This is a genomic window from Streptococcus sp. SCPM-O-B-23252 (M501) (assembly GCF_058200355.1).
This window is the reverse complement of record NZ_JBYQGS010000001.1, coordinates 864,453-1,298,994: the sequence shown is the minus strand read 5'-3', so window position 1 is coordinate 1,298,994 and position 434,542 is coordinate 864,453. Positions and strand designations below refer to the sequence as shown.

Here is a 434,542-nt window from a genome sequence, read left to right as displayed (position 1 = left end):
AGAGTAGAAAGGTCAGATGACCTTTTTTATTTTGTTTGTAACGAAAAAAGGCCGTGTGGCCTTTTTTTATAATAATTGATATTCGTCAATCAGCATGATGGTTTCTCGTCCCTTATTATCGACAATTCTGACTTGTCTTGGATAATAGGGGTCGAAGGGAATTAGGAAATCAACTGCAACTTCTAAGGGGAAGTCTTTTTGACTGAACCGCAATGTTGTTTTTCCTTTTCGATTGATAAGTTCAAATTTTAGAACTGAGTTTAAGGGATAGACATGTTTGAGGTAGTTGTCAATGACATACCAGAAACTATCAATAATATCGTCTGGTAAACTGGTCATAACCCCAAAACTAGCATAGCGACCTCGAGTATTTGTAAACGCCATAGTATCTCCCTTCCTCTTTTTATTAAGTACATAGTACTTGTTTTAGGTGGATATTGCAAGTATTAAGTTCGAAAAAAAGAGCTTTCGCTCTTTTCAACTTTATTTATTTCGCAGTTCAACATAACGGTTGTACCAAATTTTGATGTATTCCTCAGAGAAAGGACCTAATTGATTGTTGATCCAATCTACAAGGATTTTGACATTTTCTTTTAGGATAAAGTCAATGTCATCTGAATAGTTCATTTTGCGTTTATGCTGTTCGTATTCTTCTACGTCCAGCAGTTTCTTATCACCACCAGGAAACACCTTGACATCAAGATCATAATCAATATACTTTAGTGCCTCTTGATCCATATAAAATGGACTGGCTAGATTACAATAGTAGGACACTTCATTATCTCGGATCATAGCGATGATATTGAACCAATACTTCTTATGAAAGTAGACGATTGCTGGCTCTCTGGTAATCCATCTTCTACCATCGCTCTCTGTAACGAGAGTATGATCATTGACGCCGATCAGTGCGTTTTCCGTAGTTTTTAGTACCATGGTGTCCCGCCACGTTCGGTGGAGACTTCCATCATGTTTATAACTTTGAATTGTAATAAAGTCGCCTTCTTTAGGTAGTTTCATAACTTACCAACTTTCTACAATCTAAGTATATCCTCTATATTGTATCATATTTTCATGAAAATAAGGGATTTTCATGTGAATTTTTATTTAAAGGAATTCGCGAAGAGCTGTAGAAATGTCAGAGTAGTCATAGCCTTTGCGAGCAAGAGCTTGGGTGAGGCGTTGTTTGAGTTCGTAGCCCTCATATTTTCGTGAGTATTTCTGGTGCTGTTTTTCCAGTTCCTTCATAATTAGGTCGAGTGTTTGTTCTTCATCTGGCTCGATATCCAACTGGTGATAGGCTTGCTTGGCAACTTCATAACTGAAGCCTTTATTGATAAGATTTTGTGTGATTTTATCTTTTAAGGCTCTTGGTGGAAGTTTTTTAGCGTATTGTTTGGCTAATTTTTGGGCTGTTCGTTGAGCTACCTCGGAAAAATCAAATTCTGAGGTGACTTGATCAATATAGTGGGAAGAGACTCCTTTTTGAATGAGCTTTTGCTTGAGGAGATAGGGTCCCTTGTCACCTGAGACGTGATTGGATTGAAAGATAGCCCGAGTATAGGCTAAGTCATCGATCCATTTGTCCTCTTTTAGGGTGTTAATGACAGTTTCAATAGTGGATTCGTCGATTTCATGCTTGGCTAAGTAGTCGCGAACTTCTCGAGCTGTACGGGCTTTAAAAGAAAGGTGATAAAGGGCTAAATTCTTAGCATTGGAAAGCTGGGCAAAGGTTTGGATTTCCTTGAGTTCTTCCTGGCTAATTTCCTTGTCTCGTGAGAGCATGAAGCGGACGATGGTGTCTTCTGTAATGTAGAGGGATTCGGCTTGATCCAGCTCTAGAAGGTAGAGACGTTTTTTCTTTTCTAATTTGGTGATTTTCATAGGATTCCTGTTTCGTTTCGATTTTATTTTTGGTTATGATCAATCTTTCTCTCTATATTATTCGTATTATTATTGAGAAATGGTCTGTAATTCCTTGTTTTTCTTTTCAATTCTATCATATTCTAAACGAATGAGAAACTACATGGTATAATAGACATATGAATCTAAAAGTTAAACAAAGAATTCCTTTGAAAATCAAGCGAATGGGAATTAATGGAGAAGGGATTGGCTTTTACAAGAAGACCTTAGTCTTTGTGCCTGGGGCTTTAAAGGGCGAAGATGTCTTTTGCCAAATTACTGCGATTCGAAAGAACTTTGCAGAAGCCAAGCTCTTGTCTGTCAACAAGGCTTCCAAGTATCGGGTAACGCCAACCTGTGATATCTATGAGACCTGTGGGGGCTGCCAGATCATGCATCTGAAGTACAGCAAGCAGTTGGAGTTCAAAACGGACTTGCTGCAGCAGGCCTTGAAAAAATATGCTCCTAAGGGGTATGAAAATTATCTGATCCGTCCGACGCTTGGGATGGAAAAACCACAGTATTATCGGGCCAAACTTCAATTTCAGACGCGTAAATTTAAGGGGCAGGTCAAGGCTGGTTTGTACGCCCAAAATTCCCATTATTTGGTGGAATTAAGGGACTGTCTGGTCCAGGATCCGGTCATTCAGGAAATCGCTAACCATGTAGCGGAGTTATTGACCTACTACCAGATTCCGATTTCAGATGATCGGAAGCAATTGGGAGTTCGAACCATCATGGTGCGCCGGGCTCGTAAGACTGGACAGGTCCAAATGATCGTGGTGACGAGTCGGCAGATTAATTTAACAGACTTGGTGGCAGATCTAGTAGCAAAACACCCTGAAATTGTGACGGTGGCAGTCAATCTGAATACCTCTAAATCCAGCGAGATCTATGGAGAGAAGACACAGATTATTTGGGGACAGGAGACCATTCGAGAAGGGGTCTTGGATTATGAATTTTCCTTGTCTCCTCGGGCCTTTTATCAGTTAAATCCTGAGCAGACAGAAGTCCTCTATAGTGAAGCTGTCAAGGCCTTGGATGTATCCCCAGAGGATCATTTGATTGATGCCTACTGCGGGGTTGGGACCATTGGTTTTGCCTTTGCGGATAAGGTCAAGAGTGTCCGGGGGATGGACATTATCCCTGAAGCGATTGAGGATGCCAAGTACAATGCTAAGCAGATGGGGTTTGCTAATACCCACTATGAAGCTGGGACGGCTGAGGAAATTATTCCTCGTTGGTACAAGGAAGGCTATCGGGCAGATGCAGTCATTGTGGATCCACCACGTACAGGACTGGGGGTTCAATTGATTGACACCTTGTTGCGCTATGCCCCTCAAAAGATGGTTTACGTTTCTTGCAATGTTTCCACCCTGGCGCGGGACCTCGTGGACTTGACCAAGGTGTATGATGTCGTCTACATCCAGTCAGTGGATATGTTTCCCCATACAGCTCGGACAGAGGCTGTTGTGAAATTGGTCAAGAAAGCTTAATCAAATAGGGATCAACAGTGGATATTTGGCAAATCATGTATGAAAAGGCCAATCAGAGGGCCAAGGAGCTCTCCCAGGAGGAGCGTTAGATTCCAAAGATCTTAGATGAGAGAAGAATGTGAGTGTGAAAGATGGACAATAAAATTGATGTATCGATTCCCGTTGCTCAAGTCATTGATCAACATCCGGAAGTATTGGACTTGTTGGTGGAGTTGGGCTTTAAACCCTTAGCCAATCCGATCATGCGCAATACAGTTGGGCGCAAGGTTTCCTTGAAACAAGGATCAAAATTAGAAGGCACTCCTATGGAGAAGATTGTACGAACACTAGAGGCCAATGGCTATGAAGTAGTGGGGCTAGACTAATGAGTGATGAACGAATTCATGTCTTAAGAGATATCTTATTAGACCTTCATCATGGAGCTTCTCCTGAGTCGGTTCAGGAACGCTTTGATGCGACCTTTAGCGGGGTGTCTGCGATTGAGATTTCCCTCATGGAACATGAACTGATGAATTCCGATGCAGGTATCACCTTTGAGGATGTCATGGAGCTGTGCGATGTCCATGCTAATCTCTTTAAGAACGCTGTACAAGGGGTTGAAGTAACAGATACCGATCATCCAGGTCATCCGGTTCAGATTTTTAAACAGGAGAATCTAGCCCTTCGGGCCGCTATGATGCGGGTCCGTCGCTTGCTGGATAATTATGAGACGACGGAGGATCCTGAGATGATCCAGGAGATTCACAAAGGCCTCTTGCGTCAGTTGGGCTTGGTGGGTCAATTTGATCGGCATTACCGTCGCAAGGAAGAGTTGATGTTCCCCATTATGGAGCGCTATGGGCATGATTCCCCCCCTAAAGTCATGTGGGGAGTGGATGACCAGATTCGAGAACTCTTTGCGAAAGCTATGGACGCAGCCAAGAAACTACAGGATTCTGGTATTTCTGAAGTCAAAGAGCGCTTTGAAGCCTTTGCGCAAGAGTTTGAGGCTATGATCTTCAAGGAAGAATCGATCCTCTTGATGATTTTGCTGGAGGCTTTTAGCCAGGATGATTGGCTCTCCATTGCGGAAGAAAGCGATGCATATGGTTATGCTATTATCATTCCGAGTGAGAAATGGGTGCCGAAACGCGTGGACTTCAAGGAAGAAGGAGCAAGAGAGTCAGAAGGTTCAACTGAAGCACTTCCTTCTTCAAATGGAGATGAGCACTGTCAGGTCATTGAGACTCCTGAGGGACAATTGACCATAACCTTCACGCCTAAGAAAAAAGAAGAGAGCTCCGACCGCCAGCAACCACAAGCTTTTGGCCATGGATTTTTATCGGTGGAGCAGGCGAATTTGATCTTGAACCATCTACCGATGGAGATCACCTTTGTCAATAAGGATGATATCTTTCAGTATTACAATGATGCAGCGCCCTTTGAGGAGATGATCTTCAAAAGGACGCCGTCGCAGGTAGGACGCAATGTCGAATTGTGTCACCCGCCAAAATATTTGGAGAAGGTCAAAGCCATCATGCAGGGGCTTCGAGAAGGGAAAAAAGACAAGTACGAAATGTGGTTCAAATCCGAATCACGTGGGAAATTTGTCCATGTCACCTATGCGGCAGTGCGTGATGAAGCAGGAGATTTTCAAGGTGTCTTGGAATATGTCCAGGATATCCAACCCTATCGGGAGATCGATAGTGAATTTTATAGAGGATTGGAGTAAGAATGAGCTACGAAAAAGAATTTATGAAAGAATTTGAGGCCTGGATCAAGACCCAGGTCATGATCAATGAGATGGCCCTGACAGAAAGCAAGAAGGTCTATGAAGAAGATCAGGACGAGCGGGCCAAGGAAGCTATGATCCGCTACGAGAGTCGCTTGGATGCCTATCAATTCCTTCAAGGGAAGTTTGCTAACTACCACGAGGGGAAAGGGTTCCACGATCTTCCAGATGGCTTGTTTGGAGAGAGAACCTATTAAAAGCTCTTTGTGAAGGCCTTTTACTGGCTGGATTGGGCTGAAAATAGTGCAATGACTTGATTTTTCGAGGGATTGTGTTACAATAAAAAAGTTGAACACACATCAACGAATTATCGAAAGTAATATTGGTGATGAAACCTTGTTGCCTTAGGGATTGATCACTGGATACGTAGGAGGAAAAATGGCAAAGAAGAACGTTAACCGTGCGAAACAATACAAACATCAAAATAGACATCTTTTGAAAAAAGCTGTCGAAACTGTAGGAGCAGCTGTTAAAGAAGCACCTAAGAAAGTTGAAAAAGCAGCAAAAGCAGTAGCGAAAGAAGTGAAACAAGCAGCTTCTTCAGTAGAAGAATTCGCTGCAAGCTTGGAAGGTGTAGCACTAGATCGTGCGCAAACATTCTATGATGAAGGTATTCGCTCTGTTGCGGACTTTGCAAACTGGACAGAGAAAGAGTTGTTGGCCCTTAAAGGAATCGGCCCAGCTACTATCAAAAAATTGCAAGAACTTGGTGTCAAGTTTAAATAATCACTTTTGTGATTTCTTGCTATTTCCAGGAAAACTTGATAAAATGAAGCTGTTAGAGGTGTTTTGAGTCCCACATTATACAGAAAGTGGCGGTGCTGAGAAGTCCACAAATGTGTCAAAACTGGTAGCTAATGGATGAAAAATTGAAATAAAAATATCTTTTTGTTTAAAAGACGAGAGTTGCGGGCGTTGCCCGAAATTGGGTGGTACCGCGGATAAACATATTCGTCCCTGTCAGATTGATGACAGGGACGATTTTTTGTAGAAAGCGAGGGAGGAAAATGACAAGAGCAGAGTTGCCAGAACGAATCGAAACGGAGCGTCTAGTCTTACGAGTCCGAACAGTGGCTGATGCAGAGGACATATATGCTTACGCTAGTCTTCCAGAAGTCTCCTACCTAGCAGGTTTTCCACCCGTCAAGAACTTGGAAGATGAGATTTATTATCTAGAGCATATCCTTCCTGAGCGCAATGAAAAGGACAATCTCCCAGCTGGCTATGGAATTGTGGTCAAAGGAACCGATAAAGTCATTGGTTCTGTCGACTTCAATCATCGCCACGAAGACGATGTGCTGGAGATTGGCTATACCTTGCACCCAGACTATTGGGGGCGAGGCTATGTGCCAGAAGCAGCGCGTGCCTTGATTGATCTGGCTTTTAAAGAACTGGGGCTTCATAAGGTAGAATTGTCTTGCTTTGGCTACAACCTTCAAAGTCAACGAGTCGCGGAAAAACTTGGCTTTACCCTTGAAGCTCGCATAAGAGACCGCAAAGATGCTCAAGGCAACCGCTGTGATGATTTGAGATATGGCTTGCTGAAGAGTGAGTGGGAGGTGGATTGATGCATGTTTTCATCATTGGAGCTCCAGCTGCAGGGAAAATGACCATTGGTCAGGAACTTTCGGAACTCACCGGTGCGACTCTCTTTTTCAACCATCAACCAATTGATTTCGCACTCGAAATCTATCAGGATTTTACGGAAGAAATGTGGGAATTTGTTCGTAGCGTTAACTTTTCTTTTCTTGGAACAAGCGCCAGGCATCATCGGTCGGTGATTTTAACAGGTGTAACTGATTTTTCAAATCAATACCATCTGATGTATTTGAAGGATATTCAAGATTTATTAAATGAGTATCATCAAGAGATTCTCTTTGTTGAATTAGAAACGTCTCTTGAGGAGCGCTTACGTCGCAATCGGACGGAGAATCGGTTGAAATACAAACCCTTGAAACGGAATTTTGAGGTATCTGAAAGAGAAATTTTAGAGACTGATAAAACAGATCAACTTAATTCTCAAAAGCAACCGAGTGGTCTTCACCACTACCTGAAAATTGATAATACGAATCTGTCTGCAGAAGAAGTCGCAAACCAGATTCAAGAAAAAATGAAAACAATAGAGAAAGGACACACACATGTCTAAAGAACTTTCACCTAAATACAATCCAGCCGAGGTTGAGGCTGGTCGTTACCAAAAATGGCTTGACGAAGATGTTTTCAAGCCTTCAGGCGATAAAAAGGCTAAGCCATACTCTATCGTGATTCCACCACCAAACGTAACTGGTAAACTTCACCTTGGTCACGCTTGGGATACAACTTTGCAAGATATCATTATCCGTCAAAAACGTATGCAAGGCTTTGATACGCTTTGGCTTCCAGGGATGGACCACGCTGGGATTGCTACTCAGGCTAAGGTTGAGGAGCGCTTGCGTGGCGAGGGCATTAGTCGTTATGACCTCGGTCGTGAAAAATTCCTTGAGAAAGTCTGGGAATGGAAAGACGAATATGCCACTACTATCAAAGAACAATGGGGCAAGATGGGGCTCTCTGTAGACTACTCTCGTGAGCGTTTCACACTTGATGAAGGTTTGTCAAAAGCGGTTCGTAAGGTCTTTGTGGACCTATACAAAAAAGGCTGGATCTACCGTGGTGAATTTATCATCAACTGGGACCCAGCGGCTCGCACAGCCCTCTCTGATATTGAGGTAATCCACAAGGACGTCGAAGGTGCCTTCTACCACATGAACTACATGCTAGAAGATGGCTCACGCGCCCTTGAAGTTGCGACAACTCGTCCTGAGACTATGTTTGGGGACGTTGCGGTTGCGGTCAATCCAGAAGACCCACGCTACAAGGACTTGATTGGTAAAAACGTCGTCCTTCCTATCGCTAATAAATTGATTCCAATCGTTGGGGACGAACACGCAGATCCTGAATTTGGTACTGGTGTCGTGAAAATCACTCCTGCCCACGATCCAAACGACTTCTTGGTCGGTCAACGTCACAACTTGCCACAAGTCAACGTCATGAACGATGACGGAACTATGAACGACTTGGCCTTCGAATTTGCAGGCATGGACCGTTTTGAAGCTCGTAAGGCAGTCGTTGCCAAGTTGGAAGAAATCGGTGCCCTCGTTAAAATCGAAAAACGTGTCCACAGTGTTGGTCACTCAGAACGTACAGGTGTTGTAGTTGAGCCACGCTTGTCTACGCAGTGGTTTGTCAAGATGGACCAATTGGCTAATAATGCCATTGCAAACCAAGACACAGATGATAAGGTAGAATTCTACCCACCTCGTTTCAACGATACCTTCCTCCAATGGATGGAAAATGTCCATGACTGGGTAATCTCTCGTCAGCTCTGGTGGGGTCACCAAATCCCTGCTTGGTACAATGCTGAGGGTGAAATGTACGTTGGCGAAGAAGCTCCAGAAGGTGACGGATGGACTCAGGACGAAGACGTCTTGGATACTTGGTTCAGTTCTGCCCTTTGGCCATTCTCAACTATGGGTTGGCCGGATGTTGACTCAGAAGACTTCAAACGTTACTTCCCAACTTCAACCTTGGTAACAGGTTACGACATCATCTTCTTCTGGGTGTCTCGTATGATCTTCCAATCATTGGAATTCACTGGCCGTCAGCCATTCCAAAACGTCCTTATCCACGGTCTCATTCGTGACGAGCAAGGACGCAAGATGTCTAAATCTCTGGGTAACGGGATTGACCCAATGGATGTCATCGAGAAATACGGTGCCGATGCCCTTCGTTGGTTCCTTTCAAACGGTTCTGCACCAGGGCAAGACGTGCGCTTCTCTTACGAGAAAATGGATGCTTCATGGAACTTCATTAACAAGATTTGGAACATCTCTCGCTACATCCTCATGAACAATGAAGGCTTGACCCTTGAGCAAGCAACGGCTAATGTGGAAAAAGTTGTTAACAAGGAAGCTGGAAATGTCACTGACCGCTGGATCCTCCACAACCTCAACGAAACGATCGGCAAAGTCACTGAAAACTTTGATAAGTTTGAGTTTGGTGTCGCTGGGCACATCCTTTACAACTTCATCTGGGACGAGTTTGCGGACTGGTACGTTGAGTTGACCAAGGAAGTCCTTTATAGCGATAATGAAGAAGAGAAAGTCATCACACGTTCTGTTCTCCTTTATACTTTGGACAAGATCCTTCGTCTCCTTCACCCAATCATGCCTTTCGTGACAGAGGAAATCTTTGGTCAAATCTCAGAAGGCTCTATCGTCACAGCGGAATACCCAACTGTTAACCCAGCCTTTGAAGACCTTGCAGCTCACACTGGTGTAGAAAGCCTTAAAGACTTGATCCGTGCTGTTCGTAATGCGCGTGCGGAAGTAAACGTTGCTCCAAGCAAGCCAATCACGATTCTTGTTAAGACAAGTGATAGCGATTTGGAAGCCTTCTTTAACAGCAATGTTAACTATATCAAACGCTTCACAAATCCAGAACACTTGGAAATCGCATCAAACATCCCTGCACCTGAACTCGCGATGTCAAGCGTCATCACTGGAGCAGAAATCTACTTGCCACTGGCAGACCTCCTCAATGTCGAAGAAGAACTCGCTCGTCTCGATAAGGAACTGGCTAAATGGCAAAAAGAACTGGATATGGTCGGTAAGAAGCTCTCTAATGAACGCTTCGTAGCCAATGCCAAACCAGAAGTCGTCCAAAAAGAACGCGACAAACAAGCCGACTACCAAGCCAAATACGATGCGACCGTAGCACGTATTGATGAGATGAAGAAGTTGGTTAAATAAACATAGAAACACGGCGGAATGCCGTGTTTTTTTGTATAATAATGTTAAATATACATTAAAAGAGAGGTAGATTTATGCCTTATGAAATAGGTGGAAGAGCAGATAAATTAGGTAATAAATATGAGTTCAATTGGATTGTTTTGAAATTTATTGATATCATAGCTGAAAAAATAGATGCTATAAAAATTGAACCAATTGGTCCCGAAGCTGATCGTGTGGATGTTTTAGTAAGATATAGAAATGGGAGTAAGGAGGCACAACAATGCAAAGGAAGAAATGCTAGTAAAGAAAATTGGTCTCTTGCGGATTTAAATCAAAGAGGAATTCTTAATAGTTGGAGGAGACATTTAGAAAGGGATCCACAAGTTAAGGTTTCATTAGTTAGTCCACTACCGTTTATAAGTTTCTCTGATTTGATTTATAGGGCTAAAACTAATGATGATGATCAGTATTTCATTGAATATCAGGTTCAGACATCTTCAGTAATCAGTAGCTTATTGAACGATTATATTAAATATTTAGGTTTTTCTAAGGAAAAAGATATTCGAAAAGTTATAGATTTTTTAAGTAGAACGGTGATTAGGCAAGAACCGTATCCAGATAATGAAGAATTTATTAAAGATAAGGTTAGTCAATATTTTATTGGTGATGCTACTAGCATAAAGTCAAAATTCATTAATTTAATTTTACAAGGTGAAATTTATGGAAGATGGCTTTCATTTCAGGATTTAGAGAAATTTATTAAAAATGAGAAAATTGAATTCAGAAATTTAGCACGTGATGATAGGATAATGCCTAGAATACATATTTTAAATGATGAGTATAAAAATAGCTTTAAAACATTGGATTCGGGTCTAAAAATTCGCACACAATTTGATGAATGTAAGAAATATATTCAAGAAGGAAAGTCAATTATCATTCACGGTAAAGCTGGGAATGGTAAAAGCGGTTTAACAGAAAATATTATTGATTGGTGTAATAAAAGTAATATTTTACACTTAGATTTAAAACTAGATTGTTATATTCCTGAGGGTACGGCACAAGGATGGGGGGAGAAATTAGGATTTCCTGCTAGCATTAGTTATTGTTTGAACGCTTTTTCTAAAGAGAATAATGTTGTTCTTATATTAGATCAACTAGATGCGTTAAGATGGACAGCAAGAAATTCTAAAAGTTCACTTGTGACTTGTTTGGAGTTGATTCGAGAGATACGGAACCTCAATTTGGAAAGAGAGAATAAAATCTCAATTATTTTTGTTTGTAGAACTTATGATTTAGAAAATGATAGCGGAATTAAGGCGTTATTTGAAAATAAATCGAAAGATGATGCAGAGTCTTGGCATAAAGTTGAAGTTAATGAATTATTTGAAAATGAGGTTGAGGAAATTTTAGGGAGTAAATACCATAATTATCCAAACAGATTAAGACAGTTGTTGAGAACCCCGAGTAATCTTTATATTTGGGAACAAATTAATTACAAAGAAGAATACTATCAAATAAAAAATACTTATAACCTAGTTGATAAATGGTGGAGGGATTTATCAGAAAAATGCCAGGAAGCCGATTTAAGTGAAGATGATCTGAATAAATTAAAAGAAAAACTTGTCAATTTATTTGCTGATACAGGTAAAACCGTGTTTAGTAAGAGAAGAATAATAGGTAATGAGAAAGCTCTGCGATATTTAATTAGCCAAGGGATGTTAACAGAGCGTTCCAACAAAGTTTCTTTTGTTCATCAGTCATTCTTAGATTGTTTTGTTGCAGAGCAAATGATTCTTGATTACTACGATAATTATGACGATATAAATGAAATTATTGGAGATAAAACTCAACAGAATCCAACAAGACGTTATCAATTTCAAATTTTTCTTCAATCATTATTAGAAGAATCAGAAAAAGATTTTTTAGATTTTGGAACTAAATTAATAAAGAGTAATAATGTCAGGTTTAATTTCAAATATGTTTTCTTTGAAATCTTAGGAAGTATTCAAGAACCATCTAAAAAGATTTTAAATTATATAGCAGATCTGATTCAAGATATAAATTATAGAAATCATTTATGCCAAACGGTAATTAGTGGTCATCCTGCATATGTTAATTTTTTAGTAAAAAAGGATGTGTTGCAAAAATTTTTAGATATCAATAAAGCATTAGTAATTAACTTATTAAGCAGTATTTCTCCATATTATACAACTGAAGCTACTCAATTTATAAGAAATGCTATAAAAATTTCTGATGATAAGCACGAATGGCGTAGTTGTTTTTATAGTGACTATAATAATGATTCTGAAAACTTTTTTAATTTAAGATTACATTATTGGAGTGATTTTATTGAAAATATAGAATTCTATGATGATTACTATAAAAATTTAAATTATTATAAAATTAAAGTGATTTGCTTATTACTTGATAAATTTCAAGACTCTGATAATAGCAATAGATTTTATAATGAATCAAAGAATTTCGATGAAAACTCCCATAATTACATAGATAAAAATTGTATACAAATCGTCCAAATATTATTACCTTATCTTAGAAAGTATTCCGAGAATAATTCAACTAAATACAATCTAGCCTTGAAAGAACGCGATAGCTTACAAAGATATTACCTTCATTTATTAAATGAAGCAAATAAATATTTAATTTCGAAACATCCTGAGATTTTTTTGAAAACTTATAGTAATTATATGGGAAAAGGTGATTATCTCTATAATGAAGTTATTTTAGATGCTTTGCATAATTTACCAGAGAGTTATTCTGATAATTGTATCGAATACTTATTGATTGATTTTAATAAAACACTCTTTGAAAAATCCCAAGGTTATGAAGAAAAATTGATTTTAGCCAAACGATTGATTTCTAAGGTCTCAAAAAGATGTTCATTAGAAATGTACCATAAACTTGAAGAACAAATTATTCATTATGTATCACCTGAGGCTAAACAAAGACTAGCAAGGAGAATTGAAACAAATAAATCTCAAAATGATTATAGGGTTTATTGGCCATTTTGGGGAGATTTTCAGTATAGATTGCTATCAGTTTTACCGAAAAACAGAATGAGTAAAGAAGCTATCGAATTACTAAAGGTATTAGAACGATCTAATAGTTTTTCTGATTCTTTTTATGGCTCACATTGTGGAAGTGTAGTATCTCCGCTACAAGGAAAGGATATTTCTGCTAAATCTTGGAGAAATATTCTCATCAGTTCAAAAGGTGAGACTAAATGTAGATGGGATAGTGAGAGGCAAATATTTATTGAGTCTTCTCCCAGAGAATTAGCTAGGGATTTTAGAAATGCTGTTTCTAAAAATCCTAAAGAATACGTTTCTTTATTTTTAAACTTATCGTCCAATCATAAAATCAATGAACATTATATAGATGGTCTACTAGGTGGAATTGTAGACTTAGAAAAAATTCCAGACCCTGTTTTAAGTGACCTTGAATTCATACTATTAAATTTTGTAAATGAAGATAATTGGGAGAATCTTTATTATTTTTTCCGAGTCATAGAGGAACACGCAAGTATGGGATGGTCCGATGAAGTTTTTGGAAAGCTTAATTATTATCTTAAGAAAACTGATTTAGATGTTCTTGATAAATTTAACGAGAATCAAACTCTGGAAAATTATTTACAACAGTCATACTCAACTTTAAGAGGTCATGGAATACACGCTTTGACAAAACTAATAGAAAATTCACCAACAAACATTTCGTACTTCAAAAATACTATTATTTCACTTGCTAATGATAAGACTGACTACGTACGCTTAAATACTATTTTTCTTCTGTATATAATTTTAGATTTAGATAAAGATTTTGCTAGAGAGTTATTTAGAGGGATTTTTACGGATGAAAAGATGATAATTCATTGGTATAGTAACTACATTTTGTTTAGACTATACGAAGATGAAAAAGAACGAATTCAATCTTTATTGCAATTAGCTTTCGATTCAAAAGATACATTACTTGTAAAAAATGCCTCATTTCTGATTACAGAAATTTACTTAAATAAAGGAGAAATGGAATCATCTGTTTATAGTGGAAGTGCACTTCAAGCAGAAGGTATTTGCCAGATGGCAATAAATTATTTAAAGGTAAAGAACCATGAAGAGAAATCAAAGAAGATTATACTTCATTATTTAAGTGAGAATATTACAAATTTAGAAAAAATTTTACCTCAGTTATTCAGGGATGGTTTGTTGGATATTAAAGAAGATAGAGATTTAATACTTAAACTACTAACTTCAGAATATAAAGATAAGTTATATTATTATTTTTTAGAATCTCTTGAAAAACAAGTATCGATTTCAAATTATACAACCATCATTTTTGAAACAGTGTCTAATATTGTGAGCAAAAACAATAAATTGAAATTGGAAACATATTATTATAGACGAATAGAAGAATATCTTTCTAGGTTAATGATACAGCTTTATGATGAACACAAAGGCGATGATGTTGCTGATAATTGTTTAGATATTATTGATCAAATGTTTGAAAATGAGTTTGGTAGCTCGCGAATTCTAATCGAAGAATTGATGAATAAATAAAAAATGCTGAATCTCTGTTCTCAATAAATTATTCATGTTATACTAGAAAAGTCAATATTTTAGAAAGCAGGTTACTACATGACAAATTCTGTAAGTTCGAACCGACCTGAGAAGTACAACATTGCAGCTTTCTTCTCAGGTGTTGGGGGAATTGAGTTGGGATTTGAACAGACCAACGAGTTCAGAGTGGTGTATGCCAATGAATTTGATAAGTATGCGCGTCAGACTTATCGTTTAAATTATCCAAATACGCATTTGGATAGTCGTGATATTCATGCGGTGCAACCGGAAGACATTCCGGCTGAGCGCGTGGATGTGATTATGGGAGGTTTCCCTTGTCAGGCCTTTAGTATTGCGGGTTATCGCAAGGGCTTTGATGATGATCGTGGCGATCTTTTCTTCGAATTGCTTCGCATGATTGAGGGGTGCAAACCTCGCGCCATTTTTATCGAAAACGTCAAGAACATGGTCGGTCATGACCACGGCAATACCTTCAAGGTTATTCGTGAAGCCTTGACCGAGAACAACTACTTCATCAAGTGGAAGGTTCTCAACGGGAAAGACTATGGGAATATCCCACAAAACCGCGAGCGGATCTATATCGTTGGTTTTGATACTAAAGAAGCCTACGACTTATTTGAATTCCCAGAGGAAATCAAACTAACAACGACCTTGGCTGATGTCATTGATTTTGGTGCCAAGCCTGATGAGGCCTACTATTATCGAGAAGGGAAACAAAATTTCTACGATCAGTTGAAGTTTGAAGTGACTAGTCAAGATACGGTTTATCAATGGCGTCGTCAGTATGTCCGTGAAAACAAAAACGGTGTAGTCCCTACCTTGACAGCCAATATGGGAACAGGTGGACACAATGTTCCATTGATCTTGACTGACACTGGGGAGATTCGGAAGTTAACTCCCAAAGAAACCTTTAATGTTCAAGGCTATCCTAAATCCTTTAAAATCCCTGAGGGAGTTTCCAATGGTCAGCTCTACAAACAAGCTGGAAACAGTGTGGTTGTTCCTGTGATTAAACGCATTGCAGAGCGGATTGCTTTTGCCCTTAATGAGAGCAATGGGCCGTCTCAACTGGATCGTTCAGGAAAATTTGCCATTATCTACACCAAGATGAATGGTCAATTTGAAGGTCAGTCTTATGTGAAAGATTTTGTCTCCACTTATGAGGAAGCAGAGAAGAAGATTGCCTCCTATGAGGATGGGCTTGCAATTTTATCGGATGAAGATTATTTCAGATTGGTAAAAAAACGTGGGAATTTTGAGTTTTACAGCATTATTTAACGAATTATATAAGTAAGGGGACTAGTGAAAAACTAGTCTTCTTTTGATATACTTAAATAAGAAGTGAGGATTGAATGATGTGGGAACACCTAAAACAAGAACAAAAGGATAAATACAAGACTCTCATTACCAATTTTGCTAGTCTGAGTGAAGCATTTTCTCAAAAAGCAGAAGGTGAAGATTCTGATGATCGAGAAAGCTATGTTGCTCCGATTGTCAATTCAAAATTCCAAGAGACTGTTTTCCAAAAAGCTTTTCATGCGGTTGGTGAGGATATTGCTAATACCTCCTATGATGCTTCGGTTGTCGTTGATGAGCAACATAAGTATTTGGTTGGGATTAAATCCTTTGGTTTGGACTCAGGGGATCAAAAGATTGCTCAGTTCAAGAAAGATTCACAGTCTTGGAATGAGCTGTTGAGTGAAATTCGATTTCAGGCTGATATTTCACCAGACAAGGAAACCGCTGATAACGAAAATCGTGCTCGCTATGAAAAACTGGCCCGTGAGATTGCGACCTTGCGAAATCAACGGATTGAATCATCCAAAGCACTCATAAAGGGATTACATTCTGACGCTAGTCACATAGAAGCTGTGTATCATGTCTTGATGCCGACCTCGAAAGGTCACAAACCTCAGATCCATGTGGGAGAGACGACTTATCTGCCGGTTGACCTAGACCATCTCAAGATTTTAGGCTCGACAACCAAGAACAATCCGACAAATTTCCGTTTTACAGATGGCCATCATGATTATAAATACACGGCTGCAGATAGTCAGCTCCATATGACCTTTAGGAATAAGGAGATTGTAGTTGACACCTGGGATGTGAATTATGTCGAAGATCCCTTTTATCTTTTTGAACACCTTCATTTATTGACTTCGGAAAAAAGTGATTCGGAGATTCTTGAGACGGTGTCGTGGGCAATTACAGACAAACATGGAAATGTAGAAGAAAATTCTGGCTTTAATGCTTTTAATGGTGGTTCAAAGTTGGCCAAGAAGGATCGCTTGCCACGGATTTTAAAGATTCAGGACAAATTTAAAGATAGTCTCGCTCCAGAAGAACTAGCTTTTGTGACCTTTGCTTTAGAAGAAATCCTCTTGAAAAAATGGTCTAGCAAGGAAGAAAAAGCTAAGATGAAGTCCATTCGTGACGACTTGATTCGTTTTGTACACGAGACGGGGAATGAAAAACTAATCAAAGAAATTGAACAGCTGGTGTATCGCCCAGTCAGTGAAGTGTATATCCCTCTTCCAGACTCCAAACATTTCCATGAGGAGCGTCCAGACTTTTTTGGTAAAGGGATTGGAAGGTTTGAGCCAGGTACGAGTAAACTTGCACTCCCGAAAGAAGAACGGACCTTTAAGCTACGATTTTTATCATCAGGTGATGTGATTACGGCCTATATCAACCAAGAAGCCGGGAAGGCCATTCAATCAACTGATAAGCAAGAAATCCTTGGCAATTGGATTCTTCGTGGTGTCTTTCAGTTAAAAGACAGAGAGATCTTAACGGGTAAGAAACTGTCTCAGCTAGAAATCAATGGTATCCGTCTTTCCAAATTCAAAAACGGTGAAATCGGCATTGACTTCATCTGGATCGATGTGGACAATCCTCCTGCAGATGCGATTGGTTGGGTTGCAAAAGCTTCTTCATCCACATGATAAAAGAACCTCCTAGTTTTTCTAGGAGGTTCTTTTATCATGTGGTAGGACTGTGGCCTAGGTAGGTATAAATCCGTGTCAGTGGAGATTGGGGATGGGTGGAGACGCGAAAGTGAAAGTAGTGGTCACAGTGGTCGCGACTCTGGGTATGGTGGAGTCTGAAATAGTTGCGCTGGCCTGTCGACATGGATCTCAGCAGGTCATCTTCTAAAAAGACCAAGGGGGTCGCAGTCGTTGCCAATCGGTAAAAATCGTGCTCGAACTGCTGGTAATTGTCTGAAAAATAATCGAATTGGAGTTCGTGTTTATTCAGGGCTGGTTTCATAGCTAGAATCTCCTGGTTCAATAGAAAAAATAGTCGAAAGAAGGAGAGAGTGATAGTGGTGGCCATTTTTTATGAGGACCTCGGAAGGGCTTAAGGTATAAACCTGACCGTAGTAGACGGCGACTTGATTTTCCTGGAGGGTAGAGAGGGAGATAGGAGTCTCTTGCTGGTAGGCCTGCTCGAGGAGGTGACGGATTTCTTGGTTTGAGAGGAGGCGAAGCTCTTCGAGAGAGAGCTGGTTTGTTTGTAAGGCCGTCGAATGCTCAGAGAGGAAGAAGCCGGCCCACTTGGCCATGCCCCGGTCTTGGAAGTCGCGTGCCGACTGATAGGGGAGATAAGAACGATCAATCATGCTAAGCCATCTAAACCTCCTGCAGAGTGGCCTCCGGTCAGTTTGCTTCGAGCCAGAGCGCGCGAATTTTCTAATAGGGCAGATCCCTTCTGTAGAGAAGCAAAGCCAAATCGGTCACGGATATGGTCAATGGTCTCTTGGAGGGCTTCTTCTCTTTGGGTTTGCTCAGGGTCATCAAATAGGGAGATCAGCTGGAAGCTCTCTTCTACGAGCTTCCCATAAAAGACACCGATCTGCCGGATGGCTCCTCCCTGGTAGTGGGAGCGAAAGAGCTGGATGACTTCCTTGGCTAATTGAGCGGTAGAGTTAGTCGGCTCAATCTTTCGCTGGCAGTGGATGGAGGGAAGCTGTTCCTGTTTGGAGTAGCTGGCGTGGATGGAGACCAATTGTGTCTTTTTCTTTTCCCGACGCAAGCGGATAGCGACTTGCTCAGCCATCTCTCGAAAGACCAGTTCAATATCGTTTTGGCAGTGGTAGTCATGGGGAAGGATTTGCGAATTTCCTAGACCGTGAGACTTTGGTCGATAGGGGCGATGGACATTGCTTTCATCGATCCCATGGGCATGAAACCAGAGCTGGACGCCCATGACTCCAAATTCTTTTTTGAGCTGGTCTGGATTGGCCTGGGCCAGTTCATAGATGGAGTGAATGCCTAGTTTGTTCAGGCGTTTTTCTGTTCGCTGGCCGATCCCCCAAAAATCGGTCAGTTTTTTTATCTGCCAGACTCGACTGGGGACGTCTTCGTAAGACCAGTTAGCCCGCATGGTTTTCTGGTGCTTGGCTTCGTTGTCCAGAGCTAGTTTGGCCAGTAGGGGATTGGCATTGCTCATCCCGACAGTAGCGTAGATCCCAGTTTTTTGCCAAATGCGCTTTTGGATCCGAGCAGAAAGAAGATCCAGCTTGGAGCGTCGGTCCAGCTGAGGATCGGGAATAAAGTAGTTGAGAGAGCTGGTCAAATCGATAAATCCCTCATCAATGGAATAGGGGTAGATGTCATCTGGAGCAGCAAATTCTTGAAAGACTTGCTGGATCTCCATGTTGACCTGGATATAGGCATTCATGCGAGGGGGCACGATAAAGGTGCGCTTGGCCCAACTTTCGATATAGTGTACAAAGGATGGATCCGTCGGCAGACCTTGCTTACGGGCCAGGTAGTAATTGAATTTCCTCGTCTTGAGATCGAAGGGCAGATCATAGCTCCGCCCGACATTTTTCTTCCCAAAGATCTGCTTGAAAACGGGGGAACTGGCTAAGATGAGGCCAGCAGAATTGTCGCTCCGACTCATGACACAAAGAGAAGTAGTCAAGGGATTGAGGCCGAGACGGACGCATTCACAGCTGGCATAGAAACTTTTCATATCCACAAAAGCAATATCAGACCGAGGCTCACGTGAATAATCAAAAAGCATGTCTAAACCTCCAGAGGGAGGAAGTGGCCGACCACGATACCGACGATTTTTGGTTCATCTTCGTAGGGGGCAAAGAGGTCATCATAGGCTGGGTTGATGGATTCTAGGCGGAGGCCCTCGTCTTCTCGATAGACTTTTTTGATATAGGTCTTCCCGTTCCACATGAGGGCGTAGACCGCTCCATCATAGTCAAATCCGGTCTGTTTCATCAAGGCAACGGAACCGTTTGGATAGCTTGGTTCCATAGAATCTCCAGACACCCAAGAGGCAAAGTCGTGTTGGATCTCTTGGTCAAAATAAACGGTCTCGTAGTCAGTCTCATTGTCATAAAAGGTATGACCATGCCCAGCTGCCAAGTCGATAGAGAGGACACGGTAAGGGATCAGTGAAACCACTTTTTCTTGCTCTGCTAAGAGTTGGCTAGCCAAGAGATCGACCTTCTTCTGATGGGGTGGCGTTAGTAAAGGGTAGGTGAAAAGCGCTGAGCTCTTGTCGACAAAGTAGTCCTCTTTAACGGAGAGGCGCTTGGCCAACCTCCTGAGATTTTTATCGTGTGGCTCTGCTAAGCCATTCTCCCAACTAGAGTAGGTCTTGCGACTAATCTCTAAGGATTCGTAGACCTGGGCTTGGGTCAGGCCCAGCTCAAGTCGCCGGTCTTTTAATTTTTTTGCATCAAACATCTGCATTCTCCTATGTAACGTTTTAAAAGTTACGTATAGTATAGCAAAAAATAATTCGGACTTCAAGAGAAAAGTGAGAGGATTTTTCTTTAGGAGTGAAAGGGATTTAACTTAAGCGGATCTCAGATGGGAGAGGTGGGTGTTTTTGTATCTTTTATCCAAATTTTGATATAATAATCTCTATGAAGATTGTATCAGGTACCTATGGAGGGCGTCTTCTTAAGACGCTCGAAGGAAAGACAACAAGGCCCACTTCAGATAAAGTCAGAGGGGCTATGTTTAATATGATCGGTCCTTATTTTGATGGGGGGCGGGTCTTGGATTTATATGCTGGCTCAGGCGGTCTGTCCATCGAGGCGGTATCTCGGGGGATGGAGCAGGCTGTCTTGGTTGAGAAAGACCGCAGAGCCCAAGGGATCATTGCCAGTAATATCCAAATGACCAAGGAAAGCCACAAGTTTCAATTGCTGAAGATGGAGGCTCACCAAGCTCTCAATCAATTGCAGGGGACCTTTGATCTTATTTTCCTGGATCCTCCCTATGCAAAAGAGCAGATCGTAGCTGATATTGAGGCCCTGGCTGAACGAGACCTGCTGGGAGAAGAAGTCATGGTCGTCTGTGAGACAGACAAGGTAGTGGACTTGCCTGAGGAAATTGCTTGTCTAGGAATCTGGAAAGAAAAAATCTACGGAATTAGTAAGGTGACGGTTTATGTCAGATAAAATCGGATTATTTACAGGTTCATTTGACCCAATGACCTTGGGACACTTGGATTTGATAGAGCGGGCTAGTCGCTTGTTTGATCACTTGTATGTCGGCATCTTCTTTAATCATGAGAAGAAGGGCTATTTTACCATTGAGCAAAGGGAAACCATGGTGACAGAAGCAGTGGCTCATTTGCCCAATGTAAGAGTCATCACCGCAGAGGCAGAGTTGGCAGTAGAGGTGGCTAGACGGTATGGGGTGACCAGTTTGGTCCGAGGGTTGCGCAATAGTCAGGACTTCCTCTATGAAAGCAATATGGACTACTTCAATCACCAGCTGGCTCCAGAGCTTGAGACCATCTATCTCTGTGCCCAGCCCCAGTACCAGGCCTTGAGCTCGACGAGAATTCGCGAGTTGCTGACCTTCCAGCAGGATGTCAGTGCCTATGTCCCAGAGAGTGTTATAAAGGAGATGAAATAAAACGAATGAAAGAATTTGAGAAACCAAGGGCTCAGCTACCAGAAAGCCCATTTGAACCTGTGCGCAAAAAAGATAGTGTGTGGAGAACTTATCGTTGGCCGATGATTGGGACCCTGCTTCTGATTTTGGCCTTGCTAGCTTTCTTTGTTCCCCTACCCTATTATCTGGAAATGCCTGGGAGTTCAGAAGATATTCGCCAAGTGATGCGCGTCAACCAGAAAAATGATGAAGCATCCGGTTCGTATGATTTTGTCACTGTTGCCGTCAAGCAAGCGACCTTCTCGGATATAGTCTATGCCTGGGTGACTCCTTTTACAGATATCTACTCTGAAAAAGAAATGACAGGTGGCAGTTCCAGTGAGGAATTTTTCCGGATCAATCAATTTTATATGGAAACCTCTCAAAATACTGCCAAATACCAAGGACTGAAAACGGCTGGAAAAGATACAGAGATGGAATTCCTCGGTGTTTATGTCATGCAAGTAGCAGAAGACTCTACCTTCAAAGGCGTTTTAAATATTGCGGACACAGTTACGGCTGTCAATGACAAGACCTTCAAGAGCTCAAAAGAGCTCATCGAGTATGTTGGTTCCCAAAAAATTGGGGACAAGGTCTCAGTGACCTACACAGAAGATGGCCAGACCAAGACTGCTGAAGGAAAGATTATTAAGTTGGTCAATGGCAAGAATGGGATTGGGATTAGCTTGATTGACCGGACAGAAGTGAAGAGTGATGTACCGATTGAGTTTGCGACAGCTGGCATCGGTGGTCCAAGTGCCGGGATGATGTTTAGTTTGTCCATCTATACCCAAGTAGCAGATCCAGACCTTCGTCAAGGACGCCATATCGCGGGGACAGGGACCATTAACCATGATGGGACTGTCGGAGATATCGGTGGAGTGGATAAAAAAGTCGTGGCGGCAGATCGAGCTGGTGCTGAAATCTTCTTTGCCCCTGACAATCCAGTGACAGAAGAAGTCAAAAAGAACAATCCGAATGCCAAGAGCAACTACGACGAAGCGGTAGAAACAGCTAAGAAAATTAAAACCAAGATGAAAATTGTTCCTGTCAAAACCTTGCAGGATGCCATTGACTATTTGAAAAAGAATTAAAGTAGCTTGTTTGACAAATTTCGTACTTGCACGTATGACATCGTGTTAGCAGAGGGGAACATTCACCTTCTAATTAAATTCAAGTTTTTGCTTATCAATCTCTCTATTTTTAGAGGGATTTTTTCTTTATACTGGTGTCAGAAAGAAAGGGAGGTAGTGAAATGATTCAAACCAGTTTGTTTTCCATTTCAGTATTCTTAGCGGGAGTTCTATCCTTTTTCTCCCCGTGTATTTTGCCACTGATGCCAGTCTATGTAGGGATTCTATTGGATTCTGAGCATGAAAAAACGGTGCGTATTTTTGGAAGAGACATTTCTTGGTATGGCCTGGTGAAGACGCTTTGTTTTATCGCAGGTCTATCAACTGTTTTCCTGATTCTAGGATATGGTGCAGGGGCCCTTGGCCAGGTGCTTTATGCTCCATGGTTCCGTTACCTACTAGGAGGGATTGTCATCTTATTGGGAATCCATCAGATGGGCCTCATCAATCTTCAGCAACTCCAAAAACAAAAGAGTATCCAACTGAAGAAGGATGAAAAACGCAATGAATTCTTCAATGCTTTTCTGATAGGGGTCACCTTCAGTTTTGGTTGGACCCCTTGTGTCGGACCAGTTTTGAGCTCTGTTTTAGCCATTGCAGCTTCTGGAGGAGATGGTGCATTGCAAGGCGCTCTCCTGATGCTGGTCTATACATTAGGCTTGGCTCTGCCTTTCTTGCTTTTGGCCTTGGCTTCTAGCTGGGTTCTACAACATTTTGCTAAACTCAAGCCCCATATGGGAACCTTGAAAAAAATTGGTGGTGCCCTCATCATCTTGATGGGCATCTTGCTGATGCTAGGAAATCTTAATAGCCTCGCATCCCTGTTTCACTAATCTTGAATGATTAAAGGAGAAAAATCATGAAAAAAATTCTTGCACTTTCTATTGCTACACTTAGCATCGTCACTTTAGCAGCTTGTTCTGGACAGAAATCAGATTCAGACATGAAAAAAACGGACGATAGTAGTATGATGAAGAAGGACGATATGAAGAAGGATGACATGAAGGATTCGTCCATGTCCGATGATAAAATGAAAAAAGAAGACATGAAAGATTCATCTATGATGTCTGACAGCAGTTCTGAAATGAAGGACGACATGAAAAAAGATGAGATGAAATCTAGCGATTCAGAAATGAAAGATGAAAAGAGTGAATCATCTGATATGAAATCAGACAACTAATGAAAGAAGGGAGAGGTCATCTGAGGATGACTTTCTCCTTGTTTAAAGAGGTAATAATGATGAAGAAATTAGCTTTAGTAGCTGCAGGATTCTTGTGTACTGGACTTTTGGGGGCTTGCTCTAACCAAGGAATGGAATCATCCAACAAAAGTGAGACTAAGCAGACATCCACAACGGGATCTTCAGAGCAAGCTGGAAAGAAGGTTCAAGAGTTTAACCTGCAAGGAGTAGACGGTAAGACCTACCGCTTATCTGATTACAAGGGAAAGAAAGTTTACCTCAAATTTTGGGCTTCCTGGTGCTCTATTTGCCTATCGACATTAGAGGATACCAATGAGTTGGCAAAAGAAGAGGCGGGTAAGGATTATGTGGTCTTATCCGTTGTGGCTCCAACTTTTAATGGTGAAAAATCAGAAGCAGATTTCAAAAACTGGTACCAGTCTTTGGATTACAAGGATTTCCCAGTCTTGCTAGATAGTAAAGGGGAACTGCTACAAGAGTATGGGATTCGTTCTTATCCATCGGCACTCTTTATTGCAAGCGATGGAACTCTCGCTAAGACCCATATCGGTTATATGAGCAAGGAAGACATCGTCCAGACTCTAAAAGAAATGAAGTAAGGAGGGCATAAAATGGAAACAAAATGGAAACTCATTTCCATTCTTTTAGTGGGGCTATTTTGTTTTGGAATCTTTTTCCTTGTCAAAGGATCCATGGCCTTGGATACATCAGATGCGACGACTGAGCAGATCAAAAAAGCGTCCATGAGTCAGACACCAGTAGCAAACAAAAAGCAGGAAGAAAAAGTCAATCCAGAAGACCAACGAGAAATCTATCTAGCTGGTGGTTGCTTCTGGGGTGTGGAAGAGTATTTTTCCCGTGTTCCGGGTGTCATTGATGCCGAATCAGGTTATGCCAATGGAAAAGGGGATACCACCAAGTATGAATTAGTCCCTCAAACAGGCCATGCTGAAACAGTTCATATCACTTACAATGTCAAGCAGGTATCTCTGAAAGAATTGCTCCTGCATTATTTCCGGATTATCGACCCAACGTCGAAGAATCGTCAAGGAAATGATCAAGGAACTCAATACCGAACAGGTGTCTATTATGTCTCTCAAGAAGACCTTCCAACTATTAACCAAGTCTTTGAAGAGGTAGCAAAAAAATACGACAAACCGTTAGCGGTGGAAAAAGAGCCACTGACTAATTTCATCAAGGCGGAGGACTACCACCAGGATTATCTAAAGAAACATCCGAATGGGTATTGTCACATTGATGTGAATCAAGCTTCTTATCCAGTTATTGACGCTAGTCGCTATCCAAAACCGAGCGATGAAGAGATCAAGAAGAAGTTATCGCCCGAAGAATATGCAGTGACGCAAGAGAATGATACAGAGCGTGCTTTTTCTAATCGCTATTGGGATAAGTTTGAAGCGGGCATCTATGTGGATGTCGTAACAGGAGAGCCTCTCTTCTCCTCAAAAGATAAATTTGATTCTGGTTGTGGTTGGCCAAGCTTTAGCCGACCGATCAGTCCGGATGTGGCAACCTACAAGGAAGATAAGAGTTTCAATATGACTCGGACAGAGGTTCGGAGCCGTGTGGGAAATTCCCATCTGGGCCATGTTTTTACCGATGGTCCCAAGGAAAAAGGCGGCCTTCGCTACTGCATCAATAGCTTGTCAATCAAATTCATCCCTAAAGCAGAAATGGTGGAAAAGGGCTACGGTTATTTATTGGACTATGTCTGAGACATTTGGAACTACAATTTGCTATAATAAGCATAGCAAAGACAAGTAGGTGAAAGACATGTATGCGATCATGATTGTGGAAGATGAAGAGCTTATCCGGCAGGGTCTGACTTCCTTAGTAGACTATGAACAGTTTGGAATGGCCGTCATCAACCAGGCAGAAAATGGGCGTGAGGCTTGGGAGAAGTTTCAAGAGCAACCAGCCGATATCCTTCTAACCGATATCAATATGCCACAAATGAATGGCTTGGATCTGGCCCATCTCGTCAAAGAGCAGTCTCCGTCTTGTCATATCATTTTTTTGACGGGTTATGATGACTTTGAGTTTGCGAGGAAAGCCATCAAGTTAGGTGCAGATGATTATTTGCTGAAGCCTTTTTCAAAAGATGATATTGAAGAGATGTTAGCAAAGGTGAAAGGAAAACTCGATCAAGAGCGAAAAAAGGCGCAAGTCGAAGATTTGGTCAGTCATGGTTATTCGACAGACTTGGAAGAAGCCATTCATGCTCGTTTAGCAGATTCCCAGTTAACCCTGAAGGATTTGGCCTATCAACTTGGTTTCAGTCCCTCTTATCTAAGTGTATTGATCAAGAAAAAATTGGGACTCCCCTTCCAAGAATACCTTATCCAGGAGCGAATGAAGAAGGCTCGCCTCTTGCTTCTCACGACAGATTTAAAGATTTATGAGATCGCCGATCAGGTTGGTTTTGAAGATATGAACTATTTTTCTCAACGCTTTAAGCAGGTTGTTGGGGTGACGCCAAGGCAGTACAAAAAAGGAGAGAATGAATGAAACGATATCCATTGCTGATTCAGCTGGTCCTCTACTTTTTTCTCTTCATTCTCCTCCTTTTTGGTCTTATTGGTAGCCTTTACTATCAAACGAGTTCAGGGACGATCCGCCAGCAAACAGAGCGGACGACAAGAAATAGTATCGATCAAAGCAGTCAGTTTATCACCTCCTATCTAAAAAAATTAAAGCAGACCACAACAGTGCTTAGCAAGGAACAGGCTGTTCGCCAATTTGCCCAAGACAAGAGTGCGGATCAAGAAACGGTTCAGCACCTGATGCGAACGATGATTGAAACGGATCCGGACCTGGTCTCAGCAGTCCTGGTGACTAAGGACGGACGTCTGGTAGCAACAGATACCAAAATCAGCATGCAGACTTCCTCAGATATGATGAATGAAAGTTGGTATCAAGAGGCGATTAAGGAAAGAGCCATGCCAGTCTTGACACCAGCTCGAAAGGAATCCTTGACCTCGGAAAAAGAAAAATGGGTGGTTTCTATTACCCAAGAAGTGGTCGATCAGACTGGCCAAAATCTCGGAGTAGTACGCTTGGATATTGGCTACGATAGCCTTCAGGCTTACTTGGATCACCTTCAACTAGGGAAACAAGGCTTTAGTTTTATCATTAATCAAAAGCATGAGTTTGTCTACCATCCTAAAAAGGCGGTCTATTCCTCCAGCCAAGAAATGCAGGCCATGCAGCCCTATATTGCTGTGAAAGATGGTTATGCAAAAGGAGGGCAGAATTTTATCTATCAGGTTCCGATTCCAAATAGTGATTGGACCTTGATTGGAGTGGCTTCACTTGAAGGACTTCAGATGCTTCAGTCGCAGCTCCTATACTCTTTCATTGGTCTAGGATTACTAGCTTTGATCATGTGTTTAATAGGGATCGGCTTTGTTCTTCGTTTGTGGATCAAACCCTTACGAGACCTTCAGGCTATCATTTTGAGGATTGGAGCAGGAGATGCTGACGTGAGAGCTGCAGCCAAAGGATCTCCAGAATTGGTGGACCTCGCTCAAACTTTTAATGCCATGTTGGACCAAATCGATAACCTCATGCAACAGGTTAAGGAAGAGGAGCAGAACGCACGGCGTTACGAGTTGCGGGCACTTTCGGCTCAGATTAATCCGCATTTCCTCTATAATACCTTGGATACGATTGTCTGGATGGCGGAGTTTAATGATAGTCGGCGCGTAGTCGATATCACCAAATCTCTGGCTCAATATTTTCGACTGGCTCTCAACCAAGGCCAGGAACAAATCCTACTGAGAGATGAAATTGACCATGTACGCCATTATCTTTTCATTCAAAAGCAACGTTATGGTGAGAAGCTCAACTATGAAATTCTAGAAGATAAACGGTTGGGCGACTATCAGCTCCCCAAATTAGTGCTTCAACCCTTAGTGGAAAATGCGATTTACCATGGCATTAAAGAGATCGATCGGCCCGGTCTCATTCGAGTGACGACTGAAGTCAGTGGAGACTCCGCCTGCGTATCGATTTTTGACAATGGACGAGGGTTTGACCGATCAGAGTCAACAGACCAAACCCTTCTTCGTTTAGGAGGTGTTGGCTTGAAAAATGTGGACCAACGATTGCATCTTCAATTTGGTGAAGCCTATCATATGGAGATTGATTCTAAGGCCAATAGCTATACAAAAATCACTCTTTATTTACCCCTTTCATCATCTGATGAACATGTATAGAGACAAAGATTGCCTTCTTTGTTTTAGATTGAAGACGAAGTCATCTAAAAAACTTTCCGCCGTGAGAAAAGTGCCTGAAACGTAATTGTTTCAGGCACACGGAATTATTGAGAGTAAAACAGTTTGGGGAACTGTTTTAGCCTGAGCCCAGAAATTAAAGAGCGAAGAGGCTCAATAATTAGTCATGGAACTTCTACGAAGTTCGCTGACGTCCGTACTCACCTAAGGAAAGTTTTTCAGAAGACTTTATTTTCCATCTGAGCAGGCTTTGGAAAAGCCTGCTTTTTATAATGTGACAGCAAGAAAAGGTAAATTAAATCGTCAGACTTTTTACAGATTTTCTCTTTTCCGTTGAAATTCTATCTAAAGATAGGGATTTATGATAAAATAAAGTGTTACAACTAAAGGTATGAATAAAGGAAGGCTATGCGCAAAGAAATATCCCCTGAATTATTTAATTACAATAAATATCCTGGACCGGAATTTCGTCTGGTTGGCAGTCAAGTGCTAGCAGAACAATTGACATTTGAGCTGGTTGAGAATCAAAATGATGCCTTTGATGCGACGGTCTTTGGCCAGCGTTTTTCAGAGGTTTTGACCAAATTTGATTATATTGTCGGTGATTGGAGCAATGAACAGTTGCGCCTACGAGGCTTCTATAAAGATGATCGCCCAGTCACAGATGCAGAGAAAATCAGCCGTCTAGAAGATTATTTATTAGAATACTGTAGCTATGGCTGTGCTTATTTTGTCCTAGAAAATGCAGAACCTCGTCGAGCATCCTTTGACAAGAAATCTTCTCCAAAACAACAGGAAGAGGGGAATCGTTCTGCTAAGCGTGGCGGTCGTCAAAATCGCCGGAATCGCTCTAAAAATCAGCCACGGGAACGTGAACAAGAGCAAAAACAAAAGACTTCTCAACCAAAGAAAAAGAACCGTCAGCGGTCTAGAAAAAAAGATGCACAGGGTGAGCAAGAACGCCACTTTGTCATCCGTCAAAAGTAAAGAGAGAAAAGAGATAAGATGAAACCTTCAATTTATGGCTTGACTCGACAAGAACTGATCGAGTGGGCAGAAGAAAATGGTGAAAAGAAATTCCGAGCGACCCAAATCTGGGAATGGCTCTATCGGAAACGCGTCCAGTCATTTGAAGAAATGACCAACCTATCGAAGGACTTGATTGAAACCTTGAACGACCAGTTCGTGATTAATCCCTTGAAACAACGGATTGTACAAGAGTCGGCAGATGGGACTGTCAAATACCTCTTTGAATTGCCAGATGGCATGTTGATCGAAACGGTATTGATGCGTCAACACTATGGCTTGTCAGTTTGTGTCACCACTCAGGTAGGGTGCAACATCGGTTGTACCTTCTGTGCATCTGGTTTGATCAAGAAGCAACGCGACTTGAACAGCGGGGAAATCGTTGCCCAAATCATGTTGGTTCAAAAATACTTTGATGAACGTGGACAAGATGAACGTGTCAGCCATATCGTTGTGATGGGAATTGGTGAGCCGTTTGACAACTACAAGAATGTCTTAAGCTTTGTCCGTACGGTTAATGATGACAAGGGGCTGGCTATCGGTGCCCGTCACATTACCGTTTCAACGTCTGGCTTGGCTCATAAGATTCGTGACTTTGCCAATGAAGGGGTTCAGGTCAACTTGGCAGTATCCCTTCATGCTCCAAACAATGACTTGCGTTCTAGCATCATGAAAATCAACCGGGCTTTCCCGATTGAGAAATTATTTGCGGCCATTGAGTACTATATCGAAACGACCAACCGTCGGGTGACCTTCGAGTATATCATGCTCAACGAAGTCAATGATGGTGTCGAGCAAGCCTTGGAATTGGCAGAACTCCTCAAAAAGATCAAGAAGCTATCTTATGTCAACTTGATCCCATACAACCCAGTTAGTGAGCATGACCAATATAGCCGGAGTCCAAGAGAGCGCGTGATGGCCTTCTATGACACCTTGAAGAAAAACGGAGTCAACTGCGTGGTTCGTCAAGAGCATGGTACGGATATCGATGCCGCTTGTGGACAATTGCGTTCCAATACGATGAAGAGAGACCGGGAGAAAGCCATTGTTGAAGAAGCTCAACCGTAACAACTGGCTGATAGAAGAAGGGCAATTAACAAAAAAAGGAAGACAACTGCTACTAGGTGGCAGTTTCTTCTATTTTGTCCTGCTCTGCCTCCTGTGTTTTCTTCCCCAGCGACCTGAACCAGGGATGGAAACACCTGGGATTCAACATTTTGGTCGTGTAGTCGTATTACTGATTCCCTTTAATTCTCTCATCAACCTAGGTCAAGTGACCAGTCTGCTCCAGCTGATCAAGGTGCTTGTACAGAATATAGCCAATATCTTTCTCTTGTTCCCTTTGGTTTTTCAAGTATTGTGGCTCTGGCCTTGGCTAGGTACTCGGAAACGCGTCCTTTGCTTTAGTCTAGGGATGAGTGTGTGGATCGAGCTTAGTCAGATTGTGTTAGACCTCTTGTTTGATTTCAATCGGGTGTTTGAGATAGATGATTTGTGGACCAATACTCTGGGAGGCTACCTAGCCTATCTGTGTTTTAAATGGGTGAAAGCTTCTATGGGTAAGGACAATCTATCTTAGTTTGGACTAAAATCCGAACGATTGAATACGATTTCAAATTTTGGGTTGACAAAGTCAGAAGCGGGAGCTATAATAGCTTCAAGACATCAGAAAAGTAGAGGTTTTTCTCACTTCCAGGGAGCTTGTGGTGATTGCGAACAAGCAGTGGTCAATCTTGAAATGGGCTGATGCGTTTATGATGATGAATTTGAAACAATAAAAATTCGGTGAGCACACCTTATCGTGCACCCTGTTGTTAGACAGGTCAGAGATGTAGGAGAAAGAATGTCTCCCTACAATTGAGGTGGCACCGCGGTATCGAATCGTCCTCACACAGATTTTTCTGTGTGAGTTTTTTTGTATCTCAAAGGAATCCAGTGAGACTGCAGCTCAAAGGGCCAGCGAGAGAAAAAATCATAAACAAGATTGAAAATATAGAAAAGAGGACACAATCATGACAGAAACAAAAGGCTATTTCGGACAATTTGGTGGATCTTTCGTACCAGAACCTATTCAAAACTTGCTGGATCAATTAGAGGCAACTTTCGAACAGTACAAAAATGACCCAGAATTTATCGCAGAATACAAACATTATCTGAAAGATTATTCTGGACGGGAAACACCGCTCTACTTTGCGGAAAGTTTGACAGATCATTTAGGTGGGGCGAAAATTTATTTGAAGCGCGAAGACTTGAATCACCTAGGTTCGCACAAGTTAAATAACGTCTTGGGGCAAATCCTCTTAGCCAAACGCATGGGCAAAACGCGCGTGATTGCTGAAACAGGAGCCGGTCAACACGGTGTGGCCACAGCGGCCGCAGCAGCTAAGTTCGGTATGGCTTGTGATGTCTACATGGGAGCAGAAGACGTGGAACGTCAACGTCTCAATGTCTTCCGTATGGAAATGATGGGGGCAACCGTCCATGCGGTTGAAACAGGAACGAAGACCTTGAAAGACGCTGTTGATGCTGCGTTTGGAGCATGGATGGCGGACCTTGATGCCTTTTACGTTTTGGGTTCTGCTGTTGGTCCTCACCCTTACCCAACCATTGTGCATGAATTCCAAAAGGTGATCAGTGAAGAATCTAAACGCCAAATCTTGGAAAAAGAAGGTCGTTTGCCAGACTATGTCATTGCCTGTGTCGGTGGAGGATCCAATGCCATTGGTGCCTTCTCCCAGTATGTAGGTGATGAAGCAGTCAAATTGGTCGGTGTTGAAGCGGCAGGCCATGGTTTGGATACAGATCAGCACGCAGCGACCATGACTAAGGGGACTGTAGGAGTTGTCGATGGCATGAAGACCTATGCTGTCTTTGGCGAAGATGGAAAAGTAGCGCCAGTGTACTCAATCTCTGCTGGTTTGGATTACCCAGGGGTTGGTCCAGAGCATGCTTTCTTTAAAGACTCTGGTCGTGTCGAATATGTAGCTGCGACAGATGATGAAGCAGTTCAAGCGCTTCTTCTTCTCAGTAAGACAGAAGGAATCCTCCCAGCTATTGAAAGCTCACACGCGATTGCAGAAGCGGTTAAACGCGCTCCACAATTGGACAAAGACAAGATTATCATCATCAATGTTTCAGGACGTGGGGATAAGGACGTAGCTGCTATTGCAGATTATCTAGAAGCGAAAGCTACAAACTAAAAAATCTTATCTGCTAAAAATTGTAAAAAAGAGTAAAGCATGATAACTCAGAAAAAGACAGGGAACGAAAGGAATCCGGTCTTTTTCTTTTTTAAAGAGAAAGACCAGGAGACCAATGAGTGAAGCCCCTTGCATGACTAGGAGGACTTGGGTAGCTGAGAGGGTCAAAGAAAAAGTAGCCAGTAAGAGAAAGTCCCCTGCTCCAATGCCAATGGAGTAAAGACAAGATAGAATTCCTAAGAAGAGAAAGACTCCCATCAAGAGGGTAGGACCTGTGAAAAGTAGGCAAAAAGTGTGGAGTATTAGCCAGAGAAGGAGAGGGTACTCCATGGAGCGCAAATCATAGATAGCCAAAACACAACTGCCAAGCAGAAGCAGGAGATGAGGAATGGGAAGAAAGCCCTGATAGCATAGCAAAAAAAGGAGGCCACTCCAGGCTTCAAAGAGGGCATACCAATAAGGAAGAGGACTCTGGCAGTAGCGGCAACGGAATCGAAAAAGTACTTGTGAGAGAATGGGAATCAGGTCCAGAGGTCTTAAGGTCTGTTGGCAACGATCGCAGTGGCTTCTCGGACAGATGATGGAGCTTTCTGGAAAGCGGTCAATGACGAGCCCTAAAAAGGAGGCGATGCAGGAACCGACTGTAAAAAAATAAAAGTTAATCATACTTATATAATTCGTAAAAAAGATGACTAATAACGATTAGAACTGAAACAATTTTCTAACTTTTCTTATTTAAGCATTTTCTCTTGCATTTCTTAATTAGAAGGATTATAATATAACTAAATTAGAATAATTCTAAAAAAGGAGAATTTAGTTATGACAACAATTAAAAAAGAAGCAGCAAAAGACGTAGCAACATTTGCAACAATCAGCGAAGTAAGCAAGAGTTTAACCGATACAAAAGCGGTTCTCAACCAAGTGGTGGCAGATCTTTATGTCGCTCATATTGCCTTGCACCAAGTGCACTGGTATATGCGTGGCCGTGGTTTCCTCGTATGGCATCCAAAAATGGATGAGTACATGGAAAGCTTGGATGCGACTCTTGATGAAGTGAGTGAACGCTTGATTACCTTGGGTGGTGCCCCATACGCTAGCATGGTTGAGTTCTTGGAACACAGCAACATCCAAGAAGAAAAAGGTTCATTCGAACGCTCTATGGAAGAAAATTTGGGACGTGTTCTTTCTATCTTCCGCTACTTGGTAAGTCTTTATCAAAAAGCCTTGGATATCACAGATGCTGAAGGAGATGACGTGACCAACGATATCTTTGTTGGTGCAAAAGCTGAATTGGAAAAACATATCTGGATGATTGCCGCTGAATTGGGCCAAGCACCAGGTTTGTAATCTGAAAATAAACAAACGAGCCTTCCTTAATTGGGAGGCTCATTATTTTTGGATGAGATTTTTCCTGTAAATAAAACAGGAGCCATCTTGAAAATACTTGAAAGATTTGATAGAATAAGCACATGAAAACCCTGTACGATGTTCAACAATTTCTGAAAAAATTTGGAATCATTATTTATGTTGGAAAACGGCTTTACGACATCGAATTGATGAAGATTGAATTGAAAAGGATCTATGACGCTGGGCTGATGGAAAAATTGGATTATCTAGAAGCGGAAGCCGTCTTACGTAGAGAACACGCACAGGAATTACGCTATTTAGAAGAGGAAAAAGAAAAGTGAATGTAACAAATGTTTTAGTATGGTTGATTGTTTTAGGGATGTTTGGCTGGATGGGCTACAATTACTTCCGTATCCGTCGTGCTGCAAAAATTGTGGACAATGCAGAGTTTGAAGAATTGATCCGCAAAGGCCAATTAGTGGACTTGCGTGATCCGAATGAATTCCACGCTAAGCATATTTTAGGAGCCCGGAATATTCCATCCAACCAGTTAAAAGTGAGTCTGGCAGCTCTTCGCAAAGATAAACCAGTCTTGCTCTATGAGAACAGTCGTGGGTCCCGTGTGACCAATGCGGCCCTCTTCTTGAAAAAACAGGGCTATAAAGATATCTATATCTTGTCCTATGGTTTGGATTCATGGGATGGGAAAGTCAAGACGAACTAAGATCAAAACTCCAGAAGCTTATACTTCTGGAGTTTTTTAGCGGGTTTCTTCTAGAAAAGAGCGAATCGCATCACATTCAACTGATGTGAGGGGGCGATACTGCCCCTCTTTCAGCTCATCCTCTAAAGTAAAAGGCCCAAAGCGAACGCGTTTTAAAGTAGTGACTTTGACCCCAATGGATAGAAACATCTTTTTCACCTGATGAAATTTCCCTTCAGACAGGGTGACCAGGGCCTGACTTTCGGTAAGGTTGGAGTTAAGGATTTTTAGTTTGGCCGGCTTACACCTGGTCCCGTCTAAGAAGGTGATTCCTTCTTGAAATTCCTCTATATGAGCGGGTTCAAGAGGGCCGTTGACTGTTACCGCGTATTCTTTTTCAATATGGTATTGGGGATGAAGGAGTTGGAAACCTAGAGGTCCATTGTCTGTGAGCAGGAGGAGTCCGGTCGTATCCCGATCCAGTCGACCGATAGGATAGGTCTTGGGGGTCCGGTCTTCTGCTCGGAGGAGATCCAACACTGTAGGATGTTGGGCATCCTTGGTAGCCGTCACTAGTCCTTGGGGTTTATGAAGAAGAAAATAGTGATGGGAACAGTCGGTAAGGATCCGATCCTTCCAGCGAACTTCTTGGAGACCTGTATCGACATTTTGGGATAATTTTGTTGCAGCAAGTCCGTCGACTAGGATCTGCTTTTTGGCTAGGCTCTGTTTGATTTCTTTGCGGGGAATTTGGTAGTGGGCCAGTAATTGATCTAATCTCATAAAAGACAGGATAGCATGAAATGGAGAGAATCACAAGTATTCGGAAAAAGAATGAAGAAAAGGGATAAAGAGGTGAAAGATTTTCATGAATAGAGTGGTTAGGAGTGGGAATGAGAAAGCAGGTTTTCGAAAGAAAGCATGAAAACATTTACACTTGTCTGAGTTATGCCATTTGCTTAAAATTGTGGTATAATCGTTCAGTTAGAAAATAAATTTTTGAATACAATAGAGGAAATCATGACAAAATTAAGAGAAGATATCCGTAATATCGCGATTATCGCCCACGTCGACCACGGTAAAACAACCCTCGTTGACGAATTGTTGAAACAATCTGAAACTCTTGACGCACGTACAGAGTTGGCAGAGCGTGCAATGGACTCAAACGATATCGAAAAAGAGCGTGGAATTACCATCCTTGCGAAAAATACCGCAGTTGCCTACAACGGGACTCGTATCAACATCATGGACACACCAGGACACGCGGACTTCGGTGGAGAAGTTGAGCGGATCATGAAAATGGTTGACGGTGTTGTTTTGGTCGTAGATGCCTACGAAGGAACCATGCCACAGACTCGTTTCGTATTGAAAAAAGCCTTGGAACAAGACCTTGTGCCGATCGTTGTAGTTAACAAAATCGATAAGCCATCTGCTCGTCCAGCAGAAGTAGTAGACGAAGTCTTGGAACTCTTCATCGAGCTTGGTGCAGATGATGATCAGCTTGACTTCCCAGTCGTTTATGCGTCAGCGATCAACGGAACATCTTCCTTGTCAGATGATCCAGCAGATCAAGAAAAGACTATGGCGCCAATCTTTGACACCATTATCGACCACATCCCGGCTCCAGTTGATAACTCAGATGAGCCCCTTCAATTCCAAGTGTCACTTCTTGACTACAATGACTTCGTAGGACGTATTGGTATCGGACGTATCTTCCGTGGTACAGTCAAGGTTGGAGACCAAGTTACTCTTTCTAAACTTGACGGTACAACGAAAAACTTCCGTGTCACAAAACTCTTTGGTTTCTTTGGTTTGGAACGTCGTGAAATCCAAGAAGCTAAGGCCGGTGACTTAATTGCCGTATCAGGTATGGAAGACATCTTCGTTGGAGAAACAATCACTCCAACAGATGCAGTTGAAGCTCTTCCAGTTCTTCATATCGACGAACCAACTCTTCAAATGACCTTCTTGGTTAACAACTCACCTTTTGCTGGTCGTGAAGGAAAATGGGTGACTTCTCGTAAGGTTGAAGAACGTTTGCAAGCTGAGTTGCAAACAGACGTATCTCTTCGTGTAGACCCAACGGACTCACCAGATAAATGGACAGTTTCAGGACGTGGGGAATTGCACTTGTCAATTCTTATCGAAACTATGCGTCGTGAAGGTTACGAGCTTCAAGTGTCTCGTCCAGAAGTTATCGTCAAAGAAATTGACGGTGTGAAGTGCGAGCCATTTGAGCGCGTGCAAATCGATACTCCAGAAGAATACCAAGGGTCAGTTATCCAAAGCCTTTCTGAGCGTAAGGGTGAAATGTTGGATATGATTGCAACAGGTAATGGTCAAACGCGTTTGGTCTTCCTAGTTCCTGCGCGTGGGTTGATTGGTTACTCAACTGAGTTCCTATCAATGACTCGTGGGTATGGAATCATGAACCACACCTTTGATCAATACTTGCCATTAATTCCAGGTGAAATTGGTGGACGTCACCGTGGTGCCCTTGTTTCTATCGATGCTGGTAAGGCTACAACCTACTCAATCATGTCTATCGAAGAACGTGGAACCATCTTTGTCAACCCAGGTACTGAGGTTTACGAAGGAATGATCATCGGTGAAAACTCTCGTGAAAACGACTTGACTGTTAACATCACGAAAGCGAAACAAATGACCAACGTTCGTTCTGCTACTAAGGACCAAACAGCGGTTATCAAAACTCCTCGTATTTTGACGCTTGAAGAATCACTTGAGTTCTTGAATGATGATGAATACATGGAAGTAACGCCTGAATCTATCCGTTTGCGGAAACAAATCTTGAATAAGGCAGAACGCGAAAAAGCAAATAAAAAGAAAAAATCAGCCGCAGCTGAATAAGAAATAAGAAAGGAGTGACAAAATGGTTTATTTAATTATAGGTATTTTGATCCTCCTTTTTTACCTTTTTGCAGCTCCAAAGAGCATCAGAGGAACTCTGAATGTAGTTACCCTAGTCGTATTGCTGGTCTCTTTGGTCATTCTCCTTTGCTTAGCGATTTTCCAAATTTTCCAATTGCCTTCAGAATTTTTTGTGGGCGCCTTCCTTGCTTTTGTAGGATACCTGGCCCTCGTTGATATTTCGCGATTGCCGACCAAGTCTTCTAAACGCTTGGATAAATCAGAATAAACTGGAGAGCTTGTCTCCATAAAATAGAGTTGTTGTGATAGAAAATCATGGCGACTCTTTTTTATGACAGATGCTGAAGCGGTCATTTTTATAAGTGTTGCTTCTTTTGCTGTCTTAAGGCTTTTTAATTTGTCTAAAAAAGGGTAAAATAGAAGGTGAACAAATTGGAGAGAAAAAAGCTATGAACATCATTGAAACATTTAAAAATAAAAAAGTCCTTGTTTTAGGATTGGCTAAGTCTGGAGAATCTGCAGCGCGACTACTCGATCGCCTAGGAGCTATCGTAACGGTGAATGATGGCAAAGCCTTTGAAGAAAATCCTGCAGCCCAAAGTTTGCTAGAAGAAGGAATCAAAGTTGTGACAGGAGGACATCCTCTGGAACTCTTGGATGAAGACTTTGCGGTGATGGTGAAGAACCCTGGAATTCCTTACACGAATCCTATGGTTGAACGGGCCCTTGAAAAAGGCATCCCTGTTTTGACCGAAGTTGAATTGGCCTACCTCATTTCAGAAGCGCCCATTATCGGAATCACAGGTTCTAACGGAAAAACAACCACCACTACCATGATTGGAGAAGTATTAACTGCCGCTGGACAAAACGGTCTCTTGTCTGGAAATATTGGTTTTCCAGCTAGTCAAGTCGCTCAAACAGCGACAGCTAAAGACACATTGGTGATGGAATTGTCTTCTTTCCAATTGATGGGGATTGAAGCCTTCCATCCAGAAATTGCAGTCATTACCAATCTGATGCCGACCCACTTGGATTACCATGGATCTTTCGAAGGCTATGTAGCTGCAAAATGGGCAATCCAAAAGAATATGACTGCCAAGGATTTTGTGGTACTAAACTTTAACCAAGATCTAGCCAAAGACTTGGCGCAGCAAACAGAGGCTACTGTGGTGCCATTTTCAACCCAAGAAAAGGTAGACGGAGCATATTTAGAGGACGGTGTCCTTTACTTCCGAGGTGAAGCCGTCATGCGAGCAGACCAAATTGGAGTACCAGGCAGCCACAATGTAGAAAATGCTTTAGCTACCATTGCAGTGGCCAAACTTCGTGGTGTTGACAATCAAACTATCCAAGAAATCTTATCAGCCTTTGGCGGGGTGAAGCACCGCTTGCAGTATGTAGCTGAGATTGAAGGGGTGAAATTCTACAATGATAGTAAGTCTACCAACATCTTAGCAACCCAAAAAGCCTTGTCTGGCTTTGATAACGCTCATGTCATCTTAATCGCTGGTGGCTTGGACCGAGGCAATGAGTTTGACGAATTGGTGCCAGATATTACTGGTCTTAAAAAGATGGTCATTCTTGGAGAGTCTGCTGAACGGGTGAAACGAGCAGCGGATCAAGCGGGTGTGGCTTATCTAGATGCGACGGATGTGGCAGATGCAACGCGCAAAGCCTTTGAAATAGCTGAGCCAGGTGATATCGTCTTGCTTAGTCCAGCCAATGCCAGCTGGGATATGTACGCGAATTTCGAAGTACGGGGCGATGAGTTCCTTAAAACAGTAGAAGAGTTGAAAAAATAATATGAAAAAAATAGTATTTACAGGGGGAGGTACAGTTGGGCATGTGACCTTGAACCTTCTCCTCATCCCTCGCTTCATCGAGGACGGTTGGGAAGTTCATTATATTGGGGACAAGAAGGGGATTGAACACCAAGAGATTTTGAAGTCTGGCTTGGACATCCATTTCCATTCGATTGCAACGGGCAAGTTGCGCCGTTATTTTTCTTGGCAAAATATGTTGGATATTTTCAAGGTCTTCTGGGGAATTCTCCAATCGATTTGGATCATGCTTCGTGTAAGGCCGCAGGTTTTGTTTTCTAAAGGAGGCTTCGTTTCAGTTCCTCCGGTAGTGGCTGCGCGACTTTGCTTCGTTCCTGTATTGGTCCACGAATCGGACCGTTCCATGGGCTTGGCCAATAAAATTGCCTATAAGTTTGCAACGAAAATGTTCACAACCTTTGAGCAGCCGAAAAGTCTAGTGAAAGCCCAACATGTGGGAGCTGTGACCAAGGTTCGTCAGGAAGCCCTTCCAATCCTACAAGAATTGGAAGCAGTATTTGCTCAATTTGATCCACAGTTGCCAACCCTTCTCTTTGTGGGTGGGTCTGCTGGTGCACGAGTGTTCAATGAGTTTGTCACAAAAAATCGAGAAACCTTGCTAGCAAGATACAATGTCATTAATTTGACAGGAGACTCCTCTTTGAATGAACAAGCACCTCATCTTTATCGCGTGGACTACGTGACGGATCACTATCTTCCTTTGCTCCAAAAGGCAGACCTAGTAGTGACTCGTGGAGGTGCCAATACGATTTTTGAACTCTTGGCCATGAATAAGCTCCATATCATCGTTCCCCTAGGGAAAGAGGCTAGTCGGGGAGATCAGATTGAAAATGCTCAATACTTTGTGGAAAAAGGCTATGCAGAAACCATCGCTGAGCCAGAATTGAGCATGGATCGGTTGCAAGAAACGATGGATAAAATGTTCCAAGGGGCAGAAAGCTATCATCAAGCGATGAAGGCTTCGAATGAATTGCTTTCCTTGGATGAATTTTACAGTCTAGTCCATCAAGAAATTAATAAAAGGAAAAAATGACGGATAAGAAGAACCCAAAAACTCCTAAGGAAGTCACGAAGCTCTCTGAATGGCAGAGACGGAACCAGGAGTATCAAAAGAAAAAACAAATAGAAGAGCAAGAAGAAAAAGAAAAGCAGGCACAAGAAGAGAAGGAAAGACAGGAACTTCTGAATCAAAAAACTCCTTCTGAAGATCCAGAAGCAGATGGGCAAGATGCCGAGTCTGCAGAAGTAGAGGAAGATGAGAACGTAGCTGATGTAGCTGAGGAGGGATTGCAAGAAACACTTCCTGACGGAATAGACGAAGAGAATGAAGAAGAAAAAATCATCTACCTAACAGAGTCTTCAGAAGATAGGTTCGAAGAAGAGGAACTAGCGAAGAAGGCCAAAAAGGAAGGTCAGATTGCGAGACGTCACATCTATCGAGCTATTCCTGTTTTGGTGATCAGTACCTTGATTGCAGTCTTTTCTGTCTATCTTTTAACACCCTTAGCTAAGCAAAAAATCATCGAATTCTCAGGGAATAAAAATGCGGATCAGACTTTGTTGTTTGAAAAGAGTCAGATCCAAGATCGGGATTATACCTTGACAACTTTTTTGAATCGGGATCGCTATCTTGCCAATATGAAGGCAGCGAGTCCGTGGGTCAAAGATATTTCGATGACTTATGCCTTCCCTACGACTTTTAAGGTTCAGGTTGAGGAACACCAGGTCTTTGGTTACTATGTGACGGAGGAAGATCATTATCCCATTTTAGAAAATGGGGAAGTGGTAGAGACACCAGTTGTTGCTGATCAGCTTCCCAAGGCTTACCTGACTGTTCGTTTTTCTGATCGTGAATTGGTCCGACAATTTGTGAAACAACTGGGGAAAATACCATCTTCTGTGCGCGATGAAATTGAGTCAGTGGACTTGACACCGAGCAAGGTGACTAAGGATTTAGTGACGCTGACCATGAAGGATGGCACAAAGGTTTTAGTGCCTGTATCTCAGATCAAGCGTAAATTGCCTTATTACAATCAAATTCGCAAGCTAATTGAAGATGACAGTGTCATTGACATGGAAGCAGGTATATACAGTTACAATGCAGAAACAATGGCTACTTTAGCTCAGGAAAAGAAAGAAAAAGAAGAAGGGGAAGGGAACAAAACAGAAGAAGCTGATGCTAACTCGACAGATTCTGATGAGAGTGCAGTCGTAACCGAGCAACACGAAGAAGTTCCCGCTGAGTAAACCCTCATAAATTATCTGAAATAAATAAAGAAAATATGCCCACTATGGGCATTTTTGTGTTATAATGAAATTTGGATAGTTCTAACTAAAATGGAGCTATTAATTGACGTATAGGAAAACAAAAGAGAGAGGACTGGTGTAATGGCTAGAAACGGCTTTTTTACAGGTTTAGATATCGGTACTAGTTCAATAAAAGTATTGGTGGCAGAACATGTCAATGGAGAAATGAATGTAATTGGAGTCAGCAATGCGAAAAGTGCTGGCGTCAAAGATGGAATTATTGTTGATATTGAGGCTGCTTCTAATGCGATTAAAAGTGCAGTAAGCCAAGCAGAAGAAAAAGCAGGAATTTCAATCAATCTTGTGAACGTTGGGTTGCCAGCGAACCTTCTTCAAATTGAAGCAACTCAAGGAATGATTCCTGTAACCAGTGATTCAAAAGAAATTACGGATGCAGATGTTGAAAATGTTGTCAGATCTGCTTTGACAAAGAGTATGACTCCAGACCGTGAAGTCATTACCTTTATTCCAGAAGAGTTCACAGTTGATGGTTTCCAAGGAATCCGCGATCCACGTGGAATGATGGGAATCCGTTTGGAAATGCGTGGTCTCTTGTATACTGGTCCTAGAACTGTCCTCCATAATTTACGGAAAACAGTTGAACGTGCTGGTTTGCAAGTTGAGAACATCATTATTTCACCACTTGCAATGATTAAGTCTGTATTGAACGAAGGAGAACGTGAGTTTGGTGCGACCGTCATTGATTTAGGTGGAGGTCAAACGACAGTAGCTTCTGTTCGGAATCAAGAGCTTCAATTTACAAATATCTACCAAGAAGGTGGCGATTACGTTACTAAAGATATTTCTAAAGTATTGAAGACTTCTCAAAAATTAGCAGAAGGCTTGAAGTTCAACTATGGAGAAGCTTATGTTCCATCAGTTGGCGACGAAGTCTTCCATGTTGAGGTGATTGGTGAAGTAGAACCTGTCCAAGTATCTGAAAAATATTTGGCAGAAATTATTTCAGCTCGGATCAAACACATCTTCGACCAAATTAAACAAGATCTTGAAAGAAGACATTTGCTTGATTTGCCTGGAGGAATTGTCATCATCGGTGGTGGCGCTATTCTCCCTGGTATTGAAGAATTGGCGCAAGAAGTCTTTGGTGTAAATGTGAAATTGTACGTTCCAAATCAAATTGGAATCCGCAATCCAGCTTTTGCCCACGTGATTAGCTTGTCTGAATATGCAGGAAACCTTACAGATGTAGATATTCTTGCTCAGGCTGCTGTACATGGGGACCAACGTCTTCGTCAGCAACCAATTCAGTTTGAACGACCAGTACAGCAACCAGTTGTTCCGGAAGAAATTGAACCATTAGTAAACGTCGAGCAACAACATCCGGTTGAAGAACAAAATAGAGAAGAGAAAACTAGCCTTACAAACCGAATGAAGAATTTAATCGGTAATATGTTTGATTAAGGAGTGTAAGCATTTATGACATTTTCATTTGACACAGCAGCGACACAAGGCGCAGTTATTAAAGTAATCGGTGTCGGAGGTGGTGGTGGCAATGCCATCAACCGCATGATTGACGAAGGAGTTGCTGGTGTAGAATTCATCGCAGCAAACACAGATGTACAAGCACTTTCAAGTGCAAAAGCAGAAACAGTTATCCAATTGGGTCCTAAATTGACTCGTGGTTTGGGTGCTGGGGGTCAACCTGAGGTTGGTCGTAAAGCCGCAGAAGAAAGTGAAGAAGTATTGACAGAAGCTTTGCAAGGTGCAGACATGGTCTTCATCACTGCAGGGATGGGTGGAGGATCTGGTACAGGTGCTGCACCAGTCATCGCTCGTATTGCTAAAGCTGTTGGTGCTTTGACAGTAGCCGTTGTAACTCGTCCTTTCGGATTTGAAGGAACAAAACGCGGAAACTTTGCGATCGAAGGGATCAATGAACTTCGCGAACATGTGGATACTTTGTTGATTATTTCTAACAACAACTTGTTAGAAATCGTAGATAAGAAAACACCACTTCTTGAAGCATTGAGTGAAGCCGATAATGTCCTTCGCCAAGGGGTTCAAGGGATCACTGACTTGATCACAAGCCCAGGCTTGATTAACCTTGACTTCGCTGACGTGAAGACTGTTATGGAAAATAAAGGAAATGCCTTGATGGGTATTGGTGTAGGTAATGGTGAAGAGCGTGTCATTGAAGCAGCTCGTAAAGCTATCTACTCACCACTCCTTGAAACAACCATTGACGGTGCTGAAGACGTGATCGTCAACGTTACTGGTGGTTTGGATATGACATTGATTGAAGCAGAAGAAGCTTCTGAAATTGTTAACCAAGCAGCTGGTCATGGCGTAAACATTTGGCTTGGTACATCTATTGATGAATCAATGAAAGATGAAATCCGCGTAACGGTTGTTGCAACTGGTGTTCGTCAAGATAAAGTTGAAAGAGTTAGTGGAATTGCATCTCATGCACCAAGTTCAGCACGTTATTACCAAACTGGACCACGTGAACAACGTCCACAAACTCCACAATTCGATCGCGACTTCGATTTGAAGGAAGAAATCGAAATGCCTACTCCTCAATCACGTGCTAAACAAGAAACACCTCGTGGATCTGCGTTTGGAGATTGGGACATTCGTCGTGAAAATATTGTACGTCAGTCTGATACTAGCACTGGTCGTCAAGTTGAACGCTATGTGGATTCTTCTTCAGAAGATGATGAGTTGGAAACACCACCATTTTTCCGTAATCGTTAAGAATGAATCTGATTGAAAATAAAGAGCGAATATTCTCGCAGGTTGCACAAGCAATGGAAACAGCAAACCGCACGGATCAGGTCAATGTGATTGCTGTTACTAAGTATGTCGGTATCGATCAAGCTAAGGCTTTGGTTGATGCAGGAGTCTGTCATATCGGTGAAAACCGTGTTGATAAATTTCTAGAAAAATACCAAGCTCTAAAAGATGAGGGACTGACCTGGCATTTGATCGGTAGTCTCCAACGTCGTAAAGTAAAAGAAGTTATCAATTATGTAGATTACTTCCATGCTTTAGATTCTATGAAGCTTGCCCAAGAAATTCAAAAAAGGGCGAGTCACCCAATTAAATGTTTTATACAAGTCAATATTTCTGGAGAGGAAAGCAAGCATGGATTTGCTCCTGAAGAGCTCGATGCGATTCTTCCTGAACTAGAAGGCTTGGATAACCTACAAATTGTTGGCTTAATGACGATGGCTCCTTTTGAGGCAAGTCAGGACGAGTTGCAAGCTATATTTGCAGCAACTCACCAACTTCAAAAAGAATTACAAAAGAAACAGTTGAAAAATATGCCCTTTACAGAGTTAAGCATGGGAATGAGTCGTGATTATGATGTGGCGATTGCTAACGGTGCGACTTTTGTGCGAATTGGGACCTCATTTTTCAAATAGGAAAGAATTATGTCATTTAAAGATAGATTTGATCGATTGATTGATTATTTTACTGAAGATGGAGATGAGTACGATGTGCAAGAAGCGCCTGCTCAAGCAGTCGGTGCTAGCCAACCTGTAGCATCCCCTAAACCAGTGCAACCATCATCAAAACCACGTCAAAAAGCTGTGGTAGCTGCTAAGGAGCAGAAACCTACTCCTGTTGCAGCAAGTCGTCCACAAGTAGCTTCTACAGCAGTGGTTGAATCAGCTTCATCTCAAAAATCATCTTCTGAAAATATTACTCGACTTCATCAACGTCAACAAGAGTTGGCAAAAAATCGTTCTGCTGCAGATGAAAAGATTACAATTGATGTACGCTACCCTCGTAAATATGAAGAAGCAACTGAAATTGTTGACTTGTTGTTGGCAAACGAAAGTATTCTTATCGATTTCCAATATATGACAGAAGTTCAAGCAAGAAGATGTTTGGATTATTTGGATGGTGCTCGCTATGTATTAGCCGGGAATCTACGTCGTGTTGCAAGTACTATGTACTTATTAACACCAATCAATGTCGTTGTGAATATTGAAGATATTCGCCTTCCAAATGATGTCGAAGTTGCTGAGTACGACTTTGATATGAAACGAAATCGTTAATATGTTTGTCCTACAATTAGTTAGAAATTTCTTTCAGGTTTTTGAGCTAGTACTAATCATCTATGCTTTGCTTAGTTGGTTTCCAAATGCATCAGAATCGGCTTTAGCTAAAATGGTTCAACGGATCGTCGAACCATTTTTGAGCCTATTTAGAAAGATTCCTTTGCAATTTGGTGGGTTAGACTTTACAGTCATGTTTGCCTTACTTGCTCTATCCGTAGTGGAACGATTTGTCCTTCAATTTTTGGTGCAGTTCATATGACCAAGGGATTTTATCAACACTATAGTGCAGAAGACCACGTCTTTATCGATCGAGTTCTAGAATTAGTAGCTCGAGTGGAGCAACAGTATAGTTTTGAACTGACTTCCTTTTTAAATCCACATCAGGTTGATATTTTACGACAAATTGGTGCCCACCACGGTTTGCAGGTGTTTTCAAGTGCAGAAATCTATCCTACAGAATATGCACGAGTGATTCTTGCTCCCAGCTACTATCAGTTAGAGGCATCTGATTTTGAAATGAGTCTGTTAGAAGTTCTCTATCCAGATAAGTTTTATCGGTTAAGTCACTCTCAAGTTTTGGGTTCGCTTCTCCATCAATTAGGCATAGAAAGAAAGTCTTTTGGAGATATTCTAGTTGGACAAGGGAAGATTCATATCTATGTGGATGAACGTTTCTCCTCCTATTTCAAAGAGAATCTTAAGAAGATCGCAAAAGCATCTGTCAAGATTCGTGAGGTTGACTGTCGAGAACGGATCAGCGTAGACGAACCATCCAAACTCAAAGACCTATTGGTTACTAGTGTTCGACTTGATAAACTAGTAGCTTCTACCTTTAAGCTTTCTCGGTCTGTAGCTGTTCAATTAGTTCAGTCGGGTCAGGTAAAGGTAAACTATGCCACTATTGATAATCCTAGTCGGATGATCCAAGTAGCAGATTTAATTAGTGTTCGAAAGTATGGCCGATTTAAAATACTATCAGAAAATGGCCTATCAAAAAGTGGAAAATGCAAATTAACGGTTGAAGTATTTTCCAGTAGAAAATAAGGAGGAACTATGGCACTTACAGCTTTAGAAATCAAAGATAAACGCTTTTATGTAAAATTTAGAGGCTACGATGCTAAAGAAGTTGAAGAGTTTCAAGACATGGTCTACCGAGACTATGAAAAATTAGTTCGTGAAAATCATGAATTGGAAACAAAAATTAGTGCGTTGGAAGAGCGCTTGAACTACTTTGACGAAATGAAAGACTCTTTGAGTCAATCAGTATTGATCGCTCAAGATACAGCAGAACGTGTAAAACATGCGGCAAATGAACGCTCAGAAACAATTGTTCGTCAAGCGGAGCAAGATGCTCACCATTTAGTTGAAGAAGCAAAAGCAAAAGCAAATGAAATTCTTCGTCATGCTACAGACAATGCCAAAAAAGTTGCTGTAGAAACGGAAGAATTGAAGAATAAGACACGCGTCTTCCATCAACGTTTGAAATCAACTATCGAAAGTCAATTGAGCATTATTGATACACCAGAATGGGATGAAATTCTTCGCCCAACTGCTATGTATATTCAAACAAGTGATGAAGCATTTCGTGAAATTGTTGAGAAAGCTTTGGGTGAATCTGTTCATCATCATTCAGAAGATGCTAACATTGATTTGACACGTCAATTTACTTCAGCTGAAATTGAAGAATTGCAAAAACGTATTGAGGCAGCTAACTTAGAGTTAGGCGCAACTCAAGCTTTTCAAGGATTGAATGAAAAAGTGAAAGAAGCATTGGAAGAAGCAGAAAAAAATCATGAAGATCAAGATTCTATTGATGTTGTCTTAGAAACTCCTGAAGCTGATGATATCGATGCTCCAGAAGAAGGACAACGTGAATCTGTTTCAATCTTATAATCTGTAAAAACAGTGACCTTATCAAATAGTTTTAGCGAGCAGGTGATGGTGGAAGACTTGCACTTCCTTTGTTAAGGTTGATCCTTTTACGAATCTTAGTGGTGAAATGAGTAACCACTAACGCTGGTCAGCGTTAGCGACAAAAGAGGAGAAAGAGAGTACTCTCTTTCTTGAATGAAGGTGGTACCACGACTTGTCGTCCTTTTTGGCGAGGTCGTGGTCTTTTATTTTGTAGAATTATTTTTTTAGAGGAGACACCATGAAACTCAAAGAAACACTGAATTTAGGGAAGACAGAGTTCCCGATGCGGGCTGGTCTGCCTACAAAAGAGCCAGTTTGGCAAAAAGAATGGGAAGAAGCAAAGCTTTACCAACGTCGTCAAGAATTGAACCAAGGAAAACCACATTTCACCTTGCATGATGGCCCTCCGTATGCCAACGGAAATATCCACGTAGGACATGCCATGAACAAGATTTCAAAAGATATCATTGTTCGTTCTAAGTCTATGTCAGGTTTTTATGCACCGTACATCCCAGGTTGGGATACACACGGTTTGCCAATCGAGCAAGTCTTGGCCAAACAAGGTGTCAAACGCAAAGAAATGGACTTGGTTGAGTACTTGAAACTTTGCCGTGAATATGCTCTTTCTCAAGTAGATAAACAACGGGAAGACTTCAAACGTTTGGGTGTTTCTGGCGACTGGGAAAATCCATATGTTACCTTGACTCCTGATTATGAAGCAGCTCAAATCCGTGTCTTTGGTGAAATTGCTAATAAAGGCTATATCTACCGTGGAGCCAAGCCTGTTTACTGGTCTTGGTCATCTGAGTCAGCCCTTGCTGAAGCGGAAATTGAATACCATGATTTGGTTTCTACTTCGCTCTACTATGCCAACAAAGTCAAAGATGGCAAAGGTGTCCTTGATACAGATACTTACATCGTTGTTTGGACAACAACTCCATTTACCATCACAGCTTCTCGCGGGTTGACTGTTGGTGCGGATATTGATTATGTCTTGGTGCAACCAGCTGGCGAAGCTCGTAAATTTGTGGTCGCTTCAGAATTGCTGAACAGCTTGTCTGAAAAATTTGGCTGGGCCGATGTTCAAGTTTTGGCAACTTACCGTGGTAAAGAATTGAACCACATCGTGACAGAGCACCCATGGGATACCGCAGTAGATGAACTTGTTATCCTTGGTGATCACGTTACAACAGACTCCGGTACAGGTATCGTCCATACAGCCCCTGGTTTTGGTGAGGATGACTACAATGTCGGTGTTGCCAATGGTCTCGAAGTTGCTGTAACTGTCAACGAACGCGGGATCATGATGGCCAACGCGGGTGAGGAATTCGAAGGTCAATTCTATGACAAGGTTGTTCCAACAGTTATTGAAAAACTTGGTAGCTTGCTCCTTGCTCAAGAAGAAATCTCTCACTCCTACCCATTTGACTGGCGTACGAAAAAACCAATCATCTGGCGTGCTGTGCCACAATGGTTTGCTTCAGTATCTAAATTCCGTCAAGAAATCTTGGACGAAATTGAAAAAGTCAAGTTCCACTCAGAGTGGGGCAAAGTCCGTCTGTACAACATGATCCGTGACCGTGGCGACTGGGTTATCTCTCGTCAACGTGCTTGGGGTGTCCCACTCCCAATCTTCTACGCTGAAGATGGCACACCAATCATGACAGCTGAAACCATCGAGCATGTAGCTCAACTCTTTGAAGAACATGGTTCCATCATCTGGTGGGAACGGGATGCCAAAGACCTCTTGCCAGAAGGATTTACCCATCCAGGTTCACCAAATGGTGAGTTCAAGAAAGAAACAGACATCATGGATGTATGGTTCGACTCTGGTTCATCATGGAATGGGGTGGTAGTGAACCGTCCTGAGTTGACTTACCCAGCTGATCTCTACCTTGAAGGTTCAGATCAATACCGTGGTTGGTTCAACTCATCTCTCATCACCTCTGTAGCTAACCATGGTGTCGCACCATACAAACAAATCTTGTCACAAGGTTTTGCTTTGGATGGTAAAGGTGAGAAGATGTCTAAATCTCTTGGGAACACCATTGCTCCAAGCGATGTTGAAAAACAATTTGGTGCGGAAATCTTGCGTCTCTGGGTAACCAGTGTAGACTCAAGCAACGACGTGCGTATCTCTATGGATATCTTGAGCCAAGTTTCTGAAACTTACCGCAAGATCCGTAACACTCTTCGTTTCTTGATTGCTAACACTTCTGACTTTAACCCAGCTGAGGATGCAGTAGCTTACGAAGAACTTCGTTCTGTTGATAAGTACATGACCATTCGCTTTAACCAACTTGTGAAGACCATTCGTGATGCTTATGCAGACTTCGAATTCTTGACAATCTATAAAGCCCTAGTGAACTTTATCAACGTTGATTTGTCTGCCTTCTACCTTGACTTTGCCAAAGATGTTGTTTACATCGAAGGAGCTAAGTCACTTGAACGCCGTCAAATGCAAACAGTCTTCTATGATATCCTTGTGAAAATCACCAAACTCTTGACTCCAATCCTTCCTCACACTGCGGAAGAAATCTGGTCATATCTTGAGTTTGAAGCCGAAGATTTTGTTCAATTGTCAGAATTGCCAGAAGCTCAAACATTTGCCAACCAAGAAGAAATCTTGGACACCTGGTCAGCCTTCATGGACTTCCGTGGACAAGCTCAAAAAGCCTTGGAAGAAGCGCGTAACGAAAAAGTCATCGGTAAATCACTTGAAGCTCACTTGACCGTTTATCCAAACGAAGTTGTGAAAACTCTTCTTGGAGCTGTTGATAGCAATGTAGCACAACTCTTGATTGTCTCTGAATTAACTATCGCAGAAGGACCAGCTCCAGAAGCTGCAGTGGCCTTTGAAGATGTAGCTTTCACAGTTGAACGGGCTGCTGGTGAAGTTTGTGACCGTTGCCGTCGTATCGACCCAACAACTGCAGAACGCCACTACCATGCAACCATCTGTGATCACTGTGCAAGCATCGTTGAAGAGAACTTTGCAGACGCAGTTGCAGAAGGCTTTGAAGCCAAATAAAAGAAATCAAAAGAAGTTCCATAAAGGAACTTCTTTTTTGGTGGCTAAAATAGTGTATCGTGTTCATCGTCAAGGCAATAAAAAAGTAAGGCAGAATAGCCTTACTAAATAATTGGGAAAGAAATTTCGATCAGTTTATCGGAGTAGAGCGTTTTAATAGTGGATTGGTCGATGATTTTGAGATCAATCTTGCGTTTTAAAAAGAACTCACGAATTTTTTCAACTTCTGTTTCACGAATGGCACGGTGTTTGTTACTAATCAACAATTCGTAATGAGTAGGAGCTTTGGTAAAGATAACATCGGTGTTACCAGCTGAATAGACCTCAACAAGGGTAGCATCGGTACTTTCTAATTGACTTTTGACCAAATTAGCATGACTATTTGTTGTATTCATAAGCTTCATGTGAGATCCTCCTAAGCTCTTTCTCCATTTATTATAGCACTTTTTTTTATTTTGTGAAAGAAGTCGCTTACAATTTTTGGGCAGATTTCCACATTTTGATTCCCCATTTATGGCTTCCTCTTTTTAACTTTTCAATGGCTTCGTCAATGGGGAACCAGGCAATGTTATTGAAATCCTCTAGAGGTTTTTGAGCTTCTACAAAGTCAGTTACTTCATAGATATAAGCAGGATTGTAGTAGTGAGTGTCGCGGTGACTGGAGTAGAAGTACTCATCTGCTTGTCCATAATACTCGCCGATGGTCGCAGTGAAGCCCAGCTCTTCGATCAGTTCGCGCTCGAGTGCCAATAAATGATCTTCTCCTGCCTCGATCTCACCACCTGGTAGGAACCAAGCTCCATTTGGAGCTTGGACCAGGATGATTTTATCCTTTGCTGAATTTGGAATCACCGCATAGACTCCATAACGATTGACATAGTCAACATTTTCTTCTTTTGTTCCAAAAGTTGCAACAGTCATAATGATACTCGCTTCTTATTTTTTTATCATTATAACATAGATGGACATAAAAAGCAGTAGGAGATGAAAATAAGAGAGATTCCTGGTAGCTACTAGGAATCTCTCTGTGGATTGCGATTATTCAGTTACTTTTTCTGCTTCGTTCGCAGGTTTGCTCTTTCCTTTGATGCAAATCTTCCCATTGCTGGTCATGACAGCCTTCAGATCTTTCTCACTAGGATTTTCTAGGTAGTAATCTGTAATGGCATCTTCAATATAGTCTTGAATGGTGCGACGAAGAGGACGTGCCCCCATTTTCGGATCGTAGCCCAAATCAACCAGTTTCTCCTTGACCTTATCGGTAACATCCAGGTGGATATCATTGTGGGCTAGGCGTTGGTTGACATCGTCTAACATGAGAGTGACGATTTGAAGGAGGTTTTCCTTAGACAAGGCTTTGAATTCAATGATGCCGTCAAAGCGGTTCATGAATTCTGGACTAAAGAAGTTCCCCAGTTCACCTAGGATAGAATTGGTACGACCTTCACGAGCCGCCCCAAAGCCGACATTAGCCTCCGCTTTTCCAGTTCCCGCATTGGAAGTCATAATGATAATGGTATCTTTGAAGCTCACCGTTCGGCCTTGTCCATCTGTCAAGCGCCCATCGTCTAAGACTTGAAGGAACATATGCATGACATCTGGGTGGGCCTTTTCGACCTCATCCAAGAGGATGAGAGAGTAAGGGTTGCGACGCACCTTTTCAGTCAGCTGGCCTGCTTCTTCATAGCCGACGTAGCCTGGAGGAGCACCGACCAATTTGGCAACGGCATGTTTCTCCATATACTCACTCATATCAAAGCGAATCATACTGTCGGCAGAACCAAAGAGTTCGATGGCCAATTGCTTGGACAACTCGGTCTTCCCGACACCAGTTGGTCCAACAAAGAGGAAGCTACCAATTGGACGGTTTGGTGTTCCAAGCCCTACCCGGTTTCGACGGATGGCCTTAGCAATTTTTTCAACAGCCTCATCTTGGCCAATGACATGAGCCTTCAAATCAGCTGCTAAGTTGATCAATTGGGATTGTTCTTTTTCTTTCAAATCGCCAACTGGAATATTGGTCTTTTGCTCGACGATGTGTTCGATGGTCTTTTCGCTAATGACTGGCGTATCTTGGTCAGTGACCTGTTGCCCTTGCATTTCTTTGTACTTAGCGATTTGGTCGCGGAAGTAGGCTGCCTTTTCAAAGTCTTCATCACGCGTCGCTTGAGCCTTGAGATTTTCGGCTTCAATTAAGCGTTGGTCGATGACTTTGGGATCGACAAAATTGAGGGTCAAGTTCATCTTAGAGCCTGCTTCGTCCAAGAGGTCAATGGCCTTGTCTGGCAAGAAGCGGTCTTGGATATAGCGATTGGAAAGGAGAGCCGCAGCCTCGATCGCACCATCGGTGTAGTGGACGTGGTGGTAGTCCTCGTATTTCTTTTGAATGCCTTTGAGGATGGTGATGGTTTCTTCCACTGTAGGTTCGTCGACCTTAACGGGTTGCATCCGGCGTTCAAGTGCCGCATCCTTTTCGATAATTCGGTATTCATTGAGGGTTGTCGCACCGACTAATTGCAATTCACCACGAGCGAGGGCTGGTTTGAGGATATTTCCAGCATCCATATTGCCGTCTCCAGCAGATCCGGCACCGACAATTTCATGGATCTCATCGATAAACAAAATCACATCTTCCCGACGACGGATTTCCTCCATCAATTGTTGCATGCGCTCTTCAAATTGCCCTCGGATCCCAGTTCCTTGAACCAAGCTGACAACGTCTAAGCGAATGACTTCCTTACCTTGAAGCTTGTGAGGGACATCCCCATCAACAATCTTTTGCGCTAGTCCTTCTACGACAGCTGTTTTTCCGACACCGGGTTCCCCAATCAGGACAGGGTTATTCTTGGTCCGACGGTTGAGGATTTCAATGACGCGAAGAATTTCATCGTCACGGCCAATGACCGGATCGATATCCCCACGACGAGCAATTTCAGTAACGTTAATTCCAAACTCTTCTAGGAGGCCCTTTGGTTGTTGTTTGGCTTGAGCTCTACTTGGTCCTGAAGAACGACCGTTTCCATTTGAGCCATAGCCATTTCCACCACCATAGCCTCCTCCAGATTGGGTCGGAGGGGTTTGGGGTTCTTGCGGAGCCTGGAAGTTTCCTAGTTGATTGAAGAAATCTTCAAAAGGATCCCGTCCTCCGCGATTTTGTTGGTTTAATCCTGCGAGCAGACTATTGTTAGGATCCGTTTTCATAATTTGATAGCAGTTCTGGCAAAGGTCTACTTGTTGTTGGTGACCATTCACGTTCGTATAAAGATGAATGGTTGAATCATTGATTTTACAGTTTTGACAAAGCATTCTCTTACCTCTTTCTCTAGGGTAAAAAGTGTAAAAACTATTGGTCAGAAATAGTCAAACTTTTATAGTTTCATTATAGCAGTATTCTAAAAGTTTGCAAGAATTTAGTATGAAGTCCGGTTTTAGGCATGGAATAAAGAGGAAAATAGCGGAAAAGTTGATTTTTATTGGAATTTCCTCCTTCTTTTATGATAAAATAGGAGAGTAGAAAGTAAATAGGAGAATCAAAATGGAATCACATTTGGTACGAATTATCAGCCGTTTGGAAGCGATGACGAAAGACGGTGGAAACTTAAAACGTAATTTTGAACGTGAAGGAGTTGTAGTTGCTGAAGTAGCTTACAACTATGATGAAGAAAATGGATCAGTATTTACTCTTCGTGATGTAGAAGCGCGTGAGACCTATACATTCGATAGCATTGACTTAATCGCAATGGAGATCTACGAATTGTTGTACTAAGAAGTATCAATCAAGAGTCTAGAGCATCTAGTCTCTTTTTTGTTGGAAGAAAATAGTTATAGTTTCTTCTTATAACCTTGTCTAATCAAGAAGTGTTAGGAGCAGGTTCACAAATCTGATATAATAGAGAAGATATTGAATAGAAAAGAGATTGAGATGACACATGTAATTGATGGGAAGGCATTGGCAGTAAAATTGCAGGGGGAATTGGCTGAAAAAACCGCTCGCCTGAAGGCTGAGACTGGTCAGGTCCCAGGCTTGGTAGTGATTTTGGTGGGAGAAAACCCAGCTAGCCAGGTCTATGTCCGCAATAAAGAACGGTCAGCTTTGGCAGCAGGATTTCGAAGTGAAGTGGTTCGACTGCCAGAAAGTATTTCCCAGGAGGACTTGTTGGCCCTCATTGACCGCTACAATCAGGATCCACTCTGGCATGGAATTTTAGTCCAGTTGCCTCTACCAGCCCATATCGACGATGAGGCAGTCTTGTTAGCCATTGATCCGGCTAAGGATGTCGATGGCTTCCATCCTCTCAATATGGGACATCTTTGGGCAGGAAATCCGATCATGGTCCCCTCTACACCAGCAGGGATTATGGAAATGTTTCGGGAATATGATATCGATGTTGAAGGGAAAAATGCAGTCGTCATTGGCCGTTCAAACATCGTTGGGAAACCGATGGCCCAGCTTCTCCTAGCAAAAAATGCAACGGTGACCTTGACCCATTCGCGGACTCATCATTTGGCTAAAATTGCTAGAAAAGCCGATATCTTAGTGGTGGCAATTGGTCGTGCCAAATTTGTTACAGCTGACTTTGTCAAAGAGGGAGCGGTCGTTATCGATGTCGGAATGAACCGTGACGAAAATGGGAAGCTCTGTGGAGATGTGGACTATGAACAAGTAGCTCCTCTGGCTAGTCACATCACTCCGGTTCCAGGTGGCGTTGGTCCTATGACGATTACCATGCTCATGTCTCAGACCTATGAGGCAGCTGTTCGGGCTTTGAAAAAATAGGCGAACTTGGATGGATTCGGGACAGTGTTTGTAGCTGTAGAATGTTTAGAAAAATTTTTAAGGTAGGAACTTCGCTTCCTGCCTTTTTTTAGCCTAAACGTGGTAAAATAGAGGGAGAAAGAAGGGACGCTTATGTTAAGAGTTGACCAAACATTGCTGCAACAAGTTATCCTTAGCCGTCATTCAGACTCCTATAAGGGAGACTATGGGCGTCTGCTCTTGATTGGAGGGACTTATCCCTATGGTGGAGCCATTATCATGGCAGCCCTCGCAGCGGTTCATAGTGGAGCGGGCCTTGTCACGGTTGCGACAGACCGCGAGAATATCCCTGCCCTCCATAGTCAGCTACCTGAAGCCATGGCTTTTGCTGTGACGGACCAAGAATTATTGGCTGAGCAAATCGCAAAAGCAGGCGTCATTTTATTGGGACCAGGACTCAATGCCAATGAGCTAGGGGTACACCTTGTAGAACTTGTTTTTGAAAGAGTTCAACCTCATCAAGTGCTCATTCTAGATGGTGGGGCCATTAGCCTCTATACTCGCTTAGGACTTTCTCTTCCTCCAGCTCAACTGGTCTTTACTCCTCATCAAAAAGAATGGGAGGCCATGTCCGGGCTAGCAATCGGAGATCAAGGGGAAGAAGCAACAAGGCAGTCTCTGTCCCAACTTCCTCCAGCAAGTATTTTAGTCCAAAAGGGTCCTCAGACTAAGATCTGGCAACAAGGGCAGACAGATTATTACCAACTATCGGTTGGAGGCCCCTATCAAGCAACGGGTGGTATGGGCGATACTTTAGCAGGGATGATTGCGGGCTTTGCGGGTCAATTTCCGCAAGTTGGACTCTATGAGCGCGTGGTAGTTGCCAGTCACCTTCATTCGGGCATTGCAGACGATTTGAGCAAGAATGCCTACGTGGTTTTACCGACCGCGATTAGTAAAGAAATTCCAAAATGGATGAGGGAAATTTGCCTTTCCAACTGCCAATAAAAAATCAAGTCTCAGATGATGAAATCTGAGGCTTTTTCCGTAGGTAGAATCAGATTTTTCCGCTTATTTTTGGTATAATTTATACTAGAATTTTCCGTGTGAAAGGGGAACTATGTCAGAGTATTTATCGGTATCCAGTCTGACCAAATACCTCAAGTTAAAATTTGATAAGGACCCCTATCTAGAGCGGGTCTATTTGACGGGTCAGGTCTCGAATTTCCGTAAGCGTCCCAATCACCAGTATTTTTCTCTAAAGGATGAAAAAGCTGTGATCCAGGCGACTGTCTGGGCTGGGATTTATAAGAGTTTCGGCTTTGAGCTCGAAGAAGGCATGAAGATCAATGTCATCGGTCGGATCCAACTCTATGAGCCAAGTGGCAGTTATTCCATTGTCATCGAAAAGGCGGAGCCAGATGGCGTCGGCGCTTTAGCTATTCAGTTTGAGCAGTTGAAAAAGAAACTCCAGGAAGAAGGCCTTTTTCAAGAGAAGTTCAAACAGGCTATCCCCCAGTTCTCCAAGAAAATTGGGGTTATTACCAGTCAGAGTGGGGCCGTTATTCGCGATATTATCACGACTGTTTCGCGGCGCTTTCCGGGCGTGGAGATTCTCCTTTTTCCAACCAAGGTACAAGGAGAGGGAGCTGCCCAAGAAATTGTCGCCAATATCCAAAAGGCCAATGATCGGTCGGACCTCGATGTCTTGATCATCGGTCGTGGTGGTGGCTCCATCGAAGACCTGTGGGCCTTTAATGAAGAGCCAGTTGTGAGGGCTATTTTTGAGTCTAGAATTCCCATTATTTCCAGTGTGGGGCATGAGACAGATACTACTCTGGCAGACTTTGTCGCAGATCGCCGGGCAGCAACTCCTACAGCTGCGGCTGAGTTGGCAACGCCTGTGACCAAATTGGACCTGCTCAATCATTTGCAGAAGCAGGAAGGGCGGATGGCAACCGCTATGCGCAACCGCCTGGTCTATCATCGGGAACGCCTGCAAAAACTGAGCCAATCGGTCATCTTCCGTCAGCCAGAGCGGCTGTATGATTCTTACCTGCAAAAGCTGGATCAGATTCAGTTGCGGTTGAAACAGGCTGTATCAGAGTCGGTTACCAGAAATAGCCGCCAGTTACAAGAACTCCGCCATCGATTGGCCTCTCAAACACCACAGCATCAGCTCGAGCGTTATCGAGACCAGATTCTCCAGATGGAGCGATTGCTGACCTTGAAAATCAAGGAGCTCTACCAGACAAAAGCAGCAGATGCCAAGCGCCTATCGGAGGCTCTCTTGATGTTGGATACCAGTCGCATCGTGGCTAGAGGCTACGCCTTGGTACAGGCTGGAGATCAGGTTTTGGATAGCGTAGATATGATTAAAGAAAAGGATGCCTTGACGCTAGTCATGCGGGATGGGCAAGTAGAAGTAGAGGTAAAGCATGTCGAAAGAAAAGAAATTTGAAGAAAATTTAGCTGATTTGGAAGCTATCGTCCAAAAGTTGGAAAGTGGGCAAGTGCCCCTCGAAGAGGCCATCTCAGAGTTTCAGAAAGGAATGAAGCTATCAAAAGACTTGCAAGAAACACTTGATCAGGCTGAAAAGACCTTGGTCAAGGTGATGCAAGCAGATGGCTCAGAAACGGAACTAGTATGATTCTAGAAGAAAAACTGCAAGGGGTTGAAAAAGCGATAGGAGGTTTCTACGAGGCTAAACAAATCGCTCCCCGCTTGGTAGAATCCATCCTGTATTCAGTCCATGCAGGGGGGAAACGGATTCGACCTTTGCTCTTATTGGAGTTGCTGGAAGCCTTTCATGCTCCCATCCTTGAAGCTCATTTTCAGGTGGCAGCCGCTCTTGAAATGATTCATACGGGAAGCTTGATCCATGATGATTTACCAGCCATGGATAATGATGATTATCGTCGTGGTCAATTGACCAACCATAAAAAGTTTGGGGAAGACCTAGCCATCTTAGCAGGAGACTCGCTCTTCTTAGATGCCTTTGCCTGTGTGGCAGAGGCAGACCTTCCAGCTTCTATCCGGGTGCAACTGATTGCTCTGTTATCGGATGCTTCAGGGACAGCTGGGATGGTGGCAGGCCAAGTCTTGGATATGGAAGGGGAAGGGGCGAGCCTGACCTTGGATCAGTTGCAAGTCATCCATGCCAATAAGACCGGGCGACTGCTCGCCTATCCATTCCAAGCAACAGGGATCCTCTTAGGGCTTGAGCCAGCTGTTGCGACTCTCTTAGAGGAAATTGGCCTCCATTTAGGCTTGGCCTTCCAGATTCGGGATGATATTTTGGATGTGACTGCTGATTTTGCTTCCTTAGGGAAAACCCCTCAGAAGGACCTGCAGGCTGAAAAATCGACCTATCCTGCCCTCCTCGGTCTAGATGGAGCTCAGGATTATTTGGACCGGGAGCTAGATGCCTGTGAGGACCTGCTCGATCGCATTTCACAGCAGGTAGACTTCGACGGGACTGGAATCAAAAAGATTATAGAAAGACTTAGAATTCATGGCGAAGGAAAGAGTTGACGTACTAGCCTACAAGCAGGGATTATTTGAAACCCGGGAGCAGGCCAAACGCGGTGTGATGGCTGGTCTGGTGGTTGCGGTCCATAATGGCGAGCGCTTTGATAAACCAGGCGAAAAAATTGATGAAGCGACAGAATTAAAACTCAAGGGTGAAAAACTCAAATATGTCAGTCGTGGTGGTCTCAAGTTAGAAAAGGCCTTGGACCTTTTTGAGATTGACCTGCAGGATAAGGTCACGCTGGATATTGGTGCTTCTACAGGAGGCTTTACGGATGTTATGCTTCAAAATGGAGCTGCCTTGGTCTATGCAGTGGATGTAGGGACCAATCAGTTGGCATGGAAACTCCGTCAGGACCCTCGGGTCATCTCGATGGAGCAGTTCAACTTCCGCTATGCGACCTCTGAGGATTTTGAGCAAACCCCAAGCTTTGCTAGCATAGATGTTAGCTTTATTTCCCTCAACCTCATCTTGCCAGCCCTCCATGGGATTTTACAAGAGGGAGGCCAGGTGGTCGCCCTTGTCAAACCCCAGTTTGAAGCTGGTCGGGAGCAGATTGGGAAAAATGGGATTATCAAGGATGCCAAGGTCCATCTGTCCGTCCTGGAACAGGTTCAAGGCTTTGCGTTAGAACATGGCTTCTCCGTCTTGGGAGTGGATTATTCACCGATCCAAGGGGGCCATGGCAATATTGAATTTTTACTTTATTTAGAAAAGAATACTGGGCAAGATCGTCTTCAACTGCAAGAGTTTGCGGCAGTTGTCGAAAAAGCCCATACTGACTTTAAACATGAATAGTAAACAAAACCGATTAGAAAAAATACGCCGCTTTATCCGAGAAAATAAAGTGGGTACTCAGGATGCCATTGTCGAACATCTGAGAGAAGCTGGAATTTCTGCGACACAAGCGACTGTTTCCCGAGATATCAAAGAGTTGGGGATTATTAAAACGCCTTTAAAAGGTTCAGCCTATGTCTATGAATTGCCACGCGTCCAACATAGTGGAAAATTAGCAGAAAATAATCTTCAATCCTTTGAACGCATGGGGAGCTTTTTGACCCTCAAGCTTGTCCCAGGGACAGCCTATCTAGTCAAGCGGCATCTACAAGAAGATTTTGATGACATCATCTTTAGCATGATTTCTGACGACAATAGTATTTTTATTGTGGCCCGCTCGGAAGAAAAGGCTCAGTTTATCGAACAACGATTGATGGAATGGTAGGAGAGAGATGCTATTAGAAATTTCAATTAAGAACTTTGCCATCATTGAAGAAATCGCTCTGAATTTTGAAACGGGGATGACGGTTTTAACCGGTGAAACTGGAGCCGGAAAATCCATTATTATCGATGCTATGAATATGATGCTGGGGAGTCGGGCGACGACTGATGTCATCCGTCACGGTGCTCCTAAGGCTGAGATTGAAGGCCTCTTTGCCATTGACGAAAACCCTGCCCTTCAGCAGTTATTTGAAGAGCAGGGCTTAGAATGGGCAGAGGAGTTGATTATTCGCAGGGAAATTTTCCAGAATGGTCGGAGTGTCAGCCGGATCAATGGGCAGATGGTCAACCTCTCCGTTCTCAAGGCTGTTGGCCAGCATTTGGTGGATATTCATGGCCAGCACGATCAGGAAGAACTGATGCGGGCTCCCTTGCATATCGCTATGCTGGATAGCTTTGGGGAGGATACTTTTTTTGCGACTAAGAAGGCCTATAGAGAGACCTTTGAGAATTACAAGGCCTTGCGCAAGCAGGTCTTGCAGATCCAAAAAAATAACCAGGAAAACCAAGCTCGAATCGAAATGCTGGAATACCAAATTTCGGAAATCGAGGCGGCAGCCCTGTCCCTAGATGAAGATGTCCAGTTAGAGCAAGAACGGCAACGCCTGCTCAATCATAAGATGATTGCAGATACTCTAAGTAATGCTTATGCCATGCTGGATGCAGAAGACTTCTCCAGCCTTAGCAATGTGCGGTCGGCCATGAATGATCTGCAAAGCATCGAAGAGTATGATGCAGAATACAAGACCTTGTCTGATCAACTGGCTGAGACCTACTATACTCTGGAGGATTTGACCAAGCGCTTGGAGGATCTGGTAGATGGCTTGGACTTTGATGGTAACCGTTTGATGCAGGTGGAAGCTCGACTAGACCTGATCCATTCAATTACTCGTAAGTACGGTGGTCAGGTAAAGGATGTCCTTGATTACCTGGAGCAAATTAGCAAGGAATATAGCCTATTAACAGGAGGGGGAACCTCTTCTGAAGACTTGGAAAAAGAACTCAAGTCTATGGAAGGACAGTTGGTTGCCTTGGCTAAAGAATTGAGTCAAGGGCGTCATGCCTTGGCCCAAGAGCTGGAAGCAGAGATCCAGCAGGAATTGGCGGACCTCTATATGGAAAAAGCCCGTTTCCAAGTGCGTTTTACCCCATCTAAGTTTAATCGGGAAGGAAACGAAACGGTTGAGTTTTATATTTCAACCAACCCTGGAGAGGACTTTAAACCTTTAGTAAAAGTCGCCTCAGGTGGAGAATTGTCCCGTCTTATGTTGGCCATCAAGTCAGCCTTCTCACGGAAAGAAGGCAAGACCAGTATCGTCTTTGACGAGGTGGATACAGGGGTATCTGGTCGGGTGGCGCAGGCCATTGCTTCGAAGATTTATAAGATTGGACGTTATGGTCAGGTGCTAGCCATCTCTCATTTACCTCAGGTCATTGCAGTAGCTGATTACCAATTCTTTATCGAAAAGGTGAGCGATGAATATTCAACGGTTTCGACCGTTCGCTTGCTCAGTCATGAAGAGCGGGTCGAAGAAGTCGCTAAGATGCTTGCTGGTGAAGATGTGACAGAAGCAGCCCGCATGCAGGCAGAGCAATTGCTAAAACGGCCGTCCTAAGAAGAAAGGAACCGATATGGAAAGCTATTTCGTAGTGGGAGACATTCATGGAAAAGCCGGTATGCTAGAGGAACTGATGACCCATTGGGACGGTCAGTCCCAGCTGGTTTTTCTCGGAGATCTGATAGACCGTGGGGAAGATAGTCGTAAGGTTATTGAACTGGTCAAAGATTTTGTCGAACAGCAAGGGGCCATCTGCCTCTCTGGGAACCACGAATACATGTTTCTAGCCTGGATCGATGACCCGACCGAGCGCTATGACCATTACCGACGAAATGGTGGGGACACGACCATCAACTCTCTACTTGGTCGTCCTCTCACGGCTCCAGTAGATGGCGTGGCGGATGCTCGGCGCGTGCAAGAGACTTGTGGGGACCTCGTCGCTTTCATCCGTTCGCTTCCTTTTGTCTATGAAACAGAACACTATATTTTTGTGCATGCTGGGCTTGACTTGACCTTGCCTGATTGGCATGAAACGTCGGATTACCAAAAGGTCTGGATTCGCCAGCCCTTCCATGAAGCTTTGAATCAGACAGGAAAGACCATTGTTTTCGGCCATACCCCGGTTCACTATCTCTTGGATCAAAAGATTGGAACCAAGGAGCTCTGGGTGACCGAAGATGGGAAGATTGGCATGGATGGCGGGGCTGTATATGGTGGCGTCCTCCATGGCATTCTCTTTGATGACAGTGGAATGAAGACCGATGTTGCCTTGGTCAATGATGGCTTTGCAGCTATCGATGATTAAGTAAAAAGGACTTTGTCCCACAAAAGCCTAGAAAATTTGATATAATAGAGTGGATATATCTAAGAAAAGATTGTAGGAATGTTATGTCACAAGTAAAAATTGTTACAGACTCATCCGTAACGATTGAGCCTGAAGTTGTTGAAAAATACGGAATTACCATCGTTCCCCTCTCTGTTATGGTGGACGGTGTCCTCTATTCAGATGCGGAATTAACAGAAGGACAATTCCTTCAGTTGATGAAGTCCAGTAAGAACCTTCCAAAGACCAGTCAACCTCCAGTAGGTGTGTTTGCGGAAGCCTTCGAAGGTTTGGCGGAAGAAGGGGCGCAAATTATTGCGATCCATATGTCTCATGCCTTATCTGGTACAGTGGAAGCTGCACGTCAAGGCGCTACCTTAGCCAATGCAGATGTCACGGTGATCGATAGTAGCTTTACAGACCAAGCCATGAAGTTCCAAGTGGTGGAAGCAGCGAAAATGGCTCAAGAAGGAGCTAGCGTAGAGGAAATTGTAGCCCGCATTGAAGAGGTCAAGCAAAAATCTAGACTCTACATTGGGGTTTCTACTCTGGAAAACCTGGTGAAAGGAGGTCGGATTGGCCGCGTAACTGGTTTATTGAGTTCCCTTTTGAATATTCGGGTTGTCATGGAAATGAAGAACGATGAACTGCAACCGATTGTCAAAGGACGCGGACAGAAGACCTTTAAAAAATGGTTGGACGAGTTGATACAAGACTTATCTGGTAAAGAAATCGCTGAGATAGGGATTTCCTATGCTGGTGGACCTGACTTTGCTAACCAAATGAAGGCACAATTACAGCCTTTGGTTGCAGCTCCAATCTCTGTTTTGGAGACAGGTTCGATCATTCAAACTCACACTGGTGAAGATGCCTGGGCAGTTCTTGTCCGATTTGCATAGAAGCCCGTCAATAAAGGAATTTATTCCTAGATAAATGTTGATAAAAACAAGTTTAGTACTTGACCTAAAAGCATTTTTTAGATATGATAGAGATGTTAAGGGTAAAACCTAAAAAAATTTGGAGGATTTGTTAAATGGCTAACAAACAAGATTTGATCGCAAAAGTGGCAGAAGCTACAGAATTGACTAAAAAAGACTCAGCAGCAGCAGTTGACGCTGTATTTGCAGCTGTTTCAGAATACCTTTCAAAAGGTGAAAAAGTTCAATTGATCGGTTTCGGTAACTTTGAAGTTCGTGAACGTGCAGCTCGTAAAGGTCGCAACCCACAAACTGGTAAAGAAATCAAAATCGCTGCTTCTAAAGTTCCAGCATTCAAAGCTGGTAAAGCTCTTAAAGACGCAGTTAAATAATTGTGATTACAAAGGTTCCTTCTAGCTTGCTAGAAGGAACTTTTTGTTTTAGAGTAGTTTCTAGACAGGGCCTATAAATAGGAGTATAATAGAAAAAAGTGAGAAATGGGGGGTGGACCATGAGATGGATTGTTGGAATCTTTGTTCTGCTCATGATTAAGCCAATTCTTTATCTATTGAAAGGTCTCTGGTTTATTGCGGAACTCTTCTTTATGTTCCTCTTTGTCAAAATTTTACTAGGAACCATGAGATGGATCCTTAGTTGGGGAAGTTAAGATTAGATATAAAAAAGTGTGGGAGTAAAGGAGCTTGATTCGAGCTGATTTAATCCTGCACTTTTCCTTATTTACAAACATTCTAATTAGGCAAAATGTGGTATTCGTGATATAATAGTTTTAAAGAAGACACAGAAAGGGGAAAGACTATGCTAGCTTGTTTAAGGCTCGATTCCGTTCAACAAGAAAAAGTGGAAGATGTATTGCAACACCTGCGTGAAAAATCTGTACGGATTACAGAGACGCGTCGGGCTGTCCTTTCCTATCTTGTCAAAAGTCAGGAACATCCAAGTGCGGATGCTATCTATCAGGACTTGAAACCAGCCTTTCCCAATATGAGCCTGGCAACCGTTTATAACAATCTCAAGGTCCTTATTGAAGAAGGCTTTGTCTCTGAAATAAAAGTACGCAATGACACCACGACCTACTTTGACTTTATGGGACATGATCACTTAAATCTGATTTGTGAGTCTTGTGGGAAGATTGATGATATTGATATCGAAGTTCCAGACGTGAGAGCTGAAGCGAGAGAAAAAAGTGGCTACGTCATTACCAAGTGCCAAACCACAGTTTATGGCCTTTGTCCGGAATGCCAGAAGCAACAGTAGAAAAAATGAAAAAGGAGCCATCAGGCTCTTTTTTGTATATCATAACGACACCAGGATAGTGAAAGAAAAATAGTGAAAATCATGATATAATATACTTCTGTAATCAAATAATAGGAGAACGAGATGAAAAAGCTGGAGAATTTTTCTTGGAAAATGTGGCAGGTCTATGCCTTAGCAGCAGTGACCATTTTTATGATTGGTGCTATATGGTCTTTCTTTTTCTTGAAAACGGTCCCTCATATAGTTGGATAGGGTAACAATGTTTGTGAGATAAGGACTTATAGAAAGATTTAAAAAATGAAGATAAAGAGTGAAAAACTAAAAAGTTTACTGGTCATTGTTGGTTTTTTTATCCTTTTATGTATTTGTTTCTATAAAAATTTAGAATCAAATATCAAAGAAATCTACAGGAATAATCATTATACAGGAGAGGTTCGGATCACGAGCCTTTCGATTACAAGTGAAACAAAACTAGTGATTAATGCTAATTATACCTATTCTGAAACGATTAATGGGAAAGTCGTCTCTATTCCATTGAAGAAACAAATGATGTTGGAACAAGTCATTTTGCCATATTATCCACCTGTAGCTAAAGAAGTACGTTTTGGATTGCTTGGTGATTCAATAGGAATGTATAGTGAGCCTCCTAGCACGTATGTACCCATTCTTGAAAAAGCCCTAGAATTGAATCCTGAGAGAAAAAAGTTGGAGCAGGAATTAAAGAAAAAAATAGATCAAAATTCTATCTTAAAAGGATCGAAGGTTGAATTAAAACTTGGTATTTCAAGTAAAATAAAGTATATTGGCGGGATACATTGGCTTGAAGATTACGAGAAACAATCGGTGAAGAAGGGACGGACTGTTCTTGGAGGATGGTATAGTTTTCCGGTAAAAGAAGCTTTAGATAATGATGTCCTATATGTTCAAGTGACATTACCTAAAGGTGTGAAGAGGGATCATATCCGATTTAAGGATGAATTAGAAGCGATTGTACAAACATCGAGTTTGCCAAATGGTCTCTATGTCTTAGGAACTGTGACAGATTCGAATTTCGATGAGGTTGAGATTGAAGACAGAGTGGTTAAGGAAAGGAATTAAAGATGTCAGAAACAAAACAAGAAAGTAATCTTAGTTTAGTCTGGGAGCTTGCGTTGTATATTGTTCTAGTTCTATCAATTGTTGGATTTCCATTTTTGAATGGTCTTTATTATTCGTATTCTGATGATTCACAGGTTTTTCTATTTCGAAAAAGCAACTCAGTATTTTGGGGGCAAGAATTTAAAGGTGTGGTGAATTCTTACTTTATTATTTCTCTCATACTATTAATTGTTTTACCTGTTATAGCCTATTTTATTCATGATTCTTTTGAAAAAAAGGGGTATCCATTTTTGGCTAGCCTGCAATCTTTTTTGATTCACCTATCTTGTAGTGTTATTCTAATATATGCTGCATTTTCATTAACAATTCAAAAAGTTTATTATAATTTGGGGTTTGGTGTTTATCTTTGTCTGCTAATTTATATGGTTCATATGTATAGTGATTTAAAAGATATCAGAAAAATGATTGAACAACGAAATTCCTTGACTGAAGAGAATCAAGCAACAGAGTAGCCTGTCTAAGTGAAAGAAGAAACATTCCTCATTTTCAAACCAGAGCCGTTAGGCTCTTTTTTGTGAGAAATTGCACTTTTCTATGGCCGCCACTAGATTTTTCACTGAAAATCTAGTAAAATAGAATAGATAAACGGGGGGAAACCTCGGAGAATAAAAAGGAGATCCATCTAATGGTAAAATTGGTTTTTGCTCGCCACGGTGAGTCTGAATGGAACAAAGCTAACCTTTTCACTGGTTGGGCTGATGTTGATTTGTCTGAAAAAGGTACACAACAAGCGATCGACGCTGGTAAATTGATCAAAGAAGCTGGTATCGAATTTGACCAAGCTTACACTTCAGTATTGAAACGTGCGATCAAAACTACTAACTTGGCTCTTGAAGCTTCTGACCAATTGTGGGTTCCAGTTGAAAAATCATGGCGCTTGAACGAACGTCACTACGGTGGTTTGACTGGTAAAAACAAAGCAGAAGCTGCTGAACAATTTGGTGATGAACAAGTTCACATCTGGCGTCGTTCTTACGATGTATTGCCTCCTGCAATGGACCGTGATGATGAACACTCAGCACACACTGACCGTCGTTACGCTTCACTTGACGACTCAGTGATTCCAGATGCTGAAAACTTGAAAGTGACTTTGGAACGCGCTCTTCCATTCTGGGAAGATAAAATCGCTCCAGCTCTTAAAGATGGTAAAAACGTATTCGTAGGAGCACACGGTAACTCAATCCGTGCCCTTGTAAAACACATCAAACAATTGTCAGACGACGAAATCATGGATGTGGAAATCCCTAACTTCCCACCATTGGTATTCGAATTTGACGAAAAATTGAACGTAGTTTCTGAATACTATCTTGGAAAGTAAGATAGCGGGATTCGTTATCAATCATAGAAAGCTGACTTCGGTCAGCTTTTTTGTTTGTCCGTCGCATACCTAGCTGTTTTTTGGTTTTCAGGGACTCCTAAAAATGATATAATGAAGTGTTATTACATAAGGTTTCATTAGCCTTGAAAGGAAAAGAAAATGACAAAATCATTCTACATCACAACCCCTATCTATTACCCATCTGGTAAGTTGCATATTGGTTCAGCTTATACAACGATTGCCTGTGACGTCTTGGCACGATACAAACGTATGATGAACTACGATGTTTTCTACCTGACTGGTCTCGATGAGCATGGTCAAAAGATCCAGCAAAAAGCAGAAGAAGCTGGGATTACGCCACAAGCTTATGTAGATGGGATGGCGGTTGGAGTGAAAGAACTCTGGCAATTACTTGATATCTCATATGATAAATTCATCCGTACGACAGACGACTACCATGAAAAAGTGGTGGCTCAAGTCTTTGAACGCTTGCTGGCGCAAGACGACATCTACCTTGGTGAGTACTCTGGTTGGTATTCAGTCTCTGATGAAGAGTTCTTTACAGAAAGCCAATTGGCTGAGGTTTACCGTGATGAGAATGGCAAGGTTATCGGTGGGGTAGCCCCATCAGGCCACGAAGTAGAATGGGTTTCTGAAGAATCTTACTTCCTTCGTCTCAGCAAATACCAAGACCGCTTGGTTGAATTTTTCAAATCCCAACCAGATTTCATCACGCCAGATGGCCGTCTCAATGAAATGTTGAAAAACTTCATCGAGCCAGGTTTGGAAGACTTGGCGGTATCTCGGACTACCTTTACTTGGGGAGTAAAGGTTCCATCCAATCCTAGACACGTTGTCTACGTTTGGTTTGATGCTCTGCTCAACTACGTGACAGCTCTTGGTTATGGCCAAGAAGATCATGAAAACTTTGATAAGTTCTGGAACGGAACCGTTTTCCACATGGTCGGAAAAGACATCCTTCGTTTCCACTCCATCTACTGGCCAATCCTTCTCATGATGTTGGATATCAAATTGCCAGAACGCTTGATTGGCCATGGTTGGTTTGTCATGAAAGACGGCAAGATGTCGAAGTCTAAAGGGAATGTCATCTACCCAGAAATGTTGGTGGAACGCTTTGGCTTGGATCCACTTCGTTACTACCTCATGCGTAGCCTTCCAGTTGGTTCTGATGGGACCTTCACACCAGAAGACTATGTGGCTCGCATCAACTATGAATTGGCCAATGACCTTGGAAACCTCCTTAACCGGACGGTAGCCATGATCAATAAATACTTTGGTGGCCAAGTTCCAGCTTATGTCGAAAATGTCACTGCATTTGATGCTGATTTGGCTAAGGTAGTTGAAGAAAATATCACTGAATACCACAAGCAAATGAATGCGGTTGATTACCCACGCGCATTGGAAGCCGTATGGAATATCATCTCTCGGACTAACAAGTACATCGATGAGACAGCTCCTTGGGTCCTCGCTAAAGAAGATGGCGACAAGGAACAATTGGCAGCGGTCATGGCTCACTTAGCGGCTAGTCTTCGTGTCGTGGCTCACTTGATCCAACCATTCATGATGACCACCTCAAATGCCATCATGGAACAACTTGGCTTGGGCTTGGACTTCGATCTTGAAAACTTGACCTTAGCAGGCTTCCCTGAAAATGTCACAGTGGTTGCCAAAGGAACTCCAATTTTCCCACGTCTCGACATGGAAGAAGAAATTGCCTACATCCAATCTCAAATGACTGCAGGCAAACCTCAAGAAAAAGAATGGATTCCAGAAGAAGTGGAACTCAAGTCTGAAAAAGAAGAGATCAAGTTTGAAGACTTTGACAAGGTTGAAATCCGTGTAGCAGAAGTCAAAGAAGTGGAACGCGTCGAAGGATCAGACAAACTGCTTCGCTTCCGCCTAGATGCAGGAGATGGCGAAGACCGTCAAATCCTCTCAGGTATCGCTCAATTCTATCCAAATGAACAAGAATTGGTTGGCAAGAAACTCCAAATCGTGGCCAACCTCAAACCACGGAAGATGATGAAGAAATATGTCAGCCAAGGTATGATTCTTTCCGCAGAACACGGAGATCAATTAACAGTCTTAACGGTTGATCCATCTGTACCAAATGGAAGCATTATCGGCTAAACGATAGACAAAGAAAAAATCATCTAAAAAACTTTCCTTAGGTGAGTACGGACGTCAGCGAACTTCGAAGAAGTTCCATGACTTAGTTTTGGACCCTAGGTTCCAAAACTCCCGAGTGCTAGAAACAATTGTGTTTCTAGCACTTTTCTCACGGCGGAAAGTTTCAGTAGATGATTGAATAATTCTAACGAATAAATTTTTTGATTTTTATAAAATTAATTTGATTTGTAAGGAAGAACAAATTGTCTATGCTCTCAAGCACTCCCGTGGGAGTGCTTTTGTTGTATTGATATGGTTCCCATCATTGAGTTTTACAAGGATGTTAGAAGAGTCTTATTAGCAATGGATGTTAACGGAGACTTCCGCAGTGAGAAAAGAGTCTGAAACGGTATCATTTCAGACTCTCGGAAGATTTGAGACAGTAGGCTCAAATCTTAGGTATGGAATCCTAAAGGGATTCGCTACCGTCCGTCCTCACCTAAGGAAAGTCTTCGAATATAGTTTCTATTCATCTGGCTGGTATTCTAGGATATCTCCTGGCTGGCAGTCGAGTTCTTTGCAGATGGCTTCAAGGGTGGTGAAGCGGATGGCTTTGGCCTTGCCGGTCTTGAGGATGGAGAGGTTGGCAGTGGTGATACCGATTTTGTCGGCTAGCTCATTAGATTTCATTTTCCGCTTGGCCAGCATGACATCTAGATTGACGATAATCATGGCACCCTCCTTAAATGGTTAGCTCATTTTCTTCAGCAATCTCAATACCTCTCTCCAGAATCTTGCCAGAGACCCAGACGATTGGAACGGCAAGGAGAAGCCCTGTGTTAAAGGTAAATTGGAAAGTGAAGGGAAGGAGATAAGCATTTCCATTGGTTTCAAGTGTGCCAGACATAAAGGACAAGACCAAGAGAATCTTCCAAGCTCGGTTGCAAAGATCAATGTTGGAGTGAGAAAAGATCTTTTCTTGGTAGAGATTTTGGAGGAAGCTACGAATGGTGATGAGAAGAAAAATATAGATAGCGCTTGAGGCTAGTGGGAAGAGCAACTGCCAGAGAGGTTGCGGATGTTTGGGGAAGAGTTGGATGCCATTCACATCAAAGGACAGGCGCCCTGATTGAATAAGATCCTTCAACACTCCCATCCGGGAAAGCAGGTGGACGACCAGTGCAGCCAGGGTCATAAAGCCACAGAAGTAAATGAAAGCCGTTAAGACTTCAATGACATTTTTTAAGGTTTTTGAGTTTTTCATCGCAAGCCTCCTTAAATTTTTTATTTTTCACTTATAGTATACTCCTTATAAAAAATAAGTCAATAAAAAAGTATCGAAAAACAATAAAAAATTTATGAATTTCAGTCAAAATTTGCTTTAAATAGAATTTAAGGTATACTATTAGGTAACTACCATTTCAAGGAGGTATTGAAATGATCAAAAAGTTAGATAAGAAATATCTTTGGATGATCATCGCTTTTGTGAGTGCAGTGGTTCTAATCGGAGGAGTCTATCTCTACTCTAGCTCCAATATTCAACCGGATCATCAAAAAGAGTTCAACCAGACTTCGAAGACCTCGTCTTCATCTAAGGAAAAAGCCATCGATCTGTCTGGTGAATATGTATCTAATGCGCGTGATAAGGCTAAGATTCAGAAAAATGGGAAATCTTGGAAAATTGATTATCAAACAGATGATGGTGCTGTTTCAGCAACATTCTCAACGGATTTCAAAGTAGAAGGTGCTAATAAAGTTTCTACTAGCCAGATGAAAAAGTCTGATGGGAATACTGATTTTACCGTCACTGTGCGTATCTTTAAATACCAATCAGAAAAAGATCCTCTCATTACGGTAACCATGTCAGACAATGATCCGGATCACGAAATGGTCTTTGCCAATCGGAAGGATTTCTTCAAATCGACGAATCCAGATGATGCGGTATTGGATGGGGATTTGACAACCTTCTCAGGAAGTTATTCCAATGAATCGATTGAAAAGCAGATTGCAGATTCTGGCTTTAAGTTGTATGGCTATAGTCCAGAAGATTATTACAATCACCGGACTACTGTCTTCCCTTCTATCTACTCTGATCAGGATAAGGGATGGAGCTTCTGGAGTGGAGCTAGCAATGTCCAATTTGTCCTTAATAAAGATAAGAAACCGAAGAAAGCTGGATCGACCTATCAGGTTTATTTTGTCCAAGCTGGTACAAGTGGAGAAACTCCTGGTCAGGAATTGATTGTCACCTTGATTCCTGAAAACGTTCAAGGTCCTGATGGTGTCGTGTCGCCTTTGAGACGCATCTTCTACCACCAAGCCTCCTTCCAAGCCTACCAAGACAAATGGTGGGAAGCCTACCCAGAGCCTAAGAAGGACGCAGACCTTGATATTGCGGCCATCAATAATGGAGACTTCTCAAGTCTGGCAGGGACATGGCGCAACGCTAAAGGCCAGGAGATGGTCATCCAAGAAGATGGAACTGTGAAAGGTCAAGGAAGATTAAAAGCAGTGCCGAACTCTGATAAGACAAGTAAAGTCCCTTATGTAGATCTACGTGTGGGAGAAACAGGAGTGGCAGTTGGCCTCTTTAAGATTGGTTTTGAAAATCCTGATGGAGACCAGTCAGATAAGAGCAAACCTCGCTTGGTTGTTACCCAATCAGCTGGGAATTATCCAGCGGATCAATACTTCTATCGTCAATAAGAATCGAAAAACCCAGGAAATTAAATTTCCTGGGTTTTGTTTTGGTTCAATTGTTTATCACTAGGTGCTGAAGGAGTTGATTATTTCTTACTTCAACCTGTCTCTTTAAACTTACTCTTTGTGCTCAAGGAGCAGTGATGGGGTGGTCTCGACTGCTTGTTTTCGCTTGAAAACTGCAGCCATTTGAACTAGGATACGAGGAACCGTTTGCCATTTTTTCCATGCTTGGACACGGGTGTCGAGGAGTTGCTTGGCTAGACGTTCCAGCATTTCTCTTTCTGTTGGATCCAGGTCCTGAGCATTTTGAAAGATCTCTTTGATCTTGGAGAAATTTTTCAAGTTCATCAAATCGTTTATCGAAGTAATGCCTGCATCCAAGAAGAGGCCAAAGAAGGTATCGAAAAATATCTTAAGTTGGCTATCAGGGACTTCTTGTACCCACTGTTTTAAGGTTTGGTCCATCTGTTGACTATCGGGACTGGTTTGATCCAGTGTCACAAATCCATCCTTTTCAACCATCCAAGTAAAGGCGTCATGCTGGGCAAATCCACCAAAAGCTCGACTTTTAACAATCGTAGCAGGCTCTGGGACTTCCAGCATCATGCCAACAATGGATCCTTGTGGGACATAGCGATGAATGAGGTGTGCGATTCGTTGGTAGCCCTCTGTTTTGATAATGGACTTGTTGAGACCTGGAGCGTCGTAACAGTAAATGGCATCGACTTGTTTGAATAGCTGATCAGGAAGGTAGGAGCAGGCGTAGGCTGCGAGATTGCCCCCTTTGGAGTGTCCGGAAACCATGAAGCGTCCTTTTGGAAACTCCTTCATGACATGTTGTAGGTAGCTGGCTGCACGTCTCTGAGCTGGGATATGGTCCATGTAGGTCATGTGGAAATCTTCCTTCCAACCGATCAAGGTATCATCCGTCCCTCTGAAGATAACTAAATACACATCCATGGTAAGACGATAAATCATCGCCGCAAACTGTTTCTGAACATCGATATCGTATTCGTCGACATAGTTGAGCAGTTTGATATTCTTAAAGCGTTTTGAAGTGGCCAAGCTATCTACTAACTGCAAGTGCTGGTCCGTCACGATAAAATCGGTGGTCCGATCGACCAGCTCTGTCGCATCAGACAAGCGGACTTCAATATTGGTCGTATCTCCTTGGGGCACGATCCGATCAAAAGGAAGATAGGTCAGCTCCGTCAGTGCCAGGACATCGAGTTCCTTAAAGGGGCGATCATAGATGGAATCATAGGTGACATGGTCTAGATAATCAAAAATCGTGGACATGGGATTCTCCTTTGTATCTGTATGTTCAGTATAGCATAAAATACCTGAAAAGCCCCTTAGTAAAAATAGGAAATTGATGACCTCTATGCTATGCTGTCGAAAAATATGTATGCTTCTTGGATAATTTGATATAATGAAAGGGTAACACTCTAGTAAGAAAGAGCAGGAAAGAGCATGCACAAAATTCTTCTTGTCGAAGATGATGAAACCATTCGCCAACAGGTGAAGATCATCATGGAGCAGTGGGGCTTTGAAGTTATTGCAGTTGATGATTTTATGGATGTACTGGGCACCTTTGTCCAGACCAATCCTCACTTGATTTTGATGGATATTGGCCTGCCCCTTTATAATGGCTATCATTGGTGCCAGGAGATCCGCAAGGTGTCCAAAGTGCCGATTATGTTTTTATCCTCACGCGATCAAGCCATGGATATCGTCATGGCCATCAATATGGGAGGAGATGACTATGTGACCAAGCCATTTGATCCCAATGTCCTCCTGGCAAAAATCCAAGGTCTCCTTCGCCGCTCCTATGAGTTTGGGACTGATCAAGATTTGTTAGAACACCGGGGCGCCATCCTCAATCTCAAATCCATGGATCTGGTCTACGAGGGAGAAGTGATCAATCTGACCAAGAATGAATTTCAAATCCTTCGCATCCTTTTTGAAAAAGCTGGAAGTGTAGTGGCTCGGGATGATTTAATGAAGGAATTGTGGAACAGTGATTTCTTTATTGATGATAACACCCTCTCGGTCAATGTAGCTAGACTTCGGAAGAAACTTGAAGAAGCAGGACTGGAACATTTTATCGAAACGAAAAAAGGGATAGGATACGGGTTGAGCAATGGGTAATCGAATCTTTTTTGTTAAGCACTATCTGCTTGCGCATCGCCGCTATCTCTATTTACTCGGTTTACTCCTTTCTTCCCTCCTCTTGTTTGCCTATATTTTCGAAGGCTACCGCCATTTTCTTCTTTACCTGACGGGAATTTTGGCTTTCTTGATTCTTCTCCTTATTATTTGGGATGCAGTGGCTAAGTATCAGGCCTATCGGAAGGAAGTGCTCTATGGGGAGGGGGTAGCTGAGACTCCTCTAGAAAAGGTCTTGAGTCAGAAGCTAGCAGCTAGTCAGCAAGCCCAGCGGGAGCAGACTACAGTGAGTATAGAGACCTACAATGATCTGATGGATTACTATACCCTCTGGGTCCACCAGATTAAGACCCCTATTGCGGCCAGCCAACTCTTGGTTCAAAATATAAAAGACAGCGATCTGAGAAAGCAAATGGAGCAGGAGCTCTTTAAGATTGACTCCTATGCCAATGTGGTCCTCCAGTATCTGAGACTCGAAAGCTTTCACGATGATCTGGTCTTGAAGCGCGTGTCGCTAGAGGACTTGGTCAAAGAAGTCGTGCGAAAGTATGCCATCTTCTTTATCCAGAAGGGCTTAACGGTGGATCTGCATGATTTAGATGCTAGGGTCATCACCGATCGCAAGTGGCTCTTGGTCATCATCGAGCAATTGCTGTCCAATAGCCTTAAGTATACCAGCACTGGCGGGATTGAGATCTATTTCAAAGACCAGACCCTTTATATCAAAGATAGTGGGATTGGAATCAAGGATAGCGACATACTCCGTGTCTTTGAGCGAGGATTTTCAGGCTACAATGGGCATTTGACCCAGCAATCTTCTGGACTAGGTCTCTACCTATCTAAAAAGATTGCAGACCAGCTAGGGCATCAACTCCAGATGACTTCGCAGGTTGGTCAGGGGACGACTGTTGCCATTCACTTTGAAGAGAAGAAATTGGTGATGGATTAGGGAGAAGTCGCCGATACTAATGATTCTTTCCCTAAGGTTCTCTTTTATTTGAAAATGACAAAAATGTAAGATTAGATTTTAAAAATGAAAGGTTAGGTTATGGTGACCGCCTTTTATTTTCTTTACAATAGTCTTATCAAATGAAGGAGGTCAAGAAAATGAAACTCTTGAAATGGATGAAAGAACTCAAAAAGATTAAGAAACCATATAACCAAACCGATCTAGAAAAGGTAGAATTTGGTCGCCAAGTCCTGCAACAAACCCAAGAATTTTTCTTGATCTACTAGTAAAAGGAGAAAAACATGTCATTACTAGACGTTCAACATATCAAAAAGATCTACAAAACCCGCTTTCAAGGGACGCAAGTCGAAGCCTTAAAGGACATTCACTTCACGGTTGAAAAAGGGGAATACGTCGCCATTATGGGGGAATCAGGATCTGGGAAATCGACCCTCCTCAACATCCTGGCTATGCTAGACCAGCCGACGGAAGGACGGGTCTACCTCAATGGCACCGATACCTCGACCATCAAGAACAAGGATGCCTCCAGTTTCCGTCGGGAAAAACTAGGCTTTGTCTTTCAAGACTTCAACCTGCTCGATACCTTATCGGTCAAGGACAATATCCTTCTGCCCTTGGTCCTCTCCCGCAGACCGGTCAAGGAAATGATGAGCAAGGTTGATAGCGTCAGTCGGGAATTGGGCATCCACCAACTGCTTGAAAAATATCCCTACGAAATCTCTGGTGGGCAAAAACAACGGGTAGCCGTAGCACGGGCTATCATCACCTCGCCAGAAATCCTCCTTGCTGATGAGCCAACAGGGGCGCTAGATTCTAAGTCTTCGGCAGCTTTGCTAGACGTCTTTGAAGATATCAACACCATGGGGCAAACCATCCTCATGGTGACTCATTCAACTGCAGCAGCAGCTCGAGCCAAGCGCGTGCTCTTTATCAAGGACGGGATTCTTTACAACCAGATTTTCCGCGGGGAAAAAACAGAGCGTCAGATGTTCCAAGAAATCTCGGATACCTTGACGGTCATGGCAAGTGAGGTGGAGTAGATGTTTCGGTTAACCACTAAATTAGCTTGCTCCAATCTGATCAAGAACCGCAAGCTCTATTATCCCTTTGCGATTGCGGTCATTCTTGCAGTGACCATCGCCTACCTCTTTGACTCCCTGACCTTTAATCCTCACATTCATGAGCTTCGAGGGGGCGATTCCATGATCTTTACTCTCGTCTTGGGACTGTTCGTGGTCAATGCCGCGGGAGCTATCATCGTGCTCTATGCCAATAGCTTCGTCATGAAAAACCGCTCCAAGGAGCTGGGAATCTACAGCATGCTCGGCCTTGAGAAACGCCATCTCATCAGCATGATCTTCAAGGAACTCTTGCTTTTTGGCTTTTTGACCATCTCAGCCGGAGTCTTGATTGGAGCACTCTTTGACAAGCTGATCTTTGCCTTTCTCTTGAAACTCATGAAGATGAAGGTCCAGCTAGTATCTACCTTCCAACCTGGGATTGTGGTCTTGGTCTTTGTCACCTTTGGTCTCATCTTTGCCCTTTTGGTCTTTCTCAACGCTTGGCGGATTCTCCGTTTGAATGCCCTGCAGTTGACGCGTGAGAAGGCTAGTGGTGAAAAGAAAGCCCGCTTCTTGTGGCCCCAAACCATCCTGGGCTTAGCCTCTCTCGGTTTTGGCTACTATCTAGCGCTAGCTGTTGAAGACCCCATGTCTGCGATTGTGACCTTTTTTCTAGCTGTTATCTTGGTCATGATCGGGACCTACCTGCTCTTTAATGCTGGGATCACCGTTTTCTTGCACCTGCTTAAGAAAAAGAAGGCCTATTATTACCAACCCAACAACATGATCTCGGTCTCTAACCTCATCTATCGCATGAAGAAAAATGCAGTTGGGCTTGCGACCATTGCCATCCTCTCGACCATGGTGCTGGTGACCATCTCTGCTGCGACCAATATCTATGTCGGTGGCGAAATGGTCAAGAAAATCATGGCTCCCCATGATTTCTCTGTCCAAGGAAAAGGGGTGGATTTGGAGCAGATCAATCAGAAATTTGATGAATTTGCCTCTGAGCACCAGCTTGAGATCAAGAATCGTGACCTGATGACCTATGCCAACTTTGGGGTTAAATCACAAAAGGGAACGGATTTCACCGTCTATCCAGCTGACGAACGCAAGGTCAATCCTAAAACAGTCTTTCTAGTTTTTGATGCAGCCAGCTATGAGCAGATGACAGGAGAAGAGGTCGATCTGACTGGCAACCAAGTCCTTCTCTTTGCCCATAACGAGGCTCTCAAAGGGCAAAAGCAGTTTACCATCAATGGGCAGGACTTCCAAGTCAAGGAAGAAGTGAGCAAGGATTTTATCACTGATCATGTTCCAAATCAGTTCAATTTGCTAACAGAGGATTTCAATTATCTAATCGTGCCAGATCTCTCAGCCTTTATCGCCCAATTTCCAAATCTTGCCATCTATACCAATATCTATGGTGGCTTCAATGTCAATGTTGGTGAAGACCAGCAACTCAAGCTAGCAGCTAGTTATGACAAAATGATCGATGAATTGAGTAGCCAACAGGGCCAAGGAACATTTGTCTATGGAGGTAACCGTGCCAATGATGTGGCAGAGATGAATAGCCTCTTTGGTGGCATCTTCTTTATCGGGATTTTCTTGTCACTGATCTTTATGGTAGGAACAGTCATCGTTATCTACTACAAGCAAATTTCTGAAGGCTATGAAGACCGTGACCGCTTCGTCATCCTCCAACAGGTGGGGCTTGATGAAGATGAGGTCAAACGGACCATCAACCGTCAAGTACGGACTGTCTTTTTCCTCCCTCTCATCTTTGCCTTTATTCACCTGGCCTTTGCCTACCATATGATCCGACTCATTCTCAAAGTGCTCGGTGTCATCAATAGTGGCCAAGTCCTCGTCGTGACCCTCAGTGTCTGCGCCGTCTTTCTCATCACCTACCTGATCGTCTTTTGGATCACCTCTCGGAGCTACCGTAAGATTGTGCAGATATAAGAAAAAGAAGCTCGAATCAAATTAGAAACTTTCCTTAGGTGAGTACGGACGTCAGCGAACTTCGAAGAAGTTCCATGACTAATTATTGAGCCTAAGGTCTCAATAATTCCGAGTGCCTGAAACATGATTATTTCAGGCACTTTTCTCACAGCAGAAAGTTTCAATATACTCTAAATAATAATTAGAAATCATTTGGATATTTTTGCACAATAGTCCAGATTAGGTTATTCAAAGTAAAAATTGTCAACTTTTTAAGCTCGCTCATGGCGGGCTTTTATGCGAAAATCGACAGCGATTGTTTTTGCTTTTCAAAGGGATATAAAAAAGACTGAACCAGTCGAGTTCAGTCTTTGTTCGCTTTCTATTAAAGTGATGTAAGGAAAGTCAATCCACCTAGGATGACACCTGCCGAATTCGGAATGATCAAAATCCAGTCTTTTTTAGGTTCCTTTGTCCAACCATAAATGACCCAGATCAAGCAAGAAATAGCAGCTGACAAGGGTTGGAAAGGTTGGGCCTTGTTTCCCTGTAAATTAGCAATAATTTGTGGGATGTAGGCAATGAAAACGATAATCCCAATAAAGGCACCGATCGAGCCAACGATTTGGTTGATTTTTTGTTTATTCATAAAATTTTACCTCTGTGTATCAAGATAGCATAAGTAGGAAGATAATGCAATTAATTTGCATGCTATTCAAGATGAAAATGATTATATTTGCAAAAAAATTAGACAAAGTGTCTAAAATAATTACTAGAGAGAAGACTCTCTCGAAGAGAAATCCATCTTCCTGCAAAATCACAAGATTGTGACACTTTACAGTTCGGTAACATTTGAAAAAAGCACTTGAATTTTAAGAGGGCAAGCGCTAGAATAGTGCGTACTTAAAAAATGAAAGGTATTTTGAAAATGAATGAAAAACAAATGAAAATTCTTGGTTGGGTTGCGACCTTTATGTCTGTGATGATGTACGTGTCTTACTTCCCACAAATCATGGATAACCTTGCTGGTCACAAAGGAAACTTTGTTCAACCTTTAGTTGCCGCTATCAACTGTAGCCTTTGGGTCTATTACGGACTCTTTAAAAAAGAACGTGATATCCCACTTGCTGCAGCCAATGCACCAGGGATCATCTTTGGTTTGATCACAGCCATCACAGCTTTATAAGAAGGAACTAGCTCCCGCAAGGAAGCTAGTTTTTTTATACCTTACAGAAATGTAAGAAATCAGGCTCAAAATGAAAGGTTAGCTTATTGTAGATCTCTCTCCAAATCGTTACAATAGAGGTGTAAAAAAAGTTTTATGGATGTCAATCATATAACCGGATAGAAATGGAGAATGAAAATGGCCTTATTAGATGTACAACATGTGAAAAAAATTTACAAAACCCGCTTTCAAGGAACTCAGGTTGAAGCCTTAAAGGATATCCATTTTACCGTGGAGAAGGGGGAGTATGTCGCTATCATGGGGGAATCAGGATCCGGTAAATCGACCCTTCTCAATATCCTAGCCATGCTGGATCAGCCGACCGAAGGACGGGTCTACCTCAATGGCATGGACACCTCGACCATCAAGAACAAGGACGCGTCGAGCTTCCGTAGGGAAAAACTAGGCTTTGTCTTTCAAGATTTCAATTTGCTTGATACCTTGTCTGTCAAGGACAATATCCTTCTCCCTCTGGTCCTTTCTCGCAGACCGGTCAAGGAAATGATGAGTAAGGTCGATAGCGTCAGTCGGGAATTGGGCATCCACCAACTGCTTAAAAAATATCCCTACGAAATCTCTGGTGGGCAAAAACAACGGGTAGCCGTAGCACGGGCTATCATCACCTCGCCAGAAATCCTCCTTGCGGATGAGCCAACAGGGGCGCTAGATTCCAAATCATCTGCTGCGTTGCTCGACGTCTTTGAAGACATCAATAGCATGGGGCAAACTATTCTCATGGTGACCCACTCAACCGCAGCAGCAGCTCGGGCCAAGCGCGTGCTCTTCATCAAGGATGGGATCCTTTACAACCAGATTTTCCGTGGGGAAAAAACAGAGCGTCAGATGTTCCAAGAAATCTCAGATACCTTGACGGTCATGGCGGGAAAGGAGGATCGTGATGTTTAAATTAACAAGTAAATTAGCTCTTTCCAACCTCAAACAAAATCGCAAGCTCTATTATCCCTTTGCCTTGGCTGTTATTTTAACGACTATGATCCTTTATAGTTTTATCGCCTTGTCATCGACCCCTCATTTAGAGGATTCTTACGGAGGGGGAGCGGCGAGAACTGTTCTTGGTTTTGGTAGTTTCGTTGTCCAATTAGTCGTCATCATTTTAGTGGCTTATGCCAATGGCTATGTCATGAAAAATCGTTCCAAAGAATTGGGACTGTACAGTGTTTTGGGGATGGAGAAGAAGCACCTTCTCGTCATGACCTTATGGGAACTGCTCTCCTTCTATGTTCTCACAGTTGGAGTAGGACTGGGCTTGGGACTCTTGTTTGATCGCTTGATTTTTGCCTTGCTCCTAAAATGTATGGGGCTACCAGTCGTCATTCAATCAACCTTCCAGATAGAGGCTGTTCTTAACACTTTACTTGGGTTAGCCTTAGCTTTTGGTCTCATTCTTTTGTTGAATTCTTTCCGTCTCTTGCGCTACAGTTCCCTCCACCTCATGCAACAGAAAAAAGCAGGAGAGAAGAAGGGACGCTTCTTGCTGGTCCAAACTCTGTTAGGACTTGGGCTCTTAGGAATTGCTTTTTATATAGCGCTAACCGTTGAGCGTCCGGTAGCGGCTGTTCAAGGATTCTTTATTGCTGTCATTTTGGTCATTCTGGCGACTTATCTCTTATTCAATGCAGGATCCATTACCTTCTTAAGATTTCTCAAAGGTCGGAAATCCTATTATTACAAGCCAGAGAATTTTATATCCGTCTCTAACTTAATAGCTCGGATGCGAAAAAATGCAGCGGGCCTCGCGACCATTAGTATTCTTTCCACCATGGTCTTGGTCACCTTAACCGGGTCGCTCAATATCTTTATTGGAGGGCAGAATTACCTAGATACTGTTTACCCTTCTGATTACATGATTAGTGTGGGGCATATGCCTTCAGATGCTGAGACAGAAACGGTTATTGAGGATGTTCAAGCCCAAATTAAGAAAACAGCCGATGTGACACATCTATCAGATTATCAGGTGGCACAGACAACATACTGGTCTGCTGAAATTCGAAAGATTGATGGAAGGAGCTTAGAGGTGTTTGAGCAGTCCTATCAAGAAGCTGATCAGGAGATGAAGACAGAGGGAACAGTCTACTTTTTTGATCAGGCAACTTACGAGCAACTAACGGGTCAAAAAGTTGAGCTTGGGGAAAATGAAATCCTAGCCTATGGGTATCAGTATCCTGGAAGATTAGACGCACAATTAGAAATCAATGGGAAGACCTTCACGATTAAACAAAAACTAGACTCCAACTTTATCCAAGGGAAGATCCCACAAAACGCCCTGTTTCAACACCAAATGGGCTTGTACCTTGTTCTTCCTGACTTGAACCAACTGGGTCTAAAAGTTGATAAGAATTTAGAATTCTCTATTAATGCCAAAAATAAAGACAACAAAGATTTTACTGGTGGCGTGACCAAAGAGCTGTATTCGACAGACAAAATGAGTCAATATGGTGCGACTTATTTTGGTGGATATGAACGATACAGTATAGAGAAGGAGTGGCGTGAAACAGCAGGGACTCTCCTCTTTATCGGGATTTTCCTATCAGTCATCTTTCTATTAGCTACAGTACTCGTCATTTACTACAAACAGATTTCAGAGGGTCATGAGGATCGGGATAATTTTGTGATCTTGCAACAAGTAGGATTGGACCAAAAGCAAACCGGCACCACCATTCGCAAACAGATTCTCACCGTCTTTTTCCTTCCTCTATTCTTCTCCTTCCTATACCTAGGAGTAGCCTACAAGATGATCGCGAAGATCGTAGCCATCTTAGGAGCGACCAATGCGGGCTTGGTCCTTCAAACAACTCTTTCTATCTGCGCTGTCTTTTTCATCTCTTATGTCCTCGTCTTTCTTCTAACTTCTAGAAGTTATCGGAAGATTGTCGTGCGATAGCGATGTCTCTGTCAAGGATTGAAAAATGAGACAAGTTGCTGAACAAAAAACACCGAGGATTTGATCCTCGGTGTTTTGACGTCAACCATTATTTGACGTGTTTTGCAAGTTCTTCTTGTGCTTTTTTATTGGTTTCTTCTTTTTCTTTCAACCAATTCTTATAAGCTTTGTCGTAGTCAGCCGTTGTGACTGTATCACTTTGTAATTCCATGTACTTGTAGTAGCTAGCCCCGTCTTTGATACCAATCAAGGAGAAGGCTTTTGTAAATGGTTTGATCTTCGTGATAGAAGGAACAGCACCTTTAGAGTAGACAGGAAGTGCAAAGGCATTGTCTGTCAACCAAGCTTGAGCAACAGCATATTTTTCATAACGAGTTTTGGTATCCAATTGTTCTGCATTGGCATCATCCAATAGTTGTTTGTACTCGTTCAAACCTAGTTTTTCAATTAGGGCTTGGTCAGTTGCCGGATTGATTCCCATACCTGCTAAGGCTGAACCATCGACTGGATTGAAGATATCCAAGTAAGTTGATGGATCTTGGAAGTCAGGTCCCCAACCAGCGATATCCATATCAAAGTCTTTTTGATCAGGACTTTGAGCGAAGTAGGTTGCATTGTCCGCATCTTCCGTAGACAATTTCTGAACATCCACGACAACATTTTCTTTTCCTAATGTTTTTTCGATGGAGTCTTTCATTGAATCAGCTTGTTGCACAATGCTAGCAGAAGACTGGTCAACCACATAGTCGATGTGGATTGGGAATTGAACACCTTGTGCTTGGAGCTCTTCTTTGGCTTTAGCAAATTGTGCTTTAGCCTTGTCCGCATTGAACATGCTATCTTGCGCATCAGCTAGGCTGACATCCTTCCAATCATCTCCTGTTGCAGCAAGTTTTTCTTCAACAACAGTACCGAAGTCTTTGTTGTCCACTTGCACAAATGTTGGAGGTACAAGAAGCGTACGAAGGGTTTTGCTAGCACCATCTTTCCCGTTTGATTGGGCACTTAGTGAAGTACGATCAAGGGCAAAGTTGATGGCTTGACGGAAGTTTTTGTTTTGAAGAGCTGTTTTGGTTTGGTTCTTCTGGTCGTCTGTTGTTTTCTCAGTATGACCGTAGTTTTGACGGTTTACGTTGAAGTAGACATAGTAGACAGTCGCATCTTGTGGTGAATAAACGATATTGTCCTTGAATTTTTTCTCAATGGTACTGAAGGTTGAGCTCGTTGGGAAGAGACGCGCAGTGGTCAAGTTTCCATCAGAGAAGTTACGAGCCAGGTAGTCTTGGTCAGAACCATCGAAGTAGGTCAATTTGATATCATCGATCTTCACATTGTCTTTGTCGTAGTAGTTCTCGTTCTTGGTGAACTCCATCAACGATTTTGAAGTGAAGGATTTCAAGTAGTAAGGACCGTTGTAGAGGATTCCAGAAGGTTTGACGCTACCAAAGTCTTTACCTGCAGACTTAAGGAATTTTTCATTGACGGGCATCATGGTCGAAGTTGTCAATTTAGAATTCCAGAAAGATTCAGGTTGAGCCAAAGTGTATTGGAGGGTATGGTCGTCAACAGCTTTGACTCCAACTTTAGAGAAGTCCGTATTTTTACCGGTGACATAGTCATCCAGGCCGGCTACTGAGTTTTGAACCAAGTAGAGGGCATCTGATTTGTTGTCCGCTACGTATTTCAGAGAAGTGACGAAGTCCTGTGCAGTGACATCTGCATATTCGTTCCCTTCTGAGTCATACCATTTTGCATCTTTACGAAGTTTGTAAGTATAAGTCAATCCATCCTTAGAAACAGACCAATCTTCTGCTAGGGCAGGGACCAAGTTACCGTATTGGTCGTTTTCAAAAAGTCCATCTACTAAATTAGTTGTGACATCACTTGTTGTTGAACGGTTTGAAAGGAGGTAGTTCAAAGAGTCTGGATCAGTGCTATACACGTATGAAAAAGTGTTCGTCTGAGAAGACTTTGCAGATGATCCACAAGAAGCAAGGAACAGGGCTGAAGCAGCCGTGACACCTGCAAGGAAAGCTAGTTTAGATTTTTTCATCACTTATCTCCTTTAATAAAGATTTTGTATTATTATACACCTTTTTTTATAAAAAGCAAATTTTTTTTGAAATTAATTGTATATTTAGTCATAATGTTCGTTTTTATAGAGTTTCATGCAGTATTTTTAACTATTATGCTTTACAAACTAGCTAAGGAGGAGTATACTAATAATGAAAGGACTAGTATGTAAAACAAACTAGCCAAAAAGAGGCGGTATAGAAGGGGGAGCAGGATGAAAGAGTCGCAATTGCTCAAGGGTGTCCTGGAAGGTTGTGTTTTAGAAATTATTTCAAAAAAATCTATTTATGGCTATGAATTGATCCAAAGTCTCAAGGAAACCGGCTTCGATAAGATAGTTGCGGGGACCGTTTATCCCTTGCTTCAGAAGCTAGAGAAGCAGGGAGTCATCGTAGGAGAGATGAGGCCCTCTCCGGGTGGACCTGATCGCAAATATTTCTCTCTAACCATGGAAGGAAGAGAGCGCCTAGAGGAATTTTGGTACCAGTGGCAGGATCTGGTCATTAAAGTAGAACGCGTGAAAAAGGAGGGGGAAGCATGATCGAAGATTATACAGAAAAAATGTCAGCCGAATTGATGAACCTAAATAAGGACAATCAATCCTATATGAAAAAAATGATAGCTTATATTGGAGTGAAGTCCTATTTTTATGATGATGAGCTACTGGGTGAACAGCTCTACAATATGGTTTGCGATTTAAAAGTTGCTGAGAAAGAGGGCAATCGGGCAGTGGATTATTTTGGAAAGGATCCAAGGGCCATGATGGACCAAGTTCTCTCGGAGTTACCTAGACGCAGGCTAGGTTCTTATGTGGGGTTATTCTTGATTCTTGGAACGATTTTCGTTGGCATGCGGTTTGTAATGGATTTTGCCTGGATGCTGCCACTAGTGATTGCTCCCTTAACATACCTGCTAGATCTACTTATTTTCTTTGTGTACAGTCAATTTATGATGTGGCTTTGGTCCAAGCAGAGCTATGGGGAAATCAAGTGGCCTTGGGCTCTTGTTATCAGTGTGATTAGTTTGATCCTGTCTCCTAGGATAGAGCGCGTGTTTTCTGACCATTTGAGTCTGAATCGAAGTATCCTTTTGCCAGATGGTTGGGCGATTGTTCTGGCTTTTCTGGTTCTTCTTGGATTTACGATCATGACCTATAGAAATCAGGGACGGCTTGCTGTTAGCCTACTGGTCATGGGAGTGACTTTCTTTGTAACTGGATGCTGTGTTCGCTTTGTGAATCCAGGAACTGCTAATTTATTACGCTGGCTACTCCCTCTGATAGGACTAGTCTTGTCCTTCATTGTATTTCGTCTCCAAAGAAAGGGGGAAACATCATGACATCAGCTATTTATTATGAAGAAACGCAGGCTTTGGTTCAAACTTTTAGCCTGGAGGACCAAGCTTATTTCCAAGATCTCTGGGATTATTTCAATTTTGCTGGCTTCTTATATGAGGAAAAAGCTTTAAGAGAGCAGGTCTATAATCTAGCGCTTGATTTTGCGCAAGCAAGTGGAGATGGATTGACGGCCAAGGACTATTTTGGACAGGATCCTAAGGGAATGGCAGACCTAATCATTGAGAATATGCCTAAAGAATCTACGCGGTCTGTTCTGAAGTATGGGGCGATTGTCTCGGGAATTGTGATTTTTTATCGCCTCTTAAGTGAGTTTGCCTCGCAAGCAGTCCTGGTTCTTAAGCCCCTCGTCTATCTAACGGATAGTATTTTGGGACTTTTAGCCGTTGGGTTACTATTTTATCTCCTACGTCGCCTTATTTTTGCAGAAGAAAAGTTAAAAAAAGCACTCTATGTGGCAGTCGTTCTCGTCCTTGGGATCTATTTCATCAGTGAAATAGTAGGGGTCCGTTTCTTGCCAACTCTAGGTTGGTTGACGGTACCTAGTCCATGGGATACCTTCATCATGACAGGGGCTAGTGCAGGACTTATCCTCTGGCAGTGGAAAGAGGAGTTTGCTCGTGCCTTCATCTTTCCTATTCTGGCCTTCTTAGTTGTGGGATTCTTGCATCGTTGGACTTTGGCCCAAGGGATTCAGAATTCTAGCATGACCATCATTTTGCCGACGGTGATCATCGTTATAGGATTGATGATTTACTATTGGTTCACGATTCGTGCCTTGAAAAAGAACAAGACAGAACATGCAGAATAGAGTGAAAAGGGGGAGGAGGCTCCTCCTTTTTGCAATTGAAAAACAACGAGCAAGCATGATTTTTGTTATAATGAAAGAGAGTATGAATCAAAGGAGAAGGTCATGACATTCGAAGAAATCTTGCCTGGACTAAAGGCAAAAAAGAAATATGTACGTACTGGTTGGGGTGGAGCTGAGAACTATGTGCAGCTCTTTGATACCATTGAGCAAAATGGGGTGGCTCTAGAAGTGACGCCTTATTTCCTCATTAACGTTTCTGGTGAAGGGGAAGGCTTCTCTATGTGGAGTCCAACCCCTTGTGATGTCTTAGCGACAGATTGGGTGGAAGTCCATGACTAAACAGGTCTTGATTACAGGCGTGAGTTCCGGAATTGGTCTGGCTCAAGCTCGCCTCTTTCTAGAAAAGGGCTACCAGGTCTATGGAGTGGACCAGGGAGCGGATCCCCAGTTGACGGGTGATTTTCACTTCTTGCAGCGGGACTTGACCCTGGATTTGGCGCCGATTTTTGACTGGTGTCCAGAGGTCGATGTCTTGTGCAATACGGCTGGAGTTTTAGATGATTACAAACCGCTCCTTGAGCAAAGCGCTCAGGAGATTCAGGAGATCTTTGAGATCAACTATGTGACTCCGGTAGAGCTGACACGGCATTATCTGACTCAAATGTTGGAGAAGAAGCAAGGGATCATCATCAATATGTGCTCCATTGCTTCTAGCCTAGCTGGTGGAGGCGGTCACGCTTATACCTCCTCCAAGCATGCTCTAGCGGGATTTACCAAACAGTTGGCCCTGGATTATGCAGAAGCTGGCATTCAAGTCTTTGGCATTGCGCCGGGAGCCGTCAAAACAGGCATGACCGCAGCAGACTTTGAACCAGGTGGCTTGGCTGACTGGGTAGCCAGTGAGACACCCATCAAGCGCTGGATTGAGCCAGAAGAAGTAGCAGAAGTTAGCCTCTTTTTGGCTAGCAGGAAGGCATCCGCTATGCAAGGACAAATCCTTACCATTGATGGCGGGTGGAGTTTGAAGTAAGGGATGAAATAAGCAAAAAAGATAAGTATGAAATGAGTCTAGTAAAACCGCTGGGCTCATTTTCTATTTTAGCTTTATGGAAAGGAAATCTTATGGTATGATAGCCTAAAAGGGACCTGTAATATGGAGGTCAAACTATGGAAAGAGAGACTCAAAAAAGGAGAAGGGATGCTAGTATTAACAGACACAGATCCAGCTATTTCAAGTGAAGATTTTTTACAATTTGAGGAGATTCTTGGAAAGAAATTGCCAAAATCTATGATGGATTTTTATCTCAAGTACAACGGTGGCCAGCCCCAAGTAAGGGGTGTCCACGATGACCATCTTCTCTTTCCTTTCAATTCCTTTGATTCACTGGAGGAGATGAGGAAGTCTTTTACCTGGTTTGATGATGAGGCTGTGCCTGAGGGATTTAGGGCTACAGACCTTCTCCATTTTGCCTATGATCCTGGATCGGGTAACTATGCTCTTTCTCTAAGGGCAGAGGATTATGGCAAGGTGTATTTCTATGTTTTAGAAGAAAAAGCAGAGATTTACGGTCAATGGGCTTCTTTTGAGAAATTTTTGAACTCTTTTGTTGAAGAGTGAGATTAAAAAGGAGACGGAATGCGAAAACACCAAGAACTTTCACTAGAGCAGATAATTGAGCAGGTGCGCGTAGATCAATTAGTATCAGATGATTTTTGCCTCTATGGCAAGGAGGATGGAGAACTGGCACTAGCTAGGCTCTATTGGGTATCCGATTATCCGGATGTCGTGAAAGACTCTGATGTCTACCCGACAGAAGTGACGGAGCAAGATCTGCTGCTAGTCTACTATGGAGAGCAGTTGATTGATGTCCTTGCAGTCGCACTTGAAGAAAAACCAAATGCAAGTCCCCAAGACTTGGTCGAGGCTTTAAATTATTATCAGCAGCATGATAGCTTTATGAAATTTGAAGATTAGCTAGTCAGATTGGAGAAATGGTATCCAATGACTGATAGTGATGAGGAGAAAAATGACAGTCAATATCAATGAATTAGTGAAGGAGCACGGCTTTTGTGTGGTACCTACAGAGGAGAAACCATTTAGTCTGGATGAGGCCCGTTTTAACCTTTTGGCATATTTAGAGGATTATTCTAAAATGGGATTTTCTTTTATTAAAGCAGGTGACGAACTAGTCGAACTAAGGAAAAATCAGGAGAGCTATAGGCTTTTTGGTCAGTGTTTTTTAGGTGCCTTTGTAATAGGAGAAGAGAAGCAGATCTTCTTGCTTTGCAATCGAGAAGGAAGGGAAATTTTTCAAGAATCGAAGGTTTATGTCAATTCTTCCTTACATACTTTTGTTTCCTCTTATTCGCTCTTTCTATCAAGCATCTTTCTTTTGAAAGCAAAGTTTTATGAGATTGAGCAAGATGAAGTCGAAGAAATTGCAGCACACTTGAAGGATCAAGTACTTGCCTTAGAAAAGCCCCTTGAACAAGAAGTTCCTTTCTGGGAGCACATGGCCTATTTGATAGAAGACGATGGAATTGTTCTAAGAGATGATCTCTTTCATATCTTAAATAAAGAGCAGTAGGACTTGGAATTATATAAATAATGGAGAACAAATGACCCAGATAAAGATTCGAGATTGGAATGAAAAGCCAAGAACAAAACTTCGATTTATTAAAATTGGTGATATTTTTTGCTATCAATTTTCGGAGGAAATGTTTGTATTTGGTCAAATCCTTGGAAAAGTGAATGTTGGTCATGTCATCCAATTTTTCGATATCTTTCAAGCAAGTCATACTATAACAGTTGAAGAGCTAAGTCGTGCTCAATTTATAGGTAAGCCCATCATTGTAGATTCCTTCACCTTGTTTGATCGAAGTCCAGTATGGACTTGGCAGATAATTGGTCACCAAGCGGATTTTGATCCAAGCCCTTTTAAGGATTTAGCCTTTAAGTGGGGAGACCCAAATGGTCTTCACTTTGGGAAGGTCTGGCTAGATGGTAGGCGGGAACCTAAGTTTTTTTCTAGGGAAGAAGTTAAGGAGCTGGACTGGGAAGCCTGTGTCGGAAGTATAGTTTATAACAGAATATTGGAAGAAGAACTGGCAAGCAGAGGAAATAAAGGAGTTTGAGATGGACTATGTAGATGAGTTAACTTCAGGACGTACGCCCTTGGTAAAAAAGGCAGCGAAAAAAATTTTAAAGGACAGACTAAAAGGATATGGACCATTCTTGCATCAGGCCTTGGAAGGGGAGATGGAAAAGCCTAAATCATGGGAATCACAAATGTACCTGCTCTACGCCATGGCTGCAACGGATTGCACAGAAGAAATTCCCTATCTCAAGTCATTACTGCTGAGAGACATTCCAACCCCTGTAACCTATCGCTCTCTAGCAGTAGCGATTGCTTATCTAGAAAATTTAGAAACAGAGAACTTGTCTTTTGTCTATGAGTCTTTGGAATCGAATAACTCATCTCAAGCTGCAGGTGCTTGTGCAGCGATATATCAGAGAAAGATTGTTCTGAAAGATGACGATTTTAACAAAATTATGTCTCATGTGACTCAGCCTAAATACCTTGAGCATATTGGCAAAGTCACAAATCCATTTTTATTTATTTTAGCTGCATCTTATCTATATCCAGAACAGAATCGCCAGAAAATTATTGACTTTTCTCGTCAGTTCGATATATCTATCGTCAAGGACTTAATCAATGACGTTACAAAAGGAAAGGACGGCAGAAGAGTTAGTCTATTCTAAAATTTACTTAAAGAGAGAAGCTGTCACTTCCTTAAAAAGCGAAACAATAACTTTTAAAAATAAGACTTATATTCATTTTTAAAAAGGAGTTCATACTGTGAAATGGTTTGAAAAAGTATTGGGGAAGGAAAAGATTATTCATTTGTTTGATGGTGATTTGGACTTGAATAATGTATTTCTTGATACTGTATTATGTTACGATTACAAATTAGATCTTGTCCTTTATTTATATGATTTACCAACTAATTTCCCTGAAAAGTGGCAGAAAAGGTCATTCAATGCCATAAAAATTAACTTAGAGTTTTTTAATTTAGATGAAATCCATTTTTATTCTAAGGGGATTCATAAGGTGAATGGACAACTGAAACTGCTCTTTTTAGAGAACAGGGTTGAATTCAATTTTATAAACCAAAATGATGTGATGTTGTCAGGAGCTTCTGACCTTGTTAGAATTGCTGAGATTGGTCCTGTGAAAATAGATACTTAGAATTGCATTCCTAGATTAATGGCGGAGATTCTGGATAATCAAACAATCCTCCATTACTAGGAGGGACACCGCGACTATGGGAAAAAGTGAAGGAAGAGCACAAACATTAGACCTTGACCTAAGGCTAAACCTTTCTACAAGAAAAAAACTACGAGACCACGAATATGAAGTTACAGTATTTTGAATTAGATAAGCCCTATGTGGAAAATCAACAGAGGATTGAGGAGCTGATGGACTCAGCTACGCTAACTTACGAGGAAGCTAGAATTAAGGACTATCGGCAGAATTGGAAAGACCTGCGAAGAGCGTTTGTATATGAATCCAAATGTATGACCTCTATGGTAGAACGGCTTTTCAAACCAGTTATAACCCAGGATTGTTGGAAAATCATCGTAGAATGTGTAGATACGATTAGCAATCCAGCTATCATGAACCTACTTGGTGTCTATACTGTTCAGGTCTTATTTGATTTTTCTAGCTATGAAAGCTCGAGTCCATTGGAACAGAAAAAGATGCTCCTAGAGGCCTTGGTAAAAGGGGTAATGCGCGTGTTTGAGGAGCTCTCTATTCCATGCTCCTTGATAGAGGATGTAGTCAATGAAATAGAGAAAAACGATTACGAAAATAGCTGGGAGTGGAAAAGAAAGAAAATCCAATCCACGACCTATTCCATTCAAGTGGAGCATCAGCTGGATAAGGTGGATTTGTTTTGGAAGATAGAGCATAAGGATAAGAGCATCCGTCAGTTGTTTCAATCCTGCCCTGCTCATGAGATGGATTATGGAGCTAAGCTTGGTAAACTGGAAGCAAAAGGTAACTTCCTGTATCTGCTGGATAAAGAGAATGAGGTTGTGAGCAAAATTTCTGTTTCAGAATGGTGGAGCAAGAACAATGAGTGATTTAAAAAAGAAATTATCCTTGTTAAAAGTGAAAAGACGAATCAAGAGTTTGAAGGGGATAAAGGATGTCCATTTTCTGACCGATAAACCTAAAGAAATTGCTTGGTATGCTGGGGAGTTGAATCCTATAGACTCTCCGATTCCTTGCCTTTATGAGTTTCCTATCGACCTTACTACTAAAGATCTAAGTAGGTCAATTCAAAGTCTTGTTGGCAATAGCAGTCGGTTTATCCTAGTTTTTTGGGAGTTTTCGCCGATTTATGTCTTGTTTCAAATGGAGTCTCTGGATGACTTTTTGCCCTCTTATTCTACTGAATTTTCTACTAAGGACCTGACACTTTTCTTTCAAGACCAGGAAAAAGTACTGGATCTCCATTTAGCGGAGGATAAAGTAGAAGTGAGAGTCTTGGAGAATAAGGCTAAGAACCGGTAGATTCTACAAATTGAAAATGAACATAGAATTAGTCGATGAAAGAGGCAAAGAGGAAAGATTGCCATTCATGGAGAGACAAATGGTAAAGGAAGATTCTAATGTGTGAAAAAGAATATTATTATTATGGCAATAGTGAGTTTATGACAGGCCTAGGAGTTATTTATACAGAGTTTACTGGTCAGCGTGCAAGTCGACAAATTAACGTTTTGAATGGGCACTCTTATGCTTCCTCTTGTCTACAGGATTATGTTCCAGAAGTAGGGTTTCTACTCTATGATGGTCGGAAAGATGAGTTGGATCTATCAGACTCCATCAAGATTAGTCAAGAGGAATTTGAACGAATTTGGGCTCAGGCTGTCGCTAGCGGTCAGAATGATGCGTAATTGTCAGTTGAAAATAGCCAAATATAATCCCAAAAATGTGAGAGGAGTCCAATAATGATGCTCAATTTGTTGAAGAAATTCGTAGAAGTCTATCATAGAAACAAGGGCTTAGGAGAGCTTGTATTTACTAGTGACTGTCTCCATGTCGAAAAGCCAGATTTGTCTGGTCAATTGAAAGAGTTCTACCAACATTTGAGCTTTGAGGAAGAAGCTTATTTTAGAGGAGCTCCCTATGATCTTGCTCTAATTCCTCTCCCTCTATGTGAAGCTGCATCAGAAGGATGGCAGGATCCTAGCTGGAAAGAGAGTTATGTGGTTTTTGCTCACATGATGGGCGATGAGCCAATCTTTTGTGATCTAACTAGCGAGCTTAGTCCTGTATTTGGCAAGATTCCTGGAAATTCTAAGCTCTATAGCTTAAGCCCCTCTTTATCTACTTTCTTGTCTACCTATAGTCAGATGAAAGAGCTAGAAATCACCAAATTTGAGAATGACATCTACATTGATGAGGACTTGTCGGACTATAAAGAAGGTTTTTTAACAGGAATCATGGCTATTATCGAGGAGCAACTTCCTGAAGCCTATCGAAAAGACTTTATTGAATTTATGCTGGGCTAAAGCCAAAGATGAAGAGATGAGAAGCAAATGAAAATGAAGAATTTTTTAAAATGTTGTGAGGATCTGGTTATACAAGAAAGTGGGGCCTCAGCTCTTGAACTAGAAAAACTCAAAGCCAGACAGTTTCCTCAAGCTCACCTGGATTTGCTATCCATGACCAATGGCTTGGAATTTTATGGTGGCTATTATCGTTTGTTTGGTACAGATTCTGCTCAAGCTATTACGCTAGATTCCTGGAATTCGGATGAGGTATGGAAAGACGTCTGGAGAGATTATGCATCAGACTACTATTTTTTTGGTATGTCTGCTATTGGAGATCAATTCGCTTATAGATTGAAGGATGGGAACATTCAAAGTCATCAAGTTTATTATTTAGATGGGATTACTATGGATGTCATCGAGATCTACGACAGTTTTGAAGCATTTTTTGAGAGGGAATTTGTGCTAAAAGCTCAAGGTGGGATGGAATCTATTTTTGTGTCTGCTAGGGAACGATTTGGAAATCTAGACCTCTCCACAAGCTGTATTTATTCCCCTTCCTTAATGATTGTGAATGATCCAAGCGTTGAGAATCTCATGCTTTTACCGACAAAGGATGTCATGACCATCAATGGGGATTTGTTTGTTCAATTGTCTGATTCAGAGGAGTCTATTACGAAACTAGAGCAATATCTAGACGCTTCGGGTAGAGCCAGAGTCAAGGTCATTTTTGATCGAGATTGAGCAAGCAGGATATAGTTTATTTAGAAAAAATACTCTGAAGATTCATGATTTTAGTTTTTGAGACAAGCAATGGTTTATTCTTCTTGTAAAAGTGTCATTGTAAAAATAGATAGGTTGAACAAAGAAAACGAAGCATGATATTCATAAAAAGAGGTGAATAATGACCAGTTTAGATAAATATTTAGAGATCATTAAAAAAGGATTTTCCGAAAGAGAGAATTTATTGGCAATGGAGCCTCTGCATTCTATTGAAGAGATTGCACCATTATTGGATGAAAAATTGACTTATAAAGAATTTATCGATATCAATCGCTTATTAAGACAAAAGTACATTGTCGAAAACCCAGAGGATATGCTGAAAGATGTGGATTTTAATCAGCTTTCTTTACCTAGCAATACGAGGGTGATTTACTTGATGGGAAGTAAATCTGATGTGCTAGACTTTTCAAAATATGAACAAGTAGAAAAGATTTTAATAGTTGGGGCTAGTAAAGTAAAAAAGATCATCTTACCCCAGAATGATTGTGTGAAAGCCCTAGGGATATCTTCCATGACAAATTTGGAAACGATAGAGAACATTTCTTTTCATACTGGCATGCGTTATCTGCACGTTGATTATGGTGTAATGTTGCCTAACTTTAATTTTATTAGAGATTTAAATCAGTTGCTCTATCTTTCATTTACGGCAAATAAAAAATTACCAGAATTGGATTTTATCCAGCCCTCTAGTGAGCTTCGTTTTTTAGATTTTGTTGACACATCTATTTTTAACTATGCATCAACAGTTAGCTACCTGAAGAGTCTGAAACATCTTCGTTTTTTAACAACGGGAAGAACAAATCAAAAGCAAAGGGAACTTCTTAGAAGAGAGTTACCACATGTTTGCATGCGTAAGGGGTAAAAAATGCCTTTAATACAGCTTTTTATGACCGATGTCTTCATATTTATTGCTGAGTCAACTTGTGAAAAGATAGATATCCAAGCAAAAATCGAAGAGAATATGGAGATACTAAAGAAGTATATCAAGGAGCATGAAAACTATAGCCTCTTTCCTTTTAAGGGATAAGGTAAGTTATTGATCTTGGACTTTTAGAAAAGAGTAGAATATGGAAATCAAAAAACACTTTGGTGTATACGGGGTCTGTCTTCAAGACGGGAAATTGCTTTGCATTGAGAAAACGAGAGGACCTTATCAGCATCGTTTTGATCTACCGGGTGGTAGCCAGGAAGCAGGTGAAGGGCTGACAGAAACTCTCAAGAGAGAAGTTCTGGAAGAGACAGGGTATACACTTAACAGTTACTCAAATCCTAGGATGTATGATGTGCTGGTTCAAGAAGAAGGGCAAGACTTTGCTGTACATCATATCATGGCCTTCTATGATATAGTCCTCGATTTCGAAGGTTCTCAAAAATCCCTTCCTCAGGAGATTCTTGATGGAAGCAATGATTCAGCAAATGCAATTTGGGTCCCTATTGAGCAGATGACCGAAGAAAATGCCTCACCCTTAGTATTGAAGGTGGAGGCAGAGTTACGAGGATTTCCAGAATTAGAATGGACAAGATATAGAAATTGGAAGGTGAAATAGAGGGATAATGGAACTATTTAAAACATGGAAGAAAAATATGGTTCTCTATGGTCTTAAATCTAAAATCGGAACTGTCTACCGAAACAGTGATAGGACAACAAGTTTTTATGATGTTGGGAATTTTTTATTCCTTGCAGGGGAGCTAAATTCTAGATTTTGGGAAGATTTTGTTAGGCAATATGGTTTAGATTATAAGATTATTATTTCAGAAGACACTAAGTGGCAAGATTTTCTGCATCGGCAAGTTGGGTTAATTTCTTTTACTCGCTATTCTTTTAAGGATAAGGCAAATTTTCAAGTTGAATTTCTAAATGATCTAGTTAGTCAGTTAGAGAAAGGTTGCAATATTGTACCTATTGATAATCGTATTTATAACTGCCTTTCTGAGGAAGAATGGTCACAAGATTTACAGGGGGATTTTGAGTCCTACCAGGATTTTGCTTTAAATGGTGGATTTGGCTTTGTGATTGTTAAAAATAAAGAACTGATTGCTGGGATTTCCTCAGGGTTAGTTTACCAAGGAGCAGTTGAAGTGGAAGTTGCAACTAGACCAAACGAACAAGGAAATGGATTTGCTAAAAAGCTTGGTGCTACAATGATTCTAGAGAGTTTAAATAGAGATACGTTTCCACTTTGGGATGCTCATAACGTGGCTTCTAAAAAAGTAGCAGAATTTTTAGGATATGAGTTAGTTGGACCTTATGAAGCTTTTGAACTAGAGGAAAGTGTCGTATAATGATATCTGATATTGTATCTTTTAAGACGAGGTGAAAGATGAGAAATCAACTGTCTCTTAGTGGCGAAAAAATTGTTGAAAAAGTTTATCCCCATTTATTGCACCACGTCGGCTTGATTCGTGGGGAATACTTGCTAAGAGAGCTCAATCAAAACATACTATTACCAAATTGTCAGCAATTTGTAAAAGATTATCTAAGCTCAATTTGCTCCTTATACTCAGATGAGGATGTATGGTATCGCTTTTCAGAGTTAACAAATGCAGAAGCAAATATTCTAGATGGGACTAAAGAGTATTTTGACGAACGCCACCCCTTATTTGGATACAGAGGTATCAGGCGTTTGTTGGCGTGTCCAGATGAATTTCAGGCTGAGACAAATGTCGTTACAGAAGTCTATCAAACTAATCCCAATCTGTCTGTTATTTTTCCTTTTGTCAATGATGCCGAACAGTTAAAACAAGCTATTAGAGTATTGCGCCAGCATGGTTTTACCGGGAAAGTCGGCACGATGATTGAATTACCATCAGCTTATTTCGACTTGGACAGGATACTGGAAACTGGTATTTCAAAGATTGTAGTTGGAATGAATGATTTAACTTCTTTTATTTTTGCGACTGTGAGAAACAGTCAATGGCATGATATGGAAAGTCCAATTATTTTAGATATGTTGAGAGATATGCAGGATAAAGCAAGGAAGAACAAGATTGATTTTGCTGTAGCAGGCTATCTGAATACTTCTTTCATACAAAAAATGAATCAGATGGGTATCGAATGTATTCTCCATTACAGCTCTATTCCAGAGATTTTTGATTTAGAAATTGACCATCCAGACCATCTTAAACATATAAAAGAAGAAAGTAAAAAATTACAAAGGAGAACCCATGACACCGCAAGAAATGTGGAATGCCTACAAGCAAATCAACCCCTCTATCGGAGATGAGATAGACGCCTGGGCCTTTGGAGTGGACCCAGACCTTTTAGCGGATCTGGTGTTTACAGGCGAAAAAACAGCAACTGCCTCAGCTTACGATCTTTACGCAGTAGAGGACGAACCTCTTCCCCAAGTAGGGACCTTTGATGTCGTTTTAGACAGTCAAGATCAAGCTGTCTGTATTGTCGAAATTACCAAGGTTTCTGTTCAACCTTTTCATCATGTGTCAGCCGACCATGCCTACAAGGAAGGTGAGGGGGACAAATCCTTAGCCTATTGGCGTCAGGTTCATGAGGAGTTTTTCACGGAGTGGCTGGAGGAAGCAGGACTGACGTTTACACCTGACAGCAAGGTGGTTTTAGAAGAATTTCGCAAAGTTTATCCATTATAGAACATGCTCTCCTTTTAGGAGAGTTTTTTGATCTACGTCAATTTTTCAAATCGGCCAAAAAATGGTATAATGTAAGCGATATTGTACAGAAAAGAGAATGTATATGCCAAATTATGCCATTATTTTAGCAGCGGGAAAAGGTACCCGTATGAAATCAGATTTGCCTAAGGTTCTTCACAAGGTTGCAGGGATCTCCATGTTGGAACATGTTTTCCGTAGTGTTGGAGCCATCTCACCTGAAAAGACTGTGACGGTTGTGGGCCACAAGGCGGAATTGGTAGAGCAAGTCTTAGCGGGACAAACAGAGTTTGTTAAACAAACCGAACAATTGGGAACTGGCCATGCAGTTATGATGGCGGAGCCAGTTTTGGAAGGTCTTGAAGGTCACACCCTCGTCATTGCAGGAGATACTCCTTTGATTACGGGTGAAAGCCTCAAATACTTGATCGACTTCCATATCAATCACAAGAATGTGGCAACGATTTTGACAGCCGAAGCGGCTAATCCATTTGGCTATGGTCGGATTGTCCGTAATGATAATGCGGAAGTGCTTCGAATCGTCGAGCAAAAAGATGCGACAGATTTTGAAAAGCAAATCAAAGAAATCAATACAGGGACTTATGTTTTTGACAATGCCCGCCTCTTTGAAGCTTTGAAGAATATCAACACCAACAATGCTCAAGGTGAATACTATATCACAGATGTGATTGGGATCTTCCGAGAAGCAGGAGAGAAAGTTGGAGCCTATACGCTCAAAGACTTTGATGAAAGTCTTGGGGTTAACGACCGCGTGGCCCTTGCGACAGCAGAAGGTATCATGCGTCGCCGTATTAACCAAGCCCACATGGTGAATGGAGTGAGCTTTGTTAACCCTGATGCGACCTATATCGATATCGATGTCGAAATCGCATCAGAGGTACAAATCGAAGCCAATGTTACCCTTAAAGGGCACACAAAAATTGGGGCTGAGACAGTCTTAACAAATGGAACCTATATTGTGGACAGTGAAATTGGGGGAGGTGTCGTTATTACTAACTCTATGATTGAAGAGAGCGCAGTAGCCGATGGTGTGACAGTGGGACCTTACGCTCATATTCGTCCAGGATCTAGCTTGGCAAAAGATGTCCATATTGGAAACTATGTTGAAGTCAAAGGTTCGTCTATTGGCGAAAATACCAAAGCTGGTCATCTGACCTACATTGGCAACTGCCAAGTCGGTAGCAACGTTAACTTTGGTGCGGGGACTATCACCGTCAACTATGATGGAAAGAATAAATACAAGACCCTTATTGGAAACAATGTCTTTGTTGGCTCTAATTCAACCATCATTGCACCAGTTGAGTTAGGCGACAATTCCCTAGTCGGTGCTGGATCTACCATTACCAAGGATGTGCCAGCGGATGCGATTGCGATTGGTCGTGGCCGTCAAGTCAATAAGGATGAGTACGCGACTCGCCTTCCTCACCATCCTAAGAATAAATAGGAGATTTTCATGCAATTTGAAGAAAAAACCATTGATCGCAAGGAGATTTATCAAGGACCGATTTTCCAAGTAGTCACAGATCAAGTGGAACTGCCAGATGGGAAAGGTCAAGCACAGCGTGATTTGATTTTTCATAATGGAGCAGTAGCGGTTTTACCGATCACAGATGAGGGCAAGACCATTTTGGTCAAGCAGTACCGCAAGGCGATCGAGAGAACTTCTGTAGAGATCCCAGCAGGCAAGTTGGAAAAGGGTGAAAATGCGGATCCCCAAGCAGCTGCTTTGCGTGAATTGGAAGAAGAAATTGGTTACACAGCGGATCTAGAGTTGTTGTATGATTTTTATTCTGCCATTGGTTTTTGCAACGAGCGGATCAAACTCTATCTTGCGACCAATTTGAAAAAAGTGGAAAATCCTCGCCCTCAAGATGCAGATGAGACCTTGGAGCTCTTTGAGGTGACTTTAGCAGAAGCTGAGGGCTTGATCCAAACGGGTGATATCTGCGATGCTAAAACCATTATGGCAATTCAATACTGGAAACACCTACAAAACAAATAAAGAATAGAGGAGAAACCCATGGGCAAACCTTTATTAACAGATGAAATGATTGAGCGGGCTAACCGGGGAGAAGAGATCTCTGGTCCCCCGCTCTTTGATGAGGAAGAGACAAAAATTCTCCCGACAGGAAACAGAGGCTTTGGTTATGAACGGCCGGTGACCTCAAGAGAAGTAGATGGTGGACGAGGAACCTCCTATCCTCAGGAGACCATTCCGATCAGAGTCCAACCTACAGTGACCAAGAGCCGTCGGATTGAAAACCAAAAGGATGAGGTTTTTCAATCAAAATTAAATAAGATTTTATTTTGGGTCATCCTGCTCCTCATCTTGTTAATTCTTGCAATTTGGCGCTTATAAGGAGCGTCTACCAAAGGAGTGACGATTATGAAAATTGGAATCATTGCGGCCATGCCACAAGAGTTAAAAATCTTAGTGGAAGCTTTGCAGAACGGAGAGAAACATCTTCGCTTAGGAAAAGTCTACTATACAGGATCGATTGGTCGCCATGAAGTGGTCTTGGTGGAAAGTGGTATCGGCAAGGTCATGTCTGCTATGAGTGTAGCAGTCTTGGCCAATGATTTTAAAGTGGAAGCCATTATCAATACGGGTTCTGCAGGTGCTGTTGCCCCAGGGATGGCCGTTGGGGATATCGTCCTTGCCGACAAATTGGCCTATCATGATGTGGATGTGACAGCCTTTGGCTATAAGTATGGTCAAATGGCAGGTCAACCACTTTACTTTGAATCCAGCCGCTATTTTGTTTCAGAGATGAAAAAAGTTCTGGAAGAAGAAGCTGCAACCACACATGTTGGCTTGATTACAACAGGAGATAGCTTTATCGCGAGTGAAGAAAAAGTCGCAGCAATTCGGGAACATTTCCCAGAAGTATTGGCAGTTGAGATGGAAGGAGCGGCTATTGCCCAAGCCGCTCATGCAGCTGGGCGTCCTTTCATGGTCATTCGGGCTATGAGTGATACGGCAGATCACGCAGCCAATATCTCTTTTGATGAATTTATCGTAGAGGCTGGCGAACGCTCTGCTCAAACATTGATTTCTTTCTTGAAGAGATTGGTGTAAAACAAACAATAGAGTTAAGGCGCCTCTAATATAAATAGGAAGTGGGACAGAATGAATATCATTTAAATTTCATTCTGTCCTACTTCCTTTTCTAAAGCTGATTCCTTCAGAAATAGACGGACTTCATGCTATAATAAAGTCTAGTAATGCAAAGGAGACGTTATGGTTTTATCAAAAAAACGGGCACGACATGTGATTGAAGAAATTATCGCCCTCTTTCCAGATGCTCAGCCAAGTTTGGATTTTCGCAACCATTTTGAATTATTAGTAGCGGTCATGCTCTCTGCTCAGACGACGGACGCAGCGGTCAATAAGGCAACGCCCGCTTTGTTTGAAGCTTTCCCAACTCCTCAAGACATGGCGGTCGCCAGTGAAGCCGACATTGCCAAGCATATTTCCAAATTAGGCCTCTATCGCAATAAGGCTAAATTTCTCAAAAAATGTGCCCAACAATTGTTGGATAACTTTGATGGCCACGTCCCACAGACTCGTGAAGAATTAGAGAGCTTAGCCGGAGTCGGACGGAAAACAGCCAATGTGGTCATGAGTGTAGGCTTTGGTATACCAGCTTTTGCTGTTGATACCCATGTAGAGCGGATTTGCAAGCACCATGACATCGTCAAGAAATCAGCAACACCATTAGAAGTGGAAAAACGGGTCATGGACGTTCTTCCTCCTGAACGCTGGCTCCCAGCTCATCAGGCCATGATCTATTTTGGACGGGCTATCTGCCATCCTAAAAATCCTGAATGTGATCACTATCCGCAATTGTATAACTTTAAAGACAGTTAAAAAGCGAGGTCTAATGACTTCGCTTTTATTTGATAGGGAAGAAAGTAAGTAAGAGCCAAGAAATCAGTAGAGTAATAGCGCCAATTCCAAGGACAAATAGAATAGGAATGAGGATTCTTTGGTAGGGATCTTTACCCCTTTCTTCAGCTTCTTCAATCTCGCTCAGACTGCGTCCTTGTTCATAGGCGACAAGCTGGCGATAAGTACGAAGATTATGCTTTTTCTTGAATTTTTCAATGCGTAGGGCGTAGAACATCGCGATTGCAAAAATCAAGCAACTAATAGCGATGCCGTATCCATCCAAATAAAGAATGAGGGGAGTGCTGATGATAGGACTGCCAATCAGTAAAATGGTAAAAAACACTGCATCTTTTTGATAGCGCATAAATTCTTGGTCGTGAATGATTTGTTTCATGGTTTCCACATCTCCTTTTATGAGTTGGTCCAATGACACTTCAAAGACCTTGCTTAGTAGGAGCAGGTTTTGAATATCCGGGTAGGTTGCGCCGCGTTCCCAATTGGAAATCGATTGACGGCTGACAAAGATGATTTCAGCTAATTCGTCTTGAGATAAGTTTTTCTCTTTACGATAGTGCTGGATTTGTTTTCCGACTTGCATAAGATTTCCTCGCTTTCTGATTTCATTCTACCTAATTATACAAAAAATGGCTATCAAAGTTCTTTGACATGTTGATTTTGTGGGATTTAGCAACTGTTTTTGACCGTGGATTTGCAAGCCTGTCAATGGATAATTAGTTAGCGAAAAAGAGGCCAAGAGCCTCCTTTTTCTTATTCGCTAAATCTTAAGAAATAACCATCTGGATCCAAAATCGCAAATTCATGGGGATAAATAAAGCTATCTCCTACTCGAAATTCTCTTTTTGTCAGGGGCCGATGGATGGGATAGTCAGCTTCCAGCAGTTTTTGGTGGAGCTGTGGAACATCCTCGATGCCAAAGGAAATATTGATACCGCGACCGAAAGGATAGGTCAGTTGGGCTAACTCTTCTGCGCTACCTTCTTCTAGCATAAGTTGGCAGTCTTCAAGCGAGAGGAAGAGAAATTTCTCCTCTGGTCGCTCGTATTGGACAGAGAATCCCAATAAGTCGCAGTAGAAGTGACGCGAGTTCTCGATATTCGATACGACAAATTCAGGGATGACAGCTTGATAGTCCATTGTTTCCTCCTTAGAGATCAATCTCCATTACAATTGGTGTATGGTCTTGACGGGCGCCGGAGTCAATCATAGCTGACTTGGTTACCTTATCCGCAACTCGGTTAGAAGTGAGCCAGTAGTCAATTCTCCAGCCTGTATTGTTGATTTTAGAAGTCTTGCTACGTTGTGCCCACCAAGTATATTGATCTGGAAGGTCCCCATGCAAGTGGCGGAAGGTATCAGTGAACCCTTTGGCTAGCAAGTTAGTAAAGCCTGCCCGTTCTTCATCGGTAAAGCCTGGGGAACGACGGTTGCTGGCTGGATTGGCCAAGTCGATTTCCTTGTGGGCTACGTTGTAGTCTCCTGTTGCCAGAACAGGCTTTTGCTGGTCTAGTTCTGCCAAGTAGTCTGCATATTTGGTATCCCAGATTTGGCGTTCTTCCAAACGTTTGAGCCCATCTCCAGCATTTGGAGTATAGACCTGGGTCACAAAGAAGTCATCAAATTCAAGAGTAATAATTCGACCTTCGACATCCATGGTAGAGGGGGCACCGATTTCTGGGAAGGTTACCGTTGGTGTCAATTCTTTTTTGTAGAGGAACATGGTTCCTGCATATCCTTTGCGGGCTGGTTCTACAGAGGACCGCCAAGTATTTTCATATCCGGGGAAGAGTTCTGCTAAGACCTCTAAGTGTTTTTTTGTTGGTCCTTTGGCAGATAATTTTGTTTCCTGAATGGCAATGATATCCGCATCCTCTGCAACCAAGGTGAGGAGGACGTCTTGAGAGAGTTTTGCGCGTGCAGAGTCACTCGTCAAGGCGGCATTCAATGAGTCAATATTCCATGAGATCAGTTTCATATCGTTTCCTTTACTAACTTTTTCGATGTTTCTATTATACCAAAAAATCTCCTATCACTTGTCTCCTGTGATTTGAGGAAGGAGCTATTTTGCAGTCAAGAGCTATGCCTCCCGCATATGCATAAAAGAATGCTTACCGAGGAGTTCAGAATGACGATTATTTTATCTGGTCTAGCGACTCGTGTCTGGATGAAATGTGCTATAATGGAAGTTGAGTTTAAAATAGAAATATTCCTCAGATTTCCTTTAAAGTTATCCTATTTTTACCAGGTGTTGTTAGGGACTGGGGCTGAGAATCAAGGTGAAAGGAGAGGTATGGCGCAAAAATCTAAACGTTCAAAAAAAGCGAATGCTAAGGTGAGAAAATTTGATAATCGGTGGATTACTAGACGACTTTATTTGTTATTCAGTATAGTCTGTACCCTCTTTTTGATTTTAATTGCTCGACTAGGGTATATGCAGATTACTCATCAGGGCTTTTATACACAAAAATTGGCAAAAGCTACCAAAAAACACTTAACAAGAGGGAGTCTCCGGGGACAGATTTATGATGCTTCTGGTCAGCCTCTGGTAGAAAATGTTGACAAGAGGGTCTTGTCTTTTACCCGAAGCAATAAGTTTACTGCAGAAGAAATGCGTCAAACAGCTCAGCTTCTTCTGAATTATGTAAGTGTTTCGAACCCCCAAATCACCAAGCGTCAAGAGATTGACTTTTATCTCGCGAACACGGAAGTCTATAAAGAGGTAGTGGATAAGTTGCCCAAGGAGGAGCGTATCGACACGGACGGCAATCCACTTCCAGAAGCAACTATCTATCAGCATGCTGTTGATAGTATTGAGACTGAAAAATTAGGCTATACAGAAGAAGAAAAGAAGGCCATCTATCTCTTTAGCCAAATGAATGCCGTTGAAAACTTTGCCAGTGCTACGATTGTGACAGATCCGATGTCCGATGAGCAGGTAACGACGGTCAAAGATCATTTAAAAGAATTTCCTGGATTTGAAGTGATCACGAGTTGGGATCGAAAAGTGGTTGATAGCCCCTTGGCTTCCATCGTCGGTAGTGTGTCGACAGAGCAAGCAGGTCTTCCAGCTGAAGAAGTGGATGATTATTTGGAAAAAGGCTATGCCTTAAATGATCGCGTCGGAACTTCTTATTTAGAAAAACAATATGAGTCTGTCCTTCAAGGAGAACGGGTTGAAAAAGAAATCCATTTGGACAAGAATGGCAATGTCGAAAAGATCGAAACCCTCTCCAAAGGAAGCAAGGGAAACAATATCAAGCTTTCCATTGATTTGGATTTCCAAAGAGGAGTGGAAGACATCTTGAAGAAGTCCTTCCAGACAGAATTGGCCGCTGGCAATGCCACCTACTCAGAAGGGGTCTATGCTGTTGCCTTGGATCCAAAAACGGGTAAAATTCTTGCGATGGCGGGGATGAAACATGAAGCTGGTTCGCAAGACCTGACTCCTGACGCTTTAGGAACAGTGACCAATGTCTTTGTTCCAGGATCGGTTGTGAAAGCAGCAACTTTGACAGCAGGATGGGAAAATGGAGTGATTTCTGGGAATCAAGTCCTATTGGATCAACCAATCTCCTTTTCTGGTTCAGCTCCTATCACTTCTTGGTTCACGCACTTTGGAAGTCAAGAAATCAATGCGGTGCAAGCGTTGGAATATTCTTCCAACACCTATATGGTGCAGATAGCTCTTAGTTTGATGGGCCAACCCTATCAGCCAAACATGAGTTTGAAGACTGACCAATTGGATCCAGCTATGAACAAATTGCGTTCGACCTTTGCCTCTTATGGTCTGGGAACAGAGACAGGAATTGACCTTCCGAATGAATCAACGGGCTATGTTCCCAAAGAGTTCACGATTGGTAATTACCTAACAGACGCCTTTGGTCAGTTTGATAACTATACCCCTATGCAGTTGGCTCAATATGTTGCAACCATTGCCAACGATGGGAAACGCGTGGCGCCACACTTGGTCCAAGGAATTTATGAGAATGATGCCAAGGGAGGTTTGGGCCCTCTGAAAGAAGAGATTGCAACAAAAGAACTTAATCAAGTGGCTCTGACACCCGAAAATCTAGCTATCATTAAACAAGGTTTTTATCAGGTGGTATACGGAACCAGTGGCTTAACAACTGGTAAAACCATCGGAGAAGGAGCTGCCGTTCCAATCAGTGCGAAGACCGGGACTGCAGAAACATTTGTAAATGGTGGGACCCCTGCTGTAAATACCAATGTCATCGCCTATGCCCCATCTGAAAATCCTCAGATTGCGGTGGCAGTCGTCTTCCCTCACAATACCAATCTCCAAGCGACTGTTAGTCACAGTATTACCAGAGAGATTATCAATCTCTACCAGCAAAAACATCCTATGAATTAGAAAGGAAGCTATGCTCTATCCAACACCTATCGCAAAATTAATTGAAAGTTATTCGAAGCTCCCTGGTATTGGGATCAAGACAGCAACTCGTCTAGCCTTTTATACCATCGGAATGAGTGATGACGATGTCAATGAGTTTGCCAAGAATCTCTTGTCAGCAAAGCGGGAATTAAGCTATTGTTCCATCTGTGGGAACCTAACAGATGAAGAAGAGTGTGCCATTTGTCGAGACGAGACTCGCGATCCATCGACCATCTTAGTGGTAGAAGATAGTCGAGATGTGTCAGCCATGGAGAATATTCAGGAGTACCACGGTCGCTACCATGTCCTTCATGGCTTGATTTCGCCCATGAATGGGGTCGGACCAGATGATATTAACCTCAAGTCCTTGATCACACGATTAATGGATCATGAGGTCCAAGAAGTGATTGTGGCGACCAATGCAACCGCAGATGGGGAAGCAACTTCTATGTATATCTCACGCGTCCTCAAACCAGCTGGCATCAAAGTGACTCGCCTAGCACGTGGATTAGCTGTCGGAGCCGATATCGAATATGCGGACGAAGTCACTCTTCTTCGAGCTATTGAAAATCGAACCGAGTTATAAGCGGTTACAGAAACTGGAGGAACCCCTCCGGTTTTTTGTTTTTTAGGTATTCTCTCTCGTTTTCTTTCTTTTTAAAGTGTGGTATACTAGAGGGACGAACTCGGTTGTGAGGAGTGCTTCTGACAAGTCAATCAGGAAGCACAAAATTAAAAAAAGGATTAGGACCAAACAATGGCAAAAGAAAAAATTGTACTTCTTTATGGTGGCCGTAGCGCAGAGCGCGAAGTGTCTGTGCTTTCAGCTGAAAGCGTCATGCGGGCGATTAATTATGACAAGTATTCTGTTGAGACCTATTTCATTACTCAGGCGGGAGACTTCATCAAGACCCAAAGCTTTGAAGAGAAGCCTGCTGAAACAGAACGCTTGATGACCAACGAGACCATTGATTGGGAAGCTAAAGTATCTCCGAGCAGTATCTATCAAGAAGGAGCGGTTGTCTTTCCAGTCCTTCACGGACCAATGGGAGAAGATGGATCGGTTCAAGGTTTCCTAGAAGTCTTGAAACTTCCATATGTGGGATGTGATATCCTTTCTTCTAGTGTGGCGATGGACAAGATTACCACCAAACGGGTCCTAGAATCTGCAGGGATTCCACAAGTTCCTTATGTGGCAGTCCTTGAAGGAGATGACCTAGAAGCTAAAATTGCCTTAATCGAAACAGAATTGACCTATCCGGTCTTTACCAAGCCTTCGAATATGGGCTCTAGTGTCGGGATTTCAAAAGCAGAGAACCAAGCAGAACTTCGTCAGTCTTTGGAATTGGCTTTTAAATATGATAGCCGTGTTCTGGTTGAGCAAGGTGTCGTAGCGCGCGAAATCGAAGTGGGACTATTAGGAAACTATGATGTCAAGAGCACCCTCCCTGGTGAGGTGGTCAAAGATGTGGCCTTCTACGACTATGAAGCCAAATACATCGATAATAAGATTACGATGGCGATTCCGGCTGAAATTCCTGCAGAAGTTGCTGCGACCATGCGTCAGAATGCCGAATTGGCCTTCCGTGCCATTGGTGGGAGAGGTCTCTCCCGTTGTGATTTCTTCTACACAGAGGATGGGGGCATCTACTTGAATGAGCTCAATACCATGCCTGGCTTTACCCAATGGTCTATGTATCCCTTGTTGTGGGACAACATGGGCTTGTCCTATCCTGATTTGATCGAGCGTTTGGTTGAGTTGGCAAAAGCAACTTTCGAAAAACGCGAAGCACACTTACTGTAAGAATCTGTTCCTAGCGGGAGTGGGAGATGAAGTCAACTCATAGAGGAGTCGCTTTTCTTCCTGCTCCCCCTTTTTAGAGGAGAATACCATGAATGTAACCTTGCACGAAGTAGCAGGTGTCCTGGCTGCTCGCAATGATATCAGTCAATTTGAAGATGTAGCCCTTACCAAGCCTGAATTTGATAGCCGTTTGATTGGGCCTGGAGACCTTTTTGTCCCTCTTAAGGGGGCGCGTGATGGCCATGATTTCATCGAGACGGCCTTTGAAAATGGGGCTGTAGCGACCTTGTCTGAAAAAGAAGTAGAAGGCCACCCATATTTGTTGGTAGATGATGTTCTAGCGGCCTTTCAAAAATTAGCCCAATATGTGTTGGAGAAAAGTCAAGTAGATGTCTTAGCGGTCACCGGTTCAAACGGTAAGACAACGACCAAAGATATGTTGGCTCAATTGCTGTCAACTACCTACAAAACCTATAAAACACAAGGGAACTATAATAACGAAATTGGCCTTCCTTATACGGTTCTCCATATGCCAGAAGGGACAGAGAAGCTTGTCCTTGAAATGGGGCAGGACCATCTGGGAGATATTCATCTTCTCTCAGAAATTGCGCATCCAAAGGCAGCAATCGTGACCCTTATTGGGGAAGCTCACCTGGAGTTTTTCAAAGATCGCAAAGAAATTGCTAAAGGGAAATTGCAAATTGCGGATGGGATGCCAGCTGGTGGCTTGCTTCTAGTGCCGGCCGATCCTATTGTCGAGGATTTTTTACCGAGTCAACAAGAGATTGTGCGCTTTGGTGAAGGAGCAGATATCAGTATTACCAAGTTGGAGGAACGCAAGGATAGCCTAACCTTTGAAGCGAATTTCTTATCAGATGCTATTGACTTACCTGTCACAGGCAAATACAATGCGACCAATGCCATGATTGCGGCCTATGTTGCCTTGAAAGAAGGAGTTAGCGAAGAGGCCATCCGTGCAAGCTTTAAAGGCTTAGAGCTGACTAAGAACCGCACAGAATGGAAGAAGGCAAGTAACGGAGCGGATATCCTATCCGATGTCTACAATGCCAATCCGACGGCTATGCGCCTGATTTTAGAAACCTTCTCGACTATTCCTGCCAATTCAAATGGCCGCAAGCTAGCGGTCTTGGCAGATATGAAAGAACTCGGGGAGCAATCCATTGATCTGCACAACCAAATGATTCTCAGCCTGTCACCGGATGTCTTGGATACCGTTATTTTCTACGGTCAAGATATTGCGGGCTTGGCTCAATTAGCGAGCCAGATGTTCCCGCTCGGACATGTCTATTATTTCAAAAAGACCGCTGAGGAAGATCAATTTGAGGACCTGGTCAAACAAGTCAAGGAAAGCTTAAAAGAGCAGGACCAAATCCTCATCAAGGGAAGCAATTCTATGAATCTAGCCAAATTGGTAGAGGAGTTGGAGAATGGCGAGTAGTAATGTACTAAAGAACATTCAGCGCTTGATTTCAATCACCAATACAGGCTTAGCGTTTTCAAAAGATCCATTTGATCAAGAGCGCTATCAGGATATTCGTGCTATTTTACAGGATCTTGTCAGAGAAGCGACTGATTTGAATCCACAAGAATTATCGGATTTGTTTCGTCCGACAGACCATTACGACACCCCCTTAATTGATGTTAGGGCTTGGATTGTCAAAGATGGAAAACTTTGTCTGGTGAAAGGTCAGGGAGAAGAGACCTGGGCTTTGCCGGGTGGTTTTGGTGAGGTTGGCTATTCTCCTAAAGAAAATATTTTAAAGGAAGTCCAAGAAGAAACGGGCTATTTAGCACGTGTCAATCGCTTGTTGGCAGTGTTTGATACCAATCGCTACCAATTGCAAAGTCGCCAATATGTGAAATTGGTATTTGAATGTGAATTGCTGGATGGAAGTTTTCAACAGAACCAGGAAATTTCCGACCTTGCCTTTTTTGAGAGAGAGAAAATGCCTGCTCTTTCTACCAAGCGCAATACAGAAGAACAATTGAACTTCCTTTGGGAGGTCTATGATGGGAAACGAGATTTGTATTGTGATTAAAAACGATCTATAAATTAAAGGAATGTGAAAATGACACTTTGGGATTTATTGTTTACAAACCAAAAATCAGTCCCGCCTGGGTTTGGTCTCTGGTATTTCATTCTGCCGGCCTCTTTGTTGGTGGTTGGTTACTTTTCCATCAGATATGCGCAGTCCAAAAGCTACCAACGCTTTTGGTATTGGGCACAGTTGATCCAAGTCTTGGCCATCAATGCTTGGTATATTCTTGCCCACATGCCTTTGACGGATAATTTGCCTTTTTATCATTGCCGCTTGGCCATGTTGGTGATTCTCTTTGCCCCTAAAAGGACCTATATCAAGCAATATTTTGCTCTCTTGGGAGTTTTAGGATCGATAGCGGCCTTGGTGTATCCAGCCTTTGATCCCTTCCCATTCCCTCATATCACAGTGTTGAATCTAATTTTTAGCCACTGGGCCTTGCTTGCCAATAGTTTGATTTACCTACAGGATCATTATCAATCTGAAAAACAAGACAGCTTGAGAATTTTCAAGATCACTTTTGGCATGAATGCCTTGATTTTTGTGGTCAACCTTTTGACGAAAGGGGATTATGGCTTCTTACGACGTCCACCAATCATTGGGGACCACGGTGCTCTCTTAAACTACCTCTTGGTTAGCTTTGTGATGGTAGCTGGAATTTTCTTGGTCAACCAACGTTATAAGTACAAATACAAGATGGTTGAAGAGACTGTCGGTTCGCGTTCGGAATAGAAATTAGATGAGCTGAGGTAAGGAAGACATGACTCTTTGGGATTTATTTTTCACCAGTCAACCAACGGCTCCTCCTCAATTGGGGGCTTGGTATTTCTTGTTGCCGACATCATTGCTAGTGGTGGGGCTTCTGTCTATTCGATTTGCTTCTTCCAAAGGCTATCAAAACTTTTGGTATTGGGGGCAATTGATCCAGTTGCTCATTATCAATGCTTGGTATATTGCAGCATGTTTGCCATTTTCAGAGAGTCTTCCCTTCTATCATAGCCGGATGGCCATGTGGATTATTCTGTTTGCTCCTAGGGGAAGATTCAAGCAATATTTTGCTCTTGTTGGTGTCTTTGGATCTATCATGGCTTTGGTTCATCCCGTCTTTTATCCCTATCCTTTTCCTCATGTATCCTCGATCAACAATGTCTTTGGTCACTGGGCCCTTTTGGCCAATTGCTTGATCTATCTGGTCCAATCCTACCAGGTGGAAGAAAGAGATGCCTGGAAAATCTGTCAGATGACCTTTGGGGTCAATGCTATTATTCAGCTCGCTAATCTTGTAACAGGTGGAAATTATGGCTTTATGCGTCGCCCTCCTGTACTTGGTGATCATGGACTTGTGCTCAACTATTTGATCGTGACCATCCTGATGACAGGGACCCTTATCCTGATCAATGCGATCGTTAAGTCCAGTAAGAAAAGAAAAAGAACATCTGAATCCGTTTAATAAGGAGATCGTATGCATCATTTTTTTACAACTGAATCCACTGCACCACCTGTTATCCCGCTCCTTTGGTATGGGGTCATGGTTCTTTTAATCCTAATGGCAGTTTGGGCTTCATTACGTTACTATCAAAATGAACAATTTCGGAAGATCTTTCGAAACTTACAAATATTTCAATTGATCTGTCTCTATATCTGGTATTTTGCTTTTCAACTTCCCTGGTCCAATAGTTTACCCTTGTACCATTGCCGTTTGGCCATGTTTGCTGTCTTGCTGTTACCAGACCGATGGAAGAGCAAGCAGTTCTTTGCCTTGATGGGAGTCAGTGGGGCAATCTTTGCTTTGGGGTATCCGGTCTTTGATCCCTATACCTTCCCTCATATTACGAGCTTTTCTTTTCTCTTAGGGCATTACTGTCTCTTGGTTAATTCCTTGATTTATCTCTTGAGACGCTATGATTCGAGCCTCTTAAAAAATCGAGAAATTGTTCTTTATACCTTCTTCCTTGATATGTTTCTAGTTGGTGTCAACCAAGTCACTGGAGGAAATTATGGACTTATGGCCCGACCACCGATTATCAAAGGGGACAGCCTCCTGGTGAATTATGTCGTGGTTTCCAGCATCCTAGCAGCAGCCTTGCTTCTCTTTAATGTATTTTTCAGTCGCAGAAGAGAGTGGGTTAAAGTAAGTAATTCAATATAATTGAAGAAGACTAGAATCGTATGATTTTAGTCTTCCTTTTTGATTTCAAAGAAGAATCATCGTTGAAAAAAGTGCTTATTTTCGCTATAATAGGACAGATAGAGAAATTGAGGAGAAATCCGATGTAGAGATGAATTTGTAAACTTGTCAGAAAATAAGAAGAGAAAGAAATAGGAACATGAACGTACAAGAAGAAATTAAAAAACGCCGTACCTTTGCCATCATCTCCCACCCGGATGCTGGTAAAACGACGATTACAGAGCAGTTGCTCTACTTTGGGGGAGAGATTCGGGAAGCTGGTACTGTAAAAGGAAAGAAAACAGGAAACTTTGCCAAGTCTGACTGGATGGATATCGAGAAGCAACGTGGGATTTCGGTAACCTCATCTGTCATGCAGTTTGACTACGATGGGAAACGGGTCAACATCCTTGATACACCGGGGCACGAGGACTTTTCAGAAGATACTTATCGGACCTTGATGGCAGTGGATGCTGCGGTCATGGTGGTGGACTCTGCCAAGGGTATCGAGGCTCAAACCAAGAAATTATTTGAGGTTGTCAAACACCGTGGCATTCCAGTCTTTACCTTTATGAACAAGCTGGACCGTGATGGTCGCGAGCCACTGGACCTCTTGCAAGAATTGGAAGAGATCTTGGGCATCGCAAGTTACCCGATGAACTGGCCGATTGGGATGGGGAAAGCCTTTGAGGGACTCTATGACCTTTATAACCAACGTTTGGAACTCTATAAAGGAGACGAACGCTTTGCGAGTCTAGAAGACGGAGACAAGCTTTTTGCTAACAATCCATTCTTTGAGCAAGTGAAAGATGACATCGAACTCTTGCAAGAAGCTGGAAATGAATTCTCAGAAGAAGCCATCCTTGCGGGTGAATTAACACCAGTCTTCTTCGGATCAGCTTTGACGAACTTTGGGGTACAAACTTTCTTAGAAACTTTCCTCAAGTTTGCTCCAGAACCACATGGCCACAAGAAGACTGACGGAGAGCTTGTTGATCCATATGACAAGGATTTCTCAGGCTTTGTCTTTAAAATCCAAGCCAATATGGACCCTCGTCACCGTGACCGCATCGCCTTTGTCCGTATTGTATCGGGTGAATTTGAGCGTGGTATGAGTGTTAACCTTCCTCGTACTGGTAAGGGCGCTAAGCTTTCTAACGTCACTCAGTTTATGGCCGAAAGCCGTGAGAATGTGACCAATGCCGTAGCAGGAGACATCATAGGGGTTTACGATACTGGTACTTATCAGGTTGGAGACACGCTGACAGTTGGCAAAAACAAGTTCGAATTTGAACCACTTCCAACCTTTACCCCTGAAATCTTCATGAAGGTATCTGCTAAGAATGTCATGAAGCAAAAATCCTTCCACAAAGGGATTGAGCAATTGGTGCAAGAAGGGGCCATCCAGCTCTATACCAACTACCAAACAGGTGAATACATGTTAGGTGCTGTCGGGCAACTCCAGTTTGAAGTCTTTAAGCACCGCATGGAAAATGAGTACAATGCAGAAGTGGTCATGACCCCAATGGGTAAAAAGACCGTTCGCTGGATCAAACCAGAAGACTTAGACGAACGCATGTCTTCAAGCCGGAACATCTTGGCCAAAGACCGCTTTGACCAGCCTGTCTTCCTCTTTGAAAACGACTTTGCCCTCCGTTGGTTTGCGGACAAGTATCCAGATGTGGAGTTGGAAGAAAAGATGTAACTCAGCACCAATAATCGGAACTAAAGTCCCTAATTGTTGGACGCTAGCCACTCTTTAGGCTTACTTTGGGAATAGAATATATAAACCGAAAAAACCAGCTCAAGCGAGCTGGCTTTTTATTGTTCTGTAATAAGGAGTCTTCCCAAAAATTCTTGTAGTATAAAGAAGACAATGAGGCTAGCAATGGTTTCCCCTAAGAAGGACGAGCTATTCACAACAAGAGAATAAATGTAGGCACTTTGGCCAGCTGGAGCATAGCTTCCCCAGAAGATGACCCCTGCAATGTAGTGAATGAGGTAGCGTGCAAAACCACCCAAGACGACTCCGGCAGTAATATATGTGAGTGTCTGAACTCGTTTTTTATCTCTGATAGCCTTATCAAGGGAAGGTTTGACAATTCCACTCAGACCAATCAAGCTGAAGGCTACAAAATACTCTAAGAAACCTTGGATTGGAGTCAACCAACCACCAGCTGCTTCCCCCGTTACGACTTGCAAGAGTCCCCAGATGAATCCCCCCATGGCACCAGCCTTGACGCCCCAGCGGAAACTAAGGAGAAAGATAGGAACCATTTTAAAGGATAGAGAAATCCAAGGACCTAAGGACATGGGTTGAGTAACCAAATCCAAAATATAAGCAATGGTCGCTAAGAGAGCGACCTCAATCATTGGTCGAACCGTAGTTTTCGACATAAAAAAACCTCCTATACCAATCGTTTTGATTGGCTCATTTGTTGCCACACCAAAACGACGTCATAGAAGTTCTCTATTTCATTCTGTTTTGAGACACATCCCTACGCAGGTCCTAACCTGATCAGGTGGTAAGAGTTTAGGCAGTAACGAACACCTCTGGTATCCAAGCTAGCCAATCTCAGCAATTGCTCCTCTTGTGACTCTTACATTATACTATCTAAAAAAACTTCCTGCAACTTTTTAACTCGCAAAAAATATGGTATAGTTATAAAGATAGAAAATGTACAAATTGTGGAGGAAATAATCATGGGTATTTTTGCAGGTTTGATGGGCAATGCTTCTCAAAAAGACGTCGATAAGGTTGAAAAAGATTTAGGGGATATCCTAGTTCCAGGTGAGCAAGTAACTCTGGCTTTTAGTTTGATTCGTGACTTGATTGTCTTTACGGAGTACCGTCTGATTTTGGTGGACAAGCAAGGAATGACAGGGAAGAAAACATCTTATAAATCTCTTCCATATCGTTCTATTTCGCGTTTTTCAGTAGAAACATCTGGTCATTTTGATTTGGATGCTGAATTAAAAATTTGGGTCTCATCAGCTGTAGAACCATCAGAAACACTCCAATTTAAGAGTGATAATAGTGTCATCGAAATCCAGCAGGCCTTGGCAGCAGCTGTATTGCGTTGATAAGTGATTGAGGACAGGACTCATCTAGCGATTTCGGGTGATCGGTAGGAGTACTGGTAGATAAGGTAAAGAGGAAACGAAATGTTCGTTGAAAAAAAGTTAGGAGATGGTCGGAGTTGGATTAATATTGATTCTGACTTGATTGCAGAAACATCCCAGTTGTACCAAAAGTATGGTATTGATCAAGAAACCATTGAATATGCATTGGATAAAAATGAACGTGCCCACATGGATTACAACCGTGAAAATGGAACTGTGACTTTTATTTATAATGTCTTGGACATGGAAAAGGAAAAGGAATATTATGAAACGATTCCAATGACTTTCATTGTCCAGGGGCCACGTCTTGTAACTATTAGTAACCGAGACAACGCCTATATTATTGCACAAATGGAACGCTATGTTGATGCTCATGAAAGTTTATCCACCTTTAAACTCTTGTTTGCAGGCCTTGAGATGATTAGTAATGCTTATTATCCGATTATTGAGCGTCTAGATAAGCACAAGGATGAGATTACTCGTCTCTTACGAAAAACGACAACTAGTAAGAACCTTTATGCTCTTTCTGACGTGGAAACAGGTATGGTCTATCTAGCATCCGCTGCCAAGCAAAATCGCATGCTTCTGGAACATATCAGGGCTCACCTAATCTACCGACAATTTGATGATGTGGAAAAAGAACAATTTGATGATGCCATGATTGAGGCCAGACAGTTGGTGTATATGACGGAGTTGAACTCTCAGGTCTTGCAGCAATTGTCTAGCTCTTACAATAACATCCTAAATAACAATTTGAATGATAATTTGACCACCTTGACCATCTTAGAAGCTCTGTTAGCGGTCTTAGCAGTTGTCACTGGTTTCTTTGGAATGAATGTTCCATTGCCGTTTACAAATGATCCCAATGCCTGGATTTATATTTCGGTCGCTAGCTTCGTCTTGTGGTTGATGTTATCACGAATCTTGCGCTGGATTGCCCATAAACGATAAAAAAAGAGAGGTAGGGAAGAAATTCCTTACCTCTTTCGTATCTTGGCTATTTCAGAAAATCCTTCATTTTTAACTCTGCCTCCCCTAAGAAGAAGAGGCAGTTTTGATACAAGTGATCGACTGTACAAAATCTTCTTGGAAATAGTAGGAGTAGATTTAAAAGTACTGAGTGGATTATAAACAATTTATAATTGGATTGAATCGTTGAATCAGTTAAATGAATGAAGCATTTTAATGATACTGAAATAACCTAGATACTAGAATCATTATACATATTTTCATATTAAAAATCAAGGAAACAATCCCAAAATAAAAGGGGATTTATTGTGAGTGAAAATTTTTAGAAAGCCTATTGTAACGCTGTTTTTATGAGGTGATTCAAAGTAAAGAAGAGACTTCACAGTCTTTTATATTATCGCAAATTTAAAAAATAAATTATACTAATTATCCAAAGGTAGAAAGAACTTTTTTGAAAGGGGTTACGCAATAAAAACCTTTTAACCTGTTTCGTTTTACTATCTTTTAACCCTAGTCTATGGTATACTAGATAAGTTGCAAAGAAAGCAGTACTTTTCTTTAGTGGAAAAGAAGCAACACGGTCTTTCATAAAAGCTATGAAAGTACGTCATGACAAGAAAAGTATAAACTAAGCGCTATAGGATGGCTTCGCACCATCTTTAGAAAGAAGAATAACGTGAAATTTAATGAATTTAATCTTTCTGCTGATTTGTTAGCAGAAATTGAAAAAGCAGGATTTGTAGAAGCAAGTCCTATCCAAGAGCAAACCATTCCTTTGGCTCTTGAGGGAAAAGATGTTATCGGTCAAGCACAGACTGGTACAGGGAAAACTGCAGCCTTTGGCTTGCCAACTCTTGAAAAAATTCGTACAGAAGAAGCAACTATCCAAGCTTTAGTAATTGCCCCAACTCGTGAACTAGCTGTTCAAAGTCAGGAAGAACTCTTCCGCTTTGGCCGTAGTAAAGGTGTGAAAGTCCGTTCAGTATACGGTGGTTCAAGTATTGAAAAACAAATCAAGGCTCTTAAATCAGGTGCCCACATCGTTGTAGGAACACCGGGACGTTTACTTGACTTGATTAAACGCAAGGCTCTGAAATTACATGATATTGAAACCTTGATTTTAGATGAAGCAGATGAAATGCTGAACATGGGATTCCTTGAAGATATTGAAGATATCATCTCTCGTGTCCCAGAAAATCGTCAAACCTTGCTCTTTTCAGCGACTATGCCAGATGCTATCAAACGTATTGGTGTTCAGTTCATGAAAGAACCTGAGCATGTGAAGATTGCTGCTAAAGAATTAACAACAGAACTGGTAGACCAGTACTATATCCGCGTTAAGGAACAAGAAAAATTCGACACCATGACTCGTCTTATGGATGTTGATCAACCTGAGTTGTCAATCGTTTTTGGTCGTACCAAACGTCGTGTAGATGAGTTGACTCGTGGGCTGAAAATCCGTGGTTTCCGTGCAGAAGGGATTCATGGAGATTTGGACCAAAACAAACGTCTTCGTGTCCTTCGTGATTTTAAAAATGGCAATCTTGATGTCCTCGTTGCAACAGACGTAGCTGCCCGTGGTTTGGATATTTCAGGTGTGACTCATGTCTACAACTACGATATCCCACAAGACCCTGAGAGTTATGTTCACCGTATTGGTCGTACAGGACGTGCAGGTAAGTCAGGTCAGTCTATTACCTTCGTTTCACCTAATGAAATGGGTTATCTCCAAATCATTGAGAACTTAACTAAGAAACGTATGAAAGGTCTCAAGCCGGCAAGTGCAGAAGAAGCCTTCCAAGCTAAGAAGCAGGTTGCACTGAAGAAAATTGAACGTGATTTTGCGAATGAGGAGATCCGTAGCAACTTTGAAAAGTTTGGCAAGGATGCTCGTCAATTAGCATCAGAATTCAGCCCAGAAGAATTGGCCATGTACATCCTTAGCTTGACGGTTCAGGATCCAGATAGTCTTCCAGAAGTTGAAATTGCGCGTGAAAAACCATTACCATTTAAACCATCTGGTGGTGGATTTGGCGGAAAAGGCAAGTCTGGTCGCGGTGGACGTCGTGGTGATGACCGTCGAGATCGTGATCGTCGTGGCAATGGTCGTCGTGATGACTACCGAAAGGGTGGTCGTTCCAATGATCGTTTTGACAAAGAGAAGCGTTACCGTAAGGATCATAAAAAACCTCGTAATACTTCAAGCGAGAAGAAAACAGGCTTTGTGATTCGGAACAAAGGAGATAAATAAAAAATACAAGGGTAAACAGTTGTTTACCCTTGTATATTTATAAGGAGACCGAAATTCGTAAACAAAACGTTTGCTATCACTATGTGGTAGCGCTATCAATTCTGTTAACATATTAAGAATACAACTTTTTATAAGTCCTGTCAACAGATTTGCTAAAAAAAATCTACTTTTTTTAAAAAAGTGAACAAAAAAATGATCAATTCACAAAAACGATCAACAAAATAAGTGATTAATATAGAAAAAAATCGTCAAAATGTTTGTTTCTTATTGAAAATGTTCACCATTATAGTATAATGAAAGCAGAAATAGGAAAGTAGGACGTCATATGAAAGAGAGTAGACATGTAGCAATCTTACAAGAGTTGGATAAAAATGAAGTGGTCTCTGTTAAGGATCTAAGTGATCTCTTGGGTGTAACGGATATGACAATTCGACGGGATTTGATGGACTTAGAGGAGCAAGACCTATTGGTTCGTGTTCATGGAGGGGCCCATCGAAAAATCAAGGATAGTCTGACAGAAGTCTCTCATACAGAAAAGAACATGTTGAACGTGGAAGAGAAAAGGGAGATTGCTCAAAAATGTGCGGCTTTAATCGATGAAGGCGATACAATTTTTATTGGGGCTGGAACCACTACGGATTTTATTGGCGATTATCTTGAAGGGAAACATGTCAGTATTGTCACCAATTCCCTACCTATTTTTGAAAAATTAAAAGATCAACCCAATTATGACATTATCCTAGTGGGAGGTCGATATAGGGTCAAGACACAGACCTTTGTAGGGCAGTTTGCTAATAAGCTCTTAAAGGAAATTAAGGTTTCGAAAGCCTTTATCGGGGTAAATGGAATCGACGGTCATACAGCAATGACTGCAAACGAAGAAGAAGGAAATGGTAATAAAATTATTCTTAACAATGCCATTGAAAAGTATGTAGTAGCAGATAACAGTAAGTTTGACAGCTATTCTTTCTATGCTTTTTACCGTCTAGATGATTTAGATGCGGTGATTACCGATCATTCTATCTCTAATAAGGTGCGAGAAAAATACAATTCTTATACAAAAATTTTGTAAAAATTAGAAAAGAAACAGCTAAACGGCCAGGATTCAAGCAGATTCTGGTCTTTTTTATATCCTTTAATAGGGGAGGGGTTATAAATAAATCTATAAAAAATAAACAAAAAAGAACAAAAAATTACATATTGTAATTGACAGCGCATTCATATAGTGATATACTTATCATGTAATTAAAAGATATTTTAAAAGTGGAAGGGGTGAAAAGATGGGATTAAATCAACTGTTTAATCGGGAATTAGTCTTTTGCCTAGATGTTGCGAATCAAGAAGAATTGTTTGACCAGGTTGCAACTTTATTGGAAGAACGTCAGATTGTGACAGATTCTTATCGAGCTGCATTAAAAGAGAGAGAGAAATCGTTCCCTACTGGCTTGGATATGGAATTTCTAGGAAAGGATCTTCCGAATGTAGCGATTCCTCATACGGATATCATCCATAACCTAACAGAGAATATTGTAGTTGTTCGATTGAAAAATCCGGTAACCTTCCACAATATGATCGCACCTGATAAAGAAGTAGAAGTTTCTCTTTTATTCTTCATCATTAACAATTCTAGTTCCAGCCAAACAAACATTTTGGCGCATTTGATGGATTTCTTTACGACAAATGGAAATCTTGAAAACATGTCGAAATTGGAAACTGAAGAAGACTTATATCGCTATATCACAGAAGCGATTGCTTAATAGTAAAAATTAAAAATATTTATAATGGAGGTCATTCAAATGATTAAAATTTTAGCTGCCTGTGGTGCAGGGGTTAACTCAAGCCACCAAATCAAAAGCGCTCTAGAAGAAGAGCTTTCAAACCGTGGATATGATGTACAATGTGATGCGGTAATGGTAAAAGATGTGAATGAAGATTTGATTAAAGGTTATGATATCTTTACACCAATCGCTGCAACAGATTTAGGCTTTGATCCTGGTATTCCAGTAGTTGAAGCTGGTCCAATCTTATTCCGTATTCCAGCTATGAGCGCTCCGGTATATGACAATATCGAAGCAGCCATCAAAGAACACGGTTTAAGCTAATTCGTTTATCTGTATTTTGTAAGCGGTTCCTATGCCTGGAATTGCTGACATTCTTAATTTTGTAAAATATAAAAATATAAATCGGGAGGATTTATTATGAATGGCATTATCGATTTTGCCAATAAGTTTTTCAAACCCATTCTAGATATGGGTGCACCGATCATCATGTTGATCGTCCTAACTCTATTGGCACTTTTGTTTGGAGTGAAATTCTCCAAAGCGCTTGAAGGTGGTATTAAACTTGCCATCGCCCTTACAGGTATCGGTGCAATCATCGGTATGTTGAATGGAGCTTTCTCAGCGTCTCTTGCAAAATTCGTTGAGAACACTGGTATTCAATTGAATATCACAGATGTTGGTTGGGCACCACTTGCGACCATCACTTGGGGGTCTGCCTGGACACTTTACTTCTTGCTAGTTATGTTGGTTGTCAACATTGTCATGCTTGCAATGAAGAAAACAGATACACTTGATGTCGATATCTTTGATATCTGGCACTTGTCTATCACAGGTCTTTTGATTAAATGGTATGCGGATAAAAATGGAGTTAGCGCAGGAGTTTCCCTCTTAGTTGCCACTCTTGCAGTTGTTCTTGTAGGGATTATGAAAATCATCAACTCAGACTTGATGAAACCAACATTTGACGATTTGTTGAATGCACCAAGTTCATCACCTATGACTTCAACTCACATGAACTACATGATGAACCCAATCATCATGGTTTTGGATAAAATCTTTGACAAATTCTTCCCAGGTCTTGACAAATACGACTTTGACGCAGCTAAATTGAACAAGAAAATTGGTTTCTGGGGATCTAAATTCTTCATCGGTTTCCTTCTTGGTATCGTCATCGGTATCATGGGTACTCCACATCCAGTTGCTGATGTAGCTGATGCTAAAACTTGGGAATTGGTTATTAAAGGTTGGATCAGCCTTGGTTTGACTGCCGGTGTCTGCTTGGAATTGTTCTCATTGATCGGTTCTTGGTTCATCGCAGCGGTAGAACCATTGTCACAAGGTATTACAAACGTTGCTACTAAACGTCTTCAAGGACGTAAATTCAATATCGGTTTGGACTGGCCATTTATCGCTGGTCGTGCAGAAATCTGGGCTTGTGCAAACGTACTTGCACCAATCATGTTGATCGAAGCAGTGCTTCTTTCTAAAGTCGGAAATGGTATCTTGCCACTTGCAGGGATCATCGCTATGGGTGTGACTCCAGCCTTGTTGGTTGTAACACGTGGTAAATTGATCCGTATGATCGTGTTTGGAACACTCTTGTTGCCACTCTTCCTTCTTTCAGGTACTCTTATCGCACCATTCGCTACTGAATTGGCGAAAAGTGTAAAAGCCTTTCCAGAAGGAGTTGACAAAGCTCAATTGATCACTCACTCAACTCTTGAAGGACCTGTTGAAAAATTGCTTGGTTGGACAATCGGTAATGCAACAACTGGTGATATTAAATTGATTATTGGTGTTGTTGCCTTCTTAGCATTCTACGTTGGAATCTTTGCATGGTACAGAAAACAAATGATCAAACGTAACGAAGAATACGCAGCAAATGCAAAATAATCCGCTCCTAAATATGTAACTTGATAAAACTAGGGTATCAATTTTCCAGACATGGAGGGGTAGCCTAGTTTTTTCTCTAAAATAACATGCTAAGGAGTGAAATATGAGGATAGCTTTAAAAAATAATGATCTGGAAGTTTGTTTCAAGGAGTTAGGTGGTGAGCTGACCTCTATCAAGGATCAGGAAGGTATCGAATATCTTTGGCAGGGTGATGCTCAGTATTGGAGTGGCCAAGCCCCAGTTCTCTTTCCTATCTGTGGTTCGGTTCGAAATGATACAACCATGTATCGCCCTCAAGGTGTTGGGAAGATCCCTCGCCACGGGCTGGTTCGCAAGAAAAACTTTGAGCTGGTAGAGCAAACAGAAGATCGGGTGACTTTTGGGATAGAAGATACGGAAGAAATGTATCAGCAATATCCCTATCATTTCAGACTAGAAATTTCCTATCAATTGCTAGGTAAGAAGATTCAAGTAACCTATCGGGTTCACCATCTTGGTGAGGAAGGAGTCATGCCCTTTTTCGTTGGTGGCCATCCAGGATTTAATTGTCCGTTACTGGCGGATGAAGGGTTTGAAGATTACTACCTGGAATTCGAACAAGAAGAGACCTGTAGTATTCCTAAATCCTATCCAGAGACAGGCTTGCTAAATGTCTTTGATCGGACACCTTTCTTACAGCAAGAGAAAATCCTAAATCTCGATTACGATCTCTTCCAAAAGGATGCCATCACCTTAGATTGCTTACAATCAAGAAGGGTGACCCTTCGCTCTAAAAAGCACGAGAAGGGGGTAAGTCTTCATTTTCCAGATTTTTCAAACTTGATTATCTGGACAACGCCAAATAAAGGGCCATTTATCGCATTAGAACCTTGGTCTGGTTTATCCACTTCCCTTGAAGAGAGTGATTATTTGGAATATAAAAAGCAAGTTCGACTTTTGCCAGCAGGTCAAGCAGCTGAACTAAGTTTTGAAATCGAAATTTTATAGATAATAATGTTGTTGAATATAGAAGTTTCTGTATTTGATTGAAAAATGAATTAAAAGAAGGAGCATAATATGTCAGTTATTATTGGTGCGGATGCAGCAGGTATCCGCTTAAAAGAAGTAGTCAAAGAATATTTGGAAGCAGAAGGTTTCCAAGTAGTGGATGTGACAGAAGAAGGGCAAGACTTTGTCGATGTGACTTTGGCTGTCGCTAAGGAAGTCAAACAAGCAGAAGACAATCTTGGTATCGTCATTGATGCCTATGGTGCTGGTCCATTCATGGTCGCTACTAAAATTAAAGGAATGGTTGTGGCAGAAGTTTCAGATGAGCGTTCTGCCTACATGACTCGTGGCCACAACAATTCTCGCATGATCACCATGGGCGCTCAAATCGTGGGTGACCAATTGGCCAAAAATATCGCCAAAGGTTTTGTAAACGGTAAGTATGACGGCGGTCGCCACCAAATCCGTGTCGATATGCTCAACAAGATGTGCTAAGGGGAGGAGTAAACGAATGAAAATTGCAATTGGATGTGACCATATTGTCACAAATGAAAAAATGGCTGTTTCTGAATTTTTGAAATCAAAAGGTTATGAAGTTCTTGACTTCGGAACCTATGACCACGCGCGTACCCACTACCCAATTTTTGGGAAAAAAGTCGGAGAAGCAGTCGCTAGTGGTCAAGCTGATCTTGGAGTATGTATCTGTGGTACTGGTGTTGGAATTAACAACGCTGTTAACAAGGTTCCTGGAATTCGTTCAGCCTTGGTACGCGACATGACAACGGCTCTTTATGCAAAAGAAGAACTCAATGCTAATGTCATTGGTTTTGGTGGGAAAATAACCGGTGAATTGCTCATGTGTGATATCATTGAAGCTTTCATTCATGCAGAATACAAACCAAGTGAAGAAAACAAGAAATTGATTGCCAAGATTCAACATTTGGAAACCCATAATGATCACCAAGAAGATGCAGACTTCTTTACAGAATTCCTTGAAAAATGGGATCGTGGTGAATACCACGACTAAGAGGTGAGCTTATGATCTTAACTGTCACCTTGAATCCTTCCATTGATATTTCTTATCCCTTGGAAGAATTAAAGTTGGATACTGTGAATCGTGTGTCGGAAGTTTCTAAGACGGCTGGTGGTAAAGGATTAAATGTCACCCGTGTCCTAGCTGAGAGCGGTGAAACAGTTGGAGCAACAGGTTTTGTTGGGGGGACCAATGGTCAATTCATCAAGACCCATCTTCCACGAGATGTCCAATCCTTCTTCTATGATATCCTGGGAGATACGCGGAACTGTATCGCCATCTTGCATGAAGGAAATCAAACAGAAATCTTAGAAGCGGGTCCAGAAATTATCCGGACGGAAGCTTTAGGATTCCTTCATCATTTCAAACTCCTCATGCCGACAGCGGATGTGATTGCTATTTCAGGGAGTCTTCCTACAGGGCTACCAGTGGACTATTATGCGAGCCTAATTGAGATTGCAAAAGAAGCAGGACGCAAGGTTGTACTTGATTCATCAGGCAAATCTTTAGAAGCGGTCCTTCACTCACCATTCAAACCAACGGTGATTAAACCCAATCGCGAAGAATTATCTCAACTCTTAGGACGAGATGTTTCGGCGGATTTTGAGGACTTAAAAGTAGTTTTGAAAGACCCACTGTTTGAAGGAATCGAATGGATTATCGTCTCCTTAGGTGGAGATGGTGCCTTTGCCAAACATGGAGACAGCTTCTATAAGGTCGATATTCCAAAAATAGAAGTGGTCAATCCAGTGGGATCTGGAGATTCAACCGTGGCTGGGATCTCTGCTGCCCTCAGTAGCGGAAAAGATGACGCGGCCCTCTTGACCCATGCTATGGTCTTAGGGATGCTAAATGCCCAAGAAAAGATAACAGGGCATGTCAATATGGCCCACTACGATGATTTGTATCAGAATATAATTGTAAAAGAGGTATAAGATGGTATTAACAGAACAAAAACGCAACTATTTAGAAAAATTGAGCACCAAAGAGGGTGTAATCTCAGCCTTGGCTTTTGACCAACGTGGTGCCTTGAAACGCCTCATGGCTCAATATCAAGACACAGAACCAACAGTAGCTCAAATGGAAGAATTGAAGGTCTTGGTGGCTGAAGAATTGACGCCATTCGCATCTTCTATGCTCTTGGACCCTGAGTATGGACTTCCAGCAACCAAGGTCTTGGATGCAGAAGCAGGTCTCTTGTTGGCTTATGAAAAAACCGGCTACGACACTTCTAGCACTAAACGTCTGCCAGACTGCCTTAACCTTTGGTCAGCTAAACGCATCAAAGAACAGGGCGCAGATGCAGTGAAATTCTTGCTCTACTATGATGTGGATAGTGCAGAAGAACTCAACCAAGAAAAACAAGCCTATATCGAACGCATCGGTTCAGAATGTGCTGCAGAAGAAATTCCATTCTTCCTTGAAATCTTGGCTTATGATGAAACTATTGCGGATGCAGGTTCTGTAGAATATGCGAAAGTAAAACCTCGTAAGGTCATCGAAGCTATGAAAGTCTTCTCAGACCCACGCTTCAACATCGATGTCTTGAAGGTAGAAGTGCCAGTCAATGTCAAATACGTTGAAGGTTTTGGCGATGGAGAAATCGTTCATAGCCGTGAAGAAGCGGCAGCCTTCTTTAAAGAACAAGAAGAAGCAACCAACCTTCCATACATCTACTTGAGTGCCGGTGTTTCTGCAAAACTCTTCCAAAAAACCCTCGTCTTTGCCCATGAAGCAGGCGCGAACTTCAACGGGGTCCTTTGTGGTCGTGCAACTTGGGCTGGATCTGTAGAAGCCTACATCAAGAATGGCGAAGCAGCAGCTCGTGAATGGCTCCGTACAGAAGGTCGTCGCAACATTGAAGAGCTCAACCAAGTCTTAGACCAAGTCGCAACTTCTTGGAAAGAGCGTATTTAATTCCTTAGTTCCTAACGTATCAAATAGTCTTTCTAGAAAAATCTAGAAGGACTATTTTTTTGTTTCTATGCAGGAGTAGTTCCGTCATTCATCAAAAATTGGTTCCCAATGTTCATAAATCTGATTAAGCTTTCATTCACTATTCAAATGGCTTCTAATTTGTAAGGGTTTATGTGATAATTTCACATTACAATCGAAAATAAGAGTGTTTTAGAGTATAATAGTTTTATTAGAATGAAGGAGTTGGCGTATGGAAAGGATCGTATATAGAGAAGCAAGGCTAGATGAGTACAAGCTAATTGGAAAAGTCTGTGCTGATGCTTTTATGAATTATCCATTTTTAACCGTCATTAAAGAAGATTTAAAAAAGCCTGAATACTTTCCAGCTTTTATTGAACTATTGCATACCTTGTTAGTCAAGCTCTACATCAAAGGGGAAACGTGCTTAGTTGCTGAACGAGATGGAGAAATTATAGCAGTAGGGCTCTTGCAACAAAAAGATTTCTCAATGGTCTCTTACCTACTAAATGGAATTATCAAATTGTTCCGTTACATTAGCCCTTGGAAATTGATGAAATATCTGGACCTAGTGTAGCGTTCGGAGCAACATTTAAAAAAATCTGGAAACTTTGATTGGTATCTAATGATATTAGCTGTGAGCCCAACTGTTCAGGGTCAAGGGGTTGGTAGTCATTTTCTCCAAAACGGGATTGAACCTTACGTCAAGGCCAAAGGTTGTAAGCGTCTAGGCTTGATTACTAGTACGCAACAAAATGTCTTCTTCTATGAAAAAAATGAATTCGTCCTATTAGATTCTATGGTGCTAGATTATGGGAAACAAAGCGTTGGGAATTGGGCTTTTTTAAAGACCCTTGATGACGAATCTTAGATAATTAAAAAAAGGAGCTCTTGGGAGCTCCTTTTAGCATGCAAACAGATGATTGTTACACCATCTAGGTGTTTTTTTGTTCGGGATCTATCTTGGATTGTTGATGCTTGATATAGGTCAGTTTTTCCTCTCGGCTCTTCCGTTTAAAGAGTGCCTCGGCTGACATAGCAGCTCTTTTGTCGGGAAAAGACTCCTGGTAGATCAAGGTCACAGGAAGTCTAGGACGGGTATATTTGGCGCCTTTGCCAGCATTGTGAGTTTTGATACGGCGCTCGATATCGGTGGTGTAGCCAGTATAGAGGGTCCCATCCGCACACTGGACTACATACATATAAGCTTTAGTTTCCATAATAAATCTCATGAATCTCCGGCGTATAGCTTCCATCTTCCTCATGAATAAACAGTGGAGGAAGAATTTTTAGACCATCCCGCGATCCATCTTTAATGGCCTCAATGAGAAGCATGTTGGCATCTTTATGAACCTTGGGATAGACAAATTGAATCCGTTTGGGAGCCAGATTGAAGCGTTTCATGGTTTCGATGATATCTAAGAAGCGATCCGGACGATGCACCATGACGAGTCGGCCATTGGACTTGAGAGTCCGTTGGGCCACTTGACAAATTTGGTCCAAATTGGTGGTGATCTCGTGACGGGCTAGCAAATAATGAGGGCTCTCATTTAAATTGGAATGCTCGTCCACTTTAAAGTAAGGAGGATTACAGAGAATAAGGTCGATTTTACTACCAGGGAAATGGTGGGGCAAATTTTTTAAATCATCGGTAATCATGGACATACGGTCGGAGAGGTCATTCAATTGGATGGAACGCTCTGCCATGTCGGCGAGTCTTTCTTGTATCTCCACTCCAACGATGGTTGCTTTGGTGCGCGTGCTAGCGAAGAGTCCGACAGCGCCATTGCCGGCACAAAGATCAACAATCAGACCACGGTTGGGCAACTTAGGAAAACGTGACAAAAGGACACTATCAATAGAATAGCTAAAAACTTCTCTGTTTTGAATGATTTTCACATCGCTTGAAAATAGTTGGTTGACGCGTTCGCCGTCTTTTAATTCGATATCGTTCATGGCTCTATTATAGCATGAAAAGAGGGCGGGGAAAAGCATAGAAAGGGATAAGAAAAAATAAGGACAGAACTTTTGTTCCATCCTTATCCAAGAGTTGTTTAATCAAATTCATATTTTTGATAAATGGTCGCCAAGATGAAGATTCCCGTAAAGAGAGCCATCAAGGCAAGGTAGACTGGGAAGGTCACAGCTGTCAATGTTCCGATTTCAATCAGACCTTTCAAGTAAAAGGCAGAGAGATAGAAACCGCAGACAGAGAAGATAATTAAGAGACCTCGCCAGATATTGAGTGGCAAGCAAGCCCGAATAACGGACAAGAAGCCAATAGATCCTAACAAGTAGTAGGAAAGGGTAGACATGTCCAGGCTAGACCAGCCATGATGAGCTCCCCATAAACGAACAAATAAGACGCTAAAGACAACCATCAAGGCATTTGGTAAGGCCAGATGCAAGGAGCGTTTGAGGAAGTGTTTTTCCACTGGCTTAATGTTTCGTTCAAAGGTTAAGACAAATGGAGGGAATCCTTCGACAAACTGGTCAATGAGAGTAATCTGAATTGGAATAAATGGGAAAATCAACAAGTAGTTGACATCAAAGAAGAGAGCACTTGCGATACAGATAATGGCCAGGATGAAGGAGTAAATGGTCTTGATAAAGAAGATAGGAGCAATCCGTCCAATGTTATTGACCACCCGACGACCTTCAAAGAGAATTTCTGGAACATCATTAAAGTCAGAGTTTAACAAGACGAGATTGGCAATTTGACGGGTTGCAGGATCGCCTTCGGCCATCACGATGGAGCAGTCAGCTTCTCGTAAGGCTAGGATATCATTGACCCCGTCCCCCGTCATGGCAGTGGTTCGACCAGCGGCCTTGAGGGTTTGAATCAAAAGTTTCTTCTGATGAGGAGAAACCCGTCCAAAAATGGCTGTACTTTCAGCTAGGTCCACCAACTCATCGTCCTCAATCTTAGAACAGTCAATATAACTTTCGTAGCTTTCAAAACCAGCTTCCTTAGCAATGTAAGAAACAGTGACAGGATTATCACCAGAGATGATTTTGAGATCCACATCTTGGGAGCGAAGATAATCCAAGGTTTCGGCAGCCCCTTCGCGGATTGGATCGAGGATTTCAATGACGGCGATCGCTTCTACATCACTTGGCAAGGTCAAATCATGCATATCGATGGCTTCCACACTGCGAGCTAAGATCAAGACCCGAGATCCATGGGCTTGGGCTTCCAATACCGCTGGAGGATTTTCTTTGAGGAGCATTTCTGGTGCCCCCAAATAAACGGTCCCCAAGTTTGTCAGAGTCATGGCACCCCATTTTCGATCACTTGAAAATGGAATGATTGATTCGGCTGTATAAGCGTGTTCTAACTCGCCATATGCTTTGCGGATAGCTTGGGCAGTTGGGTTGTTATCCTCAGAATTTTGCATATAGGCAGCGAGAATAACTTCGATAGTTTCTTCAGAAAAGTGTTCAGACAGGGAGTGAATGCCTTTGACGGTCATTTTTCCTTGGGTGATGGTTCCTGTCTTATCCAAACAAAGAGTATCAACACGAGCCAAGGTTTCCACAGAGTACATCTCTTGGACCAAGACCTTGCGCATCCCTAACTTGATCACGGCTGTCAAGAGAGAGGTCACTGTCAGAAGGGCAATCCCTTTTGGCAACATGCCTAAGAGAGCAGTGGAAGAGGTAATCACAGAATCTTTCATTGGAAGCAGTTTAATTAAAAAGGCTTCACAGAAGAGAGCAATTCCAAATGGGATAATAATCTTTCCAGTAAAACTAGAGATTTTTGCGAGATTATAGAGAATGCGGGAATTGATGGGTTTGAGAGTTTTTGCCTCTACCATTAATTTATTAGCATAGTTATTGGCCCCCACACGACTGACACGAGCGTAGACCTGACCACTCGCTAAGAAGCTTCCGGATAGAAGTTCATCTCCCTCTTCCTTGAGAACCAAGTCACTTTCTCCTGTGAGCATGGCTTCATTGGCTTCAGCAACTCCCTTTTGAACGATGGCATCACTCGGAATTTGGTCTCCAGCTGATAGCTTAACCAGGTCGCCAAGGACGATTTTCTCTGGATCAATGGTTTCTTCTTCCCCGGCTCGGATGACAATGACGAGCTCCTTACTCATCAAATTCAATTTATCAATCATCCGTTTAGCGCGGAGCTCTGTGGCAATTCCGGATAAGGCATTAAAGCAGATGACTGCAAAAAAGACCAGGTTGCTCCAGGCTTGTACCGCAACCAAAGCGAGGGCGATCACAAAGTTCAAAGCATTAAACAAGGTGAAGACATTGCGCTTGATGATTTGCCAGGTACTGGTACTGGTATTCGCTTTAAATTCGTTGGTTTGGCCACGCTGTATTTTTTTGCGGACCTCTTCATGGGTTAATCCCTTTAATTCATTCATTTCCATAAAAACATCATATCATTTTTTTAAGAAAAAGACTAGGTGCAGTCGGTTTGTTGACTCATCCAGTTTTTGAAAAGATTTGCGGGGAAGAGAAGGATAAGGTATAATGGATAAACAAGAGAATTATCAAAGGAGAAAGCATGTTTTATACCTATTTACGTGGCTTAGTGACCTTTATTTTATGGGTTCTGAATGGAAATGCTCATTACCATCATAAGGAACTGATTCCGAGCCAAGAGGAAAATTACATTCTCGTAGCTCCTCATCGAACTTGGTGGGATCCTGTCTACATGGCCTTTGCGACCAAACCCAAGCAATTTATCTTTATGGCTAAGAAGGAACTCTTTACCAATCGGATTTTTGGATGGTGGATTCGCATGTGCGGGGCTTTCCCAATTGACCGTGAAAATCCAAGTGCAGCAGCGATAAAATACCCAGTGAATATGCTCAAAAAAAGCAAGCGTTCCTTGATTATGTTTCCAAGTGGAAGTCGCCATTCTCAGGATGTTAAGGGTGGAGTTGCCGTGATTGCCAAGATGGCCAAGGTACGTATTATGCCTGTCACTTATACGGGTCCAATGACTTTGAAAGGACTAGCGACCTGTGAACGGGTTGACATGAACTTTGGGCACCCTATTGATATCTCTGATATTGCAAAAATGAACGATGAGGGAGTGGAAGAAGTTGCAAGACGTATCCAGGCTGAGTTTGATCGCTTAGATGCGGAATCTCAGGCACTGCGCAATGACCGGAAACCTTTTATCCTCATCCGTTTATTGAAGTTTTTATTGTTGCCATTTGTCTTGGTTGTCGCTTTACTGACCCTCTTGTTTAGTTATATCGCAAGTTTCGTTTGGGATCCAGACAAGCATCGGAAGGACTAATGAGTTTTCTTGAGAACAAGAATGTCAAAAATCATGTGATTTTTGACATTCTTTTTTTATTTCTTCGATTTTTTACGAATAATAAAAATAAAAGGGGTATTTATGGAGACGTGGATTGAGAAGCTCGAGGAATATAAACTGTTTTTAGGTTTGGCTGCTGTGGGGCTAGTGATGGGAGGAATATTTCTCTTTTGGCCCAAGCAAGCTCCACAAGCACCGGAAACTGTCATTTCACAGTTAGAAATGGTGGATCAGGAGGCTTCTCCTAAGGAAGACACAAGCCTCCCTTCTAGCTCTCAACAGAGGAGTGAGGAAAAGACGGACTCCTCTCAAGAGAAAATCATGGTGGATGTGAAGGGTGCTGTTAGACAGGCAGGGGTCTACGAACTTCCAGTGGGGAGCCGGGTCTATGATGCTGTCCAAAAAGCAGGAGGGATGACAGACGAAGCCAACAGCCAATCCGTCAACTTAGCGCAAAAATTGGAGGATGAGTCCATCGTCTATGTTGCTAAGAATGGAGAGGAGTTAGCGCCTGTTGCGTCCGCATCTGCTGGAACGACAGGTGGCGAAAAGCAGTCAAAAGATGGAAAGGTCAATCTCAATACGGCAACAGAAGCAGAACTACAGACGGTTTCTGGGATAGGTCAAAAGCGAGCCCAAGATATCATTGCTTATCGAGAGGAAAAAGGAAAATTTCAGTCTGTTGATGAACTAAAAAATGTTTCTGGGATTGGCCAAAAGACGCTAGAAAAGTTAAAAGAGCATGTTACAGTGGATTAGAAGTCTCAACATTCATCCTTTTCATCTCACCCTGCCAGTTTTAGCTCTCTATTATTGGATCTACACGGGACACTGGCTCGCTTCAACCTTCCTTCTGGCCTTCTTCATCTTGTTTAGGAGACGCTACGATGGCAAACGATTTCTGTGCCTCATAGGGTTTCTTTCCCTCTTTGCCCTTTGTTTTTCTTTCCGGATCGAACAGGGAAAACAAGAGTCAAGCGATCATAGGGTCCCAAGGGTCATTCAGCTTTTACCGGATACCATCAAGGTGAATGGAGATGCCTTATCCTTTCGTGCCAAGTCAGGTAGCCGTACTTTTCAGGTTTTCTACCAGCTTCAGTCAGAGGAAGAACAAGCCTATTTTAAACACCTGGATCAGGGGCTAGAATTACGGATCAAAGGGGAATTAGAACCCCCGACAAAACAGCGTAATTTTATGGGCTTTGATTATCAGGCTTATCTGAAAACACAAGGGATCTATCACCTTTTGAAAATCAATCACATCCTTGAAAAGAGACCTGCTGAGCCTAGAGATTTCATAGGGCTACTGTCTAGTTGGAGGCGAAAGGCCCTTGTATGGGTTCACCAGCATTTTCCCCAGCCCATGAGCCACTACATGACGGGCTTGCTTTTTGGTTTTTTAGATGTAGAGTTTGAAGAAATGAGCCAGTTATATTCGAACTTGGGGATTATCCATCTGTTTGCCTTGTCGGGCATGCAGGTTGCCTTTTTCTTAGATGCCTTTCGACGCTTCTTTCTCCGCTTGGGACTGGAGCAGGAAAAGGTTGCCTACCTCCTCTATCCGTTTTCGCTTCTTTATGCTGGGATGACAGGCTTTTCGGTTTCGGTCGTTCGAAGCCTCTTACAGAAACTCCTGGCTCAGGCTGGGCTCAAAGGAATGGAAAATATGGGAGTCACTCTCCTCTTGTTAGTCCTTCTCTTACCGTCCTCCTTGTTGACTGCTGGAGGTCTCTTATCCTGCGCCTACGCCTTTATATTGACCCTAACCTCTTCCGAAGAGGAGAAGGAGGGAATCCGAAAAGTCATCAAGGAGAGTTTAGTGCTAACACTAGGGGTTCTTCCTGTTCTCATTTTTTTCTTTGGAGAATACCAACCCTGGTCCCTTCCTCTAACCTTTATTTTTTCTCTCTTATTTGACCTTCTGTTGTTGCCAGGACTAAGTGTCGTCTTTCTCCTCTCTTTTCTGTATCCCTTGACCTTCTGGAATCCTTTCTTTGTCTGGATGGAAAAAAGTATGGAGTATTTAGCGAGCTTCACTAGTCAATCCTTGGTTTTCGGGCAACCAAGCATCTATTTTTTCATCTTGCTCTTGTGCTTGCTAGCTTGCCTCTATGAGATGCGAAAGGTTAAGAAATGGAGATACCTGTTCCTACTCTTAATATGCTCTGTATTTGCTATCGTGAAGCATCCTTTAGAAAATGAGATTACCATCATTGATATTGGTCAAGGTGATAGTATTTTGCTACGTGATTGGCGAGGGAAAACGATCTTAATTGATACAGGAGGAAAAGTGGACTTTGGCAAAAAGGAGGAATGGAAGAAGCGAAGGTCTACTAGCAATGCAGAACGGACCCTGCTCCCCTATCTTAAGAGCAGGGGGATTGACCAGATTGATCATATTATTCTCACGCATACTGACACAGATCACATGGGAGATTTGGAAGTGCTTGCGGCTAAGGTTAGGATTAAGGAAATCAACATTTCCAAGGGGAGCTTAAAAAAAGACTCTTTTGTCCGCATGCTCAAACGGTTGAACTTACCGGTAAAAACGTTGGAGGCTGGTGATCAATTGTCGATCTTTGATGGGAGTGCAGAAGTCCTCTATCCGGTAGAAATAGGAGATGGGAGTAATAACGATTCCATTGTTCTTTATGGCCGCTTTTATGGGTTGTCCTTCCTTTTTACAGGAGATTTAGAAGAAGAAGGGGAAAAGACCTTGTTAGCCCGTTATCCTCAACTGCGCGTAGATGTCCTCAAAGCAGGCCACCATGGTTCTAAGGGTTCTTCTCACCCTGCCTTCTTAGAGAAAATCCAAGCAAAAATTGCCCTGATATCTGCAGGTGAAAAAAATCGTTACCAGCACCCTCATCAGGAAACCTTGGAGCGTTTCAAAGAGTTACAAATGACTGTTTTTCGTACAGACCAGCAAGGAGCGATTCGTTTTAGAGGGTGGAATCAGTGGAAGATTGAAACCGTTCGATAGGAGCTGTTTGATTTCTAGCTTGAAAATTGCTATGATAAAGTCAAGGAAATGAGGTTACAAGTATGAAATCATTACAGTTGTTTTGGATGCAATATGCTGATTTTTCAAGAAGATCAGATAGAAAAGAATTTTGGATTAGCCAAGCCTGGCATTTACTATTTACAAGTCCATTTTGGATTTACCAATTGGTCTTACTCTTTTCAAATTCGAAATCAGAGGAAGACGTGATTCCCTTGACCGGGATGGACGTTTCAGCTTGGTTCAGCATCTTTTTTCTCCTTTATCTCTATCTTATTTTTGTTCCCCAGCAAGCAGTAGTCGTTCGGCGATTGAGAGATGCAGGTTTTCATTGGTCGTTGATTTTCCTATTTCTAGGCCCTACCTTGCTCTACCTTTTATCTCCTATTTCCATTTTTCTAGTCTTAGCTCTTGCAGGCTTGTTCTCCTTGGCTTGTCTCTTGGTCCTTCCAAGTGCTAGACTTGCACAACCGGACCAGTTTGCTTCTCCAGTATTTGCTTCGACGAGTCCCGAGGTCTCTTCGCCAAGTATGCCCTCCCATTTGATGGATTCCAACAGTTTTTCAGCTATTCCCCAGATTGTTTCGGCTCCACCAACTCCACTAGAGAAAGCACCGCTTGAAAAGAAAATGGAATCGGAACAGACCCAGCATCAGTTTAGAGAGTGGAATGAGGTACCTTCAGAACATGCAGGCTTTACAAACAATTAAAAAAATCAGTGCTGAGAACCTTCCTCCAATCCTGGTTTTATCAGGGGATGACATCGGTCAGTTTGAGTGGATGAAAGAGCAACTTTTAAAGAAAGTTGGCTACGATTCGTCTGATTTGAACTATTCCTATTTTGACATGAAGGAAACAGCATATTCAGAGGTCGAGCTTGACTTGGTTAGCCTTCCATTTTTTGCGGACGAAAAAATAGTGATTTTGGATCATTTTGTCGATGTGACGACCGCAAAAAAAAGATACCTGACGGATGATGAATTGCAGTCCTTTGAAGGATACTTATCGGCACCTTTAGAAACGACTCGCTTGATTGTCATTGCGGAAGGAAAACTGGATAGCAAGCGAAGAATTGTCAAGCTCTTAAAACGGGATGCCCAGTTGCTGGAGGCGAGTGAATTAAAAGAGCAGGAGTTGCGTGCTCATTTCACGGAAGAGATCAAGTCTTTGGGACTAGCGATTGATTCACAAGCCTTCGACCAACTTTTGATCAAATCTGGCTTTGATTTTAGTGAGATTCAGAAAAACTTGGAGTTTCTTAAAACCTACAAGGGAGCTTCAAGTATCACTATAGCAGATATAGAAGAGGCTATTCCAAAGACACTCCAGGATAATCTGTTTGATCTGATCCAGATGATCCTAAAGAAACAAATTGATCCCGCCCGTAGTTTGGTCAAGGATCTTCGGCTGCAAGGAGAGGATGAAATCAAGCTTTTGGCCATTTTATTGAGTCAGTTCCGCATCTACACACAGGTCAAGCTGTTGAAGCAAGAGGGACGGACAGAATCCCAAATCGTTTCAGACCTATCAGAGCTGACCGGTCGAAAAGTAAATCCCTATCAAGTCAAATTTGCTCTAAGAGATAGTAGAGGGATATCTTTAAGCTATTTGGAGCAGGCGATTTGTCTTTTGATTAATACCGATTTCCAAATGAAATCGGGAACCTATGAGAAAGATTATCTATTTGATTTGGCTTTGCTAAAGTTGGCCAACCCATCTGTGTAAGCAGAATAGTTGAATAAATTGGATGATTGCGTTATCATTTTTATATACATAAAGAAATAGAGGTATTTTCCATGGCAATTATTTTACCAGATCTTCCGTACGCATACGATGCATTGGAACCATATATTGATGCTGAAACAATGCACTTGCACCATGATAAACACCATCAAACTTACGTAAACAATGCAAATGCAGCTCTTGAAAAACACCCTGAAATTGGTGAAGACCTTGAAGCTTTGTTGGCAGATGTAGAATCTATCCCAGCTGATATCCGCCAAGCGCTTATCAACAACGGTGGTGGACACTTGAACCACGCTCTTTTCTGGGAATTGATGACTCCTGAAAAGACAGCTCCTTCAGCAGAACTTGCAGCAGCAATCGACGAAGCCTTCGGTTCATTCGAAGAATTCCAAGCAGCTTTCACTGCAGCAGCAACTACTCGTTTCGGTTCTGGATGGGCATGGTTGGTTGTGAACAAAGAAGGGAAGCTTGAAGTGACTTCAACAGCTAACCAAGACACACCAATCTCAGAAGGGAAGAAACCAATCTTGGGCTTGGACGTTTGGGAACATGCCTACTACGTGAAATACCGCAACGTTCGTCCTGACTATATCAAAGCTTTCTTCTCAGTGATTAACTGGAACAAAGTAGACGAGCTTTACGCAGCAGCTAAATAAGCTTTCATAATAAAAAAAGTTTGAATCAAGAGGTCACTTAAAGGAGCCCCTCGATTCAGGCTTTTTATTTTTCGAATTGGCCAGCATAGTCTCAAATGAATCCCCCATTTTAGGAGGGATATTTCTTGCGTTTATACCTGAAAATGATACACTAGAAGAGTATGTGAAAGTGAGGAAAAAGGCTTCCTACATAAGAAAGAAGCCGTGTCACTTTTTCTGAAAAAAACTGTACCTCAACAAAAGGGAGAATAAAAATGACAAGTATTACGATTACAAAAGGAGCAGTGGATACGCCACTTTATCTAAAAATGCTCAACCGCCACGGGTTAATTGCAGGGGCTACTGGTACAGGGAAAACCGTGACCCTAAAAGTCATTACTGAAAAATTAAGTCAGCAAGGGATTCCAGTGTTTCTAGCAGATATCAAGGGAGATCTTTCAGGTCTTGCTAAAGCCGGACAATGGACGCCAAAGATGGAAGAGCGCTATAAACTACTTGGTATTACAGATCCTTTTGAACCTCAAGCTTTTCCAGTTCGCTTATGGGATGTCTTTGGTCAAGCAGGTCATCCAGTCCGTGCTACGATTGAAGGAATGGGCTCTCTTTTGCTAGCGCGCTTGTTGGACCTCAACGAAACGCAAACAGGGATTTTGGCCATCGTCTTTAAATTAGCCAAAGAAAAAAATTGGCCTTTAATTGATTTGAAGGATTTGCAGAGTCTTTTGAAGGAAGTCTATGACCATGCCTCAGATTATTCCGCTCAATACGGCAATATCAGTAAACAATCAGTAGGAGCTATTCAACGAAGCTTGTTAGTGCTAGAGCAAGAGGGGGCAGATCAATTCTTCGGAGAGCCTGCCTTGGATCTTCAAGATTTTATGCAATTGGACAGCAGTGGACGAGGCTACATCAACATTCTATCAGCGACTCGTCTTTTCAACTCCCCTAAGCTCTATTCAACCTTCCTTATCTGGATGTTGTCTCGTCTGTTCGAGACCTTACCAGAAGTTGGAGATCTAGAAAAACCTAAATTTGTCTTCTTCTTTGATGAAGCCCACCTCTTGTTTAATGATGCTAGCAAGCTCTTCCTGGAAAAAGTTGAGCAAGTCGTTCGCCTTATCCGGTCTAAAGGAGTAGGAATCTACTTTATCACACAGAATCCTCAAGATCTCCCTGAGTCTGTATTGGCCCAGCTTGGGAATCGTGTTCAACATGCCTTGCGTGCCTATACGCCAAAAGAAATGAAAGCTATTAAAGTTGCTGCTCAAAGCTTTCGACCAAACCCAGAATTTGATACGGAAACTGTCTTGACGGAGTTGGGAACAGGGGAAGCTCTCGTCTCCTTCCTAAATGAAAAGGGGCAACCAAGTGTGGTGGAACGCTCCTATATTTTGTCTCCACAATCGAGTTTTGATTTGTTAAACGAGAGTGAACAGTTGGCCTTGATTACCAGCTCTCCTTTCCATCAAAAATATGCTGTTCGAGTAGACAATGAATCAGCTTATGAAAAATTGACTGAAAAATCTGCTAGAGAAGAGAAGGAAAAGGAGCGGGAAGAGGAAGATAAAGCAAGAGTTGCAGAAGAGAAGGCCAGTCAAAAACGGAGTCCGGGCCGTCCGCGGAAATCTAGTTTAGAAAAGGCCAAAGATTCCTTTATCAGTTCCTTGTTCCGTACCATTGCGCGTGAAGTGGCAAAACTGATCATGGGATCCTTTAAGCGGAAATAAGACAGTCAAAAGGGGATGGATTCTTAGGATATGAAGAAGGATTGACCTGGAAATCGCTAAAAAATTTCTTCTACAAGAAATCGTTTTCTGAACTGGAAATACCTTGTTATTTTAAAGAGAATCTTTTATAATTAACTTCATATGAAAAAAATATTTAATGTTCGATCGATCATGATTGTGTTGGGGATTTTATTATGTATAGGAGGAGTTGGAGCTTTAACTTACCTCCATCTTTATCAGGCTCCTGCCTCGCCTCTTGCTCAAGAGGGAACGACGGCTCAAGCAGTGGACTCCAAGCAAGAGAAGCAAGCCCTCCAACCTACTCGTGTCAAAACTCCTGAGGAGAAACAAGCTGTCATGGATCAAGATCGTGAAACCATGGAAAATTTGGGTCTTGTCTATGATTATGCCAATAAAGGCTTGGTAGAAGTTGTACAAGACTATATGACTGAATATGGTATTGATCCTTCCCAAATTACCTTTACCTACAAAAATCCTGCGACAGGCCAACAGTTTTCAATGAATGAGTTACAGCCGATGACAGCTGGAAGTACCTATAAACTGCCCCTCAATATGTTGGTCGTGGATGAAGTCGATGCAGGGAAGTTAAACTTAACGGATGAATTTGATATTACCAATACTTACTACGAGTACCTTGGAGAGCACGATAATTATGTAGCTGCCTTTGGTGGCGCTATGACGATTCCAGATATGCAGCGTTATTCTCTTGTCTACTCAGAAAATACGCCGGCATATGCCTTGGCCGACCGCTTTGGTGGTATGGACAATGTCTATGAGAAGTATAAAAAATATGGAAAATCCCGGGCAGAAATAAAAACCATTAGTCCTGAAAACAAAACGACTTCTGATTACTATATTCAAGTCTTAGACTATCTTTGGAATCACAAAGAAAAATATGCGACCTTGCTAGAATTGATCGGAGAGTCCTTCCCGAATGAATACTACAAACGGTATTTACCAGATTTAGTCATTCAGCAAAAACCTGGTTATGTAGCAGAAGCCCTCAATGTCGAAGCCATCGTTTACGAACAAACACCCTACCTCATCTCGATTTTTACAGCTGGTCTAGGGGGAACTACTCCAGAAAGTACGGAGATCAGTGGCTACGGTCTTCATTTACTTGGTCAACTCTGCTATGTGATTAATGAATGGCACCGTGTAAATGTCAACTAACGATTTAGAACCTTTCCCAAAAACGTTTTGGGAAGGTTTTTTCTTAGCAAAAATATGGTTTAATGGCTATAATCTTGGTGACTTTCTTTGAGCTCAGCGAATAAATATGATATAATAACTAAAGAACCCAAAGAAAGAATAGAAATGATTACAAAAGAAGATTATCAGTTGATTCGCTCTCATCCAGCTTTCTCTGAAATTCCAGTTGAAAAATTTGATAAATTAGCTGTCGAAATCCATTATAGAGAAATCCCAAAGGGACAGATCCTATTTTTTGCTGGTGATAAGCGCGATCGAATTTTTTTAGTGGTAAAAGGCTATGTTCGTATTGAGGAGTTTGACTCTTCAGATACCTTCTCGTATATGGATTACATCAAAGAAGGAGCCGTCTTCCCATACGGTGGTATGTTTACAGATTCCAATTATCACTATACAGCCACTTCCATGACAACCGTTAAATACTTCAGTATTCCTGTTCAGCTTTATGAAGAACTTGTTCAGTTCAGTATGGAACAAGTTCTCTTTATAACGAGAAAACTTTCAAAAATTTTGGAATTCCAGGAGTTGCGACTTCGCAATGTGGTTGCAGCCAGTGCTAGTGATCGTGTGATCCAATCCTTAGCTCTACTCTGTAAGGATTATCAAAAGTTTGGTCCAACCATTCCTTTTCCGATGAGCATGAAAGAGTTGGCCAGATTAGCTGCAACGACGAGAGAAACGGTCAATCAAGTATTAAAGAAGCTCCTAGAAGAGGAGCGAATCGAGTACAAACATAAGAAATTAACTTTTCTCGATCTACCTTTCTTTTTAGATAGTTTTGAAGAAGCTTAGTATAGGGCTTCTTTTATTTTCTGTCAAAAACGATAAAAGTTATTCAATTTAAATAAAAAATATTTACCCGCAAAAAGAATATATATAATAAAATATCCAAAGAAAGCGGTTCATATTTCATAAAATGAGGGTAATATTTAAAAAAGCGTCAGATTCTTGGCATTCGTAATGGAAGATTGGTTGTGAAAGCGGTACCAATTGGTGATAAAATAAAACCTGTAAACGGGATTAGCTATGCTAAACCGCAAGAAAAAAGGAGGACTATAGATGTCTACACACCCAATTCATGTTTTCTCAGAAATTGGAAAACTGAAAAAAGTTTGTTTGCACCGTCCAGGTAAAGAGTTGGAAAACTTGATGCCTGACTATCTTGAACGTCTTCTTTTTGATGATATTCCATTCTTGGAAGATGCTCAAAAAGAACACGACGCATTTGCTGAAGCACTTCGTAACGAAGGAATCGAAGTACTTTATCTTGAACAGTTGGCTGCTGAGTCATTGACTTCTCCAGAAATTCGCGATCAGTTCATCGAAGAATACCTTGAAGAAGCAAACATTCGTGGACGCCAAACAAAAATTGCGATCCGTGAATTGCTTCACAGCATTGAAGACAACCAAGAATTGGTTGAAAAAACAATGGCAGGGGTTCAAAAAGCTGAACTTCCAGAAATTCCTGAAGAAGCAAAAGGATTGACAGACCTTGTTGAATCTGACTATCCATTTGCAATCGACCCAATGCCAAACTTGTACTTCACACGTGACCCATTTGCTACAATTGGTAATGCAGTATCATTGAACCACATGTACGCAGATACACGTAACCGTGAAACTTTGTATGGTAAATACATCTTCAAATACCACCCAGTTTATGGTGGAAAAGTTGAACTTGTCTACAACCGTGAAGAAGATACTCGTATCGAAGGTGGAGATGAGTTGGTACTTTCTAAAGATGTATTGGCAGTTGGTATCTCACAACGTACAGATGCTGCATCAATCGAAAAATTGTTGGTAAACATCTTCAAGAAGAACGTTGGCTTCAAGAAAGTATTGGCCTTCGAATTTGCTAACAACCGTAAATTCATGCACTTGGATACTGTATTCACAATGGTGGACTACGATAAATTCACAATCCACCCAGAAATCCAAGGTAACCTTCGCGTCTTCTCTGTAACTTATGAAAACGAACAATTGAAGATCGTTGAAGAAAAAGGTGATTTGGCTGAATTGCTTGCTGAAAACCTTGGTGTTGAAAAAGTTACATTGATTCCATGTGGAGATGGCAACGTCGTTGCTGCTGCACGTGAACAATGGAACGACGGATCAAATACTCTTACAATCGCACCAGGTGTGGTAGTAGTATACGACCGTAACACTGTTACCAACAAGAAATTAGAAGAATACGGACTTCGTTTGATCAAGATCCGCGGAAGTGAATTGGTTCGCGGTCGTGGTGGACCTCGTTGTATGTCAATGCCATTCGAACGTGAAGAAATCTAATCATCCTTCTACAGGTTAGACGGGCTCAGTGTCTAAACTGAGCCCTCTAAACTGATTGACAGGATCTTATCATGCATAATTAAAGGAGATAATTAATGACAACTTCAGTATTCCAAGGACGTAGCTTTTTAGCAGAAAAAGACTTTACACGTGCAGAGTTAGAATACCTTATCGGACTTTCAGCTCATTTGAAAGATCTTAAAAAACGCAACATTGAACACCGCTACCTAGCTGGTAAAAACATTGCGCTTTTGTTTGAAAAAACTTCAACTCGTACTCGTGCAGCCTTCACTACTGCAGCCATCGACCTTGGTGCTCACCCAGAATACCTTGGTGCAAACGACATCCAGCTTGGTAAAAAAGAATCTACAGAAGATACTGCTAAAGTTCTTGGACGTATGTTTGATGGTATTGAATTCCGTGGTTTCAGCCAACGTATGGTTGAAGAATTGGCTGAATTCTCAGGTGTTCCAGTATGGAATGGTTTGACTGACGAATGGCACCCAACTCAAATGCTTGCAGACTACTTGACTGTTCAAGAAAACTTTGGACGCCTTGAAGGTTTGACACTTGTGTACTGTGGTGACGGACGTAACAACGTTGCAAACAGCCTTCTTGTAACAGGTGCTATCCTTGGTGTGAACGTACACATCTTCTCACCAAAAGAACTCTTCCCAGAACAAGAAATTGTTGAATTGGCAGAAGGATTCGCAAAAGAAAGTGGTGCTCATATCTTGATCACTGAAGATGCTGACGAAGCTGTGAAAGGTGCAGATGTACTTTACACTGACGTTTGGGTATCTATGGGTGAAGAAGACAAATTTGCAGAACGCGTTGCCCTTTTGAAACCTTACCAAGTAAACATGGAATTGGTTAAGAAAGCTGATAACGAAGACTTGATCTTCTTGCACTGCTTGCCAGCTTTCCACGACACAAACACTGTTTATGGTAAAGATGTTGCTGAAAAATTCGGCGTAGAAGAAATGGAAGTTACTGACGAAGTGTTCCGCAGCAAATATGCTCGTCACTTTGACCAAGCTGAAAACCGTATGCACACAATCAAAGCGGTGATGGCAGCTACTCTTGGTAACTTGTACATTCCAAAAGTTTAAGACTTTATAACCGTATACCAACAGCTATAGGGGCTGGACTGCTAGCTTTAGTCCTGCCCCTATTTTTTATAGAAAGGGAAAACCTATGTCAAGAAAAATCGTCGTTGCTTTGGGAGGAAACGCCATCCTTTCATCTGATCCTTCTGCAAAAGCTCAACAAGAAGCACTTGTAGAAACAGCAAAACACTTAGTAAAATTAATCAAAAATGGGGATGACTTGATCATCACTCACGGAAATGGTCCTCAAGTAGGAAACCTTTTGCTCCAACACTTGGCAGCAGATTCTGAAAAGAACCCAGCTTTCCCGTTGGATTCATTGGTTGCAATGACTGAAGGAAGCATTGGCTACTGGCTTCAAAACGCTCTTCAAAATGCTCTTCTTGAAGAAGGAATTGAAAAAGACGTTGCTTCAGTTGTGACACAAGTCGTTGTAGATAAGAACGATCCAGCTTTTGTTAACCTCAGCAAACCAATTGGCCCATTCTACTCAGAAGAAGAAGCAAAAGCAGAAGCTGAAAAATCAGGTGCAACTTTCAAAGAAGATGCTGGTCGTGGCTGGCGTAAAGTTGTTGCTTCACCAAAACCAGTGGATATCAAAGAAATCAATACCATCCGTACCTTGTTGAACGACGGACAAGTCGTTGTCGCTGCTGGTGGTGGCGGTATCCCAGTTGTGAAAGAAGCAAATGGTAGCTTGACTGGTGTTGAAGCAGTTATCGATAAAGACTTTGCATCCCAACGTTTGGCTGAATTGGTAGAAGCAGACCTCTTCATCGTTTTGACAGGAGTGGACTATGTCTTTGTAAACTACAACAAACCAGACCAAGAAAAATTGGAACATGTCAATGTCGCTCAATTGGAAGAGTACATCAAACAAGACCAATTTGCACCAGGAAGCATGCTTCCTAAAGTAGAAGCTGCGATCGCCTTTGTAAATGGTCGTCCAGAAGGAAAAGCAGTCATCACTTCACTTGAAAACCTTGGCGCTTTGATTGAGTCTGAAAGTGGAACAATTATCGTTAAAGACTAATTCATGTACATGAGGAGGGGAGTAGATCTTATTTTTACAGGATTTTGTATAAAGATCCTCCCCTTGTTTTTTCTAAAAAAGATTAGGAAAAACTAGTTTTTTAATCTTAAATATGATAAAATGAACATATAGGTAAGCGCTTTCTAAAAGATAAACCTTTTGAAAGAGTCACTCAAACTTTGTTGCGTTAGGAGGATAAGCAAATGAGTGAAAAAGCGAAAAAAGGGTTTAAGATGCCCTCATCTTATACCGTATTGTTAATCATCATTGCGATTATGGCAGTGATGACTTGGATCATCCCAGCAGGGGCTTTTGTAGACGGTGTTTATAAAGCACAACCTCAAAACCCTCAAGGTATTTGGGACGTCTTGATGGCACCAATTCGTGCTATGCTAGGGACTAGCCCAGAAGAAGGGTCGCTGATTAAAGAAACCAGTGCAGCGATTGACGTAGCCTTCTTCATCTTGATGGTTGGTGGTTTCCTTGGTGTGGTCAATGAAACTGGTATGCTAGACACTGGTATTGCTTCTATCGTGAAGAAATACAAGGGTCGCGAAAAAATGTTGATTTTGGTTCTTATGCCTTTGTTTGCCCTTGGTGGTACAACTTATGGTATGGGTGAAGAAACCATGGCCTTCTATCCTCTTCTTGTGCCAGTTATGATGGCCGTAGGATTTGATAGCTTGACTGGTGTAGCCATTATCTTGCTCGGTTCACAGATTGGATGTTTGGCATCTACCTTGAACCCATTTGCAACAGGTATCGCTTCTTCAACTGCAGGTGTTGGTCTTGGTGAAGGGATCATCCTTCGTTTGATCTTCTGGGTTGTCTTGACTGGTCTTAGCACTTGGTTTGTATACAAGTATGCAGATAAGATCCAAAAAGACCCAACTAAATCCCTCACCTATGCAACACGTGAAGAAGATATGAAATTCTTCAATGTTGGTGAAAATGAAGAAGAAGTCAACTCAACACTTACTAAGAAACAAAAACAAGTCTTTGTACTCTTTGTATTGACCTTCGTCTTGATGGTCTTGAGTTTCATTCCATGGTCTGATTTAGGTATTACCTTCTTTGGAGATTTTAACACATGGTTAACAGGCCTTCCAGTAGTTGGTAAGATCATTGGTTCATCAACTGCAGCTCTTGGTACTTGGTACTTCCCTGAAGGAGCAATGCTCTTTGCCTTTATGGGTATTCTCATCGGTATTGTATACGGCCTTAAAGAAGAACAAATTATTTCTTCATTTATGGCTGGTGCAGCTGACCTCTTGAGCGTTGCCCTCATCGTAGCAATCGCTCGTGGTATTCAAGTTATCATGAACAACGGTATGATTACAGATACCATCCTTAACTGGGGTAAACAAGGACTCAGCGGTCTATCTTCTCAAGTCTTTATCGTCTTGACTTATATCTTCTACTTGCCAATGTCATTCTTGATTCCATCTTCATCTGGTCTTGCCAGTGCGACAATGGGTATCATGGCTCCATTGGGAGAATTCGTCAATGTACGTCCTAGCTTGATTATCACTGCCTACCAATCTGCATCTGGTGTCTTGAACTTGATCGCACCAACTTCTGGTATCGTAATGGGAGCTCTTGCTCTTGGACGTATCAACATTGCAACTTGGTGGAAATTCATGGCAAAACTTGTTGTTGCCGTTATTGTGATCACCATTGCCCTCCTTCTTCTCGGAACTTTCGTTCCATTCCTATAAGAAGTAAAGAGGTGATTCCATGAAAATTGAGATTACAAATCAAGTCAAAGATGACTTTCTAGCTTCATTAAAGACTCTGATTTCTTATCCTTCGGTTTTAAACGAAGGTGAAAATGGAACACCGTTTGGACAAGCTATCCAAGATGTCCTTGAGAAAACGTTAGAAATTGCTCAAGAAATGGGCTTTCAAACTTATCTAGATCCTGAAGGATACTATGGATATGCAGAGATCGGTCAGGGGGAAGAACTCCTGGCCGTTCTTTGTCACTTGGATGTTGTTCCAGCCGGTGATTTAGAAGATTGGCAGACGCCACCTTTTGAGGCGACTCTGAAAGATGGATGGTTGATTGGACGTGGAGTGCAAGATGATAAGGGGCCATCCCTTGCGGCGCTTTACGCAGTTAAGAGCCTACTCGACCAAGGAGTTATATTTACCAAACGGATTCGCTTTATATTTGGTACAGACGAGGAAACTCTCTGGCGCTGTATGAACCGCTACAATGAGCTAGAAGAAAAAGCAGATCTTGGCTTTGCTCCAGATTCGTCCTTCCCATTAACCTATGCTGAAAAAGGCTTGCTTCAAGTCAAGCTCCATGGGCCAGGCTGGGAGGATCATCCCCTACAAGCTGGTCGTGCCCTCAATGTGGTGCCAGATAAGGCTGCCTATAGTGGGCAACGCTTAGAGGAACTCTTACCAGTCATCGAGCAAAGTGGTGTGAACTATACAGAAGAAGCAGGAGCAGTAACCGTTCTAGGTCTGTCTAAACACTCCAAGGATGCGGCTGAGGGTGTCAATGCCATTGTAGGCTTAGCTGAAAGCCTTTCCTTGATTCAGCCTCATCCAGCCCTTCTCTTTATTGCAGATGCCGTTGGGGAAGATGCGACAGGAGCAGCTCTCTTTGGTGAAATCAAAGATGAACCAAGTGGTGCTCTTTCCTTCAATATTGCAACCCTCTCCATTGATGAACAGCAATCTGAAATCGGGATTGATATTCGGATCCCTGTCTTAGCGGATAAGGAGGCCTTGGTAAAACGTTTAAGTGAGGTGGCAGCTAGCTATCAACTTCAGTATGAAGAGTTTGATTATGTAGCTCCACTATACGTCCCACTGGACAGTCCATTGGTGAGTACTCTGATGGCGGTCTACCAAGAAGAAACGGGGGATCAGACCCCAGCTATGTCCTCAGGGGGAGCGACCTTTGCGCGAACCATGGAAAATTGTGTGGCTTATGGGGCCCTCTTCCCTGATGCTCTCCAAACAGAGCACCAGGCGAACGAACGAGCTAAACTGGATGATTTATATCGTGCAATGGAAATCTATGCAGAGACCATTCGACGGTTAGCAGCTAAGGAAGCTTAATAAAGATTAGAAAAAAGCTTAGATGGTATGACCATCTAAGCTTTCTTTTATTTGCTAAAGAAGAAGGGAGGAGTGAATTCTTTCAATTTTTCAAAGCAGTCCAAAGCTCCCTGATTGTCTTCACAAATGATGAGGCAGACATCATCTCCGCAGACGGTTGCGACAATTTGTGGCAATTCAAGGGCATCTAAGATGGCTCCGAAGGACTGGGCCAGACCAGGTAGGGTTTTAACGACTACTTGGTTTTGGACGGGACGAAGCATGACAAGGGCATCTTCCATATAAAAACGCAGTCGGTTTTCCCAACGAGATGGGGCAATGCTATTGATGGCATAATAAGAGCTATCCCCTTCGTTAATTTTTACCAGATTCAAGGATTTGACATCTCTTGAGAGGGTTGACTGGGTCACGATGATGCCGTTAGCTTCCAGGCTGTCCTGCAATTCTTGTTGGGTTCGAATTTTCTTTTCTGAAATAATGGACCGGATCAGGCGGTGGCGACTTTCAATCTTATTCATAAGGGGCTCTCCTTATTTGATAAACATAGCATCTCCAAAGCTAAAGAAACGGTAGCCTTGGTCGATAGCGTGCTGATAAGCATCCAGAGTGAGTTCTCGACCTGCGAAGGCAGAAACGAGCATGACTAAGGTTGATTTTGGTAAGTGGAAGTTGGTTGAAAAGGCGTCGACAACCTGCCACTGATAGCCTGGTTTGATAAAGATATTGGTCCAACCAGAGTCAGCTTGTAACTCTCCATTAAACTTGTTCCCAATTGTTTCTAAAGTTCGGATAGAAGTGGTCCCAACGGCAACGATGCGGTGTCCACTTGCTTTGACTTGTCGAAGGGTTTGGGCGGCTTCTTCTGAGAGTTGATAAAATTCGGAATGCATTTCATGTTGGTCGAGATCATCGACGGATACAGGACGGAAGGTACCTAGTCCGACATGAAGGGTTAGATAAACCAAGTGAACCCCTTTGTCTTCGATCCTCTGTAAGAGCTCAGGTGTGAAATGGAGGCCAGCAGTCGGAGCTGCGGCAGATCCATTTTCTTTGGCATAGACTGTCTGGTAACGTTCTTGATCTTCTAATTTTTCATGGATGTAAGGTGGTAGGGGCATTTCTCCTAAACTTTCCAAGACTTCAAGGAAAATTCCTTGGTAAGAAAACTCTACGATACATCCTCCGTGTTCCAGCTTTTTGATTAGGGTCGCTTGAAGACGTCCATCGCCAAAGCTGACGACCCCTCCCTCTTTGAGACGTTTGGCAGGTTTAGCAAGAACCTCCCATTGATCGCCCTCAATATTTTTTAAGAGAAGAAGCTCCACATGCCCTCCTGTATCCGGTTTGACCCCATGGAGACGAGCTGGAAGGACACGGGTATTGTTCATAACCAAAGCATCCCCTGGTTCTAATTCATTGATAATGGCGTCAAAATGCTGGTCTTCCATCTGACCCGTTTGTCGATTGAGGATTAGTAGTTTTGAGGCATCGCGCTTCTCTAGTGGGGTTTGCGCAATTAACTCCTCGGGGAGGTGGAAATCAAAGTCATTCGTGTTCATGTTCTCTCCTTGTATCTAAATTCTTCTATTTCTTACATTTAACCTTCCCCATTATATCATGAAATAAGAGTGAAACAAAGGAAATCACTAGCTGAATTTTAAGGGGATGAAGGTAAAAAATCATTTTCTAACATCAAGAAAGCGCTTGACAAAAATTGGTCTATACCATATAATGAATATAAGAAATAAGCGGAGGATTTATCATGAAAGTTATTGAAGTAGCCAATCAAGTCGAAGGAGGGCAGGTTGCTTTTGACCTGCTAAAAGAAAAGTTAGAGCAGGGTGCCAAAACTCTGGGGCTTGCGACTGGAAGCAGTCCACTTGAGTTTTATAAATTGATTCGGGAGAGTGACCTGGATTTCTCAGACATGGTCAGTGTCAACTTGGATGAGTATGTCGGCTTGACGGGAGAAGATCCTCAATCCTATCGTTACTTTATGCAGGAAAATTTATTCAATGAGAAACCGTTTAAAGTTAGCTATCTTCCAAAAGGAAACGAAGATACTGCAGAAGAAGAAACAGCTCATTACAATGAAATTTTGGCCCAACATCCAGTAGATCTGCAAATTCTAGGGATCGGTCGCAACGGCCACATTGGTTTTAACGAACCAGGCACGCCATTTGACAGCCAAACGCATTTGGTCCATTTGGATCAATCAACGATTGAAGCCAACTCTCGCTTCTTTGAAAAAATTGAAGATGTTCCAACTCAAGCCATCTCCATGGGGATTGCGAACATTCTTGCTGCCAAGTCTATCATTCTCTTTGCCTATGGAGAATCAAAAGCAGAAGCGATTGCAGGAATGGTTAATGGTCCAAAAACAGAGAGTTTACCAGCGAGTGCCCTTCAAGGTCATCCAGATGTCGTGATTATTGCTGACCAAGCAGCCTTGAGCTTACTGTAACCAGTTGAAAAAGAGAGACCTATCTGAAATATCCTGAAAGATAGGTTTTTTTATAGAGTGAAGTATGGTACAATAAGATAAAATTCTATATTTGAGGAAAATATATTTTGAAAAAGAAGTTGCTCGTTTTAGGAATCGTCGTCCTATCTCTACTCCGACCTCTGTCAATCGTAGCGGATGAGCTAGTGGATATGGCGCAAAAAATGTATCCCAATGATCATGTGCAAGCCTATAATCGACCAAGGTCCTCTCTCGTCATCGATGCGAATACAGGGGATGTTTTGTGGAGAGATAATATTGATGAAGTGCGGGATCCAGCAAGTATGAGTAAGCTTATGACTCTGTATCTGCTCTTCGAAACCATGAAAGAGGGGAAGATTACCAAAGATACGGTTGTCACTGCAACGGCTGCGGATCAATCCATGTCAAAAATCTATGAGATTTCCAACAATAACATTGTTGCAGGAGTGGATTATACAGTCTCTGAATTGATTACCATGACGGCTGTTCCATCCTCCAATGTGGCTACGATTATGTTGGCCAATCTCCTTTCTAACCACGATTCTGACGCTTTTATTCAGCGGATGAACGAAAAGTCCAAGGAGTTGGGGATGACCAATACCATTTGGAACAATCCTAGTGGAGCGGCCATTTCAACCTTCCGAGGTTTGTATACCAGTTATAACTATCCAAATGATGCGGCCAACCAGACAACTGCAAGAGATTTGGCGATTCTCGTCTATCATTTCGTGAAAGAATATCCAGAGATCCTTAGTTATACCAATCAGGCTAAGGTGACCGTGAAACAAGGAACGCCTTATGAGGAGACTTTTGATACCTATAACTATTCCTTGCCAGGAGCTAGATATGCTCTTGAAGGAGTAGATGGTCTGAAGACAGGTTCGAGTCCACGTGGTGCTTTTAACTATATCGCAACCGCTAAACGGGGGGAGCAACGAATTATCTCCGTAGTCATGGGAGTTGGTGATTGGTCCGACCAGGATGGTGAATACTATCGACATCCATTTGGCAATGCCTTGATCGAAAAGGCTTTTGCAGATTATCGTTATAAGAAGTTGTTGGACAAGGGTGTTCAGACGATCGATGGAAAGACCTACACACTGGATCAACCTTTCTATGCCACGGTCAAAAAGGGAGAAGAGAATCCAAAACTCGTTGTCAAAGATGGACAGGTTGAGGCAGATTCAGGCTTGATGACCCTATCAGAAAAGATTTCTGATGGACTTCCAGTCAAAGAAGGGGCAGTGGTGAGTCAATCGGATTCCCAAAGTACTACGGCCCCAGCTAGAAAGAAATCCTTCCATTTTCCTCTTGAAAGCCTGGTCATTCTGATTCCAATTTTCATTCTCGCTATGATTCTGTATTTAGAAAGAGCCCATCGCAACCAACGTGCGCGCAAGGCTCAGGATCGCTACAAAAAATAACCGATTAAAACTCAACTGAAATCCAGTTGGGTTTTGTCATTGTCTTTTATTTCTCATGTTGAAAGGAAACTTATGAAAGCATTTCGAAATTCCTATCCTGCTTATTTATTTTTATATAGTTTTTACTTCATGTCGACGGCCCTCTTTACGACTTTAATCTCTGTCTATCTGATAGGCCAGCAGTATTCAGCCAGTCAGGTATCTAATTTGGTGTCGACAGCCTTTTTCCTATCCATGCTTACCCAGCCCTTATTTGGTTATATCAATGAACGATTTGGTATTGTTAAAATCACGACCTTGAGCTTAGGAGTCCTCATGGCAGGAGTGGGTGGCTTTATCTGGGCCCCTAACTTCTTTTGGTTGACGATCTTTTATGGCTTGGTATTACTGTGTCTAAATGGGACGGCTCCCATGATGGAGATTTTAGCTACCCAGAGTCCCTATGCTTTTGGAAAAATCCGCGTTTGGGGGACGCTAGGGTATGCGGCTGGAGCCCACCTAGCTGGTTGGCTCTATGCTCATCTTAGCCCTCAGTCTGTATACTATTGTGTATTGGTCACGATCCTTCTTAGTTTCTTTACTTTAGGGGCTATCCGCATTGATAAGACCAATCGGGTACAAAAAGAAGTTGTCTCGATCCGGCCTCTGCTCCATAATGGACCCTATCTCTTTTTCCTATTACTGATGGGGCTTGTGTCGGGCGTGGGAAATATTGGCCATACCTATATTCCAGCTCTCTTAATGGATAGTGGGCTCCCTGTTCAGATAGCGTCTACGGTTGTTGCCCTATCTGTCGTAGTAGAAGCGCCCCTCATCTTTTTCTCGGACCGTTTTATGGATCATTGGTCCCTGCGTCTCCTAATTTTGCTTCCTGTGGGGATTCTCTTGCTCCAGTATGTCATCTATGCTCTTCCGAGCCCGGTCTTCTTAAAAGTGCTGGTCACCCTCTTGGCCAAGCATACGACGGGGATGGTCTTGATCATGGTCTCCTTGCGTTTTATCTCCCAACAGGTGGATAAGAAAGATCTAGTCTTAGCCATGGCTCTCGTGCAGGGAGTCCGCTATCTTGGTACCATTCTCTTGCAACCGCTAGCAGCTTTCTTTGTGGATCACGGTGGATTTTCAATGATGAGTTACTTCTTGGTGGCTGTCCTGGTCCTCGTCCTTCTACTAAGTCTCTTTTTAAAGATGCCAAAAGGAAAATCTCCAGGTCTCTTTGGGAACACGAAGGAGTAAAAAGTTTAGGAAATAGAGTTTGTGAATAGAAGGACTTATGCTATAATGGAGAACGATGATGTTTATGAAAGAAATGAGAGAGAATGAAGTTTAAACGTGCCTTATTTGCGACACTTTCCCTTGCTTGCCTGTGTTTCCCAATGATAGCAAAGGCGGATGATCTTTATCAACAAGAAGATATCATGTCGATCACAGAAAAATCAGGGACTTCGGTGGATGAATTTTTCCGTCCCAAGGCTGATATTGTCGTTGATGCTCACACAGGAGCGATTGTTTATGGCGATAATATCGATGCTCCTCGTGACTCCGGCAGTATGGCTAAATTGATGTCCGTCTACGTTCTTCTGAGAGCTATTAAAGAAAGGCAGCTGGATTATGATACCATGATTACCGCGACGGATACGGATGTGATCATTTCTCAAAATCAGAAGTTGAGCAATAGTCCCATTGTGGCGGGTGCCCAATACAAGGTATCGACCCTCCTAAATATGATTTTCGTTCCTTCATCCAGTGCCGCTACCATCATGATTGCTAATAAGGTGTCTGGAGGAGATCCAGATAAATTCTTGGATTTGATGAACCAGCGGGCCCAGGAAATTGGAATGACCAATACCAAGTGGAACAATCCTAATGGTGCCCCAACTGCAGTCCTAGATGGCTACTATAATCCGACCCGCTATGATCAACATGCCATTAACCAAACAACCGCAAGAGATATGTCTATTTTGGCCTATCACATAGTTAATGAGTTTCCTGAAATTCTCAACTATACTAAAAATGCCAAGATAACCCTCTTCCAAGGGACAGATTATGAAGAAACCCATGAAAATTATAATTATTCCTTGGAAGGTGGAAGATATTCTCTAAAGGGAGCGGATGGCCTAAAAACCGGCTCTAGTCCGACAGCAGATTATAATTACACCTTGACGGTTAATCGCGGAAATCAGCGATTTGTTCAAGTCATTATGGGAGTTGGGCATTACGATGTGGAAATTGCAGAGAGCCTGCGCCACGTCATTGGAAATGCCCTGATTGAAAGACTCTATCAGGATTATGAGTACAAAGAGGTTCTGCCGGCGGGGGATCACACGATTCAGGGGCAAACCTATCACTTAGACAAACCCTTCTATGCTACAGTGAAAAGAGGGACGAATCCAGAGATCAGTGTTCAAAATGGCCAGCTACAAATTGCCAATGGCTTGCAAACTGTTTCTCCGTCCATTCAGCAAACGCAAGCTGTAAGCGCAGTAGAAGCGCCCCATCAGAAGACCACGAGTAGTCGTCAAAAAGGCTGGGATCCAATGTGGCTCTTTTGCTTCCTTCCCTTCATTTTCTTAAGAGTTTTCTTTAACGTGAGATATAAGAGAAAATAAAAAGATTTCCGTATTTGGAAATCTTAAATTAAAGAAATAATATTCCTAGAAACTTCCATAGGTGAGTACGGACATCATGGAACTTCGAAGAAGTTCCGTGACTAATTAAGATATAAAGGGCGTCTGCGGATAAAGTCAAAATAGGAAGTTTGACGCAGAATCTTTGGATTCTAGGAGAACTTATCTTTTTGACACAATCCGCAGCCCGTGTTCAATTAGTTTTGGATCTAAGGCTCCAAAACTCCCGAGCTTGATGCTAAAATGGTAGTGGAAGGTTAAAAAGGAGAGAGTGAATGAAAAAAATACTATTATCGACGTTTGCTTTACTGGGAGTGATGGGGCTAGTAGCCTGCTCGAATCAAGAAGGGACCTCGTCCAGTGAAAAGTCTGTAAAGGAAACACGCCAGTCTTCAACCTCCTCTCAGGGCAAGAAAGTGACCAGCTTGAAAGGATCCTCAGAGTCTCCTTTTGTCTTGTATACAGATGAGGAACTTGAAAATGCTAGAACTGTTGGAGACTTTAAAGCGCTCTATGCTTTAATGATGGACCGAACCGTTGCTCATTCAGAGGAAGCAGGAGCATCACTGACGGGCTCAGCTAAAGAGACCTATGAGACCTATCTGAAAGATTTGAAAGAGAAAATGGAAACGAGCAAGGCCCGCTTTAATGAATCTATGGATACGATAGGGTCCGAAGATACCGAAGTTCCGGAAACTACTCGTGCAACCATTGTTGAAAAATTTGAAACGGCTCGAAAACAAGCTGAAGCATCTGAAAATGGGACCGCTCCATCATCGGAAACTCCAAATCTGGCATCAGACGAGAATTCGAGTGAGTCAGATCAATAAGCGAGGGATGTTTTTAAACGTCTCGTCTAGGATGGATGAGCAGTCGCTTTACATGTAAGAATGATCATATCTAAACAAGGAGCTTGTCTCCTTTTTTTCTTGCTCTACTATATAAGTGTCTTCATAAGTGTCTTCGGTTACGAATTATATAAGTGGAGGTGATGACATGTTTATTGCGAAAGATGCAAAACAGCAGCGTTGGAATTGTTTGGAGAAGATCCCGATGAAAAAGGAGGGCCCTTTTTTCTGTCTCTTGTGTGGAAAGGAAGTCCGCTTAAAGAAAGGGCCCGTGATGCGTCCTCATTTTGCTCACATTAGCCTAGAGGATTGCCCCTTTCATCATGAGACGGAGAGTCCAGAGCATTTGGAGTTGAAATTGGGGATTTATCAATGGGCCAAGCAAAACTCTAATGCTGAAGTGGAAAGTCCTCTGCAGGCTTTCCAACAGATTGCGGATGTTCTCCTTCCGGATCAAAAGATTGCCTTAGAAGTGCAATGTAGTTCCTTGTCTATGGAGCGTTTAAAAGAACGGAGCGATGCCTATCGCAAGCATGGCTATCAGGTCTATTGGTTGTTAGGGAAGAACTTATGGCTCAAGAAAAGTCTATCAGCTCTGCAAGAAGGTTTTGTCTATTTTAGTCAAAATAGGGGCTTTCATCTCTGGGAGTTGGACCTTGAGAAGCAGGAAGTTCGACTCCACTATCTCATTCATCAAGACTTACGAGGGCGTCTTCATTATCGGACTCAACATTTTCCTTTTTATGGAGGTAATCTGTTAGAAGTTTTGCGGACGCCTTATGCTCAACAGAGCTTGCAACAAATGACAGTCCCTCTAGACAGACAGTTTAAGGACCATCTTCGTCAAAAGCTATATTACCGTCATCCTAAATGGATGGCCCTTCAGGAACAACTCTATCTGAAAGGAAAGCATCTCCTGGAATTGGACTTGGAAGCCTTTTATCCCCTTTGTCGGCCACTGAAGTCTTCCCATTTTATCCAGATTAGGGGAGATTGGCGAAGCTATTACCAGGACTTTATGACCTACTATCGTTCAACTGGAATGAAAGCGACGCAGACTCTTTATTCACCTCGTTTTTATCAGAATGGGAAAGCTTAAATTTCCGTGAATCAAATACCCCCAAATGGTAATATTTCAGCAGAATAAAAGCTGAAATAGACGCGCAAAACTATTTATTTTCGGTAGAAAAGAAGTATAATATACCTAGAAACGAAAGCGAACAAACAAAGAAGAATCTGAAGTATTGGAAGGAGGAATTGAAAAAATATGAAGATTAAACATATTTTGCAGTTACCTTTTGGGACGTCTATCAATTTAGATGAAAATGTCCCTAAATCTGGAGTGGTAGGCAAGTTTTTGACCGTTGATTTTAAACATTACTATAAAGTTGAGGGAGTTCCGACAAATATTTTTTCGGAAGTCTTGATTTCAAAAACAGAAACGTTGACGGAAGGTCAAGAAGTCTATTTTGTATAAAAGAAGTGCTTAGATAATAATCTAGGTGCTTTTTATGATAAAATAGAAGCATTGGAGGATTTTTGTAATGGTAAAACAACGAAATGAAATTGATGAAAAATACCAATGGGATTTGTCGACCATTTTTGCGACAGACCAAGCTTGGGAAGAAGAAGCAACTGCTTTAGCTGCAGCGATTAAAGATGCTACCCATTTTGCAGGCTCTTTATTGTCTTCTCCAGCCAACCTATTAGAAACCACAGAAGTTTATTTGGACTTGAGCCGTCGTTTGGAGAAGGTCTATGTCTACGCCCATATGAAGAATGACCAGGATACACGCGTAGCCAAATACCAAGAATTCCAATCAAAAGCCATGTCTCTATACAGCCTTTTAGGGGAGACCTTTGCCTTCTACGAACCAGAATTTATGGAGATCACCGAAGAGCAATATGCCAACTTCTTGAAAGAAGTCCCTGCCTTAGAAGCTTATGCTCATTACTTTGACAAATTGCTCAAAACCAAAGAGCACGTTCTTTCTCAAAAAGAAGAAGAATTACTAGCAGGAGCGGGTGAAATCTTTGCTGCGGCAGGGGAAACTTTTGAGATTTTGGACAATGCCGATATCGTCTTCCCAATGGTGAAGGATGATCAAGGTCAAGAAGTGCAGTTGACTCATGGAAACTATATTTCTTTGGTAGAGTCGAAGGATCGTCAAGTCCGTAAGGAAGCTTACCAAGCCTTGTATGGTGTCTATGAACAGTACCAACATACCTATGCCAAGACCCTTCAGACCAACGTCAAGGTCCACAATTACAATGCTAAGGTTCGCAAATTCTCTAGCGCGCGTGAAGCAGCTCTTTCTGCTAACTTTATCCCAGAGAGTGTGTATGATAGCTTGGTAGAAGCGGTTAATAAGCATTTGCCACTCTTGCAACGTTACGTGAAGTTGCGCTCAAAAATCTTGGGAATTGAAGATTTGAAGATGTATGATGTCTACACACCATTGTCTTCTACTGATTACAAGTTCACTTACGAAGAAGCCCTTGCCAAATCTGAGCAGGCTTTGGCGGTGCTTGGAGATGACTACCTATCCCGCGTGAAGCGCGCCTTCACCGAACGTTGGATTGACGTCCATGTCAACCAAGGGAAACGCTCAGGTGCCTATTCAGGTGGATCGTATGATACCAATGCCTTTATGTTGTTGAACTGGCAAGATACATTGGATAATCTCTTCACCTTGGTGCATGAGACTGGCCACAGTATGCACTCTAGCTATACTCGTGAAACACAACCTTATGTCTATGGAGATTATTCTATCTTCCTTGCTGAGATTGCTTCCACAACCAATGAAAATATCTTGACCGAGCAATTGTTGGCAGAAGTAGAAGATGATGAAACCCGTTTTGCCATTCTCAACCACTTCTTGGATGGTTTCCGTGGTACAGTCTTCCGTCAAACCCAGTTTGCTGAGTTTGAGCATGCTATTCATAAAGCAGATCAAGAAGGACAAGTTTTGACCAGCGAATTCTTGAATGAGCTCTATGCGGACTTGAACGAGAAATACTATGGCCTTTCTAAAGAAGACAATCCAGAAATCCAATACGAATGGGCTCGTATTCCTCATTTCTACTATGACTACTATGTTTTCCAATATTCAACTGGTTTTGCGGCAGCCTCTGCCTTGGCTGAGAAAATCGTTCATGGAACACAAGAAGATAAGGACAAATACCTAGAGTATTTGAAGGCCGGAAATTCGGATTACCCACTCAACGTGATCCGCAAGGCGGGTGTGGATATGGAAAAAGAAGACTACCTCAATGCTGCCTTTGAAGTCTTTGAACGTCGTCTCAATGAATTTGAGGCTCTCGTTGAAAAATTAGGATTGGCCTAAGATGGTAGAGTCTTACAGTAAAAATGCCAACCACAATATGCGCCGCCCAGTTGTCAAGGAGGAAATTGTCTCCTTCATGCGGGAGCGCCAAGCGCCGGTAACGGATGCTTTAAAAGAGCTAGAAGAATTTGCTCGGCGGGAAAATATTCCCATCATCCCTCATGAAACGGTCGCTTTCTTTCGTCTCTTTTTGCAGACCATGCAACCCAAGTCGATCTTAGAAATTGGGACGGCGATCGGCTTTTCGGCCCTCTTGATGGCAGAGCAAGTACCTGATGCAAGGATTACAACCATTGATCGCAACGAGGAAATGATTGGTTTTGCCAAGGAAAACTTTGCTCGTTTTGATCAACGTAACCAAATCACCCTCTTAGAAGGGGATGCGGTCGATCTGCTAGAGCATATCGAGCAACGCTTTGACTTGATTTTTATGGATTCGGCTAAGTCCAAGTACATCGTCTTTCTTCCAGAAGTTCTCAAACGGTTGGAAGTTGGGGGAGTGGTGATTTTAGACGACATCTTCCAAGGGGGAGATGTGGCGCGTGATATTATGGAAGTTCGTCGTGGACAGCGTACCATCTATCGAGGTTTGCAGCGTCTCTTTGATGCCACTTTGGACCATCCTGGCTTGACGGCCAGTCTGATTCCGCTCGGTGATGGCATTCTTATGATTCGTAAAAATCAGGAAGAGATTTCTTTGCCGAAAGAAGAGTAGTTTTTAGACTTATTTAAGTTATCCTGTTGAATTTGTGGTAAAATAGTAGCAGTGAATTTTAGAATGGAGAAATAAAGATGAAGAAAAAATTTGTAGCTGGAGCGGTGACCCTTTTATCCGTTGTAACGCTAGCAGCTTGTGCAAAAGGTGGCAGTGACAAGGATATCGTCACAATGAAGGGTGACACGATCACTGTTAGTGATTTCTATGATGAAATCAAAAACAACCAAGGTGCACAACAATATCTTTTCCAAATGACCATTAATAAAGTCTTTGAAAAAGAATACGGCTCAAAAGTCTCAGACAAAGATGTTGAGAAAAAAGTTGATGAGCAGAAAAAACAATTGGGTGAAGCCTTCAAGAGCTACCTCACTCAACAAGGGTTAACAGAAGAAACCAACAAACAACAAATCCGTAGCAATCTTTTGTTAGAGTATGCGGTTGACCAAGCTATTTCAAAAGAGTTGACAGACGAAGCTTACAAAAAAGCCTTTGAAAGCTATACACCAGAAATCACTGCAAATGTGATTAAAGTGGATTCAGAAGAAAAAGCGAATGAAGTTCTTGCAAGTGTAAAAGCTGAAGGCGCTGACTTTGCACAAATTGCCAAAGAAAATTCTACAGATGCTAGCACCAAAGAAAAGGGTGGAGAAATCAAATTTGACTCTGGAACAACAACTGTTCCAACTCGTGTCAAGGAAGCAGCATCTAAGCTTGATGTAAATGGTATTTCAGATGTCGTTATTGATCCTGCTAGTCAAAACAACGCTGGTAGTTACTATATTGTGAAAGTAACCAAGAAGGAAGAAAAAGGATCAGATTGGAAGAAATACGAAAAACGCTTGAAAGAAATTCTAACGGCAGATCGTAAAAATGATGCCAACTTTATCCGTAGCATCATTGCTAAAGCAATGACAAATGCCAATATCAAGGTGAAAGATGATGCCTTCAAGGCAACCTTCAACCAATACATGCAAAATATCGGTGCAACAACAGAAGGCAGCTCATCTTCTAAATAAGGATATTAGTTGACGACCATTGTATTTATCTGTATAATGAGATAGTTGAGAATAAATCATTTAGAATCGGATGCAGAGAAGTGGCGGGGGTGCGAGCCATGGAAGAGGAATGATTTTGCTACTCAATAGAACAATTACATAATCGAATGAAGAATGACAAGTTCATTGAATGAAGGTGGTACCGCGGTTTTTCGCCCTTCGTTAGTGAGCTTGTCTTTTTTTCAGCATCTTCTACCGGAGATCCTTTCTAATAAGAGAAAGGCCTTCCTATAGATTTGCAGGAGGAAACTGATGAAATCGTATCTGGTCAAACAAAAGTTTCGACTTGGAGGGGAACGCTTTGACATCAAAAATGATCTGGGAATGGTAGAATACCATGTAGAAGGTTCATTTTTTAAGATTCCTAAGACCTTTACGGTATTTGATGTAGAAGGCCAGAAGGTCAGCCATATTATGAAGAAGCCTTTTAGCCTCTTGCCCCAATTCACTGTAGAATTGGCAGATGGCTCCAGTTTTTTCATCCGTAAAAAACTGACCTTATTACGTGATAAGTATGACATTTCTAACCTAGGACTTCGCATCGAAGGCAATATCTGGGATTTGGATTTCAAGTTATTGGATGATCGCGACCAGCTGGTTGCAGAGATTAGCAAGCAAGTCTTTACCTTGACGTCGACTTATCAGGTTTCTGTCTATGAAGAGGAATATGCCAATCTGGTGATTTCCTTGTGTCTTGCCATTGACTATGTAGAAATGATGGAAAATGGCTCCTAAGCCAATCAATAGAAAACAATAAATAGAGGAGAAAACATGAAACAATTAACTAGTGCACAAGTCCGCAAAATGTGGCTTGATTTCTGGGCGACCAAAGGTCACTCAGTAGAACCATCTGTTAGCTTGGTTCCAGTAAACGATCCAACCCTATTGTGGATTAACTCAGGGGTCGCAACCCTTAAGAAATACTTTGATGGAACTATCATCCCTGAAAACCCACGGATTACCAATGCGCAAAAGGCTATCCGTACCAACGATATCGAAAACGTAGGGAAGACGGCTCGTCACCACACCATGTTTGAAATGTTGGGGAACTTCTCCATCGGGGACTACTTCCGTGACGAAGCCATTACCTGGGCTTATGAACTCTTGACAAGTCCGGAGTGGTTTGACTTCCCTAAAGACAAACTCTACATGACCTACTATCCAGCTGATACAGATTCATACAACCGCTGGATCGAAGTGGGCGTGGACCCAAGTCACTTGATCCCAATCGAAGACAACTTCTGGGAAATCGGTGCTGGACCTTCTGGACCAGATACAGAAATCTTCTTTGACCGTGGAGAAGCATTTGACCCAGAAAACATCGGTATTCGCCTTCTTGCAGAAGATATCGAAAACGACCGTTACATCGAAATCTGGAACATTGTCTTGTCACAATTTAATGCAGACCCAGCGGTTCCTCGTAGCGAGTACAAGGAATTGCCACACAAGAACATTGATACGGGCGCTGGTTTAGAGCGTTTGGTGGCGGTTATCCAAGGGGCTAAGACAAACTTTGAAACAGACCTCTTCATGCCGATTATCCGTGAAGTTGAGAAGTTGTCTGGTAAAACCTACGATCCAGATGACGACAACATGAGCTTCAAGGTGATTGCGGACCACATCCGTTCGCTGTCATTTGCGATTGGGGATGGTGCCCTTCCTGGAAATGAAGGTCGTGGCTATGTCCTTCGTCGTCTCCTCCGTCGTGCCTCTATGCATGGTCAAAAATTGGGTATCAATGAGCCTTTCCTTTACAAACTCGTTCCAACTGTTGGAAAAATCATGGAAAGCTACTACCCAGAAGTTCTTGAAAGACGTGACTTTATCGAAAAAATCGTTAAGAGCGAAGAAGAGTCATTTGCTCGTACTCTTCACTCAGGTCAACACTTTGCAGAAACAATCGTAGCAGACTTGAAAGAAAAAGGCCAAACGGTTATCGCTGGTCAAGATGTCTTTAAACTCTATGATACATACGGATTCCCAGTAGAGCTGACAGAAGAAATCGCTGAAGAAGCTGGAATGACAGTTGATCGTGAAGGTTTTGAAGCAGCCATGAAAGAACAACAAGAACGTGCGCGTGCATCTGCTGTCAAAGGCGGATCTATGGGTATGCAAAACGAAACCCTTCAAAACATCACTGTAGAAAGTGTCTTCAACTACAATGCTAGCCAATTGTCTTCTAAGTTGGTGGCTATCGTAGCTGACAATGCTGAAGTAGAAGCTGTATCAGAAGGAACTGCGTCACTTATCTTTGCAGAGACACCTTTCTACGCTGAAATGGGTGGACAAGTTGCGGACCATGGTCAAATCTTGGATGCTGCAGGAAATGTCGTAGCGACTGTAACAGACGTTCAAAAAGCACCAAATGGCCAACCACTTCATACCGTTGAAGTTCATGCTCCACTTGCTTTGAACCAAGAATACACTTTGGCGATCGATAGCAATCGTCGTCACCGTGTCATGAAGAACCACACAGCCACTCACTTGCTCCATGCGGCTCTTCACAATATCCTTGGCCACCATGCAACTCAAGCAGGTTCACTTAATGAAGTGGAATTCCTTCGCTTTGACTTCACTCACTTCCAAGCTGTAACTCCAGAAGAATTGCGTGCTATTGAACAGCAAGTCAATGAAAAAATCTGGGAAGCGATCGCAGTTAAGACTGTTGAGACTGATATTGATACAGCTAAAGATATGGGTGCTATGGCCCTCTTTGGTGAGAAATACGGTAAGGAAGTCCGTGTTGTGACCATCGGTGACTACTCAGTGGAGCTCTGTGGTGGTACCCACGTTGGCAATACTTCTGAGATTGGCCTCTTCAAGATTGTCAAAGAAGAAGGGATTGGATCAGGAACTCGTCGTATCTTGGCAGTGACTGGTAAAGAAGCCTTCGAAGCTTATCGTGAACAAGAAGATGCACTGAAAGCAGTCGCAGCAACCTTGAAAGCACCTCAACTCAAGGAAGTTCCTCATAAGGTTGAAGGCCTTCAAGAGCAGCTCCGTCAATTGCAAAAAGAAAATGCTGAATTGAAGGAAAAAGCTGCAGCAGCAGCGGCAGGTGATGTCTTCAAACATGTTCAAGAAGCAAACGGCCACCGTTACATTGCTAGTCAAGTTTCTGTATCAGATGCAGGTGCCCTTCGTACCTTTGCGGATAACTGGAAACAAAAAGATTACTCTGACGTGCTTGTTCTTGTCGCAGCAATCGGTGACAAGGTCAACCTTCTCGTAGCCAGCAAGACAAAAGACATCCACGCAGGTAACTTGGTTAAAGAATTGGCTCCAATCGTTGATGGACGTGGTGGTGGTAAACCAGACATGGCCATGGCAGGAGGAAGCAACCAAGCGAAAATCCAAGAATTATTGGATGCCGTAGCAACTAAATTGTAAGCAACAAGAGATCTACCTTCGGGTAGGTCTTTTTGTATGGTAAACTGTTAAATCTTTGTAAAAACTTTTTAAGAAGTACTTGTAATTTTTGATAAATACATTACAATAAATATATAGGAAAAAGGAAGTGTCTTAGATATTGCTCCATTGTCGATTTGAAGGTGCAGTCCGAGGCCCTCATAAAAATCCTAAGTTTGACAGCATAATAAATAATCAAAAGTAGATAATTGAATTAAAAAATAGACTTGGAATAGGAATCGAAAGGAAAAAGGAGTGTTGTATGAAGGGGAACAGTATCTGGAAAAATGTTGGTTTGTATGCCTTGGTGGTCTTCTCTCATTTTATTTTATTTTCGAGGATTCTTGCTAGTTGCTTGAATGTTCTTGTTGAGGGAGGTTCCGAGCTTCTCATTCTCTTGATATTCGCTTTGGTATCTGCTCTCTATATTTTTGGTTTGTGGAAATGGTACCAAAAGGGTTGGAAACTTGAGGTTAAAAAGACCAAACTGACGTCCACGATATGGTTACCCATTGGATTATTAGTTGCCTTTATTGCTCTTCAAGCCTTGGTCTCGGGTGAATCGTCTAATAATCAAAGAAGTATTGAGTTTTTCTTGGAGTTATTTCCTGCCTTCGTTTTTTTCTATATTATTTTTATTGCTCCCATTATTGAAGAATTCATAACTAGAGGCTTAATGGCCAAGTATCTATTTTCAAAGCAGGAAACCCTAGGACAGACCTTGCTCTATATTGCTCTTTCTTCTAGTTTATTTTCTTTTCTCCATCTTCCGTCTAGTCTAGGGCAATTTCTAATTTACTTTATAATGGGTTCAATTTTCGCTTTAGCGTATCTGACTAAGGAAGATATTCGTTATGCCATTGCCCTGCATATAGCAAATAACCTGATCGCTTCTCTCCTTATCTTCTTGCTTCAATAAAGAAGAATGGGGACTAACATACCTACCAAATCAGCCCTTTCCAAATCTGAAAAGGACTGATTTGTTTATTTGAGATAGTTTCTTCTGCAGCAAGGCTAATTTTTAGCATAAAAAAACAAAAAAACCTTTCCATCTGGAAAGGTTTTTGTCTTATAGGCCATAGTTGTAATCGTCATCCTGCATGGCTTCTACTTCACCGAGAAGATAACCATTTCCGACTTGAGAGAAGAAGTCGTGGTTGGATGTACCGGTTGAGATCCCGTTCATGACGATTGGGTTGACATCATCCGCTGAGTCAGGGAAAAGGGGATCTTGTCCCAAATTCATGAGGGCTTTGTTAGCATTGTAGCGAAGGAAGGTCTTGACTTCCTCTGTCCAACCTACACCGTCATAGAGGCTCTCTGTATAGCCTTCTTCGTTTTCATAGAGGGTGTAGAGCAAGTCATACATCCATTCTTTAAGTTTTTCTTGTTCGTCTTCTGGTAATTCGTTAAATCCAAGTTGGAACTTGTAGCCGATATAGGTTCCGTGAACAGATTCGTCCCGAATGATCAACTTGATGATTTCTGCCACGTTGGCCAATTTGTTGTTTCCAAGATAGTAGAGCGGTGTGAAGAAACCAGAGTAGAAGAGGAAGGTTTCAAGGAAGACGCTGGCTACTTTCTTTTCTAGAGGAGTGCCATTGAGGTAGATCTCGTTGATGATTTCTGCCTTCTTTTGAAGGAAGGGATTGGTATTGGTCCATTCGAAAATCTCTTCGATTTCTGACTTGGTATTCAAGGTAGAAAAGATAGAAGAGTAAGACTTAGCATGGACAGATTCCATGAATTGGATGTTGTTAAAGACAGCTTCTTCATGAGGAGTACGAATATCCGCACGAAGGGCTTCCACACCCGTTTCAGACTGCATGGTATCGAGAAGGGTTAAACCTCCAAAAACTTTACCAACAAGGTCTTTTTCCTTGTTAGACAGCTTTCTCCAGTCGTCCAAGTCGTTTGACAAAGGAATACGTGTATCCAACCAGAATTGTTCGGTTAGCTTTTCCCAAGTAGATTTATCGATGACATCCTCGATGGCATTCCAGTTAATGGCTTTGTAGTAAGTTTCCATTTGAAATCTCTTTCTTTTTCTAATTCATTCGATCATACAATCATTATTATTCTAACACAATTGTTAGAATACCGCACAAAAAGTCGGCGAACCGACTTTTTGGTAGCAATGGATCAGAGTGTCTTAGATGACACAGCTTTCACATTGGTTCGCGCCAACTTCTCCACCATCATCGGTAAAGGTACGGACGTAGTAGATAGACTTGATTCCCTTGTTAAAGGCGTAGTTGCGAAGGATAGACAAGTCACGAGTGGTTTGTTTGTTTTCAGTTTTCCATTCGTAAAGCCCTTTTGGAATATCACTACGCATGAAGAGCGTGAGTGAAAGTCCTTGGTCTACGTGCTCAGTTGCAGCAGCATAGACGTCGATGACTTTTCGCATATCCATGTCGTAGGCAGAAGTGTAGTAAGGAATGGTTTCTGTTGACAAACCAGCAGCAGGGTAGTAGATCTTACCGATTTTCTTCTCTTGGCGTTCTTCAATCCGTTGTGTGATTGGGTGGATAGAAGCAGATACGTCATTGATGTAGCTGATAGAACCATTTGGTGCGACAGCCAAGCGGTTTTGGTGGTAAAGACCATCTGCCTTGACTTTATCGCGGAGTTCAGCCCAGTCTTCTGCACTAGGAATGAAGATATCCTTAAAGAGTTCTTTGACGCGATCAGATTTTGGAACAAACTCTCCGGTCGTGTACTTATCAAAGTAGCTACCGTTGGCATAGTCTGATTTTTCAAAGTTGTGGAAGGTAACGCCCCGTTCACGTGCGATGTTGTTTGATTCGACGAGAGTCCAGTAGTTCATGAGCATGAAGTAGATGCTCGTAAACTCAACAGATTCAGGTGATCCATACTCGATCAATTGTTGGGCAAGGTAGCTGTGAAGTCCCATGGCTCCAAGACCAAAGGTATGAGCTTGGCTATTTCCGTGGTCAATTGTTGGAACAGCAACGATATGAGAGCTATCTGTAACGAAGGTCAAAGCACGAACCATGGCACGAATCGAACGACCAAAATCAGGTGAAGTCATCATGTTAACCACGTTGGTTGAACCAAGGTTACATGAGACGTCAGTCCCCATTTTAATGAATTCTTGAGCATCGTTAATCAAGCTTGGCTCTTGAACCTGGAGGATCTCTGAACACAAGTTACTCATGATGATCTTTCCATCAATAGGGTTTGCCCGGTTAGCAGTATCGATGTTAACTACATATGGGTAACCAGATTCTTGTTGCAATTTAGAAATTTCAGTTTCCAAATCACGGGCCTTAATTTTTGTCTTGCGGATGTTCGGATTAGCAACCAACTCATCGTATTTTTCAGTGATGTCGATGTAGTTAAATGGCACTCCGTATTCACGCTCTACAGAGTAAGGGCTGAAGAGGTACATTTCTTCATTCTTACGAGCCAACTCGTAGAACTTGTCTGGCACGACGACACCAAGTGAAAGGGTCTTAACACGAACTTTTTCATCGGCATTTTCCTTCTTAGTAGAAAGGAAGGAGATGATATCTGGGTGGAAGACATTGAGGTAAACTACACCAGCCCCTTGGCGTTGTCCCAATTGGTTAGAGTAAGAGAAGCTATCTTCGAAGAGTTTCATGACTGGCACGACCCCAGAAGCAGCTCCTTCATAGCCCTTGATTGGTGCACCAGCTTCGCGAAGATTGCTGAGGGAGATTCCAACCCCACCACCGATACGTGAAAGTTGGAGGGCCGAGTTGATAGAGCGTCCGATCGCATTCATATCATCAGTTACCTGGATCAAGAAACAAGAAACCAATTCCCCACGGCGGGCACGTCCAGCATTCAAGAAAGAAGGAGTAGCTGGTTGGTAGCGCTGGTGGATGATTTCATTTGCGATGTCTTTAGCAATTTCTTCATTTCCATCCGCAAAGTAGAGAGCATTGAAGAAGACGCGGTCTTCCATACTTTCGAGATAGTACTCTCCATCATTTGTTTTCAGAGCATACTGGTTATAGAATTTATAGGCAGCCATGAAGGACTTGAATTGGAAGTTTTGATCTTTGATAAATTGGGCCAATTCTTCCAAAAATTCAGGACGGTACTTCTGAATGAAGGCTGTTTCGATATAGTTGTGTTCAATAAGGTAGTTGATTTTATCCGTTATTGAATCAAAGGCCATGGTATTTGGCACAACATTTTCTTTGAAGAAAGCATCCAAGGCTTCTTTATCTTTATGAAGCATGATTTGACCGTTAACTGGACGGTTGATTTCATTATTAAGACGGAAGTAGGTTACGTCTTCAAGTGATTTTAATCCCATAATGTTCCTTTTTCTAATTCAAAAACAAAGGGGAGGCAAGCTCCCCTGTACAAGTAAAAGGGCTAGGGGAACACTGTAGTCGAGAACTACAGTAATCCATTCCCTAGACCAATCAGATCCTGTTTGATAGTTTTAAGATAATTTCTTGAGCTTAGCTGGTTGGAAGCCAGAGAAGACTTCATCTGCCGTTTGGATAACTGGTGCAGCGTTGAAACCAAGGTTCTTCACATGGTCTACAAACTCAGGTTGCTCATCTAGATTAATTTCACGGTATTCAACGTGATTGGTATCTAAAAAACGTTTGGTCATTTTACATTGAACGCAATTATTTTTTGAATAAATTGTCACCATAATGTGATCTAACTCCTCTAAATTCATAAATCTGTATCTAGTATAAACAAAAGGTTTTTCCTTGTCAAGAGTTTTAACTAAATATTGTGCACGTAAATTAACTATATCGGAGTATACCACAATATGTAGTATTGTAAGAATTAGTGAAAATTGAGGAAAACGTGATAAAATATAGGTTTTTTAAGTCAAAGGAATTCGAACTATTTTCCTAAAATTCTATATACTGTGTCCCTGAAAGCAATTCTATTTATTTAATAGAAGAAAGTAAAAAAAGTAGTTTAAAAGAAGAGAAAAAATGAGTGCTTCCTGTAAGTATTTTCAGTAAGTGTGTGATAAAAATCTTGAAAAATAATGAAGAAGATGATATAATAGCAAATTGTAAGGGTTATCACAGATAACTCAAAAACTAATTTTAAAAGGAGAGTCAAACTATGGCTTCTAAAGATTTCCACATCGTGGCAGAAACAGGTATCCACGCACGTCCAGCAACTTTGTTGGTTCAAACTGCTAGCAAATTTGCTTCAGATATTACTCTTGAATACAAAGGTAAATCAGTTAACTTGAAATCAATCATGGGTGTTATGAGCCTTGGTGTTGGTCAAGGAGCTGACGTTGTAATCTCAGCTGAAGGTGCTGACGCTGATGATGCTCTTGCAGCAATCGCTGAAACAATGGAAAAAGAAGGATTGGCATAAACATGACAGAAATGCTTAAAGGAATTGCAGCATCTGATGGTGTTGCCGTTGCTAAGGCATATCTACTTGTTCAACCCGACTTGTCATTTGAAACAATCTCAGTTGAAGATACAAATGCAGAAGAAGCTCGTTTGGATGCAGCTCTTGAAGCTTCACAGAACGAGCTTTCTCTTATTCGGGAGAATGCAGTAGCGAGCCTTGGTGAGGAAGCGGCACAAGTATTTGATGCTCACATGATGGTCCTTTCTGACCCTGAAATGGTTGGTCAGATCAAGGAAACAATTCGCACGAAGAAGGTGAATGCTGAGGCTGGTTTAAAAGAAGTCACAGACATGTTTATCACCATCTTTGAAGGAATGGAAGATAACCCATACATGCAAGAACGTGCAGCAGATATTCGCGACGTGACCAAACGTGTTCTTGCAAACTTGCTTGGTAAGAAATTGCCAAACCCTGCAACCATCAATGAAGAAGCAATCGTGGTTGCGCATGACTTGACTCCATCCGATACCGCTCAATTGAACAAACAGTTTGTTAAAGCCTTTGTTACAAACATTGGTGGACGTACAAGTCACTCAGCTATCATGGCGCGTACACTTGAAATTGCAGCGGTTCTTGGTACAAACAACATTACAGATCTTGTAAAAGATGGTGATGTGTTGGCTGTATCTGGAATCACTGGTGAAGTGGTCATCAACCCAAGTGAAGAACAAATTGCAGCCTTTAAAGCAGCTGGTGAAGCTTACGCTAAACAAAAAGCTGAATGGGCTCTTTTGAAAGATGCCAAAACTGTTACTGCAGATGGCAAACACTTCGAGTTGGCTGCTAACATCGGTACACCTAAAGACGTTGAAGGTGTGAACGAAAATGGTGCAGAAGCTGTTGGTCTCTATCGTACTGAATTCTTGTACATGGATTCTCAAGATTTCCCAACTGAAGATGATCAATATGAAGCATACAAAGCGGTTCTTGAAGGAATGAACGGTAAACCTGTTGTCGTTCGTACAATGGATATCGGTGGGGATAAAGAACTTCCTTACTTCGATCTTCCTAAAGAAATGAACCCATTTTTGGGTTACCGTGCGTTGCGTATCTCTATCTCTGAAACAGGTAACCAAATGTTCCGTACACAATTGCGTGCTTTGCTTCGTGCATCTGTTCACGGTAAATTGCGGATCATGTTCCCAATGGTTGCTTTGTTGACAGAGTTCCGTACAGCTAAAGGTATTCTGGAAGAAGAAAAAGCGAAATTGGTTGCGGAAGGTGTTGCCGTTGCTGACGACATCGAAGTAGGGATCATGATCGAAATCCCAGCAGCAGCGATGTTGGCTGATCAATTTGCCAAAGAAGTTGACTTCTTCTCAATTGGTACAAACGACTTGATCCAATACACCATGGCTGCTGACCGTATGAACGAACAAGTTTCATACCTTTACCAACCATATAACCCATCAATCCTTCGTTTGATCAACAATGTGATCAAAGCAGCTCACGCTGAAGGTAAATGGGCTGGAATGTGTGGTGAGATGGCTGGTGACCAAACAGCTGTTCCTCTTCTTGTCGGAATGGGCTTGGATGAGTTTTCTATGTCAGCTACATCTGTCCTTCGTACACGTAGCTTGATGAAGAAACTTGACACAGCTAAGATGCAAGAATACGCCAATCGTGCTCTTACTGAATGTTCAACTATGGAAGAAGTGCTTGAACTTTCTAAAGAATACGTGAACGTAGACTAATTGATCTTAAAAATCTGATAAAAGTTATCACCTCGGAAGAGGTGGTAGCTTTTTTATTTTAAACCTGTATTTGTTTCTTTAAATGAAGTAGCTGAACAAAAATGGAGTAGGTGTTGCTATATCAAAACAAAAAATTTAAATTTTCCAAAAATTTTCGGAAATAGGTTTAATTACAATTATTTTTATAGTATAATATTGGAAAGATAGTTTGAAAACTGAACAATTATGAATCTACTTTAGGAAATTTCAGGGAAACAATGAAAGTTTCAAATTCTTTTCATAATTTTTCATCGTATTATTCAAGAAAAAATCTTGAATATTTCAACTATTTATAGTAGAATAATATCAATAGGAAGCGCTTACATAAAAGCGAGAGAGGTGAGTGAATGGATACGAAACAAGCATTGTATACATTTGGAACCGGAGAGAACTTTCATCTTCAACATTATCTAGGGGCTCATAAAGAGCAAGTAGATGGTGTGGAAGGGTATAGTTTCCGTGTATGGGCTCCAAATGCTCAGGCAGTACACCTGGTAGGTGATTTCACCCAATGGGAAGAAAATGAAATTCCTATGGTAAGAAACGAAGCTGGTGTTTGGGAAGTTTTTACAACTGCACCTCAAGTTGGCGATATCTATAAGTTCCATGTTACAAGACAAAATGGCCACCGCTTGATGAAGGTGGATCCTTTAGCAGTCCGCATGGAAAAACGTCCGGGTACTGGAGCGGTTATTACAGATATTCCGGAACGGAAATGGAAAGATGGACTCTGGATGGCTAGACGGAGAAAACTTGGCTTTAGATCTCGTCCAGTAAATATTTATGAAGTTCATGCCGGTTCATGGAAACGCAATGAAGATGGAAGTCCTTATTCATTTGCTCAGTTGAAGGAAGACTTGATTCCCTACTTGGTAAAAATGAACTATACCCATGTGGAGTTCATGCCGGTGATGGCTCACCCGCTTGGATTAAGTTGGGGCTACCAATTGATGGGTTACTTTGCCTTAGAGCATACCTACGGAACACCGGAAGAGTTTCAGGATTTCGTTGAGGCCTGTCACTTGAATAACATCGGGGTGATTGTGGACTGGGTGCCGGGTCACTTTACTATCAATGATGATGCCTTGGCTTATTACGATGGAACACCTACTTTTGAATACCAGGACCACCATCGTGCCCACAACTATGGCTGGGGAGCAATGAACTTTGACCTAGGGAAAAACCAGGTTCAATCCTTCCTCATCTCTAGTGTAAAATTCTGGATTGAGTTTTACCATTTGGATGGAATCCGGGTCGATGCGGTCAGCAACATGCTTTACTTAGACTACGATAGTGGTCCATGGACACCAAATATTGATGGTGGAAATCTCAACTATGAGGGGATCCATTTCCTTAAGCGGATGAATGCTGTGATTAAATCAGAACATCCGGATGTCATCATGGCAGCGGAGGAAAGTTCATCTGGCACCAAGATCACTGGTCCAGAAGAGTATGGCGGTTTAGGATTTGACTACAAGTGGAATATGGGCTGGATGAATGATATCCTTCGCTTCTATGAGGAAGATCCTATTTATCGGAAATTTGATTTCAACTTGGTGACCTTTAGCTTTATGTATGCTTTCTCTGAAAACTTCTTGTTGCCATTCTCTCATGATGAAGTGGTCCACGGGAAGAAGAGTCTCATGCATAAGATGTGGGGAGATCGCTACAACCAGTTCGCTGGCTTGCGCAACCTCTTGACCTATCAGATTTGTCACCCAGGTAAGAAATTGCTCTTCATGGGTTCAGAGTTTGGCCAATTCTTAGAATGGAAGTCTGAAGAACAGCTAGAATGGTCCAATCTAGAAGATGACATGAACCGCAAGATGCAAGAGTTTACTTCACAGCTCAATCAATTCTACAAAGATAACAAGATGCTCTGGGAAATTGATGATAGCTATGATGGTATTGAGATTATTGATGCAGATAACCGAGATCAAAGTGTCTTGACCTTTACTCGTAAGGATAAAAAAGGAAATCATCTGCTATGTATCTTTAATATGGCACCAGTAGAGCGTAAGGACTTTACAGTCGGCGTCCCTGTTGCTGGGGTCTATGAAGAAGTTTGGAATACAGAATTAGAGAAATGGGGAGGTGTCTGGAAAGAGCACAACCAGGAAGTGAAGACTCAAGAGGGATTATGGAAAGATTATCCACAAACCTTGACCTTCACCTTACCGGCTCTTGGAGCTAGTGTATGGAAAGTGAAACGAAAACTTCGTTCCAATGTGTCTAAAACAAAAAAATAGTTGTTGGTGATCTACTGATCGCAGTCTATGATCCCATTCCTAAGTCTGTAGAAGAGGCCACATTGCCTCTCCTCAGAGGTGGGAAGAAGGTCTCGTCAATCCAAAAAGGAGTAATCAATGAAGAATGAAATGCTAGCTCTGATCCTTGCTGGTGGGCAAGGAACTCGCCTTGGAAAACTCACTCAAAGCATTGCCAAACCTGCAGTGCAATTTGGTGGACGTTATCGTATTATTGACTTTGCCTTATCCAACTGTGCCAACTCAGGTATCCACAATGTTGGCGTGATTACTCAGTATCAACCGCTTGCCTTAAACAACCATATCGGAAATGGTTCCAGTTGGGGTCTTGATGGTATTAATACTGGGGTTTCTATCCTTCAACCTTATTCTGCAAGTGAAGGAAATCGTTGGTTTGAAGGAACAAGTCATGCGATTTTCCAAAATATCGACTACATCGATAGCATCAATCCAGAGTATGTGTTGATCCTTTCTGGAGACCATATCTACAAGATGGACTATGACGACATGCTTCAGTCTCACAAAGATCACAATGCCAGCCTTACAGTAGCTGTATTAGATGTACCTTTAAAAGAAGCTAGCCGTTTCGGAATTATGAATACGGATGCCAACAATCGAATTGTCGAATTTGAAGAAAAACCTGCAGAGCCAAAATCAACAAAAGCTTCTATGGGAATTTATATCTTTGACTGGTCTCGTCTTCGCAACATGCTAGTGGCTGCAGAGAAGAGTGACATCGATATGTCTGACTTCGGTAAAAACGTTATTCCAACTTACCTTGAATCTGGAGAAAGTGTCTATGCTTATGAATTCAATGGCTATTGGAAAGACGTGGGAACTATTGAATCTCTCTGGGAAGCGAATATGGAATACATTGATCCAAACAATGCCTTGGACAGCCGGGATCGTCACTGGAAGATCTATTCTCGTAACTTGATTTCACCACCAAATTCCTTTGGCGAACATGCCCAAATTGAAGATTCCTTGGTAGTGGATGGATGCTTGGTAGACGGAACAGTAAAACGTTCTATCCTGTCTACGGAAGCACAAGTTCGTAAAGGTGCAGTCGTTGAAGATTCTGTCGTCATGAGTGGTGCCATTATCGGTCAAGGTGCTGTGATTAAACGTGCTATTATCGGTGAAGGAGCAGTTGTTTCAGAAGGTGTTGTCATCGATGGAACGGAAGAAGTACAAGTCGTTGGATATAACGAAAAAGTGGGGGTAGCAACAGATGAAGATTGATAAGTATTCAGCCATTTTAGGAAACACAGTAGGCTTCCATGATATGTCATCATTGACAGATCATCGTCCTGTTGCCAGTCTGCCATTTGATGGAAAATATCGCTTGATCGACTTCCCGCTTTCTAGCCTCGCTAATGCGGGAATTCGTAGTGTATTTGGTATCTTCCAGCAAGAAAATATCAGTTCTGTCTTTGACCATATTCGCTCTGGTCGTGAGTGGGGCTTGTCAACCCTCTTGAGTCACTACTATCTCGGTATCTACAACACTCCAGTAGAAAGTTCAAACGTTGGCAAAGAATACTACGAGCAACTCTTGACCTATTTGAAACGCTCTGGTTCGAACCAGACAGTCGCTCTGAACTGTGACGTCTTGGTGAATATTGATTTGAACCAGGTTTTCCATTTGCATAATACCATTGATGCACCTATTACAGTAGTTTACAAAAAGATGCATCAACGGGATATCTCAGAAGTAAATGCAATCTTGGATATTGATGAGACAGACCATGTGACTGGTCAAAAATTGTTTGAAGGCCAAGATCCTGAAGCACTTTACAATATGTCGACCGACATCTTTATTGTGGATACTCCTTGGTTGATTGAAAAATTGGAGCAAGAAGTTCATAAGGAACATCCAGAAAAACTGCGTTATATCTTACGTGATTTAGCGGTTGAATATGGGGCATTCGCTTTTGAATACACTGGCTATATTGCCAATATTCACTCTGTTGAGTCATATTACCGCGCTAATCTTGACATGTTGGAAACTCAGAAATTCATGTCACTCTTCTCACCAAATCAAAAAGTTTATACCAAGGTGAAAAATGAAGAGCCAACTTACTATGCGACTGGTTCGCAAATTAAGAATTCGCAATTTGCCTCAGGAAGCATTGTCGAAGCTTTGGTACATGATTCTGTCATCTCTCGTCGGGTTCATCTCCATAAGGGGGCAGAAATTCGTAGCAGTCTCTTGTTCCCAGGTGTTGTTGTCCATGAGGGAGCAGTCGTAGAGCATGCGATTCTTGACAAGGGTGTCGTAGTTGAAACTGGCGTTACCATTCGTGGAACCAAAGAGGCACCTCTTGTGATTAAAAAAGGTGCTGTAATTACAGAGGATATTGGATAATGAAATTATTGTTTGTTGCCGCTGAAGGAGCTCCTTTTTCAAAAACGGGGGGCTTGGGAGACGTTATTGGGGCACTCCCTAAATCCTTGGCTAAAAAAGGCCATGATGTTCGTGTCGTCCTCCCCTACTATGACATGGTAGAGGCGAAATTTGGCGACCAAGTTGAAGATGTGCTACACTTCGAGACCAGAGTTGGATGGAGAAGTGAATACGTTGGTGTGAAACGCATCTATCGTGATGGTGTTACTTTCTATTTTATTGATAACCAGAAATATTTCTTTAGAGGGCATGTCTACGGAGATTTTGATGATGGGGAGCGCTTTGCCTACTTCCAATTGGCAACGCTGGAGATGATGGAACGAGTAGACTTTATTCCAAATATCATCCATGTTCATGATTATCATACTGCCATGATTCCTTTCCTTCTTAAGGAAAAATACCGTTGGATTCAAGCTTACAATGGTATTAAGTCTGTCTTGACCATCCATAATCTAGAGTTCCAAGGGCAGTTTGACCCAGGAATGCTGTGGGATTTGTTTGGAGTTGGATTTGAACGCTATGAAGATGGGACACTTCGTTGGAAGGATTGCTTGAACTGGATGAAGGCCGGAATCCTCTATGCTGATCGTGTGACCACTGTTTCACCAAGTTACGGTTATGAAATCATGACGGCTGAATATGGTTGCGGACTCGATCAAATCTTGCGGATGGAATCTGGTAAATTAACGGGGATTGTGAATGGAATCGATACAGACCTCTACAATCCTGAAACAGACCCGCTCTTGACCTATCATTTCAGTCGAGATGATTTATCAGGGAAAGCAGCAAGTAAGCGAGCTCTTCAGGAACGTGTCGGACTTCCGGTACGTGATGATGTTCCCTTGTTTGGAATTGTTTCTCGTTTGACCCGCCAAAAAGGCTTTGATGTGGTGGTTGAAGAACTCCACAACATTCTACAAAAGGATATCCAAATCGTTCTTTTGGGTACAGGGGATCCTGGCTTTGAGCAAGCCTTTGCTTGGTTTGGTCAAGCTTATCCAGATAAACTCTCTGCCAATATTATGTTTGATGTCCAGTTGGCGCAAGAAATCTATGCTGCTTCGGATGTTTTCTTGATGCCAAGCCGATTTGAACCATGTGGACTTTCTCAAATGATGGCTATGCGCTACGGCACCTTGCCATTGGTTCACGAGGTAGGGGGACTGCGTGACACAGTGCAAGCCTATAATGTCATCGATGGCAGTGGTACTGGATTTAGCTTTAACAACCTATCTGGTTATTGGTTAAACTGGGCTGTCGATCAAGCTTTGACAGTCTATACTCATGATAAGAATGCTTGGTACGGTCTTCAAAGAGAAGCCATGAGTCGTGATTTCTCTTGGGATACGGCTAGTCAACACTATGCGGATCTCTATCAGTCTTTGTAAGATAAATCTCTAAAAACGCCTATTTTGAACTGACCCCAAAAGTTAGACAGAAAAATCTGACTCTTGGGGCCGGTACATTTTAGGAGTTTTTTTGTTGCTAAGAAAGGAAGAGGAGCTACTTACATATAGGAAGCAAAAAGGGAAGAAATCTGAGCAAAATGAGTTGCTAAAAGATTCGAAAAAAGATAAGATAGATAAAGGTAAAAAATCACGGGAAGCGTTTTAGGGGAAGTGTCATTCCTCTCCAAACATAAATGTGACTTCCTATGATTTACAAATATTACTATGTAGGAAATTATAGGATGAAACAAAGAAGACAAGCTTTTGAAAAGATTACCAAGTATTCGATTCGGAAATTATCCGTCGGAGTAGGTCCGGTTGCTATTGGAGCCCTTCTTTTTGCAGGGAGTGTAGTAGGAGCGCATTCTGTACAAGCTGATCAATTCACGGCAGAAGCGACAGTTCATATGGGGTATGTCACGGAAAATGAGTTGACTCCTGAGGAACAAGCTCAGGTGATTCGTGCAATTCCTGAAGAATATCAAAATGAAGATACCTTTTATCTGGTGTATAAGAAAAAAACACCTAGTCAAGGGCTACTACCACAAACAGGGACGACCGAATTGGCGATTGCTGGCCTTAGTTTAGCGACTGCCTCTTTAGCAGTTCTTTTGCTGTCCAAAAAACACCGAAAAAAAGTAATGGGACTCCTATTAATTGGTTCCATGGGGCAAAGTCTGCTCTTATCTATTGATGCCGCAGCCTTGCAAAATATTGAGTTAGCAAGCTACAATCAAACTCTTTCAATTGCAAGCAGTAAAGAACTAGCCAATGGTGTCATTCCGATTGAAGGCTATGACTATGTTGGCTACCTGCGTTGTCCAGTTGATCCAAGAGCTACGGGCCAAGAACCTCATGTAAGAGTGGAGGAGAAGCCTGTATCCCAACCTGCAACAGAAGGAAAGACTCTATCTCAGGTAACACCTGAAGAGGGTCCTGCATTCCCTATAGTGGACAAGCCAAACGTTGAAGTTTCAACAGAAATTATTCCGTTTGAAACGGTAGAACAAGCAGATCCTACTTTAGCAAAAGGTCAAACAGTAGTTTTAAGAGCTGGACAAAATGGTGAACAGACTGTTTTAACAGAAGTAAGTACGGTAAATGGTCAGGAAGTTCGCAAAGTAGTTGAAAGCAAGCTTACTAAAGAACCAGTTTCACAAATTCTTGCTGTCGGGACCAAGGAGGATGTTCAACCAAGTCCACAACCTGCCCCAGTAGTCACAGCTAAGGGAACTCAGGAAAAAGGTCATGTGGGAGAAGCGCCTGTTCAGCCGGAGAACCCAACCTATACAGGTGTCGTTGAAGCCAAGGGAACACAAGAAGAAGGTCATGTAGGAGAAGCACCTGTTCAACCGGAGACTCCATCCTATACAGGTGTCGTTGAAGCCAAGGGAACCCAGGAAGAAGGCCATGTCGGTGAAGCTCCCGTTCAACCAGAGACTCCAGCCTATACCGGTGTTGTGGAAGCCAAGGGAACGCAAGAAGAAGGCCATGTCGGCGAAGCCCCAATTCAACCGGAGAACCCAGTTTACCAAGCGATCGAAGGGACAGTGACGGAGACAGAAACGGTAATCCTTCCATATGAAACAGAGTATGTAACGGATGCTAATCGTTACACCGATGAAGAAAGCCTTCTTCAGAAAGGCGAGGCTGGTAGTCAGGAGATTCGTCGTGTTTATAAGACGGTCAATGGTGAGAAGATTGGCGAGCCCCTCAGCACGACAACTGAAACGGTAAAAGCTCCTGTGACAGAAAGAATCAGTCGTGGAAGTAAGGCGATTGAAGGCCAAACAGAGGAAGTTGCTTTTGAGGAGATTCCATTTAAGACGGTAACCGAACAAGATGGCACCTTGCTAAAAGGAACTGAAAGGGTTTCTCAAGCCGGTAAGAATGGGAAGAAGAAAATCACCAAGGTTTACAAGACCATCAAGGGAGTTAAAACGGCGGATGCTCCTACGATTTCCGAAGAAGTGGTAGAACAAGCGCAAGATCAGATCATTCAAAAAGGGACTAAAGAACTTGAAAAGCCAACCTTAACCTTGACCCAGGTCGAGAAGGAAGAATTGAAGCGTAGTGCTAAAGCTACTTATCGTTTGGACAAACCAGACGGTGTGACCATCAAGTCTATCCAGGCTGTATTGAAGAAGGGTGATCAAGTGGTTAAAACGTTTGCCCTTTCAGAGACGGACTTAGCAGCTGCCTTAGCGGACTTGGACTACTACAAGGATTATACGCTCGCAACGACCATGGTCTATGACCGTGGAAATGGGGATGAAGAAGAAGTTCTTAAGGAAGAACCGCTAAGACTTGACCTTAAAAAAGTTGAAATCAAAAACATCAAGGAAACCAGTCTGATTAGCGTGGATGACCAAGGTCTTGAGACGGATAGCAGCCTCTTGACTGAAACACCGTCTGATGTGAAACCATACTACTTAAAGGTTACCACCCATGATAATAAGGTCACGAAACTAGCCGTTGATAAAATCGAAGAAGTGACGGTAGATGGCGCGACCCTCTACAAAGTAACAGCCAAAGCTCCAGATTTGGTCCAACGGACTGCAGACAACCAGTTCAATGAGGACTATGTCCACTATATTGCCAAACCCAAAGCTCATGAAGGTGATGTCTACTACAATTTCAACGAACTTGTAAAAGCCATGCAAGCCAATCCGTCTGGCACCTTTAAACTGGGTAGCAATATGAATGCGGCCAATGTCCAACCAGCAGGAAAATCTTATGTAACCAATGCCTTCAAGGGAATTTTGGAAAGTACGGATGGAAATACATTTGCCATCCATAATATCACTCGACCACTTTTTGGGAACATCGAAGGTGGCTCGGTTAAGAATCTCTTGCTTGAAAATATTGCGATTGACCTACCTGGGACTGATCGAGTAGCCCCAATCGCAGGTGTCATCAAAAACAATGCAACTGTTGAAAATGTTAAAGTAACAGGAAGTGTTGTTGGGAACAATGACGTAGCAGGGATCGTCAATAAAATTGATGGTAGTGGGAAGGTCAGCAATGTTGCCTTTATCGGGAAACTGCACGCTACTGGTAACAAAGGTGGCTATCTAGCGGGTGTTGTTGGCGAAAACTGGAAAGGTGTTGTTGAAAAGGCTTACGTTGATGCTGAAATTACTGGGAACAAAGCCAAAGCTGCAGGTCTAGTCTATTCCTCTCAAAATGGTGGAAATAACCACACGGTTGGTAAAGAAGGGGTCCTCAGAAATTCAGTTGCTAAAGGTTCTATCGAACTCAAAGAAGCTGTTCAGTCTGGTGGATTGCTGGGTACCAACTGGGCCTTGGGTGCTATTGAAGACAACATCACGATGATGAAAGTCAAAACAGGTGAGATGGTATTTGGTCATTCAGATATCGATGCAGATGATTACTTCACCTATTCAAGAACCAAGCGCAATTACAGTGTGGAAGGCGTGAGTGAAGGGAAGAAAACCTTTAACAACTCCCGTAAAATCCCTAGCATCTCGCTGGCAGAAGCTGATCAAAAAATCGAAGCAATGGGAATCACGGCTCAAACATTTACCAGCAGCAAACCAATTGAAGATACGCTCAATCACCTTGTTAGCAAAGACGATCAATACAAGGGAATCACTGGTTACGATGCGACTCGTGAGCTAGCTTACCGCAATATCGCTAAATTGCAACCATTCTACAATAAAGAATGGATTGTCGACCAAGGGAATAAATTGGCCGCAACGAGTCCTCTCTTGACCAAGGAAGTCTTGTCTGTGACCGCTATGAAGGGCAATGATTTTGTCACTGAACTAGCTGATGTCGACCACATCCTGATCCACTACGCAGATAAGACCAAAGATGTCTTCAGCATTTCACCGAAAGAGTCTAAAGTCAAACAAGTGAAAGAGTACAGTGTAGCGGAGCTCGGTGAAGTAGTCTACACGCCGAATATGGTGGACAAAGACCGTAGTGATCTCATCAATGCTATTGTTGAAAAATTGAGTCCTGTGGAATTACAATCTGACCCAATCTACACGCACCTTGGTAGAACTGGTCCAAACAAAGTTAATGCTATTAAGAACCTTTATCTTGAAGAAACCTTCAAAGAAGTTAAGGATAATCTTACTAAATTTGTGAAACAGTTGGTTGAAAATGAGGATCATCAATTAAACACAGATGAGGCTGCTAAACGTGCTTTGATCAAGAAAATTGATGATAACAAGGCAGCGGTTCTCCTTGGCCTATCTTACCTTAACCGTTATTACGGAGTGAAGTTTGATGATTTCAATATCAAGCAACTCATGTTGTTCAAGCCAGACTTCTATGGGAAGAATGTCGATGTTTTAGACCGTTTGATTGAAATTGGTTCAAAAGAAGATTATGTCAAAGGAACTCGTACACACGATGCCTTCCGTGAAGTCGTGGCTAAGCATACTCGCTCTGGCAATCTCAATGATTTCTTGCAATACAACATGGAACTCTTTACAAGTGATACAAACTTGAATGATTGGTTCATCAAAGCAACCAAAGACAATGTCTATATTGTCGAGCCTGAGACAACCAATCCAGCATTCGCATCTGCTAAGCACAGAGCCTATGAGGGCTTAAACAATGATGTTCACGGTAAAATGATCTTGCCACTCTTGAACTTAAAAGATGCTCATATGTTCTTGATTTCAACCTACAATACCATGGCCTATAGTTCCTTCGAGAAATATGGCAAGAACACGGAAGCAGAACGCAATGCCTTCAAAGCGGAAATTGATAAAGTCGCTAAAGGGCAACAAAATTACCTAGATTTCTGGTCACGTCTAGCAACGGATAAGGTTCGCAATCAACTCTTGAAGAGCAATAATATGGTGCCGACCCCTGTCCTTGATAACCAAAACTACAAGGGCATTAGTACAGATCGTTATGGACATACCAACAGTGGCAAAGATGTGGCTCCAATCCGTGAATTGTATGGTCCGACCGACCGTTACCATGCGACTGATGGTCGTATGGGAGCTGTAGCTCGCGTTTATGCCAATCCATATAAAGATGACTCTGTCTTCTTTATGGTGACGGATATGGTTAGTGATTTTGGGGTTTCTGCCTTTACCCACGAAACGACTCACGTTAATGACCGCATGGTTTATCTAGGTGGCTCAAGACACCGTGAAGGAACAGATCTTGAAGCATTTGCTCAAGGAATGTTGCAAACTCCATCCGTATCCAATCCAAATGGTGAATACAAAGCCCTTGGTCTCAACATGGCTTATGAACGTCCAAACGATGGAAATCAATGGTATAACACTAATCCAAATGATCTGACTTCACGCGAGGAGATTGATCGCTACATGAAGGGTTATAATGATACCCTCATGCTTCTGGATTACCTAGAAGGAGAAGCTGTCCTCAACAAAGGCAGTCAAGACTTAAACAATGTATGGTTCAAGAAGGTTGATAAACAATATCGAGGAGCTAACACTAAGAATCAATTCGACAAGGTTAGACCTTTAAGTGATGAAGAAAAAGATATTCCTTTGCATTCAGTTGATGACCTAGTAACCAATAACTTCATGACCAACCGTGGTCCTGGAAATGGCGTTTATAATCCATCTGACTTTGGATCAGCCTATGTGACCGTACCGATGATGACAGGGATCTATGGTGGGAACACCAGTGAAGGGGCTCCTGGAGCAATGTCCTTCAAACACAATACCTTCAGACTCTGGGGTTATTATGGCTATGAAAAAGGATTCCTAGGTTATGCTTCAAACAAGTATAAACAAGAGTCCAAACAAGCTGGACTTGCCACTCTAGGAGATGACTTCGTAATTCAGAAGATTTCTGATGGAAGATTCAGTACCCTTGAAGACTGGAAGAAAGCTTACTTCAATGAAGTGGTAACCAGTGCCAAAAACGGAATTCAGGCTATTGACATCGATGGTAAAACCTACAATAGCTATGAAGACTTGAAACGTGCATTTGCTGAAGCAGTAGATAAAGATAAGGCTACTCTAAGTAACGGTTCTGTCAAATTTGACAATACTGTTTCACTGAAAGAAAAAATCTTTAAGAAATTGCTGCAACAAACGGACAGTTTCAAAACCCCTATTTTTAAATAGGAAGAAAATGCTCATCTGCTCGTCAGGTGAGTTTTTTCTATCCTTGGTAATAATGCTTCCTCTTCTGATAAAAATAATATAAATTTGTGTGGAATACAAAAATAGACAAAGTGTCTAAAAACGATTAGGGTCTTTTGAAAACTAGTGGCAAGAGGAATTTTGAAAGTAGTAACAGAATTGCCGTAAAACGTTTTCTTTCTAGGCAAACATTTGACTATTATATCTTTTAGGAGTAAACTAAGGGAGTAAAATTTATTTAAGGAGAATTCATCATGAATTTAACATTTTTAGGTCTTTGTTTTGCCTGCTTCGGCGTGTCCATTGCTGAAGGATTGATTATGAGTAATCTTTTCAAAGCTGCTTCTCGTCAACCAGAGATTATCGGTCAATTACGTAGCCTTTTGATCCTCGGGATCGCCTTTGTAGAAGGTACCTTCTTCGTAACCTTGGCCATGGCCTTCGTTATTAAATAGACTTCTCTATTTAGGAAAGGAGGTGTCAAACCTTGGAAGAAAGTGTGAATCCAACCCTAAATATTGGACCTGTATCCTTTGATTTGACCCTACTTGCCATGTCTCTTGTAACCGTTCTGATGGTCTTTGCCTTTGTCTATTGGGCAAGTCGCAAAATGACCCTTCGTCCCAAGGGCAAACAAAATGCTCTTGAGATGATCTATGATTTTGTCATTAGTTTTACCAAGGGAAACATTGGAGAGCACTATATGAAGAACTATTCTTTGTTCTTGTTTTCTCTCTTTCTCTTTATCTTGGTGGCCAATAATATTGGTTTAATGGCAAAAGTTCAAACAACAAACGGTTATAACTTGTGGACTTCCCCAACGGCTAACCTCGGCTATGACTTATCTCTCTCCTTTATGATCACCTTGATCGCACATGTGGAAGGAGTTCGTCGTCGAGGCTTTAAGGAATACTTGAAGGCCTTTGCGACTCCTGGTTTTATGACCCCGATGAACCTCCTAGAAGAGGTGACCAATTTTGCTTCCTTAGCAATTCGGATCTACGGGAATATTTTTGCCGGTGAAGTATTGGCAGGCTTGCTTTTAGCCTTGTCTCAACAAGCCTTTTATTGGTATCCAGTAGCCTTTATCGGAAGCATGTTATGGACAGCCTTTTCGATTTTCATTTCATGTATCCAAGCCTATGTATTTACCATGTTGTCATCCATGTACATAGGTAAAAAAATAAACGGTGAGGAAGAGTAAGTAGAGGAGTAGAAGATGGATTTAACAATTGGTACCATTATTGGTGACTTTATACTAATCGCTGGTTCCTTCCTCTTATTAATCTTTTTAGTAAAGAAATTTGCTTGGGGCAATATTACCAGTATTTTGGATGCGCGTGCTGAAAAAATTATCAATGATATTGACCAAGCAGAGGCGGCCCGTAAAAAGGCTGAGGAACTAGCTGCAAAACGCGAAGAAGAGTTGGCAGGTAGTCGTCAAGAAGCAACGACCATTCTTGAAACGGCTAAGGAAACAGCCGAAAAAAATAAGGCTCATATTCTCAGTGAAGCCAACCAAGAAGCCCTTCGCTTGAAAGAAAAAGCGCAATTAGAAATTTCGCAAAATAAAGAAGAAGCGATGAACAGTATCAAGGGAGATGTCGCAGACCTAACCGTTAACTTGGCAGGTAAATTGCTAAGCCAACAGTTGGACTCTGAAGGCCATCGCCAACTGATCGATCGCTACCTAAATGAATTAGGAGATGCCTAATGGACAAAAAGCAATTAATGGTAATTGAGAAATATTCCCAGCCTTTTGTTCAATTGGTATTTGAAAAGAATCAGCAAGATGACGTTTATGAACAACTAAGTCAAATAAAGGCTGTTTTTGAAGAAACAGGCCTTGCTGCATTTTTAGCTCATATCGGTGTAGAGGATGAAGAGAAGGCGAAAAGTCTGCGACTTTTCCAAAACTCGGATTCAGCATTACTAGACCATTTGATTGAAGTGGTTATTCTCAATCATCGTGAAGCCTTATTTTATGACATTGTCAGAGTTAGTATGGATCAAATTCAACAAGTGAGCAACTGTTTCGAAGTAACCGTTTCTTCGGTTGCAGGACTCGATCAGGCTCAAAAAGAGAAATTGATTCCTATTATTGAAAAGAAATTTGGCATCCAAGTTCGTTCGTTGAAAGAAAAATTGGATCCAGATTTGATTGGTGGTTTTGTGGTTTCAGCAAATCACAAGACCTTAGATACTAGTCTCAAACGTCAATTGCAAGTCATAAAAGCAAATTTGAAATAGAAAGTGGTGTGAATTTTGGCGATTAACGCACAAGAAATCAGCGCTTTAATTAAGCAACAAATTGAAAATTTCCAGCCAAATTTTGACGTCACAGAGACCGGAGTCGTTACCTATATTGGTGACGGGATTGCGCGTGCTCATGGCCTTGAAAATGCAATGAGTGGTGAGTTGTTGATCTTTGAAAACGGCTCATACGGGATGGCGCAAAACTTGGAAACGACAGATGTCGGGATTATTATCCTTGGAGACTTCACGGATATTCGTGAAGGAGACTCGATTCGTCGGACTGGTAAAATCATGGAAGTCCCTGCTGGGGATGCCTTGATTGGTCGGGTTGTCAATCCTCTTGGTCAACCAGTGGATGGCTTGGGAGACATCGTAACAGATACCTTCCGTCCAGTTGAAACACCAGCTCCTGGTGTTATGCAACGGAAATCTGTCTCAGAGCCCCTTCAAACCGGTTTGAAAGCCATTGATGCCCTCGTTCCAATCGGACGGGGCCAACGGGAATTGATCATCGGAGACCGTCAAACAGGGAAAACCTCTATTGCCATCGATACCATCTTGAACCAAAAGGATCAAGACATGATCTGTATCTATGTCGCAATTGGACAAAAAGAATCAACGGTTCGGACACAAGTAGAAACACTTCACAAGTATGGAGCAATGGATTATACCATTGTCGTAACAGCATCAGCCTCACAACCGTCTCCATTGCTATTCCTTGCACCATATGCAGGGGTTGCGATGGCCGAAGAGTTCATGTACAATGGCAAACACGTTTTGATCGTCTATGATGATTTGTCAAAACAAGCCGTTGCTTACCGTGAATTGTCCCTTCTTCTTCGTCGTCCGCCAGGACGGGAAGCCTTCCCAGGGGATGTCTTCTACCTTCATAGCCGTTTATTGGAACGTTCTGCCAAAGTATCAGATGAATTGGGTGGTGGTTCCATCACTGCGCTTCCAATTATTGAAACACAAGCAGGAGATATTTCCGCTTATATCGCAACTAACGTGATTTCGATCACAGATGGACAAATCTTCTTGCAAGATAGCCTCTTTAACTCAGGTATTCGTCCAGCCATCGATGCGGGATCATCTGTCTCACGGGTTGGTGGATCAGCCCAAATCAAGGCTATGAAGAAGGTTGCGGGGACTCTCCGTATTGACCTAGCTTCTTACCGTGAGTTGGAAGCCTTCACCAAGTTTGGTAGTGACTTGGATGCGGCTACTCAAGCTAAGTTGAACCGTGGTCGCCGGACAGTAGAAGTCTTGAAACAACCGGTCCATGAACCATTAACTGTTGAAAAACAGGTTGTGATCTTGTATGCATTGACACATGGATTCTTGGATAGTGTACCAGTTGATGATATCCTTCGCTTTGAAGAGGAACTGTTTGCCTTTGTAGAAGCACATCATGCAGATATCTTTGAAACCATTCGTACTACCAAAGATCTTCCAAGTGAAGAAACAATGGATGCAGTGATTACTGACTTTGTCAACCAATCAAGTTTCAAATAGAAATAGGAGTGGCAGATGGCAGTTTCTTTAAATGATATCAAAAATAAAATTGCATCGACAAAGAATACCAGTCAAATTACAAATGCTATGCAGATGGTATCTGCTGCCAAACTTGGGAAGTCTGAGCAAGCTGCCAGGGACTTCCAAATTTACGCATCTAAGGTTCGTAAACTATTGACCGACCTCTTACATGGACACGAGGCTGAAAATGCTAAGTACCATCCATTTTTAAAGAGTCGTCCGGTCAAAAAGTCTGCTTATATTGTCATCACTTCTGACCGTGGACTCGTGGGGGGCTACAACGCCTCTATCCTCAAGTCTGTCATGGAATTGAAGGAAGAATACCATCCAACAGGTGAGGATTTTGAAGTCATCTGTATTGGAAGTATTGGGGCAGATTTCTTTAGAGCAAGAGGCATCCAGCCGGTTTATGAACTACGTGGTCTAGCTGATCAACCAAGCTTTGATGAAGTGCGGAAGATCATCACCAAAACAGTCCAAATGTATCAAAATGAATTGTTTGATGAATTGTATGTCTGTTATAATCACCACGTCAATAGTTTGACCAGTCAATTGCGGGTAGAGCAAATGCTTCCGATCATTGACTTGGACCCCAATGAAGCAGATGCAGATTATATCTTGAATCTGGAGTTGGAATCAGACCGCGATGCGATTTTGGATCAATTGCTTCCACAGTTTGCGGAAAGTATGATTTATGGAGCCATCATTGATGCCAAAACAGCTGAAAATGCTGCCGGTATGATGGCCATGCAAACCGCAACAGACAATGCCAAGAAGGTAATTGATGAATTGACCATTCAATACAACCGTGCTCGTCAAGCAACCATTACGCAAGAAATTACGGAAATTGTTGCAGGAGCGAGTGCGCTTGAGTAGTTGATTCGATGCACATTTTAACAATACAAACATAAGCTTGATGGTGTGTATTCACAAGCTTAGAAACTTAATAGAATAGGAGAATGACATGAGTTTAGGCAAAATTTCTCAGGTTGTAGGCCCTGTCGTTGACGTAGCTTTTGCTGCGGGCGATAAACTCCCTGAGATTAATAATGCGCTTGTAGTCTATAAAAATGACCAACAAAAATCAAAAGTCGTTCTTGAAGTAGCTCTTGAACTTGGGGATGGTGTCGTTCGGACCATTGCCATGGAATCAACAGATGGCTTGACTCGTGGGATGGAAGTATTGGACACTGGTCGTCCAATCTCTGTGCCTGTTGGAAAAGAAACTCTTGGACGGGTCTTCAACGTCTTGGGAGATACCATTGACTTGGAAGAAGCATTTCCAGAAGATGCCCCTCGTGAATCCATTCATAAAAAAGCTCCATCCTTTGATGAGCTTTCTACTTCAGAAGAAATTCTTGAAACAGGGATCAAGGTCATTGACCTCCTTGCCCCTTATTTGAAAGGTGGAAAGGTCGGCCTCTTCGGTGGTGCCGGAGTTGGGAAGACCGTCTTGATTCAAGAATTGATCCACAACATTGCCCAAGAGCACGGTGGGATCTCTGTCTTTACCGGAGTTGGAGAACGGACCCGTGAAGGGAATGACCTTTACTGGGAAATGAAAGAATCTGGCGTTATCGAAAAAACAGCCATGGTCTTTGGACAAATGAACGAACCACCAGGAGCGCGGATGCGTGTAGCTTTGACTGGTTTGACCATTGCGGAATACTTCCGTGATGTCGAAGGTCAGGACGTTCTCTTGTTCATCGACAATATCTTCCGTTTCACCCAAGCCGGTTCAGAAGTATCAGCCCTTTTGGGACGGATGCCTTCAGCCGTTGGTTACCAACCTACCTTGGCAACTGAAATGGGACAATTGCAAGAACGGATTACCTCAACCAAGAAAGGTTCTGTTACATCGATCCAGGCCATCTATGTGCCAGCCGATGACTATACCGACCCTGCCCCAGCAACGGCCTTCGCCCATTTGGACTCAACCACCAACTTGGAGCGTAAATTGGTTCAATTGGGGATCTACCCTGCCGTGGACCCATTGGCATCTAGCTCCCGTGCCCTTTCTCCAGATATTGTCGGAGAAGAGCACTATGCAGTGGCTTCTGAGGTCAAACGCGTCCTTCAACGCTACCACGAATTGCAAGATATCATTGCTATCTTGGGGATGGATGAATTGTCTGATGATGAAAAGACCTTGGTAGCTCGTGCCCGTCGTATTCAATTCTTCTTGTCTCAAAACTTTAACGTGGCGGAACAATTCACTGGTCAACCTGGTTCTTATGTACCGGTTGCAGAAACTGTACGTGGCTTTAAGGAAATTTTGGATGGGAAACACGACCACTTGCCTGAGGACGCCTTCCGTGGTGTCGGTTCGATCGAAGATGTGATTGCAAAAGCTGAAAAAATGGGATTCTAAGAAGAGGTGAAAGATGAGTCAAATGAACGTCCAAATCGTTACACCGGATGGACTGGTTTATGATCATCATGCCGCATTTGTATCTGTCAAGACAATTGATGGTGAATTAGGGATTTTACCTCGTCATATCAATACCATTGCGGTTTTGGCTGTAGACCAAGTCAAGGTCCGTCGGGTCGATGACGAAAAACACATTGATTGGATCGCCGTGAATGGTGGGATTATCGAAGTAGTAGATAATGTCATTACCATCGTAGCGGATTCGGCGGAACGCGCTCGAGACATTGATATTAGCCGGGCTGAGCGTGCAAAAATGCGTGCTGAAAAAGCCCTTGAAGAAGCCAAGGACCAACATTCTGTTGATATGGAACGTCGTGCCAAGATTGCCCTTCAACGCGCTATTAACCGGATTAATGTCGGAAATCGATTATAAATATAAAAAGAAGTTGATTGGATCGACTTCTTTTTTTCGCATCTTAAGAATATGAAAGGAAACTTTGTCTTATGGTATAATAGAGGTATGATTCAAATGATTTTTACTTTTTGCAGTCACTTATTGTTTATTTCCTTTGCCTACCACCTTCTTTCAACGGTGGTTCAGTGGGAGCGTTTTTTAAAGGTAACTGCCGAAACAGCTGTGAAAATTCGGCTGCTTATTTTATTGATCAGCATTAGTTTAGGCTATTTAACTAGTAGCTTCTTTATCAGTATTTACGAATTCAGTCGGCAACTATTTAACGGGAACTTTTAGCTTCTTTTTTGATGAATTTATGGTATGATAGTAGTCGTGACTGAATGAAATGGAGTAATAACGAGTATGGATAAAATTATTGTAAATGGTGGTCAAAATCGCCTAGTTGGAACTGTGAAGATCGAAGGAGCAAAGAATGCAGTCCTTCCTCTTTTAGCAGCAACTGTTTTGGCCAGTGAAGGAACAACAACTTTGACCAATGTTCCTGTTTTATCTGATGTCTTTACAATGAACAATGTCGTTCGTGGCTTGAACACACAAGTTACGTTTGATGAAGAAACTAATACAGTAGTCGTTGATGCGACGCAACCATTAACAGAAGAAGCACCTTACAAATATGTCAGTAAGATGCGAGCTTCGATCGTCGTTCTAGGTCCTGTCTTGGCTCGGAATGGTCATGCCAAAGTTTCCATGCCAGGTGGCTGTACCATTGGAAGTCGTCCTATTGATCTCCACCTTAAAGGTCTGGAAGCCATGGGAGCGAAAATCACCCAAACGGCTGGTTACATTGAAGCAAAAGCAGATCGTCTTCGAGGAGCTCATATCTACATGGATTTCCCATCCGTAGGTGCGACGCAAAATATCATGATGGCAGCAACCTTAGCAGATGGAACAACGGTTATTGAGAACGCGGCCCGCGAACCTGAAATCGTGGACTTGGCCTCTCTTTTGAATAAGATGGGTGCTAAGGTACGTGGAGCAGGTACAGAAACCTTGACAATTGTTGGGATAGATCGTTTGCATGGAGCGGTTCACAATGTCGTTCAAGACCGAATTGAGGCAGGAACCTTCATGGTTGGTGCAGCTATGACAGGTGGAGACGTTTTAATCGAGGATGCGATTTGGGAACACAACCGCCCTCTTCTTTCTAAGATGCAAGAAATGGGCGTTGAGGTAACGGAAGAAGAGAATGGTATTCGCATTCGCTCAGATGTTTCTAAATTGAAACCAGTGACGGTAAAAACTTTACCTTATCCAGGCTTCCCTACAGATATGCAGGCTCAATTTACTGCTTTGATGGCCATGGCTTCTGGTGAATCGACCATGATTGAAACGGTATTTGAAAATCGTTTCCAACATTTGGAAGAGATGCGTCGGATGGGCTTACATTCAGATATTATGAGAGATACAGCTCGTATCCAAGGTGGAGCTAGCTTACAAGGGGCTGAAGTAATGTCGACAGACTTGCGTGCTAGTGCAACCTTGATTTTAATGGGGCTTGTGGCTGAGGGAGAAACCAAAGTGAGCAAGTTAACCCACCTCGACCGTGGATATTTTAAATTCCATGAGAAATTGGTGGCTCTTGGAGCAGATGTACGTCGTGTGAAGGAAGATGATGATGAAAACTAAATTAAAAGCAATCGGAAAACAATTGGGGATCGTCCTATTGGTTCTTACTATCTTAGCGATTGTTTTCGCTCTTGGCTTGGTCATTGGATATGGTGTCATTGGCAATGGAAAGGATCCTTGGTCCATTCTCTCGCCAGATACCTGGAAGGAAATCCTTCAGAAATTTTCAGGTAAGTAACTATTTATCAAAAAGAGGAGCTTGAGATCGTGATCCCAGGCTCTTTCCCATTCAGTAGAAACAGAGGAAACCAGTGTGGCAAACAATCAAAAGAAACCACTTAAAATGAAAAAATCAGGACAAACCCTACTGGGCTTGGTGGTGGCAGCAGCCCTCTCCATCGGTGGCTATTACTTTAGTCAACCTCAGCCAGTCGCTAGTCACTCTCAGGTTCAAACGGTTGTTACTTCGAGTCAAGAAGCAACACCGAGTAAGGAACTAGCGGAGAGTGTTCTGACAGATAGTGTTCGAGCTAAACTAGGAAAGAACATTCAATGGAACGAAGCGGGCGCTTTTATCATTAATCAAAACAAAACCAATCTGGATGCGGATGTTGCTAGTCTCCCTTATGCAGATACTAAGACAAAGACTGTAAAAGGACGAGAGATTCCAACAGTTGCCAATGCTTTGATGACCAAGGCGACTCGTCAATACCAAAAAAGGGAACAGACGGATGTAGATTGGGCTCCCGCTGGCTGGCACCAAGTAACCAATTTAGCTGGGGAATATGACCATGCGGTTGATCGGGGTCATCTTCTCGGCTATGCCTTGATTGGCAACTTAGATGGGTTTGATGCCTCGATGACGAATCCTAAAAATATTGCGGTTCAAACAGCTTGGGCCAACCAAGCGCGTGACAGTTTTTCAACAGGACAAAATTACTATGAAACCCTTGTTCGGAAGGCCTTAGATAAAAATAAGCGGGTCCGTTATCGGGTGACTCTCTTCTATGCTTCAGATGAAGATTTGGTACCAGTTGGCAGTCAAATTGAAGCAAAATCGAGTGATGGCAGTCTAGAGTTTAACGTTTTTGTTCCAAATGTCCAGAGTGGGATTAGTTTGGATTATCGTACTGGAAAAGTAACAGTGCATCGCTAAGCTGCGTATAAAAGAAGAAGCAGGATGAAAAGGATTCGGTTGGCTTTGCTGTCAACTGGATCTTTTTCCTTTCATGACGTCACCCTTTAGCTTATTTTAAGAAAACTGAGGTAAAATAACCTCTTCTAGACCTAAACAAAGGTCTTCCTAAGGAAAGGAGGAACTTGTGAGAACCATTATAGCCATGATTCGTTTTCTAATACGGGTTATTTGGAGTCTTGTTTGGGGCTTGTTTTGGACTATCGCCCTTAGTTTTGCTTTGCTGGTTGCTACTTTATTCTTTAGTGGCAAAACCGGTAGCGGAATTGATGGGGTCAGTCGCGCAGCCCAAACGGTTGTCACCCAGGTAGATGCATACTTTCATCGAGACGGCCCTCTACTGGGTCAGGGAAGTCCATCTACTCAAGAGGACTTAGCAACAGATGGCCATACCTCTACAGGAGCAAGATGGGATCAGGCAAGTGCAAAAGTTTATCTAGATCCTGAAATGGATGAGACCTTTACCCGTGCCTATGAGGAAGCTCTTGAGTCTTGGAATCAGACAGGAGCCTTCACTTTCCAACTCGTCACCAGTGAAGAAGAGGCCGATATCCTCTTGACAGAGATGGATGATAGCACGGTTTCTGCAGCAGGTGAGGCTGAATCTCAGACCAATGTTTTAACCAATCGTTTCAAACGGGTGACCGTTCGTTTGAATCGCTATTACCTACTTAATAAGCAGTTCAATTATTCCCATCAGCGAATTGTAAACACAGCTGAGCATGAACTAGGCCATGCGATCGGTTTGGACCATACTGAGGAAGAGTCCGTCATGCAGGCAGCTGGTTCCTTTTATAGCATCCAAGAGAGGGATATTGAGGCTGTTCGGCAACTATACAAGGAGTAAGAATGATCAAACGTATACTGTATATTATTCGAAGCTTTCCAGAACAAGTGGCACTCTTTGTGTTTAACTCTGGAATCTTTCTATGGCTATCCCAAAAAGGGCAAGCAATTTCCCATGAATTAGGCATTCAACAGGCTTGGGAAAACTATGCTCCTGAGGGAGTCCGTCAATTTTTCGGGGACAATAAGAAAGCCGTCCAAGCTTTCTTCTCCCATTCGGCCATCACTTGGCTGATTGGCTCCATGATGATCCTGCTTGTGATTCGCTTTGTAAAGGGAGTCATCAAATGGGGCTTGCTTTTGCTGGTGATTGGCATCGGGCTTTTCCTCGCCTATCAGTACAGCCAAATGGCTTCCAATATCTCAGCTATTTAAAAAGTTAGGACAGGTCAAGCGCATCTAGCGTTTGGCCTTTTCTTCAATTGTCAATTTGTCAAAAGTAAGGTAAAATGAAACTATGATTATTTTACAAGCCAACAAAATTGAACGCTCTTTTGCAGGGGAGGTTCTTTTTGATAATATCAGCCTGCAAGTGGATGAACGGGACCGGATTGCCCTGGTCGGAAAGAACGGAGCCGGTAAGTCAACACTCTTAAAAATCTTGGTGGGAGAAGAAGAGCCGACTTCAGGGGAAATCAATAAAAAGCGGGATCTTTCTCTCTCCTATCTGGCTCAGGATAGTCGCTTTGAGTCGTCCAATACTATCTACGATGAGATGCTCCATGTCTTTGACGACCTCCGTAAAACGGAGAAAACTTTGCGGCAGATGGAGCTTGAGATGGGGGAAAAAACTGGGGCTGACTTGGAAAAACTCATGCAGGATTATGACCGTCTATCGGAAGAATTCCGTCAGGCAGGTGGTTTTACCTATGAGGCAGATATCCGCGCGATTTTAAACGGCTTCAAGTTTGATGAGTCCATGTGGCAGATGAAGATTGAAGAGCTGTCTGGTGGGCAAAATACCCGTCTCGCTCTGGCCAAGATGCTCTTGGAAAAACCGAATCTCTTGGTACTGGACGAGCCGACCAACCACTTGGATATTGAGACCATTGCCTGGTTGGAAAACTACCTGGTCAATTATAGTGGGGCCCTTCTCATTGTCAGTCACGACCGCTATTTCCTAGATAAGGTCGCAACCATTACTTTGGATTTGACCAAGCATTCTTTGGACCGCTATGTCGGCAATTACTCTAGCTTTGTCGAGCAAAAAGAGCAAAAATTGTTGACCGAAGCCAAGAACTACGAGAAGCAACAAAAAGAAATTGCGGCGCTGGAAGACTTTGTTAATCGCAATTTGGTGCGGGCGTCGACCACCAAACGGGCCCAGTCTCGTCGCAAGCAATTGGAAAAAATGGAGCGCCTAGACAAGCCCGAAGCTGGGACCAAGTCTGCCCATATGACCTTCCATTCTGATAAGGCCTCTGGCAATGTCGTTTTGACAGTAGAAGAGGCAGCTGTCGGCTATGATGATCAAATCCTGTCCGAGCCGATCAATCTGGATATCCGTAAGATGAATGCGGTCGCTATTGTAGGACCAAATGGGATCGGGAAATCTACTCTTATCAAGTCTATTGTCGGGCAGATTCCTTTCATCAAGGGGGAAGCTCGTTTTGGGGCCAATGTCGAGGTGGGCTACTATGACCAGACCCAAAGTAAACTAACCCCTCACAATAGTGTCTTGGATGAGATCTGGAATGACTTTAAACTGACACCAGAAGTAGAAATTCGCAATCGCCTAGGAGCCTTCCTTTTCTCAGGGGACGATGTCAAGAAAACCGTCGGCATGCTGTCGGGTGGAGAGCGGGCCCGCTTGCTTCTAGCTAAGCTGTCCATGGAGAATAACAATTTCTTGATTCTCGATGAGCCGACCAACCACTTGGATATCGATAGCAAGGAAGTGCTGGAAAATGCCTTGATTGATTTTGACGGGACCTTGCTCTTTGTCAGCCACGACCGTTACTTTATCAATCGGGTGGCTACACAAGTCTTGGAACTCTCAGAAGAGGGCTCGACCCTTTATTTGGGAGACTATGATTATTATCTGGAGAAAAAAGCAGAGTTAGAGGCCCTTGCTGCAGCGCAAGTAGAAGCTATGCCTGTTTCTTCTACGGAGGAAGTCACCAGCAATGACTATCACCTGCAAAAGCAAAATCAGAAGGAACTCCGGAAAATCACCCGTCGCATTGAGCAATTGGAAGCGGAGATGGAAGAGATTGATCAAAAAATCCAAGCCATCACCGAAACCATGCATAGCACCAATGATGCAGAAGACTTGGTACAACTCCAGAGTGACCTGGACCAATTAACTGTCCAGCAGGAAGCGGTCATGGAAGAATGGGCAGAACTGTCAGAGCAGGTGGAATAGATAGAAGATCTTGGAAAAGTTTTTCGTGAATTTCGAATCAGTAAAAATTATTCATTGAAAGAAGCTGCAGGCCACCAATGAAACCGGCGAACTCATTGAGAGCCAGTAGCAATTGGACCAGCTGACTGCCACCTAAGAAGAAGCCATGCTAGAATGGGAAGAATTAGCGGAGAAAGTGTAGTTTTCTAATTTGCCTAAGGAGAACATTATGACGACTGAAAATGATTGGTTTATGAAGCAGATTAAAGGTGTAGCCGATATAATTGGTACAACTTTGCGCCTACAGATTCAGAATTTAGATTTGGGGCAGTACGAGGATGAGGAAGGAAAACTCATCAACGGGAATCACTATCTTCAGCAAGTTTTAGAAGAGCAACGCTTTGCAGAGGCCATTTCTTTTGTTGAAGAGCAGATGAAACGCCTACCTCTTCATCAGTATGATCTATTGGTTGATTGGCTGATTTCTTACTTAAGACAATTAGATGTTTCCGTTAAAGAAGAACATGGATTCTACGAAGGATACTTGCAAGAGTTAGAAAGGTACTTAAAGGAATTTAAGTGGTAATCAAATGGAAGATTTAGGCAAAGTTTTTCGTGAATTTCGAATCAGTAAAAATTATTCATTGAAAGAAGCTGCAGGAGAAGCCTGCTCGACCTCTCAATTATCCCGTTTTGAATTGGGGGAGTCGGATCTGACTGCGTCGCGCTTCTTTGAAATATTAGACAATATCCATGTGACGATTGAGAATTTTATGGATAAGGCTAGGAATTTTCAACACCATGAGCATGTCGCCTTGATGGCTCAGATTATTCCGCTTTACTATGCAAATGATATTGCTGGTTTTCAAAGGCTTCAAGGAGAACAACTTGAAAAGGCTAAAGGTTCGATCAATCCCCTATATTTTGAATTGAACTGGATCTTGTTACAAGGGCTGATTTGCCAGAGAGATGTCAGCTACACCATGAAGCAGAGTGATCTGGACAAGGTGGCGGACTATCTCTTTCAGACAGAAGAGTGGACCATGTATGAATTGATCCTCTTTGGCAATCTCTACAGCTTTTATGATGTGGACTATGTCACACGGCTTGGGAGAGAAGTGATGGAGCGTGAAGATTTCTACAAGGAAATTGGTCGCCATCGAAAACTAGTCTTGATTCTAGCCCTCAATTGTTACCAGCATTGTTTAGAACACCGTTCTTTTGAAAGTGCTAGTTATTTTGAGGCCAATGTGGAAAAGATTATCGGCAAGAGTATCAAACTCTACGAGCGCAATGTCTTTCATTACCTCAAGGGATTTGCTCTCTATCAGAAGGGGCTAGAGAAAGAAGGGAGTCAGCAAATGCAAGAGGCTATGCATATTTTTGATGTGCTAGGTCTTCCAGAGCAGGTAGCTTACTATCAAGAACACTTTGATAAATTTGTAATAGATGAATGTTCTAAATAGGAGAGAGATAAAGGAGATTTTATGAACCGACATGCGGTCCAATTAATTAGTCGTGGAGCGATTACCAAAATTGGAAATATGCTCTATGATTATGGGAATAGTGTCTGGCTGGCCTCGATGGGGACTATAGGAAAGACGGTATTAGGGATCTATCAGATTTCTGAGTTAGTGACAGGGATTCTCGTGAATCCATTTGGAGGCGTGATCTCAGACCGTTTTTCCCGTCGCAAGATTTTGATGACGACCGACTTGGTGTGTGGTCTCCTGTGTTTGGCGATTTCTTTTATCAGAAATGATCGTTGGATGATTGCGGCTTTGATTGTTGCTAATATTGTTCAGGCCATTGCCTTTGGTTTTTCTCGACCTGCCAATAAAGCCATTATTACAGAAGTTGTGGAGAAAGAAGAGATTGTAACCTATAATGCGCACTTGGAGCTGGTCTTACAAGTTGTTAGTGTCAGTTCTCCCGTGTTTTCTTTCCTAGTTCTACAATTTGCCAGTCTCCATGCGACCCTCTTACTAGATGCGCTGACCTTTTTCATTGCCTTTGTCCTAGTGGCTTTCCTTCCGAAAGAAGAAGCTAAGGTTCAAGAGAGGAAACAGTTTACCGGGAAAGATATTTTTTCGGATATGAAAGATGGACTAAACTATATCTGGCATCAGAAAGACATTTCTTTCTCTTGTTGGTGGCTTCCGGCGTTAATTTCTTTTTTGCGGCTTTTGAGTTTTTACTTCCATTTTCCAATAGACTCTACGGGGGCAAGGGGGCTTATGCGACCATCTTAACATTGGGAGCTATTGGATCTATTCTAGGAGCACTTGTTGCCAATAAAATTACATCAAGTATGAAAATTCTCCTGTTTTTACTGATCATGGCAGGTGTAGGAGTGTTCATGATGGGCTTGCCTCTTCCGACTTATCTTTCCTTTTCGGGAAATCTGGTCTGTGAATTTTTTGTGACCATTTTCGACATCCACGTTTTTACTCAAGTGCAAACCAAGGTGGAAGATGATTATCTGGGGAGAGTCTTGAGTACGATTTATACTTTGGCTGTTCTCTTTATGCCCATCGCCAAAGGTTTGATGACTTGGTTGCCAAGTGTCCGAGTAGAATCCTTTCTCCTGATTGGAGCTGGAGTTATTCTCTTTTCACTCTTGGCTCAACTAGTAGCTAAGCAGCTTCAATCAAAAGAACAGTAGGGATCCTTTGATAAATTCGTAAAACACTAATTTTCCCAAATAGGGGATAAAATGAAAACCTCTTTCATGAACTGATACAATAGTTTCAGAAAATGAAGGAGGTTTTTTTATGAATCGACATGCAGTCCAATTAATTGCTCGTGGGGCGATCAATAGAATGGGAAATATGCTCTATGATTATGGGAACAGTGTCTGGCTGGCCTCAATGGGGACTATAGGAAAGACAGTGTTGGGGATTTATCAGATTTCTGAACTCGTCACCTCTATTTTAGTCAATCCCTTTGGTGGCGTGATCTCAGACCGTTTTTCCCGTCGCAAGATTTTGATGACAACCGACTTGGTTTGTGGTCTCCTTTGTTTAGCGATTTCCTTTATCAGGAACGATCGTTGGATGATTGCAGCCTTGATTGTTGCCAATATTGTCCAGGCCATTGCCTTTGCATTTTCTCGTACGGCCAACAAAGCCATTATCACTGAAGTCGTAGAGAAGGATGAGATTGTGACCTATAATGCACGCTTGGAGTTGGTCTTACAGGTTGTCGGTGTTAGTTCACCTTTGTTTTCTTTCCTTGTTCTACAATTTGCCAGTCTCCACGCGACTCTCTTACTGGATGCGCTGACCTTTTTCATCGCCTTTGTCCTAGTGGCATTCCTTCCGAAAGAAGAAGCCAAAGTTCAAGAAAAGAAACGGTTCACAGGAAAAGATATTTTTTCGGATATCAAGGATGGATTGCACTATATCTGGCATCAGAAAGAAATTCTCTTTCTCCTCTTGGTGGCTTCTAGTGTCAATTTCTTCTTTGCAGCTTTTGAGTTTTTACTTCCATTTTCCAATCGACTCTACGGAGTCAAGGGTGCTTATGCGACCATCTTAACGTTGGGAGCTATTGGTTCCATCATCGGAGCCTTGATCGCTAATAAATTTAAATCAAGTATGGAGATGCTTCTCTTCTTATTGATTTTAACAGGAGTGGGAGTGTTCATGATGGGCTTGCCTCTTCCTCACCTTCTTTCCTTTTCTGGAAATTTAGTCTGTGAACTCTTTATGACGATTTTTAATATCCACTTTTTTACCCAAGTGCAAACAAAGGTGGAAGGAGACTATCTGGGCAGGGTCTTAAGCACGATTTTTACCCTAGCCATTCTCTTTATGCCCATCGCAAAAGGCTTGATGACCTGGTTACCAAGTGTCCGAGTAGAATCCTTTCTCCTGATTGGAGCTGGCGTTATTCTCTTTTCACTCTTAGCTCAAGTAGTCGCCAAGCACCTACAAGCAAAAAATCATTAGAACAACATGAAAAAAGCACCGATTGGTGCTTTTTAGTTTTCGATTTGTTTGATTTTTTCTTCTTTATCACCTGACATCTTTTGTCCTAGTTGTTTTTTCGCAGTTTTTAACTCATGTTTTAATGAGAAATTTTTTGGAAGGCTGACTAAGAAAGTCACCAGCGAACCAAGAAGGACACAAACCAGAATCAAAATGATGAGCGGGAGTTTAAATTGGACCAGCAAAAAGTTTACAGTCACCGTTTGCATATTGGCCAAGGAAATAATCGCAATAAGCAAGACTGCAATCAGTAGTGCAACATATTGTAGTTTTCGTTTATTCATTTTGTCTCCCTATTCTTCTATTTCAGCTTTGCTTTTCACATCAGCGTATTCTTCTGCTTTTTCAAGGCTTAAGATATCATTGTAAGTCGCTAAGACGATGTCTTGTCCATATTTTTTCTTTAGAGCTGTTGTCACCAAGCGATAGGCCAAATTGGCGTTGCGAGACAAGATAGGGCCGTGGAAGTAGCTACCAAAGACGTTTTTGTAATGAACGCCTTCGCAACCATCTTCTTTATTGTTCCCATTTCCGTAGACGACCTTGCCCAGCGGTTTTTCATCCTCTGCCAAGAAGGTCCGACCTTGGTGGTTCTCAAAACCATAGTAGGTTTCATTGAACTCTTCATTATGGATCTTGATGTCTCCAATATAGCGATTGTTGACTTGGTTGAGGGTATAGTGCCCCATAATACCAAGTCCCTCAATGCGTTTACCAGAAGCTTCAATATAGTACTGGCCTAGAAGCTGAAATCCACCACAGATAGCAAGGACCACCCCATCGTTATGAATGAAGCGTTCGATGTCTTCTTTTTTATCTGGTAGATCTTCTGATACAATGGTCTGTTCGTAGTCTTGGCCTCCACCGAAAAAGGCAATATCGTAGACTTCTGGATCAAAGCGGTCTTTGAGAGAAACGATATCCACAGTGACATGAGCACCAAGTTTCTCCGCAACGTACTTGAGCATGAGGATATTTCCATTGTCCCCATAAGTATTCATCAGATTCCCATAAAGATGGGCAATTCTCAATTCATATTGGTAGTTTTCCTGATCAGGGGATTGTAGTGAAGTATACGTCATTAATTCATCTCCTTTTCAATCAGGTGTTCTTGAGCTAGCAATTCACGGAATTCTAGCATGGCCGTATAGGTGGCTAAAATATAGGCGTGAGGAGTAGCCTGTCCTTTAATCTGGGTAAAGACATCCTCTAATTTTGCATTTTCAGTAATCTGGTCAGACGGATAGCCTGTAACCCGAAGTCGTCGAGCAATTTCTGAGTGGCGTACCCCACCGGCGTTGATTTCTGGAATGTCCATCTGGGTGATTTGCTCAAAGTCGGCATCCCAGATCCAGCTGGTATCAATCCCATCTGCATAGTTGGCGTTGAGAAGAACGGACAAACTGAAGGGATACGGCGCTAGTTTGATCATTTCAATAGCCTGAGTAGCTCCAACCGGGTTTTTGATCAGGATTAGGGTACATTCTTTATCCCCAATCTTAAAGGTTTCCTGACGACCAAAGACAGCCTTACTCTTATCGAAACCACGCTTAATGACGTCTGGGCTTACATCAAAATAATGGGCCACCGCAACTGCAGCAAGGGCGTTGTAAATATTGTATAGGCCCCCAATATTAATGTGGTAGTTTGTACCGTTGATCTTAAAGTGAGAAGAAGTATTGGTCAGCTCGGTCAATTCATCGACAGCGACTGTTAAAGGAGGACGGTGGAAGCCACAGCTTTCACAAATGTAATCTCCCAGATTGGCATAGGTATTCAAGTGGTAGGTCAAGATTCTATGACATTCTGGGCAGACGATACCTTCTGTATTGTAATGAGCTAGCTGTGGAGCAGTTTTTTCCGTCTCAAAGCCAAAATATTGAACGGGATTTGGTAGGGGAAGGGTATGGAAAAGAGGACTATCCCCATTCATCAAAACAGTTGCTTGAGGCGCTTTTTTAATCCCATCTAAAATCATCCGATAAGTTGTGTAGATTTCTCCGTAGCGGTCCATTTGATCGCGGAAGATATTGGTGATCACAAACAAGGTCGGTGTGATGTAGTCACAAATCCGAGACAGACTGGCTTCATCAATTTCAAGAACAGCGATCGGACGACCAGAAGAACCTTTTGCGTTCAAGAAAGTAGTCGTAATCCCTGAAATCATATTGGCACCACTAGGATTGGTCACGATAGGTCCGAAAGCCTCCTGAAGAATCCCAACAGTGAGAGCTGTTGTTAGTGTTTTCCCATTCGTACCAGTGATAACCACAATTTCGTAGTTCTGGCCCAGATGTTGTAAAATGTCTTTATCAATTTGAAGGGCGATTTTTCCGGGAAGGGTAGAGCCACGTCCAAGCATACGCAAGAGGTGACTGCTCATTTTTCCGGCGATAAGCCCCATACTAGTCTTAATCTTCATAATTCATATTTTATCACAAAAAGCAACAGAAGGTTACAGAAAAATCTGTTGAAACATGATATAATGATGTGGAGTGGTTTGAACGCGCTATCCATTTTCTAGAAGCTCTGCTGTTGCCAGTAAGTATCTACAATGGTTAGTCGCGCGAAAAGCCTAGAAGAGAAGTGGTAGGTATGAGATTGTGAACATCCAACAACTGTCAAATCCCCAGTATTGGGCTAGTTTATTTCCCACTCCCTGGAGTGTGGTTGTCAACCTTATTGACATTGCCCTAGTGGCTTGGTTACTGTATTATTTTATCAAAGCCATTGTCGGCACTAAAATTATGATTTTGGTGCGTGGTGTTTTGACCTTTTTCTTATTTGAGTTAGTTGCCAATATGATTGGCTTGACGACCATTTCTTGGTTGATTAACCAAATCATCACATACGGGGTCATTGCTGCGGTAGTGATTTTCTCTCCGGAAATTCGGACGGGATTAGAACGATTAGGTCGAGCCACTGAATTTTTCTCAACCAATCAAATTAGTACTGAAGAAAAATTGGTTCAATCTTATGTAAAAGCGGTTGCTTATATGAGCCCTCGGAAGATTGGTGCCTTGGTTGCGATTCAAGGAAGTAGAACCCTTCAAGAATATATTTCTACTGGTATTCCCCTTGATGCAGATGTTTCGGGTGAACTTCTGATTAATATTTTTATCCCCAACACCCCGCTTCACGATGGGGCAGTGATTGTCACCAATGATAAAATTGCTGTATCTTGTGCCTATCTCCCCTTAACAGAAAGTACTGGGATTTCAAAAGAGTTCGGTACACGGCACCGGGCAGCCATCGGCTTATCCGAGGTAAGTGATGCCTTCACCTTTGTTATTTCGGAAGAAACAGGTGGTATCTCTATAACGAGAAATGGAAGTTTTAGACACGACCTCAGTATCGAAGAATTCGAACAAGAGTTGCGTTCTTTCATTATTCCAGAAGATCAAGGAAAAAAAGATTTGAAATCAAGAATTTTTGGAGGACGTATCAAATGATTCCAAAAAGAAAAATTGTCTATATCGTGACCTCCGTCTTTTTCTCAAGTCTCTTATTCATCAATGCAACCTCTGTTAATTTCCAGAATAACAGTAGTGCCCGTCAAGTGAGTTCTGAAACTTACACCAATACTCTTACCAATATTCCGATTGATGTAAAATACAACGATAGTAAATATTTTGTCAGTGGGATTAGTTCAGAAGTGACAGTCTTTCTGAAAGGATCTAACCGTGTTGCCTTAGCATCAGAGATGCAGGCTAGTACTCGTAAATTTAAAGTGGTTGCTGATTTAAGTGATCTGAAAGAAGGCCAGCATGAAATCACATTAAATATTGAAGGCTTACCTTCTGGTTTAACAGCAACCATCGAGCCTCAGAGGGTAACTGCAAAAATTGGTAAGAAGATGACGAAAAAGTTTGATGTTTCCGTCACTATACCTGATAAACAGATTGCTCCAGGGTGGAGTCTCTCACATGTTACTTTCTCTGAAGATGAAGTATCTGTGACAAGTGACCAAGATACTTTAGCTAAAATTGATCATGTGGAAGCCATCTTCCCTGAAGGAGATCTCTTGAACAATACCTACACTGCAACCGTATCAATGAAGGCAGTAGATAGTGAAGGGAATGATTTACCAGTCATTATCTCTCCATCAGAACTCTACATGAAGGTTGAGTTGAAACAAACAAGTTCCAGCTCTTCATCGACCAGTTCTTCATCACATAATAGCAATTAATATAGATTCATCGAAAGGAATATCATAATGGGTAAATATTTTGGAACGGACGGAGTCCGTGGAGAAGCAAACGTCGAATTGACGCCAGAGTTGGCCTTTAAGCTCGGTCGATACGGAGGTTATGTCCTCAGTCAACATGAAAAAGAAACTCCACTTGTTTTCGTAGGACGAGATACACGTATTTCTGGTGAAATGTTAGAAAGTGCTCTCGTAGCAGGTCTCCTATCTGTAGGGATTAAAGTTTATAAACTCGGTGTCATCGCGACACCAGGTGTAGCTTATTTGGTTCGTTCTGAAGGGGCAAGTGCTGGGGTCATGATTTCTGCCAGTCATAATCCAGCTCTAGACAATGGAATCAAATTTTTTGGGAATGACGGCTATAAACTGGATGATGACCGTGAATTAGAGATAGAAGCCTTATTGGATGCGGAGTCTGATACTCTCCCTCGTCCAAGTGCGGAAGGTCTTGGAACCGTGATGGATTATCCAGAAGGACTTCGTAAGTATCAAGAATACTTAGTTTCAACTGGAACCCAGCTGGAAGGAATGCACGTAGCTCTTGATGCTGCGAATGGTTCCGCATCTACAAGTGCCCGTCAAGTCTTTGCTGACCTAGGAGCACGTTTGACAGTTATTGGCGAAAGCCCAAATGGTCTCAATATCAATGACCAAGTAGGTTCAACCCATCCTGAGGCTTTGCAAGAGGCTGTCCGAGAATCTGGTGCGGCTATTGGTTTGGCTTTTGATGGTGATAGTGATCGTTTGATTGCAGTTGATGAAAATGGGGAACTAGTGGATGGTGATAAAATCATGTACATCATTGGGACTTATCTTTCTGATAAGGGCCTCTTAAAAGATAACACCATCGTAACGACCGTCATGTCTAATCTAGGTTTCCATAAGGCTTTGGATGCCAAGGGGATTAACAAGGTTGTGACTGCTGTTGGAGACCGCTATGTGGTCGAAGAGATGAGGAAGTCTGGTTACAATCTAGGTGGTGAACAGTCTGGTCACGTGATTGTCATGGACTACAATACCACTGGAGATGGTCAGATGAGTGCCGTTCAATTGACCAAGATTATGCAAGAAACTGGTCGTACATTATCAGACCTTGCATCAGAAGTTACCATCTATCCTCAAAAATTGGTCAATATCCGTGTTGAAAATAGCATGAAAGATAAGGCGATGGAAGTACCTGCTATTCGCGCGATTATTGAAAAGATGGAAGCTGAAATGGCTGGGAATGGTCGTATCCTAGTCCGTCCAAGTGGTACAGAACCTCTTCTCCGTGTCATGGCAGAAGCACCAACCCATGAAGAAGTAGACTACTATGTGGATACCATTGCTGCAGTAGTCAAAGATAAAATTGGTCTTGAAGTTTAAATAATAGAAGTAAACTTTCTAAAATAGAGTTTAAAAGGTTGGCTGAAAAAATACGTTGAATGATGAGGCCCATAGCCCTCATGACAACAGTTCTCTTTTCAATTACTTTTGTTCAAGTCATTCAAGCAGGAAACAAACTGATCTTGGCTTATCCTAAAGAAATAACTTTAATATCATTGTTTTTAAAAGGCTGGAATTTTCCAGTCTTTTTTGTTAGTTAGATGAAAAGGGATTTGAACAAGTGTGGATGTTTAAAAAATTATTTCATCCAATAGTCCTGTTTCGTATAGAGGTGGATGTTTGAAAAATGCCCTTATTCGTGGTAAAATAGGGCTAATGAATTTATTGTAATTGAGGTAAAAAACGTGGCTTTTGGAGATAACGGAAAACGCAAAAAAACTTTCTTTGAAAAATTGACCATGGTGGTCATTGTAATTATGTTGATTGTAACGGTTGGAGCAATCTTTGCTGCAGCTTTGGGTGCACTATCCTACTAAGGGACTACCAAGCAACACTTGGTTATAAAAGGAAAACGATAAACTATGAGTATGTTTTTAGATACAGCCAAGATTAAGGTCAAGGCTGGAAATGGCGGCGATGGCATGGTGGCCTTTCGCCGTGAAAAGTATGTTCCCAATGGCGGTCCTTGGGGTGGTGATGGAGGACGCGGAGGCAATGTGATCTTCGTTGTAGACGAAGGTTTGCGCACGCTGATGGACTTCCGCTATAACCGGCATTTCAAAGCCCAAAATGGGGAAAAGGGAATGACCAAAGGAATGCACGGACGGGGAGCAGAAGATCTCTATGTACGAGTTCCCCAAGGAACGACTGTCCGAGATGCTGAGACAGGCAAGGTCATTACCGACTTGGTTGAAAATGGGCAAGAGTACATTGTTGCCCATGGTGGACGTGGAGGACGCGGAAATATCCGTTTTGCCACTCCTAAAAATCCAGCACCTGAGATTTCAGAAAATGGGGAACCTGGTCAGGAACGCGAACTCGAATTAGAGCTCAAAGTCTTGGCAGACGTTGGTTTAGTTGGCTTCCCATCAGTAGGAAAATCAACTCTTCTCAGTGTGATTACATCTGCCAAACCAAAAATCGGAGCCTATCATTTTACAACTATCGTTCCAAACTTGGGGATGGTTCGGACGCCGTCAGGTGAATCCTTTGCAGTCGCAGACCTTCCTGGATTGATTGAAGGAGCTAGCCAAGGGGTAGGACTAGGAACTCAGTTCCTCCGTCACATCGAGCGCACCCGTGTTATCTTGCATGTCATCGATATGTCAGCCAGTGAAGGACGAGATCCTTATGAAGATTACATTCAAATCAACAAAGAGCTTGAAACATATAACCTTCGCTTGATGGAACGTCCTCAGATTATCGTGGCGAATAAGATGGATATGCCAGAGAGCCAGGAAAATTTGAAAGAGTTCAAGAAAAAATTGGCAGCCAACTACGACGAGTTTGATGAACTACCACAAATCTTCCCAATCTCTAGTTTGGCGCATCAAGGTTTGGACAACTTATTAGAAGCAACAGCAGATTTGTTAGACAAAACACCAGAATTCTTGCTCTATACAGAAGAAGATATGGCGCAAGAAGAAGTTTACTACGGCTTTGATGAGGACCAACCAGCCTTCGAGATCAATCGCGATGATGATGCTTCTTGGATCTTGTCAGGTGATAAGCTAGAGAAGCTCTTCAATATGACCAATTTTGATCGCGACGAGTCTGTCATGAAATTTGCGCGTCAATTGCGTGGAATGGGTGTTGATGAGGCCCTTCGTGCGCGTGGTGCCAAAGACGGAGATATCGTTCGGATCGGTAAATTTGAATTTGAATTTGTTGACTAGTTAGATGTAAAGAGGAGAAGAAGATGGGAGATAAACCTATATCCTTTCGTGATAAAGACGGAAATTTTGTCTCTGCTGCAGACGTTTGGAATGCAGAAAAATTGGAAGAACTCTTTAATAAGCTGAATCCCAATCGTAAGTTACGGTTAGAACGGGAAAAATTAGCAATATCCAGTGAGAATTAGGAATCAGGAGAAGAAAATGGCAAAAACAATTCACACAGACAAAGCACCAGCAGCAATTGGACCTTATGTTCAAGGAAAAATTGTGGGCAATCTTTTATTTGCAAGTGGGCAAGTTCCGCTTTCACCAGAAACAGGTGAAATTGTTGGAGAAACTATCCAAGAACAAACCCAGCAAGTGTTGAAGAATATTGCTGCTATCCTTGAGGAAGCTGGAACGGACTTTGATCACGTGGTTAAAACAACCTGTTTCTTAAGTGATATGAATGATTTTGTCCCTTTTAACGAGGTCTACAAAACAGCATTTTCAAGTGAATTTCCAGCACGTTCTGCAGTAGAAGTGGCTCGCTTGCCACGCGACGTCAAAGTTGAAATTGAAGTCATTGCAGAAGTATAGTCTGAATAGAGGAATGCATTCGGGAAATAAGAATGCTGGAGTGAGAGCCATCGACTGACCAACTGGAAAGATGATGGTCTCCTCCTTTTTTGTAAGGAAAAGGTGATTAGGATGACAGATACAGAAAAAACAATTCAACTGGTTATTGTGACAGGAATGAGTGGTGCGGGGAAGACCGTAGCCATTCAATCCTTTGAAGATATGGGGTATTTCACCATCGACAATATGCCACCAGCTCTCTTGCCTAAATTTATTGAGCTGATTCAACTGTCGATGGACAATAACAAGTTGGCTCTCGTTGTGGATATGCGGAGCCGGTCTTTCTTCGCAGAAATTCGCTCCATTTTGGACGAATTAGAGAACCACGAAGGAATTGATTTTAAAATTCTCTTTTTGGATGCGACCGATAGTGAATTGGTTGCGCGCTATAAAGAGACTCGTCGGAGTCACCCACTCGCAGCTGATGGGCGTGTCTTGGATGGGATTACGTTGGAACGGGAACTTTTGGCTCCGCTAAAAAACATGAGCCAAAATGTCATTGATACGACGGAATTAACTCCTCGTAATCTTCGAAAAGTGATTGCTGAACAGTTCTCTAGACAAGATAGCCAGCCTGAGTTTCGGATTGAAGTCATGTCCTTTGGCTTTAAGTATGGTTTGCCTTTAGATGCGGACTTGGTCTTTGATGTTCGTTTCCTACCGAATCCTTATTACAAATCAGAGCTACGGAATCAAACAGGCTTGGATGATGATGTCTATAACTATGTCATGGACCATCAAGAGTCAGAGGAGTTTTATCGTCATCTCTATGATTTGCTTGCTCCTATCTTGCCCGCATACAAACGAGAAGGGAAATCTGTTTTGACAATCGCAGTGGGCTGTACAGGTGGTCAACACCGTTCAGTAGCCTTTGCAGCTCGTCTTGGACGGGATCTAGCAAAAGATTGGACGGTGAATATGAGTCATCGCGACAAAGACCGACGGAAAGAAACGGTGAATCGCTCATGAGAAAACCAAAGATGACCGTCATCGGAGGTGGTACAGGGATTTCCGTTATTTTGGACAGCCTTCGAAAAAAAGATGTTGAAATTACAGCCATTGTAACAGTAGCAGATGATGGGGGTAGTTCTGGTGAACTTCGAAAAAATATTCATCAATTGACACCACCGGGCGACTTGCGAAATGTGCTAGTAGCCATGTCAGATATGCCTCGCTTTTATGAAAAAGTCTTTCAATACCGTTTTGCGGAAGACGATGGACCACTAGCTGGGCACCCTCTAGGAAATTTGATTATTGCAGGGATTTCTGAAATGCAGGGCTCAACCTATAATGCCATGCAATTGCTGACTAAATTTTTCCATACGACAGGAAAAATATATCCTTCTAGTGATACACCATTGACCCTTCATGCCGTCTTTATGGATGGGTCAGAGGTGGCTGGTGAGAGTGAAATCTCCCATCATGAGGGCATGATTGATTATGTCTATGTCACCAATACCTATGACGATGAGACGCCGAAAGCGAGTCGAAAAGTAGTAGATGCGATTTTAGAAAGTGATATGGTGATTTTAGGACCAGGATCTCTCTTTACATCGATTCTTCCTAATCTAGTGATTGAAGAAATTGGTCAGGCCTTGCTTGAAACAAAAGCAGAGGTCGCTTATGTCTGCAATATCATGACTCAACGTGGGGAGACAGAACACTTTACCGATAGTGACCATGTTTCCGTTCTTCATAAACACTTGAAGAAGCCCTTTATTGATACTGTTTTGGTTAATATTGAAAAAGTACCTCAAGAATATATGGATACGAATCGCTTTGATGAATACCTGGTTCAAGTAGAACATGATTTCGCAGGTCTAAAATCGCAGGTTCCCCGAGTTATTTCAAGCAATTTCCTTCGCTTGGAAAACGGCGGCGCCTTCCATGATGGAGAAGCTGTTGTGGATGAACTGATGCAAATTGTACAGGTGATTAAATGAGTTTTACCATTAAAGTAAAAGAAGAGCTCTTGACCCTTCACCGCTTTGAGAAAAGTGAGTTATCTGCTCTAATTAAGATGTCAGGTAGTTTGGGTCTAAGTATGGGGGGCTTAAGTTTGTCTCTGACCACGGAGAATGCTAAGATTGCCCGCCATATCTACGAATTGATTGTAGAATTTTATCAGGTCAAATCGGACATTCGTCACCACCAAAAAACCAATTTAAAAAAGAATCGCGTCTATACTGTTTCTATTGATGAAAAAGTCGAAGAGATTCTTGCAGACCTGCACTTAGCAGATTCTTTCTTTGGTATTGAGACAGGGATTGACCCAAGAATTTTAGAAGAAGATGAAGCAAGTCGAGCTTATCTGAGAGGTGCTTTCTTAGCAAGTGGGACCATCAAGGATCCGGAGTCTGGTCGCTATCAATTAGAAATTAGCTCTGTTTATTCTGATCATGCTCAGGACTTGGCCAACCTGATGCAACACTTTTTGTTAGATGCCAAGACCATCGAACGCAAAAAAGGAGTCGTCACCTATTTGCAGAGGGCAGAGGATATTATTGATTTCCTCATCTTGGTAGAAGCCAAGCAGGCTTTGGAAGAATTTGAGTCTGTCAAGGTCATGCGAGAAGCGCGCAATGATCTCAATCGAGCCAATAATGCTGAAATGGCCAATATTGCGCGGACGGTCACAGCTAGTATGAAGACCATTAACAATATCGTCAAAATCATGGATACCATCGGATTAGGTGGTCTTCCTGTCGAGCTTCAGGAAGTTGCCTATGTTCGAATCCAGAATCCCGACTATTCTATCCAGCAAATTGCGGATGCCTTGAAAACTCCCTTAACCAAAAGTGGCGTCAATCATCGCTTGCGAAAAATCAATAAGATAGCAGACGAGCTAGATGAACTATAAGAAAAAAACCTTTGAATCAGTTGATTCAAAGGTTTCTTCTTATAAGCTAGTCGAGTGGACTGGTTGAACTTTCTTGTCTGGATAAATGTAGTTTATCGCATTATTTACCGCAGTCGGAGCCTCGCCCAGACCAGTAGCAATCAAATCGATTTTTCCTTCGTAGAAGCAACAGTCGCCACAAGCGTAGATGCCTTCTCGGCTGGTCTCTTGTTTGCGGTTCACGAGGATCTTATGGCGTTGGAGGTCCAAGCCCCATTCTTTCAATTTCCCAACGGATGATTTAAAGCCATAGTTGACAAAGAGTTCATCGATGGGGAGTAATTGGGTTTCATCTGATTTAACCTTGCTAATTTCCAGATGGCTAGCATGGCCATTTTCTCCGATTAAACGGCTAGGAACATAAGGAGTTTGAATAGAGACGGACGAAGCCTTCAATTCTTCAACACTGTGTTCGAGAGCGCGGAAATTATCACGACGATGGACCAGAGTTGTCGGTGCGATTTTTTCAAAGGCTAGAGCCCAATCGACTGCTGAATCTCCTCCTCCTAGAATAGCAACTTGTTTGCCGGCATATTGTTGGATATTTGAAACATGGTAGTGAACGTTCTCGAATTCTTCAGCCCCATCCACTTCTAAAGGACGAGGTTTAAAGGCACCACCACCCATCGCAATAATAACAGCACGACTGAAATGCTGGTCTTTATTGGTTTCAATGAGGAAGTGATTCTCGTTTTTACGAATGTCCAAAACGGTTTCGTTCAGACAAATGTCAGTCTCGAATGTTTCTAATTGATCGATCAACCGTTGGGACAATTCTTCTCCAGTCAGGTTCGTAAAACCAGGGACATCCAGGATTCGTTTTTCAGGATAGAGAATAGCGGGTTGACCACCTAGTTGAGGAAGGGAATCAATCAATTTTACTTTTACTTGACGCATATGGCCATAGAAGGCAGCAAAGAGTCCTACAGGGCCTCCACCGATAATGGTAATGTCATAGATTTCAGACATGAGATCTCCTTTGTGATGTGTAACTAGTCCTATTGTATCATAATTCGGAGATAAATAGAAAGTGGAGGAGGGTACAAGGATTAAAAAGAATGAATCAGGGGATTGAGATATATTTTTTAAAAATAATGTTCGGTTTATTTACAAGTGTTCGATAATCTGTTAGAATAAATTATTATTATTTTTTTTATAAGGAGATTATTCAAAAATGCAATTTGATTTTTGGGTTAAAGTTGCGACCGAATTTATTGCAACAGCATTATTGATTATTTTAGGAAATGGTGCCGTTGCAAACGTTGAGTTGAAGGGTACCAAGGGGCATCAAAGTGGATGGCTCGTGATTGCGATTGGCTACGGAATAGGTGTTATGATGCCAGCCTTGATGTTTGGTAACGTTTCTGGTAACCATATCAACCCTGCCTTTACGATTGGTCTTGCAGTTAGCGGACTCTTCCCTTGGGAAAATGTTTTATACTACATCGTTGCTCAACTTCTTGGGGCTATGTTTGGGCAATTGGTTGTCGTTGCGACTCACCGTCCTTACTACCTTCAAACTGAAAATCCAAACAATATCTTGGGAACATTCTCAACGATTTCTAGCTTGGATAAAGGAACTCCAGAATCACGTAAAGCAGCAACCATCAATGGTTTCGTCAATGAGTTTGCTGGATCATTCGTCCTTTTCTTCGGTGCACTTGCCTTGACAAAACACTTCTTTGGTGCAGAGGTTGCTTCTCTAGCTCAAAGAGCAGCGACTGAGCAGGGAGGGATTTTTGATGCTTCTTCAACAGCCGCAAAATTGGCTTTGTCACAAGCACATGCTCCTGGTTTAGGAGTGGCTCACTTGGCACTTGGATTCCTCGTTATGGCTTTGGTGACATCACTTGGTGGTCCTACAGGACCTGGTTTGAACCCTGCACGTGACCTTGGTCCACGTTTGGTTCACGCTTTCCTTCCAAAATCTGTTTTAGGTGAACACAAGGGAGATTCAAAATGGTGGTACGCTTGGGTACCAGTTGTAGCACCAATCTTGGCTGCAATCGTTGCTATTGCCCTCTTTACCTTCCTTTATAAGTAAGACCAGAACACTTTTCGTAGACATTACGGAAAGTGTTTTTTAAGAAAGTTTCGTGTAGAAACAATAATTAAGTCTGTTTTTTTATGGGGCTTTAATTGTGTTATTTTAATAAAGGAGTTAGTAGCTTGTTAATTATAATTATTACCATCTGCTTATTATTTTTATATTTCTTAATGCATCATCTAATTCAGCAGTCAAAGAATCCTACAGGAATACTCGGGAAAGGAATGATGAAAATTTGGAATTATACTTATTTTCCTATGTATGTGTGGGCAACCAGACAACTGGATAAAAATGATGTCCATAGAATACTAGATGTAGGAGTAGGAAACGGTCGTTCAAGTATCTTTTTGAAAGAAATCTATCCAAGAAGTACAGTTATAGGAATCGATAGTTCAGCAACTGCTATCTCAGAAGCGAAGGATTCGGAAAGTTTAAACCTTAAGTTTGAACGAAAAGATGTTAGAAAGACAGGTTATCCTGATGAAACGTTTGATTTAATAACAGGCTTTCAAACGCATTTTCATTGGGAGGATATAGAGACTTCATTTACGGAGTTAAGAAGAGTTCTTACATCAGATGGACTGCTTTTGCTAGCTTGTGAATGGCAAAAATTAGTTTATTTCTTGCCACAATTCAAAGTGGAGGATGAGTTTAGTAAGTTCTTGTCGTCAAAAGGACTGAATCTTTTAACAAGTCAGAAGAGTGGGCGATGGATTCTTTATAAGATTGTAAAAGAGACGAATTAAGTCAGTAAATGCTTATTATTAGGAGTAGGGATGAAAGAAAGGAATATAATAAAAGATAATAGAAGAGCTGGTTATTTTAGTTTTCTATATTATTTGCATGAGGAGAAAGAGTTTCATTCAGACGCACTTGTTGCTCTTTGTCAGTATCTAGAAAGGATGGATTCTGTTAGTCTTGAGCAACTGAAAGACTTACGTTGGATTGAATGTCAAATTTTGCGCCATATGGTCTATCATTTTGATCCAAATGATCTAAGTAGAATTCGCAATCTCCCAACGAATTATTGGGAGGAATTGGAAGCATTCGAACAAGTAGTGTCAAAGCTTTATGATCGTTATGAATGAAAGGATTTTCCAAAATCTGAAATTCTAGCACAGTTTTGAAGCTAAGATGATGGTGAGAGATGAATTCCTTTAACTTTTTCTTGACAATCTACAGAATTCCGTGTAGAATAGAATAGATCTTGAACTTGAAGGGAGTGAAAAACATGTCAAAAACAGTAGTACGTAAGAATGAATCTCTTGACGATGCTCTTCGTCGTTTCAAACGCGCGGTTACTAAAGCTGGTACTCTTCAAGAAACACGCAAACGTGAATTCTATGAAAAACCTTCTGTAAAACGTAAACGTAAATCAGAAGCAGCTCGTAAACGTAAAAAATTCTAATTGAATACAAGAACAGACTTCGGTCTGTTTTTTGTTTCTCTAGAAAAATTGAAGATAAAAAACCCGACCTTCTAGCTAGAAGATCGGATCTTTTTATCTGATTATTTGTTTGCAAGCAAGTCGCGGATTTCAGCAAGCAACTCTTCTTGAGTAGGAGCAGCTTCTTCTTCAGCAGCTTCCTCTTTTTTACCAAGGTTTTGAGCTTTCTCAGCAGCTTTTACTACGAAGAAAAGAACAGTACCAACAACAAGGAAGTTGATAACAGCGCTCAAGAAGCTACCGTAAGCAACACCGTTCCATGACAATTGTGCAATCTTTTCAACACCAGCAGCTTTCATAGCTGGGTTCAAAATAAGTGGAGTGATGATATCGTTAACAAATGATGTTACGATAGCTCCAAATGCAGCTCCGATAACGACTGCGACAGCAAGGTCAACAATATTCCCACGAAGGAGAAAAGCTTTCAAATCTTTTAACATATCCTAAATATGTCCTTTCATAATAAATTTTTACAGAGCATAGTATAACTGAAATTTTTTTCGTATTCAATAAATATGCTCAAATTTTTTTAAAAAGTTGATTTAAGGAAAATGGAGGCTTTCAAAACTCAGGAAAAATGTGGAAAAATCGGGTGAAAATCAATGCGGATGATTTACAATTGACAAAAATTAGTTTAAAATAGTTAATGATATTCTATGGTAAAATGGAGGCACTGTTTATGGTTGACAAACAACTGATTTCAGAAATTAAAAACAGTGTGAATATTGTAGATGTAATCGGAGAAGTCGTTCAATTGACAAAGGCAGGACGAAACTTTTTAGGTCTCTGCCCTTTTCATGGTGAAAAGACGCCTTCTTTCAATGTGGTCGAGGATAAACAATTCTATCATTGTTTTGGTTGTGGTCGCTCAGGCGATGTTTTTAAGTTTATCGAAGACTATCGTGGTGTCTCCTTCATGGAAGCTGTTCAAATTGTCGGAGATCAGGTGGGCATTCGTGTCCAGACTCTTCCTCCAAGTCAGTCTAGGCCCCAACAAGCAGATGGGAAACAGCCCTTCTATGAGATCCATCAAGAGGCTGCCAAGTTCTATCATGCCATCCTGATGACGACAAAGATGGGTGAAGAGGCTCGGCAATACTTGTATGATCGAGGGCTTGATGATGAGGTTCTTCGGCATTTTCAAATAGGGCTTGCACCAGCAGAAGGAAATTATCTGCTTCAGAGTGTTTCAGGGAAGTTTTCAGAAAATATTCTGGCCGACTCAGGTTTATTTCATATTAGTGATAGGGGGACCATGTATGATGCGTTTCAAGATCGCATCATGTTTCCCTTGTCGGATGATACTGGCCGAGTCATTGCCTTTTCTGGTCGACTCTGGCGTGAACCAGTTGAGGGAGCAAAGCCTCAGGGGAAATACAAGAACAGCCGCGCTACGCTCCTTTTTAACAAGAGTTATGAGCTCTACCATTTGGACAAGGCCAAGCAGGTCGCTAAGAAGAACCATGAGCTTTATCTGATGGAAGGATTCATGGATGTCATCGCAGCCTACCGAGCTGGGATTGAGAATGCCGTTGCTTCTATGGGGACAGCCCTCACACAGGAACATGTGGCTCATCTGAGCAAATTTACCAAAAAGGTTATCTTGGCCTATGATGGGGATAAGGCGGGAAGGCTGGCGACAGCAAAGGCTTTGGAGGTCCTAGAAAAACAGGAGGTAGAGGTCGTCCAGATTCCTGATCAGATGGACCCAGACGAGTATCTCAATAAGAATTCTCCTCAGGCTTTGGCGGACTTATTGGAAAAAACACGTCTCAGTCGGGTAGAGTTTCTCATGGATTATTGGAAGCCAGACAATATTGAAAATTTGCAGGCGCAGATTGAATTTGTCGAAAAAATGGCCCCCTTAATTGCTCAGACGCCATCTGTAACGGCACAAAACACCTACATTTATAAATTAGCCGATCTCTTGGTCGACTTTGATTATATGCAGGTAGAACAGACGGTTAATGCTAGTCGCCTTCAGATGCGGAGTCAGCGTCAGGAGCAAGGGAAAATTCAGACACAGGCTCCAGTTGCTAGTCCAACTGTCGTACAAAAACAACTGCCTCGCCTGGTTCGGGCTGAGAATCATCTCCTTCATCGGATGAACGCTTTTCCTTATGTTTTGAATGAATATCGTCTTCGGACAGATTTTTCATTTGATACCCCTGCCTTGCAAACCTTGTACCAACTTCTTTGTCAAAATGGAGAAGTGACATCGCAGGATTTGTCAGAGCAGACAGAGGAAGTGCAACGAGCTTGGTATCTGATGCTAGAAGAAAATTTACCGGATGAAATAGCGGAGAATGAGTTGGAAGAAGTGGAAGAAACGAGAAATCGTGAGCTTCTCCGTAAAGAAAGTCAACAAATAGGAAAGAAAGTCCGAGAAGCCTCTCACAGTGGAGATGCGGATCAGGCTTTGTTGGAACTCGAGCGCTTAATCGCTCAAAAAAGAAGAATGGAGTAGGAATGGCGAAAGAACAAAAAGATATCACAACTTTAGATGTCCAAATTGCAGAGTTTATTCGTAGTCATAAGAAAAGTGGTACTGCAACAGATGATGAAATCAATGATCAATTGGTCATTCCTTTTACCTTGGATGCTGATGGAATTGATGATTTGTTGCAACGGATTCAAGATGCAGGGATTTCCATCACGGATAAGGAAGGAAATCCAAGTGCGCGTGTCCTGAACAACGAAGAGGAAGAACCAGAGCTAACGGATGAGGAATTGCTTGGAAGCAACTCTGCCAAGGTCAATGACCCAGTACGGATGTACTTGAAAGAAATTGGGGTCGTTCCTCTTTTGACCAATGAAGAAGAGCAAGAATTGGCCATCTTGGTGGAACAAGGAGACTTGGAAGCCAAGCAACGTTTGGCAGAAGCCAACCTTCGTTTGGTTGTTTCCATTGCGAAGCGTTATGTTGGACGTGGGATGCAATTTTTGGACTTGATCCAAGAAGGAAATATGGGATTGATGAAGGCCGTTGATAAGTTTGACTATACCAAAGGGTTCAAGTTCTCTACTTATGCGACTTGGTGGATTCGTCAGGCTATCACGCGTGCCATTGCAGACCAAGCTCGTACCATTCGGATCCCTGTTCATATGGTAGAAACTATTAACAAGTTGGTTCGTGAGCAACGCAATCTCTTGCAAGAATTGGGACAAGATCCGACACCAGAACAAATCGCTGAGCGCATGGATATGACACCTGATAAGGTGCGTGAAATCTTGAAGATTGCCCAAGAGCCTGTTTCTTTGGAAACGCCAATCGGGGAAGAAGACGATAGCCATTTGGGAGATTTTATCGAAGACGAAGTGATTGAAAATCCAGTAGACTACACCACTCGTGTGGTTCTCCGCGAACAATTGGATGAAGTCCTCGATACCCTGACAGACCGGGAAGAAAATGTGCTTCGTCTCCGTTTCGGTTTGGATGATGGAAAAATGCGGACCTTGGAAGATGTGGGGAAAGTCTTCAACGTGACCCGTGAACGGATCCGTCAGATCGAAGCCAAAGCCCTCCGCAAACTCCGCCACCCAAGCAGAAGCAAACCATTACGTGACTTTATAGAGGATTAAAAATGTCCAGTGGACATTTTTAACGGCCACCCAAAAATAAAAGAGTGGCCAGGTCCAGTGGACATTTTTAACGGCTATCCAAAAACAAGAGAGTGGCCAGGTCCGGGGGACCTTTTTAACGGTCGCCAAGAAATGAAAAAGCGACCCAGATCCTGCGGATCTTTTTAACCTGAGCCCAGAAATTCAAAAGCGAGGCAAGTCCAGTGGACATTTTTAACGGTTGCCTAGAAATGGAAAAGCAACCGAGGTCCGGGTGCCCTTTTCTAGAGCCCTTTGAATCTAGGGCTTGCTGTAAACAAAAAAATTCTTCCTGGGGTTGAACTGAGTGAAGAAGGAGTAAAGAATGAGTTATACGACAGAAGAAATCGAACAAATTAAAAACCGTATTCTTGAAAATCTAGAGCAAGTCATCGATCCTGAATTAGGTATAGATATTGTCAACCTTGGTTTGGTCTACGAAATTCGGTTTGATGGTGAAACTGGTGAAACAGAAATCGATATGACCCTCACCACCATGGGCTGTCCATTGGCAGACTTGCTGACGGATCAGATTTATGATGCTTTAACAGGAATGGAAGAAGTGACCAAGGTTGATGTAAAATTGGTCTGGTATCCAGCTTGGACGGTTGAAAAAATGAGCCGCTATGCACGGATTGCATTAGGAATTAAATAAAATTGTTTTAAAGGAGGAATGGATGTTCCTCTTTTTTTGTGAAGATAGTTTGGATGTCAAATAGTACGAATATTATATCTTCTTTTACGATTATATCTTGCAATCACTTCTTAGTAAGGTTATAATAGAATCATTATTAAATTAAGGAGAAGATTATGAATCAGTACCCTTTGGTCTATTTAGACCATGTTCAAAAAGTGTATGGTAAGCACATTGCCTTATATGATGTGAGTGTCAATATTCAACCGGGTCGTATCATTGGTTTGTTAGGACCAAATGGAAGTGGGAAAACAACCATCATTAAATTAGTGAATGGGCTTTTGCAACCTACTTCGGGAAATGTTTACATCCATGGTGAAGTGCCGTCTGCAAGAACCAAACAAGTCGTTTCTTATTTACCAGATACAACTTATTTGGATGAGAATATGAAGATTTCAGAGACTCTTCGTTTCTTCCAAGACTTCTATAAAGATTTCAATGTGCAACGTGCCTATCAATTGTTGAACGACTTACAATTGCACCCAGAGCAAAAGTTGAAACAACTCTCTAAAGGGAATAAAGAAAAAGTTCAATTAATTTTGGTCATGAGCCGTGAAGCGGATTTGTACATTCTCGATGAACCAATTGGTGGAGTGGACCCTGCTGCGCGTGACTACATTCTTAGAACCATCATTCAAAATCGTCGTCCAAACTCATCAGTATTGATTTCAACCCACTTGATTGCGGACGTTGAGCAAGTCTTGGATGAAGCACTCTTTATCAATCAAGGTCGTATTCTGTTGCATGAAAACACAACTGTTCTTCGTAACCAATACGGTAAATCGATTGATGAGATCTTCCGTGAACAATTTAGAATGTATTAGGAGGCTCTTATGTTTGGGAAATTAATGAAATATGAATTAAAAGCAACCTATAAGTGGTATCTCATTATTTCGGGTGTGCTTGCTATTCTCGCAATTTTTGCTGGTTTATTAGCTTCTAGTGTTATTACTGGCGCAGCAAGTTATACAGCAGATACAACCTATACGATTGTGGGAATTGTTGTTCTGGTTATTTTTGCGGGTTACATCGGGTTGACCTTGACCAACTATATCATTATTATTCGTCGTTTTTACAATAATATTTTTGGTCGAGAAGGTTATTTGACCTGGACTTTGCCAACTGGCTCTCATACCGTTTTACTTGCAAAAGCTACATCTGCTTTGATTTGGAGTATCTTCTGTTTTATTAGCTTGGTCCTTTCTTTGGTCATTTTCCTAGGTGTAATTGGACTTTCTCAACAACAGAATATCTTTGAGGTGCTTGGTCTACTTCTTGAACGTATTGGTGGCCCTCTGTTTTGGCAAACCTTGTTTTTCCAATTGTTAGCAACCATTTCAGGGATTTTGATGCTCTATTGTGCGATTTCACTGGGCCAACTCTTTATTAATCATCGTGTCGTAATGGCCTTTGTCTTTGGTTTTATTCTTTGGGTTGTTCTTAGCATCATTGGAAGAATGTTTCCTACTGTGGAGTTAACCAGCCTTTCATATCTGTCAAGTGGCTATTATGATACCCTTAGCGATGTATTGGCTGTTAACTTTATTCCGGCTTATATCTATGAACTAGTGAAGATTGTAGCGATGTACTTTACCGTTCATTATGTAACAAAATTCAAATTGAACTTGCAATAAGAATGAAAGAGGAAGGAATTCCTCTTTTTCTTTTGCCATTTTACCCAAAAAATGATACACTGGACTATATCATTTTGGGGTCGTTACGGATTCGACAGGCATTATGAGGCATATTTTGCGACTCGTGTGGCGACGTAAACGCTCAGTTAAATATAACTGCAAAAAATAACACTTCTTACGCTCTAGCTGCCTAAAAACCAGCAGGCGTGACCCGATTCGGATTGCTCGTGTCTGATGACAGGTCTTAATTTTAGCGAGATACGATCAAACTTTGTCTAGCAGTTTGATAAGAGATTGATAGACTCGCAGTTTCTTGGCTTGAGTTATGTGTCGAGGAACTGTTAAAGCAATACATAACCTATGGTTGTAGACAAATATGTTGGCAGATGTTTGGACGTGGGTTCGATTCCCACCGGCTCCATTTTTATATATGTAAATGACAAATCTTTGTCGTTTTTTTATTTCTTTAAAATCTATCAAGCAATGATATCTTGTGAGCGATCCCTAAATTTTTTGTTGACAGAAGTAGCGCTTTTCCGTATAATGGATACTAGTTTGGAAGATTACTCAAGAGGCTTAAGAGGCCGTGTTGGAAACGCGGTAGGCGTGTAACAGCGTGCGTGGGTTCGAATCCCATGTCTTCCGTAAGAGAAAGGAAAGCAGATCAGTTGATCTGTTTTTTTGTTAGGCAGGATTGACAATGGGTAAAAGTGTCTTCTTTGTCGGATTTCCTGTATAATAGAAGGAAAGAACGGACGAAAAGGAGTGCAAGGTGATTACACAACTGGACACAAAATCGGTTTATACCTTTATGGACAGTTTAGTCTCTATTCGAGACTATATTCAGCGTGCCAAAGAAATGGGTTACCAACAAATTGGTCTCATGGACATAGATAATTTATATGGGGGCTACGAGTTTTTAGAAGAGTGTCAAAAAGCTGGTATGGGGGCTGTCCTAGGTCTTGATTTGGAGGTCGAGTTACCGGTGGGTCCTTTATCTATCCGTTTGATTGCATTAGGAACCAAAGGCTATAAACATTTAATCAAGATTTCCAGCATGAAAATGATGGGGACAACAGACTGGTCGGCTTTCCAACACTTTTTGGAGGATATAGCCATCGTCGTTCCCTATTTTGAAGGGATTGAGTATTTAGACTTGGGCCAAGACTTTGCGATTGGTGTCTTTCCAGATACTCCAGCGAAACAGTTTTCTCGTCCTGTTTTCCCACTCCATACGGTCCGCTATTTTTCTACGAGTGATTTGGAGAGTCTTCAGATGCTCCACGCTATTCGTAATAATTGCAGTCTGAAGGAAGTAGGAGCTGTTGACACTTCTATGATGTTCCTGCCACCAGAAGAGTTGGAGCGGGCCTTTGTGCATAATTATCCAGATAGTATTTCTTATCTAGAGAAGACTCTTGCGGCCGTTCATTATGAGATTGATACGCAATTAAAGCTTCCCCGCTTTAATCCAGAGAAGCCTGCTGTCGAGGAATTACGTGAATTGGCTGAAGAAGGCTTGAGAACCAAGGGTCTGGACCAGACGGTTTACCAAGAGCGTTTGCGTCATGAATTAGCTGTCATCCATCAGATGGGCTTTGATGACTACTTCTTGATTGTCTGGGATTTGTTACGGTTTGGTCGAAGTCAGGGATACTATATGGGGATGGGCCGTGGATCAGCAGTTGGTAGTCTAGTAGCCTATGCCTTGGATATCACAGGGATTGATCCAGTCAAGAACAATCTCCTCTTTGAGCGCTTTTTGAATCTGGAACGCTATACTATGCCAGATATTGATATTGATATTCCGGATGTCTATCGTCCCAAATTTATCCAGTATGTGAAAAATCGCTACCGCAGTCCTCATGTGGCTCAAATTGTGACCTTCTCAACTTTTGGAGCGAAACAAGCCATTCGAGATGTTTTTAAGAGATTTGGAACCCCAGAGTATGAGTTAACCAACCTCACCAAGAGGATTGGCTTACGGGACACCTTAGCCTCTGCTTATGAAAAGAATTTAGCCTTCCGTCAAGCCATCCAAAGTCGTCCAGAATACCGGAAGGGGTTTGAAATTGCGAAGAGGATTGAAGGGCAACCGCGTCAGACGTCGATTCATGCGGCAGGTGTCGTCATGAGTGGAGAAGACCTCACCAATCAAATCCCGATCAAGATGGGTGAGGAGATGAATCTGACCCAATATGATGCCCATGGTGTTGAGGCAAATGGTCTGCTCAAGATGGACTTCTTAGGACTTCGAAATTTGACCTTTGCTCAACGGATGCAGGAAGCAGTGAAGGAAAAATATCAAAAGGATATTAAAATCGAGGATATTCCTCTAGAAGATCCAGAAACGATTGCTTTATTTGCTGCGGGTAATACCAAGGGAATCTTCCAGTTTGAGCAAGCCGGAGCTATCCGTTTGCTTAGACGAGTTCAACCTAGCTGTTTTGAAGAAATTGTTGCGACGACTTCTTTGAACCGGCCAGGGGCTAGTGACTATATCGATAATTTCGTCAAACGCAAGCATGGCAAAGAGAAGGTCGATATGATTGATCCTAGTTTAGAAGGGATTCTAGCACCAACTTATGGCATCATGCTCTATCAGGAACAAGTCATGCAGGTGGCCCAGACCTTTGCTGGCTTTAGTCTAGGGAAGGCCGATATCCTCAGACGGGCCATGGGAAAAAAGAATGTGACAGAGATGCATCGGATGGAAGATGACTTTATCAAGGGGGCTGTCGCGCTTGGGCACAGTGCAGAAAAAGCCAAGCAAGTCTTTACCATTATGGAAAAATTTGCGGGCTATGGCTTCAATCGTTCCCATGCTTATGCCTACTCAGCCCTGGCCTTCCAATTGGCTTACTTTAAAGTTCATTATCCAGATGTCTTCTTTGACATTATGCTCAACTACTCTAGCAGTGACTACTTGACCGATGCATTACAATTTGACTTCCAAGTGGCTCCTTTGACCATTAATACCATTCCTTATAAAGATAAGTTCCAAGATCAGAAGATTTATCTAGGAATGAAAAATATCAAAGGTCTTCCCAAAGATCTAGCCTTTTGGATTATTGACCAACGTCCCTTTGAGAGCATTGAAGATTTTATCTTGCGCCTGCCCAGTCAGTACCACAAACTTCCTCTTTTAACACCACTGGTAGAATTGGGCTTGTTTGACTGCTTTGAAAAGAATCGCAGAAAAGTCCTTCAGAACCTTCCTAATCTATTTGTTTTTGCAGATGAGTTGGGTAGTTTGTTTGGCGAAGCTAATTATTCTTGGATGGATGCCGAGGATTACAGCAAGGCTGAGAAGTATGAGATGGAGCAGAGGGTCATAGGAGTCGGTCTCAGTCCTCATCCTCTGGTGGAAATTCTAGCCGCAAGTAGCCAACCGGTGCGGCCGATCGTTTCTTTAAGCGAAGGGGAACAGGCCACCATATTGGTCGAAGTCCAATCAATCCGGACGATTCGAACAAAAAATGGGGAAAATATGGCCTTTTTACAAGTTTCCGATCTCCAAAAGAAGATGGATATCACCCTTTTTCCAGAAACTTATCGCCAGTATAGTTCAAAAATAAGAGAAAAGGGCTATTACTATCTCAAGGGGAAAATACAGTCTAGAGATGGTCGTCTTCAAATGATTTTGATGGAAGCAGAAGAAGCTACCAATCAGCGTTTTTGGATTCAATTGTTTGATCACCAAGAAGACCGAGCAGTTTTAGATATTTTAAAAGCCTATCCAGGTCCCTATCCTGTCGTTATTCGCTATGAAGAGGAGAAAAAGACCATTCAATTAAAAGGAGTTTCTGTTCAGAAAAACGAGGAGTTGGAAAATGATCTGGCAAGTATTGCTATGAAAACGATTTATCGATAAAATCTGCGGAAAATAGGAGAAATTTGAGCCTCTTTGTGTTATAATCATTAAGAATGTAAAAGAAAAAAAGGAGCAAATATCGAAATGAAACGTATTGCTGTTTTAACCAGTGGTGGAGATGCCCCTGGAATGAATGCTGCTATCCGTGCAGTTGTTCGCCAAGCAATTTCTGAAGGAATGGAAGTATTTGGTATCTATAATGGATACGCTGGTATGGTTGCTGGTGATATCCATCAATTAGATGCTTCATCAGTTGGAGATATTATTTCTCGTGGTGGAACGATGCTTCATTCAGCTCGCTATCCTGAATTTGCTGAACGCGAAGGTCAATTAAAAGGGATCGAGCAGTTGAAAAAACATGGAATCGAAGGTGTCGTCGTTATCGGTGGTGATGGATCATACCACGGTGCGATGCGTTTGACAGAACATGGCTTCCCAGCTGTAGGACTTCCTGGAACAATTGATAATGATATCGTTGGTACAGATTTTACAATCGGGTTTGATACAGCTGTTACAACTGTTATGGATGCGATTGATAAGATCCGCGATACTTCGTCTAGTCACCATCGTACCTTTGTAATCGAGGTTATGGGACGTAATGCCGGGGATATTGCCCTTTGGTCTGGTATTGCTTCTGGTGCGGATGAAATTATCATTCCAGAAGAAGGCTTTGCTATCGAGGATGTCGTTGAGAGTATTAAGAAGGGCTACGAAAAAGGTCGTACACACAATATTATCGTTCTTGCTGAAGGTGTGATGTCTGCTGCTGAATTTGGTAAAGCCTTGAAAGATGCTGGAGATGCAAGCGATCTTCGTGTAACAGAACTTGGACATATCCAACGTGGTGGTTCACCTACTGCGCGTGACCGTGTTCTTGCTTCACGTTTGGGTGCACATGCTGTTAAGTTGTTGAAAGCTGGTATCGGTGGTGTAGCTGTTGGTATCCGCAATGAACAAATGGTGGAAAACCCAATTCTTGGTAGTGCAGAAGAAGGAGCCCTCTTTAGCTTAACTGAAGATGGTAAGATTAAAGTGAACAACCCTCACAAGGCTGACTTGAACCTTGCAGAGTTGAACCGTAGCTTATCTTCTATTTAATATTTATTTGTTAAAATTTGTCTAAAAAGACAGTGTATTTTAAAAGGAGTCATAGAAATCATGAACAAACGTGTAAAAATCGTTGCAACCTTAGGTCCTGCGGTAGAAATCCGTGGTGGTAAAAAATTCGGTGATGACGGATACTGGGGTGAAAAACTTGACGTTGAAGCATCAGCTAAAAACATTGCTCAATTGATCGAAGCTGGAGCAAATACTTTCCGTTTCAACTTCTCACACGGTGACCACCAAGAACAAGGTGACCGTATGGCTACTGTTAAACTTGCAGAAAAACTTGCAGGTAAAAAAGTTGGTTTCCTTCTTGATACAAAAGGTCCAGAAATCCGTACTGAATTGTTCGAAGGCGATGCTAAAGAGTACTCATACAAGACTGGTGAAAAAATCCGTGTTGCTACTAAACAAGGAATCAAATCAACTCGTGAAGTGATTGCTTTGAATGTTGCAGGTGCGCTTGACATCTATGATGACGTTGAAGTTGGTCGCCAAGTATTGGTTGACGATGGTAAATTGGGTCTTCGTGTTGTAGAAAAAGACGACGCAACTCGTGAATTCGTTTGTGAAGTTGAAAATGACGGTGTGATCGCTAAACAAAAAGGTGTGAACATCCCTAACACGAAAATTCCTTTCCCAGCTCTTGCTGAACGTGATAACGCTGATATCCGCTTCGGTTTGGAACAAGGTATCAACTTCATCGCGATCTCATTCGTACGTACTGCAAAAGACGTGAACGAAGTTCGTGCCATCTGTGAAGAAACTGGTAACGGTCACGTTCAATTGTTTGCGAAAATCGAAAACCAACAAGGTATCGATAACTTGGATGAAATCATTGAAGCTGCTGACGGTATCATGATTGCTCGTGGTGACATGGGTATCGAAGTACCATTCGAAATGGTTCCAGTTTACCAAAAAATGATCATCACAAAAGTGAACGCTGCTGGTAAAGTTGTTATCACTGCAACAAACATGCTTGAAACAATGACTGAAAAACCACGTGCAACTCGTTCAGAAGTATCTGACGTCTTCAACGCAGTTATCGACGGAACTGACGCTACTATGCTTTCAGGTGAGTCTGCAAATGGTAAATACCCACTTGAGTCTGTAACAACAATGGCAACTATTGACAAGAACGCTCAAACTCTTCTTAACGAATACGGACGTTTGAACTCAGATTCATTCGAACGTAACTCTAAGACAGAAGTTATGGCTTCAGCTGTTAAAGATGCTACAAACTCAATGGACATCAAATTGATTGTAACATTGACTAAGACTGGTCACACAGCACGTTTGATTTCTAAATACCGTCCAGATGCTGACATCTTGGCCTTGACATTTGACGAATTGACAGAGCGTGGATTGATGTTGAACTGGGGTGTTATCCCAATGTTGACTGAAGCTCCATCATCAACTGACGATATGTTCGAAATCGCAGAACGTAAAGCAGTAGAAGCAGGTCTTGTACAATCTGGTGACGATATCGTTATCGTTGCAGGTGTACCACTTGGCGAAGCTGTTCGTACAAACACAATGCGTATCCGTACAGTCCGTTAATCTAATCAATGAACAAACCTTGTTTTCTAAGTTTAAAGCTTGGAGACAAGGTTTTTCTTTTTAGAGCAATTTTCTGACAATTTGGGAATGTGGGCCTTTTTTATTGTCTAATAAAATGGTATAATGAAATGAGCTGAAAGGGGGGATAGGAATGTCGAAAAGGGATTTGATTCGGAATATTATCATCATTGGAATATTGGGCTTGGTACTTATTACTTTGCGCCTATTTGTTTTTCAACCATTGTGGGTATCTGATCAAATGGCCAATGCCTCCGTTAAGAAAGATGATTTAGTATTAGCGACTAAAAAGGGGAAAATTGATCGAACGGACTTGGTCCTCTATCATGTAAAAGAGAAACAATATCTTGGACGTGTCATTGCGATAGAGAGCGATGAGGTCAGCTATGTGGATGATGTCTTTTATCTGAATGGTGTAGCTACAGCAGAGCCGTATTTGGACAAGATGAAGACCAAACATTTGGCTGCCCCAAGTGGCGATTATTTTACAAATGATTTTTTCTCTAGAGAACTCAAGGGAACCAAGGCTGGAAAAGTACCTAGTAATAGTTACTTAGTCCTAAATGATGATCGCAACAATACCAAAGACAGTCGTGAATTTGGTTATATTCAAGCAGATCAGATTGAGGGTGTTGTCGATTTCAGATTGTACCCTCTAAATAAATTTGGTTTTATTAAAGAAGAAGAATAGTCCATGAGGACTATTTTTTCTTACAAAAAAGCTACTGCAGAAAGGAATTGCAGTAGCTTTTTGTTCTAGTTTAGATTGAGGGAGAGGGATCTATTTTTCCTGTTTATTTGTAATTTGATGAAAGACCTTTTGCCAGTGTTCATGGCGACGCCAGAGACTGGTGTGAACCTGGTTGTGTAATTCATAGCGAATCAATTTGGTCTTTTGACTGATGGATTCGATCTCGAAATTCTTAAAGGGAATTTGATGCTCTTCTTGCAAACGGACTAGGTCCTCTTTGTGGCTTTCTTGGCCGAATTCATTAATGAGGGTGAAGTTGTCTGCTAGGAGGGTTGAATATTCCTGCTGAGCCTGCAAGCGTTCTTCATAAGTTTTCAATTTGAGAAGGACATTGTCCAAAATCTCATCTTCAGGGATAGAACTTGGCTCCACATGGACATCGATATCAAAGACGCCAAACTGTTGCTTGAGAAGGCGCTCGACCTCTTCGGTAATGGCATGACTCTCATAAACAGAGAGGTCTGGATTCATTTCGATGACGACATCTAGGTAAATGTTGCTTCCATAGGTCCGTCCCCGTTGGGATTTGACCCGGCTGACTTTGGGTAATTCTAGAATGGCAGCCTTGTATTTATCAAGAAGACTTTCATCAAATCCATCTGAGAGGCTGAAGGAGGATTCAATGAAAATGTCGTAGGCAGTTTTTAGGATAAAGAAGGTAATAACGATGGCCACTAATTGGTCCACAATTGGATAGTTAAGAGCACTAGCTCCAATCGCAACAGAGGTTCCTAAAGAAGTGACCACATCAGACAGGTTATCTTTAGCAGCAGCATTAAGGGCCTTGGATTGGGCTTTCTTGGCTAAAGTGCGGTTATGAAGATAGACCGCAAACATGACAAGGGCTGACCCAACTCCAACAATGGCTCCTAAAGGATCAATAACAGTTGTTTCCCTGCTGAGAATTTTTTGAACCGTATCTCGTAGGACATCAAAGCCCACATAAAACATGATGATGGAAGTTACCAGGCTAGCTAGATCTTCAATCTTCCAATGACCAAATCGGTGGTCGCGGTCAGCTGGCTGGCGGGCCATGCGAATGCCGATGAGAAGGGCGACATTACTGATAATATCTGATAAGTTATTAAAACCATCAGCAACCAAACTGGAGGAGTGAAGGAGGTGTCCTGTTGCTAACTTAGCAGCGGATAGGAGCAGGTAGGCCACGATACTGATCAGGGCTCCACGTTCGGCTAGTTTTAAATTATTTTGTGACTTTTCCACGAGTCCCTCCTTACTTTTCATTTTTTTTTCATTCGTTTCCTCGTTTTTCTTTGATAAAGAAAAACGTATCTTCTTAAAGATTCATTATAGACTTTTTACGCTTAAAATTCAAATGAAGCCGACCATTTTCTCAAGGAGAAAGAGGTAAATTGTGGTATAATAGAACGATTGAATGAACGAGGAGTATGAGATGAATCCTTTATTGAATGGTATGAATGACCGCCAAGCGGAGGCGGTCCAAACGACAGAAGGTCCCCTCTTGATCATGGCGGGGGCAGGTTCTGGTAAGACACGTGTCTTGACCCATCGGATTGCTTACTTGATTGATGAAAAAATGGTCAATCCTTGGAATATTTTGGCCATTACCTTTACCAATAAAGCCGCTCGCGAGATGAAAGAGCGGGCTTATCACCTAAATCCGGCGACTCAAGATTGCTTGATCGCCACCTTCCACTCCATGTGTGTGCGTATCCTTCGCCGCGATGCGGATCACATTGGTTACAATCGTAACTTTACCATTGTCGATCCAGGTGAGCAGCGCACACTGATGAAACGTATTCTCAAGCAGTTAAACTTGGATCCTAAAAAATGGAATGAACGAACCATTTTGGGGACCATTTCCAATGCCAAGAACGACCTGATCGACGAAGTGGCTTATGCCACCCAAGCGGGGGATATGTACACCCATATCGTCGCCAAGTGCTATGAGGCTTACCAAAAGGAACTCCGTCAGTCAGAAGCGGTGGATTTTGATGATTTGATCATGTTGACCTTGCGTCTCTTTGACCAGCATCCAGATGTGCTGACCTATTACCAGCAGAAGTTCCAATACATCCATGTAGATGAGTACCAAGATACCAACCATGCCCAATACCAATTGGTCAAACTCTTGGCTTCTCGCTTTAAAAATATCTGTGTTGTTGGGGATGCTGACCAGTCTATTTATGGCTGGCGGGGTGCAGACATGCAAAATATTCTCGACTTTGAAAAGGATTATCCAGATGCCAAGGTCGTCTTGTTAGAGGAAAATTATCGCTCCACTAAAACCATCCTACAAGCAGCTAACGATGTGATCAAAAATAATCGGAACCGCCGTCCGAAGAATCTCTGGACCCAAAATGCTGATGGAGAAGAGATTGTTTATTACCGGGCTAATGATGAGCAGGATGAAGCAGTCTTTGTTGCCAAAACCATTGAAGAGCTCAGTCGCGAAGCTGGCTATAAGCATCGTGATTTTGCGGTTCTCTACCGGACTAATGCCCAGTCACGGACCATTGAAGAAGCACTGCTCAAATCCAATATTCCCTACACCATGGTAGGGGGCACCAAGTTCTACAGCCGGAAGGAAATTCGGGATGTCATTGCTTATCTGAACTTGATTGCCAACCTCAGTGACAATATCAGTTTTGAGCGCATTATCAATGAACCTAAGCGGGGAATCGGGCCAGGTACAGTGGATAAGATTCGCGACTTTGCCCAAATGCAAGAGTCCTCACTCCTGGATGCTTCAGCCAATATCATGCTCTCTGGCATCAAAGGCAAGGCAGCCCAAGCCATCTGGGACTTTGCCAATCTCATTCTTGATTTGAGAGAAAAATTGGACCAGCTGACCATTACAGAGTTGGTCGAAGAAGTCCTTGACAAGACAGGTTATATGACGGCCCTAACCAATCAGGGAAATCTGGAAAGTCAGGCCCGCATCGAGAATATCCAAGAGTTCCTATCTGTTACCAAGAATTTTGATGAAAATGGCGATTCTGTTGAAGACGAATCAGGTGTGGATACCTTGAGTCGTTTCTTGAACGACTTAGCCTTGATTGCCGATACAGACGATGGAGCGCAAGAGACCTCAGAAGTCACCTTGATGACCCTTCACGCGGCCAAAGGTTTGGAATTCCCAGTGGTTTTCTTGATTGGGATGGAAGAAAACGTCTTTCCTCTTAGTCGAGCGGCAGAGGATCCGGATGAGTTGGAAGAAGAACGTCGTTTGGCTTACGTGGGGATCACACGGGCAGAGAAGGTTCTCTTCTTGACCAATGCCAATTCTCGTTTGCTCTTTGGGCGGACCAGCTACAACCGTCCGACGCGCTTTATCAATGAAATTAGCTCAGATTTGTTAACCTGCCAAGGATTAGCGCGTCCGGCCAACACTAGCTTTAAGGTTTCTTATAGCAATGGTGGCGGAACGACCTTTGGAAAAGGCATGAGTCTGTCACAAGCCCTTCAGGAGCGCAAGAGACAAGCAGCTCCAAGTGCGCTCACATCATCAAGCCTTCCTTTTGGCAATAGCAACCGTTCTAGTGCCAAAGAGAGCGTCGCTTGGTCTATTGGCGACATTGCTATTCACAAGAAGTGGGGAGAAGGAACTGTGCTTGAAGTCTCTGGTAGTGGCAACACCCAAGAACTCAAGATCAACTTCCCAGAAGTGGGGCTCAAGAAACTCTTGGCCAGTGTCGCGCCGATTGAGAAGAAATAAACTAAAGCCAGTAAGCTAAGTGTACTGTTTCAGATCATAAACATGCACTATCTCCTTGAGGATCTAATTTGTTACTGCAAGAAAAAGTTCCAAGAAAAGAACTTCTGGGAATAGTGCAGAATAGGTTGAGACTTTTCGCCGTGAGGAAAGCACCAGAAACACATCAGTTTCTGGTGCTCGGTAGATTTGAGACGTGAGGCTCAAATCTAAGGTATGGAATCCCAAAGGGAGTCGCTGCCGTCCGTCCTCACCTAAGAAAAGTCTCTATAGAGGAATGAATATTCAGTTGAAACCAGCAAGCTTAGCTTGCTGGTTTTGATTTTCCAAGTGGCATGATATAATATACTAAGAATAGAGAAAGAGGCATGCTATGAACGAAATCAAGTGCCCCAACTGTGGGGAAGTCTTTACAGTCAATGAAAGTCAATACAGCGAACTCTTGTCACAGGTACGGACAGCTGAGTTTGACAAGGAAATTCATGAGCGGATTCGGCAAGAGTTGGCTTTAGCTGAGCAAAAGGCCCTTAATGAGCAGCAAGAGAAGTTAGCCAAGAAGGACCAAGAAATTGCCCAGTTACAAAACCAGATTCAACAGTTTGATACTGAAAAAGAATTGGCGAAAAAGGAAGTAGAGCAAGCCGCGAGCCAAAGCCTGCTAGAGAAAGAAAAAGAAGTACAAGCGCTGGAAAATCAGTTGGCTACCTTGCGCTTGGAGCATGAAAATCAGCTTCAAAAAACACTGTCTAATCTAGAGAAAGAAAGAGACCAGGTCAAAAATCAGCTCCTTCTACAAGAAAAAGAAAACGAGCTTTCTCTTGCTTCGGTGAAACAAAACTATGAGGCCCAGCTTAAGGCGGCCAATGAGCAGGTTGAGTTTTACAAGAACTTCAAGGCCCAACAATCAACCAAGGCCATTGGGGAAAGTCTGGAGCAGTATGCGGAAAGTGAGTTTAACAAGGTCCGTAGCTTTGCCTTTCCAAACGCTTATTTCGAAAAGGACAACAAGGTTTCTGCTCGTGGGTCTAAAGGGGACTTTATCTTCCGTGATTTTGATGAAAATGGGCTGGAATTCATTTCTATCATGTTTGAGATGAAAAATGAAGCGGATGGAACTGAGAAAAAACATAAGAATGCCGATTTCTACAAGGAGTTGGACAAGGATCGTCGAGAAAAGAACTGTGAGTATGCTGTTTTGGTAAGTATGCTTGAAGCAGATAATGACTACTTCAACACAGGGATTGTCGATGTTAGCCACGAGTATGAGAAGATGTACGTCGTTCGTCCTCAGTTCTTTATCCAGTTGATTGGTCTCTTACGCAATGCGGCTCTTAACTCTCTTAAATACAAGCAAGAACTAGCACTTATCCGTGAGCAAAATATTGACATTACCCACTTTGAAGAAGACCTAGACGCCTTCAAGGTTGCCTTTGCTAAGAACTACAATTCAGCCTCAGTCAACTTTGGCAAGGCCATCGATGAAATCGACAAAGCCATTAAGCGGATGGAAGAAGTCAAGAAATTCCTCACCACATCAGAAAATCAACTCCGACTTGCCAATAATAAGCTGGATGATGTATCAGTCAAAAAATTGACCCGCAAAAATCCAACTATGAAAGCAAAGTTTGATGCCTTGAAGGGGGAATAGAAAGCAGTGGAAAATGAATTATTAGTATTGAATACTGAAGAAGTAAATGAGTCTGAAAATTTAAATTATGACGAATTAGAAGAACTATTGGAACAGCAATTTACAATGGAGTTTTCTAATCTTGAAAAATTAGAACTAGAATGTAAAGAAATTAGTTCACCAGATAAATTGGGGGATGTTATTTTAGATGAAATATGGAATCAATTTGCGAATCAAATTGGTTTAGAAATGACAAGTGACACGCTTCTTAATCAGTATAATGATAATAAAGATAGACCAAAAGAATATACCAAAAATATTGGTAAAGATATTCTGGAAGATAAAAGATATACTGCTGCAAATAAAGCTATGAAAGAAAAGCAAAAATTAGGAAACTTGAAGGATGAATACACCGGAAAAACATTAAAAGTAAATGAAAAAGCTAATTTAGATCACGTTGTAGCACGTAAACAAATTTTTGAAAATCCTTGGAGAAAGATTGCTGATATAGAAACTGCCGATTTAGCAAACAAATCAGAAAATTTTGCTGCAACAAACGAATCACTTAATAAAAGTAAAGGAGCAAAATCCAATAGTGAATATATAAAGAATAGAGAAGCGAGGGAAAAAAAACTCAAGGATCAAGTCAAAAGAGCTAATGAGAAGATTGATAAGAAGAATATCTCAGATGTAGAAAAGAAAAATCTTAAAGCTGAAAATGAAAAAAGATTAAATGATAAATTAGCGGCTGATTCGAAGAAAATGCTCAAAGCTGAGAAAACAGCGAAGAAAGCTATCAATAAGGATATTGCAAAGAAGGCTTCTGTCAGAATAGCCAATAAAGCTGGTAAAGACGCGGTTAAAGCTATGTTTGTTGCAGCATTATTTGGGATGCTGAAAGAAATTATGAATGCTTTAGTTCGTTTTTTTAAATCTAAAAAACGTTCGTTTGATGCATTCTTAGATGAAATGAAAAATGCGCTTCATTCCTTCTTTAATAAAATTAAAGATTTTATCAAAGTTGGTGTAGACAGTTTTGTTGGGAGTATAGTGGGAGAGATTATTGGAGCAATAAATCAAAAATTAAGAAGGCTTCCAAACATGGTCAAACAAGTATTTGGGTCAATCAGAGAGAGTATTTCTTATTTATCGAATCCTGAAAATCAATCTCATTCTGTTGAAATTAAAATTGCCCATATATCAAAAATCATTACTTCTGGTTTGGTTGCTGTAGGAGCAATGTTTTTAGGAGAAATTCTCGAAAAGTATTTATTAACAATACCAGGTATGGGATTTGAAATAAAGTTTTTAGGTACTTTAGCAAATGTTTTGGGAATGTTTTTTGCAAGTGTACTGACAGGAATATTGGCTGTCATTATCATTAATAAACTTGATCAATTTATTTCAAGAAAGTTAATTGAGGAGAATCAAAAGCAACAAGCTGATAAGAAAAACGAACTGTTGAGAATTCAAGATATACAAATTTTTGTTGCAGAAGAAAATGTTGCTGTTAAACGAAATAGTATTTTAAATAAGATGGCTAAAAATCATAAAAAATTACGAGAATTACTAGATAGTATCCAGGAAGAGTTTATTATCTCTAAAGTTGACTTTAAACAACGATTATCAAATACTGAAGAATACTTTGATGAGAAGCATAATGAACTAAAGGAAATGCAAGAGATATTAAACAATTTATTATAGGAGAAAGTTATGTCAGATGAATTGGAGATTCAAGTTTTAGCGAAATCTGAAAGATTTAATGATAAAAAACAGGAGTTAAAAGATTTTAGCGAGAAGATTCCTAAACAATCAAATCTACCAACTGTACCAAAAGAGGATCCCTTTTTAGGATTTATGGGAATGGAGTATGATGTTAAAGGGAAGGATTTAAATGCTCTTTCTGATGCCGTTCAAAATAGAATGATTGAACAAAACAAGCATATTAAAAAGATTATTCAGGAATTTAATACTATTTACGAAACATTTCAGATATTAGATGATGAATATATTCAGAATATTTCAAAATCTTTGCTTGCGGCAAAAGAAGCTAATAATATTGCTTTACAAGGCTTAGAGGAAACTAAATCATATCAAAAAAGTAATGAAAATTTATTAAATGATATTTTCAAACAAAATAAAGATATAATAAATATTTTGAAGGACCATCATAATAAATTGGAAGAAATAGATCAGCTTGAAGATAGACAAAGTCAAACTCAGATTGAAATTGACAATTTAAACGTAAATCTAAATAAATTAGCAAAAATTGAAAATAGTTTTTATGATTTACAGGTACAAGTAGAAGAAAAACAGAGTATTTTAAAAAATGAAATGGATGGTGTGTATCGTAGAGTAAAAGAAGAAAAAGAACATTTAAATAAATGTGTTGAAGATTTTCAAATAAAATTAGAAAAAAGTCAAAGAGAGATCAGTTTTTTTAAAAATGGTTTCTATATTCTGGGTCTAGTTGTGGTAATAATAGTAATATTTCTATTATTTAAGGTAGTGTAGATGATTAGTGAAACTTATTTAAAATTGTTAAAAACAGAAGTGAAAAAAATTGACGAATTAACGAATATGACTTATGAATTTGAAATAATTCTTCAAGATATTGTAAATCATGTTAAAAATTCAGAGCTAGAGTTTGTAAAACGTTTAGGAAATTTGTCAAATAATAAAACATTTCCAACTATGAAGGATAAACAATCTAATATATTAGAAATTTTATATAAATATTTAGGTGCCAGAGTTATTGATACAAACTATGCTATATTAAAAGAAACCAATACAAAATCTTTTGAGATATTATCGAATGAATTAAATTCTTTAATAGGCTTAGAAAATGTAAAAAAAGAGATAGACGGACTAGTAACATTTAATAAAATTCAAAAAGTTAGGGAAAACCTTGGTCTAAAAAAGACAAGTAGAACAATGCATATGGCATTTTTAGGGAATCCAGGAACGGCCAAAACGACTGTTGCTAGGATTGTGGGAAACATGTATCGTTCACTAGGTCTTTTAAGTAAGGGGCATTTTATTGAAGCAAGTAGAACTGATTTAATAGCTGAATATCAAGGCCAAACTGCTATAAAAGTTAAGAGGATTATCCAAAAATCTATAGGAGGGGTTTTATTTATAGACGAAGCTTATAGCATAACAGAGAACGATAAAAGTGACAGTTATGGTAGAGAATGTTTAACTGAGTTAACGAAAGCACTAGAAGACTATAGAAGTGACTTAGTAGTGATTGTGGCAGGTTATGAAGATCAAATGAACCAATTCTTTAACTCTAACCCTGGACTAAAGTCTAGATTTAACTATTTTATACATTTTAAAGACTATTCAGTAGAGGAATTACTAGAAATATTTCTTTATATTTGTTCAGAAAATGATTATTTGATTTCTAAAGAAGCTCAAGATAAAGTTAAGGATATTTTTCAAAAGTCCATTAATGAAAAGGATAATTTGAAATCAAATGGAAGATTAGCAAGAAATATTTTTGATTCTGTCGTAATGAATCAGGCAAAAAGATTGGCAAGATCCCAGTCATTTTCTAAAGAAACTCTTCAGTTAATTACTAGTGAAGATATTTTTTTAGAAAATCAAAACTAACATAAAAAACGCTGGAAAAATTTTTCCAGCGTTTTTATGTTAGTTAAATCGCAAAGAGATCGTTTAGGTTTTCTGCCATGGTTGGGTGGGTAAAGATTTGTTTTGCGATGTAAGTATAAGGGATCTTGTTGTCCATGGCCATGGTGATCAGGTTGATGAGTTCGCCTGCAGCTTCTCCAAAGAGAGTTGCTCCAAGGATTTCTTTGGTTTCTGGATTGACCACAGCTTTGAAGGCACCTCGAAGGTATGCATTGACATGGCCACGTGGCATGGCAGCAACTGGCAATTCTTTGACAGCCACTGGAAGTCCTTTGTCACGTGCTTCTTGCTCAGTCAAGCCGACTTGGGCCAATGGAGGAGCAATGAAGAGTGTTGTCGCATAGTTTCCGCGTGTTTCGAGATTGTAGCTACCATCTCCTGTAAGGTAGTTGAAGACGATGCGGAAGTCATCGAGGGACATATAGGTGAACTGAGGCCCACCATTGACATCCCCAACTGCAAAGACACCAGGGACGCTGGTTTCCAAATGACGGTTGACTTGAATCGCTCCACGATCAGTAACTTGGATATCTGTGTTCTCAAGACCAAGACCAGCTGTATTTGGTTTACGTCCTGTTGCGTAGAGAAGAATATCAAACTCGAAGTCTCCCTTATCGGTTACAAGGGTTAAGCTAGCTTCACCATCTTTGATTTCTTGGGTATGAACGCCTTGCAAGAATTGAATACCATCTTTTTCAAGGTAGCCTTTTGCAAGAGCTGCAATGCTTGGCTCAATCCGTGGCAAGAACGCTTCAGAAGCATCCAGTACTGTTACTTGGCTACCCAAGGTATTGTAGAGGTGGGCAAATTCCAATCCGATTGGTCCACCACCAAGGACGCCCAGGCGTTTAGGTAGATTTTCCAAACGTTGAATACCGGTTGAATCCACTGCAAACTTGCTTTCAGCCAGTCCTGGGATTGGAAGGATAGTTGGCACCGCACCAGTATTAATAATAATGGTTTCAGCAGTCAATTCTTCCTTTTCATCTCCAGCTTGAATTTCAATGACCTTGTTGGAAACGAATCGAGCAGTCGCGTCGATAATGTCTACACCAGTTCCAGCAATAGTTGCGTAGTTCTTGCCGTTGAGACGAGTAGTGACCGCATTTTTTTCGCTCATAGCTTGTTCAAAATCCAAGCCTTTTTCTGCTGCGACGATCAAGGTCTTAGTTGGAATACAAGCGATATTGATACAAGTACCACCATACATAGACTTGCTCTTTTCAATCAGAGCAACTTTTTTTCCTTGGCTTGATAATTTCGCTGCAAGTGTTTTACCAGCTTTACCAAATCCAATAACAATAACATCATACATTAACATATGTTACACCTTCTTTCGCTTTCTATTGTATCAAACCCATTTTAAAAAGTCTGAAATCTGCTACGGGATTTTTTTGAAGCTCATGGGAAGTGGGAAAGAGGGACAAGAAGTCTCGTTTTTTACTGTAAAAAATTAAAAAAAGAGCCAAAAGAACGCAAGCCACGCAAAGCAAAGCGGTTCAAGTAAGGCTCTGGTAGGTTGGGGCGAAAGCCCCTTAGACCTACCATGATTATATCATATCGATCAAAGAAATGAAATATTTACCAAAAGCCATTACCTGGCTACGGTCCGGAAAGAAGCGATTTGAAGATTTAAGTATAGAAACAGTAAGTAAGGTTCAAATTGGCTAGATAAAAAATAAAAAGGTTGTTTATTCAGCCTTTTCTATTTTCTGTTATAACGGCAATCGAGTGACTACGTAATTGACTACGTTTTTATTCGTTTGAGCATTATCTGACAGTACCTAAAATATAGTAAAATCAACTATCCGCACTTAATTGGTAACTGATAGAATGTATTTAATTTTCATGGTATAATAAAGGGTCGGTGACTAGGGTGGTCACACATGAGATAGAAAGAGCAATTCAAATAGACGGAATTATCAATCTAAAAAAAGAAGCAGGGATGACTTCACAAGATGTTGTCTTTAAACTGCGAAAAATCTTAGGAAGCAAGAAGATTGGCCATGGAGGGACTCTGGAGCCGGATGTGGTGGGAGTGCTTCCGATTGCCGTAGGAAAAGCGACCCGGATGGTCGAATTTATGTAAGATGAGGGTAAAATCTACGAGGGAGAAATCACTTTGAGATTTTCTACCACGACGGAAGATGCTAGTGGGGTTTAAAAGGAGACTTTCAATCTGCCATGGAAAATATGTCCAAATATAATTTGAAAAAAATTTGGGGCAGATTAAGAGACTATACATCTTTAATATCAAGCTTTGAGCTATTAAAAGTTTCCATTCATCTTTAAGATGCGCAAGATATTGCTTTCTTTGAGGAACAGTTGTCCAAGGCGCCAGATTCGAAAGATGGTAAGGCTAAACTCGTTGCTCAAGCCCAAGCCATAAAAGATATTGTGTTCAATCAAGAAGTGAACGACTACTTCGATACTACCGAACCAGAAAGTAAGCTAGCTCGAATCATGTTCTCTTATTATGGAGCACTCAATGCTCAATTAAAAGGAGATGAAGCTCGTGCTCGAAGTTTGTTTGAAAGCATAGCCCATGAAAATCCAGAGCTTTTTATGTTCAGGAAGCGCAGAAATATTTAGAAGGAGAAAACTGATGTCGGAACGTAGAGCTTCACCGATTGGAAGTGTTGTTCGTGTGAGAGAAGGTGTGGAGTCACTCATGATAATAAATTGCTGTCCAGATATTAAAAAAGCAGAGGCAAAAATGAAACTAGGACCATTTGGATTGGGCTTATCAATAGGGGAGTAAAGCATGGAAATACAACTACAATTACGAGGAAACTCAGAGGGATTTATCCTTCAGTCGAAACTACCTGATGAAGAACATTGGACTGAGAGGATTGAAATCGTTCAAGAAGAGGAAGGTTATCGTCTATATGCAAAAGATGTAGAAATTCTTGTCTTGAAAGCATCAGAATACATTTCTAAAAGAAAAAGAATAGTCGCAAGAGGGTTAAATAAGGATTTGATTTATTTTGAAGAAGAAAGATTTGATCATTTATGGGAACAAGCATATTGGCATGGAGTTTTTCAATTCAATTTAAACAACTATGAAATGAAGTGTGTAGGTTCAGGTAGTAAAGGAGATATTCTACCTGTGACAAAAGATGGCATTCCGATTGCCGTTTATGCTGCAAGTAATATTGCAATTGCTGGAAAGAGAAACTTTTCTCTCTATACTGAAAATATTGACGAAATTGACAGTTTACTGATGTTTTATATAGTTGATTATATTAGGGGATATGACTTTTTAGATATTGATTCTTTATCTGCAAGATATCGTTACTTTTATCAATTCAGTGACCGCTCAGCTCTAACGAAGGAACATTTAGATATGCTTCCAGAGGGGAGAAGACCTTCCAAGTTAGAGGCGTTTATCATTTATTTTTTATCAGCTTTGCTTGTTGTGGTTGTCAGTTTGGTATCATTACGCTCTTGGTTCTTATTATTAGTAATTCTTCTGATACATTCTATTTATAATATCATAAAGAATTGGAGAAATAGAGATGAATAGTAGGGTATTTACCTATAGATTTATTATTGATGCTACATTAAAAGGAATCTTAAAAAAGGTACCAATAGCCTAATTAAAGGCATGAGAGGATGGTTTAATGATACTGGAACGAATTAAAAAAATTTATTAACCACATGATGAGAAAGGAAAATAGAAAGCAAGACATGGACGGAATTATTAATATAAAAAAAGAAGCGGGCATGACTTCGCATGATGTGGTCTTTAAACTTCGGAAAATCTTAGGCACCAAGAAGATTGGCCATGGAGGAACTTTGGATCCGGATGTGGTGGGCGTTTTACCCATTGCTGTAGGGAAGGCGACTCGTATGGTCGAGTTCATGCAGGATGAGGGCAAGGTCTACGAGGGGGAAATCACTCTGGGATATTCAACAACGACCGAGGATGCTAGTGGGGAAGTTGTCGCAGAGACTCCTGTTTTGTCTCCACTGGATGAAAAGCTTGTTGATGAAGCCATTGCTAGTCTGACAGGGCCTATCACCCAGATTCCACCAATGTACTCAGCAGTCAAGGTCAATGGGCGTAAGCTCTATGAATATGCGCGTGCTGGTCAGGAGGTCGAACGTCCAGAACGTCAGGTGACCATTTATAGTTTTGAAAGAACCAGTCCCATTTGCTACGAGGATAAACTTGCGCGTTTTACTTTCCGAGTAAAATGTAGCAAGGGGACCTATATTCGGACCTTGTCGGTGGATTTGGGTCAAAAACTGGGCTACGCAGCCCATATGTCTCATCTGACACGGACCAGTGCTGCTGGTTTGTCACTGGATGATGCCCTGACCTTAGAAGAAGTGGCTGAAAAAGTAGCCCAAGGAGATTTGAGCTTCCTTTACCCACTTGAGATTGGCACCGGGGATCTGGAAAAAGTAGAGCTGACAGTAGAAGAGGTCGATGAAGTCCAAGTGGGACGCTTTATTCCAGTTGAGAGTGACTCCAAAGAGTTAGCTGCTTTTTACCAAGGAAAATTGGTAGCCATTTTAGAAAAAAGAGAAGAACTTTACAAACCTCGAAAAGTCTTTCTAACAGAAAGTGTGTTACAATAAATTTATGAACATTTGTTATGTAACTAGTGAAAAAGAAATAAAAGCTCAAGCAGATACCGTTCTTGTCTTGGGCTATTTTGACGGTCTCCATCGAGGGCATCAGGAGCTCTTTCGGACAGCTCGTACCATTGCTGATGAGCAAGGACTTCGAGTAGCTGTTTTGACCTTTCCAGAATCTCCAAAGCTGGCTTTTGCCCGTTACCAACCAGAACTACTCCTCCACCTCCAAAACCCAGAGGAGCGCTTTAAACGAATGGAAGAACTGGGAGTCGATGATCTATATCTTATCGATTTTACCAGTGATTTTGCGGCTCATACGGCCCAAGAATTCGTTGCGGCCTACCTAACTGCACTTCGGGCGCGTGTCTTAGTGGCAGGCTTTGATTATAGCTTTGGTAGCGATAAGAAAGTAGCTAGTGATCTAGAAACCTATTTTAAGGGTCAAGTCATCGTCGTTCCACCTGTCCTAGACCAGGGCGAAAAAATCAGCTCAACTCGTATTCGGCAGGCGATTGCATCAGGCCAGGTCAAAGAAGCAGCTGATCTTTTAGGCTATCCTTTATCCAGTCGTGGAATTGTAGTCCATGGGGATGCACGAGGTCGCACCATTGGTTTTCCAACAGCCAATCTGGCGCCTATCGATCGCACCCATCTTCCTCAAGATGGTGTTTATGTCGTCGAAGTAGAAGTGCTAGGTCAACGTCACCGGGGGATGGCCTCTGTAGGGAAAAACTCGACCTTTGATGGGACGGAACTTCGCTTTGAAGCCAATATCTTTGATTTTTCAAAAGATATTTATGGACATACGATTCGGATTTTTTGGTTAGACAAGATTCGAGAAATGGTCAAATTTGACAGTGTAGAAGCCCTCGTCAAGCAACTGCATCAGGACGAGATCCTGGCTCGTCAATGGACCAGATAATTTTTGTTAGAAATTCTCCCTTAAGGGGAGAATTTTCTTTGTCTAAATTAAAAAATCACTATGCAAGCGCGGAATAATTTTGTATAATAGAGTCAGCTAAGTGTGTCCAAAAAAGAAGAGAAGAACATGATTACATTATTTTTGTCTCCGAGTTGTACATCCTGTCGAAAGGCCCGGGCTTGGTTAGAAAAACATGAGGTTCCTTTTAAGGAACACAATATTATGACGAGTCCTTTAACAACTGAGGAGTTGCGTAATATTTTAGCTCTAACTGAGAACGGTACAGACGATATTATTTCAACTCGTTCTAAAATTTTTCAGAAGCTAAATGTTGATGTAGAGGATTTATCGATTTCTGCTTTGATCAAGTTGATTGAGGAAAATCCTAGTCTTTTGCGTCGCCCAATTATTCTAGATAAGAAACGGATGCAAATTGGTTTTAATGAGGATGAAATCCGTGCATTTCTCCCTCGAGGATATCGTAAGGAAGAGTTAAGATCTGCTACACTAAGAGCGGAGATCCATTAATATGAATAAGAATTATAGTTACCCACTCGATTTATCGTGGAGCACTGAAGAGCTTGCTTCGGTGCTTTCTTTTTTTAATCAGGTTGAACAAGCCTACGAACAAAAGGCAGATGCCCGCATCTACCTAGAAGCCTATAAGGCCTTTAAGAAAGTTGTCCCAAGTATTGGCGAAGAAAAGCGTCTGGGCAAAGAATTTGAAGAGGTCAGCGGCTACTCACTTTATCGCGCAACCAAAGTTGCGAAAGAAAAAGGGGAAGGATGGTTTTCGATTGATCAATAAATTAGAATTTGCTAAGACCATTGTCAAAGAAGCAGGAAGCTATCTTAGAGAGCACCTGCATGATCAGCTAGCAATCACAGTCAAAACAAATCCGACGGATTTGGTGACTCAAATGGACCAAGAAGTGCAAGCAACCCTGGTTGGCAAGATTTTAGAAGCCTATCCAGAAGACCACATTTTTGCGGAAGAGGATGATCTTCGTGCACCTATTCGTTCCGGTAAGGTCTGGGTGATTGATCCCATTGATGGGACCAATAATTTTGTGACCCAAAAAGAAGATTTTGCTGTTATGGTCGCCTATTTTGAAGAAGGGATTGGCCAGTTTGGCTTGATTTATGATGTCATGCGGGATCATCTCTTTTTTGGTGGAAAGGATTTTGGAGTCTTTTGCAATGACCAAGAACTGAAACCCTTTCAAAATCGTCCCCTTAGTGATTTATTAGTAGCTTCCAATGTTGGCATGCTCAAGTCCAACGCTTGGGGTATGGCGGATCTGGGGGCAGAATGCTTAGGAATTCGGGTTTATGGGAGTGCTGGTATCAGCTTTACCAAGATTTTATCCGGTGGTATTTTAGGCTACTTTAGCTATATCTGGCCATGGGATTATGCGGCTGCAGCCATTATGGGCGAGTGCCTAGGCTACTCGGTCTTGACCTTGGAAGGAAAAGAACCCAACTATGAGACCTTGGAGCCCATCATGATGGTGCCAACCTGTAAGCTAGATGAGATTCAGCCTTTTTTGACGAAAGGAACACACGCATGACCTTTCCTCAAGGATTTAAAGAAAAATATGATCAACTACTTGGAGAGGAGGCTGAGGCCTTCTTTCAAACCTTTGACGAGTCGGCCGTATCTGCCTATCGGACTAATCCATTAAAGGCGGAGCAAATCAGTGGTGATGACCCTATTCCAGGTATGCCTTGGAGTTACTATGGCAAGGTGTCGGGTAAATCCGTTGCCCATGTCACTGGACTGGTCTATTCGCAAGAACCGGCTGCCCAAATGGTAGCCCAAGTAGCTCATCCAAAACCAGGTATGAAGGTCTTGGATCTTGCGGCAGCACCGGGTGGCAAGACGACCCACTTGCTCTCTTATTTAGACCATCAAGGACTCCTCGTTTCTAATGAAATCCACAAGGGCCGCTCCAAGATTCTGGTTGAGAATGTCGAACGTTTTGGAGCCCGCAATGTCGTGGTGACCAATGAATCAGCCAATCGCTTGGCTAAGGTTTTCCCAGCCTATTTTGATTTGATTGTTTTGGACGCACCATGCTCTGGTGAAGGAATGTTTCGAAAGCAGCCAGATGCTATGGACTATTGGCATCCTGATTATCCAGCCCAATGTGCTGGTCTCCAGAGAGAAATCTTAACAGATGCCCTCAAGATGCTAGCCCCAGGGGGGCAACTGGTTTATTCGACTTGTACCTGGGCACCAGAAGAAAACGAAGAAATTGTCTCTTGGCTCTTAGACGAATATGAGTTAGAATTGCTACCGATTGAAAAAATCAATGGCATGGTAGAAGGGATCGGCCATCCTGAAACAGCCCGTATGTATCCCCATCGTTTCAAAGGGGAAGGGCAATTTGTAGCCAAATTCCTTTATCAGGGAGAGCCTGAAGTCAATAAGATCAAGGAAGGTCGTTCCAATCTAACGGCTGAGCAGAAAAAGTTGTGGCAAGCTTTTGCCAAGGACTGCTTGGCCATGGACTTGGAGGGCCTCTACCAATGTTTTGGAGATCAGCTTTATCTCTTGCCGGTTGGACTTCCTGATTTGAAAAAGGTCAAGATTGCTCGTAATGGCTTGCATCTTGGAACCTTCAAGAAAAATCGCTTTGAACCTAGCTTTGCCTTAGGCCTAGCTCTGAAGCCAGATCAAGTGAAGAAAGCGGTCAGCTTATCGGATCAAGACTTCATCAAGTACGTAGCTGGGGAGACCATTCAACTGGAGCAGGACTATACCAATGGATGGTATCAGGTCTTAGCTGGAGGCAATGGTTTAGGCTTTGCTAAAGTGACGGGCCGGACTTTGAAAAATTTCTTTCCAAAAGGCTTGAGATTTAGATAAATTATTAGGAAATGCGGTCTTTCTATGTTATAGTGGAAATAGAGTGATTCTTGCTAGAATACTAGAAGATGACCAAGTGTTTAGAGATAAAATTTAAACGATATTTGATTATGTTTCAAGGAGACTTACATTGAATAAATGCAAAAAGCTAGTCCTTGGGCTAGCAACAGTAGCACTTGCAGCTTCTCTATCTGCCTGTGCATCTTGGATTGACCGTGGAGAAGCGATTACAGCTGTTGGATCGACAGCTCTACAACCCTTAGTTGAAGGGGTGGTAGATCGTTATATTGAAGAACATCCCGGTAAGATTGTCAATGTCCAAGGGGGTGGATCTGGTACAGGTCTGTCTCAGGTCCAATCAGGAGCTGTCGACATTGGAAATAGTGACCTCTTTGCAGAGGAAAAAGATGGCATCGATGCTTCTAGCTTGGTGGACCACCAAGTAGCAGTAGCGGGAACAGCTATCATTGCCAATAAGAATATTTCTGTAGACGATTTGACAACCGAACAATTGCGTAAGATTTTTACTGGTGAATATACCAACTGGAAGCAATTGGGTGGTGAAGACTTGGAAATTACCATCGTGAACCGGGCAGTAGGATCTGGTAGCCGTGCTGTGTTTGATGCCATCATCATGAATGGGAAAGATCCAAAACAAGCTCAGGAACAAGATTCAAATGGAATGGTGAAAAACATTGTTTCCCAGACTCCAGGTGCCATTTCTTATTTGGCCTTTACCTACGTGGATGATAGTGTTAAAACCATGAAGTTAAATGGCTATGAACCAACTAAGGAAAACGTGGTGAACAATAACTGGCCAATCTGGTCTTACGAACATATGTATACCAAGGGAGAGCCAAGTAAATTGGCTAAGAAATTCTTGGATTACATGATGACTGATGAGGTCCAGCAGGAAATCGTTGGTAAGATGGGCTATATCCCAATCAATGATATGAAAGTCAGCCGTGATCTTGACGGTAACATTACGAAGAAATAAGAAGAATTAGGTAAAACATGAACGAAGTAGCAAAAAAAATGCTCGCAAAGTCCAATAATTCTCGGTTGGAAAAATTTGGTAAAACCATTACTTTCTGCTGTATGAGTTTGATTGTCTTTGTCGTAGCTTTGATTTTGATTTTTGTAGCCCAAAAGGGATTATCGACCTTCTTTGTCAACAAGGTCAATGTCTTTAGTTTCCTTTTCGGATCCACATGGAATCCATCAGGAAAAGAATTTGGTGCTTTGCCAATGATCTTGGGTTCCTTCATTGTAACCCTTTTGTCAGCCTTGGTGGCGACACCTTTTGCCATCGGTGCAGCAGTCTTTATGACAGAAGTTTCTCCTAAGGGTGCTCGCCTCTTACAACCAGCCATTGAATTGTTGGTAGGGATTCCTTCTGTTGTATACGGATTTATTGGTTTGCAAGTGGTGGTTCCATTTGTTCGTTCCATCTTTGGTGGGACAGGATTTGGGATCTTGTCAGGGGTCTTTGTCCTCTTTGTCATGATTCTTCCAACTGTGACCTTTATGACAACAGACAGCTTACGGGCAGTGCCTCGTCACTATCGGGAAGCGAGTATGGCTATGGGAGCGACTCGTTGGCAAACGATTTGGCATGTCACCTTAAAGGCGGCTCGCTCAGGTATTTTTACAGCAGTTGTCTTTGGAATGGCCCGTGCCTTCGGTGAAGCCTTGGCTATTCAGATGGTGGTCGGAAACTCAGCGGTTGTTCCAAATTCTTTAACAACGCCAGCTTCCACCTTGACTTCTATTTTGACCATGGGTATCGGAAATACGGTTATGGGAACTGTTAACAACAACGTTCTCTGGTCACTTGCCTTGGTGCTCTTGCTGATGAGTTTGGCATTCAACAGCGTTATCAAATTGATCACGAAAGAAAGAGGTAAGAAGAACTATGCACGCTAAAAAAATAGATAAGATAGCGACAGGGGTTCTCTATGCAATTGCTGGAATTATTGTCACTATTCTTGCTTCTTTGATTCTCTATATTCTGGTTAGAGGGTTGCCGCATGTGTCTTGGACCTTCTTGACCAGCAAATCCTCTTCTTACCAAGCAGGTGGAGGGATTGGGATTCAGCTCTATAATTCCTTCTTCCTCTTAGTCATTACCTTGATTATTTCCTTCCCACTTTCATTAGGGGCAGGGATCTACTTGTCAGAGTATGCCAAGAAAGGCCCATTGACCAATTTGGTTCGGACCTGTATTGAAATCTTGTCTTCTCTACCATCGGTTGTAGTCGGTCTCTTTGGTTATTTGGTCTTTGTAGTGCAGTTCCAATATGGCTTCTCGATTATTTCTGGAGCCTTGGCTTTGACGGTCTTTAACCTGCCTCAGATGACACGAAACATTGAAGATAGTTTACAAAATGTCCACCATACACAAAGGGAAGCCGGCCTTGCACTTGGAATTTCTCGTTGGGAAACCGTGATTCACGTGGTGGTACCTGAAGCATTGCCAAGTATTATTACGGGTGTCGTACTAGCTTCTGGGCGGATCTTTGGGGAAGCAGCGGCTTTGATTTATACAGCTGGTCAGTCTGCCCCAGCCTTGGATTGGAGCAACTGGAACCTCTTTAGTGTCACCAGTCCGATCTCTATTTTCCGTCAAGCAGAAACCCTAGCGGTCCACATTTGGAAGGTCAATAGTGAAGGAACCATTCCAGATGCGATTGAAGTATCCGCTGGATCGGCTGCAGTCTTGTTGATCTTCATTTTGATTTTCAACTTTGGAGCGCGTAAGCTCGGTACTTACCTCCATAAGAAATTAACCTCAGCATAAAAGGAGAAGAAATGTCAAAGTACAATTGGGATGAGAAACATATCATTACTTTTCCTGAAGAAAAAGTGGTCCTTTCGACCAAAGATCTGCATGTCTACTATGGTTCTAATGAATCCATCAAAGGCGTGGATATGCAATTTGAGAAGAACAAAATCACAGCTTTGATCGGTCCTTCTGGATCTGGGAAATCCACCTATCTTAGAAGTTTGAACCGGATGAACGATACCATTGATATTGCGCGTGTGACTGGGGAGATCTGGTACGAAGGGATTGACGTCAACCGTCCAGATATCAATGTCTATGAAATGAGAAAGCATATCGGGATGGTCTTCCAACGACCAAATCCGTTTGCCAAGTCCATCTACCGCAATATTACCTTCCCTCACGAGCGGGCAGGTGTCAAAGATAAGAAGGTCTTGGACGAGATCGTCGAAAAATCTTTGAAGCAAGCAGCCCTCTGGGATCAGGTCAAGGATGATTTACACAAGTCTGCATTGACCCTCTCTGGTGGTCAACAGCAACGCCTCTGTATCGCTCGAGCTATCTCTGTCAAACCAAAGATTTTGCTCATGGACGAGCCAGCTTCAGCCTTGGATCCTATCGCGACTGCTCAGTTGGAAGAAACCATGCTAGAGTTGAAGAAGGACTATACTATTATCATCGTGACCCACAGCATGCAACAGGCAGCTCGGGCCAGCGATTATACAGGATTCTTCTATCTAGGCGATTTGATCGAGTATGATAAAACAGCCAATATCTTCCAAAATGCAAAACTGCAATCGACCAACGATTATGTGTCTGGTCACTTTGGATAGGATTTGGCAACATTGAAACAACATAAGGATGAAAACATGACAGAACCAATTTTGCAAGTCAAGGACTTGTCGGTTTATTACAATAAGAAAAAGGCACTGAATAGTGTGTCACTGGATTTCACCCCTAAAGAAATCACGGCTTTAATCGGTCCTTCTGGATCTGGGAAGTCTACCCTGCTCAAAGCCATCAACCGGATGGGAGATTTGAACCATGAGGTGACAACAACAGGAACAGTCATTTACAATGGTCACAATATCTATAGTCCTCGGACGGATACAGTAGAACTTCGTAAGGAAATCGGGATGGTCTTCCAACAGCCCAACCCCTTCCCTATGTCTATCTATGACAATGTCACATACGGACTCATGATCAATGGGGTCAAGGACAAGCAAGTCTTGGATGAAGCAGTCGAAACCTCTTTGAAAAATGCTTCTATTTGGGATGAGGTCAAGGATCGTCTCCATGATTCAGCGATTGGTCTTTCAGGGGGACAGCAACAACGGGTTTGTGTGGCGCGTGTATTGGCAACCAGTCCTAAGATTATCCTCTTGGATGAGCCAACATCAGCTTTGGATCCGATTTCTGCTGGAAAGATTGAAGAAACGCTTTATGGATTGAAGGATCGTTATACCATGCTCTTGGTGACGCGCTCTATGCAACAAGCTAGTCGGATCTCGGATAGGACGGCCTTTTTCTTGGATGGGGACCTCATCGAGTATGATGACACCTCAAAAATCTTCTTGAACCCTGCTCGTAAGGAAACAGAAGATTATGTATCAGGGAAGTTTGGATAAGAAAGGGAAAGTAAATGTTACGTGTACAATTTGAAGAAGATTTAGAAAAGCTTCATAACCAGTTTTATGCCATGGGAAATGAAGTCTTGACCCAGATCAACCGCACGGTTCGAGCTTTTGTCACTCATGATCGTGATCTGGCACGTCAGGTGATTGAAGATGATGCGGAGATTAATGAGTATGAAGTGAAGTTGGAGCGCAAATCCTTTGAGATGATTGCCCTTCAACAACCGGTTTCTCAGGATCTTCGGATGGTGATGACTGTCTTAAAAGCTGTATCTGACGTGGAGCGTATGGGAGACCATGCGGTATCTATCGCCCGTGCAACCATCCGTATGAAGGGAGAACTTCGTAGTAAGGTTGTAGAAGAAGAAATCAGCAAAATGGGTCGAGAAGTCAAAGACTTTGTTGAAGCAACCTTGGAGCTCTACTTAAAAGGGGATGTTGAAACGGCCTATGAAGTAGCAACTCGCGATGAAAAAATTAATGAGTACTATGATCGTATTCAAGAGTTAGCAACGGAAGAAATCAAGCATAATCCTGACTTGATCATTACTGGACGTGATTACTTCCAAGTCATCAACTACTTGGAGCGTATTGGTGATTACGCTAAAAATATCTGTGAGTGGGTTGTCTACTTCGAAACTGGAAAAATTGTGGAATTATAAGAAAAGTAAGTCTGAGGTCATGATCTCAGACTTTTGTCTTTTTGTAGGTCTGGTTTTGCCCCCTCTTACCTTACAGTTAGTAGGATTTATGTTAGAATAGAAGATGAGAAAAAATGAAGAAGGAGTTACTCATGCAAGCAGTTGCACATTTTATTGATACATTTGTACCTGAGCACTACGATCTATTCTTAGATTTGAACCGCTCTAGTAAAACTTTCTCAGGGAAAGTGATCATTAGCGGAGAAGCAAAAGAGACTCGCATCTCTCTTCACCAAAAGGATTTGATCATCGAAACTGTACAAGTAGACGGGCAGGACTGTGCCTTTACAGTCAATGATGAGGAAGAGGCTGTCTTTATCGAAGTTCCTGCTACTGGAAAAGTAAACCTTACCCTCACTTATGCAGGTAAGATTACAGACAATATGACAGGAATTTATCCTTCTTACTACACAGTAGATGGTGTAAAGAAGGAAGTAATCTCTACTCAGTTTGAGAGCCACTTTGCACGTGAAGCCTTCCCAAGTGTGGATGAGCCAGAAGCCAAAGCGACCTTTGATTTGGCTGTGAAATTTGACCAAGAAGAGGGAGAAATCGTTCTTTCTAACATGCCTGAAATCGATGTGGAAAACCGTAAAGAAACAGGGATTTGGAAGTTTGATACGACTCCACGTATGTCTTCTTATCTCTTGGCCTTTGCGGCTGGAGACCTTCAAGGAGTGACAGCTAAGACCAAGAATGGAACCCTAGTCGGTGTCTACTCTACCAAAGCTCACCCATTAGAAAACTTGGACTTCTCATTGGATATTGCCGTACGTGCTATTGAATTTTATGAAGACTACTATGGCGTGAAGTATCCAATCCCTCAATCTCTTCATATCGCCCTTCCAGACTTTTCTTCAGGTGCGATGGAAAACTGGGGCTTGGTGACCTATCGTGAAGTCTACCTCCTTGTTGATGAGAATTCGACAGCTCAAAGCCGTCAAACAGTAGCCTTAGTGGTGGCTCACGAGTTGGCTCACCAATGGTTCGGAAACCTCGTGACCATGAAATGGTGGGATGACCTCTGGTTGAATGAAAGCTTCGCCAATATGATGGAATATGTCAGCTTGGATGCCATCGAACCAAGCTGGAATATCTTTGAAGACTTCCAAACAACTGGTGTGCCTGCTGCCTTGAAACGCGATGCTACAGATGGCGTTCAATCCGTCCATGTGGAAGTGAAACACCCAGACGAGATCAACACCCTCTTTGACCCAGCCATCGTTTACGCTAAGGGTAGCCGTCTCATGCACATGCTTCGCCGTTGGTTAGGCGATGACGCCTTCCGTAAAGGGTTGAAGATTTACTTTGAAAAACACCAATACGGAAATACCATCGGTCGTGACCTTTGGGATGCTCTTGGGCAAGCTTCAGGTCGTGATGTCGCAGCCTTTATGGATTCTTGGTTGGAGCAACCAGGATACCCTGTTGTCTCAGCTGTTGTAGAGAACGATACCTTGATCATCCGTCAAGAGCAGTTCTTCATCGGAGAAAGAGAAGAAAAAGGCCGTAAGTGGGTTGTTCCATTGAATAGCAACTGGACAGGTATTCCAGATACCTTGGAAACTGAAGTCTTAGAAATTCCAAACTACAGTGCCTTGAAAGCAGCTAACAACGGAGCTCTTCGCTTCAATACAGAAAATACAGCTCACTATATCAGTGACTACCGTGGGGAATTGTTAGAAGACATCCTTGCTGAACTTGCTAACTTGGATAGCACTTCGAAACTACAAGTGGTTCAAGAACGCCGTCTCTTAGCGGAAAGTGGTCAAATTTCTTATGCAAGCCTCTTGCCAGTGATTGAACATTTGACAGAAGAAAGTTCCTACTTGGTCGTTTCTGCTGTTTCGAGCGTCTTGAGCGGAATCAGTCTCTTTGTGGATGAAGGAACTGAAACAGAAGTAGCCTTCCATGAGTTGTTGAAACGGATGAACCGTTACAACTTCGAACGCTTGGGACTGGAAGCTAAGCCTGGTGAAACAGAAGAAGACGAAAAAGTTCGTCAGCTAATGATTGCTAATATGATCAAGGCCAATGATGAAGCTGCACAAGCACAAGCGAGCGCTATCTTTGAAGCGCACGCAGCTGATCTAGAAAAACTTCCAGCTGCCATTCGCTTGCAAATCTTGGTCAACCAAATCAAACACCAGGAAACCAAGGTGCTTAGCCAACAATATCTGGATACCTATGTGAAGACAGTTGATGGAAACTTTAAACGCCAGTTGGCGGCTGCCCTTTCTTATACCAAGGATGAGGAAACTTTGGAAGCTCTATTGAAGGAGTGGAAGAACAAGGATGTGGTGAAACCTCAGGACTTGGCTATGAGCTGGTACTTCAATTTCTTGCACCATGACTTTACCCAAGGAAGAACCTGGACTTGGGCGCGTGAAAACTGGAATTGGATCAAGAAAGCACTCGGTGGTGATATGAGCTTTGATAAGTTTGTCATCTACCCAGCTAACTGTTTCAAGACCCGTGAACGGTTGAATGAATACAAGGCCTTCTTTGAGCCTCAGTTGGATGATATGGCGATCAGCCGCAATATCAAGATGGGAATCAAAGAAATCGCAGCTCGTATCGACCTTATTGAGCGGGAGAAAGCAGCGGTTGAAACAGCCCTTCTAGCAACTAAATAAAGAAAAAGCTCCTAGAGAGGAAGCTGCAGGTTTGCAGGCCTCTCTAAGAGTTTTTATTTTGCTTTTTTGAAATAAGAGAGATGTTTGAGATTGCGATAGAGTATAACCGCGAAAATCGTTGTCAAAGTCATCTTAATCAAATCTGGTAATACAAAAGGTAGGACGACCAGTTTTACGGTGAGATCCAAACTCTTGTGGGTTATGAGCATAAAACCTAAGGCCCCCCCAATAAAGAGAACGACTTCCCCTAAAGCGTTAGCAAGGAAGATGCGAATGGGTTGTCCTTTTTGGCCAGCAAAGATAGAAGTCACCAAAGCTCGAAGAGGGAAGAATAGAAGGAAACCAGCAGTGGGACCATAGAAGGAGCTGATGCCTCCGTGACCACCCGAAAAGACGGGAAGGCCAATGGCACCTAAGAGGAGGTAAATGAGAACAGAAAGAGTGGCTTCTGTAGGGCGATAGATGCTAGCAATCAAGCCAATTGCTAAAGTCTGAAGCGTGATCGGAATGGGACCAAGGGGGATTTGAAATGGAGATAGGACAGCAATCAGTGCTGCTCCAAGAGCAATTAATGTCATTGATTCTATTTTTTTCAAAACAGTAAACCTCTCTTTGTTTTTATGGTAACTATTCTACAAAAAAGAAGGTAAGCCTGTCAAGTCCTCTATTCAGCTGTGACAATTGTCTCCATCCTCATTTTAGGAAAGTTTAAGAAAAAATTTAGTCACGATTAAGGAAGAATCGGTAAACTATCCCTATCTAAACAAAGGCCTTGTTTAAATAAATATATATAAGGAAATGAAAGAATGCAAGCTTCGAATGAACAAAAGCAAGAAAGAACTGAAAAAATGATTGTCGTTAAGAAAAGTCCAAAGTGGTGGGCAACTGCCGCAGCAACAGGAGGACTTGTCGTAGGAATGACTGGTGGATTTGGATTGGGAATGTTGGCGACAGCCAATACGAGTCACCAGCGTCAGCAAGCTACGGTCGCTACACAAAATAGCAATCAGCCTGCCCAAAACCATCAAGGACAAAATAGCCAGGGGAAGGATCAAAATAGCCCTTCAAATGCTCAAGGTTTCAAAGGACAAAATGGCGGACCAGGACAAGGACAAATGAATGGCCAACCACCACAAGGAGAGGGACCACAAGGTGGTCAAGGACAAGATGGCTTTGGTGGTGGACCAGGCGGTATGCCCCCGCAAGATGGCCAAAACAGTGGACCAGGACAAGGGAATAGGAATGGCCAACCACCACAAGATGGTGGGCCTCAAGGTCAACAAGATAACCAACAAAATGGGAAATCGAATAAAAAGTCCTCTAAGAAGTCCAATTCAAAAAAATCGTCAAGTAATACAAACAATTCATCAAAGGATGAGACAGGGACAGCAGGCTAAGAAAAAAGTTGAAATCGCTATCTGAATACTACTGAATGAAGCCTGGTCATGTTATAATAGAGTAGAAAATACTCGTCATCCCTGTATGGAAGAATGAGAAGGAGAAGTACACATGATTAAGATTCTATTAGTCGAAGACGACCTCGGTTTGTCTAATTCAGTATTTGATTTTTTAGATGACTTTGCAGATGTCATGCAAGTCTTTGATGGAGACGAAGGTCTTTATGAGGCTGAAAGTGGCATCTATGACCTCATTTTGCTAGACCTCATGCTCCCTGAAAAAGATGGTTTCCAAGTTCTGAAAGAATTGAGAGATAAGGGTGTCTCCACTCCAGTATTGATTATGACAGCCAAAGAGAGTTTGGACGATAAGGGCCATGGGTTTGAGTTAGGGGCAGATGACTATCTGACCAAGCCATTCTACCTAGAAGAGCTCAAAATGCGGATCCAAGCATTGCTGAAGCGCTCTGGTAAGGTCAATGAAAATACCCTTTCTTATGGGAATGTAACCGTTAATCTTTCGACAAATTCTACGCTTGTTGAAGGGAAAGAAGTGGAGCTATTAGGGAAAGAATTTGATCTTTTGGTCTATTTCCTTCAAAATCAAAATGTTATCCTGCCCAAGACACAAATCTTTGATCGACTTTGGGGATTTGATAGCGATACGACTATCTCGGTTGTTGAAGTGTATGTTTCTAAGATTCGTAAGAAGTTAAAAGGAACAGAATTTGCAAAAAATCTCCAAACATTGCGTAGCGTGGGGTACATTCTGAAAGATGCTCAATAAAATTAAAAAAACTGTCAATGCGGATGACTTTTCTTATTTCATCCGCTATTTCGGACTCTTTACCTTGATTTTCTCAACCATGACCTTGATTATTATTCAAGTAATGCGGTCAAGTCTGTATACAACGGTTGATGAAAATTTAAAGATACTGAGTAAAGATCGTTATTCCATCATTAGCTTGGCCAATCGTACCGGAAATGGGATGGGAAGAGACGAACCAGATGATGACCGACCAGAAGATAATGAACCTGATCCCGAGGATGGCCCTAGACCATCGGTCACTTCCAATAGTACAGCCATCCTCTTGAATGATAATTTTGAAAATGTGACGACGGACAATGGTTTTCTGGATTTAAAAACAGTGACCTTTAGTCGCAGCTATTTAAACAAGATCAAGCAGATTCAAATCACCAACCATTATAAGCAAAAAGAAAGCTACCGGGCTTATTTGGTGGATATTGACCCCGATGATTATATCGATGGGGTGAAATATGCCGTGATCATGACCAATATCAGCCAGTTGGAGCAGACCAGTGAAAAACACGAGAGCCAAATCGCCTTGGTCATGATTTGCTTCTGGGGCATTTCCCTCTTTGCAAGTATCTTCCTGGCTAAAATGAGTGTGAAACCTCTCTTAGAGAGCATGAATCGGCAGAAGGCTTTTGTCGAAAATGCTTCTCATGAATTGCGGACACCTTTAGCCGTTTTGCAAAATCGTTTGGAAACCCTGTTCCGAAAGCCAGAGGCAACAATTATGGAATCCAGTGAGAATATCGCCTCCTCTTTGGATGAGGTTCGCAATATGCGCTTACTGACGACCAATCTCTTAAACTTAGCCCGTCGAGATGATGGGATTAAACCTGAGTTTTGTGAAATCCCTCCTTCTTTTTTCGACCAAACCTTTGCCAATTATGAAATCATTGCCGAGGAAAATGATAAAATCTTCGAGTGTGAGAATCATGTCGAAAGGAGTCTGGTGTCTGACAAGGTCCTACTGAAACAGCTGATGACCATTTTGTATGACAATGCCCTCAAATACACAGAGGAAGAAGGAAAGATACGGTTTGTCGCCCAATTCAAGGATCGCTATCTCTATCTTCGGGTAGAGGATAATGGACCAGGGATTTCAGACGAAGATAAAAAGCGGATATTTGATCGATTCTACCGAGTGGATAAGGCGCGTACGCGTCAAAAGGGTGGTTTTGGTTTAGGACTGTCCTTAGCCAAGCAAATCGTAGAAGCCTTTAATGGCACCATTACTGTTCGAGATAACAAGCCGAAAGGTGCTATTTTCGAGGTCAAACTAGCAACCAAGTCAGATAGTAAAAAGAAATCAACTTCTAAATCAACGAAAAACAAGTAAGAGAGTGGGACAGAAATCGGTAATTCGTTAGAATTCGATTTCGTCGTCTCACCTCCGCACAGTTGAGTAGGGCTGTAAAAGCTGATAAAATCAGCGTAGTAGAGCCCACTCAACCACTGCGTCTTGCTCGATAATCCAAAGACAATTGAGAGGCTAGGGCTTTTGTCCCAGTCTCTTTTTTCATCTATTTCAAATAATCGCTATTTTTGCCTGACTAGTGTATAATAGAAAAAAAGAAAGAGGTGTCGTATGGCTTCAAAAATGTTACACACTTGTTTGCGAGTGGAGAATTTAGAAAAATCAATTGCCTTTTATGCAGATGCGTTTGGCTTTAAGGAATTGCGTCGCAAAGATTTTCCTGAATACAAATTTACGATTGTTTATCTTGGTTTAGAAGGGGATGACTATGAGTTGGAATTAACTTACAACTATGATCATGGTCCTTACGTCATTGGGGATGGCTTTGCCCATGTTGCCTTGAGTACGCCAGACCTTGAAGCCCTTCATGCGGAGCATAAGGAAAAAGGTTACCAAGTAACAGATCCTAAAGGCTTACCAGGAACTCTTCCAAACTATTACTTTATTGTGGACCCAGATGGCTACAAAGTCGAAGTGATTCGTGAAAAGTCCTTATAATCAGCATCATATAACTTGTGACAAAGAGCAGATGTGACCACATCTGTTCTTTTTTTCTGCTTGAAAGTTGCCGGTTCAAAGTGACAGGAGATAGGACTGAGCTACTTTAATTTCCCTACTATATTTTAGGTTTTATTTTCTAGATTCTAGAGTTTTCTACTGTTTTTTGGTGATAAAATTGCTATAATAAGAGTATGAAGAAATCCTACTTGAAAATACTTATTCTCATCCTCCTCAACCTCCTTTTTATCGGGGGGATTTATCTTGCTTATCAGAAGATTGAGGAAGCACGCGCTATCAAAAATTATAATCTACAGTTTTCCAAAGCAATCCAAGAAGAAGAAGCAGTTGAAAAAGACAAAGATACCATTCTTCAAAAAGGAATGGTCGGTCATTCATATGTTGCTGCCTACTACCCGAAAAATAACGAAGAACCTATCGCAGTGGTCAAAGAGAGAATTTTGGCTGACGTAGGCTCTCTTCCCCAAGAAGAGAAGAAGAATCAGCAAGCAAAAGAGCTATTGTTCTATCATACCGAACGCTCAGAAGACCCATTTGTCGGGGTTCACCCTTATCAGGTGAAGAAGACCCAGTACAAGTGGAAAAACGGTAAGTTCATCAAAGATGGGATCGACAAACTTCCCCTCCTTTATCTAACGGATGAGGGGACGGTCTTCCAATTCTCCCAATTGTTTACGGATGCTGATCTAGCCAAAGAAACCCTCTTAACAGAGTTGCGCTCTCAGCTGGTCTTCCTACAGTTAGGGGAAGATCGAATTGAAGAGCTGATGCAAGCTGTCTCAGCAAGTGATATGGCAAGCTGGCAGTTCACCTATAATCAAGGTGTTCTTTCTATCGCCCTTCCAGTTACTATTGAGGGCATGGAAACCTTCGATATGCCCCTTTCGAAGCTCTATGATGTGATTGATTCTGCTCGCCTGAATCCTGGAGATTTTCAAGCTTATGAGGCCTACCAAACCCAACGTCACGCTAAGATGGTTGCCTTGACTTTTGATGATGGTCCAGATCCATCGACGACTCCTCAAGCCCTGGATATCCTCAACAAGTACCATGTTAAAGCGACTTTCTTTATGCTTGGGAAGAATGTCTCTGCCTATCCAGAAGTGGCTAAACGGGTCCGTCAGGAAGGACATGAAATCGGGATCCATACTTGGAACCACCCTGTCTTAACTAAGTTGCCTTTGGAGTCAGCTCAAAAAGAAATCATGGATACCAAAGAAGTGATTCAAAAGGTGACTGGAGTGCAAACGAAGATTACTCGTCCTCCTTATGGTTCGATTAATAGTGCCATTCAATATGCAGTGGATCAAGCCTTTATCATGTGGGATGTGGATACCTTGGATTGGAAGAGTCATAACACCGAAGCGATCTTAGCAGAGGTGAAAAAACAAGTCAAACCAGGATCAATTATCCTGATGCATGATATTCACCAAACTTCGATTAATGCTCTCCCAGCTGTGATCCAATACCTTCAATCGCAAGGCTACACTATCGTCACGGTTGATGAACTCTTAAACCACCAAGTGGAAAGTCATCACCTCTATTACAATCGGAATTAAAAAAATCGTTCGTAGAAATACGAACGATTCAGATTGAAGATAAAGTAATTTTAAAAACTTTCCTTAGGTGAGTACGGACGTCAGCGAACTTCGTAGAAGTTCCATGACTAATTATTGAGCCTAAGGTCTCAATAATTCCGAGTGCCTGAAATGATTGTGTTTCAGGCACTTTTCTCACGGCGGAAAGTTTTTTCATCTTCTTAAATGACTAAAAATATAAGTTGTTTTTTGAAAATCATCCAGCTGTTTTATGTAAAACAATAGTTTGTCTACATTAAAAATCGTTCGTAATACTACGAACGATTTTCTTATTCTTCCCCTATATAGAGTTGAGCTCCCTTAAGGATCAAAGGACGAACAGGGCTTAATTTTTTCAAGCTTTTTAATTCTTCTGGATGGCTAACCAAGGTGATGACATAGCCTTCTTTGCCCATGCGTCCGGTACGCCCAGATCGGTGGATGTAGGTTTCGGCATCTCTTGGAACTTCATAGTTGACGACACATTCTAGTGAGTCGATATCTATTCCCCGCGCTACCAAATCTGTTGCCAGAAGGAGTGTCAGCTGATGATCCTTAAAGCGTTCCAGAATGACTTTCCGGAATTTGACGTTGACGTCACTAGCAAGTGAGACAGCGCTAACTTCTCGATACTGGAGTTTTTCTTCAGCGCTCCCTAGATCGGACAAGCTATTGAAGAAAACGAGGCCACGAAAGTCTTCGACATTGGATAGTTTTCTGAGGAGTTCGACCTTTTCTCGCTTGTCCACTTCCATATAGAAGTGCTGGATATTGTCCAAGCTTTGCCCTTCTACCTGAATGGTCAGGGTATTGGGCTCGATTTGCTCTGGATCAAACTTGGTCGTTGCACTCATATAGATAAATTGATGATCTCGTGGCGCGTAGTGGCAAATCTTGTCGACAAAGTGATACTGAGAGTCGCTGAAAAGTTGGTCAAATTCGTCCAGGATGATGGTATCGACATTCATCATCTTGATTTTCTTGAGCTTGATCAACTCAAAAATACGGCCTGGAGTTCCGATGAGAATTTCGGGTCCTTTTTTGAGACGTTCGATTTGCCGTTTTTGACTAGAGCCAGAAAGGAAAAGTTGAGCACTGAGTCCAAGAGGATCTGCCCATTGTTTAGTGACATCAAAGATTTGTCCGGCCAACTCTGTATTGGGGGAGAGGATCAGCAATTGTTGTGCTTTTTTAGGCTTTAGCTTGAGAAGACTAGGGAAGAGATAGGCCAGAGTCTTCCCAGTTCCTGTCGGGCTGACTCCAAGTACGTTCTCCCCTTGGGTGATCGGCTCAAAGAGGCGTTCTTGGATTTCAGTGAGTTGCTCAAAGCCGAGGGTTTTGAGTTGCTCTTGCCAGAGCGGTGGGAATGCTAGTGTCATATTAGTTTTCGTCCTTAAAGTGTATTCCAGCATCTTGGCGCATAGCATAGAGGGCTTGATGGACCATCTGTCCAGTTTGGAGCCAAGTCTGGTAAAGTATCTGGTCGCTCTCTGTCATCATACTAGCAAAGGCCTGGGCTTCTTCTAGCATGTTATGAGGGGCAGGAGTGATTAGAAGCTGGTAGCTGTTTCCAGAATGGTCTTGAAAAACAGCCTCGTTAACGGCTTCAATGCCACTCAGAAAGAGGGTGCCATCTGTTGTGTAGATTTCAGCAGGAAGATTGCTGGTCACATCTTTGCCGGCTTGAATGCCGATGACAAAGTCAGAATAAACCAAGCTACCATGTCCGTTCAAATCGATTGAATTAGGCAATTGCCGCGCCTGATAGGTTACTGATTCAGGTTGACCGAAGAGGCCGATTGCAAAGTAGAGGGGATAGACACCCAGATCCATAAGGGCTCCGCCAGCAAACTGGTCAGAGAAAATATTAGGTGTAGCCCCTTTCAGGAGTTCGGGCATTTTAGAGGAGTATTTGGCATAGGTCATGTGACCACCCAAGATGGTCTTGTCTTTGAGAAAGTCTTGGATGGTCGCAAAGGCTTTTTCATGATAGTTGCGAGCTGCTTCAAAGAGATAGACATGGTGCTCCTTAGCCAATTTGACCAACTCTTCCCATTCCTGAGGAGTAGTGACGGCTGGTTTTTCAAGGATGACATGTTTCTTAGCTAAGAGGGCTAATTTGGCCTGGGGATAGTGGAGTGAATTGGGACTAGCAATGTAGATGACATCCAGGTCACTATCTAAAAAGGCAATCAGATCATCATAGAGGGCCACTTGTCCATAGGGTTGGGCGAAGCTGCGAGCCTTCTCTAAGGTCCGCGAATAGACTGCCCTTAACTCATAGTGGCCTGTTTCTTTTGTTGCGGCCAGGAAGGAATGTGAGATGGCACTGGTGCCGATGATACCAAGTTTCAGCATGGCAGCTCCTTTCAATCAGGTATTCATTGGTTTCATTATATCATGTTTCACCCTAAAAAGATGGAATGGGCCTTTCGAACTGGGATGGAAGGGGAAAGGAGATCCTTCTTTGATTTTGGATGAAAGCCATAGAAAAATGGTTCAAGTCGTGGTCAAGTGACCGCTTTTGTGATAGAATAAATAGGATTATAGAAAATGGAGAAGAAGATGCGAAACAGACCAATTATTATCGGTGTAACAGGCGGTTCTGGTGGGGGAAAAACTAGTGTTTCTCGGGCAATTTTGTCCCACTTCCCGGATGAGAAGATTGCCATGATTGAGCACGATTCTTATTACAAGGATCAAAGCCATTTAACCTTTGAAGAACGGATTCAGACCAACTATGACCATCCTTTTGCCTTTGATACAGACCTCATGATCGAGCAAATCAATGAGTTGTTGGCTGGACGTCCGGTTGATATTCCAACATATGACTATGCAGCGCATACGCGTAGTGCTAAAACTTATCGCCAGGAGCCTCAGGATGTCTTTATCGTTGAGGGGATTTTGGTCTTGGAGGACAAGCGTCTTCGTGACTTGATGGATATCAAGATTTTCGTTGATACCGATGATGATGTGCGGATTATTCGCCGGATCAAGCGAGATATGGAAGAGCGTGGTCGGAGTTTGGACAGCGTCATCGAGCAGTACTTGGGAGTGGTGAAGCCGATGTACCATCAGTTCATCGAGCCAACTAAGCGCTATGCGGATGTTATCATTCCAGAAGGCGTGACCAATACTGTAGCCATCGATTTGATTACGACCAAGATTGAGAAGATTTTGAGCGAATCACGTGAAGGATAAGATAACAAGTGAGAGAGGTTAGGAAGTAGTGTCCCAGCCTCTTTTCCATGACAAATAGGGAGAAATATGAAAAAGTTAAGAAGGGAGTTTCACTCCAGAAGTAAGGCTTTTGCCTGCCTGCTGACTATGTGTGCGGGTTTTTCAGATGCCTACACCTTTATCGAAAGAGGAGGGACCTTGGCGGCTGGCCAAACGGGAAACGTGGTCTTTCTATCCGTTGGGTTAATCGGCCATGAAATATCTGATGTGGAGGTCAAACTAGCCACCATGTTAGCCTTTATGATCGGGATTTTTTTGATGACCGTCTTTCAGCGCTTCTTTAGTCATTCGGTTTGGCGACTTAGTACCTTGGTGCCTTTGGTCCTGACGACCTTGGTGGCAGGCTTTCTGCCAAAAGAAGTGCCCAATGTTTTGATTGTACCTTTCTTTGGGCTGAGCCTAGGAATTGTAGCCATTTCCTTTGGAGAAGTCGATGGTTATGCTTACAACCATTCCTTTATGACAGGGAATCTCAAGAAGACCATGGTCGCTTACGGGAATTTTGTGCGGGATCGCAAGATGGAGTTTTTCTGGGAATCCCTCTTTATGACCTCCTTGATTGGGAGTTTTGTCGGAGGAGCTATCCTATCCACCTTCCTCATCCAATATTATGGACTTCGGACCATTTGGTTTGTTTCCCTTGTTCTGACCCTCTTTCTGACATATCGGGCTATTCAATATGTTCGGAGAGACGCTTAGATGAATTATTACAAAGTCAGGGACCTTGCTCCCTGCCTTTTTATTGAGAACAATTGCTTGGTACTTCTGATGTCTAGTCGGTTTTTTATCAAGGCTTGCTCCGTGGTAAATACTTAATTTTCTAGCCAAAGTTTGGTATAATAAAGGGTATGAATACGCAAGAAAAAGAATCAAATTACAAACTCTTACTAGCCCAGTTAGAAGCTCTTTTAGAAGGAGAGAGCAATGCCCTGGCCAATTTAGCCAATGCCAGTGCTCTGCTCAATCAAGCTCTACCGCATTCAGTCTTTGCAGGCTTTTACCTCTATGATCAAAAAGAGTTGTTTTTAGGCCCCTTTCAAGGACAGGTATCTTGTGTCCATATTGCTCTAGGAAAAGGCGTCTGTGGAGAAGCAGCAGAGAAAAGAGAGACGCTGGTCATTGAGGATGTGACCCAGCATGCCAATTATATCTCTTGTGACAGTCGGGCCATGAGTGAGATTGTGGTTCCCATGGTCTTGAAGGACCAATTGCTGGGAGTGTTGGATCTAGATTCGGATCGGGTGGGAGATTATGACGACCTGGATCGCCTTTATTTGGAACGTTTTGTAGCCATCTTGCTCGAAAAAACAAATTGGAATTTTAGGATGTTTGGAGTAGTAGACTAATGTATCAAGCCCTCTATCGTAAATACCGAAGCCAGACCTTTGGCCAGCTTGTAGGGCAGGAGGTTATTGCGACGACCCTACGACAAGCTGTCGAACAGGGAAAAATTAGCCATGCCTATCTCTTTTCTGGCCCTCGTGGGACGGGGAAGACCAGTGTGGCGAAAATCTTTGCCAAGGCCATGAACTGCCCCAATCAAAAAGGGGGAGAGCCTTGTAACGAATGCTATATCTGTGAAGCCATTACTAATGGCAGTTTAGAGGATGTCATCGAGATTGACGCTGCTTCTAATAATGGGGTGGATGAGATCCGCGATATCCGCGATAAATCGACCTATGCGCCTAGCCTGGCCCCTCATAAGGTCTATATTATCGATGAGGTCCACATGCTCTCGACGGGAGCTTTTAATGCCCTCCTCAAGACCTTGGAAGAACCGACAGAAAATGTGGTCTTTATTCTAGCAACAACGGAATTGCACAAGATTCCAGCAACTATTCTTTCACGGGTTCAACGCTTTGAGTTCAAATCCATCAAGACGCCAGCCATTCAAGACCACCTAAAAGCTGTTTTGGATAAAGAAGGCATTGATTACGAAGAAGAAGCTGTAGCCATTATTGCCCGTCGGGCAGAAGGTGGGATGCGGGATGCCTTGTCCATTTTGGACCAGGCTCTCAGCCTGACAGCTGGTGCCCAATTGACCACTGCGACGGCAGAAGAAATCACAGGCTCCATCAGTCAGGAAGCTTTGGATCTCTATGTGGCAGCCTTGGCAGCACAAGATGCAACAGCTGCCTTGGACCAGTTAAACCTCATCTTTGATAATGGGAAAAACATGGCCCGCTTTGTGACAGATCTCTTGCAGTATTTGCGGGATCTCCTGATTGTTCAGACAGGTGGGGAAAATCTCCATGTCAGTGAACGATTTAACCAGAATCTAGCCATTCCGCAAGCCACCCTCTTTGCTTGGATTGATCTTGCGACAAGGAGCTTAGCAGATATCAAAAACAGCCTGCAGCCTAAGATCTATACAGAGATGATGACCATTCGCTTGGCAGAATACAAAGGTGAGGGCTCTTCAGCTAGTCAAACGGCTCTTCCAGAAGATTTCTTGTCACAAATGGACCAACTCAAAAGAGAAGTGGAGTTACTGAAAAGTCAATTAGCTCAAGTAGGGAGCGGGGCTCCTGTAGCCAAGTCGGCTCCAGCCCGTCCTCAGAAGTCCAGCAAGGGATATCGAGTGGATCGCAATAAGGTTCAAGCCATCTTACAAGAAGCGGTTGAAAATCCAGATTTAGCCCGTAACAATCTCATCCGCCTGCAAAATGCTTGGGGGGAAATTATTGAAAGCTTAGCAGGGGCAGATAAGGCCTTGCTGGTTGGTTCTCAACCGGTTGCGGCAAATGAACGCCATGCGATTCTTGCTTTTGAGTCTGCCTTTAATGCTGAGCAGACCATGAAGCGAGATAACCTCAATACCATGTTTGGCAATATTTTAAGCAATGCAGCCGGATTCTCACCTGAAATTTTGGCCATTTCCATGGAGGAGTGGACCCAGGTCCGGGCGGAATTCTCGAAGAAAGCGCGTGGTCACAAGGATGAAGTCGAGGTGGCAGAAGAGTCTGTCATTCCGGAAGGTTTTGATTTTCTCTCTGAGAAAATTACGATTCAAGAAGACTAGCCTATGCTTTTTTCAGAAAATCGTGGTAGAATAACAATATGAATAAACGTCAATTTTGGACTATGGCTATCTTTACAGCCTTTGAGACCTATTTTTTCAATGATGCAGTGATGAGAGAAAGCTATCTGGCAGCTATCTTCTGGGCTCTCTTGATCCTGAGAAATTTGCAAGTTAGCTATATCTTAGGGAAATTGGTCGAAAGTATCGATCAACAGCTCAATCAGAAAAAACGAGATAAGTATAAAAAATAAGCACCGATAGGTGCTTATTTTTTTGAGCTGTTGATCTGTTTTACAGGTCCCACTGTTTGAGGGAAATTTCGCCACTGTTGAGCCAGCGTTCTTGGCCTTCCTCCAGTTGGACTAGTAGTTGTCCACTATCTGAGATATCCTTGGCCAGACCTTGGTAGCTGGTTTGATTTTGTTCGAAGCGGACTTCTTTACCTAGGACTAGTGAACGTTGCTTGTAGAGGTAGATCAGCTCCTCTTCTGGAGTGGTGAAAAATTCCTTCCAAATCTCAGCAATCAGTTCATTGCGGCTAATGGGAGGCTGGGCACCAAAGAGGGACCCTGCCTTGTCCTTCAGTTCGTTTGGAAAATCAGTGATGGCAAAATTGAGACCCACACCAATGATGACATCTGTGATAAGGCCTGTTTCGATGGAGCTGATGGCTTCAGTCAGAATGCCTCCGACTTTTTTCCCCTTGTAGTAGATGTCATTGACCCACTTGATATCGACATCCAATAAGGCTAGATTTTTCAGAGCCTTGTAGATAGCAGCTGAGACCATGAGGGTATAGGCAGGTGCTTGATCGAAAGGGAGGTTGGGCTTGAGGTGGAGGGACATGTAGATCCCCCCTTGAGAAGGACAGAAGTAGTCGCGCCCAAAACGCCCCTTACCAGCTGTTTGAAAAGGAGCCAGATACAGAGTAGCGGATTGGCCACCCGCTTCCATGGCATTCTTAGCATCTAACTGGGTGGATTGGCACTGGGGATTATAGGAGACTGTCAATGGACTAAGCTCCTCGATGACTTGGGGGATTAGGAGGTCTCCAGAAAGGATCTTGTAGCCTCTATTTTTAACAGACTCAATCTCGATGCCTTCTTTTTCTAGACGTTGGATTGCTTTCCAGATAGAGGTGCGAGACAGGCCCATTTCCTGGGCTAGTTGCTCGCCGTTGACATAATCCTGAGCTTGGGATAAGGTTTGGTATAAAATTTCGTGTGTTTTCATAGTTTCTTATTTTCGAAAAGGATGGAAGATCATCCATTCTTGGTACTTTCTCTTAAGGTGAGTTTGGTTCCTAGCATGGTGAGGGTCGGTATTTCTCTCGGTGCTAGGACTTGCTTATTGAGGACGTCCATAGCGGTACGTCCCATTTCTTCTGTAAAAACAGTGATGGTCGAGAGGGGAGGAAAGACTTGCTTGGCTAAACTGGTATCATTAAAGGAGATGAGTTGGATGTCATCAGGGACCTTGATGCCGGCTTCTTGAAAGGCGCGGAGAGCCCCAATGGCCAAACTATCACTGGCAACAAAATAGGCATCTGGAAAGGGTGAGCAAGACTGAAGCTTAGAGGAAATGAGGTCATAGCCTGATTGAGCTGTAAAACTACCTGTGAGGATGAGTTCAGGGTGGTAAATGTTTCTTTCAATACAATAGTTTCGATAGGCTCTTCGCCGAGGATCGGGAATACTTTCCAATAGGTCAGTCGTTTTTTCCTCACCGGTTAGGAGACCAATCGTTGTACACCCTTGTTTTCGTAAATAGTGAAGAGCAGTCTGTACAGCATTTTCAAATTCAGTCGTGACACAAGGATGTCCTTGGTTAAGAGTGTTACTATCGACAAAAACTAGAGGCTTGGCTAGCTTTTCTAGCTCGACAATCTGAATTCTACTAAACTTTCCAATGCAAATGACCCCAACAACTTCCTCCCCTAATCGAAAGGGAATATCATTGAAATAGCGTAGGATGCCATAATCGAGATCCTGTGCTCTTTTTTCAATGCCTAAACGGATGTTGTAGTAGTAAAGGTCGTCCAGCTCTCCCTCTTCACTTTTCCATTGGATGATGACAATTTGTTGTTTTTCTTTCTTAAAGTTCCCACTTTTCTGATGTCTGGTGTAGCCTAGTTCGTCAGCAACGGTCAAAATTCTGTGGCGGGTTTCCTCCGTTACAGAAAGACTAGTATCTTGATTCAGCACACGTGAAACAGTGGCGATGGATACGTTAGCGAGACTGGCAATATCCTTTAATGTAGCCATAAGTTTTCTCCTTCTGTCTTCTAGTATATCATAGCTTTGGCCTGGTTAGTGTATTTTACTAAAATTTTAGTAAATTAATTGATTTGCTTGATGAAAAGGGTTACACTAAAGATAAATAACTATATAAGTGAGGTAATCTCAATGAATACTCTAGAACTTCGGAACGCTTTTCAAACAGTCTTTGGAGCAGAAGCGGATCATACTTTTTTCTCACCAGGTCGGATCAATCTGATTGGTGAGCACACAGACTATAACGGGGGTCATGTCTTCCCTGCAGCTATCACCCTTGGTACCTACGGAGCAGCTCGCAAACGCGAGGATAAGCTTCTTCGTTTCTTCTCTGCTAACTTTGAAGACAAGGGCATCATTGAAGTTCCTCTTGAAAACCTTCAGTTTGAAGAGGAGCACAACTGGACCAACTATCCAAAAGGCATTCTTCATTTCTTGCAAGAAGCTGGTCACACCATTGATGTGGGGATGGATGTCTATGTCTACGGGAATATTCCAAATGGATCTGGTCTCTCTTCTTCAGCATCACTAGAGATGCTGACGGGCGTCATTGCAGAAAGGATCTACGGTTTGACAGTGGATCGGGTGGACTTGGTTAAAATTGGAAAACAAACAGAAAACCACTTTATCGGGGTCAACTCTGGCATCATGGACCAGTTCGCGATCGGCATGGGAGCTGACCAACGGGCCATTTATCTGGATACCAACACCTTGGAATATGACTTGGTACCCCTTGATTTGAAAGACAATGTCGTCGTGATTATGAATACCAACAAACGTCGAGAATTGATTGATTCAAAATACAATGAACGCCGTGCGGAATGTGAAACAGCTGTCTCAGAATTGCAAGGCAAACTAGACATCCAAACCTTGGGTGAATTGGATGTCTGGGATTTTGATACCTATAGCTACTTGATCAAGGATGAAAATCGCATCAAACGAGCTCGCCATGCTATCCTCGAAAACCAACGGACTCTCCAAGCTCGTAAGGCTCTGGAAGAAGGAAATTTGGAAGCTTTTGGCCGTTTCATGAATGCTTCCCACGTATCCTTAGAACACGATTATGAGGTAACTGGACTTGAATTGGACACTTTGGTGCATACAGCCTGGGAACAAGAAGGTGTCTTGGGCGCTCGTATGACAGGAGCAGGCTTTGGTGGTTGTGCCATCGCCCTTGTAAACAAAGATAAAGTTGAAGCATTTGAAGAAGCTGTCGGCAAACGCTATGAAGAAGTCGTTGGCTATGCGCCTAGCTTTTATATTGCAGAAGTTGCGGCAGGGACACGAGTTTTAGACTAGGTGATAATAATGGAAGCTGTAATATTTGATTTAGATGGCTTATTAGCCGATACTGAAATCATTTCTCTAAAAGTTTATCAAGAATTGCTTAGAGATTTTGGAATTCCTTTCACAGAAGAAACTTATTCTAGAGACTACAGTGGACATAGGGAAGAGGAGAATGTTCAACGATTTTTGGATACCTATGATTTACCCTGGAACTTTGACCAAACCTTGGATAGAGTTTATGAGCTGGAAGCTCAAATCTTAGCTCAAGGTGTCAATTTAAAAAAAGGTGCTAAAAATTTGCTTACTTTTTTGAAAACAGAGGGCATCCCAATCGCCCTAGCAACTTCAAGTGTTGAATCTCGGGCTAGAATGATCTTGGATAGCAATGGGATACTGTCCTTATTTGACCATCTAGTTTTTGCAAAAGATGTAAAGCGAAGCAAACCTTACCCAGATATATTTTTAAAGGCTTGTAGTGATTTGAATGCTTTGCCAGAGAATTGCTTGGTACTAGAGGATAGTGAAGCAGGTATTGAAGCGGCATCTAGAGCTGGGATTCCAGTTATTTGTATTCCAGATTTAAAAATACCAGCACAGTCTTTCTTAAATAAAACAGAACAAGTTTTTCAGGATTTGGATGCTGTTAGAGACTATTTAAAACGTAAGAAGGAGAATCAATGAATCAAGGAATTCTAGATGCATTTGTCACAGCCGTCATTAAGGCCAGTGACTACGAAGAGATGGATCGGATTTATCTAAAAAATCGCCTCATGAGTCGCGTTGGAGAAGAGGGGCTAGACGCCCCAGCTCAAAAAGAAGACTTGATTGCGCTCAAAGATCAGCTGGTGGAGATTGCGGTTGCGAATAATATGATTCAAGATAGCATGGCCGCGAAGGACAGCTTGGGTGCAGAGTTGATGGATTGGATCACACCTAGCCCTAGTCAGGTCAACCATCGTTTCTGGGAGACCTACCGTCAGTCTAAAGAAGACGCGATTGCTGATTTCTATGCCCTCTCTAAGCGCAATGATTACATCAAGGTCAAAGCCATTGCGCAAAATATTGCCTTTGAGACACAAACTCCCTACGGTTCTCTTGAAATCACCATCAATCTGTCAAAACCTGAAAAAGATCCTAAAGACATTGCAGCGGCCAAGCTTGCCAAAGCCAGTCACTATCCAGCCTGCCAATTGTGCGTTGAAAATGAAGGCTATCAAGGTCGCCTAGACCATCCAGCTCGGGCCAATCACCGGATCATCCGTTTTGATATGGACGGTCATGACTGGGGTTTTCAGTATTCCCCTTATGCCTACTTCAATGAACACTGCATTTTCCTCGATAGCCAGCATGTTCCCATGGCCATTAGCCGTAAGACCTTTGAGCGACTCTTGACCATTGTCGAGACTTTTCCAGGCTATTTTGCGGGGTCTAATGCAGATCTGCCCATTGTAGGGGGGTCTATCCTGACTCATGACCACTACCAAGGGGGGCGGCACACCTTCCCTATGGAGGTAGCAGGACTTGACCAAGCCTTTACTATTCCTGGATTTGAAGGGGTTCAAGTGGGCATCGTTCGTTGGCCAATGTCAGTCTTGCGTCTGAAGTCTGAAAATAAGGGAGAGCTGATTGACTTGGCGGACCATATCTTAGAAAGCTGGCGGAGTTACTCGGATCCAGCTGTGCAAGTCTTGGCCTCTTCGAATGGGGAGGCCCACCATACCATTACGCCGATTGCACGGATTCGTGAGGGCAAGTTTGAGTTGGACCTGGTCCTTCGGGACAATCAAACCTCACCAGAGCATCCAGATGGCATTTACCATCCACATGCGGATGTGCAACACATCAAAAAAGAAAATATCGGCTTGATCGAAGTCATGGGCTTGGCCATTTTGCCACCTCGCCTCAAGGAAGAGCTCAAGCAGGTTCAAGACTATTTGCTTGGACGTGAGAGCACAGTGGCAACCTACCACCAGGCTTGGGCAGATGATTTGAAAGCCACTCACCCATCCCTCACAGATGAAGCAGAGGCAGAAGCCCTTGTCCGTAAATCAGTCGGTCAAATCTTTGCGCGGGTGCTGGAAGATGCTGGTGTCTACAAGCGAACAGCAGAAGGCCAGACAGCCTTTAGACGCTTTGTTGCGACACTTTAAGTGTGGAGAAGAGGCAAAAATTTGGTACAATAAGAGAGAAAACAAAGAAGCGAAAGGAAAATAAATGGCAATACTCGTACTCGGAGGAGCTGGCTATATCGGTTCCCACATGGTGGACCGTTTGGTCAATGAAGGACAGGAAAAAGTCGTCGTGGTCGATAGTCTGGTCACGGGCCACCGTGCAGCGGTGCATCCAGATGCCGTCTTTTACCAAGGAGACCTGGCGGATCAAGACTTTATGCGCACTGTGTTTAAGAAACATGACGATATCGATGCGGTCATCCACTTTGCGGCCTACTCACTGGTTGCTGAATCCATGGCAGATCCATTGAAATATTTTGACAATAATACAGCAGGCATGGTTAAACTCTTGGAAGTCATGCATGAATGTAGGGTGCACTACATCGTCTTTTCTTCAACTGCTGCCACCTACGGCATTCCAGAAGAAATTCCGATTCTTGAAACCACTCCGCAAAATCCGATCAACCCTTATGGTGAAAGCAAGCTCATGATGGAAACCATCATGCGTTGGGCTGATCAAGCCTACGGCATCAAGTATGTGCCCCTTCGTTACTTTAATGTTGCGGGTGCTAAGCCTGACGGATCTATTGGGGAAGACCATGGACCAGAGACCCATCTCTTACCGATCGTCTTACAAGTGGCCCAAGGAAAACGCGAAAAAATTGCTATTTTTGGAGATGACTACCAGACACCAGATGGCACTAATGTTCGGGACTATGTCCATCCATTTGACTTGGCGGATGCCCATCTTTTAGCAGTGGAGTATCTGCGTAATGGCAACCCATCTACTGCCTTTAACCTGGGCTCGTCGACTGGATTCTCCAATCTTCAAATCGTAGAAGCAGCCCGAAAGGTGACGGGACATCCAATCCCTCTGGAGATTGCAGATCGTAGACCAGGAGATCCAGATACTCTGATCGCATCATCTGAGAAGGCGCGTGCCATCCTCGGCTGGCAACCAAAATTTGACAATATCGAAACCATCATCCAAACCGCCTGGGCATGGCATTCCAGCCACTCAGATGGCTACAATGATCGATAAGAAGAAAACTCAAGTCAGTTGGCTTGAGTTTTTGTGTGGAGGAATATGCTATAATGAAGAAAACAGAAGGGTGTGCACAAGTAATGTCACCTAACGGGTCGACAAGGATAGTAGGAGCAAGAATGATAAAATATTTGGTGCAAAAATTTCTCTGGTTTCGAGAGCGTGGATTTGTACAAATCACCCAGAAGACCTTGGTATCTCTCTTTCCATTTTTACTTTTCTCAGCAATTGTTCGCGTGATTTCCCAGTCCTTCTTTTCAGATAGAGGTTATATAAATATGCTCTTTTCTGTTTCGGACTGGTTCCCAGGGTTTCAGCTCACGGGTCAAGTCTTGTCCAATCTTTCTAATTTTACAAGTGGTTTGGCTGGACCTTTAGCAACCTATTTTGCAGGGGAATATACAGCTGGACATTATGGGAGAAGTACAGGGACGGCTGGTGTGACAGCTCTTATGGTCAGTTTTCTTGTTAGCTCACAGGGATTATTGATGGGGCCTCTTCGGGATGGGCAACTGTCTCACATCAATCTACCTGCGACGACCAATATTTTCTTGGTGATTTTTTTAGGTTACCTAATTGGCCAGATTTTTCGTCTTTCCAAAGCCAGTGACGACCAAATCGTCACTAAAGACTTTATTTATCAACCCAAGACTGTACGTCCGATTTTCTTGTCTCTGCTCTTAGGAGTCAGTTTAAATGGCCTCTTAGTCCTGGGCAATCAGTACCGTGTCTTTCAGACCATCGGTCAATTTTTCAGTTCACTGACCGTGACCAGTCATCACCTCCTATCCACTTTTGTCATGGGACTCTTGAATAGCTTATCGGCTTGGGTAGGAAACAGTCAGGTTTTTGCCTTTAACTCGATTGCGGATGATAGTTTTGCCTTGGAAAATCTGACTTATGCCGTCACCAATCATTCGACGACAGGCATTCCTTATCTCTACACCTTGACCAATTTGTACCGCAGTTATGGCATGGTGGCAGGAGTTGGTGCAGTCCTGGCACTTTTAGTTGCGATCTTATTGGTTTCACGAAGTAAAAAGGACAAGAAAGTTAGTTTCCTTAGTATCTTTCCAAGCCTCTTTAACAATGGCGCTCCTTTTATGGTAGGAATCCCGGTCCTCCTCAACCTGCTATATGTGATTCCCTTCTTATTGATCCCCTTGGTCAATATGGGAATTGCAGCTCTGGCTTTGTGCTTCAAACTGATGCCAGCAGCTGTCTATCCAGTGCCAGATGGGACACCAAGCATCCTTTATGCTTTTATTGGAACGGGAGGGAGCCTGAGAGCTTTAGCTGTGAGTCTCCTCTGCTTTGCCCTAGACGTAGCCCTTTATATTCCCTTTGTCCGTATGGGCAACCAAGTTCGGAAAGATTTGCTAGAAGAAGGAGGAAGCCATGAAAATCTCTAAAAAAACAGCGCTGGTCTTCACCTTGGTCTGCCTTTTCTTGATTGGCTTGGCTGTGCCTTCTTATAGCTGGACTCGAAAAAATGTCCAGAAAATCGAAAAATTCTATAATTCAAAACTATCGCCAATTATCATGATCCCGGGAAGCTCTGCGACAGAGAACCGCTTTGATGGCTTGGTGACTAAGCTCAATCAAGACCGACAAGGAACCAAACACAGCCTGCTCAAGGTCAAGGTCTGGAATGATGGTACCATTACTTATAGTGGGAGTATCGATGCCAAGGACAATGAACCGATTATCGTCATTGGTTTTGAAAACAACAAGGATGGTTACAGCAATATCAAAAAGCAAGCCAAGATGGTTAACCAAGCCTTTGAAGCCTTGCAAGAAAAATACAACTTCAATAACTTTAAGGGACTGGCCCACTCCAATGGAGGCTTGATTTATACTGCCTTTATTGAAAATTATCTAGGGGAATATGATGTGGATCTCAAGAACCTCATGACCATTGGGACTCCTTATAATTTTACCGAGACCAACATCAAAAACAAATCAGAGATGTTGGCAGATTTTATCAAGAACAGAGAAGCTATACCGACAACTCTCCATATGTATTCAGTAGCAGGGACCATTACCTATGACTCAGATGAGTTGGTTCCGGATGCTAGTGTGTCAGCTGGTAAGTATATCTATCAAAATCAAGCAGCTAGTTATACAGAGATTACGGTGACAGGAGAGGATGCGCAACACTCGGACCTTCCGACTAATGATGAAGTGGTCGCCTTGATCAAGCAACACATTGAGAGTCAGGATCATCAAAATCGGCAGGAGCAGAAAAATCCGAATTAAATCATATATACTAAGAAGGTTTTACACAAATTATTAGGTGTAGCCTTCTTTTTTGGTATAATATAAAGAGAAAAGTACAGCTATCAAGGATGACATAAAAGGAGAAACTTATGAAACGAAAAGAGAAATTGGGAGCAGTCATTCTCCTAGCAGCAGGACTTGTTACGGTTGGTTGTAGCAAACGGACTCCTCGACATTCTAGTCAGTTGAATAACAGCTCGGAAACATCGTCGATATCATCTTCCGGTAAAAAAGTTACTAAAAAAGACGTAAAAAAAGATTACAAGAAGTTGTACCAGCCTGTATTTGAGGATTATCAAAAGATTTTGACCTCGCCAAAGGATACAGCAAGTATTGCAAATCTCTATCAAAGTTTACAAGCAACTGAGCGTCCAATCAATAGTTGGGCAGTCGAGAATGCGGTCAACCAAGCAGATGAAATGCGCTATGCCTTTGCGGATTTGAATAATGATGGGATAGAGGAACTGCTGATTGCAGACCTAAATGTGAGTGGCAAATATTTCTTAACCGGTCTTTACTATTTGCAAGCTGGGAAACCTATCCTTTTGGCAGAAGGGTTCGTTGCAGGCCATGGTGGAGCAAGAAATGCTGCGCTTGTCTATAAAGGAGGAGAAGTTCTAGAGCTTAGCTGGTCCTCGGGAACGGGGCAAGGTTATGGGACTCTTTATCAGCTTAATGCTAAGCAAGAGCAAGCGACTATCCTCCAAGAAAAAGAGATTCAAATACAAGCAAATGATATTGCTGCTGATTTTGGAAAAAATGCATCCGATCAAATTGATTTAAGAGGTCTCGATTGGCAGGAATTTGAAGTTCCAAGTCGTTCAACTAAATCAGAAACACAACTAAAAGCTCCTTGGAATGCCAACAAATCGGCGAAACTCGAAGCATTTATAAAGGACTGGGGGGGAAGACTAGGACAACCCAATTACCAAAAGGGAATCGCAGGAGGAGATGTTGGAGCCGACCATCTCTATATCCTTGGGGATGGACCAAGTGAGAAAATGAATGCCGAGTATACGGATACAGGTCTAGGAAATGCCCAGTATCGAATTGTAGAACGCTACAGTAATTGGGATAAATTTCCAGATGTTCATAGTTACTTTTTCGCTATCACCAATACGGGAGAACCGATCGTCTTTCATTCAGATACAACTAATGGAGGACAAATGTATCTTAAACCGACAGAAAATGCTGAACTCCAGGCAGAGTTCAAACGCTTGGTGGAAGAGGAGTAATTTTCATTATCGAGAGTTTGGTCTTGGCCAAGCTCTTTTTCTTCAGCATTTGAAATCAAATCAATTGACAGATGTAATGGCGAGTATTACAATTTCATGTATAAGTTAAAGACTAGGAACTTCAGTTGAGATTAATGAAGAAAGTAAAGAGTAATCTGAATGATTGAATACAAAAATGTAGTCCTGCGCTACACGGATACAGACATTTTAAAAGATGTCAATCTCCGCATTGAAAATGGAGAATTCATGGTGCTAGTGGGTCCTTCAGGATCTGGAAAGACCACCATGCTCAAGATGATCAACCGTCTTTTGGAGCCGACAGATGGCAATATCTATATGGATGGGAAACGTATTAAGGACTATGATGAACGGGAGTTACGTCTCAGCACAGGCTATGTCCTTCAAGCTATTGCCCTATTTCCTAACTTGACCGTTGCTGAAAATATTGCATTGATTCCTGAGATGAAGGGCTGGAGCAAGGAGAAAATTGCCTCTAAAACCGAAGAACTCTTGGACAAGGTTGGCCTGCCTGCTGCAGATTATGCTCATCGGTTACCAAGCGAGTTATCTGGTGGGGAGCAACAGCGGATTGGCATTGTGCGGGCCATCATTGGGGAACCAAAAATCTTACTGATGGATGAGCCCTTTTCAGCCTTGGATGCCATTTCTCGCAAGCAGTTGCAAGCTCTCACCAAAAACTTGCACAAAGAGTTTGGTATGACCACTATTTTTGTGACCCACGATACGGATGAGGCCTTAAAATTAGGCGACCGAATTGCAGTCTTGCAAAAAGGAGAGATTGTACAGGTGGCGGATTCTAAAGCCATCCTAGACCAGCCAGCCAACGACTTTGTCGCAGATCTATTTGGAGGTGCTCACCATGTCTAAACTACTTTCAACATTTCAAGAACGCTTTGGGGACTGGCTCACAGCACTGGGACAACATTTGCAACTGTCATTACTGACCTTGCTCCTTGCTGTTTTTCTGGCTGTCCCACTAGCTGTTTATTTAAGTACACGCAAGAGAGCAAGCAACTGGGTCTTACAGGTAGCTGGGATCTTCCAGACCATTCCTTCCATGGCTCTTCTCGGCCTCTTCATTCCCATTATGGGCATTGGGACGCTTCCGGCCTTGACAGCTCTCGTCATCTATGCCATTTTCCCCATCCTTCAAAATACCATCACTGGTTTACAAGGGATTGATCCAAGCCTTGAAGAAGCAGGGGTCGCCTTTGGGATGACCAAGTGGGAACGACTCAAGAAGTTCGAGATTCCCTTGGCCATGCCTGTTATTATGTCTGGGATTCGGACAGCAGCTGTGATGATTATCGGGACCGCTACTCTAGCTGCATTAATTGGAGCTGGGGGACTTGGTTCCTTTATCCTTCTAGGGATTGACCGCAATAATGCCAGTCTGATTTTGATCGGTGCCCTATCCTCTGCCTTCTTGGCCATCGCCTTTAACCTTCTTCTTAAATGGATGGAAAAGGCCAAATTGCGGACCATCTTTGCGGCCTTTGCGGTAATGATCCTGGGATTAGGAGCTTCTTATACACCAAGTCTTCTTTCAAAACCAGAAAAAGAAAACCTGGTCATTGCTGGGAAGTTAGGACCAGAACCCGAAATTCTAGCTAACATGTACAAGTTCTTGATCGAGGAAAACACGGACATAACAGTGACCGTCAAGCCGAATTTTGGAAAGACTACCTTCCTCTATGAAGCCCTGAAAAAAGGGGACATCGCTATCTATCCAGAGTTTACAGGGACCGTGACCGAAAGTCTCCTTAAGCCAGCACCACAAGTCGGTCATGATCCAGAAGCAGTCTACAAAGCTGCCCGAGATGGGATCAAGCGACAAGACAACCTGGCCTTGCTCAAACCCATGGCTTATCAGAATACCTACGCTGTCGCGGTTCCTAAGAAAATTGCCCAAGAGTATGGCCTCAAGACCATTTCCGACTTGAAAAAGGTAGAAGGGCAACTCAAGGCAGGCTTTACCTTGGAGTTTAACGACCGAGAAGACGGAAACAAGGGCTTGCAGAAGGTCTATGGTCTTCATCTACAAGTCTCCACCATGGAACCAGCCCTTCGCTACCAAGCTATCCAGTCTGGCGATATCCAGATAACAGATGCTTACTCAACAGATGCCGAGCTGGCTCGCTATGACCTGGTGGTCCTTGAAGATGACAAGCAACTCTTCCCACCTTATCAAGGGGCGCCCCTCATGAAAACTGCATTGCTCGAAAAACACCCTGAGTTGGAAGCTGTTCTCAATAAGTTGGCTGGTAAAATCACAGCAGACCAAATGAGCCAGATGAATTACCAAGTCGGAGTAGAAGGTAAGTCAGCAAATCAAGTAGCGCGTGACTTTTTGATTCAGGAAGGGATCATCAAGAAATAATGCAAATTTTAAATTGAAAAAAGTCACTTTATTTAAGTTACTTATTAAGGATTTCCCTATGAGTCGGAATTATTTAGTTGTTAAAGGTTAGTAAGAAGAAGTAGAACGGATGATCAACAGACTACTAGAGGTGGGGCATTTTGCCCCACCTCTTTTTGTGATATACTAGAATAGTTTTTGAGACTTGTAGAAAAACTGTCATTTCAAAAAAGTAAGAGGAGAATACATGGACATCTTTTTGAGGAGCATATCGGGCATCCTGGTCATCCTGGGCATGATTTTAGTGGGCTTTGTCATTGGTGAAAAAGGCTGGTTCGATGACAAGTCGCGTGGCCTACTCGCTAAATTGGTCACTCAAGTTGCTCTTCCCTGCTATATGCTCTACACCATCACGCAGCGCTTCACAGCAGAAGATCTACTTAAAATGTTGCCAGCCTTGCGGTTTCCTGCCCTGTCTATGGTTATTTTGCTTGGCATCGCGACAGGAGTAGCCAGAATCTTTGCGGTGAGACAGGACCGTCGTGGCCTCTTTATTTCCATGTTTTTTAACTCCAATACCATCTTCGTGGGGCTTCCTATTAACCAAGCCCTCTTTGGAGATGCCAGCATTCCCTATGTTTTGATCTATTACATGTGCAATACGACCTTTTTCTGGACCTTGGGGACCTATCTCATCCAGCGGGATGGTGAGGGAGAAGCTCAGTTTGATCTCAAAACGAGTCTGAAAAAAGTCTTTTCTCCGCCACTCATGGGCTTTCTCTTGGGACTAGTCTTGGTGATGCTGCAGATCAAGTTGCCAGCCTTTCTAGCCAGTGATTTGCAGTATCTGGGTAATTTAACAACCCCTTTATCCATGATATTCATCGGTTTGTCAGTGTCTCATGTAGGTGTGAAGCAGTTGGTTCTGGGAAAAGATCAGCTATTGATTCTACTAGGTCGCTTCCTGGTTGCTCCACTCTTAATGGCTTCCATCGTTTACTGGATGCCTCTTCCAAACTTGATGAAGCAAGTCTTTATCATCCAGTCCGCCATGCCTGTGATGACCAATGCGCCAGTTGTTGCCAGACTCTACGGTGCTGATAGTAATTATGCATCCGTCATGGTGACAGAGACGACCCTTGCAACCATGGTGGTGATCCCTATTCTCATGCTGTTGATGGCTTAATAAATAAAAAGAGCTCAAGTTTTCATTGAAAAAACCTGAGCTTTTCTTATATGAGAGCTAATAAAATTGTAATCACCAGAGCGATGCCCACTCGAATAACATGATGAACTGGTTTGAAGTTTTCTTTGTGCTTGCCATTCCAATAGGCCCCGTAGCAAATCAAACCACAGCCAATCATCCAAAGGAATAAAGCAACAATCGGTAAAAAGAAGTAGAGGATGAGAGAAAAGGTCGCAAGGCAACTTCCGATGAATAGAAGTCGATTTCCTAGAGTATTCTTGCCCTTTCTTAATTCTGAAAGGCTGGCCAATAAATGAAGGAGGGGAAAGGCAAGGGCTAAGAAGGCTGTAAAAATACCAAGAAGAATAAGGAGGTTCATAAGATTTCCTTTCTAGCTAGAAAAATGATGTTTATTCTTGTTTAGCTGTCATTTCCATAACATCTAAATAAAAGCTAACAACTTCTTGCTCGTTATAAGCTTTCCCTTTTCTCAACCACCAGGTCAGAGTTTCGATGAAGTTAGTAACGACAAAGTGCTTGAGGTAAGAAGTTGGAATTCTAGGATGAGCTGTTTTTAAATCATCTGCCACCATAGGATAGACATGGGCTTCTAATTCCTTATGAAGTTGACGGAGAAAATAATCATTTTTGGAGAGAAGGAGGCTGGTTACGTGGTCTTGATTTTCTCGGAAATGGAGAAAGATGTGAGCCAGGTAGTCTTCTGCAGCTAGGTGTGCCTCTCTCTCAAACAAGTGATGGAATAGGTAGTGGCAGAGTTCGTCAAGCAATAGTTCCTTGCTTTCATAATGACTGTAAAAGGTAGACCTCCCAACATCTGCCCGATCAATAATATCTTGAACAGTCGTCGCTTGATAACCTTTACTATTTAACAGTTCTAAGAAGGCTGTATAGATCGCTTTTCTTGTTTTAGCAATCCGCCGGTCGGTTTGACTCATATGGACAATTCGAACAAACTGTTCAGTAACGTACATAAAGAACGGTTTGCTTCTATCCTTTCTAAATAGAGTAGGAGATAATACTAGTGAGAGAATCATCTATTCCCATTATACCATATATTAAAGGAGGTCAAAAATGAGTTCAAAATTTGCTGTTTGGCTGGCTTTTGTCTTAAATTTTAGCTTTGCCATCATCGAATTTATCTTTGGCGGTCTCTTTGGCTCCAGTGCAATCTTAGCGGATGCTGTCCATGACTTGGGAGATGCCTTGGCTATTGGTATCTCAGCTTTTCTCGAAAGTATTTCCAATCGGGAGGAGGACAGCCACTATACCCTGGGCTACAAGCGCTTTAGCCTCTTGGGGGCCATCCTGACAGCAGTCATCCTCATAACAGGCTCTAGTTTAGTCATTCTAGAGAATATCAGCAAGCTAATCGAGTCTCAGCCGGTGGATCATGAGGGAATGCTTTGGTTGGGAGTCATTGCGATTGCCATAAATCTAACAGCCAGTCTCATCGTCCGTAAGGGGCAGACTAAGAATGAATCCATCCTGAGTCTCCATTTCCTTGAGGATACACTAGGTTGGTTGGCAGTGATTGTCGTCGCCATCATCTTGCGCTACACTGATTGGTACTTCCTCGATCCCCTCTTATCTCTTCTAATTTCTGCGTTCATCTTGTCCAAAGCCCTTCCACGTTTTTGGAGCACGCTCAAGATTTTCCTCGATGCCGTGCCAGAAGGAGTGGATATCAAGCAAGTAAAGAGTGATTTGGAGCAACTGGACCATGTCGCTAGTATCAATCAGCTCAATCTCTGGACCATGGATGGTTTGGAGAAAAATGCTATTGTCCATGTTTGTCTAAAAGAAATTGAACAGATGGAGCTTTGCAAGGAATCGATTCGAAGAAAACTCAAAGATTGTGGTTTTCAAAATATCACCATCGAAGTTGATGAAGACCTAGCTACCCACCGAGCCCATAAGCGCAATATCGAAGAACTGGAAGCTGATCAACATCATGGGCATGATCATCACCACCATCATTAATGAAAATCGAACAATGCTTTGTTGAGGACATTTTAGAAATTATCTATTTAATATATTGATTCTAAAATCAAATTGTGATATACTACTCATATTTCTGAAAGGATCGAGCATATGTTACAGCTACAACATATTTCAAAAGTTTATCATACAGCGAATCAAGAGTTTCACGCGTTGAAAGATATCTCGATTCGCTTCCGTGAAAATGAGTTCGTCTCAATTCTCGGGCAATCGGGTTCAGGGAAAACCACCTTATTAAATATCATCGGTGGACTCGACCAATACACATCGGGTGATTTACTCATCCAAGGAAAATCAACAAAGCAATTTAAAGACCGCGATTGGGATAGCTACAGAAACCACACCATCGGATTCGTCTTCCAGTCCTATAATCTCATCGGCCACCAAACGGCACTCTCAAACGTCGAGATTGCGATGACCCTCTCTGGTGTTTCCAAAGTGGAACGTAAGAAGCGTGCCATCGAAGCGCTCGAACGCGTTGGATTGAAAGACCATTTATATAAGAAACCAAACCAAATGTCTGGGGGACAAATGCAACGGATCGCGATTGCGCGTGCTCTTGTCAATAATCCAAAAGTCGTTTTAGCCGACGAACCGACTGGAGCGCTCGATTCTGAGACTTCCCTTCAAATCATGGAATTATTAAAAGACATCGCTAAGGAACGTCTGGTGATCATGGTGACGCATAACCCGGAGCTAGCAAAGACGTACTCCACTCGTATCGTACAAGTATTAGATGGAAGTATCTTAAGCGACTCGAATCCGTATGATCCTACAGAAGAAACCAAACAAGGCGACATTCAGTTCACGAAGACAAAGATGAGCTTTATGACAGCTTTAGTCCTTTCGTTTAATAACTTATTGACGAAGAAAGGTCGGACATTTCTGACAGCCTTTGCTGGTTCTATAGGGATTATCGGGATTGCCCTTATTCTAGCCCTCTCGAACGGTGTGAGCGACTACGTAAAAAAGGTGCAAGAAGACACTCTCGTCTCTTTGCCATTGACAATTAGCGAGCAGAACCAGAGTAATCTTATGGCAACCTCACCAGACTTGAGCGAAAAGCCGTATAGGGATAAAAATGAACTAGGTGTCAATACGCTTTTAACGAATCTATTGAAAAAACAAATAGGGAAAAATGACCTCGCTTCCTTCAAGACTTACTTGGATAAACATGCTTCCAAAGTCTCAACCCTTACAAAAGACATTCGTTACCAATACAATTTACAACCGTACATTTACGCTAGTGACACCTCCAACGGTCCAAAGAGTATTCTTCCGTCAAACCTAGCGGGCGAAGTTGATACGGCGAACCAAACGATTAAAGGCTACTTGCAAAATATCGACTATTGGAGTCAACTTTCAAGTGACGAGGAGATGCTTAAGGTGCAATATGACGTGCTAGAAGGTCGCCTTCCAAAGGATAAATCTGAAATCGTCCTTATCGTGGATGAAGAGAACCAAATTAGCGACCTGCTCCTTTATAGCTTACGCATTAAAGACCCTAGCGAATTGAACGATGTGAAGAAACTCGACGAACTCAAATCACAAACGTATCAGTATAAGGATTTCATCGGAAAAACATTTAAAGCCGTTGTCAACACAAACCGCTTCGTGAAAGAGAACAACCAATGGATGAATAAAATTGACGACGAAGCCTATATGAAGACACAAATCGAGAATGGTCTCGAGCTTAAAATCGTCGGCGTTCTCCGTCAAAAAGAAGGCACCAGTTCGGGTGTGAACTCTCCTTCTGGCGGTGTGGCTTATACAAGCGCCCTTATCGATTACACTTCTGAGCAAATTCAAAACAGTGACATCGTAAAAGAGCAAGAAGCCAACCCAACCATTAATGTATTTACTGGAAAAGAATTTGCCAAAGATCCAAAACCATTCAATTCGGCTGATTTAACCGAAGAAGAAAAAATCCAGTTGGTAAAAATGACGCCTGAACAACAAGCGCAATACATCCAACAATACAACGAAAACTCGGCTGCCACTTACGAGGAAAACCTCGCGAAATTGGGTGTCATCGACAAATCCAAACCGGCTGCCATCGAGTTCTACACCTCTTCGTTCCAACAAAAACAAGAGTTGAAGGACTTCATTAACGCCTATAACACGGCCAAAAAAGATGCCGGTGAAGACGATAAAGTGCTCTCCTACTCCGATGATATTCAAACCATCATGTCTTCGATTACGACAATGGTGGGCGTGATTACAACCGTACTCGTTGGTTTCGTAGCCATCTCGCTCATCGTATCATCAATTATGATTGCAATTATTACCTACATCTCGGTTCTCGAGCGTACAAAAGAAATCGGAATTCTACGTGCAATGGGGGCTTCGAAGAAAGACATCCGTCGCATCTTCACAGCCGAAACAGCCATCGAAGGATTTATCTCCGGGGTGCTCGGTATCGCCATTACACTCCTTGCGACGATTCCAATCAATGCAGTTGTTTCTAAAATGACCAACGTGGAAAACGTGGCACAATTACCATGGGAAGCAGCACTTATCCTCATCGGTATTTCGATTGTATTAACGATGTTGGCAGGTCTCATCCCTTCACGCATCGCCGCGAAGAAAGACCCAGTGGAATCTTTGCGTAGCGAATAGAAGCCGTAATCCAAAAAGTGGATAGAATAATGTTTCTTTATCCACTTTTTCATTTGTCATTTTGGAGAATATAACAAAACTCTTTCATCCCCAACCTGTCAATGATGAGGGAATCCTCTGGCTAGGAATTATTGCGGTTACGATCAATGTGCTAGCGAGTTTAGTGGTTCGTAATGGAAAAACAAAGAACGAGTCTATTCTTAGTCTGCATTTTCTGAAAGATACCCTTGGTTGGGTCGCCGTCATCCTGATGGCCATTGTCCTCCGATTTACGGATTGGTATATCTTAGATCCTCTCTTGTCTCTTGCTATCTCCTTCATTATTCTGTCCAAAGCTATTCCGCGTTTTTGGTCTACACTCAAGATTTTCTTGGATGCTGTGCCAGAAGGAGTAGATATCGAGCAAGTAACGAGTGATTTGGAGCAATTGGACCATGTAGCCAGTGTGAATCAGCTTAATCTCTGGACTATGGATGGTTTGGAGAAAAACGCCATTGTCCATGTTTGTCTGGAGCATGTCAAGCATAGGGAGGTCTGCAAAGAGTCTATCCGAGACTTGCTCAAAGATTGTGGCTTTCAAAACGTCACCATTGAGGTGGATAAAGACCTAGCAACTCACCGCGCCCACAAGCGCAATATCGAAGAGCTGGAAGCAGAAAGTGAGCAGGAACACCATCATTAAGGTTTGTTTTTAAACTCTTAGAGGCTTCTCTAGGAGTTTTTTTACACTAAACTCTCTAAAGTATGCCTTTTCGTGCTAAAATAGAACAAACGTGGAACAAGGAGTAATTATGAGTAAAAGAGCTGTGTTGATGATGACTTTTGGGTCGCCTGAAGAGATTACCTATGAAGGAGTAGCGGAGTTTTTCACGAATATCCGGCGTGGTGTTCGTCCTGAACCACATGAAATTCAGACTTTATATGACAATTACGTACGAATTGGCGGAACTCCACTCCAAAGGATAACTAGAAAAGAAGTGGATTTGGTTGCTTCTGCTCTTGGAGAACACGCATCAGTATACTTTGCTAATAAATTTTCCCGCCCTTTTATCACTGATGTAATCAAAGAGATGGAGAATGACGGAATTGAAGAATGTTTATGCTTGATTTTAGAGCCCCATTATTCTTACTATTCTGTCATGGGATATGAGAAATTTTTAGAAAGTGAGCAGATTAGGTTCCAAATTATCAAGGAGTGGTACCAAGAACCTTCACTTCTCCACTATTGGGCTGATGAGATTCGAAATATTTTAGATCAAATTAGAGATGACAGCTATAAGGTGATTTTTTCAGCTCATAGTGTCCCAGTTTTGGCACTTGATTTTGGCGATCCTTATATCGATCAGATTTATGACAATACTCGCTTGATTGTGGAAATTTTAGGCCTTGAAGAAGACCGGTATACCAATACATGGCAGAGTGAAAGTGATATTGGTATTCCTTGGATTAAGCCTGATGTCTTAGAATACCTTCGTGATGAGAAGGAACACCCTGACCACTATATTTTTGTCCCGATAGCTTTTATTAGTGAGCATATTGAGGTTCTTTTTGATAATGATGTGGAGTGTAAGGAGCTTTGTCATGAGCTTGGTGTGACCTATCACCGTCCTCCTATGCCAAATAGTGATACTCGATTGATTAAAGCCCTTCTTTCAACCATTCAGTCTCATATAGACGGTGACTATTGTTACTTTCAACCTCAACTAGAGACTTTTGATGAGTTGGAAGCTCCTTCAAACACAGGAAAGATTTTAGAAGAGTCAGAAGATATTCAGATGCCTGATTTCGTCAAAAAATTGATTGCTAAAAAAGGTCGAGAGAATGTCAAGATGCCCTATCTGATTAAGAAAATGCTAGAAAAGAAGTATGGGAAAAAATATGATTAAATGATGGAGCTTTAAAACAGGAAGTGGGCTAGAGCTCGATAAAAAGTTTATATTATAGGTAAGTAAGCAATAGAAAGTAGGTTGTTCCTATGAAGAAAACAGTTTATACAAAAGCTGGGCAAGTGGGCCTTGTAGAAGTGGAGCGTCCACACATAGAAGCACCAGATGATGTCATTCTCCGCATCGTTCGTACCTGTGTCTGTGGATCTGATCTCTGGAGCTACCGCAATCCAGATATTGAAGCGGGTCATCAAAATAGTGGCCACGAAGCTATTGGGATCGTTGAAGAAATCGGAGAAGCTATTACAACGGTGAAACCGGGAGATTTTGTCATCGCCCCTTTCACTCATGGTTGTGGGGAGTGTGATGCTTGTCGTGCTGGCTATGATGGGACCTGTGACCGCCATATCGGCACCAACTGGTCTGATGGGGTGCAAGCAGAGTACATGCGCTTTGAATACGCCAACTGGGCTCTTGTCAAAATTCCAGGGCAACCATCTGATTATACAGAAGCCATGCTTAAATCCTTCTTGACGCTGGCAGATGTCATGCCGACGGGCTATCATGCGGCGCGTGTGGCTCATGTAAAACGGGGCGATAAAGTGGTTGTCATCGGTGACGGTGCTGTGGGTCAATGTGCGGTTATCGCAGCTAAGATGCGGGGTGCGTCGCAAATTGTCCTTATGAGCCGTCACCAAGATCGTCAACAAATGGCTTTGGAATTTGGTGCGACAGCAGTCGTAGCGGAGCGTGGCGAAGAAGGCATTGCCAAGGTCCGTGAAATCCTCGGAGGAGGAGCGGATGCCGCTCTTGAATGTGTCGGTACCGCAGCAGCTGTTGATCAGGCCCTTGGGGTTCTTCACAATGGTGGACGTTTAGGTTTTGTCGGTGTTCCTCACTACAATAACCGTGCTCTAGGTTCGACCTTTGCCCAAAACATTTCAGTGGCAGGTGGAGCAGCCTCTGTCACCACCTATGACAAGCAGTTCTTGCTCAAGGCTGTTCTTGATGGCGACATCAATCCAGGACGCGTCTTCACCCATAGCTATAGCTTGGACGAGATTGATCAAGCCTATAAAGACATGGATGAACGCAAGACTATTAAGGCCATGATTGTGATTAACTAACGAAAAAATCTAGTAGAAATTATCTACTAGATTTTTTTGTAGTGAAATCAATTCTTATTTCAAATTCGACATCACTTGTTTCTTGGTGAAGGTGCGCTCTTGTTTGTTGGATAGTGCCTTGAAGTGAATATCACCTTTTTCATTTTGAACTGACTCATAAGCGAAATCGCCATTCTTGCAATCTCTTCTTGACACCGGCTAGATGGACTTATATAATGTTACAAATAAAGTTTGGAGGTAGCTGATGATCCATAAACATGAAATTCCTATTTTAGAGTTTGATGACAACCCACAGGCAGTTATTATGTCGACTCATGAAGGGTTAGACCTGCATTTGCCTGATAAATGCGTTTATGCTTTCTTAGAGGATGAGATTGATCGCTTTGCCAAAGCTGCTGGGGCCAAACAAGTAGCTTCTTTTATCTCAGCTACCAAGACCTATCCAGTTTATGTCATGGAGTACCAAGGAGAGGAAATCTGCTTGGCACAAGCGCCAGTTGGATCTGCACCTGCTGCCCAATTCATGGATTGGTTGATTGGATATGGGGTGAAGAAGATCATTTCGGCAGGTAGCTGTGGCGTCTTGGTAGAGATGGAAGAAAATGCCTTTCTAATCCCGACCAAGGCCTTGCGAGATGAGGGAGCTAGTTACCATTATGTGGCGCCTTCTCGGTATATAGAAGTGGATCGTCGCGCACGGAATGCTATTGAAAGGGTTCTAAAACAAGCGTCCATTCCCTATCAAGAGGTTATGACCTGGTCGACGGATGGCTTTTATAGAGAAACACCTGACAAGGTGGCCTATCGAATTGAAGAAGGGTGTAGTGTTGTGGAGATGGAGTGCGCCTCACTGGCAGCAGTAGCCCAGCTTCGTGATGCGGTTTGGGGCTTGCTCCTATTTACCGCAGATTCTCTTGCAGACCTGGAAAATTATGACCAACGTGACTGGGGATCTGAAGCATTCGATAAAGCCTTAGAATTGTGCCTAGAAATGGTTCTTCACTTGTAAGTCTATTCTCTTTTTATGGTACAATGAAGCTATGTTAGTCAAATTATTTTTAAAACAATGGCAGTCCAAGATGAAAAGTCTATCTCCAGCAAGGAGGCTCTTTTTCAGCTTTTTCTTGGTTATCTTAATTGGGTCCCTCTTATTGAGTCTGCCTTTTGTCCAGCAAGCAAGCTCAAAAGCAGGTTATGTCGACCACCTTTTTACAGCAGTCTCCATGGTCTGTGTGACAGGGCTCTTTACCCAGTCAGTAGCCTCGACCTACAATGCCTGGGGACAGTTGATCTGTATGCTCTTGATTCAGATCGGTGGCCTGGGGCTCTTGACCTTTATCGGTCTCTTCTTTATGGAAAGTCGTCAAAAGCTCAGCTACAAGGACCGACAGACCATCCGGGACAGCTTTAGCTTTAGCAATAACCAGAGCTTGGCCCGTTTTGTCCGTTCTATTTTCATTACCACCTTTACCATCGAAGGACTGGGGGCCTTGCTCCTCATGATTCGCTTCATTCCTCGCTTCGGCTGGGGGCATGGAATCTTTAACTCCATCTTTGTCGCGATTTCAGCTTTTTGTAATGCGGGCTTCGATAATTTTGGGGGCGATAGTATGATGAGTTTCCAGACCGATTGGTTGGTGAACCTGACCTTGTCTGCCCTTATTATTACTGGGGGCTTGGGCTTTATGGTTTGGTTTGACCTCGCTACCAAGGCCCGTAACCAATCAGGACGGCGGACTCTTCGCTTCCATACTAAGGTGGTTCTCTGGTTAACAGCTGCGATCCTTCTCTTTGGGACAGTAACCAGTCTCTTGACCGAGTTTGATAATCCGGCAACCATTGGGGCCCTCCCCTTGGGAGAGAAAATTTTAGTCAGCTTTTTCCAAACCGTCAGCATGCGGACAGCTGGTTTTGCTTCCTTAGATTATACAGCAGTCCGACCAGTGACGCTCTTCGTCTATCTCTTGCAGATGTTTTTAGGTGGAGCACCAGGCGGGACAGCAGGGGGGATGAAGATCACCACCTTCCTGGTCCTCTTGCTCCTGGCTCGGAAGGAACTATTGGGGCTACCACATACCAATTTAGGAAAACGTACGATTTCACCAGACATTGTTCAACGTTCCTTTGGGACGGCGGTGATTTTCCAGTTGACCTTCTTAGTGGGGCTATTAGGAATCTGTTTGGTGACGCCGGATGGCCAACGCTTTATTTATTTGGTCTTTGAGGTGGTATCCGCTCTAGCGACAGTGGGAGTGACCGCCAATGTAACCTCAACCTTAAATGGAGCGGGACTAGGCATTATCATGGTCCTCATGTTTATCGGACGGATTGGTCCTTTGACCCTAATGGTTAGCTTGAACAATTACCAAGCCAAGAAAGCAGATACCTTGCAGTATGCCAAGGCAGACATCATTATTGGATAGGAGAAACTTATGGAGAATCGAACCATTGGAATTTTAGGATTAGGAATTTTTGGACAGAGTGTCCTGAAAACTCTGCAGGATCAGGATGTGGATATTATTGCAATTGACGATCACGCAGATGTGATCAACCAATATGAATCCATGATTACGACTGGAATTGTTGGAGACATTACAGAAATGGACCTCTTGGATGCGGCTGATATCGGTACCTGTGACACAGTCGTGATCGCGACGGGAGAAAACTTGGAGTCCAGTGTGCTGGCGGTCATGCACTGTAAGGCCCTTGGTGTTGAGCGAGTCATTGTCAAGGTCAAGAATGAAGTGACCAAGGAAGTCCTTGAGAAGATTGGGGCTGATTTGGTCATCCTACCAGAGGTAGAAGCGGGGATGTCTCTAGCTAAGATGATCCTTTTCCAACACGGGATTGAAGTCTTCCAGTTGGATGAAGCAGTGGTGGTGGTCGAGTTTACAGTTCCAGCTAGCTGGGTAAGAAAAAGCATTCGAGACTTGGAAATCAGAGACCAATATCAACTCAATATTATTGGCTATCGAGATGCGGAAGACCAGCCTTTGCGAAGTCAGATTGGTCCCGACTTTATCTGGCCAGAAGGGGTGCGCGTGATGGCGGTGACAGACAACCAGTATCTGGATAGAATCCAAGACCTCTTAGAGGAAACAAACTGAGAAAACGACCGAAAGGTCGTTTTTAGGTTTTATAAAATTTCCAAAGTATTATTGGAAACAACAAAAAATTGACAACATTAATTTGTTAGATTATAATAAAAAACATACCATTAGTATGATAAGGAAGAGTTATAATGGCAAGGAATAGAAACTCACATGAAACTAGAAAAAAAATCCTAGAGGTCTCTAAAAATCTATTTTTAGAAAAAGGATTTGATAATACGTCAATACAAGATATCATAGATGGCTTAGGTGGATTAACAAAAGGCGTTATCTATCATCATTTTGAGTCTAAATATGATATACTGCAAACAATCATTAGCGAAAATAATCAAGAAATTTTAAATTATAATTGGAGAGGAAATACTGGATTAGAAAAGATACAAAATTCTTTGATGGACTCTTTCTCTAATTTTGAACACCAAAGGCTCGTTTACTCTGCCTCAATCATGCTAAGAAGTCCACGTTTGTTAGGAGAGCAGTATCTAGGTCTATTTTCTGATTTTTTACTCGAAATTAGAGAAAAAGTTTACGAAGGTGTTAAAGATGAATCAATAAAAACCGAATACCCAGAAGAACTAGCAGATTTAATCATTTTAACTCTAGATGTTTGGATTGGATTCCAAATTTCTGTTTTTTCAGTAGAAGAATTAAAGCGGAAAATGAATTTCATTAAACTTACTTTTGAAGGGTTAGGAGTGCAGTTGATTACTGATGAAATGATGGAAGTAATTTTCAAATTATTTGATCACTTAAAAAGTAGTAAATAAGTTTTACGTATAGAATTTTAAAAAAATACCATACTCTAGATATGGTATTAAAAATTTTATTATACATACCTTTAGTATGTATAATTTTTAAGTTTGAACATACCGGAAGTATGTAAAGTGCTTTTTGAATAGTGTAATTAATATTAACAAAATTTTTGGAGGAAAAATCCATGTTGTCGCTTATTAAAATTGAATTAAATAAAGTTTCTAAATCTAAATTATTTTTAGCCTGGTTGTGTACTATATTTATAGTGTTAGGTATTACAGCAATCATTATTATGGGATTAGGTACTGACAATAAACTAGGAGAATTCACTGGACAGTATTCTAATGTTATTAGAATTACTGGTAAATGGGAAGGTTGGGCAATTGTAGCTTCATTGTTTTCATCTTTATTTACAAAAGCAGCATTTTTGATTTTCGAATCTTATTTATTGTCTACGATTATTATTGATGAATTTAAACGAAGAACAATTTTTCAGTTGTTTTCTTACCCTATTTCTAAAATAAAGTTACTATGGGGAAAAATTATTTCAGTCATTCTAATAGCATGTATTGCCCAATTTTCTGCATATTTAGTTATTCAATTATTAATTAAATTAGTAGCAATTTTAACTGAATCAAATTATATTTCAGTAGCTAATCAATTGATTAACTTAGCTGGAATAACGTTTGGAACAGTACTAATAGGCTTACTACCATTTGTTTTAGGTATGATTAAGCATTCGACAGCTATAACAATATTTACTGGACTTGGTTTAGCAGCATTACTTTCGAATGCCAGTCCAGGAAGTTTATCTAATAATATTGCTGATAACCTATTCTTTTTGATATTTGCAAGTTTCATAAGTTTAATGATTACTTCTTTTTCAATCTCTAGTATTTCAAGACAAGATCTTAGTATCAAGTAGCATACCTGAGTTTAATTGAAGGAAAGTGATAATTCCTTGATGATTTCTATAAAAAAGAGACTGTATAAGTTGGTATTTATGCACCGGAAGAAAAATCCTGGCATTTAAAGCTAGATATAGAAAGAGAGATAGAAATGAGAAATATTGTTGAAATAAAAGAAGTTTTTAAAACAATTGATAAAGAAGAAATTTTAAGTGGTATCAACCTTCAAATTGCTGAAGGAGAAATCTATGGTTTTTTAGGACCGAATGGTGCTGGAAAAACAACGTTAATGAAATGTATGTTATCCTTATCAACAATTACATCAGGTAGTATTGAAATTTTTGGGAAAAATCTACAAGAACACAGAGAAGAAATCCTAAGTCAGATTGGAAGTATTATTGAATCACCAATTTTTTATGATAATTGCACTGCAAAAGAAATCTTGGAAATTCACGCTCAGTATATGGGAAAAAATATTATTGAATCAGATATAATAAGAGCCTTAAGAATGGTCGGATTAAAAAATATGACTAAAAAAGTAAAAGATTTTTCGTTAGGAATGAGGCAAAGGCTTGGTTTAGCTCGTGCCTTTCTAACAAAACCTAAATTGTTAATTTTAGATGAACCAATCAATGGTTTAGATCCAATAGGGATTCAAGAAATTCGAAATCTTTTGTTGTCGCTTTCTAAGGAGCATGGAATTACTATTCTAATATCTAGTCATATATTATCGGAAATTTCACAGATAGCAGATAAAATTGGTTTTATCAAAAATGGAGAAATTGTAGAACAGGTTTCTATGAAAGAGATTAGGAGAGAGAATATTGACTTAGAAGAATATTTTATGTCACATTTTCTAAATGAAATTAAGAATTATGAGGTAGATTAAGGATGAAACAATTGATAAAGAACCATCAGAAGGCTTTTTATGCTTTCATGATATTTAATATACTGGTCCCTTTAACTAACGTTGCTTTTGCTTATTCTATTAAAGGTATTATTGATAGTGGCATGTCCCAAAATAAAGAAGCCTTAACTCAAGCAGTACTAGTAGGAGCTACTGTTATTTTCGTCTATGCAGCACTCAACTTTATATCTCTTCGATTGAGAAATAAACTTGTTAGGAAAATCATGTCAAGATACAAAAACAAGGTGTTCCAATCTATTTTAGATAGGGATTATAGAGACTTTTCTAAAGAAAAATCAGGGAAATTTATTTCCGTATTAACCGAAAATATGAAGAAAATTGAGAAAGATTATCTACACCAGTATTTTAATATTTCAAAAAACCTTTCCTTAATGATTTTTTCACTTCTAGCTATGTTTATAGGTAATTGGTATTTGACCTTATTGGTTATCATTGCTAGCATTATTCCAATGATGATTTCTGGATTCATTGGACAAAAATCAGCTTATCTTCAAAAGAGTGCCATGATTGCCGATCAGAAGTATTTAGCTAAGGTTAAAGATATTTTAGCAGGGTTTCTAGTTATAAAAAGTTTTAATGTGAAAGAGGCTATCCGTCAAGATTACAGAAATGAAAGCGAAAAATTGGATGAGATATATTTTATGAAAGGAAAATTTGATGTCTTAGCTAATGTTATTTCGCAGCTTTCGGGGATGATTGTTTTTTTAGTAGCCTTTGGTGGAGGAATGTATCTTGTTTTTAATGGCTATACCACAATTGGAAGTGTAACAGCTATTGTTCAACTGGTCAATTTTGTAGTAATGCCACTAAATGAAGTTGGTATGGGAATGAGTAAATTCCGTGAAGGTCAGGCAACACTAGATGCATTTGAGGTAAAAGATGTAATCGAACTTCAAACTGGTAAAACGAAAGAATATTTCGATGATGTTATTTCTTTTTCAAATATAGATTTTTCTTATCCTAATACTGAAGAAAAGATTTTTAATCATTTATCTTTGAAGATTCCAAAAGGGGAAAAAATTGCAATTGTAGGAATGTCAGGGAGTGGAAAATCAACTTTGCTCAATCTATTGCTGCGTTTTTATGATGTAACAAGTGGACATATTTCAATTGATAATCAAGATATACAAGCTATTTCAGCAGAGAGTCTTTATAACTTGATGACGATTGTTCAGCAAGATGTTTATATCTTTGATAATACTTTAAGAGCAAATATTACTCTTAATCAATCCTTCACTGATGAGGAAATAAAGAAAGCTGTACAGCAGTCAGGTTTAGAAAGTTATGTTTTAGAAAATGAATTAGGTCTACAAGCTTTATGTGGAGAGAATGGATCGAATTTATCTGGCGGACAAAAACAAAGAGTTAGTATTGCGCGTGCCTTGATTCGAAAAACACCAATCTTATTATTGGATGAGGCTACTTCATCTTTGGATAATCAAGTAACTACTGAAATTGAAAGTTCAATCTTGGATATTCAAAATTTGACTGCACTTGTAGTAACCCACAAGTTGAATGAGAACATTTTGAAAAAATACGATAGAATTCTCTTTATGAAAGATGGCGTTATTGTTGAAGATGGTTCTTTCAGTGATTTGATGGATAGGAGAGGTGAGTTTTATAGGTTGTTTGAGTTGAGTGTGTAATGATAATATATATTTCAAATACCAATATTACTAAATCGGATGAGCTCTACATAGAAAATCGTATCCCACTTAATTTTTTGAAAGAAGTGAGAAAATATAAATAGGTTCAAAACTAATTCATGTAACTTCGAAGAAGTTCACTGATGTCCGTACTCACACAAGGAAAGTTATTAAGAAGATTTATCTTCATGTTGAAATAACAGAAGGTTTTTTATAAAAAAATTATTACTAGCTAAAAATTAAATTTATTTTAAGCTATTTCTTTTATAGTAGAACTATCAAAAACACTTCCATTATGGGAATAGAAGGATGAATGATGAAAATTTTAAAGTTGATACGACCTGAAAAGCCTTTAAAAGAGCTTAATTGGTTTGATATCGCTATTGTGACTGCGATCATGTTTGGGCAGTTTATTGTTTGGTCTACAGAACTCTTCCTTACCAGTCTTCAGCCAGTCGCCCAAACCGTCACCGCAGCTACTGAAACGGCTACCAATACAGCTAGGGATGGGGCAGCATACTCGAGCAACTTTACCCTGCAGATCATCTTATTAACTCTCGCCTTGGCCTACTTGCTTCTACGGAATTTCGATTTTAAACAGCTTCCGATTCGCTTTAAATGGTCCGTCCTCTTTTGGATACCCTTGATCTTTGCCATCGTCGGTCTGTTTGGGGATATCGTGACAACGGTGAGTGGAGAGTATGATTACTTCAATATCAATCTCCTCCCATTTATCGATCCCATGCAGATTATTCACAAGTTCTTAGCGCTTAGTCCCATGGCGATTGCTTATGCCTTGCTGAATGGTTTCTACGAAGAGTTCTTCTTCTTAGGAGTCATGACATCTGTTAATCAGAAGTACAAGTGGTGGGCACTCGCTTATTCGACCTTGATTCGGATTTCCTTCCATACCTACCAAGGTTTGCTTTGGGCAGTGGTCATCGGAGTGATTTATGGACTCTTCTACTATGTCCTCTACAAGAAGGTGATCAAAAACCTCTTGCCATTCTTCCTCATGCATGCTTTGGCCGATATGTTTGGCTCTAGCATCCTCTATCTTTTAATCAACTGGGGAAGTTAAAAAAATAGTTGAAAAACTGGACATGTTGTCCGGTTTTTTTAACTGCTCTGAATCACCTGAATGATGGGAAAATCCCTGTAGAAAAGGCGCAAAGATGGTATAATAGAACTATCATTTTACAGGAATCATAACATTATGAAACTAGTCTATACAGATATTCGAACCCCTTTAACCCAGGTCTTGGTGGATGAGGCCAATCGATTGGTTGAAGAAGGGAAGCGAGTCTTTTATATCGCACCCAACTCCCTTTCCTTCGAAAAGGAAGGAAAGGTCTTGCAACTCCTTGACCAGAAGGCTTCTTTTGCCATTACCATTACGCGCTTTGCCCAAATGGCGCGCTATTTTACCCTCAATGAAAGCCACCAGCAGCAGTCGCTCGATGATATCGGTCTCGGCATGCTCTTTTTTAAGGTGCTTTCTCAGATGCCCGATGAAGAGCTCAAGGTCTACGCCCGTCTCAAGAAGGATCCCCAGTTTATCCAACAATTGATCCAGCTCTTTCATGAGTTGCAGTCTGCCCAGATGACAGCATCCGACTTGGATGCCTTGCCAGATCAGGAAAAGAGAGAAGACTTGGTCCATATTTTGAAGGCTGTCCAAGACCAGTTAGTTGCAGGCGCCTTTGAGTCTGAGTCTAAGTTGGCTAGTTTTGCCTCTCACCTTATCAAGGGAGATTTGGATGAGGAGTTAAAGGATTTGGCCTTAGTGATTGATGGCTTTACCCGTTTCTCAGCTGAGGAGGACTACCTGGTTCATTTGCTACATGACAAGGGTGTCGAGATCATTATCGGGGCCTATGCCAGTGAGAAGGCCTATCGCTCGAGCTTTCGTGAGGGCAATCTCTACCAGGCCAGTGTCGATTTCTTGCTAGACTTGGCTAGGACCTACCAGGTCACACCAAGCTACGTCGGTCAAGGAAAAGAGGATGCCTTTAGCCGCATGACGCGGATCTTGGAAGCTCGCTATGACTTTACAGAAGTCGATGTAGAGCTGTCTGATCAAGATCGAGAAGCTGTAGAGATTTGGACCTGCAACCATCAAAAGGAAGAGCTAGAAGCCGTCTCTCGCTCTATTCGCCAACGTTTGTATGAGGGGGCGCGTTACAAAGACATTCGGGTCCTCTTGGGAGATGTGGATGCTTATCAGCTCCAGCTCAAGACTATCTTTGACCAGTACCAGATTCCTTTCTATCTCGGGAAGAGCGAATCCATGGCCCAGCATCCCCTGGTCCAATGGGTGGAATCCTTGGACCGCCTTCGTCGCTACCGTTTTTTGACCGAGGATGTGGTCAATCTCTTGAAGACTGGGCTCTATGGGACGCTGACACGAGAGGAAATTGACCATTTTGAACAATATGTTCGCTTTGCAGAGATCAAGGGTCTGGCTGCCTTTTCTCGTGACTTTACAGCTAACCACCAGGACAAATTTGACCTAGAGCGTCTCAATCAGATTCGCCAGCAAGTCATCAGTCCTCTGCAGGAATTTTATAAGACTAAGAGTCAGACTAGCCAGGGGCTACTGAAGAAGTTTGCCCAGTTTTGCCAGGAGGCTCAGTTGGCTCAAAATATGCAAAACTTGGCCAGTCGTGGGTCTGAGCAGGAGATGGAACGCTATGACCAGGTCTGGAAGTCCTTTAGCCATGTACTAGAGCAATTTGCCCAAGTTTTTGAACAGATAAAGGTGACCTTGGATGATTTCCTAAGCATCCTCTTATCAGGAATGTTGTTGGCAAGCTATCGGACGGTCCCTGCGACTGTCGATGTGGTGACGGTTCAGTCCTATGATTTGATTGAACCTCTATCAGCGCCTTATGTCTATGCCATCGGCTTGACCCAGGAGCGCTTCCCTAAGATTGCAAAGGACCAATCCTTGCTGACGGATGAGGAGCGCCAGGTCTTGAACCAAGCTTCAGACGAACAGGCCAATCTCCAAATTGCCAGTCAGGACAACTTACGGAAGAATCGCTTCGTCGCTCTGTCCCTCTTCAATGCAGCCACTAAACAATTGGTCTTGTCTAGCCCTATTTTAGTTAACGAGGTGGATGACAAGATGTCCCCTTACTTGCTCGAGTTGACCAAGGGACCCCTCAATTTATCTGTCATTTCGAAGAAGGCAACAGCCTCTAGTCAAGATATGGGGTCTTACCAGGCCCTCTTAGCTCGATTGATTGAATTGCACCAGGGAGAAATTGACCAGGAATTGAGCAAGGAAGAAGCGACCTTCTGGGCAGTTGCCATTCGTGTCCTTCGGAAGAAATTAGCGTCAGAAGGCTTGCACATTCCGCAAATCAGCCAAAACTTGACGACCAAGGTACTAGAAGATGAGACGCTGGAAGCCCTTTATCCTAAAGGTCAGGCTCTGACTTTATCTGCTTCAGCTCTCAACACCTACTACCAAAACCAATACAGCTATTATCTCCACTATGTCCTAGGTTTGCAGGAGGAGTGGCACTTGCGACCAGATGCGAGAAGCCATGGAAACTTCTTGCACCGAATTTTTGAACGGGTGCTAAAAGATCCTTCAGAAGATACATTTGATGAGCGCTTGAACAAGGCCATTCGCGAAACCAGCCAGGAGACAGAGTTTGCTCTCCTTTATCAGGAGAATGCCATGGCGGCCTTTTCAAAAGAGTTGCTCTTAGATACGGCCCGGGCGACTGGTCGTGTCCTCGCTCACAATGATCGCATTGAAACCATTGGAGAAGAAGCTCTCTTCGGCCAGGCAGATCGTCCCTTCTTAACCCTAAAAGATGGTCGTCCGCTCTTGGTCAAGGGCAAGGTCGATCGGATTGACCGGCTGTCTGATACGGGAGCTTTGGGAGTGGTGGACTACAAGTCCAGTGAGACCAAGTTTAACTTTGAGAAGTTCTTTAATGGCCTTAACTCCCAGTTGCCAACCTATCTCTCTGCTATCAAAGACTTTCAGGCCTTTGATCCTGACAAGGGGATTTTTGGAGCCATGTACTTGCAGATGGTGGATCCTTTGGTGCCTCTCAAGGATACCAAGGAGGTCGATGATGCCGTTCAAGCCGTTCTAAAAACCCAGCAATACAAGGGTCTATTCTTGGCAGATCAGGCTAGCCAACTTGACGAGCATTATGAGAAAAACAAGGCCATGCTACTAAGTCAAGAGGAGCTAGACCTGCTCTTGCTCTACAATGCCCATCTCTATCAAGAGGCAGCCGAGGGGATCTTGTCGGGTAACTTTGCGATCAACCCTTATACTGAAAATGGACGAAGCATTGCTCCCTTTGTAGAACAATACAAGTCTATTACGGGATTTGAAGCCAATCTCCACCTGGGACAAGCCCGCTTCTTGGAAAAATTGGATCCAAGTCAGTACGAGAAACGCCCAGTCGGTGACAAGCTCCGCCAGGCCTGGATAGAAAAAATGAAGGAGGAATTGAATCAATGAAACCAATTGAATTTTTAAGTCCCAGCCAGATTCAAAACCTCCAAATCCAGGAGGCCCAGTCTGACAAGGAACAAAAACGAACCCCTGAGCAAATAGAAGCCATCTATTCATCAGGGATCAATATCCTAGTCTCAGCTTCGGCTGGTTCTGGGAAGACCTTCGTCATGGTCCAACGAATCCTGGATCAATTGCATCGGGGGATTTCCATCCAGCAATTGTTCATCTCAACCTTTACCGTCAAAGCAGCAACCGAGCTTAAGGAACGCTTAGAAAAAGAGTTGGAGAAAAGTCTCAAGGCCAGTCAAGATGAGGAGCTCAAGCACCACTTGGCCCAACAAATTGCAGAATTACCAACTAGTGATATCGGAACCATGGATGCCTTCACGCAACGCCTGGTCTCCAAATATGGCTATTTATTAGGCCTCTCGCCGACCTTTCGCATCCTCCAAAGTGCGAGCGAGCAGTACTTGCTCAAGAATGACTGTTTTGAACAAGTCTTTGAGCGTTTTTATGAGGAGCAAGGGCCTGACCGCCTCTTTAGTCGTCTGGTCAAGAACTTTACAGGAAAGGGCAAGTCGCTAGCTGGTTTTAAGGACCAGGTTTATGCCCTGGTAGACTTCCTCCAATCCACTGCGGATCCCCAAGCCTGGCTAGAGGAGTCCTTCCTCAAAGGCTATCAGGACCTGGACTATGATGAAGCCTTGGACCAGTTGGCCCAAGAGGTAAAAGAGAAGCTTTTTGAATTGGAATCTTTCTTTACCTTCCACCTGGCAAATGAAGGTCATGCCTTTTCAGGGGCTAAGTACAAAGAGAATGTCACCGCTATTCAAGACTTAATCGCTAGTCTCAATGAGAAATCCAGCCAGGAAACCATCTTTGAGGTCTTAGAGCGGGTGGTCTTGATCTCCCGTGCCAGCGGAGGACGTAGCCTGACCATTACGACACGAAAAGAAGACCTGAAAGAGTTAGCTACAGCTTTCAATGACGAACGTAAAGAACGCATCGAAGCCTTGCGGGCGGCAACTTCCCAGCACTACCAACTAACCTATCAGATTCGCTTCAAGGATGAGCCCTTGCCTTTGCTGGTCTTGCTTAGGGACTTTGTCCAAGCTTTCTCCACCGCTTATTTGGAGCGCAAGAAGCAGGAAAATGCCTTTGAATTTGGCGACATCAGCCATTTTGCCATCCAGATCCTTGAAGAATTCCCTCATATCCGTAGTCTCTATCAGGAGCGCTACCACGAGGTCATGGTCGATGAATACCAGGATACCAACCACACCCAAGAGCGGATGTTGGAGCTCTTGTCTAACGGCCACAACCGCTTCATGGTGGGAGATATCAAGCAGTCCATCTACCGTTTCCGTCAAGCAGATCCTCAGATTTTTAATGACAAGTTTAAGGCCTACCAAGAAGACGGGGCTGATGGTAAGTTGATCCTACTCAAGGAGAATTTCCGTAGCCATGTAGAAGTCTTAGAAGCGACCAACCATGTCTTTGAACGCCTCATGGATGAGGAAGTTGGTGAGATTCTCTATGACCAGAGCCACCGCTTAATTGCGGGCAATCCCGAGAAGAAAGAGCCGACACCCGCCTATGAAACTGAGTTCCTGCTCTACGATGGCAGTCAGGATGTGGCTGAAGCAGCTGAAGAAGATGAGCAAGAAGGGGATAGCCTATCCTCAGGTGAAGTCCTTTTGGTCATCAAGGAAATTATCCGCCTCCACAATGAAGAAGGGGTAAACTTCAAAGATATTACGCTTTTAACGGCGTCTCGGACTCGCAACGACAAGGTGCTTTCAGCCTTTGAAGCCTATCAGATTCCTATCGTTGCAGATGGAGGAGAGGAAAACTACCTCCAGTCCGTTGAAGTCATGGTCCTTTTGGACACTCTCCGGACCATTAACAATCCCTTGCAGGACTATCCCTTGGTGGCCCTCCTGAAATCAGCCATGTTTGAGTTTGATGAGGACCAGTTGGCTCGCTTAGCCTTACAGGGAGTTGAAGGCAAGAAGGCAGAGAATCTCTATGAGAAACTGCAACACGCACTAGACCAGACAGGGAGTGCTCCTCATTTGATCGATTCCAGCTTGAGAGAGAAGCTCACCCGCTTTATGGAGACACTAGATGCCTGGCGTGACTATGCTCAGACGCATTCTCTCTATGACCTGCTCTGGAAGATTTACCAGGATCGCCACTATTATGATTATGTGGGTGCCCTGCCAAATGGAGCCCAACGGCAGGCCAATCTCTATGCCTTGACCCTTCGGGCAAATGACTTCGAAAGCTCTAGTTTCAAAGGTTTGCCACGCTTTATCTCCATGATTGATAAGATTCTGGAAAACCAACACGACTTGGCCAATGTCGCCCAGGCAGTTCCTAAGGATGCTGTCCAACTCATGACCATCCATAAGAGCAAGGGACTCGAGTTTCCTTATGTCTTTATCCTCAATACTGACAAAAAGTTTGTCGGCAAGGAACTATCGACCAATGCTGTCATCAGTCGGAAAAATGGGGTCGGGATCAAGTATGTTGCGAATCTCCCCGTCGAGTCTGATCAAGAGGGACTTCCCGAGTCGGTACGCTTGGTTATTGAGACCCTGCCTTACCAGCGGAATGTCGAGGAAATTCGTCTGGCAGCCTTGTCGGAACAGATGCGCCTCCTCTATGTCGCTATGACCCGGGCAGAGCGCAAGCTCTATCTGGTGGGCAAGGGCCGGCAGGATAAGTTAGAAGAGAAAAAATGGGGATCCAGTGTCAATGGACGCTTGAGCCCAGCTCTTCGTAAGGAGATCAATTGTTTCCAAGACTGGCTCTATGCCATCCAGGCAGTCTTTGCCCAGCAACACTTGTCCTATCAGACCCGCTTTGTGACCGACCAAGACTTGACGCCGGAGCAAATCGGTCACTTGGAGTTGAAGTCTTCTCTCCCAGTCGATGACCTCAAGGACAACCGTCAATCAGAAGAGATCCGCCGTGCCCTGGATGTCTTAGAATCAGTGGACCGGCTCAACACCCAGTACCAAGCAGCCATCCAACTTCCGAGTGTGCGGACTCCGAGCCAAATTAAGAAATTCTATGAACCTATCCAAGATATCGACGGAGTGGACCTCATGGAAAAAGCGGATCTTGCCTTACCAAGCTTTGAGTTTCCAACCTTTGGCAAGGAAGAAGCTGTGACAGGAGCAGCAGTCGGTAGTGCCCTGCACGAATTGATGCAACGGATTCCATTGACGACGATTCCAACAATGGAGAGCCTAGCAATGGTCCTCCAAGAGGTCAATGCCAGTCCGGCTGTCAAGAAGCGGATCGACCTCAAGAAGGTTTTGGCCTTCTTCCAGACCGACTTGGGCCAACTCTTGCTAAAAGAGTCCGACAAGGTCCATCGTGAAGCGCCCTTTGCCATGCTCAAGACAGATCCAGCTAGTGGCCAGGACTTTGTGGTCCGGGGGATCTTAGACGGCTACCTACTATTGGAAGATCGGATTCTTCTCTTTGACTACAAGATAGACCGTTACCGGAACCCTCAAGAATTGCTGGATCGCTACCAAGCCCAACTGGAACTCTACGCAGAAGCCCTCCGCCGTTCATATGGTGTGGAGCAGGTTGAATCCTATTTGATTTTACTAGGCGGTGAGCAGCTGCAAGTCGTTTCTTTAGCAGATAGAAAGGACAACTCATGACCCCAATTGAACGAATCCAAGAGATGGAAGGCCATCTCAACACCTACCAAGGTTTAATCGAAGAGCTCGAAGCATGTTTGAAACGGGTAGAAGCTGGCCAGTCTAACTATATCGCCCTTCGCGATTACTACACTAGCCAGATCTACATGGACGATGTCGAATTGTCCAACCAGCCAGACTTCCCTGAAGAGGTCTACTGTGGAGTCTTATCGGAAGATGCCGTCTACGATTTGTTGGACGAGCACTACCAAAAGGCGGTAGAGATGCTAGACCTTGCCACCAAGATGTTGAAAGAACGATAAGAACACAAAAAAACTCCGGTTTTCCGGAGTTTTTAGATTAAAGATAAATTCTTCTGAAAAACTTTCCTTAGGTGAGTACGGACGTCAGCGAACTTCTACGAAGTTCCATGACTTAGTTTTGGACCTAAGGTTCCAAACCTCCCGTGTGCTAGAAACAATCGTGTTTCTAGCACTTTTCTCACAGCGGAAAGTTTTTGACTTGCTTAAAATCTTAAATAATAAATAACTTTTTTGAAAAAATTATCTAGCTAGTAATGTAAAAATAGTTTGTCTACATTCACAAAAAAAAACTCCGGTTTCCCGGAGTTTTTTCTTTTGATTAGTGTGATACACGACGACGTGCTGCTTTTTTGCGGTTTTCTTCGATGAAAGCTGCTTTTTGTTCTTCAGGCTCGATTACTTTTTTCTTGAATGTGTAAACTGCACCTGCTACAGCAGCAACTGTACCAGCAACACCAGTAACAAAACCTTTACCAAATCCTTTAGCCATGAGAATTTCTCCTTTTTAGAACTTTAAATTTTTATGTTATAATATATGGTAACGAAAAAATGCGATTTTTGCAAGGAAAAACGATGAAAAACAAGATAATTGTGATAGTGGGACCGACCGCTGTTGGGAAAACAGCCCTCGCTATCGAGGTGGCCCAGCGCTTTCAGGGGGAGGTCATCAGCGGAGATAGCCAGCAGGTCTACCGCACCCTAGATATTGGAACGGCCAAGGCTAGTCCAGAAGAGCAGGCAGCAGCTCCCCATCATCTGATCGATGTCCGCGAGGTGACAGATACTTACTCAGCCTACGATTTTGTGACAGAAGCCAGCCAAGCCATCGAGGAGATTCAAGAACGAGGCCACCTTCCTATTATTGCTGGAGGGACAGGCCTCTATGTCCAGAGTCTCTTAGAAGGCTATCACCTAGGAGGGGATGTTGCCCACGAGGACATTCTAGCCTATCGGGAGTCCTTGTCCCCTCTCACTGATGAAGAACTGTTTGATCGAGTAGCAAAAGAGGGAATTGAAATTCCGCAGATCAATCGTAGACGAGCAATGCGGGCCTTGGAAATCTCCCATTTCGGTCAGGACTTGGAAAATCAAGCTCCAGCCTATGAACCCTATATCATTTGTCTAGACGATGATCGCCAAGCCTTGTATGACCGCATCAATCGACGGGTGGATCTCATGGTTGAGCAGGGCTTGTTAGAAGAAGCCCAGTGGCTCTATGACAACCATCCTGAGGTTCAGGCTGCGAAAGGGATTGGCTACAAGGAGCTCTTTCCTTATTTCAAGGGGGAGCAAAGTTTAGAAGAGGCTCTTGAACAGCTCAAGCAAAATACGCGCCGTTTTGCCAAGCGCCAGTTGACTTGGTTTCGCAATCGGATGACAGTTCATTTTTACCAGATTGGAGAAGAAGGCTTCAAGGAGCGGGTTCTTCAAGATATAGAAAGATTTTTAGATGATAGAAACTGAGAAAAAACAGGAGCGGGTCCTCATTGTTGGTGTCGAGCTCCAAGGTATGGAGAACTTTGACATGTCCATGGAGGAGTTGGCCAGTCTAGCCAAGACAGCCGGGGCAGAAGTCGTCGGGGTTTACACCCAAAAGAGAGAAAAGTACGACAGCAAGACCTTTGTCGGCTCTGGGAAGCTAGAAGAGATTGCCCAAATGGTCGATGCAGATGAGGTTTCGACCGTTGTCGTTAACAACCGTTTGACCCCTCGCCAGAATGTGAATTTAGAAGAAATCTTAGGTGTAAAGGTCATCGACCGGATGCAGCTGATTTTGGATATTTTTGCCATGCGTGCACGAAGCCACGAAGGCAAGCTCCAGGTTCATCTGGCCCAGCTCAAGTACCTCTTGCCCCGTCTCGTGGGTCAAGGGATCATGCTCAGCCGTCAGGCTGGGGGGATTGGTTCCCGTGGACCGGGAGAAAGTCAGTTGGAGTTGAACCGCCGGAGTGTCCGCAATCAAATCACCGATATCGAGCGTCAACTCAAGGTGGTCGAGAAGAACCGTGAAGTGGTCCGGGAAAAACGCCTAGAATCCCCCATCTTTAAGATTGGCTTGATCGGCTATACCAATGCTGGCAAATCAACCATTATGAATGCCTTGACCAGTAAGACCCAATACGAGGCAGATGAACTATTTGCGACCTTGGATGCCACAACCAAGAGCATCCATCTAACAGGCAATCTACAAGTAACTCTGACAGATACAGTCGGCTTTATTCAGGACTTACCGACAGAGTTGGTGACCAGTTTTAAGTCGACCCTGGAAGAAAGCAAGAATGTGGATCTCTTGGTCCATGTCATCGATGCCTCTGATCCCAACCATGAAGAGCATGAAAAGACAGTTCTTCAGATTATGAAGGATTTGGAGATGCTGGAGATTCCACGCTTAACTCTCTACAATAAGGCTGATAAAGTCGCGGACTTTACTCCGACTCAGACACCTTATCGCCTGGTTTCGGCCAAGGATCCCGATAGTCGGACTAAACTACAGGACATTCTACTTGAAAAGATGCAGGAGCTCTTCCATCCCTTTACGATTCAGGTTCCTTTTGATCAAGCCTACTGCATCCATGAATTGGAGACCATTGCCATATTGGCTGAGCGTTCCTATGAGGAAACTGGTGAGGTCATAACAGGCTACATCGCCCCTAAAAATGCATGGAGACTAGAGGAGTTTTATCATCATGGATTATCTTAATATCGCTCTCAGCTATGGGGGCTATACCAGTCTCGACAAGGTCTATTTGGAGCGGGTCTTAGCGGGATTGACAGAAGAGCAAAAGCTCCAGTTTATCACGCCACCGCCCAGTGTCATCAATGCCTACTTTGCTGAGCTTTACCAAAAGAAGAGCCCCGAAGCAGCAACAGACTACTATGAACAAGTCACTGAAGCCTTTGACCTCTATCAGACCAGTCCCAGCTTCGAGGAGGACAAACCCTTTGTCCGTCTCAATCTCTCTGGCAAGGCCTATGGCTTTTGCTACCGAGAAAAGGGATTAGCTCAAGTCTTTGCCCAGCAAGCAGAAGCCATCATCATGGACCTCTTGTTTGAGATTGCGCAAATCTTCCCTCACTACCTCGTCTATGAAGAGGAAGGCTTGATCTTGATGCGGCATGTTACGGATCAAGAGGTGGTGGAGACCAAGGAATTGTCAGCTTTGTCTCAATTTGAAGAGCTTGCAGATGGCAGCATCCGCCTGACTGGCTACAACCAGGACGAATTGGCCCAATTGGCTAGGGCCTACCCAGGAAAAATCGCCGTTCGATCAAAAAATCGGACTGCTATGATCTATATTAGTTAGAAAGAATACAATGGAAATTCAATTTTTAGGAACAGGTGCGGGACAGCCGTCCAAATCTCGTAATGTCTCAAGTCTAGCGCTCAAACTCTTGGATGAGATCAATGAAGTTTGGCTCTTTGACTGTGGAGAAGGGACACAAAATCAAATCTTAGAAACCAGCATCCGTCCTCGAAAAGTTAGCAAGATCTTTATCACCCACTTACACGGGGACCATATTTTTGGTTTACCAGGTTTCCTCTCTAGTCGCGCCTTTCAAGCCAATGAAGAGCAGACGGATTTAGAGATTTATGGACCCGTTGGGATCAAATCCTTTGTCTTGACCAGCCTCCGGGTTTCAGGTTCACGCCTGCCTTACAAGATCCATTTTCATGAGTTCGATGAAGGTTCACTTGGGAAAATCATGGAGACTGATAAGTTCACGGTCTATGCTGAGGCCTTGGACCACACCATCTTCTGTGTCGGCTACCGGGTCATGCAGAAAGATTTGGAAGGGACCCTCGACGCAGACAAGCTCAAGGCAGCAGGGGTTCCTTTTGGACCACTCTTTGGCCAGGTCAAAAATGGTCAAGATGTCACCCTGGAAGATGGTACCAAGATCATTGCTGCGGATTATATCTCAGCCCCTCGACCGGGTAAGATCATCACCATCCTGGGCGATACCCGGAAGACCAATGCCAGCGTCAGACTTGCCGTCAATGCAGATGTTCTCGTGCATGAGTCTACCTATGGCAAGGGCGATGAGAAGATTGCTCGTAAGCATGGCCACTCGACTAATATGCAGGCAGCAGAAGTGGCGCGTGAAGCAGGAGCCAAACGCCTTCTACTCAACCATATCAGTGCCCGCTTCCTCTCCAAGGACGTCAGTCAATTGCGCAAGGATGCTGCGACTGTGTTTGAGAAGGTCCATGTGGTCAAGGACTTGGAAGAAGTGGAGATCTAAGATGCGAACTATCATCATCACAGGAGCGAGTGGAGGCTTGGCACAAGAAATGGTCAAGCTCCTTCCTGAGGACCGGCTTATTCTCTTAGGCAGAAATCAAGAAAAACTAGAACAAGTCTATGCTGACCATCCTCAAGCCGAATGCATCGGGATCGATATCACAGATTCCTCAGCTGTCCAAAAGCTCGTCGAAGAGCTCTATCAGCGCTATGGACAGATCGATGTCTTGGTCAACAATGCAGGCTATGGGATCTTTGAGGCCTTTGATTGCATTTCTGACCAGCAGGTGCGAGAGATGTTTGAGGTCAACACCTTTGCCCTGATGAACCTCTCACGCTTGATGGGTGCCCGCATGAAGGAAGCAGGCAAGGGGCACATCGTCAATATCGTCAGCATGGCGGGTCTCGTCGCAACAGCCAAGTCCAGCCTCTATTCGGCGACCAAGTTTGCGGCCATTGGCTTCTCCAATGCCCTGCGGTTGGAACTGATGCCCTTTGGTGTCTACGTGACGACGGTCAATCCAGGTCCCATTCGGACTACTTTCTTTGACCAGGCAGACCCCGATGGAAGCTATGTCAAGGCTGTAGACCGCTATATTTTGGAGCCTGACTTTGTGGCCAAAAAGATTGTCAAACACTTTGGAAAAGCAAAACGCGAGCTCAATCTGCCTTGGCTTTTGAACCTGAGCCACAAGCTCTATACCCTTTTCCCTCGTATCTCGGACAAGCTAGCCAGCAAGATGTTTAACTTCAAATAGGAGGAATCAGATGACCGCAAATATTCAAGCTTATTTTGAAAACCTCCGGCAACCCTGGGGACAGATCTATTATGATATCCTTTTTGAACAATTACAGGACATCAAAGGTAAGCGGGTGCTTGATTTTGGTAGTGGCTTTGGCCTGGTGGCCAACCACCTAGCGAAAGACAATGAGGTCCTTGCTGTGGAGCCCAATGAGGAAATGGTGGCCTTGCGGGCCCAGGACCATCCCTACCAGCAATTCGTCGGGAGTTTGGACCAGTTAGCAAGTCTTGAAGATGCGAGCTTTGATGTTATCCTCTGCCACAATGTCTTGGAATATGTGGAGGATCGCAAGGTGATTCTCAGGGAATTCACCCGCCTCTTGAAACCAGGTGGCCTACTCTCCATCGTCAAGCACAATGAAGTTGGCCGCGTCCTGCAGACAGTCGTCTTTGAAAATGATCCTCAGAAGGCGCTTGATCTCTTAGCCGGCCAAGATTTGGAAACCCACTCCATGGGCTTGGCCCAGGCCTATGATCTCGGTGCAGCAGTAGAAGATCTAGCCCTCGAAGTTCAGGACTACCAGGGAATTCGTGTCTTTTATGCCTTGCAGGACAATCACTTCAAAGGCCAAGAAGGCTGGCGAGAGTCCATGCTTCAGATGGAGCTGGCCGTTTGTCAGGAGTCCCCTTATCGGGATATAGCCTTCTTCCAGCACTATAGGTTAAAAAGGAGTTAAGATGTTAGAGTACAAACAAGAGATTCCAGCGATGGCAGACTTAGTCGCACTTTACAGCTCGGTCGGCTGGACCAATTATACCAACAATCCAACTATGCTAGAAGAAGCTGTCAAAGCCAGTCTCTGGCAGTTGGGAGTCTATGATGAGAAAGAGCTCGTTGCCTACATCCGCTTGGTAGGAGATGGCCACTCTGTCCTTTTGGTACAGGACCTCTTGGTGCGACCAGATCACCAGCGCCAAGGCATCGGAAAGAAACTCCTAGAAGAGGCTTTAGCGACCTTCCCCACCGTCTATCAACGGCTTCTCGTCACTGAACGGAGCGAGAAAAATCTTGCCTTTTACCAGTCCTTAGGATTTGTCGAACTTTCAGAGCAAGCCTGTACAGGGATGATTTATAAAATTTGATGGAGAGGATTTCCGGATAGGGAATCCTTTCTTCATTTCTTCTGTAAAATCATTTTTTCGCATTTGAAAAAATAATTCATGTTATAATAAGAAGACTAGATGACAGGGAGAAAAGAAAAACAGATGATCACGTCAAAATATGAATGGCAGTTTGCTGCGCCCTTTTCAGATGATACTTTTTTAGCGCAAGCAAAGAAGAGAGGATTAGAAGCATCTGCAGCCAAGTTGTTGGGAGAACGAGGGATCCAGACGGAAGAGGCGCTGGATCGTTTTCTTGAACCTCGGCTAGAAGATCTGCATGATCCCTACCTGCTTCACGATATGGACAAGGCAGTGGATCGCATTCGCCAAGCCATTGAAGACTATGAACAAATCCTAATTTATGGAGACTATGATGCGGACGGGATGACGGCCGCTTCTATTATGAAGGAAACCCTGGAGCAGATGGGGGCGGAAGTAGCTGTCTATCTACCCAACCGCTTTACGGATGGCTACGGTCCCAATGCCAGTGTCTACAAGTATTTTATTGAACAGCAGGGGATTTCCCTCATCATCACGGTGGACAACGGGGTAGCAGGCCACGAAGCCATTGAATTGGCCCAAAGCATGGGAGTAGATGTTATTGTGACAGACCACCATGCCATGCCAGAAGTCTTGCCCGATGCCTATGCCATCATTCACCCCGAGCATCCAGATGCTGATTATCCTTTCAAGCACCTAGCGGGCTGTGGGGTTGCCTTTAAGTTGGCTTGTGCCCTCCTAGAAGAGGTGCCCCTAGATTTCCTTGATCTGGTAGCCATTGGAACCATTGCGGATATGGTTAGTCTGACAGACGAAAACCGCATCCTAGTCAAGTATGGCCTAGGTGTCCTTCGTCAAACCCAACGGATCGGTCTCCAGGAAATGCTCAAGCTGGCCACCATCGCTCCTCAAGATGTAAATGAAGAAACGGTTGGTTTTCAGATTGCCCCTCGTCTCAATGCGCTGGGTCGCTTGGATGACCCAAATCCAGCGGTCGAGCTCTTGACGGGCTTTGACGACGAAGAAGCGCTGGAAATTGCGCTGATGATTCAAGCCAAGAATGAAGAGCGCAAGGAGATCGTCCAAACCATCTACGATGAGGCCAAAGCCATGGTCGACCCAAGTCTTCCCGTTCAAATCTTGGCAAAAGAAGGCTGGAATCCTGGTGTCTTAGGGATCGTAGCCGGTCGCCTACTTGAAGAGCTCCATCAGCCTATCATTGTCCTCACCATAGACCAAGGCAAGGCCAAGGGAAGTGCACGAAGTCCCGAAAGTGTCCATATTTTTGAAGCCCTAGATCCCCATCGTGATCTCTTTATCGCCTTTGGGGGCCATGCGGGTGCAGCTGGTATGACTCTGGAAGTGGACAAGCTCCCTCGTCTGACCGAGATTTTTTCTGACTATATTGTAGAAAAAGGGATTGACCTGACGGCCAAATCCACACTCTTTGTGGATGAGGAGTTGGACCTAGAAGAGCTGACCTTGGATACCTTAAAGAGTTTTGACCGTCTCGCTCCTTTTGGGATGGACCATAAGAAGCCAGTCTTTTACATTCGTGATTTTCAAGTGGAGTCTAGTCGGACCATGGGGGCTGGTAATAGCCATCTGAAGTTGAAGATTCAAAAAGGCGATGCCCATTTTGATGTCGTGGCTTTTGGCCAGGGCCATTTGGAATTGGAGCACTCCCAAGCGAAAAACTTGGAGTTGGTGGTATCCTTGTCCGTCAATCAGTGGAATGGACAGACCACCCTGCAACTGATGGTCGTGGACGCCCGTGTAGAAGGAGTTCAACTCTACAATATTCGAGGGAAAAATGCTCCTCTCCCACAAGCCATCCCCCTCTTTAGTCAGTTGGAAGAAGGGGAAGATTGCCCTGCTATTGTCATCGATCGCATCCCGGATGATCTGGCTGACTTAAAAGCCTTCTTCCAAGAACAGAGCTTCCAAGCGGTCTATTTTAAAAATGAACTAGACAAGGCCTATTACCTGACAGGCTACGGCAGTCGGGATCAGTATGCCAAACTCTACAAAACGCTGTATCAGTTCCCTGAGTTTGATATTCGCCATAAGCTCAGCCAACTATCTGACTACCTCAAGATTCCACAAGTTTTGTTGATCAAGATGATCCAAATCTTCCAAGAGTTGGGCTTTGTCCAGATTGAAAATGGCATCATGACGGTCAACAAGGATGCAGAGAAGAAGGAGATTGCCTCTAGTTCCATTTATCAGGACTTGGTGCAGACGGTCAAAGACCAGGAACTCATGGCCCTAGGATCTGTGCAAGAAATTTATAATTATTTGCTTTCTGATGATAAGTAAGGTTTTGTCAACAATTACACTAAAGTATGCTTTTTTAAGACTTTCAAGTGCATCTCATAAATTTTCATGGTATAATGAAATGTAAACATAAATTTTGAAAGAAGTTAGAAATGAATTTAAAAGATTACATTGCAAGCATTGAGAACTATCCACAAGAAGGAATTACCTTCCGTGATATCAGCCCTTTGATGGCAGATGGCAATGCTTATAGTTATGCGATTCGTGAAATCGTTCAATACGCAACGGATAAGAAAATCGACATGATCGTCGGCCCTGAAGCGCGTGGATTCATCGTTGGATGTCCGGTCGCTTTCGAGCTCGGTATTGGTTTTGCGCCTGTTCGTAAACCTGGCAAATTGCCTCGTGAAGTCATCTCAGCTGACTACGAAAAAGAATACGGTGTGGATACCTTGACCATGCACGCCGATGCTATCAAACCAGGTCAACGCGTTCTCATCGTCGATGACCTCTTGGCAACAGGTGGTACCGTTAAAGCAACCATCGAAATGATCGAAAAACTCGGTGGAGTGGTTGCAGGTTGTGCCTTCTTGATCGAGCTCGATGATCTCAAAGGCCGCGAAGCAATCGGAGACTACGATTACAAGGTCTTGATGCATTACTAATATAGTTTAGAGCTATATCTAGATAGAGAAAAACCATAATTGAAAACTATATGCTCCTGTCTTATAATAAGAGGTAACAACTTGTAAGATGGGAGCTTTTTATGCCAATTACCTTAGATAAGAAATTACCAGCAGTTGATATTCTTCGCTCAGAAAATATTTTTGTCATGGATGATATTCGGGCAACGCACCAAGATATTCGTCCGATGAATGTTCTGATTTTGAATCTCATGCCGACTAAGGTAGCCACTGAGACTCAACTCTTACGCCTCCTGGCCAATACTCCCTTGCAGATCAATGTGGATTTCCTCTATATGACCAGCCATGAGTCTAAGACGACAGCGGCAGAACATATGGAAGTCTTCTACAAATCCTTCGAGGATATTAAAGAGAACTATTATGACGGCTTGATTATTACGGGAGCTCCAGTAGAGAAATTAGCCTTTGAGGAAGTGGATTACTGGGAGGAGTTAACAAAGGTTTTTGCTTGGTCAAAACGCCATGTCTTTTCCACCTTGCATCTTTGTTGGGGTGCCCAAGCTGGTCTCTATTACCGCTATGGGATTGAAAAAGTAGCCCTCTGCGACAAGCTCTCTGGGATCTATGAGCAAACAGTCATGAATCCTCAGAATCGCTTGATGCGTGGCTTTGACGATGCTTTTTTGGCCCCTCACTCACGTTATACAGATGTCCCCCTCAAGGAAGTGCTAGAGAAGAGTAACTTGCAAGTCCTGGCTCAGGGGGGTGAAGTAGGACTATCCATCCTGGCCAGTCCAGACCTTCGGGAGGTCTATAGTTTTGGCCATTTGGAGTATGACCGTGATACCTTGGCCAAGGAATACCAGCGGGATGTCAAAGCAGGCTTGAATCCAGATCTTCCGAAGAATTATTACGATCAGGATGACAGTAGTCGGGACCCACGGATGCGGTGGAACTTAGCGGCAGCCAACTTCTTTAGTAATTGGATCAATTATGCAGTTTACCAAGAAACTCCTTATCGTTTGGAGGAGTTAGAAAAAGATATTTCATTTTATGGTTACCTATAAAGGGGTAGTATGACATATTCACAAGCATTTAAGTCGGGCAATTTGGTCTTACCAAGTGCCTTACTTTTCCATTATCACCATTTATTTAAAGACGCAGAGGATTTTCTGGTTTGGCAGTTCTTTTACTTGCAAAACACGACCAACCAAACCAGCCTCACACCTAATCAAATTGCAGATGCGATTGGTAAGTCTGTCGCAGAAGTTAACCAGTCCATGTCTCGCCTGACCAACCAAGGTTTGCTCCAATATCGGACCATTGAGCTAGATGGGGAGATTGAAGTTCTTTTTGATGCGACCATTGCCCTTGAACGCTTGGATGACTTGCTTCAAAGCAAGACAGAAGTAGCACAGCGAGGGCAAGACAAGCAAGCAGAAAATGAACTCGCTGATTTGGTCAAAACCTTTGAGCAGGAGTTGGGACGTTTATTGACGCCATTTGAAATCGAAGATTTGACGCAGACAGTCAAGCAGGACCAAACAGACCCTGATATTGTAAAGGCTGCCTTGAGAGAAGCTGTCTTTAATGGCAAGCCTCACTGGAAATATATCCAGGCCATCCTGCGCAATTGGCGACGGGAGGGCATTACCAGTTTGACACAATTAAAAATCAAACAACAAGAACGCGAAGCCCTTCAGCCTGAAAATGTCACAGTTTCAGATGATTTCTTACAGGCGATGGATTTGTGGAAAGATTAAAAAACTAGCACTTATTTGAGTGCTAGCTTTTTTCGTTTATAAATAGTCAGCGTAAGCCTTTTCTAGTTTGGCAAGGAGTTCTTGCTTTTCTTCGTCACTAGCAAAGGAAGCTTGGATGGCATCGACATTGTGCTGGTAAAAGTCAGCTGGCGTTGTTTGGAAGTGGCGATGGTAGAGGGCATATTCCTTGGTCAAATCCGTATCAGAGACGGTCCGGTTATCGGTGTTGATACTAATATGGGCTTGAGCTTCCTTCATCTTGAGGTAAGGGAAGTCCGCCACAGTGGCAGTAGCTTTGGTTTGAAGGTTACTGGTCAAGCAGAGCTCACCGGTGACCCCATTTTTCACAAACTCATTTAGAAGCTCTGGTTCATCCGCTAGCAAGGTCACGTGACCATTTCGTTTGATACCATAGGCCATGGATTGAGCGACATTGGCTGGGCAGTGGCACTCACCAGCATGCAGGGTCATGGGACGGTTGTATCTTTTGACCTGTTGGATGAGGGCATCAATGGCTTGTGGTGGATAGTGGTGTTCATCCTCAGCGAAGTCAAAGCCAACAAAATCCTGATCTCTAACTTGGTTGGCTTCTGCCAGGATACGAGAGGTGAGATCTTGATCGGACTGGCGCATGCCACAGACCAAGGCTTTCGCAACAATGCCAAATTCCTCCTGGGCTTGGCGTAGACCATCGCAGACAGCATCGATAGTTTCTGGGACAGTGAGCCCTTGGTCCATGGACAATTCTGGGGCAAAGCGCACCTCAATGTAGACGACATTTTCCAAAGCAGCTTGCTTGGCCACATCGTAAGCAGCAAGGGTCAAGGCTTCCTTGGTTTGGAGGAGCGGCCTTATGTAGTCAAAGGCTTCCAAATAGTCCAAGAGATTCTCACAGTGGGCAGGTGCAGTGACATGGTGCTTGAGCTCTTCATCGCTATCGGGGAGGTCAATATTGGCCTTGGATGCCAATTGGCGAATGGTCTGAAGCGACAAGGAACCGTCTAAGTGGCAGTGTAGTTCTGTCTTTGCCAAACTATGAAAGTCGATCGTGGACATGATTTTTCTCCTTCAAAAATGTATTTTTTCTATACTATCATTTTGCCAAGAAAAGTCAAGTAAAGCTAGCGTAGCAGATTTTTGAAACTAGCGACTGGATTTGATATGCTAGTAGTAACATAGACAAAGGAGAAAAGAGATGTCAGACTATCAATTACCAGAAGTATGGGAAGCACCGAGCCAGATGGGAGGAGCCTGGGGTGGCTTGAACCAACCAACAGCAGGTGCCCGCTTTGAACAAACTCTTCCAAAAGGCGACCAGCCTTTCCAACTCTATACCCTTCCAACACCTAATGGGATCAAGGCCACCATTATGCTGGAAGAATTAAAAGAGTTGGGAGTGGAAGCTGGTTATGATGCTTATCGGATTAAGATTGGCGAGGGAGATCAATTTGGCAGTGACTTTGTAGCCATCAATCCCAACTCAAAAATTCCAGCCATGTTGGATCAATCAGGCGACCAAGACATTCGGGTCTTTGAATCAGCCAATATTCTCTTGTATCTAGCAGAGAAATTTGGCCAATTAATCCCGTCTGATCCTGCTAAACGGACAGAAGTTCTCAACTGGCTCTTTTGGCAGACAGGTGCCGCGCCTTTTTTATGCGGAGGATTTGGCCATTTCTTCCATTATGCTCCTGAGAGAATCGAGTATGCCATCAACCGTTTTGCTATGGAAGCTAAACGCCAATTGGACCTACTGGACAAGGAATTGGCGATTAAACCTTATATTGCAGGAGATGACTATACCATTGCGGATATTGCCATCTGGTCTTGGTATGGCCGTCTAGCCCAAGACAAGGTCTGGGACCGAGCAGGAATTTTCCTAGATGTGAAGGAATACAAGCATTTGCAAGCTTGGACAGAGAAAATTGCTAATCGCCCAGCTGTAAAACGTGGCTTGGAAGTAGAGTATAAGGAAATTAATGCATAAGAAAAGGGCGCCGTTGCGCCTTTTTTTAATGGTGCAAACATGGTATACTAAAGGATGGAATAAAAGTTTAGAAAGTAGCACATGGAATTTACAAAATTATCAAATCGCTTGGACTTGGTGGCTAGCTTCGTCCCAGCTGGAGCGCGTCTGTTGGACGTGGGGAGTGACCATGCTTATCTGCCAATCGCCCTCTTACAAGAAGGCAAGATTGAGGCTGCCATTGCTGGTGAAGTGGTTGAGGGACCCTATCAGTCTGCCCTCCAAAATGTCGCAGATAATGGCTTGGAGGACAAGATTGAGGTCCGTCTGGCCAATGGTTTGGCTGCCTTTGAACCAGCAGACGGCATTTCCTGTATCACCATTGCTGGCATGGGAGGACGCTTGATTGCTGATATCCTAGCAGCAGGTCTTGAAAAATTAGCCAATGTCTCTCGCTTGGTCCTACAGCCCAATAATCGGGAAGATGAACTGCGGGCTTGGTTAGTAGACCATGATTTCCGCATTGTTGATGAAGCAATCTTGGAAGAAAATGAGAAGTTCTATGAGATCCTCGTGGTGGAACAGGGTTCTCAAGAGTTGACAGCTATGGAACTGCGTTTTGGTCCCTATTTGATGCGGGAACAAGCTCCAGCATTTGTCCAAAAGTGGTCCAAGGAAGTAGAGAAATTAGCCTTTGCCTTGGAGCAGGTCCCAGTTGATAATCAATCTGCCAGAGCATCGTTAGAAGAGCGCATCGCACAAATCAAGGAGGTTCTACATGTTAGCAAGTGAAGTCATCAAACGCTATGAAGCCTATTGTCCTCAGGAGCTTTCCATGGAGGGAGATGTCCGTGGCCTACAGGTCGGCACGCTACAAAAAGACATCCAAAAGGTCATGGTGGCTCTGGATATCCGCGAGCAGACGGTGGCAGAAGCTATCGCCCATGGGGTGGACTTGATCATCGTCAAGCACGCGCCCATTTTCCGTCCCATCAAGGATTTGGTAGCCGATCGGGCCCAAAATCAAATCTATATCGATTTGATCAAGCATGATATCGCAGTCTACGTCAGCCATACCAATATTGACATTGTCCCAGATGGTCTCAACGATTGGTTCTGCCAACTTTTGGACATTGAAGATACAGAGCCCCTCAGTATAACAGGAGAAGAACTCGGAATCGGGCGCATCGGTCAGCTGTCCGCCCAAACCTTTGGTCAGTTGGCTGAAAAGGTCAAAGAAACTTTTGGCCTAGATGCTTTGCGCTTGGTCAGTTATGACCAGACTGATTTGGATCGGGTTGTTGCGCGTGTCGCCATCTGTGGAGGAAGTGGCCAGTCCTTTTACAAGGATGCTCTCGCTAAAGGAGCTGAGGTCTATATCACAGGAGATATCTACTACCACACGGCTCAAGACATGCTGAGCGATGGGCTCTTGGCCTTGGATCCAGGGCACCATATCGAGGTTCTCTTTGTCTCGAAACTAGTAGAAAAGCTCAATCAGTGGAAAGCTGAAGAAGCGTGGGAGATTGAAGTGATTGGCAGTCAAGCCAGTACCAATCCTTTTTACCATATCTAAGGGGCCATCATGAAAGTTGCCATTATCGGTGCAGGGATCGTAGGGTCTACTGCCGCCTATTATTTATCCAAAGAAGCACAAGTGGATCTGACCGTCTATGACCATGGAGTCGGCCAAGCAACTAAGGCAGCGGCAGGCATTATCAGCCCTTGGTTTTCCAAGCGGCGGAATAAGGCCTGGTATCGCCTCGCTCGTCTGGGAGCTGATTTTTACCAAGAATTGGTAGAGGACCTGGCCAAGGACGGAATCAAAACAGATTTTTACCAGCAGACCGGTGTCTATCTCCTCAAGAAAAATGAGGACAAATTAGACGAACTTTATCAGTTGGCACTGAGTCGTCGGGAAGAATCTCCCTTGATTGGGGACTTGGCGATTTTAAACAAAGAAGAAGTGGCCCAGCAATTCCCAGGGCTAAATGGTTTTGAACAGCTCCTTTATGCATCAGGTGGAGCCCATGTAGAAGGAGCTCTTCTGACAGAAACCCTTCTTCAGGCAAGTGGGGCAAAAGTGATCAAGAAAGAGGCTGCTTTGGCTATTACAGAGGATGGTTTTCAGATAGCAGGAGAAAGCTATGACCAAGTCATCCTAGCAACAGGAGCCTGGTTGGGGCAAATGCTCGAGCCACTTGGCTACCAAGTCGATGTCCGTCCGCAAAAGGGGCAATTGCGGGATTATCAGCTAGACTTAGTTACTGATGATTATCCCGTGGTCATGCCTGAAGGAGAGTTGGATATCATTCCCTTCCAAAATGGCAAAATCAGTATGGGCGCTACCCATGAGAATGAGATGGGCTTTGACCTGACGGTTGATCAAGTTCTGCTAAATCAGATGGAAACAGAAGCCTTGGCCTACTATCCAGAACTAGCTCAAGCGACAGTTGTCGGCGTGCGCGTGGGTACTCGGGCCTACACCAGTGACTTTTCACCATTTTGGGGAGCTGTTCCTGATCAAGCAGGCCTCTATGTCGCTAGTGGACTAGGTTCGTCCGGCCTCACAACAGGTCCCCTCATTGGTTGGCATCTAGCCCAACTAGTGGCAGGAGGAAAGGTGCGCTTGGATCCAGCAGATTATCCAGTTGATCAGTATGTGAAGAAGTAGGCTGGGACAAAAGTCCTAGCCTCTCAATTTTCTTTGGATTGTCGAGCAAGACGCAGTGGTTGAGTGGGCTCTACTACAAGGTAAGGTTTTCAGACGGCTCAGTCAAGGAGCAGTAATCTATTTGAATCATGAGTAAGACCAATGCTAACAATTCTACAACTCTCATCTCCGGTCATCACCTTGCAACACAAATGCAAGGTGACTTTTTTATATAAACATGATAAAATAGGGGTAATGAATACGTAGAAAGGCCTAACATTATGAAAGGTATTATTTTAGCTGGTGGTTCGGGGACTCGTTTGTATCCTTTGACTCGTGCCGCTTCCAAACAGTTGATGCCCATTTACGATAAGCCAATGATTTACTACCCATTGTCAACTCTTATGTTGGCAGGAATCAAAGAAATCTTGATCATCTCAACTCCTCAAGATCTTCCACGTTTTGAAGAGCTTCTTGGAGATGGTTCTGAACTTGGTATTTCTCTCTCTTATGCAGAACAACCAAGTCCAGACGGCTTGGCACAAGCCTTTATCATTGGTGAAGAGTTCATTGGTGATGATCATGTTGCCCTCGTTCTTGGAGATAATATCTTCCATGGAAATGGCTTAACCAAGATGTTGCAACGGGCTGAAGCAAAAGAAAAAGGGGCAACTGTCTTTGGTTACCAAGTTAAAGATCCAGAACGTTTTGGTGTGGTAGAGTTTGATGCAGATATGAATGCTATCTCTATCGAAGAAAAACCAGAACATCCAAAATCCAACTTTGCGGTGACAGGTCTTTACTTCTATGATAATGATGTCGTAGAGATTGCCAAAAATATCAAACCAAGTCCTCGTGGAGAGCTTGAAATCACCGATGTCAACAAGGCTTATTTGGAGCGTGGAGATCTCTCTGTTGAGCTCATGGGTCGTGGCTTTGCTTGGTTGGATACAGGAACTCACGAAAGTCTCTTGCAGGCTTCTCAATATATCGAGACTGTTCAACGCTTGCAAAATGTCCAAGTTGCCAACCTTGAAGAAATCGCCTATCGCATGGGTTATATCACCAAAGAACAAGTCCATGAATTGGCGCAACCTCTGAAGAAAAATGAATACGGACAATACTTGCTCCGTTTGATTGGAGAAGCTTAATGACAGAACAATTTTTCGGAAAAGAATTAGCAGCCCGCAAGATTGAAGCCATCCCAGGTTTGATGGAGTTTGATATTCCAGTTCATGGGGATAACCGTGGTTGGTTCAAGGAAAACTTCCAAAAGGAAAAAATGCTTCCTCTTGGATTCCCTGAAAGCTTCTTTGCGGAAGGCAAGTTGCAAAACAACGTTTCTTTTTCACGCAAGCATGTTTTGCGTGGCTTGCATGCAGAACCTTGGGACAAGTACATCTCTGTAGCAGATGAAGGAAAGGTTCTTGGAACTTGGGTAGACCTTCGTGAAGGTGAGACCTTCGGGAATACCTACCAAACTGTGATCGATGCCTCTAAAGGGATTTTTGTTCCTCGTGGTGTAGCCAATGGTTTCCAAGTTTTGTCTGACAAAGTAGCCTACAGCTATTTGGTAAATGACTACTGGGCATTGGAGCTCAAGCCAAAATATGCTTTTGTCAACTATGCAGACCCAAGCCTAGATATCCAATGGGAAAACTTGGAAGAAGCAGAAGTCTCAGAAGCTGACAAGAATCACCCATTGCTCAAAGACGTCAAACCCCTAAAAGCAGAAGATTTGTAAAAATAAACCTTGCACAGTATTTTTGCGACTGCAAGGAGCTTGGTAGGATTGTTCCTGCCCTAGTGGAAACAAGATTGCCGTAGGGAATCTTGTAGGGAAATCCGGAGACATAGGCTCCGGATTTAGCCATGAAACCGAAGGGTTGCTGGCGTCCCTCACTAGCCAAAGGAACAATCAAAACTAAAAACTATTTGGAGAAAAAATGACTGAATACAAAAACATCATCGTAACCGGTGGCGCTGGTTTCATCGGTTCAAACTTCGTACACTATGTTTACAACAATCATCCAGACGTGCATGTGACTGTCCTTGACAAACTCACTTACGCAGGTAACCGTGCCAACATTGAGGAAATCCTTGGGGACCGTGTAGAATTGGTTGTGGGTGATATTGCTGATGCAGCATTGGTTGACCAATTGGCTGCTAAGGCTGATGCTATCGTTCACTATGCGGCTGAAAGCCACAATGACAATTCATTGAATGACCCATCACCATTTATCCACACAAACTTCATTGGTACCTACACACTTTTGGAAGCAGCTCGCAAGTACGATATTCGTTTCCACCACGTGTCAACAGACGAAGTCTATGGAGACCTTCCATTGCGCGAAGATCTTCCTGGACATGGGGAAGGTCCTGGTGAAAAATTCACAGCAGAAACCAAATACAACCCATCATCCCCTTATTCATCAACCAAGGCTGCTTCAGACTTGATCGTGAAGGCTTGGGTTCGTTCCTTCGGTGTTAAGGCAACCATTTCAAACTGCTCAAACAACTATGGTCCATACCAACACATCGAGAAGTTCATCCCACGTCAAATCACCAATATCTTGTCTGGTATCAAACCAAAACTTTATGGTGAAGGCAAGAACGTCCGTGACTGGATCCACACCAACGACCACTCAACTGGTGTTTGGGCGATTCTTACTAAGGGTCGTATCGGTGAAACTTACTTGATCGGTGCTGATGGTGAAAAGAATAACAAGGAAGTGCTTGAGCTGATCCTTGAAAAAATGGGACAACCAAAAGATGCTTACGACCGTGTAACAGACCGTGCTGGTCACGATTTGCGTTACGCTATTGATTCAACAAAATTGCGTGAAGAATTAGGTTGGGAACCACAATTCACAAACTTCGAAGCAGGTTTGGAAGAAACCATTAAGTGGTACACAGACAACCAAGACTGGTGGAAAGCTGAAAAAGAAGCTGTCGAAGCCAACTATGCGAAAACACAAGAAGTTCTCAAATAACAATTAGCCTCTGTCAATCAGGATTTCTGGCCGGCAGAGGCTTTTCTATATTTTTAAAATAGACTATACTGTTTTTTAGAATGCATACAAACTTTTTTTGCATAAAATAACTAGTTAATTTTTTTAAAAAAAGTGATGTCTAATGGTTCGATTCATTTATGTAGTTATAAAACTTTCCGCTGTGAGAAAAGTGCTTGAAACAATAATGTTTCAAGCACTCGGGAGTTTTGGAACCTTAGGTCCAAAACTAAGTCATGGAACTTCTTCGAAGTTCGCTGACGTCCGTACTCACCTAAGGAAAGTTTTTTTAAAAGTACTCTTTTCTATAATAAAAAGACCAAATGGTCTTTTTATTAATTAGCAGATGATTCGGTATCTGTAGCAGATGGTGTTGTGTCTGCAGGAGCTTCACTGGCACTGGTTTCTACCTGTGACGAGTCAGTTTGTTCAGAGCTTGCTTCCGATGCTTGGCTGCTACTAGCACTGGTATCTGTTCCCGTAGCACTTGAATCAGTAGCAGATCCATCCTTTTCATGGACAACAACAACGCTAGTGGAGCCATCTTTTTTCTCCTCTGTCTTAGTCGTCGGTTTCATGATACTGTAAATAGTAAAGGAAGTAACGATAATACCGAGAAGACTAGCAATCGTTGCGACAATCATCTGGAATAAAGAAAGGCTCTGTTTCACTTTTTCGCTTCTTGATGGTCTGTTGCTGTCTTGGTGTTTTTCTTTTCGTGAGTATTGTGACATAATCTGTTTCCTCTTCATTTCATATTTGGTTCTTTTATGTGAACACTTTAGTCATTATACGTTATTTTTATGAAAATGTCTAAGAAGAAATGAAAGAGGTTTTTAAAATTTCAAATTGCTTTCAAACTGGACACTTTGAGTCTCGCTTGCCTCAGAGGACGTTTCAAAGTTTGCCTGTCCTTTTTCAGAGACTGAAATTGGTTGGTTTGTTTGACTAGGCTGGCTGATGATTTCATGGTTACTAAAACTAGAGGAGTCATTAGGAGAGATAAACTGGCCATTCGCCTGAATCTCTATCTTGTTTGGATCCGGGATAGAGTAGTCAATTTTACCCTTGAATTCCTTGGTTTTTGAAATCACTTTTACATCTTTGACACGGATAATACGACGGAACCAGCCATTATATTCGACCAAGCATTTGAATTCGATATGGCTATCGGATTCACCAGGGATTGGTTGGATAAGGCTCATTTCGCGGAGACTGCCTTCATCTTCCCTAAAGTATGGTGGCTTCTCCAAGGGCTGTTGTAGGTCACACTGTCCTTTACCGTGACAGGCTAGTCGGGCAGAAGGGAGGGAAAATGGAAGTGGTGGTAGGACAGTGAGCAGTCCTCCAAGAGCAAGACTTCCACCTAGGGCAATGGAAAAATAGATCGGTCGTTTCATGCTTGTCTCCTTGTAACTTCAATCAGTTCCAGTTCTGGACTTGAGTAGGTCATAAAAAACAACAGGGGATTTTGTAAGCGTTTTACAAAACTCTCCATCTTCATCATAAGCTATTTTGAGAAATTTACAAGTTTTCTGTCTGAAACTAGGAACAAAATGAAGCCTGCCAAATCCTTGTCCCTCCAACCTATAAATGTTACAATAAGATGATTGAAAATTGACTAGGAGAGAGTGGAAGATGATTTACTTTGATAATTCAGCAACAACCAAACCTTATCCCGAGGCCTTGGCTACCTACACGGAAGTCGCAAGCAAAATTTGGGGCAATCCATCTAGCTTGCACAACCTGGGAAGTCAAGCGACCCGGATCTTGGAGGCATCTCGTAAGCAGATTGCTTCCCTCCTAGGCAAGAAAGCAGAAGAAATCTTTTTCACCTCAGGTGGAACAGAAGGGGATAACTGGGCGATCAAGGGAGTTGCTTTTGAAAAAGCTCCTTATGGAAAGCATATCATTGTCTCAGCTATTGAGCATCCGGCTGTGAAGGAATCGGCTCTCTGGCTGCAAGGTCAGGGGTTTGAGGTGGATCTTGCCCCAGTTGATGCGCGTGGCTTTGTCCAAGTAGAAGAGCTGAAAAAACTCTTGCGTCCGGATACAACCCTCGTTTCGATCATGGCCGTCAACAATGAGGTGGGCTCTATTCAGCCTATTCAAGCTATTGCGGACCTATTAGCTGATCGTCCGACCATCACCTTCCATGTCGATGGGGTTCAGGCACTGGCTAAGGTTTCAACCGCTCTCTACCTACCAGAACGGGTGGATCTAGCGACCTTCTCCAGTCACAAGTTCCATGGACTTCGTGGGGTTGGTTTCCTCTATCTCAAAGAAGGAAAAAAGATCAGTCCCCTCTTAACAGGTGGCGGACAAGAAAAGGACCTTCGTTCGACGACTGAGAACCTAGCTGGAATTGCAGCGACTGCCAAGGCCTTGCGCTTGGCGATGGAGCGTCAAGAGGACTTTGAACGCAAGTGCCACCAGTTGAAGGAAGTCATTCGTGAGGAATTAGCCCACTATCCAGATGTGACTGTCTTCTCAGGAGATGAGGGCTTTGCACCCCATATCTTGACTTTTGGTATCAAGGGAGTGCGAGGAGAAGTCATCGTCCACGCTTTTGAAGAGTATGAGATTTATATCTCGACCACCTCTGCCTGCTCTTCCAAGGCTGGCAAACCAGCTGGAACCCTGATCGCTATGGGAGTCGATAAGGCTCTGGCACAAACAGCAGTCCGCCTTAGCCTCGATCTCGAAAATGACATGAGTCAGGTCGAGCAATTTTTGACCAAGTTCAAACTGATTTATGAAAAGACGCGAAAGGTGCGTTAAGGAAAAGAAAAGGAAGTTACTATGCCATTAACTTATTCAGAAATTATGATCCGCTATGGGGAGCTTTCTACTAAAGGAAAGAACCGGATGCGCTTCATTAATAAATTGCGCAATAATATCTCAGATGTCTTGTCCATTTACCCAGCTGTCAAGGTGACAGCCGATCGGGACCGGGCCCATGCCTATCTAAATGGAACGGATTATGAACAGGTAGCTGAATCCCTCAAACAGGTTTTCGGGATTCAAAATTTTTCACCCGTTTACAAGATTGAAAAATCTGTCCCAGCCTTGATTTCAGCCGTTCAAGAAATCATGCAGGATATTTACCAAGAAGGGATGACCTTCAAGATTTCCAGCAGACGAAGTGACCATTCTTTTGAGTTGGATAGCCGTGAGCTCAACCAAACCTTGGGTGGCGCTGTCTTTGAAGCGATCCCAAGTATCCAAGCCCAAATGAAAAAACCGGATATCAACCTCCAAGTAGAGATCCGGGAAGAAGCAGCCTATATCTCTTACGAAACCATTAAGGGAGCAGGTGGTCTGCCAGTTGGGACGTCTGGTAAAGGCATGCTCATGCTATCTGGTGGGATTGATTCTCCAGTAGCGGGTTACCTAGCCTTGAAGCGTGGTGTGGACATCGAGGCGGTCCACTTTGCTAGCCCTCCTTATACCAGTCCTGGTGCGCTGAAAAAAGCCCACGATTTAACTCGTAAATTGACCAAGTTTGGGGGCAATATCCAGTTTATCGAAGTACCTTTTACTGAGATTCAAGAAGAGATTAAAGCCAAGGCGCCGGAAGCTTATCTCATGACCCTGACCCGTCGCTTTATGATGCGCATTACAGACCGTATCCGTCAAATCCGTGGAGGCCTAGTCATCATCAATGGGGAAAGTCTTGGTCAGGTAGCTAGCCAAACGCTAGAGAGCATGCAGGCTATCAATGCCGTGACCAATACGCCCGTCATTCGTCCAGTGGTGACTATGGACAAGTTGGAGATTATCGATATCGCCCAAGCCATTGATACCTTTGAAATCTCCATCCAGCCTTTCGAAGATTGCTGTACCATCTTTGCTCCGGATCGTCCAAAGACCAATCCAAAACTCAAAAATGCGGAGAAGTATGAGGAACGTATGGACGTGGAAGCTTTGGTGGAGCGGGCTGTCGCAGGTATCATCGTGACAGAAATCACGCCTCAAGCGGAAGCGGATGAAGTCGATGAGCTGATTGAGGATTTGTTGTAAGAGATGAAGGTGATCAGATCTCACTAAGAGCCCTGACCACTGGCGTGAGTTTGATAAAGACAAATAGCACCCTTGAATGTAGATGCGATGCTTCTAGCTTCAAGGGTGCTTTTCTAATGTAAGGGGGACTTAATTCTGTCCTTCTTTGAGTGCTGCTTGAGCGACGGCTAGTCTAGCAGCAGGAACCCGGTAAGGAGAGCAGGAAACGTAGGTGACTTGTATGTCTTGGAAGAAGGAGATTGAAGAAGGATCTCCGCCAACTTCGCCACAGATACCGATAGTGAGGTTCGGTTTTACTTGACGGGCCTTGCTGATAGCAATTCTCATTAATTCACCGACTCCCTCCCTATCGATTTTTTGGAAGGGGTCAAAAGAAAGAATATCCTTGTCCTTGTAGTGGCCGATGAACTTGCCAATATCATCCCGAGAGAAGCCATAGGTCATCTGGGTCAAGTCATTGGTGCCAAAGCTGAAGAAATCGGCTTCTTGAGCCAGTTTATCAGCAGTTAGGCAGGCGCGGGGCAGTTCAATCATGGTACCAATTTCATAAGGGAATGGCTCCTGACCATACTGTTTGAAAAGCTGTTCAATATGCTGAACAAGATACTCTTTGATACATGCTAATTCTTTTTGATCAGCAATTAAAGGAACCATGATTTCCGGCTTAATCTTTTGACCTTCTTGATGCAATTTGATAGCACTTCTAAAAATAGCTTCTGTCTGCATCTTGTAGATATCCGGCTTGGTTATGCCGAGACGGCAACCCCGGTGTCCCAACATCGGATTGCTTTCCTGCAGACTTTCAATACGGTCGGCAAGTTTATCAGGAGATTTTTTTAGTTTGCTTGCTAATAATGCAATTTCTTGGGAATCCTTAGGTAGAAACTCATGCATAGGTGGATCGAGCAGGCGGACAATCATCGGTTTATCTTGGACGGTTTGGAACATTTGGTAGAAATCTTTTTCTTGGAATTCTAGGAGCTTATTGAGGGCTTCTTTTGTTTCTTTTTCGGTATCCGCTAAGATGAGGCGACGCATTTCAAGAATCCGTTCTTGTCCAAAGAACATGTGTTCCGTCCGGGCCAACCCGACCCCTTTGGCCCCAAAGTTCATAGCGGTCGTCAAGTCTTTGACGGTTTCTGCATTGGCTCGAACTTGGAGGATGGCGACTTCATCTGCCCAAACAAGCAAGCGCTGGAGGTCTTGGTTGTTCTCAACTAGGACAGTAGGAAGTTCGCCACGATAAATGCAACCAGAATAACCATCGACGGAGATGAGATCTCCCTCCCTTAGGACCAGATTGCCACAGGAAAGGGTTTTATTTTCTTCACTGATAGTCAATTCTCCGCAACCTGCGACACAGCAAGTTCCCATGCCACGAGCTACAACAGCAGCGTGGGAGGTCATTCCCCCTTGGCTGGTAACAATAGCTTGGCTGACAATCATGCCTTCAATATCTTCTGGGGAAGTTTCTTGCCGAACCAGGATGACTTTTTTACCTTCTTGATCGATTTCTTTAGCTCGGTCGGCGGTAAAGACGATTTGTCCAGTAGCTGCACCTGGGCTGGCTGGTAGGCCTTGAGCTAAGAAGGGTGCTTTCTCTAAAGCAGTTTCTTCAAAGACTGGATGAATCAGTTGACTGATGGAAGTAGGAGTGACTCTCAGGAGAGCTTCTTCCTTACGAATTAGACCTTGGTCCACCATATCTAGAGCAATCTTTAAAGAAGCTTTGGATGTTCGTTTACCATTTCGGGTTTGGAGGATGTAGAGCTTGCCTTTCTCAATGGTAAATTCAATATCCTGCATATCCTTATAGTGGTTTTCAAGGATCTTGGCGTAGTCTCTGAAAGCCTGATAGGTTTCAGGTTGGATTTCTTTTAAGGCTGCAATCGGCTCAGGAGTGCGGATCCCAGCGACCACATCTTCCCCTTGAGCATTGAGCAAAAATTCACCAAACAGTTCTGCCTCACCAGTTGCAGGGTTTCTAGTGAAGCAAACCCCTGTACCACTGGCTTGGTCACTATTTCCAAAGACCATGGCCTGGACATTGACAGCTGTTCCTAAATCATGAGGGATCTGATGAAGCTCCCGATAAATTCTAGCCCGATTGTTGTTCCAGGATTTGAAGACAGCTTGGATGGCAGCGAAGAGTTGTTCATGAGGGTTCTCAGGAAATTCTTGCTTGTGTTTGGAGTAGAGATCTTTATAGTGCTGGATCAATTCCTGTTGCTGGGCTAGGTCAAAATCATGGACCTTTTTATTCTGTTTTTGTTCAAAAGCTGCTAGTTGATCATCAAAAAGTCCCTTATCGATGCCATAGACTACATCAGCAAACATCTGGAGTAGACGGCGATAGCAGTTGTAGGCAAAATCTAGATTGGTTTCTTTGGCCAGTAATTGAGTCTGCTGATCATTGAGACCAAGATTGAGAATGGTATCCATCATCCCAGGCATAGAAAATTTAGCCCCGCTTCTGACAGACACTAAGAGTAAGTGAGGATCTTCTCCGCTAAAAGACTTACCCGTTTTTTCTTCAAGTTTAGCAACCGCTTTCAAAACTTCCTCTTTCAAAGAGGACTCAAAGAAGTCGGGATTATCGAGATAGTGGATACAACTTTTTGTGGTGATGGTAAATCCAGGAGGAACCGGTAGTCCCAGATGGCTCATCTCAGCTAAATTAGCGCCTTTCCCACCCAGTAGATCATTGGCCTTCGCACTTCCTTCTTCGAAGGAGTAAATCCATTTTGTCATATAAGCCTCCAAAAAACTAAATATGTGTCATATTTAAGACAAAATCATTGTATTATACATCACATATATTTGTCAAACAAAACATACATCTTTTTATGTTGACTAATTGGATTATTCTGCTATAATGTTTATTAAAAATGATGATTATTTAAAAGTAAATGATGAAAATATGACAAATATTGCTTTAGAGATGCCTGATATCATCATCATGGAGCTAGAAATAGAAAGGCTAGGAAATTTTGAAATTAAGTGAACGACAAAAGAAAATAGTTGAAATTGTAAAAATGCATCAGCCCTTAAGTGGAGAGAAGATTTCTGATTTATTGGATATTTCAAGAGCGACCCTGCGACCAGATTTGTCCTTTTTGACCTTGGTTGGTATATTGAAAGCGACTCCCAAAATTGGCTATACTTATTCTGGATTAGATCTCGAAACACTTTTCTTTTTTGATACTTTTCAAAAAGAAGTGGCAGAGATCATGACCTCTCCTGTATTAGTCACCCATGATTCCTATATTCAGGATGCCATTATCACCCTATTTATGTATGATGCCGATGTCCTTTATGTTATCGATGAAGACAAGCTCTTACTGGGTATTATGTCCCGTAAAGATTTATTGAGGGCATCTCTTAATTCGAGTATCCAGACTACCCCTGTAGCAGTTTGTATGACTCGAATGCCACATATCATTACCTGTACAAAAGACATGAACATCCTAGAAGCGGCTGCCCTCTTGCAGGATCATGCCATCGATTCCTTACCGGTAGTCGATGAGGAAAATGACCGAAAAATTGTGGGAACGGTGACCAAATCAGTCTTGCTCGATTACATTATCTTACAAGCAAGAAATGCTGAACTGAAGAGTGAAGAGGAATAAATATGAAAAAAGAGATCATTGTATATAGTATTTCAGATTCTTTGGGAGGGACTTCCCAAAAATTATTGTCAGCAGTTACCGCACAGTATCCAGATATCATTTTTAATAATAGTTACCGTTTCCCTTTTATCAATCAAGAAGAGGAACTCTTGGATATCTTATATGATGCCTTGAAGGATAATGCACTTGTCATCAGCACCTTGGTCAATAGTCAGTTAGCATCAGTAGCTAGAGAATTTAGCCAAAAAAATGGTCTGGCTTATTTAGATCTCATGCATCCATTCTTTGAAATCATCCAAGAAAAGACCGGAACCAGACCAATCGAAGTTCCAGGAACCTTGCACCGCCTGGACAGTGATTATTTTAAAAAGATTTCAGCAATCGAATTCGCTGTGAAATATGATGACGGTAAGGCACCCCAGGGGTTTTTAGAAGCCGATTTGGTCCTGCTTGGTGTTTCCCGTACCTCAAAAACACCCCTGAGTATTTACCTGGCCAATAAGGGCTACAAGGTTGCAAATCTACCTTTGATCCCAGAAGTTCCTTTACCTCAGGTCTTAGATAAGGTTGACTCTCGTCGTTTAATTGGTCTGATCTGTGAGCCCGAAAAATTAATGAAAGTTCGAAGTCATCGCTTGGATTCTTTAGGATTAACACAAGAAACAAGCTATACGGATTTAGAAAAAATCTATCAAGAATTGGATTATTCCAAGAAGGTCTTTAAACAATATGGCGCTCAAGTCATCAATATGACGGATAAATCGATTGAAGAGACAGCTTTCCTAATTGAGGAGCAATTAAAGAAGATGAACTGATTCTTGAATCATTCTAGATTGGGTTGTAACTGCAGATTCCTTGGAGAAATGATATGGAGCAATATAAGCGTATTTTACTAGAAAAATTTGATTCTCGTCAAAAAGTCATTACTGAACTCACTAATCTTGAGGCCATTTTAAACCTACCAAAAGGGACAGAGCTCTACATAAGTGATATTCATGGAGAATTTGCGGCTTTTGATTATATTTTGAGGAGTTGCGCTGGAATTTTAAATGAGAAAATTAATGATTGCTTTGCAGCTTCCTTGTCACAAGAGGAAAAGAATACACTGTCAGCTCTGGTATCCTATCCAGAGAGGGTTTTGGAACAAGTGAATAAGGAGAAAGAGTGGTATAAATCTACGATTTCTCAACTCTTAACACTATTGAGTTTTGTAGCAGCTAAATATAGCCGTTCCAAACTTAGGAAGGCCTTGCCCCAGGAATATGCCTATATCATTGAAGAATTGATCTATAGTGATCTTACGCTAGCCGATAAACATTCTTATTACCAGACTATCCTAAGTTATGTTATTGAACTAAGAGAAGCGGATCCTTTTATCTTGGGAATTGCCGGCAGTATTCGTCGCTTATTGATAGATCACCTGCATGTGGTAGGAGATATTTTTGATAGAGGGGCTGGAAGTGCCCAGGTAATGGATGTGCTCCTTCAGTTTCATTCCTTAGATATTCAATGGGGCAATCACGATATCATTTGGATGGGAGCTTTCTTTGGATCCAAGGCCTGTTTATTGAATGTATTGCGCATTGCAGCTCGTTACGGTTACTTGTGGGATATCGAAAAAGCCTACGGCTTAAACATTCGATCCTTAACCCTGTTTGCGGATAAAACCTACAAAGCCAATCCTAAGTTTAGGCCCATCCTGGGGACAAGAGCGGAGGAATTTACAGCTGAAGAAATATTGCAGCTGGAAAAAGTCCATCAAGCGCTGGCCATTCTCCAATTTAAGATAGAAACTCAATTGATGAAGAGACGGCCGGAATTTCAGATGGACAATCAAATCTTGCTGTATCACATTGATTATTGGAAGAATACAATCAGCATTGACGGGATCAGCTATTCCTTGAAAAATACCTGCTTCCAAACCATAGATTGGGAAAATCCTTCTGAATTATCCTTAGAGGAAAAACAAATAGTAGACAGCATGCTGGCTTCCTTCCAAGGATCTCCCAAAATGGCCAAACATATGGAGCTGTTAATGAAGAAAGGTTCCATGTATAAAGTTTACAATCATCACTTGCTTTTTCATGGCTGTATTCCCTTGAAACCTTCTGGGGAATTTCAACCTCTGGTTCTTCATCAAGCCCAGTATGCTGGGAAAGAATTACTAGACTTTTTCGAATACCATATTCGACTTGCGGCAAAAAACAAAGAAATTGGGGACGACCTTTCAACCGATATAGTATGGTATTGCTGGCGAGGGCAATTATCTCCTCTCTTTGGGAAGAATAAGATGACGACCTTTGAACGGTATTTTATTGAGGAGGCAGAAACGCATAAGGAAATAGAAAATGAGTATTTTAGCTATCGCAATTCAAAAAAGATTTGCCAATTAATTTTAGAAGAATTTGGTCTTGAAGCCAAGGTATCTCGCATTGTGAATGGACATACACCAGTGAAGACAGGTAAAGGGGAATCGCCTATTCGAGGTGAAGGCCTGCTCTTTGTCATTGACGGGGGTCTTTGCGAAGCATATCAAAAGAAGACAGGTACAGCAGGCTATTCACTCCTTAATAATTCCTATGGTTTTCAACTGGTAACCCACCAGCCCTTCCAAGACATTCAAAAGGTAGTAGATTCGCCATTTGAGCAAACTTCCTTGAAGAGGGTAATTGAAGACCTGGAGGACCGTACCCTCATCCAATCCACCACTATCGGTCAGAACTTACTAGAACAACAGCAAGAACTGATCCAATTGCTCCATGAATTTTATGATGGGTGAGATCATTCATCAAAGGAAACAACTAAATCATAAATAGCTTCTTTATAAAGATAACTGAGATTTATAGAAGCCGTTTAATTCTTGTAAACACTTAAAAGAAATTTTTAAAGAAAATCCGTTTTCAAGGGACAAAAATACTTGTCTTTGTCTGATAGAAGTGATATACTTAGAGAGTTGACTATGCACATGCCTGTGCAACCGCTCGATCATCGTTGCTCATCCTTTGAGCTTAAGTGGTTCGTCCCACGATGCTAGGCGAGTCTTCACAAAATACGGGGAAACCCAAAAATACATAGGAGGTGCATAATGAGCACATACGCAATCATTAAAACTGGCGGAAAACAAGTTAAAGTTGAAGTTGGTCAAGCAGTCTACGTTGAAAAATTGAACGTTGAAGCTGGTCAAGAAGTTACATTTAACGAAGTTGTTCTTGTTGGTGGTGAAAACACTGTTGTCGGAACTCCACTTGTTTCAGGAGCTACTGTTGTTGGAACTGTTGAAAAACAAGGAAAACAAAAGAAAGTTGTTACTTACAAGTACAAACCTAAAAAAGGTAGCCACCGTAAACAAGGTCACCGTCAACCTTACACTAAAGTTGTCATCAACGCAATCAACGCTTAATTTTTAGGAGAACACATGATACAAGCAGTCTTTGAACGAGCCGAAGATGGCGAGCTGAGGAGTGCAGAAATTACTGGTCACGCCGAAAGTGGCGAATACGGCTTAGATGTCGTGTGTGCATCGGTTTCTACGCTTGCCATTAACTTTGTCAACTCAGTTGAGAAATTTGCAGGCTATGAACCGGAACTAGAATTAAACGAAGAAGAGGGTGGCTTCATGCGGGTCACAATCCCGACAGACATTCCACCTCATCAAAGAGAAATGACCCAACTATTCTTTGAATCATTTTTCTTAGGGATGGCAAACTTATCGGAGAACTCATCCGAGTTCGTCCAAACAAGAGTTATCACAGAAAACTAACATGGAGGAAAACAATTATGTTGAAATTGAATCTTGCTAACTTGCAACTTTTCGCCCACAAAAAAGGTGGAGGTTCTACATCAAACGGACGTGATTCACAAGCTAAACGTCTTGGAGCTAAAGCAGCTGATGGACAAACTGTAACAGGTGGATCTATCCTTTACCGTCAACGCGGTACTCACATCTACCCAGGTGTGAACGTTGGACGTGGTGGAGACGATACTTTGTTCGCTAAAGTTGAAGGCGTAGTACGCTTCGAACGCAAAGGTCGCGATAAGAAACAAGTTTCTGTTTACCCAATCGCAAAATAATTTGTATTCAAAAACTCTCTGATTCATCAGGGAGTTTTTTTGATCTCTCTCGATTGATGTCCCTATCTTTTTTCATCCTCTAGATTATGGTATAATGGAGTGATATTGTTAGAAGGAAGAAGACATGAATATTCAACAATTACGCTATGTTGTTGCGATTGCCAATAGTGGTACTTTTCGTGAAGCAGCTGAAAAAATGTACGTCAGTCAGCCGAGTCTGTCCATCTCTGTGAGAGACTTGGAGAAGGAACTGGGCTTTAAGATTTTCCGTCGGACTAGTTCAGGGACTTTCTTGACCCGCCGCGGGATGGAATTTTATGAAAAGGCCCAAGAATTGGTCAAGGGATTTGATGTTTTTCAAAACCAGTATGCCAATCCTGAGGAAGAAAAGAAGGAATTCTCGATCTCGAGTCAGCACTATGATTTCCTTCCTCCTTTGATTACCCAATTCTCAGTCCTTTATCCGGAGAATAAAGACTTCCGAATCTTTGAATCGACAACGGTTCAAATCCTGGATGAAGTGGCTCAGGGTCATAGTGAACTGGGGATTATCTACCTCAATAAGCAAAATACAAAAGGGATCATGCAACGGGTGGATAAACTGGGCTTGGAAGTCGTTGACCTGATTCCTTTCCAGACCCATATCTATTTGCGCAAGGGCCATCCATTAGCTAAGAAAGAATCCTTAGTGATGGAGGACTTGGCACACTTACCGACTGTTCGCTTTACCCAGGAAAAGGATGAATATCTCTACTATTCGGAGAACTTTGTCGATACGAGTAGCAGTTCCCAGCTCTTCAATGTGACGGACCGGGCAACCCTGAATGGGATCTTAGAGCGAACCGATGCCTATGCGACTGGTTCTGGCTTCTTGGATAGCCAGTCGGTGAATGGCATTACGGTTATCCCCTTGATCGATGATCTCAATAATAAAATGGTCTATGTCAAACGGGAAGAGGTAGATCTCTCACCAGTGGCTGAGAAGTTTGTCCAAGTTATGGAAGCCTACTTTGATGAGAAGAGGTAGGCAATGAAGAGAAAAGTAAGTATTTTTATCAGTATCCTCCTCTTGATCCTTCTGGATCAAGCGGTGAAGGGGTATGTCGTCAAGGAGATCCCGCTAGGGGGTATGCGTCGCTTCATTCCCAAAGTGGTTAGTCTGACCTACCTCAAGAACTCTGGAGCGGCTTTCTCCATGTTAGAAAACCAACAGTGGTTCTTTACCATCATTACTTTGATTGCGATGGGGGCAGCCTTTGTCTATCTCTATCGTCATATCAAAGGTTCCATTTGGCTCTTGTTGGGATTGACCTTGATTATTTCTGGTGGTATTGGCAACTTTATTGACCGACTCCGTCAGGGCTTTGTCGTCGATATGTTCCACTTGGATTTTATGAATTTTGCCATCTTCAATGTAGCAGATATCTATTTAACCATCGGTGTGGGACTGCTACTGATTTATATATTGAGAGAGGAGAGCCATGGAAGTTAGAGTAGAAGTCGCTGGAGCGCGACTGGATAAGGCCGTCTCAGAGTTGACTGAACTCTCACGTGGCTTGGCCAATGAGCAGATCAAGGAAGGAAAAATCCTCGTCAACGGTCAAGTCAAAAAGGCTAAGTATACTGTAAAAGAAGAGGATGTTATCAGCTACGAAGTTCCTCAAGTGGAAGAAGTGACCTACGAGGCAGAAGATATCCCCTTAGAGATTGTCTATCAGGATGCGGATGTTGCAGTGGTCAATAAACCCCAGGGCATGGTGGTCCATCCGAGTGCCGGGCATACTAGTGGGACCCTGGTCAATGCCCTCATGTATCACATCAAGGACTTGTCAGGGATCAATGGGGAGCTTCGTCCAGGAATCGTCCATCGGATTGACAAGGACACCTCTGGCCTTCTCATGGTGGCTAAGAATGATGCAGCTCATGTAGCCTTGGCAGATGAGCTCAAGGCTAAGAAGTCCCTGCGCAAGTATTGGGCTATTGTCCACGGCAATCTTCCCAACGATCGGGGTGTCATTGAGGCGCCGATTGGACGGAGTGACAAGGACCGCAAGAAGCAGGCTGTGACAGCCAAAGGAAAACCAGCTCTGACCCGTTTCCATGTCTTGGAGCGTTTCGGGGATTATAGCTTGGTCGAGTTGCAATTGGAGACAGGACGGACCCACCAGATACGGGTTCACATGGCCTACATTGGCCATCCGGTCGCTGGTGATGAAGTCTATGGCCCTCGCAAGACTTTGAAAGGCCATGGCCAGTTCCTCCATGCCAAGACACTGGGGTTTACCCATCCACGGACGGGAGAAGTCATGGAGTTTTCAGTGGAGGTACCGGAGATTTTCCAAGAAACCTTGGAGCAGCTCCGTCAAGGATAAGCATTCAATCATCAAAACGAGTTTACCTCTTGTGGTTCAAACTCGTTTTTTTGTGGGGAAACGGCGCTCCTGGTCTCCTCTTAGTAATTTTTAAGGCTTTCATGGTATAATGTTACAATCGAATACTTTGGAGAATGAATGGATGAAGAATAAGCGAATTGTGTTTAAAGTAGGAACCTCTTCCCTAACCAATCAAGATGGGAGCTTGTCTCGGAGCAAGGTCAAGGCCATCACCCAGCAACTGGCTCTCTTACACGAGCAAGGACATGAATTGATTTTGGTCTCTTCGGGTGCGATTGCAGCTGGATTTGGTGCACTGGGCTTTAAGAAACGCCCGACCAAGATTGCGGATAAGCAGGCTTCTGCAGCAGTTGGCCAAGGTCTGCTGTTAGAAGAATATACCTCTAATCTACTGTTACGCGACATCGTTTCTGCCCAGGTCCTCTTGACCCAGGATGACTTTGTCGATCAACGCCGCTATAAAAATGCCCACCAGGCTCTCTCTGTCCTCTTGCAAAGGGGGGCTATTCCGATTATCAATGAGAACGATACAGTCTCGATTGAGGAGCTTAAGGTCGGGGATAACGATACCCTGAGTGCCCAAGTGGCAGCCATGGTCCAGGCGGATCTCTTGGTCTTGCTGACGGATGTGGATGGTCTTTATACAGGACATCCTCAAAAGGACCCGACTGCCAAACGTTTGGAACGGATCAATTCAATCAGCAAGGACATTATCGAGATGGCTGGTGGAGCAGGCTCAAGTAATGGGACAGGAGGCATGCTGACAAAAATCAAAGCAGCCACCATCGCTACAGAATCAGGTGTTCCTGTTTACATTTGCTCGTCCCTGAAAGAAGATGCTCTTCTTGAAGCGTCAGAGAAAACCCAGGATGGTAGCTATTTTACAGCTCAGGACAAGTTTTTGCGTAATCAGAAACAATGGCTGGCCTTCTATGCCCCTAGCCAAGGGTCTGTATGGCTGGACCAAGGAGCGGTTAAGGCTGTCAAAGAAGAGGGTAAGAGTATCCTTGTGTCTGGTGTGGTAAAGGTTGAAGGAGCCTTCTCTTACTCCGATATTATCACGGTTCATGATGCAGAGACTGGACAGGTCATTGGGAAAGGGCGTACCCGCTTAGGGGCTGCAGCCATTAAGGATTTGCTCCATGGGCAAAAGCCAAAGGGCATCGTCATTCACCGGGATGATTGGATTACCATCACACCTGAGGTAGAACTCTTATTTACAGAATTTTAAAGGAGGGATTAGATGGAGACGATCGATCAGATTCGCCTGGCTAAACAGGCCAAAAAAAGTATTAATACTGCAACAAGTGATGAGAAAAATAAAGCCTTAAGAGCGATGGCCGACGCCTTGGTTGATGCCACAGCTGACATTTTGGCTGCTAATCAATTGGATATGGAAGCAGCTCAGGGTCGGATTTCGGAGGTGATGCTGGATCGCCTGCTCTTGACAGAAGAGCGCATTCAAGCCATGGCTGATGGGATTCTCCAAGTGGCTGCCCTACCCGATCCAGTGGGAGAACTCTTGGAGGAGCGGACCCTGGAGAACGGTTTGGTCATTCAGAAGAAACGAGTGGCCATGGGGGTCATTGGGATTATCTATGAAAGTCGTCCAAACGTGACCTCTGATGCAGCAGCCTTGGCCCTGAAAAGCGGGAGTGCTGTTGTCCTGCGCAGTGGCAAGGATGCCTATCAGACAGCCCATGCCATCGTTAGCGCCTTAAAAACAGGCTTGCAAGCGACCGCTATTGATCCTGCTGTCCTCCAGTTGGTCGAAGATACCAGTCGGGAGAGCAGTCTGGTCATGATGAAGGCCAAGGGGGATTTAGACCTTCTCATCCCACGTGGGGGAGCTGGCTTGATCCAGGCAGTTGTAGAGCAAGCAATTGTCCCTGTGATTGAGACAGGGACTGGGATTGTTCACGTCTATGTTGATCAAGCGGCAGATTTAGGCAAGGCTCTCAGTATCATCCAGAATGCCAAGACCAGCCGACCATCTGTCTGTAATGCAATGGAAGTTCTCTTGGTGCATGAAGCTATTGCTGATGACTTTCTGCCACAAGTGAAGAAAGCCTTGGTAGACGAGGCTCAAGTACCAGTGGAGATGCGCTTGGATGCTCAAGCTCAGCAAATCATTGCAGGGACACCAGCTTCTGTGACTGACTTTGATACGGAATTCTTGGATTATGTCATGGCTGTCAAGGTGGTCCCTTCTGTAGAAGAGGCGATTGCTCATATTGAAGCCCACAGTACCCACCATTCAGATGCCATTGTCTCTGAAGATGCGACAGCCATTGAACTCTTCAGCAACCAGGTAGACTCGGCGGCCGTTTATGTCAATGCTTCGACCCGCTTCACAGATGGCGGAGAGTTTGGCCTAGGCTGTGAGATGGGCATCTCGACCCAGAAGTTGCATGCGCGTGGTCCCATGGGCTTGAGAGAGCTGACCAGTTATAAGTATCTGGTTACTGGAAACGGTCAAGTGAGGTAAGTCATGAAAGTAGCATTTATCGGACTTGGAAATATGGGAGCTAGTCTGGCCAAAGCGGTCGCAAAAGAAGTGGCTGCGAAAGATCTGCTTTTGGTCAACCGCTCCCCTCAAAAAGTGCAAGAGTTTATCGGCCAGTATGGGGGAACAGCGTCTGATCTTGAAGAGGCTTTTAAAGAAGCGGAGGTCATCTTCTTAGGGGTCAAACCCTACCAGATCTGTCCTCTTTTAGAAGAGTACCAAACTGTCCTGTCTCAACGCTCCAATCTCTTACTGGTGTCCATGGCTGCAGGCCTGGAATTGGACAAAATGGCGCGTGTGGTTAAAAATGACCGCGTGGGGCTCATTCGCATCATGCCCAATACGCCTGTAGCTATCGGTCAAGGGGTCATCAGTCTGGCCCGCTCTCAAGCAGTGACAGACCAGCAAGTAGCCCAAGTCAAGCAGCTCTTAACAAGAGCTGGAGCTCTCTATGAAATTGAAGAAACATTGATGGATCCTGCAACTGCTGTCGCAGGCTGTGGTCCAGCCTTTGTCTATCAGATGATTGAAGCCATGGCGGATGCAGGAGTATGCTTAGGGCTTACTCGAGAGCAAGCCTTGCAGATGGCGGCCCAGACCTTCCAAGGAGCTAGTCAAATGGTCCTAGAGACAGGCGAGCATCCAGCCCGCTTGCGAGATGCAGTTTGTAGCCCAGGTGGCTCTACCATCGCAGGAGTCAATCGCTTAGAACAAGTCGGCTTACGGGGCGACATTATTGCAGGAGTGGAAGCAGCCTACAAACGTACACAGGAAATGGGACAAGAGGCAGCGAAGAAATAGAAAAAAAGATTGGTTTTGGCCAATCTTTTTTTGCATTAAAGCGACTCTATCTCTACCAAACCATTTTCGGTCAGACGATAGATTTTTTGGCAGACTTCTTTGAGGAAGGTCCGGTCGTGAGAGACCGTGACTAGTCCGCCTGGGTAGTCTGCGAATAGGCGTCGAATTTCTGGTTGGGAAGTGGGGGAAAAATTGCGAGTAGGCTCGTCCAAGAGTAGAAATTGGGGACTTGTGAGGACTAGTTGTAGGAGAAAGAGTTTTCCCTGCTGGCCACCAGAAAGTTCAGAAATCGGATGATGCATTTCAGAATAGGTAAAGTTGAGGGAGGCTAAATGCAATTGAATGGTGTTGATTTCTTCGCGATCGCCTGAATGCTGTAAGAATTGAACGGGTGTCTGAGTCAGAGGGAGGCCTTCAGTGTAATCTTGAGGCATATAGGCAGTGCGGATGCTCTCATTCTTCTGTAGACTTTCCCATATCATTTTTAGGAAGGTGGATTTGCCCACACCGTTGGAACCGATAATCCCTATTTTATCCTGCCCTAGAAGAGTAAGGGAGAGGTTCTTGACCATGACCCGGTCACCAATTGCGAGCTCTTCCTGATCTAAGAGAAGGACTCGTTTTTGAGGAGACAAGGAAGTGAGGGGTGGGAAATGCAGATTGATGACTTCCTCATCATAGGGTTGGGAAGTCATGGATTGGAATTCTCGCTCGTAGCGCTTTTCTTGTGAGAGGAGGGACTTCATTTTCTTTGCAAGGAGACGTCCGGCAGTGCTATCCTTAGTGTTTCGTAAAGAAGTTTCGACTTGCTGACGGACGCGGCGATGCTTCTCCATTGTTTTCTTGTAGGTTCGTTGATCGTTGGCCGCTTGCTGAGACTGTTGCTTAAATTGTTGTTCCCTCTGGATACTATAGTCTTGATAGCCTAGGTGCTCTACGATGGTTTCAGCTTCCTTGCGGTGTTTGATCTGTCTGAGGTGTATGATCGTATCCGCCGTCTGAGTCAAAAAATCCTCATGATGGGAAATAAATAGGATGGTTTGGGGGCTCGTTTGGATCATCTGTTGGAGCCAGTCCAGGGTTTCCAAATCTAGATCGTTTGAAGGTTCATCTAAAAATAGCAATTCATGAGGACGGCAAAGTTCGTGAAGCAGTTGGACTTTGAGGGCTTCTCCTCCAGATAGACTTCCAATAGCTTGGTCGCTTGCAAAGCGGTCGCTATCAAATTGCAATTGATCAGCCAGTCTGTAGAGGGTGGCATAGTCTAGCTCGTCTTCTCCAAAAAAATATTCTTCTAAGCTTTTTCCCTTCAAGGCTTCCGGCAAAGTCTGGGGAATATAGGCATAGGAGTGAAAGGAAGTGGTGATTTCGCCTTCTATGGTCAGATAATCTGGTAGGGATTTTGGGGACATAAGGACATGAAGCAAGGAAGATTTTCCATTTCCTTCTTCGCCAATAATGGCAACTTTTTCTCCCTCATGAATGGTTAGGGACAGATCACGAACCAAATCGCGTAAATCTTTTGTATGGCGGATGGTAAGGTGGGATAGTTTTAGCATAAGATTCCTTTCTACTGGGACAAAAAACAGCTCTACTTATTTAGTAGAGCTGTATTCAAGTGGAACCCAAGCAGAAAAAGACCTAATATAGCCAACAAAATGTTGGACAATAGGCAAGAGGGTACACAAAAAGAGATAGAACAAGCAGTCCACTAAATAAAGTATCTTATTTAACGAAACTTAGTTGTTCATATCTCCTTACCTCCGAATGTGATTAGCTTTATTCTATTCCTTTCATTCCTTCTTGTCAAGGAAATCCTTACTTTACCCTCCCCTTTCTGCTCGGGCTTTGGTGCGAAATGTGGTATAATAAAGGTTATGCAAGCTAAACCGTCCTCTGCCTATGTGCATATTCCATTTTGTACCCAGATTTGTTATTATTGTGACTTTTCGAAGGTTTTTATCAAAAATCAGCCGGTCGATGCCTATCTGGAACACCTGATCCAGGAGACTCGGTCATATGAGATTGGCAAACTCCGGACCCTTTACATCGGTGGAGGGACACCGACAGCTCTATCTGCCCAGCAACTGGCCTATCTCTTGACAGAATTGCCTAAGGTCATGGACCTATCGGAGGTAGAGGAGTTTACCATCGAGGCCAATCCTGGAGATCTGGATCCGGATAAGATCGCTGTCCTCAAAGACTCTCAGGTTAATCGGGTCTCTCTGGGCGTCCAAACCTTTGATAATAAAATGCTGAAGAAGATTGGTCGGAGCCACCAAGAGCAAGATATTTATGACAATATCCGCCACCTCAAGCAGGCAGGCTTTGACAATATTTCCATCGACTTAATCTATGCTCTGCCGGGTCAGACCATGGACCAGGTCAAGGAAAATGTCGCTAAGGCCATCGACCTGGACATTCCCCATATGAGCCTCTATAGCTTGATTTTAGAGAACCACACGGTCTTTATGAATCGCATGAGACGGGGCAAGCTTCCTCTACCGAAAGAAGAGTTGGAAGCAGAGATGTTTGAGTACATCATTGAAGAGTTGGAAAAAGCAGGCTTTGAGCATTATGAGATTTCCAATTTCTCCAAGCCTGGCTTTGAAAGTCGCCACAATCTGGTCTACTGGGATAATGCAGAATACTATGGTCTAGGAGCAGGAGCTTCTGGCTATGTGGACGGGATTCGCTACAAGAACCACGGGCCTATCCGGCATTATCTAGAGGCTGTTGAAGCAGGTAAGGCTCGAATCACAGAGGAACACCTGACACTGGAAGAGAAGATGGAAGAGGAGTTGTTCCTAGGTCTACGGAAAAAGACAGGTGTGTCCAAGGCACGTTTTGAAGAAAAATTCGGTGTGTCCTTTGACCAACGCTATGGACAAGTGGTGGCCAGTCTGACGGAGCAGGGCCTTTTGGTTCCAGATGACAAGCAAGTTCGGATGACCAAGAGAGGTTTGTTTCTTGGTGATACCGTAGCAGAGAAATTTATATTGGAGTAAACGATGGCTAAAATTTATCAGTATGACATGAAAGTTCCTTTTGATATGAGCGATGTGAATGGCTTTATCAAGATGCCACAGCTCATCCTCCTGTCCTTGCAGGTCTCAGGCATGCAGTCCATGGAGCTGGGTGTCAGTGACAGGGACCTGCTCGAACAGCGCAATCTAGTCTGGATCATCACCGACTATGACATCACGGTTCATCGCCTACCGGTCTTTGATGAACTAATTACCATTGAGACTCAAGCACTCGCCCACAATCGTCTCTTTTGCTACCGTTCCTTTGTTGTCAGAGACCAGAAGGGGGAAGCCATCGTCGAGATGGTAGCGACCTTTGTCTTGATGGACCGGGACAGCCGCAAGGTCCAATCTGTACCAGAAGAGATCACAGAGCCATATGAATCACCATTTGAGAAGAAGATCCGCCGTGGTCCACGCTATCCAGAGCTAAATGGAGCCATGGAGCAGGACTACCATGTGCGTTTCTATGATCTCGATATGAACGGCCATGTCAACAACAGCAAGTACTTGGACTGGGTCTTTGAAGTAATGGGAGCGGAATTCCTAACCCAGCATATCCCTAAACGGGTCCATCTCAAGTATGTCAAGGAAGTCTTGCCTGGAGGCATGATCACCTCTAGCGTCGAGCGGGAAGGGATGATCAGTAACCATGTCATCTCATCAGAAGGCCAAATCCACGCCCAAGCCCTCATTACTTGGGAAGAAATAGATAAGGAAACATTATGGAAAAGCGAAGATTAAAACAGAAAAAAGAAGACTTGATGGAGGTTCAACGGCGGGTTGTTGCTTATGCTCGTCGTAAGAAAAATCCCCTCTATGTGTTGGGAGATGGTTTCTTGACCTTAGTCGCAGCCTTTTATATCTTTATTGAAGAAGCGGTTCGTTTTGTCCGCTATCGGTTGAGTTTTGAAGCCTTTCTTCGTTTTCTCAAGGAAGATGTACGCTGGTATCGTGTCTGGATTCATTTGATTTTAGCCTTTATCCTACCTGTCGTTGTCTTTTCCTTAAGTATCACCAGCCAATCGGGTAGCTTCTGGAGTAACTTCTTTGATAAGCTCTCCCAAGGTGTCCTCTTCAGTACGACTGTCAGCCTTGCAGCGACCTTAATGACAGATTTCATCGAGACTATGAAACCTATCCAGGCAGGGAAAGAAAGCAATGAGGAAAAAGAGTCCAGCGTCTATACCATCACCATTGATCAGGCTAAGATCGGTGGCTTGATGGTGACCATCGTCATCTTGATGATTTCATCCTTCCTCTTTACTCAGGCTGGAAAAGCAAGCATCAATTTCTTCGGTCTGGTCCTTCAATTTGCCTTATACGGGGCTTGCTTGCTTCTGTATGGAGCAGGAGGCCAGTTTCAAGATCAGGACAAAGTAGCAGAGGAAGCAAGTGAAAAAGGAGACCAAGAATCCCATGACTTATAAGGGTTATTTAATTGACTTAGATGGAACCATCTACAAGGGCAAGGAGCGGATCCCAGCTGGGGAAGCCTTTGTCCACGAATTGCAAGAGCGTCAAATCCCCTATCTCTTTGTGACCAACAATACTACCCGGACGCCGGAAATGGTTCAAGAGATGCTGGCAGGCCAGTTCAATATCGAAACGCCACTGGATACCATCTATACAGCGACACTAGCAACCATTGATTATATGGTGGACATGAATCTTGGGAAAACTGCCTATGTCATTGGAGATGTAGGCTTGAAACAGGCCATTGCTGAAGCAGGCTTCGTCGAAGATACGGTAAATCCAGCCTATGTGGTGGTGGGTCTCGATTGGGAAGTGGACTATGAGAAATTCTCCATTGCGACCTTGGCTATTCAAAAGGGAGCCCATTTCATCGGGACAAATCCAGACCTTAATATTCCGACAGAGCGGGGGATGATGCCAGGGGCTGGTGCTCTAAATGCCCTTATCGAAGCGGCAACGCGCGTGAAGCCAACCTTTATCGGGAAGCCCAATGCCATCATCATGGATAAGGCCATCGCTCACCTGGGACTAGAGCGCGAAGAAGTGGTCATGGTGGGTGACAATTACCTAACCGATATTCGAGCAGGGATTGACAATGGCATCCCTACTTTGCTGGTGACCACTGGCTTTACCAAGCCAGAAGAAGTACCAGATCTGCCCTTGCCACCAACGCACGTCCTATCGAGCTTAGCGGAGTGGGATTTCGATGCGTGATCGGTTGAAAGTAACGGGCTTTGTCCTCTGGCTCTTAGCAACGGTGATTTTGGGGACCATTCTAGTAGCCTGGTTGATCTATCCCATGGAGATTGGCTGGTTACGAATTCAGAATCGGACCGGTTTGGCTCCAACAGTCATCCAGAAGAATTTTCAGATCCTCATGCAGTATTTGACCAGTCCTTTTACCTGGAAGCTGGAGATGCCGGATTTTCCATCCTCTCCGGATGGTCTCCATCATTTCCAAGCAGTCAAGTACCTCTTTCACCTGACCCAGGTCTTATTCCTGGTCTTGTTGCCAGTAGCTATACGATTTATTCGAACAGTGATGCGTAAGGGCTATGCAGGCCTCTATCGCCCTTTATTTGGTGGGATGGTTCTCTTGCCGATTATCATAGGAGGAGTAACCCTCTTTATTGGTTTTGATCAATTCTTTACCCTCTTTCACCAAGTCCTCTTTGTCGGAGATGCTACCTGGCTCTTTGATCCTTATCGGGATCCGATTATTCTAGCTTTACCGGAGGACTATTTCCTACATGCCTTTCTGATTTTCTTTGTATTGTATGAAGGGGCTTTTGGATGGTGCTACGGGTGGAGTCGGAAAAGAAAAACAGTAGATTAGTGGAGTGAATGGATGAAACAGTTCAATCGATTTATAGATCCCAAAAAGGATTTGGGAAGCTTTTCAGGGATGGTTTGCCTCTATCTCTTGGTCATGGTCTTTGTCAGCATCATTTCGACCTTTGCCGTTACCCTCTTTATGTTTGGACGGTATGGATTGGAGATGGCAGAGAAGCAGGAGTATGTAGAAAAAATCATCAATGGAAATGGGATTAGCTACTTGATATCTGTCAGTATAGGTGTCCTCCTATTTGCCCTTTATCGGCAAGGATCACTCTTTAAAGGAGATGTGAGACAAAAGGGACGTAAGATGACCTGGCAGACTTTCTTAGTGTTCATTGCCTTCTTGGGGTTTGCCCAATTGGCTTCTAGTGCCTTATCGCAGCTCTTAGACCACATGATGGAAACCTTAGGCTTTTTCAAGCCTCAAGAGGACATGTCTGAGCAACTCAGCCAATCTTGGAGTCTCTTGCTCTATGCGACCCTGATCGGTCCCATCACGGAGGAATTGGTATTCCGGGCCGCTGGACTGAGAGCCTTAGAAAAGTATGGAAAAGTCTTTGCAATCGTCATGACAGCCTTGGCTTTTGGAATGTTCCATGCCAATTTTGATCAGTTGTTTTTTGCGACGATTATCGGCTTTGGCTTTGGCTACTTGACCTTCGAGTATTCGATCTGGTGGGCCATTTTCTACCATATCTTTAACAACCTGGTCCTCTCTCAAGGGCTTCATTACCTCGGTACGCATGTCAATATGAATGTGGCCGAGTGGGTTCAAATTCTAGTCTTTTTAGGTGGAACCATCGCCTTTACCATCGTCTTGATTTTAAATAGAAAAGCTATTTTTCACTACATACAAGAAAACCGACCAGCACCAGGCGTCTTCCAAAGAAGCTTGTATTCCTTCTGGTTCTGGGTCTTGGTCCTTGGGACAACTCTTATGTCCTTACTTCCTTACCTAAGAGGCTATTAATATCAAAGAGGGATCGTAATGTACTGCACCCCAAAAGTTAAATTTTTCTGTCTAACTTTTGGGGTGCGGTTTATTTATGTGACTTTCAGTCCGTCTCGCTCCGTTAGGTGCGATACAAAAGAACCACCCGCTATGCGGGTGTGCATCGAAGGTTATACCAAAAAAACTCCAAACGCGATACAATAAAGGTGTTCAAGCCAATTGTAAAGCGAAAGGAGAAAAATGTGGTCCAAAAAGTACATAGTTTATCACACACAAAATGGATGTGTAAATATCATATTGTGTTCACCCCTAAGTATAGACGAAAAGTGATCTATAATCAATATAGAAGTAGTTTGGGAGATATATTCCATCGATTATGTAGTTATAAAGGTGTTGAGATTATTGAAGGCCATTTAATGCCAGATTATGTTCATATGTTAGTGAACATTCCACCTAGAATTAGCGTTGCAAGTTTCATGGGATATTTAAAAGGTAAAAGTGCTCTAATGATGTTCGATAAACACGCCAATCTGAAATATAAGTTTAGAAATTGACATTTTTGGGCAGAGGGATATTATGTGAGTACGGTTGGACATAATGAAGCCACAATAAAGAAATACATTCAGGAACAAGAGCACAAAGACATTGCTTTAGATAAGTTGAGTGTAAAAGAATATGAAGATTCCTTTAGGGATAGTGGCAAGTAGTACGTATGCCTCTTCGAGAGACTTGTGACGAGTCAAATGCAATAAGGCTTGAACAAAGTGAAAGCCAGCTTCTTTAGGCGCTGGCTGGTAATTTGGGCTTATAGCCATGGTACAAACCACCCGTTTGACGGGTGGTCATGATTTGTTTGTTATATTGTAAACAAATGAATTTTTTATTAAAGTGTTAATTGCAAGTGATGAAACTAGGATTTAAGAGAGTTTTCAAAGAGTGCATTTTCATGATTTTAGTAAAAGAGAGGACAGTTCTATATTCTATAGCATTTTTTATGGATAAATATTAATAGATTTTAGTTGCTTAATTTCAGAAAACTGTTATTATTAGATTAGAAAAAATAGAAATTATGGAGGTTTTTTTATGAACAAAAGAGTTCAAAGAAGTGCCATTACATTCATTCTATCCATAGTAGCAATGATTGCAATGGTATTATTGGGTGGTAAGACAACTGCTCAGGAAGCAGGAGGGAGTGAACTGAGTTTAGATAACGTCACAGTTACTTCTTTTAAGATTATTGATGTAGCAAATGGAAATAGAGAGATTGAATATAAAAAACAGAGTGATGCTCAGTATGAAGAGTATAAGAGTAATCCTAGTATTTTTAGTAACTCATTAACTGAGAATCAACAAAATAGTAGTATTAAGTTGCAATCATCTATTTCTTATCAATCAAAAGAGGCTTTAAAAGAGGGAGATACACTAGTTATTCCTGCCACTATAGATGCTGCTAGATCTAGTTTCGCATCAAAACCGTTTTTCGATGGAGAGAATCATGAACTTGGAACATGGGAATATAAAGACGGAAATATTGTGATTCATTTTGCTGGTGAGTATCTTAAAAATAACAAGGTGACTAAGTTTACCGCTTCATTTGAAACAGGTTTAATTAAACTTTATCTTACTGATGGACCCAGAACTACAAAACTAGGAGAAAGATTCGCAGATTCTGGGACAATTGGCAAAGAAAAGTTTGTAGTTGGGCGAGAAAAAGTATATATAGTTGCAGAAAAACTTCCGGATACTAGCTCATTCATTGCAAAAGTTGTATCATCAGCCAATGACTCAAGTGTTTTATGGCAATTCAATCTTGTTTCGGATTATACTAGAAAAACAACCAACGGTGGTAGCAAACCATTCTTTTCTCCTCATATGTTACAAAATAACGGAGAGTACTCTCCGAAAGCTTTGACCGATATTTATATAGAAGATACACTGACAGATGTTGTTGAGAAACCAACAAATATTGTTCCTTACGTTTGGATTTCAGGGCTTGATGATGATGGGAATGTCATTTCTGACGCTTCTGTTGTTCGATATGTTCCTGAGAATTTAAAGAGGATTGAACAAGGAAATAGAAGTAAAGAAGAAGTAAAAAACTCTTTAAAAAAAGGAGAATATTCTTTCTATGACAATCATGATGGTAGTTATACCTTAATGCTTAAATGGTGGGATATGAATGACCCTAATGGAATTAAATATGATGATATTCCCGCAGTTAAGCAGGCTGGTGGAGCAGGTAATTTCTTAAAAGCTCAAACCCCTGAAGTGTTTGGTCAATTAAAACCTGAAACAATCGAGAAGATTAATACTTTGTATAGCGGAAAGTCAATTCAAAATTTATTTCTGAAATTTAATACAAAATTTGCAACTGTAAGAGAAAAAACTGAAGTGCCTAATACTGCTACTGTTCAAACAAAGCAGTATGGAATCGAAGAAAAGAAAGCAACAGCCGTGCTAACTCCTGCTTCTGGAGTAGCGGATGCTCCGGCAGATCCACTATCCATTAAACTTCTTAAAACTGATGTGAAAACAGGTAAATTTTTATCGGAAGGATTTAAGTTTGAACTACAATCGAGTGTTGATAATGGGACTACTTGGAATAAGGTTGAACTAAATCAAGGAATGATTGTAAAAGGAAATCTTAATGCCGATAATACAGTAACACCTAACGAAGAAGGTGCTGTTGAAGTAAATAGTCTAATCAATGGAACAAGCTATCGATTTGTTGAAAAAGCACATGCAGATAGATATAAAGACGTGACTGAGGATAACGCAAATCCAAATACAGCCAAGAATCCTACTGCTGCAAATTCTAGAGTGGTTAAATTAAGTGTTCAAGATTCTGGTAAAGTAGTTGTAATGTACAACGAACAAAAACCTGAAACGATTTCTGTTGAAGGAACAAAAACTTGGGACGATGCAGATAACCAAGATGGCAAACGTCCAGCACAAATTACTGTTAATTTATTGAAGAACGGTCAAAAAGTAGATTCTAAAACTGTAACAGAAGCAGACGGTTGGAAATGGACTTTCGACAACTTAGATAAATACGAAAATGATGCTGAAATTACTTATACAGTAGAAGAAGAAACTGTAGAAGGATATACAGCAACAGTTAATGGTTACAATATTACAAACACACATACTCCAGGAAAAACAAATGTTCAAGTAACTAAGAAATGGGATGACGCTGATGATAAAGACGGCAAACGTCCAACTAGCGTTACAATCACACTTTACGCAGACGGTGAGAAGACTGATAAAACACTTGTATTAAATAAAGAAAACAATTGGACTGGAAACTTCACGGAATTAGACGAATACAAAGCAGGACAGAAAATTGAATACTCAATTAAAGAAGAACCTGCTGGAAACGGATATGTAAGTGAAATTTCAGGAAATGTAACAGAAGGATTTGTAGTAACAAATACTAGAACACCAGATCCTGAAGTTCCAGTTATACCAGCTGAAGCAGTCATCAAAGCAACTAAGGAATTAGTAGGTAAAGAACTTACTAAGGAACAATTTGAATTTGAATTGAGCGAAGGCGGAAATGTTATTGCAACATCATCAAACGGTAAAGAAGTTGAAGGTGTTGAAGTAGCTACAAATGAAGTAGCCTTCAAACTTTCATACACTGAACCAGGTGAGCATGAATATGTGATTACAGAGAAAGCTGGTTCTGAAGAAGGTGTTACTTATTCTGAAGAAAGCTACACTGTACATGTTTCAGTAGTTGATAATGGTGAAGGTAAGCTTGTTGCAACTGTTCAAGAAGCAGACTCTCCACGTAAGTTTACAAATACTTATGTAACTACAACTACAACAACTACTACAACAACCACAACTACAACAACAGAGGAACCTACAACAACCACAACTACAACAACAGAGGAACCTACAACAACCACAACTACAACAACAGAGGAACCTACAACCACAACTACAACAACAGAGGAACCTACAACAACCACAACTACAACAACAGAGGAACCTACAACCACAACTACAACAACAGAGGAACCTACAACCACAACTACAACAACAGAGGAACCTACAACAACCACAACTACAACAACAGAGGAACCTACAACAACCACAACTACAACAACAGAGGAACCTACAACCACAACTACAACTCCGGAACCAACTACAACCACGACTACAACTCCAGAACCAACCACAACCACAACACCTCCGGTAAATCCAGATAACCATGGTGAAGGTGATGGTGAAACTACGACAACTCCAGAGAAAACAACTCCAGAGAAAACAACTCCAGAGAAAACAACTCCAACACCAGGAAACCCTGGAGGTAACGGGGATGGTAACGGTGGCGGACGTAAAGTCCTTCTTCCAAGTACAGGTGAAGTTGCAGCAACTGGATTAATCCTTTCAGGAGCAATTGTTCTTTCAGGAGCAGTGTTGTTGAAACGTAAAATTTCAAATAACTAATATATAACTAACTATAGTGTATTAGCACATTTGATTTAACAAGAAGGTCTCAAGAATATAATTCGGCTCTTTGTCAACTGTAGTGGGTTGATGAAAAGTTATAATCTGGAGAGGACCAAATTGGTTCTCTCCTTTTTGATGTTCAAAGCGATGAGGATTCTAGTTTTAAAGTTTTCAAAGTTCCGGAAGCCCAAAGCATTTCGCTTGATGACTTTAATGAGGTTATTAGTAGCTTCTAGTTTTGCGTTTGAATGGGGCAGTTCCAGTGCGTTCATGATCTTGTCCTTATCTTTCAAAAAGGTCTTAAAAACAGTTAGAAAGATAGGATTTACACATGAAATCGCTTCTTCAATAAGATCAAAGAAATGGTCAGTTTGCTTCTCTTGAGAATGAAACAGTAAGAGTTGATAGAGGTCATAGTGCTGTCTAAGTTCTTGAGAGTATGCAAGGAGCTTTTCTAAAACCTCTTTATTAGTCAAGTGTGACCGAAAAGTTGGGCGATAAAAACGTTTATCGCTGAGTTTACGGCTCTCCTGTTGAATGAGTTTCCAGTAACGTTTCAATGCCTTATATGCGTGTGATTTCCGATCAAACTGATTCATGACTTGGATGCGAAGACGATTCATGGCTCGACTGAGATGTTGGAGTGAAACAGTCTGGGGGACTGTTTCAGCCTGAGCCTAGAAATTTGAAAGCGAAGTTTTCTAGCAATATCATATTAAGGGCTAAACATATCCATGGTAATGACTTTCACTCGACTTCTCACCTGACTAGAATAACGAAGGAAATGATTGCGAATAGTCACTTGAGTTCGCCCATCCAGGATAACTACGATCTTTCTGGAATCAAAATCCTGTGCAATGAAACTCATCTTACCTTTCTTGAAGCTGTATTCATCCCAAGACATGTGAGTTGGAAGGAAAGATAAATCTGTCTTGAATTTGAATTCTTTCAATTTACGAATGACTGTCGAAGTAGATACAGATAGACTTTCTGCGATAGCCGTCATAGGGACTTTCTCGATTAATTTTTGAGTGATTTTCTGGTTAACGATGGTAGCGATTTGGTGATTCTTTTTGACTAAGGAAGTCTCTGCGACAGCTATTTTCCCGCAGACTTTACAACGGAAACGGCGTTTTCTCAATCGAATGAGTGTCTTATAGCCTGCACACTCTAGATAGGGAATTTTAGATTCTTTCTGGAAGTCATATTTAGTCATTTGCCCTAGGCAGTGATGACACTTAGGAGCAGGATAATCTAGATTAGAGATAATTTCCTTATGTGTTTCAGAATCTAGATAATCCAAGATTATGATGTTCTTATCTTTAATTCCAAGTAAGTTTGTGATAAAATTTAATTGTTCCATAAGAATCTTTATAATGATGGTTTGGTCACTTTTCATTATAGGTCTTATGGGACTTTTTTTCTATAACAAAATAAACTCCATAATTCCTATGGTGGTTTTACCCACTACAGAAATTATAGAGCCTAAGATTTTATAAGAAAATGAAGAAAACAATTTCTATTTGGAGCGGTCATTTTTCAGATCTTATTTCGTTAAAAATCAATTAATTTAGTAGATTATAGAGAGGTTGGCTAAGTGCTAGACCTCCCTTTTTGCTATAATAGAGAGTATGAATAACTTGATTAAATCCAAGCTCGAGCTCTTGCCGACGAGTCCGGGCTGTTACATTCACAAAGATAAGAACGGTACCATCATCTATGTGGGGAAGGCCAAGAATCTTCGCAATCGGGTGAGGTCCTATTTTAGAGGGAGCCACGATACCAAGACCGAAGCCCTGGTATCTGAGATTGTGGATTTTGAGTTTATCGTTACCGAGTCCAATATTGAGGCCTTGCTTCTTGAGATCAACCTCATCAAGGAGAACAAGCCCAAGTACAATATCATGCTCAAGGATGACAAGTCCTATCCCTTCATCAAGATTACCAATGAGCGCTATCCGCGCCTCATCATCACGCGCCAGGTCAAAAAGGATGGTGGTCTCTATTTCGGTCCCTATCCAGATGTGGGAGCAGCCAATGAGATCAAACGGCTTTTGGATCGGATTTTCCCATTCCGTAAGTGTACCAATCCGCCTTCCAAGGTCTGTTTTTACTACCATTTAGGGCAATGCATGGCTCACACAGTCTGCCACAAGGACGAGGCCTATTTCAAGGGCATGGCTCAGGAGGTTTCTGATTTCCTCAAGGGGCAGGATGACAAGATTATCGATGAGCTCAAGCTCAAGATGACTACCGCTGCGCAAAACATGGAATTTGAGCGGGCGGCTGAGTACCGCGATCTGATCCAGGCCATCGGGACCCTGCGGACCAAACAGCGGGTCATGGCCAAGGATTTGCAGAACCGGGATGTCTTTGGCTACTATGTGGACAAGGGCTGGATGTGTGTGCAGGTCTTCTTTGTCCGTCAGGGCAAGCTGATCGAGCGCGATGTCAATCTCTTCCCTTACTACAATGATCCAGACGAGGATTTCTTGACCTATGTGGGGCAGTTTTACCAGGAGAAATCCCATCTGATCCCCAATGAAATCCTGATCCCTCAAGACATCGATGAGGAAGCGGTCAAGGCCTTAGTAGATACCAAGGTCCTCAAGCCCCAGCGTGGGGAGAAGAAGCAGTTGGTCAATCTGGCCATAAAGAATGCGCGTGTCAGTCTGGAGCAGAAGTTTAATCTCCTTGAAAAATCCATGGAGAAGACCCAAGGTGCTATTGAAAATCTTGGAAAACTCTTGCAAATCCCAACTCCTGTGCGCATTGAGTCTTTTGACAACTCCAACATCATGGGGACCAGTCCGGTCTCAGCCATGGTGGTCTTTGTCAATGGGAAGCCAAGCAAAAAGGACTATCGTAAGTACAAGATTAAGACTGTCGTGGGTCCAGATGACTATGCCAGCATGCGGGAGGTCATCCGCAGACGCTATAGCCGGGTTATGCGGGATGGCCTGACGCCACCAGATCTGATCGTCATCGATGGGGGTCAGGGCCAGGTTAATATCGCTAAGCAAGTCATCCAAGAAGAGTTGGGGCTGGATATTCCCATTGCAGGTCTGCAAAAGAATGACAAGCACCAAACGCATGAATTGCTTTTCGGTGATCCTCTCCAAGTCATCGAACTCTCTCGAACCTCGCAGGAATTTTTCCTCCTGCAACGGATCCAGGATGAAGTCCACCGTTTCGCCATCACCTTCCACCGCCAGCTCCGGTCCAAGAATTCCTTTTCTTCTCAGCTGGACGGCATCGAAGGTTTAGGACCAAAACGCAAGCAGTTACTGATGAAGCACTTCAAGTCACTGACCAAGATCAAGGAAGCTACTGTGGATGAGATCGTCACGGTTGGTATCCCACGAGCAGTCGCGGAGGCAGTGCAAGCCAAGCTCCATCAAGGTCAGCAAGCAGAAGCAAGTCCCTTGATGGAAGTGGCGGAGAATTCTGAACAATACCAATCATAAGGAGTTTATAATGAACCATCGAATCGCTATTTTATCTGATATACACGGAGATACGACAGCCCTGGAGGCAGTGATTGCAGATGCGCGTGCTCTAGGTGCGACAGAATACTGGCTTTTAGGGGATATTTTGCTACCGGGACCTGGAAGAGAGGACCTTTTTGAATTGCTGGATGCGATTCCGATTACAGCAGCTGTTCGTGGAAATTGGGACGATTGTATCCTAGAGGCTTTGGATGGCGAGTACGGGCTTGAGGATCCGCAGGAGATCCAGCTTCTCCGACTTACTCAGTACCTCATGGAAGGCCTGGATCCTAAACGGATCGATTGGCTTCGATCCCTTCCTTTGGTAGAGAAGAAGGAGGTCAATGGTATTCGCTTTTCACTGACCCACAACTTGCTAGAAAAGAATTACGGTGGAGACTTGCGTCCAGCTAATGCGACGGAGAACTTTGACCAATTGCTCGATGACCATACGGATATGGCGATCTACGGTCATGTTCACAAGCAGTTGCTTCGCTATGGCAGTCAGGGCCAGCAGATCCTCAATCCCGGGACTATTGGCATGCCTTATTTTGACTGGGAACCAATTCAAAACCACAGAGCTCAGTATGCTCTGATCGATGTCGAAGAAGATGGGGTGACCAACCTGCAATTCCGGAAGGTGGCGTATGACTATGAAGCAGAGCTCCAAGATGCCAAGGACAAGGGCCTTCCATTTATTGAGATGTACGAAGAGTTGAGACGCGAGGATAACTATCGGGGCCATAACATCGAGCTTCTAACTTCCTTGATTGAACAACACGACTATCTAAAGGAGGCTAATGCTTTCCTTCAGTCTATAAAAACGCATAAGGGGTAAGTAATAAAGAAATGGGATTAACTGTTGATCAGCATAGAGAGCTTGTGGTAAATGATATCCGACAAGCCCTTCAACATGTTTTTGGTGAGCATTTCGAAATTGTAGACATAGAAACGACGGCCCGGAGTGCTTATGGTCCAACTTTTATTCTTGAGGTTCATCTTGAAGAGTATAAGACAGCAATAAATATGTTGGTTGAAGGTAACGATGTATCACTCCTCTGGGGGCCTGAAAGATTTGGGATGGAGTTTTTGTATGATCGAGATCGTTTTCGAGCTAGCTTTGGAAAGATCAAAGCTTATCTGGATCAACCTGGCCTTATGTTTTCTGAAGCACTGACTCCTGATAATCTCTTAAAAAAGTATTTCCTCCTTAAAAGAATGATAGAATCTACCTTTGAGGGAATAGCAAAAATAGACTTTTGGAGAAGACCCTTCGAAAAGAATGAACCCTTTAGGGTTGTCTTTACTTGTTTGTTGCCTCATTATCCAACTTTTTTTAGCTTTGAGATAGCGGGTCAGCAGTTTGTCCTTGAAGAGATAGACCCAGCAATGTCTGGGATAGAAAGACAAGACTTCCCATTTCCTCAACCTATTGATCTAACTGTTTCCAACATGACTTCTTTCTTGGATTGGTTTAAAGATAGTCTAGAAGGGAATACTTCCACTGATACGATTTCTGCTTTAACACTCCCCCTTGATTCTGCTACCATTGAAGAGAAAGTTTCCCAAGTACAAGAGATAATCCGATCGACGTTTACAAAGGACGTTTCCTTTATGGAAACGAAAAAACTGACCGAGGATCAGACTGTTTATGGCGTTGATTTTTCAGTTCGATCTGAATATTATGATGCGAGATTTTCAATTAGCTTGGTTGGACGACACTTTGCTCTTCATGTTATGAAGCCAGATAAACTAGAAAAGAAAGACAATTGGATGATCAATGGCTTTCCTTATCTGCTGACGGAAGAAAACCTTAGCAAAGTCATCAGGGAAGCGGAAGCCTATTTTGCTAGACAGGTAGAACCAGTTGAAGCGAAAGTAGGATCAACTGAAAGTAATAGTGAAGTAAAACCAAGCACCCAAGCTCTGATAGAAGTAGACCAAGCCAAGGACAAAGAAGAATTGCTCAAAAAAGAGTATTTAGGATTAAGAAAACTATGGAAAGTCCAATTCCTGATTTTCTGTCTTTTGATAATCGCCGTCTTCGCCCTAGAAGTGTATATGGGGGGAGCTGGTTATAAGGCCTTTAAGGTAAAAATTAGGTATAGTTGGGTTTCTGTCCATAGTTTCTCATTTCTCTTTCTGACCTTGTATGCATTGTTGACCCTCTTCCCGACTCAAAAGAGAGTCTATGAGCTCTTACATCAAAACCCTAGTTGGAAATCTCTTTCGACCAAGGAAGTTCGGCTACCTAAGAAGGAAACTGGCTGGACCTCTCTAGTGATCCTGATTTTGTTTCTTCTGGGGACTCTTGATTTCCTCAGTCGCAAGCCAGAACCAAAGGTTGAAAATCCGTTGAACTATCAAGAAATCAACAATACCAATGAGGAAGAAGGAAATTCTCACTACGATGATATCATCAACAAAATCCAAGAATCTAGTGGCCACTTCTTTGAAAAAGAAAGTCCTGCGTCGGAATAATCTGAGTCCATAGAAGGGCGGGTAGCCTAGTTGAAAAGGAAACAGGGTCCTCAATGAAAAAACTCTGCAAGCTCTTTCATTTTGTGTTAAAATAGAAGTAATAGAATTAGAAAAGGAAGTTGACTATGAAATTCCTAGAACTCAACAAAAAACGTCATGCGATCAAGCATTTCACAGACCAACCGGTCGATCCAAAGGATGTGCGGACAGCTATTGAAATTGCGACCTTGGCACCAAGTGCGCACAATAGCCAACCATGGAAATTCGTGGTCGTTCGTCAGAAAAATGCGGAATTGGCTAAACTAGCCTATGGTGGGAACTATGACCAAGTCATGGAAGCACCTGTGACCATCGCTCTCTTTACGGATACCGATTTGCAACGTCGGGCTCGGAAGATTGCTCGTGTCGGTGGGGTCCAGAACTTCACAGAGGAGCAGTTGCAATACTTCATGCAAAACCTACCTGCAGAATATGCTCGCTACAATGAACAACAGATTAGCGATTACTTGGCATTGAATGCTGGATTGGTCGCAATGAACCTGGTATTGGCCCTTACGGACCAAGGAATCGGCTCAAACATCATCCTTGGCTTTGACAAATCAAAAGTCAACGAAGTCTTGGAAATCGAAGAGCGTTTCCGTCCAGAACTCTTGATCACGGTTGGTTACGCAGCGGAGAAGGTAGAACCTAGCTACCGCTTGCCAGTAGACGAAATCATCGAAAAACGCTAATAACAACAGAAAGAACCGGATGGTCCTCGTTTCGTACGATACAAGTCCGGTTTTCTAGAATCCTTTGGCAGGCTATTGGATAGTCACTGATGGAATTCTGGGATATTTAATTTAAATCGAAATTACGGAGGAATGCATGACAACAATTGACTTTAAAGCAGAAGTAGAAAAACGCCGCGAAGAAATGATGGCTGACCTTTTCAGCCTCTTGGAAATCAACTCAGAACGGGATGACAGCCAGGCGGATGCGACTCACCCTTACGGACCTGGACCAGTCAAAGCTCTTGAGAAATTCTTGGAAATTGCTAAGCGTGATGGCTACGAAACAACCAATGTGGACAACTATGCTGGACACTTCACCTTTGGACAAGGGGAAGAAGAGCTCGGGATCTTTGCCCACATGGACGTGGTGCCTGCAGGTAGTGGCTGGAATACAGACCCTTACAAACCTGAAATTATTGATGGCAAGCTTTATGCGCGTGGTTCATCAGATGACAAGGGGCCTACAGTAGCTTGTTACTACGGTTTGAAAATCATCAAGGATCTGGGATTGCCAGTTTCTAAGCGCGTGCGCTTCGTTGTCGGTACAGATGAAGAATCTGGCTGGGGCGATATGGACTACTATTTCAAACATGTCGGTCTTCCTGATCCAGACTTTGGCTTCTCTCCAGATGCCGAATTCCCAATCATCAACGGGGAAAAAGGAAACATCACTGAGTACCTTCACTTTGGTAGTCAAAATACAGGTCAAGCGCATCTTCATAGCTTCACCGGTGGCCTTCGTGAAAATATGGTACCAGAATCAGCGACAGCAGTCGTTTCTGGCCAATTACCAGATATAGCTGGTCTCTTGGAGGCCTTTGCCAATGAACACCAACTTCGTTATGAGGTGGCAACAGAGGAAGACGGTAAATTTAAAGTCACCATTATCGGGAAATCTGCCCACGGCTCTACTCCAGAAGCTGGAATCAATGGAGCAACTTACTTGGCTCTCTTCTTGAACCAATTTGACTTCGGTGGAGATGCCAAAGCTTACTTGCAGGTGTCAGCTTCTCTTCTTCATGAAGACTTTGCTGGTGAGAAACTTGGCATTGCCCATGTGGATGAAAAGATGGGGGCTCTCAGCATGAATGCGGGTGTCTTCAACTTCGACGAAAACAGCTCAGATAACACTATTGCCTTGAACATTCGTTACCCTAAAGGAACAGATCCAGAAACCATCAAAGCTGGACTTGAAAAAGTAGAAGGAGTGGCGTCCGTTAGTTTGTCTGCTCACGGCCACACCCCTCACTATGTTCCAATGGAAGATGAATTGGTCTCAACGCTTTTGCGTGTCTATGAAAAACAAACCGGACTGAAAGGTCATGAGCAAGTAATCGGTGGCGGAACCTTTGGTCGTCTATTGAAACGTGGGGTTGCTTTCGGTGCTATGTTCCCAGACTATGTGAACACCATGCACCAAGCCAATGAATTTGCGGATGTAGAAGATCTCTACCGTGCAGCTGCAATCTACGCAGAAGCCATCTACGAACTCATCAAATAAGACGCTACTCAGTCGGCACTTGCTGGCTGAGTTTTTGCTTAGAGGAGGAGAAATGGAGCAACTGGAGCGGATCAAAGAGGCCATCATGGCCGATCCACAAAACAAAGACTATACGGATAAAGGGATCGAGCCCCTATTTGCGGCGCCAAAGACTGCTCGGATCAATATTATTGGTCAGGCTCCTGGTCTCAAGACCCAAGAAGCAGGCCTCTATTGGAAGGACAAGAGTGGAGACCGTCTAAGGGAGTGGTTAGGAGTCGATGAAGAAACCTTCTATCATTCGGGTCTATTTGCGGTCATTCCCATGGACTTTTATTTTCCAGGGCATGGTAAGTCAGGGGACCTGCCACCTCGCAAGGGCTTTGCGGAAAAGTGGCACCCTCAACTCCTCAAGGAGTGTCCAGATATTGACTTGACTCTCTTGATCGGCCAGTACGCCCAAGCTTACTATCTCCATGAGAAGGTCAGTGGCAAGGTGACAGAGCGGGTGCGTCGGTACAAGGACTATCTGCCAGATTATTTCCCTCTGGTCCACCCTTCGCCCCGCAACCAGATCTGGATGGCCAAGAATCCCTGGTTTGAGGCAGAAGTGGTGCCAGCTCTCCAGGCTAGAGTCCAGCAGATTTTAAGAGAGTACAAAAAGAATAATGAGTGATAACCACAATAGGAGGTATTGCCATGAATGCATATCAAAAAGTCAAAGCCAAATTGGACGAACTCGGGATTGAATTTGATGTGGTGGAACACCCACCTGCCTTCACGACTGAGCAGGCCGATTCCTATATTGAAGGTCTAGAAGGGGTCCGGACCAAGTCCATGTTTTTGACCAACAAGAAGAAAACCCAGTACTATCTGCTCATCATGGATGACCAGAAACCCTTGGATATGGAGGATTTCAAAGAGCAAGTGGGAGCCAATCGGATCCGTATGGCTTCAGCTGAATCTCTGGCAGAAAAAATGCAGTTACCAGCTGGGACAGTATCTCCCTTTGGCTTGTTAAATAATGCAGAAAAAGATATTCTCGTCTATTTTGATCAGGCCATTGTGTCGGAGGAAATCATGACCTTCCATCCGAACACGAATGAAAAGACGGTTTTTATCAAAACCCAAGACCTGTTCCACTTTTTAGAATCCATTGACTTTAACTATGAAATACTAACCTTGCCATAGTGGCATCAAAAAGGAGAAATCATGAAAGAAATTCCATTTAATGACTTTGTAGCAAAGTACCAGGCAGGAGAAATCCAAGTCCTCGATGTCCGTGAGCAGGAGGAATATGATGCCCTCCATCTGGATGGAGTGACCTTACTTCCCTTATCAGTGTTGGCAGAACGCTATTCAGAGCTGAACAAAGACCAAGCCTATTATGTCATCTGCAAGTCTGGTCGACGCTCGGCCCGTGCCTGCCAATTTTTGGCAGAAGAGGGCTATGACGTGACCAACGTCCAAGGTGGCATGGATGCATTTGACTAGTTGGGAGATCGCAGCTTGTGGATTCCGGTAGAACATTGAATTCTAGTGGAAATTTTTATATAATATATCTGTATTTTGTTTTATAAGGAGATTATTTTATGATCAAACAGGATTGGCTTGATTACTTTGAAGCTGTGAACGGTCGTTCAGCAACTGAAACTGAGATTGCTCAAGCATTGGCTGCGGGTGAGTTCCAAGAAGAACAAGCAGCGCAAGAGGCTTCACAATTTGTAGGGGCTCCAGTATCTCCAGAGCAAGCAAACGCTGGCTTTGTTGCTGCCCCAGAAGCACCAGCTCCAGAAGTACCACAATTCGCTGCTGCCCCAGAAGCACCAGTGCAAGAGGCACCACAATTTGCTGCTGCCCCAGAAGCACCAGCTCCAGAAGTACCACAATTCGCTACTGCCCCAGAAGCGCCACTACAAGAAGCACCACAGTTCAATGCTGCACCAGAAGCGCCAGTTCAAGAGGCGCCACAATTTAGTGCTGCCCCAGAAGCGCCAGTGCAAGAAGCACCACAATTCGCTGCTGCCCCAGAAGCACCAGTGCAAGAAGCGCCACAATTTGCTGCTGCCCCAGAAGCACCAGTGCAAGAAGCGCCACAATATACTGCTGCGCCTGAAGCACCAGTACAAGAAGCGCCACAGTTCAATGCTGCGCCAGAAGCGCCAGCCTTTGGTGCTCAACCAAATGGCTTCCAACAAGCGCCTCAACAACAGCCGCAACCAGGATTTGGTCAACCAGCTCCAGGTCAAGCTCCAGGTCAAGGATTCCAACAAGCACCTTATCCAGGTCAACCTCAACCAGGTCAAGCCTATTATGCACAACCAAGTCAATTTGGTATAGCTGTTGGTGGTTATTGGAATTGGTTCCTTTCAGCCTTGAAACGTCCATCAGCAGAGTATAATACAAAAGCTCTCAATGGAATTTTGCAATATGTCTTGACAGCATTTGTCTTGACCTTGGCAACTTTTTTCACAGCTATTGGTTTTACAGGCGGATATGGAATGGACTTCCGTGCCTTTATGTTAACATTGATTTCAATGTTCTTTACTATTTATGCTTTCCAAGTAACAGGATTCTTTGTCCGTCGCGTGGTTCTTCAAGACAAGGAATATAGTTATGGTCGCTCATTTGAAGAGTTTGGACGCTTATCCGTCTACAATTTACCACTTGCTCTGCTTGCTTTCTTAACAGGACTTATTAAAGTTTATGAATTTTATGGATTAGTAAACTACCTCATTTTCTTATTATTCTTTGTTGGGACTTGCTATGTAGTTCACATAGGTTTGAACAAATCAAGCTTAAAAGCTGACAGATTTTTGCTTTTGGTGGCATCATCTATAATCGTTTTTCTCATTGCAATCTTTGTCCTTTATGTGAATGCTCGTATTTTAGAACAAGTAGCTGCAGGTTTTATTCCAAATACTCCAAGTTTCTCAAACTTTAGATTCTAGATATACCATGAAATGGAAGGTGGGAGATCCACTTTCCCTATTTTATAGTGAGGGAGAAAAGATTCATGCAAAAGAAATGGGTAGAATTATTTGAAAAAGTAATCGGTCGTAAACCGACTGCTGAAGAATTTATTGCAGGAAGAGAGACTGGCTTTGATTTTAAGGCAATCAAATCGATTGCAGGAGTGGCGATTGATCAGGTACCAACGGAACCTACAGGACTAGGAAACCAGGAACCGGTAGAAGAGGTTGTAAATCCTCTCCAACAGGCTTGGGAAGAGCGCTTCGTTACTCTTTATGGACGATCACCAGTTTCTGAAGAGATTGAAGCTGCACGAAGTCAGAATTTTGAAATCGTTGAAGTACCTGCTCCTTCAGTTGAGTTGGAAGAGGACAATCAAACAACACATGTCTTGGCCCCAGTGACAAGCTCATCAGAGGAACCAGAAATCCTGCCCCAGCCAGTTGAAACAATAGTGACAGGAAATGCACTCGAACAAGAGGACTCTGTTAAGAAAGGCAAGAAAAAGGATAAGAAAAAGAAAGTCTTTCTCTTTAGTCTACTTGCTTTATTGGTCTTGATTTTGTCTGGTCTAGGTTATTACTTCTCGTCAACAACCGGCCCACAGGTTACAGTAGATAAATTGGTTACGGCTATTGAACATAAGGATTATCGAGAAGTAGCTAGCATTCTTTCTAGTGAAAAGGATAAGTGGACCAAGGAAGAAGCTCAAAGCTTACTAGACTATATGACTTCTCAGAAGATCGATGTCATTTACGAATTAGATCATATCGCCCAGTCTTCGAAAACAGGTATTGTCAAGGATAAAAAACAGAATCTGCTGATTGGAATTGAGAAAGCGAATAAGAAATTTGGTATTTTTCAAGAATACCGCATTACGACTTATCCACTTGAAGTCACAGCAACTACGAATCTAGATGATGCCAAGCTTAAGACCAGCGAAAAAGAGTCGACAGTGCTCAAGAAGAACCAAACGACCAAGCTTGGAAAAGTTCACTTTGCTTCACGAGACATGCAACTAGATGGGAAGACCGAAGTTGGAAAAATCTCTAGTGGTGTGAAGTTAGATCCGGCTCAAGCCTCTAAAAATAAGCTGAACTTGACTTTTAATTCGGAGAAACGTCTTCTTGAGGTTGAATTCCCAGAAGAAGTCAGCAATCCAACGGATATCAAGGTTGCAGTTAATGGTAAGGAAGTCGGCACAAGCACCTTATTTGAAGTTGATGTAGTGGCCCATCAAGAAATAGAAGTTCACGCTGTCTTTAACTTGAATGGTGAGAGCTATACAACTGAAAAGTCAAAAGTCACTATTGGAGAAACTTCAGATGATGATGAAGTCATCACTTTGAAACTTTCTAAAGATGTGATTAAACGATTGAAAGATGCTGAGACAGCACGTAAAGCTAAGGAAGAAGAAGCTAAGAAGGCTGAAGAGAAAAAGACCTCTGTAACCTCCTTCCTTCAAGACTACCGCACAGATGTCTTCTCATCTGTCTCAAGTAGATCCAACACCTACTCCAAGTACTATGACACTTCAAGTGACGCCTACAAGGAAATGGTGGAGTGGACAACAGGTGGAGGAGTCAAGAAGGCTGAAATCGACTACTATACACCAGGTGTTTTCAACGTTCTCAGCGTTACCGAAGAGAACGGAATGATAATCGTGAAAACCCATGAAGAATATACTGTACACTATGTGACCAGCCGAAAAGATAGCCAGAGTAGCAAGGACAAGACCTATACTCTAAAACCAGTAGGGGATACTTACGTGATTACGGCTATTACGGTCACAGCTGGCAATTAGGAGATTAATGATGAAATTAAGCATGAAAAAATTGACGCTTGCAGGTCTTCTCATATTGAGTCTGGGAGCTTGTGGTCAACAGAACGATTCAAAGAACTCGGTACAAAATGAGCCTGCTTCCAGTAAGCAAGTCGAGCAGTCATCCACTAGAAAAGAAAGAAGATCATCTGAAGCAAGTTCGTCTGATGATAGCGACAAGTCAACGAAGAAGGCTGGCGAAGTCACAGTAGACAAAGGTGTTTCCTTCAATGGTTCTTATTACAGTGTCCAAGGGAAGTCTGGAGATATCGTCATCGCCAACAAGCACTACCCCCTAGCTGCAGACTACAATCCAGGTGAGGATCCAACAGCTGTTGCGGCCTTGCACGAGTTGATCGCAGCCATGCAGGCAGAAGGCTATGCTATCAGCGATCAATACAGTGGTTTCCGCAGTTATGAGACTCAGGTTGATCTCTACCAAAGCTATGTCAATAAAGACGGAGTAGCTGCAGCAGATCGCTACTCAGCTCGTCCTGGCTATAGTGAGCACCAGACAGGTCTAGCGTTTGACCTCATCGATACTAGTGGCAATCTGGTCCAAGAACCAGGCGCAAGCAAATGGTTGCTTAAGAATGCTGCCAAGTATGGCTTTATCGTCCGCTATCAAGAAGGAAAAGAAGCAAGCACAGGCTACATGCCGGAAAGCTGGCACCTTCGCTATATCGGAGAAGATGCAAAAGACGTCGCAGCTTCAGGAAAAAGCCTAGAAGAATACTTTAACTTTACCGGTGGCGACTACGAATAATAAGAAAACCGCTCTTTCAGGAAGCCTGAAGGAGCGGTATTTTTGTGCTGACAAGGACAAGAAAAAACCACTGCCAAATGGAAGTGGTTTTGATTGGTTTCTTATTTGAGACCGTATTTTTTGTTGAAACGATCCACACGTCCATCTGCTTGAGTGAACTTTTGACGTCCAGTGTAGAATGGGTGTGAGTCTGATGAAATTTCAACACGGATCAATGGGTAAGTTTCACCTTCGAATTCAACAGTCTCGCTAGAGTACTTAGTTGAACCACTAAGGAACTTATAACCAGTAGTAGTGTCCATGAAGACAACAGGGCGATATTCTGGATGGATATCTTTTTTCATTTTGCAATAATTCCTTTCTGCCATGGTCTCTTTCCGAGCCATAGATTGTTACTTAGCTAGTGTATCAAAAACAAGAGAGTTTGGCAAGGATTTTTACCAATTTTTTTCGCATTTTATAAAGAAAAAAAGTGGGAGAAGCTCATCCGATCAGACAAGCTTTTCCCACTCTGGCTAACAGTCCTAGAAAGGAAATGTTAGCCATGCAAGATTAATAGAAATCTTTTATTCTTGACCAGGTTCAGTAGTTGACTGTTCTGGTTGTTGAGGTTGTTGTGGTTGCCAAGGTTGTTGAGGCGCTTGTTGGAAACCTTGTTGAGGTTGTTGAGGTGCTTGTTGGAAACCTGGTTGCGGTTGTTGAGGCGCTTGTTGGAAACCAGGTTGAGGCTGTTGAGGTGCTTGTTGGAAACCTGGTTGCGGTTGTTGAGGCGCTTGTTGGAAACCTTGTTGAGGTTGTTGAGGCGCTTGTTGGAAACCAGGTTGAGGCTGTTGAGGTGCTTGTTGGAACCCTTGTCCTGGAGCAGGCTGTCCAAAACCTTGTTGCGGTTGTTGCCATTGTTGTTGTCCAGGTTGACCTGGTTGTTGTGGTGATTGGACAGATGAGGCAACAGATTGGGCAAATCCTCTACCTGTTGATGCAAGTTCTTGGAATGTTCCTTTAGTGATTTTACCACCAGACATGGCAAGGAGTCCTCTGACAATGGTAGCGATACTTGCAAGTACAGCACTAATCAAGCCAAATCCTATAGAAACACCATAGTCACCAAAGTTGACTGCATATTGTCCTACGTTAATGATATTAACGAGAGTTATGATTAATTCGAGGGCGCCGATAACGATAACACCGATGGAAAAATTCTTGTTCATCGGCGAATTAATGTTTGGGAGGCAAGCTAGAACGATTGCTCCAATAGATAGGACAATGATAAACCATCCATCTCCACCTTGTGTTCCACTAATACTGTAACTTCCGAATGTTCCGGCATTCAGTGAAGCCCATGGCAAAAAGCTAGAGATAATAGCAAGAGCTGCTGGGAGAATGATAGAAATACGATGCTTATGCATAAAAGGTCTCCTTTTTTTGTGATTATTATAACATAAATAAGCTCAAACTGGAATGGAGTTTGAAGAAATTGTTCACATTTTTCTAAATTTTATTAAGATTCATTCGTTTTTTGTTCAAAATGAAAAAAGTCAGTCGTCTCCACTAGAAACAACTGACCTACTTGATTGATTTTCATTATCTATTTGGACTTGGCAACTTCTTGTAGTTCCCGATAGATTTGCTCGTTCTCTTCTAAGGAATAAGAATTGGCTCCACTGGCGAGGGGGTGGCCTCCACCATCGTGGCGTTTGGCAATCTCGTTGATCACCAGAGCTTTACTTCTCATACGGACGCGGTAGTGGCCATCGGCTTGCTCGACAAAGATGGCCCAAACACTGACGTCTTCGATCCGACCAGGTGCTGAGACAATCGCAGCAGTTTCGGCATCAGTGATTTGGTAGTGTTTGAGGAGCTCATGGGTAAGGGTCACGCGACTTGCTCCATTTTCATCGATTTCGAGATGGTCATAGACATAGCCTTGAAGCTTGGCAATCTTAAAGCTCATGCTATCCATGTGACGAGAAAGACCGGTAAAGTCAAAGTTAAAGCTACGAAGGTGGGAAACCATCTCGAAAGTCCGGCTCGTCGTTGAAGGGTAGAGGAAGCGTCCAGTATCTCCGACAATACCGGCATAGAGGAGACGGGCTGCTTCTGGAGTGATTTCAAGCTTTTGTTCAAGAGCCAAGAGGGTAATGAGTTCACTCGTAGAGCTCGAGTCAGTGTCTACCCAGAGGAGATCTCCGTAAGCATCATCGTTTGGATGGTGGTCAATCTTGATTAGAAAATCGCCACTTGTGTAGCGTTTGTCATCGATGCGAGGGGTGTTGGCAGTATCGCAGACAATGACCAGGGCACCCGCATAGTCCTCATCTGTGACAGCATCCATGCTAGCCATCCAAGCAAGAGTCGGCTCATTAAAGCCGGTAGCTAAGACTTTTTTGTCTGGGAAGTTGGTCTGGATGATCTCTTTCAGGCCGACCTGGCTTCCGATCGCATCCGGATCGGGATTCATATGACGGTGAAGGATAATGGTATCGTATTGGTTGATTTTCTCTAAAATGTCCTGTGTAATCTGCATATAGTACCTCATTTAGTTCTCATTCAATTTTAGCATAAGCAGGGCATTTGGAAAAGAAAAAGGTTGTCTGGCTCTCTGGTGGGGAATTTCCGAACAATGCCAGGTCCCCAGTACTTCCCTATGCAAAATTCGAGCGAAAGTGGTATAATGTCATAAGATTATTATTTGGAGGGAATTATGACATTAGCAAAGATTGTTTTTGCAAGTATGACAGGAAATACAGAAGAGATTGCTGATATCGTAGCCGATAAGTTTCGTGATCTTGGTGTCGAAGTAGAAGTCGACGAATGTACAACAGTAGACGCAGAGGACTTTCTTGAAGCTGACATTGCAGTCGTAGCAACCTATACTTACGGTGATGGTGAGCTTCCTGACGAAATCGTAGACTTTTATGAAGACTTAGCTGGTCTTGATTTGAATGGTAAGATTTACGGTGTTGTTGGTTCAGGTGATACCTTCTACGATGAGTTTTGTAAAGCAGTCGATGACTTTGATCGTGTCTTTGCAGCAACTGGTGCGGTTAAAGGTTCTGAGTGCGTCAAGGTAGACTTGTCAGCTGAAGACGAAGATATTGAAAAATTAGAAGCTTTTGCAGAAGAACTTGTAGCAAAAGTAGGATAAACCATAGCTAAGAAAGGTGTTTGCATGTGGCAGGCACTTTTTTTGTGGTTGAAAATGTTCAATAGCTGGATAGGGCTAGTAAGATAGCACGATTTTTGATAAAATGGGAGCAAAAAGTGAGGAGACCAGTATGGAGTTAGAGAAAATTCGCCAAGAGATTGATAGCATCGATAAAGAATTGGTCCATTTATTGGAACGCCGGATGCACTGTGTAGAAGATATCATTCGGTACAAAGAAACTCATCAAAATCCTATCTTGGATCGGGGCAGAGAAGATGAGGTCTTAGCCAATGTCGCTGGCTTGGTGCAGGAAAAGCGCTATGAAGAGACCATCCTTGCGACTTATCGAGACTTAATGAAGCGCTCCAGAGGCTACCAGGCCGATCAATTAGATGGGGACGAAGGTGCTTGAGATGACGATAAGTAAAAGAACCTTAGTATATACCCTAGATGCCATTATGATCGGGGGGATCGTCGGGGTGATTGATACTCTCTTCGGGCGTGTCTTGATTGGGATTGGAGAAGTTCGTACGGATTACCTTCTCTATCTCTTACCCTTTCTGCCTCTAGCCGGTATCTTGATCACCTATCTCAATCGCACCTATGGAGGTAAGAGTCAAAAAGGGATGGAGCTCCTCTTTGAAGTAGGAGAGGGAAGGGAGAAAGCCATTCCCAAGCGCTTGATTCCCTTGACCATCCTTTCTACTTGGTTGACCCATCTCTTTGGTGGATCTGCTGGTCGAGAAGGAGTAGCGGTCCAGCTTGGGGGAACAGTGGCCCATGCTCTTCGAAGAGACTGGCTTGGCCCTCACGCTTCACGGATTTATTTGGTCACTGGGATGGCTGCCGGCTTCGGGGGACTCTTTCAGACGCCTCTAGCTGCCATCTTCTTTGCTATGGAGGTCCTAGTGGTTGGGAGACTAGAGTGGCGGGCTCTTTATCCTGCGGCCATTGCAGCCTTTGTTGCTAGTTGGACCTCTCACACCTTGGGACTAGAAAAGTTTACCCAGATCATTTCTGCCAAGCTCTCCCTATCCCCACAAGTCTTCTTGCAGTTACTTCTTTTGGGAGTCATCTTTGGTCTGACAGGCAAGCTCTTTGCCTATCTCCTAGGCACCTTTAAACAAAGCTTTACCAGGACCTTTGCCAATCCCTATGTGCGGATTGGAGTGGTTGGCCTCGGTCTGAGTATTCTCTTGTATCTGATTGGAGCAGGTCGCTACACGGGACTGGGGACCAATCTGATTTCCCAAAGTTTTGAAGGAGCTGATGGGAAGAGCTTGATCACTGGGGCAGACTGGATCCTCAAGCTCCTCTTCACGGTGACGACCATTGCGGCAGGCTATAAGGGAGGAGAAGTGACCCCGCTCTTTTCTATCGGGGCCAGTCTGGGTGTCTGGCTAGCTCCTTTCTTTGGACTTCCGGTTTATCTGGTAGCCGCCTTAGGCTATGCAGCAGTCTTTGCCGGAGCAACCTCGACGACGATTGGACCTATCTTGATTGGGTGTGAGGTCTTTGGTTTCCAACATTGGCCAGCCTTTCTCTTGGTTTGTCTGGTCGCAACTCGTCTCTTTCCAGCCCTGTCTATCTATGGTGGACAAAAAGTTGCGAAAAAGTTGCAATAATCCTTTACAAAAGGACATTCTTTTGGTATTATAAACTTTGTGCGTAATGGAAGCACAAAAATACAGTTTATCCGCTGGGGGAGTAGCCCTCAAGATTGACGAAGATAGGAGAATAAAATGAATCCATTAATTCAAAGCTTGACTGAAGGTCAACTTCGTACTGATATCCCTGCATTCCGTCCTGGTGACACTGTTCGTGTACACGCGAAAGTTGTCGAAGGAACTCGTGAACGTATCCAGATCTTTGAAGGTGTTGTTATCGCTCGTAAAGGTCAAGGACACACTGAAATGTACACTGTTCGTAAAATCTCTAACGGTGTCGGTGTTGAACGTACATTCCCAGTACACACTCCACGTGTAGAAAAGATTGAAGTAGTACGTTACGGTAAAGTACGTCGTGCGAAATTGTACTACCTTCGTGCATTGCAAGGTAAAGCAGCTCGTATTAAAGAAATCCGTCGTTAAGACGAACAAGGAGGCGGGAGTAATCTCGCTTCTTTTTTTATAGGTCCCCTTAGTTCAATGGATATAACAACTCCCTCCTAAGGAGTAGTTGCTGGTTCGATTCCGGCAGGGGACATGAAGAAAGGGAACTCGTGTATGCGAGTTCCTTTTTGTGTTAAAATTTAAAGTCAAAAAAATTGAATATCTCCATATAATGAATTGATTTTTTAGGAGGGAAGGGGTAAAATTGTATTAATATAATGACTAGTTAGGATTATATGAATTAAAGCACAAAAAAAAGCACCGAATCGGTGCGCATTAGTGATTATGGATAACCATATTTTAACTCAAAAGAAAAATCTTTTGGCTGTGTTGTTTCGAATAGTTCCAACATATACATTATACAAAAAATAAAATCAAAAATCAAGATAAGGAGTAGTTTCATGGCAAAATTTAATAAGAATTATTCAATCGGCTTAGATATAGGTGTATCATCCGTTGGTTATGCCGTCGTAACTGAAGATTATCGAGTACCTGCATTTAAATTTAAAGTTTTAGGTAACACAGAAAAAGAAAAAATAAAGAAAAATTTAATCGGATCTACCACATTTATACCTGCAGAATCAGCTCAAGGAACCCGAGTATTTCGTGTTAATCGCCGTAGAATTGATAGAAGAAATCATAGAATTGCCTATTTACGAGATATTTTTCGAAAGGAGATTGAAAAAGTTGATAGAAATTTTTATCGTAGATTGGATGAAAGTTTTAGAGTGCTGGGTGATAAAAGTGAAGACATACAGATAAAACAACCATTTTTTGGTAATAAAGAATTGGAAACAGCCTATCACAAGAAGTACCCTACGATTTACCATTTACGAAAGCACTTAGCTGATGCAGATAAAAATTCTCCAGTAGCTGATATTCGTGAAATTTACATGGCATTATCGCACATTTTAAAGTACCGAGGCCACTTTTTAACATTAGGCGACATTGACCCTAACAATATATATATGCAAAACTCTTGGATTGACTTCATTGAATCTTGCCAAGAAGTTTTCGGTTTGGAAATCTCTGATGAATCTAAAACCATAGCAAATATATTTAAGTCAAGTGATAATAGACAAGATAAAGTTAAAGGTATACTATCCTATTTTCCAAAAGAGCTTGAAAAAAAGGATAAAAGTCTTTTTAAACATCTATTACAGCTATTATTTGGTTTAAAAACGAAATTCAAGGATTGTTTTGAATTAGAGGAAGAACCGGACCTTAATTTCTCCAAAGAAAACTATGATGAAAATCTAGAAAATCTTCTTGGTACATTAGAAGAAGACTTTTCAGATGTATTTGCTAAACTAAAAATTTTACGTGATACTATCCTTTTATCTGATATGCTAACGTATACTGGAGCAACTCATGCCCGTTTTTCTGCTACTATGATTGAAAGATACGAGGAACACCGTAAAGATTTGCAACGTTTCAAATCTTTTGTTAAACAAAATCTATCTGAACAAGATTACTTAGATATTTTTGGCAGAAAAACACAAAGTGGATTTGATGTAGATAAAGAAACAAAAGGATATGTTGGATATATATCTAATAAGATGGTATTAACTAATCCACAGAAACAAAAAACAATACAACAAAATTTCTATGATTATATTAGTGGGAAAATAGCTGGTATTGAAGGGGCAGAATATTTTCTTAATAAAATATCAGATGAAACATTTTTAAGAAAACTCCGTACAACTGATAATGGAGCTATTCCTAATCAAATTCATGCTTATGAGCTAGAAAAGATTATTGAAAGACAAGGAAGAGATTATCCTTTTCTACTAGAAAACAAGGATAAATTACTATCTATCTTGACATTTAGAATCCCTTATTATGTAGGTCCTCTGGCAAAAGAAGACAATAGTAGATTTGCTTGGATTAAACGAACGACTAGCCAAGATATTTTAGATGATAATGATGAAGATACTAGAAATGGCAAAATACGTCCGTGGAACTATCATAAATTGATAAATATGGATGAAACCAGAGATGCCTTCATCACCAATTTAATAGGAAATGATATTATTCTCTTAAATGAAAAAGTTTTGCCAAAACGTAGTTTGATATATGAAGAAGTCATGCTCCAAAATGAATTAACTCGGGTTAAATATAAAGATAAAAATGGGAAGACTCACTTTTTTGATTCAGAACACCGACAAAATATAATCAACGGTTTATTTAAAATTAATAGTAAACGTGTAAATGCTGAAAGGCTTATTAAATACCTATCAGATAATCACAAAGATTTAAATGCTATTGAAATTGTTTCTGGAGTTGAAAAAGGAAAATCTTTTAATTCCACATTAAAAACATATAATGATTTCAAAACTATTTTTTCAGAAGAATTTCTAGATTCTGAAATCTATCAAAAAGAGTTAGAGGAGATTATCAAGGTTATTACTGTTTTTGATGATAAAAAATCTATTAAAAACTACCTTACAAAATATTTTGGACATCTTGAATTTTTAGATGAAGAGAAAATTAATCAACTCTCAAAATTGCGCTATACAGGTTGGGGACGTTATTCTGCGAAGTTATTATTAGATATTCGTGATGAGGATACGGGTTTTAATCTATTGCAATTCCTTCGAAACGATGAAGAAAATCGTAATTTAACTAACCTCATATCTGATAGTACCTTGTCTTTTGATCCTAAGATCAAAGCCATTCAATCTAAATCAACTGTTGAAGATGATGTTTTTGACGAAATTAAAAAATTGGCTGGTAGCCCAGCTATCAAACGAGGAATTTTAAATAGTATTAAAATTGTTGATGAATTGGTTCAAATTATAGGATATCCACCCCAAAATATTGTCATTGAAATGGCTCGTGAAAATATGACTACAGAAGAAGGACAAAGAAAATCAAAAACTCGTAAAACTAAATTAGAATCTGCACTAAAAAATATTGAAAATAGTATATTAGAAAATGGCAAAGTTCATTATTCAGATGAACAACTACAATCTGAAAAATTATATTTATATTATCTTCAAAATGGAAAGGATATGTACTCCTTAGATGAAAAAGGAAGTCCTACTCCTTTATACAGAGACCAGCTCGATCAATACGAAGTCGACCATATTATCCCCTATAGCTTTTTACCAATTGATTCGATTGATAATAAAGTATTAACGCACAGGAAAAATAATCAAAGAAAGTTGGATAATATACCGGACAAAGAAACAGTTGCTAATATGAAACCATTCTGGGAGAAATTATATAATGCCAAGCTAATTTCTCAAACGAAATATCAAAGATTAACTACTAGTGAACGAACTCCTGATGGTGTTCTGACAGAGAGCATGAAAGCTGGCTTTATTGAACGTCAATTAGTCGAGACACGACAAATTATAAAACATGTTGCTCGCATACTAGATAATCGTTTTTCTGACACCAAAATCATTACTTTAAAATCTCAACTAATTACCAATTTTAGAAATACCTTTCATATTGCCAAAATACGTGAACTAAACGATTATCACCATGCTCATGATGCTTATCTTGCTGTTGTTGTAGGACAAACTCTTCTTAAAGCCTATCCAAAATTAGCTCCCGAATTGATATACGGCCACCATGCTCACTTTAATCGGCACGAGGAAAACAAAGCAACGATAAGAAAACATCTCTATTCTAACATCATGAGATTCTTTAATAATCCAGATTCCAAAGTTAGTAAAGGCATTTGGGATTGTAGTAGGGACTTGCCCATCATAAAAAATGTCATCTACAACTCTCAAATCAACTTTGTCAAACGAACAATAATTAAAAAAGGAGCATTTTATAATCAAAATCCTGTTGGAAAATTAAATAAACAAATTGCAGTCAATAATCGCTATCCACTAAAAACAAAAGTTTTATCTTTAGATACTTCCCTATATGGAGGTTATGGACCAATGAATTCTGCCTTATCTATTATCATAACCGCAGAACGCTTTAATGAAAAGAAAGGTAAGATAGAAACTGTAAAAGAATTTCATGACATTTTTATCATAGATTATAAAAAATTTAATAATAATCCATTTCAATTCTTAAATGACACTTCGGAAAATGGTTTTCTTAAAAAGAATAATATAGATCGTGTTCTAGCCTTCTATAAAATTCCAAAATATTCACTGATGCAGAAAATTGATGGAACAAGGATGCTATTTGAAAGTAAGTCAAACCTTCATAAAGCGACACAATTTAAACTGACAAAAACTCAAAATGAATTGTTTTTCCATATGAAAAGACTTTTGACTAAATCGAATTTGATGAATTTAAAATCTGAAAGTGCGATAAAGGAAAGCCAAAATTTCATCCTCAAACACAAGGAAGAATTTGATATTATTTTGAACCAGTTATTAGCTTTCTCTCAAAAAATGTTGGGCGACACTACATCGTTAAAAAATCTTATAAAAGGATATAATGAGAGAAAGATTAAAGAAATTGATAGCAGCGAGGAAACCATCAAATATTTTTACGATAATTTCATTAAAATGTTTAGTTTTGTAAAGAGTGGTGCTCCAAAAGATATCATTAATTTCTTTAATGATAAATATACAGTACCAAGAATGCGTCCAAAGCCGGATAAAAAAATGCTTGATGCTACTATTGTCCACCAATCCATCACTGGTCTATATGAGACTAGGATTGACTTAAGCAAATTAGGAGAAGACTAATGGGATGGAGAACCGTTGTTGTCAACACTCACTCTAAACTCTCCTACAAGAACAATCACTTGATTTTTAAAGATGCCTCTCGGACAGAGTTGATTCACCTGTCCGAGGTGGACATTCTACTTTTAGAAACGACGGATATCGTTCTCTCCACCATGCTGATTAAACGTTTGGTGGATGAAAATATTCTGGTCATCTTTTGTGATGATAAACGCTTGCCAACGGCATACTTAATGCCTTACTACGGTCGACACGATTCCAGTCTGCAACTCTCTCACCAAATTACTTGGAGCGAGGAGGCTAAGGCACAAGTTTGGACGACGATTATTGCACAAAAAACTCTCAATCAGGCTTTTTATCTAGGTAGTTGTGGCTTTCTGGAAAAGAGTCAGTCCGTCATCGATCTCTATCATGGGTTGGATTTATTTGATCCTAGCAATCGCGAGGGACACGCTGCTCGGATTTATTTCAATACCTTGTTTGGAAATGATTTTAGTCGTGAGCAAGATAGTGATGTCAATGCTGCCTTGGACTATGGCTACACCTTGATTTTGAGCATGTTTGCGCGTGAGATTGTGTTGTCTGGTTGTATGACTCAGTTTGGCTTGAAACATGCCAATCAGTTTAATCAATTCAACCTAGCGAGCGATATTATGGAGCCTTTCCGTCCGATTATTGACAGGATTGTTTATGAAAATCGAAACAGCTCTTTTGTCAAAATCAAGCGAGAACTTTTTACTATTTTCTCAGATACCTTTTACTATAATGGTAAAGATATGTACCTGTCCAATATCGTCAGTGACTATACTAAGAAAGTCATCCAAGCTCTCAATCAACCCGAGAAAGGAGTTCCTGAATTTAGGATATGAGTTATCGATATATGCGTATGATTTTAATGTTTGATATGCCAGTTGATACAGCAGAGGAACGCAAGGCCTACCGAAAATTTCGAAATTTTCTTATAAATGAAGGATTTATTATGTATCAGTTTTCTGTATATAGCAAACTCTTGCTAAATAACACAGCAAATAATGCTATGATTGAACGTTTAAAGGCAAATAATCCTAAAAAAGGAAACATCACACTTTTAACGGTTACAGAAAAACAATTTTCTAGAATGGTTTACTTGAATGGGGATTGTAATACTAGCGTCGCAAATACCGATTCCCGAATTGTTTTTCTAGGAGAGGAACCTTGCTATGAAGATTAATTTTTATCTACTTGATGAACCATTGGATGTTCAGAATGCAACATTTTTAATCCTAGAAGATCAGTTTGTCTTTTCGAATATTGTTAAACAGTTCTACCAATACTCTGCTGAAAGTGAGATAAGACTATTTGATTCACATTTAAAAACTCTAAAAGAATCAGAATTATTGGTGATAACGGATGTCTGGGGGTATAATCTCAATTCACCTGCCATGCTCAAGCTGATACATGCAGACCTCGAATATCAACTCAATGATAAGCCAGAAGTGAAATCCATGATTGAAAAACTAATTGTTTCTATTACAGAATTATTGGCTTTGGAATGCCTTGAAAACGAATTAGACTTAGAGTATGATGAAATCACTATTCTAGAGTTGATCGATGCTCTAGGAGTCAAAGTTGAAACTCAGAGTGATACACATTTTGAAAAGATGCTAGAAATTATCCAAGTTTTTAAATATCTTTCTAAAAAGAAACTCCTTGTTTTCATCAATGTAACTGCATATCTATCAAAAGATGAGTTAGAAAATCTGATAGAGTATATCAAATTCAATCAACTAAGGGTTTTATTTGTCGAGCCTCGAAAAGTCTATGATTTTCCGCAGTATGTGCTGGATCTGGACTATTTTTTGAACCTTGAAAATATGGTATAATAAAAGCAACAATTGGAACCTTACGAGCTGAAGTCTGGCTGGGACGAATGGCGTGATTACGAAATTTCGTGAGAAAATTTTTTCTACGAGGTTTTAGAGCTGTGTTGTTTCGAATGGTTCCAAAACCTCTTTTTCTTTTTTTACTGGTTGAGTAGTGTTTTAGAGCTGTGTTGTTTCGAATGGTTCCAAAACATTAGGATTGTTGCGGTCGTACTCGAATTGAGTTTTAGAGCTGTGTTGTTTCGAATGGTTCCAAAACAATTTCTAGGATTGTCCATTCGTCCAATAAGTTTTAGAGCTGTGTTGTTTCGAATGGTTCCAAAACCACTAACTTGACTTTTGGTGAGTCAACAAAGTTTTAGAGCTGTGTTGTTTCGAATGGTTCCAAAACACAAGGACTGCGTTTAGGCTCGTTAATTGAGTTTTAGAGCTGTGTTGTTTCGAATGGTTCCAAAACTATTTTATTGAGGAACACAAGCGCTATCAGGTTTTAGAGCTGTGTTGTTTCGAATGGTTCCAAAACAAAACATAGCCCAAGCATGAGTCAATCCATGTTTTAGAGCTGTGTTGTTTCAAATGGTTCCAAAACGTCGTTGCTTTTGAATGACACTTCTGACATGTTTTAGAGCTGTGTTGTTTCGAATGGTTCCAAAACAAAAAAAGTGTTTGATCTATCTACCAAGCGGTTTTAGAGCTGTGTTGTTTCGAATGGTTCCAAAACCCTCGTGTGATTCGTCAGAATCAGCACTATGTTTTAGAGCTGTGTTGTTTCGGATGGTTCCAACATTTATTTTTTGTATGAATATATCAGAATATTTTAAAAATGAAGGGGTTTTCTATGGAGAGTGATGTGTTTTTTGATTATTACTTAAAATCACTTAGGTTTTATTTTCGTGATAGGTGTGAGGATATTGGATTTATAAAGTTTTTTAAAGATGAAAAGAATAGTTTTATTACCATAGAGGATTATGCTTTAGAAGCATTTGTAGTATTGTCAAATATTTTGAGTAAATATAGAATTGTGTTTTCTTGTGGAATTATTTATAGTAAGGGGGTAGTTACTGGAGTAGAAGTGTGTATGAATGTATCAGAGTTAGAAAGATTAAATAAATTATTTAAGATATAGTTTTGAAGAATATTAAAAAACATAAGGGAATTCGTTTACGTGGGATGTGTGGAGTGGTAGTATTAATGTTTCCTAGTTCTAGAGCTCTGTTGTTTTGAATGGTCCCAAAATGCCTTCAATAATTTGCAGTCACCAGCAATCTCTATTACCCGTAGCCATTTATTGTTTTTTTAAGCTTTTATTGTTACAATATCCATATAGATAAAAAGACTGGATTTCCAGCCTTTTTAGTTGTTTTAAAGAAAGGTTTTTTATGAAACGCAAATCGATTTTGTTTCTATTTTTATTCTTGCTCTCGATTGGTCTGGCCTATGAGACGCAATCTATCACAGCTGGTTGGATGACAGGCAGCCAGTATGGGATTATTGGTATCTCTGTCCTCTTGCTCCTAGTATATGCGATTCCTGCTGTTTGGGCTCTCTTTCATTTCGCAAAGAAGTGGAAGTTATCCTGGATTCCGGTTCTCTTTTCTCTTCTAGGTGGGGGATTTATCGCAGGTTGGTTATCTAGTTTTGCCAATACCTATTTCCATGAGATGATTCAGGCAGTAGCGCCCAATAGCGACTTTTGGAACCAGTATGAGAGTGCGATTGCAGGACCCCTCTTTGAGGAACCCTTCAAGTTGATTCCAATCTTCTTTGTCCTCTACTTGTTCAATGTTCGTCGGATCAAATCCATTTTCCTTTTAGCGATTGCATCTGGTCTTGGTTTCCAGATCGTGGAGGATTTTGCCTATATCCGTCAAGACATGCCAGAAGGTTTCTCTTACGCAGTATCTGGTATCCTAGGTCGGATCATGAATGGGGTCGTATCACACTGGGTCTACACAGCCCTCTTCATGGTGGGTCTCTACTTGATCGTCCAATCGACAAAAGGGCGCAAGGAGTTGATGCTGACGGGTTGGTTCTATTTTGTATCTGGTTTTGGCCTTCACTTTGTCGGCAATTCACCATTTGGTCAAATCGAGACAGAACTCCCTCTCGCTATTCCATTCTTGACAGCAGTAGGACTCTTCTTGGTCTACCATGCCTACCTCACTGTCCAAAGTCTGGACCAAGGAAATTAATAATAGAAAAATCGTATGTTTGCAACATACGATTTTTTTGAATCTTATTTACCAAGACAGAACTGGCTGAAGAGTTGAGTGATGAGCTCGTCTGGAGCAGCATCCCCTGTGATCTCTCCAAGGATTTCCCAAGTACGGGTCAAATCGACTTGGAGCAGGTCCACTGGCATGCCCATGGCCAGGCCTTCGTTAACTGCTTGGAGGCTTTCAACGGCTTTCTCAATGAGAGAAATGTGGCGGGCATTGGAGAGATAGGTAGCATCTTGCTCAACCAGGCCAGCATTTTCGAAGAAGAGGGCATTGATCCGGTCTTCGATCTGGTTGATGTTTTGGTTTTTCAGGACAGAAATTTTGATATGATCAGCAGGAATCTCGTCCAACTCGATTTGCTGCGGGAGATCGACCTTGTTGAGGAGGATGATGCGGTTGCTGTCTTGAGAGATTTCCAGCAACTGGCGATCCTGATCGGTCAAGGGTTCACTGGCATTGAGGACCAGAAGGACCAGGTCGGCTTCTTTAAGGGCTTTGCGAGAGCGCTCCACACCGATGCGTTCGACGATGTCCTCGGTCTCGCGGATCCCAGCCGTATCGACCAGCTTGAGAGGAACACCGTTGATGTTGACGTATTCCTCGATGACGTCTCGGGTGGTCCCTTCGATATCGGTTACGATGGCTTTTTCCTCGCGCAGGAGGTTGTTCAGAAGGCTAGACTTACCGACGTTTGGTCGCCCGATAATAGCAGTAGAGATCCCTTCGCGGAGGATCTTGCCACGACGAGCTGTCTTGAGGAGATTGGTCAAGAGGGCTTCAAACTCAGTCGTCTTCTCACGGATGATCTCGGTAGTTGCTTCCTCGACATCGTCGTACTCAGGATAGTCGATGTTGACTTCGACCTGAGCAAGGGTATTGAGGATCTCTTGGCGCGTGTTGTTGATGAGATCAGAGAGGGATCCGTCCAACTGTTTGACAGCGATGTTCATAGCCTTGTCAGTCTTGGCGCGGATAATATCCATGACCGCTTCAGCCTGGGTCAAATCGACCCGTCCATTGAGGAAGGCCCGCTTGGTAAATTCCCCAGGCTCAGCTAATCGAGCGCCTTCGCGAATCACCAATTGCAGGATTTCATTGGTCACAGCAATCCCACCGTGGGTATTAATCTCGATGATATCTTCTCGAGTGAAGGTCTTAGGAGAGCGCATGGCTCCGACCATGACTTCGTCGAGGATCTCATCCTTATCTGGATCCACGATATGGCCGTAGTTGAGGGTATGGCTAGCCACGCTATTCAAGTCTTTACCCTTGAAGATCTTTTTTGCGATTTTAAAGCTATCCGTTCCGCTTAGACGGACGATTCCAATAGCCCCCTCACCGAGCGGAGTCGAGATCGCAGCGATAGTATCAAATTCTCTAGTAATCATGTATCTTCTCTTTTCCTGTGTATTCTCTTCTATTCTATCGTAAACTAGTAAGAGGGGCAAGATATTGCTTTTAGAAGGAGGAGTTGAAAAGGTTTTCAGTTAAGTAGTGAAATCTGTCGGCCAATATGCTATACTAAATATGAATAGAAATGGAGGTCTATGATGGTAAACCTAAAAGAACAGGTAGGGATTAAGGCGGCTGAGTTTGTTACTGACGGCATGATTGTCGGTCTTGGTACAGGGTCAACTGCTTATTATTTTGTGGCCGAATTGGGGCGTCGCATCAAGGAGGAAGGCTTGCAGATTACTGCTGTAACGACCTCAAGCGTGACCTATGATCAGGCTGCAGGTTTGGGAATTCCTCTCAAAGCCATTGACGATGTAGAAGTGGTGGACCTGACCGTAGATGGTGCGGATGAAGTAGACCCTGCTTTGAACGGCATCAAAGGTGGGGGCGGTGCTCTCTTGATGGAGAAAATCGTTGCGACCAACTCAAAAGACTGCATCTGGATTGTCGATGAGTCTAAACAAGTGGAGACGCTTGGTGCCTTTAAACTGCCGGTAGAAGTGGTTCAATACGGGGCAGAGAATCTTTTCCGTCATTTTGAGAAGAAGGGTTATTCACCAGCTTACCGTGAAAGGGACGGCCAGCGTTTTGTGACCGATCAGGGTAACTTTATCATTAATTTGGATTTGAAAGTGATCCCAGACGCTGAAGCCTTAGCAGAAGAGTTGGACCGGACTGTCGGTGTTGTCGACCATGGTCTCTTCTTAGGAATGGTTTCTAAAGTCATCGTAGGGAAACCAGAAGGTCCAAAAATCATAAGCAAATCACTTTAAAAAGGGCATTTTGTCCTTTTTTCTACGGATATGAAACTTATTTATAAAATTTTATATGAAAGCGTTACATTTTCAAAAATTTGTGTTATACTGTATTCAGTTTAAATTATAAAGGAGACATTCAAAATGCCAAAATTTAATCGTATGCATTTAGTTGTATTGGATTCAGTAGGGATCGGAGCAGCTCCAGATGCTAATAACTTTGTCAATGCCGGTGTACCTGATGGCGCATCTGACACACTTGGACACATCTCAAAAGCAGTTGGGTTGAATGTACCAAACATGGCAAAGCTTGGTCTTGGAAATATTCCGCGTGAACAAGCCTTGAAGACTGTTCCAGCTGAGAGCAATCCAACTGGTTACGCAACGAAGTTAGAAGAAGTCTCTCTTGGAAAAGATACCATGACAGGTCACTGGGAAATCATGGGCCTTAATATTACAGAACCATTTGATACTTTCTGGAATGGATTCCCAGAAGAAATTATTACTAAGATTGAAGAATTCTCAGGTCGTAAGGTCATCCGCGAAGCTAACAAACCTTATTCTGGTACAGCGGTCATCGATGACTTCGGACCACGCCAAATGGAAACTGGCGAGTTGATCATCTATACATCAGCTGACCCAGTTCTTCAAATCGCAGCTCACGAAGACATCATTCCTTTGGATGAACTCTACCGTATCTGTGAATACGCTCGTTCTATTACGTTGGAACGTCCGGCTCTTCTTGGACGTATCATTGCTCGCCCTTATGTAGGGGAGCCAGGAAACTTCACACGTACGGCCAACCGTCGTGACTTGGCTGTTTCACCATTTGCTCCAACTGTTTTAGACAAATTGAACGAAGCTGGTATCGATACTTACTCAGTTGGTAAGATCAGCGATATCTTCAACGGCGCTGGTATCAACCACGATATGGGTCACAACAAATCAAACAGCCACGGTATTGACAACTTGATCAAGGCTATGAAATCAGAAGACTTTAAACATGGCTTCTCGTTCACTAACTTGGTAGACTTCGATGCCCTTTATGGACACCGTCGTGATCCACATGGTTACCGTGATTGCTTGCGTGAGTTTGACGAGCGCTTACCTGAAATTATCGCTGCCATGAAAGAAGATGATCTCTTGATGATCACGGCTGACCACGGAAACGACCCAACTTATGCTGGTACTGACCATACACGTGAGTACATCCCGTTCTTGGCTTACAGCCCATCCTTCAAAGGTAGTGGCTTGATCCCAGTTGGACACTTTGCGGATATCTCAGCTACAGTGGCGGACAACTTCGGTGTGGAGAAAGCTATGATCGGTGAAAGCTTCTTAGATAAATTGGTCTAAGATGACGCGATTTGCCTTACTCGTAAGAGGAATCAATGTTGGCGGCAAGAATAAGGTAGCCATGGGGGATCTGCGTCAACAATTGACGGATCTAGGCCTCGGCCAAGTGGAAACCTACATCAATAGTGGCAATATCTTCTTTACGACGGATCTTTCGCGGACTCAATTAGTGGAGGGTCTGTCGACCTTCTTTGAGAACCATTATCCCTTTATTGAGCGTTTTTCTCTGCTGAGTCGAGAAGACTATGAAGCAGAATGTGCGAACTTGCCGAACTGGTGGATAGAAGAGATGGCTCGCAAGGATGTCCTCTTTTACACCGAGGGCTTGGATAGGGAATCCGTAGAAGAGAAGCTGCTGGCTTTAGATTTGGGAGAAGAAGTGCTCCACTTTGGCAAGCTAGCGGTTTTCTGGGGGAAATTCTCAGAAGCAAGCTATGCTAAAACAGCCTACCACAAACATCTGATGAAGATGCCGTTCTATAGCCAGATGACTATTCGCAACGCCAACACCTTTGACAAAATCGGTACATTACTTAAGAAATAATAGGAGGAACACAATGACATTATTAGCAAAAATCAATGAAACAGCAGCATTTTTGAAGGGCAAAGGAATCGAAGCTCCTGAGTTTGGTTTGATCCTTGGATCAGGTCTTGGAGAATTGGCTGAGGAAATCGAAAATGCAGTCGTAGTAGACTACTCTAACATTCCAAACTGGGGTCAATCAACAGTAGTCGGACATGCTGGTAAATTGGTTTATGGTGATCTTGCTGGACGTAAGATATTGGCACTTCAAGGTCGTTTCCACTTCTACGAAGGAAACCCATTGGAAGTGGTGACTTTCCCAGTTCGTGTCATGAAAGTGTTGGGCTGTGAAGGGGTTCTTGTCACCAATGCTGCTGGTGGTATCGGATATGGACCAGGTACCTTGATGGCTATCACTGACCACATCAACATGACAGGTCAAAACCCATTGATCGGTGAAAACTTGGATGACTTTGGTCCACGTTTCCCTGATATGTCCAAAGCTTACACTCCAGAATACCGCGAGACTGCTCATCAAGTAGCAGACAAATTGGGTATCAAATTGGATGATGGGGTCTATATCGGTGTGACAGGTCCAACTTATGAAACTCCAGCTGAAATCCGTGCGTATAAGACTCTTGGAGCGGACGCTGTCGGTATGTCAACTGTTCCTGAAGTCATCATTGCGGCTCACTCTGGTTTGAAAGTTCTTGGTATTTCATGCATTACTAACTTTGCAGCTGGTTTCCAAGAAGAGCTCAACCACGAAGAAGTAGTGGAAGTGACAGAACGTGTCAAAGGTGACTTTAAAGGATTGCTAAAAGCGATTCTTGCTGAATTGTAAGAAACTTGGAAAGAATTGTGAGATCTCTTCAAACAATTCCCTATAAACGAAGACTAGTCCTAGCAGCTTGTCTGCTAGGGCTTGTTTCGGGTTTAGCGGGTATCTTTCTTCATTACCTTTTAGAGTTAGTGGAAGGATTGGCTTTTGGTCGTTCAGAGCACCAGTCTGGCTTCTTGACGGATGGAGTGGCGCCTTCACGGATTTGGCTCAGTCTGTTTCTTGTTGGTTCCAGCTCAGCCTTGGTCTGGTATCTCCTACAGCGAAAGGGAAACATTCTTTCTATCAAGGGCCAGATGAAGGAGGAACCTTCAAGTCCTCTTCTTCATTTCTGGCAGCAGATGCTCCATTCCACCTGGCAAATCATTGCCGTAGGAGCTGGTGCACCAGTAGGAAAAGAAGGAGCACCCCGGGAGATTGGGGCCTTGTTGGCGACTCCGCTTGGACGAGCACTAGACTTATCGTTTCAGGACCGCATGTTTCTGATTGCTTGCGGGGCTGGCGCAGGCTTGGCAGCGGTCTACCAAGTGCCACTTACCAGTGTCTTTTTTATCTTTGAAACCTTGGGGCTGGCATTTTCGATAAAACGCTTTGTCTTGGCTGGGATTACCACTTATGTGGCTGCTTATACGGCAGGTTTGGTCATTTCAGACAGAGCCCTCTATCAAGTGCCTGAAATAACTTGGTCACCTACTGTCTTATGGCAGATGGTTATCTTCATTGCTTTCCTGACTCCAGTCGCCGGGCTCTTTGCCCGTTTGACAAAGAAGGCCTCCAATCATCGAATCAAGGACAAACGAATTCTCATCACTTTGCCATTAGCATTTGTTTTCCTAGCTGGTCTAGCAAGCTTTCAGCCCCACCTGCTTGGAAATGGGCGGATGATGGCTCAGGAGATTCTCAATGGGGCCACATGGCAGACGATTCTACTCCTGTTTACCCTAAAAGCTCTAGTCGTTCTGCTTACCTTTTGGGCAGGTGCCTATGGAGGGACTCTGACGCCTTCCTTTGCACTGGGAATGGCAGGAGCAGCTCTTATCTCTTTGGTACTTGGTGTTGGTAATGCGCCAGCGTTCTTGCTCCTGGGTTCGGTTATCTTCTTGACAGTGACCTTAAAAGCCCCCTTGTCTGCGACGGGCCTGGTCCTTGGATTCACAGGACAAGGCTTAACAGCTCTAGCATATCTCTTGCTGACAGCTTTTCTAACTGTTGGTTTCTCCAAAGGATTGGATCATCTCATGGGGAAAAAATCAAGGAGTCTCCAGTAGATAAGATTCAGTAGTTTTTATATAGAGGATTAAACCTACAAGCTAGATGAAACCTATCTTCTTATGGTATAATTTAACTAAGCATATAAGGAACCAGGCTTGTTGGGGCTGGAATAAACCTCACTTTTGATGCCTGGCCTCTATGATGAATCCAGAAAGCTAGAGTTTGTGTTGCGATTTGAACACGAGCGGAAAGCTTTTCAAAACAAAAAATTAAAGGAAGGGTAGTTCGGGTTTGAATTGAACCCGGGCTAGAGGCTGTGTAAAAAAGATAAATCCTTCTAGATGCGTAGCATCTTTGTCGGATTTCCTATTTTTACTTTGCCTCTTTAACGCCTATTCTAAAAAAATAAAAAAGAAAGGTAGAGCATGTGTTCTGATTTGAACACGAGCGGAAAGCTTTTCAAAACACTCAATAAAAAAAGAAAGGATGGGTTAACTGTATTCGCTGAACTGAATACGGGCGGAGAACTGTGTAAAAAAGATAAACTGTCTAGCATCTGCGATGCGTCGTCAGTTTCCTATTTTTACTTTGTTCTCTGTCACCCTTTATATCTTAATTATGTCTATCCATATTGCTGCTAAGCAAGGTGAAATTGCTGATAAAATTCTTCTTCCTGGAGATCCTCTTCGTGCGAAATTTATCGCTGAGAATTTCCTTGAGGATGCTGTATGTTTTAACGAAGTCCGGAACATGTTTGGTTACACAGGTACTTACAAGGGTCATCGTGTATCTGTTATGGGAACTGGAATGGGGATGCCATCCATCTCTATCTATGCGCGTGAGTTGATCGTGGACTACGGCGTGAAGAAATTGATCCGTGTGGGTACAGCTGGTTCTTTGAATGGCGATGTCCACGTCCGTGAATTGGTCTTGGCGCAAGCTGCCGCAACCAACTCAAACATCATCCGTAACGACTGGCCTCAATACGATTTCCCACAAATCGCAAGCTTTGATTTGCTTGATAAGGCCTACCACATTGCCAAAGACCTTGGTATGACCACTCACGTTGGGAATGTCTTGTCTTCTGATGTCTTCTATTCAAACTACTTTGAAAAGAACTTGGAGCTTGGTAAATGGGGCGTGAAAGCTGTGGAAATGGAAGCAGCGGCTCTTTACTATCTTGCTGCTCAACACCATGTGGATGCCCTTGCCATCATGACCATTTCTGATAGCTTGGTCAATCCAGATGAGGATACGACTGCAGAAGAACGTCAAAATACTTTCACTGATATGATGAAAGTTGGTCTTGAAACCTTGATCGCAGACTAATGACAGAAAACCTTCATGATGAGTGGCTCTACGACCTTCAGACCTACCAGTATAGTCGGGCCCTTCGTTCTGCTAAGAAGCAGAAGAGCTTGCCAGAGCTGGTCTTGACCTTATTGCAGTTAATGACCGAGCGTCGAGAGCTCAATATCCAACCAATCATGAATCAAAAGTTGAGAACCGAGTTGCTAGAAGTGACTGGTTTTCAGCTTTTTTGGCATGAGGACCCAGAAGAGGAACAGTTGGCGAACTATCTGTATGACTTAGAAGCCAAGCTTCGCAACGAGCAGATTATCGACTTCATTCGGGCGGTGAGTCCTGCTATCTATCGGATCTTTATGCGCTTGATTGAGATGCAAATCCCAGATATTGCAGACTATATCCACAACTCCAAGGAGTCCAGCTATGACCATTGGAAGTTTGACAAGATCCGGGCCTCTGAAAATCCAGCCTTGCAACAATTCCATAGCGAGAGTGCAGTCAATTCGTCTAGTTTGACAGAGTTGATCTTACTCTTGGACTTGACAGATTCCATCAAGGATGCGGCCAAGCAACTGCGGGAGTTGGAGAAATCTGTCCGCAATCCTCTGGCCCACTTGATCAAACCCTTTGATGAGGAAGAATTGCACCGGACGACTGGTTTCTCCTCCCAGCATTTTATGGAACTCTTGGTGAGTTTAGCCCAGGAGACGGGGATTGTTTACCGGCGAGAACCTTTTTACTTTGACCAGGCCAATGCTGTTATCGAGGCACTCTTGTAAGGAGGAAGACATGGATAAACTGAAAGAGTTGCAAGAAATCATTGATCAGAGTCAACGGATTGTTTTTTTCGGTGGGGCAGGCGTCTCAACAGAGTCCAATATCCCTGATTTTCGGAGCTCTGATGGTGTTTATAGCGTCACCTTAGGGCGCCATTTTACAGCAGAGCAACTGGTCTCTCATACCATGTTTGAGCGTTATCCAGAGGACTTTTTCGACTTTTACAAGAAGTACCTGCTCTATCCAGATGCCAAGCCCAATGCAGCCCATCGCTATCTGGCTTGGCTAGAAGAGACCGGTAAGCTCATGGCAATCGTGACGCAAAATATTGATAGTCTCCATGAAATGGCAGGGTCTAAAAAAGTCTTGAAACTCCATGGTAGTGCCGACCGCAATTACTGTACGGGTTGCCAGCGCTTTTATGATCTGGAAGCCTTTCTAGCTTTGGAAGGGCCTGTTCCGCGTTGCTTGGACTGTGGCAAGGTGGTCAAGCCGGATGTGACCCTCTATGAGGAAGCCCTTGATATGGAGATCTTTAGCCAAGCAGCCAAAGCCATCCGAGAGGCAGATCTGCTGATTATCGGTGGTACCTCCCTCGTCGTCTACCCAGCAGCCAGCCTGATCCAGTATTTACAAGGGGAGAAGCTGGTCGTCATCAATAGGACCAGTATCCCACAGGACAAGCAGGCAGACCTGGTCATCGAAGGGAAGATTGGCCAAGTGTTTTCGAAATTAAGACAATAAAAGAACACCTGAGAGAAGTGGAAATCCACTTGTTTCAGGTGTTTTTATTGTGCTTGTGTAGCTAGTTAGTTCCTATTTATCAAATTGGACTTCCTCAAGTAAGTATTCGATAAATTTCTCACCCATCTTAGAGAGGCTAGCTTTCTCGTGTTGGATGTAGACCAGCTCGATTGGGTCATCGATATCTAGCGGGATGGAGACGATATTGTCTCCGTTGAGGTTGCTGTTAAGGATACCAGTCGCAATGGTGTAGCCGTCCAGACCAATCAAGAGATTGAAGAGGGTGGCACGGTCACTGACGACGATGGACTTTTTGTGATGCTCTTGGGAGAGGATTTCTTCTGAGAAGTAGAAGGAGTTGTGGGTCCCTTGGTCGTAGCTGAGATAAGGGAAGTCTTCTAGATCTTCTAATTTCACCACCTCTTTGTTAGCTAGAGGGTTGGTCTTGCTGACGAAGATATGAGGTTGGGCAGTGAAGAGGTGGGTTGCCTTGAGGTGGCTGTCATCCAGCATTTTAGAAAGGACATCCCGGTTGTACCCATTGAGGAAGAGGACACCGATCTCACTACGGAAGTTCTTGACGTCATCGATGATTTCCCAGGTTCTGGTCTCCCGTAGGAAGAGCTCGTATTTCTCCATATCGCTTTTCTTGAGGAGAGAGACGAAGGCTTCGACTACGAAGGCATAGTGCTGGGAGGATACGCTAAAGAGCTCCCGATTGGCTACTGGGTTTTTATAGCGTTCTTCTAAGAGTTGGGTCTGCTCCACGACTTGTCGTGCATAAGAAAGGAACTCCATCCCATCCTTAGTCAGAGTGATCCCTTTGGGGTTACGGATGAAGATATCAATTCCCATTTCTTTTTCCAAGTCCCGCACAGCATTGGACAAACTTGGCTGGGTGATGAAGAGTTGCTTGGACGCCTCATTCATAGAGCCTGTTTCGACGATTTTGATAATGTAATGTAATTGTTGGATTCTCATGCTTATATTTTAACATACTTTTGACAGAAAATCCTAGCTAGTATCAGTCTCTAGAATGATTTTTCCCTATAAAACAGGTTTAGAATTGAAGGATTAATTGTAGCTTGATAAAATGAGGGAAATGATGGAGGAGATGTGATGAAGAAAATCGTTTTCTGGTACAAAAAATGGAACCAGGAACTGGAGACCAAATTTTTAGCCAGTCTATTAAAGATTAACTTTATGACCAACTTATTGATCTTTCTTGGATTGTACGTCTTTCTAATCCTTGGTAGCTTACCAGGAAATATCCAATCTTTGGGTTTCTGGAATGCTATTTTTGGAGTCGCAATATACAGTGTTACAATTCTTGTTCATGCCCTAGGGGTTAGTTATTTTGTTCCCAATATCTTTGTGATTCTGTATGTTATTTCTCGCTGGTCTACGATACAGGCCCAGACCTTGGAAAAGGAACTGGTCGGTGTCTATGAAGAAAAAGAAGAAGAAAAAATTAAACGAAGGGTCAACAATCGCAAGTACTTTGTGATCCTATGGATAGGAGTCTTTGGCTGTATCCTGGAATCCTTCGTCATCTATCTGGTAAAGGATCTGACTGGTTATGATTGGACCCATCAGCTCATCAATGAGCAGAAGCATACCATAATTTGGTCGGAGGCTCTCCCGACGATTCTTACCTTAGCACTGATTTCCTTCCTAGCTCTGGTCATCTATTCTTATAGGGATGCCAATTCCTTGTCCCCGCTTTTGAACATTTTTTGTATTAGTGGGATATTGATGGGCTTGGTATTGTTAGGGGTGTTTGACATCCAGGTACAAGTCATCGGTTGTCACACGGTCTTCTTGTTGGTTTATTCTATTAGTCTCCTGCGGACCAGGATAAAGGAGTGGGAGGGAGCTGATCCCATTAAGGCCTATGACAATCCAATTCTCCAGCGCTTTCACCTGATCCTCCGCCAATCCAAACACTGGCCTTGGTTGGCAGTCGTCTTTGCCCTCCCCTTGTTAGCGGTATTGGTCATGGTTCTCATGCTCTTTGGTCAACGTCCTGATAGCTTGGTCAAGGCCTGGACCAATACGGCAGATTGGACCTTCTCGGAAAAGATCCCTCCTCAGAATCTCATCATGGATGAGCACTATCTCTGTACGGTTGCGGCTGGTGGCCATGAAAAAGTTGTCAAGCCCCAACGGATGGGAGTCCGGCATGGTCATCCTGTTGTGGTGAATCGCCAGCTCTGTATTGCCAATGCCTTTGAGCAGGTTCTAGAAGAAAAAACGCCACGTTTCCATCGCTTCCTGCGTCGTAATTATGACCGCTATGGCTACCCCTTTGCCAAACATATCAAGAAGAAATGGGCCATGGATGTCATTTACTATCTGATGAAGCCCCTGGAATGGATCTTTTTGTTGGTTCTCTACTTGGTCGATCGCAAGCCAGAAAATCGCATCGCTTTACAGTATATCCCACCGCTACCAGAAGGGTTTTCTCCTGAGACAGATGGGAAATGAGCGGACCCATCGGGCTTCTACTTGACAAGAGACAAGGAGAGCGATATAATGAGACAAATTTAACCTTTAAGGGGTCCAGAGAGGCCTGCAAGGAAAGACAGAAAAAAAATCAGCGGACCGAGTCTAGCTGATCATTTGTAGGACCTTGCTTTTGCGAGGTCTTTTTTGCTGGAAGAAAGAAGAGGAAACCAATGGTCAGTGACAGCTGTAAAAAACGGTTTGGAAAAATCATGATGGAAGACATGGAGTTAATCGCTCAAGAAGAGATTGCGCCACGGATTTTTTCAATGGTCTTGAAGGGGGAAATGGTGGAGCAGATGCTACCGGGGCAGTTTCTCCATATCCGTGTACCGGATGACTCTAAACTCCTTCGTCGTCCCATTTCCATCTCAGAGATTGATCCAGACAGCAAGACCTGTCGCCTCATTTATCGGGTAGAAGGGGGAGGGACAGCCATCTTTTCTCACTTGCCTGTCGGTAGCTTCCTCAGTGTCATGGGTCCTCAAGGAAACGGCTTTGACCTTAAGGGTCTTGGTCAAGGGGCACGTGCCTTGATCATCGGTGGCGGGATTGGAGTGCCTCCCTTGGTCCAAGTGGCTAAACAACTACATGAGCAGGGAGTAGAAGTCCATTCTGTCCTTGGATTTGCCAATAAAGAAGCTGTGATCCTGGAAGAAGAATTGAAGCAGTACGGCCAAGTCACCATTACAACAGACGATGGTTCTTATGGTACCAAGGGTTATGTGTCAACAATCGTTGATCAGATGGACCAGGAGTTTGATGCCGTCTATTCTTGTGGGGCACCTGGTATGCTCAAATATGTCAATACCAAATTCCATGACCATCCTCGCGCCTATATTTCTATGGAATCGCGTATGGCCTGTGGGATGGGTGCCTGCTATGCCTGTGTGGTGCATCTGGAAAATGAGAGCCAAGCAGCCAACAAGCGCGTGTGTGAAGACGGTCCAGTCTTTGAAACTGGTACGATTGTGATGTAGGGAGGAAAGTATGACAAGTAATCGATTAGCTGTATCCTTACCAGGATTAGACTTGAAAAATCCCATTATTCCGGCTTCCGGCTGTTTTGGCTTTGGTCAGGAATATGCCAAATACTATGATTTAGACCTGCTTGGATCCATTATGATCAAGGCGACAACCGCTGAGGCTCGCTTCGGAAATCCCACACCACGTGTTGCCGAAACACCTGCCGGCATGCTCAATGCCATTGGGCTCCAAAATCCAGGGGTAGACGTGGTTCTATCAGAGAAACTTCCTTGGTTGGCCCAGCATTATCCAGATCTACCGATTATCGCCAATGTAGCTGGCTTCTCTAATGAAGAGTATGCGACGGTATCTGGCAAGATCTCGCAAGCACCAAATGTCAAGGCCATCGAGCTCAATATCTCTTGTCCCAACGTAGACCATGGCAACAATGGCCTCTTAATCGGACAAGTTCCTGAGTTGGCCTATGATGCAGTAAAAGCAGCGGTAGAAGCCTCCTCCGTTCCTGTCTATGTCAAATTAACACCTAGTGTGGCGGACATTACTCAAGTCGCAAGGGCTGTAGAAGATGCAGGGGCTAGTGGCTTGACCATGATCAACACGCTAGTCGGGATGCGCTTTGACCTCAAGACTGGCAAGCCCATCATTGCCAATGGCACAGGTGGCATGTCAGGTCCAGCTATCTTCCCAGTAGCCTTGAAACTCATCCGCCAAGTAGCCCAATCGACCAAACTTCCGATTATTGGGATGGGCGGTGTAGATTCAGCAGAAGCAGCCCTGGAGATGTTTATTGCTGGTGCCTCTGCAATCGGAGTAGGAACTGCTAACTTTACAGATCCATATGCTTGTCCGACCATTATCGAAAATCTTCCACAGGTCATGGATCAGTATGGAATAACTAGCTTGGAAGATTTACGTCGGCATGTCCGAGAAAATCTATTATAAGGATTATCAAGAAAATAAAAAATGCCTGCTGGCTACAACCCCAACAGGCTACTGAGTAAGTTACAACTAAAACAACCCTTACTCAGCATAGAAAATATCTTACAGGAAAATCGGTAATATGTCAAGTTTTTTGTTATGATCAAGGACTCTTACTAGTCTAATCCGAAAAGACAGACTGAATCCGAACGTTTTTCGATTATTTCTTGACTTTTCTTTCATATCGTACTACAATGTAGAAAAACCTTTAAAGTAGTCCTGAGAGGCTCCTAAGGTCTAGACGGTGAATCAGGGTAGATACTACCTAATTTTCGTGTAACCTTGCCTCGGGCAAGGTTTTTTTGTGGAAAAAATGTCAGCCATAAAAAGGAGAAACCCATGCGTGAAGAACGTCCCATCATCGCCCTTGATTTTCCAGCTTTTGAAGATGTCAAAAACTTTCTAGAACATTTCCCAGAAGATGAAAAACTGTTTGTAAAAATCGGAATGGAATTTTTCTATGCAGTCGGCCCAGAAATTGTTCACTATCTGAAAGGTCGTGGCCATAGCATTTTTTTGGATTTAAAATTGCACGACATCCCAAATACGGTTAAGTCAGCCATGTCTGTCCTAGGCACCTTTGGTGTGGATATGGTGACAGTTCATGCAGCAGGTGGTGTAGAGATGATGCGCGAAGCCAAAAAAGCACTTGGACCAGGAGCTAAGTTGGTAGCGGTGACTCAATTGACTTCTACCAGTGAAGAAGACATGCGTGATTGCCAAAACATCCAAACCACTGTCCAAGAATCAGTAGTTAATTATGCCCGTAAGGCGCAAGAAGCAGGCTTGGATGGCGTTGTCTGCTCAGCCCATGAAGTAGATTTGATCAAGAAAGCTACATCAGAAGAGTTTGTTTGTGTGACCCCAGGGATCCGTCCTGCAGGAGCAGAAATTGGTGACCAAAAACGGGTCATGACCCCACAAGAAGCCCATAAAATTGGCTCTGACTACATTGTTGTTGGACGTCCAATTATCCAAGCTGAAAATCCATGGGACGCTTACCATGAGATTAAGAGACAATGGAATAGTTAAGAACGTCTAAGAAGCTGTGCTTCAAGACGTTCTACGGGAAGCCTGATAAGGCCTTCCCTAAACTATTCACTAGATTATGAGAATAAAAAGTATCGTTTTATTCTCATAATCGTCGGAACACTAATTGCTACTAAAAGTGAAACTTTTGTAGCTCTACGGGAAGCCCGACGGGGCCTTCCCTAACGCCTTCACTAGATCTCAGAAGAGAAAATTACTGAGATCGTCGGAATAATTAAGTCCGATAGGGCCTTCCCTGAACTATTCACTAACCTGTACAGTCGTTTAAAAATAAATCATTGATTTAATTCGTATTCGATTAAAATCGTGAAAAGGAGTTATCATGTCATTAGCTAAAGATATTGCCAGCCATCTTCTAAAAATTGAAGCTGTTTATTTGAAACCAGAAGAGCCTTTTACGTGGGCTTCTGGGATTAAGTCCCCTATTTATACGGATAACCGTGTGACCCTCGCTTATCCAGAAACTCGTACTTTGATTGAGAATGGCTTCGTGGACAAAATCAAGGAAGCTTTCCCAGAAGTAGAAGTGATTGCTGGAACGGCAACTGCTGGGATTCCTCACGGAGCTATTATTGCGGACAAGATGAATTTGCCATTTGCCTACATCCGTAGCAAACCAAAAGACCACGGTGCTGGTAACCAAATTGAAGGCCGTGTACCACAAGGTCAAAAGATGGTCGTAGTGGAAGACTTGATTTCTACTGGTGGGTCTGTTTTGGAGGCTGTCGCAGCTGCGAAGCGCGAAGGAGCAGATGTCCTTGGTGTGGTGGCTATTTTCACCTACCAATTGGAGAAAGCCGATAAGAAATTTGCGGAAGCTGGCGTTCAACTTGAAACCTTGTCTAACTACACAGAATTGATTCATTTGGCAGAAGAACAGGGTTACATTACTTCTGAAGGTTTGGATCTGTTACGCCGTTTCAAGGAAAACCAAGAAACCTGGCAAGACTAAAGTATAATGGAGGAGGGCCAACACTTGGCTCTCCTTTTGTTTTGTAAAGGAAGGAAAAATTATGAAGCTTGAAAGACGCACTCGTCTGAGTCTAGAAGAAAAGAAGCAGTGTGAGCAGCTTGTGAGATCCTGTCACCAAATTGACCATACCTATCGCTTGCCCTATTTGGATAATCTCTACAATGCTGATCCTACGATGCCAGCCTTTATCCTTGCATTGGTGGAGGGGAAGCTGGTTGGATTTTTGTCCATCTATGCGGATGAACCCAAAGAAGCTGAAGTACAACTTTTTGTGACTCCTTCTTTTCGTAGACAAGGGATTGCTCGTTCCTTATGGGAAGACTTTATGGACTTGGCCAAGGACTATCAGCTAGAAGAACGACTATATGTATCAGAGGTTCGGTTTTTGGACCAAAACACGGACTTACTTAGCCATTTTCATTTAGTGGAGGCAGATGAGGAAGACCACGAACTTTGGTTGGAGGCCCCATGTCAGATCACCGACCATGAGAAGAGAGAAGGGATGATGGTATTGGAAGCTGTGGAGTCCATGCTCCAAGAGATTGCTCATTTTCAATCCAAGGCTTTTGAGACAGATCTTGACTATGCCCTCAAGTATGCGACCGAGTCTCTCGAGGGCCAGGATACCCGTCTCTTTGTCTTACTTGACCAAGAGCAAGTCCTTGCTTCTGTTACGGTGGATCTATCTCAGGGAACGACCTATTTCTTTGGACTAGCCGTTGACCCGGATCATCTCCGCAAAGGGTATGCGCGCTATCTCTTGCGAAGTGTGATGAATCAGATGGCTGCAGAAATGGAGCAGCAATTTCAGATTGTCGTTGAAAAAGAGAATCAAGCAGCCCTCAGCCTTTATCTAGGCCTGGGCTTCACCATCCAAACTGAAGTCCTCTATTTGATGGAGAGCCGATAGAATCCAGCGAAATCCCTATTTTTTTGCTATAATGGAGCTATGTTAGTAAAAAGTAAAAAAGTCTTATTTGGCTTTCTCCATCTGGTCATGTTGTTCCTGATGGTGCACTGGTTTATCATTAGTGCCGTATACCTAAAAGATATTTCGGGATGGGGACTTGTAGTTGGGGGACTTGTCTTCCTCCTAGCTTATGTTGGTCGCTCCTATCTCAAAAGAGCCTTTTCCTGGTTGATGAAACATAAGACAGGATTTATGCTGGGAGCAATTCTGGTTCAGATTGTTTTTATGCTATCTGCAGAATTGTTGATTCGTCGGGATGCTGCTGTGGTCTATACGGGAGCCTTTAGCCTTCTAAAAGAGTCCTCTATTTCAAGCTACCTGAGTCGGAATCCCAATAACCTTCCCTTGTTCTTGTACGAACGCTTTTTCTACCAAATCTTTGGTGGAGCAGGACTCTGGGTCATGCAAGTTCTCAACATGGTTTTTGTGAATGCAGGAGCTATCCTCTTGTATCGTTTAGGACTAAAACATTATGACCAAAAAGTGGCAGATTGGGTGTATACCCTCTATGTGGCCTTAATCTGTTATTCCCCTTATTTTTACTCCATGTACACTGATATTCCGCCTCTTCCTCTCATCGCCTTGCAATTAGGGCTAGCCTTGGATCTCTTAAAAGGGGGCGACAGTGGTGCACAATGGAAAACCTCCTTGTTATTTGGACTATTATCAGGTCTGACTATGCTTATTCGTCCGACGACCATTATTGTCGTGATAGCCTTTTGGATGGTTCTTTTCTTTAAAGGGCAGTGGAAGGTCTTTGGTAAAGTCTTTGCTTTAACCCTTTTATCAACTGGTCTGGTCTATGGAGCCCTTAATACAGCTGTCAAACACCAAACAGCTGTTCCTATTCTCGAAGGGGAAGGTCTGGCCAAGGGTCCTCTCTTGTTTATTAACCTGGGCTTGACGGATATTGGTCATAACCAAGCAGATATGAAAGAGGGGCTCTTGAAATATGTCGACGAAGATAAGCGAGACGAGTACAATAATGGGATGTTCAAGAACGAATATATCATGAAAGAAATCAAACGGCGCTTGAAGGAATATGGCCCGATTGGACTCCTGGGACATCTTTATACCAAGCAATCCTTGACGGTGGCAGAAGGGACACTTGGTTGGCTCTATCGGGATGTGGAGTATGAGAAGACTCCCGTTATCAATCCTCTTTACGAGCGCTACACTAAGGATTTCCCCTTTGCTAAGTGGGTTCGGACCTACTTCTTGAGTACGGATCGTCCTCAATACAAATATTATGAGTTCCTTAAACAAGTCATTTGGATCATCATGGCAGCTGGGCTGGTCTTTGTCTATCTGAAGAAAAGAGAAGAGGATGATATCCACTTCTTGTCATTAGCTGTATTTGGTGGACTCCTCTTTTTGACCATCTTTGAAGGTGGAAAAACTCGCTACCTCATTCAATTTTTACCACAAATTCTCTTACTAGCTTCAATTGGTCTAGCGGATCGCCCAAAGAAATGGCTTCTCGCTAGCAAAGGCTCTTCAGAAACCCATATGTAAGGAGATGGCATGCAGCATTCAAGTTGGCACCAATTGCTTAAGGAGCAGCTTCCAGAGGGCTACTTTAAGCAAATTAATCAATTTTTAGACCAGGTCTATGCATCAGGGACCATCTATCCGCCTCGTGAAAAGGTATTTCAGGCCTTAAAGACAACGAATCTGGAAGAGGTTAAGGTCGTGATTCTGGGTCAGGATCCCTATCACGGTCCTGGTCAAGCACAGGGACTTAGCTTTTCTGTACCGGATGACATCCCAGCACCTCCATCCTTGCAAAACATCTTAAAGGAGTTGTTGGAAGATGTGGGGGTTAAAACTTCCCATGATTTGACGCCTTGGGCGGAGCAAGGGGTTCTCTTACTCAATGCCTGTCTGACAGTGCCTGCTGGGCAAGCAAATGGGCATGCTGGCCTGATTTGGGAAGAGTTTACGGATGCAGTTATTCGCCTAGTCAGTCAAGAGGAGGAGCATGTTGTCTTTATTCTGTGGGGAGCCTATGCTCGGAAGAAGAAGTCTTTGATTGATGCAAGCAAACACTTGATTATTGAAAGTGCTCATCCCAGTCCCTTATCGGCCTATCGCGGTTTCTTTGGCTCCCGCCCTTTTTCAAGGACCAACGCTTATTTAACGGAGATGGGTCGCGAGCCTATTGATTGGTTGCGAAGTTAGGAAAATAGAAAGAAGAAATAATGCCACAGTTAGCTACAATTTGCTATATCGATAATGGAGAAGCGTTTTTGATGCTTCATCGCAATAAAAAGCCCAATGATGTCCATGAAGGCAAGTGGATCGGGGTTGGTGGAAAATTAGAACGCGGGGAAACTCCTCAAGAATGTGCTACTAGAGAAATTCTTGAAGAAACGGGTCTAGTTGCTAAGCCAGTTCTAAAAGGAATTATCACCTTCCCTGAATTTACACCTGACCTGGACTGGTACACCTATGTCTTCAAGGTGACCGAATTTGAAGGGGAGCTCATCGAGTGTAACGAAGGGACACTGGAGTGGGTGCCTTATGATCAAGTCTTAAGTAAGCCAACTTGGGAGGGGGACCACACCTTTGTCGAGTGGCTCTTGGAGGAAAAACCCTTCTTTTCAGCTATGTTCCGCTATGATGGGGATCGCTTGCTAGAGACCCATGTTGATTTCTATGAATAAAGGAGTAGAAGATGTTAGTCATTAAAAATGGTCGGGTAATGGATCCAAAAACTGGTTTGGACCAAGTATGTGATCTTTTGGTAGATCAGGGGAAAATTGTGGAAATAGGTCCATCTCTTTCTTATGAAGGAGCCCAAGTCATCGATGCGAGTGGCAAGGTGGTAGCGCCAGGTTTGGTGGACATTCACGTTCACTTCCGTGAACCAGGTCAGACCCACAAGGAAGATATTCACACAGGAGCACTGGCAGCTGCTGCAGGTGGTTTTACCACAGTCGTCATGATGGCTAATACCACTCCAACCATCTCAGATGTCGAGACCTTAAAAGAAGTCTTGGATTCTGCTGCTAAGGAAGCCATCCATGTTAAAACCGTAGCGACGGTTACCAAGAACTTTGATGGCCAACACCTCACTGACTTTGAAGGTTTGTTACAAGCTGGGGCTGTCGGTTTCTCAGATGATGGGATCCCGTTGCAAAGTACCAAGGTAGTCCGTCAGGCCTTGGAAGAAGCCAAACGTCTGGGGACCTTTATTAGTCTCCACGAAGAAGATCCAGAGTTGAACGGCATTCTGGGACTCAATGAGCATATTGCTCGGGAGCATTTCAAGGTTTGCGGAGCGACTGGTGTGGCAGAATACTCTATGGCAGCGCGTGATGCTATGATTGCTCACGCAACAGGTGGCCACCTCCACATCCAGCATCTCTCGAAAGCTGAGAGTGTCAAGGTAGTCGAGTTTGCCCAAGCGATCGGTGCTCCTGTTACAGCAGAAGTAGCTCCTCAGCATTTCTCTAAGACTGAAGACCTCTTGCTGTCTAAGGGAAGCAATGCCAAGATGAATCCGCCTCTTCGTCGGGAAGAAGACCGTCGTGCAGTCATCGAAGGCTTGAAGTCAGGAGTCATTACCGTAATCGCAACGGACCACGCGCCTCATCATGCGGATGAAAAGAACGTAGCCGATATCACCAAGGCTCCTTCCGGCATGACAGGATTAGAGACCTCTCTATCGCTTGGTTTGACCTATTTGGTCCATGCAGGAGAGCTCAGCTTGATGGAACTCTTAGAAAAAATGACCTATAATCCTGCTAAATTATATAACTTTGAAGCGGGTTATTTGGAAGTCGGTGGACCAGCGGATATTGTGATCTTTGATCCGGATGCTGACCGTTTAGTGTCTGATCATTTTGCTTCTAAGGCAGCTAATTCACCGTTTGTTGGTGAATCCCTCAAGGGACAGGTGGCCTATACCATCTGCCAGGGCAAGATTGTCTACCAATCCTAAACCTGACTTAAAAATAAGGAAGTCAAATTGAAAGCTGGACGAATGAGGAGTATATGAATAGTAGAAAAATACTAGAGATGATCTTGTATTGTTTGGTCACTTTTCTGGTCTGCTTTTTTCTGGTCAATTGGCTCCTTCCTTCGGCAGAACCAGTGATGACCAAACCGTCAACAAGTGCCAAAAAGAAGGTAGTCACCTATGTAGCGATTGGGGATTCCTTGACCAAAGGCGTAGGAGATAGCACCAATCAAGGAGGTTTTGTTCCTCTGCTTGCTCAGAGTTTGACCAATGAAACAGGTCTTGAATTCAAAGCGATCAACTATGGTGTTTCTGGTAACACGAGCGGTCAAATTTTGTCACGTATGCAGGAGAAAAAGGAGATTCGAAAGGACCTGAAGAAGGCTCAGTTACTGACCATTACTGTCGGGGGCAATGACCTGCGAAAGGCCATTCTTGAGGATACCAGTAACTTAGATCTGGACCGCTTCGAAAAAGCATCGAAGACCTATGAGAAAAATCTCAAACAGATTATCGAATTTGCCCGCAAGGACAACCCGGATCTACCCATTTACGTGGTAGGGATCTATAATCCCTTGTATCTCAATTTCCCCGATCTAACGGAATTGCAGACCCTTGTCGATCAGTGGAACCAAAGAACGGAGGAGACCCTCTCTGCCTATCAAGGCGTCTACTTTGTTCCAATCAATGACCTCCTCTATAAGGGAATTGATGGCAAGAGTGGGGTGACAGAATCCGAATTAGGAAAAGAAACTGTGACCAATGATGCCTTGTATGATGAGGATAGTTTCCATCCCAATAATACAGGCTACGTGATCATGAAAGAAGCCGTACTGGAGAAAATACATGCAACTGAGAGAAAATGGTTCGAGTGAGAAGAAGGTTAAGCCAGCAACCACAGGACCTCATTTTAAGGAGAGACGAGAAAAAACGCCGATTAACATCTGGAAATGGCTCTTTCTAGGCTTGGTCAGTTTCTTGCTGGCAACAAGTCTAGTCGTATGGACTCGTTTCTCAACGGTACGAGAGGATGTCCGGCAACTACAGACTCCTAGCCAAGGAGGAGATGTCAAGATCGGCAGTATGACCACAACTAGGGCTCAACTAAATGAAACCATCAAGGTCATGCTTAAAAGTTATCATTTGAGTGATTATCAACTGTATGCAGACAACCAACAGATGTTACTAGAGGGGAAGATGGACTTTTTAGGAAAGGAGTACCCGCTCTATATCTATTTCCAGCCAAGTAAGCTAGAGGATGGGAGTATCCTCCTGACCCTCAAGGATTTTTCAGTTGGGACCTTGAAACTTCCTAAGAAGACCGTGATGCAGGTGCTGTCTACAAACAAGGATCTACCTGACTTTGTAAAAATTGATAGCAAAGAAGCGACGATTAAGATCGAGCTTGCTAAGATTAAAAATGAGATGGATTTCTATGTCAAGGCCAATACCATTGATCTATACAATGATCAAATCATCTTTGATCTCTACAGGAAAAAATAAGAAGATCAGGCGAAAGTAAGAAAGCGACTTTCGCCTTTATTTTGTTTCTATTCAAAAAATTCAGAATATTGTAGAAAATTCTTGACATTCAATTTTCCCTATGCTAAAATACTAAACAAGACATCAATCAAAGGAGAAAGTCAAACATGAAAACAGCTAAGTTTATTCAATTTGCTTTGTTGTTGAGGTACTCGGGCTAGTGCAAAAGCATTAGTCCTGTTTGGCTTACCAAGCGGGAGTAACAAGACATCTCGCTTAGGTAACTGGCGAGATGTTTTTATTTTATTTACTATGTTTAGAAAAGAGGAGACCCTATGCGTAAAGTTGAATTTTTAGATACCAGTCTTCGGGACGGTGAACAGACTCCAGGAGTCAATTTCTCCATTAAAGAAAAGATTGCCATTGCCAAGCAATTGGAAAAATGGGGCATTTCTGCTATTGAAGCAGGTTTTCCTGCAGCTAGTCCGGATTCCTTCACTGCTGTGCAGGAGATTGCGAAGGTCTTGACCAAGACAGCCGTGACAGGTTTGGCTCGCTCCGTTAAATCTGATATCGATGCTTGCTATGAAGCCTTGAAAGATGCCAAGTATCCGCAAGTTCACGTCTTTATCGCAACGAGTCCCATTCACCGGGAATTTAAACTCAACAAGACCAAGGAAGAAATCCTTGAAGCCATCAAAGAACACGTTTCTTATGCTCGCTCAAAGTTTGAAGTTGTTGAATTCTCGCCCGAAGATGCGACACGGACGGAGTTGGATTTCCTCTTGCAAGTCGTCCAGACTGCGGTCGATGCTGGTGCTAGCTACATCAATATTCCTGATACAGTCGGTTTCACGACACCAGCAGAGTACGGAGCTATTTTCAAATACTTGATTGACCATGTCAAGACAGATCGTGAGATTATCTATTCCCCTCATTGCCATGATGATCTAGGAATGGCGGTGGCTAATAGCCTCGCCGCTGTCAAGAATGGAGCTGGTCGTGTCGAAGGAACCATCAATGGCATCGGGGAACGGGCTGGAAATGCTGCACTTGAAGAAGTAGCGGTCGCCCTTAATATTCGCGAAGACTATTTCCAAGTGGAGAGTCCGATTGTCCTTAATGAAACCATCAACACCTCTGAGTTGGTCTCTCGTTACTCTGGGATTCCAATTCCTAAAAACAAGGCAGTGGTTGGCGGCAATGCCTTCTCACACGAGTCTGGGATTCACCAGGATGGAGTCCTTAAAAATCCTCTTACCTATGAAATCATCACTCCTGAGTTGGTGGGTGTCAAGAGCAATAGCCTCCCTCTTGGAAAATTGTCTGGTCGCCATGCCTTTGTAGAAAAACTGCATGAGTTGGGACTGGAATTCACAGAAGAAGACATCCGGCCATTGTTTGCTAAGTTTAAATCTCTGGCAGACAAGAAACACGAGATCACAGATGCCGATATCCGCGCCTTAGTCGCTGGAACAGCAGTGGAAAATCCAGAAGGCTTCCACTTTGATGATCTTCGCCTCACAACCAATGAAGATGAAAGCATCACTGCAGCAGTCAGCCTGAAAAATGAAGATGGTGAAATTCTTGAATACCTTGCCAAAGGTCAAGGTTCAGTGGAAGCAATCTTTAACGCTATTGATCAATTCTTCCACCAAGAAGTTCGTCTGACTTCCTACACCATTGATGCGGTGACAGATGGAATTGATGCCCAAGCGCGTGTGCTGGTCACTGTTGAAAACGAAGCGACGGATACCATCTTTAATGCTTCTGGTTTAGACTTTGACGTATTGAAGGCGTCAGCGATTGCCTATATCAATGCCAATACCTTGGTGCAAAAAGAGAATGCTGGAGAGATCGGCCACATTGTATCCTATCGTGATCTACCAGATGCCTAAAGGAGAACACTATGACAAAGAAGATTGTCGCCCTAGCTGGGGACGGGATTGGACCAGAGATCATGGAGGCTGGCCTGTCCGTACTGAAAGCAGTGGCAGAAAAAACAAATTTTGACTATTCGGTCCAAGCTCATCCATTTGGAGGAGCAGGGATTGATGCGGCTGGTCATCCTCTACCGGCTTCTACTCTAGAAGCTACAAAGGAAGCTGATGCCATTCTCTTAGCGGCTATCGGAAGTCCTCAGTATGACCAAGCACCGATTCGTCCGGAGCAAGGCTTGTTAGCTCTTCGTAAGGAGCTCAACCTTTATGCCAACATTCGTCCGGTTAAAATCTACGATGCCCTCAAGCACCTCTCTCCTTTGAAGGAGGAGCGCATTCATGGTGTGGACTTCGTAGTGGTTCGCGAGCTCACCGGCGGGATTTACTTTGGAGAGCATATCTTAGAAGAAAACCAAGCATGGGATATCAACGACTACTCGGTTGAAGAAGTGGAGCGAATTGTGCGGAAGGCTTTTGAGATTGCACGGGGACGTCGCAAGAAAGTCACCAGCATTGATAAGCAAAATGTTCTCGCAACCTCCAAGCTTTGGAGAAGAGTAGCTGATCGAGTGGCTCAAGACTTCCCAGATGTTACCTTGGAGCACCAGTTGGTAGACTCAGCAGCCATGCTCATGATTACCAATCCATCTCGCTTTGATGTCATCGTGACGGAAAACCTCTTTGGTGATATCCTTTCAGACGAGTCCAGTATCTTGTCTGGCACTCTTGGGGTTATGCCATCGGCTAGCCATTCAGAGACAGGTCCAAGCATGTATGAGCCTATTCATGGATCGGCTCCAGATATTGCGGGTCAAGGCGTGGCGAATCCAGTCTCGATGATCCTCTCTGTTGCCATGATGATGCGTGAAAGTTTTGATCGAGAAGAAGATGCTAGCCGCATTGAAAAAGCAGTTGAAGCGACTCTTGCTGCAAGGATCTTTACGAGAGATCTAGGAGGCAGTGCTTCGACAAAAGAAATGACAGAAGAGATTATAAAACGATTATGAGTGTAAAAGGAATGATTACTGGCTTGATCCTTCTATGGAATCTCTTCGTAGGGATTCTCTACGGAGTTGATAAGGAAAAGGCTAAAAGAAATACTTGGCGGATACCAGAAAAGACCTTGCTCTTTTATGCTTTTGCAGTTGGAGGGCTTGGAGCCTGGATAGGAGGGCTACTCTTTCATCACAAGACACAGAAATGGTATTTTAAGGTCACCTGGCTCTTAGGAACCCTTCTCACACTTTACACACTCTACGCTTTATGGAGGTAAGGATGGCAGGAAAATCAATTTTTGATAAAATCTGGGAACGGCATGTAGTGACCGGTGAGGAAGGCCAGCCCCAACTCATGTATGTGGACCAACACTATATCCACGAGGTGACCAGTCCCCAGGCTTTTCAAGGGCTTAGAGACACTGGTAGACAGGTTCGGAGACCAGATTTAACCTTTGGAACCTTTGATCACAATGTCCCAACGGTTAACATTTATGATATCCGGGATGTGATTTCCAAGGCTCAAATTGATAAATTAGCTGAAAATGTCAAGGACTTTGGGATCGATCATGCAGGTCATGGTTCAGAAAAACAGGGAATTGTCCATATGGTTGGTCCTGAAACTGGCCGTACCCAGCCTGGAAAGTTCATTGTCTGTGGAGACAGCCATACGGCGACCCATGGAGCTTTCGGTGCCATTGCCTTTGGGATTGGGACCAGTGAGGTGGAGCATGTCTTTGCGACTCAGACCATCTGGCAGGTTAAACCGAAGAAACTCTTGGTCGAGTTTACTGGAAAGCCTCAGAAGGGGATTTATGCCAAGGACTATATTTTGGCCTTGATTGCTCGTTATGGCGTAGCCTGTGGGGTTGGCCATGTGGTCGAGTATAGAGGGGAAGCAATCGATAGCCTCACCATGGAAGAGCGGATGACCATCTGCAATATGTCCATTGAATTCGGCTCTAAGATGGGGATTATGAATCCAGATGAGACGACTTTTGACTATCTCCGTGGTCGTGAATGTATGCCAAAAGATTTTGAAGCTGCAGTAGCCGATTGGCAGTCCCTGGTCAGTGACAACGATGCGACATATGATAGAGTCATCACCATCGATGTATCCCAGTTAGCACCCATGGTGACCTGGGGGACCAACCCTTCTATGGGAGTGGATTTTGAGACACCCTTCCCAGAGATTCGAGATATGAATGATGAACGGGCTTATCATTATATGGATTTAGAACCTGGTCAAAGACCAGCAGATATTGAATTAGGCTATGTCTTTATCGGTTCGTGTACCAATGCGCGTCTCAGCGATTTGGAGTTGGCAGCCAAGTTTGTGAAAGGCAAAAAGATCGCGCCCAACTTAACAGCCATAGTCGTACCTGGTTCTCGTCCGGTTAAGCAAGCTGCTGAAAAGTTAGGTTTGGACAAGATCTTTATGGATGCAGGCTTTGAATGGCGTGATCCAGGTTGCTCTATGTGTCTAGGAATGAATCCAGATAAGGTTCCAGATGGCGTCCATTGTGCCTCTACCAGCAATCGAAATTTTGAAGACCGCCAAGGGTTTGGGGCTAAGACCCATCTCTGTAGCCCAGCTATGGCAGCTGCAGCAGCAATAGCCGGTCACTTTGTCGATGTGCGCCAAATGCCTGAAGTTCAATAAAGGAGGAATCATGGAGAAATTTACCATTTATACGGGGACAACCGTTCCCTTAATGAACGATAATATCGATACCGACCAAATCCTCCCCAAGCAATTCTTAAAGCTGATTGATAAAAAAGGCTTTGGCAAATACCTCATGTATGCTTGGCGCTATTTGGACGATCAGTATACCGAGGATCCAACATTTATCTTTAATAAGCCGGAATACCGCAAGGCAACCATTTTGATCACTGGTGACAATTTTGGGGCAGGTTCCTCTCGGGAACATGCAGCCTGGGCCTTGGCTGATTATGGCTTTAAAGTCGTCATCGCCGGATCCTTCGGAGATATTCATTACAATAATGAACTCAATAATGGGATGCTTCCGATTGTTCAGCCCTTAGAGGTTCGACAAAAACTAGCCAGCTTGAAGCCGACAGACCCAGTGACGGTGGATTTGGAAGAACAAAAGATTATCTCGCCAGTTGGAGAGTTTCGATTTGAGATCGATGGTGATTGGAAGCACAAACTGCTCAATGGTCTAGATGACATTGGTATTACACTTCAATATGAGGACTTGATTGCCGCTTATGAAAAGCAACGGCCAGCTTATTGGCAATAAAATTGTATAGTTAATTAAGAATATTCAGAAAATATATTGTAGATTTTCAGGAAATCTGATAGAATAGAAAAAAAGAATAGAAGAGGACGAAATTTATGACAAAACACATTCAATGGGACGGAACACTTTCACAAGAAGGATTTGACATTCTTAAAGGAGAGGGAGGTTGTATCGTCTGCCCTACAAAAGTCGGTTACATTATTATGACCAGTGACAAGGCCGGCTTGGAACGGAAGTTCGAAGCTAAAGAACGCAACCGCAACAAACCAGGTGTCGTTCTTTGTGGAAGCATGGATGAACTCCGCGCCCTTGCACAATTGAACTCTGAAATCGATGCCTTCTACCAAAAACATTGGGACGAAGATATCTTGCTTGGTTGTATCCTTCCTTGGCGTGAAGATGCCTATGCAAAATTACAAGCCTTCGGAGATGGACGCGAAGAACTCATGACAGACGTTCGTGGAACCAGCTGTTTTGTCATCAAATTTGGTAAAGCTGGTGAGCAAATCGCCAAAGAAATGTGGGAAAAAGAAGGCAAGATGGTTTACGCCTCTTCAGCTAACCCTTCAGGCAAAGGAAACCGTGGGAAGGTCCAAGGAATCGGTGAGCGTATCGAAGGTGCTGTGGATTTGGTCATCGAAGCCGATGACTATGTAGCCTCTATCCAACCAGACAAGACCATTGAAACGCGTTATGAACAAGGGGTGATGGTATCAATGGTGGATTCAGAAGGAAACCTCATCCCAGAACAAGGAGCAGGTAGCCGCTCTGTCAATACTTGTCCAGTCGTGATCCGTAAAGGATTGGATATCGATAAGATCATGATGCACTTGTCCGATCATTTCAACTCTTGGAACTACCGTCAAGGGGAGTACTATTAAGAAATAGAGTAAAGAGTGGGACAGAAATCGGTAATTCGATAGAATTCGATTTCGTCGTCCCCCCTCCGCACAGTTGAGTAGGGCTGTAAAAGCTAATGAAATCAGCGTAGTAGAGCCTACTCAACCACTGCGTCTTGCTCGACAATCCAAAGACAATTGAAAGGCTAGGACTTTTGTCCCAGCCTCTTTTTGCAGTTTTTTTTATAGTTTACCAATAGAATAGCTGACTTCCAATCTTAATAAGTCACGACATTAATCTCACCCTTGTCGTACTCAGCGATAAAGATGTCATCGAAATTTTCAAATCCTTTTTTATTCAGTTCGGCCATAAGCCATTCTTCAGTTTTACCGATGGTCTCTAAGATTTCTACTTGGACTACACCATCTGTAATGATTGGGTATTTGGGATTTTCATCTCCCATTCGAACGACAATGAGTTGACCATTTTGCTCGATGACGGCTCTTTTGACTTCTTTTAGTTGGAAAACGCCTTGAGAGCGCAATTTAAGAGCGACGTCAGAAGCAGAAAGACCTTTTGAGCGACAGGCTTCTGGATCTAATTTTCCGTTTTTAATGATAATGGTTGGTTTTCCATCAATCAGATGTTTGATAAAGTAAACATTGGCATTAAGCCATTTGAGTGACAGAATCAAAATCGTCCAGATGATGAGGATGATGGCATATTGAAGGAAGGTAATCGAACTATTGTAGATAACCCCACCAATAATACCCCCAAGCACAAAGTTCTGTATTTGGTCTACTGCAGAACTTGGTGCTAGATTTCCTTTACCTGTTACATTGATAACAAAAACTAGGGAAACAAGCCCTAAAGCCAACTTAATTGCAATTGTGATAAAAAAGTCCATTATTTTTCTACCTCCACCAGTTCTACACCTGTTTTATATAAGTCCATTTTTTCAAGTAAATAGCTATCCGGGTCTGTTCCGCTAATAGCGCGATAGAATTGCTTGTCTACCTTGATAATAGCTCCATCGGTTGTCGCTGAAGTATTGACGTAGACATTTTCTTTATCAACTCCTAACTCTTTTGAAACGACTTCGATAAAGTGCAAAGAGCTACGGAATTGATTGTCGTTGGACTGATTGCTTTGGAAATTTGAAATACCAATCAAAACAACGGCCACTAATAATAAGATAGAAATGATTGATAATTCACGGAACTTACTTCCGCGTTTATCCTTAAATGCCTTAAAGGCAAAAAAAGCCGTTACCAACACTAAGAGAATGGAAATGATTACCATGACCCAATTTTGTTGGCTAATCTGACTCAATACATAATCATATGAATAGAATTTCATAAAAATCCCTCACTTTTTTTTTATTCAAGGTATTATAAATTATTTCAATCCATATTTCAATGATTAAAAGTGAATTTCTCATTTTTTTAGTGTGTATATTGTACATTAAATGTTGAAGAATGGCAGTAGAAGTTTTCTATCTAATCGAAATTTGGTACACTAGAGCTATGAAGATGGAAGATACAAATAATAAAGCGATCATTTTAGGGGCTACAGGAGGGATTGGCCGGCAGCTAGCGAAAGAACTGGCAAGAAGGCTGGATTATCTGGTCTTAGTGGGTCGAGATGCTGATAAACTCTCCCAAGTCCAAAAAGAACTAACTGGGAGAAAGGCGCAACTGTCAATCCTAACATTAGATATGCTAGATCAAGTGGCTCTAGAAGCTTTTGTAGAGAACCTAGATGCAGATCTTCTCGTCAATTGTGCGGGATTAGCCTATTTTTCCCGTGGGAGTGACCTTGATTCAGCCAGTGAGCAAGATCTCTGGCAAATCAATTACCATGCTCCTGTCCACCTAATCAAGAAGGTAGTGCAGAAACATCAGAAGATTCAGCTGGTCCAGCTGTCTTCTCTGGCTGCCCTTTATCCTCATCCCTATCTAGCAGCCTACAGTTCCAGCAAGGCTGCCTTGCAGACCTACACTCTTGCTCTCCAGGAGGAACTAAGTCAATTAGATTCTCCGGTCCAGCTAGGTCTCTATATTCTTGGACCAGTCCAAACAGGCATTTTTTCTCCTAAACTAAAAGAAGCATTGGGAGGAAGTCGCTTGCAGATGAAGCCTGAGAAAGTCGCTCAGCAGTTGATTCGATTCATAGAAAGAGATACTTCCTATGCTGTTATCGGCCTTCGCTATCGCTTGCTCGTTTTGCTAGGTCGTCTGCTTCCTCAAAGATGGATCATTCGTCTCCTTGCAAGGTATTTACGAAAGGGACTTAATAGATGAAATTTATATTTATATTTTTAGGCCTTGCTTATCTTCTCTTATTTCTCATCCGTTGGTTGCTGTCCTTCATTTATTATAAAAAAGGCCAGTCTCATATTGCAGACTTCCCAGAAGAGCTTTTTACAGTGGTCCAACCCATCCTTTCTGGGGATCCTCGTTTAGCGAATGATTTGCAGGCCAATCTCCAGCAAACAGAAGCAGTGGAATTCTACTGGTTGATTGACCAGTCTGATACAGAAACCCAGCGAGTAGCAGATCAGATTTGCCAAGATGCTTCCTTTGCCCAACGCATTCGAATCTTTCTCATCGAAGACGTCCCTCAGGGGATTAATCCCAAGAGTTACAAGATTGAGCAGGTTGTAGAGGAGCTGACACGGCCTTATCTAATTGTTTTGGACGATGATAGTGTGATTGATTTTTCTAAAATGGGTGAGCTGACTGCCTATCTGGGTCAAGAGGTCATTCTGACAGGTATTCCCTATAATCAAGAAAGAAGTAATTTCTGGTCCAAGCTGGTTGCGGCATTCGTTAATGGCAATTCCTTTATTACCTATTTTACCATGGCAGAAGTTAAGGCGAATCACTCCATCAACGGGATGTTTTATATCCTACCGGTAGAACTTGCAAAAGATCAGGGGCTCTTCACAGCGATTAAGGACTATCTATGTGATGATTTAGCTGTGGCCGATTTTTTAAGGAGTAAAGGAGTATCCATTATCCAAACGCGGGTTACCTGTAATGTTCGAACCACTATAAAAAACGCTAAGCAATATCTGCTCCAGATGAAGCGATGGCTTCTCTTTAGCTCTATCTATCTAAAAGAACACTTGGATTGGAAGGTCTTTTGCCTCATTGGCTTACCGAGTTTTCTGCCTCTTCCAGGCTTCATCCTAAGTCTGTTTTTAGGTTGGCCTTATCTTCTTCTAGGCTTGAGTTTACTACTATTCAAGGCAGTATGGATGCTCCTCTATCGACAAAGCATTCTACCCAATCGCTTACACTTGGATGAAGTCACCTACGAAGTACTAAATGATCTCCTGCTTCCTTGGCTCTTTGTCTATGTTCTAGTGACTCCTCCTGTGATTAATTGGCGGGGGCGTAAGATTCGTGTGACGGATGGAAAGATTCGTTATGAGTAAGATGAAGTCCTATCTGGACCGTTTGTCTGCCTTGTCACCTAATCAGACCATGCTAGACTCTGATCGCTTGGTTCTCTTTCTTAGTGGGAGCAGTGATATTACTTGTGCCGGGCTGACAGCTGGACAACTAGACCTCCTCCATGCGATTTGTCCATCCGGCTATACAGTGGTAGCCAGTAATTTTCCCTTCAATCAAGATTTTGAACATATAAAGTCTCCACAAGTATCCCTCTTGTCAGCTTCTGCATCCAATATCATCTACTATTGGCATACGATTTTGAACCTTCGTTTCCAAAAGTTGTTACAGGAGCACTTGTCTCCCTTGTTGGAAGCGCAGGAAGTGGTTCTTGTTTGTAAGAGTTCAGGGGTCAATATGCTGACCCAGTGGCTCAGAAGTTTAGGGAATCAGGTCACCCTTCCAAGATTGCGCGTGATAGCGCTTGGCCCGGTTTCCCATCTTCTCTTAAATCAAAAAGAACTAGAGCTACTGGTCATCAAAGGAAAGAAAGATCCTTATTCACGTATTCTGGATCGCCACTCAGCGGATATTCAAGTGGATACGGATCATTATAGCTATGAATACAGAGAAGATGTGAAAGGAATCATCTATGACTGGATTAGAAAAAGTGATAAAAATCGATGTGATTAGCGTTCCCTTTAGTGGCCATTTGTTTCCAACCTTGACCCTAGTGAAACCCTTGCTGGAGGATCCGCGTTTTCAGATCCGTGTTATTACAGGTTTTCAGAAAAAGGCATTGGTTGAGCAGGTTGGTTTTGACTGCCTTGCCTTGTTTCCTGATCGTCCGACAGTGATGGAAGATATAGCCAATACATCAAAGCAAGCAAATCTATTGATCATGTACCAACAATTAATGGCCAATATCAGTCTGGTTCCTGAAGTTTTCGACGAAATAAATCGAATTTGGGACTCTGAGGGAAGCCCTGACTTGGTTATTGCAGATTTTGTAGCCGCTCCTGCTGGTATGTTAGCAGATCGTTTGGGCATTCCCTGGATTACGACCATTCCAAGTCCAGTAGCGATTGAAAGTCGCACGACAACACCTGCTTATTTAGGTGGCTGGAAACCGCACCAGGGAACCTTCCCCAAGAACAGAAGCAGTATCTTACTAGATCTAAAAAGCGTGTCTTCGTCACTTGCGGGACTCATTTAAAATGGGAAAAAGAGCGGATGGTGGAATTGACGAAGATTTTGAGCGAAAGACATCCTGACTATGTCTTTTACGTAACCTTAGGTGACTCTGGTGGTTTGGAGCATCCACCAAGGATCTTGTCGGAGAATCTTCTAATCTTTGATTACCTCCCTTATTCAGATGTTCTGGATCAAATGGACTTTGCCATTCATCATGCAGGTGCAGGGATCTTGATGGGCTGTATCGAGCAGGGCATTCCAAGTCTAATTTTGCCCCAGGACTATGACCAGTTTGATAATGCGGTTCGGGCTGAGTTATTCCAAATAGGTTTGGTCTCTCGTAAAAAGACGGAATCCGAAGTCTTGCGCTTATTTAATAAATTAGTTTCTCGGGAAGATTGGTCGCACTTAAAGGCTCTGGCTCAGACAAGCAAAACCTATCAACCAACAGAGTTTCTTTATCAAGAAATAGAGAGACTCTTGACAGTGACCTTATAGAAGAAGTGGAGAGGGAGACTCCTGTTTGCTCTCTTCTAAAGACTATCTATTATTGAACATAAAAAAACTAGAGTTTAAACTCTAGTCTTTTTGTTTTTGATGGGTGATGTTTTTACCCCAGGTGACGATATTTTCATTCTTGTTAAGGATGCGTTTGATGTTGTCCTTGTGGCGGATGATAATCAAGGACGAAAGTGCGAGGACGATAATGGTAAAGATGATATCGTAGCTTGGGAGGATCCAACCAGTCAGTGGGAGGATGAGGACTCCGATACTTGCCAAAATGGCGACTGTCACACTTGAAAAAGAAATCATGCTAGTTAAATAGAGGCTAGCAAAGAAATAAATAGCCAAGATAAATAGAAAGAGAGGTGAAAAGCCGATGAGGACTCCTGCACTGGTCGCGACTGCCTTGCCTCCTTTAAAGCCTGCAAAAATGGGGAAGGTATGACCAAGGACTGCGAGAAGACCAAAGACCATTGGCGAAATCCCTGTAACCCCAAAAATAGTCGGCAATAAAACAGCCAAGGTTCCTTTGAGGAAATCAACTGCAAAGACGACCAGACCTGCCTTCGTCCCTAAGATACGGAAGGTATTGGTGGTCCCTGTATTTCCAGAACCGTGTTCGCGTAGATTGATGTTAAAGAAGGCTTTCCCAATCCACAAACCAGAAGGGATAGAACCTAATAAGTATGCTAATACGAGTAAAAGAATTGTTTTCATCATAGTTTCATTATATCAAATTTGCTTTGAATGAAAAAGAAAATTTCGTCCATAATTGTCACATCGGATAGTCGGTTTAAGCTAATCGTACTTATATGGGCTAATTAAAGGGAGAGAAGAAAGAAAAATTTTGCAAAATTTCCTAAAAAACTGTAATATAGAAAAGATGAACAAACAGGAGGTTCCTTGTGTCTAAAAAGGAAATCAACATTAATAATTATAATGACGATGCCATTCAGGTACTAGAAGGGTTGGATGCGGTCCGTAAACGTCCAGGGATGTATATTGGATCGACAGACGGAAATGGTCTCCACCATTTGGTCTGGGAAATTGTCGACAATGCCGTCGATGAAGCCCTATCTGGTTTTGGTTCTCAAATTGACGTTACGATTAACAAAGACGGTTCCCTATCTGTAGCGGACCAAGGTCGGGGGATGCCGACTGGGATGCATGCCATGGGTAAACCAACCGTTGAGGTCATCTTTACGATCCTCCACGCTGGAGGGAAGTTTGGTCAAGGGGGGTATAAGACCTCTGGTGGTCTCCACGGAGTGGGATCTTCGGTCGTAAACGCCCTCTCTAGCTGGCTTGAGGTTGAGATTACCCGTGATGGAGCAGTCTACAAGCAACGCTTTGAAGATGGTGGAAAACCAGTTACCACTCTTGAGAAGATAGGAACGGCTCCTAAGTCTAAGACAGGGACCAAGGTTACCTTCATGCCGGATCCAACCATCTTCTCAACGACGGATTTCAAGTTTAATACCATTGCAGAACGGATCAAGGAGTCGGCTTTCTTGCTCAAAGATGTGACGTTGACGCTGACTGATCTCCGTAAGGAAGAAGACAACTACGTCGCCTTCCATTACGAGAATGGGGTCCAGGATTTCGTTGAGTACTTAAATGAAGATAAGGAAACCTTGACGCCGGTTCTCTACTTTAATGGAGAATCAGAAGGCTTCCAAGTAGAAGTCGCTCTCCAGTACAATGATGGCTATTCCGACAATATCTTGTCTTTCGTCAATAATGTCCGTACCAAAGATGGGGGAACCCACGAAACTGGACTCAAGACAGCCATTACCAAGGCCATGAACGACTATGCAAGAAAAACAGGACTTCTCAAAGAAAAAGACAAGAACCTAGAAGGATCCGACTACCGGGAAGGTCTTTCAGCTGTTCTTTCTATTTTGGTTCCAGAAGCCCATTTGCAGTTCGAAGGGCAGACCAAGGACAAACTAGGAAGTCCACTTGCACGACCAGTCGTCGACGGGATTGTCGCTGATAAGTTGACCTTCTTCCTCATGGAAAATGGGGAATTAGCTTCCAATCTGATTCGCAAGGCCATCAAGGCTCGGGATGCGCGTGAAGCAGCTCGGAAGGCGCGTGATGAGAGTCGTAATGGAAAGAAGAATAAGAAGGATAAGGGACTTTTATCTGGTAAATTGACCCCGGCCCAGTCCAAGAATGCTGCTAAGAATGAACTCTATCTGGTCGAAGGAGACTCAGCTGGTGGATCGGCCAAGCAAGGTCGAGACCGTAAGTTCCAGGCCATCCTTCCACTTCGAGGGAAGGTTCTCAATACTGAAAAGGCCAACATGAGCGATATCCTCAAAAACGAGGAAATCAACACCATGATCTATACCATCGGTGCTGGAGTTGGGGCTGACTTTACGATTGAAGATGCCAACTATGACAAGATTATCATCATGACCGATGCGGATACAGATGGAGCCCATATTCAGACCCTGCTCCTAACTTTCTTTTACCGATATATGCGCCCCTTGGTCGAAGCAGGACGTGTCTATATCGCCATGCCTCCTCTTTACAAGATGTCTAAAGGCAAAGGGAAAAAAGAAGAAGTGGCTTATGCCTGGACAGACAGTGAATTGGAAGACCTACGCCGGACCTTTGGCCGTGGGGCAACCCTCCAACGTTACAAAGGGTTGGGGGAGATGAATGCGGATCAGCTTTGGGAAACAACTATGAACCCAGAAACCCGCACCTTGATCCGTGTCACCATTGATGATCTAGCGCGTGCAGAACGCCGTGTCTCAGTCCTAATGGGCGATAAGGCAGCTCCACGCCGTCAATGGATTGAAGACAATGTTAAGTTTACCCTGGAGGAAACGACCGCTTTTTAAGGAGTGTGAGTGATGGCTATCTACTTAGGTTTTCTTTTATTAGTCACTTTGTCCCCGATTCTTCTTGCAATCAATATGAATCGTCGAAAAATTAGACTATTAGGCTTGTATGCACCGGTCGTGTTTACTCTCTGCATGCTTAAGGTAATTGAATCCAATATTAGACTCCCAGAATCTGGTTCTTTAGAGGCAAGCTTACTCATGTTTTTTTATGGATTCCCTTTGATAATTGGATCTTTAATCTTTACACTGATTCGATTGCGTTTCGTCTATTCGGAGAAACCTTGGAAAGGGACGTTGATTTTTCTATCCTATATTTTCGATCCTCTACTTGTAGGTGTTTTGAGCTTGTATGTGGTATTGCTATTTCAGCTCCATCAGTTTATATTCGTAGTCATTATTTTGATGATTCTGGTTTCCTATCTGCCACCTCTTTATCTCTATTATTTCGACAAAGATCAGTAGGACCTAGCTAGAAGGTGAAAAATTATGGATTATTTAATTTCTACATTCAATCATTTTTACCAATTGTATGTTGTCTTATTTCTATCCATCCTTATTGCCTTCTGGCTGAATTGGAAAAAGAAAAAATTTTATGGCTTGTATTATCCAATCTGTCTAACAGTCATGACTTATTGTGTTGTGCAATTTGATTCGTTTGACGGTATTGAGAGGGCTCTTCCGTTCATGCTGGTAGCTTTTGCTGTTCAATTGATGGTAATAGCCCTAGGGATTCCCTTGGTCGTGATTTCCTTGCTTTATCACGTCATCCGTTTATTTTCAATTTTTCCTAAATATGGATGGAAAATCATCCTGATCATCCTTGCTTATCTAGCGAGTGCTATACTTTTTTATCTGGTTATGGCTAGTATGACGGAAAAGTTTTTACAACACCGAAGCATGATGACTGGGGTCATGTTCCTATCTCTTGCTTTCTCATATCTACCGGCCATATTTTTGATCATCAGCCAGAATCGCAGGAAGGTATGAAATGAATGATATCTTATTACCTATAGTTTTCTCTACTTTCCCATTCTTACCGGTTGTATTAGTCGCTACCTTTATTTATATTGCTATTAAGAAAAATAAATCGAAGGTTCATTTTTTAGGATATTTTTTCCCTCTTGCAGGGATTTTAACCATGAATGCCATCAGTGATTATCCCTCTAAGAATTTTGAAGGGCATATGTCAATTACCATAGTATTGGTGACATTTTACTTACCTTTGTTATATGCATCCCTAGTTTATAGTGGCATCCGTCTCTATTCGGTTTATAGCCACCATTTATTGAAAGCCTCTCTGATTTTAGGAATCTATCTCCTTACTAGCATCTTTATGCATTTGATGATTTTTAAAGTTCAAGGTCAATTTATGAAGGTGGTCATCAATATCCATTTAGTGAAACTTATGATTACGATCACCTCGTTTCTCCCATCTGTTTATCTTTATTTTGATAGAAACCAACAATTTCAAGGATATTTAAGTGATGAAGGAGTGGAAGATGAGAACTGAAACAAAAATGATGACTCTGATTTTGCAGATAGCTGAGAACTTGCAAGCGGAAGCAGTGGCTTTATCCGGATCGCGGATCAATCCACAGACCCAAGAAGATGAGTTCCAAGATTATGATGTGGTCTATATTGTTGAGAATCTGAACGACTTGTTATCTGATTTATCTTGGCTAGACCAGTTTGGAATGCGTCTGATTGAACAGCACAATGTCCTTGGACACCGTCGTCTGTATCTCATGCTCTTTGAAGATGGCAATCGCATCGATTTGACCCTCTGTCCCAAGGAACACATCCAAGAGTGGGTGGATAGCGAGGCAGGTTTCAGAGTGCTAAAAGACGAAAATGGTTTATTTGAAGTCTATCAGCCTAATGCCAAGCGCTATTGGACCGCTCCGCCCTCCGAAGAGGAATTTGCAGCATCCTGCAATGAATTTTGGTGGGTATCGGCTTATGTTGTAAAAGCCATTCGAAGAAATCAGCTTATCTATGCGACTGATCATCTCTATGGCATTTGTCAGCAAGAACTTCTCAAGGTCTTAGCTTGGCAGGTAGCAAGCGATAGGGGAACAGTCGATATCGGAAAAAACTACAAGTACCTCTTCCAGTATCTACCAGCTGAGCAAGAGAAGGAGTTCTCAACTCTGCTTGATTTGTCTAGTTTAGACAAAATTACTCAGTCTTTATTTTCTACCATGAAGGGATTCAATCGAGAAGCTCAAATTCTGGCCCAAAAGATGGGATTTGCCTACGATCAGGAAGAGGCTAAGAAGATGATAGTTTATGCTAAAGAGAAACTTTCGAATCATTAATGAATCTATTTTAAACTACATTAAGGATCGTTTGATTACTTGTAGTAACTGAATTCCTTTTTCTAAAAAAATCTACTCAACATTCTTTGAAAGGAGTTGAACACGCCTTAAAGGTGTGTGAAGCTCATAATTCCATCATTTAACAACGTATTTAAAACTACAGAAAGGATCGTTTGGTTATTTGTAGTAACTGAACACGGGACTAATTTCCTAGGAAAAAAGATAAATCGCTTTGGGTTTATGGAACCCTGCATCGATTTCCTATTTTTCTAAAGAAATTTTCGGCAAGCCGAATCGTCCCTTTGTATCTTATATGAGTAATATCCAAAATATGTCCTTAGAGGACATCATGGGAGAGCGCTTTGGTCGCTACTCCAAATACATTATTCAAGAACGGGCCCTTCCTGATATTCGGGATGGCTTGAAACCTGTTCAACGGCGGATTCTTTATTCTATGAATAAGGACGGCAATACCCATGACAAGGGCTACCGCAAGTCGGCCAAGTCTGTCGGAAATATCATGGGGAATTTTCACCCTCACGGGGATAGTTCTATCTATGATGCCATGGTCCGCATGTCTCAAGACTGGAAGAATCGTGAGATTCTTGTTGAGATGCACGGTAACAATGGTTCTATGGACGGTGATCCACCGGCTGCCATGCGTTATACGGAAGCCCGTCTATCTGAAATTGCTGGTTATCTCCTTCAAGATATCGAAAAGAACACAGTGCCATTTGCCTGGAACTTTGACGATACAGAAAAAGAGCCAACTGTTTTGCCTGCAGCCTTTCCAAACCTCTTGGTCAATGGAGCTACTGGTATTTCTGCTGGTTATGCGACAGATATTCCGCCCCATAACCTTGCTGAAGTCATTGATGCGGTGGTCTACATGATCGACCATCCTTCTGCTAAGGTAGACAAGCTCATGGAGTTTCTTCCTGGACCTGATTTCCCGACCGGTGCCATTATCCAAGGGCGCGATGAGATTAAGAAAGCCTATGAAACTGGTAAGGGACGGGTGGTTGTCCGCTCTAAGACAGAGATCGAGCAGCTCAAAGGTGGCAAGCAGCAAATCGTCGTCACTGAGATTCCTTATGAGATCAACAAGGCCGTCTTGGTCAAGAAGATCGACGATGTTCGTGTCAATAACAAGGTGGCCGGTATTGCAGAAGTTCGGGATGAGTCTGACCGGGATGGTCTTCGCATTGCCATTGAGTTGAAGAAAGATGCCAATGCAGATCTAATCTTGAACTACTTGTTCAAGTACACAGATTTACAGGTCAACTACAACTTCAATATGGTGGCAATTGACAACTATACCCCTCGTCAAGTTGGGATTCTACCGATTTTATCAAGCTACATTGCTCACCGTCGAGATATCATTGTCGCTCGCTCTCGCTTTGACAAGGAAAAGGCCGAACGACGCCTCCACATTGTAGAGGGATTGATCCGCGTCATCTCCATCCTTGATGAAGTCATCGCCTTAATCCGTGCTTCTGATAACAAGGCAGATGCTAAGGAAAACCTTAAGATCAGCTATGATTTCACAGAAGAGCAAGCAGAAGCCATTGTCACCTTGCAATTGTACCGTTTGACCAATACAGATATCGTCACCTTGGAAGAAGAGCATGCTAACCTCAAGGAGCAAATCGCGACCTTGGCTGCTATCATAGGGGATGAACGGACCATGTTCAATCTCATGAAGAAGGAATTGCGTGAAGTCAAGAAGCTCTTTGGCAATCCGCGTCGTAGTGAGCTACAAGACACTGCTAAAACAATTGAGATTGATACAGCCAGCCTCATTGTCGAAGAAGAAACCTACGTTAGCGTGACCCGTGCTGGTTATATCAAACGGACCTCTCCTCGTTCTTTCAATGCATCTACAGTGGAGGAAGTAGGTAAGCGGGACGACGATGAATTGATTTTCGTAGAGCCTGCTAAGACTACCCAGCATCTCTTGCTCTTTACCAACTTGGGAAATGCCATCTATCGACCTGTTCATGAATTAGCAGATACCAAGTGGAAGGACATCGGAGAACACCTCAGTCAGACCTTGACCAATTTTGAGCAGGAAGAAGAAATACTTTTTGCGGAGATTGTGGATCAGTTTGAGGGTGTGACCTACTTTGCAGCTACCCAACAAGGACAAATCAAGCGCTTTGAACGCAAGGAATTGAGCCCATGGCGGACCTACCGCTCCAAATCAACGAAGTACGCTAAGCTGAAAGACCAAGAGGACCGTATCGTAGCGGTTGCACCAGTTGTCCTCGAGGACATCATGATCATTACCCAAAATGGCTATGGTCTGCGCTTCAATATTGAAGAGGTGCCAGTAGTTGGGGCTAAAGCAGCAGGAGTCAAAGCTATTAACCTGAAAGATGGAGATCAAGTGATAGCTGTCTTTAAGTCAACGACTCCAAGCATGTACATTCTGACCCAGCGAGGCAGTTTGAAACGGATGTCCCAGGACGATATTCCAGTGACCAGCCGGGCTAAACGCGGACTTCAAGTCTTACGTGAATTGAAGTCTAAACCACATCGCGTCTTCAAGGCAGGTCCAGTCTTCACGGACCAAGGGGATTTTGATCTCTTCACGAGCCAGGAAGAAGTAGCAGAGCAGGATCAAATCCTTCAGATTACCTCCACAACAGGTCAGGTGACAGAAGTGGATGTTACCCAACTCAACTTATCAGAACGAACTAGCAATGGTTCCTTTGTCAATGATCAAATTTCTGATCAAGAAGTCTTTACTGCTAGAATCAAATAAAACCAAAATTAGCCAGTTTATGGCTAATTTTTTTTGCTCGATAAATTTTCTGAAAATTGCAAATTTCACTTGAAATTCTCATGAAATGGTGTAAAATAGAGTACATGAATAAAGTCATCCTTTGTGGTGGCTCTTGCTATTTAGCAAGTCTTGAATGGAAGAAGGATAACAGACATGACAGTATCACTTGATTGGGAAAATCTTGGATTTTCTTATATGAAATTACCTTACCGCTACATCGCCTATTACCGCAATGGTGCTTGGGAAAAAGGAGAACTATCCGAAGATGCTACACTTCATATTTCGGAATCTTCTCCAAGTTTGCACTATGGACAGCAAGCTTTCGAGGGGCTGAAAGCCTACCGTACAAAAGATGGCAGTATTCAATTGTTCCGTCCAGATGAAAATGCCAAACGCCTGCAACGGACTGCTGATCGTCTTTTGATGCCTCAAGTTCCAACGGATATGTTTGTGGAAGCTTGTAAAGCAGTAGTGCGTGCCAATGAAGAATATGTCCCACCGTATGGAACAGGTGGAACACTCTATCTTCGTCCGCTTTTGATTGGAGTCGGAGATATCATAGGAGTGAAGCCAGCAGAAGAATACATCTTTACTATCTTTGCTATGCCAGTTGGAAACTACTTCAAGGGTGGCTTGGTTCCAACCAACTTCTTAATCCAAGACGAATATGACCGGGCAGCTCCTCATGGGACGGGTGCAGCGAAAGTCGGTGGAAACTATGCCGCTAGCCTCTTACCTGGTAAATTAGCTAAGTCTCGGAACTTCTCAGACGTGATTTACTTGGATCCAGCGACCCACACCAAGATTGAAGAAGTGGGATCTGCTAACTTCTTTGGGATCACAGCTGATAATGAGTTTGTGACTCCACTTAGCCCATCAATTTTGCCATCTATTACCAAGTATTCCTTGCTCTATCTTGCTGAGCATCGTCTTGGTTTGAAACCGATCGAAGGGGATGTCCCAATCGATCATCTAGACCGCTTTGTCGAAGCAGGGGCTTGTGGAACTGCCGCAGTTATTTCACCAATAGGTGGAGTTCAACACGGAGATGACTTCCATGTCTTCTATTCAGAAACAGAAGTAGGACCAATTACCCGCAAGCTTTATGATGAATTAACGGGCATCCAGTTTGGTGATATAGAAGCACCAGAAGGATGGATCTTCAAGGTAACTGAATAAATCAATCATAAGAGGGGGGACTCCCTCTTTTTTCATAGGAATAAATACTAGCAAAATAAAATAATTTAATCATGAAACATTTTCGGCTTGCAAGCATGTGAAAATTTTTGTAAAATAAAGGGGTTGAAATGAGGTAGAAGAATGAGTAAAAAAGATAAAAAAATCGAAATTCAAATTGCAGATAGTAAAGTGGTTGTAGGTAAGGAAACCTTTGATGGCTACCAATTAACGATTGGGAAGAAGGCTATTGCTGAGATTGCTGATATGGGAGCTCAGTTCGCTCTAGTGAAAAACGGAGCCGTAGAAAGTCTTTATAAATCACTGGAAAAAGCAGTGGAAAGTGCCATCGAAAATTACAATTTGAACAAATAAGGGGTTGCATTTTCATGAAATCAATGGTATAATTGTGTCTGTTGATTTGCTTGGAGAGATAGCGAAGAGGCTAAACGCGGCGGACTGTAAATCCGCTCCTTCGGGTTCGGGGGTTCGAATCCCTCTCTCTCCATATCATCAATGGGGTATAGCCAAGCGGTAAGGCAAGGGACTTTGACTCCCTCATGCGTTGGTTCGAATCCAGCTACCCCAGTTCTAGGTAATATCAGATAAGGTGGTAAAATATCTACTCAGGTATTTTATTTCTTTATATGAAGATGTCGTTGTAGATCATTTTGATTACGTTGCGAGTGCTTGCTTAGGAAAAATAATTATAAGTATGTCAAGTTTAGAAAACTTGATTGTTGGAGGATTTTTTAGATGAATGAATTTGAAGATTTGCTAAACAGTGTTAGCCAAGTTGAGCCAGGTGATGTTGTTACTGCTGAAGTTTTGACAGTTGACGCTACACAAGCTAACGTTGCAATCTCTGGAACTGGTGTCGAAGGTGTCTTGACTCTTCGCGAATTGACAAACGATCGTGATGCGGACATCAACGACTTGGTAAAACCAGGTGAAACACTTGAATTGCTTGTTCTTCGTCAAGTAGTTGGTAAAGATACTGATACAGTAACTTACCTTGTATCTAAAAAACGTTTGGAAGCTCGCAAAGCATGGGACAAATTGGTCGGACGTGAAGAAGAAGTTGTTACTGTTAAAGGAACTCGCGCTGTTAAGGGCGGACTTTCAGTAGAATTTGAAGGACTTCGTGGATTTATTCCAGCTTCAATGCTTGATACTCGTTTTGTACGTAACACTGAACGTTTCGTAGGTCAAGAATTTGATGCTAAAATCAAAGAAGTTGACGCAAAAGAAAACCGCTTCATCCTTTCTCGTCGTGAAGTTGTTGAAGCTGCATCAGCTGCAGCTCGCGCTGAAGTATTTGGTAAATTGAACGTTGGTGACGTTGTAACTGGTAAAGTTGCCCGTATCACTAGCTTCGGTGCTTTCATCGACCTTGGTGGTGTTGATGGATTGGTTCACTTGACTGAATTGTCACACGAACGCAACGTTTCACCTAAATCAGTCGTAACTGTTGGTGAAGAAATCGAAGTGAAAGTTCTTGACTTGAACGAAGAAGAAGGTCGCGTATCACTTTCATTGAAAGCTACAACACCTGGACCATGGGATGGCGTAGAACAAAAATTGGCTGCTGGTGATGTCATCGAAGGTACTGTTAAACGTTTGACTGACTTCGGTGCATTCGTTGAAGTATTGCCAGGTATCGATGGACTTGTACACATCTCACAAATTTCACACAAACGTGTTGAAAATCCAAAAGATGTGCTTAAAGTTGGACAAGAAGTAACTGTTAAAGTTCTTGAAGTAAATGCTGCTGATGAACGTGTATCACTTTCTATTAAAGCTCTTGAAGAACGTCCAGCTCAAGAAGAAGGCGAAAAACAAGAAAAACGTCAACAACGTCCACGTCGTCCAAAACAAGAAAAACGTGACTTTGAACTTCCAGAAACTCAAACTGGATTCTCAATGGCTGACTTGTTTGGCGATATCGAATTGTAATATTCAAAAAGCTTACCTCTCGGTAAGCTTTTTTTACTTGTAAAATTCTCGAGAATTTGATATACTATAACAGTTGCCACCCTTAGTGTAATGGATATCACGTAAGATTCCGGTTCTTGAGATGGGGGTTCGATTCCCTCAGGGTGGATAAGGATAGGAGAGCGGAGAGGCTCTCTTTTTTTTGTATCTGGATGGAAAGATACCTGTGAATCTTTAAGAGCAGTATCGGACTCTCAGAGCCCTTTTCGATGAGATCAAGAAAACACCATGTCCTAAGACATGGTGTTTCATTATTTGTTTAGTTTTTAGAAGCTGCTTGGAATTCTGGGTTCTTCCATGCTTCGTCGATAATCGCTTGCAATTCTTTTGCAGAAGCTTGCATTTTTTGTGTTTCAGCGTCGTTCAATGGGATGTTTACTGGACGAACGATACCGTGCGCACCAACGATCGCTGGTTGACCGATAAAGACGTTCTCAACTCCGTATTGTCCTTCTTGGAAGACTGAAAGTGGAAGTACAGCATTTTCATCATCAAGAATAGCACGAGTAATACGAGCAAGGGCAACGGCGATACCGTAGTAAGTAGCCCCTTTCTTGTTGATGATTGAGTAAGCAGCATCACGTACAGAGATGAAGAGATCTACAAGGTCAGCTTCGTCCAAGTCACGGTTTGCTTGCAACCATTGTTCCAATTTCACACCGGCAACGTTGGCATGTGACCAAACAGCGAACTCTGAGTCACCGTGTTCACCCATGATGTAGGCATGGACTGAACGAGCGTCAACACCGATCTTTTCAGCAAGTGCTTGACGGAAACGAGCTGAGTCAAGAGAAGTACCTGAACCGATAACACGTTCTTTAGGGAAACCTGAGAATTTCCAAGTAGAGTAAGTCAAGACGTCAACTGGGTTAGCAGCTACAAGGAAGATACCGTTAAATCCTGAAGCAACAACTTGCTCAACGATTGATTTGTTGATGGCAAGGTTTTTACCAACAAGGTCAAGACGAGTTTCACCTGGTTTTTGAGGAGCACCCGCAGTAATAACAACGAGGTCAGCATCCGCACAGTCTTCGTACTTAGCAGCATAAATCTTCTTAGGAGAAGTGAAGGCAAGAGCGTGGCTAAGGTCTTCAGCATCACCAACCGCTTTTTCAAACAATTGAGGGATTTCGATGATACCTAATTCTTGTGCGATACCTTGAGTAACAAGTGCGAAAGCATAAGATGAACCTACAGCGCCGTCACCAACAAGGATAACTTTTTTATGTTGTTTAGTTAATGTCATTATTCTAAACGTCTCCTTCTATTTTTTGGGGTTTCCCCATTCGCATTTATTCTACCACTTTTACTTTTCTTTGTCACGGTTTTACGCCTATTTTGGACGATGTAAACGTTTTTACTCTTGTGTTCCGAAAGAGAAAAAAAGTCCTAAATGTGTTATAATAGTATGGTGAATTAATTAAAGAGAGGCATTGTTTTAATGCAGGATAATAACTTAGTTGATGTTAACTTAACATCTGAAATGAAGACCAGTTTCATCGATTACGCTATGAGTGTTATCGTGTCTCGGGCTCTTCCTGACGTGCGAGATGGTTTAAAGCCAGTTCATCGTCGGATCCTTTATGGAATGAATGAACTTGGGGTTACACCAGATAAACCACATAAGAAATCTGCCCGTATTACTGGGGATGTTATGGGTAAATACCATCCACACGGGGACTCTTCTATTTATGAGGCTATGGTTCGGATGGCTCAATGGTGGAGCTATCGCTACATGCTTGTAGATGGGCATGGGAACTTTGGTTCTATGGATGGTGATGGAGCCGCGGCCCAACGGTATACGGAAGCTCGTATGAGCAAGATTGCTCTTGAAATGCTTCGGGATATCAACAAGAATACAGTTGATTTCACGGATAACTATGATGCCAGTGAACGCGAACCAAACGTCCTTCCAGCTCGCTTCCCTAACTTGTTAGTCAATGGAGCGACAGGGATTGCGGTAGGGATGGCGACAAATATCCCTCCACACAACCTCGGTGAGTCTATTGATGCTGTCAAGCTAATGATGGACAATCCTGATGTGACTACACGTGAGCTGATGGAGGTGCTTCCTGGACCAGATTTCCCAACAGGGGCCTTGGTCATGGGCAAATCAGGTATTCATAAGGCCTATGAAACAGGAAAAGGTTCAATTGTCTTACGGTCTCGGACGGAAATTGAAGAGACCAAGACAGGCCGTGAACGCATTGTCGTTACAGAATTTCCTTATATGGTCAACAAGACCAAAGTGCATGAGCATATTGTTCGTTTGGTTCAAGAAAAACGAATTGATGGGATTACAGCAGTTCGGGATGAGTCTAACCGGGAAGGAGTTCGTTTCGTCATCGAAGTGCGCCGTGATGCCTCAGCTAATGTTATCTTAAACAACCTCTTCAAGATGACTCAAATGCAAACCAACTTTGGTTTCAACATGTTGGCTATCCAAAATGGTGTCCCTAAGATTCTCTCTCTTCGTGAGATTTTAGGATCTTATATTGAGCACCAAAAAGAAGTGGTGACTCGTCGGACTATCTTTGATAAAGAGAAGGCGGAAGCTCGTGCCCATATCTTGGAAGGTCTCTTAATCGCTCTCGATCACATCGATGAAGTGATTAAAATCATCCGTAATAGTCAGACAGATGCAGAAGCACAAGCAGAATTGATGAGTAAATTCAAGCTTTCTGAGCGTCAAAGTCAGGCTATCTTGGATATGCGTCTTCGTCGTTTGACTGGTTTGGAACGTGACAAGATTCAAAGCGAATACGATGATCTCGTTGCTTTGATTGCTGATCTTGCTGATATTTTAGCCAAGCCAGAGCGTGTAGTTGCGATTATCAAGGAAGAATTGGACGAGGTCAAACGGAAGTTTGGAGATCCACGTCGGACAGAATTGATGGTAGGAGAAGTTCTATCACTAGAAGACGAAGATTTGATCGAAGAAAGCAATGTTTTGATTACTCTCTCTAACAAGGGTTACATCAAGCGATTGGATCAAGATGAATTTACTGCTCAAAAACGTGGGGGACGTGGTGTTCAAGGTACAGGGGTCAAAGATGATGACTTTGTCCGTGAATTGGTTTCTACCAGCACCCATGATCGTTTGCTCTTCTTTACCAATAAGGGACGGGTTTACCGTCTGAAAGGCTATGAAATCCCTGAATACGGCCGTACAGCTAAGGGGCTTCCAATTGTCAACTTGCTCAAGTTAGATGACGGAGAATCCATTCAGACCATTATTAACGTCGCTCAGGATCGTAGTGAAGACGCTTATCTCTTCTTTACAACCCGCTCAGGTTTGGTAAAACGGACCAGTGTAGCTGAGTTTGCCAATATTCGTCAAAATGGCTTGAAAGCTCTTAACCTCAAAGATGAGGATGAGCTGATCAATGTCTTCCTCACAGACGGAAATACGGACGTGATTATCGGGACTAAATTTGGTTATTCTGTCCGCTTCAAAGAGTCTGTTGTACGGAACATGGGGCGTTCTGCAACTGGGGTACGAGGTGTCAACCTTCGCCCAGGCGACCAAGTGGTCGGTGCAAGCGTGATTACAGATCAAGATGAAGTATTGATCATCACTGAAAAGGGATACGGTAAACGCACGCGTGCTGATGAGTATCCAACAAAAGGACGTGGTGGTAAAGGGATTAAAACTGCTAATGTGGCTGATAAAAATGGTCCTCTAGCCGGTCTCATGACTGTCAAAGGAGATGAGGATTTGATGATTATCACCAATACAGGTGTCATGATTCGTACCAGCGTCGCCAATATTTCTCAAACTGGACGTTCGACCATGGGTGTGAAAGTGATGCGTCTGGATCAAGATGCCCAAATCGTAACCTTTACAACGGTTCAAGCTGACGAAAAAGATGAGTCAGATACTGAAACTGAAAGTGAAGGGTAGGATAAAAAATGGCTTCAAGAAGAAAAAAGAAGAAAACAAGCTTACGCAATCGCTTGATTAATATCTTTGCTACCTTACTAATCCTTTTGTCTATTGCCTTGATCTTTAATGCTCCGATTCGGAACATGATCATGGTGTGGCATACCAATCAGTACCAGGTCAGCAAGGTATCGAAAAAGACCATAGATAAGAATAAAGATGCCAAGACTAGCTTTGATTTTAAAGAAGTCAAATCGCTTTCTACAGAATCTGTTATCAATGCCCAGTGGCAGGCGCAGAAGTTGCCTGTTATTGGGGGGATAGCAATTCCTGAGTTAAAGATGAACCTTCCGATTTTTAAAGGCTTAGATAATGTGGGACTCTATTATGGGGCAGGTACCATGAAAGAGGACCAGGTTATGGGGGAAAGGAATTACTCCTTGGCTAGTCACCATGTCTTTGGTTTGGCAGGGGCAAATGAAATGCTCTTTTCCCCGTTAGAACATGCCAAAGCTGGAATGAAAATCTATATCACTGATAAGGAAAAGGTGTATACCTATGTCATCAATTCTGTTGAGACAGTGACACCAGATCGGGTCGATGTCATTGCAGATCGTGAAGGGGTTAATGAAATCACCTTAGTGACTTGTGAGGATGCTGCAGCAACTTATCGTACGATTGTAAAAGGTACTTTGGAAACTTCAGTAGATTACTCAAAAGCACCAAAAGATATACTGGAAGCTTTCACAAAATCTTATAATCAAATGCAATTATAATCAACTTAAAAAGAGGTCTTTGACCTCTTTTTTGAATGTAGACAAATTGTTATTATACATAAAACAGCTGGAGTATTTTCAAAAAATGAATTTTATTTTTAGTCATTTAAGAAGAAGAAAGACTTTCCGCTGTGAGAAAAGTGCCTGAAACACTGTTAATTCAGGCACTCGGAATTATTGAGACCTTAGACTCAATAATTAGTCATGGAACTTCTACGAAGTTCGCTGACGTCCGTACTCACCTAAGGAAAGTTTTTTTAATTACTTTGTTTTCAATCTGTAAAGAGGTCTTTGACCTCTTTTTTCTGTTAATTTTCTGCCAACTTGTAAGAGGATAGTCATGAAATGTTACCTGACTGACATATTTTTGCATGCTTTCTATTTTATAATAGAAGAGTGATAGAAAGAAGTTTGGAGGAACTGAATGCTCACAGAAGATATCTATACTTTGTTAAGAAACTTCTATGGCTTACTGGTCAATGATTTCCCCAAAACAGGCCTTATTACCAAGGGAATCTACGAAGTTGAACAGGTCTTCAAAACCATTGAAAACCTTCCTAATGATCAAGAACACTTAATTCGATATGAAATTCGTCAATTCCTTGCGTCTTTGGAACAAGTACAAGAATGCTATAGAATTAACTTCTCAAATGAAGAAACTCGAATTCTTGAAAACCTAAGAGAAGTAGTTTGTCCAATTTAATTTTTACAGAATCGTCCTTTTTCCTCCTCAATTGCGAATTATTAATTGAGGAGGTTTTTTATGTATCATATTGTATTTCAAGAATCAGGTCTCTTACCTAGAGAACGCTTGCTAACAGAAGGACCCGATAAGCTCAGTCATCAAGAATTGCTGTCCATCTTATTACGGACGGGGAACAAAAATAAACCAGTCTACGAGATCGCTCAAGACCTGTTGGCCTCACTAAAGAGTTTAAAAGAACTGGCTAGTATGAGTTTTCAGGAGTTACAGGAAGTTCCAGGAATTGGGAAAGTTAAAGCCATTGAGCTGTTAGCTGCTATTGAATTAGGGAAACGAATACAGACTTCTGAAGTGATTGAAACGGAACAAATCATGAGTAGTCAGAAGCTGGCAAAAATGATGCAGCAAAAAATAGGCCATGAGAAACAGGAGCATTTACTGGCCCTGTATCTGAATACCCAAAATCAAATTATCCATCAGCAAGTGATTTTTATCGGAACAGTTAATCGTAGTATTGCAGAACCGAGAGAAATCTTGCACTATGCCATCAAGCATATGGCGACATCTTTAATCTTGGTTCACAACCACCCTTCTGGAATCATTCATCCCAGCAAAAATGATGATGGTGTCACCCAACAAATGATTGAAGCCTGTAATTGTCTAGGAATTGTTTTCCTGGACCATCTGATTGTCTCAACTGATGATTATTATAGCTACCGGGAAGAAACAGATTTATTGGTATAAAAAAAGAGAGTGGGACAGAAATCGGTAATTCGTTAGAATTCGATTTCGTCGTCCCACCTCCGCACAGTTGAGTAGGGCTGTAAAAGCTGATGAAATCAGCGTAGTAGATCCCACTCAACCACTGCGTCTTGCTCGATCATCCAAAGACAATTGAGAGGCTAGGACTTTTGTCCCAGCCTCTTTGCTTATCATGAATTTTTGCGCATAAAGTAGAGAAGGGTTTGCAATTCACTGGTTAGATCGACATATTGGACTACCACATCTTTTGGAACTGTTAGGTGTACTGGAGAAAAGCTAAGGATTCCCTTGATACCAGCTTCAACCAGTAAATCTGCAACTTCTTGAGATTTTACACTTGGAACGGTTAAAATGGCTGTTTGAATCTCTTGTCCCTCAAGTTTTTCTTTTAGTGTGGAGATGCCGTAAATCGGAATACCATCTTTACTTTTAGTGCCGACTAACTTATGATCATCCGTATCAAATGCCATGACAATTTTCATTTTGTTTCGCTCATGGAAGCGATAGTGAAGAAGGGCACTCCCCATATTTCCAATCCCGACGATAGCAACATTGGTGATGGAGTTATCATTCAAGAGATCAGCAAAGAAATTCATTAACTTTTTGACATCATAACCAAAACCACGTCGTCCTAGCTCTCCAAAGTAGGAGAAGTCACGACGAACAGTTGCGGAATCAATCCCGATGGCTTCAGCGATTTGTTTTGAATTTGCTCGCTCAATTTTCTCTGCATTAAAGCGTTTGAAAATGCGGTAATACAAGGAGAGTCGTTTAGCAGTAGCACGAGGAATTGGATTAGTCTTATCTTGTTTCACAATATCACAACCTTTCAAATCTATTGTATAAAAAGTTTGTGAAAAAAGCAACTATCTTATACTAAAAAAACACCAAAAAGGTGTTTTCATTGTTAATTGGAATTTCTTAAACTCTGATCAAACTGAATCAGATAGCGATAAAAGTCACCGATTTTTCCAGTGAAAGGTAAGGGATGCTCCTTGTAGGTAACAGAAACAACCTGATAGGAATCTGGAATGGTCACACAGCCTGAGAAGGCTAATAGACAGTGATCGATGTTATCGTAGCTAACCTGACGTTCTTTTTGGTATGCATCCAAATAGGTGAGGACTACAGGACCATTGGTCATTAGTTTTCAATCCTTTCAAAAATTTCACGTTCAACTAAACTGTCCATGAGGAAGTAGAATTTTTGTTGGATAATTTTGTTTTCTGGATTTTTAAAAATATTTACCAAACGAAGGCCTGACTTGTCAGTAATGTTAATTTTAAATCCTGTTAAATCCTTATTGATGATAATCTTTAACTTAAAGCCATCTCCGCTATTTGGAATAGCTTCTAATAAACGATTTAATTCGTAGTTACCAACCTTTGTTTGTGTAAAAGTATTGTCACGTAGGGTATATTTCTTGATATTTGGGTGGATTGCGTATGTGTAATCACAGTTTGTTAATGAGACAGATGTTTCAAATGCCATGTAATTCTCCTAAAATTTTATGAATGTTTGTAATAAAAATATCGACTTCATCAGAAGTATTGAATTCGGATAAACTAATGCGAATAGATTCCTTCAAGCGAGGGGAATCTTCACCATAATAAGCTGCAAGGACGTGACTTGGTTGAACAGTCCCCGCAGTACAAGCAGAGCCAGTTGAGACTGAAATCCCTGCCATATCTAAACGAAGCAGTAGGATATCATTGCTGATACCTGGGAAGCCAATGTTCAAGACATGAGGAAGTTTGGAGTCTGTGCCATTCAGATAGAAATCTAAATCTTCTAGGCCGGTTAGGATACGTTTAGATAAGGTCTGAATATACTGATAATTTGCGTCTAACTGATCAGTTGCTTCTTTGAGGGCTTGAGCCATTCCAGCAATTGAAATCAAGTTCTCTGTACTAGCTCGACGCTTGTCTTCTTGGTCACCCCCGTGTAAGAGATTGAAGAAGTCAGGCTTTTTAGCATAGAGAAGTCCAACTCCCTTAGGCCCGTGAAATTTATGGGCCGATGCAGTTAGAAAATCAACTCCAAGCTCTTCAGGGGCTACAGCAAGTTTACCAACGGCTTGAACAGCATCGACATGAAAAGCAGCAGGATGGTCTTTTAAAAGGTCAGAAATTGCCTTGATAGGTAAGAGATCACCCGTTTCGTTGTTGGCATACATAGTGGATACTAAAATAGTATCGGGACGAAGTGCAGCTTGAATATCTTCAAGGCGAATTTTTTGATCGACCGGTTGAATGATGGTTACTTCAAATCCATATTCTTTAACTAAGTACTCAATTGGTTCAAGGACGGCATGGTGCTCAATAGCCGTGGTAATAATATGTTTCCCTTGCTGTCTATGTTTGAGACAGTAGCCCTTTATAACGGTGTTATTGCTTTCGGTCCCGCCAGAAGTGAAGATAATCTGTTGACTAGAGGTCTTTAAACAAGTTGCAACACATTCCCTAGCATCTCTAAGAATCTTTTTCGCTTGGCGACCGTGGGAGTGGAGACTAGAGGGATTTCCGAAACTAGTTTCCATCGTTTCTGTCATCACCTTGATTACTCCTGGGCTTAGGGGAGTGGTTGCCGCATTGTCAAAATAAATCACGCCATCACCTTATTTCTTGTGGTATGCAAAGAGTGGACTAACTGGTTTACGCTCTTGGATACGAACAAGGGCCTCTCCAATCAATTCGCTTGCAGTAATGTATTTTACATTTTTTGGTTTTTGTTCTTTGGTTGCTACAGAGTCTGTAACTAAAATTTCTTTAATCGGTGCTTGGTCTAGTAATTCCGCAGCTCCCTTAACGAAAAGTCCGTGACTTGAAACGGCATAAATCTCAGTAGCGCCGTCGCGTTGGACAATTTTTGCAGCTTCAGAGAAGGTTTTTCCTGTATTTAAAATATCATCGATGAGGATTGCTTTTTTACCTTTAACATCCCCGATGATGTAGCCCTCGTCACGACTAGAGTCGTCTTGGGCGTAGTCGATGATAGCAATTGGGGCATCTAGATATTCTGCAAGATTGCGGGCGCGTTTCACTCCAGAATTTTTAGGGCTGACAACCACTACATCTGAACCGGTTAAACCTTGTTTGATATAGTGATCAGCAAATAGAGGAATCGTAAACAAGTTGTCTACTGGGATATCGAAGAAGCCTTGTACTTGAACCGCATGAAGATCGAGGGTTACAACACGGTCTACCCCTGCCTTGACAAGCATGTTGGCAACTAATTTTGCTGTAATTGGTTCGCGAGGAGCAGCAGTACGGTCTTGACGAGCATACCCAAAGTATGGAAGGACCACGTTTACGGTATGGGCACTTGCTCGTTGGCAAGCATCTACCATGATTAACAATTCCATCAAGTGATTGTTCACTGGGAAGCTAGTAGATTGGATGATGTAAATATCATATCCACGCACACTTTCTTCGATATTAATTTGGATTTCACCATCTGAGAATTGACGTGAAGAAAGCTTTCCGAGTGGGATGCCAGCAACTTCTGAAATTTTTTGTGCAATTTCTTGGTTGGAGTTGAGTGCGAAGAGCTTCATATTGTTTTTTTCTGACATGTGTTTGATCCTCATTTAGATATTTTTGTCTAGTCTTATTTTAGCAAAAAAATTCAGTAATTTCAGCTTTTTAGCAAACTTTGGGCCAATCTTGCTACTTTACTTTTTGCAGGCTTGTATTCAATTTGTTTTTCCTTGAGAAATTCGTGAAAATAAGTTTCATCTGAGGCGGCATCCACCTCCATTTCTAATTCATAATCTTCAATGGAGTTATAGCGACTACGGTCAAAAGCTAATAAACCTTTAGAGATTCTTTTCTCTCGTCTCTCTGTTTCTAGACTTCCCCAGACATCTAATGAAGTGAGAGGAATGTCTAAATCAGTGAGAAAGCTGGCAATCTCACCTTGAGGAAGTTTTTTCTTGGAGAGAAAGGCTTCTACTTGATCAAAAGTAAGGGCTTGATTGTATTCAAAATGTCCCGCATCTTGCGGCACTTTAAGGGTTAGCTCAGCCCGATCAGCTAAGGTACGAATTCGCAAGGCCATCCGATGATTCCGGATAGCATGGTCGGGCGTATCAATATAGTGATTGGTTTGTCGGATAGGTTTTTGGTCTTTGAAAAAGTCTTCTAGAGAATGGTACTCTTCCTTGGTTAGTAAGGTTTTAAATTCAATTTCTAAATGATTCATAGCTACGTCCTTTTCTTTCGTTTGCAAGCTCTTTATGATATAATAATAGATGTGTTTATTTTATACAAAAAACTTTGAGATGACAAGGTGATTCAATGGCGATTGATTGGGAAAATTTTTTAGATCCCTATATCCAAGCAGTTGGGGAGTTGAAGATTAAACTTCGTGGGATAAGAAAGCAGTACCGCAAACAACAAAAGCATTCCCCAATCGAGTTTGTGACCGGTCGTGTGAAGCCGATTGAGAGTATTCTCGAAAAGATGGAACGCAGAAGTATTTCTGAAGAGAACCTGGCTCAAGATATGCAAGATATTGCTGGTCTGAGGATCATGGTTCAATTTGTAGACGACGTAGACGAAGTCCTAGAAGTCTTGCGGAAGCGTCAGGATATGCGCGTGGTTCAAGAACGAGACTATATTCGTCACAAGAAATCAAGTGGGTATCGAAGCTATCATGTAGTGGTAGAGTATCCAGTAGATACCATTAATGGCTATGAAACGATTTTGGCAGAGATTCAGATTCGTACCCTGTCTATGAATTTCTGGGCCACCATTGAACACTCATTAAATTACAAATATAAAGGAGATTTTCCGGACGAGATTAAGAAGCGTCTTGAAGTCACCGCGAATTTGGCTTATCAACTCGATGAGGAAATGGGTGCCATTCGTGATGCCATTCAGGAGGCGCAAGCTCTTTTTGATCCAATGCATCGTAAATTAAACGATGGCGTCGGAAATAGTGATGATACAGATGAGGACTACAGGTAAAAAGGTTTCGATTATTCGAAATCGAAAACGCCAGAGCGAAGAGGTTTTTCAACAACTTCGTTATAAATTAAAAAAGAATAATTTTATCTTAACTGAGAAGCATCCGGATATCGTGATCTCTATCGGTGGGGATGGCATGTTGCTCTCTGCTTTTCATAAGTACGAGAGTCAATTAGATCGGGTTCGTTTTGTTGGGGTGCATACGGGGCATCTTGGATTTTATACAGACTATTTAGATGATGAGATTGACAAGTTGGTAGAAAATCTCAAGTTCGATACAGGTGCCAAGGTATCTTACCCAATCCTTAATGTCAAAGTGACTTTTGATAATGGGGATACGAAGATTATGCGAGCCCTTAACGAAGCGACGATTAAACGAAGCGATCGAACCATGGTGGCTGATTTAACCATCAATGGCGTTCATTTTGAGCGATTCAGAGGGGATGGTATTACGGTTTCGACCCCTACAGGTAGCACAGCTTATAACAAATCTTTGGGAGGAGCTGTACTTCACCCGACGATCGAAGCGCTTCAGATTGCTGAAATCGCTAGTCTGAATAATCGTGTCTATCGAACTTTGGGGTCATCGATTATTGTTCCCAAAAAAGATAAGATTGAAATCACTCCTAGCCGGCCAGGCTTTCACATTCTCTCTGTTGATAATTCAACTTATTCTTATCGAAATATCGTCCATATCGAATACCAGATTGATAACCACAAGATCAATTTCGTAGCGAGCCCAAGTCATACCAGTTTCTGGAATCGGGTCAAGGATGCTTTTATTGGAGATATTGACGAATGAGGTTCGAGTTTATTGCAGACGAACACGTCAAGGTCAAAACATTCCTGAAGAAGCACCAGGTTTCAAAGGGCTTATTGGCCAAGATCAAGTTTTCTGGAGGCCAGATTTTAGTTAATGGCATTGAACAAAATGCTATTTATCTTCTGGATATCGGAGATAAGGTAACGATTGATATTCCCTCTGAGGAAGGTTATGAAGCCTTGGAGGCCATTGATCGGGATTTGGAAATTTTGTATGAAGACGATCATTTCTTGGTCCTCAACAAACCGGCAGGAGTGGCATCCATTCCTAGTTCCCTTCATTCCAATACCATTGCAAACTTTGTCAAGGGCTACTACGTTCGAAACCAGTATGAGAATCAGCTGGTTCATATTGTCACCCGTTTAGACAAGGATACCAGTGGGATCATGCTCTTTGCTAAACATGGCTATGCCCATGCTCGCTTAGATAAACAACTTCAGGCCAAGACCATCCAAAAACGTTACTTTGCATTGGTAAAGGGGAAGGGTGAGTTGGCAAGTAAGGGTGACATCATTGCCCCCATTGCGCGTGATGAAGACTCCATCATTACCCGAAAGGTAGCAAAAGGTGGCAAGTATGCTCATACCAGCTACCAAGTTGTTCAGTCTTTTGGTGATATTCATCTAGTGGATATCCAGTTGCATACAGGTCGGACCCATCAGATACGCGTTCATTTTTCCCATATCGGTTTTCCACTTTTGGGAGATGATCTCTATGGAGGGTCGTTAGAAGATGGGATTCTTAGACAAGCCTTGCATTGCCATTCCTTGGCTTTCTATCATCCTTTTTTGGAAGAAGAACTTCGAATTGAAAGTTCTTTGCCAGATGATTTTAGCCAAGTCTTAAAACAGTTATCAAATATTTAATTTTTTCAAAGGAGAAACTCATGGAAGTTTTTGAAAGCCTCAAAGCCAACCTCGTTGGTAAGAATGCTCGTATTGTATTACCAGAAGGTGAAGAGCCTCGTATTCTGCAAGCAGCAAAACGCATTGTCAAAGAAACAGACGTAACCCCTGTCTTGCTTGGGAATCCAGATAAGATTGGCATTTACCTTGAAATTGAAGGAGTTTTGGAAGGATACGAAGTCATCGATCCGTATTCTTACTCAGGTTTTGAAGAGATGGTAACTTCCTTAGTTGAACGTCGCAAGGGTAAAATGACAGAAGAAGAAGCACGCCAAATTTTGCAAGATGATGTCAACTACTTTGGTGTCATGTTGGTACATCTTGGAATTGTTGATGGAATGGTGTCAGGTGCAATTCACTCAACAGCTGCAACCGTTCGTCCAGCACTTCAAATTATTAAAACTCGTCCAAATGTTAGTCGTACTTCAGGTGCCTTCCTCATGGTCCGTGGATCTGAACGTTACTTGTTTGGGGACTGCGCTATTAATATCAATCCAGATGCTGAAGGCTTGGCTGAAATTGCCATCAACTCTGCTATCACAGCGAAGATGTTTGGGATTGATCCAAAAATCGCCATGTTGAGCTACTCAACAAAAGGTTCAGGTTTTGGTGAAAGTGTTGATAAAGTAGTTGAAGCAACAAAAATCGCTCATGAGCTTCGTCCAGATCTTGAAATTGATGGGGAATTGCAATTTGACGCAGCCTTTGTACCTGAAACAGCAGCATTGAAAGCTCCAGGAAGCAAGGTAGCAGGTCAAGCCAATGTCTTTATCTTCCCTGGTATCGAAGCTGGTAACATTGGTTACAAGATGGCAGAACGTCTTGGTGGCTTTGCGGCGGTAGGTCCAGTCTTGCAAGGATTGAACAAGCCAGTGAACGACCTTTCCCGCGGATGTAATGCAGATGATGTTTACAAGTTGACCTTGATTACGGCGGCTCAAGCTGTTGAACAATAAGAATGATTGAAAGGCTTAGGAGTTTCCTAGGCTTTTATTGTAGAGTCAGAATCTCTAAACTAGAACCCATTCTATGGTATACTAGGAATATGATGGATTTAAAAGACTATGGGATTAATATGTGGGAGGAGGAAAAAATTGCCTCTTTCCGAGAAAAGTTATTAGCCTGGTACGATGCCAATAAACGGGATCTCCCCTGGAGAAGGACGCAAGATCCTTATAAAATATGGATCTCAGAGATTATGCTCCAGCAGACACGAGTGGATACCGTGATTCCCTATTATGAGCGTTTTTTGGATTGGTTTCCGACGATTGCGGATCTGGCTCAAGCCCCTGAAGAAAAACTATTAAAAGCTTGGGAGGGCTTGGGCTATTACTCACGGGTCCGCAACATGCAGAAAGCTGCCAAGCAAATCATGGAGGACCATGGGGGTGTTTTTCCATCAAGCTATGAGGCTATCTCTAAACTCAAGGGAATTGGACCTTATACAGCTGGTGCCATTGCCAGTATTGCCTTTGGCTTGCCAGAGCCAGCAGTGGATGGCAATGTCATGCGGGTTTTAGCTCGTTTGTTTGAGGTTGACTACGATATCGGAGTTCCGACTAATCGTAAGATTTTTCAAGCCATGATGGAAGTCTTGATCGATCCAGAGCGTCCGGGTGATTTCAATCAGGCTTTGATGGATTTGGGCTCAGATATCGAGTCCCCAGTCAATCCACGGCCCGAAGAGAGTCCTGTAAAAGAGTTTAGCTCGGCCTATCAGCATGGGACCATGGATCGCTATCCCATCAAGGCTCCAAAGAAGAAACCAGTACCCGTTTATTTAACAGCCTTTATTATAAAGGATAGTCAAGGGCGCTACCTGCTGGAAAAAAATGAGCGAGAAGGACTCTTGTCAGGCTTCTGGCATTTTCCCTTGATTGAAGTGGATAGT

The 434,542-nt window shown here is 42.6% G+C and carries 418 protein-coding genes, 5 tRNA genes, 1 other RNA gene, 8 pseudogenes, 1 CRISPR repeat array, 1 riboswitch and 3 other annotated features (1 of these 437 running past the window's edge); of the genes and pseudogenes, 367 read left to right on the top strand and 65 right to left on the bottom strand.

The window, feature by feature from the left end; all coding sequences use genetic code 11:
- Positions 1 to 66 precede the first annotated feature (66 nt).
- The 3 genes from AC3E6G_RS06355 to recX form a co-directional block, all read right to left on the bottom strand.
- Positions 67 to 384, bottom strand: a complete 318-nt coding sequence (locus AC3E6G_RS06355) for a DUF960 domain-containing protein (RefSeq protein WP_048715845.1) — start codon at positions 382 to 384, stop codon at positions 67 to 69.
- Positions 385 to 483: 99 nt separating this feature from the next.
- The gene (gene ntdP, locus AC3E6G_RS06350) at positions 484 to 1,017 is read right to left on the bottom strand and encodes a nucleoside tri-diphosphate phosphatase (protein ID WP_048715843.1); all 534 of its coding nucleotides are present in this window, start codon (positions 1,015 to 1,017) and stop codon (positions 484 to 486) included.
- 87 nt (positions 1,018 to 1,104) lie between these two features.
- Positions 1,105 to 1,881, bottom strand: a complete 777-nt coding sequence (recX, locus tag AC3E6G_RS06345) for a recombination regulator RecX (protein ID WP_048715842.1) — start codon at positions 1,879 to 1,881, stop codon at positions 1,105 to 1,107.
- Between the two features lie 158 nt (positions 1,882 to 2,039).
- Between recX and rlmD the strand changes: the two genes are divergently transcribed.
- The 11 genes from rlmD (at position 2,040) to AC3E6G_RS06290 (ending at position 17,472) form a co-directional block, all read left to right on the top strand.
- Positions 2,040 to 3,395, top strand: a complete 1,356-nt coding sequence (gene rlmD, locus AC3E6G_RS06340; protein ID WP_048715840.1) for a 23S rRNA (uracil(1939)-C(5))-methyltransferase RlmD — start codon at positions 2,040 to 2,042, stop codon at positions 3,393 to 3,395.
- A gap of 131 nt (positions 3,396 to 3,526) precedes the next feature.
- Positions 3,527 to 3,760 carry a DUF1858 domain-containing protein gene (locus AC3E6G_RS06335; RefSeq protein WP_006596822.1) on the top strand — a complete coding sequence of 78 codons (234 nt, stop codon included), beginning with the start codon at positions 3,527 to 3,529 and terminating at the stop codon, positions 3,758 to 3,760.
- Entirely contained in the window at positions 3,760 to 5,106 is a 1,347-nt protein-coding gene (locus AC3E6G_RS06330) for a DUF438 domain-containing protein (RefSeq protein ID WP_195611498.1), read from the top strand. Before AC3E6G_RS06335 ends, AC3E6G_RS06330 begins: the two co-directional genes overlap by 1 nt.
- 2 nt (positions 5,107 to 5,108) lie before the next feature.
- Positions 5,109 to 5,363 (top strand): DUF1912 family protein, encoded by a 255-nt coding sequence (locus AC3E6G_RS06325; protein WP_006596820.1) that lies wholly within the window; start codon positions 5,109 to 5,111, stop codon positions 5,361 to 5,363.
- A gap of 181 nt (positions 5,364 to 5,544) precedes the next feature.
- Positions 5,545 to 5,892, top strand: coding sequence for a helix-hairpin-helix domain-containing protein (locus AC3E6G_RS06320; RefSeq protein ID WP_048789067.1), 348 nt, complete (start codon positions 5,545 to 5,547; stop codon positions 5,890 to 5,892).
- Positions 5,893 to 6,173: 281 nt separating this feature from the next.
- Positions 6,174 to 6,734, top strand: a complete 561-nt coding sequence (locus tag AC3E6G_RS06315) for a GNAT family N-acetyltransferase (protein ID WP_185761544.1) — start codon at positions 6,174 to 6,176, stop codon at positions 6,732 to 6,734.
- Positions 6,734 to 7,312 (top strand): AAA family ATPase, encoded by a 579-nt coding sequence (locus AC3E6G_RS06310; RefSeq protein WP_195611495.1) that lies wholly within the window; start codon positions 6,734 to 6,736, stop codon positions 7,310 to 7,312. The genes AC3E6G_RS06315 and AC3E6G_RS06310 overlap by 1 nt, the downstream gene beginning before the upstream one ends.
- Positions 7,305 to 9,956: a valine--tRNA ligase gene (locus AC3E6G_RS06305; RefSeq protein WP_195611491.1), complete on the top strand. Its 2,652-nt coding sequence runs from the start codon at positions 7,305 to 7,307 to the stop codon at positions 9,954 to 9,956. The genes AC3E6G_RS06310 and AC3E6G_RS06305 overlap by 8 nt, the downstream gene beginning before the upstream one ends.
- A 74-nt stretch (positions 9,957 to 10,030) precedes the next feature.
- The gene (locus AC3E6G_RS06300; protein WP_154858774.1) at positions 10,031 to 14,506 is read left to right on the top strand and encodes an NACHT domain-containing protein; all 4,476 of its coding nucleotides are present in this window, start codon (positions 10,031 to 10,033) and stop codon (positions 14,504 to 14,506) included.
- Between the two features lie 78 nt (positions 14,507 to 14,584).
- Positions 14,585 to 15,805 carry a DNA cytosine methyltransferase gene (locus AC3E6G_RS06295; protein ID WP_125335186.1) on the top strand — a complete coding sequence of 407 codons (1,221 nt, stop codon included), beginning with the start codon at positions 14,585 to 14,587 and terminating at the stop codon, positions 15,803 to 15,805.
- A 77-nt stretch (positions 15,806 to 15,882) separates the two neighbouring features.
- Positions 15,883 to 17,472: a hypothetical protein gene (locus AC3E6G_RS06290; RefSeq protein WP_125335596.1), complete on the top strand. Its 1,590-nt coding sequence runs from the start codon at positions 15,883 to 15,885 to the stop codon at positions 17,470 to 17,472.
- A gap of 37 nt (positions 17,473 to 17,509) precedes the next feature.
- Here AC3E6G_RS06290 and AC3E6G_RS06285 read toward each other — a convergent pair whose 3' ends face one another.
- Genes AC3E6G_RS06285 through AC3E6G_RS06270 form a run of 4 tightly spaced genes read right to left on the bottom strand, consistent with a single transcriptional unit; the run spans position 17,510 to position 20,238 of the window.
- The gene (locus AC3E6G_RS06285) at positions 17,510 to 17,797 is read right to left on the bottom strand and encodes a DUF5960 family protein (RefSeq protein WP_490700675.1); all 288 of its coding nucleotides are present in this window, start codon (positions 17,795 to 17,797) and stop codon (positions 17,510 to 17,512) included.
- The gene (locus AC3E6G_RS06280; protein WP_195611465.1) at positions 17,778 to 18,149 is read right to left on the bottom strand and encodes a hypothetical protein; all 372 of its coding nucleotides are present in this window, start codon (positions 18,147 to 18,149) and stop codon (positions 17,778 to 17,780) included. Before AC3E6G_RS06280 ends, AC3E6G_RS06285 begins: the two co-directional genes overlap by 20 nt.
- The gene (locus AC3E6G_RS06275; RefSeq protein ID WP_195611462.1) at positions 18,146 to 19,558 is read right to left on the bottom strand and encodes a Y-family DNA polymerase; all 1,413 of its coding nucleotides are present in this window, start codon (positions 19,556 to 19,558) and stop codon (positions 18,146 to 18,148) included. The genes AC3E6G_RS06280 and AC3E6G_RS06275 overlap by 4 nt, the downstream gene beginning before the upstream one ends.
- Before the next feature lie 2 nt (positions 19,559 to 19,560).
- Entirely contained in the window at positions 19,561 to 20,238 is a 678-nt protein-coding gene (locus tag AC3E6G_RS06270) for a helix-turn-helix domain-containing protein (protein WP_195611459.1), read from the bottom strand.
- A gap of 182 nt (positions 20,239 to 20,420) precedes the next feature.
- On the opposite strand from AC3E6G_RS06270, the gene rsmD reads away from it, so the two are divergent.
- The 13 genes from rsmD to trpB all read left to right on the top strand — a co-directional run bounded on the left by rsmD (position 20,421) and on the right by trpB (position 32,254).
- Entirely contained in the window at positions 20,421 to 20,960 is a 540-nt protein-coding gene (gene rsmD, locus AC3E6G_RS06265) for a 16S rRNA (guanine(966)-N(2))-methyltransferase RsmD (RefSeq protein WP_048690373.1), read from the top strand.
- Positions 20,950 to 21,423: a pantetheine-phosphate adenylyltransferase gene (gene coaD / locus AC3E6G_RS06260; protein ID WP_048690372.1), complete on the top strand. Its 474-nt coding sequence runs from the start codon at positions 20,950 to 20,952 to the stop codon at positions 21,421 to 21,423. The genes rsmD and coaD overlap by 11 nt, the downstream gene beginning before the upstream one ends.
- A gap of 101 nt (positions 21,424 to 21,524) precedes the next feature.
- Positions 21,525 to 22,535: a SepM family pheromone-processing serine protease gene (locus AC3E6G_RS06255; RefSeq protein WP_221761782.1), complete on the top strand. Its 1,011-nt coding sequence runs from the start codon at positions 21,525 to 21,527 to the stop codon at positions 22,533 to 22,535.
- 161 nt (positions 22,536 to 22,696) lie between these two features.
- A complete protein-coding gene (gene ccdA2 / locus AC3E6G_RS06250; RefSeq protein ID WP_070589647.1) occupies positions 22,697 to 23,407 on the top strand; it encodes a thiol-disulfide oxidoreductase-associated membrane protein CcdA2 in 711 nt (236 codons plus the stop codon).
- Positions 23,408 to 23,433: 26 nt separating this feature from the next.
- A complete protein-coding gene (locus tag AC3E6G_RS06245; RefSeq protein ID WP_125335200.1) occupies positions 23,434 to 23,754 on the top strand; it encodes a hypothetical protein in 321 nt (106 codons plus the stop codon).
- 59 nt (positions 23,755 to 23,813) lie between these two features.
- Positions 23,814 to 24,374 (top strand): redoxin family protein, encoded by a 561-nt coding sequence (locus AC3E6G_RS06240; protein ID WP_125335598.1) that lies wholly within the window; start codon positions 23,814 to 23,816, stop codon positions 24,372 to 24,374.
- Positions 24,375 to 24,386: 12 nt separating this feature from the next.
- On the top strand, positions 24,387 to 25,508 hold the full coding sequence (gene msrB, locus AC3E6G_RS06235; RefSeq protein ID WP_125329696.1) for a peptide-methionine (R)-S-oxide reductase MsrB: 1,122 nt from the start codon (positions 24,387 to 24,389) through the stop codon (positions 25,506 to 25,508).
- A 58-nt stretch (positions 25,509 to 25,566) separates the two neighbouring features.
- The gene (locus AC3E6G_RS06230) at positions 25,567 to 26,301 is read left to right on the top strand and encodes a response regulator transcription factor (protein WP_125335600.1); all 735 of its coding nucleotides are present in this window, start codon (positions 25,567 to 25,569) and stop codon (positions 26,299 to 26,301) included.
- Entirely contained in the window at positions 26,298 to 28,010 is a 1,713-nt protein-coding gene (locus AC3E6G_RS06225) for a cache domain-containing sensor histidine kinase (protein WP_490700674.1), read from the top strand. Before AC3E6G_RS06230 ends, AC3E6G_RS06225 begins: the two co-directional genes overlap by 4 nt.
- 426 nt (positions 28,011 to 28,436) lie before the next feature.
- The gene (locus AC3E6G_RS06220; RefSeq protein ID WP_048715804.1) at positions 28,437 to 29,015 is read left to right on the top strand and encodes a YutD family protein; all 579 of its coding nucleotides are present in this window, start codon (positions 28,437 to 28,439) and stop codon (positions 29,013 to 29,015) included.
- Between the two features lie 18 nt (positions 29,016 to 29,033).
- Positions 29,034 to 30,122, top strand: coding sequence for a dual-specificity RNA methyltransferase RlmN (rlmN, locus tag AC3E6G_RS06215; RefSeq protein ID WP_006596799.1), 1,089 nt, complete (start codon positions 29,034 to 29,036; stop codon positions 30,120 to 30,122).
- On the top strand, positions 30,100 to 30,633 hold the full coding sequence (locus AC3E6G_RS06210) for a VanZ family protein (RefSeq protein ID WP_490700673.1): 534 nt from the start codon (positions 30,100 to 30,102) through the stop codon (positions 30,631 to 30,633). Before rlmN ends, AC3E6G_RS06210 begins: the two co-directional genes overlap by 23 nt.
- Before the next feature lie 77 nt (positions 30,634 to 30,710).
- Positions 30,711 to 30,946 (top strand) — a binding site (T-box leader).
- 120 nt (positions 30,947 to 31,066) lie between these two features.
- Positions 31,067 to 32,254 (top strand): tryptophan synthase subunit beta, encoded by a 1,188-nt coding sequence (gene trpB, locus AC3E6G_RS06205; protein WP_490700672.1) that lies wholly within the window; start codon positions 31,067 to 31,069, stop codon positions 32,252 to 32,254.
- 6 nt (positions 32,255 to 32,260) lie between these two features.
- Here the strand turns inward: trpB and AC3E6G_RS06200 are convergent, their stop codons facing one another.
- Entirely contained in the window at positions 32,261 to 32,920 is a 660-nt protein-coding gene (locus AC3E6G_RS06200; protein WP_490700671.1) for a prepilin peptidase, read from the bottom strand.
- A 153-nt stretch (positions 32,921 to 33,073) separates the two neighbouring features.
- Here AC3E6G_RS06200 and AC3E6G_RS06195 point away from each other — a divergent pair, with 153 nt between their 5' ends.
- From AC3E6G_RS06195 to AC3E6G_RS06185, 3 genes are all read left to right on the top strand, one after another.
- The gene (locus AC3E6G_RS06195) at positions 33,074 to 33,601 is read left to right on the top strand and encodes a Dps family protein (RefSeq protein WP_006596795.1); all 528 of its coding nucleotides are present in this window, start codon (positions 33,074 to 33,076) and stop codon (positions 33,599 to 33,601) included.
- A 122-nt stretch (positions 33,602 to 33,723) separates the two neighbouring features.
- A complete protein-coding gene (locus AC3E6G_RS06190; RefSeq protein ID WP_006596794.1) occupies positions 33,724 to 33,942 on the top strand; it encodes a YqgQ family protein in 219 nt (72 codons plus the stop codon).
- Positions 33,943 to 33,980: 38 nt separating this feature from the next.
- Positions 33,981 to 34,325, top strand: a complete 345-nt coding sequence (locus AC3E6G_RS06185; protein WP_125335604.1) for a rhodanese-like domain-containing protein — start codon at positions 33,981 to 33,983, stop codon at positions 34,323 to 34,325.
- 36 nt (positions 34,326 to 34,361) lie between these two features.
- Here the strand turns inward: AC3E6G_RS06185 and AC3E6G_RS06180 are convergent, their stop codons facing one another.
- Entirely contained in the window at positions 34,362 to 35,087 is a 726-nt protein-coding gene (locus tag AC3E6G_RS06180; protein ID WP_125335212.1) for a pseudouridine synthase, read from the bottom strand.
- 237 nt (positions 35,088 to 35,324) lie between these two features.
- Between AC3E6G_RS06180 and typA the strand changes: the two genes are divergently transcribed.
- The 13 genes from typA to ileS all read left to right on the top strand — a co-directional run bounded on the left by typA (position 35,325) and on the right by ileS (position 50,314).
- Complete coding sequence (gene typA / locus AC3E6G_RS06175) at positions 35,325 to 37,172, top strand: translational GTPase TypA (RefSeq protein WP_125335214.1); 1,848 nt, start codon at positions 35,325 to 35,327, stop codon at positions 37,170 to 37,172.
- A 22-nt stretch (positions 37,173 to 37,194) separates the two neighbouring features.
- Positions 37,195 to 37,461, top strand: a complete 267-nt coding sequence (locus AC3E6G_RS06170) for a DUF3165 family protein (protein WP_023026447.1) — start codon at positions 37,195 to 37,197, stop codon at positions 37,459 to 37,461.
- Positions 37,462 to 37,642: 181 nt separating this feature from the next.
- Complete coding sequence (gene murD, locus AC3E6G_RS06165; protein ID WP_490700670.1) at positions 37,643 to 38,995, top strand: UDP-N-acetylmuramoyl-L-alanine--D-glutamate ligase; 1,353 nt, start codon at positions 37,643 to 37,645, stop codon at positions 38,993 to 38,995.
- Position 38,996: 1 nt separating this feature from the next.
- Positions 38,997 to 40,067 (top strand): UDP-N-acetylglucosamine--N-acetylmuramyl-(pentapeptide) pyrophosphoryl-undecaprenol N-acetylglucosamine transferase, encoded by a 1,071-nt coding sequence (locus AC3E6G_RS06160; protein WP_490700669.1) that lies wholly within the window; start codon positions 38,997 to 38,999, stop codon positions 40,065 to 40,067.
- Positions 40,064 to 41,281, top strand: a complete 1,218-nt coding sequence (locus tag AC3E6G_RS06155) for a cell division protein FtsQ/DivIB (RefSeq protein ID WP_490700668.1) — start codon at positions 40,064 to 40,066, stop codon at positions 41,279 to 41,281. The genes AC3E6G_RS06160 and AC3E6G_RS06155 overlap by 4 nt, the downstream gene beginning before the upstream one ends.
- A 141-nt stretch (positions 41,282 to 41,422) precedes the next feature.
- A complete protein-coding gene (ftsA, locus tag AC3E6G_RS06150; RefSeq protein ID WP_048687751.1) occupies positions 41,423 to 42,763 on the top strand; it encodes a cell division protein FtsA in 1,341 nt (446 codons plus the stop codon).
- Positions 42,764 to 42,778: 15 nt separating this feature from the next.
- Positions 42,779 to 44,056: a cell division protein FtsZ gene (ftsZ, locus tag AC3E6G_RS06145; RefSeq protein ID WP_490700667.1), complete on the top strand. Its 1,278-nt coding sequence runs from the start codon at positions 42,779 to 42,781 to the stop codon at positions 44,054 to 44,056.
- Positions 44,057 to 44,058: 2 nt separating this feature from the next.
- The gene (locus AC3E6G_RS06140; protein ID WP_048715780.1) at positions 44,059 to 44,727 is read left to right on the top strand and encodes a YggS family pyridoxal phosphate-dependent enzyme; all 669 of its coding nucleotides are present in this window, start codon (positions 44,059 to 44,061) and stop codon (positions 44,725 to 44,727) included.
- 9 nt (positions 44,728 to 44,736) lie between these two features.
- Positions 44,737 to 45,366 carry a cell division protein SepF gene (gene sepF / locus AC3E6G_RS06135; RefSeq protein ID WP_061563675.1) on the top strand — a complete coding sequence of 210 codons (630 nt, stop codon included), beginning with the start codon at positions 44,737 to 44,739 and terminating at the stop codon, positions 45,364 to 45,366.
- A 1-nt stretch (position 45,367) separates the two neighbouring features.
- Positions 45,368 to 45,628, top strand: a complete 261-nt coding sequence (locus tag AC3E6G_RS06130; RefSeq protein WP_006596781.1) for a YggT family protein — start codon at positions 45,368 to 45,370, stop codon at positions 45,626 to 45,628.
- A complete protein-coding gene (locus AC3E6G_RS06125; protein WP_061563676.1) occupies positions 45,625 to 46,413 on the top strand; it encodes a YlmH family RNA-binding protein in 789 nt (262 codons plus the stop codon). Before AC3E6G_RS06130 ends, AC3E6G_RS06125 begins: the two co-directional genes overlap by 4 nt.
- A 9-nt stretch (positions 46,414 to 46,422) precedes the next feature.
- Positions 46,423 to 47,262 carry a DivIVA domain-containing protein gene (locus tag AC3E6G_RS06120; protein WP_061563677.1) on the top strand — a complete coding sequence of 280 codons (840 nt, stop codon included), beginning with the start codon at positions 46,423 to 46,425 and terminating at the stop codon, positions 47,260 to 47,262.
- Positions 47,253 to 47,469: a binding site (T-box leader), on the top strand. It overlaps the preceding gene by 10 nt.
- Before the next feature lie 52 nt (positions 47,470 to 47,521).
- Positions 47,522 to 50,314 (top strand): isoleucine--tRNA ligase, encoded by a 2,793-nt coding sequence (gene ileS / locus AC3E6G_RS06115; RefSeq protein ID WP_490700666.1) that lies wholly within the window; start codon positions 47,522 to 47,524, stop codon positions 50,312 to 50,314.
- Positions 50,315 to 50,418: 104 nt separating this feature from the next.
- Here ileS and AC3E6G_RS06110 read toward each other — a convergent pair whose 3' ends face one another.
- From AC3E6G_RS06110 to AC3E6G_RS06100, 3 genes are all read right to left on the bottom strand, one after another.
- Positions 50,419 to 50,718, bottom strand: coding sequence for a DUF1827 family protein (locus tag AC3E6G_RS06110; RefSeq protein ID WP_125329687.1), 300 nt, complete (start codon positions 50,716 to 50,718; stop codon positions 50,419 to 50,421).
- Positions 50,719 to 50,785: 67 nt separating this feature from the next.
- On the bottom strand, positions 50,786 to 51,235 hold the full coding sequence (locus tag AC3E6G_RS06105; RefSeq protein ID WP_414287768.1) for an NUDIX hydrolase: 450 nt from the start codon (positions 51,233 to 51,235) through the stop codon (positions 50,786 to 50,788).
- A 117-nt stretch (positions 51,236 to 51,352) separates the two neighbouring features.
- On the bottom strand, positions 51,353 to 53,620 hold the full coding sequence (locus AC3E6G_RS06100; RefSeq protein ID WP_195610904.1) for an ATP-dependent Clp protease ATP-binding subunit: 2,268 nt from the start codon (positions 53,618 to 53,620) through the stop codon (positions 51,353 to 51,355).
- A 229-nt stretch (positions 53,621 to 53,849) separates the two neighbouring features.
- Between AC3E6G_RS06100 and AC3E6G_RS06095 the strand changes: the two genes are divergently transcribed.
- From AC3E6G_RS06095 to metG, 19 genes are all read left to right on the top strand, one after another.
- Positions 53,850 to 54,080: a DUF1797 family protein gene (locus AC3E6G_RS06095; RefSeq protein WP_006596773.1), complete on the top strand. Its 231-nt coding sequence runs from the start codon at positions 53,850 to 53,852 to the stop codon at positions 54,078 to 54,080.
- A gap of 156 nt (positions 54,081 to 54,236) precedes the next feature.
- Positions 54,237 to 55,091 (top strand): bifunctional methylenetetrahydrofolate dehydrogenase/methenyltetrahydrofolate cyclohydrolase, encoded by an 855-nt coding sequence (locus tag AC3E6G_RS06090; RefSeq protein WP_223363524.1) that lies wholly within the window; start codon positions 54,237 to 54,239, stop codon positions 55,089 to 55,091.
- Positions 55,092 to 55,223: 132 nt separating this feature from the next.
- Positions 55,224 to 56,078, top strand: a complete 855-nt coding sequence (locus tag AC3E6G_RS06085) for an NAD(P)H-hydrate dehydratase (protein ID WP_490700665.1) — start codon at positions 55,224 to 55,226, stop codon at positions 56,076 to 56,078.
- A gap of 112 nt (positions 56,079 to 56,190) precedes the next feature.
- Entirely contained in the window at positions 56,191 to 57,531 is a 1,341-nt protein-coding gene (gene xseA, locus AC3E6G_RS06080) for an exodeoxyribonuclease VII large subunit (RefSeq protein WP_490700664.1), read from the top strand.
- Complete coding sequence (locus tag AC3E6G_RS06075; protein ID WP_006596769.1) at positions 57,509 to 57,721, top strand: exodeoxyribonuclease VII small subunit; 213 nt, start codon at positions 57,509 to 57,511, stop codon at positions 57,719 to 57,721. Before xseA ends, AC3E6G_RS06075 begins: the two co-directional genes overlap by 23 nt.
- Entirely contained in the window at positions 57,718 to 58,605 is an 888-nt protein-coding gene (locus tag AC3E6G_RS06070) for a polyprenyl synthetase family protein (protein ID WP_490700663.1), read from the top strand. The genes AC3E6G_RS06075 and AC3E6G_RS06070 overlap by 4 nt, the downstream gene beginning before the upstream one ends.
- The gene (locus AC3E6G_RS06065) at positions 58,586 to 59,401 is read left to right on the top strand and encodes a TlyA family RNA methyltransferase (protein ID WP_048687779.1); all 816 of its coding nucleotides are present in this window, start codon (positions 58,586 to 58,588) and stop codon (positions 59,399 to 59,401) included. The genes AC3E6G_RS06070 and AC3E6G_RS06065 overlap by 20 nt, the downstream gene beginning before the upstream one ends.
- Positions 59,394 to 59,825, top strand: coding sequence for an arginine repressor (locus AC3E6G_RS06060; RefSeq protein ID WP_023022501.1), 432 nt, complete (start codon positions 59,394 to 59,396; stop codon positions 59,823 to 59,825). The genes AC3E6G_RS06065 and AC3E6G_RS06060 overlap by 8 nt, the downstream gene beginning before the upstream one ends.
- Positions 59,826 to 59,832: 7 nt before the next feature.
- Positions 59,833 to 61,497 (top strand): DNA repair protein RecN, encoded by a 1,665-nt coding sequence (gene recN, locus AC3E6G_RS06055; protein ID WP_490700662.1) that lies wholly within the window; start codon positions 59,833 to 59,835, stop codon positions 61,495 to 61,497.
- A gap of 16 nt (positions 61,498 to 61,513) precedes the next feature.
- Positions 61,514 to 62,245 (top strand): metallophosphoesterase, encoded by a 732-nt coding sequence (locus AC3E6G_RS06050; protein ID WP_490700661.1) that lies wholly within the window; start codon positions 61,514 to 61,516, stop codon positions 62,243 to 62,245.
- Positions 62,246 to 62,328: 83 nt separating this feature from the next.
- Complete coding sequence (locus AC3E6G_RS06045) at positions 62,329 to 63,162, top strand: DegV family protein (RefSeq protein ID WP_414281855.1); 834 nt, start codon at positions 62,329 to 62,331, stop codon at positions 63,160 to 63,162.
- Positions 63,163 to 63,296: 134 nt separating this feature from the next.
- The gene (locus tag AC3E6G_RS06040) at positions 63,297 to 63,572 is read left to right on the top strand and encodes an HU family DNA-binding protein (RefSeq protein WP_006596762.1); all 276 of its coding nucleotides are present in this window, start codon (positions 63,297 to 63,299) and stop codon (positions 63,570 to 63,572) included.
- 119 nt (positions 63,573 to 63,691) lie between these two features.
- Positions 63,692 to 63,847, top strand: a complete 156-nt coding sequence (locus tag AC3E6G_RS06035; RefSeq protein WP_193389714.1) for a hypothetical protein — start codon at positions 63,692 to 63,694, stop codon at positions 63,845 to 63,847.
- 149 nt (positions 63,848 to 63,996) lie between these two features.
- The gene (locus AC3E6G_RS06030) at positions 63,997 to 64,455 is read left to right on the top strand and encodes a Fur family transcriptional regulator (RefSeq protein WP_490700660.1); all 459 of its coding nucleotides are present in this window, start codon (positions 63,997 to 63,999) and stop codon (positions 64,453 to 64,455) included.
- Positions 64,456 to 64,578: 123 nt separating this feature from the next.
- Positions 64,579 to 64,707: a hypothetical protein gene (locus AC3E6G_RS06025; RefSeq protein WP_263285629.1), complete on the top strand. Its 129-nt coding sequence runs from the start codon at positions 64,579 to 64,581 to the stop codon at positions 64,705 to 64,707.
- A gap of 45 nt (positions 64,708 to 64,752) precedes the next feature.
- Positions 64,753 to 65,553 (top strand): hypothetical protein, encoded by an 801-nt coding sequence (locus AC3E6G_RS06020; RefSeq protein ID WP_490700659.1) that lies wholly within the window; start codon positions 64,753 to 64,755, stop codon positions 65,551 to 65,553.
- 2 nt (positions 65,554 to 65,555) lie between these two features.
- Positions 65,556 to 66,065: a hypothetical protein gene (locus AC3E6G_RS06015; protein WP_490700658.1), complete on the top strand. Its 510-nt coding sequence runs from the start codon at positions 65,556 to 65,558 to the stop codon at positions 66,063 to 66,065.
- 173 nt (positions 66,066 to 66,238) lie between these two features.
- Positions 66,239 to 66,931, top strand: coding sequence for a phosphoglycerate mutase (locus AC3E6G_RS06010; protein WP_000240128.1), 693 nt, complete (start codon positions 66,239 to 66,241; stop codon positions 66,929 to 66,931).
- 159 nt (positions 66,932 to 67,090) lie between these two features.
- Positions 67,091 to 69,082, top strand: a complete 1,992-nt coding sequence (metG, locus tag AC3E6G_RS06005; protein ID WP_195214137.1) for a methionine--tRNA ligase — start codon at positions 67,091 to 67,093, stop codon at positions 69,080 to 69,082.
- Positions 69,083 to 69,586: 504 nt separating this feature from the next.
- Here metG and AC3E6G_RS06000 read toward each other — a convergent pair.
- Positions 69,587 to 69,793 (bottom strand): helix-turn-helix domain-containing protein, encoded by a 207-nt coding sequence (locus tag AC3E6G_RS06000; RefSeq protein WP_023022515.1) that lies wholly within the window; start codon positions 69,791 to 69,793, stop codon positions 69,587 to 69,589.
- Positions 69,794 to 69,803: 10 nt separating this feature from the next.
- Complete coding sequence (locus AC3E6G_RS05995; protein WP_490700657.1) at positions 69,804 to 70,325, bottom strand: DUF2975 domain-containing protein; 522 nt, start codon at positions 70,323 to 70,325, stop codon at positions 69,804 to 69,806.
- Positions 70,326 to 70,498: 173 nt separating this feature from the next.
- Between AC3E6G_RS05995 and AC3E6G_RS05990 the strand changes: the two genes are divergently transcribed.
- Positions 70,499 to 71,767 (top strand): DUF6287 domain-containing protein, encoded by a 1,269-nt coding sequence (locus AC3E6G_RS05990; RefSeq protein WP_490700656.1) that lies wholly within the window; start codon positions 70,499 to 70,501, stop codon positions 71,765 to 71,767.
- Between the two features lie 111 nt (positions 71,768 to 71,878).
- Here the strand turns inward: AC3E6G_RS05990 and AC3E6G_RS05985 are convergent, their stop codons facing one another.
- Positions 71,879 to 73,063 (bottom strand): DUF2974 domain-containing protein, encoded by a 1,185-nt coding sequence (locus AC3E6G_RS05985; RefSeq protein WP_490700655.1) that lies wholly within the window; start codon positions 73,061 to 73,063, stop codon positions 71,879 to 71,881.
- A gap of 174 nt (positions 73,064 to 73,237) precedes the next feature.
- Here AC3E6G_RS05985 and AC3E6G_RS05980 point away from each other — a divergent pair, with 174 nt between their 5' ends.
- From AC3E6G_RS05980 to AC3E6G_RS05960, 5 genes are all read left to right on the top strand, one after another.
- The gene (locus tag AC3E6G_RS05980; RefSeq protein ID WP_195610920.1) at positions 73,238 to 73,915 is read left to right on the top strand and encodes a response regulator transcription factor; all 678 of its coding nucleotides are present in this window, start codon (positions 73,238 to 73,240) and stop codon (positions 73,913 to 73,915) included.
- Positions 73,908 to 74,882: a sensor histidine kinase gene (locus tag AC3E6G_RS05975; RefSeq protein WP_195610921.1), complete on the top strand. Its 975-nt coding sequence runs from the start codon at positions 73,908 to 73,910 to the stop codon at positions 74,880 to 74,882. The genes AC3E6G_RS05980 and AC3E6G_RS05975 overlap by 8 nt, the downstream gene beginning before the upstream one ends.
- Before the next feature lie 158 nt (positions 74,883 to 75,040).
- The gene (locus AC3E6G_RS05970; protein ID WP_267490485.1) at positions 75,041 to 75,169 is read left to right on the top strand and encodes a hypothetical protein; all 129 of its coding nucleotides are present in this window, start codon (positions 75,041 to 75,043) and stop codon (positions 75,167 to 75,169) included.
- Positions 75,170 to 75,184: 15 nt separating this feature from the next.
- Positions 75,185 to 75,943, top strand: a complete 759-nt coding sequence (locus AC3E6G_RS05965) for an ABC transporter ATP-binding protein (protein WP_006596750.1) — start codon at positions 75,185 to 75,187, stop codon at positions 75,941 to 75,943.
- The gene (locus AC3E6G_RS05960; protein WP_490700654.1) at positions 75,944 to 77,929 is read left to right on the top strand and encodes an FtsX-like permease family protein; all 1,986 of its coding nucleotides are present in this window, start codon (positions 75,944 to 75,946) and stop codon (positions 77,927 to 77,929) included.
- A gap of 364 nt (positions 77,930 to 78,293) precedes the next feature.
- Here the strand turns inward: AC3E6G_RS05960 and AC3E6G_RS05955 are convergent, their stop codons facing one another.
- Positions 78,294 to 78,557, bottom strand: a complete 264-nt coding sequence (locus AC3E6G_RS05955; protein ID WP_003012241.1) for a SemiSWEET family transporter — start codon at positions 78,555 to 78,557, stop codon at positions 78,294 to 78,296.
- A gap of 279 nt (positions 78,558 to 78,836) precedes the next feature.
- On the opposite strand from AC3E6G_RS05955, the gene AC3E6G_RS05950 reads away from it, so the two are divergent.
- The 3 genes from AC3E6G_RS05950 (at position 78,837) to AC3E6G_RS05940 (ending at position 82,035) form a co-directional block, all read left to right on the top strand.
- On the top strand, positions 78,837 to 79,094 hold the full coding sequence (locus AC3E6G_RS05950; RefSeq protein ID WP_003006102.1) for a SemiSWEET family transporter: 258 nt from the start codon (positions 78,837 to 78,839) through the stop codon (positions 79,092 to 79,094).
- Positions 79,095 to 79,271: 177 nt separating this feature from the next.
- Positions 79,272 to 80,039 carry an ABC transporter ATP-binding protein gene (locus tag AC3E6G_RS05945; protein ID WP_490700653.1) on the top strand — a complete coding sequence of 256 codons (768 nt, stop codon included), beginning with the start codon at positions 79,272 to 79,274 and terminating at the stop codon, positions 80,037 to 80,039.
- A complete protein-coding gene (locus AC3E6G_RS05940; RefSeq protein WP_048715482.1) occupies positions 80,032 to 82,035 on the top strand; it encodes an FtsX-like permease family protein in 2,004 nt (667 codons plus the stop codon). Before AC3E6G_RS05945 ends, AC3E6G_RS05940 begins: the two co-directional genes overlap by 8 nt.
- Positions 82,036 to 82,123: 88 nt before the next feature.
- Here the strand turns inward: AC3E6G_RS05940 and AC3E6G_RS05935 are convergent, their stop codons facing one another.
- A complete protein-coding gene (locus AC3E6G_RS05935; protein WP_048715484.1) occupies positions 82,124 to 84,088 on the bottom strand; it encodes a peptide ABC transporter substrate-binding protein in 1,965 nt (654 codons plus the stop codon).
- A 234-nt stretch (positions 84,089 to 84,322) separates the two neighbouring features.
- Between AC3E6G_RS05935 and AC3E6G_RS05930 the strand changes: the two genes are divergently transcribed.
- The 27 genes and pseudogenes from AC3E6G_RS05930 to nth all read left to right on the top strand — a co-directional run bounded on the left by AC3E6G_RS05930 (position 84,323) and on the right by nth (position 101,134).
- The gene (locus AC3E6G_RS05930) at positions 84,323 to 84,649 is read left to right on the top strand and encodes a PadR family transcriptional regulator (RefSeq protein WP_048715486.1); all 327 of its coding nucleotides are present in this window, start codon (positions 84,323 to 84,325) and stop codon (positions 84,647 to 84,649) included.
- Entirely contained in the window at positions 84,646 to 85,446 is an 801-nt protein-coding gene (locus AC3E6G_RS05925; protein WP_048715488.1) for a hypothetical protein, read from the top strand. Before AC3E6G_RS05930 ends, AC3E6G_RS05925 begins: the two co-directional genes overlap by 4 nt.
- On the top strand, positions 85,443 to 86,273 hold the full coding sequence (locus AC3E6G_RS05920) for a hypothetical protein (RefSeq protein ID WP_048715490.1): 831 nt from the start codon (positions 85,443 to 85,445) through the stop codon (positions 86,271 to 86,273). The genes AC3E6G_RS05925 and AC3E6G_RS05920 overlap by 4 nt, the downstream gene beginning before the upstream one ends.
- A 102-nt stretch (positions 86,274 to 86,375) precedes the next feature.
- Positions 86,376 to 86,612 carry a DUF2829 domain-containing protein gene (locus AC3E6G_RS05915; RefSeq protein WP_000141913.1) on the top strand — a complete coding sequence of 79 codons (237 nt, stop codon included), beginning with the start codon at positions 86,376 to 86,378 and terminating at the stop codon, positions 86,610 to 86,612.
- On the top strand, positions 86,605 to 87,303 hold the full coding sequence (locus AC3E6G_RS05910; RefSeq protein ID WP_490700652.1) for a 3-oxoacyl-ACP reductase: 699 nt from the start codon (positions 86,605 to 86,607) through the stop codon (positions 87,301 to 87,303). The genes AC3E6G_RS05915 and AC3E6G_RS05910 overlap by 8 nt, the downstream gene beginning before the upstream one ends.
- Before the next feature lie 168 nt (positions 87,304 to 87,471).
- Complete coding sequence (locus tag AC3E6G_RS05905; protein WP_154858645.1) at positions 87,472 to 87,891, top strand: SMI1/KNR4 family protein; 420 nt, start codon at positions 87,472 to 87,474, stop codon at positions 87,889 to 87,891.
- An 18-nt stretch (positions 87,892 to 87,909) separates the two neighbouring features.
- Complete coding sequence (locus AC3E6G_RS05900) at positions 87,910 to 88,248, top strand: DUF7716 domain-containing protein (RefSeq protein WP_490700651.1); 339 nt, start codon at positions 87,910 to 87,912, stop codon at positions 88,246 to 88,248.
- A gap of 52 nt (positions 88,249 to 88,300) precedes the next feature.
- Positions 88,301 to 88,861 (top strand): immunity protein, encoded by a 561-nt coding sequence (locus tag AC3E6G_RS05895; protein ID WP_490700650.1) that lies wholly within the window; start codon positions 88,301 to 88,303, stop codon positions 88,859 to 88,861.
- Between the two features lie 31 nt (positions 88,862 to 88,892).
- The gene (locus AC3E6G_RS05890; RefSeq protein WP_048691819.1) at positions 88,893 to 89,408 is read left to right on the top strand and encodes an Imm26 family immunity protein; all 516 of its coding nucleotides are present in this window, start codon (positions 88,893 to 88,895) and stop codon (positions 89,406 to 89,408) included.
- Between the two features lies 1 nt (position 89,409).
- On the top strand, positions 89,410 to 90,036 hold the full coding sequence (locus AC3E6G_RS05885; RefSeq protein WP_490700649.1) for a hypothetical protein: 627 nt from the start codon (positions 89,410 to 89,412) through the stop codon (positions 90,034 to 90,036).
- Between the two features lie 97 nt (positions 90,037 to 90,133).
- The gene (locus tag AC3E6G_RS05880; RefSeq protein ID WP_490700648.1) at positions 90,134 to 90,523 is read left to right on the top strand and encodes an Imm50 family immunity protein; all 390 of its coding nucleotides are present in this window, start codon (positions 90,134 to 90,136) and stop codon (positions 90,521 to 90,523) included.
- A 164-nt stretch (positions 90,524 to 90,687) separates the two neighbouring features.
- Positions 90,688 to 91,422: a hypothetical protein gene (locus AC3E6G_RS05875; RefSeq protein ID WP_490700647.1), complete on the top strand. Its 735-nt coding sequence runs from the start codon at positions 90,688 to 90,690 to the stop codon at positions 91,420 to 91,422.
- Positions 91,415 to 91,855 (top strand): hypothetical protein, encoded by a 441-nt coding sequence (locus AC3E6G_RS05870; RefSeq protein WP_490700646.1) that lies wholly within the window; start codon positions 91,415 to 91,417, stop codon positions 91,853 to 91,855. Before AC3E6G_RS05875 ends, AC3E6G_RS05870 begins: the two co-directional genes overlap by 8 nt.
- Positions 91,856 to 91,953: 98 nt before the next feature.
- Positions 91,954 to 92,238, top strand: a complete 285-nt coding sequence (locus AC3E6G_RS05865) for a hypothetical protein (protein ID WP_006596727.1) — start codon at positions 91,954 to 91,956, stop codon at positions 92,236 to 92,238.
- A gap of 54 nt (positions 92,239 to 92,292) precedes the next feature.
- Positions 92,293 to 92,856 (top strand): hypothetical protein, encoded by a 564-nt coding sequence (locus AC3E6G_RS05860; protein WP_490700645.1) that lies wholly within the window; start codon positions 92,293 to 92,295, stop codon positions 92,854 to 92,856.
- Between the two features lie 27 nt (positions 92,857 to 92,883).
- A complete protein-coding gene (locus tag AC3E6G_RS05855; RefSeq protein WP_306474614.1) occupies positions 92,884 to 93,579 on the top strand; it encodes an SMI1/KNR4 family protein in 696 nt (231 codons plus the stop codon).
- 160 nt (positions 93,580 to 93,739) lie between these two features.
- The gene (locus tag AC3E6G_RS05850; protein WP_490700644.1) at positions 93,740 to 94,480 is read left to right on the top strand and encodes a hypothetical protein; all 741 of its coding nucleotides are present in this window, start codon (positions 93,740 to 93,742) and stop codon (positions 94,478 to 94,480) included.
- Positions 94,481 to 94,522: 42 nt separating this feature from the next.
- Positions 94,523 to 94,645: pseudogene (locus tag AC3E6G_RS05845) on the top strand (DUF6707 family protein); the annotation flags it as partial.
- Positions 94,646 to 94,685: 40 nt separating this feature from the next.
- Positions 94,686 to 95,165 carry an NUDIX hydrolase gene (locus tag AC3E6G_RS05840; protein ID WP_490700643.1) on the top strand — a complete coding sequence of 160 codons (480 nt, stop codon included), beginning with the start codon at positions 94,686 to 94,688 and terminating at the stop codon, positions 95,163 to 95,165.
- Positions 95,166 to 95,172: 7 nt separating this feature from the next.
- Positions 95,173 to 95,901 (top strand): GNAT family N-acetyltransferase, encoded by a 729-nt coding sequence (locus tag AC3E6G_RS05835; RefSeq protein WP_490700642.1) that lies wholly within the window; start codon positions 95,173 to 95,175, stop codon positions 95,899 to 95,901.
- A 38-nt stretch (positions 95,902 to 95,939) separates the two neighbouring features.
- Positions 95,940 to 96,842, top strand: a complete 903-nt coding sequence (locus AC3E6G_RS05830; RefSeq protein ID WP_490700641.1) for a putative PEP-binding protein — start codon at positions 95,940 to 95,942, stop codon at positions 96,840 to 96,842.
- Positions 96,784 to 97,224, top strand: coding sequence for an ASCH domain-containing protein (locus AC3E6G_RS05825; RefSeq protein WP_287514388.1), 441 nt, complete (start codon positions 96,784 to 96,786; stop codon positions 97,222 to 97,224). The genes AC3E6G_RS05830 and AC3E6G_RS05825 overlap by 59 nt, the downstream gene beginning before the upstream one ends.
- Positions 97,225 to 97,327: 103 nt before the next feature.
- Positions 97,328 to 98,707, top strand: a complete 1,380-nt coding sequence (gene glmU, locus AC3E6G_RS05820; protein WP_306474618.1) for a bifunctional UDP-N-acetylglucosamine diphosphorylase/glucosamine-1-phosphate N-acetyltransferase GlmU — start codon at positions 97,328 to 97,330, stop codon at positions 98,705 to 98,707.
- Positions 98,708 to 98,716: 9 nt separating this feature from the next.
- Positions 98,717 to 99,265, top strand: coding sequence for an NUDIX hydrolase (locus tag AC3E6G_RS05815; RefSeq protein WP_125329649.1), 549 nt, complete (start codon positions 98,717 to 98,719; stop codon positions 99,263 to 99,265).
- Positions 99,266 to 99,283: 18 nt separating this feature from the next.
- Positions 99,284 to 99,622: a cell wall synthase accessory phosphoprotein MacP gene (macP, locus tag AC3E6G_RS05810; protein ID WP_125329648.1), complete on the top strand. Its 339-nt coding sequence runs from the start codon at positions 99,284 to 99,286 to the stop codon at positions 99,620 to 99,622.
- Positions 99,623 to 99,649: 27 nt separating this feature from the next.
- Positions 99,650 to 100,342 (top strand): 5'-methylthioadenosine/adenosylhomocysteine nucleosidase, encoded by a 693-nt coding sequence (locus AC3E6G_RS05805; RefSeq protein ID WP_125329647.1) that lies wholly within the window; start codon positions 99,650 to 99,652, stop codon positions 100,340 to 100,342.
- Between the two features lie 162 nt (positions 100,343 to 100,504).
- Positions 100,505 to 101,134, top strand: a complete 630-nt coding sequence (nth, locus tag AC3E6G_RS05800; protein ID WP_125329646.1) for an endonuclease III — start codon at positions 100,505 to 100,507, stop codon at positions 101,132 to 101,134.
- A 25-nt stretch (positions 101,135 to 101,159) separates the two neighbouring features.
- Here the strand turns inward: nth and AC3E6G_RS05795 are convergent, their stop codons facing one another.
- The 3 genes from AC3E6G_RS05795 to AC3E6G_RS05785 form a co-directional block, all read right to left on the bottom strand.
- Entirely contained in the window at positions 101,160 to 101,753 is a 594-nt protein-coding gene (locus AC3E6G_RS05795; protein ID WP_490700640.1) for a helix-turn-helix domain-containing protein, read from the bottom strand.
- 170 nt (positions 101,754 to 101,923) lie between these two features.
- Positions 101,924 to 102,310, bottom strand: coding sequence for a bleomycin resistance protein (locus AC3E6G_RS05790; protein ID WP_490700639.1), 387 nt, complete (start codon positions 102,308 to 102,310; stop codon positions 101,924 to 101,926).
- 10 nt (positions 102,311 to 102,320) lie between these two features.
- Positions 102,321 to 103,148 carry an exodeoxyribonuclease III gene (locus AC3E6G_RS05785; protein WP_195550136.1) on the bottom strand — a complete coding sequence of 276 codons (828 nt, stop codon included), beginning with the start codon at positions 103,146 to 103,148 and terminating at the stop codon, positions 102,321 to 102,323.
- 315 nt (positions 103,149 to 103,463) lie between these two features.
- On the opposite strand from AC3E6G_RS05785, the gene pbp2b reads away from it, so the two are divergent.
- From pbp2b to AC3E6G_RS05740, 9 genes are all read left to right on the top strand, one after another.
- On the top strand, positions 103,464 to 105,545 hold the full coding sequence (gene pbp2b / locus AC3E6G_RS05780) for a penicillin-binding protein PBP2B (RefSeq protein WP_490700638.1): 2,082 nt from the start codon (positions 103,464 to 103,466) through the stop codon (positions 105,543 to 105,545).
- A 10-nt stretch (positions 105,546 to 105,555) separates the two neighbouring features.
- Positions 105,556 to 106,152 (top strand): recombination mediator RecR, encoded by a 597-nt coding sequence (recR, locus tag AC3E6G_RS05775; protein ID WP_006596694.1) that lies wholly within the window; start codon positions 105,556 to 105,558, stop codon positions 106,150 to 106,152.
- 171 nt (positions 106,153 to 106,323) lie between these two features.
- Positions 106,324 to 107,370, top strand: coding sequence for a D-alanine--D-alanine ligase (locus tag AC3E6G_RS05770; protein ID WP_490700637.1), 1,047 nt, complete (start codon positions 106,324 to 106,326; stop codon positions 107,368 to 107,370).
- Between the two features lie 88 nt (positions 107,371 to 107,458).
- A complete protein-coding gene (locus AC3E6G_RS05765) occupies positions 107,459 to 108,829 on the top strand; it encodes a UDP-N-acetylmuramoyl-tripeptide--D-alanyl-D-alanine ligase (RefSeq protein ID WP_490700636.1) in 1,371 nt (456 codons plus the stop codon).
- Positions 108,819 to 109,430 (top strand): NUDIX hydrolase, encoded by a 612-nt coding sequence (locus AC3E6G_RS05760; protein ID WP_490700635.1) that lies wholly within the window; start codon positions 108,819 to 108,821, stop codon positions 109,428 to 109,430. Before AC3E6G_RS05765 ends, AC3E6G_RS05760 begins: the two co-directional genes overlap by 11 nt.
- A 30-nt stretch (positions 109,431 to 109,460) precedes the next feature.
- Positions 109,461 to 110,162, top strand: a complete 702-nt coding sequence (locus AC3E6G_RS05755) for a YwaF family protein (RefSeq protein WP_490700634.1) — start codon at positions 109,461 to 109,463, stop codon at positions 110,160 to 110,162.
- A 28-nt stretch (positions 110,163 to 110,190) separates the two neighbouring features.
- A complete protein-coding gene (locus AC3E6G_RS05750) occupies positions 110,191 to 110,880 on the top strand; it encodes a YwaF family protein (RefSeq protein WP_490700633.1) in 690 nt (229 codons plus the stop codon).
- A gap of 12 nt (positions 110,881 to 110,892) precedes the next feature.
- Entirely contained in the window at positions 110,893 to 111,579 is a 687-nt protein-coding gene (locus tag AC3E6G_RS05745) for a YwaF family protein (protein WP_485761055.1), read from the top strand.
- A 178-nt stretch (positions 111,580 to 111,757) separates the two neighbouring features.
- Positions 111,758 to 113,302 (top strand): peptide chain release factor 3, encoded by a 1,545-nt coding sequence (locus tag AC3E6G_RS05740; RefSeq protein ID WP_048789692.1) that lies wholly within the window; start codon positions 111,758 to 111,760, stop codon positions 113,300 to 113,302.
- Positions 113,303 to 113,418: 116 nt separating this feature from the next.
- Here the strand turns inward: AC3E6G_RS05740 and thiT are convergent, their stop codons facing one another.
- A complete protein-coding gene (gene thiT / locus AC3E6G_RS05735; protein WP_048789691.1) occupies positions 113,419 to 113,994 on the bottom strand; it encodes an energy-coupled thiamine transporter ThiT in 576 nt (191 codons plus the stop codon).
- A gap of 81 nt (positions 113,995 to 114,075) precedes the next feature.
- Positions 114,076 to 114,199, bottom strand: a riboswitch (TPP riboswitch).
- Between the two features lie 101 nt (positions 114,200 to 114,300).
- Here thiT and AC3E6G_RS05730 point away from each other — a divergent pair.
- From AC3E6G_RS05730 to AC3E6G_RS05670, 13 genes and pseudogenes are all read left to right on the top strand, one after another.
- Positions 114,301 to 114,681, top strand: a complete 381-nt coding sequence (locus tag AC3E6G_RS05730; protein ID WP_006596927.1) for a PH domain-containing protein — start codon at positions 114,301 to 114,303, stop codon at positions 114,679 to 114,681.
- A gap of 81 nt (positions 114,682 to 114,762) precedes the next feature.
- On the top strand, positions 114,763 to 115,671 hold the full coding sequence (locus tag AC3E6G_RS05725) for a magnesium transporter CorA family protein (protein WP_048715581.1): 909 nt from the start codon (positions 114,763 to 114,765) through the stop codon (positions 115,669 to 115,671).
- Between the two features lie 694 nt (positions 115,672 to 116,365).
- The gene (cshA, locus tag AC3E6G_RS05720; RefSeq protein ID WP_490700632.1) at positions 116,366 to 117,940 is read left to right on the top strand and encodes a degradosome RNA helicase CshA; all 1,575 of its coding nucleotides are present in this window, start codon (positions 116,366 to 116,368) and stop codon (positions 117,938 to 117,940) included.
- 325 nt (positions 117,941 to 118,265) lie between these two features.
- Entirely contained in the window at positions 118,266 to 119,012 is a 747-nt protein-coding gene (locus tag AC3E6G_RS05715; RefSeq protein ID WP_129268758.1) for a DeoR/GlpR family DNA-binding transcription regulator, read from the top strand.
- A 208-nt stretch (positions 119,013 to 119,220) separates the two neighbouring features.
- Positions 119,221 to 119,697 carry a PTS sugar transporter subunit IIA gene (locus tag AC3E6G_RS05710; RefSeq protein ID WP_048689142.1) on the top strand — a complete coding sequence of 159 codons (477 nt, stop codon included), beginning with the start codon at positions 119,221 to 119,223 and terminating at the stop codon, positions 119,695 to 119,697.
- 39 nt (positions 119,698 to 119,736) lie between these two features.
- Positions 119,737 to 120,042, top strand: coding sequence for a PTS sugar transporter subunit IIB (locus AC3E6G_RS05705; RefSeq protein WP_006148587.1), 306 nt, complete (start codon positions 119,737 to 119,739; stop codon positions 120,040 to 120,042).
- Positions 120,043 to 120,138: 96 nt separating this feature from the next.
- Positions 120,139 to 121,614, top strand: a complete 1,476-nt coding sequence (locus AC3E6G_RS05700; RefSeq protein ID WP_048715587.1) for a PTS galactitol transporter subunit IIC — start codon at positions 120,139 to 120,141, stop codon at positions 121,612 to 121,614.
- Positions 121,615 to 121,717: 103 nt separating this feature from the next.
- A complete protein-coding gene (locus tag AC3E6G_RS05695; protein ID WP_195348162.1) occupies positions 121,718 to 122,602 on the top strand; it encodes an aldose 1-epimerase family protein in 885 nt (294 codons plus the stop codon).
- Between the two features lie 69 nt (positions 122,603 to 122,671).
- Positions 122,672 to 123,097, top strand: a complete 426-nt coding sequence (lacA, locus tag AC3E6G_RS05690) for a galactose-6-phosphate isomerase subunit LacA (protein WP_490700631.1) — start codon at positions 122,672 to 122,674, stop codon at positions 123,095 to 123,097.
- Positions 123,098 to 123,113: 16 nt separating this feature from the next.
- Positions 123,114 to 123,629: a galactose-6-phosphate isomerase subunit LacB gene (gene lacB, locus AC3E6G_RS05685; RefSeq protein ID WP_023022658.1), complete on the top strand. Its 516-nt coding sequence runs from the start codon at positions 123,114 to 123,116 to the stop codon at positions 123,627 to 123,629.
- Positions 123,630 to 123,640: 11 nt separating this feature from the next.
- Positions 123,641 to 124,570, top strand: a complete 930-nt coding sequence (locus AC3E6G_RS05680; RefSeq protein WP_023022660.1) for a tagatose-6-phosphate kinase — start codon at positions 123,641 to 123,643, stop codon at positions 124,568 to 124,570.
- Between the two features lies 1 nt (position 124,571).
- On the top strand, positions 124,572 to 125,552 hold the full coding sequence (gene lacD / locus AC3E6G_RS05675; protein WP_125335346.1) for a tagatose-bisphosphate aldolase: 981 nt from the start codon (positions 124,572 to 124,574) through the stop codon (positions 125,550 to 125,552).
- 250 nt (positions 125,553 to 125,802) lie between these two features.
- Positions 125,803 to 126,441: pseudogene (locus tag AC3E6G_RS05670) on the top strand (GNAT family N-acetyltransferase).
- 64 nt (positions 126,442 to 126,505) lie between these two features.
- On the opposite strand, the gene AC3E6G_RS05665 reads toward AC3E6G_RS05670, so the two are convergent.
- From AC3E6G_RS05665 to AC3E6G_RS05655, 3 genes are all read right to left on the bottom strand, one after another.
- Positions 126,506 to 126,790: a GIY-YIG nuclease family protein gene (locus AC3E6G_RS05665; protein ID WP_048717147.1), complete on the bottom strand. Its 285-nt coding sequence runs from the start codon at positions 126,788 to 126,790 to the stop codon at positions 126,506 to 126,508.
- Positions 126,780 to 127,526, bottom strand: coding sequence for a tRNA1(Val) (adenine(37)-N6)-methyltransferase (locus tag AC3E6G_RS05660; RefSeq protein WP_061563751.1), 747 nt, complete (start codon positions 127,524 to 127,526; stop codon positions 126,780 to 126,782). The genes AC3E6G_RS05665 and AC3E6G_RS05660 overlap by 11 nt, the downstream gene beginning before the upstream one ends.
- Positions 127,527 to 127,624: 98 nt before the next feature.
- The gene (locus AC3E6G_RS05655) at positions 127,625 to 129,964 is read right to left on the bottom strand and encodes a cation-translocating P-type ATPase (protein ID WP_490700630.1); all 2,340 of its coding nucleotides are present in this window, start codon (positions 129,962 to 129,964) and stop codon (positions 127,625 to 127,627) included.
- 137 nt (positions 129,965 to 130,101) lie between these two features.
- Here AC3E6G_RS05655 and AC3E6G_RS05650 point away from each other — a divergent pair, with 137 nt between their 5' ends.
- From AC3E6G_RS05650 to AC3E6G_RS05585, 14 genes are all read left to right on the top strand, one after another.
- Entirely contained in the window at positions 130,102 to 130,845 is a 744-nt protein-coding gene (locus tag AC3E6G_RS05650; protein ID WP_048789617.1) for a lysophospholipid acyltransferase family protein, read from the top strand.
- Between the two features lie 102 nt (positions 130,846 to 130,947).
- On the top strand, positions 130,948 to 131,625 hold the full coding sequence (locus AC3E6G_RS05645) for a helix-hairpin-helix domain-containing protein (protein WP_490700629.1): 678 nt from the start codon (positions 130,948 to 130,950) through the stop codon (positions 131,623 to 131,625).
- A complete protein-coding gene (locus AC3E6G_RS05640) occupies positions 131,609 to 133,849 on the top strand; it encodes a DNA internalization-related competence protein ComEC/Rec2 (protein ID WP_490700628.1) in 2,241 nt (746 codons plus the stop codon). The genes AC3E6G_RS05645 and AC3E6G_RS05640 overlap by 17 nt, the downstream gene beginning before the upstream one ends.
- Before the next feature lie 62 nt (positions 133,850 to 133,911).
- Positions 133,912 to 134,577 carry a DUF805 domain-containing protein gene (locus tag AC3E6G_RS05635; protein WP_490700627.1) on the top strand — a complete coding sequence of 222 codons (666 nt, stop codon included), beginning with the start codon at positions 133,912 to 133,914 and terminating at the stop codon, positions 134,575 to 134,577.
- Entirely contained in the window at positions 134,555 to 135,592 is a 1,038-nt protein-coding gene (gene holA / locus AC3E6G_RS05630) for a DNA polymerase III subunit delta (RefSeq protein WP_490700626.1), read from the top strand. Before AC3E6G_RS05635 ends, holA begins: the two co-directional genes overlap by 23 nt.
- A 71-nt stretch (positions 135,593 to 135,663) precedes the next feature.
- Positions 135,664 to 136,269: a superoxide dismutase SodA gene (gene sodA, locus AC3E6G_RS05625; RefSeq protein ID WP_048689195.1), complete on the top strand. Its 606-nt coding sequence runs from the start codon at positions 135,664 to 135,666 to the stop codon at positions 136,267 to 136,269.
- 254 nt (positions 136,270 to 136,523) lie between these two features.
- Positions 136,524 to 137,996, top strand: a complete 1,473-nt coding sequence (locus AC3E6G_RS05620; protein WP_125329627.1) for a helicase HerA-like domain-containing protein — start codon at positions 136,524 to 136,526, stop codon at positions 137,994 to 137,996.
- Between the two features lie 141 nt (positions 137,997 to 138,137).
- Positions 138,138 to 139,190, top strand: a complete 1,053-nt coding sequence (locus AC3E6G_RS05615; RefSeq protein WP_490700625.1) for a serine hydrolase — start codon at positions 138,138 to 138,140, stop codon at positions 139,188 to 139,190.
- Positions 139,191 to 139,334: 144 nt separating this feature from the next.
- Positions 139,335 to 140,021, top strand: a complete 687-nt coding sequence (locus AC3E6G_RS05610; protein WP_490700624.1) for a Crp/Fnr family transcriptional regulator — start codon at positions 139,335 to 139,337, stop codon at positions 140,019 to 140,021.
- Between the two features lie 267 nt (positions 140,022 to 140,288).
- Positions 140,289 to 141,518 carry an arginine deiminase gene (gene arcA, locus AC3E6G_RS05605; RefSeq protein WP_049514063.1) on the top strand — a complete coding sequence of 410 codons (1,230 nt, stop codon included), beginning with the start codon at positions 140,289 to 140,291 and terminating at the stop codon, positions 141,516 to 141,518.
- 95 nt (positions 141,519 to 141,613) lie between these two features.
- Positions 141,614 to 142,630: an ornithine carbamoyltransferase gene (gene argF, locus AC3E6G_RS05600; protein WP_048689206.1), complete on the top strand. Its 1,017-nt coding sequence runs from the start codon at positions 141,614 to 141,616 to the stop codon at positions 142,628 to 142,630.
- A gap of 85 nt (positions 142,631 to 142,715) precedes the next feature.
- Positions 142,716 to 143,660 (top strand): carbamate kinase, encoded by a 945-nt coding sequence (arcC, locus tag AC3E6G_RS05595; RefSeq protein WP_048789627.1) that lies wholly within the window; start codon positions 142,716 to 142,718, stop codon positions 143,658 to 143,660.
- Between the two features lie 203 nt (positions 143,661 to 143,863).
- On the top strand, positions 143,864 to 145,378 hold the full coding sequence (locus tag AC3E6G_RS05590) for a YfcC family protein (RefSeq protein ID WP_490700623.1): 1,515 nt from the start codon (positions 143,864 to 143,866) through the stop codon (positions 145,376 to 145,378).
- A gap of 19 nt (positions 145,379 to 145,397) precedes the next feature.
- On the top strand, positions 145,398 to 146,738 hold the full coding sequence (locus AC3E6G_RS05585) for a dipeptidase (protein ID WP_490700622.1): 1,341 nt from the start codon (positions 145,398 to 145,400) through the stop codon (positions 146,736 to 146,738).
- A 47-nt stretch (positions 146,739 to 146,785) separates the two neighbouring features.
- On the opposite strand, the gene AC3E6G_RS05580 is transcribed toward AC3E6G_RS05585, so the two are convergent.
- Both AC3E6G_RS05580 and queA read right to left on the bottom strand, forming a co-directional pair.
- Positions 146,786 to 147,256, bottom strand: coding sequence for an arginine repressor (locus AC3E6G_RS05580; protein ID WP_048689219.1), 471 nt, complete (start codon positions 147,254 to 147,256; stop codon positions 146,786 to 146,788).
- Between the two features lie 12 nt (positions 147,257 to 147,268).
- Positions 147,269 to 148,297 carry a tRNA preQ1(34) S-adenosylmethionine ribosyltransferase-isomerase QueA gene (queA, locus tag AC3E6G_RS05575; protein ID WP_061563762.1) on the bottom strand — a complete coding sequence of 343 codons (1,029 nt, stop codon included), beginning with the start codon at positions 148,295 to 148,297 and terminating at the stop codon, positions 147,269 to 147,271.
- A 203-nt stretch (positions 148,298 to 148,500) separates the two neighbouring features.
- Between queA and AC3E6G_RS05570 the strand changes: the two genes are divergently transcribed.
- The 13 genes from AC3E6G_RS05570 (at position 148,501) to AC3E6G_RS05510 (ending at position 163,569) form a co-directional block, all read left to right on the top strand.
- Positions 148,501 to 149,202 (top strand): glucosamine-6-phosphate deaminase, encoded by a 702-nt coding sequence (locus tag AC3E6G_RS05570; protein WP_490700621.1) that lies wholly within the window; start codon positions 148,501 to 148,503, stop codon positions 149,200 to 149,202.
- A gap of 107 nt (positions 149,203 to 149,309) precedes the next feature.
- Positions 149,310 to 150,647, top strand: coding sequence for a DUF1958 domain-containing protein (locus tag AC3E6G_RS05565; protein ID WP_490700620.1), 1,338 nt, complete (start codon positions 149,310 to 149,312; stop codon positions 150,645 to 150,647).
- Between the two features lie 72 nt (positions 150,648 to 150,719).
- Positions 150,720 to 151,883: an MFS transporter gene (locus AC3E6G_RS05560; RefSeq protein ID WP_485789244.1), complete on the top strand. Its 1,164-nt coding sequence runs from the start codon at positions 150,720 to 150,722 to the stop codon at positions 151,881 to 151,883.
- Between the two features lie 83 nt (positions 151,884 to 151,966).
- Complete coding sequence (locus tag AC3E6G_RS05555) at positions 151,967 to 153,256, top strand: D-alanyl-D-alanine carboxypeptidase family protein (protein WP_490700619.1); 1,290 nt, start codon at positions 151,967 to 151,969, stop codon at positions 153,254 to 153,256.
- Between the two features lie 293 nt (positions 153,257 to 153,549).
- Entirely contained in the window at positions 153,550 to 154,104 is a 555-nt protein-coding gene (locus AC3E6G_RS05550) for a hypothetical protein (protein ID WP_490700618.1), read from the top strand.
- 166 nt (positions 154,105 to 154,270) lie between these two features.
- Positions 154,271 to 155,221 (top strand): competence protein CoiA, encoded by a 951-nt coding sequence (locus AC3E6G_RS05545; protein ID WP_490700617.1) that lies wholly within the window; start codon positions 154,271 to 154,273, stop codon positions 155,219 to 155,221.
- Positions 155,222 to 155,389: 168 nt separating this feature from the next.
- A complete protein-coding gene (locus AC3E6G_RS05540) occupies positions 155,390 to 155,599 on the top strand; it encodes a hypothetical protein (protein ID WP_195324150.1) in 210 nt (69 codons plus the stop codon).
- Positions 155,600 to 155,666: 67 nt separating this feature from the next.
- Positions 155,667 to 157,469 (top strand): oligoendopeptidase F, encoded by a 1,803-nt coding sequence (pepF, locus tag AC3E6G_RS05535; protein ID WP_490700616.1) that lies wholly within the window; start codon positions 155,667 to 155,669, stop codon positions 157,467 to 157,469.
- Between the two features lies 1 nt (position 157,470).
- Positions 157,471 to 158,184 (top strand): O-methyltransferase, encoded by a 714-nt coding sequence (locus tag AC3E6G_RS05530; RefSeq protein ID WP_490700615.1) that lies wholly within the window; start codon positions 157,471 to 157,473, stop codon positions 158,182 to 158,184.
- A gap of 77 nt (positions 158,185 to 158,261) precedes the next feature.
- Positions 158,262 to 159,203 (top strand): peptidylprolyl isomerase PrsA, encoded by a 942-nt coding sequence (prsA, locus tag AC3E6G_RS05525; protein WP_490700614.1) that lies wholly within the window; start codon positions 158,262 to 158,264, stop codon positions 159,201 to 159,203.
- A 291-nt stretch (positions 159,204 to 159,494) separates the two neighbouring features.
- On the top strand, positions 159,495 to 159,977 hold the full coding sequence (locus tag AC3E6G_RS05520) for an LURP-one-related/scramblase family protein (RefSeq protein WP_490700613.1): 483 nt from the start codon (positions 159,495 to 159,497) through the stop codon (positions 159,975 to 159,977).
- 36 nt (positions 159,978 to 160,013) lie between these two features.
- Positions 160,014 to 162,632, top strand: coding sequence for an alanine--tRNA ligase (gene alaS / locus AC3E6G_RS05515; protein WP_490700612.1), 2,619 nt, complete (start codon positions 160,014 to 160,016; stop codon positions 162,630 to 162,632).
- A gap of 280 nt (positions 162,633 to 162,912) precedes the next feature.
- Entirely contained in the window at positions 162,913 to 163,569 is a 657-nt protein-coding gene (locus AC3E6G_RS05510; RefSeq protein WP_048717184.1) for a CPBP family intramembrane glutamic endopeptidase, read from the top strand.
- Positions 163,570 to 163,719: 150 nt separating this feature from the next.
- On the opposite strand, the gene nrdF is transcribed toward AC3E6G_RS05510, so the two are convergent.
- The 3 genes from nrdF to nrdH form a co-directional block, all read right to left on the bottom strand.
- The gene (gene nrdF, locus AC3E6G_RS05505; RefSeq protein WP_490700611.1) at positions 163,720 to 164,679 is read right to left on the bottom strand and encodes a class 1b ribonucleoside-diphosphate reductase subunit beta; all 960 of its coding nucleotides are present in this window, start codon (positions 164,677 to 164,679) and stop codon (positions 163,720 to 163,722) included.
- A gap of 123 nt (positions 164,680 to 164,802) precedes the next feature.
- Positions 164,803 to 166,962, bottom strand: a complete 2,160-nt coding sequence (gene nrdE / locus AC3E6G_RS05500; protein ID WP_048789641.1) for a class 1b ribonucleoside-diphosphate reductase subunit alpha — start codon at positions 166,960 to 166,962, stop codon at positions 164,803 to 164,805.
- Positions 166,963 to 167,094: 132 nt separating this feature from the next.
- A complete protein-coding gene (nrdH, locus tag AC3E6G_RS05495; protein ID WP_006596951.1) occupies positions 167,095 to 167,313 on the bottom strand; it encodes a glutaredoxin-like protein NrdH in 219 nt (72 codons plus the stop codon).
- 431 nt (positions 167,314 to 167,744) lie between these two features.
- Between nrdH and AC3E6G_RS05490 the strand changes: the two genes are divergently transcribed.
- The 27 genes from AC3E6G_RS05490 to AC3E6G_RS05360 all read left to right on the top strand — a co-directional run bounded on the left by AC3E6G_RS05490 (position 167,745) and on the right by AC3E6G_RS05360 (position 198,554).
- Complete coding sequence (locus AC3E6G_RS05490; protein WP_006596636.1) at positions 167,745 to 168,008, top strand: phosphocarrier protein HPr; 264 nt, start codon at positions 167,745 to 167,747, stop codon at positions 168,006 to 168,008.
- A gap of 2 nt (positions 168,009 to 168,010) precedes the next feature.
- Complete coding sequence (gene ptsP, locus AC3E6G_RS05485) at positions 168,011 to 169,744, top strand: phosphoenolpyruvate--protein phosphotransferase (protein WP_048789642.1); 1,734 nt, start codon at positions 168,011 to 168,013, stop codon at positions 169,742 to 169,744.
- Positions 169,745 to 170,130: 386 nt separating this feature from the next.
- Positions 170,131 to 172,032, top strand: coding sequence for a 1,4-alpha-glucan branching protein GlgB (glgB, locus tag AC3E6G_RS05480; RefSeq protein ID WP_490700610.1), 1,902 nt, complete (start codon positions 170,131 to 170,133; stop codon positions 172,030 to 172,032).
- Between the two features lie 117 nt (positions 172,033 to 172,149).
- The gene (locus AC3E6G_RS05475; protein WP_048689275.1) at positions 172,150 to 173,292 is read left to right on the top strand and encodes a glucose-1-phosphate adenylyltransferase; all 1,143 of its coding nucleotides are present in this window, start codon (positions 172,150 to 172,152) and stop codon (positions 173,290 to 173,292) included.
- Positions 173,282 to 174,418 (top strand): glucose-1-phosphate adenylyltransferase subunit GlgD, encoded by a 1,137-nt coding sequence (glgD, locus tag AC3E6G_RS05470; protein WP_125335360.1) that lies wholly within the window; start codon positions 173,282 to 173,284, stop codon positions 174,416 to 174,418. Before AC3E6G_RS05475 ends, glgD begins: the two co-directional genes overlap by 11 nt.
- Positions 174,418 to 175,845, top strand: coding sequence for a glycogen synthase GlgA (gene glgA, locus AC3E6G_RS05465; protein ID WP_490700609.1), 1,428 nt, complete (start codon positions 174,418 to 174,420; stop codon positions 175,843 to 175,845). The genes glgD and glgA overlap by 1 nt, the downstream gene beginning before the upstream one ends.
- A gap of 302 nt (positions 175,846 to 176,147) precedes the next feature.
- The gene (locus AC3E6G_RS05460) at positions 176,148 to 181,994 is read left to right on the top strand and encodes a ZmpA/ZmpB/ZmpC family metallo-endopeptidase (protein WP_490700608.1); all 5,847 of its coding nucleotides are present in this window, start codon (positions 176,148 to 176,150) and stop codon (positions 181,992 to 181,994) included.
- 272 nt (positions 181,995 to 182,266) lie between these two features.
- Positions 182,267 to 182,467: a F0F1 ATP synthase subunit C gene (locus tag AC3E6G_RS05455; RefSeq protein ID WP_006596628.1), complete on the top strand. Its 201-nt coding sequence runs from the start codon at positions 182,267 to 182,269 to the stop codon at positions 182,465 to 182,467.
- 32 nt (positions 182,468 to 182,499) lie between these two features.
- Positions 182,500 to 183,216, top strand: coding sequence for a F0F1 ATP synthase subunit A (gene atpB / locus AC3E6G_RS05450; protein ID WP_287517113.1), 717 nt, complete (start codon positions 182,500 to 182,502; stop codon positions 183,214 to 183,216).
- A 15-nt stretch (positions 183,217 to 183,231) separates the two neighbouring features.
- Positions 183,232 to 183,726, top strand: coding sequence for a F0F1 ATP synthase subunit B (gene atpF, locus AC3E6G_RS05445; RefSeq protein WP_306474510.1), 495 nt, complete (start codon positions 183,232 to 183,234; stop codon positions 183,724 to 183,726).
- Positions 183,726 to 184,262: a F0F1 ATP synthase subunit delta gene (locus AC3E6G_RS05440; RefSeq protein ID WP_293887095.1), complete on the top strand. Its 537-nt coding sequence runs from the start codon at positions 183,726 to 183,728 to the stop codon at positions 184,260 to 184,262. Before atpF ends, AC3E6G_RS05440 begins: the two co-directional genes overlap by 1 nt.
- A 15-nt stretch (positions 184,263 to 184,277) precedes the next feature.
- On the top strand, positions 184,278 to 185,783 hold the full coding sequence (atpA, locus tag AC3E6G_RS05435; RefSeq protein WP_238656160.1) for a F0F1 ATP synthase subunit alpha: 1,506 nt from the start codon (positions 184,278 to 184,280) through the stop codon (positions 185,781 to 185,783).
- A 15-nt stretch (positions 185,784 to 185,798) separates the two neighbouring features.
- Positions 185,799 to 186,680 carry a F0F1 ATP synthase subunit gamma gene (locus AC3E6G_RS05430; protein WP_238656162.1) on the top strand — a complete coding sequence of 294 codons (882 nt, stop codon included), beginning with the start codon at positions 185,799 to 185,801 and terminating at the stop codon, positions 186,678 to 186,680.
- 88 nt (positions 186,681 to 186,768) lie between these two features.
- Positions 186,769 to 188,175, top strand: a complete 1,407-nt coding sequence (gene atpD / locus AC3E6G_RS05425) for a F0F1 ATP synthase subunit beta (RefSeq protein WP_135782010.1) — start codon at positions 186,769 to 186,771, stop codon at positions 188,173 to 188,175.
- Between the two features lie 13 nt (positions 188,176 to 188,188).
- Positions 188,189 to 188,608, top strand: a complete 420-nt coding sequence (locus AC3E6G_RS05420) for a F0F1 ATP synthase subunit epsilon (RefSeq protein ID WP_129822217.1) — start codon at positions 188,189 to 188,191, stop codon at positions 188,606 to 188,608.
- 87 nt (positions 188,609 to 188,695) lie between these two features.
- A complete protein-coding gene (locus tag AC3E6G_RS05415) occupies positions 188,696 to 188,926 on the top strand; it encodes a DUF1146 family protein (RefSeq protein ID WP_061563783.1) in 231 nt (76 codons plus the stop codon).
- A 66-nt stretch (positions 188,927 to 188,992) separates the two neighbouring features.
- Positions 188,993 to 190,276 (top strand): UDP-N-acetylglucosamine 1-carboxyvinyltransferase, encoded by a 1,284-nt coding sequence (murA, locus tag AC3E6G_RS05410; RefSeq protein WP_490700607.1) that lies wholly within the window; start codon positions 188,993 to 188,995, stop codon positions 190,274 to 190,276.
- On the top strand, positions 190,266 to 190,454 hold the full coding sequence (locus AC3E6G_RS05405; protein ID WP_006596916.1) for a DNA-directed RNA polymerase subunit beta: 189 nt from the start codon (positions 190,266 to 190,268) through the stop codon (positions 190,452 to 190,454). The genes murA and AC3E6G_RS05405 overlap by 11 nt, the downstream gene beginning before the upstream one ends.
- Before the next feature lie 105 nt (positions 190,455 to 190,559).
- Positions 190,560 to 191,372, top strand: a complete 813-nt coding sequence (locus tag AC3E6G_RS05400) for a DNA/RNA non-specific endonuclease (protein ID WP_414281480.1) — start codon at positions 190,560 to 190,562, stop codon at positions 191,370 to 191,372.
- 166 nt (positions 191,373 to 191,538) lie between these two features.
- A complete protein-coding gene (locus AC3E6G_RS05395) occupies positions 191,539 to 192,258 on the top strand; it encodes a matrixin family metalloprotease (RefSeq protein WP_490700606.1) in 720 nt (239 codons plus the stop codon).
- A gap of 2 nt (positions 192,259 to 192,260) precedes the next feature.
- Positions 192,261 to 192,632: a hypothetical protein gene (locus tag AC3E6G_RS05390; RefSeq protein WP_490700605.1), complete on the top strand. Its 372-nt coding sequence runs from the start codon at positions 192,261 to 192,263 to the stop codon at positions 192,630 to 192,632.
- An 82-nt stretch (positions 192,633 to 192,714) separates the two neighbouring features.
- Positions 192,715 to 194,622: an ABC-F family ATP-binding cassette domain-containing protein gene (locus AC3E6G_RS05385; protein ID WP_490700604.1), complete on the top strand. Its 1,908-nt coding sequence runs from the start codon at positions 192,715 to 192,717 to the stop codon at positions 194,620 to 194,622.
- Positions 194,623 to 194,830: 208 nt separating this feature from the next.
- A complete protein-coding gene (locus tag AC3E6G_RS05380; protein WP_048689327.1) occupies positions 194,831 to 195,187 on the top strand; it encodes a hypothetical protein in 357 nt (118 codons plus the stop codon).
- 4 nt (positions 195,188 to 195,191) lie between these two features.
- Positions 195,192 to 196,067 (top strand): XRE/MutR family transcriptional regulator, encoded by an 876-nt coding sequence (locus AC3E6G_RS05375; protein ID WP_048689332.1) that lies wholly within the window; start codon positions 195,192 to 195,194, stop codon positions 196,065 to 196,067.
- Positions 196,068 to 196,088: 21 nt separating this feature from the next.
- Positions 196,089 to 196,853 carry an MFS transporter gene (locus tag AC3E6G_RS05370; protein ID WP_082161855.1) on the top strand — a complete coding sequence of 255 codons (765 nt, stop codon included), beginning with the start codon at positions 196,089 to 196,091 and terminating at the stop codon, positions 196,851 to 196,853.
- A gap of 107 nt (positions 196,854 to 196,960) precedes the next feature.
- Positions 196,961 to 197,266, top strand: coding sequence for an MFS transporter (locus AC3E6G_RS05365; protein WP_246040084.1), 306 nt, complete (start codon positions 196,961 to 196,963; stop codon positions 197,264 to 197,266).
- Positions 197,267 to 197,375: 109 nt separating this feature from the next.
- Positions 197,376 to 198,554, top strand: coding sequence for an MFS transporter (locus AC3E6G_RS05360; protein WP_048689336.1), 1,179 nt, complete (start codon positions 197,376 to 197,378; stop codon positions 198,552 to 198,554).
- Positions 198,555 to 198,586: 32 nt separating this feature from the next.
- Here AC3E6G_RS05360 and AC3E6G_RS05355 read toward each other — a convergent pair whose 3' ends face one another.
- The 3 genes from AC3E6G_RS05355 to murT are packed head-to-tail and all read right to left on the bottom strand — an operon-like array spanning position 198,587 to position 201,015.
- Positions 198,587 to 198,877, bottom strand: coding sequence for a LapA family protein (locus AC3E6G_RS05355; RefSeq protein WP_048689338.1), 291 nt, complete (start codon positions 198,875 to 198,877; stop codon positions 198,587 to 198,589).
- Between the two features lie 9 nt (positions 198,878 to 198,886).
- The gene (gene gatD / locus AC3E6G_RS05350; protein WP_048689341.1) at positions 198,887 to 199,675 is read right to left on the bottom strand and encodes a lipid II isoglutaminyl synthase subunit GatD; all 789 of its coding nucleotides are present in this window, start codon (positions 199,673 to 199,675) and stop codon (positions 198,887 to 198,889) included.
- Complete coding sequence (murT, locus tag AC3E6G_RS05345; protein WP_048689344.1) at positions 199,675 to 201,015, bottom strand: lipid II isoglutaminyl synthase subunit MurT; 1,341 nt, start codon at positions 201,013 to 201,015, stop codon at positions 199,675 to 199,677. Before murT ends, gatD begins: the two co-directional genes overlap by 1 nt.
- Positions 201,016 to 201,196: 181 nt before the next feature.
- Here murT and cdaA point away from each other — a divergent pair, with 181 nt between their 5' ends.
- From cdaA to whiA, 10 genes are all read left to right on the top strand, one after another.
- Positions 201,197 to 202,045 carry a diadenylate cyclase CdaA gene (cdaA, locus tag AC3E6G_RS05340; protein ID WP_048689347.1) on the top strand — a complete coding sequence of 283 codons (849 nt, stop codon included), beginning with the start codon at positions 201,197 to 201,199 and terminating at the stop codon, positions 202,043 to 202,045.
- A complete protein-coding gene (locus AC3E6G_RS05335; protein WP_048689349.1) occupies positions 202,042 to 202,782 on the top strand; it encodes a CdaR family protein in 741 nt (246 codons plus the stop codon). The genes cdaA and AC3E6G_RS05335 overlap by 4 nt, the downstream gene beginning before the upstream one ends.
- A 27-nt stretch (positions 202,783 to 202,809) precedes the next feature.
- Positions 202,810 to 204,165 carry a phosphoglucosamine mutase gene (glmM, locus tag AC3E6G_RS05330; protein ID WP_490700603.1) on the top strand — a complete coding sequence of 452 codons (1,356 nt, stop codon included), beginning with the start codon at positions 202,810 to 202,812 and terminating at the stop codon, positions 204,163 to 204,165.
- A 365-nt stretch (positions 204,166 to 204,530) separates the two neighbouring features.
- Positions 204,531 to 204,662, top strand: a complete 132-nt coding sequence (locus tag AC3E6G_RS05325; RefSeq protein WP_065426872.1) for a DUF4044 domain-containing protein — start codon at positions 204,531 to 204,533, stop codon at positions 204,660 to 204,662.
- 45 nt (positions 204,663 to 204,707) lie between these two features.
- Complete coding sequence (gene obgE, locus AC3E6G_RS05320; protein WP_490700602.1) at positions 204,708 to 206,021, top strand: GTPase ObgE; 1,314 nt, start codon at positions 204,708 to 204,710, stop codon at positions 206,019 to 206,021.
- Between the two features lie 23 nt (positions 206,022 to 206,044).
- Positions 206,045 to 206,206 (top strand): hypothetical protein, encoded by a 162-nt coding sequence (locus AC3E6G_RS05315; RefSeq protein ID WP_490700601.1) that lies wholly within the window; start codon positions 206,045 to 206,047, stop codon positions 206,204 to 206,206.
- 16 nt (positions 206,207 to 206,222) lie between these two features.
- Positions 206,223 to 206,600: a RidA family protein gene (locus AC3E6G_RS05310; protein WP_125335397.1), complete on the top strand. Its 378-nt coding sequence runs from the start codon at positions 206,223 to 206,225 to the stop codon at positions 206,598 to 206,600.
- A 111-nt stretch (positions 206,601 to 206,711) separates the two neighbouring features.
- On the top strand, positions 206,712 to 207,608 hold the full coding sequence (gene rapZ / locus AC3E6G_RS05305; protein WP_490700600.1) for an RNase adapter RapZ: 897 nt from the start codon (positions 206,712 to 206,714) through the stop codon (positions 207,606 to 207,608).
- Entirely contained in the window at positions 207,605 to 208,582 is a 978-nt protein-coding gene (locus tag AC3E6G_RS05300; RefSeq protein ID WP_490700599.1) for a YvcK family protein, read from the top strand. Before rapZ ends, AC3E6G_RS05300 begins: the two co-directional genes overlap by 4 nt.
- Entirely contained in the window at positions 208,579 to 209,499 is a 921-nt protein-coding gene (whiA, locus tag AC3E6G_RS05295) for a DNA-binding protein WhiA (RefSeq protein ID WP_048689373.1), read from the top strand. The genes AC3E6G_RS05300 and whiA overlap by 4 nt, the downstream gene beginning before the upstream one ends.
- Before the next feature lie 39 nt (positions 209,500 to 209,538).
- On the opposite strand, the gene AC3E6G_RS05290 is transcribed toward whiA, so the two are convergent.
- Positions 209,539 to 210,507, bottom strand: coding sequence for an NAD(P)/FAD-dependent oxidoreductase (locus AC3E6G_RS05290; protein ID WP_048689377.1), 969 nt, complete (start codon positions 210,505 to 210,507; stop codon positions 209,539 to 209,541).
- Between the two features lie 205 nt (positions 210,508 to 210,712).
- Here AC3E6G_RS05290 and gla point away from each other — a divergent pair, with 205 nt between their 5' ends.
- The 4 genes from gla to rpsU all read left to right on the top strand — a co-directional run bounded on the left by gla (position 210,713) and on the right by rpsU (position 212,993).
- A complete protein-coding gene (gla, locus tag AC3E6G_RS05285) occupies positions 210,713 to 211,582 on the top strand; it encodes an aquaglyceroporin Gla (protein ID WP_048689380.1) in 870 nt (289 codons plus the stop codon).
- A gap of 125 nt (positions 211,583 to 211,707) precedes the next feature.
- A complete protein-coding gene (locus AC3E6G_RS05280; protein ID WP_125329602.1) occupies positions 211,708 to 212,331 on the top strand; it encodes a class I SAM-dependent methyltransferase in 624 nt (207 codons plus the stop codon).
- A gap of 30 nt (positions 212,332 to 212,361) precedes the next feature.
- Positions 212,362 to 212,673 carry a hypothetical protein gene (locus tag AC3E6G_RS05275; RefSeq protein ID WP_048689384.1) on the top strand — a complete coding sequence of 104 codons (312 nt, stop codon included), beginning with the start codon at positions 212,362 to 212,364 and terminating at the stop codon, positions 212,671 to 212,673.
- Between the two features lie 143 nt (positions 212,674 to 212,816).
- Positions 212,817 to 212,993 carry a 30S ribosomal protein S21 gene (gene rpsU / locus AC3E6G_RS05270; protein WP_000048054.1) on the top strand — a complete coding sequence of 59 codons (177 nt, stop codon included), beginning with the start codon at positions 212,817 to 212,819 and terminating at the stop codon, positions 212,991 to 212,993.
- Between the two features lie 101 nt (positions 212,994 to 213,094).
- Here rpsU and mscL read toward each other — a convergent pair whose 3' ends face one another.
- Complete coding sequence (gene mscL, locus AC3E6G_RS05265; protein WP_048689389.1) at positions 213,095 to 213,472, bottom strand: large conductance mechanosensitive channel protein MscL; 378 nt, start codon at positions 213,470 to 213,472, stop codon at positions 213,095 to 213,097.
- 239 nt (positions 213,473 to 213,711) lie between these two features.
- Here mscL and dnaG point away from each other — a divergent pair, with 239 nt between their 5' ends.
- The 11 genes from dnaG (at position 213,712) to lepB (ending at position 226,207) form a co-directional block, all read left to right on the top strand.
- Entirely contained in the window at positions 213,712 to 215,499 is a 1,788-nt protein-coding gene (gene dnaG, locus AC3E6G_RS05260; protein ID WP_490700598.1) for a DNA primase, read from the top strand.
- A 2-nt stretch (positions 215,500 to 215,501) separates the two neighbouring features.
- Positions 215,502 to 216,614, top strand: a complete 1,113-nt coding sequence (gene rpoD, locus AC3E6G_RS05255; RefSeq protein WP_048689399.1) for an RNA polymerase sigma factor RpoD — start codon at positions 215,502 to 215,504, stop codon at positions 216,612 to 216,614.
- Between the two features lie 343 nt (positions 216,615 to 216,957).
- Entirely contained in the window at positions 216,958 to 217,287 is a 330-nt protein-coding gene (locus AC3E6G_RS05250; RefSeq protein WP_006596590.1) for a metal-sulfur cluster assembly factor, read from the top strand.
- Positions 217,288 to 217,442: 155 nt separating this feature from the next.
- A complete protein-coding gene (locus AC3E6G_RS05245) occupies positions 217,443 to 218,150 on the top strand; it encodes an ABC transporter ATP-binding protein (RefSeq protein WP_048691014.1) in 708 nt (235 codons plus the stop codon).
- A gap of 9 nt (positions 218,151 to 218,159) precedes the next feature.
- Entirely contained in the window at positions 218,160 to 218,960 is an 801-nt protein-coding gene (locus tag AC3E6G_RS05240) for an ABC transporter ATP-binding protein (RefSeq protein ID WP_125329600.1), read from the top strand.
- A gap of 76 nt (positions 218,961 to 219,036) precedes the next feature.
- Positions 219,037 to 219,384: a transfer-messenger RNA gene (gene ssrA / locus AC3E6G_RS05235) on the top strand.
- A 133-nt stretch (positions 219,385 to 219,517) separates the two neighbouring features.
- Positions 219,518 to 219,605: transfer RNA gene (locus AC3E6G_RS05230), tRNA-Ser, on the top strand.
- Between the two features lie 127 nt (positions 219,606 to 219,732).
- Complete coding sequence (locus AC3E6G_RS05225) at positions 219,733 to 222,834, top strand: DNA polymerase III subunit alpha (RefSeq protein ID WP_490700597.1); 3,102 nt, start codon at positions 219,733 to 219,735, stop codon at positions 222,832 to 222,834.
- An 84-nt stretch (positions 222,835 to 222,918) separates the two neighbouring features.
- On the top strand, positions 222,919 to 223,932 hold the full coding sequence (pfkA, locus tag AC3E6G_RS05220; protein WP_061563802.1) for a 6-phosphofructokinase: 1,014 nt from the start codon (positions 222,919 to 222,921) through the stop codon (positions 223,930 to 223,932).
- Between the two features lie 60 nt (positions 223,933 to 223,992).
- Positions 223,993 to 225,498 (top strand): pyruvate kinase, encoded by a 1,506-nt coding sequence (gene pyk / locus AC3E6G_RS05215; RefSeq protein ID WP_048689107.1) that lies wholly within the window; start codon positions 223,993 to 223,995, stop codon positions 225,496 to 225,498.
- Between the two features lie 151 nt (positions 225,499 to 225,649).
- Complete coding sequence (gene lepB / locus AC3E6G_RS05210; protein WP_006596584.1) at positions 225,650 to 226,207, top strand: signal peptidase I; 558 nt, start codon at positions 225,650 to 225,652, stop codon at positions 226,205 to 226,207.
- A 90-nt stretch (positions 226,208 to 226,297) separates the two neighbouring features.
- Here lepB and AC3E6G_RS05205 read toward each other — a convergent pair whose 3' ends face one another.
- Positions 226,298 to 227,491 (bottom strand): cation diffusion facilitator family transporter, encoded by a 1,194-nt coding sequence (locus tag AC3E6G_RS05205; protein WP_061563803.1) that lies wholly within the window; start codon positions 227,489 to 227,491, stop codon positions 226,298 to 226,300.
- Positions 227,492 to 227,681: 190 nt separating this feature from the next.
- On the opposite strand from AC3E6G_RS05205, the gene pcrA reads away from it, so the two are divergent.
- The 5 genes from pcrA to AC3E6G_RS05180 all read left to right on the top strand — a co-directional run bounded on the left by pcrA (position 227,682) and on the right by AC3E6G_RS05180 (position 235,206).
- Positions 227,682 to 229,967 carry a DNA helicase PcrA gene (gene pcrA / locus AC3E6G_RS05200; RefSeq protein ID WP_366961559.1) on the top strand — a complete coding sequence of 762 codons (2,286 nt, stop codon included), beginning with the start codon at positions 227,682 to 227,684 and terminating at the stop codon, positions 229,965 to 229,967.
- A gap of 370 nt (positions 229,968 to 230,337) precedes the next feature.
- Positions 230,338 to 231,612, top strand: coding sequence for a DUF2130 domain-containing protein (locus AC3E6G_RS05195; RefSeq protein ID WP_366961560.1), 1,275 nt, complete (start codon positions 230,338 to 230,340; stop codon positions 231,610 to 231,612).
- 6 nt (positions 231,613 to 231,618) lie between these two features.
- The gene (locus AC3E6G_RS05190; protein WP_061563804.1) at positions 231,619 to 233,295 is read left to right on the top strand and encodes a ligand-binding sensor domain-containing protein; all 1,677 of its coding nucleotides are present in this window, start codon (positions 231,619 to 231,621) and stop codon (positions 233,293 to 233,295) included.
- 9 nt (positions 233,296 to 233,304) lie between these two features.
- On the top strand, positions 233,305 to 234,105 hold the full coding sequence (locus tag AC3E6G_RS05185; protein ID WP_061563805.1) for a hypothetical protein: 801 nt from the start codon (positions 233,305 to 233,307) through the stop codon (positions 234,103 to 234,105).
- On the top strand, positions 234,106 to 235,206 hold the full coding sequence (locus AC3E6G_RS05180) for an AAA family ATPase (RefSeq protein ID WP_061563806.1): 1,101 nt from the start codon (positions 234,106 to 234,108) through the stop codon (positions 235,204 to 235,206).
- A gap of 43 nt (positions 235,207 to 235,249) precedes the next feature.
- Here the strand turns inward: AC3E6G_RS05180 and AC3E6G_RS05175 are convergent, their stop codons facing one another.
- The gene (locus AC3E6G_RS05175) at positions 235,250 to 236,566 is read right to left on the bottom strand and encodes an FAD-containing oxidoreductase (RefSeq protein ID WP_061563807.1); all 1,317 of its coding nucleotides are present in this window, start codon (positions 236,564 to 236,566) and stop codon (positions 235,250 to 235,252) included.
- 588 nt (positions 236,567 to 237,154) lie between these two features.
- Between AC3E6G_RS05175 and truB (AC3E6G_RS05170) the strand changes: the two are divergent.
- The 17 genes and pseudogenes from truB (AC3E6G_RS05170) to AC3E6G_RS05090 form a co-directional block, all read left to right on the top strand.
- A pseudogene (truB, locus tag AC3E6G_RS05170) lies at positions 237,155 to 237,403 on the top strand (tRNA pseudouridine(55) synthase TruB); the annotation flags it as partial.
- Between the two features lie 167 nt (positions 237,404 to 237,570).
- A complete protein-coding gene (locus tag AC3E6G_RS05165) occupies positions 237,571 to 237,837 on the top strand; it encodes a hypothetical protein (protein WP_490700596.1) in 267 nt (88 codons plus the stop codon).
- A gap of 13 nt (positions 237,838 to 237,850) precedes the next feature.
- A complete protein-coding gene (locus AC3E6G_RS05160) occupies positions 237,851 to 238,006 on the top strand; it encodes a hypothetical protein (protein WP_185761515.1) in 156 nt (51 codons plus the stop codon).
- A gap of 3 nt (positions 238,007 to 238,009) precedes the next feature.
- Positions 238,010 to 238,771 carry a hypothetical protein gene (locus AC3E6G_RS05155; protein ID WP_048689987.1) on the top strand — a complete coding sequence of 254 codons (762 nt, stop codon included), beginning with the start codon at positions 238,010 to 238,012 and terminating at the stop codon, positions 238,769 to 238,771.
- A 164-nt stretch (positions 238,772 to 238,935) separates the two neighbouring features.
- Entirely contained in the window at positions 238,936 to 239,832 is an 897-nt protein-coding gene (gene truB, locus AC3E6G_RS05150) for a tRNA pseudouridine(55) synthase TruB (protein WP_490700595.1), read from the top strand.
- A 4-nt stretch (positions 239,833 to 239,836) separates the two neighbouring features.
- On the top strand, positions 239,837 to 240,754 hold the full coding sequence (locus AC3E6G_RS05145) for a bifunctional riboflavin kinase/FAD synthetase (RefSeq protein ID WP_490700594.1): 918 nt from the start codon (positions 239,837 to 239,839) through the stop codon (positions 240,752 to 240,754).
- 126 nt (positions 240,755 to 240,880) lie between these two features.
- On the top strand, positions 240,881 to 241,282 hold the full coding sequence (locus tag AC3E6G_RS05140; protein WP_040803090.1) for a Spx/MgsR family RNA polymerase-binding regulatory protein: 402 nt from the start codon (positions 240,881 to 240,883) through the stop codon (positions 241,280 to 241,282).
- A gap of 1 nt (position 241,283) precedes the next feature.
- Positions 241,284 to 241,562 (top strand): UPF0223 family protein, encoded by a 279-nt coding sequence (locus tag AC3E6G_RS05135; RefSeq protein WP_023026658.1) that lies wholly within the window; start codon positions 241,284 to 241,286, stop codon positions 241,560 to 241,562.
- Entirely contained in the window at positions 241,552 to 242,325 is a 774-nt protein-coding gene (locus tag AC3E6G_RS05130) for an inositol monophosphatase family protein (protein WP_490700593.1), read from the top strand. The genes AC3E6G_RS05135 and AC3E6G_RS05130 overlap by 11 nt, the downstream gene beginning before the upstream one ends.
- Positions 242,322 to 243,626: an RsmF rRNA methyltransferase first C-terminal domain-containing protein gene (locus AC3E6G_RS05125; protein WP_490700592.1), complete on the top strand. Its 1,305-nt coding sequence runs from the start codon at positions 242,322 to 242,324 to the stop codon at positions 243,624 to 243,626. Before AC3E6G_RS05130 ends, AC3E6G_RS05125 begins: the two co-directional genes overlap by 4 nt.
- A gap of 130 nt (positions 243,627 to 243,756) precedes the next feature.
- Positions 243,757 to 244,623, top strand: a complete 867-nt coding sequence (locus AC3E6G_RS05120) for a phosphate ABC transporter substrate-binding protein PstS family protein (RefSeq protein WP_129268864.1) — start codon at positions 243,757 to 243,759, stop codon at positions 244,621 to 244,623.
- A gap of 17 nt (positions 244,624 to 244,640) precedes the next feature.
- Positions 244,641 to 245,552, top strand: coding sequence for a phosphate ABC transporter permease subunit PstC (pstC, locus tag AC3E6G_RS05115; protein WP_048717261.1), 912 nt, complete (start codon positions 244,641 to 244,643; stop codon positions 245,550 to 245,552).
- Positions 245,542 to 246,426 (top strand): phosphate ABC transporter permease PstA, encoded by an 885-nt coding sequence (gene pstA / locus AC3E6G_RS05110; RefSeq protein WP_006596570.1) that lies wholly within the window; start codon positions 245,542 to 245,544, stop codon positions 246,424 to 246,426. The genes pstC and pstA overlap by 11 nt, the downstream gene beginning before the upstream one ends.
- 11 nt (positions 246,427 to 246,437) lie before the next feature.
- A complete protein-coding gene (gene pstB, locus AC3E6G_RS05105; RefSeq protein WP_135782059.1) occupies positions 246,438 to 247,241 on the top strand; it encodes a phosphate ABC transporter ATP-binding protein PstB in 804 nt (267 codons plus the stop codon).
- 36 nt (positions 247,242 to 247,277) lie between these two features.
- Positions 247,278 to 248,036, top strand: a complete 759-nt coding sequence (gene pstB, locus AC3E6G_RS05100; protein WP_048717263.1) for a phosphate ABC transporter ATP-binding protein PstB — start codon at positions 247,278 to 247,280, stop codon at positions 248,034 to 248,036.
- 14 nt (positions 248,037 to 248,050) lie between these two features.
- Positions 248,051 to 248,704 carry a phosphate signaling complex protein PhoU gene (phoU, locus tag AC3E6G_RS05095; RefSeq protein WP_006596567.1) on the top strand — a complete coding sequence of 218 codons (654 nt, stop codon included), beginning with the start codon at positions 248,051 to 248,053 and terminating at the stop codon, positions 248,702 to 248,704.
- A 131-nt stretch (positions 248,705 to 248,835) separates the two neighbouring features.
- Entirely contained in the window at positions 248,836 to 251,379 is a 2,544-nt protein-coding gene (locus AC3E6G_RS05090; protein ID WP_490700691.1) for a M1 family metallopeptidase, read from the top strand.
- 53 nt (positions 251,380 to 251,432) lie between these two features.
- Here the strand turns inward: AC3E6G_RS05090 and AC3E6G_RS05085 are convergent, their stop codons facing one another.
- Positions 251,433 to 251,957, bottom strand: coding sequence for a biotin transporter BioY (locus AC3E6G_RS05085; protein WP_490700591.1), 525 nt, complete (start codon positions 251,955 to 251,957; stop codon positions 251,433 to 251,435).
- 228 nt (positions 251,958 to 252,185) lie between these two features.
- Between AC3E6G_RS05085 and AC3E6G_RS05080 the strand changes: the two genes are divergently transcribed.
- The 5 genes from AC3E6G_RS05080 to AC3E6G_RS05060 all read left to right on the top strand — a co-directional run bounded on the left by AC3E6G_RS05080 (position 252,186) and on the right by AC3E6G_RS05060 (position 257,142).
- Positions 252,186 to 252,776 carry a hypothetical protein gene (locus tag AC3E6G_RS05080; protein ID WP_490700590.1) on the top strand — a complete coding sequence of 197 codons (591 nt, stop codon included), beginning with the start codon at positions 252,186 to 252,188 and terminating at the stop codon, positions 252,774 to 252,776.
- Between the two features lie 112 nt (positions 252,777 to 252,888).
- Complete coding sequence (locus tag AC3E6G_RS05075; protein ID WP_023022847.1) at positions 252,889 to 253,563, top strand: response regulator transcription factor; 675 nt, start codon at positions 252,889 to 252,891, stop codon at positions 253,561 to 253,563.
- Positions 253,553 to 254,926, top strand: coding sequence for a sensor histidine kinase (locus AC3E6G_RS05070; protein WP_490700589.1), 1,374 nt, complete (start codon positions 253,553 to 253,555; stop codon positions 254,924 to 254,926). Before AC3E6G_RS05075 ends, AC3E6G_RS05070 begins: the two co-directional genes overlap by 11 nt.
- A gap of 249 nt (positions 254,927 to 255,175) precedes the next feature.
- A complete protein-coding gene (gloA, locus tag AC3E6G_RS05065) occupies positions 255,176 to 255,562 on the top strand; it encodes a lactoylglutathione lyase (RefSeq protein ID WP_023022851.1) in 387 nt (128 codons plus the stop codon).
- Between the two features lie 194 nt (positions 255,563 to 255,756).
- Positions 255,757 to 257,142, top strand: a complete 1,386-nt coding sequence (locus AC3E6G_RS05060; protein WP_490700588.1) for a polysaccharide deacetylase family protein — start codon at positions 255,757 to 255,759, stop codon at positions 257,140 to 257,142.
- Between the two features lie 308 nt (positions 257,143 to 257,450).
- Here the strand turns inward: AC3E6G_RS05060 and AC3E6G_RS05055 are convergent, their stop codons facing one another.
- Both AC3E6G_RS05055 and AC3E6G_RS05050 read right to left on the bottom strand, forming a co-directional pair.
- A complete protein-coding gene (locus tag AC3E6G_RS05055) occupies positions 257,451 to 258,539 on the bottom strand; it encodes a DEAD/DEAH box helicase (RefSeq protein WP_490700587.1) in 1,089 nt (362 codons plus the stop codon).
- Between the two features lies 1 nt (position 258,540).
- Positions 258,541 to 259,518 (bottom strand): Gfo/Idh/MocA family protein, encoded by a 978-nt coding sequence (locus AC3E6G_RS05050; RefSeq protein ID WP_490700586.1) that lies wholly within the window; start codon positions 259,516 to 259,518, stop codon positions 258,541 to 258,543.
- A 207-nt stretch (positions 259,519 to 259,725) separates the two neighbouring features.
- Here AC3E6G_RS05050 and udk point away from each other — a divergent pair, with 207 nt between their 5' ends.
- The 5 genes from udk to AC3E6G_RS05025 all read left to right on the top strand — a co-directional run bounded on the left by udk (position 259,726) and on the right by AC3E6G_RS05025 (position 263,673).
- A complete protein-coding gene (udk, locus tag AC3E6G_RS05045; RefSeq protein WP_048691384.1) occupies positions 259,726 to 260,361 on the top strand; it encodes a uridine kinase in 636 nt (211 codons plus the stop codon).
- 66 nt (positions 260,362 to 260,427) lie between these two features.
- The gene (locus AC3E6G_RS05040; RefSeq protein WP_048691382.1) at positions 260,428 to 261,099 is read left to right on the top strand and encodes a YoaK family protein; all 672 of its coding nucleotides are present in this window, start codon (positions 260,428 to 260,430) and stop codon (positions 261,097 to 261,099) included.
- A 149-nt stretch (positions 261,100 to 261,248) separates the two neighbouring features.
- Entirely contained in the window at positions 261,249 to 261,746 is a 498-nt protein-coding gene (locus AC3E6G_RS05035) for a GAF domain-containing protein (RefSeq protein ID WP_490700585.1), read from the top strand.
- The gene (gene dnaX, locus AC3E6G_RS05030) at positions 261,746 to 263,422 is read left to right on the top strand and encodes a DNA polymerase III subunit gamma/tau (protein WP_490700584.1); all 1,677 of its coding nucleotides are present in this window, start codon (positions 261,746 to 261,748) and stop codon (positions 263,420 to 263,422) included. The genes AC3E6G_RS05035 and dnaX overlap by 1 nt, the downstream gene beginning before the upstream one ends.
- A gap of 38 nt (positions 263,423 to 263,460) precedes the next feature.
- Positions 263,461 to 263,673: a DUF3272 family protein gene (locus AC3E6G_RS05025; RefSeq protein ID WP_048690913.1), complete on the top strand. Its 213-nt coding sequence runs from the start codon at positions 263,461 to 263,463 to the stop codon at positions 263,671 to 263,673.
- Positions 263,674 to 263,713: 40 nt separating this feature from the next.
- On the opposite strand, the gene birA is transcribed toward AC3E6G_RS05025, so the two are convergent.
- Complete coding sequence (gene birA / locus AC3E6G_RS05020) at positions 263,714 to 264,655, bottom strand: bifunctional biotin--[acetyl-CoA-carboxylase] ligase/biotin operon repressor BirA (RefSeq protein WP_490700583.1); 942 nt, start codon at positions 264,653 to 264,655, stop codon at positions 263,714 to 263,716.
- Between the two features lie 29 nt (positions 264,656 to 264,684).
- A complete protein-coding gene (locus tag AC3E6G_RS05015) occupies positions 264,685 to 265,686 on the bottom strand; it encodes a LacI family DNA-binding transcriptional regulator (protein ID WP_490700582.1) in 1,002 nt (333 codons plus the stop codon).
- Between the two features lie 141 nt (positions 265,687 to 265,827).
- Between AC3E6G_RS05015 and AC3E6G_RS05010 the strand changes: the two genes are divergently transcribed.
- The 10 genes from AC3E6G_RS05010 (at position 265,828) to AC3E6G_RS04965 (ending at position 277,279) form a co-directional block, all read left to right on the top strand.
- Complete coding sequence (locus AC3E6G_RS05010; protein ID WP_490700581.1) at positions 265,828 to 266,994, top strand: galactokinase; 1,167 nt, start codon at positions 265,828 to 265,830, stop codon at positions 266,992 to 266,994.
- A gap of 9 nt (positions 266,995 to 267,003) precedes the next feature.
- On the top strand, positions 267,004 to 267,663 hold the full coding sequence (locus AC3E6G_RS05005; RefSeq protein WP_490700580.1) for an HAD family hydrolase: 660 nt from the start codon (positions 267,004 to 267,006) through the stop codon (positions 267,661 to 267,663).
- Positions 267,660 to 269,132 (top strand): UDP-glucose--hexose-1-phosphate uridylyltransferase, encoded by a 1,473-nt coding sequence (gene galT / locus AC3E6G_RS05000; RefSeq protein WP_490700579.1) that lies wholly within the window; start codon positions 267,660 to 267,662, stop codon positions 269,130 to 269,132. The genes AC3E6G_RS05005 and galT overlap by 4 nt, the downstream gene beginning before the upstream one ends.
- 64 nt (positions 269,133 to 269,196) lie before the next feature.
- The gene (galE, locus tag AC3E6G_RS04995; RefSeq protein ID WP_490700578.1) at positions 269,197 to 270,195 is read left to right on the top strand and encodes a UDP-glucose 4-epimerase GalE; all 999 of its coding nucleotides are present in this window, start codon (positions 269,197 to 269,199) and stop codon (positions 270,193 to 270,195) included.
- Positions 270,196 to 270,317: 122 nt separating this feature from the next.
- Positions 270,318 to 271,610, top strand: a complete 1,293-nt coding sequence (locus AC3E6G_RS04990; protein WP_490700577.1) for a PTS transporter subunit EIIC — start codon at positions 270,318 to 270,320, stop codon at positions 271,608 to 271,610.
- Complete coding sequence (locus tag AC3E6G_RS04985; RefSeq protein WP_490700576.1) at positions 271,597 to 272,457, top strand: alpha/beta hydrolase; 861 nt, start codon at positions 271,597 to 271,599, stop codon at positions 272,455 to 272,457. Before AC3E6G_RS04990 ends, AC3E6G_RS04985 begins: the two co-directional genes overlap by 14 nt.
- Positions 272,458 to 272,567: 110 nt before the next feature.
- Positions 272,568 to 273,713 carry a DUF4767 domain-containing protein gene (locus AC3E6G_RS04980; protein ID WP_490700575.1) on the top strand — a complete coding sequence of 382 codons (1,146 nt, stop codon included), beginning with the start codon at positions 272,568 to 272,570 and terminating at the stop codon, positions 273,711 to 273,713.
- A gap of 159 nt (positions 273,714 to 273,872) precedes the next feature.
- The gene (locus AC3E6G_RS04975; protein WP_314836878.1) at positions 273,873 to 274,601 is read left to right on the top strand and encodes an ABC transporter ATP-binding protein; all 729 of its coding nucleotides are present in this window, start codon (positions 273,873 to 273,875) and stop codon (positions 274,599 to 274,601) included.
- A complete protein-coding gene (locus AC3E6G_RS04970) occupies positions 274,594 to 276,114 on the top strand; it encodes an ABC transporter permease/substrate-binding protein (protein WP_490700574.1) in 1,521 nt (506 codons plus the stop codon). The genes AC3E6G_RS04975 and AC3E6G_RS04970 overlap by 8 nt, the downstream gene beginning before the upstream one ends.
- A gap of 226 nt (positions 276,115 to 276,340) precedes the next feature.
- A complete protein-coding gene (locus AC3E6G_RS04965; protein WP_140813898.1) occupies positions 276,341 to 277,279 on the top strand; it encodes an AEC family transporter in 939 nt (312 codons plus the stop codon).
- A 46-nt stretch (positions 277,280 to 277,325) separates the two neighbouring features.
- On the opposite strand, the gene AC3E6G_RS04960 is transcribed toward AC3E6G_RS04965, so the two are convergent.
- Both AC3E6G_RS04960 and AC3E6G_RS04955 read right to left on the bottom strand, forming a co-directional pair.
- Complete coding sequence (locus AC3E6G_RS04960) at positions 277,326 to 277,658, bottom strand: hypothetical protein (RefSeq protein WP_048690947.1); 333 nt, start codon at positions 277,656 to 277,658, stop codon at positions 277,326 to 277,328.
- A 31-nt stretch (positions 277,659 to 277,689) separates the two neighbouring features.
- Positions 277,690 to 278,235, bottom strand: coding sequence for a TetR/AcrR family transcriptional regulator (locus AC3E6G_RS04955; RefSeq protein WP_048690949.1), 546 nt, complete (start codon positions 278,233 to 278,235; stop codon positions 277,690 to 277,692).
- A 136-nt stretch (positions 278,236 to 278,371) separates the two neighbouring features.
- Between AC3E6G_RS04955 and AC3E6G_RS04950 the strand changes: the two genes are divergently transcribed.
- The 16 genes and pseudogenes from AC3E6G_RS04950 (at position 278,372) to AC3E6G_RS04875 (ending at position 300,752) form a co-directional block, all read left to right on the top strand.
- The gene (locus tag AC3E6G_RS04950; RefSeq protein ID WP_490700573.1) at positions 278,372 to 279,280 is read left to right on the top strand and encodes a cation diffusion facilitator family transporter; all 909 of its coding nucleotides are present in this window, start codon (positions 278,372 to 278,374) and stop codon (positions 279,278 to 279,280) included.
- Positions 279,281 to 279,391: 111 nt separating this feature from the next.
- The gene (locus tag AC3E6G_RS04945; protein ID WP_490700572.1) at positions 279,392 to 281,917 is read left to right on the top strand and encodes an ABC transporter ATP-binding protein/permease; all 2,526 of its coding nucleotides are present in this window, start codon (positions 279,392 to 279,394) and stop codon (positions 281,915 to 281,917) included.
- Positions 281,918 to 281,972: 55 nt separating this feature from the next.
- Positions 281,973 to 282,599, top strand: a pseudogene (locus tag AC3E6G_RS04940) (cation diffusion facilitator family transporter); the annotation flags it as partial.
- Between the two features lie 109 nt (positions 282,600 to 282,708).
- Positions 282,709 to 283,803 (top strand): ferrochelatase, encoded by a 1,095-nt coding sequence (gene hemH / locus AC3E6G_RS04935; protein ID WP_490700571.1) that lies wholly within the window; start codon positions 282,709 to 282,711, stop codon positions 283,801 to 283,803.
- 89 nt (positions 283,804 to 283,892) lie between these two features.
- Complete coding sequence (locus AC3E6G_RS04930) at positions 283,893 to 284,930, top strand: zinc-binding dehydrogenase (RefSeq protein ID WP_490700570.1); 1,038 nt, start codon at positions 283,893 to 283,895, stop codon at positions 284,928 to 284,930.
- Between the two features lie 244 nt (positions 284,931 to 285,174).
- Positions 285,175 to 285,939, top strand: coding sequence for a nucleoside phosphorylase (locus tag AC3E6G_RS04925; RefSeq protein WP_490700569.1), 765 nt, complete (start codon positions 285,175 to 285,177; stop codon positions 285,937 to 285,939).
- Positions 285,940 to 285,970: 31 nt separating this feature from the next.
- Positions 285,971 to 287,353, top strand: a complete 1,383-nt coding sequence (locus AC3E6G_RS04920) for a TrkH family potassium uptake protein (RefSeq protein ID WP_490700568.1) — start codon at positions 285,971 to 285,973, stop codon at positions 287,351 to 287,353.
- Positions 287,354 to 287,362: 9 nt separating this feature from the next.
- A complete protein-coding gene (locus AC3E6G_RS04915; protein ID WP_490700567.1) occupies positions 287,363 to 288,037 on the top strand; it encodes a potassium channel family protein in 675 nt (224 codons plus the stop codon).
- Positions 288,038 to 288,171: 134 nt separating this feature from the next.
- Positions 288,172 to 288,807, top strand: a complete 636-nt coding sequence (locus AC3E6G_RS04910) for a TetR/AcrR family transcriptional regulator (RefSeq protein WP_285338061.1) — start codon at positions 288,172 to 288,174, stop codon at positions 288,805 to 288,807.
- Positions 288,808 to 288,977: 170 nt separating this feature from the next.
- Complete coding sequence (locus AC3E6G_RS04905; RefSeq protein ID WP_490700566.1) at positions 288,978 to 289,718, top strand: ABC transporter permease; 741 nt, start codon at positions 288,978 to 288,980, stop codon at positions 289,716 to 289,718.
- Positions 289,719 to 289,852: 134 nt separating this feature from the next.
- On the top strand, positions 289,853 to 290,590 hold the full coding sequence (locus AC3E6G_RS04900; RefSeq protein ID WP_490700565.1) for an ABC transporter ATP-binding protein: 738 nt from the start codon (positions 289,853 to 289,855) through the stop codon (positions 290,588 to 290,590).
- Between the two features lie 2 nt (positions 290,591 to 290,592).
- Entirely contained in the window at positions 290,593 to 292,275 is a 1,683-nt protein-coding gene (locus AC3E6G_RS04895) for an ABC transporter ATP-binding protein (RefSeq protein WP_490700564.1), read from the top strand.
- A 316-nt stretch (positions 292,276 to 292,591) separates the two neighbouring features.
- Positions 292,592 to 293,356: a CPBP family intramembrane glutamic endopeptidase gene (locus AC3E6G_RS04890; protein WP_490700690.1), complete on the top strand. Its 765-nt coding sequence runs from the start codon at positions 292,592 to 292,594 to the stop codon at positions 293,354 to 293,356.
- A 135-nt stretch (positions 293,357 to 293,491) separates the two neighbouring features.
- Positions 293,492 to 296,770, top strand: coding sequence for an ATP-dependent nuclease subunit B (rexB, locus tag AC3E6G_RS04885; RefSeq protein ID WP_490700563.1), 3,279 nt, complete (start codon positions 293,492 to 293,494; stop codon positions 296,768 to 296,770).
- Positions 296,767 to 300,450, top strand: a complete 3,684-nt coding sequence (gene addA, locus AC3E6G_RS04880) for a helicase-exonuclease AddAB subunit AddA (RefSeq protein ID WP_490700562.1) — start codon at positions 296,767 to 296,769, stop codon at positions 300,448 to 300,450. Before rexB ends, addA begins: the two co-directional genes overlap by 4 nt.
- Positions 300,447 to 300,752 carry a DUF4298 domain-containing protein gene (locus AC3E6G_RS04875; RefSeq protein ID WP_490700561.1) on the top strand — a complete coding sequence of 102 codons (306 nt, stop codon included), beginning with the start codon at positions 300,447 to 300,449 and terminating at the stop codon, positions 300,750 to 300,752. Before addA ends, AC3E6G_RS04875 begins: the two co-directional genes overlap by 4 nt.
- Before the next feature lie 319 nt (positions 300,753 to 301,071).
- Here AC3E6G_RS04875 and AC3E6G_RS04870 read toward each other — a convergent pair whose 3' ends face one another.
- Positions 301,072 to 301,242: a DUF3042 family protein gene (locus AC3E6G_RS04870; RefSeq protein WP_003002781.1), complete on the bottom strand. Its 171-nt coding sequence runs from the start codon at positions 301,240 to 301,242 to the stop codon at positions 301,072 to 301,074.
- 83 nt (positions 301,243 to 301,325) lie between these two features.
- On the opposite strand from AC3E6G_RS04870, the gene miaA reads away from it, so the two are divergent.
- The 11 genes from miaA to AC3E6G_RS04815 all read left to right on the top strand — a co-directional run bounded on the left by miaA (position 301,326) and on the right by AC3E6G_RS04815 (position 311,586).
- Complete coding sequence (gene miaA, locus AC3E6G_RS04865) at positions 301,326 to 302,216, top strand: tRNA (adenosine(37)-N6)-dimethylallyltransferase MiaA (RefSeq protein ID WP_490700560.1); 891 nt, start codon at positions 301,326 to 301,328, stop codon at positions 302,214 to 302,216.
- Positions 302,203 to 303,453, top strand: coding sequence for a GTPase HflX (gene hflX / locus AC3E6G_RS04860; RefSeq protein WP_490700559.1), 1,251 nt, complete (start codon positions 302,203 to 302,205; stop codon positions 303,451 to 303,453). Before miaA ends, hflX begins: the two co-directional genes overlap by 14 nt.
- On the top strand, positions 303,437 to 304,057 hold the full coding sequence (locus tag AC3E6G_RS04855; RefSeq protein ID WP_414288314.1) for an HIT family protein: 621 nt from the start codon (positions 303,437 to 303,439) through the stop codon (positions 304,055 to 304,057). Before hflX ends, AC3E6G_RS04855 begins: the two co-directional genes overlap by 17 nt.
- A 10-nt stretch (positions 304,058 to 304,067) precedes the next feature.
- On the top strand, positions 304,068 to 304,997 hold the full coding sequence (rnz, locus tag AC3E6G_RS04850) for a ribonuclease Z (RefSeq protein WP_195348018.1): 930 nt from the start codon (positions 304,068 to 304,070) through the stop codon (positions 304,995 to 304,997).
- Between the two features lies 1 nt (position 304,998).
- Positions 304,999 to 305,754 carry an SDR family NAD(P)-dependent oxidoreductase gene (locus tag AC3E6G_RS04845; protein WP_490700558.1) on the top strand — a complete coding sequence of 252 codons (756 nt, stop codon included), beginning with the start codon at positions 304,999 to 305,001 and terminating at the stop codon, positions 305,752 to 305,754.
- A 10-nt stretch (positions 305,755 to 305,764) separates the two neighbouring features.
- Positions 305,765 to 306,475, top strand: a complete 711-nt coding sequence (locus tag AC3E6G_RS04840; protein ID WP_490700557.1) for a class I SAM-dependent methyltransferase — start codon at positions 305,765 to 305,767, stop codon at positions 306,473 to 306,475.
- 1 nt (position 306,476) lies between these two features.
- On the top strand, positions 306,477 to 306,881 hold the full coding sequence (locus tag AC3E6G_RS04835; protein ID WP_140813912.1) for a GNAT family N-acetyltransferase: 405 nt from the start codon (positions 306,477 to 306,479) through the stop codon (positions 306,879 to 306,881).
- Between the two features lie 123 nt (positions 306,882 to 307,004).
- Positions 307,005 to 309,221 carry a single-stranded-DNA-specific exonuclease RecJ gene (gene recJ / locus AC3E6G_RS04830; protein WP_490700689.1) on the top strand — a complete coding sequence of 739 codons (2,217 nt, stop codon included), beginning with the start codon at positions 307,005 to 307,007 and terminating at the stop codon, positions 309,219 to 309,221.
- Between the two features lie 110 nt (positions 309,222 to 309,331).
- Positions 309,332 to 309,844, top strand: a complete 513-nt coding sequence (locus tag AC3E6G_RS04825; protein WP_003002788.1) for an adenine phosphoribosyltransferase — start codon at positions 309,332 to 309,334, stop codon at positions 309,842 to 309,844.
- Between the two features lie 101 nt (positions 309,845 to 309,945).
- The gene (gene metA, locus AC3E6G_RS04820) at positions 309,946 to 310,890 is read left to right on the top strand and encodes a homoserine O-acetyltransferase MetA (RefSeq protein WP_048717344.1); all 945 of its coding nucleotides are present in this window, start codon (positions 309,946 to 309,948) and stop codon (positions 310,888 to 310,890) included.
- A 9-nt stretch (positions 310,891 to 310,899) separates the two neighbouring features.
- Positions 310,900 to 311,586 carry a DnaD domain-containing protein gene (locus AC3E6G_RS04815; protein ID WP_140813914.1) on the top strand — a complete coding sequence of 229 codons (687 nt, stop codon included), beginning with the start codon at positions 310,900 to 310,902 and terminating at the stop codon, positions 311,584 to 311,586.
- 36 nt (positions 311,587 to 311,622) lie between these two features.
- Here the strand turns inward: AC3E6G_RS04815 and add are convergent, their stop codons facing one another.
- A complete protein-coding gene (add, locus tag AC3E6G_RS04810) occupies positions 311,623 to 312,642 on the bottom strand; it encodes an adenosine deaminase (RefSeq protein ID WP_490700556.1) in 1,020 nt (339 codons plus the stop codon).
- 139 nt (positions 312,643 to 312,781) lie between these two features.
- On the opposite strand from add, the gene yghU reads away from it, so the two are divergent.
- From yghU to rfbB, 7 genes are all read left to right on the top strand, one after another.
- Entirely contained in the window at positions 312,782 to 313,573 is a 792-nt protein-coding gene (yghU, locus tag AC3E6G_RS04805; RefSeq protein WP_490700555.1) for a glutathione-dependent disulfide-bond oxidoreductase, read from the top strand.
- Between the two features lie 81 nt (positions 313,574 to 313,654).
- The gene (locus AC3E6G_RS04800) at positions 313,655 to 314,344 is read left to right on the top strand and encodes a tRNA (adenine(22)-N(1))-methyltransferase (RefSeq protein ID WP_048788927.1); all 690 of its coding nucleotides are present in this window, start codon (positions 313,655 to 313,657) and stop codon (positions 314,342 to 314,344) included.
- Positions 314,331 to 315,128, top strand: a complete 798-nt coding sequence (locus tag AC3E6G_RS04795; protein ID WP_048788928.1) for a Nif3-like dinuclear metal center hexameric protein — start codon at positions 314,331 to 314,333, stop codon at positions 315,126 to 315,128. Before AC3E6G_RS04800 ends, AC3E6G_RS04795 begins: the two co-directional genes overlap by 14 nt.
- A gap of 6 nt (positions 315,129 to 315,134) precedes the next feature.
- Positions 315,135 to 316,226 (top strand): NAD(P)/FAD-dependent oxidoreductase, encoded by a 1,092-nt coding sequence (locus AC3E6G_RS04790; RefSeq protein WP_490700688.1) that lies wholly within the window; start codon positions 315,135 to 315,137, stop codon positions 316,224 to 316,226.
- Positions 316,227 to 316,486: 260 nt separating this feature from the next.
- A complete protein-coding gene (gene rfbA / locus AC3E6G_RS04785; RefSeq protein WP_048717356.1) occupies positions 316,487 to 317,356 on the top strand; it encodes a glucose-1-phosphate thymidylyltransferase RfbA in 870 nt (289 codons plus the stop codon).
- Complete coding sequence (locus AC3E6G_RS04780) at positions 317,356 to 317,949, top strand: dTDP-4-dehydrorhamnose 3,5-epimerase family protein (RefSeq protein ID WP_023022979.1); 594 nt, start codon at positions 317,356 to 317,358, stop codon at positions 317,947 to 317,949. The genes rfbA and AC3E6G_RS04780 overlap by 1 nt, the downstream gene beginning before the upstream one ends.
- Positions 317,950 to 318,151: 202 nt before the next feature.
- On the top strand, positions 318,152 to 319,198 hold the full coding sequence (gene rfbB, locus AC3E6G_RS04775) for a dTDP-glucose 4,6-dehydratase (protein WP_006596502.1): 1,047 nt from the start codon (positions 318,152 to 318,154) through the stop codon (positions 319,196 to 319,198).
- A 353-nt stretch (positions 319,199 to 319,551) separates the two neighbouring features.
- Here the strand turns inward: rfbB and AC3E6G_RS04770 are convergent, their stop codons facing one another.
- Both AC3E6G_RS04770 and AC3E6G_RS04765 read right to left on the bottom strand, forming a co-directional pair.
- The gene (locus tag AC3E6G_RS04770) at positions 319,552 to 319,950 is read right to left on the bottom strand and encodes a DUF6556 family protein (RefSeq protein WP_229038968.1); all 399 of its coding nucleotides are present in this window, start codon (positions 319,948 to 319,950) and stop codon (positions 319,552 to 319,554) included.
- A 102-nt stretch (positions 319,951 to 320,052) separates the two neighbouring features.
- A complete protein-coding gene (locus AC3E6G_RS04765; protein ID WP_195611909.1) occupies positions 320,053 to 320,616 on the bottom strand; it encodes a hypothetical protein in 564 nt (187 codons plus the stop codon).
- A gap of 238 nt (positions 320,617 to 320,854) precedes the next feature.
- On the opposite strand from AC3E6G_RS04765, the gene AC3E6G_RS04760 reads away from it, so the two are divergent.
- The gene (locus tag AC3E6G_RS04760) at positions 320,855 to 321,997 is read left to right on the top strand and encodes a cysteine desulfurase family protein (protein ID WP_125335534.1); all 1,143 of its coding nucleotides are present in this window, start codon (positions 320,855 to 320,857) and stop codon (positions 321,995 to 321,997) included.
- Positions 321,998 to 322,018: 21 nt separating this feature from the next.
- A complete protein-coding gene (gene thiI / locus AC3E6G_RS04755; protein WP_314836863.1) occupies positions 322,019 to 323,239 on the top strand; it encodes a tRNA uracil 4-sulfurtransferase ThiI in 1,221 nt (406 codons plus the stop codon).
- Positions 323,240 to 323,368: 129 nt separating this feature from the next.
- On the opposite strand, the gene ppdK is transcribed toward thiI, so the two are convergent.
- Positions 323,369 to 325,990 (bottom strand): pyruvate, phosphate dikinase, encoded by a 2,622-nt coding sequence (ppdK, locus tag AC3E6G_RS04750; RefSeq protein WP_490700554.1) that lies wholly within the window; start codon positions 325,988 to 325,990, stop codon positions 323,369 to 323,371.
- 239 nt (positions 325,991 to 326,229) lie between these two features.
- On the opposite strand from ppdK, the gene AC3E6G_RS04745 reads away from it, so the two are divergent.
- The 12 genes from AC3E6G_RS04745 (at position 326,230) to proC (ending at position 336,639) form a co-directional block, all read left to right on the top strand.
- The gene (locus tag AC3E6G_RS04745; protein ID WP_048788933.1) at positions 326,230 to 326,868 is read left to right on the top strand and encodes a helix-turn-helix transcriptional regulator; all 639 of its coding nucleotides are present in this window, start codon (positions 326,230 to 326,232) and stop codon (positions 326,866 to 326,868) included.
- A gap of 2 nt (positions 326,869 to 326,870) precedes the next feature.
- A complete protein-coding gene (locus AC3E6G_RS04740; protein WP_048788934.1) occupies positions 326,871 to 327,683 on the top strand; it encodes a pyruvate, water dikinase regulatory protein in 813 nt (270 codons plus the stop codon).
- Positions 327,684 to 327,736: 53 nt separating this feature from the next.
- On the top strand, positions 327,737 to 329,647 hold the full coding sequence (locus tag AC3E6G_RS04735) for a fructose-1,6-bisphosphatase (RefSeq protein WP_195611901.1): 1,911 nt from the start codon (positions 327,737 to 327,739) through the stop codon (positions 329,645 to 329,647).
- A gap of 186 nt (positions 329,648 to 329,833) precedes the next feature.
- Positions 329,834 to 329,920, top strand: a sequence feature (ribosomal protein L21 leader region).
- Positions 329,921 to 329,953: 33 nt separating this feature from the next.
- The gene (gene rplU, locus AC3E6G_RS04730) at positions 329,954 to 330,268 is read left to right on the top strand and encodes a 50S ribosomal protein L21 (RefSeq protein WP_003007734.1); all 315 of its coding nucleotides are present in this window, start codon (positions 329,954 to 329,956) and stop codon (positions 330,266 to 330,268) included.
- Positions 330,269 to 330,283: 15 nt separating this feature from the next.
- The gene (locus tag AC3E6G_RS04725; protein ID WP_006596492.1) at positions 330,284 to 330,628 is read left to right on the top strand and encodes a ribosomal-processing cysteine protease Prp; all 345 of its coding nucleotides are present in this window, start codon (positions 330,284 to 330,286) and stop codon (positions 330,626 to 330,628) included.
- A gap of 17 nt (positions 330,629 to 330,645) precedes the next feature.
- A complete protein-coding gene (gene rpmA, locus AC3E6G_RS04720; RefSeq protein WP_003002805.1) occupies positions 330,646 to 330,939 on the top strand; it encodes a 50S ribosomal protein L27 in 294 nt (97 codons plus the stop codon).
- Positions 330,940 to 331,063: 124 nt separating this feature from the next.
- A complete protein-coding gene (locus tag AC3E6G_RS04715) occupies positions 331,064 to 331,966 on the top strand; it encodes a LysR family transcriptional regulator (RefSeq protein ID WP_048690250.1) in 903 nt (300 codons plus the stop codon).
- Positions 331,967 to 331,969: 3 nt separating this feature from the next.
- Positions 331,970 to 332,431 (top strand): signal peptidase II, encoded by a 462-nt coding sequence (lspA, locus tag AC3E6G_RS04710; RefSeq protein ID WP_125335551.1) that lies wholly within the window; start codon positions 331,970 to 331,972, stop codon positions 332,429 to 332,431.
- Positions 332,421 to 333,311 carry an RluA family pseudouridine synthase gene (locus AC3E6G_RS04705; RefSeq protein ID WP_125335553.1) on the top strand — a complete coding sequence of 297 codons (891 nt, stop codon included), beginning with the start codon at positions 332,421 to 332,423 and terminating at the stop codon, positions 333,309 to 333,311. The genes lspA and AC3E6G_RS04705 overlap by 11 nt, the downstream gene beginning before the upstream one ends.
- Before the next feature lie 142 nt (positions 333,312 to 333,453).
- Complete coding sequence (gene proB, locus AC3E6G_RS04700) at positions 333,454 to 334,563, top strand: glutamate 5-kinase (protein WP_125335555.1); 1,110 nt, start codon at positions 333,454 to 333,456, stop codon at positions 334,561 to 334,563.
- A 12-nt stretch (positions 334,564 to 334,575) separates the two neighbouring features.
- Positions 334,576 to 335,820 carry a glutamate-5-semialdehyde dehydrogenase gene (locus tag AC3E6G_RS04695; protein ID WP_125335557.1) on the top strand — a complete coding sequence of 415 codons (1,245 nt, stop codon included), beginning with the start codon at positions 334,576 to 334,578 and terminating at the stop codon, positions 335,818 to 335,820.
- Between the two features lie 3 nt (positions 335,821 to 335,823).
- Positions 335,824 to 336,639, top strand: coding sequence for a pyrroline-5-carboxylate reductase (gene proC, locus AC3E6G_RS04690; RefSeq protein WP_490700553.1), 816 nt, complete (start codon positions 335,824 to 335,826; stop codon positions 336,637 to 336,639).
- Between the two features lie 35 nt (positions 336,640 to 336,674).
- Here proC and AC3E6G_RS04685 read toward each other — a convergent pair whose 3' ends face one another.
- Entirely contained in the window at positions 336,675 to 338,198 is a 1,524-nt protein-coding gene (locus tag AC3E6G_RS04685; protein ID WP_490700552.1) for an ATP-binding cassette domain-containing protein, read from the bottom strand.
- 318 nt (positions 338,199 to 338,516) lie between these two features.
- On the opposite strand from AC3E6G_RS04685, the gene hemW reads away from it, so the two are divergent.
- From hemW to AC3E6G_RS04640, 9 genes and pseudogenes are all read left to right on the top strand, one after another.
- Positions 338,517 to 339,647 carry a radical SAM family heme chaperone HemW gene (gene hemW / locus AC3E6G_RS04680; RefSeq protein WP_048788942.1) on the top strand — a complete coding sequence of 377 codons (1,131 nt, stop codon included), beginning with the start codon at positions 338,517 to 338,519 and terminating at the stop codon, positions 339,645 to 339,647.
- Between the two features lie 3 nt (positions 339,648 to 339,650).
- Positions 339,651 to 340,409, top strand: a complete 759-nt coding sequence (locus AC3E6G_RS04675) for an acyl-ACP thioesterase domain-containing protein (protein ID WP_285338046.1) — start codon at positions 339,651 to 339,653, stop codon at positions 340,407 to 340,409.
- A complete protein-coding gene (locus tag AC3E6G_RS04670) occupies positions 340,391 to 341,095 on the top strand; it encodes a hypothetical protein (protein ID WP_285338045.1) in 705 nt (234 codons plus the stop codon). The genes AC3E6G_RS04675 and AC3E6G_RS04670 overlap by 19 nt, the downstream gene beginning before the upstream one ends.
- Positions 341,085 to 341,855 (top strand): TIGR01457 family HAD-type hydrolase, encoded by a 771-nt coding sequence (locus tag AC3E6G_RS04665; protein WP_023023020.1) that lies wholly within the window; start codon positions 341,085 to 341,087, stop codon positions 341,853 to 341,855. The genes AC3E6G_RS04670 and AC3E6G_RS04665 overlap by 11 nt, the downstream gene beginning before the upstream one ends.
- Positions 341,848 to 342,477 carry a TIGR01906 family membrane protein gene (locus AC3E6G_RS04660; protein WP_414280233.1) on the top strand — a complete coding sequence of 210 codons (630 nt, stop codon included), beginning with the start codon at positions 341,848 to 341,850 and terminating at the stop codon, positions 342,475 to 342,477. The genes AC3E6G_RS04665 and AC3E6G_RS04660 overlap by 8 nt, the downstream gene beginning before the upstream one ends.
- Before the next feature lie 12 nt (positions 342,478 to 342,489).
- The gene (locus AC3E6G_RS04655) at positions 342,490 to 343,449 is read left to right on the top strand and encodes a CPBP family intramembrane glutamic endopeptidase (RefSeq protein ID WP_490700551.1); all 960 of its coding nucleotides are present in this window, start codon (positions 342,490 to 342,492) and stop codon (positions 343,447 to 343,449) included.
- A gap of 224 nt (positions 343,450 to 343,673) precedes the next feature.
- Positions 343,674 to 344,138, top strand: a pseudogene (gene tnpA, locus AC3E6G_RS04650) (IS200/IS605 family transposase).
- 376 nt (positions 344,139 to 344,514) lie between these two features.
- A pseudogene (locus AC3E6G_RS04645) lies at positions 344,515 to 346,854 on the top strand (Cna B-type domain-containing protein); the annotation flags it as partial.
- Between the two features lie 39 nt (positions 346,855 to 346,893).
- Complete coding sequence (locus tag AC3E6G_RS04640) at positions 346,894 to 347,889, top strand: Spy0128 family protein (RefSeq protein ID WP_490700687.1); 996 nt, start codon at positions 346,894 to 346,896, stop codon at positions 347,887 to 347,889.
- 98 nt (positions 347,890 to 347,987) lie between these two features.
- Here the strand turns inward: AC3E6G_RS04640 and AC3E6G_RS04635 are convergent.
- Positions 347,988 to 349,255, bottom strand: a pseudogene (locus AC3E6G_RS04635) (transposase).
- Positions 349,256 to 349,523: 268 nt separating this feature from the next.
- On the opposite strand from AC3E6G_RS04635, the gene uvrC reads away from it, so the two are divergent.
- From uvrC to ldcB, 11 genes are all read left to right on the top strand, one after another.
- Complete coding sequence (gene uvrC, locus AC3E6G_RS04630; RefSeq protein ID WP_414280698.1) at positions 349,524 to 351,359, top strand: excinuclease ABC subunit UvrC; 1,836 nt, start codon at positions 349,524 to 349,526, stop codon at positions 351,357 to 351,359.
- Positions 351,360 to 351,369: 10 nt separating this feature from the next.
- Positions 351,370 to 352,218 carry a metallophosphoesterase family protein gene (locus tag AC3E6G_RS04625; RefSeq protein WP_048689076.1) on the top strand — a complete coding sequence of 283 codons (849 nt, stop codon included), beginning with the start codon at positions 351,370 to 351,372 and terminating at the stop codon, positions 352,216 to 352,218.
- 11 nt (positions 352,219 to 352,229) lie between these two features.
- Positions 352,230 to 353,861 (top strand): hypothetical protein, encoded by a 1,632-nt coding sequence (locus AC3E6G_RS04620; protein ID WP_490700550.1) that lies wholly within the window; start codon positions 352,230 to 352,232, stop codon positions 353,859 to 353,861.
- Positions 353,862 to 353,986: 125 nt separating this feature from the next.
- Positions 353,987 to 354,592 (top strand): nitroreductase family protein, encoded by a 606-nt coding sequence (locus AC3E6G_RS04615; RefSeq protein WP_048788949.1) that lies wholly within the window; start codon positions 353,987 to 353,989, stop codon positions 354,590 to 354,592.
- Between the two features lie 136 nt (positions 354,593 to 354,728).
- A complete protein-coding gene (pepV, locus tag AC3E6G_RS04610) occupies positions 354,729 to 356,135 on the top strand; it encodes a dipeptidase PepV (protein WP_285338038.1) in 1,407 nt (468 codons plus the stop codon).
- A 52-nt stretch (positions 356,136 to 356,187) separates the two neighbouring features.
- The gene (locus AC3E6G_RS04605; RefSeq protein WP_048689061.1) at positions 356,188 to 356,790 is read left to right on the top strand and encodes a uracil-DNA glycosylase family protein; all 603 of its coding nucleotides are present in this window, start codon (positions 356,188 to 356,190) and stop codon (positions 356,788 to 356,790) included.
- A gap of 23 nt (positions 356,791 to 356,813) precedes the next feature.
- Positions 356,814 to 357,305, top strand: coding sequence for a prolyl-tRNA synthetase associated domain-containing protein (locus AC3E6G_RS04600; protein WP_048689058.1), 492 nt, complete (start codon positions 356,814 to 356,816; stop codon positions 357,303 to 357,305).
- A 21-nt stretch (positions 357,306 to 357,326) separates the two neighbouring features.
- Positions 357,327 to 357,608: a rhodanese-like domain-containing protein gene (locus AC3E6G_RS04595; protein WP_048689056.1), complete on the top strand. Its 282-nt coding sequence runs from the start codon at positions 357,327 to 357,329 to the stop codon at positions 357,606 to 357,608.
- 98 nt (positions 357,609 to 357,706) lie between these two features.
- Positions 357,707 to 359,065: a DUF6574 domain-containing protein gene (locus AC3E6G_RS04590; RefSeq protein ID WP_490700549.1), complete on the top strand. Its 1,359-nt coding sequence runs from the start codon at positions 357,707 to 357,709 to the stop codon at positions 359,063 to 359,065.
- A 65-nt stretch (positions 359,066 to 359,130) separates the two neighbouring features.
- Positions 359,131 to 360,891 carry a TcaA second domain-containing protein gene (locus AC3E6G_RS04585; RefSeq protein WP_236128115.1) on the top strand — a complete coding sequence of 587 codons (1,761 nt, stop codon included), beginning with the start codon at positions 359,131 to 359,133 and terminating at the stop codon, positions 360,889 to 360,891.
- A 7-nt stretch (positions 360,892 to 360,898) separates the two neighbouring features.
- Positions 360,899 to 361,675 (top strand): LD-carboxypeptidase LdcB/DacB, encoded by a 777-nt coding sequence (gene ldcB / locus AC3E6G_RS04580; protein ID WP_399553791.1) that lies wholly within the window; start codon positions 360,899 to 360,901, stop codon positions 361,673 to 361,675.
- 101 nt (positions 361,676 to 361,776) lie between these two features.
- Here ldcB and AC3E6G_RS04575 read toward each other — a convergent pair whose 3' ends face one another.
- The 3 genes from AC3E6G_RS04575 to AC3E6G_RS04565 all read right to left on the bottom strand — a co-directional run bounded on the left by AC3E6G_RS04575 (position 361,777) and on the right by AC3E6G_RS04565 (position 364,199).
- Positions 361,777 to 362,019 (bottom strand): type B 50S ribosomal protein L31, encoded by a 243-nt coding sequence (locus AC3E6G_RS04575; RefSeq protein WP_003016441.1) that lies wholly within the window; start codon positions 362,017 to 362,019, stop codon positions 361,777 to 361,779.
- A 222-nt stretch (positions 362,020 to 362,241) separates the two neighbouring features.
- Positions 362,242 to 363,081, bottom strand: a complete 840-nt coding sequence (locus AC3E6G_RS04570; protein WP_490700548.1) for a hypothetical protein — start codon at positions 363,079 to 363,081, stop codon at positions 362,242 to 362,244.
- A gap of 179 nt (positions 363,082 to 363,260) precedes the next feature.
- Entirely contained in the window at positions 363,261 to 364,199 is a 939-nt protein-coding gene (locus tag AC3E6G_RS04565; RefSeq protein WP_490700547.1) for a DHH family phosphoesterase, read from the bottom strand.
- A 177-nt stretch (positions 364,200 to 364,376) separates the two neighbouring features.
- On the opposite strand from AC3E6G_RS04565, the gene AC3E6G_RS04560 reads away from it, so the two are divergent.
- From AC3E6G_RS04560 to AC3E6G_RS04510, 11 genes are all read left to right on the top strand, one after another.
- Positions 364,377 to 364,820 carry a flavodoxin gene (locus AC3E6G_RS04560; protein ID WP_117744184.1) on the top strand — a complete coding sequence of 148 codons (444 nt, stop codon included), beginning with the start codon at positions 364,377 to 364,379 and terminating at the stop codon, positions 364,818 to 364,820.
- 130 nt (positions 364,821 to 364,950) lie between these two features.
- A complete protein-coding gene (locus AC3E6G_RS04555; RefSeq protein ID WP_117744185.1) occupies positions 364,951 to 365,232 on the top strand; it encodes a chorismate mutase in 282 nt (93 codons plus the stop codon).
- 1 nt (position 365,233) lies between these two features.
- Positions 365,234 to 366,445: a chloride channel protein gene (locus AC3E6G_RS04550; protein ID WP_117744186.1), complete on the top strand. Its 1,212-nt coding sequence runs from the start codon at positions 365,234 to 365,236 to the stop codon at positions 366,443 to 366,445.
- A 117-nt stretch (positions 366,446 to 366,562) separates the two neighbouring features.
- Entirely contained in the window at positions 366,563 to 366,910 is a 348-nt protein-coding gene (gene rplS / locus AC3E6G_RS04545) for a 50S ribosomal protein L19 (protein WP_003016418.1), read from the top strand.
- A 43-nt stretch (positions 366,911 to 366,953) separates the two neighbouring features.
- A tRNA-Arg gene (locus AC3E6G_RS04540) sits at positions 366,954 to 367,025 on the top strand.
- 307 nt (positions 367,026 to 367,332) lie between these two features.
- Positions 367,333 to 371,598: a type II CRISPR RNA-guided endonuclease Cas9 gene (gene cas9, locus AC3E6G_RS04535; RefSeq protein ID WP_490700546.1), complete on the top strand. Its 4,266-nt coding sequence runs from the start codon at positions 367,333 to 367,335 to the stop codon at positions 371,596 to 371,598.
- Positions 371,598 to 372,464, top strand: a complete 867-nt coding sequence (gene cas1, locus AC3E6G_RS04530) for a type II CRISPR-associated endonuclease Cas1 (RefSeq protein WP_490700545.1) — start codon at positions 371,598 to 371,600, stop codon at positions 372,462 to 372,464. The genes cas9 and cas1 overlap by 1 nt, the downstream gene beginning before the upstream one ends.
- Positions 372,461 to 372,805, top strand: coding sequence for a CRISPR-associated endonuclease Cas2 (gene cas2 / locus AC3E6G_RS04525; RefSeq protein ID WP_272078613.1), 345 nt, complete (start codon positions 372,461 to 372,463; stop codon positions 372,803 to 372,805). Before cas1 ends, cas2 begins: the two co-directional genes overlap by 4 nt.
- The gene (gene csn2, locus AC3E6G_RS04520; RefSeq protein WP_490700544.1) at positions 372,795 to 373,457 is read left to right on the top strand and encodes a type II-A CRISPR-associated protein Csn2; all 663 of its coding nucleotides are present in this window, start codon (positions 372,795 to 372,797) and stop codon (positions 373,455 to 373,457) included. Before cas2 ends, csn2 begins: the two co-directional genes overlap by 11 nt.
- A 90-nt stretch (positions 373,458 to 373,547) precedes the next feature.
- A CRISPR array of direct repeats spans positions 373,548 to 374,244; the repeat unit is 36 nt; unit sequence GTTTTAGAGCTGTGTTGTTTCGAATGGTTCCAAAAC.
- 51 nt (positions 374,245 to 374,295) lie between these two features.
- Positions 374,296 to 374,583, top strand: coding sequence for a hypothetical protein (locus tag AC3E6G_RS04515; RefSeq protein ID WP_239681768.1), 288 nt, complete (start codon positions 374,296 to 374,298; stop codon positions 374,581 to 374,583).
- 253 nt (positions 374,584 to 374,836) lie between these two features.
- A complete protein-coding gene (locus tag AC3E6G_RS04510; protein ID WP_490700543.1) occupies positions 374,837 to 375,649 on the top strand; it encodes a PrsW family glutamic-type intramembrane protease in 813 nt (270 codons plus the stop codon).
- A 44-nt stretch (positions 375,650 to 375,693) separates the two neighbouring features.
- Here the strand turns inward: AC3E6G_RS04510 and mnmE are convergent, their stop codons facing one another.
- The gene (gene mnmE, locus AC3E6G_RS04505; RefSeq protein WP_366961629.1) at positions 375,694 to 377,067 is read right to left on the bottom strand and encodes a tRNA uridine-5-carboxymethylaminomethyl(34) synthesis GTPase MnmE; all 1,374 of its coding nucleotides are present in this window, start codon (positions 377,065 to 377,067) and stop codon (positions 375,694 to 375,696) included.
- Positions 377,068 to 377,229: 162 nt separating this feature from the next.
- Here mnmE and rpiA point away from each other — a divergent pair, with 162 nt between their 5' ends.
- The 8 genes from rpiA (at position 377,230) to AC3E6G_RS04465 (ending at position 384,650) form a co-directional block, all read left to right on the top strand.
- Positions 377,230 to 377,907 carry a ribose-5-phosphate isomerase RpiA gene (gene rpiA, locus AC3E6G_RS04500; protein ID WP_490700686.1) on the top strand — a complete coding sequence of 226 codons (678 nt, stop codon included), beginning with the start codon at positions 377,230 to 377,232 and terminating at the stop codon, positions 377,905 to 377,907.
- A 126-nt stretch (positions 377,908 to 378,033) separates the two neighbouring features.
- Positions 378,034 to 379,245 (top strand): phosphopentomutase, encoded by a 1,212-nt coding sequence (locus AC3E6G_RS04495; protein WP_366961631.1) that lies wholly within the window; start codon positions 378,034 to 378,036, stop codon positions 379,243 to 379,245.
- A gap of 1 nt (position 379,246) precedes the next feature.
- A complete protein-coding gene (locus tag AC3E6G_RS04490) occupies positions 379,247 to 379,789 on the top strand; it encodes a DUF1697 domain-containing protein (protein WP_490700542.1) in 543 nt (180 codons plus the stop codon).
- Positions 379,790 to 379,802: 13 nt separating this feature from the next.
- Positions 379,803 to 380,612, top strand: coding sequence for a purine-nucleoside phosphorylase (locus AC3E6G_RS04485; RefSeq protein WP_490700541.1), 810 nt, complete (start codon positions 379,803 to 379,805; stop codon positions 380,610 to 380,612).
- A gap of 17 nt (positions 380,613 to 380,629) precedes the next feature.
- On the top strand, positions 380,630 to 381,877 hold the full coding sequence (locus tag AC3E6G_RS04480; RefSeq protein ID WP_414297866.1) for a chloride channel protein: 1,248 nt from the start codon (positions 380,630 to 380,632) through the stop codon (positions 381,875 to 381,877).
- A gap of 562 nt (positions 381,878 to 382,439) precedes the next feature.
- Entirely contained in the window at positions 382,440 to 383,150 is a 711-nt protein-coding gene (deoD, locus tag AC3E6G_RS04475; protein WP_048716249.1) for a purine-nucleoside phosphorylase, read from the top strand.
- Positions 383,150 to 383,908, top strand: coding sequence for a hypothetical protein (locus AC3E6G_RS04470; protein WP_490700540.1), 759 nt, complete (start codon positions 383,150 to 383,152; stop codon positions 383,906 to 383,908). Before deoD ends, AC3E6G_RS04470 begins: the two co-directional genes overlap by 1 nt.
- Before the next feature lie 10 nt (positions 383,909 to 383,918).
- Positions 383,919 to 384,650 (top strand): NAD-dependent protein deacylase, encoded by a 732-nt coding sequence (locus AC3E6G_RS04465; RefSeq protein WP_140813954.1) that lies wholly within the window; start codon positions 383,919 to 383,921, stop codon positions 384,648 to 384,650.
- A gap of 72 nt (positions 384,651 to 384,722) precedes the next feature.
- Here the strand turns inward: AC3E6G_RS04465 and AC3E6G_RS04460 are convergent, their stop codons facing one another.
- Complete coding sequence (locus AC3E6G_RS04460) at positions 384,723 to 385,631, bottom strand: LysR family transcriptional regulator (protein ID WP_048689847.1); 909 nt, start codon at positions 385,629 to 385,631, stop codon at positions 384,723 to 384,725.
- Between the two features lie 138 nt (positions 385,632 to 385,769).
- Here AC3E6G_RS04460 and AC3E6G_RS04455 point away from each other — a divergent pair, with 138 nt between their 5' ends.
- The 18 genes from AC3E6G_RS04455 (at position 385,770) to AC3E6G_RS04370 (ending at position 403,639) form a co-directional block, all read left to right on the top strand.
- On the top strand, positions 385,770 to 387,137 hold the full coding sequence (locus AC3E6G_RS04455) for a DUF6688 domain-containing protein (protein WP_195610988.1): 1,368 nt from the start codon (positions 385,770 to 385,772) through the stop codon (positions 387,135 to 387,137).
- A gap of 191 nt (positions 387,138 to 387,328) precedes the next feature.
- Positions 387,329 to 388,135: a dihydroorotate dehydrogenase electron transfer subunit gene (locus AC3E6G_RS04450; RefSeq protein WP_048689839.1), complete on the top strand. Its 807-nt coding sequence runs from the start codon at positions 387,329 to 387,331 to the stop codon at positions 388,133 to 388,135.
- A gap of 10 nt (positions 388,136 to 388,145) precedes the next feature.
- On the top strand, positions 388,146 to 389,084 hold the full coding sequence (locus AC3E6G_RS04445; protein WP_048689836.1) for a dihydroorotate dehydrogenase: 939 nt from the start codon (positions 388,146 to 388,148) through the stop codon (positions 389,082 to 389,084).
- 375 nt (positions 389,085 to 389,459) lie between these two features.
- Positions 389,460 to 390,152 (top strand): orotidine-5'-phosphate decarboxylase, encoded by a 693-nt coding sequence (gene pyrF / locus AC3E6G_RS04440; RefSeq protein WP_061563914.1) that lies wholly within the window; start codon positions 389,460 to 389,462, stop codon positions 390,150 to 390,152.
- Positions 390,153 to 390,492: 340 nt separating this feature from the next.
- Positions 390,493 to 391,122: an orotate phosphoribosyltransferase gene (gene pyrE, locus AC3E6G_RS04435; RefSeq protein ID WP_195324024.1), complete on the top strand. Its 630-nt coding sequence runs from the start codon at positions 390,493 to 390,495 to the stop codon at positions 391,120 to 391,122.
- Positions 391,123 to 391,183: 61 nt separating this feature from the next.
- Positions 391,184 to 392,053 carry a GNAT family N-acetyltransferase gene (locus tag AC3E6G_RS04430; protein ID WP_490700539.1) on the top strand — a complete coding sequence of 290 codons (870 nt, stop codon included), beginning with the start codon at positions 391,184 to 391,186 and terminating at the stop codon, positions 392,051 to 392,053.
- Between the two features lie 39 nt (positions 392,054 to 392,092).
- Positions 392,093 to 393,628, top strand: a complete 1,536-nt coding sequence (locus tag AC3E6G_RS04425; protein ID WP_238656333.1) for a glycosyltransferase family 39 protein — start codon at positions 392,093 to 392,095, stop codon at positions 393,626 to 393,628.
- 9 nt (positions 393,629 to 393,637) lie between these two features.
- Positions 393,638 to 394,294: a uracil-DNA glycosylase gene (locus AC3E6G_RS04420; RefSeq protein WP_195610985.1), complete on the top strand. Its 657-nt coding sequence runs from the start codon at positions 393,638 to 393,640 to the stop codon at positions 394,292 to 394,294.
- Positions 394,295 to 394,314: 20 nt separating this feature from the next.
- Positions 394,315 to 394,779, top strand: coding sequence for an NUDIX hydrolase (locus tag AC3E6G_RS04415; protein ID WP_490700538.1), 465 nt, complete (start codon positions 394,315 to 394,317; stop codon positions 394,777 to 394,779).
- Positions 394,780 to 394,790: 11 nt separating this feature from the next.
- Positions 394,791 to 396,059, top strand: coding sequence for a dihydroorotase (locus AC3E6G_RS04410; RefSeq protein WP_490700537.1), 1,269 nt, complete (start codon positions 394,791 to 394,793; stop codon positions 396,057 to 396,059).
- A gap of 53 nt (positions 396,060 to 396,112) precedes the next feature.
- Positions 396,113 to 396,952, top strand: a complete 840-nt coding sequence (locus AC3E6G_RS04405) for an SGNH/GDSL hydrolase family protein (RefSeq protein ID WP_490700536.1) — start codon at positions 396,113 to 396,115, stop codon at positions 396,950 to 396,952.
- Entirely contained in the window at positions 396,924 to 397,580 is a 657-nt protein-coding gene (locus tag AC3E6G_RS04400; protein WP_490700535.1) for a YpmS family protein, read from the top strand. The genes AC3E6G_RS04405 and AC3E6G_RS04400 overlap by 29 nt, the downstream gene beginning before the upstream one ends.
- A 314-nt stretch (positions 397,581 to 397,894) precedes the next feature.
- Complete coding sequence (locus tag AC3E6G_RS04395) at positions 397,895 to 399,457, top strand: 2-isopropylmalate synthase (RefSeq protein WP_490700534.1); 1,563 nt, start codon at positions 397,895 to 397,897, stop codon at positions 399,455 to 399,457.
- Positions 399,458 to 399,468: 11 nt separating this feature from the next.
- A complete protein-coding gene (leuB, locus tag AC3E6G_RS04390; protein WP_048788969.1) occupies positions 399,469 to 400,506 on the top strand; it encodes a 3-isopropylmalate dehydrogenase in 1,038 nt (345 codons plus the stop codon).
- Positions 400,503 to 400,772, top strand: coding sequence for a DUF1294 domain-containing protein (locus tag AC3E6G_RS04385; RefSeq protein ID WP_048689804.1), 270 nt, complete (start codon positions 400,503 to 400,505; stop codon positions 400,770 to 400,772). Before leuB ends, AC3E6G_RS04385 begins: the two co-directional genes overlap by 4 nt.
- A gap of 2 nt (positions 400,773 to 400,774) precedes the next feature.
- Positions 400,775 to 402,157: a 3-isopropylmalate dehydratase large subunit gene (gene leuC / locus AC3E6G_RS04380; RefSeq protein ID WP_490700533.1), complete on the top strand. Its 1,383-nt coding sequence runs from the start codon at positions 400,775 to 400,777 to the stop codon at positions 402,155 to 402,157.
- Between the two features lie 10 nt (positions 402,158 to 402,167).
- Complete coding sequence (gene leuD / locus AC3E6G_RS04375) at positions 402,168 to 402,758, top strand: 3-isopropylmalate dehydratase small subunit (RefSeq protein ID WP_023026769.1); 591 nt, start codon at positions 402,168 to 402,170, stop codon at positions 402,756 to 402,758.
- 95 nt (positions 402,759 to 402,853) lie between these two features.
- Complete coding sequence (locus AC3E6G_RS04370) at positions 402,854 to 403,639, top strand: L-threonylcarbamoyladenylate synthase (RefSeq protein ID WP_490700532.1); 786 nt, start codon at positions 402,854 to 402,856, stop codon at positions 403,637 to 403,639.
- 236 nt (positions 403,640 to 403,875) lie between these two features.
- Here AC3E6G_RS04370 and AC3E6G_RS04365 read toward each other — a convergent pair whose 3' ends face one another.
- Both AC3E6G_RS04365 and AC3E6G_RS04360 read right to left on the bottom strand, forming a co-directional pair.
- Positions 403,876 to 404,505, bottom strand: coding sequence for a DUF421 domain-containing protein (locus AC3E6G_RS04365; RefSeq protein WP_275112230.1), 630 nt, complete (start codon positions 404,503 to 404,505; stop codon positions 403,876 to 403,878).
- Entirely contained in the window at positions 404,505 to 404,957 is a 453-nt protein-coding gene (locus tag AC3E6G_RS04360; RefSeq protein WP_238656340.1) for a DUF3290 family protein, read from the bottom strand. Before AC3E6G_RS04360 ends, AC3E6G_RS04365 begins: the two co-directional genes overlap by 1 nt.
- 167 nt (positions 404,958 to 405,124) lie before the next feature.
- Here AC3E6G_RS04360 and AC3E6G_RS04355 point away from each other — a divergent pair, with 167 nt between their 5' ends.
- The 4 genes and pseudogenes from AC3E6G_RS04355 to AC3E6G_RS04340 all read left to right on the top strand — a co-directional run bounded on the left by AC3E6G_RS04355 (position 405,125) and on the right by AC3E6G_RS04340 (position 408,688).
- The gene (locus tag AC3E6G_RS04355) at positions 405,125 to 405,901 is read left to right on the top strand and encodes an SDR family NAD(P)-dependent oxidoreductase (protein ID WP_238656424.1); all 777 of its coding nucleotides are present in this window, start codon (positions 405,125 to 405,127) and stop codon (positions 405,899 to 405,901) included.
- Positions 405,898 to 407,040 carry a glycosyltransferase gene (locus tag AC3E6G_RS04350; protein ID WP_490700531.1) on the top strand — a complete coding sequence of 381 codons (1,143 nt, stop codon included), beginning with the start codon at positions 405,898 to 405,900 and terminating at the stop codon, positions 407,038 to 407,040. The genes AC3E6G_RS04355 and AC3E6G_RS04350 overlap by 4 nt, the downstream gene beginning before the upstream one ends.
- Positions 407,033 to 407,689: a hypothetical protein gene (locus tag AC3E6G_RS04345; RefSeq protein WP_350018652.1), complete on the top strand. Its 657-nt coding sequence runs from the start codon at positions 407,033 to 407,035 to the stop codon at positions 407,687 to 407,689. Before AC3E6G_RS04350 ends, AC3E6G_RS04345 begins: the two co-directional genes overlap by 8 nt.
- A pseudogene (locus AC3E6G_RS04340) lies at positions 407,649 to 408,688 on the top strand (glycosyltransferase). Before AC3E6G_RS04345 ends, AC3E6G_RS04340 begins: the two are co-directional and overlap by 41 nt.
- An 81-nt stretch (positions 408,689 to 408,769) precedes the next feature.
- On the opposite strand, the gene plsY reads toward AC3E6G_RS04340, so the two are convergent.
- Positions 408,770 to 409,411 carry a glycerol-3-phosphate 1-O-acyltransferase PlsY gene (gene plsY, locus AC3E6G_RS04335; RefSeq protein WP_195324009.1) on the bottom strand — a complete coding sequence of 214 codons (642 nt, stop codon included), beginning with the start codon at positions 409,409 to 409,411 and terminating at the stop codon, positions 408,770 to 408,772.
- 188 nt (positions 409,412 to 409,599) lie between these two features.
- Between plsY and parE the strand changes: the two genes are divergently transcribed.
- The 11 genes from parE to AC3E6G_RS04280 all read left to right on the top strand — a co-directional run bounded on the left by parE (position 409,600) and on the right by AC3E6G_RS04280 (position 419,938).
- Positions 409,600 to 411,549 (top strand): DNA topoisomerase IV subunit B, encoded by a 1,950-nt coding sequence (parE, locus tag AC3E6G_RS04330; protein ID WP_287514494.1) that lies wholly within the window; start codon positions 409,600 to 409,602, stop codon positions 411,547 to 411,549.
- A 489-nt stretch (positions 411,550 to 412,038) separates the two neighbouring features.
- Complete coding sequence (locus tag AC3E6G_RS04325) at positions 412,039 to 412,539, top strand: hypothetical protein (protein WP_287514493.1); 501 nt, start codon at positions 412,039 to 412,041, stop codon at positions 412,537 to 412,539.
- A gap of 1 nt (position 412,540) precedes the next feature.
- Positions 412,541 to 413,062, top strand: coding sequence for a hypothetical protein (locus AC3E6G_RS04320; protein ID WP_287514490.1), 522 nt, complete (start codon positions 412,541 to 412,543; stop codon positions 413,060 to 413,062).
- Positions 413,052 to 413,870: an aminoglycoside 6-adenylyltransferase gene (locus tag AC3E6G_RS04315; RefSeq protein ID WP_490700530.1), complete on the top strand. Its 819-nt coding sequence runs from the start codon at positions 413,052 to 413,054 to the stop codon at positions 413,868 to 413,870. The genes AC3E6G_RS04320 and AC3E6G_RS04315 overlap by 11 nt, the downstream gene beginning before the upstream one ends.
- A 313-nt stretch (positions 413,871 to 414,183) precedes the next feature.
- Positions 414,184 to 416,637, top strand: coding sequence for a DNA topoisomerase IV subunit A (gene parC, locus AC3E6G_RS04310; RefSeq protein ID WP_414297361.1), 2,454 nt, complete (start codon positions 414,184 to 414,186; stop codon positions 416,635 to 416,637).
- 174 nt (positions 416,638 to 416,811) lie between these two features.
- Positions 416,812 to 417,837, top strand: a complete 1,026-nt coding sequence (locus tag AC3E6G_RS04305; RefSeq protein WP_414284008.1) for a branched-chain amino acid aminotransferase — start codon at positions 416,812 to 416,814, stop codon at positions 417,835 to 417,837.
- 141 nt (positions 417,838 to 417,978) lie between these two features.
- Positions 417,979 to 418,209 (top strand): DUF2969 domain-containing protein, encoded by a 231-nt coding sequence (locus AC3E6G_RS04300; RefSeq protein ID WP_414284009.1) that lies wholly within the window; start codon positions 417,979 to 417,981, stop codon positions 418,207 to 418,209.
- 52 nt (positions 418,210 to 418,261) lie between these two features.
- Positions 418,262 to 418,342: transfer RNA gene (locus tag AC3E6G_RS04295), tRNA-Tyr, on the top strand.
- 9 nt (positions 418,343 to 418,351) lie between these two features.
- Positions 418,352 to 418,423 (top strand) — tRNA-Gln (locus AC3E6G_RS04290).
- A 167-nt stretch (positions 418,424 to 418,590) separates the two neighbouring features.
- Complete coding sequence (gene rpsA / locus AC3E6G_RS04285) at positions 418,591 to 419,790, top strand: 30S ribosomal protein S1 (protein WP_006596419.1); 1,200 nt, start codon at positions 418,591 to 418,593, stop codon at positions 419,788 to 419,790.
- A 76-nt stretch (positions 419,791 to 419,866) separates the two neighbouring features.
- Positions 419,867 to 419,938 (top strand) — tRNA-Arg (locus AC3E6G_RS04280).
- Between the two features lie 150 nt (positions 419,939 to 420,088).
- Here the strand turns inward: AC3E6G_RS04280 and AC3E6G_RS04275 are convergent.
- On the bottom strand, positions 420,089 to 421,075 hold the full coding sequence (locus AC3E6G_RS04275) for an L-lactate dehydrogenase (protein WP_048689936.1): 987 nt from the start codon (positions 421,073 to 421,075) through the stop codon (positions 420,089 to 420,091).
- Between the two features lie 195 nt (positions 421,076 to 421,270).
- Between AC3E6G_RS04275 and gyrA the strand changes: the two genes are divergently transcribed.
- The 4 genes from gyrA to radC all read left to right on the top strand — a co-directional run bounded on the left by gyrA (position 421,271) and on the right by radC (position 425,935).
- Complete coding sequence (gene gyrA / locus AC3E6G_RS04270) at positions 421,271 to 423,733, top strand: DNA gyrase subunit A (protein WP_342992087.1); 2,463 nt, start codon at positions 421,271 to 421,273, stop codon at positions 423,731 to 423,733.
- 8 nt (positions 423,734 to 423,741) lie between these two features.
- The gene (locus tag AC3E6G_RS04265) at positions 423,742 to 424,488 is read left to right on the top strand and encodes a class A sortase (protein ID WP_490700529.1); all 747 of its coding nucleotides are present in this window, start codon (positions 423,742 to 423,744) and stop codon (positions 424,486 to 424,488) included.
- 424 nt (positions 424,489 to 424,912) lie between these two features.
- Positions 424,913 to 425,191, top strand: coding sequence for a porphobilinogen deaminase (locus AC3E6G_RS04260; protein ID WP_490700528.1), 279 nt, complete (start codon positions 424,913 to 424,915; stop codon positions 425,189 to 425,191).
- 60 nt (positions 425,192 to 425,251) lie between these two features.
- Positions 425,252 to 425,935 (top strand): RadC family protein, encoded by a 684-nt coding sequence (gene radC / locus AC3E6G_RS04255; protein WP_048689924.1) that lies wholly within the window; start codon positions 425,252 to 425,254, stop codon positions 425,933 to 425,935.
- A gap of 188 nt (positions 425,936 to 426,123) precedes the next feature.
- Here radC and AC3E6G_RS04250 read toward each other — a convergent pair whose 3' ends face one another.
- The 6 genes from AC3E6G_RS04250 to AC3E6G_RS04225 form a co-directional block, all read right to left on the bottom strand.
- Positions 426,124 to 426,768 carry a redox-sensing transcriptional repressor Rex gene (locus AC3E6G_RS04250; RefSeq protein ID WP_048690030.1) on the bottom strand — a complete coding sequence of 215 codons (645 nt, stop codon included), beginning with the start codon at positions 426,766 to 426,768 and terminating at the stop codon, positions 426,124 to 426,126.
- Between the two features lie 92 nt (positions 426,769 to 426,860).
- Positions 426,861 to 427,097: a DUF4649 family protein gene (locus tag AC3E6G_RS04245; RefSeq protein ID WP_490700527.1), complete on the bottom strand. Its 237-nt coding sequence runs from the start codon at positions 427,095 to 427,097 to the stop codon at positions 426,861 to 426,863.
- The gene (locus AC3E6G_RS04240; RefSeq protein ID WP_490700526.1) at positions 427,097 to 427,444 is read right to left on the bottom strand and encodes a DUF1831 domain-containing protein; all 348 of its coding nucleotides are present in this window, start codon (positions 427,442 to 427,444) and stop codon (positions 427,097 to 427,099) included. Before AC3E6G_RS04240 ends, AC3E6G_RS04245 begins: the two co-directional genes overlap by 1 nt.
- Positions 427,434 to 428,561: a cysteine desulfurase family protein gene (locus AC3E6G_RS04235; protein ID WP_490700525.1), complete on the bottom strand. Its 1,128-nt coding sequence runs from the start codon at positions 428,559 to 428,561 to the stop codon at positions 427,434 to 427,436. Before AC3E6G_RS04235 ends, AC3E6G_RS04240 begins: the two co-directional genes overlap by 11 nt.
- A 9-nt stretch (positions 428,562 to 428,570) precedes the next feature.
- Positions 428,571 to 429,527 carry a ribose-phosphate diphosphokinase gene (locus tag AC3E6G_RS04230; protein WP_238656357.1) on the bottom strand — a complete coding sequence of 319 codons (957 nt, stop codon included), beginning with the start codon at positions 429,525 to 429,527 and terminating at the stop codon, positions 428,571 to 428,573.
- A gap of 62 nt (positions 429,528 to 429,589) precedes the next feature.
- Positions 429,590 to 430,156: a CYTH domain-containing protein gene (locus AC3E6G_RS04225; protein WP_490700524.1), complete on the bottom strand. Its 567-nt coding sequence runs from the start codon at positions 430,154 to 430,156 to the stop codon at positions 429,590 to 429,592.
- Positions 430,157 to 430,251: 95 nt separating this feature from the next.
- Between AC3E6G_RS04225 and yjbM the strand changes: the two genes are divergently transcribed.
- The 5 genes from yjbM to mutY form a co-directional block, all read left to right on the top strand.
- Complete coding sequence (gene yjbM / locus AC3E6G_RS04220) at positions 430,252 to 430,923, top strand: GTP diphosphokinase (protein ID WP_048690012.1); 672 nt, start codon at positions 430,252 to 430,254, stop codon at positions 430,921 to 430,923.
- Complete coding sequence (locus AC3E6G_RS04215; RefSeq protein WP_490700685.1) at positions 430,907 to 431,725, top strand: NAD kinase; 819 nt, start codon at positions 430,907 to 430,909, stop codon at positions 431,723 to 431,725. Before yjbM ends, AC3E6G_RS04215 begins: the two co-directional genes overlap by 17 nt.
- Positions 431,722 to 432,612 (top strand): RluA family pseudouridine synthase, encoded by an 891-nt coding sequence (locus AC3E6G_RS04210; protein WP_490700523.1) that lies wholly within the window; start codon positions 431,722 to 431,724, stop codon positions 432,610 to 432,612. The genes AC3E6G_RS04215 and AC3E6G_RS04210 overlap by 4 nt, the downstream gene beginning before the upstream one ends.
- A 20-nt stretch (positions 432,613 to 432,632) precedes the next feature.
- Positions 432,633 to 433,607, top strand: coding sequence for a phosphate acetyltransferase (gene pta, locus AC3E6G_RS04205; protein WP_490700522.1), 975 nt, complete (start codon positions 432,633 to 432,635; stop codon positions 433,605 to 433,607).
- An 89-nt stretch (positions 433,608 to 433,696) separates the two neighbouring features.
- Positions 433,697 to 434,542: the 5' portion of an A/G-specific adenine glycosylase gene (gene mutY / locus AC3E6G_RS04200; protein WP_490700521.1), read on the top strand. 309 nt of this gene lie beyond the right edge of the window; 846 of the gene's 1,155 nt are visible here — the first part of the coding sequence; the start codon lies at positions 433,697 to 433,699; the stop codon falls past the right edge of the window.

Coding starts and splice junctions, on each gene's coding strand:
- AC3E6G_RS06355 (WP_048715845.1), bottom strand. CDS start 384: ATGGCGTTTACAAATACTCGAGGTCGCTATGCTAGTTTTGGGGTTATG.
- ntdP (WP_048715843.1), bottom strand. CDS start 1,017: ATGAAACTACCTAAAGAAGGCGACTTTATTACAATTCAAAGTTATAAA.
- recX (WP_048715842.1), bottom strand. CDS start 1,881: ATGAAAATCACCAAATTAGAAAAGAAAAAACGTCTCTACCTTCTAGAG.
- rlmD (WP_048715840.1), top strand. CDS start 2,040: ATGAATCTAAAAGTTAAACAAAGAATTCCTTTGAAAATCAAGCGAATG.
- AC3E6G_RS06335 (WP_006596822.1), top strand. CDS start 3,527: ATGGACAATAAAATTGATGTATCGATTCCCGTTGCTCAAGTCATTGAT.
- AC3E6G_RS06330 (WP_195611498.1), top strand. CDS start 3,760: ATGAGTGATGAACGAATTCATGTCTTAAGAGATATCTTATTAGACCTT.
- AC3E6G_RS06325 (WP_006596820.1), top strand. CDS start 5,109: ATGAGCTACGAAAAAGAATTTATGAAAGAATTTGAGGCCTGGATCAAG.
- AC3E6G_RS06320 (WP_048789067.1), top strand. CDS start 5,545: ATGGCAAAGAAGAACGTTAACCGTGCGAAACAATACAAACATCAAAAT.
- AC3E6G_RS06315 (WP_185761544.1), top strand. CDS start 6,174: ATGACAAGAGCAGAGTTGCCAGAACGAATCGAAACGGAGCGTCTAGTC.
- AC3E6G_RS06310 (WP_195611495.1), top strand. CDS start 6,734: ATGCATGTTTTCATCATTGGAGCTCCAGCTGCAGGGAAAATGACCATT.
- AC3E6G_RS06305 (WP_195611491.1), top strand. CDS start 7,305: ATGTCTAAAGAACTTTCACCTAAATACAATCCAGCCGAGGTTGAGGCT.
- AC3E6G_RS06300 (WP_154858774.1), top strand. CDS start 10,031: ATGCCTTATGAAATAGGTGGAAGAGCAGATAAATTAGGTAATAAATAT.
- AC3E6G_RS06295 (WP_125335186.1), top strand. CDS start 14,585: ATGACAAATTCTGTAAGTTCGAACCGACCTGAGAAGTACAACATTGCA.
- AC3E6G_RS06290 (WP_125335596.1), top strand. CDS start 15,883: ATGTGGGAACACCTAAAACAAGAACAAAAGGATAAATACAAGACTCTC.
- AC3E6G_RS06285 (WP_490700675.1), bottom strand. CDS start 17,797: ATGAAACCAGCCCTGAATAAACACGAACTCCAATTCGATTATTTTTCA.
- AC3E6G_RS06280 (WP_195611465.1), bottom strand. CDS start 18,149: ATGATTGATCGTTCTTATCTCCCCTATCAGTCGGCACGCGACTTCCAA.
- AC3E6G_RS06275 (WP_195611462.1), bottom strand. CDS start 19,558: ATGCTTTTTGATTATTCACGTGAGCCTCGGTCTGATATTGCTTTTGTG.
- AC3E6G_RS06270 (WP_195611459.1), bottom strand. CDS start 20,238: ATGTTTGATGCAAAAAAATTAAAAGACCGGCGACTTGAGCTGGGCCTG.
- rsmD (WP_048690373.1), top strand. CDS start 20,421: ATGAAGATTGTATCAGGTACCTATGGAGGGCGTCTTCTTAAGACGCTC.
- coaD (WP_048690372.1), top strand. CDS start 20,950: ATGTCAGATAAAATCGGATTATTTACAGGTTCATTTGACCCAATGACC.
- AC3E6G_RS06255 (WP_221761782.1), top strand. CDS start 21,525: ATGATTGGGACCCTGCTTCTGATTTTGGCCTTGCTAGCTTTCTTTGTT.
- ccdA2 (WP_070589647.1), top strand. CDS start 22,697: ATGATTCAAACCAGTTTGTTTTCCATTTCAGTATTCTTAGCGGGAGTT.
- AC3E6G_RS06245 (WP_125335200.1), top strand. CDS start 23,434: ATGAAAAAAATTCTTGCACTTTCTATTGCTACACTTAGCATCGTCACT.
- AC3E6G_RS06240 (WP_125335598.1), top strand. CDS start 23,814: ATGAAGAAATTAGCTTTAGTAGCTGCAGGATTCTTGTGTACTGGACTT.
- msrB (WP_125329696.1), top strand. CDS start 24,387: ATGGAAACAAAATGGAAACTCATTTCCATTCTTTTAGTGGGGCTATTT.
- AC3E6G_RS06230 (WP_125335600.1), top strand. CDS start 25,567: ATGTATGCGATCATGATTGTGGAAGATGAAGAGCTTATCCGGCAGGGT.
- AC3E6G_RS06225 (WP_490700674.1), top strand. CDS start 26,298: ATGAAACGATATCCATTGCTGATTCAGCTGGTCCTCTACTTTTTTCTC.
- AC3E6G_RS06220 (WP_048715804.1), top strand. CDS start 28,437: ATGCGCAAAGAAATATCCCCTGAATTATTTAATTACAATAAATATCCT.
- rlmN (WP_006596799.1), top strand. CDS start 29,034: ATGAAACCTTCAATTTATGGCTTGACTCGACAAGAACTGATCGAGTGG.
- trpB (WP_490700672.1), top strand. CDS start 31,067: ATGACAGAAACAAAAGGCTATTTCGGACAATTTGGTGGATCTTTCGTA.
- AC3E6G_RS06200 (WP_490700671.1), bottom strand. CDS start 32,920: ATGATTAACTTTTATTTTTTTACAGTCGGTTCCTGCATCGCCTCCTTT.
- AC3E6G_RS06195 (WP_006596795.1), top strand. CDS start 33,074: ATGACAACAATTAAAAAAGAAGCAGCAAAAGACGTAGCAACATTTGCA.
- AC3E6G_RS06190 (WP_006596794.1), top strand. CDS start 33,724: ATGAAAACCCTGTACGATGTTCAACAATTTCTGAAAAAATTTGGAATC.
- AC3E6G_RS06185 (WP_125335604.1), top strand. CDS start 33,981: ATGTTTGGCTGGATGGGCTACAATTACTTCCGTATCCGTCGTGCTGCA.
- AC3E6G_RS06180 (WP_125335212.1), bottom strand. CDS start 35,087: ATGAGATTAGATCAATTACTGGCCCACTACCAAATTCCCCGCAAAGAA.
- typA (WP_125335214.1), top strand. CDS start 35,325: ATGACAAAATTAAGAGAAGATATCCGTAATATCGCGATTATCGCCCAC.
- AC3E6G_RS06170 (WP_023026447.1), top strand. CDS start 37,195: ATGGTTTATTTAATTATAGGTATTTTGATCCTCCTTTTTTACCTTTTT.
- murD (WP_490700670.1), top strand. CDS start 37,643: ATGAACATCATTGAAACATTTAAAAATAAAAAAGTCCTTGTTTTAGGA.
- AC3E6G_RS06160 (WP_490700669.1), top strand. CDS start 38,997: ATGAAAAAAATAGTATTTACAGGGGGAGGTACAGTTGGGCATGTGACC.
- AC3E6G_RS06155 (WP_490700668.1), top strand. CDS start 40,064: ATGACGGATAAGAAGAACCCAAAAACTCCTAAGGAAGTCACGAAGCTC.
- ftsA (WP_048687751.1), top strand. CDS start 41,423: ATGGCTAGAAACGGCTTTTTTACAGGTTTAGATATCGGTACTAGTTCA.
- ftsZ (WP_490700667.1), top strand. CDS start 42,779: ATGACATTTTCATTTGACACAGCAGCGACACAAGGCGCAGTTATTAAA.
- AC3E6G_RS06140 (WP_048715780.1), top strand. CDS start 44,059: ATGAATCTGATTGAAAATAAAGAGCGAATATTCTCGCAGGTTGCACAA.
- sepF (WP_061563675.1), top strand. CDS start 44,737: ATGTCATTTAAAGATAGATTTGATCGATTGATTGATTATTTTACTGAA.
- AC3E6G_RS06130 (WP_006596781.1), top strand. CDS start 45,368: ATGTTTGTCCTACAATTAGTTAGAAATTTCTTTCAGGTTTTTGAGCTA.
- AC3E6G_RS06125 (WP_061563676.1), top strand. CDS start 45,625: ATGACCAAGGGATTTTATCAACACTATAGTGCAGAAGACCACGTCTTT.
- AC3E6G_RS06120 (WP_061563677.1), top strand. CDS start 46,423: ATGGCACTTACAGCTTTAGAAATCAAAGATAAACGCTTTTATGTAAAA.
- ileS (WP_490700666.1), top strand. CDS start 47,522: ATGAAACTCAAAGAAACACTGAATTTAGGGAAGACAGAGTTCCCGATG.
- AC3E6G_RS06110 (WP_125329687.1), bottom strand. CDS start 50,718: ATGAAGCTTATGAATACAACAAATAGTCATGCTAATTTGGTCAAAAGT.
- AC3E6G_RS06105 (WP_414287768.1), bottom strand. CDS start 51,235: ATGACTGTTGCAACTTTTGGAACAAAAGAAGAAAATGTTGACTATGTC.
- AC3E6G_RS06100 (WP_195610904.1), bottom strand. CDS start 53,620: ATGCTTTGTCAAAACTGTAAAATCAATGATTCAACCATTCATCTTTAT.
- AC3E6G_RS06095 (WP_006596773.1), top strand. CDS start 53,850: ATGGAATCACATTTGGTACGAATTATCAGCCGTTTGGAAGCGATGACG.
- AC3E6G_RS06090 (WP_223363524.1), top strand. CDS start 54,237: ATGACACATGTAATTGATGGGAAGGCATTGGCAGTAAAATTGCAGGGG.
- AC3E6G_RS06085 (WP_490700665.1), top strand. CDS start 55,224: ATGTTAAGAGTTGACCAAACATTGCTGCAACAAGTTATCCTTAGCCGT.
- xseA (WP_490700664.1), top strand. CDS start 56,191: ATGTCAGAGTATTTATCGGTATCCAGTCTGACCAAATACCTCAAGTTA.
- AC3E6G_RS06075 (WP_006596769.1), top strand. CDS start 57,509: ATGTCGAAAGAAAAGAAATTTGAAGAAAATTTAGCTGATTTGGAAGCT.
- AC3E6G_RS06070 (WP_490700663.1), top strand. CDS start 57,718: ATGATTCTAGAAGAAAAACTGCAAGGGGTTGAAAAAGCGATAGGAGGT.
- AC3E6G_RS06065 (WP_048687779.1), top strand. CDS start 58,586: ATGGCGAAGGAAAGAGTTGACGTACTAGCCTACAAGCAGGGATTATTT.
- AC3E6G_RS06060 (WP_023022501.1), top strand. CDS start 59,394: ATGAATAGTAAACAAAACCGATTAGAAAAAATACGCCGCTTTATCCGA.
- recN (WP_490700662.1), top strand. CDS start 59,833: ATGCTATTAGAAATTTCAATTAAGAACTTTGCCATCATTGAAGAAATC.
- AC3E6G_RS06050 (WP_490700661.1), top strand. CDS start 61,514: ATGGAAAGCTATTTCGTAGTGGGAGACATTCATGGAAAAGCCGGTATG.
- AC3E6G_RS06045 (WP_414281855.1), top strand. CDS start 62,329: ATGTCACAAGTAAAAATTGTTACAGACTCATCCGTAACGATTGAGCCT.
- AC3E6G_RS06040 (WP_006596762.1), top strand. CDS start 63,297: ATGGCTAACAAACAAGATTTGATCGCAAAAGTGGCAGAAGCTACAGAA.
- AC3E6G_RS06035 (WP_193389714.1), top strand. CDS start 63,692: ATGAGATGGATTGTTGGAATCTTTGTTCTGCTCATGATTAAGCCAATT.
- AC3E6G_RS06030 (WP_490700660.1), top strand. CDS start 63,997: ATGCTAGCTTGTTTAAGGCTCGATTCCGTTCAACAAGAAAAAGTGGAA.
- AC3E6G_RS06025 (WP_263285629.1), top strand. CDS start 64,579: ATGAAAAAGCTGGAGAATTTTTCTTGGAAAATGTGGCAGGTCTATGCC.
- AC3E6G_RS06020 (WP_490700659.1), top strand. CDS start 64,753: ATGAAGATAAAGAGTGAAAAACTAAAAAGTTTACTGGTCATTGTTGGT.
- AC3E6G_RS06015 (WP_490700658.1), top strand. CDS start 65,556: ATGTCAGAAACAAAACAAGAAAGTAATCTTAGTTTAGTCTGGGAGCTT.
- AC3E6G_RS06010 (WP_000240128.1), top strand. CDS start 66,239: ATGGTAAAATTGGTTTTTGCTCGCCACGGTGAGTCTGAATGGAACAAA.
- metG (WP_195214137.1), top strand. CDS start 67,091: ATGACAAAATCATTCTACATCACAACCCCTATCTATTACCCATCTGGT.
- AC3E6G_RS06000 (WP_023022515.1), bottom strand. CDS start 69,793: ATGATTATCGTCAATCTAGATGTCATGCTGGCCAAGCGGAAAATGAAA.
- AC3E6G_RS05995 (WP_490700657.1), bottom strand. CDS start 70,325: ATGAAAAACTCAAAAACCTTAAAAAATGTCATTGAAGTCTTAACGGCT.
- AC3E6G_RS05990 (WP_490700656.1), top strand. CDS start 70,499: ATGATCAAAAAGTTAGATAAGAAATATCTTTGGATGATCATCGCTTTT.
- AC3E6G_RS05985 (WP_490700655.1), bottom strand. CDS start 73,063: ATGTCCACGATTTTTGATTATCTAGACCATGTCACCTATGATTCCATC.
- AC3E6G_RS05980 (WP_195610920.1), top strand. CDS start 73,238: ATGCACAAAATTCTTCTTGTCGAAGATGATGAAACCATTCGCCAACAG.
- AC3E6G_RS05975 (WP_195610921.1), top strand. CDS start 73,908: ATGGGTAATCGAATCTTTTTTGTTAAGCACTATCTGCTTGCGCATCGC.
- AC3E6G_RS05970 (WP_267490485.1), top strand. CDS start 75,041: ATGAAACTCTTGAAATGGATGAAAGAACTCAAAAAGATTAAGAAACCA.
- AC3E6G_RS05965 (WP_006596750.1), top strand. CDS start 75,185: ATGTCATTACTAGACGTTCAACATATCAAAAAGATCTACAAAACCCGC.
- AC3E6G_RS05960 (WP_490700654.1), top strand. CDS start 75,944: ATGTTTCGGTTAACCACTAAATTAGCTTGCTCCAATCTGATCAAGAAC.
- AC3E6G_RS05955 (WP_003012241.1), bottom strand. CDS start 78,557: ATGAATAAACAAAAAATCAACCAAATCGTTGGCTCGATCGGTGCCTTT.
- AC3E6G_RS05950 (WP_003006102.1), top strand. CDS start 78,837: ATGAATGAAAAACAAATGAAAATTCTTGGTTGGGTTGCGACCTTTATG.
- AC3E6G_RS05945 (WP_490700653.1), top strand. CDS start 79,272: ATGGCCTTATTAGATGTACAACATGTGAAAAAAATTTACAAAACCCGC.
- AC3E6G_RS05940 (WP_048715482.1), top strand. CDS start 80,032: ATGTTTAAATTAACAAGTAAATTAGCTCTTTCCAACCTCAAACAAAAT.
- AC3E6G_RS05935 (WP_048715484.1), bottom strand. CDS start 84,088: ATGAAAAAATCTAAACTAGCTTTCCTTGCAGGTGTCACGGCTGCTTCA.
- AC3E6G_RS05930 (WP_048715486.1), top strand. CDS start 84,323: ATGAAAGAGTCGCAATTGCTCAAGGGTGTCCTGGAAGGTTGTGTTTTA.
- AC3E6G_RS05925 (WP_048715488.1), top strand. CDS start 84,646: ATGATCGAAGATTATACAGAAAAAATGTCAGCCGAATTGATGAACCTA.
- AC3E6G_RS05920 (WP_048715490.1), top strand. CDS start 85,443: ATGACATCAGCTATTTATTATGAAGAAACGCAGGCTTTGGTTCAAACT.
- AC3E6G_RS05915 (WP_000141913.1), top strand. CDS start 86,376: ATGACATTCGAAGAAATCTTGCCTGGACTAAAGGCAAAAAAGAAATAT.
- AC3E6G_RS05910 (WP_490700652.1), top strand. CDS start 86,605: ATGACTAAACAGGTCTTGATTACAGGCGTGAGTTCCGGAATTGGTCTG.
- AC3E6G_RS05905 (WP_154858645.1), top strand. CDS start 87,472: ATGCTAGTATTAACAGACACAGATCCAGCTATTTCAAGTGAAGATTTT.
- AC3E6G_RS05900 (WP_490700651.1), top strand. CDS start 87,910: ATGCGAAAACACCAAGAACTTTCACTAGAGCAGATAATTGAGCAGGTG.
- AC3E6G_RS05895 (WP_490700650.1), top strand. CDS start 88,301: ATGACAGTCAATATCAATGAATTAGTGAAGGAGCACGGCTTTTGTGTG.
- AC3E6G_RS05890 (WP_048691819.1), top strand. CDS start 88,893: ATGACCCAGATAAAGATTCGAGATTGGAATGAAAAGCCAAGAACAAAA.
- AC3E6G_RS05885 (WP_490700649.1), top strand. CDS start 89,410: ATGGACTATGTAGATGAGTTAACTTCAGGACGTACGCCCTTGGTAAAA.
- AC3E6G_RS05875 (WP_490700647.1), top strand. CDS start 90,688: ATGAAGTTACAGTATTTTGAATTAGATAAGCCCTATGTGGAAAATCAA.
- AC3E6G_RS05870 (WP_490700646.1), top strand. CDS start 91,415: ATGAGTGATTTAAAAAAGAAATTATCCTTGTTAAAAGTGAAAAGACGA.
- AC3E6G_RS05865 (WP_006596727.1), top strand. CDS start 91,954: ATGTGTGAAAAAGAATATTATTATTATGGCAATAGTGAGTTTATGACA.
- AC3E6G_RS05860 (WP_490700645.1), top strand. CDS start 92,293: ATGATGCTCAATTTGTTGAAGAAATTCGTAGAAGTCTATCATAGAAAC.
- AC3E6G_RS05855 (WP_306474614.1), top strand. CDS start 92,884: ATGAAAATGAAGAATTTTTTAAAATGTTGTGAGGATCTGGTTATACAA.
- AC3E6G_RS05850 (WP_490700644.1), top strand. CDS start 93,740: ATGACCAGTTTAGATAAATATTTAGAGATCATTAAAAAAGGATTTTCC.
- AC3E6G_RS05840 (WP_490700643.1), top strand. CDS start 94,686: ATGGAAATCAAAAAACACTTTGGTGTATACGGGGTCTGTCTTCAAGAC.
- AC3E6G_RS05835 (WP_490700642.1), top strand. CDS start 95,173: ATGGAACTATTTAAAACATGGAAGAAAAATATGGTTCTCTATGGTCTT.
- AC3E6G_RS05830 (WP_490700641.1), top strand. CDS start 95,940: ATGAGAAATCAACTGTCTCTTAGTGGCGAAAAAATTGTTGAAAAAGTT.
- AC3E6G_RS05825 (WP_287514388.1), top strand. CDS start 96,784: ATGACACCGCAAGAAATGTGGAATGCCTACAAGCAAATCAACCCCTCT.
- glmU (WP_306474618.1), top strand. CDS start 97,328: ATGCCAAATTATGCCATTATTTTAGCAGCGGGAAAAGGTACCCGTATG.
- AC3E6G_RS05815 (WP_125329649.1), top strand. CDS start 98,717: ATGCAATTTGAAGAAAAAACCATTGATCGCAAGGAGATTTATCAAGGA.
- macP (WP_125329648.1), top strand. CDS start 99,284: ATGGGCAAACCTTTATTAACAGATGAAATGATTGAGCGGGCTAACCGG.
- AC3E6G_RS05805 (WP_125329647.1), top strand. CDS start 99,650: ATGAAAATTGGAATCATTGCGGCCATGCCACAAGAGTTAAAAATCTTA.
- nth (WP_125329646.1), top strand. CDS start 100,505: ATGGTTTTATCAAAAAAACGGGCACGACATGTGATTGAAGAAATTATC.
- AC3E6G_RS05795 (WP_490700640.1), bottom strand. CDS start 101,753: ATGCAAGTCGGAAAACAAATCCAGCACTATCGTAAAGAGAAAAACTTA.
- AC3E6G_RS05790 (WP_490700639.1), bottom strand. CDS start 102,310: ATGGACTATCAAGCTGTCATCCCTGAATTTGTCGTATCGAATATCGAG.
- AC3E6G_RS05785 (WP_195550136.1), bottom strand. CDS start 103,148: ATGAAACTGATCTCATGGAATATTGACTCATTGAATGCCGCCTTGACG.
- pbp2b (WP_490700638.1), top strand. CDS start 103,464: ATGGCGCAAAAATCTAAACGTTCAAAAAAAGCGAATGCTAAGGTGAGA.
- recR (WP_006596694.1), top strand. CDS start 105,556: ATGCTCTATCCAACACCTATCGCAAAATTAATTGAAAGTTATTCGAAG.
- AC3E6G_RS05770 (WP_490700637.1), top strand. CDS start 106,324: ATGGCAAAAGAAAAAATTGTACTTCTTTATGGTGGCCGTAGCGCAGAG.
- AC3E6G_RS05765 (WP_490700636.1), top strand. CDS start 107,459: ATGAATGTAACCTTGCACGAAGTAGCAGGTGTCCTGGCTGCTCGCAAT.
- AC3E6G_RS05760 (WP_490700635.1), top strand. CDS start 108,819: ATGGCGAGTAGTAATGTACTAAAGAACATTCAGCGCTTGATTTCAATC.
- AC3E6G_RS05755 (WP_490700634.1), top strand. CDS start 109,461: ATGACACTTTGGGATTTATTGTTTACAAACCAAAAATCAGTCCCGCCT.
- AC3E6G_RS05750 (WP_490700633.1), top strand. CDS start 110,191: ATGACTCTTTGGGATTTATTTTTCACCAGTCAACCAACGGCTCCTCCT.
- AC3E6G_RS05745 (WP_485761055.1), top strand. CDS start 110,893: ATGCATCATTTTTTTACAACTGAATCCACTGCACCACCTGTTATCCCG.
- AC3E6G_RS05740 (WP_048789692.1), top strand. CDS start 111,758: ATGAACGTACAAGAAGAAATTAAAAAACGCCGTACCTTTGCCATCATC.
- thiT (WP_048789691.1), bottom strand. CDS start 113,994: ATGTCGAAAACTACGGTTCGACCAATGATTGAGGTCGCTCTCTTAGCG.
- AC3E6G_RS05730 (WP_006596927.1), top strand. CDS start 114,301: ATGGGTATTTTTGCAGGTTTGATGGGCAATGCTTCTCAAAAAGACGTC.
- AC3E6G_RS05725 (WP_048715581.1), top strand. CDS start 114,763: ATGTTCGTTGAAAAAAAGTTAGGAGATGGTCGGAGTTGGATTAATATT.
- AC3E6G_RS05715 (WP_129268758.1), top strand. CDS start 118,266: ATGAAAGAGAGTAGACATGTAGCAATCTTACAAGAGTTGGATAAAAAT.
- AC3E6G_RS05710 (WP_048689142.1), top strand. CDS start 119,221: ATGGGATTAAATCAACTGTTTAATCGGGAATTAGTCTTTTGCCTAGAT.
- AC3E6G_RS05705 (WP_006148587.1), top strand. CDS start 119,737: ATGATTAAAATTTTAGCTGCCTGTGGTGCAGGGGTTAACTCAAGCCAC.
- AC3E6G_RS05700 (WP_048715587.1), top strand. CDS start 120,139: ATGAATGGCATTATCGATTTTGCCAATAAGTTTTTCAAACCCATTCTA.
- AC3E6G_RS05695 (WP_195348162.1), top strand. CDS start 121,718: ATGAGGATAGCTTTAAAAAATAATGATCTGGAAGTTTGTTTCAAGGAG.
- lacA (WP_490700631.1), top strand. CDS start 122,672: ATGTCAGTTATTATTGGTGCGGATGCAGCAGGTATCCGCTTAAAAGAA.
- lacB (WP_023022658.1), top strand. CDS start 123,114: ATGAAAATTGCAATTGGATGTGACCATATTGTCACAAATGAAAAAATG.
- AC3E6G_RS05680 (WP_023022660.1), top strand. CDS start 123,641: ATGATCTTAACTGTCACCTTGAATCCTTCCATTGATATTTCTTATCCC.
- lacD (WP_125335346.1), top strand. CDS start 124,572: ATGGTATTAACAGAACAAAAACGCAACTATTTAGAAAAATTGAGCACC.
- AC3E6G_RS05665 (WP_048717147.1), bottom strand. CDS start 126,790: ATGGAAACTAAAGCTTATATGTATGTAGTCCAGTGTGCGGATGGGACC.
- AC3E6G_RS05660 (WP_061563751.1), bottom strand. CDS start 127,526: ATGAACGATATCGAATTAAAAGACGGCGAACGCGTCAACCAACTATTT.
- AC3E6G_RS05655 (WP_490700630.1), bottom strand. CDS start 129,964: ATGGAAATGAATGAATTAAAGGGATTAACCCATGAAGAGGTCCGCAAA.
- AC3E6G_RS05650 (WP_048789617.1), top strand. CDS start 130,102: ATGTTTTATACCTATTTACGTGGCTTAGTGACCTTTATTTTATGGGTT.
- AC3E6G_RS05645 (WP_490700629.1), top strand. CDS start 130,948: ATGGAGACGTGGATTGAGAAGCTCGAGGAATATAAACTGTTTTTAGGT.
- AC3E6G_RS05640 (WP_490700628.1), top strand. CDS start 131,609: ATGTTACAGTGGATTAGAAGTCTCAACATTCATCCTTTTCATCTCACC.
- AC3E6G_RS05635 (WP_490700627.1), top strand. CDS start 133,912: ATGAAATCATTACAGTTGTTTTGGATGCAATATGCTGATTTTTCAAGA.
- holA (WP_490700626.1), top strand. CDS start 134,555: ATGCAGGCTTTACAAACAATTAAAAAAATCAGTGCTGAGAACCTTCCT.
- sodA (WP_048689195.1), top strand. CDS start 135,664: ATGGCAATTATTTTACCAGATCTTCCGTACGCATACGATGCATTGGAA.
- AC3E6G_RS05620 (WP_125329627.1), top strand. CDS start 136,524: ATGACAAGTATTACGATTACAAAAGGAGCAGTGGATACGCCACTTTAT.
- AC3E6G_RS05615 (WP_490700625.1), top strand. CDS start 138,138: ATGAAAAAAATATTTAATGTTCGATCGATCATGATTGTGTTGGGGATT.
- AC3E6G_RS05610 (WP_490700624.1), top strand. CDS start 139,335: ATGATTACAAAAGAAGATTATCAGTTGATTCGCTCTCATCCAGCTTTC.
- arcA (WP_049514063.1), top strand. CDS start 140,289: ATGTCTACACACCCAATTCATGTTTTCTCAGAAATTGGAAAACTGAAA.
- argF (WP_048689206.1), top strand. CDS start 141,614: ATGACAACTTCAGTATTCCAAGGACGTAGCTTTTTAGCAGAAAAAGAC.
- arcC (WP_048789627.1), top strand. CDS start 142,716: ATGTCAAGAAAAATCGTCGTTGCTTTGGGAGGAAACGCCATCCTTTCA.
- AC3E6G_RS05590 (WP_490700623.1), top strand. CDS start 143,864: ATGAGTGAAAAAGCGAAAAAAGGGTTTAAGATGCCCTCATCTTATACC.
- AC3E6G_RS05585 (WP_490700622.1), top strand. CDS start 145,398: ATGAAAATTGAGATTACAAATCAAGTCAAAGATGACTTTCTAGCTTCA.
- AC3E6G_RS05580 (WP_048689219.1), bottom strand. CDS start 147,256: ATGAATAAGATTGAAAGTCGCCACCGCCTGATCCGGTCCATTATTTCA.
- queA (WP_061563762.1), bottom strand. CDS start 148,297: ATGAACACGAATGACTTTGATTTCCACCTCCCCGAGGAGTTAATTGCG.
- AC3E6G_RS05570 (WP_490700621.1), top strand. CDS start 148,501: ATGAAAGTTATTGAAGTAGCCAATCAAGTCGAAGGAGGGCAGGTTGCT.
- AC3E6G_RS05560 (WP_485789244.1), top strand. CDS start 150,720: ATGAAAGCATTTCGAAATTCCTATCCTGCTTATTTATTTTTATATAGT.
- AC3E6G_RS05555 (WP_490700619.1), top strand. CDS start 151,967: ATGAAGTTTAAACGTGCCTTATTTGCGACACTTTCCCTTGCTTGCCTG.
- AC3E6G_RS05550 (WP_490700618.1), top strand. CDS start 153,550: ATGAAAAAAATACTATTATCGACGTTTGCTTTACTGGGAGTGATGGGG.
- AC3E6G_RS05545 (WP_490700617.1), top strand. CDS start 154,271: ATGTTTATTGCGAAAGATGCAAAACAGCAGCGTTGGAATTGTTTGGAG.
- AC3E6G_RS05540 (WP_195324150.1), top strand. CDS start 155,390: ATGAAGATTAAACATATTTTGCAGTTACCTTTTGGGACGTCTATCAAT.
- pepF (WP_490700616.1), top strand. CDS start 155,667: ATGGTAAAACAACGAAATGAAATTGATGAAAAATACCAATGGGATTTG.
- AC3E6G_RS05530 (WP_490700615.1), top strand. CDS start 157,471: ATGGTAGAGTCTTACAGTAAAAATGCCAACCACAATATGCGCCGCCCA.
- prsA (WP_490700614.1), top strand. CDS start 158,262: ATGAAGAAAAAATTTGTAGCTGGAGCGGTGACCCTTTTATCCGTTGTA.
- AC3E6G_RS05520 (WP_490700613.1), top strand. CDS start 159,495: ATGAAATCGTATCTGGTCAAACAAAAGTTTCGACTTGGAGGGGAACGC.
- alaS (WP_490700612.1), top strand. CDS start 160,014: ATGAAACAATTAACTAGTGCACAAGTCCGCAAAATGTGGCTTGATTTC.
- AC3E6G_RS05510 (WP_048717184.1), top strand. CDS start 162,913: ATGAAGGGGAACAGTATCTGGAAAAATGTTGGTTTGTATGCCTTGGTG.
- nrdF (WP_490700611.1), bottom strand. CDS start 164,679: ATGGAAACTTACTACAAAGCCATTAACTGGAATGCCATCGAGGATGTC.
- nrdE (WP_048789641.1), bottom strand. CDS start 166,962: ATGGGATTAAAATCACTTGAAGACGTAACCTACTTCCGTCTTAATAAT.
- nrdH (WP_006596951.1), bottom strand. CDS start 167,313: ATGGTGACAATTTATTCAAAAAATAATTGCGTTCAATGTAAAATGACC.
- AC3E6G_RS05490 (WP_006596636.1), top strand. CDS start 167,745: ATGGCTTCTAAAGATTTCCACATCGTGGCAGAAACAGGTATCCACGCA.
- ptsP (WP_048789642.1), top strand. CDS start 168,011: ATGACAGAAATGCTTAAAGGAATTGCAGCATCTGATGGTGTTGCCGTT.
- glgB (WP_490700610.1), top strand. CDS start 170,131: ATGGATACGAAACAAGCATTGTATACATTTGGAACCGGAGAGAACTTT.
- AC3E6G_RS05475 (WP_048689275.1), top strand. CDS start 172,150: ATGAAGAATGAAATGCTAGCTCTGATCCTTGCTGGTGGGCAAGGAACT.
- glgD (WP_125335360.1), top strand. CDS start 173,282: ATGAAGATTGATAAGTATTCAGCCATTTTAGGAAACACAGTAGGCTTC.
- glgA (WP_490700609.1), top strand. CDS start 174,418: ATGAAATTATTGTTTGTTGCCGCTGAAGGAGCTCCTTTTTCAAAAACG.
- AC3E6G_RS05460 (WP_490700608.1), top strand. CDS start 176,148: ATGAAACAAAGAAGACAAGCTTTTGAAAAGATTACCAAGTATTCGATT.
- AC3E6G_RS05455 (WP_006596628.1), top strand. CDS start 182,267: ATGAATTTAACATTTTTAGGTCTTTGTTTTGCCTGCTTCGGCGTGTCC.
- atpF (WP_306474510.1), top strand. CDS start 183,232: ATGGATTTAACAATTGGTACCATTATTGGTGACTTTATACTAATCGCT.
- AC3E6G_RS05440 (WP_293887095.1), top strand. CDS start 183,726: ATGGACAAAAAGCAATTAATGGTAATTGAGAAATATTCCCAGCCTTTT.
- AC3E6G_RS05430 (WP_238656162.1), top strand. CDS start 185,799: ATGGCAGTTTCTTTAAATGATATCAAAAATAAAATTGCATCGACAAAG.
- atpD (WP_135782010.1), top strand. CDS start 186,769: ATGAGTTTAGGCAAAATTTCTCAGGTTGTAGGCCCTGTCGTTGACGTA.
- AC3E6G_RS05420 (WP_129822217.1), top strand. CDS start 188,189: ATGAGTCAAATGAACGTCCAAATCGTTACACCGGATGGACTGGTTTAT.
- AC3E6G_RS05415 (WP_061563783.1), top strand. CDS start 188,696: ATGATTCAAATGATTTTTACTTTTTGCAGTCACTTATTGTTTATTTCC.
- murA (WP_490700607.1), top strand. CDS start 188,993: ATGGATAAAATTATTGTAAATGGTGGTCAAAATCGCCTAGTTGGAACT.
- AC3E6G_RS05405 (WP_006596916.1), top strand. CDS start 190,266: ATGAAAACTAAATTAAAAGCAATCGGAAAACAATTGGGGATCGTCCTA.
- AC3E6G_RS05400 (WP_414281480.1), top strand. CDS start 190,560: ATGAAAAAATCAGGACAAACCCTACTGGGCTTGGTGGTGGCAGCAGCC.
- AC3E6G_RS05390 (WP_490700605.1), top strand. CDS start 192,261: ATGATCAAACGTATACTGTATATTATTCGAAGCTTTCCAGAACAAGTG.
- AC3E6G_RS05385 (WP_490700604.1), top strand. CDS start 192,715: ATGATTATTTTACAAGCCAACAAAATTGAACGCTCTTTTGCAGGGGAG.
- AC3E6G_RS05380 (WP_048689327.1), top strand. CDS start 194,831: ATGACGACTGAAAATGATTGGTTTATGAAGCAGATTAAAGGTGTAGCC.
- AC3E6G_RS05375 (WP_048689332.1), top strand. CDS start 195,192: ATGGAAGATTTAGGCAAAGTTTTTCGTGAATTTCGAATCAGTAAAAAT.
- AC3E6G_RS05370 (WP_082161855.1), top strand. CDS start 196,089: ATGAACCGACATGCGGTCCAATTAATTAGTCGTGGAGCGATTACCAAA.
- AC3E6G_RS05365 (WP_246040084.1), top strand. CDS start 196,961: ATGATGGGCTTGCCTCTTCCGACTTATCTTTCCTTTTCGGGAAATCTG.
- AC3E6G_RS05360 (WP_048689336.1), top strand. CDS start 197,376: ATGAATCGACATGCAGTCCAATTAATTGCTCGTGGGGCGATCAATAGA.
- AC3E6G_RS05355 (WP_048689338.1), bottom strand. CDS start 198,877: ATGAATAAACGAAAACTACAATATGTTGCACTACTGATTGCAGTCTTG.
- gatD (WP_048689341.1), bottom strand. CDS start 199,675: ATGACGTATACTTCACTACAATCCCCTGATCAGGAAAACTACCAATAT.
- murT (WP_048689344.1), bottom strand. CDS start 201,015: ATGAAGATTAAGACTAGTATGGGGCTTATCGCCGGAAAAATGAGCAGT.
- AC3E6G_RS05335 (WP_048689349.1), top strand. CDS start 202,042: ATGATTCCAAAAAGAAAAATTGTCTATATCGTGACCTCCGTCTTTTTC.
- glmM (WP_490700603.1), top strand. CDS start 202,810: ATGGGTAAATATTTTGGAACGGACGGAGTCCGTGGAGAAGCAAACGTC.
- obgE (WP_490700602.1), top strand. CDS start 204,708: ATGAGTATGTTTTTAGATACAGCCAAGATTAAGGTCAAGGCTGGAAAT.
- AC3E6G_RS05315 (WP_490700601.1), top strand. CDS start 206,045: ATGGGAGATAAACCTATATCCTTTCGTGATAAAGACGGAAATTTTGTC.
- AC3E6G_RS05310 (WP_125335397.1), top strand. CDS start 206,223: ATGGCAAAAACAATTCACACAGACAAAGCACCAGCAGCAATTGGACCT.
- rapZ (WP_490700600.1), top strand. CDS start 206,712: ATGACAGATACAGAAAAAACAATTCAACTGGTTATTGTGACAGGAATG.
- AC3E6G_RS05300 (WP_490700599.1), top strand. CDS start 207,605: ATGAGAAAACCAAAGATGACCGTCATCGGAGGTGGTACAGGGATTTCC.
- whiA (WP_048689373.1), top strand. CDS start 208,579: ATGAGTTTTACCATTAAAGTAAAAGAAGAGCTCTTGACCCTTCACCGC.
- AC3E6G_RS05290 (WP_048689377.1), bottom strand. CDS start 210,507: ATGTCTGAAATCTATGACATTACCATTATCGGTGGAGGCCCTGTAGGA.
- gla (WP_048689380.1), top strand. CDS start 210,713: ATGCAATTTGATTTTTGGGTTAAAGTTGCGACCGAATTTATTGCAACA.
- AC3E6G_RS05275 (WP_048689384.1), top strand. CDS start 212,362: ATGAAAGAAAGGAATATAATAAAAGATAATAGAAGAGCTGGTTATTTT.
- rpsU (WP_000048054.1), top strand. CDS start 212,817: ATGTCAAAAACAGTAGTACGTAAGAATGAATCTCTTGACGATGCTCTT.
- mscL (WP_048689389.1), bottom strand. CDS start 213,472: ATGTTAAAAGATTTGAAAGCTTTTCTCCTTCGTGGGAATATTGTTGAC.
- dnaG (WP_490700598.1), top strand. CDS start 213,712: ATGGTTGACAAACAACTGATTTCAGAAATTAAAAACAGTGTGAATATT.
- rpoD (WP_048689399.1), top strand. CDS start 215,502: ATGGCGAAAGAACAAAAAGATATCACAACTTTAGATGTCCAAATTGCA.
- AC3E6G_RS05250 (WP_006596590.1), top strand. CDS start 216,958: ATGAGTTATACGACAGAAGAAATCGAACAAATTAAAAACCGTATTCTT.
- AC3E6G_RS05245 (WP_048691014.1), top strand. CDS start 217,443: ATGAATCAGTACCCTTTGGTCTATTTAGACCATGTTCAAAAAGTGTAT.
- AC3E6G_RS05240 (WP_125329600.1), top strand. CDS start 218,160: ATGTTTGGGAAATTAATGAAATATGAATTAAAAGCAACCTATAAGTGG.
- pfkA (WP_061563802.1), top strand. CDS start 222,919: ATGAAACGTATTGCTGTTTTAACCAGTGGTGGAGATGCCCCTGGAATG.
- pyk (WP_048689107.1), top strand. CDS start 223,993: ATGAACAAACGTGTAAAAATCGTTGCAACCTTAGGTCCTGCGGTAGAA.
- lepB (WP_006596584.1), top strand. CDS start 225,650: ATGTCGAAAAGGGATTTGATTCGGAATATTATCATCATTGGAATATTG.
- pcrA (WP_366961559.1), top strand. CDS start 227,682: ATGAATCCTTTATTGAATGGTATGAATGACCGCCAAGCGGAGGCGGTC.
- AC3E6G_RS05195 (WP_366961560.1), top strand. CDS start 230,338: ATGAACGAAATCAAGTGCCCCAACTGTGGGGAAGTCTTTACAGTCAAT.
- AC3E6G_RS05185 (WP_061563805.1), top strand. CDS start 233,305: ATGTCAGATGAATTGGAGATTCAAGTTTTAGCGAAATCTGAAAGATTT.
- AC3E6G_RS05180 (WP_061563806.1), top strand. CDS start 234,106: ATGATTAGTGAAACTTATTTAAAATTGTTAAAAACAGAAGTGAAAAAA.
- AC3E6G_RS05175 (WP_061563807.1), bottom strand. CDS start 236,566: ATGTTAATGTATGATGTTATTGTTATTGGATTTGGTAAAGCTGGTAAA.
- AC3E6G_RS05160 (WP_185761515.1), top strand. CDS start 237,851: ATGTCGGAACGTAGAGCTTCACCGATTGGAAGTGTTGTTCGTGTGAGA.
- AC3E6G_RS05155 (WP_048689987.1), top strand. CDS start 238,010: ATGGAAATACAACTACAATTACGAGGAAACTCAGAGGGATTTATCCTT.
- truB (WP_490700595.1), top strand. CDS start 238,936: ATGGACGGAATTATTAATATAAAAAAAGAAGCGGGCATGACTTCGCAT.
- AC3E6G_RS05145 (WP_490700594.1), top strand. CDS start 239,837: ATGAACATTTGTTATGTAACTAGTGAAAAAGAAATAAAAGCTCAAGCA.
- AC3E6G_RS05140 (WP_040803090.1), top strand. CDS start 240,881: ATGATTACATTATTTTTGTCTCCGAGTTGTACATCCTGTCGAAAGGCC.
- AC3E6G_RS05135 (WP_023026658.1), top strand. CDS start 241,284: ATGAATAAGAATTATAGTTACCCACTCGATTTATCGTGGAGCACTGAA.
- AC3E6G_RS05125 (WP_490700592.1), top strand. CDS start 242,322: ATGACCTTTCCTCAAGGATTTAAAGAAAAATATGATCAACTACTTGGA.
- pstC (WP_048717261.1), top strand. CDS start 244,641: ATGAACGAAGTAGCAAAAAAAATGCTCGCAAAGTCCAATAATTCTCGG.
- pstA (WP_006596570.1), top strand. CDS start 245,542: ATGCACGCTAAAAAAATAGATAAGATAGCGACAGGGGTTCTCTATGCA.
- pstB (WP_135782059.1), top strand. CDS start 246,438: ATGTCAAAGTACAATTGGGATGAGAAACATATCATTACTTTTCCTGAA.
- pstB (WP_048717263.1), top strand. CDS start 247,278: ATGACAGAACCAATTTTGCAAGTCAAGGACTTGTCGGTTTATTACAAT.
- phoU (WP_006596567.1), top strand. CDS start 248,051: ATGTTACGTGTACAATTTGAAGAAGATTTAGAAAAGCTTCATAACCAG.
- AC3E6G_RS05090 (WP_490700691.1), top strand. CDS start 248,836: ATGCAAGCAGTTGCACATTTTATTGATACATTTGTACCTGAGCACTAC.
- AC3E6G_RS05085 (WP_490700591.1), bottom strand. CDS start 251,957: ATGACATTAATTGCTCTTGGAGCAGCACTGATTGCTGTCCTATCTCCA.
- AC3E6G_RS05080 (WP_490700590.1), top strand. CDS start 252,186: ATGCAAGCTTCGAATGAACAAAAGCAAGAAAGAACTGAAAAAATGATT.
- AC3E6G_RS05075 (WP_023022847.1), top strand. CDS start 252,889: ATGATTAAGATTCTATTAGTCGAAGACGACCTCGGTTTGTCTAATTCA.
- AC3E6G_RS05070 (WP_490700589.1), top strand. CDS start 253,553: ATGCTCAATAAAATTAAAAAAACTGTCAATGCGGATGACTTTTCTTAT.
- gloA (WP_023022851.1), top strand. CDS start 255,176: ATGGCTTCAAAAATGTTACACACTTGTTTGCGAGTGGAGAATTTAGAA.
- AC3E6G_RS05060 (WP_490700588.1), top strand. CDS start 255,757: ATGAAGAAATCCTACTTGAAAATACTTATTCTCATCCTCCTCAACCTC.
- AC3E6G_RS05055 (WP_490700587.1), bottom strand. CDS start 258,539: ATGACACTAGCATTCCCACCGCTCTGGCAAGAGCAACTCAAAACCCTC.
- AC3E6G_RS05050 (WP_490700586.1), bottom strand. CDS start 259,518: ATGCTGAAACTTGGTATCATCGGCACCAGTGCCATCTCACATTCCTTC.
- udk (WP_048691384.1), top strand. CDS start 259,726: ATGCGAAACAGACCAATTATTATCGGTGTAACAGGCGGTTCTGGTGGG.
- AC3E6G_RS05040 (WP_048691382.1), top strand. CDS start 260,428: ATGAAAAAGTTAAGAAGGGAGTTTCACTCCAGAAGTAAGGCTTTTGCC.
- AC3E6G_RS05035 (WP_490700585.1), top strand. CDS start 261,249: ATGAATACGCAAGAAAAAGAATCAAATTACAAACTCTTACTAGCCCAG.
- dnaX (WP_490700584.1), top strand. CDS start 261,746: ATGTATCAAGCCCTCTATCGTAAATACCGAAGCCAGACCTTTGGCCAG.
- AC3E6G_RS05025 (WP_048690913.1), top strand. CDS start 263,461: ATGAATAAACGTCAATTTTGGACTATGGCTATCTTTACAGCCTTTGAG.
- birA (WP_490700583.1), bottom strand. CDS start 264,655: ATGAAAACACACGAAATTTTATACCAAACCTTATCCCAAGCTCAGGAT.
- AC3E6G_RS05015 (WP_490700582.1), bottom strand. CDS start 265,686: ATGGCTACATTAAAGGATATTGCCAGTCTCGCTAACGTATCCATCGCC.
- AC3E6G_RS05010 (WP_490700581.1), top strand. CDS start 265,828: ATGAATACTCTAGAACTTCGGAACGCTTTTCAAACAGTCTTTGGAGCA.
- AC3E6G_RS05005 (WP_490700580.1), top strand. CDS start 267,004: ATGGAAGCTGTAATATTTGATTTAGATGGCTTATTAGCCGATACTGAA.
- galT (WP_490700579.1), top strand. CDS start 267,660: ATGAATCAAGGAATTCTAGATGCATTTGTCACAGCCGTCATTAAGGCC.
- galE (WP_490700578.1), top strand. CDS start 269,197: ATGGCAATACTCGTACTCGGAGGAGCTGGCTATATCGGTTCCCACATG.
- AC3E6G_RS04990 (WP_490700577.1), top strand. CDS start 270,318: ATGATAAAATATTTGGTGCAAAAATTTCTCTGGTTTCGAGAGCGTGGA.
- AC3E6G_RS04985 (WP_490700576.1), top strand. CDS start 271,597: ATGAAAATCTCTAAAAAAACAGCGCTGGTCTTCACCTTGGTCTGCCTT.
- AC3E6G_RS04980 (WP_490700575.1), top strand. CDS start 272,568: ATGAAACGAAAAGAGAAATTGGGAGCAGTCATTCTCCTAGCAGCAGGA.
- AC3E6G_RS04975 (WP_314836878.1), top strand. CDS start 273,873: ATGATTGAATACAAAAATGTAGTCCTGCGCTACACGGATACAGACATT.
- AC3E6G_RS04970 (WP_490700574.1), top strand. CDS start 274,594: ATGTCTAAACTACTTTCAACATTTCAAGAACGCTTTGGGGACTGGCTC.
- AC3E6G_RS04965 (WP_140813898.1), top strand. CDS start 276,341: ATGGACATCTTTTTGAGGAGCATATCGGGCATCCTGGTCATCCTGGGC.
- AC3E6G_RS04960 (WP_048690947.1), bottom strand. CDS start 277,658: ATGAACCTCCTTATTCTTCTTGGTATTTTTACAGCCTTCTTAGCCCTT.
- AC3E6G_RS04955 (WP_048690949.1), bottom strand. CDS start 278,235: ATGAGTCAAACCGACCGGCGGATTGCTAAAACAAGAAAAGCGATCTAT.
- AC3E6G_RS04950 (WP_490700573.1), top strand. CDS start 278,372: ATGAGTTCAAAATTTGCTGTTTGGCTGGCTTTTGTCTTAAATTTTAGC.
- AC3E6G_RS04945 (WP_490700572.1), top strand. CDS start 279,392: ATGTTACAGCTACAACATATTTCAAAAGTTTATCATACAGCGAATCAA.
- hemH (WP_490700571.1), top strand. CDS start 282,709: ATGAGTAAAAGAGCTGTGTTGATGATGACTTTTGGGTCGCCTGAAGAG.
- AC3E6G_RS04930 (WP_490700570.1), top strand. CDS start 283,893: ATGAAGAAAACAGTTTATACAAAAGCTGGGCAAGTGGGCCTTGTAGAA.
- AC3E6G_RS04925 (WP_490700569.1), top strand. CDS start 285,175: ATGATCCATAAACATGAAATTCCTATTTTAGAGTTTGATGACAACCCA.
- AC3E6G_RS04920 (WP_490700568.1), top strand. CDS start 285,971: ATGTTAGTCAAATTATTTTTAAAACAATGGCAGTCCAAGATGAAAAGT.
- AC3E6G_RS04915 (WP_490700567.1), top strand. CDS start 287,363: ATGGAGAATCGAACCATTGGAATTTTAGGATTAGGAATTTTTGGACAG.
- AC3E6G_RS04910 (WP_285338061.1), top strand. CDS start 288,172: ATGGCAAGGAATAGAAACTCACATGAAACTAGAAAAAAAATCCTAGAG.
- AC3E6G_RS04905 (WP_490700566.1), top strand. CDS start 288,978: ATGTTGTCGCTTATTAAAATTGAATTAAATAAAGTTTCTAAATCTAAA.
- AC3E6G_RS04900 (WP_490700565.1), top strand. CDS start 289,853: ATGAGAAATATTGTTGAAATAAAAGAAGTTTTTAAAACAATTGATAAA.
- AC3E6G_RS04895 (WP_490700564.1), top strand. CDS start 290,593: ATGAAACAATTGATAAAGAACCATCAGAAGGCTTTTTATGCTTTCATG.
- AC3E6G_RS04890 (WP_490700690.1), top strand. CDS start 292,592: ATGAAAATTTTAAAGTTGATACGACCTGAAAAGCCTTTAAAAGAGCTT.
- rexB (WP_490700563.1), top strand. CDS start 293,492: ATGAAACTAGTCTATACAGATATTCGAACCCCTTTAACCCAGGTCTTG.
- addA (WP_490700562.1), top strand. CDS start 296,767: ATGAAACCAATTGAATTTTTAAGTCCCAGCCAGATTCAAAACCTCCAA.
- AC3E6G_RS04875 (WP_490700561.1), top strand. CDS start 300,447: ATGACCCCAATTGAACGAATCCAAGAGATGGAAGGCCATCTCAACACC.
- AC3E6G_RS04870 (WP_003002781.1), bottom strand. CDS start 301,242: ATGGCTAAAGGATTTGGTAAAGGTTTTGTTACTGGTGTTGCTGGTACA.
- miaA (WP_490700560.1), top strand. CDS start 301,326: ATGAAAAACAAGATAATTGTGATAGTGGGACCGACCGCTGTTGGGAAA.
- hflX (WP_490700559.1), top strand. CDS start 302,203: ATGATAGAAACTGAGAAAAAACAGGAGCGGGTCCTCATTGTTGGTGTC.
- rnz (WP_195348018.1), top strand. CDS start 304,068: ATGGAAATTCAATTTTTAGGAACAGGTGCGGGACAGCCGTCCAAATCT.
- AC3E6G_RS04845 (WP_490700558.1), top strand. CDS start 304,999: ATGCGAACTATCATCATCACAGGAGCGAGTGGAGGCTTGGCACAAGAA.
- AC3E6G_RS04840 (WP_490700557.1), top strand. CDS start 305,765: ATGACCGCAAATATTCAAGCTTATTTTGAAAACCTCCGGCAACCCTGG.
- AC3E6G_RS04835 (WP_140813912.1), top strand. CDS start 306,477: ATGTTAGAGTACAAACAAGAGATTCCAGCGATGGCAGACTTAGTCGCA.
- recJ (WP_490700689.1), top strand. CDS start 307,005: ATGATCACGTCAAAATATGAATGGCAGTTTGCTGCGCCCTTTTCAGAT.
- AC3E6G_RS04825 (WP_003002788.1), top strand. CDS start 309,332: ATGAATTTAAAAGATTACATTGCAAGCATTGAGAACTATCCACAAGAA.
- metA (WP_048717344.1), top strand. CDS start 309,946: ATGCCAATTACCTTAGATAAGAAATTACCAGCAGTTGATATTCTTCGC.
- AC3E6G_RS04815 (WP_140813914.1), top strand. CDS start 310,900: ATGACATATTCACAAGCATTTAAGTCGGGCAATTTGGTCTTACCAAGT.
- add (WP_490700556.1), bottom strand. CDS start 312,642: ATGTCCACGATCGACTTTCATAGTTTGGCAAAGACAGAACTACACTGC.
- yghU (WP_490700555.1), top strand. CDS start 312,782: ATGTCAGACTATCAATTACCAGAAGTATGGGAAGCACCGAGCCAGATG.
- AC3E6G_RS04800 (WP_048788927.1), top strand. CDS start 313,655: ATGGAATTTACAAAATTATCAAATCGCTTGGACTTGGTGGCTAGCTTC.
- AC3E6G_RS04795 (WP_048788928.1), top strand. CDS start 314,331: ATGTTAGCAAGTGAAGTCATCAAACGCTATGAAGCCTATTGTCCTCAG.
- rfbA (WP_048717356.1), top strand. CDS start 316,487: ATGAAAGGTATTATTTTAGCTGGTGGTTCGGGGACTCGTTTGTATCCT.
- AC3E6G_RS04780 (WP_023022979.1), top strand. CDS start 317,356: ATGACAGAACAATTTTTCGGAAAAGAATTAGCAGCCCGCAAGATTGAA.
- rfbB (WP_006596502.1), top strand. CDS start 318,152: ATGACTGAATACAAAAACATCATCGTAACCGGTGGCGCTGGTTTCATC.
- AC3E6G_RS04770 (WP_229038968.1), bottom strand. CDS start 319,950: ATGTCACAATACTCACGAAAAGAAAAACACCAAGACAGCAACAGACCA.
- AC3E6G_RS04765 (WP_195611909.1), bottom strand. CDS start 320,616: ATGAAACGACCGATCTATTTTTCCATTGCCCTAGGTGGAAGTCTTGCT.
- AC3E6G_RS04760 (WP_125335534.1), top strand. CDS start 320,855: ATGATTTACTTTGATAATTCAGCAACAACCAAACCTTATCCCGAGGCC.
- thiI (WP_314836863.1), top strand. CDS start 322,019: ATGCCATTAACTTATTCAGAAATTATGATCCGCTATGGGGAGCTTTCT.
- ppdK (WP_490700554.1), bottom strand. CDS start 325,990: ATGACAAAATGGATTTACTCCTTCGAAGAAGGAAGTGCGAAGGCCAAT.
- AC3E6G_RS04740 (WP_048788934.1), top strand. CDS start 326,871: ATGAAAAAAGAGATCATTGTATATAGTATTTCAGATTCTTTGGGAGGG.
- AC3E6G_RS04735 (WP_195611901.1), top strand. CDS start 327,737: ATGGAGCAATATAAGCGTATTTTACTAGAAAAATTTGATTCTCGTCAA.
- rplU (WP_003007734.1), top strand. CDS start 329,954: ATGAGCACATACGCAATCATTAAAACTGGCGGAAAACAAGTTAAAGTT.
- AC3E6G_RS04725 (WP_006596492.1), top strand. CDS start 330,284: ATGATACAAGCAGTCTTTGAACGAGCCGAAGATGGCGAGCTGAGGAGT.
- rpmA (WP_003002805.1), top strand. CDS start 330,646: ATGTTGAAATTGAATCTTGCTAACTTGCAACTTTTCGCCCACAAAAAA.
- AC3E6G_RS04715 (WP_048690250.1), top strand. CDS start 331,064: ATGAATATTCAACAATTACGCTATGTTGTTGCGATTGCCAATAGTGGT.
- lspA (WP_125335551.1), top strand. CDS start 331,970: ATGAAGAGAAAAGTAAGTATTTTTATCAGTATCCTCCTCTTGATCCTT.
- AC3E6G_RS04705 (WP_125335553.1), top strand. CDS start 332,421: ATGGAAGTTAGAGTAGAAGTCGCTGGAGCGCGACTGGATAAGGCCGTC.
- proB (WP_125335555.1), top strand. CDS start 333,454: ATGAAGAATAAGCGAATTGTGTTTAAAGTAGGAACCTCTTCCCTAACC.
- AC3E6G_RS04695 (WP_125335557.1), top strand. CDS start 334,576: ATGGAGACGATCGATCAGATTCGCCTGGCTAAACAGGCCAAAAAAAGT.
- proC (WP_490700553.1), top strand. CDS start 335,824: ATGAAAGTAGCATTTATCGGACTTGGAAATATGGGAGCTAGTCTGGCC.
- AC3E6G_RS04685 (WP_490700552.1), bottom strand. CDS start 338,198: ATGCTAAAACTATCCCACCTTACCATCCGCCATACAAAAGATTTACGC.
- hemW (WP_048788942.1), top strand. CDS start 338,517: ATGCAAGCTAAACCGTCCTCTGCCTATGTGCATATTCCATTTTGTACC.
- AC3E6G_RS04675 (WP_285338046.1), top strand. CDS start 339,651: ATGGCTAAAATTTATCAGTATGACATGAAAGTTCCTTTTGATATGAGC.
- AC3E6G_RS04670 (WP_285338045.1), top strand. CDS start 340,391: ATGGAAAAGCGAAGATTAAAACAGAAAAAAGAAGACTTGATGGAGGTT.
- AC3E6G_RS04665 (WP_023023020.1), top strand. CDS start 341,085: ATGACTTATAAGGGTTATTTAATTGACTTAGATGGAACCATCTACAAG.
- AC3E6G_RS04660 (WP_414280233.1), top strand. CDS start 341,848: ATGCGTGATCGGTTGAAAGTAACGGGCTTTGTCCTCTGGCTCTTAGCA.
- AC3E6G_RS04655 (WP_490700551.1), top strand. CDS start 342,490: ATGAAACAGTTCAATCGATTTATAGATCCCAAAAAGGATTTGGGAAGC.
- uvrC (WP_414280698.1), top strand. CDS start 349,524: ATGAATAACTTGATTAAATCCAAGCTCGAGCTCTTGCCGACGAGTCCG.
- AC3E6G_RS04625 (WP_048689076.1), top strand. CDS start 351,370: ATGAACCATCGAATCGCTATTTTATCTGATATACACGGAGATACGACA.
- AC3E6G_RS04620 (WP_490700550.1), top strand. CDS start 352,230: ATGGGATTAACTGTTGATCAGCATAGAGAGCTTGTGGTAAATGATATC.
- AC3E6G_RS04615 (WP_048788949.1), top strand. CDS start 353,987: ATGAAATTCCTAGAACTCAACAAAAAACGTCATGCGATCAAGCATTTC.
- pepV (WP_285338038.1), top strand. CDS start 354,729: ATGACAACAATTGACTTTAAAGCAGAAGTAGAAAAACGCCGCGAAGAA.
- AC3E6G_RS04605 (WP_048689061.1), top strand. CDS start 356,188: ATGGAGCAACTGGAGCGGATCAAAGAGGCCATCATGGCCGATCCACAA.
- AC3E6G_RS04600 (WP_048689058.1), top strand. CDS start 356,814: ATGAATGCATATCAAAAAGTCAAAGCCAAATTGGACGAACTCGGGATT.
- AC3E6G_RS04595 (WP_048689056.1), top strand. CDS start 357,327: ATGAAAGAAATTCCATTTAATGACTTTGTAGCAAAGTACCAGGCAGGA.
- AC3E6G_RS04590 (WP_490700549.1), top strand. CDS start 357,707: ATGATCAAACAGGATTGGCTTGATTACTTTGAAGCTGTGAACGGTCGT.
- AC3E6G_RS04585 (WP_236128115.1), top strand. CDS start 359,131: ATGCAAAAGAAATGGGTAGAATTATTTGAAAAAGTAATCGGTCGTAAA.
- ldcB (WP_399553791.1), top strand. CDS start 360,899: ATGATGAAATTAAGCATGAAAAAATTGACGCTTGCAGGTCTTCTCATA.
- AC3E6G_RS04575 (WP_003016441.1), bottom strand. CDS start 362,019: ATGAAAAAAGATATCCATCCAGAATATCGCCCTGTTGTCTTCATGGAC.
- AC3E6G_RS04570 (WP_490700548.1), bottom strand. CDS start 363,081: ATGCATAAGCATCGTATTTCTATCATTCTCCCAGCAGCTCTTGCTATT.
- AC3E6G_RS04565 (WP_490700547.1), bottom strand. CDS start 364,199: ATGCAGATTACACAGGACATTTTAGAGAAAATCAACCAATACGATACC.
- AC3E6G_RS04560 (WP_117744184.1), top strand. CDS start 364,377: ATGACATTAGCAAAGATTGTTTTTGCAAGTATGACAGGAAATACAGAA.
- AC3E6G_RS04555 (WP_117744185.1), top strand. CDS start 364,951: ATGGAGTTAGAGAAAATTCGCCAAGAGATTGATAGCATCGATAAAGAA.
- AC3E6G_RS04550 (WP_117744186.1), top strand. CDS start 365,234: ATGACGATAAGTAAAAGAACCTTAGTATATACCCTAGATGCCATTATG.
- rplS (WP_003016418.1), top strand. CDS start 366,563: ATGAATCCATTAATTCAAAGCTTGACTGAAGGTCAACTTCGTACTGAT.
- cas9 (WP_490700546.1), top strand. CDS start 367,333: ATGGCAAAATTTAATAAGAATTATTCAATCGGCTTAGATATAGGTGTA.
- cas1 (WP_490700545.1), top strand. CDS start 371,598: ATGGGATGGAGAACCGTTGTTGTCAACACTCACTCTAAACTCTCCTAC.
- cas2 (WP_272078613.1), top strand. CDS start 372,461: ATGAGTTATCGATATATGCGTATGATTTTAATGTTTGATATGCCAGTT.
- csn2 (WP_490700544.1), top strand. CDS start 372,795: ATGAAGATTAATTTTTATCTACTTGATGAACCATTGGATGTTCAGAAT.
- AC3E6G_RS04515 (WP_239681768.1), top strand. CDS start 374,296: ATGGAGAGTGATGTGTTTTTTGATTATTACTTAAAATCACTTAGGTTT.
- AC3E6G_RS04510 (WP_490700543.1), top strand. CDS start 374,837: ATGAAACGCAAATCGATTTTGTTTCTATTTTTATTCTTGCTCTCGATT.
- mnmE (WP_366961629.1), bottom strand. CDS start 377,067: ATGATTACTAGAGAATTTGATACTATCGCTGCGATCTCGACTCCGCTC.
- rpiA (WP_490700686.1), top strand. CDS start 377,230: ATGGTAAACCTAAAAGAACAGGTAGGGATTAAGGCGGCTGAGTTTGTT.
- AC3E6G_RS04495 (WP_366961631.1), top strand. CDS start 378,034: ATGCCAAAATTTAATCGTATGCATTTAGTTGTATTGGATTCAGTAGGG.
- AC3E6G_RS04490 (WP_490700542.1), top strand. CDS start 379,247: ATGACGCGATTTGCCTTACTCGTAAGAGGAATCAATGTTGGCGGCAAG.
- AC3E6G_RS04485 (WP_490700541.1), top strand. CDS start 379,803: ATGACATTATTAGCAAAAATCAATGAAACAGCAGCATTTTTGAAGGGC.
- deoD (WP_048716249.1), top strand. CDS start 382,440: ATGTCTATCCATATTGCTGCTAAGCAAGGTGAAATTGCTGATAAAATT.
- AC3E6G_RS04470 (WP_490700540.1), top strand. CDS start 383,150: ATGACAGAAAACCTTCATGATGAGTGGCTCTACGACCTTCAGACCTAC.
- AC3E6G_RS04465 (WP_140813954.1), top strand. CDS start 383,919: ATGGATAAACTGAAAGAGTTGCAAGAAATCATTGATCAGAGTCAACGG.
- AC3E6G_RS04460 (WP_048689847.1), bottom strand. CDS start 385,631: ATGAGAATCCAACAATTACATTACATTATCAAAATCGTCGAAACAGGC.
- AC3E6G_RS04455 (WP_195610988.1), top strand. CDS start 385,770: ATGAAGAAAATCGTTTTCTGGTACAAAAAATGGAACCAGGAACTGGAG.
- AC3E6G_RS04450 (WP_048689839.1), top strand. CDS start 387,329: ATGGTCAGTGACAGCTGTAAAAAACGGTTTGGAAAAATCATGATGGAA.
- AC3E6G_RS04445 (WP_048689836.1), top strand. CDS start 388,146: ATGACAAGTAATCGATTAGCTGTATCCTTACCAGGATTAGACTTGAAA.
- pyrF (WP_061563914.1), top strand. CDS start 389,460: ATGCGTGAAGAACGTCCCATCATCGCCCTTGATTTTCCAGCTTTTGAA.
- pyrE (WP_195324024.1), top strand. CDS start 390,493: ATGTCATTAGCTAAAGATATTGCCAGCCATCTTCTAAAAATTGAAGCT.
- AC3E6G_RS04430 (WP_490700539.1), top strand. CDS start 391,184: ATGAAGCTTGAAAGACGCACTCGTCTGAGTCTAGAAGAAAAGAAGCAG.
- AC3E6G_RS04425 (WP_238656333.1), top strand. CDS start 392,093: ATGTTAGTAAAAAGTAAAAAAGTCTTATTTGGCTTTCTCCATCTGGTC.
- AC3E6G_RS04420 (WP_195610985.1), top strand. CDS start 393,638: ATGCAGCATTCAAGTTGGCACCAATTGCTTAAGGAGCAGCTTCCAGAG.
- AC3E6G_RS04415 (WP_490700538.1), top strand. CDS start 394,315: ATGCCACAGTTAGCTACAATTTGCTATATCGATAATGGAGAAGCGTTT.
- AC3E6G_RS04410 (WP_490700537.1), top strand. CDS start 394,791: ATGTTAGTCATTAAAAATGGTCGGGTAATGGATCCAAAAACTGGTTTG.
- AC3E6G_RS04405 (WP_490700536.1), top strand. CDS start 396,113: ATGAATAGTAGAAAAATACTAGAGATGATCTTGTATTGTTTGGTCACT.
- AC3E6G_RS04400 (WP_490700535.1), top strand. CDS start 396,924: ATGCAACTGAGAGAAAATGGTTCGAGTGAGAAGAAGGTTAAGCCAGCA.
- AC3E6G_RS04395 (WP_490700534.1), top strand. CDS start 397,895: ATGCGTAAAGTTGAATTTTTAGATACCAGTCTTCGGGACGGTGAACAG.
- leuB (WP_048788969.1), top strand. CDS start 399,469: ATGACAAAGAAGATTGTCGCCCTAGCTGGGGACGGGATTGGACCAGAG.
- AC3E6G_RS04385 (WP_048689804.1), top strand. CDS start 400,503: ATGAGTGTAAAAGGAATGATTACTGGCTTGATCCTTCTATGGAATCTC.
- leuC (WP_490700533.1), top strand. CDS start 400,775: ATGGCAGGAAAATCAATTTTTGATAAAATCTGGGAACGGCATGTAGTG.
- leuD (WP_023026769.1), top strand. CDS start 402,168: ATGGAGAAATTTACCATTTATACGGGGACAACCGTTCCCTTAATGAAC.
- AC3E6G_RS04370 (WP_490700532.1), top strand. CDS start 402,854: ATGACAAAACACATTCAATGGGACGGAACACTTTCACAAGAAGGATTT.
- AC3E6G_RS04365 (WP_275112230.1), bottom strand. CDS start 404,505: ATGGACTTTTTTATCACAATTGCAATTAAGTTGGCTTTAGGGCTTGTT.
- AC3E6G_RS04360 (WP_238656340.1), bottom strand. CDS start 404,957: ATGAAATTCTATTCATATGATTATGTATTGAGTCAGATTAGCCAACAA.
- AC3E6G_RS04355 (WP_238656424.1), top strand. CDS start 405,125: ATGAAGATGGAAGATACAAATAATAAAGCGATCATTTTAGGGGCTACA.
- AC3E6G_RS04350 (WP_490700531.1), top strand. CDS start 405,898: ATGAAATTTATATTTATATTTTTAGGCCTTGCTTATCTTCTCTTATTT.
- AC3E6G_RS04345 (WP_350018652.1), top strand. CDS start 407,033: ATGAGTAAGATGAAGTCCTATCTGGACCGTTTGTCTGCCTTGTCACCT.
- plsY (WP_195324009.1), bottom strand. CDS start 409,411: ATGAAAACAATTCTTTTACTCGTATTAGCATACTTATTAGGTTCTATC.
- AC3E6G_RS04325 (WP_287514493.1), top strand. CDS start 412,039: ATGGATTATTTAATTTCTACATTCAATCATTTTTACCAATTGTATGTT.
- AC3E6G_RS04320 (WP_287514490.1), top strand. CDS start 412,541: ATGAATGATATCTTATTACCTATAGTTTTCTCTACTTTCCCATTCTTA.
- AC3E6G_RS04315 (WP_490700530.1), top strand. CDS start 413,052: ATGAGAACTGAAACAAAAATGATGACTCTGATTTTGCAGATAGCTGAG.
- parC (WP_414297361.1), top strand. CDS start 414,184: ATGAGTAATATCCAAAATATGTCCTTAGAGGACATCATGGGAGAGCGC.
- AC3E6G_RS04305 (WP_414284008.1), top strand. CDS start 416,812: ATGACAGTATCACTTGATTGGGAAAATCTTGGATTTTCTTATATGAAA.
- AC3E6G_RS04300 (WP_414284009.1), top strand. CDS start 417,979: ATGAGTAAAAAAGATAAAAAAATCGAAATTCAAATTGCAGATAGTAAA.
- rpsA (WP_006596419.1), top strand. CDS start 418,591: ATGAATGAATTTGAAGATTTGCTAAACAGTGTTAGCCAAGTTGAGCCA.
- AC3E6G_RS04275 (WP_048689936.1), bottom strand. CDS start 421,075: ATGACATTAACTAAACAACATAAAAAAGTTATCCTTGTTGGTGACGGC.
- gyrA (WP_342992087.1), top strand. CDS start 421,271: ATGCAGGATAATAACTTAGTTGATGTTAACTTAACATCTGAAATGAAG.
- AC3E6G_RS04265 (WP_490700529.1), top strand. CDS start 423,742: ATGGCTTCAAGAAGAAAAAAGAAGAAAACAAGCTTACGCAATCGCTTG.
- AC3E6G_RS04260 (WP_490700528.1), top strand. CDS start 424,913: ATGCTCACAGAAGATATCTATACTTTGTTAAGAAACTTCTATGGCTTA.
- radC (WP_048689924.1), top strand. CDS start 425,252: ATGTATCATATTGTATTTCAAGAATCAGGTCTCTTACCTAGAGAACGC.
- AC3E6G_RS04245 (WP_490700527.1), bottom strand. CDS start 427,097: ATGACCAATGGTCCTGTAGTCCTCACCTATTTGGATGCATACCAAAAA.
- AC3E6G_RS04240 (WP_490700526.1), bottom strand. CDS start 427,444: ATGGCATTTGAAACATCTGTCTCATTAACAAACTGTGATTACACATAC.
- AC3E6G_RS04230 (WP_238656357.1), bottom strand. CDS start 429,527: ATGTCAGAAAAAAACAATATGAAGCTCTTCGCACTCAACTCCAACCAA.
- AC3E6G_RS04225 (WP_490700524.1), bottom strand. CDS start 430,156: ATGAATCATTTAGAAATTGAATTTAAAACCTTACTAACCAAGGAAGAG.
- yjbM (WP_048690012.1), top strand. CDS start 430,252: ATGGCGATTGATTGGGAAAATTTTTTAGATCCCTATATCCAAGCAGTT.
- AC3E6G_RS04215 (WP_490700685.1), top strand. CDS start 430,907: ATGAGGACTACAGGTAAAAAGGTTTCGATTATTCGAAATCGAAAACGC.
- AC3E6G_RS04210 (WP_490700523.1), top strand. CDS start 431,722: ATGAGGTTCGAGTTTATTGCAGACGAACACGTCAAGGTCAAAACATTC.
- pta (WP_490700522.1), top strand. CDS start 432,633: ATGGAAGTTTTTGAAAGCCTCAAAGCCAACCTCGTTGGTAAGAATGCT.